The 461373-nt window shown below is 41.4% G+C and carries 409 protein-coding genes, 4 tRNA genes, 64 pseudogenes and 3 CRISPR repeat arrays (2 of these 480 running past the window's edge); of the genes and pseudogenes, 253 read left to right on the top strand and 224 right to left on the bottom strand.

Annotated elements, in window-relative coordinates; all coding sequences use genetic code 11:
- Window positions 1-242 carry the 3' end of an IS630-like element ISMae21 family transposase gene (locus tag MAE_RS29950; protein ID WP_012264307.1) on the top strand. 607 nt of this gene lie to the left of the window's left edge, so the window shows 242 of its 849 coding nt (coding positions 608-849); its start codon lies beyond the left edge, outside the window; the stop codon is at window positions 240-242.
- 25 nt (window positions 243-267) lie between these two features.
- Window positions 268-438: pseudogene (locus MAE_RS29945) on the top strand (transposase); the annotation flags it as partial.
- Between the two features lie 27 nt (window positions 439-465).
- Here MAE_RS29945 and MAE_RS15725 read toward each other — a convergent pair.
- Window positions 466-1680 carry an ISL3-like element ISMae36 family transposase gene (locus tag MAE_RS15725; protein WP_012266465.1) on the bottom strand — a complete coding sequence of 405 codons (1215 nt, stop codon included), beginning with the start codon at window positions 1678-1680 and terminating at the stop codon, window positions 466-468.
- Window positions 1681-1793: 113 nt separating this feature from the next.
- Between MAE_RS15725 and MAE_RS33430 the strand changes: the two genes are divergently transcribed.
- Window positions 1794-1940, top strand: a complete 147-nt coding sequence (locus MAE_RS33430; RefSeq protein WP_158303534.1) for a hypothetical protein — start codon at window positions 1794-1796, stop codon at window positions 1938-1940.
- A gap of 233 nt (window positions 1941-2173) precedes the next feature.
- On the opposite strand, the pseudogene MAE_RS35770 reads toward MAE_RS33430, so the two are convergent.
- Window positions 2174-2281: pseudogene (locus MAE_RS35770) on the bottom strand (PEP-CTERM sorting domain-containing protein); the annotation flags it as partial.
- A gap of 297 nt (window positions 2282-2578) precedes the next feature.
- Between MAE_RS35770 and MAE_RS15720 the strand changes: the two are divergent.
- Together MAE_RS15720 and MAE_RS32385 are read left to right on the top strand one after the other, a co-directional pair.
- Window positions 2579-3409: an Rpn family recombination-promoting nuclease/putative transposase gene (locus MAE_RS15720; RefSeq protein WP_012266463.1), complete on the top strand. Its 831-nt coding sequence runs from the start codon at window positions 2579-2581 to the stop codon at window positions 3407-3409.
- 30 nt (window positions 3410-3439) lie between these two features.
- A pseudogene (locus MAE_RS32385) lies at window positions 3440-3613 on the top strand (DUF2887 domain-containing protein); the annotation flags it as partial.
- Between the two features lie 58 nt (window positions 3614-3671).
- On the opposite strand, the gene grrA reads toward MAE_RS32385, so the two are convergent.
- The 9 genes and pseudogenes from grrA to MAE_RS15680 all read right to left on the bottom strand — a co-directional run bounded on the left by grrA (window position 3672) and on the right by MAE_RS15680 (window position 10133).
- Window positions 3672-4046, bottom strand: coding sequence for a GrrA/OscA1 family cyclophane-containing rSAM-modified RiPP (grrA, locus tag MAE_RS15715; protein WP_041804155.1), 375 nt, complete (start codon window positions 4044-4046; stop codon window positions 3672-3674).
- A gap of 14 nt (window positions 4047-4060) precedes the next feature.
- Window positions 4061-4960, bottom strand: coding sequence for an extracellular substrate binding-like orphan protein GrrP (gene grrP / locus MAE_RS15710; RefSeq protein WP_012266460.1), 900 nt, complete (start codon window positions 4958-4960; stop codon window positions 4061-4063).
- 88 nt (window positions 4961-5048) lie between these two features.
- Window positions 5049-5342, bottom strand: a pseudogene (locus MAE_RS27735) (PQQ-dependent sugar dehydrogenase); the annotation flags it as partial.
- A gap of 195 nt (window positions 5343-5537) precedes the next feature.
- Window positions 5538-5808, bottom strand: a pseudogene (locus tag MAE_RS29935) (PQQ-dependent sugar dehydrogenase); the annotation flags it as partial.
- Window positions 5809-5999: 191 nt separating this feature from the next.
- Window positions 6000-6203: pseudogene (locus tag MAE_RS34130) on the bottom strand (PQQ-dependent sugar dehydrogenase); the annotation flags it as partial.
- A gap of 83 nt (window positions 6204-6286) precedes the next feature.
- Window positions 6287-7459: an RNA-guided endonuclease InsQ/TnpB family protein gene (locus MAE_RS15695; protein ID WP_012266456.1), complete on the bottom strand. Its 1173-nt coding sequence runs from the start codon at window positions 7457-7459 to the stop codon at window positions 6287-6289.
- A gap of 141 nt (window positions 7460-7600) precedes the next feature.
- Window positions 7601-8011 (bottom strand): annotated as a pseudogene (locus tag MAE_RS15690) (PQQ-dependent sugar dehydrogenase); the annotation flags it as partial.
- Window positions 8012-8084: 73 nt separating this feature from the next.
- A complete protein-coding gene (locus MAE_RS15685) occupies window positions 8085-9044 on the bottom strand; it encodes a NodZ family protein (protein WP_012266454.1) in 960 nt (319 codons plus the stop codon).
- Between the two features lie 24 nt (window positions 9045-9068).
- Entirely contained in the window at window positions 9069-10133 is a 1065-nt protein-coding gene (locus MAE_RS15680) for a sugar transferase (protein WP_041804154.1), read from the bottom strand.
- A gap of 339 nt (window positions 10134-10472) precedes the next feature.
- Here MAE_RS15680 and MAE_RS29930 point away from each other — a divergent pair.
- A protein-coding gene (locus tag MAE_RS29930) for an ISAzo13-like element ISMae28 family transposase (RefSeq protein WP_125730310.1) occupies window positions 10473-11695 on the top strand; the annotation gives its coding sequence in 2 pieces (ribosomal slippage) (window positions 10473-10953 and window positions 10953-11695; 1224 coding nt in all).
- A 334-nt stretch (window positions 11696-12029) separates the two neighbouring features.
- On the opposite strand, the gene MAE_RS15665 is transcribed toward MAE_RS29930, so the two are convergent.
- Entirely contained in the window at window positions 12030-13118 is a 1089-nt protein-coding gene (locus MAE_RS15665) for a type I restriction endonuclease (RefSeq protein ID WP_012266451.1), read from the bottom strand.
- Window positions 13119-13316: 198 nt separating this feature from the next.
- Between MAE_RS15665 and MAE_RS15660 the strand changes: the two genes are divergently transcribed.
- Window positions 13317-13766, top strand: a complete 450-nt coding sequence (locus MAE_RS15660) for a DUF29 domain-containing protein (protein WP_012266450.1) — start codon at window positions 13317-13319, stop codon at window positions 13764-13766.
- Between the two features lie 12 nt (window positions 13767-13778).
- On the top strand, window positions 13779-14528 hold the full coding sequence (locus MAE_RS15655; RefSeq protein ID WP_002798269.1) for an amino acid ABC transporter ATP-binding protein: 750 nt from the start codon (window positions 13779-13781) through the stop codon (window positions 14526-14528).
- Window positions 14529-14546: 18 nt separating this feature from the next.
- Here the strand turns inward: MAE_RS15655 and MAE_RS15650 are convergent, their stop codons facing one another.
- On the bottom strand, window positions 14547-16112 hold the full coding sequence (locus MAE_RS15650; protein ID WP_012266449.1) for a cation:proton antiporter: 1566 nt from the start codon (window positions 16110-16112) through the stop codon (window positions 14547-14549).
- A 30-nt stretch (window positions 16113-16142) separates the two neighbouring features.
- Here MAE_RS15650 and MAE_RS32375 point away from each other — a divergent pair, with 30 nt between their 5' ends.
- Window positions 16143-16376, top strand: coding sequence for a hypothetical protein (locus MAE_RS32375; protein ID WP_162467773.1), 234 nt, complete (start codon window positions 16143-16145; stop codon window positions 16374-16376).
- 1199 nt (window positions 16377-17575) lie between these two features.
- Here the strand turns inward: MAE_RS32375 and MAE_RS15640 are convergent.
- From MAE_RS15640 to MAE_RS15630, 3 genes are all read right to left on the bottom strand, one after another.
- Entirely contained in the window at window positions 17576-20878 is a 3303-nt protein-coding gene (locus tag MAE_RS15640) for an efflux RND transporter permease subunit (protein ID WP_012266447.1), read from the bottom strand.
- Between the two features lie 6 nt (window positions 20879-20884).
- The gene (locus tag MAE_RS15635; RefSeq protein ID WP_002762444.1) at window positions 20885-22084 is read right to left on the bottom strand and encodes a proton extrusion protein PcxA; all 1200 of its coding nucleotides are present in this window, start codon (window positions 22082-22084) and stop codon (window positions 20885-20887) included.
- Between the two features lie 248 nt (window positions 22085-22332).
- A complete protein-coding gene (locus tag MAE_RS15630; protein WP_012266446.1) occupies window positions 22333-23466 on the bottom strand; it encodes a glycosyltransferase in 1134 nt (377 codons plus the stop codon).
- A gap of 285 nt (window positions 23467-23751) precedes the next feature.
- Between MAE_RS15630 and MAE_RS15625 the strand changes: the two genes are divergently transcribed.
- From MAE_RS15625 to nblS, 3 genes are all read left to right on the top strand, one after another.
- On the top strand, window positions 23752-23931 hold the full coding sequence (locus MAE_RS15625) for a hypothetical protein (protein WP_002798263.1): 180 nt from the start codon (window positions 23752-23754) through the stop codon (window positions 23929-23931).
- Window positions 23932-24006: 75 nt separating this feature from the next.
- Window positions 24007-24354, top strand: a complete 348-nt coding sequence (locus tag MAE_RS15620; RefSeq protein ID WP_002798262.1) for a DUF4359 domain-containing protein — start codon at window positions 24007-24009, stop codon at window positions 24352-24354.
- 114 nt (window positions 24355-24468) lie between these two features.
- Entirely contained in the window at window positions 24469-26466 is a 1998-nt protein-coding gene (nblS, locus tag MAE_RS15615; protein WP_012266445.1) for a two-component system sensor histidine kinase NblS, read from the top strand.
- Here nblS and MAE_RS15610 read toward each other — a convergent pair.
- Both MAE_RS15610 and MAE_RS15605 read right to left on the bottom strand, forming a co-directional pair.
- Window positions 26447-26806, bottom strand: a complete 360-nt coding sequence (locus MAE_RS15610; RefSeq protein ID WP_012266444.1) for a hypothetical protein — start codon at window positions 26804-26806, stop codon at window positions 26447-26449. The genes nblS and MAE_RS15610 overlap by 20 nt on opposite strands.
- Before the next feature lie 311 nt (window positions 26807-27117).
- Complete coding sequence (locus MAE_RS15605) at window positions 27118-27525, bottom strand: hypothetical protein (RefSeq protein ID WP_002798258.1); 408 nt, start codon at window positions 27523-27525, stop codon at window positions 27118-27120.
- Between the two features lie 48 nt (window positions 27526-27573).
- Here MAE_RS15605 and MAE_RS15600 point away from each other — a divergent pair, with 48 nt between their 5' ends.
- The 3 genes from MAE_RS15600 (at window position 27574) to folE (ending at window position 30301) form a co-directional block, all read left to right on the top strand.
- On the top strand, window positions 27574-28479 hold the full coding sequence (locus MAE_RS15600; protein WP_002798257.1) for a hypothetical protein: 906 nt from the start codon (window positions 27574-27576) through the stop codon (window positions 28477-28479).
- Window positions 28480-28824: 345 nt separating this feature from the next.
- Window positions 28825-29553, top strand: coding sequence for an SDR family oxidoreductase (locus MAE_RS15595; RefSeq protein WP_002798256.1), 729 nt, complete (start codon window positions 28825-28827; stop codon window positions 29551-29553).
- Between the two features lie 49 nt (window positions 29554-29602).
- Window positions 29603-30301, top strand: a complete 699-nt coding sequence (gene folE / locus MAE_RS15590) for a GTP cyclohydrolase I FolE (RefSeq protein WP_002738197.1) — start codon at window positions 29603-29605, stop codon at window positions 30299-30301.
- 119 nt (window positions 30302-30420) lie between these two features.
- On the opposite strand, the gene MAE_RS15585 is transcribed toward folE, so the two are convergent.
- Window positions 30421-31059: a phosphoribosylanthranilate isomerase gene (locus MAE_RS15585; RefSeq protein WP_002798255.1), complete on the bottom strand. Its 639-nt coding sequence runs from the start codon at window positions 31057-31059 to the stop codon at window positions 30421-30423.
- A gap of 120 nt (window positions 31060-31179) precedes the next feature.
- Between MAE_RS15585 and psaK (MAE_RS15580) the strand changes: the two genes are divergently transcribed.
- Together psaK (MAE_RS15580) and MAE_RS35765 are read left to right on the top strand one after the other, a co-directional pair.
- Complete coding sequence (gene psaK, locus MAE_RS15580; protein ID WP_002798253.1) at window positions 31180-31446, top strand: photosystem I reaction center subunit PsaK; 267 nt, start codon at window positions 31180-31182, stop codon at window positions 31444-31446.
- A 214-nt stretch (window positions 31447-31660) separates the two neighbouring features.
- Window positions 31661-31786, top strand: coding sequence for a hypothetical protein (locus MAE_RS35765; protein ID WP_269453921.1), 126 nt, complete (start codon window positions 31661-31663; stop codon window positions 31784-31786).
- An 86-nt stretch (window positions 31787-31872) separates the two neighbouring features.
- On the opposite strand, the gene MAE_RS15575 is transcribed toward MAE_RS35765, so the two are convergent.
- The 5 genes from MAE_RS15575 to MAE_RS15560 all read right to left on the bottom strand — a co-directional run bounded on the left by MAE_RS15575 (window position 31873) and on the right by MAE_RS15560 (window position 35066).
- On the bottom strand, window positions 31873-32115 hold the full coding sequence (locus MAE_RS15575; RefSeq protein ID WP_002737863.1) for a hypothetical protein: 243 nt from the start codon (window positions 32113-32115) through the stop codon (window positions 31873-31875).
- On the bottom strand, window positions 32112-32459 hold the full coding sequence (locus MAE_RS15570; protein WP_012266442.1) for a hypothetical protein: 348 nt from the start codon (window positions 32457-32459) through the stop codon (window positions 32112-32114). The genes MAE_RS15575 and MAE_RS15570 overlap by 4 nt, the downstream gene beginning before the upstream one ends.
- Window positions 32460-32722: 263 nt before the next feature.
- A complete protein-coding gene (locus MAE_RS15565; RefSeq protein WP_002798249.1) occupies window positions 32723-34081 on the bottom strand; it encodes a tetratricopeptide repeat protein in 1359 nt (452 codons plus the stop codon).
- 136 nt (window positions 34082-34217) lie between these two features.
- Window positions 34218-34373, bottom strand: a complete 156-nt coding sequence (locus MAE_RS34125; protein WP_012266441.1) for a hypothetical protein — start codon at window positions 34371-34373, stop codon at window positions 34218-34220.
- A 468-nt stretch (window positions 34374-34841) separates the two neighbouring features.
- Window positions 34842-35066 carry a type II toxin-antitoxin system MqsA family antitoxin gene (locus MAE_RS15560; protein ID WP_012266439.1) on the bottom strand — a complete coding sequence of 75 codons (225 nt, stop codon included), beginning with the start codon at window positions 35064-35066 and terminating at the stop codon, window positions 34842-34844.
- 308 nt (window positions 35067-35374) lie between these two features.
- Here MAE_RS15560 and MAE_RS36495 point away from each other — a divergent pair.
- A pseudogene (locus tag MAE_RS36495) lies at window positions 35375-35461 on the top strand (transposase); the annotation flags it as partial.
- Window positions 35462-36070: 609 nt separating this feature from the next.
- On the opposite strand, the gene MAE_RS15555 reads toward MAE_RS36495, so the two are convergent.
- Window positions 36071-36295, bottom strand: coding sequence for a type II toxin-antitoxin system MqsA family antitoxin (locus MAE_RS15555; protein ID WP_012266439.1), 225 nt, complete (start codon window positions 36293-36295; stop codon window positions 36071-36073).
- A 308-nt stretch (window positions 36296-36603) separates the two neighbouring features.
- Here MAE_RS15555 and MAE_RS36490 point away from each other — a divergent pair.
- Window positions 36604-36690 (top strand): annotated as a pseudogene (locus tag MAE_RS36490) (transposase); the annotation flags it as partial.
- A 967-nt stretch (window positions 36691-37657) separates the two neighbouring features.
- Here the strand turns inward: MAE_RS36490 and MAE_RS15545 are convergent.
- The 6 genes and pseudogenes from MAE_RS15545 to MAE_RS15520 form a co-directional block, all read right to left on the bottom strand.
- Window positions 37658-38594 (bottom strand): annotated as a pseudogene (locus MAE_RS15545) (IS110-like element ISMae40 family transposase).
- A 321-nt stretch (window positions 38595-38915) separates the two neighbouring features.
- Window positions 38916-39113: a type II toxin-antitoxin system MqsA family antitoxin gene (locus MAE_RS15540; RefSeq protein WP_012266436.1), complete on the bottom strand. Its 198-nt coding sequence runs from the start codon at window positions 39111-39113 to the stop codon at window positions 38916-38918.
- 57 nt (window positions 39114-39170) lie between these two features.
- Window positions 39171-39905 carry a foldase protein PrsA gene (locus MAE_RS15535; RefSeq protein ID WP_012266435.1) on the bottom strand — a complete coding sequence of 245 codons (735 nt, stop codon included), beginning with the start codon at window positions 39903-39905 and terminating at the stop codon, window positions 39171-39173.
- Between the two features lie 100 nt (window positions 39906-40005).
- Window positions 40006-41460 (bottom strand): HlyD family efflux transporter periplasmic adaptor subunit, encoded by a 1455-nt coding sequence (locus MAE_RS15530; protein WP_012266434.1) that lies wholly within the window; start codon window positions 41458-41460, stop codon window positions 40006-40008.
- Window positions 41461-41462: 2 nt separating this feature from the next.
- Window positions 41463-44081, bottom strand: a complete 2619-nt coding sequence (locus tag MAE_RS15525) for an ABC transporter transmembrane domain-containing protein (RefSeq protein ID WP_012266433.1) — start codon at window positions 44079-44081, stop codon at window positions 41463-41465.
- Window positions 44082-44088: 7 nt separating this feature from the next.
- Window positions 44089-44556: a helix-turn-helix domain-containing protein gene (locus tag MAE_RS15520; RefSeq protein WP_012266432.1), complete on the bottom strand. Its 468-nt coding sequence runs from the start codon at window positions 44554-44556 to the stop codon at window positions 44089-44091.
- Between the two features lie 314 nt (window positions 44557-44870).
- Here MAE_RS15520 and MAE_RS15515 point away from each other — a divergent pair, with 314 nt between their 5' ends.
- Both MAE_RS15515 and MAE_RS15510 read left to right on the top strand, forming a co-directional pair.
- Window positions 44871-45470: a peroxiredoxin gene (locus MAE_RS15515; protein WP_012266431.1), complete on the top strand. Its 600-nt coding sequence runs from the start codon at window positions 44871-44873 to the stop codon at window positions 45468-45470.
- Window positions 45471-45638: 168 nt separating this feature from the next.
- Complete coding sequence (locus MAE_RS15510; protein WP_012266430.1) at window positions 45639-46898, top strand: L-lactate MFS transporter; 1260 nt, start codon at window positions 45639-45641, stop codon at window positions 46896-46898.
- Between the two features lie 420 nt (window positions 46899-47318).
- On the opposite strand, the gene MAE_RS15505 is transcribed toward MAE_RS15510, so the two are convergent.
- Window positions 47319-47612, bottom strand: coding sequence for a hypothetical protein (locus tag MAE_RS15505; protein ID WP_012266429.1), 294 nt, complete (start codon window positions 47610-47612; stop codon window positions 47319-47321).
- Between the two features lie 139 nt (window positions 47613-47751).
- Between MAE_RS15505 and MAE_RS15500 the strand changes: the two genes are divergently transcribed.
- A complete protein-coding gene (locus MAE_RS15500) occupies window positions 47752-48018 on the top strand; it encodes a hypothetical protein (RefSeq protein WP_004161646.1) in 267 nt (88 codons plus the stop codon).
- Window positions 48019-48414: 396 nt separating this feature from the next.
- Here MAE_RS15500 and nrtS read toward each other — a convergent pair.
- From nrtS to MAE_RS15480, 4 genes and pseudogenes are all read right to left on the bottom strand, one after another.
- Window positions 48415-48640 (bottom strand): annotated as a pseudogene (nrtS, locus tag MAE_RS15495) (nitrate/nitrite transporter NrtS).
- Window positions 48641-48643: 3 nt separating this feature from the next.
- A complete protein-coding gene (locus tag MAE_RS15490) occupies window positions 48644-49207 on the bottom strand; it encodes a GUN4 domain-containing protein (RefSeq protein ID WP_002798240.1) in 564 nt (187 codons plus the stop codon).
- Between the two features lie 53 nt (window positions 49208-49260).
- On the bottom strand, window positions 49261-50391 hold the full coding sequence (locus MAE_RS15485; protein ID WP_012266428.1) for a CO2 hydration protein: 1131 nt from the start codon (window positions 50389-50391) through the stop codon (window positions 49261-49263).
- 31 nt (window positions 50392-50422) lie between these two features.
- Window positions 50423-50779, bottom strand: a complete 357-nt coding sequence (locus MAE_RS15480; RefSeq protein WP_012266427.1) for a DUF1823 family protein — start codon at window positions 50777-50779, stop codon at window positions 50423-50425.
- A gap of 176 nt (window positions 50780-50955) precedes the next feature.
- On the opposite strand from MAE_RS15480, the gene MAE_RS15475 reads away from it, so the two are divergent.
- The 3 genes from MAE_RS15475 to MAE_RS15465 all read left to right on the top strand — a co-directional run bounded on the left by MAE_RS15475 (window position 50956) and on the right by MAE_RS15465 (window position 53411).
- The gene (locus MAE_RS15475; RefSeq protein WP_002798238.1) at window positions 50956-51849 is read left to right on the top strand and encodes a DMT family transporter; all 894 of its coding nucleotides are present in this window, start codon (window positions 50956-50958) and stop codon (window positions 51847-51849) included.
- A gap of 448 nt (window positions 51850-52297) precedes the next feature.
- Window positions 52298-52804, top strand: a complete 507-nt coding sequence (locus MAE_RS15470; RefSeq protein ID WP_012266425.1) for a type IV pilus modification PilV family protein — start codon at window positions 52298-52300, stop codon at window positions 52802-52804.
- Complete coding sequence (locus MAE_RS15465) at window positions 52782-53411, top strand: pilus assembly FimT family protein (RefSeq protein ID WP_041804152.1); 630 nt, start codon at window positions 52782-52784, stop codon at window positions 53409-53411. Before MAE_RS15470 ends, MAE_RS15465 begins: the two co-directional genes overlap by 23 nt.
- A gap of 40 nt (window positions 53412-53451) precedes the next feature.
- Here MAE_RS15465 and MAE_RS15460 read toward each other — a convergent pair whose 3' ends face one another.
- Window positions 53452-53853, bottom strand: a complete 402-nt coding sequence (locus MAE_RS15460) for a hypothetical protein (protein WP_012266422.1) — start codon at window positions 53851-53853, stop codon at window positions 53452-53454.
- A gap of 72 nt (window positions 53854-53925) precedes the next feature.
- Between MAE_RS15460 and MAE_RS15455 the strand changes: the two genes are divergently transcribed.
- Entirely contained in the window at window positions 53926-54207 is a 282-nt protein-coding gene (locus tag MAE_RS15455) for a DUF6439 family protein (protein ID WP_012266421.1), read from the top strand.
- Here the strand turns inward: MAE_RS15455 and MAE_RS15450 are convergent.
- The 9 genes and pseudogenes from MAE_RS15450 to MAE_RS15410 all read right to left on the bottom strand — a co-directional run bounded on the left by MAE_RS15450 (window position 54204) and on the right by MAE_RS15410 (window position 62256).
- Window positions 54204-54605, bottom strand: coding sequence for an ATP-binding protein (locus MAE_RS15450; protein WP_002798232.1), 402 nt, complete (start codon window positions 54603-54605; stop codon window positions 54204-54206). The two genes, MAE_RS15455 and MAE_RS15450, sit on opposite strands and share 4 nt — an antisense overlap.
- Window positions 54606-54946: 341 nt before the next feature.
- On the bottom strand, window positions 54947-56314 hold the full coding sequence (rlmD, locus tag MAE_RS15445; RefSeq protein ID WP_012266419.1) for a 23S rRNA (uracil(1939)-C(5))-methyltransferase RlmD: 1368 nt from the start codon (window positions 56312-56314) through the stop codon (window positions 54947-54949).
- 2 nt (window positions 56315-56316) lie between these two features.
- Window positions 56317-56769, bottom strand: a complete 453-nt coding sequence (locus MAE_RS15440) for a DUF29 domain-containing protein (protein ID WP_002798230.1) — start codon at window positions 56767-56769, stop codon at window positions 56317-56319.
- 56 nt (window positions 56770-56825) lie between these two features.
- Window positions 56826-58520 (bottom strand): helicase HerA domain-containing protein, encoded by a 1695-nt coding sequence (locus tag MAE_RS15435; RefSeq protein WP_012266418.1) that lies wholly within the window; start codon window positions 58518-58520, stop codon window positions 56826-56828.
- A gap of 169 nt (window positions 58521-58689) precedes the next feature.
- A complete protein-coding gene (menA, locus tag MAE_RS15430) occupies window positions 58690-59601 on the bottom strand; it encodes a 2-carboxy-1,4-naphthoquinone phytyltransferase (protein ID WP_012266417.1) in 912 nt (303 codons plus the stop codon).
- Window positions 59602-59800: 199 nt separating this feature from the next.
- The gene (locus MAE_RS15425; RefSeq protein ID WP_012266416.1) at window positions 59801-60373 is read right to left on the bottom strand and encodes a Uma2 family endonuclease; all 573 of its coding nucleotides are present in this window, start codon (window positions 60371-60373) and stop codon (window positions 59801-59803) included.
- A 46-nt stretch (window positions 60374-60419) separates the two neighbouring features.
- The gene (locus tag MAE_RS15420) at window positions 60420-61433 is read right to left on the bottom strand and encodes a WD40 repeat domain-containing protein (protein WP_012266415.1); all 1014 of its coding nucleotides are present in this window, start codon (window positions 61431-61433) and stop codon (window positions 60420-60422) included.
- 36 nt (window positions 61434-61469) lie between these two features.
- Window positions 61470-61673, bottom strand: a pseudogene (locus MAE_RS15415) (DUF5678 domain-containing protein); the annotation flags it as partial.
- A gap of 151 nt (window positions 61674-61824) precedes the next feature.
- Entirely contained in the window at window positions 61825-62256 is a 432-nt protein-coding gene (locus tag MAE_RS15410; protein ID WP_012266413.1) for a DUF29 family protein, read from the bottom strand.
- A gap of 380 nt (window positions 62257-62636) precedes the next feature.
- Between MAE_RS15410 and MAE_RS15405 the strand changes: the two genes are divergently transcribed.
- From MAE_RS15405 to MAE_RS15395, 3 genes are all read left to right on the top strand, one after another.
- The gene (locus MAE_RS15405) at window positions 62637-63242 is read left to right on the top strand and encodes a choice-of-anchor C family PEP-CTERM protein (RefSeq protein ID WP_041804151.1); all 606 of its coding nucleotides are present in this window, start codon (window positions 62637-62639) and stop codon (window positions 63240-63242) included.
- Window positions 63243-63388: 146 nt separating this feature from the next.
- Window positions 63389-63721: a DUF433 domain-containing protein gene (locus tag MAE_RS15400; protein WP_002750711.1), complete on the top strand. Its 333-nt coding sequence runs from the start codon at window positions 63389-63391 to the stop codon at window positions 63719-63721.
- Entirely contained in the window at window positions 63718-64077 is a 360-nt protein-coding gene (locus tag MAE_RS15395; protein ID WP_002763705.1) for a DUF5615 family PIN-like protein, read from the top strand. The genes MAE_RS15400 and MAE_RS15395 overlap by 4 nt, the downstream gene beginning before the upstream one ends.
- Before the next feature lie 27 nt (window positions 64078-64104).
- On the opposite strand, the gene MAE_RS15390 is transcribed toward MAE_RS15395, so the two are convergent.
- The 7 genes from MAE_RS15390 to MAE_RS15365 form a co-directional block, all read right to left on the bottom strand.
- On the bottom strand, window positions 64105-65496 hold the full coding sequence (locus MAE_RS15390) for an MlaD family protein (protein WP_012266410.1): 1392 nt from the start codon (window positions 65494-65496) through the stop codon (window positions 64105-64107).
- Window positions 65497-65728: 232 nt separating this feature from the next.
- Window positions 65729-65872, bottom strand: coding sequence for a hypothetical protein (locus tag MAE_RS33425; RefSeq protein WP_158303533.1), 144 nt, complete (start codon window positions 65870-65872; stop codon window positions 65729-65731).
- Window positions 65856-65978 carry a hypothetical protein gene (locus MAE_RS35755; RefSeq protein WP_269453919.1) on the bottom strand — a complete coding sequence of 41 codons (123 nt, stop codon included), beginning with the start codon at window positions 65976-65978 and terminating at the stop codon, window positions 65856-65858. Before MAE_RS35755 ends, MAE_RS33425 begins: the two co-directional genes overlap by 17 nt.
- 25 nt (window positions 65979-66003) lie before the next feature.
- Complete coding sequence (locus MAE_RS15380) at window positions 66004-66783, bottom strand: ABC transporter ATP-binding protein (protein ID WP_002776950.1); 780 nt, start codon at window positions 66781-66783, stop codon at window positions 66004-66006.
- 27 nt (window positions 66784-66810) lie between these two features.
- Complete coding sequence (locus MAE_RS15375; RefSeq protein WP_012266408.1) at window positions 66811-67443, bottom strand: 2OG-Fe(II) oxygenase; 633 nt, start codon at window positions 67441-67443, stop codon at window positions 66811-66813.
- Window positions 67444-67664: 221 nt separating this feature from the next.
- Entirely contained in the window at window positions 67665-68603 is a 939-nt protein-coding gene (locus MAE_RS15370; RefSeq protein ID WP_012266407.1) for a DNA-methyltransferase, read from the bottom strand.
- Entirely contained in the window at window positions 68600-69166 is a 567-nt protein-coding gene (locus tag MAE_RS15365) for a hypothetical protein (RefSeq protein WP_002735446.1), read from the bottom strand. Before MAE_RS15365 ends, MAE_RS15370 begins: the two co-directional genes overlap by 4 nt.
- Window positions 69167-69391: 225 nt before the next feature.
- On the opposite strand from MAE_RS15365, the gene pheT reads away from it, so the two are divergent.
- Window positions 69392-71827, top strand: a complete 2436-nt coding sequence (gene pheT / locus MAE_RS15360; protein WP_012266406.1) for a phenylalanine--tRNA ligase subunit beta — start codon at window positions 69392-69394, stop codon at window positions 71825-71827.
- A 358-nt stretch (window positions 71828-72185) separates the two neighbouring features.
- Here the strand turns inward: pheT and MAE_RS15355 are convergent, their stop codons facing one another.
- Window positions 72186-73277 (bottom strand): ISAs1-like element ISMae8 family transposase, encoded by a 1092-nt coding sequence (locus tag MAE_RS15355; RefSeq protein WP_012264242.1) that lies wholly within the window; start codon window positions 73275-73277, stop codon window positions 72186-72188.
- Between the two features lie 284 nt (window positions 73278-73561).
- A pseudogene (locus tag MAE_RS36125) lies at window positions 73562-74908 on the bottom strand (NB-ARC domain-containing protein).
- Between the two features lie 246 nt (window positions 74909-75154).
- Here MAE_RS36125 and MAE_RS36485 point away from each other — a divergent pair.
- The 4 genes from MAE_RS36485 to MAE_RS15330 all read left to right on the top strand — a co-directional run bounded on the left by MAE_RS36485 (window position 75155) and on the right by MAE_RS15330 (window position 76681).
- Complete coding sequence (locus MAE_RS36485; protein ID WP_012266403.1) at window positions 75155-75343, top strand: hypothetical protein; 189 nt, start codon at window positions 75155-75157, stop codon at window positions 75341-75343.
- 58 nt (window positions 75344-75401) lie between these two features.
- Entirely contained in the window at window positions 75402-75803 is a 402-nt protein-coding gene (locus tag MAE_RS15340) for a hypothetical protein (RefSeq protein WP_012266402.1), read from the top strand.
- Window positions 75804-75819: 16 nt separating this feature from the next.
- Window positions 75820-76128 carry a hypothetical protein gene (locus MAE_RS15335; RefSeq protein ID WP_012266401.1) on the top strand — a complete coding sequence of 103 codons (309 nt, stop codon included), beginning with the start codon at window positions 75820-75822 and terminating at the stop codon, window positions 76126-76128.
- Between the two features lie 127 nt (window positions 76129-76255).
- Window positions 76256-76681: a hypothetical protein gene (locus MAE_RS15330; protein WP_012266400.1), complete on the top strand. Its 426-nt coding sequence runs from the start codon at window positions 76256-76258 to the stop codon at window positions 76679-76681.
- Here MAE_RS15330 and MAE_RS15325 read toward each other — a convergent pair.
- Window positions 76672-77658: an IS30-like element ISMae39 family transposase gene (locus MAE_RS15325; protein ID WP_012265332.1), complete on the bottom strand. Its 987-nt coding sequence runs from the start codon at window positions 77656-77658 to the stop codon at window positions 76672-76674. The two genes, MAE_RS15330 and MAE_RS15325, sit on opposite strands and share 10 nt — an antisense overlap.
- Before the next feature lie 90 nt (window positions 77659-77748).
- On the opposite strand from MAE_RS15325, the gene MAE_RS15320 reads away from it, so the two are divergent.
- From MAE_RS15320 to MAE_RS29885, 3 genes are all read left to right on the top strand, one after another.
- Window positions 77749-78360, top strand: coding sequence for an ATP-binding protein (locus tag MAE_RS15320; protein ID WP_080506998.1), 612 nt, complete (start codon window positions 77749-77751; stop codon window positions 78358-78360).
- A gap of 80 nt (window positions 78361-78440) precedes the next feature.
- A complete protein-coding gene (locus tag MAE_RS15315; RefSeq protein ID WP_012265332.1) occupies window positions 78441-79427 on the top strand; it encodes an IS30-like element ISMae39 family transposase in 987 nt (328 codons plus the stop codon).
- A 299-nt stretch (window positions 79428-79726) separates the two neighbouring features.
- Window positions 79727-79921, top strand: a complete 195-nt coding sequence (locus tag MAE_RS29885) for a hypothetical protein (RefSeq protein WP_162467764.1) — start codon at window positions 79727-79729, stop codon at window positions 79919-79921.
- 967 nt (window positions 79922-80888) lie between these two features.
- On the opposite strand, the gene MAE_RS15310 is transcribed toward MAE_RS29885, so the two are convergent.
- Window positions 80889-82052, bottom strand: coding sequence for a pyridoxal phosphate-dependent aminotransferase (locus MAE_RS15310; RefSeq protein WP_012266397.1), 1164 nt, complete (start codon window positions 82050-82052; stop codon window positions 80889-80891).
- A 75-nt stretch (window positions 82053-82127) separates the two neighbouring features.
- Here MAE_RS15310 and MAE_RS33420 point away from each other — a divergent pair, with 75 nt between their 5' ends.
- A complete protein-coding gene (locus tag MAE_RS33420; protein ID WP_158303531.1) occupies window positions 82128-82292 on the top strand; it encodes a hypothetical protein in 165 nt (54 codons plus the stop codon).
- Between the two features lie 525 nt (window positions 82293-82817).
- Here the strand turns inward: MAE_RS33420 and MAE_RS29880 are convergent.
- Window positions 82818-84086: pseudogene (locus MAE_RS29880) on the bottom strand (IS630 family transposase).
- Between the two features lie 47 nt (window positions 84087-84133).
- On the opposite strand from MAE_RS29880, the pseudogene MAE_RS29875 reads away from it, so the two are divergent.
- Window positions 84134-84484, top strand: a pseudogene (locus MAE_RS29875) (helix-turn-helix domain-containing protein); the annotation flags it as partial.
- 56 nt (window positions 84485-84540) lie between these two features.
- On the opposite strand, the pseudogene MAE_RS15285 reads toward MAE_RS29875, so the two are convergent.
- Window positions 84541-85605, bottom strand: a pseudogene (locus MAE_RS15285) (ISKra4 family transposase).
- A 149-nt stretch (window positions 85606-85754) separates the two neighbouring features.
- Here MAE_RS15285 and MAE_RS15275 point away from each other — a divergent pair.
- A pseudogene (locus MAE_RS15275) lies at window positions 85755-86409 on the top strand (IS630 family transposase); the annotation flags it as partial.
- Between the two features lie 438 nt (window positions 86410-86847).
- Here MAE_RS15275 and MAE_RS15270 read toward each other — a convergent pair.
- The 4 genes and pseudogenes from MAE_RS15270 to MAE_RS15250 all read right to left on the bottom strand — a co-directional run.
- A pseudogene (locus MAE_RS15270) lies at window positions 86848-87730 on the bottom strand (transposase); the annotation flags it as partial.
- Window positions 87731-87747: 17 nt separating this feature from the next.
- Window positions 87748-88697, bottom strand: a pseudogene (locus MAE_RS29870) (IS630-like element ISMae26 family transposase).
- 69 nt (window positions 88698-88766) lie between these two features.
- Window positions 88767-89105 (bottom strand): annotated as a pseudogene (locus MAE_RS35125) (ISNCY family transposase); the annotation flags it as partial.
- 400 nt (window positions 89106-89505) lie between these two features.
- Window positions 89506-89706 carry a hypothetical protein gene (locus MAE_RS15250; protein WP_002798182.1) on the bottom strand — a complete coding sequence of 67 codons (201 nt, stop codon included), beginning with the start codon at window positions 89704-89706 and terminating at the stop codon, window positions 89506-89508.
- Between the two features lie 387 nt (window positions 89707-90093).
- On the opposite strand from MAE_RS15250, the gene MAE_RS15245 reads away from it, so the two are divergent.
- From MAE_RS15245 to MAE_RS15230, 4 genes and pseudogenes are all read left to right on the top strand, one after another.
- Window positions 90094-90762 (top strand): lysophospholipid acyltransferase family protein, encoded by a 669-nt coding sequence (locus MAE_RS15245; RefSeq protein WP_041804148.1) that lies wholly within the window; start codon window positions 90094-90096, stop codon window positions 90760-90762.
- 930 nt (window positions 90763-91692) lie between these two features.
- Window positions 91693-93189 (top strand): annotated as a pseudogene (locus tag MAE_RS15240) (IS5-like element ISMae6 family transposase).
- A 30-nt stretch (window positions 93190-93219) separates the two neighbouring features.
- Window positions 93220-93390, top strand: a complete 171-nt coding sequence (locus MAE_RS33415; RefSeq protein WP_012266387.1) for a hypothetical protein — start codon at window positions 93220-93222, stop codon at window positions 93388-93390.
- Window positions 93391-93705: 315 nt separating this feature from the next.
- Window positions 93706-94071 (top strand): hypothetical protein, encoded by a 366-nt coding sequence (locus MAE_RS15230; RefSeq protein WP_041804147.1) that lies wholly within the window; start codon window positions 93706-93708, stop codon window positions 94069-94071.
- On the opposite strand, the gene cbiB is transcribed toward MAE_RS15230, so the two are convergent.
- The 3 genes from cbiB to MAE_RS15215 are packed head-to-tail and all read right to left on the bottom strand — an operon-like array spanning window position 94021 to window position 95868.
- On the bottom strand, window positions 94021-95001 hold the full coding sequence (gene cbiB / locus MAE_RS15225; protein WP_012266384.1) for an adenosylcobinamide-phosphate synthase CbiB: 981 nt from the start codon (window positions 94999-95001) through the stop codon (window positions 94021-94023). The two genes, MAE_RS15230 and cbiB, sit on opposite strands and share 51 nt — an antisense overlap.
- A gap of 2 nt (window positions 95002-95003) precedes the next feature.
- The gene (locus tag MAE_RS15220; RefSeq protein ID WP_002798185.1) at window positions 95004-95477 is read right to left on the bottom strand and encodes a GFA family protein; all 474 of its coding nucleotides are present in this window, start codon (window positions 95475-95477) and stop codon (window positions 95004-95006) included.
- On the bottom strand, window positions 95425-95868 hold the full coding sequence (locus MAE_RS15215; RefSeq protein ID WP_002783777.1) for an Rrf2 family transcriptional regulator: 444 nt from the start codon (window positions 95866-95868) through the stop codon (window positions 95425-95427). The genes MAE_RS15220 and MAE_RS15215 overlap by 53 nt, the downstream gene beginning before the upstream one ends.
- Before the next feature lie 300 nt (window positions 95869-96168).
- On the opposite strand from MAE_RS15215, the gene MAE_RS15210 reads away from it, so the two are divergent.
- Window positions 96169-96558, top strand: coding sequence for an AbrB family transcriptional regulator (locus MAE_RS15210; protein WP_002798186.1), 390 nt, complete (start codon window positions 96169-96171; stop codon window positions 96556-96558).
- Between the two features lie 268 nt (window positions 96559-96826).
- Here the strand turns inward: MAE_RS15210 and MAE_RS27940 are convergent, their stop codons facing one another.
- The 3 genes from MAE_RS27940 to MAE_RS33830 all read right to left on the bottom strand — a co-directional run bounded on the left by MAE_RS27940 (window position 96827) and on the right by MAE_RS33830 (window position 98656).
- A complete protein-coding gene (locus tag MAE_RS27940; protein WP_002798187.1) occupies window positions 96827-96994 on the bottom strand; it encodes a YqaE/Pmp3 family membrane protein in 168 nt (55 codons plus the stop codon).
- Between the two features lie 151 nt (window positions 96995-97145).
- Window positions 97146-98333, bottom strand: coding sequence for an RNA-guided endonuclease InsQ/TnpB family protein (locus MAE_RS15200; protein WP_012266381.1), 1188 nt, complete (start codon window positions 98331-98333; stop codon window positions 97146-97148).
- 170 nt (window positions 98334-98503) lie between these two features.
- The gene (locus tag MAE_RS33830) at window positions 98504-98656 is read right to left on the bottom strand and encodes a hypothetical protein (protein WP_162467763.1); all 153 of its coding nucleotides are present in this window, start codon (window positions 98654-98656) and stop codon (window positions 98504-98506) included.
- A 36-nt stretch (window positions 98657-98692) separates the two neighbouring features.
- Here MAE_RS33830 and MAE_RS15190 point away from each other — a divergent pair, with 36 nt between their 5' ends.
- The gene (locus tag MAE_RS15190) at window positions 98693-99010 is read left to right on the top strand and encodes a phage holin family protein (RefSeq protein ID WP_002798188.1); all 318 of its coding nucleotides are present in this window, start codon (window positions 98693-98695) and stop codon (window positions 99008-99010) included.
- 204 nt (window positions 99011-99214) lie between these two features.
- On the opposite strand, the gene eno is transcribed toward MAE_RS15190, so the two are convergent.
- From eno to MAE_RS15170, 4 genes are all read right to left on the bottom strand, one after another.
- Window positions 99215-100513 carry a phosphopyruvate hydratase gene (eno, locus tag MAE_RS15185; RefSeq protein ID WP_012266379.1) on the bottom strand — a complete coding sequence of 433 codons (1299 nt, stop codon included), beginning with the start codon at window positions 100511-100513 and terminating at the stop codon, window positions 99215-99217.
- Window positions 100514-100559: 46 nt separating this feature from the next.
- Window positions 100560-101321, bottom strand: a complete 762-nt coding sequence (locus tag MAE_RS15180; protein WP_041804146.1) for a DUF3887 domain-containing protein — start codon at window positions 101319-101321, stop codon at window positions 100560-100562.
- A gap of 115 nt (window positions 101322-101436) precedes the next feature.
- Window positions 101437-103515 carry a glycogen debranching protein GlgX gene (gene glgX / locus MAE_RS15175; RefSeq protein WP_012266377.1) on the bottom strand — a complete coding sequence of 693 codons (2079 nt, stop codon included), beginning with the start codon at window positions 103513-103515 and terminating at the stop codon, window positions 101437-101439.
- Between the two features lie 278 nt (window positions 103516-103793).
- The gene (locus MAE_RS15170; RefSeq protein WP_041804145.1) at window positions 103794-104738 is read right to left on the bottom strand and encodes a DUF4351 domain-containing protein; all 945 of its coding nucleotides are present in this window, start codon (window positions 104736-104738) and stop codon (window positions 103794-103796) included.
- A 150-nt stretch (window positions 104739-104888) separates the two neighbouring features.
- On the opposite strand from MAE_RS15170, the gene MAE_RS15165 reads away from it, so the two are divergent.
- Both MAE_RS15165 and MAE_RS15160 read left to right on the top strand, forming a co-directional pair.
- Entirely contained in the window at window positions 104889-106595 is a 1707-nt protein-coding gene (locus MAE_RS15165) for a potassium channel family protein (protein WP_012266375.1), read from the top strand.
- Complete coding sequence (locus MAE_RS15160) at window positions 106592-106846, top strand: hypothetical protein (protein ID WP_002750132.1); 255 nt, start codon at window positions 106592-106594, stop codon at window positions 106844-106846. The genes MAE_RS15165 and MAE_RS15160 overlap by 4 nt, the downstream gene beginning before the upstream one ends.
- Window positions 106847-106963: 117 nt before the next feature.
- On the opposite strand, the gene MAE_RS15155 is transcribed toward MAE_RS15160, so the two are convergent.
- Window positions 106964-107575 (bottom strand): Uma2 family endonuclease, encoded by a 612-nt coding sequence (locus tag MAE_RS15155; protein WP_002757327.1) that lies wholly within the window; start codon window positions 107573-107575, stop codon window positions 106964-106966.
- 320 nt (window positions 107576-107895) lie between these two features.
- Here MAE_RS15155 and MAE_RS36480 point away from each other — a divergent pair, with 320 nt between their 5' ends.
- A complete protein-coding gene (locus MAE_RS36480; RefSeq protein WP_041804808.1) occupies window positions 107896-108021 on the top strand; it encodes a type II toxin-antitoxin system YoeB family toxin in 126 nt (41 codons plus the stop codon).
- A 39-nt stretch (window positions 108022-108060) separates the two neighbouring features.
- Here the strand turns inward: MAE_RS36480 and MAE_RS15145 are convergent.
- The 3 genes and pseudogenes from MAE_RS15145 to MAE_RS35750 form a co-directional block, all read right to left on the bottom strand.
- Window positions 108061-110371, bottom strand: a pseudogene (locus tag MAE_RS15145) (pentapeptide repeat-containing protein).
- Window positions 110372-110412: 41 nt separating this feature from the next.
- Window positions 110413-111003 carry a hypothetical protein gene (locus MAE_RS15135; RefSeq protein WP_012266370.1) on the bottom strand — a complete coding sequence of 197 codons (591 nt, stop codon included), beginning with the start codon at window positions 111001-111003 and terminating at the stop codon, window positions 110413-110415.
- Window positions 111004-111425: 422 nt separating this feature from the next.
- A complete protein-coding gene (locus MAE_RS35750; protein WP_256380715.1) occupies window positions 111426-111554 on the bottom strand; it encodes a hypothetical protein in 129 nt (42 codons plus the stop codon).
- A 209-nt stretch (window positions 111555-111763) separates the two neighbouring features.
- On the opposite strand from MAE_RS35750, the gene MAE_RS15130 reads away from it, so the two are divergent.
- From MAE_RS15130 to MAE_RS15105, 6 genes are all read left to right on the top strand, one after another.
- Complete coding sequence (locus MAE_RS15130) at window positions 111764-112084, top strand: DUF1830 domain-containing protein (RefSeq protein ID WP_012266368.1); 321 nt, start codon at window positions 111764-111766, stop codon at window positions 112082-112084.
- Between the two features lie 57 nt (window positions 112085-112141).
- On the top strand, window positions 112142-112582 hold the full coding sequence (locus tag MAE_RS15125; RefSeq protein WP_012266367.1) for a hypothetical protein: 441 nt from the start codon (window positions 112142-112144) through the stop codon (window positions 112580-112582).
- Window positions 112582-113172 (top strand): RES family NAD+ phosphorylase, encoded by a 591-nt coding sequence (locus tag MAE_RS15120; protein WP_012266366.1) that lies wholly within the window; start codon window positions 112582-112584, stop codon window positions 113170-113172. Before MAE_RS15125 ends, MAE_RS15120 begins: the two co-directional genes overlap by 1 nt.
- 531 nt (window positions 113173-113703) lie before the next feature.
- Window positions 113704-114270, top strand: a complete 567-nt coding sequence (locus MAE_RS15115; protein WP_012266364.1) for a nicotinate-nucleotide adenylyltransferase — start codon at window positions 113704-113706, stop codon at window positions 114268-114270.
- Window positions 114267-114995 carry an NUDIX hydrolase gene (locus MAE_RS15110; protein ID WP_012266363.1) on the top strand — a complete coding sequence of 243 codons (729 nt, stop codon included), beginning with the start codon at window positions 114267-114269 and terminating at the stop codon, window positions 114993-114995. Before MAE_RS15115 ends, MAE_RS15110 begins: the two co-directional genes overlap by 4 nt.
- 12 nt (window positions 114996-115007) lie before the next feature.
- Window positions 115008-116666, top strand: a complete 1659-nt coding sequence (locus MAE_RS15105; RefSeq protein ID WP_012266362.1) for an NAD+ synthase — start codon at window positions 115008-115010, stop codon at window positions 116664-116666.
- Between the two features lie 288 nt (window positions 116667-116954).
- Here the strand turns inward: MAE_RS15105 and MAE_RS15100 are convergent, their stop codons facing one another.
- The 3 genes from MAE_RS15100 to gap all read right to left on the bottom strand — a co-directional run bounded on the left by MAE_RS15100 (window position 116955) and on the right by gap (window position 119543).
- Entirely contained in the window at window positions 116955-117968 is a 1014-nt protein-coding gene (locus MAE_RS15100) for a YgfZ/GcvT domain-containing protein (RefSeq protein ID WP_012266361.1), read from the bottom strand.
- On the bottom strand, window positions 117965-118333 hold the full coding sequence (locus MAE_RS15095; protein ID WP_008200332.1) for a hypothetical protein: 369 nt from the start codon (window positions 118331-118333) through the stop codon (window positions 117965-117967). Before MAE_RS15095 ends, MAE_RS15100 begins: the two co-directional genes overlap by 4 nt.
- Window positions 118334-118508: 175 nt before the next feature.
- Complete coding sequence (gap, locus tag MAE_RS15090; protein ID WP_012266360.1) at window positions 118509-119543, bottom strand: type I glyceraldehyde-3-phosphate dehydrogenase; 1035 nt, start codon at window positions 119541-119543, stop codon at window positions 118509-118511.
- An 877-nt stretch (window positions 119544-120420) separates the two neighbouring features.
- Here gap and MAE_RS15085 point away from each other — a divergent pair.
- Entirely contained in the window at window positions 120421-122841 is a 2421-nt protein-coding gene (locus MAE_RS15085) for a phosphoketolase family protein (protein ID WP_012266358.1), read from the top strand.
- 506 nt (window positions 122842-123347) lie between these two features.
- Here the strand turns inward: MAE_RS15085 and MAE_RS15080 are convergent.
- The 4 genes from MAE_RS15080 to MAE_RS15065 form a co-directional block, all read right to left on the bottom strand.
- Complete coding sequence (locus MAE_RS15080; protein ID WP_041804143.1) at window positions 123348-123587, bottom strand: type II toxin-antitoxin system HicA family toxin; 240 nt, start codon at window positions 123585-123587, stop codon at window positions 123348-123350.
- Window positions 123580-123843: a type II toxin-antitoxin system HicB family antitoxin gene (locus MAE_RS15075; protein ID WP_002776938.1), complete on the bottom strand. Its 264-nt coding sequence runs from the start codon at window positions 123841-123843 to the stop codon at window positions 123580-123582. The genes MAE_RS15080 and MAE_RS15075 overlap by 8 nt, the downstream gene beginning before the upstream one ends.
- A 203-nt stretch (window positions 123844-124046) precedes the next feature.
- A complete protein-coding gene (locus tag MAE_RS15070; RefSeq protein WP_012266357.1) occupies window positions 124047-124379 on the bottom strand; it encodes a DUF5615 family PIN-like protein in 333 nt (110 codons plus the stop codon).
- On the bottom strand, window positions 124363-124611 hold the full coding sequence (locus tag MAE_RS15065) for a DUF433 domain-containing protein (protein ID WP_002735373.1): 249 nt from the start codon (window positions 124609-124611) through the stop codon (window positions 124363-124365). The genes MAE_RS15070 and MAE_RS15065 overlap by 17 nt, the downstream gene beginning before the upstream one ends.
- A gap of 208 nt (window positions 124612-124819) precedes the next feature.
- Here MAE_RS15065 and MAE_RS35120 point away from each other — a divergent pair, with 208 nt between their 5' ends.
- Window positions 124820-125083: a hypothetical protein gene (locus MAE_RS35120; protein ID WP_012266356.1), complete on the top strand. Its 264-nt coding sequence runs from the start codon at window positions 124820-124822 to the stop codon at window positions 125081-125083.
- 169 nt (window positions 125084-125252) lie between these two features.
- A complete protein-coding gene (locus tag MAE_RS15055) occupies window positions 125253-125432 on the top strand; it encodes a hypothetical protein (protein ID WP_002747316.1) in 180 nt (59 codons plus the stop codon).
- Between the two features lie 70 nt (window positions 125433-125502).
- Here the strand turns inward: MAE_RS15055 and MAE_RS15050 are convergent, their stop codons facing one another.
- Together MAE_RS15050 and MAE_RS15045 are read right to left on the bottom strand one after the other, a co-directional pair.
- Complete coding sequence (locus MAE_RS15050; protein ID WP_012266355.1) at window positions 125503-125985, bottom strand: DUF3368 domain-containing protein; 483 nt, start codon at window positions 125983-125985, stop codon at window positions 125503-125505.
- A gap of 5 nt (window positions 125986-125990) precedes the next feature.
- Window positions 125991-126230: a UPF0175 family protein gene (locus MAE_RS15045; RefSeq protein WP_002736878.1), complete on the bottom strand. Its 240-nt coding sequence runs from the start codon at window positions 126228-126230 to the stop codon at window positions 125991-125993.
- A gap of 270 nt (window positions 126231-126500) precedes the next feature.
- Between MAE_RS15045 and MAE_RS15040 the strand changes: the two genes are divergently transcribed.
- Both MAE_RS15040 and MAE_RS15035 read left to right on the top strand, forming a co-directional pair.
- Window positions 126501-126824, top strand: a complete 324-nt coding sequence (locus tag MAE_RS15040; protein WP_002790887.1) for a DUF433 domain-containing protein — start codon at window positions 126501-126503, stop codon at window positions 126822-126824.
- Window positions 126808-127143 (top strand): DUF5615 family PIN-like protein, encoded by a 336-nt coding sequence (locus MAE_RS15035; RefSeq protein ID WP_002790889.1) that lies wholly within the window; start codon window positions 126808-126810, stop codon window positions 127141-127143. Before MAE_RS15040 ends, MAE_RS15035 begins: the two co-directional genes overlap by 17 nt.
- A 70-nt stretch (window positions 127144-127213) precedes the next feature.
- Here MAE_RS15035 and MAE_RS15030 read toward each other — a convergent pair whose 3' ends face one another.
- The 4 genes from MAE_RS15030 to MAE_RS36120 all read right to left on the bottom strand — a co-directional run bounded on the left by MAE_RS15030 (window position 127214) and on the right by MAE_RS36120 (window position 128876).
- On the bottom strand, window positions 127214-127405 hold the full coding sequence (locus MAE_RS15030) for a hypothetical protein (protein ID WP_012266354.1): 192 nt from the start codon (window positions 127403-127405) through the stop codon (window positions 127214-127216).
- 40 nt (window positions 127406-127445) lie between these two features.
- Window positions 127446-128438 (bottom strand): GTPase family protein, encoded by a 993-nt coding sequence (locus tag MAE_RS15025; RefSeq protein WP_012266353.1) that lies wholly within the window; start codon window positions 128436-128438, stop codon window positions 127446-127448.
- A complete protein-coding gene (locus MAE_RS33405; RefSeq protein WP_080506994.1) occupies window positions 128377-128619 on the bottom strand; it encodes a hypothetical protein in 243 nt (80 codons plus the stop codon). Before MAE_RS33405 ends, MAE_RS15025 begins: the two co-directional genes overlap by 62 nt.
- Window positions 128620-128690: 71 nt before the next feature.
- Entirely contained in the window at window positions 128691-128876 is a 186-nt protein-coding gene (locus tag MAE_RS36120) for a hypothetical protein (RefSeq protein ID WP_002754073.1), read from the bottom strand.
- Window positions 128877-129122: 246 nt separating this feature from the next.
- Here MAE_RS36120 and MAE_RS15015 point away from each other — a divergent pair, with 246 nt between their 5' ends.
- The 3 genes and pseudogenes from MAE_RS15015 to MAE_RS14995 all read left to right on the top strand — a co-directional run bounded on the left by MAE_RS15015 (window position 129123) and on the right by MAE_RS14995 (window position 132778).
- Entirely contained in the window at window positions 129123-130472 is a 1350-nt protein-coding gene (locus tag MAE_RS15015; protein WP_012266352.1) for an AAA family ATPase, read from the top strand.
- Between the two features lie 519 nt (window positions 130473-130991).
- Window positions 130992-132401 (top strand): annotated as a pseudogene (locus MAE_RS29855) (IS4-like element ISMae7 family transposase).
- A 110-nt stretch (window positions 132402-132511) separates the two neighbouring features.
- Complete coding sequence (locus MAE_RS14995) at window positions 132512-132778, top strand: hypothetical protein (RefSeq protein ID WP_012266348.1); 267 nt, start codon at window positions 132512-132514, stop codon at window positions 132776-132778.
- Window positions 132779-132969: 191 nt separating this feature from the next.
- On the opposite strand, the gene MAE_RS29850 is transcribed toward MAE_RS14995, so the two are convergent.
- Window positions 132970-133200, bottom strand: a complete 231-nt coding sequence (locus MAE_RS29850) for a hypothetical protein (protein WP_231859628.1) — start codon at window positions 133198-133200, stop codon at window positions 132970-132972.
- A gap of 441 nt (window positions 133201-133641) precedes the next feature.
- On the opposite strand from MAE_RS29850, the gene MAE_RS14980 reads away from it, so the two are divergent.
- Window positions 133642-133875 carry a hypothetical protein gene (locus MAE_RS14980; RefSeq protein ID WP_231859627.1) on the top strand — a complete coding sequence of 78 codons (234 nt, stop codon included), beginning with the start codon at window positions 133642-133644 and terminating at the stop codon, window positions 133873-133875.
- On the opposite strand, the pseudogene MAE_RS29840 reads toward MAE_RS14980, so the two are convergent.
- Window positions 133872-134351: pseudogene (locus tag MAE_RS29840) on the bottom strand (IS630 family transposase); the annotation flags it as partial. The gene MAE_RS14980 and the pseudogene MAE_RS29840 sit on opposite strands and share 4 nt — an antisense overlap.
- 93 nt (window positions 134352-134444) lie before the next feature.
- Here MAE_RS29840 and MAE_RS14970 point away from each other — a divergent pair.
- Window positions 134445-135496 (top strand): ISKra4-like element ISMae18 family transposase gene (locus tag MAE_RS14970; RefSeq protein ID WP_125730587.1). Its coding sequence is split into 2 segments (ribosomal slippage): window positions 134445-134601 and window positions 134601-135496, totalling 1053 coding nucleotides; the frame shifts between segments, so codons are not numbered across the junction.
- A 34-nt stretch (window positions 135497-135530) separates the two neighbouring features.
- On the opposite strand, the pseudogene MAE_RS14965 reads toward MAE_RS14970, so the two are convergent.
- A pseudogene (locus MAE_RS14965) lies at window positions 135531-136103 on the bottom strand (helix-turn-helix domain-containing protein); the annotation flags it as partial.
- A gap of 365 nt (window positions 136104-136468) precedes the next feature.
- Between MAE_RS14965 and MAE_RS35115 the strand changes: the two are divergent.
- Complete coding sequence (locus tag MAE_RS35115; protein WP_231859626.1) at window positions 136469-136699, top strand: HNH endonuclease; 231 nt, start codon at window positions 136469-136471, stop codon at window positions 136697-136699.
- Here MAE_RS35115 and MAE_RS14955 read toward each other — a convergent pair.
- Window positions 136692-137732, bottom strand: coding sequence for a DNA cytosine methyltransferase (locus MAE_RS14955; protein WP_012266342.1), 1041 nt, complete (start codon window positions 137730-137732; stop codon window positions 136692-136694). The two genes, MAE_RS35115 and MAE_RS14955, sit on opposite strands and share 8 nt — an antisense overlap.
- 298 nt (window positions 137733-138030) lie before the next feature.
- Between MAE_RS14955 and MAE_RS14950 the strand changes: the two genes are divergently transcribed.
- The 3 genes from MAE_RS14950 to MAE_RS14940 all read left to right on the top strand — a co-directional run bounded on the left by MAE_RS14950 (window position 138031) and on the right by MAE_RS14940 (window position 140627).
- Window positions 138031-139068, top strand: coding sequence for a fatty acid desaturase (locus MAE_RS14950; protein ID WP_041804141.1), 1038 nt, complete (start codon window positions 138031-138033; stop codon window positions 139066-139068).
- Between the two features lie 827 nt (window positions 139069-139895).
- Window positions 139896-140159 (top strand): hypothetical protein, encoded by a 264-nt coding sequence (locus tag MAE_RS14945; protein WP_012266339.1) that lies wholly within the window; start codon window positions 139896-139898, stop codon window positions 140157-140159.
- A complete protein-coding gene (locus tag MAE_RS14940; protein ID WP_012266338.1) occupies window positions 140160-140627 on the top strand; it encodes a type II toxin-antitoxin system VapC family toxin in 468 nt (155 codons plus the stop codon).
- Window positions 140628-140737: 110 nt separating this feature from the next.
- On the opposite strand, the pseudogene MAE_RS36115 reads toward MAE_RS14940, so the two are convergent.
- The 4 genes and pseudogenes from MAE_RS36115 to MAE_RS14925 form a co-directional block, all read right to left on the bottom strand.
- Window positions 140738-140842 (bottom strand): annotated as a pseudogene (locus tag MAE_RS36115) (PEP-CTERM sorting domain-containing protein); the annotation flags it as partial.
- Between the two features lie 51 nt (window positions 140843-140893).
- A complete protein-coding gene (locus MAE_RS14935) occupies window positions 140894-141229 on the bottom strand; it encodes a type II toxin-antitoxin system PemK/MazF family toxin (RefSeq protein WP_012266337.1) in 336 nt (111 codons plus the stop codon).
- A complete protein-coding gene (locus MAE_RS14930; RefSeq protein WP_012266336.1) occupies window positions 141230-141484 on the bottom strand; it encodes a hypothetical protein in 255 nt (84 codons plus the stop codon). It abuts the gene before it with no gap.
- Between the two features lie 165 nt (window positions 141485-141649).
- A complete protein-coding gene (locus MAE_RS14925) occupies window positions 141650-142372 on the bottom strand; it encodes a PEP-CTERM sorting domain-containing protein (protein WP_012266335.1) in 723 nt (240 codons plus the stop codon).
- Window positions 142373-142718: 346 nt separating this feature from the next.
- Here MAE_RS14925 and MAE_RS14920 point away from each other — a divergent pair, with 346 nt between their 5' ends.
- Both MAE_RS14920 and MAE_RS14915 read left to right on the top strand, forming a co-directional pair.
- Window positions 142719-142964 carry a hypothetical protein gene (locus MAE_RS14920; RefSeq protein WP_002734321.1) on the top strand — a complete coding sequence of 82 codons (246 nt, stop codon included), beginning with the start codon at window positions 142719-142721 and terminating at the stop codon, window positions 142962-142964.
- Window positions 142957-143208, top strand: coding sequence for a type II toxin-antitoxin system RelE family toxin (locus MAE_RS14915; RefSeq protein ID WP_041804140.1), 252 nt, complete (start codon window positions 142957-142959; stop codon window positions 143206-143208). Before MAE_RS14920 ends, MAE_RS14915 begins: the two co-directional genes overlap by 8 nt.
- A gap of 160 nt (window positions 143209-143368) precedes the next feature.
- Here the strand turns inward: MAE_RS14915 and MAE_RS14910 are convergent, their stop codons facing one another.
- Both MAE_RS14910 and MAE_RS14905 read right to left on the bottom strand, forming a co-directional pair.
- Window positions 143369-143821 carry a type II toxin-antitoxin system VapC family toxin gene (locus tag MAE_RS14910; protein ID WP_002785445.1) on the bottom strand — a complete coding sequence of 151 codons (453 nt, stop codon included), beginning with the start codon at window positions 143819-143821 and terminating at the stop codon, window positions 143369-143371.
- Window positions 143821-144057, bottom strand: a complete 237-nt coding sequence (locus MAE_RS14905; protein ID WP_008202209.1) for a hypothetical protein — start codon at window positions 144055-144057, stop codon at window positions 143821-143823. The genes MAE_RS14910 and MAE_RS14905 overlap by 1 nt, the downstream gene beginning before the upstream one ends.
- Before the next feature lie 226 nt (window positions 144058-144283).
- Between MAE_RS14905 and MAE_RS14900 the strand changes: the two genes are divergently transcribed.
- Entirely contained in the window at window positions 144284-144598 is a 315-nt protein-coding gene (locus MAE_RS14900) for a HigA family addiction module antitoxin (RefSeq protein WP_231859625.1), read from the top strand.
- A gap of 175 nt (window positions 144599-144773) precedes the next feature.
- Here MAE_RS14900 and MAE_RS14895 read toward each other — a convergent pair whose 3' ends face one another.
- Window positions 144774-146432, bottom strand: coding sequence for an IS1634 family transposase (locus tag MAE_RS14895; RefSeq protein ID WP_012266332.1), 1659 nt, complete (start codon window positions 146430-146432; stop codon window positions 144774-144776).
- A gap of 323 nt (window positions 146433-146755) precedes the next feature.
- Here MAE_RS14895 and MAE_RS14890 point away from each other — a divergent pair, with 323 nt between their 5' ends.
- The 4 genes from MAE_RS14890 (at window position 146756) to MAE_RS14875 (ending at window position 148169) form a co-directional block, all read left to right on the top strand.
- On the top strand, window positions 146756-147043 hold the full coding sequence (locus MAE_RS14890; RefSeq protein WP_012266331.1) for a hypothetical protein: 288 nt from the start codon (window positions 146756-146758) through the stop codon (window positions 147041-147043).
- A gap of 32 nt (window positions 147044-147075) precedes the next feature.
- Window positions 147076-147393 carry a DUF5615 family PIN-like protein gene (locus tag MAE_RS14885; protein WP_231859624.1) on the top strand — a complete coding sequence of 106 codons (318 nt, stop codon included), beginning with the start codon at window positions 147076-147078 and terminating at the stop codon, window positions 147391-147393.
- Window positions 147394-147642: 249 nt separating this feature from the next.
- The gene (locus tag MAE_RS14880; protein ID WP_012266329.1) at window positions 147643-147984 is read left to right on the top strand and encodes a hypothetical protein; all 342 of its coding nucleotides are present in this window, start codon (window positions 147643-147645) and stop codon (window positions 147982-147984) included.
- The gene (locus MAE_RS14875) at window positions 147984-148169 is read left to right on the top strand and encodes a hypothetical protein (protein WP_231859623.1); all 186 of its coding nucleotides are present in this window, start codon (window positions 147984-147986) and stop codon (window positions 148167-148169) included. The genes MAE_RS14880 and MAE_RS14875 overlap by 1 nt, the downstream gene beginning before the upstream one ends.
- 270 nt (window positions 148170-148439) lie before the next feature.
- Here MAE_RS14875 and MAE_RS14870 read toward each other — a convergent pair.
- Together MAE_RS14870 and MAE_RS14865 are read right to left on the bottom strand one after the other, a co-directional pair.
- Window positions 148440-148512 (bottom strand) — tRNA-Arg (locus tag MAE_RS14870).
- A gap of 88 nt (window positions 148513-148600) precedes the next feature.
- Window positions 148601-149740 (bottom strand): ferrochelatase, encoded by a 1140-nt coding sequence (locus tag MAE_RS14865; RefSeq protein ID WP_012266328.1) that lies wholly within the window; start codon window positions 149738-149740, stop codon window positions 148601-148603.
- Window positions 149741-150030: 290 nt separating this feature from the next.
- On the opposite strand from MAE_RS14865, the pseudogene MAE_RS14860 reads away from it, so the two are divergent.
- Window positions 150031-150615: pseudogene (locus MAE_RS14860) on the top strand (IS1634 family transposase); the annotation flags it as partial.
- Window positions 150616-150635: 20 nt separating this feature from the next.
- Here the strand turns inward: MAE_RS14860 and MAE_RS35110 are convergent.
- Window positions 150636-150986 (bottom strand): annotated as a pseudogene (locus MAE_RS35110) (ISAs1 family transposase); the annotation flags it as partial.
- Window positions 150987-151111: 125 nt separating this feature from the next.
- Here MAE_RS35110 and MAE_RS14850 point away from each other — a divergent pair.
- Window positions 151112-151969 (top strand): annotated as a pseudogene (locus tag MAE_RS14850) (IS5-like element ISMae4 family transposase).
- Between the two features lie 517 nt (window positions 151970-152486).
- Window positions 152487-153701, top strand: coding sequence for an ISL3-like element ISMae36 family transposase (locus MAE_RS14845; protein ID WP_012263890.1), 1215 nt, complete (start codon window positions 152487-152489; stop codon window positions 153699-153701).
- 26 nt (window positions 153702-153727) lie between these two features.
- On the opposite strand, the pseudogene MAE_RS14840 reads toward MAE_RS14845, so the two are convergent.
- A pseudogene (locus MAE_RS14840) lies at window positions 153728-154505 on the bottom strand (ISAs1 family transposase); the annotation flags it as partial.
- Between the two features lie 153 nt (window positions 154506-154658).
- Here MAE_RS14840 and MAE_RS14835 point away from each other — a divergent pair.
- Window positions 154659-155741: pseudogene (locus MAE_RS14835) on the top strand (IS1634 family transposase); the annotation flags it as partial.
- A gap of 246 nt (window positions 155742-155987) precedes the next feature.
- Here MAE_RS14835 and MAE_RS14830 read toward each other — a convergent pair.
- The 5 genes and pseudogenes from MAE_RS14830 to MAE_RS32330 form a co-directional block, all read right to left on the bottom strand.
- Complete coding sequence (locus MAE_RS14830; protein WP_012266322.1) at window positions 155988-156473, bottom strand: zinc-ribbon domain-containing protein; 486 nt, start codon at window positions 156471-156473, stop codon at window positions 155988-155990.
- Window positions 156474-156582: 109 nt separating this feature from the next.
- Window positions 156583-158076 (bottom strand): zinc ribbon domain-containing protein, encoded by a 1494-nt coding sequence (locus MAE_RS14825; RefSeq protein ID WP_012266321.1) that lies wholly within the window; start codon window positions 158074-158076, stop codon window positions 156583-156585.
- A gap of 564 nt (window positions 158077-158640) precedes the next feature.
- Window positions 158641-159863, bottom strand: a protein-coding gene (locus MAE_RS29825) for an ISAzo13-like element ISMae28 family transposase (protein WP_125730310.1) whose coding sequence is annotated in 2 segments (ribosomal slippage) — window positions 158641-159383 and window positions 159383-159863 — 1224 coding nt in all. Because the reading frame shifts where the segments join, the coding sequence is not laid out codon by codon here.
- Between the two features lie 497 nt (window positions 159864-160360).
- Window positions 160361-160672, bottom strand: coding sequence for a transposase (locus tag MAE_RS14805; RefSeq protein WP_012266317.1), 312 nt, complete (start codon window positions 160670-160672; stop codon window positions 160361-160363).
- Window positions 160673-160793: 121 nt separating this feature from the next.
- Window positions 160794-160907 (bottom strand): annotated as a pseudogene (locus MAE_RS32330) (IS1 family transposase); the annotation flags it as partial.
- 149 nt (window positions 160908-161056) lie between these two features.
- On the opposite strand from MAE_RS32330, the pseudogene MAE_RS14800 reads away from it, so the two are divergent.
- Window positions 161057-162475, top strand: a pseudogene (locus MAE_RS14800) (IS1634 family transposase); the annotation flags it as partial.
- On the opposite strand, the gene MAE_RS14795 reads toward MAE_RS14800, so the two are convergent.
- Window positions 162474-163631: an IS630-like element ISMae23 family transposase gene (locus MAE_RS14795; protein ID WP_012264998.1), complete on the bottom strand. Its 1158-nt coding sequence runs from the start codon at window positions 163629-163631 to the stop codon at window positions 162474-162476. The pseudogene MAE_RS14800 and the gene MAE_RS14795 overlap by 2 nt on opposite strands.
- A 249-nt stretch (window positions 163632-163880) precedes the next feature.
- On the opposite strand from MAE_RS14795, the gene MAE_RS14785 reads away from it, so the two are divergent.
- The 3 genes and pseudogenes from MAE_RS14785 to MAE_RS14770 all read left to right on the top strand — a co-directional run bounded on the left by MAE_RS14785 (window position 163881) and on the right by MAE_RS14770 (window position 166437).
- A protein-coding gene (locus MAE_RS14785; RefSeq protein WP_125732176.1) for an ISKra4-like element ISMae43 family transposase occupies window positions 163881-164944 on the top strand; the annotation gives its coding sequence in 2 pieces (ribosomal slippage) (window positions 163881-164037 and window positions 164037-164944; 1065 coding nt in all).
- A gap of 63 nt (window positions 164945-165007) precedes the next feature.
- Window positions 165008-165310: pseudogene (locus MAE_RS14780) on the top strand (tail length tape measure protein); the annotation flags it as partial.
- Between the two features lie 245 nt (window positions 165311-165555).
- Complete coding sequence (locus MAE_RS14770) at window positions 165556-166437, top strand: hypothetical protein (RefSeq protein ID WP_148204756.1); 882 nt, start codon at window positions 165556-165558, stop codon at window positions 166435-166437.
- Here MAE_RS14770 and MAE_RS14765 read toward each other — a convergent pair.
- Window positions 166434-166826 carry a VOC family protein gene (locus MAE_RS14765; protein ID WP_041804787.1) on the bottom strand — a complete coding sequence of 131 codons (393 nt, stop codon included), beginning with the start codon at window positions 166824-166826 and terminating at the stop codon, window positions 166434-166436. The two genes, MAE_RS14770 and MAE_RS14765, sit on opposite strands and share 4 nt — an antisense overlap.
- Window positions 166827-167002: 176 nt before the next feature.
- On the opposite strand from MAE_RS14765, the gene MAE_RS14760 reads away from it, so the two are divergent.
- Together MAE_RS14760 and MAE_RS14755 are read left to right on the top strand one after the other, a co-directional pair.
- The gene (locus MAE_RS14760) at window positions 167003-167341 is read left to right on the top strand and encodes a type II toxin-antitoxin system RelE/ParE family toxin (protein ID WP_012266311.1); all 339 of its coding nucleotides are present in this window, start codon (window positions 167003-167005) and stop codon (window positions 167339-167341) included.
- A gap of 15 nt (window positions 167342-167356) precedes the next feature.
- Window positions 167357-167698: a helix-turn-helix domain-containing protein gene (locus tag MAE_RS14755; RefSeq protein WP_012266310.1), complete on the top strand. Its 342-nt coding sequence runs from the start codon at window positions 167357-167359 to the stop codon at window positions 167696-167698.
- A 54-nt stretch (window positions 167699-167752) separates the two neighbouring features.
- Here the strand turns inward: MAE_RS14755 and MAE_RS32325 are convergent.
- The 6 genes and pseudogenes from MAE_RS32325 to MAE_RS35100 all read right to left on the bottom strand — a co-directional run.
- Window positions 167753-167902, bottom strand: a pseudogene (locus MAE_RS32325) (ISKra4 family transposase); the annotation flags it as partial.
- Window positions 167903-168139: 237 nt separating this feature from the next.
- Entirely contained in the window at window positions 168140-169624 is a 1485-nt protein-coding gene (locus MAE_RS14750) for an IS1380-like element ISMae9 family transposase (protein ID WP_012264152.1), read from the bottom strand.
- Window positions 169625-169821: 197 nt separating this feature from the next.
- Window positions 169822-170349, bottom strand: coding sequence for a DUF6444 domain-containing protein (locus tag MAE_RS34120; protein WP_012266308.1), 528 nt, complete (start codon window positions 170347-170349; stop codon window positions 169822-169824).
- A 43-nt stretch (window positions 170350-170392) separates the two neighbouring features.
- Window positions 170393-170749 (bottom strand): annotated as a pseudogene (locus MAE_RS14740) (tail length tape measure protein); the annotation flags it as partial.
- 97 nt (window positions 170750-170846) lie between these two features.
- Window positions 170847-170990, bottom strand: coding sequence for a hypothetical protein (locus MAE_RS35105; protein ID WP_231859621.1), 144 nt, complete (start codon window positions 170988-170990; stop codon window positions 170847-170849).
- A gap of 103 nt (window positions 170991-171093) precedes the next feature.
- On the bottom strand, window positions 171094-171282 hold the full coding sequence (locus tag MAE_RS35100) for a hypothetical protein (protein ID WP_012263819.1): 189 nt from the start codon (window positions 171280-171282) through the stop codon (window positions 171094-171096).
- A gap of 83 nt (window positions 171283-171365) precedes the next feature.
- Here MAE_RS35100 and MAE_RS14730 point away from each other — a divergent pair, with 83 nt between their 5' ends.
- On the top strand, window positions 171366-172814 hold the full coding sequence (locus MAE_RS14730) for an NF041680 family putative transposase (RefSeq protein ID WP_012266307.1): 1449 nt from the start codon (window positions 171366-171368) through the stop codon (window positions 172812-172814).
- A gap of 131 nt (window positions 172815-172945) precedes the next feature.
- Here the strand turns inward: MAE_RS14730 and MAE_RS14725 are convergent.
- The 3 genes and pseudogenes from MAE_RS14725 to MAE_RS14715 all read right to left on the bottom strand — a co-directional run.
- A pseudogene (locus MAE_RS14725) lies at window positions 172946-173839 on the bottom strand (IS1634 family transposase); the annotation flags it as partial.
- Between the two features lie 185 nt (window positions 173840-174024).
- Window positions 174025-174516 (bottom strand): annotated as a pseudogene (locus MAE_RS14720) (tail length tape measure protein); the annotation flags it as partial.
- A gap of 518 nt (window positions 174517-175034) precedes the next feature.
- The gene (locus MAE_RS14715; RefSeq protein WP_012264152.1) at window positions 175035-176519 is read right to left on the bottom strand and encodes an IS1380-like element ISMae9 family transposase; all 1485 of its coding nucleotides are present in this window, start codon (window positions 176517-176519) and stop codon (window positions 175035-175037) included.
- A 270-nt stretch (window positions 176520-176789) separates the two neighbouring features.
- Here MAE_RS14715 and MAE_RS14710 point away from each other — a divergent pair.
- The 7 genes and pseudogenes from MAE_RS14710 to MAE_RS14675 form a co-directional block, all read left to right on the top strand.
- Window positions 176790-177038: pseudogene (locus MAE_RS14710) on the top strand (IS200/IS605 family accessory protein TnpB-related protein); the annotation flags it as partial.
- 136 nt (window positions 177039-177174) lie between these two features.
- Window positions 177175-178124 (top strand): IS630-like element ISMae26 family transposase gene (locus tag MAE_RS29815; RefSeq protein ID WP_076611860.1). Its coding sequence is split into 2 segments (ribosomal slippage): window positions 177175-177517 and window positions 177517-178124, totalling 951 coding nucleotides; the frame shifts between segments, so codons are not numbered across the junction.
- Between the two features lie 367 nt (window positions 178125-178491).
- Window positions 178492-178693: pseudogene (locus tag MAE_RS35095) on the top strand (zinc ribbon domain-containing protein); the annotation flags it as partial.
- A gap of 562 nt (window positions 178694-179255) precedes the next feature.
- A pseudogene (locus MAE_RS29800) lies at window positions 179256-180170 on the top strand (ISKra4 family transposase); the annotation flags it as partial.
- 268 nt (window positions 180171-180438) lie between these two features.
- Window positions 180439-181923, top strand: coding sequence for an IS1380-like element ISMae9 family transposase (locus tag MAE_RS14690; RefSeq protein WP_012264152.1), 1485 nt, complete (start codon window positions 180439-180441; stop codon window positions 181921-181923).
- A 715-nt stretch (window positions 181924-182638) separates the two neighbouring features.
- On the top strand, window positions 182639-183199 hold the full coding sequence (locus MAE_RS14680) for a tyrosine-type recombinase/integrase (protein ID WP_012266301.1): 561 nt from the start codon (window positions 182639-182641) through the stop codon (window positions 183197-183199).
- Window positions 183200-183744: 545 nt separating this feature from the next.
- A complete protein-coding gene (locus MAE_RS14675) occupies window positions 183745-184503 on the top strand; it encodes an LmeA family phospholipid-binding protein (protein WP_002757745.1) in 759 nt (252 codons plus the stop codon).
- Window positions 184504-184519: 16 nt separating this feature from the next.
- Here MAE_RS14675 and yidD read toward each other — a convergent pair whose 3' ends face one another.
- A complete protein-coding gene (gene yidD / locus MAE_RS14670) occupies window positions 184520-184750 on the bottom strand; it encodes a membrane protein insertion efficiency factor YidD (protein ID WP_004162269.1) in 231 nt (76 codons plus the stop codon).
- Window positions 184751-184805: 55 nt separating this feature from the next.
- On the opposite strand from yidD, the gene MAE_RS14665 reads away from it, so the two are divergent.
- The 6 genes from MAE_RS14665 (at window position 184806) to uvrA (ending at window position 191290) form a co-directional block, all read left to right on the top strand.
- Window positions 184806-185492 carry a diacylglycerol/polyprenol kinase family protein gene (locus tag MAE_RS14665; protein ID WP_012266299.1) on the top strand — a complete coding sequence of 229 codons (687 nt, stop codon included), beginning with the start codon at window positions 184806-184808 and terminating at the stop codon, window positions 185490-185492.
- 244 nt (window positions 185493-185736) lie between these two features.
- Entirely contained in the window at window positions 185737-186609 is an 873-nt protein-coding gene (locus tag MAE_RS14660) for an aldose 1-epimerase (protein ID WP_012266298.1), read from the top strand.
- A 63-nt stretch (window positions 186610-186672) separates the two neighbouring features.
- Window positions 186673-186744 (top strand) — tRNA-Lys (locus MAE_RS14655).
- Between the two features lie 29 nt (window positions 186745-186773).
- Window positions 186774-187376, top strand: a complete 603-nt coding sequence (gene tsaB / locus MAE_RS14650) for a tRNA (adenosine(37)-N6)-threonylcarbamoyltransferase complex dimerization subunit type 1 TsaB (RefSeq protein WP_012266297.1) — start codon at window positions 186774-186776, stop codon at window positions 187374-187376.
- Window positions 187377-187435: 59 nt separating this feature from the next.
- A complete protein-coding gene (cysE, locus tag MAE_RS14645; protein ID WP_002798161.1) occupies window positions 187436-188209 on the top strand; it encodes a serine O-acetyltransferase in 774 nt (257 codons plus the stop codon).
- A 201-nt stretch (window positions 188210-188410) separates the two neighbouring features.
- Window positions 188411-191290, top strand: coding sequence for an excinuclease ABC subunit UvrA (uvrA, locus tag MAE_RS14640; protein WP_012266295.1), 2880 nt, complete (start codon window positions 188411-188413; stop codon window positions 191288-191290).
- Here uvrA and MAE_RS14635 read toward each other — a convergent pair.
- The gene (locus MAE_RS14635; protein ID WP_041804137.1) at window positions 191280-192056 is read right to left on the bottom strand and encodes a class I SAM-dependent methyltransferase; all 777 of its coding nucleotides are present in this window, start codon (window positions 192054-192056) and stop codon (window positions 191280-191282) included. The genes uvrA and MAE_RS14635 overlap by 11 nt on opposite strands.
- The gene (locus tag MAE_RS14630) at window positions 192049-192306 is read right to left on the bottom strand and encodes a hypothetical protein (RefSeq protein WP_041804785.1); all 258 of its coding nucleotides are present in this window, start codon (window positions 192304-192306) and stop codon (window positions 192049-192051) included. Before MAE_RS14630 ends, MAE_RS14635 begins: the two co-directional genes overlap by 8 nt.
- Window positions 192307-192587: 281 nt before the next feature.
- Here MAE_RS14630 and MAE_RS14625 point away from each other — a divergent pair, with 281 nt between their 5' ends.
- From MAE_RS14625 to MAE_RS14585, 10 genes are all read left to right on the top strand, one after another.
- Complete coding sequence (locus MAE_RS14625; protein ID WP_012266292.1) at window positions 192588-192884, top strand: hypothetical protein; 297 nt, start codon at window positions 192588-192590, stop codon at window positions 192882-192884.
- Between the two features lie 22 nt (window positions 192885-192906).
- The gene (locus MAE_RS14620; protein WP_041804136.1) at window positions 192907-193278 is read left to right on the top strand and encodes a PIN domain-containing protein; all 372 of its coding nucleotides are present in this window, start codon (window positions 192907-192909) and stop codon (window positions 193276-193278) included.
- A gap of 231 nt (window positions 193279-193509) precedes the next feature.
- The gene (locus MAE_RS14615) at window positions 193510-193995 is read left to right on the top strand and encodes a DUF29 domain-containing protein (RefSeq protein ID WP_012266290.1); all 486 of its coding nucleotides are present in this window, start codon (window positions 193510-193512) and stop codon (window positions 193993-193995) included.
- A 105-nt stretch (window positions 193996-194100) separates the two neighbouring features.
- Window positions 194101-195000, top strand: a complete 900-nt coding sequence (locus MAE_RS14610; protein ID WP_012266289.1) for a lysophospholipid acyltransferase family protein — start codon at window positions 194101-194103, stop codon at window positions 194998-195000.
- 141 nt (window positions 195001-195141) lie between these two features.
- A complete protein-coding gene (gene fabG / locus MAE_RS14605) occupies window positions 195142-195918 on the top strand; it encodes a 3-oxoacyl-[acyl-carrier-protein] reductase (RefSeq protein WP_041804783.1) in 777 nt (258 codons plus the stop codon).
- A 233-nt stretch (window positions 195919-196151) separates the two neighbouring features.
- Complete coding sequence (locus MAE_RS14600) at window positions 196152-196919, top strand: proteasome-type protease (protein ID WP_002782847.1); 768 nt, start codon at window positions 196152-196154, stop codon at window positions 196917-196919.
- A gap of 31 nt (window positions 196920-196950) precedes the next feature.
- Window positions 196951-197688, top strand: a complete 738-nt coding sequence (locus MAE_RS14595) for a sulfite exporter TauE/SafE family protein (protein WP_002782846.1) — start codon at window positions 196951-196953, stop codon at window positions 197686-197688.
- A gap of 119 nt (window positions 197689-197807) precedes the next feature.
- Window positions 197808-198227 carry a tetratricopeptide repeat protein gene (locus MAE_RS14590; protein ID WP_002798146.1) on the top strand — a complete coding sequence of 140 codons (420 nt, stop codon included), beginning with the start codon at window positions 197808-197810 and terminating at the stop codon, window positions 198225-198227.
- Window positions 198220-199107: a M48 family metallopeptidase gene (locus tag MAE_RS27935; RefSeq protein ID WP_012266287.1), complete on the top strand. Its 888-nt coding sequence runs from the start codon at window positions 198220-198222 to the stop codon at window positions 199105-199107. The genes MAE_RS14590 and MAE_RS27935 overlap by 8 nt, the downstream gene beginning before the upstream one ends.
- Window positions 199086-199170, top strand: a tRNA-Leu gene (locus MAE_RS14585). Before MAE_RS27935 ends, MAE_RS14585 begins: the two co-directional genes overlap by 22 nt.
- 134 nt (window positions 199171-199304) lie before the next feature.
- On the opposite strand, the pseudogene tnpA reads toward MAE_RS14585, so the two are convergent.
- Window positions 199305-199740: pseudogene (tnpA, locus tag MAE_RS14580) on the bottom strand (IS200/IS605 family transposase).
- A gap of 57 nt (window positions 199741-199797) precedes the next feature.
- On the opposite strand from tnpA, the gene MAE_RS14575 reads away from it, so the two are divergent.
- Window positions 199798-201120, top strand: a complete 1323-nt coding sequence (locus tag MAE_RS14575; RefSeq protein ID WP_012266284.1) for an RNA-guided endonuclease InsQ/TnpB family protein — start codon at window positions 199798-199800, stop codon at window positions 201118-201120.
- A gap of 16 nt (window positions 201121-201136) precedes the next feature.
- Window positions 201137-201334 (top strand): DUF29 family protein, encoded by a 198-nt coding sequence (locus MAE_RS36475; protein WP_422730598.1) that lies wholly within the window; start codon window positions 201137-201139, stop codon window positions 201332-201334.
- Window positions 201335-201552: 218 nt separating this feature from the next.
- Here MAE_RS36475 and MAE_RS32305 read toward each other — a convergent pair whose 3' ends face one another.
- A complete protein-coding gene (locus MAE_RS32305) occupies window positions 201553-203187 on the bottom strand; it encodes a calcium-binding protein (RefSeq protein ID WP_050766298.1) in 1635 nt (544 codons plus the stop codon).
- A 610-nt stretch (window positions 203188-203797) separates the two neighbouring features.
- Here MAE_RS32305 and MAE_RS14565 point away from each other — a divergent pair.
- The 3 genes and pseudogenes from MAE_RS14565 to MAE_RS14560 all read left to right on the top strand — a co-directional run bounded on the left by MAE_RS14565 (window position 203798) and on the right by MAE_RS14560 (window position 205992).
- The gene (locus tag MAE_RS14565) at window positions 203798-204019 is read left to right on the top strand and encodes a hypothetical protein (RefSeq protein ID WP_002766724.1); all 222 of its coding nucleotides are present in this window, start codon (window positions 203798-203800) and stop codon (window positions 204017-204019) included.
- A gap of 496 nt (window positions 204020-204515) precedes the next feature.
- Window positions 204516-204653: pseudogene (locus tag MAE_RS35090) on the top strand (PIN domain nuclease); the annotation flags it as partial.
- A gap of 43 nt (window positions 204654-204696) precedes the next feature.
- Window positions 204697-205992 (top strand): DNA cytosine methyltransferase, encoded by a 1296-nt coding sequence (locus MAE_RS14560; protein WP_012266274.1) that lies wholly within the window; start codon window positions 204697-204699, stop codon window positions 205990-205992.
- A 170-nt stretch (window positions 205993-206162) separates the two neighbouring features.
- On the opposite strand, the gene MAE_RS14555 is transcribed toward MAE_RS14560, so the two are convergent.
- Window positions 206163-206627 (bottom strand): hypothetical protein, encoded by a 465-nt coding sequence (locus MAE_RS14555; protein WP_002757789.1) that lies wholly within the window; start codon window positions 206625-206627, stop codon window positions 206163-206165.
- A gap of 184 nt (window positions 206628-206811) precedes the next feature.
- On the opposite strand from MAE_RS14555, the gene MAE_RS14550 reads away from it, so the two are divergent.
- The 3 genes from MAE_RS14550 to MAE_RS14540 all read left to right on the top strand — a co-directional run bounded on the left by MAE_RS14550 (window position 206812) and on the right by MAE_RS14540 (window position 210447).
- Complete coding sequence (locus MAE_RS14550; protein ID WP_012266273.1) at window positions 206812-208281, top strand: TldD/PmbA family protein; 1470 nt, start codon at window positions 206812-206814, stop codon at window positions 208279-208281.
- Window positions 208282-208283: 2 nt separating this feature from the next.
- Window positions 208284-208874, top strand: a complete 591-nt coding sequence (locus MAE_RS14545) for a DUF456 domain-containing protein (protein ID WP_041804135.1) — start codon at window positions 208284-208286, stop codon at window positions 208872-208874.
- A 229-nt stretch (window positions 208875-209103) separates the two neighbouring features.
- On the top strand, window positions 209104-210447 hold the full coding sequence (locus MAE_RS14540) for a TldD/PmbA family protein (protein WP_012266271.1): 1344 nt from the start codon (window positions 209104-209106) through the stop codon (window positions 210445-210447).
- Window positions 210448-210658: 211 nt separating this feature from the next.
- On the opposite strand, the gene MAE_RS14535 is transcribed toward MAE_RS14540, so the two are convergent.
- Window positions 210659-211096 carry a DUF29 domain-containing protein gene (locus tag MAE_RS14535; protein ID WP_012266270.1) on the bottom strand — a complete coding sequence of 146 codons (438 nt, stop codon included), beginning with the start codon at window positions 211094-211096 and terminating at the stop codon, window positions 210659-210661.
- 727 nt (window positions 211097-211823) lie between these two features.
- Here MAE_RS14535 and MAE_RS35745 point away from each other — a divergent pair.
- Window positions 211824-212783: pseudogene (locus MAE_RS35745) on the top strand (pentapeptide repeat-containing protein); the annotation flags it as partial.
- 228 nt (window positions 212784-213011) lie between these two features.
- Here the strand turns inward: MAE_RS35745 and MAE_RS14525 are convergent.
- Window positions 213012-213869, bottom strand: a pseudogene (locus MAE_RS14525) (IS5-like element ISMae4 family transposase).
- A 153-nt stretch (window positions 213870-214022) separates the two neighbouring features.
- Between MAE_RS14525 and MAE_RS14520 the strand changes: the two are divergent.
- Window positions 214023-215195, top strand: coding sequence for a pentapeptide repeat-containing protein (locus MAE_RS14520; protein WP_231859619.1), 1173 nt, complete (start codon window positions 214023-214025; stop codon window positions 215193-215195).
- A gap of 445 nt (window positions 215196-215640) precedes the next feature.
- On the opposite strand, the gene MAE_RS14515 is transcribed toward MAE_RS14520, so the two are convergent.
- The 6 genes from MAE_RS14515 to MAE_RS32300 all read right to left on the bottom strand — a co-directional run bounded on the left by MAE_RS14515 (window position 215641) and on the right by MAE_RS32300 (window position 222196).
- Window positions 215641-216849 carry an RNA-guided endonuclease InsQ/TnpB family protein gene (locus MAE_RS14515; RefSeq protein WP_012266264.1) on the bottom strand — a complete coding sequence of 403 codons (1209 nt, stop codon included), beginning with the start codon at window positions 216847-216849 and terminating at the stop codon, window positions 215641-215643.
- Window positions 216850-217091: 242 nt separating this feature from the next.
- Window positions 217092-217958, bottom strand: a complete 867-nt coding sequence (locus tag MAE_RS14510; protein ID WP_012266263.1) for a transglutaminase family protein — start codon at window positions 217956-217958, stop codon at window positions 217092-217094.
- Complete coding sequence (locus tag MAE_RS14505; RefSeq protein ID WP_012266262.1) at window positions 217958-218959, bottom strand: alpha-E domain-containing protein; 1002 nt, start codon at window positions 218957-218959, stop codon at window positions 217958-217960. The genes MAE_RS14510 and MAE_RS14505 overlap by 1 nt, the downstream gene beginning before the upstream one ends.
- A 114-nt stretch (window positions 218960-219073) precedes the next feature.
- Window positions 219074-220510, bottom strand: coding sequence for a circularly permuted type 2 ATP-grasp protein (locus MAE_RS14500; RefSeq protein ID WP_041804777.1), 1437 nt, complete (start codon window positions 220508-220510; stop codon window positions 219074-219076).
- A 41-nt stretch (window positions 220511-220551) separates the two neighbouring features.
- A complete protein-coding gene (locus tag MAE_RS14495) occupies window positions 220552-221754 on the bottom strand; it encodes an RNA-guided endonuclease InsQ/TnpB family protein (RefSeq protein WP_422730597.1) in 1203 nt (400 codons plus the stop codon).
- Window positions 221717-222196 carry an IS607 family transposase gene (locus MAE_RS32300; protein WP_197533156.1) on the bottom strand — a complete coding sequence of 160 codons (480 nt, stop codon included), beginning with the start codon at window positions 222194-222196 and terminating at the stop codon, window positions 221717-221719. Before MAE_RS32300 ends, MAE_RS14495 begins: the two co-directional genes overlap by 38 nt.
- Before the next feature lie 282 nt (window positions 222197-222478).
- On the opposite strand from MAE_RS32300, the gene petB reads away from it, so the two are divergent.
- Window positions 222479-223147 carry a cytochrome b6 gene (gene petB, locus MAE_RS14490; protein ID WP_002798126.1) on the top strand — a complete coding sequence of 223 codons (669 nt, stop codon included), beginning with the start codon at window positions 222479-222481 and terminating at the stop codon, window positions 223145-223147.
- A gap of 51 nt (window positions 223148-223198) precedes the next feature.
- Entirely contained in the window at window positions 223199-223681 is a 483-nt protein-coding gene (gene petD / locus MAE_RS14485; protein WP_002738373.1) for a cytochrome b6-f complex subunit IV, read from the top strand.
- An 87-nt stretch (window positions 223682-223768) separates the two neighbouring features.
- On the opposite strand, the gene MAE_RS14480 is transcribed toward petD, so the two are convergent.
- From MAE_RS14480 to MAE_RS14465, 5 genes are all read right to left on the bottom strand, one after another.
- Window positions 223769-224578: a squalene/phytoene synthase family protein gene (locus MAE_RS14480; protein WP_002798124.1), complete on the bottom strand. Its 810-nt coding sequence runs from the start codon at window positions 224576-224578 to the stop codon at window positions 223769-223771.
- Window positions 224579-224847: 269 nt separating this feature from the next.
- Complete coding sequence (locus MAE_RS14475) at window positions 224848-225072, bottom strand: hypothetical protein (RefSeq protein ID WP_002798121.1); 225 nt, start codon at window positions 225070-225072, stop codon at window positions 224848-224850.
- Between the two features lie 493 nt (window positions 225073-225565).
- Window positions 225566-225757, bottom strand: a complete 192-nt coding sequence (locus MAE_RS32295) for a hypothetical protein (RefSeq protein WP_044034744.1) — start codon at window positions 225755-225757, stop codon at window positions 225566-225568.
- 13 nt (window positions 225758-225770) lie between these two features.
- Complete coding sequence (hmpF, locus tag MAE_RS14470) at window positions 225771-227411, bottom strand: pilus motility taxis protein HmpF (protein ID WP_041804133.1); 1641 nt, start codon at window positions 227409-227411, stop codon at window positions 225771-225773.
- Window positions 227390-228721 carry an RNA-guided endonuclease InsQ/TnpB family protein gene (locus MAE_RS14465; protein ID WP_012266256.1) on the bottom strand — a complete coding sequence of 444 codons (1332 nt, stop codon included), beginning with the start codon at window positions 228719-228721 and terminating at the stop codon, window positions 227390-227392. Before MAE_RS14465 ends, hmpF begins: the two co-directional genes overlap by 22 nt.
- A 1609-nt stretch (window positions 228722-230330) precedes the next feature.
- Between MAE_RS14465 and MAE_RS14460 the strand changes: the two genes are divergently transcribed.
- From MAE_RS14460 to MAE_RS14440, 5 genes are all read left to right on the top strand, one after another.
- Window positions 230331-230696 (top strand): response regulator transcription factor, encoded by a 366-nt coding sequence (locus MAE_RS14460; protein ID WP_002798118.1) that lies wholly within the window; start codon window positions 230331-230333, stop codon window positions 230694-230696.
- Window positions 230697-230787: 91 nt separating this feature from the next.
- Window positions 230788-231318, top strand: coding sequence for a chemotaxis protein CheW (locus MAE_RS14455; protein ID WP_002798117.1), 531 nt, complete (start codon window positions 230788-230790; stop codon window positions 231316-231318).
- An 89-nt stretch (window positions 231319-231407) separates the two neighbouring features.
- Window positions 231408-234086: a methyl-accepting chemotaxis protein gene (locus MAE_RS14450; protein WP_012266253.1), complete on the top strand. Its 2679-nt coding sequence runs from the start codon at window positions 231408-231410 to the stop codon at window positions 234084-234086.
- Window positions 234087-234159: 73 nt separating this feature from the next.
- The gene (locus tag MAE_RS14445; RefSeq protein ID WP_012266252.1) at window positions 234160-235371 is read left to right on the top strand and encodes a glycosyltransferase; all 1212 of its coding nucleotides are present in this window, start codon (window positions 234160-234162) and stop codon (window positions 235369-235371) included.
- A gap of 446 nt (window positions 235372-235817) precedes the next feature.
- Window positions 235818-237155 (top strand): AAA-like domain-containing protein, encoded by a 1338-nt coding sequence (locus MAE_RS14440; RefSeq protein ID WP_012266250.1) that lies wholly within the window; start codon window positions 235818-235820, stop codon window positions 237153-237155.
- Between the two features lie 21 nt (window positions 237156-237176).
- Here the strand turns inward: MAE_RS14440 and MAE_RS14435 are convergent, their stop codons facing one another.
- The 3 genes and pseudogenes from MAE_RS14435 to MAE_RS14425 form a co-directional block, all read right to left on the bottom strand.
- Entirely contained in the window at window positions 237177-242888 is a 5712-nt protein-coding gene (locus MAE_RS14435) for an AAA family ATPase (RefSeq protein ID WP_012266249.1), read from the bottom strand.
- A gap of 14 nt (window positions 242889-242902) precedes the next feature.
- Window positions 242903-245005 (bottom strand): carotenoid oxygenase family protein, encoded by a 2103-nt coding sequence (locus tag MAE_RS14430; RefSeq protein ID WP_050766297.1) that lies wholly within the window; start codon window positions 245003-245005, stop codon window positions 242903-242905.
- A 78-nt stretch (window positions 245006-245083) separates the two neighbouring features.
- Window positions 245084-245899 (bottom strand): annotated as a pseudogene (locus MAE_RS14425) (amidohydrolase family protein); the annotation flags it as partial.
- Between the two features lie 992 nt (window positions 245900-246891).
- On the opposite strand from MAE_RS14425, the pseudogene MAE_RS14420 reads away from it, so the two are divergent.
- Window positions 246892-247638, top strand: a pseudogene (locus MAE_RS14420) (reverse transcriptase N-terminal domain-containing protein); the annotation flags it as partial.
- Window positions 247639-247643: 5 nt separating this feature from the next.
- On the opposite strand, the gene MAE_RS14415 reads toward MAE_RS14420, so the two are convergent.
- Window positions 247644-248687 (bottom strand): IS630 family transposase, encoded by a 1044-nt coding sequence (locus tag MAE_RS14415; protein WP_012266244.1) that lies wholly within the window; start codon window positions 248685-248687, stop codon window positions 247644-247646.
- An 88-nt stretch (window positions 248688-248775) separates the two neighbouring features.
- Here MAE_RS14415 and MAE_RS14410 point away from each other — a divergent pair.
- The 5 genes and pseudogenes from MAE_RS14410 to MAE_RS33395 all read left to right on the top strand — a co-directional run.
- Window positions 248776-249873 (top strand): annotated as a pseudogene (locus tag MAE_RS14410) (group II intron reverse transcriptase); the annotation flags it as partial.
- Window positions 249874-250018: 145 nt separating this feature from the next.
- Window positions 250019-250219: pseudogene (locus MAE_RS14405) on the top strand (BrnT family toxin); the annotation flags it as partial.
- On the top strand, window positions 250203-250457 hold the full coding sequence (locus MAE_RS14400) for a BrnA antitoxin family protein (RefSeq protein WP_002738362.1): 255 nt from the start codon (window positions 250203-250205) through the stop codon (window positions 250455-250457). The pseudogene MAE_RS14405 and the gene MAE_RS14400, both read left to right, overlap by 17 nt.
- Before the next feature lie 124 nt (window positions 250458-250581).
- Window positions 250582-251439 carry an IS5 family transposase gene (locus MAE_RS14395; RefSeq protein ID WP_012264490.1) on the top strand — a complete coding sequence of 286 codons (858 nt, stop codon included), beginning with the start codon at window positions 250582-250584 and terminating at the stop codon, window positions 251437-251439.
- 390 nt (window positions 251440-251829) lie between these two features.
- Window positions 251830-251973: a hypothetical protein gene (locus MAE_RS33395; RefSeq protein ID WP_158303528.1), complete on the top strand. Its 144-nt coding sequence runs from the start codon at window positions 251830-251832 to the stop codon at window positions 251971-251973.
- Here MAE_RS33395 and MAE_RS14390 read toward each other — a convergent pair.
- Window positions 251963-252178 carry a hypothetical protein gene (locus tag MAE_RS14390; protein ID WP_012266242.1) on the bottom strand — a complete coding sequence of 72 codons (216 nt, stop codon included), beginning with the start codon at window positions 252176-252178 and terminating at the stop codon, window positions 251963-251965. The genes MAE_RS33395 and MAE_RS14390 overlap by 11 nt on opposite strands.
- 94 nt (window positions 252179-252272) lie before the next feature.
- Entirely contained in the window at window positions 252273-252428 is a 156-nt protein-coding gene (locus tag MAE_RS35075; protein ID WP_231859617.1) for a hypothetical protein, read from the bottom strand.
- 421 nt (window positions 252429-252849) lie between these two features.
- On the opposite strand from MAE_RS35075, the gene MAE_RS14385 reads away from it, so the two are divergent.
- The 4 genes from MAE_RS14385 (at window position 252850) to MAE_RS14370 (ending at window position 255573) form a co-directional block, all read left to right on the top strand.
- Entirely contained in the window at window positions 252850-253947 is a 1098-nt protein-coding gene (locus MAE_RS14385; RefSeq protein ID WP_012266241.1) for a hypothetical protein, read from the top strand.
- A 146-nt stretch (window positions 253948-254093) separates the two neighbouring features.
- Window positions 254094-254777, top strand: coding sequence for a hypothetical protein (locus tag MAE_RS14380; protein ID WP_012266240.1), 684 nt, complete (start codon window positions 254094-254096; stop codon window positions 254775-254777).
- Between the two features lie 258 nt (window positions 254778-255035).
- A complete protein-coding gene (locus tag MAE_RS14375; RefSeq protein ID WP_012266238.1) occupies window positions 255036-255323 on the top strand; it encodes a BrnT family toxin in 288 nt (95 codons plus the stop codon).
- Entirely contained in the window at window positions 255301-255573 is a 273-nt protein-coding gene (locus tag MAE_RS14370; RefSeq protein WP_012266237.1) for a hypothetical protein, read from the top strand. The genes MAE_RS14375 and MAE_RS14370 overlap by 23 nt, the downstream gene beginning before the upstream one ends.
- 318 nt (window positions 255574-255891) lie before the next feature.
- Here the strand turns inward: MAE_RS14370 and MAE_RS14360 are convergent.
- Window positions 255892-256828 (bottom strand): annotated as a pseudogene (locus tag MAE_RS14360) (IS110-like element ISMae40 family transposase).
- 355 nt (window positions 256829-257183) lie between these two features.
- On the opposite strand from MAE_RS14360, the gene MAE_RS14355 reads away from it, so the two are divergent.
- The 5 genes from MAE_RS14355 to MAE_RS14335 all read left to right on the top strand — a co-directional run bounded on the left by MAE_RS14355 (window position 257184) and on the right by MAE_RS14335 (window position 258988).
- A complete protein-coding gene (locus tag MAE_RS14355; protein WP_012266235.1) occupies window positions 257184-257405 on the top strand; it encodes a type II toxin-antitoxin system Phd/YefM family antitoxin in 222 nt (73 codons plus the stop codon).
- Window positions 257406-257421: 16 nt separating this feature from the next.
- Window positions 257422-257640, top strand: coding sequence for a type II toxin-antitoxin system Phd/YefM family antitoxin (locus MAE_RS14350; RefSeq protein ID WP_002798098.1), 219 nt, complete (start codon window positions 257422-257424; stop codon window positions 257638-257640).
- Window positions 257637-258020 (top strand): type II toxin-antitoxin system VapC family toxin, encoded by a 384-nt coding sequence (locus MAE_RS14345; protein ID WP_012266234.1) that lies wholly within the window; start codon window positions 257637-257639, stop codon window positions 258018-258020. The genes MAE_RS14350 and MAE_RS14345 overlap by 4 nt, the downstream gene beginning before the upstream one ends.
- Window positions 258021-258341: 321 nt before the next feature.
- Window positions 258342-258686, top strand: coding sequence for a type II toxin-antitoxin system RelE/ParE family toxin (locus tag MAE_RS14340; RefSeq protein WP_012266233.1), 345 nt, complete (start codon window positions 258342-258344; stop codon window positions 258684-258686).
- A gap of 2 nt (window positions 258687-258688) precedes the next feature.
- Window positions 258689-258988 (top strand): helix-turn-helix domain-containing protein, encoded by a 300-nt coding sequence (locus tag MAE_RS14335; protein WP_012266232.1) that lies wholly within the window; start codon window positions 258689-258691, stop codon window positions 258986-258988.
- Window positions 258989-259022: 34 nt separating this feature from the next.
- Here the strand turns inward: MAE_RS14335 and MAE_RS14330 are convergent.
- Window positions 259023-259229 (bottom strand): annotated as a pseudogene (locus MAE_RS14330) (YcaO-like family protein); the annotation flags it as partial.
- A gap of 239 nt (window positions 259230-259468) precedes the next feature.
- Between MAE_RS14330 and MAE_RS14325 the strand changes: the two are divergent.
- A complete protein-coding gene (locus tag MAE_RS14325) occupies window positions 259469-259915 on the top strand; it encodes a mannan-binding lectin (RefSeq protein WP_231859616.1) in 447 nt (148 codons plus the stop codon).
- Between the two features lie 117 nt (window positions 259916-260032).
- On the opposite strand, the gene MAE_RS14320 is transcribed toward MAE_RS14325, so the two are convergent.
- Together MAE_RS14320 and MAE_RS32280 are read right to left on the bottom strand one after the other, a co-directional pair.
- Complete coding sequence (locus tag MAE_RS14320) at window positions 260033-261964, bottom strand: TOMM precursor leader peptide-binding protein (RefSeq protein WP_012266229.1); 1932 nt, start codon at window positions 261962-261964, stop codon at window positions 260033-260035.
- Window positions 261965-262108 (bottom strand): annotated as a pseudogene (locus MAE_RS32280) (IS630 family transposase); the annotation flags it as partial. It lies immediately after the preceding gene.
- Between the two features lie 143 nt (window positions 262109-262251).
- Between MAE_RS32280 and MAE_RS14310 the strand changes: the two are divergent.
- Window positions 262252-263315, top strand: a protein-coding gene (locus tag MAE_RS14310; RefSeq protein WP_125732176.1) for an ISKra4-like element ISMae43 family transposase whose coding sequence is annotated in 2 segments (ribosomal slippage) — window positions 262252-262408 and window positions 262408-263315 — 1065 coding nt in all. Because the reading frame shifts where the segments join, the coding sequence is not laid out codon by codon here.
- A gap of 54 nt (window positions 263316-263369) precedes the next feature.
- Here the strand turns inward: MAE_RS14310 and MAE_RS14305 are convergent.
- Both MAE_RS14305 and MAE_RS14300 read right to left on the bottom strand, forming a co-directional pair.
- Window positions 263370-264392 (bottom strand): annotated as a pseudogene (locus MAE_RS14305) (IS630-like element ISMae23 family transposase); the annotation flags it as partial.
- A 53-nt stretch (window positions 264393-264445) separates the two neighbouring features.
- Complete coding sequence (locus MAE_RS14300; RefSeq protein WP_012266227.1) at window positions 264446-264832, bottom strand: hypothetical protein; 387 nt, start codon at window positions 264830-264832, stop codon at window positions 264446-264448.
- 597 nt (window positions 264833-265429) lie between these two features.
- On the opposite strand from MAE_RS14300, the gene MAE_RS14295 reads away from it, so the two are divergent.
- The 6 genes from MAE_RS14295 (at window position 265430) to MAE_RS29750 (ending at window position 267652) form a co-directional block, all read left to right on the top strand.
- Entirely contained in the window at window positions 265430-265777 is a 348-nt protein-coding gene (locus tag MAE_RS14295) for a rubredoxin (protein ID WP_002757647.1), read from the top strand.
- Window positions 265778-265883: 106 nt separating this feature from the next.
- A complete protein-coding gene (locus MAE_RS14290; RefSeq protein ID WP_002798092.1) occupies window positions 265884-266876 on the top strand; it encodes a photosynthesis system II assembly factor Ycf48 in 993 nt (330 codons plus the stop codon).
- 78 nt (window positions 266877-266954) lie between these two features.
- Window positions 266955-267200: a cytochrome b559 subunit alpha gene (psbE, locus tag MAE_RS14285; RefSeq protein WP_002749269.1), complete on the top strand. Its 246-nt coding sequence runs from the start codon at window positions 266955-266957 to the stop codon at window positions 267198-267200.
- A gap of 25 nt (window positions 267201-267225) precedes the next feature.
- Window positions 267226-267360: a cytochrome b559 subunit beta gene (gene psbF, locus MAE_RS14280; RefSeq protein ID WP_002736175.1), complete on the top strand. Its 135-nt coding sequence runs from the start codon at window positions 267226-267228 to the stop codon at window positions 267358-267360.
- A gap of 10 nt (window positions 267361-267370) precedes the next feature.
- Window positions 267371-267490, top strand: a complete 120-nt coding sequence (locus MAE_RS29755) for a photosystem II reaction center protein L (RefSeq protein ID WP_002735805.1) — start codon at window positions 267371-267373, stop codon at window positions 267488-267490.
- 42 nt (window positions 267491-267532) lie between these two features.
- Window positions 267533-267652, top strand: coding sequence for a photosystem II reaction center protein J (locus MAE_RS29750; RefSeq protein WP_002736108.1), 120 nt, complete (start codon window positions 267533-267535; stop codon window positions 267650-267652).
- A 372-nt stretch (window positions 267653-268024) separates the two neighbouring features.
- Here the strand turns inward: MAE_RS29750 and psbB are convergent, their stop codons facing one another.
- From psbB to tatC, 3 genes are all read right to left on the bottom strand, one after another.
- Window positions 268025-269551 carry a photosystem II chlorophyll-binding protein CP47 gene (psbB, locus tag MAE_RS14275; protein WP_002757651.1) on the bottom strand — a complete coding sequence of 509 codons (1527 nt, stop codon included), beginning with the start codon at window positions 269549-269551 and terminating at the stop codon, window positions 268025-268027.
- A gap of 385 nt (window positions 269552-269936) precedes the next feature.
- The gene (locus MAE_RS14270) at window positions 269937-270248 is read right to left on the bottom strand and encodes a hypothetical protein (protein ID WP_002798470.1); all 312 of its coding nucleotides are present in this window, start codon (window positions 270246-270248) and stop codon (window positions 269937-269939) included.
- 78 nt (window positions 270249-270326) lie between these two features.
- Window positions 270327-271088, bottom strand: a complete 762-nt coding sequence (gene tatC / locus MAE_RS14265; protein WP_002756761.1) for a twin-arginine translocase subunit TatC — start codon at window positions 271086-271088, stop codon at window positions 270327-270329.
- 221 nt (window positions 271089-271309) lie between these two features.
- Between tatC and nadA the strand changes: the two genes are divergently transcribed.
- Complete coding sequence (gene nadA / locus MAE_RS14260) at window positions 271310-272269, top strand: quinolinate synthase NadA (RefSeq protein WP_002798469.1); 960 nt, start codon at window positions 271310-271312, stop codon at window positions 272267-272269.
- A 330-nt stretch (window positions 272270-272599) separates the two neighbouring features.
- Here nadA and MAE_RS14255 read toward each other — a convergent pair whose 3' ends face one another.
- Together MAE_RS14255 and MAE_RS14250 are read right to left on the bottom strand one after the other, a co-directional pair.
- Window positions 272600-274057, bottom strand: a complete 1458-nt coding sequence (locus MAE_RS14255) for a DASH family cryptochrome (protein ID WP_012266221.1) — start codon at window positions 274055-274057, stop codon at window positions 272600-272602.
- 191 nt (window positions 274058-274248) lie between these two features.
- Window positions 274249-276561 (bottom strand): GumC family protein, encoded by a 2313-nt coding sequence (locus tag MAE_RS14250; RefSeq protein WP_041804131.1) that lies wholly within the window; start codon window positions 276559-276561, stop codon window positions 274249-274251.
- Window positions 276562-277356: 795 nt separating this feature from the next.
- Here MAE_RS14250 and MAE_RS34360 point away from each other — a divergent pair.
- The 8 genes from MAE_RS34360 to MAE_RS14210 all read left to right on the top strand — a co-directional run bounded on the left by MAE_RS34360 (window position 277357) and on the right by MAE_RS14210 (window position 286266).
- Window positions 277357-278103: a putative capsular polysaccharide synthesis family protein gene (locus MAE_RS34360; protein WP_012266219.1), complete on the top strand. Its 747-nt coding sequence runs from the start codon at window positions 277357-277359 to the stop codon at window positions 278101-278103.
- Between the two features lie 316 nt (window positions 278104-278419).
- Entirely contained in the window at window positions 278420-279721 is a 1302-nt protein-coding gene (locus MAE_RS14240; protein ID WP_012266218.1) for a flippase, read from the top strand.
- Between the two features lie 167 nt (window positions 279722-279888).
- A complete protein-coding gene (locus tag MAE_RS14235) occupies window positions 279889-281253 on the top strand; it encodes a hypothetical protein (protein WP_012266217.1) in 1365 nt (454 codons plus the stop codon).
- A 368-nt stretch (window positions 281254-281621) separates the two neighbouring features.
- Complete coding sequence (locus MAE_RS14230) at window positions 281622-282455, top strand: sulfotransferase domain-containing protein (protein ID WP_012266215.1); 834 nt, start codon at window positions 281622-281624, stop codon at window positions 282453-282455.
- A gap of 33 nt (window positions 282456-282488) precedes the next feature.
- Window positions 282489-282788 carry a sulfotransferase gene (locus MAE_RS14225; protein WP_041804129.1) on the top strand — a complete coding sequence of 100 codons (300 nt, stop codon included), beginning with the start codon at window positions 282489-282491 and terminating at the stop codon, window positions 282786-282788.
- A 254-nt stretch (window positions 282789-283042) separates the two neighbouring features.
- Complete coding sequence (locus MAE_RS14220) at window positions 283043-283948, top strand: sulfotransferase domain-containing protein (RefSeq protein WP_012266213.1); 906 nt, start codon at window positions 283043-283045, stop codon at window positions 283946-283948.
- Between the two features lie 198 nt (window positions 283949-284146).
- On the top strand, window positions 284147-285067 hold the full coding sequence (locus MAE_RS14215) for an NAD-dependent epimerase/dehydratase family protein (protein ID WP_041804128.1): 921 nt from the start codon (window positions 284147-284149) through the stop codon (window positions 285065-285067).
- Window positions 285064-286266 carry a glycosyltransferase family 4 protein gene (locus tag MAE_RS14210; protein WP_012266211.1) on the top strand — a complete coding sequence of 401 codons (1203 nt, stop codon included), beginning with the start codon at window positions 285064-285066 and terminating at the stop codon, window positions 286264-286266. Before MAE_RS14215 ends, MAE_RS14210 begins: the two co-directional genes overlap by 4 nt.
- A gap of 25 nt (window positions 286267-286291) precedes the next feature.
- On the opposite strand, the gene MAE_RS29725 is transcribed toward MAE_RS14210, so the two are convergent.
- A protein-coding gene (locus MAE_RS29725) for an IS630-like element ISMae26 family transposase (protein ID WP_148204754.1) occupies window positions 286292-287241 on the bottom strand; the annotation gives its coding sequence in 2 pieces (ribosomal slippage) (window positions 286292-286899 and window positions 286899-287241; 951 coding nt in all).
- Window positions 287242-287321: 80 nt separating this feature from the next.
- On the opposite strand from MAE_RS29725, the pseudogene MAE_RS14195 reads away from it, so the two are divergent.
- From MAE_RS14195 to MAE_RS14175, 5 genes and pseudogenes are all read left to right on the top strand, one after another.
- A pseudogene (locus MAE_RS14195) lies at window positions 287322-287861 on the top strand (glycosyltransferase); the annotation flags it as partial.
- A 298-nt stretch (window positions 287862-288159) separates the two neighbouring features.
- Complete coding sequence (locus MAE_RS14190; RefSeq protein WP_012266208.1) at window positions 288160-288417, top strand: hypothetical protein; 258 nt, start codon at window positions 288160-288162, stop codon at window positions 288415-288417.
- Between the two features lie 141 nt (window positions 288418-288558).
- On the top strand, window positions 288559-288951 hold the full coding sequence (locus tag MAE_RS14185; RefSeq protein ID WP_012266207.1) for a DUF433 domain-containing protein: 393 nt from the start codon (window positions 288559-288561) through the stop codon (window positions 288949-288951).
- Window positions 288952-289017: 66 nt separating this feature from the next.
- On the top strand, window positions 289018-289755 hold the full coding sequence (locus tag MAE_RS14180) for a Uma2 family endonuclease (RefSeq protein ID WP_041804127.1): 738 nt from the start codon (window positions 289018-289020) through the stop codon (window positions 289753-289755).
- A 152-nt stretch (window positions 289756-289907) separates the two neighbouring features.
- Complete coding sequence (locus tag MAE_RS14175; RefSeq protein WP_012266205.1) at window positions 289908-290765, top strand: IS5-like element ISMae4 family transposase; 858 nt, start codon at window positions 289908-289910, stop codon at window positions 290763-290765.
- A gap of 615 nt (window positions 290766-291380) precedes the next feature.
- Here the strand turns inward: MAE_RS14175 and MAE_RS33390 are convergent.
- On the bottom strand, window positions 291381-291518 hold the full coding sequence (locus MAE_RS33390; RefSeq protein WP_158303527.1) for a hypothetical protein: 138 nt from the start codon (window positions 291516-291518) through the stop codon (window positions 291381-291383).
- 668 nt (window positions 291519-292186) lie between these two features.
- On the opposite strand from MAE_RS33390, the gene MAE_RS14170 reads away from it, so the two are divergent.
- The 8 genes and pseudogenes from MAE_RS14170 to MAE_RS36470 all read left to right on the top strand — a co-directional run.
- Window positions 292187-293683 (top strand): IS5-like element ISMae6 family transposase, encoded by a 1497-nt coding sequence (locus MAE_RS14170; protein WP_012266204.1) that lies wholly within the window; start codon window positions 292187-292189, stop codon window positions 293681-293683.
- 119 nt (window positions 293684-293802) lie between these two features.
- Complete coding sequence (locus MAE_RS14165; protein WP_012266203.1) at window positions 293803-294813, top strand: glycosyltransferase family 2 protein; 1011 nt, start codon at window positions 293803-293805, stop codon at window positions 294811-294813.
- Window positions 294814-294886: 73 nt separating this feature from the next.
- The gene (locus MAE_RS14160; protein WP_012266202.1) at window positions 294887-295768 is read left to right on the top strand and encodes a class I SAM-dependent methyltransferase; all 882 of its coding nucleotides are present in this window, start codon (window positions 294887-294889) and stop codon (window positions 295766-295768) included.
- A gap of 17 nt (window positions 295769-295785) precedes the next feature.
- Window positions 295786-296736: a methyltransferase domain-containing protein gene (locus tag MAE_RS14155; protein WP_012266201.1), complete on the top strand. Its 951-nt coding sequence runs from the start codon at window positions 295786-295788 to the stop codon at window positions 296734-296736.
- A gap of 60 nt (window positions 296737-296796) precedes the next feature.
- A complete protein-coding gene (locus MAE_RS14150; RefSeq protein WP_012266200.1) occupies window positions 296797-297873 on the top strand; it encodes a glycosyltransferase family 4 protein in 1077 nt (358 codons plus the stop codon).
- 51 nt (window positions 297874-297924) lie between these two features.
- Window positions 297925-299037: a glycosyltransferase family 4 protein gene (locus MAE_RS14145; protein ID WP_012266199.1), complete on the top strand. Its 1113-nt coding sequence runs from the start codon at window positions 297925-297927 to the stop codon at window positions 299035-299037.
- Entirely contained in the window at window positions 299030-299929 is a 900-nt protein-coding gene (locus MAE_RS14140) for an NAD-dependent epimerase/dehydratase family protein (RefSeq protein ID WP_012266198.1), read from the top strand. The genes MAE_RS14145 and MAE_RS14140 overlap by 8 nt, the downstream gene beginning before the upstream one ends.
- An 11-nt stretch (window positions 299930-299940) precedes the next feature.
- Window positions 299941-300042 (top strand): annotated as a pseudogene (locus MAE_RS36470) (UDP-glucose 4-epimerase); the annotation flags it as partial.
- Between the two features lie 22 nt (window positions 300043-300064).
- Here MAE_RS36470 and MAE_RS14135 read toward each other — a convergent pair.
- Complete coding sequence (locus tag MAE_RS14135; RefSeq protein ID WP_012266197.1) at window positions 300065-302773, bottom strand: bifunctional acetate--CoA ligase family protein/GNAT family N-acetyltransferase; 2709 nt, start codon at window positions 302771-302773, stop codon at window positions 300065-300067.
- 198 nt (window positions 302774-302971) lie between these two features.
- A pseudogene (locus tag MAE_RS35070) lies at window positions 302972-303184 on the bottom strand (hypothetical protein).
- A 55-nt stretch (window positions 303185-303239) separates the two neighbouring features.
- Between MAE_RS35070 and gcvH the strand changes: the two are divergent.
- The 3 genes from gcvH to MAE_RS14120 all read left to right on the top strand — a co-directional run bounded on the left by gcvH (window position 303240) and on the right by MAE_RS14120 (window position 305743).
- On the top strand, window positions 303240-303635 hold the full coding sequence (gene gcvH, locus MAE_RS14130) for a glycine cleavage system protein GcvH (protein WP_002798072.1): 396 nt from the start codon (window positions 303240-303242) through the stop codon (window positions 303633-303635).
- A gap of 159 nt (window positions 303636-303794) precedes the next feature.
- A complete protein-coding gene (gene moeB / locus MAE_RS14125; RefSeq protein ID WP_012266195.1) occupies window positions 303795-304967 on the top strand; it encodes a molybdopterin-synthase adenylyltransferase MoeB in 1173 nt (390 codons plus the stop codon).
- A 188-nt stretch (window positions 304968-305155) separates the two neighbouring features.
- A complete protein-coding gene (locus MAE_RS14120; protein WP_041804125.1) occupies window positions 305156-305743 on the top strand; it encodes a hypothetical protein in 588 nt (195 codons plus the stop codon).
- 135 nt (window positions 305744-305878) lie between these two features.
- Here MAE_RS14120 and MAE_RS14115 read toward each other — a convergent pair whose 3' ends face one another.
- Window positions 305879-306346 carry a DUF29 domain-containing protein gene (locus MAE_RS14115; protein WP_002798067.1) on the bottom strand — a complete coding sequence of 156 codons (468 nt, stop codon included), beginning with the start codon at window positions 306344-306346 and terminating at the stop codon, window positions 305879-305881.
- A 300-nt stretch (window positions 306347-306646) separates the two neighbouring features.
- Here MAE_RS14115 and MAE_RS33385 point away from each other — a divergent pair, with 300 nt between their 5' ends.
- The 10 genes and pseudogenes from MAE_RS33385 (at window position 306647) to MAE_RS35060 (ending at window position 312827) form a co-directional block, all read left to right on the top strand.
- Window positions 306647-306802, top strand: coding sequence for a type IIL restriction-modification enzyme MmeI (locus tag MAE_RS33385; protein ID WP_158303526.1), 156 nt, complete (start codon window positions 306647-306649; stop codon window positions 306800-306802).
- A gap of 157 nt (window positions 306803-306959) precedes the next feature.
- Window positions 306960-309587: pseudogene (locus MAE_RS35065) on the top strand (DNA methyltransferase); the annotation flags it as partial.
- A gap of 152 nt (window positions 309588-309739) precedes the next feature.
- Window positions 309740-310000 carry a hypothetical protein gene (locus MAE_RS14105; RefSeq protein WP_012266190.1) on the top strand — a complete coding sequence of 87 codons (261 nt, stop codon included), beginning with the start codon at window positions 309740-309742 and terminating at the stop codon, window positions 309998-310000.
- A gap of 87 nt (window positions 310001-310087) precedes the next feature.
- The gene (locus tag MAE_RS14100; RefSeq protein WP_002758892.1) at window positions 310088-310462 is read left to right on the top strand and encodes a DUF433 domain-containing protein; all 375 of its coding nucleotides are present in this window, start codon (window positions 310088-310090) and stop codon (window positions 310460-310462) included.
- Window positions 310459-310851, top strand: coding sequence for a DUF5615 family PIN-like protein (locus MAE_RS14095; RefSeq protein ID WP_002799313.1), 393 nt, complete (start codon window positions 310459-310461; stop codon window positions 310849-310851). Before MAE_RS14100 ends, MAE_RS14095 begins: the two co-directional genes overlap by 4 nt.
- A gap of 114 nt (window positions 310852-310965) precedes the next feature.
- Window positions 310966-311202: a hypothetical protein gene (locus MAE_RS14090; protein WP_012266189.1), complete on the top strand. Its 237-nt coding sequence runs from the start codon at window positions 310966-310968 to the stop codon at window positions 311200-311202.
- Entirely contained in the window at window positions 311199-311627 is a 429-nt protein-coding gene (locus MAE_RS14085) for a type II toxin-antitoxin system VapC family toxin (protein ID WP_002798064.1), read from the top strand. Before MAE_RS14090 ends, MAE_RS14085 begins: the two co-directional genes overlap by 4 nt.
- Window positions 311628-311805: 178 nt before the next feature.
- Complete coding sequence (locus MAE_RS14080; protein ID WP_012266188.1) at window positions 311806-312234, top strand: hypothetical protein; 429 nt, start codon at window positions 311806-311808, stop codon at window positions 312232-312234.
- 20 nt (window positions 312235-312254) lie between these two features.
- Complete coding sequence (locus tag MAE_RS14075) at window positions 312255-312632, top strand: DUF5615 family PIN-like protein (RefSeq protein ID WP_012266187.1); 378 nt, start codon at window positions 312255-312257, stop codon at window positions 312630-312632.
- A 51-nt stretch (window positions 312633-312683) separates the two neighbouring features.
- On the top strand, window positions 312684-312827 hold the full coding sequence (locus MAE_RS35060; protein ID WP_223210725.1) for an element excision factor XisH family protein: 144 nt from the start codon (window positions 312684-312686) through the stop codon (window positions 312825-312827).
- 1431 nt (window positions 312828-314258) lie between these two features.
- On the opposite strand, the pseudogene MAE_RS14070 reads toward MAE_RS35060, so the two are convergent.
- The 5 genes and pseudogenes from MAE_RS14070 to MAE_RS14050 form a co-directional block, all read right to left on the bottom strand.
- Window positions 314259-315447 (bottom strand): annotated as a pseudogene (locus tag MAE_RS14070) (RNA-guided endonuclease InsQ/TnpB family protein).
- Window positions 315448-315688: 241 nt separating this feature from the next.
- Window positions 315689-316993 (bottom strand): ABC transporter substrate-binding protein, encoded by a 1305-nt coding sequence (locus MAE_RS14065; RefSeq protein WP_012266182.1) that lies wholly within the window; start codon window positions 316991-316993, stop codon window positions 315689-315691.
- Between the two features lie 434 nt (window positions 316994-317427).
- Window positions 317428-318666, bottom strand: a complete 1239-nt coding sequence (gene ctpA, locus MAE_RS14060; protein ID WP_012266181.1) for a carboxyl-terminal processing protease CtpA — start codon at window positions 318664-318666, stop codon at window positions 317428-317430.
- A 191-nt stretch (window positions 318667-318857) separates the two neighbouring features.
- Complete coding sequence (gene fba / locus MAE_RS14055) at window positions 318858-319937, bottom strand: class II fructose-bisphosphate aldolase (RefSeq protein ID WP_002744497.1); 1080 nt, start codon at window positions 319935-319937, stop codon at window positions 318858-318860.
- Window positions 319938-320069: 132 nt separating this feature from the next.
- Window positions 320070-321197 carry an aldo/keto reductase gene (locus MAE_RS14050; protein WP_012266180.1) on the bottom strand — a complete coding sequence of 376 codons (1128 nt, stop codon included), beginning with the start codon at window positions 321195-321197 and terminating at the stop codon, window positions 320070-320072.
- A 60-nt stretch (window positions 321198-321257) separates the two neighbouring features.
- On the opposite strand from MAE_RS14050, the gene MAE_RS33380 reads away from it, so the two are divergent.
- On the top strand, window positions 321258-321425 hold the full coding sequence (locus tag MAE_RS33380; RefSeq protein ID WP_158303525.1) for a hypothetical protein: 168 nt from the start codon (window positions 321258-321260) through the stop codon (window positions 321423-321425).
- Window positions 321426-321459: 34 nt separating this feature from the next.
- Here the strand turns inward: MAE_RS33380 and MAE_RS14045 are convergent, their stop codons facing one another.
- The gene (locus tag MAE_RS14045) at window positions 321460-321960 is read right to left on the bottom strand and encodes a bifunctional nuclease family protein (RefSeq protein WP_002798060.1); all 501 of its coding nucleotides are present in this window, start codon (window positions 321958-321960) and stop codon (window positions 321460-321462) included.
- A gap of 744 nt (window positions 321961-322704) precedes the next feature.
- Here MAE_RS14045 and rpsD point away from each other — a divergent pair.
- Window positions 322705-323313: a 30S ribosomal protein S4 gene (gene rpsD / locus MAE_RS14040; RefSeq protein ID WP_002798058.1), complete on the top strand. Its 609-nt coding sequence runs from the start codon at window positions 322705-322707 to the stop codon at window positions 323311-323313.
- A 327-nt stretch (window positions 323314-323640) separates the two neighbouring features.
- Window positions 323641-323922: a BrnA antitoxin family protein gene (locus tag MAE_RS14035; RefSeq protein ID WP_002798057.1), complete on the top strand. Its 282-nt coding sequence runs from the start codon at window positions 323641-323643 to the stop codon at window positions 323920-323922.
- A gap of 277 nt (window positions 323923-324199) precedes the next feature.
- On the opposite strand, the gene MAE_RS14030 is transcribed toward MAE_RS14035, so the two are convergent.
- The 3 genes from MAE_RS14030 to MAE_RS14020 all read right to left on the bottom strand — a co-directional run bounded on the left by MAE_RS14030 (window position 324200) and on the right by MAE_RS14020 (window position 325791).
- Window positions 324200-324418 carry a hypothetical protein gene (locus MAE_RS14030; RefSeq protein WP_012266176.1) on the bottom strand — a complete coding sequence of 73 codons (219 nt, stop codon included), beginning with the start codon at window positions 324416-324418 and terminating at the stop codon, window positions 324200-324202.
- Window positions 324418-324669, bottom strand: coding sequence for a type II toxin-antitoxin system HicA family toxin (locus MAE_RS14025; protein ID WP_012266175.1), 252 nt, complete (start codon window positions 324667-324669; stop codon window positions 324418-324420). Before MAE_RS14025 ends, MAE_RS14030 begins: the two co-directional genes overlap by 1 nt.
- Window positions 324670-324813: 144 nt before the next feature.
- Entirely contained in the window at window positions 324814-325791 is a 978-nt protein-coding gene (locus tag MAE_RS14020) for a phosphate ABC transporter substrate-binding protein (RefSeq protein WP_080506986.1), read from the bottom strand.
- Between the two features lie 106 nt (window positions 325792-325897).
- Here MAE_RS14020 and gpmI point away from each other — a divergent pair, with 106 nt between their 5' ends.
- From gpmI to MAE_RS13990, 6 genes and pseudogenes are all read left to right on the top strand, one after another.
- Window positions 325898-327496: a 2,3-bisphosphoglycerate-independent phosphoglycerate mutase gene (gene gpmI / locus MAE_RS14015; protein ID WP_012266173.1), complete on the top strand. Its 1599-nt coding sequence runs from the start codon at window positions 325898-325900 to the stop codon at window positions 327494-327496.
- Window positions 327497-328001: 505 nt separating this feature from the next.
- Window positions 328002-328235, top strand: coding sequence for a preprotein translocase subunit SecG (gene secG / locus MAE_RS14010; protein WP_002736485.1), 234 nt, complete (start codon window positions 328002-328004; stop codon window positions 328233-328235).
- The gene (locus MAE_RS14005) at window positions 328236-328979 is read left to right on the top strand and encodes a peptidase (RefSeq protein ID WP_012266171.1); all 744 of its coding nucleotides are present in this window, start codon (window positions 328236-328238) and stop codon (window positions 328977-328979) included.
- Between the two features lie 199 nt (window positions 328980-329178).
- Window positions 329179-329907, top strand: a complete 729-nt coding sequence (locus MAE_RS14000) for a hypothetical protein (RefSeq protein ID WP_012266170.1) — start codon at window positions 329179-329181, stop codon at window positions 329905-329907.
- Window positions 329877-330101, top strand: a pseudogene (locus tag MAE_RS13995) (hypothetical protein); the annotation flags it as partial. The gene MAE_RS14000 and the pseudogene MAE_RS13995, both read left to right, overlap by 31 nt.
- A 164-nt stretch (window positions 330102-330265) precedes the next feature.
- On the top strand, window positions 330266-332317 hold the full coding sequence (locus MAE_RS13990) for an NAD(P)H-quinone oxidoreductase subunit 5 (protein WP_012266168.1): 2052 nt from the start codon (window positions 330266-330268) through the stop codon (window positions 332315-332317).
- A 104-nt stretch (window positions 332318-332421) separates the two neighbouring features.
- Here the strand turns inward: MAE_RS13990 and MAE_RS29690 are convergent, their stop codons facing one another.
- Window positions 332422-333270, bottom strand: coding sequence for an IS630-like element ISMae21 family transposase (locus MAE_RS29690; RefSeq protein WP_012264307.1), 849 nt, complete (start codon window positions 333268-333270; stop codon window positions 332422-332424).
- 147 nt (window positions 333271-333417) lie between these two features.
- On the opposite strand from MAE_RS29690, the gene MAE_RS33825 reads away from it, so the two are divergent.
- Both MAE_RS33825 and MAE_RS13975 read left to right on the top strand, forming a co-directional pair.
- Window positions 333418-333618 (top strand): hypothetical protein, encoded by a 201-nt coding sequence (locus tag MAE_RS33825; RefSeq protein ID WP_012266167.1) that lies wholly within the window; start codon window positions 333418-333420, stop codon window positions 333616-333618.
- Window positions 333619-333866: 248 nt separating this feature from the next.
- The gene (locus MAE_RS13975) at window positions 333867-334673 is read left to right on the top strand and encodes an MlaE family lipid ABC transporter permease subunit (protein ID WP_002798033.1); all 807 of its coding nucleotides are present in this window, start codon (window positions 333867-333869) and stop codon (window positions 334671-334673) included.
- Window positions 334674-334904: 231 nt separating this feature from the next.
- On the opposite strand, the gene MAE_RS33820 is transcribed toward MAE_RS13975, so the two are convergent.
- From MAE_RS33820 to MAE_RS13955, 5 genes are all read right to left on the bottom strand, one after another.
- Window positions 334905-335072, bottom strand: coding sequence for a hypothetical protein (locus tag MAE_RS33820; RefSeq protein ID WP_012266166.1), 168 nt, complete (start codon window positions 335070-335072; stop codon window positions 334905-334907).
- A 36-nt stretch (window positions 335073-335108) separates the two neighbouring features.
- Window positions 335109-336356: a glutamate-5-semialdehyde dehydrogenase gene (locus tag MAE_RS13970; protein ID WP_002798032.1), complete on the bottom strand. Its 1248-nt coding sequence runs from the start codon at window positions 336354-336356 to the stop codon at window positions 335109-335111.
- Between the two features lie 10 nt (window positions 336357-336366).
- Window positions 336367-336774 carry a hypothetical protein gene (locus MAE_RS13965; RefSeq protein WP_012266165.1) on the bottom strand — a complete coding sequence of 136 codons (408 nt, stop codon included), beginning with the start codon at window positions 336772-336774 and terminating at the stop codon, window positions 336367-336369.
- Between the two features lie 171 nt (window positions 336775-336945).
- A tRNA-Gly gene (locus MAE_RS13960) sits at window positions 336946-337017 on the bottom strand.
- A gap of 18 nt (window positions 337018-337035) precedes the next feature.
- Entirely contained in the window at window positions 337036-337368 is a 333-nt protein-coding gene (locus tag MAE_RS13955) for a hypothetical protein (protein WP_012266164.1), read from the bottom strand.
- Window positions 337369-337458: 90 nt separating this feature from the next.
- Between MAE_RS13955 and MAE_RS13950 the strand changes: the two are divergent.
- Window positions 337459-338647 (top strand): annotated as a pseudogene (locus MAE_RS13950) (RNA-guided endonuclease InsQ/TnpB family protein).
- Window positions 338648-338744: 97 nt separating this feature from the next.
- On the opposite strand, the gene ribH reads toward MAE_RS13950, so the two are convergent.
- From ribH to MAE_RS13935, 3 genes are all read right to left on the bottom strand, one after another.
- Window positions 338745-339290, bottom strand: a complete 546-nt coding sequence (gene ribH, locus MAE_RS13945) for a 6,7-dimethyl-8-ribityllumazine synthase (RefSeq protein WP_002799220.1) — start codon at window positions 339288-339290, stop codon at window positions 338745-338747.
- Window positions 339291-339483: 193 nt separating this feature from the next.
- The gene (gene psbZ / locus MAE_RS13940) at window positions 339484-339672 is read right to left on the bottom strand and encodes a photosystem II reaction center protein PsbZ (protein WP_002732865.1); all 189 of its coding nucleotides are present in this window, start codon (window positions 339670-339672) and stop codon (window positions 339484-339486) included.
- A gap of 362 nt (window positions 339673-340034) precedes the next feature.
- Complete coding sequence (locus MAE_RS13935) at window positions 340035-340490, bottom strand: CopD family protein (RefSeq protein ID WP_012266162.1); 456 nt, start codon at window positions 340488-340490, stop codon at window positions 340035-340037.
- 113 nt (window positions 340491-340603) lie between these two features.
- On the opposite strand from MAE_RS13935, the gene MAE_RS13930 reads away from it, so the two are divergent.
- On the top strand, window positions 340604-343300 hold the full coding sequence (locus tag MAE_RS13930) for a CBS domain-containing protein (protein WP_012266161.1): 2697 nt from the start codon (window positions 340604-340606) through the stop codon (window positions 343298-343300).
- A 218-nt stretch (window positions 343301-343518) separates the two neighbouring features.
- Here the strand turns inward: MAE_RS13930 and MAE_RS34115 are convergent, their stop codons facing one another.
- A complete protein-coding gene (locus tag MAE_RS34115; protein WP_002733784.1) occupies window positions 343519-343683 on the bottom strand; it encodes a hypothetical protein in 165 nt (54 codons plus the stop codon).
- 435 nt (window positions 343684-344118) lie between these two features.
- Entirely contained in the window at window positions 344119-344415 is a 297-nt protein-coding gene (locus MAE_RS13925; protein WP_002798026.1) for an RNA recognition motif domain-containing protein, read from the bottom strand.
- Between the two features lie 458 nt (window positions 344416-344873).
- Here MAE_RS13925 and MAE_RS13920 point away from each other — a divergent pair, with 458 nt between their 5' ends.
- The 4 genes from MAE_RS13920 (at window position 344874) to MAE_RS13905 (ending at window position 349990) form a co-directional block, all read left to right on the top strand.
- Window positions 344874-347213, top strand: a complete 2340-nt coding sequence (locus MAE_RS13920; RefSeq protein WP_002798025.1) for a DNA methyltransferase — start codon at window positions 344874-344876, stop codon at window positions 347211-347213.
- 224 nt (window positions 347214-347437) lie between these two features.
- Window positions 347438-348442, top strand: coding sequence for a phenylalanine--tRNA ligase subunit alpha (gene pheS / locus MAE_RS13915; RefSeq protein WP_002798024.1), 1005 nt, complete (start codon window positions 347438-347440; stop codon window positions 348440-348442).
- Window positions 348443-348455: 13 nt separating this feature from the next.
- Window positions 348456-348800, top strand: coding sequence for a DUF4870 domain-containing protein (locus MAE_RS13910; RefSeq protein WP_002798023.1), 345 nt, complete (start codon window positions 348456-348458; stop codon window positions 348798-348800).
- 74 nt (window positions 348801-348874) lie between these two features.
- The gene (locus MAE_RS13905; RefSeq protein WP_012266154.1) at window positions 348875-349990 is read left to right on the top strand and encodes an NAD(P)/FAD-dependent oxidoreductase; all 1116 of its coding nucleotides are present in this window, start codon (window positions 348875-348877) and stop codon (window positions 349988-349990) included.
- 55 nt (window positions 349991-350045) lie between these two features.
- Here MAE_RS13905 and MAE_RS13900 read toward each other — a convergent pair whose 3' ends face one another.
- Entirely contained in the window at window positions 350046-351935 is a 1890-nt protein-coding gene (locus MAE_RS13900) for an RNA-binding domain-containing protein (protein WP_004157927.1), read from the bottom strand.
- 219 nt (window positions 351936-352154) lie between these two features.
- Here MAE_RS13900 and MAE_RS32260 point away from each other — a divergent pair.
- Together MAE_RS32260 and cdd are read left to right on the top strand one after the other, a co-directional pair.
- A pseudogene (locus tag MAE_RS32260) lies at window positions 352155-352356 on the top strand (helix-turn-helix domain-containing protein); the annotation flags it as partial.
- On the top strand, window positions 352355-352756 hold the full coding sequence (cdd, locus tag MAE_RS13895) for a cytidine deaminase (protein WP_012266153.1): 402 nt from the start codon (window positions 352355-352357) through the stop codon (window positions 352754-352756). The pseudogene MAE_RS32260 and the gene cdd, both read left to right, overlap by 2 nt.
- 140 nt (window positions 352757-352896) lie before the next feature.
- Here cdd and MAE_RS35055 read toward each other — a convergent pair whose 3' ends face one another.
- Both MAE_RS35055 and MAE_RS13885 read right to left on the bottom strand, forming a co-directional pair.
- On the bottom strand, window positions 352897-353076 hold the full coding sequence (locus MAE_RS35055) for a hypothetical protein (protein ID WP_050766294.1): 180 nt from the start codon (window positions 353074-353076) through the stop codon (window positions 352897-352899).
- Between the two features lie 367 nt (window positions 353077-353443).
- Entirely contained in the window at window positions 353444-354709 is a 1266-nt protein-coding gene (locus MAE_RS13885) for a YcjF family protein (RefSeq protein ID WP_012266151.1), read from the bottom strand.
- Window positions 354710-354767: 58 nt separating this feature from the next.
- On the opposite strand from MAE_RS13885, the gene MAE_RS13880 reads away from it, so the two are divergent.
- Together MAE_RS13880 and MAE_RS13875 are read left to right on the top strand one after the other, a co-directional pair.
- Window positions 354768-355943, top strand: a complete 1176-nt coding sequence (locus tag MAE_RS13880; protein ID WP_012266150.1) for a DUF4336 domain-containing protein — start codon at window positions 354768-354770, stop codon at window positions 355941-355943.
- Window positions 355944-356001: 58 nt separating this feature from the next.
- Window positions 356002-356310 carry a hypothetical protein gene (locus MAE_RS13875; RefSeq protein WP_002798015.1) on the top strand — a complete coding sequence of 103 codons (309 nt, stop codon included), beginning with the start codon at window positions 356002-356004 and terminating at the stop codon, window positions 356308-356310.
- A gap of 77 nt (window positions 356311-356387) precedes the next feature.
- Here the strand turns inward: MAE_RS13875 and MAE_RS13870 are convergent, their stop codons facing one another.
- From MAE_RS13870 to rpmB, 3 genes are all read right to left on the bottom strand, one after another.
- The gene (locus tag MAE_RS13870; protein ID WP_012266149.1) at window positions 356388-357524 is read right to left on the bottom strand and encodes an amino acid ABC transporter permease; all 1137 of its coding nucleotides are present in this window, start codon (window positions 357522-357524) and stop codon (window positions 356388-356390) included.
- A 207-nt stretch (window positions 357525-357731) separates the two neighbouring features.
- Window positions 357732-357998, bottom strand: coding sequence for a photosystem I reaction center subunit PsaK (gene psaK, locus MAE_RS13865; RefSeq protein WP_002734065.1), 267 nt, complete (start codon window positions 357996-357998; stop codon window positions 357732-357734).
- A 144-nt stretch (window positions 357999-358142) separates the two neighbouring features.
- Window positions 358143-358379, bottom strand: a complete 237-nt coding sequence (gene rpmB, locus MAE_RS13860) for a 50S ribosomal protein L28 (RefSeq protein WP_002732080.1) — start codon at window positions 358377-358379, stop codon at window positions 358143-358145.
- A gap of 169 nt (window positions 358380-358548) precedes the next feature.
- Here rpmB and MAE_RS13855 point away from each other — a divergent pair, with 169 nt between their 5' ends.
- From MAE_RS13855 to ispF, 5 genes are all read left to right on the top strand, one after another.
- Window positions 358549-361746 carry a type ISP restriction/modification enzyme gene (locus MAE_RS13855; RefSeq protein ID WP_012266148.1) on the top strand — a complete coding sequence of 1066 codons (3198 nt, stop codon included), beginning with the start codon at window positions 358549-358551 and terminating at the stop codon, window positions 361744-361746.
- 751 nt (window positions 361747-362497) lie between these two features.
- A complete protein-coding gene (gene secA / locus MAE_RS13850) occupies window positions 362498-365314 on the top strand; it encodes a preprotein translocase subunit SecA (RefSeq protein WP_012266145.1) in 2817 nt (938 codons plus the stop codon).
- 609 nt (window positions 365315-365923) lie between these two features.
- On the top strand, window positions 365924-367111 hold the full coding sequence (locus MAE_RS13840; protein ID WP_012266144.1) for an AAA family ATPase: 1188 nt from the start codon (window positions 365924-365926) through the stop codon (window positions 367109-367111).
- Between the two features lie 24 nt (window positions 367112-367135).
- Window positions 367136-367747: a DUF4276 family protein gene (locus MAE_RS13835; protein WP_041804122.1), complete on the top strand. Its 612-nt coding sequence runs from the start codon at window positions 367136-367138 to the stop codon at window positions 367745-367747.
- Between the two features lie 547 nt (window positions 367748-368294).
- Window positions 368295-368774 (top strand): 2-C-methyl-D-erythritol 2,4-cyclodiphosphate synthase, encoded by a 480-nt coding sequence (ispF, locus tag MAE_RS13830; RefSeq protein WP_012266142.1) that lies wholly within the window; start codon window positions 368295-368297, stop codon window positions 368772-368774.
- 22 nt (window positions 368775-368796) lie between these two features.
- On the opposite strand, the gene MAE_RS13825 is transcribed toward ispF, so the two are convergent.
- Both MAE_RS13825 and MAE_RS13820 read right to left on the bottom strand, forming a co-directional pair.
- Window positions 368797-369015, bottom strand: coding sequence for a type II toxin-antitoxin system HicA family toxin (locus MAE_RS13825; protein ID WP_004160901.1), 219 nt, complete (start codon window positions 369013-369015; stop codon window positions 368797-368799).
- Window positions 369016-369018: 3 nt separating this feature from the next.
- Entirely contained in the window at window positions 369019-369273 is a 255-nt protein-coding gene (locus tag MAE_RS13820) for a type II toxin-antitoxin system HicB family antitoxin (RefSeq protein ID WP_002743455.1), read from the bottom strand.
- A 150-nt stretch (window positions 369274-369423) separates the two neighbouring features.
- Between MAE_RS13820 and MAE_RS35740 the strand changes: the two genes are divergently transcribed.
- The 5 genes from MAE_RS35740 to MAE_RS13800 all read left to right on the top strand — a co-directional run bounded on the left by MAE_RS35740 (window position 369424) and on the right by MAE_RS13800 (window position 373344).
- Window positions 369424-369555 (top strand): hypothetical protein, encoded by a 132-nt coding sequence (locus MAE_RS35740; protein ID WP_269453990.1) that lies wholly within the window; start codon window positions 369424-369426, stop codon window positions 369553-369555.
- Between the two features lie 23 nt (window positions 369556-369578).
- Window positions 369579-371336: an arginine--tRNA ligase gene (gene argS, locus MAE_RS13815; protein ID WP_012266140.1), complete on the top strand. Its 1758-nt coding sequence runs from the start codon at window positions 369579-369581 to the stop codon at window positions 371334-371336.
- Window positions 371337-371905: 569 nt separating this feature from the next.
- Window positions 371906-372298: a Mo-dependent nitrogenase C-terminal domain-containing protein gene (locus MAE_RS13810; RefSeq protein ID WP_002798006.1), complete on the top strand. Its 393-nt coding sequence runs from the start codon at window positions 371906-371908 to the stop codon at window positions 372296-372298.
- Between the two features lie 30 nt (window positions 372299-372328).
- Window positions 372329-373087 carry a hypothetical protein gene (locus MAE_RS13805; RefSeq protein ID WP_012266137.1) on the top strand — a complete coding sequence of 253 codons (759 nt, stop codon included), beginning with the start codon at window positions 372329-372331 and terminating at the stop codon, window positions 373085-373087.
- A gap of 5 nt (window positions 373088-373092) precedes the next feature.
- A complete protein-coding gene (locus MAE_RS13800; protein ID WP_012266136.1) occupies window positions 373093-373344 on the top strand; it encodes a hypothetical protein in 252 nt (83 codons plus the stop codon).
- 42 nt (window positions 373345-373386) lie between these two features.
- Here the strand turns inward: MAE_RS13800 and MAE_RS13795 are convergent, their stop codons facing one another.
- The 3 genes from MAE_RS13795 to MAE_RS34105 all read right to left on the bottom strand — a co-directional run bounded on the left by MAE_RS13795 (window position 373387) and on the right by MAE_RS34105 (window position 376219).
- On the bottom strand, window positions 373387-373794 hold the full coding sequence (locus MAE_RS13795; protein ID WP_002798003.1) for a hypothetical protein: 408 nt from the start codon (window positions 373792-373794) through the stop codon (window positions 373387-373389).
- Window positions 373794-375740, bottom strand: a complete 1947-nt coding sequence (locus MAE_RS13790; RefSeq protein WP_012266135.1) for an AAA family ATPase — start codon at window positions 375738-375740, stop codon at window positions 373794-373796. The genes MAE_RS13795 and MAE_RS13790 overlap by 1 nt, the downstream gene beginning before the upstream one ends.
- Window positions 375741-376048: 308 nt before the next feature.
- Window positions 376049-376219, bottom strand: coding sequence for a hypothetical protein (locus MAE_RS34105; RefSeq protein WP_002798000.1), 171 nt, complete (start codon window positions 376217-376219; stop codon window positions 376049-376051).
- A gap of 322 nt (window positions 376220-376541) precedes the next feature.
- Here MAE_RS34105 and MAE_RS13785 point away from each other — a divergent pair, with 322 nt between their 5' ends.
- The 6 genes from MAE_RS13785 (at window position 376542) to MAE_RS13760 (ending at window position 382848) form a co-directional block, all read left to right on the top strand.
- Complete coding sequence (locus MAE_RS13785) at window positions 376542-377243, top strand: 16S rRNA (uracil(1498)-N(3))-methyltransferase (protein WP_041804121.1); 702 nt, start codon at window positions 376542-376544, stop codon at window positions 377241-377243.
- 442 nt (window positions 377244-377685) lie between these two features.
- Window positions 377686-378315, top strand: a complete 630-nt coding sequence (locus MAE_RS13780; protein WP_012266133.1) for a DUF6391 domain-containing protein — start codon at window positions 377686-377688, stop codon at window positions 378313-378315.
- Window positions 378316-378393: 78 nt separating this feature from the next.
- A complete protein-coding gene (locus tag MAE_RS13775) occupies window positions 378394-378627 on the top strand; it encodes a photosystem I reaction center subunit IV (RefSeq protein ID WP_002797997.1) in 234 nt (77 codons plus the stop codon).
- A gap of 528 nt (window positions 378628-379155) precedes the next feature.
- The gene (locus MAE_RS13770; protein WP_012266131.1) at window positions 379156-380544 is read left to right on the top strand and encodes an aspartate aminotransferase family protein; all 1389 of its coding nucleotides are present in this window, start codon (window positions 379156-379158) and stop codon (window positions 380542-380544) included.
- Between the two features lie 5 nt (window positions 380545-380549).
- A complete protein-coding gene (locus MAE_RS13765; RefSeq protein WP_012266130.1) occupies window positions 380550-381647 on the top strand; it encodes a sulfotransferase family protein in 1098 nt (365 codons plus the stop codon).
- A 205-nt stretch (window positions 381648-381852) separates the two neighbouring features.
- On the top strand, window positions 381853-382848 hold the full coding sequence (locus MAE_RS13760) for a lysylphosphatidylglycerol synthase transmembrane domain-containing protein (protein WP_041804119.1): 996 nt from the start codon (window positions 381853-381855) through the stop codon (window positions 382846-382848).
- 313 nt (window positions 382849-383161) lie between these two features.
- Here MAE_RS13760 and kaiC read toward each other — a convergent pair whose 3' ends face one another.
- The 3 genes from kaiC to MAE_RS13745 all read right to left on the bottom strand — a co-directional run bounded on the left by kaiC (window position 383162) and on the right by MAE_RS13745 (window position 386218).
- A complete protein-coding gene (gene kaiC / locus MAE_RS13755; protein WP_012266128.1) occupies window positions 383162-384724 on the bottom strand; it encodes a circadian clock protein KaiC in 1563 nt (520 codons plus the stop codon).
- A gap of 193 nt (window positions 384725-384917) precedes the next feature.
- Window positions 384918-385232: a circadian clock protein KaiB gene (kaiB, locus tag MAE_RS13750; protein WP_002733742.1), complete on the bottom strand. Its 315-nt coding sequence runs from the start codon at window positions 385230-385232 to the stop codon at window positions 384918-384920.
- A 56-nt stretch (window positions 385233-385288) separates the two neighbouring features.
- Window positions 385289-386218, bottom strand: a complete 930-nt coding sequence (locus MAE_RS13745; RefSeq protein ID WP_041804118.1) for a circadian clock protein KaiA — start codon at window positions 386216-386218, stop codon at window positions 385289-385291.
- Between the two features lie 497 nt (window positions 386219-386715).
- Between MAE_RS13745 and MAE_RS13740 the strand changes: the two genes are divergently transcribed.
- The 6 genes from MAE_RS13740 (at window position 386716) to MAE_RS13715 (ending at window position 396202) form a co-directional block, all read left to right on the top strand.
- Window positions 386716-389103 carry an ATP-binding response regulator gene (locus MAE_RS13740; protein WP_012266126.1) on the top strand — a complete coding sequence of 796 codons (2388 nt, stop codon included), beginning with the start codon at window positions 386716-386718 and terminating at the stop codon, window positions 389101-389103.
- 488 nt (window positions 389104-389591) lie between these two features.
- Entirely contained in the window at window positions 389592-390359 is a 768-nt protein-coding gene (locus tag MAE_RS13735; RefSeq protein WP_148204752.1) for a PEP-CTERM sorting domain-containing protein, read from the top strand.
- 1332 nt (window positions 390360-391691) lie between these two features.
- Entirely contained in the window at window positions 391692-392327 is a 636-nt protein-coding gene (locus MAE_RS13730; RefSeq protein ID WP_012266124.1) for a FeoA family protein, read from the top strand.
- Window positions 392328-392368: 41 nt separating this feature from the next.
- Window positions 392369-394693: a Fe(2+) transporter permease subunit FeoB gene (feoB, locus tag MAE_RS13725; RefSeq protein WP_012266123.1), complete on the top strand. Its 2325-nt coding sequence runs from the start codon at window positions 392369-392371 to the stop codon at window positions 394691-394693.
- A 109-nt stretch (window positions 394694-394802) separates the two neighbouring features.
- On the top strand, window positions 394803-395042 hold the full coding sequence (locus tag MAE_RS13720; RefSeq protein WP_004160943.1) for a FeoC-like transcriptional regulator: 240 nt from the start codon (window positions 394803-394805) through the stop codon (window positions 395040-395042).
- Window positions 395043-395218: 176 nt separating this feature from the next.
- A complete protein-coding gene (locus MAE_RS13715; protein WP_012266122.1) occupies window positions 395219-396202 on the top strand; it encodes a methyltransferase domain-containing protein in 984 nt (327 codons plus the stop codon).
- 304 nt (window positions 396203-396506) lie between these two features.
- Here MAE_RS13715 and MAE_RS35050 read toward each other — a convergent pair whose 3' ends face one another.
- The 8 genes from MAE_RS35050 to MAE_RS13680 all read right to left on the bottom strand — a co-directional run bounded on the left by MAE_RS35050 (window position 396507) and on the right by MAE_RS13680 (window position 404715).
- Window positions 396507-396668: a hypothetical protein gene (locus MAE_RS35050; protein WP_012266121.1), complete on the bottom strand. Its 162-nt coding sequence runs from the start codon at window positions 396666-396668 to the stop codon at window positions 396507-396509.
- Window positions 396669-396719: 51 nt separating this feature from the next.
- A complete protein-coding gene (locus MAE_RS13710) occupies window positions 396720-397418 on the bottom strand; it encodes a metallophosphoesterase family protein (protein WP_002760212.1) in 699 nt (232 codons plus the stop codon).
- A gap of 21 nt (window positions 397419-397439) precedes the next feature.
- Complete coding sequence (locus MAE_RS13705) at window positions 397440-398249, bottom strand: metallophosphoesterase family protein (RefSeq protein WP_012266120.1); 810 nt, start codon at window positions 398247-398249, stop codon at window positions 397440-397442.
- Window positions 398249-399028: a hypothetical protein gene (locus tag MAE_RS13700; protein WP_041804758.1), complete on the bottom strand. Its 780-nt coding sequence runs from the start codon at window positions 399026-399028 to the stop codon at window positions 398249-398251. Before MAE_RS13700 ends, MAE_RS13705 begins: the two co-directional genes overlap by 1 nt.
- Window positions 399029-399681: 653 nt before the next feature.
- A complete protein-coding gene (locus MAE_RS13695; protein WP_012264242.1) occupies window positions 399682-400773 on the bottom strand; it encodes an ISAs1-like element ISMae8 family transposase in 1092 nt (363 codons plus the stop codon).
- 177 nt (window positions 400774-400950) lie between these two features.
- Window positions 400951-401982, bottom strand: coding sequence for a CobW family GTP-binding protein (locus MAE_RS13690; RefSeq protein ID WP_012266117.1), 1032 nt, complete (start codon window positions 401980-401982; stop codon window positions 400951-400953).
- A gap of 113 nt (window positions 401983-402095) precedes the next feature.
- On the bottom strand, window positions 402096-403952 hold the full coding sequence (thrS, locus tag MAE_RS13685) for a threonine--tRNA ligase (RefSeq protein WP_012266116.1): 1857 nt from the start codon (window positions 403950-403952) through the stop codon (window positions 402096-402098).
- Between the two features lie 208 nt (window positions 403953-404160).
- Window positions 404161-404715: a hypothetical protein gene (locus tag MAE_RS13680; protein ID WP_041804116.1), complete on the bottom strand. Its 555-nt coding sequence runs from the start codon at window positions 404713-404715 to the stop codon at window positions 404161-404163.
- Between the two features lie 58 nt (window positions 404716-404773).
- On the opposite strand from MAE_RS13680, the gene rnc reads away from it, so the two are divergent.
- The gene (rnc, locus tag MAE_RS13675; protein WP_002797973.1) at window positions 404774-405454 is read left to right on the top strand and encodes a ribonuclease III; all 681 of its coding nucleotides are present in this window, start codon (window positions 404774-404776) and stop codon (window positions 405452-405454) included.
- 220 nt (window positions 405455-405674) lie between these two features.
- Here the strand turns inward: rnc and MAE_RS13670 are convergent, their stop codons facing one another.
- Window positions 405675-406454 (bottom strand): Crp/Fnr family transcriptional regulator, encoded by a 780-nt coding sequence (locus MAE_RS13670; protein ID WP_002797972.1) that lies wholly within the window; start codon window positions 406452-406454, stop codon window positions 405675-405677.
- 170 nt (window positions 406455-406624) lie between these two features.
- Here MAE_RS13670 and MAE_RS13665 point away from each other — a divergent pair, with 170 nt between their 5' ends.
- The 7 genes from MAE_RS13665 to MAE_RS13635 all read left to right on the top strand — a co-directional run bounded on the left by MAE_RS13665 (window position 406625) and on the right by MAE_RS13635 (window position 413019).
- Entirely contained in the window at window positions 406625-407668 is a 1044-nt protein-coding gene (locus MAE_RS13665) for a sulfate ABC transporter substrate-binding protein (RefSeq protein ID WP_002797971.1), read from the top strand.
- 11 nt (window positions 407669-407679) lie between these two features.
- Window positions 407680-408021, top strand: a complete 342-nt coding sequence (locus MAE_RS13660) for an NIL domain-containing protein (protein WP_002768372.1) — start codon at window positions 407680-407682, stop codon at window positions 408019-408021.
- Window positions 408022-408040: 19 nt separating this feature from the next.
- Window positions 408041-408883, top strand: coding sequence for a sulfate ABC transporter permease subunit CysT (gene cysT, locus MAE_RS13655; protein WP_012266114.1), 843 nt, complete (start codon window positions 408041-408043; stop codon window positions 408881-408883).
- Window positions 408884-408924: 41 nt separating this feature from the next.
- Window positions 408925-409767 carry a sulfate ABC transporter permease subunit CysW gene (gene cysW, locus MAE_RS13650; protein WP_002797969.1) on the top strand — a complete coding sequence of 281 codons (843 nt, stop codon included), beginning with the start codon at window positions 408925-408927 and terminating at the stop codon, window positions 409765-409767.
- Window positions 409768-409847: 80 nt separating this feature from the next.
- Window positions 409848-410888, top strand: a complete 1041-nt coding sequence (locus MAE_RS13645; protein WP_012266113.1) for a sulfate/molybdate ABC transporter ATP-binding protein — start codon at window positions 409848-409850, stop codon at window positions 410886-410888.
- 307 nt (window positions 410889-411195) lie between these two features.
- Window positions 411196-412383 carry an AAA family ATPase gene (locus MAE_RS13640; protein ID WP_002799500.1) on the top strand — a complete coding sequence of 396 codons (1188 nt, stop codon included), beginning with the start codon at window positions 411196-411198 and terminating at the stop codon, window positions 412381-412383.
- Between the two features lie 24 nt (window positions 412384-412407).
- On the top strand, window positions 412408-413019 hold the full coding sequence (locus MAE_RS13635) for a DUF4276 family protein (RefSeq protein ID WP_002799501.1): 612 nt from the start codon (window positions 412408-412410) through the stop codon (window positions 413017-413019).
- A 137-nt stretch (window positions 413020-413156) separates the two neighbouring features.
- On the opposite strand, the gene MAE_RS13630 is transcribed toward MAE_RS13635, so the two are convergent.
- The gene (locus MAE_RS13630; protein ID WP_080506984.1) at window positions 413157-415793 is read right to left on the bottom strand and encodes a M1 family metallopeptidase; all 2637 of its coding nucleotides are present in this window, start codon (window positions 415791-415793) and stop codon (window positions 413157-413159) included.
- Between the two features lie 4 nt (window positions 415794-415797).
- On the opposite strand from MAE_RS13630, the gene MAE_RS13625 reads away from it, so the two are divergent.
- Window positions 415798-416235 (top strand): DUF4079 domain-containing protein, encoded by a 438-nt coding sequence (locus MAE_RS13625; RefSeq protein WP_002743713.1) that lies wholly within the window; start codon window positions 415798-415800, stop codon window positions 416233-416235.
- A 255-nt stretch (window positions 416236-416490) separates the two neighbouring features.
- Entirely contained in the window at window positions 416491-417594 is a 1104-nt protein-coding gene (locus MAE_RS13620; protein WP_012266109.1) for a CobW family GTP-binding protein, read from the top strand.
- A gap of 302 nt (window positions 417595-417896) precedes the next feature.
- Here the strand turns inward: MAE_RS13620 and MAE_RS13615 are convergent, their stop codons facing one another.
- Window positions 417897-418817 (bottom strand): metal ABC transporter solute-binding protein, Zn/Mn family, encoded by a 921-nt coding sequence (locus MAE_RS13615; protein WP_012266107.1) that lies wholly within the window; start codon window positions 418815-418817, stop codon window positions 417897-417899.
- 134 nt (window positions 418818-418951) lie between these two features.
- Between MAE_RS13615 and thrS (MAE_RS13610) the strand changes: the two genes are divergently transcribed.
- Both thrS (MAE_RS13610) and MAE_RS13605 read left to right on the top strand, forming a co-directional pair.
- Window positions 418952-420751, top strand: a complete 1800-nt coding sequence (gene thrS, locus MAE_RS13610) for a threonine--tRNA ligase (protein WP_012266106.1) — start codon at window positions 418952-418954, stop codon at window positions 420749-420751.
- Between the two features lie 304 nt (window positions 420752-421055).
- Window positions 421056-422099 (top strand): IS630 family transposase, encoded by a 1044-nt coding sequence (locus tag MAE_RS13605; RefSeq protein WP_012266104.1) that lies wholly within the window; start codon window positions 421056-421058, stop codon window positions 422097-422099.
- A gap of 53 nt (window positions 422100-422152) precedes the next feature.
- Here MAE_RS13605 and MAE_RS13600 read toward each other — a convergent pair whose 3' ends face one another.
- Window positions 422153-422449 carry a DUF7219 family protein gene (locus MAE_RS13600; RefSeq protein WP_002743720.1) on the bottom strand — a complete coding sequence of 99 codons (297 nt, stop codon included), beginning with the start codon at window positions 422447-422449 and terminating at the stop codon, window positions 422153-422155.
- Window positions 422450-422786: 337 nt separating this feature from the next.
- Here MAE_RS13600 and purC point away from each other — a divergent pair, with 337 nt between their 5' ends.
- Window positions 422787-423512, top strand: a complete 726-nt coding sequence (gene purC / locus MAE_RS13595) for a phosphoribosylaminoimidazolesuccinocarboxamide synthase (RefSeq protein ID WP_002784616.1) — start codon at window positions 422787-422789, stop codon at window positions 423510-423512.
- 217 nt (window positions 423513-423729) lie between these two features.
- Window positions 423730-424329 carry a dephospho-CoA kinase gene (gene coaE, locus MAE_RS13590; protein ID WP_012266102.1) on the top strand — a complete coding sequence of 200 codons (600 nt, stop codon included), beginning with the start codon at window positions 423730-423732 and terminating at the stop codon, window positions 424327-424329.
- 155 nt (window positions 424330-424484) lie between these two features.
- Here the strand turns inward: coaE and MAE_RS13585 are convergent, their stop codons facing one another.
- Both MAE_RS13585 and MAE_RS13580 read right to left on the bottom strand, forming a co-directional pair.
- Window positions 424485-425315 carry an energy-coupling factor transporter transmembrane component T family protein gene (locus tag MAE_RS13585; protein ID WP_012266101.1) on the bottom strand — a complete coding sequence of 277 codons (831 nt, stop codon included), beginning with the start codon at window positions 425313-425315 and terminating at the stop codon, window positions 424485-424487.
- A 318-nt stretch (window positions 425316-425633) separates the two neighbouring features.
- Entirely contained in the window at window positions 425634-427802 is a 2169-nt protein-coding gene (locus MAE_RS13580; RefSeq protein ID WP_002797960.1) for a transglycosylase SLT domain-containing protein, read from the bottom strand.
- Between the two features lie 54 nt (window positions 427803-427856).
- On the opposite strand from MAE_RS13580, the gene MAE_RS32250 reads away from it, so the two are divergent.
- Both MAE_RS32250 and cysC read left to right on the top strand, forming a co-directional pair.
- Window positions 427857-428036: a hypothetical protein gene (locus MAE_RS32250; protein WP_158303524.1), complete on the top strand. Its 180-nt coding sequence runs from the start codon at window positions 427857-427859 to the stop codon at window positions 428034-428036.
- A gap of 138 nt (window positions 428037-428174) precedes the next feature.
- Window positions 428175-428720, top strand: a complete 546-nt coding sequence (gene cysC, locus MAE_RS13570) for an adenylyl-sulfate kinase (RefSeq protein ID WP_012266099.1) — start codon at window positions 428175-428177, stop codon at window positions 428718-428720.
- Window positions 428721-428846: 126 nt separating this feature from the next.
- On the opposite strand, the gene MAE_RS33815 is transcribed toward cysC, so the two are convergent.
- Complete coding sequence (locus MAE_RS33815) at window positions 428847-428984, bottom strand: hypothetical protein (protein ID WP_162467762.1); 138 nt, start codon at window positions 428982-428984, stop codon at window positions 428847-428849.
- A gap of 378 nt (window positions 428985-429362) precedes the next feature.
- Between MAE_RS33815 and MAE_RS13565 the strand changes: the two genes are divergently transcribed.
- Entirely contained in the window at window positions 429363-431090 is a 1728-nt protein-coding gene (locus tag MAE_RS13565; protein WP_041804114.1) for an ABC transporter ATP-binding protein, read from the top strand.
- Window positions 431091-431294: 204 nt separating this feature from the next.
- Here MAE_RS13565 and MAE_RS13560 read toward each other — a convergent pair whose 3' ends face one another.
- The 5 genes from MAE_RS13560 to MAE_RS13540 all read right to left on the bottom strand — a co-directional run bounded on the left by MAE_RS13560 (window position 431295) and on the right by MAE_RS13540 (window position 438656).
- Complete coding sequence (locus MAE_RS13560) at window positions 431295-432242, bottom strand: NAD-dependent epimerase/dehydratase family protein (RefSeq protein ID WP_012266096.1); 948 nt, start codon at window positions 432240-432242, stop codon at window positions 431295-431297.
- 184 nt (window positions 432243-432426) lie between these two features.
- The gene (gene hemE, locus MAE_RS13555) at window positions 432427-433479 is read right to left on the bottom strand and encodes a uroporphyrinogen decarboxylase (protein WP_012266095.1); all 1053 of its coding nucleotides are present in this window, start codon (window positions 433477-433479) and stop codon (window positions 432427-432429) included.
- A gap of 90 nt (window positions 433480-433569) precedes the next feature.
- Window positions 433570-435789 (bottom strand): heavy metal translocating P-type ATPase, encoded by a 2220-nt coding sequence (locus MAE_RS13550; protein ID WP_012266094.1) that lies wholly within the window; start codon window positions 435787-435789, stop codon window positions 433570-433572.
- 410 nt (window positions 435790-436199) lie between these two features.
- Window positions 436200-437402, bottom strand: a complete 1203-nt coding sequence (locus MAE_RS13545; protein WP_002797952.1) for an S-layer homology domain-containing protein — start codon at window positions 437400-437402, stop codon at window positions 436200-436202.
- Between the two features lie 30 nt (window positions 437403-437432).
- The gene (locus MAE_RS13540) at window positions 437433-438656 is read right to left on the bottom strand and encodes an NAD(P)/FAD-dependent oxidoreductase (protein ID WP_012266093.1); all 1224 of its coding nucleotides are present in this window, start codon (window positions 438654-438656) and stop codon (window positions 437433-437435) included.
- Window positions 438657-438959: 303 nt separating this feature from the next.
- Here MAE_RS13540 and MAE_RS13535 point away from each other — a divergent pair, with 303 nt between their 5' ends.
- Window positions 438960-440147: a glycosyltransferase gene (locus tag MAE_RS13535; protein WP_012266091.1), complete on the top strand. Its 1188-nt coding sequence runs from the start codon at window positions 438960-438962 to the stop codon at window positions 440145-440147.
- 282 nt (window positions 440148-440429) lie between these two features.
- Window positions 440430-440696, top strand: coding sequence for a hypothetical protein (locus MAE_RS13530; RefSeq protein WP_002784632.1), 267 nt, complete (start codon window positions 440430-440432; stop codon window positions 440694-440696).
- Between the two features lie 4 nt (window positions 440697-440700).
- Here MAE_RS13530 and MAE_RS13525 read toward each other — a convergent pair whose 3' ends face one another.
- The 6 genes and pseudogenes from MAE_RS13525 to MAE_RS34100 all read right to left on the bottom strand — a co-directional run bounded on the left by MAE_RS13525 (window position 440701) and on the right by MAE_RS34100 (window position 444634).
- Complete coding sequence (locus MAE_RS13525) at window positions 440701-441129, bottom strand: type II toxin-antitoxin system VapC family toxin (protein ID WP_002788601.1); 429 nt, start codon at window positions 441127-441129, stop codon at window positions 440701-440703.
- Between the two features lie 9 nt (window positions 441130-441138).
- Window positions 441139-441378, bottom strand: coding sequence for an antitoxin (locus MAE_RS13520; RefSeq protein ID WP_002793069.1), 240 nt, complete (start codon window positions 441376-441378; stop codon window positions 441139-441141).
- Between the two features lie 694 nt (window positions 441379-442072).
- Window positions 442073-442921 (bottom strand): annotated as a pseudogene (locus tag MAE_RS13515) (IS5 family transposase).
- A gap of 108 nt (window positions 442922-443029) precedes the next feature.
- Window positions 443030-443362, bottom strand: coding sequence for a hypothetical protein (locus MAE_RS13510; protein ID WP_012266089.1), 333 nt, complete (start codon window positions 443360-443362; stop codon window positions 443030-443032).
- Between the two features lie 209 nt (window positions 443363-443571).
- The gene (locus tag MAE_RS13505; RefSeq protein ID WP_041804113.1) at window positions 443572-444453 is read right to left on the bottom strand and encodes a tetratricopeptide repeat protein; all 882 of its coding nucleotides are present in this window, start codon (window positions 444451-444453) and stop codon (window positions 443572-443574) included.
- Between the two features lie 34 nt (window positions 444454-444487).
- Window positions 444488-444634: a hypothetical protein gene (locus MAE_RS34100; protein ID WP_172456657.1), complete on the bottom strand. Its 147-nt coding sequence runs from the start codon at window positions 444632-444634 to the stop codon at window positions 444488-444490.
- Between MAE_RS34100 and MAE_RS13500 the strand changes: the two genes are divergently transcribed.
- Together MAE_RS13500 and MAE_RS13495 are read left to right on the top strand one after the other, a co-directional pair.
- Entirely contained in the window at window positions 444576-446054 is a 1479-nt protein-coding gene (locus MAE_RS13500; protein ID WP_012266087.1) for an efflux RND transporter periplasmic adaptor subunit, read from the top strand. The two genes, MAE_RS34100 and MAE_RS13500, sit on opposite strands and share 59 nt — an antisense overlap.
- A 197-nt stretch (window positions 446055-446251) precedes the next feature.
- Entirely contained in the window at window positions 446252-447469 is a 1218-nt protein-coding gene (locus tag MAE_RS13495) for an ABC transporter permease (RefSeq protein WP_002799563.1), read from the top strand.
- A 60-nt stretch (window positions 447470-447529) separates the two neighbouring features.
- Here the strand turns inward: MAE_RS13495 and MAE_RS13490 are convergent, their stop codons facing one another.
- Window positions 447530-447961 (bottom strand): NUDIX domain-containing protein, encoded by a 432-nt coding sequence (locus tag MAE_RS13490; protein WP_002799564.1) that lies wholly within the window; start codon window positions 447959-447961, stop codon window positions 447530-447532.
- A 323-nt stretch (window positions 447962-448284) separates the two neighbouring features.
- Between MAE_RS13490 and MAE_RS13480 the strand changes: the two genes are divergently transcribed.
- From MAE_RS13480 to MAE_RS13470, 4 genes and pseudogenes are all read left to right on the top strand, one after another.
- The gene (locus tag MAE_RS13480; RefSeq protein WP_012266085.1) at window positions 448285-449214 is read left to right on the top strand and encodes an NAD(P)H-dependent glycerol-3-phosphate dehydrogenase; all 930 of its coding nucleotides are present in this window, start codon (window positions 448285-448287) and stop codon (window positions 449212-449214) included.
- 138 nt (window positions 449215-449352) lie between these two features.
- Window positions 449353-449541: pseudogene (locus MAE_RS36465) on the top strand (IS4/Tn5 family transposase DNA-binding protein); the annotation flags it as partial.
- A gap of 3 nt (window positions 449542-449544) precedes the next feature.
- Window positions 449545-449700: pseudogene (locus tag MAE_RS36460) on the top strand (IS4 family transposase); the annotation flags it as partial.
- Between the two features lie 165 nt (window positions 449701-449865).
- On the top strand, window positions 449866-450138 hold the full coding sequence (locus MAE_RS13470; RefSeq protein WP_002788612.1) for a lipopolysaccharide assembly protein LapA domain-containing protein: 273 nt from the start codon (window positions 449866-449868) through the stop codon (window positions 450136-450138).
- 298 nt (window positions 450139-450436) lie between these two features.
- Window positions 450437-453375: direct repeats of the CRISPR family, unit length 37 nt; unit sequence GTTTCAATCCCTAATAGGGTTTAAGATTAATTGGAAC.
- 270 nt (window positions 453376-453645) lie between these two features.
- Here MAE_RS13470 and MAE_RS29655 read toward each other — a convergent pair.
- A protein-coding gene (locus MAE_RS29655) for an ISAzo13-like element ISMae28 family transposase (protein ID WP_125730310.1) occupies window positions 453646-454868 on the bottom strand; the annotation gives its coding sequence in 2 pieces (ribosomal slippage) (window positions 453646-454388 and window positions 454388-454868; 1224 coding nt in all).
- A gap of 139 nt (window positions 454869-455007) precedes the next feature.
- Window positions 455008-456500: direct repeats of the CRISPR family, unit length 37 nt; unit sequence GTTTCAATCCCTAATAGGGTTTAAGATTAATTGGAAC.
- A 290-nt stretch (window positions 456501-456790) separates the two neighbouring features.
- Window positions 456791-461373: direct repeats of the CRISPR family, unit length 37 nt; unit sequence GTTTCAATCCCTAATAGGGTTTAAGATTAATTGGAAC (it continues 3461 nt past the right edge of the window).

Genomic DNA, 461373 nt, shown 5'->3' with positions numbered 1-461373 from the left:
TATATTTGTTGCCCTCTCTAACCATAACATCAGTATTAATTATGGATAATGCACCAATTCATCGGAAGACAGTCATTAAACAACTGGTAGAGGAAGCAGGTCATCAGGTCGTGTTTTTGCCAAAATACTCTCCTGATTTAAATGATATCGAACATGATTTTAGTGCATTAAAGAGGGCAAGAATGTATGCTCCTGTGGGGACACCCCTTGATGAAATTATTCGTACTTATTGTGTCGCCTAGTGTCTCGTTCTTATTTGAAATAACTATAAGACTTTGGTTGTCATCAATGGCTTATGTTTTAATGCAAGCTTTTCGTCAAAATTGTTTGGCTAAAACTTCTTTTGCCAAAGCGACAGTGGGAACAATTCGCCTTAATTTCCTTAAATTAGGAGCTAGAATTACTGTTAGTGTCAGAAGAATTTTAATCGCAATTGCCAGGCTCTTCGTTACCCTTTATGCTAAATCAACATACAAGATGCCAAGATAACATACTTCTAACCCAAAAATTCCGAAAGTTTCTCAAGCCATAGCCTCTCCGTTTTATTAGTTTAAGTTTATTGTTGATTCCCTCGACCACCCCATTCGTTGTCCTTCGCTCGAAATAACTAATTATTTCTCCAAACCAGTTTCGGATTGTTTGACAACTCTTGGTAAAAACACTGGAGGATTTTGCCAACCATTCCGAGATGGATAGCATTCCCTCTGTCGGATTCTCTGAGGTTTCATAAATCTTTCTAAATTCTTCCTTTAATTCCTGCATCTTTTTCAAATTTGGGAATTTTTCTTTGATAGCTTCTAGTTTAATTTTTTGGGGTTCCGTTAAATCTTCTTCATTTTTTAACAGGCTATATTTACTTCGCTTTAAAACTTCTAGCTTCGCTTCTTTTTCCGCTTTCTGTTTTTTATTTTTCTGCGCTTCTACGGCTCTTTTTTCTGCTCTTCTCTGTTCGTCTAACTCTTGATTAATTTGTTTCATTACATGGAATCTATCGGCGACTACTTCGGCCGATGGCATCAATTCTTTCACCAAATTTTTATAAGGCAACCAAAGGTCTATGCTCACTTCTTCAATTTGCTCTAACACCTCTTTTCCCCAGCCCGTAAGCGTTTCTCTCAACTCTTCTTGTGTTCGCTTCTCTAGAATAGCTATTAGTTTTCCCGTATCTAAATTTACTAAAACCGCACAGTAATTTTTTTGTCCTTTGACTAGAGCGATTTCATCAATTCCTAGTCTTTTTAATTCCGATAGGTCTGGCTCTGTAATTTCTTCGGCGATGTCCTCTATCATTCTTTGAATCTCTTCTTCCGTTACGTCATTTATTCGACTAACATTTAAAATATCTCCTTCTTTTAATTGTTCGAGTATATTTGCGGCTAGTCTTTTCGTATAGGTTCGTTTCTTGGCGACAAAATCTAACTCTTCGCTAAAGGGTCTCTGACAATTATCGCACTTAAATTGACGACGATTAATTTGTAGGTATACTGGTTGACCTGAGATTGGTAAATCTTTGACTAAATGTCGATGATTTTGGTGGAGTTTATCGCTCTCTAACCCACAACGAGGACAGGTTGCTTTTTGATTTTTCGATTCGATTCGGCAAACTATACCGATATTTTCTAGGTGTAGATAGCCTTGAATACAGGTTCCTTTTAGGTTCAAAAATTTGTCAAGTATCATAAGTAAAATAATCTCGTTTTTGGCTATTATATCAAATCTTAACTCAATTGTCTATCTTTTGGTATTAACCTGTTGATGCCTTAAGTCCTTCCCTGTATGGATTTCAGCTACTTTTGAGCGTAGGCGCTCTCATCGAATTTTATTTTAAGTTAATTATTTGCATAACAATTCCCGAAGAGCCAATTGCCAGTTCTTGTCCCTATCAAGATATTTTAGCGATAGCTTACTCTAGAATTCAAGCGATAGCGGGAACTGGATAAGTTGAAGAGTTTTCAAAGATCATTAAATAGTCTTAAAAATGGCTGCTTATAAATTCAGCTAACTTTGTCGTGAACATTTTCCCTAATTGACGGAATTTTTCCAGTAATTCAGGAATTTTTTGATTAGTTTAGTCAGATTATTCCTTGATAACTAAGCGGGTTTCTCTTATTTTTGAAAAACACCAACTTTTAACCTCCAAATTAGGTTCTTAATTCAGTTTGTGAGAAATGCGGGTATCCGTATAGGTAGCGGTAAAAATGGCGGCATGGGCGGGAATGGCAGTGAAAACGGCACAAGTCACCCCAGGAAGGCAAAGGGCTTTTAGCAGTTGATTAGTCATTTTTGATTGATTGACAAGTTAATTTCATGGCTAAGAATGGGGAAAAACTGCTCGTTATACCCCATAAATCATTGCTTAACAGCAATAAGCAGCCTCATTCTACCCCCCCCCCGAATTTGTCAAGTATTCTCCGTTTTTTATTGATGAATCCGGAAAAAAGCCCATCAGGGAGAGACTGGAAGGGTTCGCCAAGGAAACATCTTAAATTAATCAGTAATGATTAAGATTGAGCTATTTTAGGGGTTAGGGGGGAGCAAAACGTCCTAATCTTCGTGCGTACTGCTATAAAATAAGAGTATGAAAACTGACACGATTTTTTATCAACTCTTTCAATCATTCCCCTCTATCTTCTTTGAATTAATTCAACTCCCTATCACCGAAGCGAATAACTACCGCTTTGACTCAGTGGAAGTCAAACAACTTTCCTTTCGTCTCGATGGAGTCTTTCTGCCTCAAAATAATCACCCCCAGACTCCTATCTACTTCTGTGAGGTACAATTTCAAGAAGATGAGGCTTTTTATCAGCGCTTTTTCACCGAAATATTCTTATATCTCAGTAAAACTGACTTAACCAATGATTGGCGGGGTGTGATTGTCTATCCTAACCCTCAAGTAGAAACCGATAAAGTTCAACGCTATCGGGAACTCCTCAACTCCGAGCGAGTGAGACGGATTTATCTGAATGAATTAGAAAACATTCCTCAAACTTCGATTGGTTTAGCTACAGTCCAATTAATCACCCTATCTAAAGCAAAAGCGATTGATAGCACCCGAAAATTAATCCAAAGAGTGCGGCAAGAATTAACCCCCGACCAAAAACCGCAAGAACTCTTACAATTAATAGAGACGATTCTCGTTTATAAGTTACCGCTTCTCAATCGTCGGGAGATAGAAACTATGTTTAGTTTAGATGAATTAAAACAGACTCAGTATTTTCAAGATGTGCGCGAAGAAGCGCGTCAGGAAGGTCGTCAGGAAGGTCGTCAGGAAGGTCGTCAGGAAGGCAGACTAAACAAAGCACTAGAGGCGGTCCCTCGTTTGTTAGCCTTAGGGTTAAGTGTTGAGCAAGTCGCATCCGCGTTAGAGTTAGAGGTTGAACAGGTTAGAGCTATACAAAACGGGACATAAAAAAATGCGATCGCCTTGTAAAATAAAAGCATGAAAACTGACACGATTTTTTATCAACTCTTTCAATCTTTCCCCTCTATCTTCTTTGAATTAATTCAACTCCCTATCAGCGAAGCGAATAACTACCGCTTTGACTCAGTGGAAGTCAAACAATTTTCTTTTCGTCTTGATGGAGTCTTTCTGCCTCAAAATAATCACCCTAGATTTCATCGTAAAACCGGGGTTGGGACGGGGATAAAGTTATCCCCTCACCCAACCTTACTTACCAACGATTTAAGAAACCGCCACCATTACCCCAGCGCGGTCGGGAATTAAAGAAACCACCACCGTCAGACCAACCATTACGCCAGGGCCGCGCATTAACGAAACTACCGCCGCGACCATCTACCCAACCGCCAGCACGACTATTCCCCCAACCGCGATTGCCACCATCTCCCCAGCCTAAAGCTTGTAAACTAGGATCGGCAGTACCGGACGGCAGTTGGTTAACCCGTTCGCGTACAGCGCTAGATAGACGACTTAAACGCGCTTCAATGGGATTAGCCTCGTCTGAGGCGGCCTGGGCAGTGCTAGTCAGACCGAAGGCAGATAAAGCGAGAAGAAAGCCGACTAAACCAGTTTTATTGCTGATATTCACCTGAATTTATGCTCCTATTTGGCTTCTTGGGGATTAATTTGGGCGTGTTCGATAACTTTGAAGGCAAAAAACCCCTTTAATAATTCTGGGGGGATGGGAACCATGCCTTGACTACCGAACCAGCGATCGATTTGACTAACGGTGGCCGTATCATTGGTGATGTAATCCTGCATCATTTTAACAATGGCATAGTTGACATCATCCAAAAAAGTAGAGTTATTTTCGGGAACCATGCAAGCGATGCCAAAATTAGCTAGAGCTTCTTCGGGGACGATTTCGTAGATTTTAGGGTTATCTCTGAGGATTGTTCCCGCTAAAGAGATGCTATCCCCCGCTATTGCGTCGATTTTACCGGTTTTTAAAGCTTCGATCGCTTCTTCTACGGTGCTGTAGGTAGTAACAATTGTCGCTTGCGGTTGTACTAATTTAATCACATCGACGGCCGCAGAAGTGGGAACCAAGGCGATGCGTTTACCGATTAGGGATTGAGGAGTGGAGAGATTGCTACCTTTTTTGGCTAAAATCCTAATCCCAGAAATGCTGTAACTGATGGAAAAATCGACCACTTTCGCCCTTTCCCAAGTAAAAGCCGTACTACAAGCGATATCGATTTCCCCGCTACGAATGAGATTAATTTTCTCTCCGGGTTGGTTAGCTTCAATCATTTGCAGGGTGACGGGACGACCGAGACGAGTTTCCAGTCGTTTTCTAATTCGTTCCAACACATCCATAGAATAGCCGACTAATTCCCCCTTATCATCGATGTAGGAGTAGGGAATCGCATCAAAACGGGTTCCTACGGTCAAAAATCCCGTGCGAGCCACTTTTTCCACCACTGTTTCCGCTAAACTTGCACTAGCGAGGAACATAGGTAATATGCAACCTAGTCCCACTAACTGTAAAATTTTCTTCATAAATCGAGTGCTTGCTCCCGTACAAACATAACTATACTAGAATTCACTAAAAAATCTTCAAGGTTTCCATAATAATTTCTGTGAACTTTTACAAATTAGATGGCGGTTCAAGGCGAATTAATTGACCGTTACCTTCATCGGTGAGCAGGTATAAAAATCCGTCGGGACTTTGACGCACATCCCGCACCCTCTGACCGATGGGAATCGCTTCTTGATTGATAATTTCACCCGATTTATCCACTGACAGACGGCGAATATCCCTGGAAACTAAACCACCGGCAAATAAATTTCCCTGCCAATTAGGAAAGCGATTACCGGTATAAAAGACCAATCCCGAAGGAGCGATCGCAGGTGTCCAAATTGTTTTCGGATCAATCAGACCGGGTCGAGATTCTGGCTCTTCGGTAATTGTTATGCAATGGACGGGGGTTATAAGGGATGGAACCCTTATATAGAAAGGCATTTAGCGATTTTTGTCAATTATTTTTGATCTAGAGCGAACTAATCAATTAAGTCTCTTACCAGATAAGGATTTAGTCGATTTATGACCCCCTATCGAACCATACCAAGTAACGAAGAACCGAGATTCTTCGCTGGAAACTGGGGTATTAGTGCCGTATAGCAGAAACCACTGGCCAACCATAATTTTTACCTTTTTCAATTAAATTTAATTCATCCCCTCCTTGCGCTCCATGTTCTGTTGCCCAGACTCTTTTAGTCATCGGATCAAAGCTGATTCCTTGAATATTCCGATGACCATAACTCCAAATTTTAGAACCGGCAAAAGGATTATCTTTAGGTAGAGAACCATCGTCATTGATGCGGATAATTTTACCTAGGGTCTGCTGAAAAAGTTTTTCCTGGGGGCAGGGTGTGGGGTGTGGGGTGTAGGGTGTAGGGTTTTACTCATTTTCAGGTGGCCAATTACCTAATTTTCAGGGAAAAAGTGCCTAAATTTCCCCCCGATCACTCCCATATCCAGTACTTTTTGATTGCCAAAAGGTCTAAAAGTCTTACCCAACAAGGTTTTTAGCTTTATTCAGCAAAGTCTACCTAAATGACTTTGCAGATTTTGGGACTGTTTTCTAATTAAATCTCCCGCTAATTGTAGAGGAGGATTACCCCCGTCCCCAATCGCTACCAATAAAGTGCCATCCGGTAGCCATAATAACCGCGAACCGAAGTGTTGAGAGTCGGTTTTTGCCTGGGAAACTTCAAAAATAACCCGCACATCTCGCAAACTTGCACCATCTTGACACTCCCGTCGCGCTCATGCGAGGGATTCTTGGTTCATCGAGTTTCCTTAATCTGACAGGACGTATCCAATCAAACCAGAGGGAATCTCTCCCCAAGCGTATTAGTTTCCGTGTGTCCCACGGTACTTAGTCCCTTTTTGAGAATATTGATAGCGGCGTTAATATCTCTATCTTCTACATAGCCACATTCAGGACAAATATGGGTTCTTGTAGATAGAGATTTAGGTACTTTTTGACCACAATTAGAACAATCCTGACTCGTGTTATGGAGGGCTACTGCTACTGTAGCCTTACCATATTTAAAACCAAAATATTCTAACCATTGCCGAAAAGTTGACCAAGCCACATCATTAATAGATTTAGCTATTCTAGAGTTTTTTACCATGCCTTGAATATTTAAGTTTTCGTAAGCGATGAAATCGTTAGATTTAATGACGCGCAATGCCTCTTTTTCGACAAAGCCTCTACGTTGCCTACTTACTCTTAAATGTTTTCTAGCATACCTCTTTCTGGCCCTTTGGTAGTTGTTTGACTGAGGTTGACCTTTTCTAAACTTTTTAGATTTTTTCCGATTTAGACGGTTTAATCTTTTTTCTGCCTGGCGATAGTATTGCGGTATTTCTACCGTTTCCCCATCACTATTAGCGTAGAAAACTTTTAAACCTACATCCAATCCCACACATCTTTTAGTCGGTTCTAGGGGTTTCGCATATTCCCGAATATCAACACTTAGACAGAATTGGACATAGTAACCATCCGCTCGTTTAACAATTCTAACTCGTTTAATTTGGTCTATAGGATAAAAGTTTAGGTCTCTAGTTCCTTTTAGTTTAACCGTCCCAATGTTTTTCTTATCTGTGAAAGTTATTTTCTTTCTATCCTCTGATAGTTTCCACCCACAGTTTTTATATTCCACAGAACGATTATTTTTCTGAAACTTGGGATAGCCTTTTTTACCTTTTATTTTTTTCTTACAATTGTCATAGAAACGGGCAATAGCTGACCAGGCCCGTTCGGCCGATGCTTGTCTAGCCATAGAATTTAGAGTATCGACAAACTTGAACTGTTTGGCGAGAACTGCACAATATTTATTGAGAGAATATTTATCGATTTTGTCTTCCCTCTTGGCATCTATCCAAAGCCTTAATGCTTTGTTTCTGATGAATTGTACTGTACGAATAGCTTCATCAATGGCAGAACACTGACTTGGTTTGACCACGGCTTTCATTTCTAAGACAATCATTGTTTATCGACCTCAAACAACTTATTTTATATTAACCTGTACAGCATAGATTGTCAAGATTTTAGTCGTGCTTCGCTGTTTTATATTGGTCGGGGTTTCATCCCGTCGCTAAGTGCGAGGGTCTTCACCCCGACATTTGAGATAAACCGCACGAGCGACGCGGGTACGATTAGCCTCCTGGTCTCCGTGGGCATAAGTTAGATAAATCCAGCGATTTTGGGCAAATTGGGGATGAATTGCCACATCGAGCAGTCCTCCTTGTCCGACGGCAAAAACTTCGGGAACTCCAGCGATGGCTTTTGGGTCTAATTTGCCCTCTCTAACTACTCTTAAACGACCGGGGCGCTCTGTGATGAGGATTTCCCCGTTAGGTAGCCAAACCATCGACCAAGGATGCTCTAAACCCTCGATTACGGTCACTTTTTGCCATTGATTTCTCTGGGAATTATTCGCCGAAGTTAATACATTTGCACCTTGACAACCGGAGATAATTATGGTATGTAAAACGCTAGATACTAAAGGCGAGAAAAGGCGATTGAGAGAATTAAGCATTAGTTGGTAACTCCCCAAGTTTGCCATGGCATAGACATCATTAAGGTTGGTTCGGGTTAATTGCTCGTACAAACTATTTGGCAATACCTCTAATTTTCGCTTTTACTTTTTCAATGAATGAAGAAGAATTCACATCGTGGAGATGTTGTTTACTGGCTTTACTTAGGATTGATGCCACTAAACCAAAGGAGGACTGTGAAGAAAAAATCAAATCATTACAACTGGCTAACAAATACATATCCATTAATGCTTCTATGCCATTTTGAACGCGATCAGGACATTGATCCCAGTTCTGGTGCATTCTTTCTCCCGATGGTGGAAACCATTTTGGTGTGGTGATAATATTTGGGAACTCCTCTTGAAATTTTTCAACAACTTCTTGAGAATCTGTAGCCAAGAAAATGCTGTTAAATTTATTGTTTTTGTTGATTTTTTTAGTATTAGTAATTAGCTTATCTAAAGGAATCTTCATGTCTGTGTATCTGACATGAACGCCTAGGGTATTCACTCCAAAGTAAGATGATCGGAAATCTTCGATAGACTGAATAATTTCAGGTTTCAGGCTTAGATGAGAGTTTAATACCTGTTTGATAATAGTACGATCATCCATTTTTGCCAAGTAATCGAACTTCCCATGAAAAAGTTGTCTCATCTGGTTGATTTTATGAGTATAGGCACAGAAAACCAGAATCTCACTCTCATAATTTGTTCTAGATAATTCAACCGACATAGATTGATCCGAAATCCTTAAATCTTTTCTTAGTCCACCAAAAGATTGATCTAACTTATCAATCCATATCTCAGGATAGACAGACTTGGTATCAGGTATAGATTCTACTGAAACGGTCTTTGGACAGTTAAAAAATAGAGGGAAGGAGTTGATATCGTCATGACAATAAGTATTATCCCGCCAATCAATAACTAACTGGCGATTACTAATTTCACTATAGATTATTGCACCACAGGCGGCCAGAATTCGGTTTCCCATGCCAGAGGAACCTTTACAAATCAGAAATTTTCTAGAGCTATTCATATTTTCTATTAAGTATCTACTAAACTATAAACCTAGGCGAAGGCGAATTCTTTTCAAACTAAAGGGAGAGTGAGCCATAAATAGCTTCACAAATTCTAGGCGACTTTGAATGTCACGATATTTTTTTAGGTAGTAAAATAGTGCTTCTAAATTAATAGCAATACCCTTGCGATACAGGTAATGCGCCAATTCTATGCCACTAATCTCATTTTTTAAAAGGTCAATTAACTCAAGACTGCTAGGTAAGCTATTGGGGCGGAATGAGGAACTATAGGCAGAGTTTACCCATGATGCTTCTTTCCCTTTATAGGTTTTAGATTCTGGGTGTCCAAAACCTATATTATAGATCAAAGAAGTTTTGGGAATAAGGTGAACCCGATTTTGATACAAAGATGCAAGAGTAAGAGTAATAACCCAGTCAGTTTGCTCATTTCTCTCTAGCCAGAACTGGTTTATTATAGTCATTTTTGTTTGCACGGTGGCGGGTATATTATAGAATTTTCCAAAAGGATTATATTGTTTTGGCTGATTGATGAGAGCGATATCATTCCAGCGATCGGCCCAGATACCGAATCCCCAAGAAAAAACTCTACGAGAAAGAGCAAAATCCTCTTCGATCAAATGATATGCTTGCTCTGGAAAGGCTGCATATCCGCTAATCGAAAAGATTTTTTTATGTTCACGGTATGCCTCTAATAGACGGCACATCCTATCATAAAAATATGGATTGGGAAAGTTATCATCTTCCAAGTAAACAACAGATTCATAAGTGGATAGGACTTCTGTCAAGGACAAAATGACATTTTGATCACAGCCCAAATTTTGTGACCGTAACCTTATATCTACTGGAATTTTACTAGAGAACTCTTGCAGTAAAGCAATTGTTTGATCAATCAGGGGTAGATCAAGTTCATTTCTTGCTCCATCCACATAGGCAATGATCTGATGAGGAAATAGAGTCTGTTGGGTTAAACCCTTTAAAACTTCCTTGAGTAGATCGGGACGAGTAAAAACTATTAAAATAACTGGCGGCAAAGAACTAGGTAAAGGCACCTCATCAAGAGACATTGGTAAATTTGTTAAATTCATAGACTACCGCACAACAAAAATTTTAACATCTGCACAAATCATGCCCAATATGGTAACACCTTAATTTGACTGTGTCAAGCTTAATTACACTTCGATAACTCCCAGCTAGAATTTTTTGACCTTAACTGGAGAGAAAACTTTTACTATAATGTTCGGATATCCTGTCTCCTTTGCCTGACCACTTATTAAGGGACTTCCAAAAAATAAACTATTCATGCTCAAGAATAATAATCATTCTCGGAGTGTAGGAGGTAGGGGTCGATGGTTGCCTCCTCCTTCCAATTTTGTAGTAGAATTAATCCTGTACATTATTAATCAAGTTTTTCTTTGTAAGTGTATATGGAATTAACTGATTCCCTCAAGAAATTGCTCAGTGAAACTGCACTTCAATTAAAAGGTGCAGCTAAAAGAAGATTCATGGCCCAAACAGTCTTAGAATTAGGCTATGGGGGACAAACCCTTGCTGCACAGGAGTTAGGCTGGAATCGAACTACTATTCGTAAAGGAATTAAAGAACTAAAAAGAGGTATTATTTGTGTTGATAATCATTCAGCTAAGGGGCGGAAAAAAGCAGAAGAACATTTACCTTTTCTATTGGAAAACATCAAAAGTTTAGTGGATTCTCAAAGCCAAACTGACCCAAGTTTTAAAAGCCAAAGGCTTTATGTGAGACTGAGTGCGGCCGAAGTCCGAAAGCAATTAATCTCTAAATATGGGTACAGTGATGAGGATTTACCGAGCGAGGAAACTATTCGGGTTAAATTAAATAACTTAGGTTATCGTCTGAAAAGAGTCGCTAAAGTTTTACCTCAAAAAAAATTCCAGAAACCGAGGCAATCTTTGAGGAATTAGCTAACATTAATCGGGAAGCGGATGAAGACCCTACGATGTTACGTCTTAGTTTGGATGCCAAAGCCCGTGTTAATATTGGACTATTTGATCGAGGAGGTAAGAATAGAATAACTGTCGAAACAAACGATCATGATTTTAATCCGAAAACAACCCTAACCCCTTACGGAATATTTATTCCAGAATTTGATGAGTTGTTTTTGTATTTCACTGCCTCCACAGTCACCAGTGACTTTATTGTTGATATATTAGAAGATTTCTGGGAGTCGGAAAAATCTCGTTTTGAGAAAATTAAAACTTTGATAATTAATCAAGATAATGGACCAGAAAATAATTCGAGACGAACTCAGTTCATGAAACGTATAGTTGAGTTTTCCCAAAAATATCAAGTTAATATACGTTTAGCTTACTATCCCCCTTACCATAGTAAATATAATCCTATTGAACGAACCTGGGCTGTGTTAGAAAACCCTTGGAATGGGAGTATTTTAGATGAAATCGAAACGGCTTTGAAATTCGCCCAAACTATGACTTGGAAAGGAAAACACCCGATTGTTAAGTTGATTACTGAAACTTATGAAAAAGGAGTAAAGCTTACTAAAAAAGCCATGGAAAAAATCGAAGAAAAAATCGAACGTCTCACAGAATCAACGAATCAAGACTTTCCCGATTTGGGACAATGGTTTATTGATATCTATTATGATAAGACCTAGTTTGTAGTTAACTAAGATGGTTAGCTAAAAACTGTCTTTGATTCTTTAACTTGTCCTTGTTATACTCGAAAAAGCTCGGAAGTATAAGAGTTTGTGCTGCCTATTTTTTCGGAAAAATAGGTTGTAATGGGAGACTCTTTGTTTTCCTAGACAAAAATAATTACTTTTTCAAAAAAACACTTTTCTATTTTTTTGTTGGGTATTTTATTCTCTGGAAGTCCCTAACCGTAACTTTCTATCCCTAGATAAAATTTTACAACCATAATCAGCGATTACTAAAAATTATATCATTGAAAACCCCTATCGGTCATTAAAGAGATAGGGGCTAATTATTTTAGATACTTTCCGTTTGTTCTGACTTCCTTTTATAATTATCTTTAGTCAGATAGCGGATACGAGATTTCAGAAATTCAGCCAATCCATAAATTTCATCAAGACTGTCTATATTTGTGTTTGCTTCTTTACCAGTTTCGACGTTATCGGGAATACTGATTGATTTCTTGCCAGTTTTTTTGAACCACAGACGACAGACTGTTTTGGTTACTTTTCCATCTAAGTTGATACCAAAATAACTTCTAGTGTCTTTGTATTGAATCCGTGCGGTATTGATTTCTTCCCGTAGAATTGATTTAATAATGTAAAATACTTCCAGTTTTTCGGGATTAATTCCATGTTCCTCTGGTTCTTCTGGTGGAGGATCTTCTCCTGCTGGTGTATCAGGAGGATTTTGTCCAGTTTTTTTGATGATATCATTGATATACTCTTTGAGAGAATGCTTAATAATTTCTGTGAATTTTTCAACAACCAATGCAGTTCTCACTCCAGAATACACATGACTAACAAAAAACTTAACAAATTCGGGGGAAGGATCATTTAATTGCTGGGCAATCACTTTTTTAACTTCTTTTGTGTACAATAAATTGCGAGCAACCTCTTCTAGTTCGTCAGAATTAAAGCTAGATTTAGAAAAACGTTTTAATTCGTTAACAGAAGAGTCGTCAAAGTCGAGAATGTTAAACTCAAAAAATGGCTTATTGTCCATGATATTATCCTTGACGATATCCGTATAAAACCGATAGATAATTCCATTAGTTAAAACTCCAAAGTTAGCTCCAGTTGCATTAAAATATCGATGCAGTTGGGAACTATGTTTAGGATGCTCAAGATTTTGATGACAGCTTTTACATTCCATCAAAATAATCGGTTGATTGTCCAAACAAATAGCATAATCTACTTTTTCCCCTTTTAATCCAGTTAAATCGGCACTATATTCGGGATGAACTTCCATGGGATTGAACACATCGTAACCCCATGCTTGCAAAAAAGGCATAATAAAAGCTGTTTTGGTTGCCTGTTCGTTTTGGATTTGAGAACGAGAGGTTTCAACTTTTTGGGCAATTTCTTTGAGTTTATCGATTTCCATGATAGCCTCATTATCTAGGATGTGTGGATCATGTTCTCAGCCTAACCATAATTTAACCTTTTTTTTACCTAAGGGTCAAGCATTTTTGACTGTCATCATCATTAATTCAAAAATATTTACACTAATCAACCGTATCTTTTATGCTATCATTCCTAGGTACGGGTTATTTTTAATCATGTCGCCATTTGATCAAAGACAATGCTTGCTTTAGAACAGCTTTATGAACGGGAGTACGATCGCTGGTTAAGCGAGACGATCGAGTTATTAAAAAATCGTCAGTTTGATCGGGTAGATTACGAACATTTAATCGAGGAGTTGGCAGCTTGGGGACGAAGCGAAAAAACTACTGTTAAAAGTTTAATTTTATCGATAATAATCCATCTCCTAATCTATCAATTTTGGACAACAGAAAGAGAAATAAATAGTAATCATTGGGCGGCAGAGATTATCACTTTTCGAGTACAATTAGAAGATAAGCTCACCACCGATTTAAGCAAATTTCTAGAACTAGAGTTAGACAATATCTATGAAAATGCCCGCTTAATTGCCGAAAAAAAGACAGGATTAAAAAATTTACCGATAATTTGCCCCTACTCTCTGACACAAATTCTTGAGAAACAGTGGTTTCCCGATACAGACAATCAATAAACTCTCAAAAATATGGAATCTCACAACAGTGAACCGATTATAATTGCCGAAGCGGTGGAAAAATGGTACGATAACCGCTTTCATGCTTTGCGGGGAGTCAATCTCACCGTTAATAAACAGGAAGTTGTCGTGATTATGGGGCCGTCCGGTTCGGGAAAATCCACCTTTATCCGCACTTTTAACGGGTTAGAATCCTATCAAAAAGGCCGCATTATTATTGACGGAATAACTGTGTCCCACAACCTGAAAAATATCGAGGCAATCCGTCAGGAAGTTGGCATGGTTTTTCAACAATTTAACCTCTTTCCCCATCTGACAGTATTAGATAATGTCACCCTTGGTCCGATGTGGGTGCGCGGTTGGAAAAAAGCGCAAGCGGAGGAAATAGCGAGAAAACTCCTCGAAAAAGTTGGTATTCTCGAACAAGCACTTAAATATCCCCCTCAGTTATCGGGAGGACAACAGCAGCGGGTGGCAATCGTTCGCGCTTTAGCTATGCAGCCGAAGGTGATGTTATTCGATGAACCCACCTCAGCTTTAGACCCAGAAATGGTGCGAGAAGTCTTGGAAACGATGCAAAGTTTAGCCAAATCGGGGATGACCATGGTTTGTGTCACCCACGAGGTAGGATTCGCGCGAGAAGTGGCCGATCGAGTGGTATTTATGGATCAGGGTTTAATTTTGGAAATTGCCCCCCCAGCAGAATTTTTTAATCATCCCCAATCCGATCGAACTCAGCAATTTTTAGCAAAAATTCTTTGATTTTCCATGACTTGATCATTAAACCATCTCTTTTTCTTCTTCTACCTCCACTAAAAGGGGAACGAGATTTTCATTTAAACGACCGGCTCGAATTAATTCTGCGTAGGTATTAGCTTCGATATCAAGTAAAGTATCTTGAAATTGTTCGGCCACCACATCTTTTAATTGTGGATGTTCCTGTAGTAATTTTTGCAACTGATCCCGCAAGGACTTTAATTGTCCTTCCACCAGAGTTTTTTTGTCGCGATAAAATTCGGGATCGATATCGGGAAAACGTTCTGGTTGTTGCAGATAATTAGACACCCTAGTTAAGGCAATCTGACGAGCAATTAAGGCCGAATATTCGCTCCGAATCGGTTGATCACCGATAAGATTGAGGGCATTTAACAGCCATTGTATAGATAATCCTTGCACCAATAAAGTAAATAAAACCACCCCAAAAACCACGTCAATAATTTCTTGACGGTAGGGGATAGACGTGGGAACACTTAACGCTAGGGCGATCGAAACCGAACCGCGCAATCCTCCCCACCATAACACCGTTCTTTCCTTGAAACTGATCCTATTACCCGTAATTAGGTTACTAATTCCCCCTAGTCCAAAAATTGAGAACAGACGGGAAACCACCATAGCGGCGATCGCTATTAAAATCCCGGTTAAGTGACTGCCGAGACTCTCAAAACGAGTTTGATCACCGATCAGTAAAAAGATGATGGAATTGACAAAAAAGGCGATAAATTCCCAAAATTCGCTAACTACTAGGCGCGTGCGGGGACTCATACCAATGCGCGAACCGAGATTACCGAGAATAATCCCGACAATTACCACCCCAATCACACCGGATCCGCCTAATTTTTCCGTGACGAGATAGGTTCCATAGGCAGAAACTAGGGTGAGAGACTGTTCCACAAAAGGCAGATCGAAGCGTTGGGTAAGGTAGGAAATGCCGAAACCGATCACGCAACCCACACCGATGCCAATCCCCACAAAGGTGCAGAAACGAGCGATCGTCACGGGGACGGAAAAGGTATCGACTCCCAAGGGAATCCCCACCAAGAGGACGAAAGCGACCACAGCGACCCCATCATTAAAGAGACTTTCCCCTTCCATCAGGATCGTCAGTTTTTTACTGGCCCCCAATTCTTTAAATAGGGCAATTACAGAGACGGGATCGGTGGCAGCTAGGGCAGCACCCAAGAGAAAAGCGATCGATAGGGGTAAATTGGCAAAAATATGTAGGGGATAGGCGACTCCCAAAACGGAGATAATCACCCCGATAACGGCAAAAAGGACGATAGTAACCCAATATTCCTTTAATTTAGCCCAAGGAATATTCCAAGCGGCTTCAAAAAGGAGGGGAGGCAGAAAAATTTCCAGAATTAATTCCGGGGAAAGATTAACTAGACGCAAATCTAAAAAAGCTAAACCCATACCGACAATAACTAACAGCAGGGTGTAGGGAATTTTGCGGAGGAAGGCAACGGTTCTCGATAAAGTGGCGACACTCAAGGAAATGGTCAAAACTAGCAGGAATTGCTCTAAATTATGAGCGATCGCCTCGTTAGCAGTAGATTCTAGACTCATTATTTTCAGTTATCAGAGATGGGGTGTGGGGTGTGGGGTGTGGGGTGTGGGGTGTGGGGTGTGGGGTGTGGGGTGTGGGGTGTGGGGTGTGGGGTGTGGGGTGTGGGGTGTGGGGTGTGGGGTGTGGGGTGTGGGGTGTGGGGTGTGGGGTGTGGGGTGTGGGGTGTGGGGTGTGGGGTGTGGGGTGTGGGGTGTGGGGTGTGGGGAAGTGGGGTGTGGGGTGTAGGGTGTAGGGTGTGGGGTGTGGTGCGATTCGTTGGCTAGAAACTAGACAGTAAGACGTTTAGAGGATTAGCCGCTTGGTAAATGTAGTACCTTGATAACTTTATAACCCTACAGGTGCGGGTTAGTAATAACCTTAGTCCTGTCCTCTAGATGCCTAGAGTGACGGCATTTCCTGCTGCTTTAGACTTGGTACATCTGAGGTAGTGAGCGAGGAAAAAAAAGCGGTATCTGATAGCCTAAATCAGAAACCCGTTGAGCCAGAACCTATGGATAGCCCTGGGGCGAAGATACGAATTAACCATCGTCAACACCCACGAGCCAAAAGGCTGACAGGCTCGAAACAAAAGTTAACAGAGTTGGGGCTGATAGCTCATACCACTATCAGTAAGGCATTCCCGTTACTCTGTTGTGGACAGTATCATCCTAAGGGTTCAACCAATGGTTATAGGGAACGAAGTAACCCTGATTGACTCTGCCCGTTCGGGGCAGTAGGAAACCATCCGCAAGTCAATAGAGGGAGAGGATGTCCTTAAAAGCCAAGGCTTTGAGTAATATCAAAGATATGCTGACAAAGGACGGGTAACTAGGAAGTCTAAGCAACAATCAACGGTCATATACGCCCTAAAACCAACAATCTTGTCTGGTGGGGATACAGCCAAGAGGGTTGAATAGACAAGGAAATAATAATTCCCATTATTATTCTACTAATGACAGTAGCCTAGTTACTCAGGAGCCGGATACGGCGAAAGTCGTAAGTCCGGTTTTGAAGCAGGGGGTGGGAAGGCGACTTCCTGCTCTACTGTAACGGGTGTGGGGTGTGGGGTGTGGGGTGTGGGGTGTGGGGTGTGGGGTGTGGGGTGTGGGGTGTGGGGTGTGGGGAAGTGGGGTGTGGGGTGTAGGGTGTAGGGTGTAGGGTGTGGGGTGTAGGAAGAATAAATAAAAATAATCTCGGTTCTTCGTTACTTGGTATGGTTCGATCAGGGGGCATAAATAGGCTAAATCCTTATCTGGCAAGAGACTTAATTGATTAGCTCGTTCTAGATTGAAAACAATTGGCAAAAATCGAAGCAATGTCTTTCTATATAAGGGTTTCATCCCTTATAACTCCCGTCCATTGCATAACACAAACCGAAGAACCATAATCTCCTGACTACTGACTACTGACTACTGACTACTGACTCCTGACTACTGACTCCTGACTCCTGACGACCGGCTCCTGTCTCCTGACTCCTAACACCCTAGTCATTCGGGGACTGAGGAGAGATTTTCAAAGAGGAAATGGCCCCTTCTTCTATGGGGGTTTCTGATGTATTCCTTTCCCCATCGAGAGAAGGGGTTTTTTTGCCGCCAGAACCGCCACTTTTCGGGGGTTTCGAGGAGAGGAATCGGGCCTCGAACTGTTTGATCAGCACATACAACACCGGGACGAGAAATAAACTCAACACCGTGGAAATCAGATAACCGCCTAGGATTGCAGTTCCCAGAGACCAACGACTCATCGCTCCGGCGCCGGAAGCGATAACCAAGGGCAAGAAACCGACTAAACCGGAAATAGCCGTCATCAGAATCGGTCTTAAGCGTTCCGTCGAGGCCCGGGCTGCCGCATCGGGAATACTTAAACCCAAAGTACGGGACTGGTTAGCGAATTCCACGATCAAGATGGCATTTTTAGCCGCTAAACCGATCAACATGACCAAAGCCACCTGAGCATAGATATTATTATTCACCGCCGGGAACAGACTACCCACTTGTAGGAAATTCGCCCGCAACAGTAAGGCCCCCATGGCACCTAGGATCGCTAGGGGAACGGTAATCATGATGATAATCGGGTCAATGTAGCTTTCGTACTGGGCCGCGAGGACGAGGAAAACCACGATAAAGGCTAATCCGAAGATAACTGGGGCAGCCCCGGCGGAAGTTTTTTCTTGGAAAGCTGTACCCGTCCAAGCGTAACCGAAACCGGGCTGCAGGACTTTCCGACAAACATCTTCCATCACTGCGATCGCCTGTCCCGTACTAAAACCGGGGGCGGGACTACCCTGAACGTTAATCGAGGGATAGAGGTTAAAGTTAGTGATAATCGGTGGATAGGTGAAGCGTTTGACGCTAACCAAACCCGATAGGGGAATATTGGCCCCGGTACGGGAACGGACGTAAAGACGGTTAATATCTTCAGGATTAGAGCGATAATCCGCTTCTGCTTGGGCAAAGACTCGATACAAGCGATCGCCTAAGACGAATTGATTGACGAAGTTGGAACCGAGATAGGTTTGCAGGGTACCGAAAACGGCCTGCATATCGACGTTTTGCGCCTGTAGCTGGTTGCGATTGATGGAAAGTTCCAGCATCGGCGTGTCGGTGGTAAATTGGGTGAAAATTCCCGATAATTCCGGTCTTGTTCGGGCCTCGGCCATGACTTTATTAGCGTTGGCAATCAAAGCGTCCATGGGGAAAGAAGCGCGGTTTTGGATAAATAACTCGAAACCGCCGGTAGAACTTAATCCATCCACGGGGGGCGCATTAACGGCGAAAGCGCGAGCATCTGGGACTTTAGTGGCTAATTGTTGGTTAATTTTCCGCAGAACCCCGAAAACCGACTTATCTTCCCCGGGCCGTTCCGACCATTCTTTTAACTTGACAAAAAATAGCCCTTGGTTGCTGCCACTTCCGGCAAAACTAAAGCCCGCCATACCGACAAAGTGTTCGATTTCTTCGATACCGTCGAGAATTTCTTCGTTAATCTGACGGATAACCTGGTCGGTGTAGCGCAGGGAAACCCCGGGGGGTGCTTGCACCAAAACGAAGGCATAACCTTGGTCTTCTTCGGGGATAAAACCCTGGGGAGTGGTGCTATAACTCCAAGCTGTGAGAAAGAGGGCGGCGATAAAGAAGGGTAACACTAAAAAACGGATGCGGATCAGAAATTCGATCGAGCGTCGATAGCCTTCTTTAACTGCGTTGAAACCCCGATTAAAGCCCTCGAAAAACAGTCCCAAGGGGCCGCGGGTGCGTTGGGGCGCTTTCATGATAATCGCCGACATGGTGGGGGAAAAACTGAGGGCGTTAAAGGTGGAGATGATAATTGAAGCGGAGATGATGACGGCAAATTGTCGATAAACGATCCCCACCGTACCGGGGAAGAAGGTGACGGGAATAAAAACTGCCAGCAGTACAAGAGAACTAGCAATCACCGCCGAGGTTAACTCGCCCATGGCATCGAGGGCAGCTTGAAATGGCCGCATTCCCTGCCGTAATTTTTCCGATACCGCTTCTACGATCACGATGCCGTCGTCCACCACTAAACCGGTGGCCAGAATGACGGCAAACAAGGAGAGGTTATTGAGAGAATAGCCTAAAGCCAGGGCGACGGCCATGGTTCCGATCAAAGATACGGGAATAGCGATCGCCGGAATGATCGTGGTGCGCCAATCCTGAAGGAAGATAAAAATGACGAGAATAACCAGTAAAATCGCCTCAACCAGAGTGCTAAAGGCTTCTTCCAGGGAAGCGGCGACAAAAGCCGTATTATCGAGGGTAATGGCGATATTTAACCCCGGGGGGAAACTTGGTTCTAGTTCCGCCATTTTTTCTTTTACCAGTTTGGCAGTATTCCAAGCGTTGGAACCGGGTAACTGATAGACGATATAGACAACGGCGGGGGATTTGTCGAAATAGGCGGCGGTACTGTAGCTTTCGGCTCCGATTTCTGCGCGTCCTACGTCTTTAATTCGGATTAAATCGCCATTTTCCCCGACTTTGACGACAATATTTTCCGCTTCCTCCCCGGTGGCCACCCTACCAACGGCGCGAATGGCGATCTGGAATTGCTGCTCTTCGGGACTGGGATCACCGCCAATTGTCCCCGCACCCACCTGAATATTCTGTTCTCGGATCGCCTGTACTACTTGTTCCGCCGATACGCCCCTAGCGGCTAAAGCATCGGGATTAAGCCAAAAACGTAGGGCGTATTCCCTCTCCCCGATGATTGTTGTACTACCAACCCCCTCGATCCGGCGAATCTCGGCATCGATGACCCGATCGACAAAGTTACTTAAAAAGACCGTATCGTAGGGATAATTGCCCTTTTCGTCCGGTTTGGCGGAAATCCCGTAGGCAAGGGTAACGCTGGGGGATTGGGTATTGGTTGTCACCCCCTGCCGGTTCACTTCTTCAGGTAAACTAGCGGCCGCAGTACTGACACGGTTTTGTACCAAGACTTGGGCAATGTTACGATCCATTTCCACCGGGAAAAAGACATTCACCGTACTTTGTCCGGTGTTGGTACTCTGGGACTGCATATAAACAATCTGTTCTGTCCCGTTAATCTGGCGATCGAGTACCGTGGTAACGTTATCCTGTACGGTTTTGGCATCGGTTCCCAAATAGTTGGCATTTACCGCTACCTGAATAAATGCCAACTGGGGCAGTTTTTCTAGGGGTAAAAAGGGAACAGCGATCGCTCCGATCAAAACGATTAAAATCGAGCAAACCGTGGTCAGAACGGGTCTTTTAATGAAGGTATCGGCAATACTAAGGATCATAGGGCGTTACTGGTTCATTTTTTCTAGGATAGTTGCGGCGGTGGGAGATTTACGAGTCAGATAATTAAATATTAATAGTTTAAAGATGGTATCTAGGATAACGGGAACCGTGGCCACAAACAAGCTAATAAATGTAATATTCTCGCGCCAACCAAAGTGCCGGAACAAAGTTTCTAAGATTACCGTCCAACCCTCCGCCGAGTGAAACCCAACAAATATATCGGTAAAGAGAATAAAGATAAAGGCTTTGGTTATATCATTTAAGCTGAGAAAATAACGACTAACATAAGCTCGCGTAATTGCCAATTGTTGACGACCAAAAATTAAGATCGCAATAAAGGCTATTAATCCAGTGATATCGGAGAGTAAGTTTTTCCAACCATCTTGACTTTCATAACCCGCTTCTCTGAATAATTCCTCGACCTGTTCCCGAAAATTTTCTTCTGATTCATGCCCTGCTTTTACTACTCCTAAAACCTGCTTGATTTCTTCAATTTCTTGAAGTCGAGCAAATTCCCTGAGATATTTTTCGCCAATTTCCTGAGAAATATAAACTTCTGATATTTTCGCTCTATCCACACCAAAATAGTTTAAAACAGGGCTAAAAATAAAGTTCCTACTAATAACCTGCACCAAGAGAGGAACTAAAATAATAATCAGGATAAAACGAATAGCAATACGTTGCTGTTGTCGCAGGGTACGGAGTTGTTTAATAACGGTTTGTTCGTATTCTGGGGTTAATTCTTGCTGGAAGTTAAAAAATTTATTACTGGTTGCAGGAGAAATTATCTGGTTATCTTTATCCCTGGGGTTATCACCAGTGAGATTGGTATTAGGCAGATTTGGGGTTTGATTATTCGGTAATGGGGGCAGCAATTCCCCTAAATCTAGGCGATATTTACCGATAATATCCTCGATCGCCTTTAAAGTCTCTAAGATGTTATTATTTTCTGGGTTAGTTTGCGGATTGATAAAATTACCCAGACGCACTTGAGTTAAATCGAAACGTATCTGTAATAATTCTCGCTCTAGGGTACTTTGAAAGTAATCATAAACACTTTTTCCTCCCAGGGCAGCCGGGGAAATTTTTTGTCCCCCAAAATGTTTATCTTCGATCGCTTTAATTTTCAGTGCTCTCTGATAAGCTGATTCTAAGGCCACTAAAGAGCGTTTTTCTACCCATTTATTAATTCGATTCCAAGGCACGGCTATAATCCTCGCTTTTCTTTCATCACAATCACCACGGTAAGCTATCAGCGTTGGCTAGCTCTCAACTTTAGAGAAATATCCATAATATTACATTTTGGGCCGATTGGCTGCACCCCCACCATTGGTGAAATACAGTGTTTCTCATCAAGATAAAGTGTAACCTAATTTGTTATCGACGACCAATGACTGACTCCCTAAAACAAAAACTTTCTAGCTCTCCCTTAAGATAACTGCTCTAATTAAACTTAGCAATAAATTTTAGAGATTGAATGTTCCTCGACAAATAAACTATAGTTACTTTGAAAGATTTCAGGAGTAAATTTATTAGCCTGTTGCCGACAATTTTCTGGAGCAATTTTATCACCGTGATCAACAAAATATTTAACCGCTTCTACCAAAGATTGGGGATTTTGTTCCCCAAAAAGTAATCCTGTTCCCTGGAGAGAATTTTCCCGCAGATCCCGCACGGTTTCTAAAGCACCTCCAGCGGCAAATGCAATCACGGGAGTGCCACAAGCTTGCGCTTCCACTAAAGCAATACCAAAATCCTCACAAGCAGCATAAATAAACGCTTTTGCTTTCGACATATATTCTGCTACCATTTGATCGGACACTGCCCCTAAAATCTGAATATTATCCCTTGCTAACTGACGAATTAAAGCCATCTGTGGACCATCTCCAATAACTATTAAAGGTAATCCCAATCGATTAAATGCTTCCACAATTAAAGGGACTTTTTTATAACTAACCAAACGAGAAACTACTAAATAAAAATCTTCTTTTTTCTCTTGGTAGGGAAAACGCTCGATTTGTACGGGAGGATAAATAACTTTTGCCTCCCGTCGATAACAGCGCCAAATTCGTCTAGCGGTGTGGTGGGAATTAGCCAGAAAATAGTCCACACGATTAGCAGAAATCACATCCCACTGACGCAACCCATGCAAAAGATAACGGGTGAAAATACCGGGTAATCCCTGTCCTAACTTACTATTAGCCAGATAGTCAAAAGTTAAATCCCAAGCATAACGCATCGGAGTGTGACAATAACAAATGTGAACCTGATCCGGTCGTATTAAAACCCCTTTAGCCACACAATGGGAGGAGGATAAAATTACATCATAATCCTCTAAATTTAACTGCTCGATCGCTAGGGGAAGAAAAGGTAAGTATTTTTGTACGCCATTGCTCGCTTTCGGGAAATTTTGCAGAAAAGTTGTCCCGATCGAGCGACCATAGAGATAACTATCGGGATTAGTGGACTCAAAATCGATCAAAGCGTATAAATCCGCCTCTAGACATTGTAAAATCTCCTTAACCACTAATTCCGATCCCCCCGTCGCCTTTGGGGTTAACCACTCGTGAACCAGAGCGTACTTCATAGGATAATCAATAATCTCAGCCGTAATTATAGCAGTAAGGGATCAATAGTTCACTTTCTGGTTTTCTCTTCCCCAAAATTACCGATACCTATCCGATCAAGGTAAAAAACACCAGAAAGAAATTATTAAAATTTTCCAGAAAAATTGCAAAGTTTAGTAAAAATTACTAGCAAGATCAGATGATCGACTCCATAATGGGGATCAAGGAAAAAATAGACTTAAACCGATTGGGATCAAGAAAAACTAGCTTGATATACAGAAGATAACTAATTAATGAGGTTTGCTATGATCACCCTGCAACAAGTGCGCTGTCCTAATTGTGGAAATTTTGCCGAAAGACAGCATATTTTAGAACACCATCTCGTTAGCACCGCCTGTTCTCACTGTGATTATCTGTTAATTAGCTGCAGTCTGACGGGAAATGTACTAGAGTGCTATGCACCCGGTATTGGTTTAAGAAGTTAACGCCGCTCCCTAGCCAGATCGCAAATGTCTTGTCAAAATAGAGTGGAGAAGACAAAATCAAGGAGCTAAGTAGCTATGGGGGGTAATTTCTTCAAGGGAGCGATCGCCTTGGGGGTGGTAGCGGGGATTATGGGATTTACCAATCCACCCCAAGAACTTTACAGCGAATACGCCTCGGAAAAACTCCTCGCTCATGCCGACAAAATCGCTTGCGAGAAAATCAGTCTCTGTGGCTCGATCGATTCTTTGCCAGTGGCAGCCAGAAATGTGATCAAAAATCAAATCTTAAAACCAGCGATCGAAACCTCTAGTCAACGGCAAAATTTAGGTGTGTTCAGTATTTACACCACAGAGGTACCGGGGGTAGCTAAAATTAGAACTCTTGGCGCTTTTGGGCATTTCTTGACTTTCTCGGAGACTTAGATGAGATTACTGCCAGCTTAACCGCTACCAGCTTAATAATGAGTTAAGATGATCGTGTTAACCCGCGATTTGAGCGATAGACTCCTCAAGAACACCGATTAATGCTGCCTAACCGTGTTTAATTTTCTGCCCATTCTCCGAGAAGCGATCGCCCGTTGGTGGTCTGAATTCACCCTCCAAACTAAATTAATGGCTGCGGCTACTTTAGCCGTTTCTTTGTTGATGAGTGGTTTAACCTTTTGGGCGGTTAACACGATCCAGCAGGATGTCCGTCTCAATGATACCCGTTTTGGCCGGGATTTAGGGCTGTTATTAGCCGCTAATGTCTCCCCTCTGATTGCTGAGGACAATTTAACCGATTTAGCCCGTTTTTCAGCCCGTTTTTATAGTAGTACCTCCAGTGTGCGTTATTTGATCTACGCTAACGAGGAGGGTCAAATATTTTTCGGCATTCCCTATTCTACCGCCGAAGTTAAGAACTCCCTGACGATTGAGCGTCGCATTCAATTACCGGAAAATTATGGCGAAAATGGGGAAACTCCCCTCATCCGTCAGCATAAAACCCCCGACGGTGAAGTAACCGATGTCTTTGTTCCCTTAAATCATGAGGGCAAATATTTGGGAGTATTAGCGATCGGGATCAATCCTAACGCTATTGTGGTCGCTTCTTCTAATCTAACCCGTGATGTGACTATTGCCGTTTTTGTCTCGATTTGGGCCATGGTGATTCTGGGGGCGGTTTTTAATGCTTTAACTATCACCAAACCGATCAAGGAGTTATTAGTCGGGGTCAAAAATATTGCAGCAGGAAATTTTAAGCAGCGCGTTGATTTACCCCTGGGAGGAGAGTTAGGGGAATTAATTCTCAGTTTTAATGAAATGGCGGAAAAGTTAGAACGATACGAAGAACAAAATATCGAAGAAATGACCGCCGAAAAAGCCAAATTAGATACGTTAATGTCCACTATTGCTGATGGAGCAATTCTCTTAGATACTAATTTTCAATTATTATTAATTAATCCCGCAGCTCGGGAAATATTTGGCTGGGAAGATCGGGAAATTATCGGTCAAAATGTTCTACATCTTTTTCCTTCGGAGTTAACGGTTAGACTAACTAAACCTCTCTATCAAATTGCGGCAGGAGAAACCCTCCAGCCAGAAGAATCGGCTAATCAAAATCATCATCCTAAAAATGCTGTTATTGATCAGGAAAATAATAACTATTCCCCAGCAGAATTTAGATTATCTTTAACTAACCCGAAAACCCGGACAATTCGCCTTTTGTTAACTCAGGTATTCGATCAGCATCGGGAGAATGTCCGGGGAATTGCCATGACGCTACAGGATATCACTAGAGAAACAGAATTAAATGAGGCAAAAAGTCAATTTATCAGCAATGTTTCCCATGAGTTAAGAACCCCTTTGTTTAACATCAAATCTTTTATTGAAACCCTGACAGAATTTGGTGAGGATCTCAGCGATACAGAAAAAAGAGAGTTTTTAGAAACCGCTAATCATGAAACCGATCGCTTAACTCGTTTGGTTAATGATGTTCTCGATCTTTCTCGGTTAGAATCCTCCCGTAACTATAACTTAGATGCGATCGATATCGGACAATTAATCGAACAAACCCTAAGAACTTATCAACTCAATGCTAGGGATAAAGGACTAGAATTAAGCTCGGAAATTGAAGCCAATTTACTACCAATTTTAGGTCATTATGATCTACTTTTACAGGTATTAACTAATCTAGTCGGTAACTCCCTAAAATTTACTCCTGCTGGCGGTAAAGTGGTGATTCGTGCCTATAAAATAAGCAGAGATAATCCCCAAGAAACTCCCAAAATTCGCGTGGAAGTATCCGATACTGGTATTGGCATCGATGCCGAGGATCAAAGTGCCATATTCGATCGCTTCTATCGGGTAGAAAATCGCGTTCATACCCTAGAAGGGACGGGATTAGGATTATCGATCGTTAAAAATATTATCGAAAAACACTATAGTCAAATTAATTTGATTAGTGAAGTGGGAATTGGCACAACTTTCTGGTTCGATCTAGATTTATATCAAGGCTTGATCGCCAGCAAAAAAATTAACGACGTGAGTTTATAAAAGCCAGGGCAATACTGCCCAAAATCATGGTTAATAATAGCAATAATCCCTTATTCCTGAGACACCAATTTTTCAACATCCTAGGGAGAGGGAGAGGAGGAATTTTTTCGGCTATTATTTGGCTATTTTTGTATAAAGTGCAACTGGTAGCGTAGGGACGTTGGGGAAAATTACAGCTATCATCGCCATGATAAAGACAAGTCTCACACAAAAACTCGCTGGTGACAGCTTGATGCAGGGTCATGCCGGGATGACCATAGGCCTTGAAAATATTCAAACAGTAGGGACATTGCAAGGCTTGACTATCGACCTTGTGCTGACAACGAGGACAGGTAATCATAATCGCTAAATTTTCCCTTTGAGGATTGTCATTGCTAAGGTAGATCCCCCCGCCTATCGGCACCCCCCTTATCAAGGGTAGATCCCCCCGCCTATCGGCACCCCCCTTATCAAGGGTAGATCCCCCCGCCTATCGGCACCCCCCTTATCAAGGGTAGATCCCCCCGCCTATCGGCACCCCCCTTATCAAGGGTAGATCCCCCCGCCTATCGGCACCCCCCTTATCAAGGGGGGCAGGGGGGATCGAACCCAAAATCTATCTTCAATTTAATTATAACCAGCTACTTAGCAAAATCCCCTGGCTTTTTCCGGTTATTTCACTAAATAGCTGCGCCATTGTGAGGCAACTTCTTCCAGTAAACGCCAAGTTTTCCCCTCGATCTGTCTTTGTAAATAAAGATCAAAATTGTTGTGTTGTTTGGTATCTTTTTGATGGGGCAATTGTAGAGTTAGATCGTAATCTCCCTGCAAGTGATAAACGGGTAAATTGCCCACATAAAGCGGTTCCAGACTGGTGACATTAATTTTAGCAATTTTTACCTGCGGATCATCGATCTGTAAAGATTGACTAAGGCGATCGGATGTGTGACGAAATTGTAATAAAAGGGCTTTGGCGACGATTTCTCCGTCAGGGGCAAATTCTTGCGGGGGAGTGACACTACCACAAGCGGTCAGGAAGACAAGGAAAATACTGGTTAAAAAACCGAGAAAACGGCGCATAGAATGATATTTTGAAAAAGAATGGCAGCGGGTTAAGAAGAATTAATTATGACTCAACCAAATGAGCGAGAGAATTTCAGCCAAGCAGAAACAGTGATCCGACTACAAGAGGCGATCGAGCAGTTAAATTCGATCGTTTCCCAACTTAACACGGGAACGGGGACAGTGTTACCCCCAAAAGTTGCTGTTGATAATCTTCTTAACTCAACGCAACAGTTAGCCGCTGCTTTAAAACCAGATGAATTCGCAGAAGTTGAGCAAAGTTTAACCCCAGATTCTCCAATCGAAGCAGCGGAGGGAATCGACGATATTTTACCTGATTTCGAGCAGGTGGAAGGGTGGTGGACGACGATTTTGAGCAAAATTCGCCGACTTTTACCGGGGGGAATTAGCGAAAAAATTCCCGATTGGTTAATTACCGGCTTGTTAACAGGAAGTTTAGTCACTATCCTATTAGTAGCTGTGGTCAGTTTACCGAAAAATCCTGCGGAAATTGCCGAAAATATGCCTGAAGTTGTCTCTAGTCCTTCCCCGGCAGCCGGGGAAATTATCGAAACTCCCCCAGAATTAATCGCACCAGAGGCACCGATTCCCGTCCCGATTACCAAAGCAAAACCGCGATTAACTCCCGAACAAAGTTTAGTCGCAGCCATTCAAGAGGAAATTACCGATTTAACTACTCGTTATCCCGCCGGTATTATTTCTACCGTAGAAGCGGATTTTTTGGCTAGTCGTCTAGTAGTTATTTTGGGCGATAATTGGTATAGTCTGGAGGCATCACAACAGGATAAATTGGCTAATTCGGTTTTTCAACGTTGCCAAAGTCTCGATTTTCGCCGCTTGGAAATGAGGGATAACGAGGGAAGTCTCCTCGCTAGAAGTCCCGTTATCGGCGATCGAGTGGTGATTGTCAATCGCACTCAACCCACCGCTGCCATCTCCTCTGGTGAGTAGTTTTCAGCGCGGAGGGAGGGAGTTTTCGACAAAGACAGCCTCAAGAATTCTCGCCCACCAGGCCGCTTTTTTCTCTCCCTGGTTAGATATCTATCTGAATATACACAAAAATTAGTGATCCCTGACTTAACAGTGCTATAATTGGCTAGGTAAAATTTTGTAACGATTCTTAATCTTGAACCTACCTGATAGTCAATGCTTCCCCCCGCCTGGGGTGGCCGCAGCAGTTTTGGTGCGAGAAAAATTGCTCCGATCCAACCCAACTCCCTTAAACTTTTCTAGGGTTCCCCCAACCGCCAAAATTTTGCCCTAACTACCAAGAATTAAGAGATTTCAGATTATACCATGAACTCTGTTATTCGTCAACAGCGAGCGCTGATCACCGGAGCCAGTAGCGGCATCGGCAAAGAAACCGCCCTCGCTTTCGCCAAGGCGGGAATTAATCTGGTTTTAATCGGTCGCGATCAGCAAAGATTGGCAACCGTGGCGGGAATGGCGGCAGATTTAGGCGTATCAGCCCAAGCTTACCCCTTAGATTTGGCAGATATCCCGGAAGTAGCTCCTAGTATCGCTAAAATCGCCCAAGAATCCGGACCGATCGATATCCTGATCAATAATGCTGGCATGGGTTACACCAACTCCTTGGCCGACACACCTTTGTCAGACTGGCAGCGGGTGATCGATCTCAATTTAACCAGTGTTTATCAGTGTGTGCAAGGAATTTTACCTGCCATGCGTCAACAGGGGGGAGGCACGATCGTTAACGTTTCCTCGATCGCCGCCGATAATTTCTTCCCTGATTGGGGGGCCTATAGTGTCAGCAAAGCGGGATTAGTGGCATTTTCTCGCATTTTAGCGATCGAGGAGCGGGCTAACGCCATTCGCATCACGATTATCATCCCCGGGGCTGTCAATACTCCCATCTGGGACAGCGATAGCGTCAAAGCAGATTTCGATCGCTCGGCCATGTTAACCCCGGATATCATCGCTCAGGCCATTCTGCAAGCGGTGTTACTGCCCAAACAGGCCGTAGTGGAAACGATGACCATTATGCCCAGTGCGGGGGCATTATAACCCGAAATACTTCTATTTATCAATCAATTCGCCTACAGGCCTCTTCATTATGACCATAGCTTCTTCTAACGGTTTAAACGGTAATTTAACCGACGCTATTCAAGCACGCGTGACCACTCGCCCCGATCGCAACACCCACAATGGCAAAACCGCTCAAATTCATCCAACTTCCGACGAAAACAAAGAACAGATGATGGATGCGGTCAGAAATATCCTGATCTCGGTGGGGGAAGATCCCGAAAGAGAAGGTTTATTAAAAACCCCCAAACGGGTGGCCGAAGCGATGCAGTTTCTCACCCAAGGCTATCAACAATCCCTAGAAACCCTCGTTAATGGTGCGATCTTCGATGAAGGTCATAATGAGATGGTATTAGTGCGCGATATTGACTTTTTTAGTCTCTGTGAACATCATATGTTACCCTTCATGGGGCGGGCCCACGTTGCCTATATTCCTAACCAAAAGGTGGTCGGATTAAGTAAATTGGCCCGCATTGTGGAAATGTATTCCCGTCGTTTACAGGTCCAAGAGCGCCTCACCCGTCAGATTGCCGAAGCGATTCAAGAAATTCTCGACCCCCAAGGGGTTGCCGTCGTCATGGAAGCAACTCATATGTGCATGGTAATGCGCGGGGTGCAGAAACCGGGATCCTGGACTGTCACCAGCGCCATGTTAGGAGTCTTCCAAGACGAGCAAAAAACCCGCGAGGAGTATCTTAACCTGATCCGTCATAAACCCAATTTCTTCTAGTCCCGGAGATGGGGACATGGGGAAATGGGGACATGGGGAAATGGGGAAATGGGGGAATTCAACTAAAACCCTAAAACCCTAAAACCCCAACACCCTAAAACCCAAAACCTTCTAACTGATCACTGATCCCTGAATTTTTGCAGTCGCTCTAGCAAGAGGGCGACTTTTTTGAGGTCTTTATCACCAGGCGATCGCTCAACGCCGCTAGAGACATCAATACCCTGGGGGTGCAGCCGAGTTAAAGCTTCACTAATATTATCGGGGTTGAGTCCTCCGGCCAGAAACCAGGGCAAGGGGGGCGAAAAACTGGCTAAGGCTTGCCAGTCTAAGGTATGTCCCGTACCGCCGAGCAATTGGGGATGGTAGGCATCTAAAAGTAAAGTATCGACGCTATTGAAGTAAATTGCCGACTTTTCCCAACTTTCTCTGTCTTTGATCCGCAAAGCTTTGATAATTTCCCGGTCGGGTAATAATTGCCGCAACCTTTGGCAATATTCGGGAGATTCTTTACCATGTAACTGCACACTTGTCAAGGGGGTTTTAACAATTATCTGCTGAATAATTTCCGGTTGCTCGTCGGCAAAAACACCGATAAAATCAATTTTGTCGGGTATTGCGGCGGTAATAGCGTTAATTTGCTCGATTTTGACGTAACGAGGCGAACTAGGTACGAGGATAAAACCTAAAGCCGTAGCTCCGCAAGTAGCGATCGCTCGTCCTTGGTCCGGTTGGGTAATGCCGCAAATTTTAATTCGCATTTAATCTTATTCACAAAACGTTACAAAAACTGTTAAGTATTCAAACAAAAAGCGGTTTCGGGTCAAGAGCTTTTTATAATTCCCTGTGATTAACAAAATCTTATCAAGACTGGAGCGCAAATGATCTCTTCCGCCTTACTTTTCGCCACCGCTCAAACCATTCCCTGGAATTTATCCGTCGGCATTACCATGACGTTAGCTAACCTAGTAGCGTTCGCTATCGGTTATTTTGCCATCCAAAATACTGGGGCCGGCCCTGCTTTACCCTTGCCGCAGTTAGCCTCGAAAAAAAGCTTCGGTCTGCCGGAATTATTGGCTACCATGAGTTTTGGCCATATTCTCGGTGCGGGACTGGTTCTCGGTCTTTCTAATGCGGGTATTCTCTAATCAGTGATCGGTGATCGGTAATCAGTAACCAGTAATCCTACGCTAAGGATGAGTGGGGACGCAATGCTTGCGCCCAAAATGTCACATTGACAAACACTTGGTGGTGATTCGGTAGTAGTGATGGCGGCTTAATCCGGCTCTTCGGTTTGTGTTATGCAATGGACGGAGGTTATAAGGGATGAAACCCTTATATAGAAAGACATTGCTTCGATTTTTGCCAATTGTTTTTGATCTAGAGCGAACTAATCAATTAAATCTCTTGCCAGATAAGGATTTAGTCGATTTATGCCCCCCTATCGAACCATACCAAGTAACGAAGAGCCGAATAATAGGGGGATGATGTTGGGTTTCCGTTGTCAATCCAACCTTGCAAGATAGGCGTACTGCTACGCAGTGCCTTCGGCATCGCACCTGATACCTTAATAGCTAAGTTGCTTGTTTGCCAAATTCAGGAACAACCAGGTTGACTTCCTTCGAGTTGTAACCAAATGCTTCTACCTGAGACTTGATCAAATCAAGAGCATCATAATAAGCAAGGCTTTGTCCTTTATAGAAAGAAGAGTCCTCTCCTTTTATGTCAGCTTCGTTAATTTTTGCGAGGGATTCATTGTACTTTTCTTTGAGAATAAGTGCATGATCTTTGATAAAGTTAACAGATTCTGTATTCATAGTCCTCTCTCCTTGAGTAGGCCTTCTAGTATAGTCTTTTGCTCGCTCTGCCGATTTATGTCACTTTGCCATTTATCGGGAAGAGCTTTTTGCTGTCTAGGATCAAGATTATCAAAATCAGGTATAAATTTTTGGGGAGCTTCAATCTTTTTTTGATGTTCAGAAATTTGCTTGTTTATAGATTCAATTCCTTTTCGGATTTGAGAGTCTGGCTTTTTGGCATATTCGTTATAGAATCCAGAGTGCTTACCCCCTTGTTTGGCAATATTATATGGGTCATTCACATTAGTCACATCATCCACTTTATCAACAGCCTTAGTGGCTACCAACTGTTGATTCTTCACTATTATACCTCTCCAGAAAAGATTTTTGATAAGCTCTTAGTCAGGGCTTCATCTCTTATTTTGACAATTATTGGAGAGGTCTATTTAGCAGGGTCAGTCCACACTCACCCGCATCAATATAGGAGCGAACAAACTCTATCTGAGTTTCTTGCATCACTTCTGTGGTAAGACGATTTTGCCTAATTGAGTTTTCGGTAAGTTTTAGGGGAATTGTTGGGTTTCCTTGCGTCAACCCAACCTACCAGATCGGCGATCGCCTTGATTTAAATTTGAGAGAGTTCGCGTTCACCCGCTAATTTCAGTGCAGAAGCGGCTTCAGGAATATAGGAAGTTTTCGTTTTAGAGACGATACCTCGCTGTTGTTCCCGTAATTGTTCTAGACGCGCGGTACTCCAATCTGTCAGCATCGAGTTACCTAAACGGGGAGCTAATTTGTTAATTTTCTCCACGGCGGAGATAGCTAGTTCATCCATCTGTACGGAGGCTAGATAGCAATCACAGGCGATGTCTATCTCTCCTAATCGTTCGTGACATTGCCCAGCCATAAACCAAGCGATCGCCATTCCAGGCGGGCCGAGTCTAGTGGCGGAGCGATAGATTTTCGCCGCCTCTTCAAATTTATTTTGTTTTAGTAAGACTTCCCCTAGTTGTAGGCGATAGTGAGAGTAGAGAGGTTCCAGTTCTACCATTTTCTTCGCTCTCTCTCCGGCGAGATCGATATCACCCAACCAGAGGGCTTCTTTCGTTCGGCTCTCGAAAACCGTCGTTAGATTGTCATGGGCGGAAATTCGTTCCGTCTCATTTTTGCACTCGCGGATCAGCTCTTCCGCTAGAGATTGGCAGATATCCATTTCACGGACAACTGTTTGCCGCTCACCCAGCAGAAGTGGAGCGAAAACAGCCGCGCGGTGGTAAAAACTGGTTAAACGTTTGAACTCGAAATGATCGAGGGAAGGTTCGAGGTGATCGAGCGCTCCGCTTGCCACTTCTCGCCAATGAGCGACCGCGGCTAGATCTCGAAATACAGTAGCGTGTAAAACGATTAGTTCTACGGCCGCCCCGAAAACCACGAAGCTTTCTTTAGAAGCGTGTTGAACGAGCTGCTTTAAATCTTCAAGATTTTCCGATGTGCCAATACTTTCTTGACAGAGGATTTTAGACATCGCCCGACTATAAGCTAATTTAGCGATCGTGGAATCTCTCGTGATGTCTTCATCGGTACTCGCAGTAACATATTTAAGAATCGCTTCATGAAAGCATAAACTCGATAATAAATTAATTGTTTCCAGTTGAGTAGTGGGTGAAAGTTCCCGATAATGAACTAAATGCGAGCAAAGAACTCTCCAGCGCTCGGTTCTCAACTCATCGGGGAGAGCGAGAGGATTTTTAATCGAGTATTGAAAAAGACCAGTCTCACGAATTAATTGTTCTCGAAAAGAAGCTGGGTGAACGAGAGTAACTGGGTTCACGGAAAGAGACGTACCAACATTTTGTACTTCGGAGACGAGGTTTCGATAGCTATAGTCAATTCCTTGAATATGCCAAGCTCCGGATTGATAGGGACTAAGATCGAAATAGGGGCGATGACTCCAAGGAATGGGAAGATCGTTTAAAAATAGCATACATATTCTCGAAAAATGCGATCTTTGTCTGGTTAGTATTTCCACGATAGTCAACGGAGTATCTTGACTTGTTGAACTATCGTAGAAATCAAAAAGAGAGAACGATAAAATACCGATCAATCTCTGTATTTTGTTATTATCTCGGACGCCACTGACCACGACCGCCCATTACTTGACGTAAAGTTTTAAAAGCGGTAATGCTTTCTTGACTGTCGTTGGCGGCATCGGTGCGAAGCTCGATAATTTCGTCAGTCACCGTGTTTTTGAGCTCGTTGATTTTGATGTTAGCCATGAGATGTATTCTCCAAATTTTCGCTAAATGAATGAATCAAATTATTGATTCAAGAAAACCATAACAATTTTTCAACACCAGATCAACTATCAAAATCGAACAAAAAGAACATAATTTAGTTATTTATGTTCTTTTTGAAAGACTATTTTTTACAAAAACATCATCAAAACCGATTAAACAACGGGCTTCCAAGCTATTTAAAGAAACAAAAATGAGTAATTTATGTACAAAAAACTCTGAACCTGTCTTGTTGGAAGCAAAGAGAACCAACCAAGCCAACTTAATTGAGTTATTTATTTTTTAATTAACTGGGAATTCTGTTAATAAATAAATTCAGAGATTTTTAAAAGTGTATGTATTAAAAATACCTTTGTTTGTTTTTAGGCTTAATAAACTCACTCAATAATAATCGGATTATTGGTATTTTATTAATCCATATTGTATTAATTTTATAGTTTTATATTGTACTTAAGCGACATAGCGAATAATCTCTACTTCCGCACCTTTATTAACCGCGTCCTCGGCCTTCTGTAAAACCTCTGCCGTAACCGACTCGCTTAGATAATACTCCCCGCAATTTTGACAGATATCCGCAGGGACTTGTTTTAGAATCACGATAAAATTATCTCTCTCCAAAGTAACGGTAACAAAATCCGATCGAGTCGTGCCGTGTTTACAGATCACACATTCCATAACTCTTATCTTCCCTTACTATGTTTGCGGGGTGAGCATAACCCACCCCGTCCACAATTAATTACTTAACTCGTATTCTATTTCCTGAATTTTCTCCTTTACCCAGGCGTTAAACAAATCGGGTTCTTCGGTTTGTGTTATGCAATGGACGGGAGTTATAAGGAGTGAAACCCTTATATAGAAAGACATTGCTTCGATTTTTGCCAATTGTTTTCAATCTAGAACGAGCTAATCAATTAAGTCTCTTGCCAGATAAGGATTTAGCCGATTTATGCCCCCTGATCGAACCATACCAAGTAACGAAGAACCAAATCATTAGTTATTTCGAGCGAAGAACAACGAATGGATTAGTCGAGGGAATCAACAATAAACTTAAACTAATAAAAAGAAGTGGCACCAATAGTACCGCCCGCAACTTGACGTAAAGTTTTAAAAGCGGTGATGCTTTCTGGACTGTCGTTAGCGGCATCGGTGCGAAGCTCGATAATTTCGTCAGTCACCGTGTTTTTGAGCTCGTTGATTTTGATGTTAGCCATGAGATGTATTCTCCAAATTTTCGCTAAATGAATGAATCAAATTATTGATTCAAGAAAACCATAACAATTTTTCAACACCAGATCAACTATCAAAATCGAACAAAAAGAACATAATTTAGTTATTTATGTTCTTTTTGAAAGACTATTTTTTGCAAAAACATCATCAAAACCGATTAAACAACGGGCTTCCAAGCTATTTAAAGAAACAAAAATGAGTAATTTATGTACAAAAAACTCTGAACCTGTCTTGTTGGAAGCAAAGAGAACCAACCAAGCCAACTTAATTGAGTTATTTATTTTTTAATTAACTGGGAATTCTGTTAATAAATAAATTCAGAGATTTTTAAAAGTGTATGTATTAAAAATACCTTTGTTTGTTTTTAGGCTTAATAAACTCACTCAATAATAATCGGATTATTGGTATTTTATTAATCCATATTGTATTAATTTTATAGTTTTATATTGTACTTAAGCGACATAGCGAATAATCTCTACTTCCGCACCTTTATTAACCGCGTCCTCGGCCTTCTGTAAAACCTCTGCCGTAACCGACTCGCTTAGATAATACTCCCCGCAATTTTGACAGATATCCGCAGGGACTTGTTTTAGAATCACGATAAAATTATCTCTCTCCAAAGTAACGGTAACAAAATCCGATCGAGTCGTGCCGTGTTTACAGATCACACATTCCATAACTCTTATCTTCCCTTACTATGTTTGCGGGGTGAGCATAACCCACCCCGTCCACAATTAATTACTTAACTCGTATTCTATTTCCTGAATTTTCTCCTTTACCCAGGCGTTAAACAAATCGGGTTCTTCGGTTTGTGTTATGCAATGGACGGGAGTTATAAGGAGTGAAACCCTTATATAGAAAGACATTGCTTCGATTTTTGCCAATTGTTTTCAATCTAGAACGAGCTAATCAATTAAGTCTCTTGCCAGATAAGGATTTAGCCGATTTATGCCCCCTGATCGAACCATACCAAGTAACGAAGAACCAAATCATTAGTTATTTCGAGCGAAGAACAACGAATGGATTAGTCGAGGGAATCAACAATAAACTTAAACTAATAAAAAAAATTGGCAGCCATAGTACCGCCCGCAACTTGACGTAAAGTTTTAAAAGCGGTGATGCTTTCTGGACTGTCGTTAGCGGCATCGGTGCGAAGCTCGATAATTTCGTCAGTCACCGTGTTTTTGAGCTCGTTGATTTTGATGTTAGCCATGAGATGTATTCTCCAAATTTTCGCTAAATGAATGAATCAAATTATTGATTCAAGAAAACCATAACAATTTTTCAACACCAGATCAACTATCAAAATCGAACAAAAAGAACATAATTTAGTTATTTATGTTCTTTTTGAAAGACTATTTTTTGCAAAAACATCATCAAAACCGATTAAACAACGGGCTTCCAAGCTATTTAAAGAAACAAAAATGAGTAATTTATGTACAAAAAACTCTGAACCTGTCTTGTTGGAAGCAAAGAGAACCAACCAAGCTAACTTAATTGAGTTATTTAGGGTTTGCTGAAAAAGTTTGTTGGTGGGGTTAGGAGTCAGGATTCAGTAGCCGGTCGTCGGTCGTTTCAGGCTTTGTTGCCCTCCTTTTTGTACTAGCTTGCGTACCACAAGAAGGATAATGCCAAGTTTTTGAAGGTCACAATCCTATTTTCGCAGCATGAACATCGGATTTTAACAGGTCAAAAGCCTTATTTTAAAAGGGTTTTACCATTATTCAGCAAGCACTATTTATTTTTTTAATTAACTGGGGATCCTGTTAATGAATAGATTCAGGAATTTTTAAAAGTGTATGTATTAAAAATCGCTTTGTTGGTTTTTAGGCTTAATAAACTCACTCAATAATAATCGGATTATTGGTATTTTATTAATCCATATTGTATTAATTTTATAGTAAAATAATCCGTATCCGTAGCGATTGTCTTAAAAGTCAAGGGGAATAAAGAAAATCTTTTGTACCCCAAATAGGCAAGACAAAGTAACGGCACCAGTCATCCGTTTTGTCAGCGATGAAATTGTTCGGAAAACTGGACTAAGCGGGTGCTTGCCAGCATTTATTATCACGAATCATGGCATTGAGGATAACCAGCAATTTCCTCATACAGGCAACTAAGGCCACCTTTTTCAACTTGCCATTGGTCAACAACCGTTCGTAGAACTTCCGAATCACCGGGTTATGACGAATGGCTACCAATGTGGCCATGTACAAGCCACAGCGAACCGAGGTGCGTCCCCCCGAAATCATGCGTTTACCCTTGTGCTGGCCACTATCGTGGTTGATAGGAGCGACCCCGACCAGCCGGGCAATCTGTTTTTCGCCAGAGTGTTCCCATCTCGGGTAATTCCGCCAAACATAGGGCAGATGAAACTTTGCCGATCCCTTTAACGGATTGTAAGATTTCATTTTTGCGTTGCCAATCGGCTTGCTGTTGGGCGAGGGACTGAATCTGCTCGTTGAGGCTTTCAATACGCTGTTGGATTTCCTCAATATGGGCTTTGATATCTAGTTGCACCGTCTCAGACGCACGACTGAGGCGGTTTTTCTCCGCCACCTGCATCTCCACCAACTGCTGTCGTCGTCGTACTAGGTCGCTCAATTGTTGGGCTTGGGGGGCAACCACGGGTTGGGGTTGGGGTTGCACGGCTCGTGCGAATTGAGCGATTACCTGTGCGTCCAATTTGTCCGTTTTTGCTTTCCCCAATGCCGTCGCAAACCCTTTGACCTTGCGGGGGTTGGCGATCGCTACCGGTATTGTGGCGGCTTGTAAGCCCGATACGAGTGCGCGCTCTAATCCACCCGTCGATTCCACCACCACCAAACTCGGTGAGAGAGGATGTAATTGTTCAATCAGCGATTGAACGCCAACGTCGCTGTTGGGTTGTTGCAAGGTCAGACCTTGCGGCAACACGTAGATATCTAGAACCTCTTTACTGACATCGATCCCTACCCATGTTTTTTCTTCTGTCATCGTTTATGCTGGGGTTAAGTTATTTTGTCCCTTTGGTAACTCGTCCTTGCGAATACGAGGTTAATCCTCCAGCGATTGTTCGAGCTTGTCTCATCGGGATGACGGCGTGGCTCCGGTGGCTACCCAACGGTGTCAAGCACCTCGGTTGAACTGGATGTCCACGCCCTTTTTCAGAATATAGGCACCCAAGCTACAAAGCGGTATTTTTTACCTAGGTTGGGACGGGTTGCCTACTTCTCAAGATACAAGGTTGGGTTAAACGAAGTGCAACCCAACACAAAACATGAAGAATAATAGGGGGATGATGTTGGGTTTCCGTTGTCAACCCAACCTACAAAATAGGCGATCAGCATTCTGTAAAACCTCTGCCGTTACGGATTCACTTAAATAATACTCCCCGCAATTCTGACAGACATCTGCGGGGACTTGTTTTAGAATCACGATACAATCATCTCTCTCTAAAGTAACAGTTACGAAACCCGATCGAGTCGTGCCTTGTTTACAGATCACACATTCCATAACTCTTATCTTCCCTTACTATGTTTGCGGGGTGAGTATTACCCACCCCGTCCACAATTAATTACTAAACTCGTATTCTATCTCTTGAATCTTCTCCTTTACCCAGCCGTTAAACAAATCAACACCGATTTTCAGAGCCAACTCCTCGGTTAATTTTGGTTTAAGGATTTCCTCGACAAAAATCAGGTGAAAACCTCGATCGCCTTGCAGCGGTTTCAACAATCGAGAAGAATCCGAGGCGAAAATTGCGGCCGAAAGATTCGGTCGTAAATCCTTACGGTAAACAGTACCGCGATAACCTCCCTTGCGTCGTAATTCCACATCCTCGATATAGCGATGCGCTACTTCCTGAAAGCTGATTTCCTCCTCCTGAATCGATTCATACAACTCCTCTGCCATCGCCTGATCTGCTAACACTACCTCATAGATCACCGCGCCGGTATAATCTAGCTGGTGTTCGACGAAATAGGATTCAATTTTGTCTGCGAAAAGATGTTCGGCTAATTTACCCGATAGTAAATTGAATTGAACGATCTCCTCGAAATCATCTAGGGATAAGCCCTGTTTTTGCAACCAATTCCATGTATCTTTGGCGTTATGTAATCCTTTGGCGAGACGGAATTGATCGGCCGCCTGTTGTAACTCGGCAGTCGTGTTTTTAATCCCCGCTGCCGTGGCGGTTTCGGTGATGATTTTCCGAGCGATAATTCCCTCGACTATTTCGGGAACTTTCCCCGATAGCTTAAGCTGTTGGATAAGGTCTTGATTGGTGATGGTGATACTATGGGACATAATGACTCCTGAAACAGTTATGCGAAATTAATTTCCTAGTTGAGATAGGCAAGAGGGTTAGGGAGGGGTGTAAGTAATTTGGCTTCGATACCTAAAAAAACTAGAGTTTTAACCCGTCTTTTTGCAGATCCTTAAAGGGATCGAGGATGTAATCGATCACCCGACGCTGACGGACGATCGCTTCTGCGGTAGCCGTATCTCCCGGATTGAGGGGAATACATTGATTTCCCTTTTGAATACAGGAGCGATCGAGTTGAATTTCTAGCTCGAAAACGTTAATTTTTCCGTTGGGCGTTTCCTTTTCGATCGCCGTCGGTGATTTCTTGGTGATCTTGCCGCCGATAATGCCGTAATCCTGAAAAGGATAGGCATCGAACTTGACTTTTATCGGCATACCGGCGCGGAGAAATTGACTTTGATCCGTGGGCATTTCTGCCTTGAGAATAAACCGCGATCCCTTCGGTGCTATCTCCGCAACCCGCGTTCCCGACTGCACCACCGCACCCGCGCGTTTAATCGGTAATGAAAAGATTGTGCCGTCGGTATTCGCCTTTAAAACCCTCTGACTTAGTTGGATTTGGAGCGCTTGCCGTTGGCTCTCGCTTTGGGCGATTTCCGATGCCAGTGTTGCGATCTCCGTGTCTAGATTGTTAATCTGCTCCTGTACCCTTAAGAGTGCCAACTCGTTGGAATGGCGGAGACTTTGATAACCCCGCTGCCGCTCCTGTAATTGCAGACGCGCTTGGGCGATATCGGCGCTCGTTTGTTGACTCGTCTGACGGTAGGCACTTTTTAATTCCGCTAGTTTATGTTGATTTTCTTTGACCTCCGCTTTTCCCCGCTCGTAGAGTTGTTGGCGCTCCTTGGCATTGTCCTCGCGCTCGATGAATTGCACCTCCGATATCGCGCCATCCTCCCACGCTTTTCGGTAGCGATCGACTTCTTTTAAAGCCGTTTCATAACGACTTTTGAGAATCGGATAATCGGTCTGACTTTGTGCGAGGGCGGTTTTCGCTTGATTGACTCGCGCTTGTTGTTCTTCTAGGGATATTTTGGCCTTCTTGATTAATGCGTCCACATTCTCCCGCGCTTGTTCGATCGAGGCTTCTTTTTCCGCTGCTGCCGCGCGATTTTGTTGGCTTTGGGTGGTTAAAGAAATCTCTAACTGACTTTTGACAAGTTTCTGTTGGGAAAGACGACTTTTTTGTCCTTCTATTTTCTCCTCAATTTGTTGTATTTCCTTGCCGATTAATGAGGAATCTAGGGTTAAAATCGGTTGTCCTGCTTTCACCTCTTGGCCTTCACGGACATAGATTTTTTCCACTTTTCCCGTCGCGATAGCATCGATTTTGACTGTTTCCCCTTGGGGTTCCAGTTTTCCCGGACCGACACCCGTTTCATCGACTTTTGAGAATATCGCCCAAGGGAGAATGATCGAGACGAAAATAATCAGAAAATAGAGTAAACCACGCGTCCAGGGTAGGGGTAAAGTATCGATCAATTCTTTGGTCTGGAAAGACCAGTTATCGCGCTCTCTGTCTAGATTGGTTGTCATAGTTATTCACTCAATTGATTAGAATTCAAATTACGGTAAATACCGGGACGGGCCATTAATTCTTCGTGGGTTCCACTATCGACTAATACCCCTCGATCGAGAACGAGAATACAATCCGCGTTCCGCACCGTAGAGAGGCGATGGGCGATAATCACCATCGTGCGATTCTGCCGAATTTTCTGGAGATTTGTTTGAATAATCCGTTCCGATTCGGTATCGAGGTGGGAAGTGGCTTCATCGAGGATTAATAACCGCGGCTCTCCCATTAGCGATCGAGCGATGGCGATCCGTTGTCTCTGTCCCCCGGAAAGTAGCCCTCCACCCTCGCCGATTTGAGTTTCGTACCCCATCGGCAGTGATTGAATAAAGTCATGAATTCCCGCTAATTTCGCCGCTTCGATCACATTTTCTAGGGGGCGATCGGGATGACCTAAACTGATATTTTCCCGAATCGTGGAACCGAAGAGAAAAGTATCCTGATCGACGACTCCCACCTGTTGCCGGAGGGAACTGAGGGCGATCGTACTCAGATCGTAACCGTCGATCGAGATTTTCCCGTCGGTGGGGGGATAGAGGCCGATCAGTAATTTCGAGATCGTGGTTTTTCCCGAACCGCTCCGACCGACGAGGGCAACGGTTTGACCGGGTAAAATCTCAAAACTGAGGTTTTCTAAAATATTGCGATCGCTGTCGGTGTGGTAGCGAAAGGTGACATTTTCAAAGCGAATATGTCCCTGTAATTCTGGGAGAAACTGACGGGAAAGTTCTTCTAAATTCTCCTCCGGCTTTGCGTCTAGTACATCGTTAATGCGCTCGACGGCGATATTGACTTCTTGAAATTGTGTCCAGAGAACGGTTAAGCGTTGAAAAGGCGCAATGATCTGGGCAAAAAGCATATTAAAGGCGATCAGTTGTCCGATCGATAATTGATTTTGAATCACTAGATAGGCACCGAAACAGAGTAACCCCGTCGTCGCTAAAGATTCGATCAGATTACTGAATATCTGGAGATTATTGCCGATGATCTGCCCGGAGAAATTTTTCTTGACCTCCACCGAGAAAAGGTCTTCCCAGTGCCAACGGGTCGAGCGCTCTGTGGCGGTAGATTTGACGGTACGAATACCGGTTAAAATCTCGATCAGGTAACTGCTTTCTTTAGCGATCGCCTGAAAAATATCCCGGGATATTCGCTGCAGAAAAGGGGTAGAAATTAACGCCAGCAGAAGGAACGGTGGCACGATCGCTAAACTGATGAGGGCTAATTGCCAGCTATAGCGGAACATCACCGCCACATACACGAAAACCGTTAATAAGTCAAGTAAAATCGAGAGAGCTTCCCCAGACAGAAAACGCTGAATCTTGCGATTTTCCCCGACGCGGGAAATAATATCGCCCACATAGCGGGACTCGAAATAACCGAGGGGAAGGCTGAGGGTATGGCGGATAAAACCGGTGATTAATGCCGTATCGATGCGATTAGCGGTGTGATCGAGGAGATAGGCGCGTAAACCAGTAATTGCCACCCGAAAAACCCCGAAAATTAGCGCACCGATCCCCATCGCCCAAAGGGTAGTTAAGGACCCCTGCACGATCACCCGATCGAGGATTAACTGGGTAAAAATCGGCGTAATTAAGCCGAATATCTGGATAAAAAGCGAGGCGACGAAAATTTCCAGCAGCACGAACCAATGGGGTTCCAGTAAGCGATAAAACTGCCAGAGAGAGGTTTTATCCTCTTTCGTGTCCCGAAATTTCTGGTTCGGTTGGAGCAGAAGGGTGAATCCCGTCCATTTACTGGTGAATTCGGCACGACTTAGGGTTAATTGCCCGATCGCTGGATCGCCAATAATCACCTGTTTGGGGGTAATTTTCCAGATAACAACGAAGTGTTTGCCTTCCCAGTGAGCGATCGCTGGTAGGGGTTGTTTCCCTAATCCCTCTAGAGTCGCTTTTACCGGACGGGTGGAGAGGCCGATATTTTCCGCCGCTGTGATCAGTCCCTTCAGGGATGCCCCGTCGCGGTTGACGTTGGCCATTTCCCGCAAACGGTTGACGCTGATTCTTTTGCCCCAATAACGGGCGATCATGACTAAACTGGCCGCCCCGCAATCGGAGGCGGACTGTTGCTCGAAGAAGGGATAACGGCGGAGGGATTGCCCGATCCAGTGACCTAACCGCTGCGCTGGAGAGGGGAAATAGGCTCGATCGCTTTTTTTGTCCGTTTCTTCTGTCTTCGTCCCAAGAAGTTGCTCAATTTCCCGCGCCCGTTGTAGTAATGTTTTTTTCAGGGCGGGGTGTTTTTTCAGGATCGGCTTCAGGGCGGACTCGGGGATAAGAAGTAGTTCCGCCTTCGCCGAGACTCGAACCGAGTAGGGAAGAAAACCCGATCGGGGAAAGAGGGAGAATTCCCCGAAAAATTCGCCGGTTTTGAGCGCAATCATCTCTTTTTGCTGCGAGTTCGCTATACGAACTTTGCCGCGAACGACTAGGTATAACCCTGACTGTACGGGCAGTGTACCTGCTTCCGGAGAGAGGGCGATCGCCGTTTTCTGGAGACTCCGCCACTGGGTTTCGGACAGGAATTCCGGCCAGGGATTGACGAGGCTGTGAGTATCGAGCATAGTTGTTTTAAGCTTTGGCTGAAGGAGAAAGATCGACGATGCGGATCGGCTGTAGCTGTTTGCGGAGGCGATTGATGTGGGTGGGGGTGAGTGCGACCCCGAATTCTTTCTCTAGATGCCGCGCTAACCAAACTCCCGACCATCGCTTAAAGGAATAGCCGAAATCCCGGGGGGATTTACTAATCAGTTCCTTCAGGCGATCGAGGTAAGGTTGATCAACTTTCGGCGGGCGACCGCGGCGGTATTTCTGCCAGCGATCGATCTTGCCACTCTCGGCGATCAGTATCCATTTACTAGCGGTGGCGGCAGTACAATCGAGAAGCCTACGGATATCGCCCTGGGATTTGCCATCGTCAGCGAGGAGAATGATTTGAATCCGTTTGCGATCAACATCAGAGATATTCGGTTCTGTTAAGATTTCGAGAAGTTGCTGACGTTGGGGTGGGGATAGATATTTACCGGTGCTTGATGACATTGACATAGCCTTTGCAACTATAAGTAAAAGCAGACAGCAGCAGGTCGGAGCGTTGAGGCAAGAAAGTTGTACTAAGTTGTACGATGGGCTAAATTTCCCGTGCGACGATCTCTTTCGCTGTCCTTAAATTATTATTTCGGCTGCAAAAGTGAACATTATGCAGTTTATTAAATTCTTTTTCTCTCGCCCGATATAACCTTCCCAATCCCCAACTAACGGCCAACTACTCAAAATCGTTATGACTATGATATAGTTGTTAAGGAATGTAAAAATAGTTGCATTTTCCCAGAAACTAGATTAAGGAGATTAAAAGTATGACCGCCGAAGGTTGCTTAAGAGTCGGACAACCGGCGCCGGATTTCACCGCGACCGCCGTTTTCGATCAAGAGTTCAAAACCATCAAATTATCGGATTATCGGGGTAAATACGTCGTTTTATTCTTCTATCCCCTCGATTTTACCTTTGTTTGCCCCACGGAAATTACCGCTTTCAGCGATCGAGTTAGCGAATTTAGCAGTATCAACACCGAGATTTTAGGGGTGTCCGTCGATAGCGAATTTGCTCACCTCGCATGGATTCAAACCGAGAGAAAATCGGGCGGTGTCGGTGATGTGGCCTATCCGTTGGTGTCGGATCTGAAAAAAGAAATCAGCACCGCTTACAATGTTCTTGATCCTGATGCGGGGGTATCCCTGCGTGGTCTCTTTATCATCGATAAAGAAGGTGTTATCCAACACGCTACTATTAATAATCTTTCCTTCGGTCGCAGTGTCGATGAAACCCTCCGCACTCTGAAAGCGATTCAATACGTCCAATCCCATCCGGATGAAGTTTGTCCCGCCGGTTGGCAAGAAGGCGATGCTACCATGGTTCCCGATCCTGTGAAGTCAAAAGTTTACTTCGCAGCAGTTTAGTTAAAGTTCGTCAGAAGTCCCTCAGCTATAGATGGGGACAGACTTTTAAGGGGGTGAATTATTTCACCCCCCATTTTAATCGGAAAATTTTCTGGAAAATTGGCCCCATTAGCCATGACCTCATCTAGAATACTGGCCAGACAAGTCTAGAAAGAGTCACGGCGATCTATGACTACCAGTAATTATGATTCCGAGTTGACAGTTTTGGGATTACCCGCAGCCAAAGGTAGATGGTTATTAATACCTCTAGGAATGGGCGTTTTACTCTGTTTAGGGACGGTGTACTCATGGAGTATCTTTAGAAAACCCCTAGAAACAGAATTAAATCTCAGCGCCACGGAAAGCTTACTACCCTACACTGTGGCCCTAGTGTTTTATGCCGCTTCTATGCCGATCGCTGGTTTTTATATCCCCCGGGTAGGCACTCGCAGGATGACCGCTATCGGCGGAATTATCGTCGGTTTAGGCTATATTCTCGCTAGTTTTGCCGCTCAGATCCAGACAATTATTCTTACCTACGGAGTCATTGCCGGCACAGGAGTCGGCATTGCTTACGGTGTTCCCATGGCAGTGGTGGCACGCTGGTTTCCCGACAAAAAAGGTTTAGCGGTGGGTTTAACCATCATCGGATTTGGCCTTTCTCCCCTGATTACTGCACCTTTAGCCAATCGATTAATCAATGAATATAGCGTTAGACCAAGTTTAAGATTTTTGGGGATTATCTTTACAATAATTATTGTGATTATTGCGATCACAATGAAGTTACCCCCTCAAGACTGGCAACCTCCCGCAAATTTAGCTAATCGAAAATCCGACTTTCAGGCCAATTATCCGGTGAATATGCTGAAAAGTCGCTCATTTTATGGCTTATGGCTTTGCTATGCTATTGGTGCTTTAATTGGCTTGAGTGCCATCGGTATTTCTAGTCCTGTGGCTGAGGAAATTATCCAGATCGAGCCGGGGTTAGCCGCTAGTAGTGTTGCGCTATTTGCCTTGTTTAATGGTATTAGTCGTCCTTTGTTCGGTTGGTTGAGCGATCGCTGGAAACCCCATTATTTAGCGATCGGGGCCTATACACTCATTTTGATTGGTTGTCTGTTGATGGTCAAGGCCGAAAAAGGGGCAGTTACTAGCTATCTAGTGGCTTTTTGTCTATTTTGGTTCTGTTTAGGGGGATGGTTAGCCCTAGCTCCCGCTACCACTCTCCACTTCTTTAATCCTGACCACTACGCCCAAAATTACGGTATTGTTTTTACTGCCTACGGTGTCGGTGCTTTGATCGGAACTTTAGTAACTGGTAGAATTCGCGATTGGTTCGGTACTTACACTTACGCTTTTTATGCTATGGCTGTATTGGCAATACTGGGTATTTTTCTCGCTAGTGCCTTACTGAAAAGAGAGCGATCGCATTTATCAAATCCTAGCTAAGGGAGTTAATCTTACCCTAGAGTAGATACTGCTGCTATTTTACACCAATTAAAAGTAAAAGTAGGCTACAGATAACTAGGATAGGGGGCGGGGAAATGGGAGACTTGACCAGTTATCAGTAAACAATAATCAGTGATAGGGTTCTTCTCGACTTTTTGTGATATTTTTTACTTATGTATGTAATAATTTTTGCTTATAAAATATTGAAATGTTTACTGGAAAAGACTTTTAGGACTATTTTGCTGAAGAAACTATCAGTATAGACCCCGTTTCCACACAGAAACCAGAAGAGCCGTGATAGGATAATTAGTGGTCTGTCAAGATTGAATTGAGGGATAAATCTCCTTCTGCTTGTCTTAATCGACCATTTTAAAACTGAAAGATTATTAGATTCCCACTCGCTATTGGAAGGGGATAGATTTAGGTCAAGGTCATCGTTTGCTTGGCAGAAAAAGTCAACACCAATTGATGAGGATAGACAATTTCTACGCCGATTGTTTCGAGGAATGCTCCCTTTTCTGTCTGAGTTGCACAGACAAAATTTCCCTGCTCATCATATTTGACCCAATCTCCAAATAATTCTACTAGATAAGCTTCCCCATTTTTGAGAATTTCTACAATTGTCCCAACTGTGCCGATAGGAGCTATTCCACCATCAATTAAAGGTAGCTCTTCCCTTAGTATAACACCATCAAACAATTGAAACTTACTCATTTTCAATCTCCTAAACTATCGGGTACTGCTGTGACAAATCTGGCCACATCTTCTCCTCTCAAAACAATAGACCTCGACCTAATCTAATAAAATCACAATAATAGGATATTATAAAACAAAAACCAACTTAAACACTAATATGATTAAACGAATTAAAGCATTGAATGAGCTAGAATTTGACTCGGCAAAATCGGGGGAGCCAGTCTACGGAAAATATAAAAAACTATTCGTTTATATAGAGTTAGGTAAAGAAGAGGAGTATCGAGGAAACCCTCAAGATAACCAGAAAACCCAATACCGACTTTTTCGTCGGTGTAAGGTGGAATACTCGAAAACGGAAGAAGAATCAGAACAAGGTATCTACCAATATGACGAAACAAATATCGATGTCATTTTGTACTGGTAGAGGTAACATTCGACGATATAGGTCTTTTAATCGCTCTTTTTCTGGGTGATTGTCGATCTTGAATCAAATCTCGGTTTTCCTCGAGGAAAGAAATTAACTGATCATCAGGGATTTCTCGGAACTCGCCAGTTTTCAATAAAACAGTAGCCATGGTAAATCGAACTCCTGAATATTCGTCTCGATCGCTATGAAAGCAGATCTTGTCTTGATCATATATCTATTTTTGCTTTATTCCAATAGAGCGATCGCTAAAGAATGATAAAGTAGTTGCTAAAATATCTAATAGAGATCTGTGTCACCCGAATATTCGTCTCGATCGCTATCATAGCAGCCCTCTGCTAACAGGGAGTTCCCTAGAGTCAAAGAAATCACCACTTAGAGGTATATTCATTGCCTTTATTGTTGGGATTTTTTCGGCCACTGCTGACGGCGATAACTGCTATACTGCCCATGAATATTGACCAGATAGGGAACTAGATAAGTCAGTTATAAGGCTGTGCATTATAGCATAACCGTGGTTAATTGTCAATAAAATTGTCCCCACTACTACAGCCACTCTTATCCCGGTGGGAGCAAATTGGGGGGATAATAAAGCCCGAAAATAGCCGATAATTCCTTTCATTGCCTATAAATCGCACTCTATCAGGCGAGTAAAACAAAAAGTCACCATTTTTAACCCGTAGGGAGACTTCCACCAGAGAGCGGGAAAACAGCCTTCAGGAGCTGCGAGACTAAAATCCCAGTGATCATAATCATCGATACGCCACTCATCTTTGTCGCGCCATCCTACCAATTCCCCAAATTTTCTAATCGTTTCCGCGTCTTGGGTACGCAGGGTGTTAATACTACCGCCGGCGGCAAAATATAACTTCACCTGATTGCTAAAACCGAAATGATCGCCGCTATAATTTTTCCAAAGGCGATCGAGTACCCGAATCACATTAACGGGAAACCGCATCATATCCTCTGGGGTTAAAGTATCGCGGGTTCTGCCGGCAGTTTCGAGGATAACTCGGAGAGTTTCTGCGTCTGCCTCCCTAAAGTTCCCCTCAGCTAGGAATTGCTGTAATTTACCATAGCGCTCGATGTCTGGTACTAACATCTGCCGCGCTTCGATGAGGGCAACCCGTTCGGTTAAAGATTGCAATTGAGCTAAAATATCCTGAAGTTGGACGTTAATATCTGACATAAATGTAAGGGGGTTTGTTGACTGCAAAAACTACGGATTTATCGGCAGAATAATTATTGATTTACCGCTTCTAATCTTGACTTGACAAAGCGATTCATCCATGCTTCTAGATAGATGCGATTGGCTTTTTGTTCTTTTAAATCTGTGGTAGTTAAAGGGTAAGGTGCTAATCCTTGAATGGCTGCCGTTGTTACACAAAACATCGACTTTTGAAAAGTTTCGCAGATCTGGACTAATAAATCTTCTTCTTGACGAAAACTCTTTTTATAAATGTCGTGCAGATAATCTGGTAAAAAGTGACGCATATCCTGCATTAATAGTGTGGGAGGAATCCCTGCACCTCCGATGGGTAAAGGATCCGCATACAAAGCACCATAGGCAAACATTCCTTGATCGTAGGGAATTTGATAGGCTTGGGCATTATAGGAAATTGTACCGGGGAAAGGTGTTCCGCGAAAGAAAACCGCCTCAACGTAGGGGATTGCCGTATCCGCAAGAAAGGTTAATCCTGCCGATTTGGGGATCAGATCATAGGTTTGTCCTTTGATTTTTACCTGATAGACAATTGCTTGACTAGCATTATCGACTAAATTTTTCTTAATGTGTGCCACCACTGCGGGAATACTGGTAATTTTTCCAGCATCGTAGAGATCGGATAAACTTAAAAAAGTATCGGCCATAATTCGCCAAAATTGACCTAAACCGCTATAGTAGGCCATCATCCGCATTTGTTCTGGCAAAAATTCAGGAAAGGCTTTATTTAAAATTAAAACTAGGGGATTATTCCTAAATTTGGCCTGAATAATCTTGGCTGTCACTTCCCGAAAAGCGGCACTATCTACATAACTATCTAAACCACCCCCACCATGCCAAAACATGGCTTTCATACAGTATTCAGCATACTCAAAATTAATGCGATTATGCCACCAGTGTTGTAGTAATTTCTGCCAAGATACTTGACCATTAAAATATTTAAAGAAGGGGAAAAAAACCAAAAACTGATTTTCCGCAATATAAATTAAATTTTTGGAATAAGCATCTAACACCACTCCGTAACTTTTCAGGATACCCACTACCTCGATCAAATTCTGGGGAGTATCTTTTAACAATGCTTCCCCAGCCGTGAGACGCTCAATATAGGATGCTAGGGGATGAGAGGAGGACTTGACAGGGATAGTGACCATGCTAGAAGCTTGATAAAATAACTTTCCTGATCTATTTTAACGCATAAAAGCACAACCAATTAGCGGCGGTGGCACGGCGAGTCATGCGGGGATTGAATTCGCCAATTTTATAACCGGTAAACCCCAATTTATCTTTTAATAATTGTTTATTTTCTGGCAAGATCGATCGAGTTAATTTTACTGTTGGGGGACGATTGGCAATAAAATCTGGGGGTTCGGGATATTCACGGAGCCAATCTTCCTCTACTTGACTATTATCCCATTTTCCTTGACTTTCATCGTAGCGATAACCTAAAGTTTGCCAAACCAATTTATTAACGGTTTCGTCGTCAATTTCATCGTTAATAATCGCCCAAATTGTCTCTATATTTAATTCTGGTAGTTCCATAGATCAAGTAAATGGGTGATGGGGTGTGGGGTGTGGGGTGTGGGGTGTGGGGTGTGGGGAGAATAAATAAAATAATCTCCTATTTCCTGACGACCGGCTACTGACGACCGGCTACTGCCTACGGTTAAAATAACTGGTGAATAACATCATTGATCATCGCGTAAGCGTAGCCTATTTTGCCTCCTTCTAACGCCAAAATTATTTTTATCTTAACTATCGGTGTGGTGTCGGTTTCTGCATCGGCAATTTTTATCCGGTTAGCGATCGAAGCGGTAGATAATGCTACGATCGCATTTAGTTTATTTTTAGCAACTTCTCGTCTGATCTTGGCTTCTGTTGTCCTAATTCCGAACTGGTTGACCTTATCACGCCAAAAAGTCCCTGTTCAAGCCTATTATTACGCAGTGGGAGCGGGATTTTGTTTAGCTCTCCATTTTGCTACTTGGATTACTTCTCTATCCTACACCTCGATCGCCGCTTCCACCACTTTAGTCACCACTAATCCCCTCTGGGTTTCTCTGTTGGGTTGGTGGTGGTTTCGAGAAAAACCGAGCAAATTAACCTTTATCGGCATTTTTGTGGCTCTAACGGGGGTATTATTCATTGTTTTAGCCGATCGAGATCTCAGTAGCTCTTATCCTAACCCTTTATTGGGCAATAGCTTGGCTTTAATTGGGGCAATTCTCGTTAGTGGTTATATTCTCCTCGGACGGGAAGCACAAAGAAAGGGCTTAAATATTAAGAATTATATAACTGTAGCCTACACTACCGCAGGATTAGCTTTATTACCTGCTATTTTTTTATTCGGTCAAGGTTACGAAAGCTATCCCTTATCCGTGTATGTTTATGTGTTAATGATGGCGATTTTTCCGCAATTAATCGGTCATACTAGCTTTAACTGGGCTTTGCGATGGGTAGCACCGACAATAGTAACCATGGTAATTTTATTAGAGCCAATCGCCGCTAGTCTGTTAGGAGTGTTCATTTTTGGTGAAATACCAGCCCAAGAAGTCATTTATGGCGGATTAATTCTATTAATCGGCGTAGGCATTGCTATTTTAGGCGGATAAGCTTGTTAGTGTATCTAATATTACCGGTTAAGTGTGATCTTGATCGCGGATGGTAATCACAGACAAAGACTAGATTAGTGTACAATGCTAACTGCATGAGAGTTTAGACAATCTGACTCACTTGAGCAATAGGGTTTTCGGGGAATTAATTCCCTGACTAGAGTTAGAAATATCCGATCATCTGGGTACTCTAGACCTCTTGCATAAATCCGAAAACAAACGATAGAAACAATAATGGGAGGGACTTTCAGTTAATTATTTATTAGTAGTTGATAATCTTCAAAAATGTTGCTGTACAAGGATCGACTTAAGACTTTTGCAAGAGGTCTTCTGTAGTTGAGAGCTAAAAAAAGCCAGTAGTGTTCAGGAAAAACTGGGGGGGTGAAAAGTGAAATCAAGAGGGAAGGGGATACAGTCAAAACTGTCATCGTCCGAGTCAGGTTTCTCGATGTTAGAAGTGATAATTGCCATTTTAACTATTACTGCTTTCTTAACAGGAACCTTACAGTTAATGGCAGTGAATGCCTTATATAAAGTTCGAGCAGAAAGACAAGCTCAAGCTAACTTTTGGATACAAGAAGATTTCGAGGATGTCAAAGCTAAAGCTGCGAGTTTAGATTTGGAATCCAGTAATTATGTCAGTGACGATGTATGTGAAAATATCAATCAGGGTTATGCCACAGCCTTAAGAAGACAACTAACGGATACTGCCCTCCCCACCACCCCTATACCGCAGGAAAAATTAGTAGAGATAAAACCAATTGTCGGTAAAAACTATTCTCTCTTTCGGACTTTTAATATTATTAACCAAGCGGATAATCCCCATCGTCTCCGTATTGATTATCGAGTCGAGTTAGCAATAGGTCAAATTGCTGACGATTACCGCAACCAAGAAAATGTTATTGCCAGAAGTTCTGTCGAGGTGATTCCCGATGCGTCGTTTGAATGTCGATAAAAATCAGGGTTTTACCCTGTTAGAAATTTTGATAGCTTTGGCAATTACGGGAATTCTTGCCGCCTTAACCGGACCTAATTTATTAGCTTGGTTAAATAGCAATAAAGTCCAAGAAGCCACCGATTCTATACAATCAGCCCTAAGGGATGCCCAAAGACAAGCCATCCGTCTAGGGAGAATTTGCACGATTAATTTTACTGACGGGACTGGCACTGGTCCCACGGTTTACCGGCAAATAACTGCCAGTGAGCCTGGTTGTTTAGTGGCGACTAATACTAATGCGGGTTCCCTAAGTCTGCCGCAGGAAGTATTTATGGTGGTGAGGAATTTTCCGAATCTTCCCCCTGGGAGCAGCAGTCCGGGGGTACAGTTTTCCTTTCGGGGTCATGTGCCGGGGCTAACCTTTCTTCCGCGGGCAAACCAAGCCATCATCGTATTATATCCCGCCGCCAATGCCTCCGCCGCGCCCTATCCCAACCAAGAAAGAAAGTGTATAGTTATCGCTTCTCTGCTAGGAATGGTTAAACAAGGCACTTATGACGGCGATCCTCTAGAGCCGCTTGATGCCAATAATTGTCAAATCCGTCTCGATGGAACTGAACCCTAATCAGCTTCTCAAGGCAACACACCCACCCCTGTGCAGTTAATCACCCCGTGCAGGATCGCAGAATCCAACCCAGTAAGACTCCGATACCACCAAAGCGGACAATTTGCCAAAAAACTTCCCCCAGCAGTCCGCGACGGATTCCTTCCCAGAATAGACGCTTTAATTCCCCTTCTTTGAGTAAATTGCTTTCTAAAATTACCTCTAATTCTTGAATCTGTTCGCGAATTTGTACCAATTCCTTTTCTAGTTCAGGTAGGGGATTTTCCCGCCATTGGGGTTCTATTTGGCTAAATTGTGCCTCTAGGTCTTTTTTTTGCTGTTCTGCTTCGCTGATCTGTCGATAACGGTCTTTTAGTGATGCGAGCGCCGCTTCGACTTCTTCAATCGCTTGGGTAAATTCTGCCGATTCATCGTTAGGGTATGGGTTTTCTTCTAAGGACATGGACTCGATCCGATTTCCTGCGTCTAAACTATAGTTATAGACGATTTTACGGTTTTACGAAACCTTTTGATTATGATTCCATCCCCTGTCTCTTCCTCATCTCAGACTGTTGATGATCTATCTACCCTGGAATTGGCGCGGATTTTGGCGGAACGTTTGGCGATCGCACCGATTGACTGGCATCGTCTGAAGGCTAACCGTAATGCTCGGGCCGCTGAACAATTAGGGACGGCTTTGGTGTTTTTATTAGATAATCAGCCAGAAGAAGCACTTCCTCGGCTACAACAGGCTACAGGCTGGCTTGATCGCTCGATTTCTGCTCCTCCCTGTCCTTCTCACGGTCACGGTCCTTAGGTGAACCACCGTTCCTGTTTAATTTGTTTACAAAGTTTCAGTTGGGTTCCTTGTTGATTCCAGTGAACTTGGTCGAAGATTTGATATAACATACACAGTCCTCGGCCATTTTCCGCTTCTTCGGGGGGAAAATTGGGACAATCGCAACTACAGCCATGATGGTGACAACCTGGCGTAAATCCACAACCTTCGTCGGTAATTACCCAAGAATACTCGTCTTTACTGCTGGAAAAGTGAACGACCACGGTTTTGCTGGGATCGAGATGATTGCCGTGTTTAGCGGCATTAACTAAAGCTTCTTGCAATCCTAATCTAATTTCTGGTTCTAATTCTTCGGGAATACTAGCGGTCAATAAATCTAAAATCGGACAAAGATACAAGGTGGAAGCGAAACTCATGGTGTTCCAGCTTCGTTTGCTTGTTGGCAGTGAAATAGCAATCACGCGCTTTACCTCTAGCTTTTATTCAATGACTGTTCTCTTACAGAAAGATTAAGGTCTCTTAACCGTCGATCTAGATGATTGCCATACCTAATGAGTCATGTTTTATCCCTTTTCTGTCTCTGAGATTGATTAGATATTTTTATGATTGATCTACAAACCAATCGAGAATCAAGGCCACTTTGAGCGGGTAATTAATCAAAAAAGTAGTTGACTGGAACGGTCTTTAATATGCTATTATCCTTACCCATTGACTTTTCAGCTATAAACGGCTAAAGTGTCGGGTTTTTCCTCCTATTTCATCCTACCATATTCGCTGTTTTTTGTCTAAGAAAAGCGGCGCATTCGACGTGGGGAGTTTGGGGAAAGAAATCAGCTGTTTGCACTTCTAGCAGTTGATAATCGCCTGTTTTACAGAGATATTGCAAGTCTCTGGCTAAAGTTGCACTTTGACAACTGATATAAACAATGCGTTGACTTTGCAGCCGTAACAGACTATCGAGGACAGATCGATCGCAACCTTTGCGGGGCGGATCGAGTAGAATAATGTCGGGTTTAACTGTCAGTTGCGGTAAAGTTTTTTCTACTGCCCCCAAAATAAAAGTTGTGTTGGTAATATTATTTAATTGGGCGTTAATCTTGGCTCGATCGAGGGAAAAGCTATAGGATTCTAGTCCAATCACCTCTTTAACCCGTTTAGCGAGGGGTAAAGTAAAAGTACCGATACCACAGTAGGCATCAATGAGAATTTCTTCACCTTTAAGGTCTAATTTCTGACAAATAACCGCAAATAAGGCTTCAGCAGCCTCTGTATTAACCTGAAAAAAGGTATCGGCAGCCAATTGATAGGTTAATCCGGCGAACTTTTCGGTAATATAGTCCCTTCCGGCGATAGTTGTGGTCTGAGCGCCAAAAATAGCATTACCTCGCTCGGGGTGATAATTCACGGTTACACCGACTAAATTGGCGTATTTTGCCAGCCATTGCTGCGCCTGTGCCTCAATTCCCTGTAAATTATTATCGGTACTAATCAGGGTTAATAAAATTTCTCCCGTGTGGCGGCCAATTCTTAGGGATAAATGGCGTAATTGTCCTTGATGGGTCTTTTCATCGTAAATTGACCAGCCTTGACCCTGAATATCCTGTTTTATCTCTGCTAGAAACGGATTTAAAGCCTGATCTTGAATCGGACATTGATTGAGATTAATCAGATGATGGCTGCCGCGACGATAATAACCTGCTTGCACATTGCCGGTGGGGGAAAATCCGAGGGGATAGGTAGCTTTATTGCGATAAGCGAGGGGAGAATTACCGGTGAGGGGAGGATAAACCAAAGGATCGGTAAAACCACCAATTCTGGTTAATACCTCTTGTACTTGCTCTTTTTTGACCTGAAGCTGAAATTGATCCTCGATGTGTTGCCATTGACAGCCACCACATTTATCGGCGACGATGCAGCGGGGACGGATACGATGGGGAGAAGCTTGGAGAATAGTTTGTAGTTTGCCGATCGCATGACTTTTTTTGATATAGGTGATGCGAGTTTGAATGCGATCGCCAATGACCGTATCCGGCACAAAAATCACCTGTCCTCGGTATTTTCCCACACCTTCGCCCGTATGGTTGAGGTCGGTAATCTCGATCTCGATTAAATCACCTTGTTGCATAGTTAGGGAAACCAGTTTTCATCCAGGGTTTCTGCTGGGGTAATAATGACTTCTATGGGAATTTCTTGCTTGCTCAATTTCGAGACTATTTGTCTAGCTTTTCCATAACAAGAATCGAAAATTTCGAGGAGATAAGGTTTTAAGCTAGGACTGTCTTCCAGCAGATCGGCAATTTGAACTCGAAAATTAATAATTGCCGCTTCCCATTTATTAGCATTATACTTTCTTTCCGTCTGCCAATAAACTAACTTGAGCAGATGAGCTAATAATTGAATTAACAAACTTTTGAGAGCGTGTCGATTATTTTTTCCCATGCTTGCTAATTCCTCGATCAGATTAGTCCAGTCAACCGAGGCAAAATCCTCCTGTCGTAATTGGTTAACGGTTGTCTCGATCCATAGCTGAAAATCTCGATCGTATAAGCTGATCTTCGAGATCGGTATTTGAGCGGTCATGGGAGGTAAACAGTAAAAACAATCCAACTCTATTCTACAATCAAAAATTAATTTTTCTAAAATCCTAGATCGGCTTTGGCAATTTTGGCCGCCGCTAATACTTCCTCATCGGGTAATTCTCGCCAGTCGGTCGCACCTATTTCAGCATAGAATTTTTGATCGTAGGCGCGAGTACGAATTACTACCGGCATAGGGACCGCATGACCTAAAACTAAAGCTTGTTGTTTTGAGTCTAATTTCGCTAAAACTGATCGCAAACTTCCCCCTCCAGAAACCCCGGTAAATATGGCTTCGATGTCCTTTTCATCGTTTAATAAACAGGTGATTCTTGTCCCTACCTGAGACATGACTTCGTTATCAATTCCTGAAGGTCTTTGATCAACAATTAAGAGAGTAACAAAGTATTTTCGCATCTCCCTAGCGATGGTTCCAAAAATAGTTTGATGCACCACGGCAGCATCGAGAAATCGATGAGCTTCTTCAATGGTAATCACTAACTGTTGCGGCCGATCAACGGGGTTTTTGGTTTGTAAAAAATATTCAGCTTTTTTAACATAATTAGCATGAATCCGACGGGTGATCATATTGGTGGCTAACATATAGGAAAGCATATTACTTTGGGAGCCAAATTCAATGACAACGTGCTTACCCGCATCTAAAGCTTGTAAAACCTGATCGATATAATTGTGGGGACAAACACTTTTTAAATATTTCAAACTATCTAGACGCATTAATTTTCTCTGGAGGGACATAATCGATCCCGCATGGCCCTGTTTTTCCGTACAGAAGATTTTAATATCCTCGTTACTCATATTTAATAACTGAACGATCCAAGATTCTCCATACTCGTTATAGAGAATATTGGCATTATCTAAACTAGCTTCCGAGATGCCTAATTCCCGACCGATTAAACGAATATCCTCGATTTCAATCTGATTATAACTTAAGAATAATTCCTGCGCTCCTCGTACTCCCCGGCGTTTGGTAGAATCGGGATCGAGGGTATAAATTTCCACCTGTCCGGGGAATAATTGACATAATCCTTTCACCGTAGAAACATCCTTCCCTTCTTTCATCGCTTCCCAACCGTATTCCGAGTGCATATCAAACATGAGGTTAACCCCTGCTTGTTTGCGAATAATGCCCGAAATTAGTAATCTGGTTAAAAAGGATTTTCCCGTCCCGGATTTGCCAAAAACACCGTTACTACGTTCCACAAAGCGATCGAGATTAATACATATTGGCACGTCCATGTCAAGGGGTTGACCAATAGCAAAATTCTTTCTGGTGGGGTCATCTTCCCAACCGAAAACCATGCGAAAATCCTGCTCACAAGCTTCATAAACTTGGCTAAAATGGGCGGGAATAGTTTTAACTGGCAGTAATTCTAAATCGGCGCTAGTTTGGGGTTGAAAAGAGCCTAAAGAAGTGTCAGAAACTGCGGGAGAATTACCTCCAGTCGGGGTAAACATGAGCATAGGAGATAGTTCGATAGTACCATAAGTACCGCTACCCGCTAAAACATCGCGCATAAAACTATCATCGGGATGGGGAGGGTTAGCGATAATCCGGGGACTGGAGTTACCCAGGGAGACATCGGTGAGGAGACAGAAAAAACGCGAGCGAGTGCCTTGCACAACCAAAAACTTACCGACGCGCATATCTTCCACGGAAATATCCGGATAAAGACGGATTTCTAAACCTTCACTCAGGGAACCTTGAATAACCGATCCGAGGGGTTGTTCACTCATGCTAACCTTGATTTGTGGCGATGAATTATGAATTATGAATTATGAATGAGGAAGTGTTTTCAGTGATCAGTAAACAGTGATCACTGAACTTAAAACTCAAAACTAATAACTGATAACTGATAACTGATAACTGATAACTGATAAAGGGGTTTAAGAAAAAAAATCGGGTTTATGAACGGGAAGCAAGGAAATAACCAAGGGAGAAGAGAATGCCACTAAAAAAGTGAAGATTAACCGCTATAAACTTGCAGTTACTGACTAGCTGAGGTTGGTCGTGATTTTGGTTAACGTGGTTGACTAATTGCCAAGCGAAAGGGAGACTAAGGAAGATTAAAAGAGTGAGAGGGGGATAAACTTGCAGCAGGACAAAAACTACCGTTAAAACGTAAACGAGAACCGTGACTACGGTTAAAACTCTAGAACCTTTTAAAGTACCCAAACGGGCAATAGGTGATTTTTTACCCGCTTTGAGATCATCGGCGACTTGATGGAAATGGGAACAAAAAAGGATGATAGAAGTGGTAATCCCGATAATAATTGAAGCCGCTAGACTAGAGAGAGAAAAAGCACCGACTTGGGAATAGTAGGCAGCGGCAATCGCCAAGGGTCCAAAAGTAAAGAAACAGATAATTTCACCTAATCCTTGATAACCGAGACGGAAGGGAGGTCCTTGATAGGTATAGCCCAAAAAACAGCAGAGGGCGATTAATTCTAGGAGCATCCAATCGCCTCGCCCATAACTAATAGCAAAAATACCGGCGATGCCTAATAATAGAAAAAGATTACTCAGCCAGAAAATTAAAGATTTGTTACCGGTTAAATTAACAATCGAATGTGCCTTATTGACATCGATCCCGGTATCGGCATCAAAAACATCATTACTGAGATTTAACCAAGCGAGAATTAAAATAGCTGAGAGGATAAAAGTGGCAAAAATCGGCAGAGAAAATCGACCTGTTTCCTGATAAGCGATCGCTGTTCCCAGAATAATCGGTATAATCGCCACACTATACATTGGTGGTTTAATGGCTGCTAACCAGAGTTTTTTGGGCGAGGGAGTGGTGACAGTATCGGTGGTCATAGTTAGGGTTTGCTGAAAAAGTTTTTCCTAGGGGTAGGGTGTGGGGTGTGGGGTTTTACCGATTTTCGGGGGTCAATTAGCCAATTTTCAGGGAAAAAGTCCCTAAATTTCCCCTGACTACTGACGACCGACTCCTAACCCTAACAACAATTTTTGATTTTTACCAGAGGTCTGATCATACCTCGGTTTTAAGGATATTTTACTCAAAAATAGAGATAAATAGACTAAAGCCGGGTAAGACATCCTCTCCGTTTAAATTAGCCGGTAGTTCCATAATTTCTACGGATTGCTGAGGACGATAAATTTCCACTTGTTGTTGTTGAGGATTAACTAGCCAACCTAATCGCAAACCACTGTGGAGATATTCCTGCATTTTCGCTTGAATTTCTGGGAGGGAATCGCTACGGGAGCGTAGTTCAATAACGAAATCGGGACAAATAGGCGGAAATTTCTCCTGTTCTTCTCGACTCAGAGCTTGCCAACGAGTTAAACTCACCCAAGCGGCATCGGGAGCGCGATCTCCCCCCTTCGGTAAACGAAAAATCGTCGCCGAACTAAAGACTTTACCCAATCGGGTTTGACGGTTCCAGATACCTAAGTCAATGATAAAATCGGCCTCTCGGTTGCCGCTAATTCCCCCAACAGGTGGCATCACAATTAATTCTCCTTGAACGTTTCTTTCCAGTTGCCAATCTGGGTTAACTTGACAGAGACGGTAAAACTGCTCATCGCTGAGATTGACTGTATCTAAGTTTAAAATCACTGCTGCCATAGCTATATTTCGCCCTAGAAAACACTCTAGTCTTAATTATAGTTAATTAGATTCCCCGCCAGATTGCGATCGCACCGTCTCGATCTCCAGTGACTAACCAACGACCATCTCGACTGGCAACCATTCTTAAGATGACGTTTCCCTTGAGAGTATTCAAGTGCCGACGGGTATTAACATCCCAAAATTTGACAGTTCCATCCCCGGAAGTGCTGGCCAAAACTTTACCCCCATCCAGCAGGGCCATATCGGTAACAGCGTCGTTATGGGCGAGAATAGTAGTGGTGCCGATGCCGCTTTTCACTTGCCAACCGCGGATCGAACCGTCTTGACTAGCAGTACCGGCGGTATTACCATCCTTGGAAAAAAGCACCCGATAAACGGGGAATAAATTCCCCGCATAGGCCCGAATAAAGCGACCGGTACTCACTTTCCACAGTTTAACGAAACCATCGTAATCGGCGCTGACAATTCCTTTACCATCGGGACTAAATGCGATCGCTTGAATCGGATGATTATGACCGCGCAGGGTTTTTAACAGTGTACCCGTCTGAAAATCCCAGAGTTTGACTGTACGATCCCAGCTACCCGTAGCCAAAATTTTGCCATCGGGAGAAATAGCGGCATCAGTAACGAGAAAAGCATGGCCGGGATAGGTCATTTCTAATTTTCCCGTGCGCGTATTCCAGCGTTGCACTTTTCCCCCCGCATCGGCAGTTACGAAACTCTTGCCATCGGGACTAAATTGGATAGCGTTAACAGTATCTCCTAGTTGCCAAGTCCTGAGAGGTTTTTGGGTTTTTAGGTCCCATTCCCTAACAGTGCCGTCAAAACTACCACTCAGCAGCAGGGAGTTATCGGGACTAATGGCCAAAGCATAGATGGGATCCTGATCGGCTTTTAAAATAGTAACCCGTTCGACCATCTGCCAAGGAACGATTTCTGCTAGGGGAGACGCTTGCGGGGTGGTGGTTTTCTCTTTTTCCTGATTGACTGCACAACCACCGGATAGCAACAGCAGTAATAATAACGATAACGTCGGTTGATAAAGGGTTATTTTCATAGAATTTTGCCGTTGTCAAAATCATCTTAAACTACTTTAAACTTGAAGGGGTAAAATTTGAATAGAATAACGACAACGAGGAACAAGATAAATGACAAATTCTTGATTGGTTGTCTTGGCTTCTTCTAGAACATTCTGTAAATTTTCACCGTGAGCAATCACCCCTTTTTCATTATAGGCAATGTATTGATCTTTATACAAATCAATCACGGTGTCACGATTTTTGTTTAACCAACGTAAGTAGGTAGGCGTTAAAAGTTGTCAGATGCCCCCCTTATTAAGGGGGGATTAAGGGGGGATCGAACCTAAAATCCATTTTAAATTTAATTATAACCAGCTACTTAACATTTCTTGGGCTTGTTCTTGAGAGATTGAGTTGGTCATAATCTTTCTAGGGAGAGACGTTTTTTATTAAAAGGAAAGCAGTGCTAATCAGTTTATTTTTGTCAATTATAGCTTCTAGTTGCTCCGATTGATAACAAGCTGTTTCGACTTCTAGAGAAGCGGCATCCAAAGCATTAAGATAAGCATCGTTTAAAGTGTCTGTTAATTCCTGATCACTTAAATAATATCCTGCCGCTTTTCGGCGTTGATTGTGGCGTTGAATTTCTCTAACACTATTGCGAATGGAGACATCCCAAGAACGAGTGGTTCGGTTTTCTGCCTGTTGTTTAATTAAATGAAGTAATAAGATAACAGCATAACAACGAATGGTGCTAATAATCCCATTTTTGCTCATATCTTCAAGGTCTTCTACAATCGCCAGTGAACCTTTAATATCACCTTTTAAGAGCAAAGCTTTTAATTCTAAAAGTTCTTCCATAATCCAATTTCTTCCCCAAATACCCCTTAATTATATCTGGCCACAAGTCTCTCGGATATCCCAGGTTTATTGGGTAAAATGTATTCTAAGATACATTCTTGCGGGCGAGTGAGTGGAACGAACCACAGAGACACAAAGGACACAAAGATCGATCGCTACTATATAAGCAAAAATTGTCACACAAAGTCGAGAAGAGCCAAAAACTTAATCTTTTTTTCATCTATTTTATAAGCTTTTCTCTGCTATGATGAGGCCGTTCTTGTAACAGTCGAGTTTTTAGTCATGACTCAAAGATTAGCAAAACTAATTGATTTTCAGGGGGGGGTAAGCACAGCTTATTAAAACTCTCAATTGCTTCCTCTGTCCTTGGGGTAAGTGCTTTGATCATCACCCCTGTACAGGCAGCAAATTTGATTCAAAATGGCAGTTTTGAGAACGGTGCAAACCCTGGTCTTTTTCAAACAATTAATACTGGTTCCACGGTAATTACAGGATGGACGGTTAGCCAAGGATCAATCGATTATATCGGTACATTATGGCAAGCTTCTAATGGTTCTAGAAGTCTGGACCTAGGTGCAGGAGCGAGTCCTGGTGGAATTAAGCAAACCTTTAACACAACTGTCGGTGGGACTTATCGGGTGACTTTTGATCTGGCGGGTAATCCCAACGCAAGTCCTATTATTAAAGACATGAGAGTGAGTGCGGGAGGAAGTTCTGCTGATTTTTCTTTTAATACAACAGGAAAAAGCAATTCAAATATGGGATGGCTATCAAAATCTTGGGATTTTACCGCTAACAGTACAACCACTACCCTTGAGTTTATCGATTTAACTAATAGCTTTGCTGGTCCTGCGTTGGATAATGTCTCGGTGATAGCTCTTTCCCCTCCTCCTACTCCTACTCCTATCCCCGAACCTTCATCAGTGCTAGGATTATTGAGTTTAGGAGTATTAGGAATTAGTTCTGCTTTAAAACGTCAATCTTAATCTATTTTTATCTTTTTAACCCATCTAAACTAGGTGGGTTAAATTGAATATTCAGATAGGCTTAAAATCGGTGAATAATTTGAATTTTGCGGCACATTTTTAATAATATGCTAGGATAGTATTGATGTTTTAGGAGGTAACAACCTATGCAGTTAGAAGATTATTTTGAATTTGTAGCAGTAGATAATATTCAATTAAAAGGACATCGTATTGGCATTGAGGACGTACTGAAATACTATCGACAAGGTTATAGTCCTCAAGAAATTCTCCAAGAATTACCAACTCTAAATTTAGAAAAAATTTATGCCACTTTGACCTATTATTATCACAATCAAGCACAAATCGATCTCTATCTTGTCAAGCTAGAAAGACAACGGGAACAACATTATCAACAGTGGCTAGAAACATCATCTCCTTTAATTGATCGTTTAAGAAAAGCAAAAATTAAAAAGGAGCAGGAGTATTTACAAAAAGCATGAAAATTCGGTTTTTGCTGGATGAAAATTTATCTCCTAAGCTAAAAATAGCGGTTCAACGTATCAATTCTACTATAGATATTTTGCGAGTTGGTGATGCGGATGCACCTCTTTTAGGGACACTTGATCCTAATTTATTGCAATATTTAGAATTATCCCAGAGACTGTTAATCACTGACAATAGAAGTACCATGCCCAATCATTTAAAAGATCATTGGAACACGGGAGGTCACACTTGGGGAATTATTTGGTTACGCCCTAGCGGTACAATTAGTCAATGGGCTGAATCAATGATTTTAATCTGGGAATTAACAGAAGCTGAAGAATGGATTGATCGCTTAGATTGGATTCCTTTATGAGGAACTAAGGTGATTTTTCAAACACATTTAATCATTTATTTCGGGGCTTTTTCTGGGTTTCTTAGGGTCTTTTTCTGGGGTATTAGGGGCGGGATTTGGGGCTATTGTCGCAATTTGGGCGGCCATTCTTGTCATTGCTTGACCTTGGGCGAATTCCTGCTGTAATTGTTCGCTAGAAGAAACCAAACGACTTAAACCCTGAATTAAACGGATAATTTCCTGTCGCAGTTGCGGATTACCGGTAATTTCATCCACATCCGAGGTGATTTTCTGAAGATTGGCAAAAGCAGCGCGAGAGGAGTCGAGGAGTTGCTGTAGGGTGACAACAGTGGCAGGATCGGAGAGATAAGCGGTAAAATTTCCCAAATTTTCACTTAATTTAACAGCATTTGCCGAAATAGTGTTTAAATTCTCAATAATTTGGCTTTTCTGCACTTGCGTCAGAATCGGATCCAAAGCAGCGAGGGTAGTTTGTAGGCGATCGCTAGTAGTTTTGATACTATCGAGAGTGGCAATTAAACGATTTTGATTAGCTGCCAAAAAAACCCGCAGTTCTTCGGTAGTTTCTCCCACCAAAAGCAGCGTTTTTCGGGCCTCTACTAGGGTAGCGTCTAAATTTCTCAGGCCGCCACTTCCCTGTAAACTTCTCAGTAAAGTAGTCGCTTCCTGACTCAATCCCCCGACACCGGAAAGATCACTAGAAAGGCGATCGAGGGAACCGGATACTTGCGGTAAAGATTCTAGGGATCTCATACCCGAATTAACTTTACCTAGAGTACCGCTGCGACGTACCTCGCTTAAAGCGGTGGTTGCCTCACCACTAAAGCGATCGAGTCCCCCCAAGGCATTGGCAGCGCGTTGGGTAAAGGAACGAAATCCGGCCACCATATCGGGATCGCTAACTAGATTAGAAATTCTCAGTAAAGATCTGATCAAGGTATTGACATTTAGCGCCGATTGCCCTTGTAAACGGGAACCGTTACAGATAATCACTTCCCCATTGCAGTTAGGACTCAAAGGGGGTTCTTTGACACCACCGACGGGTAAAGCTTGCAGGGGAGTAATATCGATCGTGGTTTCACCCACTAAACCGGATTGAATGGCTTCGATGAGGGAATTACTGGGAATTAGGCGATCTGCTGGCGAAATCTCCACTTCTACGGCGACTCCCTCCGGTTCTGGGGTAATTGCCGTCACTTGCCCGATTCTCACTCCCCGATAACCGACGCGGGTTCCCACCATCATGCCACCCACATTAGGAAAAAGGAAGCTGGCGCGATAACTGCGTCCCCCGAAGCTAAAATTACTTAACCAGGCGATAAACCAGATTAATATTCCCCCCGATGTCAGTAACATTAAACCGATACCACTTTGCCTGAGAGTTGGGGAAATCCCCCGTTGTGAACCGCCAGCTTCCATAAATAATTACTCCTCATCTCTACAGAGTATCTTACAGGAGAAATCGGAGGATTTCAGCGATCAGTTTCTGAAGGCAAGAGTCAAGGAGTCAGTATTCAGGAGTCAGGAGTCAGGATTCAGTATTCAGTATTCAGTATTCAGTATTCAGTATTCAGTATTCAGGAGTCAGGATTCAGGAGTCAGGATTCAGGATTCAGGATTCAGGATTCAGGATTCAGGAGATTATTTTTATTTATTCTCCCCACTTCCCCCCGCAACGCGCACGCAGTGACCACCCCACACCCCACACCCCACACCCCACACCCCACTTCCCCATCACCCCACACCCCACACCCCACACCCCACACCCCACTTCCCCATCACCCCACTTCCCCATCACCCCACTTCCCCATCACCCCACACCCCACACCCCACTTCCCCATCACCCCACACCCCACACCCCACACCCCACACCCCACTTCCCCATCACCCCACTTCCCCATCACCCCACTGACCTCAATTGGCAGTTTACTGAATTGGTCCGTCGATACTGCCGGTAAAAAATTGCTTGAGTACGGGGATTTCCGAGTGATAAGCCTCTTGAGTCGGCCCAACCCATTGAAATTGACCTTTATAGAGAAAAACGATGCGATCGGTGGTATTTTCGATGGTGCTGTGGACGTGGGTGACAATGAGATGGGCCCCACAGGCTTTTTTTACTTTGAGAAGTTCCATAATTACCGTCTGGATGCGGGTAGAAGCGACGGGATCGAGTCCGGCAGTGGGTTCATCGTAAAGGAGAATGTTCGGTCGATCGGCTGCGATCGAGGGATCGCTGATAATTGCTCTGGCTAAACTGACGCGTTTTCGCATCCCTCCGGATATTTCAGAGGGATAGAGGTCGTAGGAACCGGACATACCCACTAAATCGAGTTTTTCTTCCACTAAATCGCGAATTTCGGCTCGTTTTAGCTTTGAGTGGCGATAGAGAGCAAAACCGACATTTTCCCCGACGGTGAGGGAGTCAAAAAGGGCCGATTGCTGGAAAACTAGACCAACACCGAGGGGATCTTCCCCTTGTTCTACGGTTCTCTGGCGTTTTGTGCCGTAGATGTACACTTCTCCTCGATCGGGGGCCAGTAATCCAGCGACTAACCGTAAAATCGTCGATTTTCCCGTCCCAGATGGACCGATCACGCCGATCGCTTCCCCTTCGTACACTTTCAGATCGACGTTATTTAAGATTACTTTCTTGCCGAAAGCTTTGGTCACTCCCCTTAATTCGACGATCGGTTCGCGCATCACCATCTAGAATATCTTTACAAAAATGCCCTTTTATTGTAGGGCAACGACCCGATCTTTCTTTTTTTTCTTTTCTGGTTTTATGGTTCGCGATTCTATCTGCATTTCGGGAATCTCTCGCAATTCTTCGGCATCTAAACGATATTGTTCGCAGACAAGACTCAGACGAATACCAGAACAGCTAACGGGATTAACTGAATGGGTAAGATCTCCTTGAAATAGGATCAAGGTGTTAGCACAAGGACGAATCTGGGCCACGGAACGATTGCCTGTTGCTAGTACCAGTTCCCCCCCTTGAATATCTTTAGGAACCTGCACATAAAGGACGCTAACTAGGAGCGGGGGATCGATAGTTTTACAATAGGAGCGCAGGGAGCGATCGATATGGGGATCGACTCGTGAACCGGTTTGTAGGAGTAAGGGGTTAAGATAAAAAGCGTTGCAGTCAGCTTGTAAACTGCGATCAAGATAGGGTTTAAAATAGGGAAACATTCGTTCAACTTCGCTGATTTGTGTGCGTCGAAAAGCGATGGAAAAGCCTTTGGTTTTAACGAAATCTCGATTTAAATTGTTAACTGTGAAGTGGGGACAAGCGAGAATCTGTCCTTGTAGTTCGCTCAGATAACTGGGAGTAAAAGCGTCGGGATATTGGGAATAGTAAGGCACGGATAGAATCGCAACGGTATGGCAATCTTTATGATAGCTTGTTCCTAGAGAGATGGGGATAATTTTCCCAGAAGTGTTCTGTCTGTGTGTACTTTAAGATAAGAGTTATTAAGAATGATGTTCTGCTCGAAAGCTTGACTAACTCTCCTTAATTCTCCGAGGGATTTATTGCCGAGCCGATTTTCTACCGTAGCGGTTGTTATTGTTAACTTTTTGATTGACTAATCAAATACCTCAAATTCTTGTCCGATCTTGCCAAAATATTCCCCCAAACGTTGTTGAATGATATTAATATACTGAGCTTCAATTTCAATACCAATAGTCTGATAACCTAATTCTAGAGCGGCAATTAAAGTTGTACCCGTTCCAGCAAAAGGATCGAGAACTATATGACTGTTATCCTGTGGTAGAAATAACTCGAGCAGTTTTCTAATCAATGATAAAGGTTTAATCGTACAATGCTCATCAAAATTTTCATCCCGTCCTTTAGAAAAGCCCTCTAAAATATTGGATTGAAAAGAGCCGTCACTTAGTATAGCTTTAAAGGGACCTAATCCAGTCATTTGTAGAGTTTCAATATAATTGTTTTTTAGAGGCTTCTGCACAATAACTATAGCTTCCCATTCATTTCTCAAGCAAGTATGCCAACCTTGCCATTGTTGAGCATTAGTGTCACCAATTTTGTCAAGTTTTTTCTCAATATTTAATCCTTTGGGAATGCCTGAATGTCGTCTATAAACCAGCACATCTCTAGCATAAAAACCGGCATTTTCAAGAGCAATCTGAATATGAGCTAGTGTTCTTGTGCTACTAAAAACAGCGACAACAGCCCCGCTTTTACAAACACGCATTAGTTCCTTTGACCAATCTGTTGCCCATTCAATATAATTGACCACATTTTCGCGATTGCGTTGATACCAACGCTCATTGCGAACCCCACCAGCTAACCCACTTCCATAGGGAATATTTTTTACCAGTGTGGAACTGTTTTGAATGCGTTCTCTGCGTCTTTGGATTTCATCATGATCCCAATTTCTGCCAATGAACTCATAATTATAGGGTGGATCTGTGATCACACAAGATATACTAGATTCTTCTAGTAAAGTGAGAAGTTCTCTACAATCACCGTGCAGAAGTTGCCATCTTTTTGAGATATTCATCGGGCAATATAAAACTCCTGTGTTTCAGAAAATTTATCAAAAGCTTTCAGCAAATCGAACCCACTGCGATCAAGTATATAATCAAAACTTTGTTGGCTCTGCAAAACAGTCCAGCCACCCAGATGACAAGCTTTAATCGCTGCTGGTAAGTTATCCTCTCGCACAATCAGTAAAATAGGTCTAAGTCCTCTTTCCTGTAATAGTTTTCCATACTGTTTAAACTTTTTAAGTGTGCCAGAATCTCCCGAACCAATTCTATATTTAGTATCAATGGCATCTCTACCTAAAATGCAGTCACAAGGTTGATCATCTGCAATCTTTAAAGCCGGTTGATAATCTAAACAATTAGCCTTAAAAACTTCTGTCACCAGACGTTGCCAACACATTCCTAGTTCCCTGCCCCAATACTGACGATTTTCCCTTTTTAAACTAGGAGTAATTCCAAATACCCTCATAAGCGGATCATAATCATCATTTTCTTCTCCATAGATTTTGTCACTAAAAGAACTTTGGTATTGTCTCAAAATTCCCTTGAGGAGGTTTTCTATTTGATCGGGTGGCATCAATAATCCTTTTTGATATAGATAGCTAACTACTGATTATCTCCCCAAATTATCGGTAATATGTTCCAAGATAATATCACCCCTGGCCAAGGAAAATGAGCGGTTATTTACACAGTCCTTCCATCCTCCCCCTAACATTTTAACAGCCGATCGGCCCTAATCTCTAAATCATTGACTACCCACGGTTTACAATAGTTAAGAACCAACGGCAAGCAAGAATTAACGATGCGGATTTCGATCAACTGGTTACGAGAATTAGTCAAAATTGCCCAATCTCCCCAAGAATTAGCCGAATTATTGACAATTGCGGGAATAGAAGTGGAAGAGATCGAGGATCGCCGAGAATGGGCAAAGGGTGTGGTTATTGGTAAAATTATCGATCGCCAACCCCATCCCAATGCGGATAAATTAAGTGTCTGTCAGGTGGATATCGGTCAGGAAAACCCTAGTACAATTGTCTGTGGTGCGCCCAATGCTAGGGCTGATATTCTAGTTCCTGTGGCTACTTTGGGAACTTATTTAGCCAAAATCAATTTAACGATTAAACCGGCTAAATTGCGCGGGGTAAAATCGGAAGGGATGATCTGTTCCCTCGCAGAATTAGGATTAACTAAAGATTCTGAAGGAATCCACATTTTTAGCCAGGAAAATCTCCCTTTAGGTACAGATGTTCGTCCCCTTTTAGGACTCGATGAGGTGATTTTAGATATTTCTCCCACCGCTAACCGTGCCGATGCTTTGAGTATGATCGGAGTTGCGCGAGAAGTAGCGGCTTTGACAGGAGGAGAATTAAGCCTACCAAAAGTCAAATTACGGGAATTTTCCCCTAAAAAAGATTTAACGCTGGAAATATCAGAAAATAAAGCCTGTCCTGCCTATATTGGTACGGTGATCGAGGGGGTAAAAATTGGCCCATCTCCGCTATGGTTGCAACAGCGTTTACAGGCTGCCGGATTGCGATCGATCAATAATGTGGTCGATATTACTAATTATGTCCTCTTGGAGTGGGGACAACCCTTACACGCTTTCGATCGCGATCGTTTACAAAGTTTTGCCGGAGGTAAATCCGTTACTATTGGAGTCCGTTTTGCCGAGGAAGGGGAAAAAATCATTACCCTTGATGGTCAGGAAAGAAGCTTAAAAGAGCTTAATTTATTAATTACTGCCAATAATAAGCCGGTAGCTTTAGCGGGAGTGATGGGAGGTCAAGATACAGAAGTTAACGAGGAAACCGTTAATCTTGTGCTAGAGTCGGCTTTATTCGATCCGATCGCTATCCGTCGTTCCTCAAAAGCGCAGGGTTTACGCAGCGAATCTTCTGGACGCTATGAACGCGGTGTTAATCCCGCCGCTTTGGAATATGCTTGTCAAAGGGCGATCGATTTGATTCTAGAGTTAGCTGGGGGAACTGTCAGCAGTCAGGTTAAAGCTGATTATCGTGCCGAACGGTCCAGGGGTTCGATCGAATTGCGTTTAGAACGTTTACAGCAGCTACTGGGTCAAGTTACCCTAGATGATGGTGCGATCGGTGAAATTCTCGCCGAAGATGTGGAACGGATTTTAGGCAATTTAGGCTGTGAATTGCAGTTAACCTCAAAAAATCCTGTTCTGTGGACTGTGACAGTCCCAGACTACCGTTATCGGGATTTAGAACGGGAAATTGACTTAATTGAAGAAGTAGCGCGACTGTACGGATATGATCGCTTTGTCGATACTTTGCCGGCAAAAACCGCAGCCGGAGGATTATCCTTTGAGGAAACTATACAGCGTCGGCTGCGGGAAGCTTTTCGAGCAGTCGGTTTGACGGAATTAGTCCAGTATTCCCTAGTTAAACCGGAATTAGCGGAAGTTGTCCTCGCTAATCCCCTTTTTGTCGAGTATTCTGCTTTGCGGACTAATCTCCTCGACGGTTTAATCGAAGCGTTTGAGTATAATCAGTCTCAGGGGAACGGTTCCTTAAATGGCTTCGAGATCGGGCGAGTTTTCCGCCTAGAATCGGATAATATCAACGAATACGATGCAATTGCTGGTATTTTTGGCGGTGATTTCTTCCCGGCCGGACGTTGGCTGCGATCGGGTAAAGAGGTGGCCATGACTTGGTATGAAGCAAAAGGGATTTTAGAAGCAGTATTCGATCGCCTTTCGCTGACAGTAAGCTACGAAAAAGATGCCGAAGATGCGCGTTTTCATCCCGGACGAACAGCATCTTTATGGATTGGCAAACAACGCCTAGGTATATTCGGTCAACTACACCCGCAATTGCGTCAGCAAAAGGGATTAATTGAGGCAGTTTATGCCTTTGAAATCCAGTTCCCGATCCTGTTAGCAACTCTTAGCGATAGTGCCAAAATTACCCCGCGTTTACAGGTCTATTCTACCTATCCGGGGGCAGCACGAGATATCGCCTTCTTTGTTTCCACAGATATACCCGTAGATAGATTGACAAAAACTATCAAAAATGCTGGGGGCAATCTCTTAGAAAAAGTCGAATTATTCGATCGCTATCAGGGGCAGAATGTGCCAGAAAATCATTGTAGTTTGGCCTTTAGTTTAGTCTATCGTGCCAGCGATCGAACTTTAACCGATGAAGATGTGGAACCCTTAATGACAAAAGTGCGAGAAGCTTTAGTTAAACAGTTCCAAGTTTCTTTAAGAAGTTAAATTCAGCGATCAATTATCAGTTATCAGACATCGACTTTATAAGTAGGTAGGCGTTAAAAATTATCAGATGCCCCCCTTATCAAGGGAGATCCCCCCGCCTACCGGCACCCCCCTTATCAAGGTAGGGCTGTTTCATTTAAATTAATTACAGCTGATTTTGAGTCAATAAATTTGAATGAAAATTCTCAAGTTTATCTTTTTCTAATCAAAAGAGTTAGTGACAATAACTAATCTTTAATCCTCTGCCAATATTGATTATGAATAAATTGATAAAGCCTGTTTCCAAGCCACTAAAAGCCTATCTTTCTTGAAATTGTCTGAGAGTACATCCTGTTAATTTAGCTAATTTTTCTGCTTCTTACGTCGATAAAACTATCAGTTTTTCCCAACGTTCAGCTAACCACCTCTGTCCCTCTGTTATTGAGAGAAAACCCAAACCTCTGAAAAGATTCAATCCTATAGTTGTGAGAATTGACCAATTGCTGGCCGCTTGAAAATCACTTATCTCGCTTTTATCTTCCTCAAAAATTACATCTTTTACCCAATGTAACTGATTTTCTATTTTCCAATGTCCTCGAATAATTTTAGCAAATACTTGAGCGGATTCGGTTAGGCTACTGATATAGTAAGCTGTTTCTTCATAGGTTTTATCCCCGCGACTACCCTTTCTTTCTACTTTAATAACTCTTCGCAGATTTTCAAACCCTTGTCTTTCATTTTTTCTCACTTTAAAAACTTCTATTTTTCTTGATATTTTTCGTCCATGACTATTATCTTGTTCAAGAAAGCAACTTTCTGGCTTTGAGGAATTACTCAGGTCTTGTATTCGCTTATAAAGATTTTTCTGATTTCCTTTAACGGTGATAACATAGTCATTTTTACTCTTGGCTATTAAGCTGATTGTTTTTTTCTGACAGTGTAAAGCATCGCCAGTAAAAACTTTATTTTGGAGAGAGCAATCCTCAATTATAGCTTGCCCTTCGTCGATTTCAGACCCTTTTTTGTTTTCGATTCTTTTTAAGTGTAATACTAATCCACTTTCTTGACTAAACAATGAGACAAACATGATAAAATTTTGTTGTTCATTATTAGGATTCTTTAGGGTGTTTTTGAGACTTTTTCCATCCATACCTAGCCAATTTATATCATCTCTTTGTCCATATTCTTCTAATGCCCATTCATTAAACATTTTTAACAAACTCTGCCAGTCAACTCCCATCATTACCCTTCTAATTGTTGAATAGGATGGGACTCTTTCTGGAATTATGTTAAATTCTTTACTGAGCCTGTGCCGATTATTTTTAGCAAACTCTCCTAGTTCTCTATAACCTGAGTATCCTAGCATTGTTCCCAGTATTATTACTACTAATACTATCCATAAAGGGTGTCTTTTTCCTTTATCTTTCCGAAAGTCCTTGACTTGTTTCAGTTTTTCTATTAAGCTCAACATATATTTAAAAGGTTGGCGGTCACTTATCATTTTACCTGATATTGATCGCTTTTACTTTTGATATTCTGATGGGAGAATGAAACAGCCCTACCCTTATCAAGGGGGGCAGGGGGGATCGAACCTAAAATCCATTTTTAATTTAATTATAACCAGCCATTTATTATCTCAAGAATAATCTCACACATCGCTATCAATATCGCTGATTGCCTCTAATTGTTACCAATCAGTTTAAGAGGTTGGAAGGGTTCTTTTTCAGACTCGATCTCCTCTAAAAAATATTACAATCAATCGCTTTTGATATACGCTTTAAAAATAGATGATAATTGAAATCGGTTTTGCTCCCTTTGAATTAAATAACGTTGTTGCAAGGATTGTAAACCATTGATTAAATCACTAGCAGATAAATCTAGGTTATTTTTTAACTCCTCTCTAGATAAAGGTTGCTCAACTTTACTTAATTCTAAGGCGATTTGTTGGGCAAGGGGAGAACAGCGACCAAAAATTTGTTTTAAATGAGACTGCATTTTTTTAGTAATAACTAAGCTATTTTCTGCCAAGAAATCGTTAACCTTGCCATCAAAAACATCTTTAATCAAAACGGCAATATCGGTTAAATAAAAAGGATTACCTTCGTATAATTGAATTAATTCTAACCATCTTTCCCCATCTTGTAAACCTTTATTTTCAAGAAAATCAATCGCTTCAAATCCTGATAATTCTAAGCATTGAATAGGAGAATTTTCTTGATTAAGATAGTTCATTTCTGCGGATTTTTCTTGACTAATGAGAATAAAATGGCTCTGGTGTTGGATTTCTGCAATCAGTTTTAAAAAATGTTAATAACTACTATATTCAGGTTGATAATTACCCGCCATTTGACCAACAGCAAAAAGATTCTGAAAATCATCTAAGACGATTAAACATTTATGATTGCTTAGAACTTCTAACAATTGCTGGATTTTATTATCGGTGCTTTCTTTCGGTTCTTTTTGGCAAGTATTCAATAAATCATTTAGCCATAAATCTAAAGACTTAGGAAATTTTAAACTTTTCCAAATCACCACTTCAAATTGTTCTAAATTGAGATCGATAAATCGTTTAACTAGGGTGGTTTTTCCTATTCCCCCTAATCCCAAAACGGCAATTAAGCGAGTATTTTGCTTAAACACCCAGTTCGAGACTGTTGCGAGTTCGTTTTCTCGATCGTAAAAATCAATAATTTGGGGAGCAAGGGTTAGATCATGATAGATTGATTCAGATTGAGAGTTTATATATCTATTTTTATCATTATCATTAGGTAAAGTGAAGGTTTGTGTATGGCAAAAATGGTTATTGTTACTATTTACAACATTCAAAGAATTTGGAGATGATTTAATCTTCATTCTTTCTATAGTAGAACGAAAATTAGATTTTCTTATTTCTTCCCCAAAAGCATCCGATAAAAGCTTCCATAATTTAGCACCTTCCTCTCTAATATGAGTCTCACTGCGGTGATATTCGTTACCTATTTCTTGATAACTCTGTCCTTGCCAACTCCCTTCAAAAATAGCCTTCTGGATAGTATTTAGCGGCTTTTTATCTCGCTCAATAAGGCGTTCGTCAATCAGTTGTAAGACTTCCGTGATATTCATACAATCGACACAGCAAAAGACTTTTGGGTATTATAGCCCAACTAAATCCCACTTTTTCCAATTTTTAGAAAAATTTACCCGACAAAACTCCCGATAAAATCCGATGTTTAGGGGTTGTCACTTTTTGGAAGCGTTTGGCATGATGGAATGTAGTTAAGCAAAACAGACCTAAAACTAACCATATCTAACTCAGCGACGCTAGTTCTAAGTATTATTGCTTATGTCTCAGTTTAACGCAGGTATTTTATGACGAAGTTCGTTTTAGACAAATATGCGCTCGATTCTAAAAAATCAGAAGCTAAGGCAAAAGTAGTTAACTCTTTAGGTTCGAGTGTGACAATTTCAGGCGATACTATCGAGGTTAATTATAGCTCAAATGCAACCAAAGTGGCTCAGATTTTAAGTCAAGTTGGTATCAAGTATTCGGGGGGTTAGGTAATACTTATACCTTTATACCTTATTGTCATCGTTCACATCTGGAGATTTGATTATGATGTCAGATAATGAGCCTAAATTTGAAAAAATAGCTGAAAATTTGGAAAGATTCAAAGATTTTGTTAAAAGTATAGCAAAAGAACCGATATACGGACTTTTAGATACCTTGAGAGAAGGGGAACTTGCTTCTGATCATAGTGTATTCACTTATGTTGAGGCTTTGGAGTACGCTATTGACATAAAGTTGAAATATCCTACTGTAAAGTCAACCTTGCTCAAACTTGAGCGTTCATCTAAAGGATTGGTGATAACTCAGGTTTTTATAGACAATAAGGAAAAAATTGTACCCAAAAAAAGAGGTTATTTAGGTAGAAAAGTCAGTGCGAAAAAACTTGATGAGGAATTAGATGACATCTTTGGAAACGATGATAGTGTTGTGATTGATTTACCACAAAAATAAGTAAGGAGTGTTTACTATGTTGTTAGGTGGATTAGAGTTTGTACTATTGGGTTTCTTGTTTGGAGCAGCCGCAGTAGCCTTGGCTATTATCAGTATTGCTACTGTTATGGAGATCATCTCTGATTATTGGGATGACCTTGATGATGAAGTTCTCATAATTGCGCCTGAAGCTAGTTCGGAATTAGAAAAAATTGCTAAGCAAAAGGGTAGCAAGAAGCACAAGAGATTTGTGTACAACACGTCAACAAAGGAGGCTTTACTCGTTGAAAGTAACTCAATATCAAATGAACTTGAAGACGAGGATGTAGTTTATGTCACGATTTAGGTAAGGCTGAGTAACAGTTAATTGCAACCGTGTAATACTTTATAGATGAGGGTAGTCCTGCCTAAAGTTAATCGAAAATTATCAAGGACTACTTTTTATTGTCAATACAAAAATTTAAGCAAACAACATGGAAGACGAAATTATATTTCAGGATATACCAACCACCACAGAAAGTGAAAAAGATTTTCTTGTTTTCAAAACCAGAATATATGCAGCTTGGCAAAGCTATTTAGAAAAAATCGGAAAAGAAAATTTACCTTTAATTGTTTCCTCAAGTGTAGATTTAAACTCCGTCAAAAATCTGAGCAAAAATAGTAACAAAGCGTCTGTCAGTAAAGCAAATTCTATTTCCCTAGAGGAAAGAGCGGAGCAGTATCGTAGCCAAAAGCCGAATTTTTCAATGGAACAATTAGTCGTTCCTGAATCAGTTAAGGAAGAATTACTAATAGCTAGTAAAATTTCAGTCCTTGAAAAATTAGTATTTGATGAGTGGGGATTAAGAAATATACAACCCTTCCCTTATTCTGCACTTAATTGGCCAATTCAAGTCTGAATTGCATCACTGTCTGATCTACCTTTATAGAATACCTCATTCGGGGTACGATAGTCAAGACATTTTCGAGGACGATTGTTAATCAAGTTTACGGCTCTTTCCACCTCCTCTGGCTTAACGATTTTAAAATTCGTTCCCTTGGGGAAAAATTGTCTTAACAGTCCCTTGGTATGCTCGTTTAATCCCCTCTCCCACGAATGATAAGGAGTAGCAAAATAAAAATCTGCTCCTAGTTTCTGACTCAACTCTTGATGTCCACAAAATTCTTTGCCGTTGTCACAAGTAAAGGTTTTTCTTTTGTCAGGGTGAATCTCTTGAAAAAGTTTTTCTGTGACTCTATTGATTTCCGATGCGGTTTTGTTTTTGGCTAATCCTGCTCCTAAAAATTTCGAGGCTTTATCTACATGAGTAACGAGAACTCCTAGATGATTGCCTCCAATCATTGTGTCACTTTCCCAATGACCGATTTCAGTTTTCTGGTCAGCAATTACTGGTCGCTCGCTGATATCTACACGCCCTGGAATCCCTCCACGCTTACTTTTTGCTCCGCCTCGACTCTTTCTTTGACAAAGCCCCCGGCGTAAATATTTCTGGTACTCTCCACATCCGTGATAGTTCTGATAGATCATTTGATAGATGGTTTCGTGACTGAGAGATTCTTGACTGGCTCTTTTCAGACGACCTGCTATTTGTTCGGGACTATGATAATCTTTCAATCCTTCTTTGACCAACTCTAAGGCTGACTCGCTGACATTTTTAAAGGGTTGTTTGGCATTTTTTCGCCTTGTCTCGCTTTGAGCTTGTGCTGTGTCAGGTAGATAGCAGCCAAGGGAACTTTGATTCCTTTTTAATTCCCGTGATATTGTGCTTTGATGACATCCGAGCCAGACGGCCATTTGCCGTTGAGATAAATTTCCCTCCTGACTAAGTTGGTAGAGCAAGTTTCTTTGTTCTATGTTAAGATGTTGGTGGCTCATTTTGGGTCTGATTTGTTTTTGTTAATGATCAGACAGTACCTGATGAGCCTTTCTTTGTCAACTCTTGAGGTTGATGCGTTTCATTTTTGAATTGGCGATTTCTACGGTTCACCCGGCACAGGAAAAACTTTGGCTGCGCACGCAGTAGCTTCTTACTTAGAGAGAAATATTTTACTGGTCAGTTATGCTCAGATTGAGAGTATGTATCATGGGGAGGGTCCTAAAAACGTTGAAGCCCTTTTTTATGCGGCTGAACGCGACAATGCCGTCCTTTTCATTGATGAATCAGATTCCTTGCTCTCTAAAAGATTGACTAACGTAACTCAAGGATCCGAACAGGCAATAAACTCTATGCGCAGTCAGTTACTAATTTCACTAGAGAGATTTCGAGGAATTGTCGTTTTTGCCACCAATCTAGTTGAAAACTATGATCCTGCATTTGAGACTAGGGTTCGTAATATATTTTTTCCAATGCCAGATCAAATTTGTAGAAACCTCATCTGGCAGAAACTTCTGCCAAAAAATTTGCCACTTCTAGAGGATGTATCTACCGAGAAGCTTGCTGAAATAGATGAAGTCTGTGGCAGGGATATACGTAATGCGATTATTGATTCGGCCTTAAAAGTTGCCATGAATAACGGTAGTACAATAGGTTATCGGGATCTTTCAGATGCGTTAGATGCTGCGCCAATTCAAAAATGAAACGCATCAACCTCAAGAGTTGACAAAGAAAGGCTCATCAGGTACTGTCTGATCATTAACAAAAACAAATCAGACCCAAAATGAGCCACCAACATCTTAACATAGAACAAAGAAACTTGCTCTACCAACTTAGTCAGGAGGGAAATTTATCTCAACGGCAAATGGCCGTCTGGCTCGGATGTCATCAAAGCACAATATCACGGGAATTAAAAAGGAATCAAAGTTCCCTTGGCTGCTATCTACCTGACACAGCACAAGCTCAAAGCGAGACAAGGCGAAAAAATGCCAAACAACCCTTTAAAAATGTCAGCGAGTCAGCCTTAGAGTTGGTCAAAGAAGGATTGAAAGATTATCATAGTCCCGAACAAATAGCAGGTCGTCTGAAAAGAGCCAGTCAAGAATCTCTCAGTCACGAAACCATCTATCAAATGATCTATCAGAACTATCACGGATGTGGAGAGTACCAGAAATATTTACGCCGGGGGCTTTGTCAAAGAAAGAGTCGAGGCGGAGCAAAAAGTAAGCGTGGAGGGATTCCAGGGCGTGTAGATATCAGCGAGCGACCAGTAATTGCTGACCAGAAAACTGAAATCGGTCATTGGGAAAGTGACACAATGATTGGAGGCAATCATCTAGGAGTTCTCGTTACTCATGTAGATAAAGCCTCGAAATTTTTAGGAGCAGGATTAGCCAAAAACAAAACCGCATCGGAAATCAATAGAGTCACAGAAAAACTTTTTCAAGAGATTCACCCTGACAAAAGAAAAACCTTTACTTGTGACAACGGCAAAGAATTTTGTGGACATCAAGAGTTGAGTCAGAAACTAGGAGCAGATTTTTATTTTGCTACTCCTTATCATTCGTGGGAGAGGGGATTAAACGAGCATACCAAGGGACTGTTAAGACAATTTTTCCCCAAGGGAACGAATTTTAAAATCGTTAAGCCAGAGGAGGTGGAAAGAGCCGTAAACTTGATTAACAATCGTCCTCGAAAATGTCTTGACTATCGTACCCCGAATGAGGTATTCTATAAAGGTAGATCAGACAGTGATGCAATTCAGACTTGAATTGGCCGTTTACTGTTGAAAAATTAGTTTTATCGGCGGGTATTAATTGGCTTAGATGACTCAATCTCACTGTTACTTATCCGTCGGAATTATCCTGTCCGTTGTTGCTATCTTTATTCAGAGAGCGGGGCGACTTACCTAATAAATCTCCTAACTTACCATTTAGTAAAGATTGGATCAGTAACATACCACTTGTGCAAAGCCTTAACTTGTTAATCCCTTCTCTATCTATTTGGCTCTTCTCGACTTGGTGTGATAATCAGTGCTTATCATTCGTAGGAGTCTTGCTAGGCAAGGCTTTGAAGACTATATTTCTGGAAAATTATCCCTATTCTTCTTACTCCCACACAGAAACGAGAAGAGCCTCTATTTCCATTTGCGACCACAAAGCAACCAGCATCAAAGTAAGCACAACAGTTACTCCTATCGGCACTAAAGGGAAACTGCCGTTACCTGGCGGTGGATTTGATCGGGAAGGTTCAGAGGAAGATTGAGCGGGAGCATCTCACTTACGCGATAAGTAATTATACTTAGCCTAAAAGCCACTCTTAATCGTGTCTTGGAACGAAATAGAGGCTTTTAAAGACTGCGTACATGGAGAATTAAAACAAGAATTACCCTCGAAAAGCCTATTTTTCCACTAAGTATTTATGCTCATTGCAAAGGTGAGATGCTCCCGATTGAGCGACAATAACAGGCTCTGTTGGGAGCATCTCACTTACGCGATAAGTAATTATACTTAGCCTAAAAGCCACTCTTAATCGTGTCTTGGAACGAAATAGAGGCTTTTAAAGACTGCGTACATGGAGAATTAAAACAAGAATTACCCTCGAAAAGCCTATTTTTCCACTAAGTATTTATGCTCATTGCAAAGGTGAGATGCTCCCGCTCTGTTTGGCTGGGTTGTACTGCTCTCATATAGTAAAGATTCAGATCGGGAATTGCCAGCGATTTTAACATTCATGGTTCTTCGGTGGATAATATGTTAACAAAAATTTGTAACCGTTCAGGGGTAGATCTGTTTCATTTACAGGGTGAGCGCATCTCAAACCCTATTGACAATTGTGCAATTTTGTGGTTTGCGTGGGCATTTCCAGTGATACCAGTCAATCAGAATAAGTAGTCGTGCAAAATTAATTTCCTAGTCGAGACAGGAGACTCCGAGACAGGAGACGGGAGACGGGAGACGGGAGACAGCTATTAGGGATCGGATTTGAGTTTTCAGTTCACTGTTTCCTCACACCAGAAGTCTGACGGAGTAGTGGCTTAGATGTGTAATTAATTTTGCTTAGGTACTTAGTTACGAACTCTTAATATTTGGTCAATTTTTGCTTAACAATTGAGATAGAAAATTATACTCAAATATGCCTGAATCACCTTCTAGGTAAGCAACTCACCTAAGCTGTTAAAACCCAAAAAAAAGGGCGAACAAAATTCACCCTAACAAACAAAGTAATCATCCTACAAACTGCCGATAAACTGATCAAGGCGATCGAATCCTTTTTCAATCGTCTTTAGGTCTGTAGCGTAGGAAAGACGAATACAATCATCGGCACCGAAAGCAATACCGGGGATAGCAGCTACTTTTTGGGTTTCGAGCAGTTTCTGACAAAAATCCCGTGATTTTAAACCAGTTTGACTAATATCGATAAACACATAAAAAGCACCGTTGGGAGTAGGACAATTGAGTCCGGGAATGGCTCGCACTCGTTCTAAAATATACTGTCGGCGCTCGCTAAAAGCTTTGACCATTTCCTCGATGCAATCTTGGGGACTCTCTAAAGCAGCGATCGCACCGTATTGGGCAAAAGTGCAGACATTGGAGGTACTATGACTTTGGATCTTAGTCATAGCCTTGACAATTTCCACCGGTCCTGCTATGTAACCGACGCGCCACCCCGTCATCGAGAAAGCTTTAGCAAAACCATTACTAATAATACTGCGCTGAAAGATTTCCGGACCAAAAGAAGCGATACTGCGGTGAATTGCGCCATCGTAGAGGATTTTCTCGTAAATTTCATCAGAAACCACTAAAATATCCTTTTCAACCACAATTTTTGCTAAAGCTGCGATTTCTTCGGGAGTATAGACAATACCGGTGGGATTAGAGGGAGAATTGAGGACAAATAATTTAGTTTTCGGTGTAATTGCCGCTTCTAGCTGTTCGGGGGTGATTTTATAGTGATTCTCTAGGCTAGTGTTCACTATAACCGATGTTCCCCCCGCTAACGTCACCATTTCAGGATAACTCAACCAGTAGGGTGCGGGAATAATTACTTCGTCCCCCGCTTCAATTAACGCCATGATCAGATTGTAGAGAGACTGTTTACCGCCATTGGTGACGATGACATTATCGGCATTGTATGCTAGTTGATTATCCCGCAGCAATTTCTCGGCGATGGCTTTTCTTAACCCCGCTTCCCCGGCAGCCGGTCCGTAGCGAGTTTTTCCCTCATCGAGGGCCTTTTTCGCGGCAGCTTTGATGTGAGTGGGTGTGTCGAAATCTGGCTCCCCGGCGCTAAAACTACAGACATCTTCGCCGTTTTTCTTCATTTCCTTGGCCAGAGAGTCGATAGCTAGGGTAAGGGAGGGAGTAACTTGATTGACTCGTGACGCTAGTTTCATAGTATTTTACCCTGAAAGGGCTTTTCTGATGACCTACACAACCTTTAGTATTGTCCATTACCCCGATTGTTCTGGGTGTTTTTTTATATAATCTCCGGAATTGCGGCGCTTAGGTATGGGAGTGGGGTGTGGGGTGATGGGGGATTGGGGAAGTGGGGTGATGGGGAAGTAGGGTGTGGGGTGTGGGGTGATGGGGAAGTAGGGTGTGGGGTGTGGTGCGATTCGTTGGCTAGAAACTAGACAGTAAGACGTTTAGAGGATTAGCCGCGTGGTAAATGTAGTACCTTGATAACTTTATAACCCTACAGGTGCGGGTTAGTAAGCTTAGACGCATTTAAGTTTCCTACTCGTATCCCTATCTACAAGGCGTTCCAGGATATTAAAGTGCAATGTAAGTGCGTCTAAGCTTAATAGCCTTATACCAAATTTCAAAAACTATGGCATACTTATAGAAAAGATGATTAATGGGACTTAGACAAAAAACAAATCGAGAAAAGCCTCAACTCCAATCCCCGCTTGGGATTTACTTCGAGAAGCCCAAAATCGCTGAAACCCAGATATATCAAGGAAAATCATAAATCGAGGTTAACCCTTTGTCCCGTAATGGTTTGAGCCTTTTTTGCTGACCGAAAACGCCTAAGTCCCATTAAGTGTATAAATTAGCGATGCCAGTCGTACCCAAAATTGATATTGTTGAGTCAGTAGAAGATTTAAAAGAATTAATGAAACAACAAAAAAGTAGTTTAGCCTACTGGACTGTTTCAGCTAATTTGGTGCAATAGATTCTCCCGATTCCTCCTCCTCAAACACAGGATAAAGATGTTTCAGCTTGACCCTAGCATCGCTGGTCGTAAACGTCCATATTACTGTAGATGCAGTCTGATTACGTTCTTTTTGCCAGGTTTCTATCTCCCTTTTCAGTTCTTCCTTGCTAGAAATCCTTCTATCTAAACATTGCCTCGATAAGACGCTTAGTTCAGTTTCGGCTACATTTAACCAGCTACCATTACGAGGTGTGTAATAAATTTCCAGTCTTCTAGCTAAACGATGAGCAACGGGTGCTGGAAATGCTTCATAAAGCGAGGCTATGTTATGAGTGTTGAGATTATCACAGACGAGCTTGACTTTTCGAGCCTTTGGATAGTCCACATCCAATAATTGACGAATTTCTTCTGCCCAATCTATTCGGGTTCGACTATCTCGGTTACTCACCCGTCTCCATCCTCGATGGGGGTCAAAAAACATGAACAAGGCTTGAACCCCTTCACGACTATAGTGATAGTCTTCTTTTTTATCTTGTCCAGGTTGCATGGGTATCGGAGGGTAAACTTCTCCAAGTAGTTGCTTTGATGCTTCATCCATCGCGATTAACGGTTCTTCTTCCGATGGCTGATACCAAATTTCTAAATCCATGACAGACATCCACGCTCGAATGCTTGCCAAGCCGGTGTTCGTTGTGACGCGAATAAAGAAAAATGGTGTGAGTGCCATACAGGTCAAGGACAACTTCCATCTGGGCAACAAATCGGGCTAAATCCTGTTCCGGAATACAGTATCTTTGGGTTTTCCAAGGGCGTAATTGGTTTTTTTTAGAGTACGCCACACCGTTGGACTGGAAATCTCGGTGATAATTTGTCTTTGTTTGAGTTCCGAGGTTAATAGTCGGATTGTCCACTCGGCTCGGCCAGATGGTGGCTCCGAACAGCACAGGGCAATGATTTGGGCGGCGGCGGCTCCATCAACTTTTGCCGGAGTGGGGGGAGTTTTTCTCGATTTCCGTTCTAATGCTGGTTTTTCGCCTTTTTGAAGAAATCTTTGACGAATACGTCCCACTGTATTTCTATGAACTTCTAAAGCTTCGCCTATTTCTTCATCTGTCCATTTCCTTTTCGCCTGTTCTCCCTCGTCACACATCAGCAAAATCCGAGCGTGGAGAATTTTTTTAGCTGGTGCATAGCCATTACGACTGATTTGTTCGAGGTTTTCTCTTTGTTCCCCTGTTAGATTGACTTTATCTCGCCGACCTCTTCCCATGATTGATGTCCTCTGCTTGTTCGAGCTATTGCCCTATTTTAGCTGAAACAGTCCACTACGCTAAAGTACAGTCCTTATATTTTTTGAAGATGGGGGAGGTAGAGACGGTTCGCCATTTAGCGGTATTAATGGGACGAGGGGAAAGAACAATCCATCGCTGGTTAAGTTTTTACAAAAAAGGAGGAATCGAGCGATTATTATCTGAAGGAAACCCACCAGGAAGACCGAAAAAGATTTCGGTAGAAGAAGTCGCTCTTTTACAAAACGAATTAAAAGACCCAGTGGGTTTTACCAGCTATAAAGAGATTTATTTTTGGCTCTCGGTCGTTCGAGAAATTTCCGTCAGCTATACAACAGTTTATCGTCTCGTTAGAGAGGAATTAGGAAGCTCAATTAAAAGGGAGCATCTCACCTTTGCATTAAGCATTTATGCTTAATGAGGTAAATAAAAAAGTTAAAAAAGAGAACCATTCAGATAGGCACAGCGATGACGAAGGACTTGCGGTACATTGCCAGAATTCCAACTTGCACCGGCAATTTTAACACGAAAACTAATTTGTTTCACCTGAGATTCCACAGAGCCAGAACCAATGGAAATCCCCTCTTCTTGAAAATAACCATAATTGACAATTCGATGTTTATGCTTGTTCAAATAAGTAATAAAATTCTCAACTTGAGGCTCTGACCATCCTTCGCGCACAAGAGATAGCAGCATCCACTTCCCCCTTCCATAGAAAACATTTTACCTCCTCAATTCGCTGGAATGACCCGCCAACTTTATAGAGGTTTTCGATTAAATGATACCAATCCAAAATTTCAATTCTTTCATGTTTCTCTCCTATCTGACGAAATAAATTCCAGATACCATCATGTCCATCTCCTAAACAAATTAAAGGTTTAACCAAAACTTGAGAATTAACCAAATCTAATAAAGCCGAGTTATCTTGAAAAAAAGCCGCTACCCCCAGTTGATGAAAACTCACTGCTTTATAATCACGCCAAATTAAGGCTTCTCCCTTGGGAGTTCTCAGTTGTACCTTACCGCCATCTATGCTCATTTCTTCGACTTCGACTTCTAGGTTAGACGGTAATTCTTCAAAATGATAGCGATGTACGAGGCGTTGTTGGGTACTGTGAGAAACAGCAATTCCTGTCAATGATTTGATTTTCTGCTCCGATTTCTCATAGGATTCATCGCCACTTAATAGCAAACAGTTCTTCTCTAACATTGGACTCATCTGAGTTCTCGGCTTTACTTCTAACTTCTTCGCTTGTTTTTCTGTAATTGGTAATTCCCCCAAAATACTTTTCACTTTTCTCGTCCGACCGGCGGTTTCTTCTGTACTTGTTTTGATAAAAAAATACCGATTTCTGGGTTAACATACTGAATCATTAAATCTCTGACCGTCTCCTCTATTTCTCCCAAGTTATTAAATTTCTTAATTTGGGATTGCTCATAGAGACACGCTCCCAACTCTCGGGATAACTCTTGAATTCTTTTTTCATTTTCTGATAACATTGGATTGTTCCTCCCATCGAGATATATTCTGAATCGTAAGTTATAACTATTATAATCTCATTTCTCTTTGTGATAAAGTTCGAGATTTTCTAGTTTTTGACGGCTATAAGCATTAATACTCATTGCACAAGTGAGATGCTCCCAATTAAAAATTAAAAGTACCTAGACCACGAAATCCGAGACAATTGCCTGGCGAAGTAGATGAGTTTAAAGCGAACTTATCTAAACGACTAAAAGCTTTACTAGAGAGGGAAAGCGAGAAAGTAAAGCGTTACGAGAAAGTAAGTTTTTGGTGCGAGGATGAAAGTAGATTTGGTGGTCACACTATGGCTCGGAATAAAATAACTCTTTTCGGAGTTAAGCCGATTGGTAATTTTCAAGATAACTTCCAATGCTTTTGGCTGTACGGGCCTGTAGAGCCTCGACAGGGCAGAAGCTTCTTCTATGAATTCTCCCATTTAGATGGGGATTGTTTCGGAGAATATCTATTACAACTATCGCCAGCTTTTCCCAATGAATTACATATTTTACAAGTAGATAACGCTCCTGCACATATGGCGGGACACTTAGAAATTCCCGACAATATTATCTTGTTTTATCAACCTTCTTGTTGTCCTGAAGTTAACCCCGCAACAGAGAGTTTGGCTGTACCTGAAAAATTTTCTGGCATGGGAAACTTTTGAATCTCTTGATGCTTTAAGAGATAAACTCGATGCTCTTTTAAATCGTTTATCCAATGACACTATCGGGTATTTAACGGGATGGTCTTGGATTTTAGAAGCTCTATGTCTGTCAGGAATTTAGAAATTTGGTATTAGTCCTGTCCTCTAGATGCCTAGAGTGACGGCATTTTCTGCTGCTTGAGACCGGGTACATCTGAGGTAGTGAGCGAGGAAAAAAAGCGGTATCTGATGGCCTCAGCAATTCTCATTTTGAAAACAAAAGAAGATAAAGTTCTCTATGTGAACAAGAGAACTTCTGTCTAATTATCATTTTTTTTCAAGATAATCATCATAATTAGCTTCAAGAGACAGTTTTAAAATATCTGCCCATAAAAAACTTATCTCAACTCATAAATTTAGCTGAAATTCTGACCTAATTTGTGGTTTTTTCAATGAATAAAATAATCTTTCCTTCTCTCGAAAAATTGACATTTTTAACTAGAATTTATTTTTTTGAGCGGGACATATTCGGTAAGAATAAACAAGAAAAACTCTGACCAATTCTTAAACCAAAAATATTTTAATAAAGTACGAATATCATTAAAAAAACTGGTGCGAGTAACTAATAACTCACGAATCTTTTGATAAGTATGATTAACTAAATCTAAAACGGTATGAAATAAAAAAGCTAGTAAATTTAAAGACAACAAGAACTCGCATAAATGACTTTGACCATGACCAAAATTATGTTCTAAATTATAACCGTGATTTTTAAGAACGTTATTTCCTTCATTCTCAACTTTCCATCTGCTGCGTCCAGCTTTGACAATTTTTTCAACATTATTTTCAGTAATTTGATGATTGGTAATCCAATTATTTTGATAGATAATTTTCTGTGTTTTTTCATTAATGACCGTGACTTCACACCAATTAACTTCGAGACTTGACTCGACCTCTCTCAGAGGAACTCTAGAAACATAACGATAACGATAAATGAGATTCTTTCGTCCATCCCATTGTTTCTTTTCTACGGTTTTAACTTCTCCACTTTTTTCTAAAAATTCTCGCCATTCATATAAGGTTTTATGAGAAGTTTCAAGACAAACAAAAATAAAATTATAACCTTGTTTTAGAGCTAACTCACAGATAGGTTGGCGAGAGTATAAGTCATCTCCTAACAGGGTTACAGGATAACCATACTTCTTTTGATGATTCTTATCTAACCATCTTTTAACAGCCGCATTTTCACAATCTTGTTTTTGCTGCCCATCTTGTTTTTTAATAAATTCTGGTTCTAAATTAATCACTTGTTTTTGCTCAGGAGAAACCACAATTGGCGTGACGCAACCATGAAAATAAGTTGTCGTTCCATTACGAGGATTGCGGCAATTACAATGGGGACAACTAATTTTCTTTGAAGAAAAATATTCCGTACCATCTAAAGCTATTAAAATTTCCTCATCTATAGCAATTCTCTGACTTATGAGGTACAGTAGCAACAGTGAGTAAACCAATTGCGAATATCTTTTTGAGTAACTTCTAACATAGCCAATTCAATCCCTTCTATTAAGTCTTTGTAAGTTCTCGCCTTCAGTTTTCTTAACGTCGCTTTCACTTTTGACCAAAAGTTTTCAATAGGAGAGAATTCGGGAGAATAAGGAGGTAAATAGATGAGTCTAGCTTTTTCTTGTTCGATTATTTCTCTGACCATTTCTCCGAGATGAATCTTGGCGTTATCCATGATCAGACAGTCTCCTTCTTTAATTTTTGGCAGCACTTCCTTTAGAATAAATCCTTCAAATGTTACCGCATCCACTGCACCGTATATGTTGACTGATGCGACAACTTTTTCTCAGCTTATAGCACTAATTATTGAAATATTTCTCCCTCTTTTTTGTGGTTTTCTTCCCCGAGCTCTTCGGCCAATTAAGGCTCTAGCATAGAGTCTCAAAAGGGCTAAATTTACCCCCGATTCATCGATGAAAATTAGTTTTGATGCCTCAATTTCCCGAACTTCTGACCAGTATTCCACTCTTTTTTGCTGTACCCTGTCACTTTCTTTTTCCGCCGCGTGTAGTGTTTTTTTTTGAAACTGTAATTGAGTTTTTGCGTAAGCCGCCCCAGGGTGGCTCTACTGACTTTCACCTGTGTCTTTTCATACAGTAAGTCCGATAATTCTTCGAGAGTTGCATCATTGTTAGCTTCGATGATTTCTATTAAAATTATCAGTTGTTCACTATTTAACTTGGTTGGCGGACTTCCCCCTTGCGGACGAGGACGGATATCTCCTGTTTCTTTATGTTGCTTCAATAACTTCTGAATAAAGCTTTTAGCCACGTCAAATCTCTGGGCTAGTCCTCGAATGGAAATTTTTTCTTTCTTCCAGACATCGATAATTTTTTGGCGAAAATCTACGGAATAGGGTCTCATAGGAAGCTGGTAAGTTCTATTATTTGTCTATTTACTTTCTATTGTACCTCATAGCTCCAAGAATTGCTATAAGTAGAAAAATTTTTTAATAACTCCCGGTTTTTTTAACCATTGATAGACTTGTTGAAAAGAGCCAAATATTGTGGCAGCTGGGATAGGATCTAACAGGTTTCTGATTTGATTATCACCAGGTATTTTTTTGATACCAAATAAACTTGAAGCATTATCTTTTCCCTTACTACTTTTCATCAAACGTTGATGCTCTAAAAAAGAAGGTGACTGAGTAAAAAAAACCGAAAAAGCCGCCTTAACTGCATCTTCTACCTGATATTTGGTATTGTTTCCTGGTTTTCTGTCATCGGGTAAGTCATGTAATTCTTGAACTAAAAATTGTATTAATTCAGGAATTTCTCAAGTCACAGCCTTTTTCGTCATCGCAGAACAGTTTGATTAATTAATATTTCCAACTTAATAATTTTACCTCAACAGACAACAATCATCAATTTTTATTTGGTTCTCTTTCTGATGTAGAGAACTTTTGTTCTAGATTTCTCCCATCTTTCAAATATTTTGAGTATAAATACTCTATATACTCACTTCTCTGCGATGCAGTCGCACTCGCGGGAGCGCATTTTGTAGCTTGCTTAAAGCTTTGTTTCTGTCTGTATCACTTGTTACTTTTTAAAATGAGAATTGCTGTGATGGCCTAAATCAGAAACCCGTTGAGCCAGAACTTATGGATAGCCCTGGGGCGAAGATACGAATTAACCATCGTCAACACCCCCGTTCCCCGTTCCCCGGCCAAACCCTAGAAATCATCGGGAATAATCCATTGGGTCGGTTGCGTCAGTTTTTTTAGTCTAGCGGCTTCTGCCATTTCTAGCATCTTTTCCAAAGAAGTTTCGGCAATGAATTTGGCTGCTTCAGCGGCATGAGCTTGATTGGGGCATTTATCGCCTAAAATACAACCATTTAGGCAATCTACAGCACAATTTACCTGTTTTTCCATAAAAATTCTCTTTTTCTGACTAGATTTGGCCTTTATATTTTAGCCCAACTTTTTTTCAATACCTAAGCAAAATTAATTACACCAAATCCGTTTTTAATAGTGCGATTAACTCCCAAGTTATGGATTGTTTCTCCCCGCTTGCTGCTAAGCCGCTACCCACGCACCCCTCTCAACTTTCCTATACTTTTTAAACAGGATTTAGTCGGACACATCTTGCTAATCCTTTTGCCGCTCTCAACCCTAGCTAAGTAATTATGCCAGTTAAGAAAGCGGCACGCTTAACCTTTCCCTAACCCATAAATTGCTATATATTTTAATTGTGTGAGGAGTGAGAAGAAAGCAAAGTCCTTGGGGTCGAAACACGGCAAGACTCCCGAGGGCTTTTCCATGTCTAGGGAACAATTGTCAGTCATGAACCAGCCTCAAGAGCGAGAACCTTTTGCCAGTTTAGTTTTATATCATCTCTTTAAATGGTCGATCGTTAGCCCAACCCTACACGGCTATTTTCGCGGTCGCGTTTACGGAGTGGAAAATGTCCCCCGGCGTCATCCTCTGATTATCGTCTGCAATCACGCCAGTTACTTCGATCCACCCCTATTATCCTGTGCCGTGCGTCGTCCCGTAGCTTATATGGCTAAAGAAGAATTATTTACCATCCCGATTTTAAAACAGGCGATCGCTCTTTATGGGGCCTATCCCGTCAAACGCGGCAGTGGTGATCGTGGGGCAATTCGGGCGGCGATGGGAGCATTAGCGGCGGGCTGGGCAGTGGGATTGTTTCTGGAGGGAACGCGCACCGAGGACGGATTGATCCATCAACCAAAACTAGGCGCGGCGATGATTGCCGCTAAAGCGGGAGTTCCCCTGTTACCCGTCAGTTTGTGGGGGACAGAAAAGATTTTTCCAAAAGGTTCTTCTTTTCCCCATAGTATCCCCTTAACTATTCGCATCGGGGAAGTGCTGCCGCCACCGATTTCTAACAAAAGAGAAGCTTTACAGGCAGTTACCGAGCGCTGTGCCGAAATTATTAACGGATTACACGCCCTCGGACGCTAACTAGGGTCTGCGGCAAAAAGTTTTTCGTGGGGACAGGGTGTGGGGTGTGGGGTGTAGGGTGTGGGGTGTGGGGTGTAGGGTGTGGGGTGTGGTGCGATTCGTTGGCTAGAAACTAGACAGTAAGACGTTTAGAGGATTAGCCGCTTGGTAAATGTAGTACCTTGATAACTTTATAACCCTACAGGTGCGGGTTAGTAATAACCTTAGTCCTGTCCTCTAGATGCCTAGAGTGACGGCATTTCCTGCTGCTTTAGACTTGGTACATCTGAGGTAGTGAGCGAGGAAAAAAAAGCGGTATCTGATAGCCTAAATCAGAAACCCGTTGAGCCAGAACCTATGGATAGCCCTGGGGCGAAGATACGAATTAACCATCGTCAACACCCACGAGCCAAAAGGCTGACAGGCTCGAAACAAAAGTTAACAGAGTTGGGGCTGATAGCTCATACCACTATCAGTAAGGCATTCCCGTTACTCTGTTGTGGACAGTATCATCCTAAGGGTTCAACCAATGGTTATAGGGAACGAAGTAACCCTGATTGACTCTGCCCGTTCGGGGCAGTAGGAAACCATCCGCAAGTCAATAGAGGGAGAGGATGTCCTTAAAAGCCAAGGCTTTGAGTAATATCAAAGATATGCTGACAAAGGACGGGTAACTAGGAAGTCTAAGCAACAATCAACGGTCATATACGCCCTAAAACCAACAATCTTGTCTGGTGGGGATACAGCCAAGAGGGTTGAATAGACAAGGAAATAATAATTCCCATTATTATTCTACTAATGACAGTAGCCTAGTTAGGGTTTGCTGAATAAATCTAAAAACCTTACAGGAAAGGGCTTTTAGCTTGATTGAGAGCTTCCCAAATGCACTTAAATCTGCTAGAATCTCTTAAAACCCTTGCATCACCCTTGCATCTTCTCTAATTAGTGCTAATGTACCGTAAAAGCGAGTTACCCTCAACCCCACCAGAAAACTTCGAGCTGCCCTTTGAGGGGAAATTATCCCAAGATAATCGTTGGGTAATTATGGCCAACCTCATTCCCTGGTCAGAATTTGAAGCGGAATACGCATCACTTTTTTCAGAAGAAATGGGCGCACCCGCCAAAACATTTAGGACAGCACTAGGAGCATTAATTATTAAAGAAAAATTAGGAACAAGCGATAGAGAAACGGTAGAACAAATCAAGGAAAATCCTTATTTACAATACTTCTTGGGGTTTTCAGCCTACAGCAATGAACCCCAGTTTGAAGCGTCAATGTTGGTTCACTTTCGAGAAAGAATCACTCGGGAACTAATTAATAAAGTGAATCGCTTTATGGTCAAAAATTCGAGAGAAATAAAAGAAGAAGAAAACACCGAAAAAAAGTTAGAGAGCGAAACCCAAAGTCAACCAGAAAATCGAGGTAAATTAATTTTAGATGCCAGTTGTGCGCCCGCAGATATTAGTTATCCTACGGATTTAAACCTGTTAAATCAAGGAAGAAAACAAACCGAAAAAATTATTGATATTCTCTAGGAAACTATAAAAGGAAAACTTGTTCAAAAACCGAGAACCTATCGTCTCCTGGCCAGAAAAAGTTATTTAGAAGTAGCAAAAAAAAGAAAACCTACCGTCAAACAAAGACGAAAAGCTCTAAAAAGACAACTGCAATATCTGAAAAGAAATCTCGACCATATTGAACAACTTTTAGCAGAAGGAGCCTCTCTACAAAGCTTGAAAAAAAGAGACTATAAACTGTTATTAGTAGTCACAGAAGTTTATCGCCAACAACTCTGGATGTACCAAAATAACAAACAGAGTATTGAAGACAGAATTGTCAGCTTAACTCAACCCCACATCCGTCCGATAGTCAGAGGAAAAGCTGGAAAACCCGTAGAATTTGGGGCCAAATTCTCAGCAAGCTGTATAGATGGTTACATATTTTTAGACCGGATTAGTTGGGATAACTTTAATGAATCGGGAGATTTAAAAGCACAAATAGAAGCTTATTATGACTATACAGGATACTATCCAGAATCAGTTCATGTGGACAAAATTTATCGAACCAGAGAAAACCGAGCTTGGTGTAAAGAAAGGGGAATCAGAATCAGTGGTCCCCCATTAGGAAGACCAGCCAAAAATGTTAGTAAAGAACAAAAGAAACAAGCTACTGATGATGAGAGGATTCGGAATTGTATAGAGGGCAAATTTGGACAAGGGAAAAGAAGATTTAGCTTAGGTAAAGTGATGGCTAAACTTCCTCATACTTCCTTTTCAGCGATTGCTATTACTTTTTTAGTCATGAATCTTTCTAACCTGTTGAGGCAGGTTTTTTGGGCTTTTTTATGTCTGAAATGGAAAAACAGCACTTTTTCTCGGTCAATGATTAGGATAAGTTATAATTTAAAAATTAATCAACAACTAAAGCTTATGCTTGTAGCTAAGTGAAATCATTGATTAAGAGACCTGTACTTTTCAATGACTTTTTCAGCAAACCCTAGTTACTCAGGAGCCGGATACGGCGAAAGTCGTAAGTCCGGTTTTGAAGCAGGGGGTGGGAAGGCGACTTCCTGCTCTACTGTAACGGGTGTGGGCTTCGGCCGTGAGCTCAGCCGAACGGGTGTGGGGTGTGGGGAGTGGGAATTATGAATTATGAATTATGAATTGGGGAGGTGGGGAAGTGGGGAAATTGAACTAAAACCCCAAAACCCCAAAACCCCAACCCCCAAAACCTGTCTCCTATCTCCTGACTCCTGCCGACCGCCTTCTGCCGACCGCCGACCGCCCCCTGCCGACCGCCTGATCTCAACAAGCAATTTAAATTACGAACAGCTTATCCAACAAGGTTTTTAGATTTATTCAGCAGACCCTAAATACGCGGGCAGCTTCTTAGATTTCTTTCCCCTACACTTTGAAGTGGGGAATGTGGGTTAAAATTGGCATAACTCGACCATCGCCTCGACCATGTTCTTTTTTGTCCTCGGCTTCAATCTAGGCTTAACTTTATTTAATTGCTTTCTAGTCTGGAAATTGTGGCAATTGCGGCGGATTTTAGGGCGAGTGACCAAAATTTTAAACCGGGTGGAACGACGTTTACACCACATTTTTTACCCCGCCCCCGAATATATTGTCATCGCCGGGGCGAAAACCTATTATCTCAGACAAAACTATCAACGTCTCTGCGGACAGATACAGATACTGCAATCCCTATTCTTGACCTTCTCCCTGATTATCCGTTACTGGCAGCGTCAATCCCGTCAACGCCGTCGCCTCTGGTCGCTACAATTGAGCAAAATCTCTAGCAATCAAGCAGCTGACAGCGATCGCTAGCCAAAGTAATACACAAGTACGAGTTAAATTCAAAGCCTGTTCGACGGTTTTGACGGTAATCGGTTTGAGGTTATCGCCCAATAAAGGTTTTTCCACAATCTGGCCCCGATATTGATTTTTACCCCCCAATTGCACCCCCAAAATCGCCCCATAGACGCATTCACTCCAACCAGAATTAGGACTAGGATCCCGACGGGCATCGCGCCAACAAATGCTTAAAACCCGCCCCGGCTGGCCCGAAATTAGGGCGAGAGTTAATACCGTCAAACGACAAGGTAGCCATGTCAAAACATCCTCGCTTTTGGCACTAAACCAACCCATATGGGTGTAGGGTGGCCGACGATAGCCAATCATCGAATCGAGGGTACTAGCGGCTTTATAAGCGCAAGCGAGGGGAACTGGCCCCACACCCAGAAAAGCACCGAGAAGGGCATAAAAAAGCGGCGCGGTAACTCCATCCACACCATTTTCACTGACGGTTTCTAATAGGGCGCGGAGGATTTCTTCCCGGCCGAGATTATCTGTGTCGCGACCAACGTATAAACTTAGTTGGCAACGAGCTAAGGTGATGTTTTCCGCTTGTAAAGCTGCGGTGACGGTTTCGGCAGCCCTGCGTAAACTTCTGCCGGCTAAACAACTGGCCAGGAGAATCACTTGTACTAGGTAACTCAGCAGCAAATTGACCTGATCTAACCACTGGATTCCTAGCCAAGTTAAGGCCCCAGTCAAGATAATTAAACCCAGTCCCAGAATTATGCCCGCTAAACGTTGGCCGATTTTTTCCCGCATCCAATTAAGGATAACTTTTGTGGCAACGGCAATAATCGCCCCCATCACCTGCACCGGATGAATCCATCCCCAGGGATCGCCGATCAGATAATCTAAAACCGCCCCCAATACTAAAATGATCGCCGTTGCCGCTTCCTTCACAATTACTCCCTTTTCCCATCGATAGCCCGAATTTTCTCAATATTGTCTTCCCAGTTAGCCCCATCAAAGAACTGGATCTGAAAATCGCCTAAGACATTGCCATCCAAACAGCGCAGGTTTATATCTATAGCGTCAGGATGGGAGCGAGGACGATAGAAAGGATGAATACCACAAACACGACAAAAATAATGTTGGGCCCTGTGGGTATTAAATGTATAGGTACTTAAGAAATCTTCACCGCTTAGGAGGGTAAATTGTGCTGAAGGAACAATCAGATGCAGAAAGCCTTTTTTCTGACAAATGGAACAATTACAGTCTAAAGCTTGATCATGCTCGATCGCCACTTGAAAACGGATCGCTCCACAGTGACAACCCCCCCCATAAATCTTTGCTTGTGTTATTGCTGTCATAACTTCTAAACTACTAAACAATAAAGCTGGTTTCCTCTCCCCTAGCGGCGATCCAGCTACGGGCATCGTAGTATAAATCGGCTAAGGTAATCTTCCCTAGGGCCTCTTTTAATTTCTCGTGTAGGTGTTTCCAGATAGTAAATGTCACCCAATCTTCTGCCTGTTCGTCCCTGGGATGATAGCCTGATAATGGCTCGATCGTCTCTCCCACTGCCTCTAAAATTTGCCCCAACGAGATCCGATTTGCCGGCCTAGCCAATTGATAACCCCCTTGTGCGCCCCGAAAGGAGCGAACTAACCCCGCTCGTCGCATTTCTATCAGCAATTTCTCTAGATAAGCGGCCGGGATATCTTGACGCAGGGCGATCGATTTTACCGATACGGGAGTTCCCCTCGGTTGTAAACTAAGATCCAGCAAGGCTTTAACACTATAGTGACCCCTAGTTGTCAGCTTCATTATCCCTCATTTTTACCTCTTGATCTCTATCCTACCCCCTGCTCTCATTGATGACAGAAAGACTAACCTCCCTTACCCCGGCATCTCGATAAACATTGATAAATTCTGTTAAGATTTTGATCGAGAGATCCCGTGTAATCAATTACAATCAATTTCCTCAAGCAAGTGATAATTTTTAGTTTATACCGTGTAAGATGAGTGTAGAGAGCAATCGTAACCCGATTGTTTCTGGTCAGGGGAAGCAATTCTCCTCGACTGGCCTTGATGACCCTAACCTTTACTTATCTGCCGCGAACTTAAATGAACAAAACTACTAATCCAGAACCCCTGACTGGCCTCGAACTAATTGAGAAAGTTAAACAGCTAGGCAACCTCAGCAAAGAGGAAAAAGCTCGGGAATGCGGCTACTATACCATGACAAAAAATGGTATTGAACGCGTTAATATGATGAAATTTCTCAATGCTTTAATCGATGCCGAGGGAATTGACTTAGATAGCAGTGCCAATGGCCACGGACGAGGTGGGCGCTCGGCCAGCTACCGGATCAGTGTCCAATCCAATAATAATCTCCTAATCGGTTCGGCCTACACCAAAAAAATGGGACTCAAACCGGGAGATGAATTTGAAATTACTTTGGGGAGAAAACATATTCATCTCAAGCAAGTTGGTGCCAGCGACGACGACGAATAGCAATAATTAAGGAGAGAGCCGTTTAACTCTCTCCTTGCCATTAGATAAGCTCTTGTCCATTGAAACTGGGTATTTTATCCTCAATCAGTCTTTAAGCATCTAGATCAAAGACTCCGTTCGATATGTCCGGTTAATTTTGTCCTATTAACCGCGTGTAATACACCTCTCCAGAAATCAGGCTAGAAGCCCGATCCATCAAGCTAAAATCTTCATTATTGGAGATGTCTAATGCAGCGACTAGAAAAACTGGCATCTCCTGGGGTGCTAATTAGGAATTCTCCGCTTCTTTGGAGACAATCCAGAAAGCGTGGATAATGCCGGGGACATAACCGATTAAAGTTAAGATGATGTTAATAACAAAGTCTAAACTCAGTCCCGTAGTCAAAAATACGGCTAAGGGCGGCAAAAAAAACGCACAAACTAGGCGAAGAAACATTGCTTGTACCTCAAAAAGACTTTAGTGAATCTTAATTCTATATTAAGCTTGCTCTCCTTAAAGTTGCCATAAAATGGGGGTGATTGCGAAAAAATTAAGGAGAAATTTTTGACATCCTCACCGCCGTAAAACGGACGGCGATTCCCAAACCTCACGATTTAGGTTTCTGCTTCTTTCCCTTGCGGGGTTCCGCACCTGCCTTAACAGATTTACTCTGTTCTGGTCTTATGGTCGCTCTACAGACTGACACCGCAAGCCCTGCGGCCAAAATATTTTTACTGGCGTTAATATCTCGGTCATGGTGCGTCCCACAGTCTGGACAGTCCCACTCTCGAACATTTAACGGCATTTTCTCAGCAATATACCCACAATTACTACACCTTTTAGAGCTAGGAAACCATCTATCTATTTCGATGTAATTTCTCCCATACCAACGGCATTTATAGGCTAATTGTCGAGTGATTTCTCCCCAGCTTACATCAGATATTGCCTGAGATAATTTCGGGTTTTTGACCATATTCTTGACGGCTAAATTCTCAACCACAATCGTTTGGTTTTCACGAACTAATTGAGTGGTTAGCTTGTGTAAATGGTCTTTCCTGCTATCGGTGATTTGAGCGTGAATCCTTGCTACTTTGATTCTTGCTTTTTCCCGATTTTTTGACCCTTTCTGTTTTCTAGAAAGGCTTTTTTGGGCCTTTCGCAGTCTCCGATAATGCTTTTTAAAATGCTCAGGATTAGATACTTTGTCACCATCGCTGGTAATTACTAGGCTACTAATTCCTAAGTCAATTCCAATGGCTTTATCTGTTACTGGTAATGGCTTAATCGTTGGGTCATCAAATCTAATTGAAATATGCCAACGTCCTGAGGGATGTAATCTGACTGTTACTGTACTTGGTTCACAGCTTTCTGGGATGTGTCTTGACCATCGAATAGGTAAAGGTTCTGTGCATTTAGCTAAATAGATTTGTTTGTCTTTGAATTTAAAAGCAGACTTGGTAAATTCGGCACTTCCTCCCTGATGTTTTTTCTTAAAGCTAGGATACTTAGTACGACCAGCAAAGAAATTAGTGAAAGCTGTTTGTAAATGTCTTAACCCTTGTTGTAAGGGTACACAGCTTACTTCATTGAGAAAGTTTAATTCTTCTTGCTTTTTCCAATCAGTTAGCATTGAAGAAGTTTGAGCGTAGCCTACTCTTTCTTGCTTTTCGTACCAAGCTTGTGTTCGTTCGTGGAGAGCTTTGTTGTAAACTAATCTTACACAGCCCAATGTGCGCCGCAATAGCGACTCTTGTTCGGGTGTTGGGTAAAATCGAAACGAATAGGCTTTTTCCATGTCTCACATTTTAGCATATATTTCGTAAATGTGCTAATATTTAACAGTAAAGCCGTCGTAGAACGGCGGGGTTTCAGACCCAAATTTTCGATGATCGGCCTTCTTTTAAATAGGGTCTGCTGAATAAATCTAAAAACCTTGTTGGATAAGACTTTTGGACTTTTTTCCCCTCAAAAAGTGCCAGCCATTGCGGGGATCGGGGGGAAAATTCCTGGACTTTTTCCCTGAAAATTAGGTAGTTGACCACCTGAAAATCGATAAAACCCCACACCCCACACCCCACACCCCACACCCTGCCACCACCGAAAAGCTTTTTGCCGCAAACCCTAAATATTCTTGCCACTGCCCTTAGTTTATTAGTGGTTGATATTATCTTCCCCGGTGTTAAAGTCGATAGCTTTATTGTGGCCATGGTTGCGGGGGCAGTTATCGGTTTAGTCAACGGACTGGTTAAACCGATTCTAGGGCTGCTTTCCCTACCGATTACTATTCTCACCCTCGGTGGCTTTATCCTTGTTCTCAATAGCTTTTGTTTCTGGTTAGCCTCGATCCTCGTCCCGGGATTCGCAGTTAAGGGTTTAGTGGCTTTTATCGGTGCGCCAATCGTCCTCTCTCTGGTCAACACCCTCTTAAATAAATACTTCGCCGAAAAAGGTTCCAGCGAAGTACCACAATAGTCAGTGACCAGTTATCAGTTATCAGTACCTTTACTATAACACCTTTGATCCAAAAATCATACCTTCGTGCAGAAAAAGGCCAAAAATAAACACTTCGCCGAAAAGGGTTTCAGCGAAGTACCACAATAGTCAGTGACCAGTTATCAGTTATCAGTGCCTTTAGTATAACACCCTTTTTCGATCACTGCAAACTTTTTTCAAATTTTAGGCCAAGAATTTTGGACCCAAACCGACTTTCGGCGCGTACACCGCCCGATCGCCCAATTCCTCTTCGATGCGTAATAAGCGATTATACTTAGCCACCCGTTCGCTGCGACTGAGAGAACCGGTTTTAATCTGTCCGGCATTAGTAGCCACCGCCAGATCTGCGATCGTGGTGTCTTCCGTTTCCCCAGAACGATGACTGATGACAGAACGATAACCGTGACGGGTAGCCAGGGCGATCGTTTGTAGGGTTTCCGTCAAAGAACCGATCTGATTGAGTTTAATCAGGATCGAGTTAGCAATACCCAGATCGATCGCTTTTTGCAGACGGATAGGATTAGTTACCATCAAATCATCGCCCACCAACTGAATCCGCGCCCCCAGTTTATCGGTCAATAATTTCCAGTTATCCCAATCCTCCTCGTGTAAACCGTCTTCAATAGAAATAATCGGATAGCGTTCGACTAAACTGGCCAAAAAATCCACCATTTCGGCGGGAGAATGGGCAGAACCATCGTAGATGTATTGACCATCCCGATAGAATTCACTGGCGGCCACATCCATAGCTAAAGCCACCTGCGACCCCGGTTTATAACCAGCACGTTCGATCGATTCGATCAAAATATCCAAAGCTTCCTGATTTGAAGCCAAATTAGGAGCATAACCGCCCTCATCGCCCACACCGGTCAGTAATTTGCGTTCGTGCAAGGCCTTACCCAAAGCGGCGAATACTTCCGCTCCCCAACGCAAACCTTCCTTAAAAGAATCGGCCCCGATGGGGAAGATCATAAACTCCTGAAAATCGACGTTATTATCAGCGTGAGAACCACCATTGATCACGTTCATCATCGGGACGGGTAGTACATTGGCCATCGGACCACCGAGATAACGATAGAGAGGTAATCCCAGATCTGCCGCCGCCGCTTTGGCCGTAGCGAGAGAGACGGCCAGGATAGCATTAGCCCCTAATTCTCGTTTATTGGCCGTGCCATCGCGATCGATCATAGCTAAATCGATACTAGCTTGGTCGAAAGCATTCATCCCCTCCAAAACCGGGACAATTTTTTCGTGGACATTGCGAACCGCTTTTAGGACACCCTTACCACCGTAACGCTGGGGATCATCATCGCGCAATTCGTGGGCTTCAAAACTACCCGTAGAAGCACCACTGGGAACCTGGGCCAAACCGAGCGCCCCCGATTCTAACAGCACTTCCGCTTCGATAGTGGGACGGCCGCGGGAATCTAGAATCTCCCTAGCTGCGATCGCTTCGATGGGAACTTCGATTTTATCTAACATAACTTATCGTCTCCAACTCAATTTACGGGGTAATTTCGGCTGATTACTAATTGCCTAAAGGGAAATCCACGTTGACAATCTGCTTTTGATCATCAAAAACGAGGATTAAGGTATCCGTCAGTTTTTCAAATTGAATCGTCACCAACACCAGAGCCACACCGTCTGTATCCGCACCTTTTCTGACCTGAGTTCCCACGATCCGACGCACGGGGCCAGTACGCTTAAGTAAATTCTCCCAAGCGCCTTGTACTCTGGTGGGGAAAACCTCAGCTTTCAGGAAAGGGTGTAAAAAACCTCTGGCCAGGCCGTAGTCTTTGTTGACCAAGGACGTGACAAAAGCAGCGCCAATCTCAGAAATACTACGAAATTCGGGAAAATCGGCGGCAATTACCTGACCAGACCGGTTAAAGGTAATTACCACATCTTCAGTGAGTTTCTCAAATTCAACGGTGACAATCACCAAATTGGCATTGATAGCATCGAGTAGCTTGCTTTTGACAATGCGCTTAAACGGTCCAGTATTGTCAGTGACTTGGCTTTCCCAGACCTTTTGCAATTTTTCGGCAGTCCAGAGGGGTTTTAGTTGGGGTGACAAAGCTGCAATAACTTTACCGTATTGTTTAGTTCCCAACCATTCTACTAACTGCCGAGCTTGCTTCTCTTCCCGAACAGGATCACCAAGAGCGATCGCATTCGGTTCTATGTTCGCCTGTACTGGTGAAACGCTGAACGCGGTCCAAGGTAGGGAAAAACCCATTAAACACAAAGAGAGAATCGATAACCGTTTCGCTAATGAAAGCCGCATCATTTCAGCTATTGCTCCGCAAATAAATAACGTTTTTCCACTTGACGATTGAATTGATGCCATTGTTCATTAGTTAAAGCATTCAAGATCGGTCGATCGAGCAATATCTCTCCCCTTGTTATACTGGTTTAACGATTAAAACTACCGCCGAACGCGCTTGCACCCGATAGGTTTCCGATTCAATAGCGACGGCGGCATCTAAATCACAGGCTGCCTCGGACAATTGCCCAGCAGTATCGATGACGCGATGCCATTTTTCCTCTGGGAATAGGGGGGGTAACTGGAAGTTGAGAGATTCCCAGTAAGCGTTCAGCATAATGTGTAAATACTCATTTGCCTTGGGATGACGCAGGGAAAAAGCTAAACTGCGGGAATCTTCCGACCAATCGGGTTTACTCAACTGTACGCCATGCCAACTGAGATGGGGTTCAAGACTGGTATAGGTGACTTCTAGCAATTTTTCTTGACGGAAAAGAGCTAATTTTTTATTAAAATCGATCAGTCTCCTTACGAAACACCAAAGATCGAACTCTTGCTCTACCGCACTCCAATCGAACCAACTTAACTGGTTATCCTGACAATAGGCGTTATTGTTGCCCTTTTGGGTGCGTCGCACTTCGTCCCCCATCAACAGCATAGGTGTTCCTTGGGAAATGAACAGGATCGTTAAGAGATTTTTTATTTGTTGCAGTCGCAGGGTTTTAATCGCCTCGTTATTGGTTTCCCCTTCTACCCCACAATTCCAGCTAAAATTATCGTTGCAACCGTCCCGATTCTCCTCGCCGTTAGCCTCGTTGTGTTTCCCGTCGTAGGACACTAGATCGTTAAGGGTAAAGCCATCGTGACAGGTAACAAAATTTATACTTCTATTGACATCGGTATCAGGTCTGTGGTATATGTCGGGGCTTCCTAAAATCCGCGCCGCTAATTTCGTGACTATGCTGGTATCTCCCCGGACAAAAGCGCGTACATCATCGCGAAAAGGACCATTCCACTCGGAAAACCAATCGGCAAATTCGACAAATTGACCGACACTATACAATCCTGCCGCATCCCAGGCTTCAGCGATTAATTTTGTCCCGGCTAAGACTGGATCCGATTCGATCGCCCAGATCATGTTATAACCTTTTTGCAGGATCGGTTCCCCGTCCACATTGCGCGATAATACGGCCGCTAGGTCAAAGCGAAAACCATCCACGTGCATTTCCGACACCCAATAGCGCAAACAATCGAGAATCATTTTGCCCACAATCGGATGACTGCCCTTGAGGGTGTTACCACAGCCGGTATAGTTACTATAGAGGCTTTTATCTTCTGCATCGAGGATGTAGTAGGTGCGATTATCGATACCTTTAAAGGAAAGAGTTGGCCCGATTTCGTCCCCCTCGGCGGTATGATTGAAAACCACATCGAGAATCACTTCGATCCCCGCTTTGTGTAAAGCTTTCACCAGATCTCGAAATTCATTCAAAGGACCCAGGGGTGAGCGATCGCTACTGTAACCAGCATGGGGCGCAAAAAAGCTGATCGTGCTATAACCCCAATAGTTAGTTAACCCCGGCATGGCCGAAGCGGGATCAAAGTAATGAATCGGTAACAATTCCACGGCAGTAATGCCTAGGTTTTTCAAATAGGGTATTTTTTCGATTAATCCCGCAAAAGTACCTCTTTTTTCCTCGCTAACGCCAGAATTCGGGTTACGGGTAAAACCACCGACGTGCATCTCGTAGATAAAACTGGCAGAGTAGGGAGTGCGTAGCGGTTTGTCATCTTCCCAATCGTAGCGGCCCGTATCCACTACCAGACCCCGCAAAGCTCGATGACAATTATCGCCTTTTTCGCTGGCAGCTTGTCGATCATAAATTTCCGCACCGACAATCGCTTTCGCATAGGGATCGAGAACTACTTTATCAGGATCGAAGCGATGACCCTGGGCCGGATTATCCGGACCATAGACTCGATAAGCATACACTTGACCGGCTCCAATGCCGTGAACGAAAATATGCCAATAGAAAAAGGTGCGGTTGGTTTGCGGGGTGAGGAGAATAGTCCGGCTAGGTACGGGAGAATTAGCATCATCAAATAATAATAATTCGATCGCAGTGGCATACTTAGAAAATAGTGAGAAGTTGACACCATCGGCCAAGACAGTTGCCCCGACGGGATGGCTTTTACCGTGATCGGTTTCTAAGGTCATTGTCAAGAGATAAGAAGTGATTAGGAGTAGTATAAGATTATTCGGCGTTGCTGAATCAAGAGATGAATGCCAACTGTGTATCGCATCCAAAAGTTAGTTGGGGTCTAGGTTTTAAAAATCTCACCTAAGAAGATTCAGAACTCAAATTAGCAACGCCAGATTTTAATGGAGATGGTGTGATTAATTTCTAAGACCTTGCCCCGTTCAATAAAGCTCTCAATTTTCCGATATTTCAAGAAAACAATTAGAGGAGTTTTAAATGGCATTTCCAGAATATTTTAGTTTTGATTAAGCCAATTAATTAAGTCAGCTTGAGTCTCAAAGTCTAGTAATGCTTCTCCTAAGTCTTCTAATTGTTCAACGGCTAGTTTTTGGATAGTTTCAGTGATATGCGGGGGCAGTTCACCAAAACGTCGGTTAAGTAAGCGTAGCACTAGGTTGGCTTCTCCTTTTTGAAGTCCGATAGCTTCTCCTTCTTGAATGCCTTCGATTCTACCTTTTTGAAGTCCGATAGCTTCTCCTTGTTGAATAGCTTTTTCTCTATCTTGTTCGTATAAAGGGGCTAAACGCATAATAAATTTCCTCTCCTCCTGGGTTCTTTTGGGTAAGGCTTGCAAGTTCCTACTCAAATTGTATAATAATTTTAAGGAAGCTGATTTAAAGGGATGATTAGAAGACAAGGCCTCTAATTCATCAATCGCTCTGGTTCTGGTTCCTCCTCTACCTAATAATCTTAACCAAAGGGTTTCAGGGGTTTCAGGTAATTGATGCAGGACAATAAGGGATGTGGTTAATGCTGGAGGTAAAAAATAAATTCCTTCTCCCCAATCTGGATGATTGAGAGCGGAAAAAGCAGTTATAATTCTTTGACTGGCAGTAGGAGTTAGTATCCATAGTCTAGGAATATTTTCTGCTAATAAGGGTTGTTGATGACGGTGAGCTTCTCTTTGTAATTGTTCCCGCACAGTCAACAGTTTAGATAAACAAGCGATAATTCCCTCAATCGTGACAGGATTGCGATAGGGTTCCAATAAACAAGGGGTTTGAGCTAATCGGCCCAATAAACCTAATTCGGGCGGTATTTTGGGGGAAGTCGGTCGAAAATAGACATCGATTTCTTGAGTTTCTGCCGTCACATTAAGGCTAGTTTTCACGTCACCGGAAGAAGAGAGAAAAGTTTCGAGGTAATCTTTACTAAATTTATCCCAAAGAAAGCGAGTCAAGGCTTAGGTGATTAAATCAATGATGAGGGTTATTTTATCATCTTCAAAGCCTGATTAGGAAAATTGGCAGCATTGCAGCTTTAGTTACAGATTTTTCCTAGTTTTTGCGCTAGAACTGAAAGGTTAATCAGCAAAAAACGCGCTCGACGAATGAAACCGCAAATCATCGTCTGTGGATTAGGTCGCACGGGTTATAAAATCTTTTGTTTACTCAAACAACAATCTGCGGCAGTAGTGGCGATTAGCGATCGCCAAATGGTCTGCGAATACCAGTCTGATATTATTATCGGCGATCCCTGCTCTCCTAAAACTCTCCTGCAAGCTGGTCTCCCGGATGCAGAAACCCTAGTTTTGGCCATCGATAACGACGCACTCAATCTGGAAATTCTCACCCGTGCAAGGATAATTAACCCGAAAATTCGGATAGTTAACCGACTATTTAACGAAACTTTAGGAGAAAGACTCGATCAAACCCTCCCTGCTCACGTTAGCATGAGCGTTGCTTCCCTAGCGGCTCCGATCTTTTCCTTTGCTGCCCTTGGTAATAAAGCTATCGGTCAATTACAGCTATTCGATCGCCTTTGGCCAATTCAAGAGATAATTATCGAGGAAAATCATCCTTGGTGGGGATTACCCCTCTACGAGCTTTGGGACGATCCGGCCCGGATGTTAATCTATTATCTCCCGGCTCACGACGAAATTGATCTGGTTTCCGCAGTTCTTTCGGGCAAAAAACTCCAAACTGGCGATCATCTGATTATCGGCAATAAACCGACAATTAAGGCAAAACAGCGTTTTAAACTGCAAAAGTGGCTGAGAAATCTACTCAATCTCCGTCCCTATCAGCACTATGTCCAACCGGTAATTCTTGTCACCCTTTCCCTCTTGGGGATGATTTCCCTTGCTACCGTTACCTATCTCAGCGTTAATCAAAAAATTTCCCTCGTCGATTCCCTCTATTTTTCCGTCGGGATGATTACCGGTGCCGGAGGTAACGAAAAAGTGGCCGAATCTACCCCCGATAGTATCAAAATTTTTACCGTGGTCATGATGATTGTCGGTGCGGGGGTTATCGGTATCTGTTATGCTCTCCTCAACGATTTTATTCTCGGTAGTCGCTTTAAGCAGTTTTGGGATGCTACCCGCATTCCCGTCCGCAATCATCACATTATCTGTGGTTTAGGAGGTATCGGCACCCGGATCGTGCGACAATTGCACGACCAAGGCTGTGAAGTGGTGGTGATCGAATCGGACCCCAATAATCGATTTTTGCATTCCGTGCGCTCCTGGGGAATCCCCGTTATCATCGAGGATGCGCGTCTAGTGGCTACCCTAGAAACCGCTAATATTAACAACGCCGAATCTTTGATCGTGGTTACTTACGAGGATATGATTAATGTGGAGATTGCCCTCACTGCTAAAGCGATCGCTCCTAAAATTAATCTAGTTTTACGCTGCTCTCAGGAACAATTCGGGCGATCGATTCAAGAGGTTTTTGATTTTGATACGGTATTATGTCCCCGGGATCTAGCTACCTATTCCTTCGCTGCGGCCGCTTTGGGCGGTAGAATTCTCGGTAATGGCATGACCGATGATCTCCTCTGGGTTGCTTTGGCTACATTAATCACACCTAATCATCCTTTTATGGGGCAAATTGTCAAGGAAGCGGCGATGAATGCCGATTTTGTGCCACTTTACCTAGAAAAACAGGGTCAAACTATCCACGGTTGGCAATTACTGGAAATCACTCTCGATCAAGGTGATATTCTTTATCTAACTATGCCGGCTATGCGTTTACAACAGGTTTGGCAAAATACTTCCCTAACTATTCCCCAATCTTTCCCCGATTTAAAATGATTTCTGGTCTTAATTATCTGAGCAAAGCTAGTTATCGCTGTATCTTGAGTTTAGGCAGTGCCGGCAGTATTTTAAGTCTCGCTAGTGCCAGCAGCATTTTAAGTCTGGTTAGTATCGGCAGTATGCTCAGTATTGGCAGTGTCGGCAGTATTCTCAGTATTGGCAGTGTTGGCAGTATTCTAAGTGTCGGCAGTGTCGGCAGTATATTTGGCATTTTTCAATATCATTCTCTGCCTAACTATCCAGAGTAGTTCTAATGAACTACTACTCGCCGCTTCTTTGTCGATGGCGGTTTTTTGAGTTTAAACTGTGGGGCGATCGCTTTTTATGTAAACAAAATAGAAAGGTTATTAATCGGATTAAGGGATTTATGAGGCTGCGGCAAAACTAACACGACGATAAATTTCTAGCAAGGGAAGTTCAACGTTTAAACTCTCCAGAGGGATTATTTGACTAAGTTGATCGTAGGTTTGCAATTGCCAGCGATCGCTCTGTGCGAGTCTAAAATATTGCTCAATGTAGGGTTCAGTTTGGCTAACGAGCAGGTATTCACAAAAACTTGGCAGGGAACGATATTTTCTAAATTTATCACCTCGATCATCTGCTTCCGTGGCGGGGGAAAGCACCTCTACAATAAATAAAGGATTAAGAATTTCGTCTTTGCGATCGCCGTTAAATTCCGGTTCATGGTTAACAACCATGAGATCGGTATAGGTTCCACAATGATATTCAGGAATCCACACCCGCAGATCGCTGTTATAGAGACGAAAATCCCTATCTCTCAATAAAAATCCCAAAAAAACCGAGATATTGATCGCGATTGCGCTGTGGGTTGCGGTTCCTCCAGGCATAAGAATCATTTCTCCATGGCAATATTCATAACGTTCCTGAGAAGTTTCAGCGATCGCCCGATATGCTTCCAAAGTGACAGGGGTTTTGGTGACTGTCGCAATAGTTGGTTTTTCTTGAGCGATAATCATCTTTGTCTTTCTCCGATATTCTAAGTGGCTGGTTATAATTAAATTAATAATGGATTTTAGGTTCGATCCCCCCTGCCCCCCTTGATAAGGGGGGTGCCGATAGGCGGGGGGATCCCCCTTAATAAGGGGGCATCTGATAATTTTTAACGCCTACCCACTTATTAATTAATTTTATGGTTATTTTTTAGGGATTGTGGGGAAGCGATCGCTTTTTATCAAAATAGAATTAGAACGGCGATCGCCTTGTGATCATCAGTTAATAAAACAATAAAATTCGGGAAAAATGAACCAAGCCAGTCTTCAATATTTATCCGATAAAAATGGCTAAAAGCTTGGAATTTGATCGGTTGGCTTTTGAAGATTTGGCTTGGTGGGTTGAGGATGACCGCAAGCAGACTTTAAAAATCATTAGGCTGATTCAGAAAGTTCAACGGCATCCTTTTTAAGGAATTGGTAAACCTGAAAAGTTAAAGATGGAAAGAAAGTCAGGTATTCAGGTTTGCTAATTGTTCCTGAATATTAGCTTGAGTAGAGAGTTTTTCGGATTTTTCCCATAGAGCGTTAAAGATACTTTTATCTGTCTCGACAACTCTTGTTTGATAGGAAATATAACCTGATTCTGTTTGACCATTCATAGTTCTTCTCGCTGTAAAAGAATTTCTGGGAACAGATAAGTTTTCGCTAATTAATAGGTTGGTATCATCCCAACGATAGCCTTCAACATCTTTGGCTTTTTCCTGACAAATCCAAGCAACTTCTATGCCAGAGTTAAGTTGTTCCTGAATCACCTGTAAATGCTTTGGAGTCGGAACTTCAGGAAGAATAAAAACTCGTTGAATAGAAATCCCTCTTTTGATTAGTTCTTCGTTAACTTCCCAGAATTTTTGACCAAGAGGATTATCCCACCAGATGCAATCTGTCATGGAGTGAATAGCCAAGATTCGAGATTGACTTTGAGGATCAATGTGTTTGAGTAGTTGAGCAACCTTTTCTAAACGAGATTCGCCGCTAATTTCAATGTTAATTTCAGGCATAATTGTGTTAGTCAAAATTGTGCCATCAAGGATGGTTAGATTATTTTCATCTAATTTAACATCGGTCAAGTTAGCTCCCGTTAGATTAGCTTTACTCAAATTGGCATGACTTAAATCGGCTCCTGTTAAATCAGCTTTGCTCAAATTGGCATGACTTAAATCGGCTCCTGTTAAATCAGCATTAGTTAAATTAACCATCGAAAGATTAGCCTGACTGAAGTTACATCCCATCAATTTTGCATCGGAAAGATTGCCTGGGGTATCCATTAAATTGACTTGGCTGAAATTCAGTCCCCAAAAATCTCGTTCGCCAATTTTGTACAAATATTTCAATTCTTTCGTGCTATGAATATCGGGGTGATATTCATCGGGTGCATAAACGGCAATCATCGCTTTGACGTAGGCGAAAAAATAAGCCTTGAGAATATTTTCGTGGGTGTGGATGGTAATCACTTTTTTACCATCATACTCGACCACCACCTTGACAGTTACGTCTCCTTGTTGACCTTCTTTTAAGTTGGCCAAATAGACAGATTTAAGGATATGTTTAACCTCAACTAAATGAGCTAGAGCCTCATTAAAAGCAGTACAAAGTGCATCTACTGAACCTTTTTTAAAGGCTGATTCAGTGTAACGCTCTTGGGTTTTTGTATTACATAGGATAACTGTCGCGGAAGTTAAATTGTTATTGGCACAAAGAATTTCAAAGTTCTCAATTTTCCAGCCTTGAAAAAGCAAAAGATTATCTTCAAAGAATAAGTTTTGTTGAGGCTCGTTTTCTAAAAGCTGATTGAGTTTTACTTTTTCATGTTCCATGGCAGCTTTACCGAGATTTTTGAGAGTTCTTTCGATAGAAGCTGGCGAGGTATCTTTCCCTAAAAACTGTGAGAATAAGGAAGGAGAACCCACAAAAGGATACCCACTGGCAATGAATTCTCGATCTCTGATGGTGATAATACCTGCTAGGCTATACTTTCTGGCAATCTCAACTTGAATTGCCGTTGTTAAATTAACGTTGGGATATTTTTCTAGGTCGATTTCTTTCAAGTTAACTTGGCCGACGTTAATCTTGCTCAGAAGTTCAATGATCGAACGATTGGCATATTCTTGAGATTTAAGATTTGGTTCTTCGTTACTTGGTATGGTTCGATAGGGGGGCATAAATCGACTAAATCCTTATCTGGCAAGAGACTTAATTCGATTAGTTCGCTCTAGATAAAAAACAATTGACAAAAATCGCTAAATGCCTTTCTATATAAGGGTTCCATCCCTTATAACCCCCGTCCATTGCATAACAATTACCGAAGAGCCTAAGATTTTTCATACTATGCCAAATTTGTATTAATCCCATTTCGCCGATGTAAGGATTAATTTTTCCCTCTAAAACAAGTCCCATAACCCTAGCAGCTTCCCTGTTAAGAGTCGTCTGATTTCGTAATAAAAACTCTTCAATCAGATCAGCGTCAATTAAGACTTTTGGAGCTTGAGAATTGTTGTCTTTTGATTGGAATACTCCTAAGTTATCAAGAAAAAAATTAATATTTATACTAGGATGATTAGTTACCTTACGCAAACTAAGCTTGATTTCGTACTGCACAAAATCATCAGATTCGCTTTCGAGATTATTTCTCAAATCCCAAAGTTTTTTAATAACTTGAGGCTCAGGATATTCTCCCAATTTCCTTATGATTTCAGCACGGCGATCGCTATTCTGTTCATTGTCTAGTTGAGCTAACAACCCATTAATAATGGTGTTTTCCATTTTTAAATCAATCTCCTTGATTGGTGGTCTTCTCATCCGCACTAATTTTGTCTGACAGTAAAAGACTGCTCTGTTTGAGAATTTTCAGCGTAGCGTGTTGGCAAAACTCTCACTGATTCATCGTCATTAAGCTCTGTTTGAGAATTTTCAGCGTAGCGTGTTGGCAAAACTCTCACTGATTCATCGTCATTAATGTCAACAAAATAGCCTTTTTTAAAGAGAACTCTTCTTAAAGAAGTAATTCCCACCCGCTCATCTAACTCAAGGTAATCCTTAAGATGGGATCCTAGGTTTTTGTTGAAATCCGCGTTTAGATTTTTTTGGCTATGATTGAACATTTCAGCCAAATCATCGGCGGAATAAAGTCCTGTAGCCGCCAGATAGAAAATAATTTTGTATTTTTCAGATAGGAGTTCGATTTCTGCCAACAAAGCTTGTAGCTTGGGTATATCCAAACCACAGTTTCTTGCCTGCTTTTGGGCATCGCATAGTGACGGGGGCATTTTGTATTTTTCAGATGGGGGTTCGATTTCTTCCAACAAAGCTTGTAGCTTGGGTATATCCAAACCACAGTTGCTTGCTTGCCTTTCGGCATCGGATAGGTTTTGGGGCATTGACGAGAGCGTCTTCATGGCTGTACTTTCGAGCTAGTTCGCATATTTTGAAATGGAGTACCAACAATTATTGTTTAATGATAGCAACAATTGTTGGTTTAACTTTGCAATATTTGTTGGTTGAGATTCTTACAGTGCTTGGAAATATCCAAACCACAGTTTCTTGCCAGCTTTTGGGCATCATATATTGATGGGCTAGTTAGCATATTTTGAAATGGAGTACCAACAATTATTGTTTAATGATAGCAACAATTGTTGGTTTAACTCCAATAATTGTTGGTTTAACTTTGCAATAATTGTTGGTTGAGATTCTTACAGTAAGTGATTATATTATGGATACAATTAAGGAAGATAGAGCGATAGTAAAAAACAGTACAAAAAAGCTGGTCGAGTGTTGCCGCACTGCCCAGCTTGAATTAGGTAAACGTTCTTGGCTCTACCTATCGCTTCCCGTCTTGATTATCTCCACCCTGACGTTTTGCTAGTTCGTTGATGGTGTAGATAAAAACGTAGTCATAGGGATGAATCTTCCCGACAGCTACGCCGTAAGCAAGGGAGCTTAGGAGCATGACAGTGAGTAAGTTCTTCATATTGATTGACCTCCTGGCTTCTTAAGTCCACACTAAGGTTTTTAAGTCTCCTGGTGGGCTAATTGAGAGGGTTAATCCCGATGATGCGAAGCTAGGAGAGGGCCAGTACCCTTGCGGGTGCTGGCTCTTTACTCATCATTATCATCCCCGCATAGTAGCCCATGAGGGTAGATTGAGTCAAGCTAATAATGTTAGGGATTCCTGACATGAGGAGCCGAAACACTACTAGGCAAAAACAAATCCATATTGCTGAAATGGAGGGGAATGTTATGTCGAATGCAACTGTTAATCAAGCAATTATCAACTGTGTATATGTAAACAACACGGGAAAAATGGCTATTCTCAGAAATAACGTTGACTTGATAGCAAAATGGCGGGAGGTAGTTGTTGAGCCGGGCGAAGAGTTTTGTTTTCAGGCTCCTGAAGGGGGACACTTAGATATTTTTACCTATGAGATGGCTGCGATGATTCTGGAGCATAGAATTCCTTGCCGAGAATTGGCGATATAAGGAAAGGATCGTCTGATTAAGGTCTTGCCAAAATTATTATTTCTTATTAGCTTAAAAATGTTAGAATCTATACAAAAAACACAATCTCCTTTAGCTTTGGCCCCTGCGTTGGAGGCTGCCATTAAACGAGGCGAAGAAGCGAAGAAGCGGTTCCTATCTAAGCAAGGCGGAACCTTAACCAGCGCTGAGGTTTGTAGTGTTTTAGCCTGTAGTTCTTTGGAATTAGAAACTATGAGGCTCAATCATCAGATCTTAGGTTTATCTGTCAACGAAGAATTAGTTTATCCTGCTTGGCAATTTATTGATGGCAAAGTTTTGTCAGGTTTAGACCAAGTGTTAGCCGTCCTAAAAGAAGACGGTGCTTGGACACAAATGATCTTTCTGCTTACGGGTGATATTCGTTTAGAGGGAGCAACCCCGCTAGAAAAACTCCAAAAGGGAGAAATCGAGCCAGTGGTTTTGGCCGCTAAGTGCTACGGGAGTCATAGCGCGGCGTAATGGGTTTGCCTCCTTTTCCCCTCCCACCAGACGATTTTAGTCAGCGTCAATTGCCCGTCATTGAAACCCCAGGCCCCTGGCTAAGATTAAATAAAACCGGACACCTTTCTAGTCTTCATTTTGACCGCAGTGGTAGCGGTCGTTTCGATGGGCCAAATCAGGGCTATGGGCTTCTCTATGTGGGTGATGAGTACAGTACCTTTATTGAATGTTTTGGACGAACATTTGACGGAGCCGTAACCGTTACAGCCCTAAGAAATAGAAATCTTTTTAGAATTAGAAGCGATCGCACTTTAGTGTTGGCCGACTTAACGGGGCCGGCCCTTGTTCGCATAGGAATAGATGCCCGCATTTCTTCTGGTGATTATGAATATTGTCGGACTTGGGGGCAGGCAATTTGGGAACATCCCCAAGGAGTAGATGGGATTAGATACCGTTCTCGTCATGATGATAGTGTCTATTCCGTTGGGCTTTTTGATCGGGTTAGAAACCATTTGCAAGAAGACAACTTAGGTAATTTATACGATGATAATTCATCCTGTTTAGGTGAAATTTTGGAGCATTATGATTATGCTCTTATTCAAGAATAAGTATCTTTTTGCAATAGGTGCATCTCATTTTTGTCAATCTACCAATTGGGATTTTTACGGGGAAACTCTCTTTTAAAATCGGGCATTACTTCCGATTTTATCACTCAATCCAAGCCTTTGGGGGGTTCTACCCCCCAAACCCCCCGTTGGGGGCGTGGCGCCGCCCCCAAACCCCCCGCGCATTAGCTTTTCGGTGGGATGCTTACACGCGATTGTTCATATTTTTGTACCAATTTAAGAGTCACTGATAAGTGCTGATTGTCGGTATTTCTGCAAATGTGAGATGCACCCTTTGCAATTAGACGCAATCTCCCCTATTCAGAACGGCCAAGTGTTAGGGAATTTTCTGTTAAGTTAATAGCAGCCCACTCGTCGCAAAACTTCACTGATCACTGATTACTGATCACTGATTACTGATCACTGATCCTCTTGCCCTATTTTGGTAAAATCAACTATAATGGGGAGAAGTTAATCTTTGCCAAGCTTGAGCAGACTTAAACTAATCCCTCAGTGAGCAAGCAATTGAATCCTATGCTTAAAATTGCCCTTTTTGGAACCAGTGCCGATCCTCCTACTGCCGGTCATCAAGCCATACTAAAATGGTTATCGGAACAGTACGATATCGTTGCAGTTTGGGCCGCCGATAATCCCTTTAAAAATCATCAAACCAGTCTCGAACATCGTCTGAGGATGTTAAATTTGCTCATCCGGGATATTCAACCCCCAAGGGATAATATACAACTGCGACGAGAATTAAGCGATCGACGTAGCTTAATTAGTGTGGAAAAAGCGCGAGCAATTTGGGGAGAACAGGAGGAATATACCCTAGTCATTGGTTCCGATTTAGCCGGACAAATTAGGCACTGGTATCGCAGCCAAGAATTACTAGAAAAAGTCAAAATTCTCGTGATTCCTCGTCCAGGCTATCCTATTAATCAAGATGATATTGAACAACTGCAAACATTAGGGGGTGATTGTCTAATTGCTGATGTATTTGCTCCGGCTGTATCCTCAACAGATTATCGAGAAAAAGGCGATAAACAGGCTGTTCCTGCACCGATTAAAGATTATATCGAAGGTCAAAAACTTTACGCATGAAACCGCAAAAGACCCTAGCTAATAAATCTCTAGCTGATTTTAAAGTCGGAGTTGATAACGTGATCTTTTCCGTTGATACCCAATTAAATCGGCTGCTGGTGCTTCTGATTAAACGACGGGAAGAACCCTTTAGTAATTACTGGAGTTTACCCGGGACTTTAGTGAGAAATGGGGAATCACTGGAAACGGCGGCCTATCGAATTTTAGCCGAGAAAATTAGTGTCAATAATCTCTATCTGGAACAGTTATATACTTTTGGCGGTCCAGAGGGAGATTCCCCGGCAGCGGCCGAGAGTTTTGGGAAACGTTATCTATCGGTGAGTTACTTCGCTTTAGTGCGGTTTGAAGAAGCAAAGTTAATCACTGAACAGGATCATAATATCACTTGGTATATGATTGATAAAGTGCCAGATTTAGCCTTTAATCACGGTCAAATTTTGGAATATGGCTGGCGAAGATTACGCAATAAAGTAGAATATAGTCCCGTCGCTTTTGAGGTTTTACCAGAATTATTTACTTTAAATGATCTTTATCAATTTTATGAGACAATTTTAGGTAAAAATTTTAGTGATTATTCTAACTTCAGAAATCGGCTATTGAAATTAGGATTTCTCAAGGATATGGGTTTAAAAGTCTCTCGTGGTGCCGGTCGTCCGGCTAGTTTATATCGCTTTGATGAAAAAGCTTTTGCTCCCTTTAAAGAGCAACCGTTAGTTTTTGTTTAAATAGGAAAAAATATGAGAATTGCTATCGCTCAATTAAATCCCATTGTTGGAGATATCGAAGGAAATGCCCAAAGAATTTTAGAGGCTGCTCAAACGGCATTTAATCAGGGAGCAGAATTACTTTTAACCCCGGAATTATCCCTCTGTGGTTATCCTCCCAGAGACTTATTATTAAATCTGGGTTTTGTGGAGAAAATGTCTCGACAATTGCAATTATTGTCCCAACAATTACCAGAAAAGTTAGCCGTCTTAGTCGGTTTTGTCGAAAAAAATCCCTCGGCAACGGTCAGGGGAGAAAAGCCGCTATTTAATAGCATAGCTTTGTTGAAAAGTCAAGAAATTAAACAAATTTTTACTAAACGTTTATTGCCTACCTACGATGTTTTTGATGAGGATCGTTACTTTGCTTCTGGGAAAGAAAGTCAATATTTTCAACTAACAGAAAATAATGTAAAAATCGGTGTAACTATCTGTGAAGATGTTTGGAATGATGAACAATTTTGGGGTCAACGTCAATACGCAGTTAATCCCATCGCTGATTTAGCTAATTTGGGAGTGGATTTAATCGTTAATCTTTCCGCTTCTCCCTACAGTGTCGGTAAGCAAAAATTGCGAGAATCTTTATTATCCCATAGTGCCACTAGATATAATTTACCTATAGTTTATGTCAATCAAGTGGGAGGAAATGATGATTTAATTTTTGATGGTGACAGCGTTGCTTTTAACAGACAAGGAGAAGTGATTTATCGCGCCCAAGCATTTACTTCTAGCCTAGAATTGATCGAGTTTAATCAAGATTTGTTACCCGCAGTTATTCATCCTTTACCCGTCGATGAAGATGAGGAAATTTATCGAGCCTTAGTCTTAGGAGTGCGAGATTATGTGCAGAAATGCGGTTTTAAACGGGTAATTTTCGGCTTGAGTGGTGGCATTGATTCCAGTTTAGTTGCCGCTATTGCCAGCGACGCATTAGGTAAAGAAAATGTTCTCGCTGTGATGATGCCTTCTCCCTATAGTTCCGACCATTCCATTAGCGATGCAGTGGCTTTAGTTAATAATTTAGGTATCAAAAGTGAGAAGTTAGCAATTCAGGAAATTATGACCGCTTATGATCAACTTTTAGAGCCGGTTTTCGCTGGGACTGATTTTGGTATTGCCGAAGAAAATCTTCAGTCACGCATTCGCGGTAATTTATTAATGGCTCTCTCTAATAAATTCGGTCATTTACTATTATCCACTGGCAATAAATCAGAAATGGCGGTGGGATATTGCACCCTTTACGGTGATATGAATGGTGGTTTAGCAGTGATTGCTGATGTGCCGAAAACCAGGGTTTATTCCCTCTGTCGCTGGTTAAATCGGCACGGGGAAATTATTCCCCTCAATGTGATTAATAAAGCTCCTAGTGCTGAATTAAAACCCAATCAGAAGGATCAAGATTCTTTACCTCCCTACGAGATTTTAGATGCTATTTTAGCACTATTAATCGATCGCCATCAATCCGCCGAACAAATTATTGCCGCCGGTTTTGAGCCTGAAATTGTGCAGAAAGTGATTAAATTAGTTAAAAATGCCGAATTTAAGCGCAAACAAGCCCCTCCCGGTCTAAAAATTAGCGATCGCGCTTTTGGCACTGGTTGGCGAATGCCCATCGCTAGTCGCTGGGGTTAGGGGGTTTTTCAGTTATCAGTTATCAGTTATCAGTTATCAGTTATCAGTTATCAGTTATCAGTTATCAGTTATCAGTTATCAGTTATCAGTTATCAGTTATCAGCTATAGTCATTTCAATTAAGATTGAGAATATAAATGCCAGAGTTCATAAGGTTTTCATCGGTCTAGAGTGGATCAGAATTATCTGAAATGACTATATCAGATGTGAGTTATCACTAACCCAGGCGGGCGTTGGGTTTCATACTTCAACCCAACCTACGTTCTGTTCACTGATTACTGTTTACTGTTCACTGAAAGGGGTATTCGTGAGAGAGGAAGGGTAAAGGGATTAATTCTCCTGTTGCCTCGCCGATTTGTACTTTTAAACCCTCTCCTCCCGCTTTTGTTTTCACATAACCCAAGCCAAAATCCTCCAGCACACTGGTGAGTAAACCGACTTTTTGCGCTTCTAAAATAATCGGGGTATTGCTGGGGACGGGTTGGCTGAGTTTTATGCCCCAAAGTCTTTGTTTTACGCCTTTATAGGTGTTGAGACGGGCGATAGTTTCTTGACCAATATAACAGCCCTTATCAAAAACGATCGCTCGCCATAAACCGGCCTCTAAAGGGTTATAGTCTTCGGTTAATTCTCGATCGACTGCCGGTCGGCCTTGATGGATTCTCAGGTATTCCCACACCTGCTCATCGGCGGGAGTAACGCCATTTTTAATTAAATTTTCCCAGAGGGGACCGGCTTCGGCGGCGGCAACGATTAAAGTATATCCGGGCAGATCTAAGCCGGTGCCGACGGCCACTCTCAGGGGGGGGTCAGAAAGGAGATAATGACTATGCTGCACCCCCGTTAAAATCTGCTCTGGAATGGCGATTTTTTGCAGGTATTGCCCGCTTTCAGTACCGATTAGGGTAAAAATGGCAAAATTATCGGTTAAGTCGCTAATTTCCACTTTATCGAAGGGGAAAATATAGCGATCGATCAATTCCAGTAAAAATTGACGACGTTGGGGAGAAACGAGGATGAGGAGGGAATCATCGCTGGCGTAAACTGTGACAAAATCGAGGGTACGACCGGTAGAGTTAAGGAAAATTGTCTCACAACCCTGACCCGGTTTCAGGCGATCAATCGCGTTACTGGTTTGATTGTGGAGAAAACGCAGTCGGTCCTGGCCTTTTAATTCTAATAAACCCCAATCGGAGCGATCGATTAAAATTGTTTGGGATGCTAAACTTTGGGGATCATTGCTGTAATCTTTGAGAAAATTAGCGGCATACTCTGCCTTGATCGTTTCTAAATCTGCTTTCATTGGGGTAAATTAGCGAATAATCGGTTAATAATGCGCTCGGTTTTCGTTTCCAAACTCTGCCAATCTAGTTCACCGGTGGGGTCGAGGAGACTGGTATCGATGGTGACGCTCTCTCCTTCATCGGTGGGATAATCGAGAAAACAGACTTGAAAACAAAGTTCCCAAATATTTACAGTAACGGAGCGATCGAGATAAGTCAAACAGAGCAGATAACTGGGATAGGGATCTTGAATTTCTGTATAAGTTCCTTTCCAGAGGGAATTTTCTAACTGTTTACGCAGATTATCCAGCACCCGAATAAATGCCGGCTGCATTAACAATTGTGCCTGTTCCCAAGCGGTAATATCTTTAAATTTTGGATTCATCTTATCAGTTATCAGTGATCAGTTATCAGTTATCAGATTTGAGGATTAAGTGATAAAGGCATTTATCAGATTTGAGGATTAAGTGATAAAGGCATTAACAGTGCTGTCTTTTCACTGGTTACTGTTTACTGTTTACTGATCACTGGTTACTGTTTACTGATAACTGATAACTGATTTAAGCTGTTACTAGGGCTGCTTCCTTAGCTGCCATCATTTTCATCAGGTCTAACATCCGGCAGGAGTAACCCCACTCGTTATCGTACCAAGAGACGACCTTAAAGAAATTGGCATTAAGTTGAATGCCAGCTTTAGCATCAAAGATACTGGAATGGGGGTCGGTGATAAAGTCACTCGATACCACTTCCTCATCGGTATAACCGAGGATACCTTTCATCGGACCTTCGCTGGCGGCTTTCATAGCGGCGCAGATTTCCTCGTAACTGGTGGCTTTTTCGGTTTTAAAGGTTAAATCCACCGCCGAAACGTTGGGAGTTGGCACACGGAAGGCCATACCGGTTAATTTGCCTTTTAGGGAAGGAATAACTAGGGTTACTGCTTTGGCTGCTCCCGTGGAGGAGGGGATAATATTTTGACCAGCGCCGCGACCACCGCGCCAATCTTTTTTCGATGGACCATCGACGGTGGGTTGAGTGGCGGTCATCGAGTGTACCGTGGTCATTAATCCTTCCGCTAGTCCGAAGTTATCGTTAATAACTTTGGTGATCGGGGCTAAACAATTGGTGGTACAACTAGCGTTAGAGACGATCAGATCCTTAGCGGGATCGTACTCATTATCGTTAACGCCCAGTACAATAGTACGAATTTTCTCGGGATCTTTGGTGGGTGCGGAGATAACCACCCGTTTGGCCCCAGCTTCTAGGTGTTTTCCTGCCCCTTCCGCGGTGGTAAATAAACCAGTGGACTCGACCACATAATCGGCCCCGGTTGCACCCCAGGGCAGTTGAGCGGGGTCTTTAATCGAGTAACAGGGGATAAACTTACCATCCACGACGATGCCATCTTCTTTTGCTTCTACCGTACCCTGAAAACGTCCGTGGGTGGAGTCGTATTTGAGCAGATAGGCAATATTATCGGAGGGAACCAGATCATTTATACCAACAAACTCGAAATCAGGATTTTGGATACCCGCCCTAAAAACGAGGCGACCGATACGACCGAATCCGTTGATAGCGACTCTTACTTTTGTCATGAAAAAAACTCCTTTGCAGCTGCGATAAGCTTAGGCACGATCAAGAAAAAATAATTTGAGAATTGATTAGCCTGTAGAGAATCACTATATATGCTAATCAGCTTTTATCGATCGCTAGATGAAGTATAGAAAGATTTTAAGTTTCAGTGCTTCAAAAGCTCTCCTGCAAAAATCAAAAATCTTTCGTTAGGTGAGAAGACAGGAGACAGGAGACAGGAGACAGGAGACAGAAGATAACTATAATATCCATAAAATCTAAGATTATGTCAAATTTATCCGATTTTTTTAGATATTTTGACCTGATAGTGGCTCTAAAACTTACTTTTGCAGGAGGTCTAAAGATAAAAAATAATAAATTTGCTACCCTAGTCCTCCCCGCCACCGGCATCGAGAAAACCTGATGTTGGCCTTTGCCGACAAACGAAAACATGATTATATAGCCTTTTGGAAAAAACTGACATTAAAAAATCATTAAAAGCTTTCTGAGAATTATAGGCTAAGACGCATTTTAACCGCCTATCCTCTTAGATTAGCTGAATCTCCCCCAATCCCTTTACTGTTGCCTCTTGCCTCTTGCAAGAGTGCCTCTTGCCTCATCTCAACAGGCAATTTAAATTCGCGGGCAGCTTATTGATACCTAAGTTAAGAACATATTAATATGCCTTTAAAAGCCATTTAAAAACCCCGCCCGACTGACATAAATTCCCCAAGTCAGATTGGCAAAATATAGCTTATTTTAATAGTTTTTTGCGCCCCAAAAGGTTAGACTCTTGATTACAGTTTTAAAACTGACCGAGGGTTAACCCCCTCGATAATCTGGAGAAATTGTCTATCAACTCTCTTAATCTCATCCTTCATAGATCTCGGAGAAATATTCATGGTATTCACACCAGAAAGACCCTTAACAGAACAAAATCCCCTTTCTCAAGACGAACTCTACAAAACCCATGCCTATTGGCGCGCTTGTAACTATTTAGCTGTAGGTATGATTTATCTGCGCGATAATCCCCTGCTCAAAGAACATCTTAAACCCGAACACGTTAAGTATCGTTTACTTGGTCACTGGGGAGCAAGTCCGGCCTTAAGTTTTACCTACGTTCACCTCAACCGTTTAATCAAAAAATACGACCTCGATATGATTTTTATGGCCGGTCCGGGCCATGGGGCGCCGGGGGTACTCGGTCCGGTTTATCTAGAAGGAACCTATTCGGAAATTTACCCCGATAAAAGTGAAGACGAGGAAGGATTACAAAAATTCTTTAAACAATTTTCTTTTCCCGGTCACATCGGTAGTCACGTCACCCCCGAAACCCCCGGTTCTATCCATGAGGGCGGCGAACTGGGTTATAGTGTTTCCCATGCCTACGGTTCTGTTTTTGACAATCCCGACCTAATTACGGCCGTGGTGGTGGGTGATGGGGAAGCTGAAACCGGTCCCCTGGCCACCGCATGGCACTCGAATAAATTCCTTAACCCGATTCGCGATGGTGCGGTACTGCCAATTTTAAACTTAAACGGTTATAAAATCGCTAATCCCACCATCCTCTCCCGTATTTCGACCCACGAGTTAGAAAGTCTCTTTGTCGGTTACGGTTACACTCCCTACATCGTCGAATGTAAGGAAGATGAAGACCTCATGCACTGCCATCAAAAAATGGCCGCTACCCTAGAACACTGTATCAATCAGATTCGCTCCTATCAACAGGAAGCTCGCAGCACGGGAGTGGCTAAACGTTACCCCTGGCCGATGATTATCCTCCGGTCTCCCAAGGGTTGGACAGGTCCGAAAAACGTTGATGGTCATAAAGTAGAAGGATTCTGGCGCGCTCACCAAGTCCCCATGGGTGCCATGCAGGAAAACCCCGAACACTTGAGAAAATTAGAGGAGTGGATGAAAAGCTATAACCCGGAGGAATTATTTGACTATACCACGGGTAAATTTAAGCCAGAATTTAAAGAACTGGCTCCTAGGGGTCATCGTCGCATGAGTGCTAATCCGCACGCTAACGGCGGATTGCTGCGTAAAGACCTAAAAATGCCCGATTTTCGTCAGTATGCCGTAGATGTCACCCACCCGGGCCAAGTGGAAGCAGAAAACACGGGAGTGATGGGGGTATTTTTGCGGGATGTAATGCGAAATAATATGACTAATTTTCGCGTTTTTGGTCCCGATGAAACTGCTTCCAATCGTTTAGCGGCTCTCTATGAAGTGACTAAAAAAGCTTGGTTAGCTGATACCTATCCAGAGGATTTAGATGGTAGTCAATTATCTCCCGATGGTCGGGTGATGGAGATGCTGAGTGAACATACTTTAGTCGGTTGGTTAGAGGGTTATTTATTATCCGGTCGTCACGGTTTATTTCACTCCTACGAAGCTTTTGCCCACGTTATCGATTCCATGTTCAACCAACACGCTAAATGGCTCGATATCTGCAAAAATCATGTGCCTTGGCGCGCTTCTGTTTCCTCTTGGAATCTGTTATTATCCTCGGTGGTTTGGCGGCAGGATCACAATGGTTTTAGTCACCAAGACCCCGGTTTTATCGATTTAGTAACCAATAAAAGTGCCGACGTGGTGCGGGTTTATCTTCCCCCCGATGGTAACTGTTTATTAAGTGTGGCTAATCACTGTCTCAAGAGCAAGGATTACACTAATATTATCGTTGCTGATAAACAGAAACACCTGCAATACTTGACCATTGAAGAAGCAATTAAACACTGCACCAAAGGTATCGGTATTTGGGATTGGGCAAGTAACGATGATGATGGAACTAATCCCGATGAACCAGATGTAATTATGGCTTGCTGTGGGGATATTATCACTAAAGAATCTTTAGCAGCAACGGCAATTCTGCGGGAGGAATTCCCTTACTTAAAAGTTCGCTTTATCAACGTGGTTGATCTGTTTAAATTACAGTCGGAAAGTGAACACCCTCACGGTTTATCAGAACGGGATTTTGATAGTTTATTTACCACTGATAAGCCAATTATCTTTAATTTCCACGGTTATCCTTGGCTGATTCATAAACTTACCTACCGTCGCAGCAATCAAGAACGTATTCATGTGCGCGGTTACAAAGAAGAGGGGAATATTAATACTCCCCTAGAATTAGCCATTCGTAACCAAGTTGATCGTTTTCATTTAGTAATCGATGTCATTGATCGCGTGCCGAAATTAGGTTCTGCTGCCGGTCATGTGAAAGAACGAATGAAAAATGCCATTATCGATAATCTCGATTATGCTTTTACCAATGGTATCGATAAGGACGAGATTACTAACTGGAAATGGCCTTATTAATTAGGCTAGAAAGTGGTTTAGGTGATGATAATTTATTAGTTTACCGATAAATTTCATCTTCCTATTCCACCTAAAAAATATTCTTGATTTTCTACAGGGTGAGAGCATCTCAAAAGCTGTTGACAATTGGACAATTTTGTGATCCGCATGGGTATTTTAGGTGATACCAGTCAATCAGAATAGTTACGAAATCTTAACAATTGAGATGGCAAATTCTCCTCAAATTTGGATCATTTCATAATCAAAAGTTCATTACCAGAGTGAAAAAATTAGGCAAAATGGTGATAGTCACTTTACCTGTTTTTAAGGCAGGCTAATTTATCGACGATGACTGGGTGAAAATTAATCATTAAATCAATTTATAACAAGCAATCGAGGGTTTTACTCTTGTGTTAATGTACCTTAAAAAAGTAGCTATCACTTTATTTTAGCTCTTGGAAATAAAATTAAGATAAAGTGTACTAGAATAGATAATTTATTCGTTTGAAAAAAACGCATTCAATCATCTATTTCAATAAATGTTTTATTTCTTCATCTGTAAAACCAAATTGTCTAAAAATTCGTAAAACATAAGCAGGGGACATTTCTTTTGCACCTATATCGATAGGAACGATTCGACGTTGATTATACAATACTCTACAATATAAACGATGATCACCTTTTCCTTCTCGATAAAATTGACAGCCTCCTTTTTCAAGAATTTTGATTAGTGCTTTGGGTTTAAGAGAAGGAATATTTTTAGGCATAAACTTTTCTGAGTTCGTAAGTTTCGGGAGTTTCAGAATCTCCCACAGTTAAAAATTCATGAAGTTCGTCTATAGGAATAGGACTGGTATATATATTGGCTTGATCATGATAAATCTCCCAAAAAGATTCAATCGCTTCTTTTAGTTTCTCAATAGCTTTTTCCTGAGTTTCTCCTTGTCCAACTAATCCATTTTCAAGACATAATGAAACCCAATAATTTGCACTTTTTCTCAGAATAACGGTATAAAAGTTCATGGTGATTGTTCCGTTGAAATTTTAATCGGGGATTAGAATTTACTCCAGCTTAATTTTAACACAAAACCAACCCAACAAACTGCCTTACCTCAATCTTTTAAATTAACGTCTTTGGGTCATTTCATCAATAGACAATAAATAAGGCACATTATACTTTGTTAATGCACCCGATCAGAAAAGCGATCGCTGAGGATAATATATGATTATGCAATTACTAAAACAGACTCGGTAGAATTATCGCTAAATCTCTTAATAGCTTGTTTATGTTTTAAAATAAGACTGATTAGATGATAAGTGGTACAATTTCCAATCCTCAACCAGATGAACTTTGGAGGTTGGCCATACAACAAACTCCGTTGATAAAAATCAGCATCTTTCGAGACAATTATAAATCCATTGATACGCGCATATTCCCAAATCCTTTGATCGGGAAACCCTTTTAGGCTACAATCTCTAACATGAGCGCTATCGGGAAAATGTGATACCAGTAACAGAGGTAGTTTAGGTGATAAGTTTTCGTCAAATAGCAGTTTCATAGGGAATAACCATTAAACGACGATCCCGCTCGGCGGCAAATGCAAAACAGGCTTGTATATCTTCTAAGGTAAGATCGGGGAAATCATCTAATATTTCTTCAATAGTCATCCCTCCTCCTAGATAATCAAAAATATCTGCTACTGCAATACGAGTATTGACAATGCAAGGTTTGCCACTGCGAATGTCTGGGTTAATCACAATCCGATCTCGATATTTAGCTGCAAAAGACATAGTAATAACTGTTGTTGACTAATGATTATTATAGCTTAATGTTAACTGTACTTTAAGCTTGATAAATCTTAAAACTAAAGCCCTCGACTTTTAGGTTTCAAAAATTCTATTATCAATAAGCTGCATTACACTACCTTAATCCACTCTAAAAGAGCGGCGATCGCACTTTTGATGTTAAACTAAGATCAGAAAACTTTTTCTATCATTTATGAAAAAACTTAGAGTTTATATCGATACATCAGTCATTGCAGGCTGTTTAGATGATGAATTTTCCTTAGAGTCCAATCAATTGATGGAAGCCATTAAGCAAGAAAAGTTTATTTTGTTAATGAGTGATATCATTGTTAGCGAATTAATTAATGCTCCCCAATCGGTTAAAGATATTTTATTATCGATTCCGCAGAGAGTTATTGAAGTAGTTAAGATAACACCTGAAGTTTTACAGTTAAGGGATGCTTATATCAATGAATGAGTTGTTACATCAAAGTCTATTAATGATGCTAATCATGTAGCGGATGCAATCATATCATGGAATTTTAAACATATTGTGCGCCTAGATAAAATGAAAGGCTATAATCAAATTAATTTACTCAATGGCTACGGGATTTTGACTATTATTTCTCCTTTAGAGGTAACAATTGATGAAGCCAACGACAATTAAAAAAAGTTTTGACTGTTTAGCTTTTAAACAAACCAGTCAAGAAAAAATGGCTGAAGACATGAAAAATCTCAGTTATTCAGATCAGATTGAATATCTTCAAAAAAAGATTAATGAAAGTGATTTAAAGTTATGGTGGGAATCCATCAATAACAAGAAATAAGGCGCATTATGCTTTGTTAATGCACCCGATAAAATAAGCGTGCTGCTACGCAGTGCCTTCAGTATCACACTCAGTCTCCAAAAATGCTCTCAAATATCTCACGCTTGACTCTAAAGTTAATTTCTCTAAGTCTTTGATAAAAACTCTCCAAATTTTCAATTTCTATCTTTCCTTCTTTGAGAAGTTTACGAATAATCGCTAAAGTTCCTTTAGCATTTAAACCTAAGTGTAGTGCTTCTTTTCTTGCTGCAAAGTCATCAAGGATGATATAATCAGTTTGTAATTCTATTCCTAAAGTAATGGCATCAGATTCACCTTTCCCTAAACGTTCATTTAAACTATTTGCTAGAGAGATTAATTTAATATTTAGGATAATTAATTTCTGTTGATTGATCAGCTTATTAAGAGTCTCTGAAGATTGATCTTGTTTGGCATTAATTTCTTGTTGTACGGTTGCAGGCAAATAAAAATTATCATTAGAATCTAGGGATTTTTCTAAAAATCCTAACTGAGAAAAAAAGATTAAAGGGGAAGAATTGAAAACAATTTTCATAGAGATTACCATTTTTTTTCTCTATCTATGTCTTCTGTAGTAAGATAAGAAAAATCGATTCCCATTAATTCTAAAATTTTCAAGAACATTTCTGTATCCATTTCCATGATTTCTGCGGCTTTATGAAGACTGATGATGCGAGAAACTAAAGCACCCACCACAAAAATAAATTGTTCTTTTTGTTCAATATTATCAAATAATTGTATTTCGGCGGCAATTTCTTGAAAAGTGGTCGAAGTATTCATTGTCTTGCTAAGTTTCATCAATTAAGACATATCTAACTTAATTTTAACGCAAAATCAACCCAACAAACTGCCCTTACCTCAATCCCTCGAATTAATGTCTTTGGATCACTTCATCAATAGACAACAAATAAGGCGCATTATAATTTGTTAATGCACCCTAAAAAAATCAGCGTGCTGCTTTGCGAATATCTTCGAGATCGCACTGATGTTGCCTTACTGGGAAAAAATGGTATAATAACAAGGATTGATTGATCTTATTGGCAAGTAATTATGTCATCTTTAGTTATCTCACAACATATTGAAATCACTTCTGGTATCTGTGGCGGAAAACCTCGTATTGCTGGACATCGAATTAAAGTTCAAGATATTGTAATTTGGCATGAAAGAATGGGAATGTCACCAGATGAAATTATTTATCACCATCCTACTATTACCCTAGCAGATGTTTATGCGGCCTTGACCTATTACCATGACAATCGAGAAGAAATTAGACGACAAATTGAAGCAGGAGAAACTTTTGCTAAACAACTACAAGGAAACAAACCATCTTTAATTGAGAAAATATTACAGGGTGAAAATGCCAGTCAAGATTAAATTTCATCTGGATGAAAGTGTTAGTAATGCTATTGCAAACGGCTTGAGAATGCGGGGAGTTGATGTCACAACATCCCCAGAAGAGGGTCTAATTGGTGCATCTGATGAAAGACAACTAGCTTATGCTTTGTCCCAACAACGAGTCATTTTTACTTTTGATGATGATTTTCTTAGTTTGGCCTCTACAGGTATTGAACATTGTGGCATTATTTACACTCGCCAACAACGTCAGCCAATTGGAAAAATTATCAGTGATTTAGTCTTAATTTGGGAATGTTTAGAACCTCAATATATGTATAAAAAGATTGAGTTTTTGTAAAGATTAGACACAATAATAAATAAGGTGCATTAACAAAGTATAATGCACCCGATCAGAAAAGCGATCGCAATTAACTAAACTGACGCTTAATCCAATTAAAAATAGAACTTCCTATCTCAATAATTACGCCAATTACTTCTATAATTAATGTCAATAACCACGCTTCATCTCCAGCATCCAATGCTGCTGATATATTAGCTGCATACTGATCATCATTGTCAATTCGACGATTAATTCGACGCTTAATTTCTTCCTTATCCACTGAATTTACTCCTATTGTCTTGTAAGTGTGACTTTTGTAACTATTTGACTTTTGATAAGTCAAAAGTTATTTCATCTTTAATTGAATCAAAGACGACTAAGTTTGAAAAGGTTCGTGCCTTGTCCCAAGAAACCCGATTCATCGAATTTTCGGATATAAATTTCCGAAACCGAATACTAACCCCGCCTCCAATCTTATCAACGATCACTTGCATTAGTTTTGCAAGATTATATTTGAAGCGAGAAGAGCAGTAGATTACTTCTGAGTTGTGATAGAGTCTCTTAAATACATCAGAATAATTTGGATACTCTTCTTGTAACTTTCTAAGATGTGATACAGTCATTATTCCCGAATAATAGGTAAAATTCTTGTCATAAGTTAAATGTGACAATCGTAGCTGAAATGTTCCATCATGAAATGTTTTGGAAACGAAATTTTTACTATGCGGTGTTAGCAATGCTTCTTTGAAATATGCAGCTTTTGCATTCAGTAATTTTTCAGTTTTTTCAGTTGTATCAAATACAACTTCATTGCCTGAGCGATATAAAATCCAAGGCTCTGGTGTGATCAAATCAGCCTTACTAAGAACAAAAGTGAGTTTACTAAGAATCAGAGATTTCTCGCCATCTGTTAAACCCTCAAGAATTTTATGTATCGCTTCAACATCAAACGTTACTGAGCGACTGTCTGCATGACAAAGCCATAAAGCAACATCTGCCTCCAGAATTTTTTGGCGATAGTCATTCAAGTATCCACTATCAGCAGAAGAAGATTCCCCAATTCCAGGCATATCCCAGAACCATAACTCAGAGTGATCAGAACCTTTTTCAATATGCTTCTCTGGGGACTTTGTTTCTGGCTGTACGTCATTGGTCTTGAGCTTTGTTCCAAACAAGGCGTTGATAAGGGAAGACTTACCGACTCCAGTTTGTCCCATTACGACTACAACCAGAGGTTTATTCCGCTCGGCATCAATGCGTTCCCTGATTTCTTTTTCTTGGGCGGAAGATATGTTTGATTGCTGGAATGACATAGTATTGATAAAAATTTAGTACAAAAAACAGGTTCTTCGTTACTTGGTATGGTTTGATCGGGTGGCATAAATCGGCTAAATCTTTATCTGGCAAAAGACTTAATTGATTAGTTCGTTCTAGATCAAAAACGATTAACAAAAATCGCAAAATGTCTTTCTCTGTAAGATTTTCATCCCTTATGACTCCCGTCTATTACATAACACAAACCGAAGAGCCAAAAACATAAGGCGTTAGGGTAACAGTCGCCTAAATTAACCCCCCGAATACTTGATACCAACTTGACTTAAAATCTGAACCACTTTACTCGCGTCATAACTGGGTACTTCTATCTGATCCCCTGAAATTGAGGCATTTGAACCCAATGAACCGACGATTTTTGCCTTAGCTTCTGATTTTTTAGAATCGAGCGCATATTTGTCTAAAACGAACTTCGTCATAAAATACCTACGTTAAACTGAGACATAAGCAATAATACTTAGAACTAGCGTCGCTGAGTTAGATATGGTTAGTTTTAGGTCTGTTTTGCTTAACTACATTCCATCATGCCAAACGCTTCCAAAAAGTGACAATCCCTAAACATCGGATTTTATCGGGAGTTTTGTCGGGTAAATTTTTCTAAAAATTGGAAAAAGTGGGATTTAGTTGGGCTATAATACCCAAAAGTCTTTTGCTGTGTCGATTGTATGAATATCACGGAAGTCTTACAACTGATTGATGAACGCCTTATTGAGCGAGATAAAAAGCCGCTAAATACTATCCAGAAGGCTATTTTTGAAGGGAGTTGGCAAGGACAGAGTTATCAAGAAATAGGTAACGAATATCACCGCAGTGAGACTCATATTAGAGAGGAAGGTGCTAAATTATGGAAGCTTTTATCAGAGGTTTTAGAAAAAGATATAAAAAAATCTACTTCCCGTTCTGTCTTAGAAAGAGTGTATATTAAATCATTAAAAAATTCTAATATTTATAGTATTAATGGCAATAATAATAATCTTTGTCCTACAGAAAATACAAGATTGTCTAACGAAAATGACTTAAATAGTAATAATAACTCTCAATCTGAATCAAAATATCATGATCTAACCCTTGCTCCTCAAATTATTGATTTTTACGATCGAGAAAACGAACTCGCAACAGTCTCGAACTGGGTGTTTAAGCAAAATACTCGCTTAATTGCCGTTTTGGGATTATGGGGAATAGGAAAAACCACCCTAGTTAAACGATTTATTGATCTCAATTTAGAACAATTTGAAGTGGTGATTTGGAAAAGTTTAAAATTTCCTAAGTCTTTAGATTTATGGCTAAATGATTTATTGAATACTTGCCAAAAAGAACCGAAAGAAAGCACCGATAATAAAATCCAGCAATTGTTAGAAGTTCTAAGCAATCATAAATGTTTAATCGTCTTAGATGATTTTCAAAATCTTTTTGCTGTTGGTCAAATGGCGGGTAATTATCAACCTGAATATAGTAGTTATCAACATTTTTTAAAACTGATCGCAGAAATCCAACACCAGAGCCATTTTATTCTCATTAGTCAAGAAAAATCGGCAGAAATGAACTATCTTAATCAAGAAAGTTCTCCTATTCAATGCTTAGAATTATCAGGATTTGAAGCGATTAATTTTCTTGAAAATAAAGGTTTACAAGATGAAGAAAGATGGTTAGAATTAATTCAATTATACGAAGGTAATCCTTTTTATTTAACCGATATTGCCGTTTTGATTAAAGATGTTTTTGATGGCAAGGTTAACGATTTCTTGGCAGAAAATAGCTTAGTTATTACAAAAAAAATGCAGTCTCATTTAAAACAAATTTTTGGTCGCTGTTCTCCCCTTGCTCAACAAATCGCCTTAGAATTAAGTAAAGTTAATCAACCTTTATCTAGAGAGGAGTTAAAAAATAACCTAGATTTATCCGCCAGTGATTTAATCAATGGTTTACAATCCTTGCAACAACGTTATTTAATTCAAAGGGAGCAAAACCGATTTCAATTATCATCTATTTTTAAAGCGTATATCAAAAGCGATTGATTGTAATATTTTTTAGAGGAGATCGAGTCTGAAAAAGAACCCTTCCAACCTCTTAAACTGATTGGTAATCATTAGAGGCAATCAGCGATATTGATAGCGATCTGTGAGATTATTCTTGAGATAATAAATGGCTGGTTATAATTAAATTAAAAATGGATTTTAGGTTCGATCCCCCCGGCCCCCCTTGATAAGGGGGGTGCCGGTAGGCGGGGGGATCTCCCTTAATAAGGGGGGTGCCGGTAGGCGGGGGGATCTCCCTTGATAAGGGGGGTGCCGATACCCCCTTAGTCCCCCCTTGATAAGGGGGGTGCCGATACCCCCTGCCCCCCTTGATAAGGGGGGTGCCGGTAGGCGGGGGGATCTCCCTTGATAAGGGGGGTTTGATCCCCCCTGCCCCCCTTGATAAGCTATCCATTAGTCGGATCTTTCTTAACAAAAAGAGAAGAAACTTAAAAAAAGGGGAAACGATTGATAGGTATAGTTTTGAAAGAAGGAATTAAGGTGGAGGTAAGCAAAAAAATGGAGAAATGGGCAGCCCAAGAATTACAGTATGCAGACCTAGGGGACACCAGAAGAAAGAAAAGGTTAATCAGTATCGTAGAAAACTTGGCCAGCCAACCTAGTACAAGTGTGCCACAAGCTTCGGGAAATCTAGCCGCAGCGAGTGCCACCTACGACTTTTGGAATTCCCCCTATTTTCACCCCTCAGATCTAATTGCCGCCCAAGCCAAAAGTACAGTAGAAAGAATCAAAGAACATCCAATAGTTTTGGCAGTGCAAGACACAACAAGTTTAGACTTTACGACGCAAAAAGCCAAAAAAGGAATGGGTTATCTAGATTATAAAAAATCCTTTGGTCTCAAAGTTCATACCACATTAGGAGTGTCACCGCAAGGAATACCTTTAGGACTGATTAATCAATAGGTCTGGGCAAGAGAAGAAAAGAATTTAGGGATTGCCAAGCAACGCAAAAAAAGAGAAACCCAAGAAAAAGAAAGTCAAAGATGGTTAGATTCTTTATCAGAAACACAACAACAAATACCCGAAGAAATTCAAGTAGTAACAATCGGAGATTGTGAGGCAGACATATTTGATTTATTTGCCCAATCAAGAAGTCCTAACTCTCATTTATTAATCCGAGGAACTCATAACCGAAAAGTTAACTATCTCGAAGACAAGCAAAAGTCAGGGCATCCAGAGCCTAAATATTTACATCAATCCATCAGAGAAATAAAAGCCTGTGGTAGCCTAGATGTGCAAGTAAAACGCAATCCTAATCACGAGGCTAGACTAGCTAAACTAACAGTTAGATTTGCCAGTTTTGAAATACAAGTACCTAAGCATCACTCGAAAGCGAACCCTCGTCAACCGGTCAAATTACAGGTAATTTTAGCTGAAGAAGAAAATCCGCGTCCCGGAGTTAATCCTATCAGTTGGCTCCTCTTAACTAGCCTAGACATTAGTAGCTTTGAATCGGCGATAACCTGTGTGCGCTGGTATAGTTATCGCTGGTTAATAGAACGCTATCATTTTGTTTTAAAAAGTGGTTGTGGATTAGAAAAACTGCAATTAGAAACGGGTCGGAGAATTGAGATGGCTTTAGCTACCTATTCAATTGTAGCTTGGAGATTACTTTGGTTAACCTATCAAGCACGCTTACACGGAGAGGAGAGTTGTGAAAGTTTTTTGGAAGAACATGAATGGCAATCTTTGTGTGCCACTATTCAGAAAAAGAGTCCGCCACCTGAAAAGCCGCCCTCCTTTAGGGAAGCAGTCAGAATGATTGCTTCTCTTGGGGGGTTTTTAGGTAGAAAAGGCGACGGTGAACCAGGTGTTAAAACTATTTGGTTGGGACTGCGAAGGTTACATGATATCAGCCAGACTTGGAAACTATCGCATCAAATTAGTTCCCCCATAGAACCCCCTTGAGCCATCTGGCACACTTTTCTCTTTTTGTCAAATTTTATGTTAAGAAAGATGTGACTAATGGATAGGTTCAGACCAAGGCGATAAAGCAGTACGGCTTCAATACTAAATGGATGACTGATAGGGATACACCCTTTGTTGAGGACTTGGTAGAGGCTGGTTTTCCTGTTGTGGTGAACATATTGCATAAAGGTCCGATCACAAATCCTTCTGGTGGCCATATTATTATGCTGATTGACCAAAAAGCTGAAGACTGGATAGCCCACGACCCTTGGGGTACCTTAACATCACAATATAAGGAACATAAGGGTGAATATAGCCGGATCAGTAAACAAGAGTTTAATGCAAGGTGGCAAGGTGGCTACAGGATTTTAGCGTGATCAGAGTCAACAGGAGAGAACTCCACTCTACTCCCTTGTCATGTAAGGTTCTCCCGATATCATGGGGCAAAATGTTTGTTAGGAATGATGTCGGTTTTATCTCATCATCATGGAAAATTATTTAATATTTTTAAATACACTTTTCGGAGGATTCCTCATAATCACACTCACAACCATCGGCAGGGTACCGATTACTGGGAGATAGACAGCGTGAGAAAGTTGTTTAATAGCAGCGGTGCGAGAAACAGGAAAATTAATCTTTTTGTTTCTAAGAGACTTAAATGTCTTCCTTCCTTGCTATACACTGGAATCATGGCACCACCACCGCTAACGATAACCGCAAAAGCAGGAAAGGGTTTTTGGATAAAAATTGCTCGGATGCCACTAGACCTCATTTGATAAATATAAGTAGGTGGTTTCAATTAAATTGAAGATAGATTTTGTCTTTGATCCCTCCTGCTCACCTTGATAAGGGGGGTGCCGATAGGCGGGGGTATCTGACAATTTTTAACAGCCAGTTATCTGTAGTCTCTAGAGGTATTAAGATGAGTGGGATCAAGTTAGAAGATATTAGGGAAATTACCAAGAATCCTCAGGAAAAAGGATATTTAATTATCTTGGCTCTTCGGTAATTGTTATGCAATGGACGGGGGTTATAAGGGATGGAACCCTTATATAGAAAGGCATTTAGCGATTTTTGTCAATTGTTTTTTATCTAGAGCGAACTAATCAATTAAGTCTCTTGCCAGATAAGGATTTAGTCGATTTATGCCCCCCTATCGAACCATACCAAGTAACGAAGAACCATTATCTTTAATGATAACAGAGTAATTATTTTATATAAAAAAAGAACTATTGCTGCTTTGCTAACTTTGATTAGGTATGGAGAAGGTTGTGAGAGCGATCTAACTAATGCGACCAATAATTTACAAGAGATAAAAACTACACTCAAGGGTAAAATTCCTGAAAATTTAATTCAAGACTCCTATGCTGATGCTAATAAACCTTTTAGCGAACTTTGGAATGAAGAGGGATTTAATTTTATTTATGCTCCCCCAGGACAAAAAAGATTAGGCAGTCAAAAATATATACTTTAGACGTTCATAATCTGAGATTTATTAAACTTCTGAAATCGTAGAGTGAGCAAGGAATCCAGTTCTTTTTTATGTTTCAGGTGGGCATCATTCAGACATTCATAAATAGCTGAAGAAAAGTCAGAAAAGTTTTCATAGTATTTACCATACAAACATTTCTTTTTGACCAATTTCCACAGCCTTTCAATTAAATTTAGATTAGGCGAATAAGACGGCAAATAGAGTAGCTCTATTGACAAAGAAAGAGCCAATTCTTCAACAATTTTACATTTTTGATAGCGGGCATTATCTAAGACTAGAGTGATGGGAATAGTTATTCCTAAAGCAGCTATTTTTGACCGGAGTTCACAGACTTGAGTTGCTGTAATATAAGTGTCATTCGTAACCAGAATAACTTCATGAGTTATTGCATTTAATGCTCCTAAAACATTGAAGCGTTTACGCCCGCTCGGTGACTTAACAAAAAGTCTCTCAAAACAGGGAGCATCCCAATTTTGCCATAAGTATAAATGCTTAGAGACTAAAAACGTTAGCTAAGGCAAAATAAAGAGAAACAATTAAACGGTAGAATCATGAATACAGACCAAAAAGAACAACTAGATCAACATTTAAAAGCCATTGCTCAAATTCTAGTCGATAATACCCCAGAAGAACAACTACGTAGCTTTGAGGGCATTGAAACCGCCCTGCGAGACCATTGGCTGACTACATTGGGTCCTGCCATAGGCAATTTTTTTTTGAATCAGCAACAGGAACCCAAGCAGGGCGAACCAAAAGCGTAAGCAGTATCATAGGGAAAGTCAAGATAAGCGAGAAACAAGCCGATAAACTAGGATTAAGCAAGAATAATCGATTAAGTCCCATGCTGGAGAAATGTTGCTTAGGAGCAGTGGCTAAAGTCTCTTTTGAAGATGCGGAAAAAGCTATCAAAATGGCGACAGGAATGGCAGTTTCAGGCAGTAGTCAACAGAGGCTTGTACAAAGATATAAATTTGAGGAAGCAGAAGCAAAGAGTCCGGTAGAAGCATTGAGTGTAGAGGTCGGAAAAGTCAGAATCAGAACGCCCAAAGGACAACCGAGTCAAGGTCGAGATTACAAAGCAGTAAGTCTGCATGGTCAAGAATGTGCGGGATTTTTTCAGCAAAATGAAGAATTACTGGAATGGGTGAACCGTCAGCCCTTAACAGAGGTAGTCACCTGTTTAGGAGATGGTCATGATGGGGTGTGGAATCTGATGGAGAAAATCGGTGTTAAAAGGAGAGAAATATTGGATTGGTATCATTTAGTAGAGAATATGAAGAAAATAGGCGGGTCAAACAAGCGTCTGAATAGAATCAAAGAGAATTTATGGAAAGGAGAGGTGAAAAGAGTTTTAGAGGAATTAGAGGGATGCAAAAAGAAACAGGCTATAAATTTCACCAAATATGTCGATAAACATCGAGAAAGAATACCCAATTACGAACTCTATCAATCACAAGGGATTTGCATCGGTTCTGGAAGTGTAGAGTCAAAGATTAAGCAAATAGGTGCAAGAATGAAAATTGTGGGAGCACAATGGAAAGCAGAGAATGTTCCTCAGTATTTGAAGCTACGTTGTGCTTATCTCAACGGCGATATTGCCTGAGTATTTTTACTCATTGCAAAACTGGGATGCTCCCCTCAAAACACCAAACAAAACCGAGAAATGCTCCCATGACGAAGTGAGCGGCATCAACAAAAAAAACAGCCCTTTTTCCTTCTTTAGCCTCATTTAGTCTGGGTTCTAGCTTTTTTTCTTTGTAGTCCTCTTGTTCATCCCGGTCAGCTTTAGAAGGAAGAGAACCTACTTTTAAACATTTCATTCCCATTGATTTTAAAAATTTTCTAACTTGGGTAGGACTTCGTTTTATTCCCGTTAATTCTTCTCTCCTATATACAGCTTCATTTATTGTGGCTGGTGGATTTTTCTCGAAGTATTTTTTGAGCGTTTCTTTTTGAGACTCTAATTCACTTTTAGGGCGATAGAAGTTGATTTCTTTTAATTTTTCTATTCCGCCTTCTTCATAATCTCGAAGATAGGTTAATAAGGTATTTGGCGAGATTCCTGCTAACTGACAAATTTTTTGGTGCGGTATCTTTTGGCTCTTTAACCAGAGAACTTCCATCTTCAGTTGAACCCGGGGATGGGGATGATGAAATCTTTCATAATACAGTGAGTTCTTTTCTTCTTCCGTGAATTCTAGGTTAATCATGTTTTTAATGAGTGCTTTGCTTCTAATTATGACTCTTAAACTATAGCGTTTCTGATTCACAAGAGGTACATTCCCGATCCTGAACAGCTTAATCAGCAAAGGTTTAAGTGTGCCGCACAGATGCGAGAACCGCTATATATTATTGTCTTTGAGTAAAAAATGCAAGTTATAGCCGTGCAAAGTATATTTTAGATAGTTCCGATCATCAACGACTTTTTACCACTACTAAACCACCGATTAGAACACCTCCCTCATCCCTAATTCAGAGAAATATCTTAGAACAACAAAAAAATAAATGTAATTTTTCTGGCTCAATTCTTAAAAAGAAAGAAAATATTAATCAAAATACCTATGCTAGGGATCGAGTGCGTTTAGTTTGGGATCATCGGATTCTCGTAGAAAAAGGTGGAAATAGTGCCGATGACAATTTTCAAGCTCTCTGCTTCTATTGTAATAAATGCAAATGGCAAATCTGTAATCTTTGTAACTATGCTCCTGATAAATGTTCAGAATGCGTCTTAGCTTTTCCTGAAGTAACTAAGATTATTTTCCCCACTCAAGAAAATATTGAAGACCGGTTAAATCGAGCTAATTAAGTGATTTAGTAATATTTATACCAATATGTTTAATGACTGGGGGACAGACAGCGTTAGAAAGTTGTTTAATAGCAGCGGTGCGAGAAACAGGAAAATAATAATCATCGGGAAATCCCATTAATCTTTTTATTTCTAAGAGACTTAAATGTCTTCTTTCCTTGCTATACACTGGAATCATGGCACCACCACCGCTAACACTAACTGCAAAAGTAGGAAAGGGTTTTTGGATAGAAATTGCTCGGATGCCACTAGATCTCATTTGATAAATACAATTATCATAATCTACATTAACACTTGCCCTTTCAATACTTATTCTTGTTTTTGGCATTTGAAAAGATAATTGTTCGGCATTAATTCTGCCAGCATAATAATCAATATACTGCTGCCATTTTCCCGATATGGGAATTGAATAATCCCCTGGAACAATAATTTTTTCAATACCCACTTCTGCATGGCAATGTTGGGGAAATTGAAAGTTTTTAATTCCTAAATCCTTTCGGAAAGCCAATAAAAAAAAGCGAGGTCTTGATTGAGGAATTTGGAAATATTTACTATCGATAACTGCATAAAAAGCCAGATAATTTATTTCTTTTAACTGGATTAATATATCTTTTAATATCTGCCCTTGATTTAAGCGCACGATATTACTAACATTTTCAAGAAAGATAACTTTAGGCTTTTTTTCATGGCAAATTCTGATAATTTCCTGAATGGCTAGTCCGCGACTGTCTTGCCAACCTTTTTGTTGTCCTGCTCTGGAAAATGGCTGACAGGGAAATCCCCCACAAAAAACCTCAAAATCGGGAAGTAAGCTAGGAATTAAAGCTTCAACATCTTGCGGTTTTATGGATTCATGAAAATTGTGATTGTAGGTTTTCACACAATCTGGGTTATTTTCGTTACTAAAAACACATTGCCAACCGATTTGTTCAAGACCGAGACGAAAGCCACCAATTCCCGCATAAAAATCGGCAAAAGTCAAGCGACTATGGGTAAAATTTTTGTTAGCTGGACGAATAGGTAACTCGTTCATAATGTTGATTGAATAACCGAGAGTCTTATCTATTTTCTCAGATATTATTGTACTAGATGTCCAAGGGGACAGACGGACAGACAGGGGGAGAATGTGATTCACTTTCCCTAGGGGCTTTTGTTAAGTTACATTAAGCCCTACAATATAATTCTGGTGAGTTAGACGAAATTCGCTCGATCGCTCGGTCTTATCCGCTCCTAGCTGAGATAGAGAAAAGATAGCGCATCGAGAAACAGAAAAGTTTAGTTCTCAAGCTTTCGTCAATACTGCCCTGTCATCTATCTTGAGTTATAACCTAGTGTCCCAAACCCTACCTAAACCCTCCCTAAAAAGAGAATTTTTGCCATTTACCCTACAGGATGTCCGTCTAGCTATCCCAGCCCGTTGCTTCCAATCAAGCGTTTTTCGCTCTTTAGCCTACTTTTTTTTTGATATTGGCATCATTACCCTACTTTACTGGATAACTTACCAGATTAATCAAGCATGGTTCTTCCCCCTTTTTTGGTTTATGCAGGGAACCATGTTTTGGGCCCTATTTGTCGTCGGTCACGATTGCGGTCACGGTTCCTTTTCCCGTTATCGTTGGTTAAATAACCTAATCGGTCATCTCAGTCATACTCCCATTCTCGTACCTTTCCACGGTTGGCGCATCAGTCATCGCACCCATCACGCTAATACCGGCAATATCGACACCGATGAAAGTTGGTATCCCGTCACGGAAACCCAGTATAACAATATGGCTTGGTACGAAAAATTAGCTCGTTTTCAGCTAATTTTATTTGTTTATCCCCTCTATCTTTTCCGTCGTTCCCCTAATAAACAGGGGTCCCATTTTATGCCCGAAAGCCCCCTCTTTCGCCCCTCGGAACGGTGGCAGGTACTGACTAGCACCTTTTGCTGTACCTTTATGTTAGGTCTATTAATCGGGGTGGGTATCAGCCAAGGCTTTTGGTTTCTGTTTAACTACTACATCATGCCCTATATCGTCTTTGTGGTTTGGTTAGACCTAGTGACATTCCTACACCACACCGAAGATGATATTCCCTGGTATCGCGGTCAAGACTGGTACTTTCTCAAAGGGGCGCTTTCTACCATCGATCGCGATTATGGCATCTTTAATCCCATCCATCACCAAATTGGTACTCACGTCGCCCATCATATTTTTATTACTATTCCCCACTATCATCTCCAAGAAGCAACCGAGGCCATCCGTCCCGTCTTAGGAGACTATTATCGCGTCTCGAAAGAACCGATTTTCAAATCTCTCTGGCTGTCCTACCGCAATTGTCATTTTGTCAGTGACCAAGGCAGTAAGATTTTTTACCGCAAAAACTGATCCTGTCTTAGCTATCAGGAGGAAACGGCAGCAAAATCTGCCTCCTCCTCTCACACCGAGAATAGTTGCCAAAACTGGGGATAAAGTCTTTGTCTTTATTTCTGGACTTCCCCCATACAGAAATACTAAAAAATCAACAAAACCCTTACTGCATGGAGCTTCTCAGAAAAAATTGACAAGCCACTACTGGGTACATTTTTCGCTTGAAAATGGCTGTACCGTTGACTGTATCTGGAGTAGAGCGATTCCGTAGAGTTGGCTGTATAGTGATCGCTAACCTCATTGTAACAGATGGTGTCATTAATCTCTAGAGTCAGCGATTCCCTCTGTAGCCATGTTTTTGCTGGTTTTCTGCCCCGAAACAAGCTATAATGGTCGAAAGGTCAAATTTGAAAATTTTTGCCTCAAACCCTATCAGCGTAAGGACTTCAGGAGTTTGTGTCCAGTAGTCCATTAGTATTATATGGCTTTAACTCAGGCTCTATAAGACTTTTAGCCATAGCTAGTATGTTTATACGGGGGAAGTCCAGTTATTTGATTTATTGGCAAGGAATTAAGCTGATGCAGTGAAATTGAACGACTTACAAAGGGAATGACATTGGCAGAATTGGCCAAGAATCAAACAAATATCCAAGCGGTTCTCTAGGATTTGATCATTTTGCTTTTCAACAGCTACTGGCAAGAGGATATTAAGCGCCTAGAATCTAAAAATTTACGATCAAGCAGGTCTAAAGAGTGAATTTTTATGATACTGTCCATTGTACTAACTCAATTATAACTTTGCTATAAAATATTAATTACTCAGACAGCAAAAAAAGTAGCAGATTATGACACAGGCAATCCTTACTCAAATCTTGAATCAGCTTGAGACTCTTGAGCTAAAAGAACTTCAGCTGCTTAATCAGACGATTCAACAGCATCTTATGGATAAAGAAGAAGCTGAGAAACAAGCGGTATTTCACCAATCTCTTCTTGATGCTGGATTAGTCAAGCAGATTAAGCGTCCTTCATCTCAACCGATAACTGAGCGACGATTGATTGAAATCGAGGGAAAACCTATTTCAGAAACGATTATTGAGGAACGCCGTTAAATGGCACTTTATTTCCTAGATAGTAGTGCCTTGGTCAAGCGTTATATCAGCGAAACCGGTTCAGCGTGGGTATTGGGATTATTTGCTGCTGCTTTAAATAATGAAATATTTATTGCCGCAATCGCCAAGGTAGAAATTGTGGCTGCTATTACGCGAAGATCCCGCACTGGAAGTATTAGCGTTACGGATGCAACGGCAATAGTTCATCAGTTGAGAAAGGACTCGCTTAAAGATTATCAAGTCATTGAAATTACCGAAAGTATAATTAATTCAGGAATGGTATTAGCGGAAACTTATGGTTTAAGAGGTTATGACGCAATCCAGTTAGCAGTAGGTTGTGCTGTTAATACACTTTGCCTAGCTAGTGGTTTACCTTCTATCACTTTTGTCTCGGCAGATAATGAATTGAATGTCGCTGTGATCAGTGAGGGATTGCTGATGGAAAATCCTAATAATCATCCGTCTTAAGTAAGCGATAAGCTGTGAACTCTGAAATTTTTAGAGTTTAAAAAGGTGGAAAAAATAATCCCCTTCAAGGGAGTAAATGAAGGGGCGTTTATGGTATTTTTAGAAGCAATTTAGCCTACTTTTCTGGTTTCTTTTTCAATGGATTGGGAGGGTTTTAGTTTGCGCTTCAGGGTTGCACCTGCGCCGAGTGTACTGACTACCAGGAGACTTAAAGTTCAAGTTTTCCAGACAGAAAATTAAACTAATTAAACATTCATATTAGGGTTTTATGTTAAATCTAATGTGTATCGCGTAGCATCTTCCAATTGCTGTAAATAACTAGAAGAAAGTGTCCCCAACTGTCTCTGAAGTCGTTGTTTATCAATAACAACAATTTGATAACATAAGGCTACTGATTCCTGATTTAAGCCTCCTTGTCCTGCGGGAATAACCATTGTTCCGGGAATTTGTGCGCGACGTAAATTACTGGTTAATGGAATTACAACAACAGTGCTAGTGAAGCGATCAATATTGTTATGTTGGACAATAATAACAGGTCGAATACCAGCTTGTTCTGAACCACGACTCGGATTCAAATCAGCTAGATAAATATCGCCTCGCATTTATTCCTTATCCTCTTGTTTAAGGTGAGATAAATAATCGGGTAAAATACTTTCTGAAAAGCTAATATCCTCTTGAGCAAATTCATTTTGTAACGATTGTGCTTCTGCATCTGAAATATTGTCCCATTTCTGAAAACGTGAATTTCTTTGTAAGGATTTGACAAATTCAAGGACTTGTTGCTGTTTTTCTAGCGGTAAAGTCTTAATACTTTGCAAAATCTGGTCTTGAAGATTATTAATATGGGTGACAGACATTTCAACTTTTACTATATTTACACTAGGCCAACTATTTTACCATAAAAAAACGCTCTTGTTGTCAATTAGTTAGCAGCAATTAAATAATAGACAATAAACAATACACAAAAAATACCCCCTCAACTGACCGAATGAAGAGGCATTTATGGTATTTTAGTGGGCAATTTAGCCTACTTTTGTGGTTTCTTTTTCTGATGGTTTGGATGATTTTAGTTTGCGTTTCAGGGTTGAAGCTGCGCCGATAGTGCCGAGAGCGAGGAAGCCTAAAGTAGAAGTGGGTTCGGGAACTGGTTGGACACCCAAAAGTTCGCCATCAAAAGTAACTTCGCTGGCAAGGACCCACGCAGTGCGTCGATTTAGAGTAAGTTGTAGGGAACTACCACTAAAATTTAATCCTGAAAAAGTATAGGATGTTGGCGCTGCACTAGGCGGATCAGTAAGAGTTCCCGAATTGTAATTAGAGCTACCCATACTTAATAATATACTTTGCGGTACGGAAACACCACCATTACCATTTGAGTCATCCACATGGACAGTAACTGAGTTTAACTTTACTGTGCCAGCAAAGTTAAAAGTAATGACAGGATTCCGGTTTTCCCAACCAACATAAGGTCCTGTACCCTCTGCATTTTCTACAACATTCCAGTTTTGTGTAGGAATTATGCCATCAGTTAGATCTCCAACTCCTCCGCTGAGAGGAGCATAATCTAGCGACGTGTTTCCAGTGCCATTATATTTCTTGTCCCAGTATTTAAACAATCCTCCGCCTCCATTTTCCATATCATAACTGATAGGTGTAATTTGAAGAGCATTAGCAGTACCTATTGTTGCCAAACTGATAAGTACGGCTCCCCCAATAGAATTTTTGACAAGTTTAATGAATACCATGATAGATGCCTCAAGACATTGAAGTTGTTAGTGGGATTTAACTGCTTTTTGGCAAAGTTGGCAAAGAGTAAATTGATACGATCGCTTTTCTAGCAGCCAAGTTAACCAGCAGTTTTACCTAACCCTAAAGGGTCAGCAAAGACAACAATACACATTCCCCCCCCCCCCCCACAATTGTATTTTTTGATACAATTTAATAAATTTTTATATTTCTCTCTTAATCCCGATAAAGAAACCGCAGAACCAAGTCGGTTGTGAACAGCCCACCGCTTTTACCATTTTTGGTTAGTATCTGGATGTGGTATTATTTGAGGTGTGTTCGGATTATCTGATACGATCAAGGTCTATGACAACTTACTATGAAATCCTCAGCCAAATAGAGAATCTTCCCCTTACGGATAAGTTGCGACTTTTAGAGGATTTAAAAACTATCATCAAGCCGACCGTAGCGCCAAAAGATGACGATGAGATCATTCCAGCCGAAGAACTTGCTGAAAGCCAAGCAGCATGGCAAGATTATTTATCCGGTCGAGATACTGGAATCACTTCAACAGAATTAAAATACAAATTATTTGGAGATAAACTTGGCTGATTATATTCTACTTAGACAAGCAGAACGCTCCTTAGAAAGGATGCCTAAAAATGATCAAATTCGTCTTCTTGAAGCTTTGGATACTTTGATTTCGGATTCTACAAAATTAGATATTAAACCCCTTTACGGAAGAGATGAACTAAGATTGCGAGTAGGTAAGTATCGAGTGTTGTTTTTTGAAGATAGAGACAACAATCTATACGTCATTACAACTATTAAACCTCGCGGCGATGTCTATAAATAATACCAGAACTCTTTTCTAGACTGCTGTTTCTCCTTTCGCCATAAGACAGTGATTCACAGAAGAAGGAGTCTCAGGTGTTTTTCCCTGTTTTTCCCCTTTTCAGGTTAACTATCCACTTCCGTGAGGGATTGTGACGCGGTATGTCGGATTTGCTGCCTAATTATTGGGAATTAATGAAATCTTGAGGATGAACGATGGTAATATTGGGAATAGGGATAAAGTCATCAGGATTAAAGGTTAATAAATGGGTAATGTTAGAAGCTTTCATAACAGCAAGAAGCCTAATATCATGAGTGCGTTTTCCTTTAATGTTGTAGATGGTGACTAATTGAAACCAAAGGGGAAAAATATCCGGCGTTTCTGCAATTAATGTAAAGTTATCTAATAAATCATTGACATAATTTGTAGCTTGTGCTGGAATCCAACCTAAACCATTAACATCAAGGGGTCGGGTTGCAACGACCCAAAATTCAATTAAAACTTGAGGAATAATAACACATTCATTAGCTGTTTCAACGATTTGAGTAATTACATTATTAGCAAGAGAATAAGTTGCTGAAGACGTATCAGCTGCCCGAAGCAAAATATTAGTATCCAGTAAATATTGAGTCATTAGTCTTCATACATAGTGTCACGGTGTAAAGCTTCATCAGGTAAATTCGCACTTGTTTTAGGAAGTTTAGCGATTACTTTCTGCCATTTTTGAGCTTTTTCCTGGGGAGTAAGACTATAATCTGGGGAAGGGAGGGAAATTCTTGAGGTGAGAGATTCGGTGAAGGATAACACTTCTTGTTGTTTTTCTAAGGGAAGTTTTCTTAGGTTTTTAATGATAACTTGTTCAATGTTCATTTGACTTAGACTAATAGGCAACCATATCGATCATATCTCATGCCGCAATTTCTCTATATTTAATAAATCTTTACATTCCTCTCCCTCATGGCTTACGCTGGTATCTGCACTACTTCCTTGTCAGCATCAGGATTTTCAGTGATTTGGGGATTTTGAGGATGGGTGATGGGTGAAGATGGAAACGCTCTCGACATTGACCTTGTAGATTATCATTGAGGGAAAAAACATGATGACCCTGAAAAATCCCGTACATCCGGGCAGAATTGTCAAAAGTTCGATTGAAGAGCTTGAATTGACCGTTACAGCTGCGGCAAAAATGCTGAACGTGTCACGCTCTAGACTATCTAACCTAATCAATGGCAAGGCGGGGATTTCCCCGGAAATGGCTGTGCGTTTGTCAAAGACAATCGGTAGCACCCCTGCTTTCTGGCTGCGCCTCCAGATGAATTATGATCTTGCTGAGGTTAGAACCCACATTCCGCACCCTAAGTGTCACAACGTCTCAAAAGAGGAAGGGGCGCGAGTCAAAATACTTATCTAGAGGAGTGAGTTGGCGGCAAGCTGCCGGCAACTAAGCCGAAAATTTCAGAGTTCCCCCGGTCATTCTCAATAAACAGTGCTTGTTGAGAATGACTAGGCAATCAGACTTAACATCTAGGGGGAGATGTTCCAGTTGCTCGCTTTGTTTTGTCACCCCTTGAAGTCAATCCATCTGGTCAAGATAAGAGATAATATTCCTGGCAAGGTTTGGGAAAAAATCTCAAAATGTTGCGCCTCTCATCCGTTAAGTTGCTAATCTTTTGATTGTCTTGAATACGGACGAGATGAATCCCTTGAAAGCCCTGAAATATCCAGCGTAACGTCGGTCGGTCAGTTAACTTACCCAACGGATTTTTCAGTCCCGTCTCCTGCTGTTTTAAACTTAAACGAAGTTGTCTTTGACCAATAGTATAAACCAGCAGGCACAAGCCCATGAGCATGGCCATGACCTCGATTCTATGGGGAGATTTGAGAAAGACACTGTGGGCAAAAAAGCAGGGGTCTTTGAGAAAAGAAAATCCTCTTTCCGGAGCTTGTTGCCCTTTATATTTTTTGAGTATATCCTCACTGCTTAATCGTTGTTTCTCCAAATCGTTAGTTGCTAAAACGAATCGTCCTGCTCGTTTCTTTAGCCTCTCAATGGCGGTCAAATTCAACTCTAATTCGGCTTGAACTTGATAGCTTTGAGAGGGTAAATCGTCTTTTGATTTGAGTTTTGACCCCTGGGACTCAGGCGGAATGAGATTGACTTTAATCTCCGTTAACTGATGAGATTTTAAGGAGTCAGATAATCCTTTGGCTATCGCCAACGCCACCGCTCTATTCTCAAATTCTCTTCGGGATAGTTGCCGGATTTTTTCTTGGGCAGAATTCTTTTCCTGCTCGATTTTTTTCTCTAATTTTTTCAAGTCTGATTCTTGTCTAGCTTGACTTTCAACTAGCAACCATCTTTGTTCTATCCCCCCATAGTTAGAGATGGTTTCCCGCCAGGAATAACCCGGTATTTCTGAATCGGTTAACTCTTTTTCTGAGATGCTATCAACCAACTCTTGAGCCTCTTTAATGCTTAATGGTACTCGAGACAACCAACGCATTTCTTTCATTAGTTTTAAATTCTCTTTGCTATAGAGGGCGCTATCGCCGACTATTAAACTGTCAAAGTCAACTTGTTTTTTAAATTCTCGGGCGATTTGACCAAAAACCGCTTTGTCCGCTTCATTTCCGTCCCCTACTTTCAGGAATAAAGGTACATCTCCATCCCCACTTACGATTAAGTCAATCATAAATTGTTTTAAGTCAGGTCTTCGGTCGCGGGAGTATCCGTAGGTAATTTTTATTGGCTGTTGTCTGGTTTCAATTTCTTCTCCCACTGCTCCTGATTTCAGGATTTCTACTGTTGGGTATTCCTTGTTATATTCTCCTTCTACTGATAGAGAAGTCGAATCTAAATGGGAGTTCTCGGTTGCTACACCAAATTTTTTCACGGCCGCTAAACTAATCCGTAGGAAAATGACCGAAACATTAAGTTGATAAAGTTTGTCCATTACTCGACCAATTTTATCATCATTCAGGTGTTTTGGTTCGATGCCCTCTCCCAGCAAATGTTCGGTTGCTTTATCTTCAAAAAATTGAGGAAATAAATACAAGGCTCGGGAGACAAATCCCAATCCATTCAGGATAATTGCTTTCACGACTTGCCCAGCTGTGACAATTTCTCCTCGCTCAATTGAGACTTGTTCGTTGATAATTTCAACGATTCCTATTTCATCGATAATTCCGGCTACTAATCCCAGATGGTCTAGATTTTTGACTTCAATTTCTGTTGATTGATTCATGGTCGAACAGTCCACTCGCCTCAGTTTTCCAACAATTCCTATTTTTTCATAATTAGGGGTCTCAAGACCCCCCTAGCGGCCACCGAGAAAACCTTCACCAGCTAGGTATTTTTACTCAAGTCTCTGGCGGGGGACAGCTTATGTGACAGTTGAGGGTGCGGAATGTGGGTTAAAAAACAGGAAGATAGAATTATTGTGAATCCGATTGGGTTACAACACCAAACAACATTGGGTTAGCGCGATCTCGAAGAGAGCCGCCTTCGACGGTGCGCTGCTTCTGTAGCTGATAAACTAGGGATACCAGCTTTCATCAAGACATCAGCATGACTACCAACGCGGCAAAAACTCAATGGCAGTATTTAGAGAAGCGTCCTCATTCCTGGCGACAGCAACTATACGTCAAAGGCAGCAAGCTGACAGCTTTCACTGTTTGGTCAGATGCGATCGCCAACAAAATGACTCCTGAAGAAGTCGCCGACAGCAAAGAATTACCCTTAGCCGCCGTTCTCGAAGCAATTGAATACTGCCAAACTCATCAAGAACTGTTGCAGCAGGAAGCGGACGCAGAACGTCGTTACCTAGAAGCGAGAGGAGTAGCCCTGGGTTCCTAAAGTTACTCATTGATGAAGATGCCCAAGATAAAGTGTTGGTGAAATTGCTACGACAGGCTGGACATGAAGTAATTACAGTTAACGAAGCTGGTCTGATGAGTCACCCAGATTTCATAGTTCTGGACTATGCTAGAAATGCCGATCGCATCCTGTTGACCCTTAACTGCCGTGACTTTCAGTTTCTCCATGCTGCGGATTCCCACCATCCCGGAATTTTGGCAATTTATCAAGAGGCAAATCCCTCAAAGAAAATGAGTTTTAAGGCAATTGTCAATGCGATCGCCAATCTGGAAACGGCTAACGTCCCTCTTGCTAATCAGTTCATTTCCCTGAACCAGTGGAACTATTAATTCTGCTTTGTCGTGATCGCATCACAAATCTTAAGTTATATATCTCTCACACTAGCGATCGCTTCCTTTCCCCTGTTTTACTGCTTCTCAGGCGAACTATTCTCATTCCGTGAGATATTGTGACGCAGTATGTCTGATTCGCCTTTGCCTTCTCCCTTGACTGACCCTCAACTCGATCGCAAACTAAATTAAACAGGATTACCTCGTACCAACCAGATTATAGACTGGGGATAATAGAAATAATTGAATATGGCTACATTACCGGAGGAAACCTTAACGAGCATTTTTGATCTACTGCGTCAACTAGCGGATCAGATAGAGTACGCATCGGCAACGGAATGGCAACTTTTTACAGAATATGGGGAAAATGAACGGACATTATCAGAATTAGAAGAATTATCTAATGCCAGAGAGAGGGTAACTAATTCCTACTCCCGAATTAATAATATCCTGCTGAGAATTTTACAAGAGCAGCCGACTCTCTCAAATACGATGCTAGAGATGTTAGAAAGAGCGATTTTGCAAGGAACAGCCAATGTGGATGCTGTTAGTGCTAGTGTTGATGAAGTAAAGAGGCAATGGAACTTATGATGACTTACCGCACCTCCTATCCCGATGAAGCAACGAGAAAACAATGTCTTGAAAGCTTACGGGAAACTAACCGCCAGATTGAGCTTTATAATCTTTTTTTAGACGATATACTCGCCCAACTGGAAACAGAATCCCGTCAAAAGAGACGAGAAAGGCTATTGCAAAGAGGGCAAACTATTAAATAGAGGGATGCACAGAAGAAGGAGTTTCAGGTAGTTTCTCTTGTTTTACTCCTTCTCAGGCTGTATATCCTCATTCCGTGAGATATTGTGACGCAGTATGTCTGATTCGCCTTTGCCTTCTCCCTTGACTGCGCTTCAACTCGATCGCAAACTAAATTAAACACAATTAATATCAACTGACGGGACTCAACTGCCCCAATTCGACGCTCACCGCGTCAAAGCGATTGTCCCCGGGACAAGAGGAGAGAATTTCCCATCCCTACTTAACAATAACGGGTACGGTAGGGATCGAACCTACAACCGTCCGCTTAGAAGGCGGATGCTCTATCCATTGAGCTACGTACCCAGGAAAGCACAATTATAGATTATACTTCCAAAAGTGACAAGTGGTAGGACTAATTTTCGCCGTTGCCCCTCTTTGCCACTGTCCAAGCTTAATGATGGTGGTGGTGTCCGTGGTGATGATGGTGATCGGAATGAATGTGAGGAATTGTTACAGAAGTATTGACAGATAAAGCCTCTTGTGATAGTAAAGCTTCGATATGTTCCTCGGCCCAATCGGCGACCATCTGGCAAAATTCGGGGTTATCGTTGACACAGGCCATCTGCACATAATTAACTTGGTCGTGTTTGCGGCGTAAAGCTTCGATAATATGCTCCACATCCAGTAAAGTTTCGTGATTTTCCGTAGCAAAGCCAATCGGCATGAAAATTAAGGCTTTTGCCCCCAATTCGATTAAATTCTTCGCCGCTAACTCTGCATTCGGTTGCGTCCATTTAATTAAGGGGGTTTGGTGATTTAACCAACCCACAGAAATCAAGGGATAACGATAGATTAATTTTTCCCGGACCAACTCGTATAAAGCTTGACTTTCATCGATTCCCGACGTAAATCCCTTAGCTTCGTGGGGACAACCGTGATTCATTAAAATAATGCCAATTTGCGAGGGAAGACAGCTACTAGCTACCTCAGCAGCGATTTTTTCCTCCACTAACCGCGCCATTAGCTCTATATAAGCGGGTTGGTTATAAAACGAGGGAATGTAGCGCAATCCTTTGACCCAATGTTCCCCCGTTTGTCCCTGAGCTAAAGCTTTGTTAACTTGTTCGATGGCAATGCCACTGGTGAAGATAGAATCAACCACGAGGAGAGGATAGATCAAAATTTTCTCGAATCCCCGTTCGCGGATTTCCGTTAACACCTGTGCCGGTAAAAAAGGCGCGCAGAAGTTAAACGCTTTGAATACCTCCACCCGATTACCCCATTTTGCCTGTAAATTGCGCTCGATTTCCTGTCTTTGATGCTCGAAAATGTGGTTATGGGGCGAAATAAAGTGATTATGCTGGTGCTGCCATTCGTGTAGGTCAAATAGGGCCAATAATTTCGCTAGGGGAGGATAAACCCAAGTCGGTACGGGAGCGAACTTAGCCGTCAGCAGATTCAAGGCCTGTTCATTATAGTTGGCGAAGTCCTCATAACTCTCCACTTCCCCGTATCCCATCAATAATACCGCCACTCGATCGCTGTGGTTGTGGGTAGCGGCTAACTGTTGTTGATCTGAAATGGCAACCACGTTTTTAACCCCGATTTTCTAAGTGAAAAACGCTATATCACTGGGATAGTAGCACTTTTCTATCCTATCCCCTAGCACGGGATAGACCGCTAAAAATTTATAACCTCTACAGAATCATACAGCCCACATTCCGCACCCTCAACTGTCACATAAGCTGTCCCCCTCCAGAGACTTGAGTAAAAATACTTAGCTGGTGAAGGTTTTCTCGGTGGCCGCTAGGGGGGTCTTGAGACCCCTAATTATGAAAAAATAGGAATTGTTGGAAAACTTAGGCAGTGGGCTGTTCGACCATGAATCAATCAACAGAAATTGAAGTCAAAAATCTAGACCATCTGGGATTAGTAGCCGGAATTATCGATGAAATAGGAATCGTTGAAATTATCAACGAACAAGTCTCAATTGAGCGAGGAGAAATTGTCACAGCGGGGCAAGTCGTGAAAGCAATTATCCTGAATGGATTGGGATTTGTCTCCGGGTCCTTGTATTTATTTCCTCAATTTTTTGAAGATAAAGCAACCGAACATCTGCTGGGAGAGGGCATCGAACCAAAACACCTGAATGATGATAAAATTGGTCGAGTGATGGACAAACTTTATCAACTTGATGTTTCGGGTATTTTCCTACTCATTAGTTTAGCCGCCGTGAAAAAATTTGGTGTAGCGACCGAGAATTCTCATTTAGATTCGACTTCTCTATCAGTAGAAGGAGAATATAACAAGGAATACCCAACAGTAGAAATCCTGAAATCAGGAGCAGTGGGAGAAGAAATTGAAACCAGACAACAGCCAATAAAAATTACCTACGGATACTCCCGCGACCGAAGACCTGACTTAAAACAATTTATGATTGACTTAATCGTAAGTGGGGATGGAGATGCAGGGTAAGAGCATCTCAATCACGCTTGACAAAAGGAACTCAGCACAGCCACCATATAGTCATTGTCCATCGCCGCGCGCTTACTTTTTTGTCGCAGACTACGTCGGTAAGTGGATTCCTGGTTAAGGGCGTTAAGTGCTAGCCGTCTGAGGAGACCAAAATTCCGAGGGCTATGCCAAGACCGAATCCGACACTTATCTTCATTAAAAGTAACATCTAAAGTCCAGTGGACTTGATTTTCAATGCCCCAGTGTTTACGAATAGCCTTACCGATGATTTGAGCATCAGCCGGGAGAGAACTGAGATAAAATTGGACTTCGTGAGTAGTTTTATTCCAGAGATGGCGAATCCGTTTAACCATAACAATACTTTAGACCTCTTGCATAATTTTTTTATGGTATAATATAAGGTTTTGCTTTTTTCTCAATTCTTAGATTGAAGTGGAAAAAAGAATAAAATGTGATCTTAGGTCAGGAAATCATCTATAATTTTGCTATGTTTATTAGCAAAATTATGGATTATCAAAACTGATCAGATGAACAATTCAAACGCCGTTTCGGTGTGTATAAACAAACCTATAGAAAGATGGTAGAATCAGTAAAAAGTGTTGAAGCCGACTCTAATTCACCATCTAAAAGGGGACCGAAACCTAAACTATCTATAGAAGAACAAGTTTTAGTAACGTTAGAATATTGGCGAGAATATAGAACATATTTTCACATTGGTACAAGCTGGGAACTATCAGAATCAACTATATGTCGGATTGTAAATAAGACGGAAAAAATGCTTTTACAATCGGGAAACTTCCGTTTAAAAGGAAAAAAAGCTTTACTCAATCAAGCAGAGATACCGGTCATAACGGTAATGGATGTAACGGAAACTCCCATTGAACGCCCCCAAAAGAAACAGAAAGATTTTTTGGGGGGTAAAAGAGGTTATCATACTTTAAAATCCCAATTAGTAGCTGATCAAAATACAAAGGAAATTATCTGTGTCTTTTGTGGGAAAGGTAGAGGTCATGATTTTAGTTTATTTAAAAAAAGTCGAGTTCGTTTTCATCCTTTAACTACCAGCATAGAAGACAGTGGTTATCAGGGAATAGCTGCATACCATAGTAATAGTTATACACCGAAAAAGAAATCGAAAAATAGAAAATTAACAGAGTTAGAAAAAGAGTATAACAAGGCTTTAGCCAAAGAAAGGATTATCATTGAACCTATAAATAGGAAACTCAAAATCTTTAAAATCTTATCCTGTAAATATCGGAATCGTCGTCGAAGATATAGTTTAAGAGTTAACTTGTTGGCGGCTATTTATAACTGTGAGTTAGGGATAGGTATAGCAGCTTCTTAAAAGTTGCCTAAAGATTAATCAAGTCAAGGAGAATTTATTCTCAATTTTTATAATTGAGATAGTTTGTGCCGCTTAAATAAAGAGGTTTTGATAACCAAATTAAAGCAGCTCTAAAGAGTTTTGAGTTAAAAGTTAAACTTCAAGTTTTCATTCAGGACAAATGTACTGATTAACTAATTTTTTGGGGAAAATTAGTTAACCCATCATTATAACATATAATTAATTTGCAAGAGTTCTTTTTAAGTCCTAACCATTGCTGTTGTTGGTAAAGACCGCCAAAAGCTTCTAAAGGTACAGCCCAACACCAACGCTTTTCTAGACGATGATGACCTTTTTGGCTCTTCGGGAATTGTTATGCAAATAATTAACTTAAAATAAAATTCGATGAGAGCGCCTACGCTCAAAAGTAGCTGAAATCCATACAGGGAAGGACTTAAGGCACAAACAGGTTAATACCAAAAGATAGACAATTGAGTTAAGATTTGATATAATAGCCAAAAACGAGATTATTTTACTTATGATACTTGACAAATTTTTGAACCTAAAAGGAACCTGTATTCAAGGCTATCTACACCTAGAAAATATCGGTATAGTTTGCCGAATCGAATCGAAAAATCAAAAAGCAACCTGTCCTCGTTGTGGGTTAGAGAGCGATAAACTCCACCAAAATCATCGACATTTAGTCAAAGATTTACCAATCTCAGGTCAACCAGTATACCTACAAGTTAATCGTCGTCAATTTAAGTGCGATAATTGTCAGAGACCCTTTAGCGAAGAGTTAGATTTTGTCGCCAAGAAACGAACCTATACGAAAAGACTAGCCGCAAATATACTCGAACAATTAAAAGAAGGAGATATTTTAAATGTTAGTCGAATAAATGACGTAACGGAAGAAGAGATTCAAAGAATGATAGAGGACATCGCCGAAGAAATTACAGAGCCAGACCTATCGGAATTAAAAAGACTAGGAATTGATGAAATCGCTCTAGTCAAAGGACAAAAAAATTACTGTGCGGTTTTAGTAAATTTAGATACGGGAAAACTAATAGCTATTCTAGAGAAGCGAACACAAGAAGAGTTGAGAGAAACGCTTACGGGCTGGGGAAAAGAGGTGTTAGAGCAAATTGAAGAAGTGAGCATAGACCTTTGGTTGCCTTATAAAAATTTGGTGAAAGAATTGATGCCATCGGCCGAAGTAGTCGCCGATAGATTCCATGTAATGAAACAAATTAATCAAGAGTTAGACGAACAGAGAAGAGCAGAAAAAAGAGCCGTAGAAGCGCAGAAAAATAAAAAACAGAAAGCAGAAAAAGAAGCCAAGCTAGAAGTTTTAAAGCGAAGTAAATATAGCCTGTTAAAAAATGAAGAAGATTTAACGGAACCCCAAAAAATTAAACTAGAAGCTATCAAAGAAAAATTCCCAAATTTGAAAAAGATGCAGGAATTAAAGGAAGAATTTAGAAAGATTTATGAAACCTCAGAGAATCCGACAGAGGGAATGCTATCCATCTCGGAATGGTTGGCAAAATCCTCCAGTGTTTTTACCAAGAGTTGTCAAACAATCCGAAACTGGTTTGGAGAAATAATTAGTTATTTCGAGCGAAGGACAACGAATGGGGTGGTCGAAGGAATCAACAATAAACTTAAACTAATAAAACGGAGAGGCTATGGCTTTAGAAACTTTCGGAATTTTTGGGTTAGAAGTATGTTATCTTGGCATCTTGTATGTTGATTTAGCATAAAGGGTAACGAAGAGCCACCTTTTTCTAGGCGATAGTCATAACTAAATTTAATCCCTTCAAAGTTATGAGCTTGAGCCTGATCGAACCAATTCTTAACCTGAGAGTGAAGAGTGGGATGATTAGCTTTAAGTGCTAACACAAACATCAGCTTTTTTTTGGCGAATTTGTCGAACAATCTCAGTTTGAGTTCCCATCGCGTCAATGGTGATAATCGCACCCGAGATATCTAATAATTCTAGTAGGGCAGGAATCGCCGTAATCTCATTAGACTTATCTTCCACCTTGACTTGTCCTAAAACCAATCGTTGCTCACTTGCCCAGGCGGTGACTAAATGTAAGGCTTTTATCCCTTGATTACGATCGTAGGAACCTTTGAGATTTTTCCCGTCTATGGGGACAATTTCTCCCGCGAGAGAACCCATCAAATGTTGTAGCCATTGAGACAAAACTTGTTCGAGAGCTTCCGGCTTAATCCGTTCAAAAACCCGACGAAAAGTATCATCAGAAGGGATGCCATTGGGTAATTCCAAAAATTCCGATAACCAAGCCTGCTTACTGATGCCATAATTTTCCATGTCTTCCCAACCTTGCGCCCCGGCGATCACGGCTAAAATCGCAATCACTAAAATATCGGTCAGCAAATGTTTTTGAGTTCGAGAAACTCTCGGGTCAGGAATATCTTGAACATAATTCAATAACCTGGCTTGAATTTCATTGATTGGTGTTAACGGCCCGGTCGTTGGCTGTTGAGCTTTCTTTTCTGGTTCCAATACGGGGGCAAAACCTGTTGCCATGACTTCTCTCCTAATTAATATTAATTGATCATGCTCAGATTAAGACTGATTTTGTTTAACTACTTATAAATGAAATTTGAGGGGAGAGACAGGCAGGATACTTCGAGATATTTGTCAAGTACAATTTATACCAAATTAGATGAGCTTACCCTGGATGGAGATGTACCTTTATTCCTGAAAGTAGGGGACGGAAATAAAGCGGACAAAGCGGTTTTTGGTCAAATCGCCCGAGAATTTAAAAAACAAGTTGACTTTGACAGTTTAATAGTCGGCGATAGCGCCCTCTATAGCAAAGAGAATTTAAAACTAATGAAAGAAATGCGTTGGTTGTCTCGAGTACCATTAAGCATTAAAGAGGCTCAAGAGTTAGTCGATAGCATCTCAGAAAAAGAGTTAACCGATGCAGAAATACTGGGTTATTCCTGGCGGGAAACAAGCTCTAACTATGGGGGAATAGAACAAAGATGGTTGCTAGTTGAAAGTCAAACTAGAAAAGAATCAGACTTGAAAAAATTAGAGAAAAAAATCGAGCAAGAAAAGAATTCTGCCCAAGAAAAAATCCGCCAACTATCCCGAAGAGAATTTGAGAATAGAGCGGTGGCGTTGGCGATAGTCAAGGGATTATCTGACTCCTTAAAATATCATCGGTTAACTGAGATTCAAGGGAATTACTTTCAAGCTGACTCGAAGAAATTAAAAGCCAAACTGACCGACAATTCCCCCTCTCAATTCTACCGAATTCAAGCCGAATTAGAGTTGAATTTGCCAGCGATTGAGAGGCTCAAGAAACGAGCAGGACGATTCGTTTTAGCAACTAACGATTTGGAGAAACAACGATTGAGCAGTGAGGATATACTCAAAAAATATAAAGGGCAACAAGCTCCAGAAAGAGGATTTTCTTTTCTCAAAGACCCCTGCTTTTTTGCCGACAGTGTCTTTCTCAAATCTCCCCATAGAATCGAGGTCATGGCCCTGCTCATGGGCTTGTGCCTGCTGATTTATACTATTGGTCAAAGACAACTTCGTCTGAACTTAAAACAGCAGGAGACGGGACTGAAAAATCCGTTGGGTAAGTTAACCGACCGACCAACATTACGCTGGATATTTCAGGGCTTTCAAGGGATTCATCTCCGACCTATTCAAGACAATCAAAAGATTAGCAACTTAACGGATGAGAGGCGCAACATTTTGAGATTTTTCCCCAAACCTTGCCAGGAATATTATCTCTTATCTTGACCAGATGGATTGACTTCAAGGGGTGACAAAACAAAGCGAGTAACTGGAACATCTCCCCCTAGATGTTAAGTCTGATTGCCCAGCCATTCTCAACAAGCACTGTTTATTGCGAATGACCGGGGGAACCCTGAATTTTTCGACTTAGTTGGCGGCAGCTTGCCGCCAACTCACTCCTCTAGATAAGTATTTTGACTCACGCTCCTTCCTCTTTCGAGACGTTGTGACACTTAGGGTGCGGAATGTGGGTTATGATTTCACTTGATTCAGTTTGTAGAACACATAACCCAGACATCCTGCTGCAATGAGTTCTAATATTCCAAGCATGAAACTAATACTACCTCCAACTGTCAGCATAAAAATATTGGATAACACGAAAAAGCCATTTAATCCTATGCCAAAAAGAGCAGCGTTTTTTGCTTGATCAAGATTATTCTTACTGAGCGATTCACAAACAATGAGAATAGACCAGAGCATCAAAAACGTCCAACCAACACCCCAAAAATTACCTATAGATATACCAAATAGCAAGACGATGGTGTCTGCACCTATAGCAACATAACACAGTATCTTTAGAAGGTCTTTTTCAGGAATGATTTTGGAACCATTGGGGGATGCCTCCCTTTTGGGTTGGACAATTTCTGGCTCTACAGGCTGCGAATGAAGTTGAGAGCCGCAGTTGATACAGAATTTCGCATTGTCAGAATTTTGAGTTCCACATCTCGTACAAAACATTGTTTTGCTCCTAAGAAATAAACTTAATGATCAAGAAAAGGTCTAGATTTAACCACATTTGCTATCAGTATCCCACACAGAAATAATGGACAAAGCGAGCTAACCAATATTATTTTTTCTTCGGCTCCATAAAAGTCCAATTCTGATTTGAACCGATGTTGGGATTGAAAAATGGGTCGTTGGAATGTTGATAGTTACCGAAGCCATCCGTCCAATGATAACTGTAGTTGTAATCTTGTTGTGACTCGCCATAGTAAGGGTCATCGCAAGTCTCTACACCCCGAATGTATTCGCTAAAAGCATCACTCGGTGAACGGTCTGATGAACTACTGCTCGAAGAATGGCTTGATTGCCGAGCAGCTTGGCGTTGTTGCTCGAAAGCACTCAGCCAAGCGTCGTTATTCGCACTGATAGCCTGGCTTAACTGGCCAGCAGCTTGAATCTGCGAATAGCCCATCTGAATATATTGGTTGAACTGCATCTGAAGTTCTTGCAAAATTTGGGCATAAAGCTGTTCCCAGAGCGGATTTGGCTTAACTGAACAGGCAATCCGCCAAAACGTTTCTTTTTCTGCGTCGAGGCTGCCCTTTTCCCCTTGAAAACTGAAAAGCCGAGCAAAGCCCCAATTGATCTGCATCGTCATGCCCATCGGCCCATAGTACGGTACGTTTTGCGTGAATTTGATGCCGTAAATTTCTTCTTCAAAAGTTTGTCCGCCCAATTGTTCATATTCAATCTTGAGGCATACATCCTCACTTGTCAGTCCTTTCAAATCCATGCCGATTCTTTGTGCGAGCTGCGGGATTGGAACAACACTGACAATCTTTAAGGTGTTAGGAATTAATAGTTTATTGGCATAAGAATAGTTGGGAACTACCCAGCGAGTCATGGCATCCACTGCTGACATGGGCTGCAAATATACCGCACCTAAAATATTTTGTCCTTGTTGGCAAAGTCCGTAATTCGGCTCTACCCAGAAGAAAAGTGGTCCTGGAAACCAGAAAGATAAAGATGCGGAATGCGGCTTTAACTGATCGAGCAGCCCAGACGGAACAACCTTGGCGAAGCTGCAAACCGGAAAACTCACGTTCTGAAAGTTCCATACAAGATAGCTAGTTGCTCGCCAACCTACCGGATGCTCAAAAACCAATGCCACAACGCCATTGTGTTGCGTATCAATTACTTGATGTAAGGCGAACTGCTTTTCATTTAGGCTATTTTCATTTAGGCTATTTTCATTGGGCGACGGCGAATTTACAAATCTAAATACATCCATCTCGTCCTCTTTTTTGCAATCTTTGTCGATAACTTCGCCTTGTGTAGTAGAATCCCCGTTCTTGATATATTTGTCCATCACACCGTAAGATTTGTCCATCGCACCGTAAGAATAATTCCGTCTATCTGATGGCACAATGAGGGCATTCTTTAGATCCTCAAGAGTTACTTTAGTTAGATCCTCAAGAGTTATTGAGCTATTGGGAAATAGCCCTTTTTTCTGTTGCCCAGTTTGGCTCTCTGCGGACTCGGTATAAAGTGGAGAGCCGCAATTGAAACAGAATTTTGCATTATCAACATTTTTGGTGCCACATTGCGAACAAAACATTGTTTTTCTCCTTAGATAGGATTTGTTACTTTAACTCCGACAAAAAACCCGAATTAGCGAATCCGATACCAAGTTTCTCCACCAGACAAGAGTTGGTTCGAGCCATTCATCCGGAAGCTGCCCGCTTGCTGCTTACCTAATGGCCCTGCAATAAATTGAACTGACGTGCAAGCATCAATCATCTGGTTGGGAAGGGGAGGGCAATAGTACCATATTCCCCCGACCATGATTTTTCCTTTCAGTGGGATAAAGACGAACGAGTCCGGTCCGGTAAACCTGTAATTGCCACTCCACTCTGTATAAGCGGGTGGTTCACCATGTGACCCGGCTCCAATGGCATAAGGGACTTCCAGAGAATAAAATACCCAACAAAAAAATAGAAAAGTGTTTTTTTGAAAAAGTAATTATTTTTGTCTAGGAAAACAAAGAGTCTCCCATTACAACCTATTTTTCCGAAAAAATAGGCAGCACAAACTCTTATACTTCCGAGCTTTTTCGAGTATAACAAGGACAAGTTAAAGAATCAAAGACAGTTTTTAGCTAACCATCTTAGTTAACTACAAACTAGGTCTTATCATAATAGATATCAATAAACCATTGTCCCAAATCGGGAAAGTCTTGATTCGTTGATTCTGTGAGACGTTCGATTTTTTCTTCGATTTTTTCCATGGCTTTTTTAGTAAGCTTTACTCCTTTTTCATAAGTTTCAGTAATCAACTTAACAATCGGGTGTTTTCCTTTCCAAGTCATAGTTTGGGCGAATTTCAAAGCCGTTTCGATTTCATCTAAAATACTCCCATTCCAAGGGTTTTCTAACACAGCCCAGGTTCGTTCAATAGGATTATATTTACTATGGTAAGGGGGATAGTAAGCTAAACGTATATTAACTTGATATTTTTGGGAAAACTCAACTATACGTTTCATGAACTGAGTTCGTCTCGAATTATTTTCTGGTCCATTATCTTGATTAATTATCAAAGTTTTAATTTTCTCAAAACGAGATTTTTCCGACTCCCAGAAATCTTCTAATATATCAACAATAAAGTCACTGGTGACTGTGGAGGCAGTGAAATACAAAAACAACTCATCAAATTCTGGAATAAATATTCCGTAAGGGGTTAGGGTTGTTTTCGGATTAAAATCATGATCGTTTGTTTCGACAGTTATTCTATTCTTACCTCCTCGATCAAATAGTCCAATATTAACACGGGCTTTGGCATCCAAACTAAGACGTAACATCGTAGGGTCTTCATCCGCTTCCCGATTAATGTTAGCTAATTCCTCAAAGATTGCCTCGGTTTCTGGAATTTTTTTTGAGGTAAAACTTTAGCGACTCTTTTCAGACGATAACCTAAGTTATTTAATTTAACCCGAATAGTTTCCTCGCTCGGTAAATCCTCATCACTGTACCCATATTTAGAGATTAATTGCTTTCGGACTTCGGCCGCACTCAGTCTCACATAAAGCCTTTGGCTTTTAAAACTTGGGTCAGTTTGGCTTTGAGAATCCACTAAACTTTTGATGTTTTCCAATAGAAAAGGTAAATGTTCTTCTGCTTTTTTCCGCCCCTTAGCTGAATGATTATCAACACAAATAATACCTCTTTTTAGTTCTTTAATTCCTTTACGAATAGTAGTTCGATTCCAGCCTAACTCCTGTGCAGCAAGGGTTTGTCCCCCATAGCCTAATTCTAAGACTGTTTGGGCCATGAATCTTCTTTTAGCTGCACCTTTTAATTGAAGTGCAGTTTCACTGAGCAATTTCTTGAGGGAATCAGTTAATTCCATATACACTTACAAAGAAAAACTTGATTAATAATGTACAGGATTAATTCTACTACAAAATTGGAAGGAGGAGGCAACCATCGACCCCTACCTCCTACACTCCGAGAATGATTATTATTCTTGAGCATGAATAGTTTATTTTTTGGAAGTCCCTAACTACCCCCATAAGCACCGTCTCGATTGAAAATCAGCGTCATAGTCCGAGGGGGATCGCCAGGCTCCGAGCGTTGCCAGATGCCGATAAGGGGAGAATTTGGCTGGGCAAGCACAGATTTAGTGTTAATGGTTGACAGCGGATTGACTCGGTTTTGTGAGACGCAGCTCACGAGCATCGCGGCGGCTGAGAAAGCTGTCGTCACCAGAAGTGTAGTAATTAATCTTCTCAAAATCCACCTCCTAAACATTTCTGGGAGTCTGGAGGCTGTAGAGAACTCTACGAGCGTTTCTCTACACTTCTATTATCGCCCAAAATATCTTGAGAGACCGTTCGTAAATTAATATTAAGCGCGGACTGGAGCCTTCTTCGCTCTCTGCCGCTGATTATCGGTTAAACGGCGAAGCATAAGACGTATCATGGCAATATAAACGGCTCCCTCGTGATTTTCTGGTAGTTCCTCGTAATCCCGACATAATCGTCTCGATTTATCCAACCAAGACAAGGTTCTCTCTACTATCCATCGCCACGGTGCGACGACAAAGCCTTCCCCCAACTTCGGAACGCTCTCTAGTACACATTGGTGGGCGGCTTCAAGCCTGGCTTTGATCTCTCCCTGATCAGCCCCGTCGGCCAAGACTTTTTCAAGTCTGACCACAACTTCTAACCCACATTCCGCACCCTAAGTGTCACAACGTCTCGAAAGAGGAAGGGGCGTGGGTCAAAATACTGGTGGTGATTCGGTAGTAGTGATGGCGGCTTAATCCTTTGCTTTGCTGTGCATTGTAGTCATGGATAAAATACCAAACAGCCCCAACATGATTCTCCATTTTTTTAGAGAAAGATAGACTCTCTCTCACCAGCCGAGAAATCCTTTGTCGAAAGGTATTATTTCTGAACTTACCCCATACATATATACTATAATAGCCGAAAACCCTTATCCATCAATGGATGCACCCCCTTAACTTTTCTTAATGTACCCATGTAATTTGTAACATTTATTAATGGACAAGAATTCTCTCTATTTGCTAGAATGGTAGTCATGTATATAGAAAAAGTTCTTAACCGTAATTCCCCCCCCGCCGTTCTTCTTCGAGAGTCCTACCGAGAAGGAGAACAAGTCAAAAAAAGAACCCTGGCCAACCTCTCAAAATTACCCGATGATATTATCGACAATTTGAAACTGGCTCTTAAAGGAGCAACACTGTCCATGACTGAAGGCATTCCCAATCATTTTGAAGTGATTAGAAGTCTTCCTCATGGTCATGTGATGGCTATTTTAGAGACGATTAAAAAATTAGGTTTAGACAAAATAATCAGTGAAAAATCCTCACGAATCAGAAACTTAGTGGTGGCGATGATTGTGGCAAGAATCATCAATCCTAAATCAAAACTAGCCACAGCGAGAGGATTTAATAGCGAAACTTGCAGTCAGAGTTTAGGACAATTGTTAGACTTAGAGAAAGCCGATGAAGACGAATTATATAACGCCTTAGATTGGTTATTAGAAAAACAAGATAAAATTGAGAAGCACCTAGCACTTAAACACTTAGAATCAGGAACATTAGTCTTGTATGATGTCACTTCTACCTACCTAGAAGGAAATGGTTGTGAACTGGGAAAATATGGTTATAACCGAGATAAAAAGAAAGGGAAAACTCAGATAGTTTTTGGTCTGCTCTGTTCAGCTAAGGGTTGTCCGATAGCGGTAGAAGTATTTGAAGGAAACACCTCAGACGGTGCTACTTTAAGCGGACAAATTGAGAAAGTCAGAAAGGGTTGGGGGATTGAGAATGTGGTCTGGGTAAGTGATAGAGGAATTTTAACCAACTCGAAAATCAAGGAATTAGTAAAACCCATAGAAGGATTAGACTATATTACTGGTTTAACTAAGCCTCAAATTCGCAAACTGGCTGAGGTAGAAGTGATTCAATTAGGATTATTTGATCAGGTAAACTTGGTGGAATTTGAGAGTGAAGATTATCCCGATGAAAGATTAATTGCTTGTCGGAATCCCTTCATTGCCCAGAAAAATCAACTACAAAGAGAGGCATTATTAGAAGCGGTAGAGAAGGAACTAGATTTGATTGTTCAGGCGACTCAAAGGGAGAAAAGAGCTTTAAAGGGTCAAGATAAGATAGCTTTGAGAGTGGGCAAGGTTCTTAATCAGTTTAAGGTCAATAAATACTATAACCTAGAGATAACAGAAGAAGGCTTTTCTTATCAGCGTAAGCGGGAATTAATCGCTCAAGAAACGGCCTTGGATGGTGTGTATGTGTTAAGAACTTCTCTGGAGTCAACTTTGATGGATGCAGCGACGACGGTTAAAGCCTATAAAAGTTTATCTCAAGTGGAGGAGGCATTTCGCTGTTATAAGTCAATTGATTTAAAGGTACGTCCTATCTATCATTATAAGGGTGATAGAGTCAAGGCTCATATCTTTTTAAGCTTTTACGCATTTAAGTTACATTGACAGCATTACCCTTATTTTTAAGTTTTCTACTCCATTTAATAATCAATCCCCCTTCATTTAAAAGCTGATTGACTACTTTTTCCAGTTCTTCTTTATTTTCAAATTCTCGATTAGCTATGTACTCTTTAGCGGAATGCCACACTAATTCTATTAGGTTGTAATCTGGACTATAAGCTGGTAAAAACTCTAGCCTAATATTGGGCAACTCTTTTTCCACCTGCTCAATAACATCTTTCTTTTTGTGATAACTAGCATTGTCTAATATGATGATAATTTTCGGTCCTTTTTCTCGAAAATCTTCGGGCAGATTTCCCAAGTTTATCCATTCTTGACGAATCTCTTCATGAAGTTTCTTTAATTGTTCATGGAAAGTTTCTGAATTTCCTTTTTTGATCATAAAACAGACTCGTTTTTTGTCATTATATCTTAAGGCTCCCATCACATTCACCCTTCCTCTTTTTCTTTGTCCATTCACTTTTTTTCGCTTTCCTTTTTTTGTCCAAGCTCTCCTTCTTATTACTCTCAAACTAAATCCACACTCATGAGGGGCTGTGTGGCGAACCTGCGTCGCCACCTTGAAAGCCCCGTCCCAAAACCATACCTGGATTGACTCTGGCTTTTCTTTAGCCAACCTTAAATATTCATCTAATTTTTCTTTAAATGCTTTTCTTAATTTCTTGTCTTGCTTATCTTCTAGACTATATTTCGCCCAGATATACACATACTTTTTTCTTCTCAATATTCTTCTCACTTGCGAGCCACTCAGTTTAATTCTTGTTTCCTTTTCTAGATGCTCTGCTAATCTTGCCGCTGTCCATCTCCCGAATTCATATCCAAATTCCTTCGGGTCTTCATCAACTATTTTTAATAGTAAATTAATATATTCCTCTGTGGCTTTTTTATGATTTCCATTTTTTCTCCCATCTTCTAGACTTTCTAAATTGTTAGGATCACCGTGAACACACCAAGGGGCGACCGTTTTGAGTGAACAGCCAATAAAGTCAGCTATTTCTCGTTGAGTTTTTCCGTCGTTTAGCAAGAGAAACATTAAAATTCTTTCCCTAACCTCTGCTCTTTCTTCTTCTTTAAGAGCTTTTTGTAAGTTTTTCTTTTCTTCTAAGTCTAGGAAATCTTTTGCTGGCATAAGTAGGATTTTTCTAAAATTACTATTTCTATTTTAGGTGGTTTAAGTGCGTTTTAGCTTATGTATGTTGGCTTATTATGTGGAATGGCATTTAAAACTTAAAACAGGGAGCATCTCACTTATGCAATGAGTATTAATACTTATAGCCGTCAACAACTAGAAAATCTTCAACTTGATCACAAAGAGAAATGAGATTATAATAGTTATAACTTACAATTCAGAATAGCTCTCGATGGGAGGAATAATTCAATGTTATCAGAAAATGAAAAAAGAATTAAAGAGTTATGTCAAGAGTTAGGGCAATGTCTCTATGAGCAATCCCCAATTAATAAATTTAATAACTTGGGAGAGATAGAGGAGACAGTCAGAGATTTAATGATTCAGTATGTCAACCCAGAAATCGGTATTTTTTTGTCAAAACAAGCACAGGAGAAACAGCTGGTCGGACAAGAAAAGTGAAAAGTATTTTGGGGGAATTACCAATTACAGAAAAACAAGCGAAAAAATTAGAAATAAAGTCTCGGACTCAGATGAGTCCAATGTTAGAGAAGAACTGTTTGCTATTAAGTGGCGATGAATCCTACGAGAAATCGGCGCAGAAAATCAAATCATTGACAGGGATTGCTGTTTCTCACAGTACCCAACAACGCCTCGTACATCGCTATGCTTTTGAAGAATTACCGTCTAACCCAGAAGTGGAAGTGGAAGAAATGAGCCTAGATGGCGGTAAGGTACGACTAAGAACTGCCAAGGGAAAAGCCTTAATTTGGCGTGATTATAAAGCAGTGAGTTTTCATCAACTGGGGGTAGCGGCTTTTTTTCAAGATAACTCAGCTTTATTAGATTTGGTTAATTCTCAAGTTTTGGCCAAGCCTTTAATTTGTTTAGGAGATGGACATGATGGTATCTGGAATTTATTTCGTGAGATAGGAGAGAAACAGGAAAGAATTGAAATATTGGATTGGTATCATTTAATCGAAAACCTCTATAAAGTTGGCGGGTCATTCCAGCGAATTGAGGAGGTAAAATGTTTTCTCTGGAAGGGGGAAGTGGAGGCGGCTATCTCTTGTTGTGAAGGATGGTCAGAGCCGCAAGTTGAGAATTTTATTACTTATTTAAACAAGCATAAACATCGAATTGTCAATTATGGTTATTTGCAGGCAGAGGGGATTTCCATTGGCTCTGGCTCCGTCGAATCAAAAATTAAACAAATTGCTCATCGTCTTAAAATTACTGGTGCAAGTTGGGAATCTGGTAATGTACCGCAAGTCCTTCGTCATCGCTGTGCTTATCTAAATGGTTGCCTTTTTTAACTTTTTTATTGAGATCATTAAGCATTTCTACTTATTGCAAAGGTGAGATGCTCCCTTAAAACTTTAAAACAGTCTTTGGCTCCTTTGTTATTTGAGGATGAAGAAATTGATGATAGTTCTCTGAATGTGATTAAAGCGAGTCGCAGTGAATCCGCTCAGTCTAAAGAGAGAAAAAAACGGAATCAAGAGAACCTCCCTGTGCATAGTTTTCGGACTTTGTTGGAAGACCTGGGGACAATTTGCTTGAATACAGTGGAATGTACGATTAGGGAGGGAAGTTATCGTTTTTCTAAGATAACTCGACCGACCCAACTGCAACAACAGGCGTTAGATTTATTGGGAGTTTCCTTGATTTGTACCCAGTAACGGGGCGCTGTAAATTCTCTTAATCCCTCCTACAGCACAGGTTATGGCCTTTTGTCAACGGGGAAGTCCAGATATTCGAGAGAGGGCGTGGGAGATGGCCTGGATGTACGGTTTACTGACGTTGTACGATGCGGTTTTTCTAGCCGTGGCCGAGAGAGAGAGAGCCAATTACTGGACGGCTGACACGGTATTCTTGAAGGCTCTAGTTCCCAAACCGTCCTATGTGTTCGCTCTGGGTGGGGAGAATGAACGCGATGGCTAAAAGACGGTTGGAATGGACAGAAGACGAACTCGATGAAATGTTAGCTTCTGCGGGGCGCGGGGTAGAAGCGATCGAGGTGGAGGTAATTCAGTCCTCGCGACCGTTGAGCGAGGAGGAGGTCAGGGACAGGGAGCGGTTAGAGCGGACGGTAGAACGGGCTTTCTACCAGGCTGGTTCCGCCCTGCAAGAACTGCGAGATCGACGGTTGTACCGGGACGGGTACGACTCCTTCGAGGATTATTGCCGGGGGCGATTCGGTCACAGTCGTCAGAAGGCCAACTATTTAATTACGGGGGCGGCGATCTACCGAACCCTGAGTGCCGCTAACTGCCCGCTCCTACCATCGAGCGAGTATCAGGTGCGCCCCCTGGCCGTCCTTACCCCGCAACAACAACCCACCGTCTGGAATGAGGCCGTAGCGGTAGCTGGGGGCAGAACACCTGACCACCGAATCGTTCGCGAGACGGTGGGTAAATACCGGGACAAAGGGAAAGCGAATGTTTTCGAGGTGGGGGAAGTGGTCGGTATCCTTGCCAAAGATAACCCGCGCCTGAAAGGGAAAAACAACTGTTGGGCGATCGTTACTGCCGTTCACCTGCGCTCCTGCGACCTGCGACTTCACGATGGGGCGATCGATCTGGTTAAAATCGAGTACCTCAAGGAGTTGGGCTACACCGAAGGGGACTGTCAGACGGTGCGGCGATTATGCGATCGATTGTCGAGACTGAGGGAAGGGGAAGAACTGGAAGATACCGCCCTTGCTTTCTTAGGAATCTTGGGGAAACTACAGCGACCTTACCTGAGCGCGTTAGAAGAGGAAATGCTGACCATGCTAGAGAAGTATTACGGGTTAGTGACCGATTAATTTCCGCCCTCGCTAGACTCGAATCGCTGTATCTCGATGAGATAACCATCCGGGTCGCGGAGGAAACAGTGATAGATGCGGTATTTTTCGTTAAACAACGGCGGTTTCTCAAACGTTACCCCCTGTTGTTTCAGGTAATCGTACCACTCGTCCACGCGCTCCGTGACCAGCGTGAAAATGACATTCGATTGTCGTCCCTCGCCTGACGCTCTCGACTCGTTAGCCCGGCAGATGCCCAAATAACCGTCGCCGCTCACCCGGTAGATGCGGCAACTTCCCTGATCCAGCCACAGGGGAAAGCCCATGACCCGCTCGTAAAAATCCGCCGCGGCGGTGAGGTCGCGGGTGTAGATGAAAGTGATCTGGCTGTCGATCGGGGGACGGTTCATGAGAGGTAGGGTAATCGCTGAATCCGAGCTAATCACCGTTTTTTGAGGAATTATCGCTGTAAACTGGATAAATATCCTCATTAAAGCGATATATCTTCAAGCTCGCAGGAAATCTGATACAAAAGGCAGTTTACCACTTGCCCGTATGTCAGATTTGACATATCATGGGATAATAAATGCAAAACAAAAATGATAAAGATATCGTTTGGTTGAGTGGAGAGGTGAAAACTCCTCCTTTTTCCCTAGAAGCCCGTCTAGAAGCTGGTTATTTGTTGCGACGGCTGCAAAAGGGAGAGTCGCTCTCTTTGCCCCACTCTAGACCTATGCCTAGCATCGGTGCTAGATGTCAAGAGTTACGAGTTAACGATCAAGATAAAACATGGCGGATTATTTATCGAATTGATGAGGACGCGATTATTATTCTGGAGGTATTTGCTAAAAAAACGAATCAAACACCGAAAGAAGCGATCGAAAGATGTCAGAAGCGCTTGAAGCTTTACGATGCAATCAATTAAAAAGGGAGATCGGACATGGATTTAGCTAAACGTCAACTTTTAGAAGCGGCGGGCTGGAAGGTGGGAACAGTAGAGGAATTTCTAGAGCTTACGCCCGTAGAATCCGAGCTTATCGAACTCAAACTAGCCCTCGGGAGAAAATTAAAAGAAATTAGAAAAAGTCAAAACATTTCTCAAAAAGAGTTAGCAAAAAGAATGGAATCGAGCCAGTCACGAGTGGCGAAAATTGAATCGGGTGATTCCTCGGTTTCACTTGACCTGATAACCCGCGCCCTTTGTTTATCGGGGGTCACACGTCGGCAGATTGCGGAGGCAATTATTAGCTCGGATGTTAGTTCCGAAGACGATCTCGTGTAGCGAGCGCTTTGGGGAGCAAGTCAGTTTTGTCAGAACATAAATACTATTCAATAGCTAAAGACTGTTATTTAGGTAAGCACAGCGGTGTTTAAGCACTTGAGGGATATTTTCTTCATTCCACTGGGCTCCAGAAATTTTCAGTCGTCGGTCAATCTGTTTAACCGTGGATTCAACGGCTCCCGAAGCAATAGAGCAAATCTCTTCTTCCCGCATTTCTCACAAACTGAATTAAGAACCTAATTTGGAGGTTAAAAGTTGGTGTTTTTCAAAAATAAGAGAAACCCGCTTAGTTATCAAGGAATAATCTGACTAAACTAATCAAAAAATTCCTGAATTACTGGAAAAATTCCGTCAATTAGGGAAAATGTTCACGACAAAGTTAGCTGAATTTATAAGCAGCCATTTTTAAGACTATTTAATGATCTTTGAAAACTCTTCAACTTATCCAGTTCCCGCTATCGCTTGAATTCTAGAGTAAGCTATCGCTAAAATATCTTGATAGGGACAAGAACTGGCAATTGCGATTAAAATTCTTCTGACACTAACAGTAATTCTAGCTCCTAATTTAAGGAAATTAAGGCGAATTGTTCCCACTGTCGCTTTGGCAAAAGAAGTTTTAGCCAAACAATTTTGACGAAAAGCTTGCATTAAAACATAAGCCATTGATGACAACCAAAGTCTTAATTGATTACTCTCAAATGTCTGTGTCGAATTCCGGTCAGCAAATAAGTCTAATTGTTGCTCTTTAATTCGATTTGACCTCTCACCTCTGGGGCAATATTTTTCAGTGTAAAGTTTAGATGGGGGAATCTTTGATGCAGGTAAAGAAGTCACAACGTGGCGAATTTTTACGCCCTCACTACCAGGACAAACTTTTGTCACCACTCTTCTTGAACGGCTCCAGGATTTTTGGGTTTGATAACATAGGGAACGATACCAAGTCGATTCTGGTACCAATTTCGCCAATTCTCCTAACTCTTCATCGGGAGAAAATAACGTCTCCATTAATTCAGTAACTGGCTGAAGTCTTTGCTCGTAATCTGCCTTAGCTTTCTCAATTACATCGGTCGCTCGTAATTTTAATTGACTATTCGTTGCCATTGCTAAAACATAATCAACTCCTGCTTGACTTTCGCAAAATTTCATGATATCTTCACGGGAATAGGCACTATCTCCTCGTACTAATATCTGCGTATCTGACCATTTTTCTCGAATTATACCGATTATTCGCTGCAATTCTTCTAATGCTCCCCCAGCAGTATCTACATGAGAAGACCGGAGTTTAGCTACTAATAAATGATGCTCACAGAAAATATACAAAGGAGCATAACACACTCCTTTATAATAAGTATTGAAAAACGCTCCCTCTTGATTTCCATGCACTTGGTCATCGGTGACATCCATGTCTAAAATAATTGGTTTCGGTGGCTTTTTGTAGGATTCTAGAAAGATGTCCACAAAAGCTTTTTCAATTTCTTTGGGGTTAGGCTCGATTTTATGGTAACGACTGTTCTCTTGATTGATGACTGTTTCCGGACAATATTCTAGTCGATTAATTGTACTTTTTCCCGCTAAATTTGCTTGGGCTGAGTCAATAAAATTTAGTTTTTTCAATGCTATTGCTAAAGCTGGAGCATGACGTAATTTATCATGATCATTGACATCCTCATATCCCAAAACTATCCCATAAACTCTTTGTGCGAGTAGTTCATGAACTGAATAATCTAGATAGGATGAATTTCGATAATCTCGAAAACATTCGGCAAACCGAGCCGTTATTTTTAGCTTTTGGTCTAACTCTGCCATCAAAATAATTCCTGCATCTGAGGTGATTTTTCCTCCCTCAAAATTAGCGATTACTTGTCTTCCATTGAGGTTTCCAAAATTTAATTGATTGAGTCGAGACTGGTCTGAACTAGGAGTCATAAACTTGACATACTTTAAATAGTTTTAATGATTAAATTATAGCAAGCTTTTGACTTCATTCTCTACTTAAAATTGAGACTTTATCAACTAATTAACCTAAAAATACTCATTTTAAATTTGTTCTTTTTTCAAGGTCTAATTGATGATGAGCTTAAGTTGAATCCTAACAACACACTGTCGTTTTTGCTACAAGGCGATCACCCAGTCAAAACCCAGATTTTGTAAGGCTTCGGGGGTTGGTGATCGTACTTTTTGTGAGAAATGCGGGCACAGACCGGACAATTTTCAAGGGTAAGTTCGATCTGATTGTCTATTCGCTCAAAGCCATTGCGAGTTGTTCCCTCGTGACCATATTTCGGACCCCTTTTCTTCTTGACCTTGCTCTCAAATCCTTGACTTTTCTTCTTGTACCCATCTGACGAGGGCGGTAGGGAGCTATTCTCACTGTTCCTTTGACTCAGTTTGTTGAGCTTTTCTTTCAACTGTTCTAATTCTTTTTCCAGCTGACATACCTTGGCTTCCAGCTCTTGCTTATCTTTCTCTCCCCCATCTAGCCTAGCTTTTAGCCCTTGGTTTTCTTGATTCTGCTTTCGGTAAGCTTCATACCAAAAACTCGCCCCCATCTGCTCTGGGTCGAAGTCGGAGGCGTTGATTAAGGTCGCCAGTAGTTGGTCGTTAATTTCCATGTCCTCTATAACTGGACTTCCCCGTTGACAAAAGGCCATAACCTATGCTGTAGGAGGGATTAAGAGAATTTCCGCCGCCCCGTTACTGGGTACAAATCAGGGAAACTCCTAATAAATCTAAAGCCTTTTGTTGCAGTTGAGTCGGTCGAGTTATCTTAGAAAAACGATAACTTCCCTCCCTAATCGTACATTCCACTGTATTCAAGCAAATTGTCCCTAAGTCTTCCAACAAAGTCCGAAAGCTATGCACAGGAAAGTTCTCTTGATTCCGTTTTTTTCTCTCTTTAGATTGCACCGATTCACTGCGACTCGCCTTAATCACATTCAGAGAACTATCATCAATTTCTTCATCCTCAAATAACAAAGGAGCCAAAGACTGTTTTAAATGCCATTCCACATAATAAGCCAACATACATAAAAAGATATGAGCCTTGACTTTGGACTTTGGACAAAAAAAATTAAATTTGCGTAATATTTACGCAAATTTAATTTGCGTTTAATTTTGCCTAGTCAGTCTCACATCAAAGAGGAAAGGGTTACTCCTCTTTTAATCCCTCGTTATAATAAGAAGGGTCAGGCTCCGTTTCCCCTCCAAAACAAACATCCAAGTAACTTTCATGGAGAGAATTAATAACTCTCTCTAATTCGTCAATAAGACTTCTTCGAGCTACTTTTTCCACCGCCTCAAGATGAGCTTCGCTTCCAGCTTTACCTAAATATAAATATTTACTTTTTTTGTTACTATCAGTTGCTGTTGGAAAAAGCGGTTCGTTGCTTTGTAGTTTATAATACCAGTAAATTTTTTGATGAAAGCTTAGTTTGATAACGAATCACATGACAAGGGGGCGGAGCGACTTCTCCTTCTGCTTCGATTTTCTGGATTTTTTGCTTCAACTTACGAATAGTAGCCTTGATTTGTTTGGCTCTAAGTCCAGCTTCTTGGTTCGTCTTCAAGAAATTATATTTGAGCATCAGCTTACAGATTGGGGGCTTCTTATATTATAAGAATATTTGCGTATATTTCACGCAGATTAATTTCTCATATATTTTTTCCGATGAAAAGTCAAGAAATTTGTCCTGATGTCGAAGAACTTTTGAAGTGGAGAAGGCAACTCTATAACGCCCTTGGTTCGAGACGCGAGACGGTCATGGAATTGCTGGATTCCCTCTCGTCGAATCGACAAGCTTCAACAGTTGCCGAATTATCTTTGAACCCTTTATTTCGTCGAGATTATAACAGTTTATATAAAGGGATTCAAGAGTTTTTACCAAGTCCAACAAATGACAATTATCAAAAAGCAGTTGATAGCTTATTATCAGTCGTTTCGGCTACTATTCCTCCCCCCGTTTCTAGACAATTCTATTTATTTGGAGTAGATGTAACTCCTTGTCCAAAACCTTATTCGGCGACTCTAGAAGACAAAAAGTATATCTATCAACCCAATACTATCAAAGGCAATAAACCCATCAATATTGGTCATGCTTATTCAGTAATTGCTGCTCTGCCAGAACGAAGTGAAACGGGAAACGTGCCTTGGGCAATTCCCCTGTCAGGACAACGAGTATCTTCAGGAGAAAAAGACATTTCTGTGGCCAGTAACCAAGTCAAAAAAATCCTGAACCATTCCTCAGTTCCCTGGAAAGATAAATTATCAGTTTTAGTCGCTGATAGTCTCTATAGTCAGCGAGGTTTTCTTGGAGAACAAGTCAAGCAAAATAATTTAGTTACCCTCACACGAGGGAGAAGTAATCGGGTCTTTTATCGGCAATTTATTCCTGAAGATTATTCTCCCAAACAACCGGGTCATCCCCGTTGGTATGGGGATAAATTTGACCTCAAAGATGAGACAACTTGGCTCGAACCAGATGAAATCATTCAATCAACTTTTACGACTAAAAGGGGACGTGAACTTAATCTCAAAATCTCTGGTTGGAAACAAATGCTAATGAGGGGAACATCCGACTATGAAATGCACTCTCATCCCTTTACCTTACTACAAATTATTGTCAGTGATGAAACTGGTAAAGCCGTCTGGAAACCGATGTGGCTTATCCTTATTGGTTCTCGTCGTTATGAGTTAAGTCTTCAAGAATGTTATGAGGCTTATGGACAACGTTATGATCTGGAACATCTTTTTCGATTTGGTCAACAAAAATTGTTGCTGAATGCCTATTATACCCCTGAAGTTAATCATGAGGAAAATTGGGTTCAACTCACCCTATTAGCTGCTGTAAATTTATGGGCAACTAGGAAATTAGCTCTGGTTTTACCCCGTCCTTGGGAGCAGTATTTGAAAAAAAGTGAATCGGTAGAAATTACACCCAGCTTGGTTCAAAGAGACTTTTACAGAATAATTTCGGAGATTGGCACTTTGGTCAAATCTCCCAAACGCCGAGGTTATTCGGCTGGACGAATTAAAGGTTATAAAAAAGTGCCACGAACCCGCCATCAAGTTATCAAAAAACAGACAAAAAGTAAAAAAGAAAAGATGAAAGTTCCCTAAGTCTTGCTAAGAAGACCTTAAGAACCGCTATTTTTCAGCTTTTTTTCTGGCTGAGACAAAGGAGATATTGCCTCAAATTTTATTTGCGTAAGTTTTACGCAAATCTGTTTTTCTTTGTCCAAAGTCCAATTGACTCTATCACCCTTATAATGATAGATAGGACGTACCTTTAAATCAATTGACTTATAACAGCGAAATGCCTCCTCCACTTGAGACAAACTTTTATAAGCTTTAACCGTCGTCGCTGCATCCATCAAAGTTGACTCCAGAGAAGTTCTTAACACATACACACCATCTAAGGCCGTTTCTTGAGCGATTAATTCCAGCTTACGCTGATAAGAAAAGCCTTCTTCTGTTATCTCTAGGTTATAGTATTTATTGACCTTAAACTGATGAAGAACCTTGCCCACTCTCAAAGCTATCTTATCTTGACCCTTTAAAGCTCTTTTCTCCCTTTGAGTCGCCTGAACAATCAAATCTAGTTCCTTCTCTACCGCTTCTAATAATGCCTCTCTTTGTAGTTGATTTTTCTGGGCAATGAAGGGATTCCGACAAGCAATTAATCTTTCGTCGGGATAATCTTCACTCTCAAATTCCACCAAGTTTACCTGCTCAAATAATCCTAATTGAATCACTTCTACCTCAGCCAGTTTCCGAATTTGAGGCTTAGTTAAACCAGTAATATAGTCTAATCCTTCTAGCGGTTTTACTAATTCCTTGATTTTCGAGTTGGTGAAAATTCCTCTATCGCTTACCCAGACCACATTCTCAATCCCCCAACCCTTTCTGACTTTCTCAATTTGTCCGCTTAAAGTAGCACCGTCTGAGGTGTTTCCTTCAAATACTTCTACCGCTATCGGACAACCCTTAGCTGAACAGAGCAACCCAAAAACTATCTGAGTTTTCCCCTTCTTTTTATCTCGATTATAACCATATTTTCCCAGTTCACAACCATTTCCTTCTAGGTAGGTAGAAGTGACATCATACAAGACTAATGTTCCTGATTCTAAGTGTTTAATTGCTAGTGGGACTTAGACAAAAAACAAATCGATAAAAGCCTCAACTCCAATCCCCGCTTGGGATTTACTTCGAGAAGCCCAAAATCGCTGAAACCCAGATATATCAAGGAAAATCATAAATCGAGGTTAACCCTTTGTCCCGTAATGGTTTGAGCCTTTTTTGCTGACCGAAAACGCCTAAGTCCCACTAGGTGATTCTCAATTTTATCTTGTTTTTCTAATAACCAATCTAAGGCGTTATATAATTCGTCTTCATCGGCTTTCTCTAAGTCTAACAATTGTCCTAAACTCTGACTACAAGTCTCGCTATTAAACCCTCTCGCTGTGGCTAGTTTCGATTTAGGATTGATGATTCTTGCCACAATCATCGCCACCACTAAGTTTCTGATTCGGGAGGATTTTTCACTGATTATTTTATCTAAACCCAATTTTTTAATCGTCTCTAAAATAGCCATCACATGACCATGAGGAAGACTTCTAATCACTTCAAAATGAGCGGGAATGCCTTCATTCATTGACAGTGTTGCTCCTTTAAGAGCCAGTTTCAGATTGTCGATAATATCATCGGGTAATTTTGAGAGATTGGCCAGGGTTCTTTTTTTGACTTGTTCTCCTTCTCGGTAGGACTCCCGAAGAAGAACGGCGGGGGGGGAATTACGGTTAGGAACTTTTTCTATATACATGGCTATCATTCTAGCAAATAGAGAGAATTCTTGTCCATTAAGAAATGTTACAAATTACATGGGTACATTAAGAAAGGTTAAGGGGCGTATCCATTGATGGATAAGGGTTTTCGGCTATTATAGTATATATGTATGGGGGAAGTTCAGCTATAATACAGCCCCTGTCAGGGTCCTGTTCATTCTCAATTAACACTTCTTATTGCACTGACTAATTACAAGCAAAAATCAAAGTAGCCAGAATTCATGCCCAAATTACTGATAACAGAAAAGACCATTTACACAACCCGCATTTCTCACAAACTGAATTAAGAACCTAATTTGGAGGTTAAAAGTTGGTGTTTTTCAAAAATAAGAGAAACCCGCTTAGTTATCAAGGAATAATCTGACTAAACTAATCAAAAAATTCCTGAATTACTGGAAAAATTCCGTCAATTAGGGAAAATGTTCACGACAAAGTTAGCTGAATTTATAAGCAGCCATTTTTAAGACTATTTAATGATCTTTGAAAACTCTTCAACTTATCCAGTTCCCGCTATCGCTTGAATTCTAGAGTAAGCTATCGCTAAAATATCTTGATAGGGACAAGAACTGGCAATTGCGATTAAAATTCTTCTGACACTAACAGTAATTCTAGCTCCTAATTTAAGGAAATTAAGGCGAATTGTTCCCACTGTCGCTTTGGCAAAAGAAGTTTTAGCCAAACAATTTTGACGAAAAGCTTGCATTAAAACATAAGCCATTGATGACAACCAAAGTCTTAATTGATTACTCTCAAATGTCTGTGTCGAATTCCGGTCAGCAAATAAGTCTAATTGTTGCTCTTTAATTCGATTTGACCTCTCACCTCTGGGGCAATATTTTTCAGTGTAAAGTTTAGATGGGGGAATCTTTGATGCAGGTAAAGAAGTCACAACGTGGCGAATTTTTACGCCCTCACTACCAGGACAAACTTTTGTCACCACTCTTCTTGAACGGCTCCAGGATTTTTGGGTTTGATAACATAGGGAACGATACCAAGTCGATTCTGGTACCAATTTCGCCAATTCTCCTAACTCTTCATCGGGAGAAAATAACGTCTCCATTAATTCAGTAACTGGCTGAAGTCTTTGCTCGTAATCTGCCTTAGCTTTCTCAATTACATCGGTCGCTCGTAATTTTAATTGACTATTCGTTGCCATTGCTAAAACATAATCAACTCCTGCTTGACTTTCGCAAAATTTCATGATATCTTCACGGGAATAGGCACTATCTCCTCGTACTAATATCTGCGTATCTGACCATTTTTCTCGAATTATACCGATTATTCGCTGCAATTCTTCTAATGCTCCCCCAGCAGTATCTACATGAGAAGACCGGAGTTTAGCTACTAATAAATGATGCTCACAGAAAATATACAAAGGAGCATAACACACTCCTTTATAATAAGTATTGAAAAACGCTCCCTCTTGATTTCCATGCACTTGGTCATCGGTGACATCCATGTCTAAAATAATTGGTTTCGGTGGCTTTTTGTAGGATTCTAGAAAGATGTCCACAAAAGCTTTTTCAATTTCTTTGGGGTTAGGCTCGATTTTATGGTAACGACTGTTCTCTTGATTGATGACTGTTTCCGGACAATATTCTAGTCGATTAATTGTACTTTTTCCCGCTAAATTTGCTTGGGCTGAGTCAATAAAATTTAGTTTTTTCAATGCTATTGCTAAAGCTGGAGCATGACGTAATTTATCATGATCATTGACATCCTCATATCCCAAAACTATCCCATAAACTCTTTGTGCGAGTAGTTCATGAACTGAATAATCTAGATAGGATGAATTTCGATAATCTCGAAAACATTCGGCAAACCGAGCCGTTATTTTTAGCTTTTGGTCTAACTCTGCCATCAAAATAATTCCTGCATCTGAGGTGATTTTTCCTCCCTCAAAATTAGCGATTACTTGTCTTCCATTGAGGTTTCCAAAATTTAATTGATTGAGTCGAGACTGGTCTGAACTAGGAGTCATAAACTTGACATACTTTAAATAGTTTTAATGATTAAATTATAGCAAGCTTTTGACTTCATTCTCTACTTAAAATTGAGACTTTATCAACTAATTAACCTAAAAATACGCATTTTAAATTTGTTCTTTTTTCAAGGTCTAATTGATGATGAGCTTAAGTTGAATCCTAACAACACACTGTCGTTTTTGCTACAAGGCGATCACCCAGTCAAAACCCAGATTTTGTAAGGCTTCGGGGGTTGGTGATCGTACTTTTTGTGAGAAATGCGGGACAAGCTAACCACTCAATTAGTTCGTGAAAACCAAACGATTGTGGTTGAGAATTTAGCCGTCAAGAATATGGTCAAAAACCCGAAATTATCTCAGGCAATATCTGATGTAAGCTGGGGAGAAATCACCCGACAATTAGCCTATAAATGCCGTTGGTATGGGAGAAATTACATCGAAATAGATAGATGGTTTCCCAGTTCTAAAAGGTGTAGTAATTGCGGGTATATTGCTGAGAAAATGCCGTTAAATCTGGACTTCCCCCGTATAAACATACTAGCTATGGCTAAAAGTCTTATAGAGCCTGAGTTAAAGCCATATATAGCAATTCTTGGAGCTATGAGGTACAATAGAAAGTAAATAGACAAATAATAGAACTTACCAGCTTCCTATGAGACCCTATTCCGTAGATTTTCGCCAAAAAATTATCGATGTCTGGAAGAAAGAAAAAATTTCCATTCGAGGACTAGCCCAGAGATTTGACGTGGCTAAAAGCTTTATTCAGAAGTTATTGAAGCAACATAAAGAAACAGGAGATATCCGTCCTCGTCCGCAAGGGGGAAGTCCGCCAACCAAGTTAAATAGTGAACAACTGATAATTTTAATAGAAATCATCGAAGCTAACAATGATGCAACTCTCGAAGAATTATCGGACTTACTGTATGAAAAGACACAGGTGAAAGTCAGTAGAGCCACCCTGGGGCGGCTTACGCAAAAACTCAATTACAGTTTCAAAAAAAAACACTACACGCGGCGGAAAAAGAAAGTGACAGGGTACAGCAAAAAAGAGTGGAATACTGGTCAGAAGTTCGGGAAATTGAGGCATCAAAACTAATTTTCATCGATGAATCGGGGGTAAATTTAGCCCTTTTGAGACTCTATGCTAGAGCCTTAATTGGCCGAAGAGCTCGGGGAAGAAAACCACAAAAAAGAGGGAGAAATATTTCAATAATTAGTGCTATAAGCTTAGAAAAAGTTGTCGCATCAGTCAACATATACGGTGCAGTGGATGCGGTAACATTTGAAGGATTTATTCTAAAGGAAGTGCTGCCAAAAATTAAAGAAGGAGACTGTCTGATCATGGATAACGCCAAGATTCATCTCGGAGAAATGGTCAGAGAAATAATCGAACAAGAAAAAGCTAGACTCATCTATTTACCTCCTTATTCTCCCGAATTCTCTCCTATTGAAAACTTTTGGTCAAAAGTGAAAGCGACGTTAAGAAAACTGAAGGCGAGAACTTACAAAGACTTAATAGAAGGGATTGAATTGGCTATGTTAGAAGTTACTCAAAAAGATATTCGCAATTGGTTTACTCACTGTTGCTACTGTACCTCATAAGTCAGAGAATTGCTATAATACTAATGGACTACTGGACACAAACTCCTGAAGTCCTTACGCTGATAGGGTTTGAGGCAAAAATTTTCAAATTTGACCTTTCGACCATTATAGCTTGTTTCGGGGCAGAAAACCAGCAAAAACATGGCTACAGAGGGAATCGCTGACTCTAGAGATTAATGACACCATCTGTTACAATGAGGTTAGCGATCACTATACAGCCAACTCTACGGAATCGCTCTACTCCAGATACAGTCAACGGTACAGCCATTTTCAAGCGAAAAATGTACCCAGTAGTGGCTTGTCAATTTTTTCTGAGAAGCTCCATGCAGTAAGGGTTTTGTTGATTTTTTAGTATTTCTGTATGGGGGAAGTCCAGTTAAATATTCGAGAATGGGACTGTCCAGACTGTGGGACTCACCATGACCGAGATATTAACGCTAGTAAAAATATTTTGGCCGCAGGGCTTGCGGTGTCAGTCTGTAGAGCGACCTGATGACCAGAACAGAGTAAATCTGTTAAGGCAGGTGCGAAAAATCCTTCGGGACCCCAAGCAGAAACCTAAATCGTGAGGTTTGGGAATCACCGTCCGTTTACGGTGGTGAGGATGTCAAGGTTTGAAGAACAAGGCAACGAGTGGCCAAGACTTCCTAACCCACATTCCGCACCCTAAAGTGTCACATTGAAAATTTTATCTAAATCGTCAAAACGATTGCCGGCTCTGAATTACAGGCTAATTTGTTTGCCCAGCAGATGCACAATTAGCCCTAAAAATCTGATAGCTCTGATACCAAATTATTGAGATCAACTCTCATTAAGCTGGCGATCGCTGACTAGAGTGTGACACTTCATAATTCTTAGTAATCGCTAAAAGTCTTACTATACAAGGGCTAGAGCAACTTTTGATTTCAACGACTAGGGTGCGGAATGTGGGTCCTAAGCGTTCCTGTATCGTCTCGAAGTGTCGATTGACTAACGGTTCAAGTACTGAATTTATGGGGAAGAAACCAGTTCACGGTAACTGTGGGCGAACGCAAAGCGCTGGGAGCAAGTCAAAGCTGAAGAACAAATAAACTACTTGACAAAAGCATCAATTGGGTATGGGATAGAGAAAAGAGTGGGGAAAAGACAAAAATGACTCCAGAGCAACAACAAGAACTTAACCAACATATTCAAGCGATAGCCAAGATTCTTCATCAGGAAGCTGAGGCTGAAAAAATCCAAACTTTAGAGGGAATAGAGACGACAATAAGAGAACAGACCTGAAAATATATAACTCCGAAACTAGGATTTTTTTTGGTCACAAAAACGACAGGAACTCAAGCCGGGAGACCGAGAAAAATAAAAAGCATCATCGGAGAATTATGCCTGACAGAAAAACAAGCAATCCGTTTAAATATTCCTCGTAATAACCAAATTAGTCCTTACTTAGAACGCTGTTGTTTAAGAGCTAGTGCCAATGTTTCTTATGAAAATGCCGCCAGAGATCTTCAATTTTATACAGGGATGAAGGTCTCGGCTAGGACTCAACAACGATTAGTCCATCGCCACCAATTTGCCGAAGAAGAATCAGGAAACCCCGTTCAAGAAATTAGTCTAGATGGAGGAAAAGTGCGCTTAAGAACCGAAACTAAGGGAGAGGCTTGTATCTGGAAAGATTATCAAGCAATCTGTGTTGATACTTTCCTAAGAAAAGCTTGGTTTGGAGAGAATGAATCGTTAATATATTGGGTTAATCAACAACCTTTATCTGACCCCCTTACCTGTTTGGGAGACGGACATCCCGGTATTGGGAAAATTGTGAAAAACTGGGATTGTCCAGGAGAAAAAAGAGAAATACTTGACTGGTTTCATTTGGTAGAAAATCTTCATAAAGTCGGCGGTTCAGTGAAGAGATTGAAAAAAGCAGCAAGTTTATTATGGCAGGGCAAAATTGAGGAAACAATAGCATTAATCTCTCCTTTAAAAAACGAACGAGCTGAAAATTTCTGTCGTTATTTAGAGATTCATCGTCATCGAATTGTTAATTATAATTACTATCAACAAGAACCCGCATTTCTCACAAAAAGTACGATCACCAACCCCCGAAGCCTTACAAAATCTGGGTTTTGACTGGGTGATCGCCTTGTAGCAAAAACGACAGTGTGTTGTTAGGATTCAACTTAAGCTCATCATCAATTAGACCTTGAAAAAAGAACAAATTTAAAATGCGTATTTTTAGGTTAATTAGTTGATAAAGTCTCAATTTTAAGTAGAGAATGAAGTCAAAAGCTTGCTATAATTTAATCATTAAAACTATTTAAAGTATGTCAAGTTTATGACTCCTAGTTCAGACCAGTCTCGACTCAATCAATTAAATTTTGGAAACCTCAATGGAAGACAAGTAATCGCTAATTTTGAGGGAGGAAAAATCACCTCAGATGCAGGAATTATTTTGATGGCAGAGTTAGACCAAAAGCTAAAAATAACGGCTCGGTTTGCCGAATGTTTTCGAGATTATCGAAATTCATCCTATCTAGATTATTCAGTTCATGAACTACTCGCACAAAGAGTTTATGGGATAGTTTTGGGATATGAGGATGTCAATGATCATGATAAATTACGTCATGCTCCAGCTTTAGCAATAGCATTGAAAAAACTAAATTTTATTGACTCAGCCCAAGCAAATTTAGCGGGAAAAAGTACAATTAATCGACTAGAATATTGTCCGGAAACAGTCATCAATCAAGAGAACAGTCGTTACCATAAAATCGAGCCTAACCCCAAAGAAATTGAAAAAGCTTTTGTGGACATCTTTCTAGAATCCTACAAAAAGCCACCGAAACCAATTATTTTAGACATGGATGTCACCGATGACCAAGTGCATGGAAATCAAGAGGGAGCGTTTTTCAATACTTATTATAAAGGAGTGTGTTATGCTCCTTTGTATATTTTCTGTGAGCATCATTTATTAGTAGCTAAACTCCGGTCTTCTCATGTAGATACTGCTGGGGGAGCATTAGAAGAATTGCAGCGAATAATCGGTATAATTCGAGAAAAATGGTCAGATACGCAGATATTAGTACGAGGAGATAGTGCCTATTCCCGTGAAGATATCATGAAATTTTGCGAAAGTCAAGCAGGAGTTGATTATGTTTTAGCAATGGCAACGAATAGTCAATTAAAATTACGAGCGACCGATGTAATTGAGAAAGCTAAGGCAGATTACGAGCAAAGACTTCAGCCAGTTACTGAATTAATGGAGACGTTATTTTCTCCCGATGAAGAGTTAGGAGAATTGGCGAAATTGGTACCAGAATCGACTTGGTATCGTTCCCTATGTTATCAAACCCAAAAATCCTGGAGCCGTTCAAGAAGAGTGGTGACAAAAGTTTGTCCTGGTAGTGAGGGCGTAAAAATTCGCCACGTTGTGACTTCTTTACCTGCATCAAAGATTCCCCCATCTAAACTTTACACTGAAAAATATTGCCCCAGAGGTGAGAGGTCAAATCGAATTAAAGAGCAACAATTAGACTTATTTGCTGACCGGAATTCGACACAGACATTTGAGAGTAATCAATTAAGACTTTGGTTGTCATCAATGGCTTATGTTTTAATGCAAGCTTTTCGTCAAAATTGTTTGGCTAAAACTTCTTTTGCCAAAGCGACAGTGGGAACAATTCGCCTTAATTTCCTTAAATTAGGAGCTAGAATTACTGTTAGTGTCAGAAGAATTTTAATCGCAATTGCCAGTTCTTGTCCCTATCAAGATATTTTAGCGATAGCTTACTCTAGAATTCAAGCGATAGCGGGAACTGGATAAGTTGAAGAGTTTTCAAAGATCATTAAATAGTCTTAAAAATGGCTGCTTATAAATTCAGCTAACTTTGTCGTGAACATTTTCCCTAATTGACGGAATTTTTCCAGTAATTCAGGAATTTTTTGATTAGTTTAGTCAGATTATTCCTTGATAACTAAGCGGGTTTCTCTTATTTTTGAAAAACACCAACTTTTAACCTCCAAATTAGGTTCTTAATTCAGTTTGTGAGAAATGCGGGTCAAGACCCCCCTAGCGGCCACCGAGAAAACCTTCACCAGCTAGGTATTTTTACTCAAGTCTCTGGAGGGGGACAGCTTACACCATTTTTCTTTATTCGCGTCACAACGAACACCGGCTTGGCAAGCATTCGAGCGTGGATGTCTGTCATGGATTTAGAAATTTGGTATTATGTGACAGTTGAGGGTGCGGAATGTGGGTTAAAAGCCTTAGAAACCTCTCACTTGAAAGCTAATCGGCAGTTTGCCCAACAAGTTTTCCCGATTCTACACAGTGCTAGACAGGCTCACCGAAATTTTCATGCAGGCCTACTGGGACTTAAACAAATTTCAAGCCCAAACAAAGCCTAAACTGGCTTTGTAAGCGGCAAACACATCCCGATTCTCGGTCAGCCACTCAAAGAAACGGAAAGACATCGCTGTCCGAAAAGCTTCCAAGGCTTCCACAAAAGTGCAGTATTGTCGAGTAGAACAGAAGTATCGTGAAAGTTAACGGTAACGGACAAGCCAAAATCCTCTCTCAAGCCGAACTAGATCGTCTGTTCGCTGGGTTCGATAACGATCGGGATAGATGTCTGTTTGGCATCTGTTTCCATACCAGCTGCAGGATATCGGAGGCGCTGCAGTTGACCGTCAACGATGTGGGGACGGCGATCACCTTCAGGAAGTCCACCACCAAAGGCAAGAAGGGAACCCGTTCTATCCCCGTCAATCCTGCCCTGCGGAAAATCCTCGACCTTTACCTGCAAGAATTTCAACCCGATAGTTACCTTTTTCCTTCCTTCCACAACGCGAGGGAAAAAGGACACCTGCATCGATCAAGTGCCGACCTGATCCTAAGAAACGCTTGCGAACGGGCGGGACTCAAAGGAGTTTCGACCCACAGCTTCCGTAGGTCGGCTTTGACCATGATGAGCAACCGGGGTGTGCCGCTCCGGGTGATCCAAAAAATAAGTGGTCACAGTAGTCTGGAAGTCCTGCAAAGATACCTAGAGGTCAGCGATGAACAGATCGGGGATGCTGTTAACGTGCTGGGGCAATAAAGGGGTAGTATTCTGAGTCTGTGGATAAGACAAGTCATAATGAGTAGACGACTACCTTGCAGAAATGCAGTCCACAGGTCTAGAGCATTACCAGTCGCGGTCACAAAAAAAGAACTCTATCAGGTACAGTTAACCCGTTTTCTCTAATATCTTATGAAAATTCCCCGCACGTTTCTCTTGTTTCCCACATTCCGCACCCTAGTCGTTGAAATCAAAAGTTGCTCTAGCCCTTGTATAGTAAGACTTTTAGCGATTACTAAGAATTATGAAGTGTCACACTCTAGTCAGCGATCGCCAGCTTAATGAGAGTTGATCTCAATAATTTGGTATCAGAGCTATCAGATTTTTAGGGCTAATTGTGCGTCTGCTGGGCAAACAAATTAGCCTGTAATTCAGAGCCGGCAATCGTTTTGACGATTTAGATAAAATTTTCAATGTGACAGTTGAGGGTGCGGAATGTGGGATACAGATTGCTTATCATTCTCATTAATAAAACGAGATGTAAAGAAACTTTAAATAATGTTAAGATCGTTGTAGTCCCACTTATGAGAGATATGACAGCAGGCGTGTTTGGTAGCTTACCTTTTCCCAATCAGAGCGGCGATCAACTCATCAGTAAGGCGGTGAGTGCTGCGATCGCTGCATTATTCAAACGGACAGGCAAGCTGAAAGCGACTGTCCGCGCCGAACCCGTGGCCAAATTACTGCAAGGCAGTATCGACGGTTTTGACTTTATCGGTCAGTCGATGCTCATGTACAATGGCCTACGCATCGAAGCCATGGAATTGTATGTGCAAGCGGTGGCGATCGATTTTAGTGCCATTTTTACCGGACAGGTGAAACTCCGTCAACCGACGCGGGCCACTTTGCGGGTAGTTTTAACGGAAGAAGACTTAACCACCTCTTTTAATACACCTTTTATTGTCGAAAAACTGCAAAGATTAGAGTACGAAGGTAAATCAATTCACTGTCAGAATACGGAATTAATTCTCAATGACGATAAAACTTTAACTCTGAAAAGTCTCATCAAATTGGGAGAAGAAGAACCAATTCTTCTAGAAATGACCACTGCTGTGGTTGTGGAAGAACGGCGAAAAATTCAATTTGTTGAGGTGGTTTATCAAGGGGACGAAAGATCGAAAGCTTTAGGAGAGGCTTTAATCAGCCACGTTAACAACCTCATGGATTTAGATAAATTTGCTCTCGATGGTACTCAATTAAGGGTCGATCGACTACGTTTAAAAGATAAACAGATTATCTTTTATGGTATCGCCGATATCGAGCGTTTTCCCCAAAGAAAATAGACAGGGTTTTTGGCTTTTAATCGTGCTTGTGGTGACAGGGAGGCACGGGATCGTAACCTCCGGGGTGAAAGGGATGACAACGGAGAATGCGCTTAATTGCCAACCAAGAACCCCGCAGCACACCAAAGCGATCGATCGCTTCCATGGCATACTGGGAACAGGTGGGTTGAAAACGACAGGAAGGGGGAAATAGCGGCGAAATAAACCGTCGATATCCCTCAATTAAGCCAATAAAAATTCCTTTCATCAATGTCACCTCGATCGCCTAAACTAAATAGATAGTCAATTTTCGCTTTTGCCACGTGGAACTATCCCACTCTCTCCTATTTTCGATCGGTTTAGTCGCCTGTTACCTAGCTGTTCTGATTCTGATCGCTGAAAAATTAAAAAGTCTTTTCAGTACCGATGGCGAAATTACCCGCAAAGTTGTCCACATTGGCACAGGAAACGTCATCCTTTTTGCCTGGTGGTTAAATATCCCCGCTTGGGTGGGAATAATCGCGGCGATCCTAGCGGCAACTATCGCTATCCTATCCTATTTTTTCCCCATTTTACCCAGTCTTAATAGTGTCGGTCGCCGCAGTTGGGGAACTTTTTTTTATGCTGTTAGTATCGGTGTTCTCGTGGCTTATTTTTGGCCAATTTCTCACCCCGAATATGCGGCAATGGGTATTTTAATTATGGCTTTGGGAGACGGATTAGCAGCCCTAGTGGGACAAAATTTTGGTCAACATCCCTACAAAATTTTCGGCAGTGGCAAAAGTCTGGAAGGTTCCCTGACTATGTTAGTAATCAGCTTTTTAGTCAGCTTGATTATTTTATCTTTTATTAATGGCATTAATCCGCCAATTATTTTAGTATCTTTATTGACAGCGATCGGAGCCACTATTCTAGAAACTTTCTCGAAACTGGGTATAGATAATCTCACTGTACCCGTTGGTAGTGCCGCCATTGCCTATTTTCTTACTCAAATTTTCATCTCAAGCTAGGCTATCCCAGCTTATTCACAAGGGCCGAATCTAAAACCTCATTGGTTAAGCTAAGTAGGGAGGCACAATTATTTGTTAGGATGGGTTAGTGGTAGCGTAACATGAGCGGGTGTTGGGTTTCATGCTTCAACCCAACCTACGTTCTATGTTAGCAATCAGCTTTTTAGTCAGCTGTACCGATAACTGATAACTGATAACTGATAACTGATAACTGATAACTGATAACTGATAACTGATAACTGATATGACTTTTACGATCACTCAAAACCAAAATCAATATCTTACCTATTGTCTCAAGGATGAAGAAGCTGACGCTTATCTGGAAGTGGTTCCCGCTAGAGGAGGAATCATCACCCGTTGGCAAATTTGCGGAGAAGATATTTTATATCTGGACAGAGAAAGATTTAAAGATCCTAACCTCAGCGTGCGCGGAGGAGTCCCGATTTTATTCCCTATCTGTGGCAACTTACCCGATAATAGCTATCAACACCAAGGCCGAAACTACACCCTCAAACAACACGGATTTGCTCGTGATTTACCCTGGCAAGTGAGCAAACAAAGCACCGAAACCGCCGCTAGTTTAACCCTAGAATTAAACAGTAATCCGGCCACTCGTCAAGTCTATCCCTTTGATTTTCAATTAATCTTTACCTATCAACTGCAAGGAAACAGCCTCAAAATTCACCAAAAAGTGATTAATCTTTCTCCCGAAAGAATGCCCTTTTCTATCGGGTTCCATCCCTATTTTCAAGTCACCGATAAAACCCGATTATCCTTTGATATTCCCTCCTCCCAATACCTCGACCAACGAACGAAGACCCTCCATTCCTACTCCGGCAACTTTGACTTTAATCTCGAAGAAATTGATGCCGCTTTTCCGCAAATTACGCGCCATCAAAGTAGTTTTAGTGATTCCTATCATCAGCGTCAAATTATCCTCGGTTACGACGATCTCTATACAACTATAGTTTTTTGGACCCTGAAAGATAAAAATTATATCTGTCTCGAACCCTGGAGCGCCCCCCGCAACGCCCTCAACACAGGCGAACATTTGACCTACCTAGAACCCCAGAGTAGCCGCGAGGCGATCGTGGAAATGCGAGTCAATCAAATTTAAATTACCCCTTGACTTAGCCCAGATAAGATGTTATGTTAATAAATCGTGTGCAGAACACGAAACGGGTCGCTAGCTCAGCGGTAGAGCACTCGGCTTTTAACCGATTGGTCTTGGGTTCGAATCCCAGGCGACCCATAAAAACTTACTAATACAGAAAGATTGACTTGTCTTCCCCTGTTTACGGATTAGCCTTACATACCAGCAGTCCCCAACTAGGACTGGCCCTCTCTAATTTCAGGGATGATAGCCGTCAACAAACTTGGGACTTAGACAGGGATTTATCGAACCTATTCCACCCCTATCTAAAACAGTTCCTAGCCCCGCAAAAATGGGCAGATTTAGCCTTTCTAGCCACCGCTAAGGGGCCGGGTAGCTTTACCAGTACCCGCATCGGTATAGTCACCGGTAGAACCCTAGCACAACAATTACAGCTACCGATTTTTACCGTCTCCAGTTTAGCGGCCTTTGCTTGGTTACAACGGGATTTTTACCCCCTCGATACCTATCTAGCCCTAGAAATGCCCGCAACTAGGGGACAATTGTATGTGGGCATCTATCGGGGTAATCGGGTTTATTTAGCTGATAGCCTGATGACTCCGGAACAATGGCAGCAGACTTTAGAAAACTTAACTATTTCCTATCAAAGATTAGCCACACCCAGTTTTTTAGGCATAAATGCCACTGATATCCTCGATTTAGCCTATTTGGACTGGCAAACGGGAAAACGCCCCCATTGGTCGGAGGCGCTCCCATTTTACGGGATGTGATTAAGTTGAACGGCTCATTTACCGGAGTGATAACATGGTTTAGTATAAGCTCGATCAATATGGAATCAAGACTCGTGTTATCTACTCTCCTAGCCGATTTCAAAATCATTTTTGAACGTGACCCCGCTGCCCGCAACTGGTTAGAGGTACTGTTTTGTTATCCTGGATTACAGGCTTTACTGTGCCATCGCTTCGCCCATTGGCTATATCAGATCGGGATTCCCTTTATTCCCCGTTTAATTTCCCATCTTGCCCGTTTTCTGACTGGTATCGAAATTCACCCCGGCGCCCAAATTGGTCAGGGTGTTTTTATCGACCATGGCATGGGAGTTGTCATCGGAGAAACGGCCATTGTCGGTGATTATGCCCTCATCTATCAGGGAGTTACTTTAGGAGGGACGGGGAAAGAAAGCGGTAAACGTCACCCGACTCTAGGGGAAAATGTGGTCGTCGGCGCTGGGGCCAAGGTTTTAGGTAATATTTATCTGGGTAATAACGTTCGCGTCGGTGCTGGTTCTGTGGTCCTGCGCGATATTCCCGCCGATTGTACCGTTGTTGGTGTACCCGGTCGTTTAATCTATCGCGCTGGGACGCGGGTGGAACCCCTCGAACACGGTGATTTACCCGACTCGGAAGCGGTGGCTATTCGCGCTTTGGTGGACCGCATCGAACAACTGGAAAAACAAGTGTACGAATTGCGGCTAGAACGGTCAAAAGAACCAGATTATCGGATTAATTGCCCAGTTTTAGCCCATTTAGAAGAAGAAGCGAGTCATGGCTGTTGCCCTGCGGCCGAACGAGATATGCGCGAGTTTCTCGAACGGGCGGTTTAACTCCGATAATCTTCTGATATGATAGAAGACTGGTTTTCTAAGTAAGTGGTTTTAATTAAATAGAAGATAGATTTTGCCTTCGATCCCCCCTTAATCCCCCCTTAATAAGGGGGTATCTGACAATTTTTAACACCTACCTACTTAGTAGCTGAAACCCATTCGTCAAAGCTATGATTGTTAAGGACTACTTGGCACCGTCCGATGGCTCAAACTGACTCGATCCGTATCCGTGGCGCCCGACAACACAATCTCAAAAATGTTGATCTCGAATTACCCCGCAATCAGTTGATTGTTTTTACGGGAGTTTCGGGATCGGGCAAATCTTCCCTCGCTTTCGACACTATTTTTGCGGAGGGACAGCGCCGCTATGTGGAGTCCCTCAGCGCCTACGCGCGCCAATTTTTGGGACAATTAGATAAACCCGATGTGGATGCGATCGAGGGTTTAAGTCCGGCTATTTCCATCGACCAAAAATCCACTTCCCACAATCCCCGCTCTAGTGTGGGAACTGTAACGGAAATTTACGATTACTTGCGTTTATTGTTCGGTCGTGCCGGTGAACCCCATTGTCCCCATTGCGATCGCAATATTGCCCCCCAAACCATCGATCAAATGTGCGATCGAGTGATGGAATTGGCCGAGAAAACCCGTTTTCAAATCTTAGCCCCAGTAATTCGCGGCAAAAAAGGCACTCATAAGCAATTAATCTCTAGTTTGGCCTCCCAAGGCTTTGCCCGGGTGCGGATTGACGGCAAGGTAGTAGAATTATCCGAGGGCATCGAGTTAGATAAAAAACATCTTCATGATCTTGAAATTGTTATTGATCGCCTGATCAAAAAAGAGGGTTTACAGGAAAGATTAGTAGATTCTTTAACCACTTGTTTAAAGCATTCCGATGGTGTAGCGATTGTGGAAATTCTCGATGAGAATAACGAAGATAATCCCGAAGTTACCAAAGAAATTGTCTTTTCCGAGAAATTTGCCTGTCCCGAACACGGGGCAGTTATGGAGGAATTATCCCCCCGTTTATTCTCTTTTAATTCTCCCTATGGTGCTTGTCCCAACTGTCACGGATTGGGCAGTTTACGGAAATTTTCGGCAGATTTAGTCATTCCAGACCCGAAACAACCGGTTTATTCTGCTATTGCCCCCTGGTCAGATAAGGATAACTCCTACTATCTTTCTCTCCTCTACGGTTTAGGGCAAGCTTTAGGTTTTGAAATTCAAACCCCTTGGCAGAAACTAACAAAAACCCAGCAAGATATCATTCTCTATGGGAGTAAAGAACCGATCTATTTTGAAGATGATTACCGTTATGATACTGGTCGCGGTTACTATCGAGAATTTGCGGGAGTTATCAATATCTTAGATAGGAATTATCAAGAAACCACCTCGGAAGTTATTAAACAAAGACTAGAGAAATATATTGTTAACCAAACCTGCGAAGTTTGTCACGGAAAAAGATTAAAACCGGAAGCTTTATCGGTACGTTTAGGACAATATACAATCACGGATTTTACCGGAGTTACCATTCGGGATTGTTTGCAGAGAATTAATGATTGTCATTTAACCCCAAGACAAGCATTAATTGGGGAATTAGCCCTCAAAGAAATCAAAGCGAGACTACAATTTTTAATCGATGTGGGATTAGATTATCTTACCCTCGATCGACCGGCGATGACTTTATCCGGGGGAGAATCCCAACGAATTCGATTAGCCACTCAAATCGGTTCGGGATTAACAGGAGTATTATACGTTCTCGATGAACCTAGCATCGGATTACACCAAAGAGATAATAGTAAACTGTTAGAAACCCTGCAAAGATTGCGAGATTTAGGTAATACTTTAATTGTCGTCGAACACGATGAAGAAACGATTCGGGCAGCCGATTATGTGGTCGATATCGGTCCAAAAGCGGGGATTCATGGCGGAGAAATCATCTGTCAAGGCAGTTTTAAAACCCTTTTAAAGTCCAAAAAATCGATAACAGGGGCATATTTATCGGGACGCAAAGTTATTGAAACTCCTCCCCAAAGAAGGGAAGGGAATGGTAATGCTTTAGTTTTAAAAAATTGCCATCAAAATAACCTAAGAAATATTGATGTAACGATTCCTTTAGGAAAATTAGTCTCGATTACGGGGGTATCTGGTTCAGGCAAATCCACCTTAATTAATGAGTTATTATATCCAGCTTTACAACATCATTTAACCCGTTTAACTCCCTTCCCCAAAGAATTAGAGAAAGTGGAAGGATTGGACGCGGTTGATAAAGTAATTGTCATCGACCAATCACCGATAGGACGCACTCCTCGGTCAAATCCTGCCACCTATACGGGGGTTTTTGACATTATTCGCGAGATTTTCACCGAAACCATCGAAGCAAAAGCTAGAGGTTACAAAGCGGGGCAGTTTTCTTTTAATGTTAAAGGAGGACGCTGTGAAGCTTGCCTAGGCCAAGGAGTAAACGTCATCGAGATGAATTTTCTCCCCGATGTCTATGTGCAGTGTGATGTGTGTAAAGGGGCGCGTTACAATCGGGAAACCCTACAGGTTAAGTATAAAGGGTATTCGATCGCCGATGTCTTAGATATGACGATCGAGGAAGCATTAAAGGTCTTTGAAAATGTCCCCCGGGCCACCACCAGATTACAAACTCTCGTGGATGTGGGTTTAGGATACTGTAAACTCGGTCAAAGCGCGCCCACTTTATCCGGTGGGGAAGCGCAAAGGGTGAAATTAGCGGCCGAATTATCCCGACGGGCCACGGGAAAAACCCTATATTTGATCGATGAACCGACTACGGGATTATCTTTTTATGATGTGCATCATCTCTTAGATGTGTTACAAAGATTGGTCGATAAAGGTAATTCGATTATCGTCATCGAACATAATCTCGACGTGATTCGCTGTAGCGATTGGATTATTGATTTGGGACCGGAAGGAGGGGACAAGGGAGGAGAATTAATCGCGGTGGGAACACCGGAAACCGTGGCTAAATGTGAACAATCCTACACCGGTCATTATCTTGCCCAAGCATTACTTCAATATCCCCCAAAAAAGCAGGATAATATTAGGGAATAACACAGAGATAATAAAGCCAATGATCAAGATTAGTATTTAACTCTTGTTCGCTGTTAATTTCCTGACCGGTTTTCCAAGAATAAATTTTAATATCTTGAAAGTAAGACCTTAACTGTCTTAATTGTTCTTTGGGAGTGGCGTAATAATTTCGGAGACGAAAATTATGGGGTTCATCCCGAATAATTGCATAGTCAGCAGTCAATAACTGTTCGTAGCTAAGAGAGGGATTACAGGCACGCAAAATCGCCCAGATGACTAAATTGACATAGCTACTAAAAGGATTGAAACTAATCTTTTTTTTCCAATCGAATTCTGGGATAATTCCCTGAAGATTATGACTAGAAAAGCAAAAATAACCACCCGCTTTACCGATGCGGCTAATTTCCTCTAAAACTAGGAAACGGTCAGCAGGGGAAATATAATCAATGCCATTAAAACTAAAGAGAATAAAATCAAAATAATTATCCGCAAATTGTTCTAGATTTCTAGCATCGGCCACTTGCCAGACTAAATGGGGGAATTTTTGACGACAAGCGGCGATCATTTCCGTAGAATAATCAACACCGATATATTCTCCCACAAGAGGGGCAAAATACTTCGTAGTCCGTCCCGCACCTACCCCTAAATCAAGCATTTTCATCGTTGATAAATGCTCTTGCAGCAGGGTTAAAATTGTCTTTTCTGCTGGCTGTAGTGCGGTTAATTGGGCATAATAACCGACAATACTAGGGTCTCTATAGGTTTGCTGATTTTTGTCCTTAATCATTCTTGAGCGCTCTTTCCTCATAATCTGGCTGTTTTTCTCTTACTAATAATTCACCTTCCCAACCGCCAATTACTTCTTCAAAAAAGCCTTCTTGCCATTGGCTAAATGTAGTTTTTTCTTCTTTTTCTTTTAGAGATATTGGCTGATCAACTAAGGTGACTTCTAAATCTGTGTTTTTAAGTTCATGCGGTAAAGATATTTGTAATGTTCCATCTTCTCCTACACGGGTTTTAAAACTAATTGTTTTCATGGTTTCGGCTAAGGTTACTACTATCATAAGGATAGTGTAATATGTCCTCGTCCGACAAGGTGCGTCCCTTGCGATCTTTTAACCATAAAGACATCTTCACCCCAAACAGGTTCGACATCGCAGAAATCACCATCCGATGAGAATGGTGATACATCCCACTCAAGACACCGTTACGCCGCTTTCTTCTCTTCGAGATCGAACTCACGATGTTGCATAACCACGAGAAACTTGATATATTGGCAGTTGATAAATATTATTGAAAATTTACTGGCGGCATAAATATGTTATCAACTGATGTCAGACAAAAATCGATGATTAAGAGAATTGAGCAAGTTGTTTCTATTTTAATGGAAGACCGTCCTTTCTTTAAAGAGGAACTTAATTATTCAGAAATAGTGAAACATTTGGTTGAATTATTTGAAAAAAATTTACCTTTTGAGGAATTTAACACTATGTCAGAGGCAGAACTGAAAGAGCATTGTAGCTTTATTATGTCCACAGAAATCCTGTCAAAAATTGGCGGCGATTTTACTCCTGAACAAATGGTTATTTTCGATGAAGCAATTAAGCGTAAATAGGTAATTATCAGTTATTCGCTAGATACTAATTAAGCGTGATCTTAAAGTTTATCAAAAAATTGAAGATGTCAAAGCTCAAAGAAAAAGTATCTTTATCAGTTGCATTACTTATTTTGAAATTAAGAGGGGATTGTTGGCAGTTGCTGCACCTAAACAAAGAGAAAGATTTAACAAACTTTCTCAGGATTATCAAATTATTTTATTAGATGATTTAGCTATTTTAGAAAAAGCAGCCGAAATTCATGCTGATCTTAGATTAAGAGGATTACCCATACAAACAGAAGATATTTTAATTGCTGCTACTGCTATAGTTAAAAGTTTAATTGTTGTTTCTAATGACGGTGATTTATTGAGGGTTGAAGGATTAAGTTTAGAGAATTGGGTAGAGTTATAAATTAAACCCAATCTTTAATTCATCCGACATATTTTAACAGCTTGAGTCAGTAAAGGGGGGCGTTAACATAGTGTAACGCACCCTACAAGATCGGCGTACTGCTACGCAGTGCCTTCGGCATCGCACTGTAAAGATGGGCGGTGATTTTTCCCTCTCACTATCAAAATTAGGAGAAAGTGGCTTAATATATATTAGGGAGCTTATTTCCTATTAAAAACCGCCAACAACCCAATGAAAACTTTAAATCAGAATTCCTGGCAAGTAGAGGGAGGAGAAACCCTGCCCCTACTTTACGAAATTGATCAACATCTTTGGTTAGAGGAAACAATAAAAATCCTCAAGGAAAATCGCTTAGATGAATTAGATGTAATCCATTTAATTGAGGAATTAGAAAGCTTGAGTAAAAGAGATAAAAACCGAGTCAGTAGCTTACTTGAACAAGTGATCAGGCATTTATTACTTTTACAATATTGGACAACAGAAGCAGAAATAAAAGGGAATCATTGGCGAGCGGAAATTATCAGTTTTCGCACGCAATTAAGAAAATGTTTAACGACGAATTTACAGAATTATTTGGCTGAGGAATTACCGATAATCTATCAGGATGCTTTCGATTATGTTCAACAAAAAACTGGTTTTTCTGGCGATTTTCCCTCAGAATGTCCTTACAGTTTAGAGCAACTATTAGATAAAAATTGGTTCAACTGTGAAGATTAGACATTAAAAATGATAGAATTATCGAGGAAAGCCGTTCTAAAACGATGGGTTTTTTAACCGAAATTTGCGATAATAAGATGCGCTTAAATTATCCACTGGGCATCAATGCAGATTTTTAGCTCTTTTGTCTCATCTACGGCGACTTTTGCCGAATTATCCCTACAAGCAGCCAAGGCCCCTGTTGATACCCTCACCGGTTGGTCATTAGAGGATCGCGATCCGCAAGTGATCGAAAAATTTGTCCCCCTTCTGGATTGGTTTTATCACCATTATTTTCGCGTCAAAACCGATGGTTGGGAAAATATTCCCCCCTCAGGACAAGTATTATTCATCGGCTCCCATAACGGCGGTTTAGCGGCTCCCGATATGTTTATGATGATGTATGATTGGTTTCAACGCTTTGGCAGCGATCGCTTAGTCTATGGTTTGATGGATTCGCGAGTCTGGCAAGTTTTTCCATCCCAAGCGCATCTAGTGGCCCAAATGGGGGCCATTCATGCTCATCCGAAAATGGCGATCGCTGCTTTAAATAGTGGCGCTAGTGTCCTCATTTATCCGGGAGGTGCTACCGATGTTTTCCGTCCCCACAGTTTAAGAAATAAAATTTATTTTGCCGGTAATCAAGCTTTTGTTAAACTAGCTTTACAGTACGAAGTGCCGATTATTCCCGCCATTTCCCACGGCGCTCACTCGACTCTGTTTGTCCTCGACGATATTTATCCTCAATTAAAAGAATTGCATAAACAGGGTATGCCTTGGCCTTTCGGTATTGACCCCGGTACCTGTCCCATCTATTTCGGTTTACCCTGGGGACTAGCTATCGGTCCCTTGCCGAATATTCCCTTACCCGTACCGATACAGACGCGGGTTTGTCCCCCAATTATTTTTGAACGTTACGGCAAAAAAGCAGCCCGGGACCGCCGTTATGTACGCGAATGTTATGAGAAAGTCTGTTATTTGATGCAGCAGCAACTCGATCAATTAGTGGCAGCCAATTCTCCCTGATACTATAGAGGAAAGTGGGGACAGAGCGATTGCGCTTGAGGATTGCTGCGGTCAGATTGGCCCGCTTGTGAGATAATGAAGTGTTTTGAGCAAAGTTATCAGTACAAAGTTTTCTCTTGAGATTTGACGATTATTTGGGGAATGCAGAAAATTATGAAACTATTACCCGCAGAATGCCAGCATTTACAAGACAAAGTAGCCATAGTAACTGGGGCCTCGCGAGGGATCGGTAAAGCGATCGCCTTGGAATTAGCCAGCCAGGGTGCTACTGTAGTGGTGAACTATGCTAAATCTAGCAGTGCTGCCGATGCCGTTGTCGAAGAAATTACCGCGGCCGGGGGAAAGGCAATAGCTCTACAAGCAGATGTGGCTAAAAGCGAAGAAGTGGATAATTTAGTGGACAGTACCAAGGAAAAATTCGGTCATATTGATGTCTTAGTTAATAATGCCGGTATTACCCGGGATACCCTGATGTTAAGAATGAAATTAGAAGACTGGCAAGCGGTCATCGATCTCAATTTAACCGGAGTTTTTCTCTGCACTCGCGCCGTCAGTAAATTGATGTTAAAACAGAAAAGCGGCCGCATAATTAACATCACTTCTGTATCCGGTTTGATGGGTAATCCGGGTCAATCTAATTACAGCGCCGCTAAAGCTGGTGTTATCGGTTTAACGAAAACTTTAGCCAAAGAATTTGCCAGTCGAGGCATCACTGTTAATGCCGTGGCCCCCGGCTTTATTGAAACCGATATGACTCATGACCTCAAAGCAGATGAAATTCTCAAATATATCCCCCTCTCCCGTTACGGAAAACCGGAAGAAGTCGCCGGAATGGTGCGTTTTTTAGCCGCCGATCCCGCCGCTATTTATATCAGTGGTCAAGTCTTTAACGTCGATGGTGGCATGGTTATGGCTTAATTCAGTTATCAGTTATCAGTTATCAGTTATCAGTCATCAGTGATTAGTTATCAGTGATTAGTTATCAGATTAAAGTTTTAAGTTTTAAGCTTTAAATGATATTATTCACCGCTCAGTCTTCACTCTTCACTCTTCACTAATTACTGTTTACTGTTTACTGTTTACTGATTACTGTTCACTGATTACTGTTCACTGATTACTGTTCACTGATTACTGTTTACTGATTACTGAAAATGACTTACTGTTTAGGAATTATCAATCGTTTTGGCATTGTTATGGGGGCGGATTCTCGCACGAATGCGGGAGTCGATTATATCTCGGCCTATCGGAAATTATTTGACTTTTCGGTATCGGGAGAAAGAGTAATTATGGTCTGTACATCGGGGAATTTATCGATTAGCCAAGGAGTGATTCACGAACTAAAAAGAGATCTGCACAATCAAGAGGATAAAAATCTCCATTCTCTGACTCATCTCTACGATATCGCCCACTATATCGGTGATAAAAGTCGTCAAGTACAAGCTAGGGAAAGAACTTGGCTAGAAAAAGATAATATTGATTTTAAATGTAAGTTTATTCTTGGGGGACAAATTAAAGGAGAAGAGCCGCAATTATTCCTGATTTATCCCCAGGGAAATCATATTCAAGCCACCAAAGAAACGCCCTTTTTACAGATAGGTGAAACTAAATACGGTAAACCGATTCTCGATCGCACTATTACCTATGATACACCCCTAGAGGAAATGGCTAAATGTGCCTTACTTTCCATCGATTCGACCATGAAATCGAATATTTCTGTCGGACCGCCTATCTATTTGAGTATGTATGAAGCTAATAGCCTAAGCCTACGTCATAAGTTACAATTGCGCCTAGGAGACCCCTACCTAGCCAAAATGCGGAAACTCTGGGAAGATTACGTCCGGCAAGCTTTCGAGGCTATGCCCAATGTGGAATGGCATTATACCGATGAAGATCCCAAAGAAGATATCATAATAGATTAAGTAACTCTTTTTAACTTAACTTGACAATTCGATGATCATTGTTACCTTGATGTTGGCAGGTAGTCTAGCTTGGTTTTTTAGCACCCTTGCTGGTGGGGGCAGCCCCCTGATTCTACTCCCCGTTTTAGGTTGGTTTCTCGATGCTGCCGTCATTCCTCCGGTTTTAACCACGGGGATGCTACTCGGTAACGTCCAACGCATGGGAATGTATTGGCGCGCCATTGACTGGCCCTCGACGGTGTGGTATTTACCCGGGGCAATTATGGGATCTACCCTCGGCGCTTTTGTCTTTGCCCATTTACAATTCAAATGGTTGCCGCTAGTTTTGGGAATTTTTCTGGTTTTCTCCTCGCTTAAACAATTATTTCCCCAAGAAGAAAATCCTTTTTTTGAGATTAAAACTTGGTATTTTATGCCCTCGGGATTTATCTACGCTTTCCTCTCAGGATTAGTCGGTAGTACCGGCCCGATGATGAACCTGTTTTATATCAACTATGGGCTAGTTAAAGAACCAATGGTGGCAACGAAATCCGTTCACATGGTAGTAGTTCATGTGGCCAAATTAATCGCCTACGCAGCCTTTGGAGTTTTACATCTGCCCTTTCTCGGTTACGGTTTATTATTAGGATTAGCGGCCTGGCCGGGCAATTGGTTAGGACAAAAAGTTTTAGAAAAAATGAGTCCCCAACAATTTAAACAAGCAGTGATGTTATTCGTTTCGATGAGTGGCCTATTGATGATCTGGCGAGAACGCGGCATCGTCTTTTAAAATTTTGCTGACAAGGGGACAAATTTTGCTAGAATACTAGATAAAGGTGAATTGTATTAACCCCGTGTAATACAGCGATAACCGTTAAATTTGCTCCTTGATTAACCCCCTAGCTGAAAATGACAGAAACCGCCAATTTTACCCTCGAACAAGGTTTAGAACGCTACCAACAGGGAGAAAGCGCCGCCAGTTTATTGCCGGAATTTAAACAATTAAGCGATCGCACTCCGAAAAATGCCGCCGTTTGGTCTTGTTTGGCTTGGTTATATATGCTCACCGATAAACCGGAATTAGCCCTAAAAGCCGCCCAAAAAGCCGTAAAACTCGATAAAGTTTCCCCGCAAAACCGGATCAATTTGGTTTTGGCTATGTTAGAAACCAAAACCGCCGGAGTCAGAGAACATATCGAACTGGTGCAACAATTAGTTAGTTTAAACAAAGAAGTTCGCCAAGAAGTGGATGAAAATATCGCCGATGGTTTGGCTAGAAAACCCGATTGGAAAAGTTTAGAACGCATCAAAGCTTGGTTAAATGAATAAGAATATGGCATTATCAAAACAGTTATTACTCGGCTTAAAAGCCAATGATTTTCGGCATCCCATCGACCTAGAGGCAACTAATTCCCTTAAACAATTGCCTGGGTTAGATATAGCCGTGAGAAGTTTATTAGGTTCCGTCGCTGAGGAATTCTTTTACTTAAATAATATTGCTGCTAGTGTTTTGGTGGGAGAAAAACAATTACCCGACCTGCATAATCTACTCCTAGAAGCTTGCCGAATTCTCGACTTAGAACCACCTCAATTATACATTCAACAAAACCCCGTTCCTAACGCCTATACCTTCGCCATGCGCGGCAAAAAACCGTTTATGGTGATGCACACTTCCCTAATTGAAATGCTGACTCCCGCAGAAATTCAAGCGGTAATCGCCCACGAATTAGGACATCTCAAATGTGAACACGGCGTTTATCTGACTTTAGCCAATATTATGGTCCTAGCGGCGGGATTACTGCCCAATTGGGGGACAATGTTAGCACGATCCCTACAGGAGAGAATGTTAGCATGGGTGCGCTGCGCCGAGTTTAGCTGCGATCGAGCGGCTTTATTGGCAGTTCAAGACCCAAAAATCGTCATGTCGGTGTTAATGAAGTTAGCCGGAGGTTCCCCCAGTCTCGCACCTTTATTAAATTTAGAGGCTTTTATCGATCAGGCCAAGTCCTACGATGCCGTCAGCGCCTCGGAAATGGGCGAAATGTTAAAGGGTTTGCAAACCCAACAGTTAACCCATCCCCTCCCCGTCCTGCGTGCGCGAGAAATCGATCGTTGGGCCAGTTCCCCCGATTATCACAATTTGTTAAAGAGTCCAAAAATGGGTTATAATGATAAAGCTAATGCCAAGGGCGAATGGCGAAATTGGTAGACGCACCACACTCAAAATGTGGCGAGGCAGCCCCTCATGTCGGTTCGAGTCCGACTCCGCCCATCAAATTACAGTGATTTCTGGCTATTATGGTGTTGATGCTTCCATCCGACTAAACCAGAGAAATCGTGAGCGAGGGTTAGCCATCCGTTTTAACGGATGGTAGTCGAGCGAACAAGGGGATTTATCCCCCTGTATCATTTATTAGTTTGATTCTCAATGTATTTTTTAATAGTTTCCGTAGAAGCGTTGCCAGCAGTTGAGCAGAAATAGCTAGGAGTCCACAGAGTGGGTAGTTTTAACAATTCTGGAAATTCTTTTCTTAAGTGATGAGATAGTCTCCCTTTGATTCTTTTAATTATTGTGGTCGGGGAATAACTAGGGTCTGATTCCAAAAATAAATGAATATGATCTGGCATTATTTCTAATGCGTTCTCGCGTAGCGAGCGCGTTCTCGCGTAGCGAGCGCGTTGCGACCAACCTCCAGTTATTTTCTTTGCACAGGTCAAAAATAATCGACTGCGCTCTTAACTTAATGTCCCCTTTTAATACCGCTTTTCTCCGTTTTGGACACCAGACAAAGTGATAGTTAAGTAGTGTTACCGAATGAGGATTTCTTCTATAATCTTCCATCTACCCTTGACAAATAGTGTATTTCCAACATATCCTCTATACAGGAGGTAAGTCAAGATGTACGGAGTTCAAGAAGTTCTCATCCATACAGACAGCGAGATAAGGGCTGTCTTAGAGTTTGTCTGTGAAGAAGCTAACAAGCTGGCTAATTGTGGTATTTATTATTGTCGGCAAATGCTTTTTAAGGCAGGGCGATATATCGGTAAATATGACCTTGATTCTCAGTTGAAAAATAACCCTCATTTTCGAGCCATGCGGTCATGTTGCGCTCAACAATTGCTACATGATGTTGCTGAATCTTTTTCTTCCTATAAAGGGCTTTTAGGTCTCTGGAATAAAGGGCAATTACCTAATAAGCCTAGACCACCTAAATATCGAAAGAAAGGGGGGATGGCAGTAGTAACCTATACGGCAAGATATGTGAAGTTAACCGAAAAAGGGTTAAGGTTTTCGTTGGGGGATCAGGTAAAAGCTTGGTTCGGGATTGATAGTTTTTATCTGCCAATGCCGTCTAATTTGAGGTTTGAAGACATTAAAGAGTTTCGGATCGTTCCTAGAAATCTTAGTTTTTATCTTGAGTGTGTTTATAAGCAACCCGATCAAGAGAAAGTTAAGCCTAATAACAATGTACTAGGAATAGATCACGGATTGGGTAACTGGTTAACCTGCGTTTCTAACACGGGAAAGTCTTTTATCTTTGACGGAAAAAAGGCTAAGTCTCAAAATCAATGGTATAACAAGCGAGTTGCTCAAATTAAGACTGGTAAGCCGCCGGGTTACTGGGATGATGAATTAGCTAAAATAACCGAAAGGCGTAACCGACAGATGAGAGACGCTACCAATAAAGCTGCTCGTTTTATTATCAATTGGTGTCTCGGCAATGACATTTATACTGTCGTTTTTGGAGGGAATCAGCGACAAAAAGACTCGATTGAGTTAGGAAAGAAAGTTAATCAGGAATTTGTTAGTATTCCCACAGCGAAGCTTAAAAATCGCATTTGTCAATTGTGTGAAAAGTACGGGATTAAATTCGTTGAGACTGAGGAAAGCTACACCTCAAAGGCTTCTTTTTTAGATGGTGATTCGCTACCTAAATTCGGTGAGAAACCCGAAGGGTGGCAGTCATCAGGTAAAAGAATTAAAAGAGGTTTGTTTAAAGCTTTTAGTGGTCAATTAATTAATGCTGATTGCAACGGTGCGGCCAATATCATTAAAAAAGTAGCCACACAGCTAGGGGTTTCTCTAGATAAGGTGGGTAGGGCATCTTTGACAGTGCCACAACGATATAAATTGGATAGCCTTTCTAAAATATATCGTAATCGAATAGAAGCGCGGTTTCAACCCGCTTCTATTCACCGATTAGAATCCCCGTCTTTTTAAAGCGGGGAGATGTCAAATTAATCTCACGCCGAGGAGTAGATTTTACGCCTACTGGAAGCATCCTTACTACCTACCCCACTGGAAAGACGAGATAGATAATTTCAGATTGGAATTAAGCTTGCTGTTTCGCTCTCAGGTAATCTACAATCATGCCTTAGAACGGTTTGGTTATTGTTATCAAAAAGCACTGGGAAAAGCGAGCCGCAAAAGTTGATTAACTTTACCAGTTGACTGTCCTTGGACAATTGAGAAAATTCTTGATGAAGATTGGTTCCCTGGTTAATACATACTCAAAAATAATGCTGTTTTTGAAAGGATTAATATCGCTATTAAAGTTGGGGTTTTTAGTGACTGAATGATGGGTGTCCGACAAAAAACCCCCGCCGTTAGCGGGGGATATGGCATAGTTCTACTGTGATGCCTAGCTGAGACTTACAACCCGTAAACGAAGTTAGCATTAGTCATGCCAGCTGCGGCACCAGCCCCAACATTGGCAATTAGGTAACTGCCGGCGGCGGTGGAATTGTTATACCAGATGTCGCCGTTGATGGTATTGACGTAGATGCCGGAGAGGTTTCCCAATGCTCCCCCGGTGAACCCGGCTCCCTTGAATAACAAGCCAACGCTAAGGACATTTCCAGGCACATTACCACCAACAAAGCTCAGACCCGTGATCCCCGGAGAAATGACCAAGATGCTGTCAAGACTGTCCGCCAGAATGATCTTGTCAGCGGGTACAGAGAAGCCGGCGATTAGATCACGGTTCGCTATGTTGTCGAGCCTGAAGAAATCGTTTCCAGCACCACCAGTGAGAGAATCCTCACCAAAGCCACCATCGAGGGTGTCGTTGCCAAGACCGCCATTGATGGTGTCGTTGCCAGCACCGCCGTTGATTAAGTTGGCGGAGGCATTACCCGTTACCGAGTCGTTACCGGCACCCATATTGGCGTTTTCAAAGTTGATATAGCTTTCACTGCCAAAGTCGGTTAACCCGGTGGCCATATTGAACACGTAGTTACCACCCCAGGCGGTGTGGTCAATGGTATCGGTGCCGGCACCACCGTCCATAGTTTCGGGGCCAAGTCCCGAAAAGAGGGTGTCGTTACCTCCATTGCCCCGATAGGTTCCCCCGTCGCCATCGGAGGTGATGACATCATTACCGTCACCGCCGTTGAGGGTATCTATCCCCGCGCCTCCCACTAGGGTGTCGTTGCCAGCACCGCCGTTGATTAAGTTGGCGGAGGCATTACCCGTTACCGAGTCGTTACCGGCACCCATATTGGCGTTTTCAAAGTTGATATAGCTTTCACTGCCAAAGTCGGTTAACCCGGTGGCCATATTGAACACGTAGTTACCACCCCAGGCGGTGTGGTCAATGGTATCGGTGCCGTCACCACCGTCCATAGTTTCGGGGCCAAGTCCCGAAAAGAGGGTGTCGTTACCCCCATCGCCCCGATAGGTTCCGCCGTCGCCATCGGAGGTGATGACATCATTACCGTCACCACCGTTGAGGGTATCTATCCCCGCGCCTCCCACTAGGGTGTCGTTGCCAGCATCGCCATTGAGGATGTCGTTGCCAGCGCCGCCGTTAATCAGGTTGGCGGAGGCATTACCCGTTACCGAGTCGTTACCGGCACCCATATTGGCGTTTTCAAAGTTGATATAGCTTTCACTGCCAAAGTCGGTTAACCCGGTGGCCATATTGAACACGTAGTTACCACCCCAGGCGGTGTGGTCAATGGTATCGGTGCCGGCACCACCGTCCATAGTTTCGGGGCCAAGTCCCGAAAAGAGGGTGTCGTTACCTCCATTGCCCCGATAGGTTCCCCCGTCGCCATCGGAGGTGATGACATCATTACCGTCACCGCCGTTGAGGGTATCTATCCCCGCGCCTCCCACTAGGGTGTCCTTGCCCCCATTACCATAGATTAAATCATTGCCAGCACCACCGTTAGAAGTGTCATTACCGTTATCAAGAACGATAAGATCATCGGAGTCAAAACCGTTAGTTGTGTTATTGTCGAGGAGATTGCCGTCAAATATATCGGAAAAAATCGGGTTAACCATTGTCTTTCTTGTCTCCTAAGTACAACTAGACCAATTAACTCGCTTGGATTGTGCGAGCTAACTGTATTTCAGGGGAACGAAAGCTAGGGAACAATAAAAAAATAAAATTGGCTCAAGGTCACTTTACCTTAATCTTGCGACTGATTAAAGATAAAGAATTGAGGACTCATTACCGCCTCTCCACCCAGCCCTAGAGATGGAAACATCTAGATTATGACAGGGAACAACTCACACAACAGGCAAGAGTGGAGAGAACCTTGTCTATTAGATGGCAGACCAATACCGGGATTGTACAGCAAAGAATAGCCAAAAAGTAGTTAGCAAAATAAATCTTAACATTGCCTGAGTTCGGGTTAAACAGATTATCGCCACCCATGAAAATATTCTGATTGACGAATTTGCCTTATTTCTGAACTTCCCCCCTATAAATATAGTAGCTATGGCTAAAAGTCTTACAGAGCTTGAGCTAAAGCAATGTAAAACCAATAAACTACTCTAGATACAGTCAACGGTACAGCCATACTTCCCACTTCCCACTCTTGGTATTAGAGGCACTCCCATAAAGAGGGCTATAATTAATCTTAATAGACAGTCGATCGAGAGCAACAATATGTTAAATGCAGTGGAATTTAAAGCCAAAATCAAACAAGGTATTATCGAAATTCCCGAAGAATACCAACAGGACTTGAGGGAAGACAGCGAAGTTCAAGTTATTGTGATCAAACAAAATAAAAAAATATCAACCACTGGAATCATTGCCCAATTAACTCAAAATCCCGTTGCTGTTAAAGGTATTCGTCAATTAAATCGGGAAGAAATTCATCAGCTATAATTATGACCAATTCTCTTTATTTTTGTGATTCTAACATCTGGCTATACCGTCTTTTAATAGACCCAGAGTGTAACGATGCTGAAGAAATGCGAAAACACAATCTAGCGACCGCTTTAACTAGCAGGTAAAATATCTTAATCAGTACGCAAATTATTAATGAAGTTTGCGCTGTTTTATCCAAAAAAGCTAAAATAAGTGAAATTCAAATTAGACAAATTATCCAAGAATTTTACGATGGATGTGTTGTTATTCAACTTGATCGCAATATTATTTTAAGAGCCTCTGAACTCCGCACTCAATACAGTTTTTGGTTCTTCGTTACTTGGTATGGTTCAATAGGGTGGCATAAATCGACTAAATCCTTATCTGGCAAGAGTTCTATTGATTAGTTCGTTCTAGATCGAAAACAATTGACAAAAATCGCATCAATGTCCTTCTCTATAAAGGTTTCATCCCTTATAACTCCGTCCATCGCATAGCACCAACCGAAGAACCCAGTTTTTCTTTTTGGGATAGTTTAATTGTAGCTAGTGCCTTAGCATCCGAGGCTAATATTCTTTACTCTGAAGATATGCAGGATGGATTAATAATATCCAATCAACTAACTTTAATTAATCCCTTTCGATCGAGTTGATTATCAGTGTGATATTATTAAATTACTCATTTAATCAATAGTGATGAATAGGCAACAAAAGCGAGTTTTATCCCTATTTTCTGGCTGCGGGGGAATGGACTTAGGATTAGAGGGAGGTTTTTGGGTACACCAAGACTGTGTTAATGAAAATATTCATCGAGATTGGATAGTAGAAAGACGGGAACCATGGCTAAAACTACCGCGCACTACTTTTGAAACTGTCTTTGCTAATGATATAACTAAAGCTGCTCATAATGCTTGGATTCCCTACTTTGAAAAAAGGGGTAAAAAGAATGTATTTCACTTGGGGAGTATTGTAGATTTAGTCAAACAAGCAGAAAAAGGAGAGTTTCAGTTTCCCAGTAATATCGATGTAGTAACGGGAGGTTTTCCCTGTCAAGATTTTAGTGTTTCAGGAAAAAGAAAGGGGTTTAATTCTCACAAAAGTCACACGGGGAAACTGCTAGACGAGAGTGAAGATAGTTTTCAGGACAATCGCGGGAAACTCTATTATTGGATGAAAAGAGTTATTGAATTAACCTTACCTAAAGTTTTTATTGCTGAAAATGTCAAAGGTTTAATCTCTTTGGCTAATGTTAAAGATATAATTGAAGATGATTTTAGTGCCATTGGTAAAGATGGATATATAGTTATCCCTAAACTTCTCTTTGCTCCCGATTATGGAATTCCCCAAACTAGGGAAAGAATTATCTTTATCGGTTTAAATAAAACCTATTTAAAAGCGACAGCGATAGGACATCTAGAAAATCATGATATTTTTCCGCGTCCAACCCATAAAGTTATTAAGCATCAATTAAATCTGTTTGAGTCAATATATCCTCTTAAAACTTACAGTACAGTGGGTCAGATATTATCAGGTTTAGCAGAACCGGAAGATGAGTTATTTGACCTCTCACAAAAAAGCTATTCAAAAGCTAAACATTATGGTAAAACTCAGGGACAAATCGAGGTTAATTTACAGGGTTTAAGTCCGACTATTCGCTCGGAACATCACGGTAATATTGAATTTAGGAGATTATCTTTAGAATTAGGGGGAAAGATAGTTAATGAGTTAGAAGCAGGGTTAAAAATGAGACGTTTAACTGTGCGGGAATGTGCGAGAATACAGACTTTTCCCGATGATTTTCAATTTGTGCGTCCACAAAATAAGGGAGATGAAAAATATTCACTTTCGGCTACGGATGGTTACAAACTAATTGGTAATGCTGTCCCACCCTTGCTTGCTTACCACATTGCTAGACACCTAGAACATCAATGGGATTATTTGTTTGAAGATATTTATTCAGTCAGCAAAAATTTATGTGTAGCATTGCCTTAATAATTTCTGCTAATTATCAATTATGAAGTGGGGAGAATAAATAAAAATAATCTCCTGACGACCGACTCCTCAAAATCACAACTTGACACCTCACCCTTAAGATAACTGCTATAACCTGAGTTCGGAATCAGGGAAAAGGGCAAAATTTCCCTAATCCGAACTAACCTTGATTACAAAACCTTATGGGTGTGAGAATGTTGTTTGACGTTATCCTCCGTCCGCACCACATGAACAGCATTCAAGATGCGTTTTTTCTCTAGGGAAAAGTTTAAATCGTCTTTTTGGCTGCCCAAGGGGATTAACCCTTGCAGGTGGGGTTGATTTTTGTAGGTGCGAGTGGCCGCAATCGCCCTTTCGACAAAATTCTCGCATAATTGGGCATTATCGGGGAAATTACTGGGTATTTGAGGATTATCGTCCTGAAATACCTCTCCTAAAGCCATGGCGCGGGCAAATTCGTAGGAAGTGGGAATTCCTTTGACAATTGCCTCTAGGGCCGCCGAGGGAATCGGTTCTAACACCGCCACTTTTTCTAATTCTCCCTCCTGTTTGAGAAAACAAATCGCTAAACCGAATACACAATAATCATCTTTTGTCAAGTCAGAAATGTTTAAGAATTGTGTCGCTGTGGCCATTATTTTGATCCTGAGTCGCTCTTTATTTAATCTTGCGGGCGATGAGCGATCGAATCAAGGTTTTTATTAAGAGATATGAAGGAGAAAAATTTAGCAGGGTTGGGCCACGCTAACGCATCCCCAGACGGAAAAAACTGAGAACTGTTAGACTAGAAACCAGCAGATTAACTGATAAACCAGCTTTATGTCACCCACTCTACTCATCTCCAAAGAACTCCCCACCCTGAAATATAATCCTAGTCTGGAGCGCTTTGATAGCTCTTGGGCGGCCCCTTTGTCCACTCTTCTGGGACTGGGACGGGCTGCCGGGGCAACTTTTATCGAATTTTTCCTCGAAAGAGTCAACTATATCAGTTGTTTAGCCGAAGATGACACCATCACCAGTCTCTCACCGAAACTATCTACAGGGGCAGGAATCCGCCTTTTTCGCGGTAAAGCTGATTGTTATGTCAGTACCAACGATTTAAGCTTCCAAGGCTTAAAAAATGCCCTAGAAAAAGGTTTATCGATTCTCGGTTTAAACCTACCCAGTCCTAACGCATATATTCCCGAAATCAATCTGGAAATGTTCCGGGATTATGCCACGGTCAAAAACAAAGATATTTGGCTGAATAATTGCAGTTCTTTGCGAGAAATGGGTGATATTCTCCTAACTGCTAACGTTCAACTCAATCAGAAAGCCTCTCACGTCCAATCTCGTCGCGCCGCTTATTTTCGCGATTGGCAAGAAATTTTAGTTGCCGCTAGTGATGGCACTTTTGCCCGGGATATTCGCCTCACCCAATCCGTGGGCTATAATCTCCTCTGTGCCGATGGGACTAATCGTTCTAGCATTGGTAAACGGGTGGGTAGTACCAGTAATCCCGATTTTCTGCGGACGTGGAATGCCGAGGAATCGGCGGCAGAAGTGGCCGAATCGGCGGGTAAAATGCTTTACGCTGACTATGTAGAATCCGGCAGTTATCCCATCGTTATGGCCAATGAATTTGGCGGCGTTATCTTCCACGAAGCCTGCGGCCATTTGCTAGAAACTACGCAAATTGAGCAAAAAACCACGCCCTTTCTCGATAAAAAAGGCGAAAAAATCGCCCACGAAAACCTGACGGCTTGGGACGAAGGATTATCCGATAAAGCTTTCGGTACTATCGATATGGACGATGAGGGAATGCCGGCCCAGCGTACTCTCCTAATTGAAAATGGTATCCTAAAAAACTTCATTGCCGATCGCACCGGTTCAATTAAAACCGGCCATCCGCGCACAGGTAGCGGTCGCCGTCAAAACTACACCTATGCCGCCGCTAGTCGGATGCGGAATACCTACATCGCACCTGGGGAATATACCCTCGATAATCTCTTTAATTCCATCGATAAAGGCATTTATTGCAAAAAAATGGGCGGTGGTAGTGTGGGGGCGACCGGGGAATTTAATTTCGCCGTCGAGGAGGCCTATCTTATCGAAAACGGCAACCTGACTAAACCCCTAAAAGGCGCGACTTTAATCGGTTCAGCCAAGGAGATTATGAATAAAATCTCTATGTGTTCCCAAGATTTAGGACTAGCGGCGGGTTTTTGCGGTTCCGTCAGTGGTAGCGTTTATGTCACCGTTGGTCAACCCCATTTAAAAGTCGATTCTATTACCGTTGGCGGTCGTTAATCATGACTTTAGTAATTCTCTACTATTTCCTCATTGCCATCATGATAGTGGGGATAATTGGCGAACTGCTGCCCGCTGTCCCCGGCATGAGTTTGATTTTAATCGCCATGCTGGTGTGGGGTTTTGTCACCAAATTTGCGGGGATGGGGGTCGCTTTAACCGTGGCCTTTGTTGTCCTTCTCCTCAGTCTGGGGGTGGAATTCCTCGCTAGTTATCTCGGCGCCCAAAAAGTTGGGGCGAGCAATTGGAGTCAAATCGGTCTAGTAGTGGGTTTATTAGCGGGAATATTCGGGCTTTTACCCGCTTTACCCATTGGCGGACCGATTATCGGCTTATTTGTCGGTCCTGTGGTGGGGGCTTTTTTGGGAGAATACGCCTATCGTCGCGATTTGGAATTAACTCCCCGTTTGCAACAATCCCTAAAAGTCTGTGTCGGTATCGTCGTCGGCACGGTTATCGGTCACGTTGCCAAAGCTATGCTGGCCACGGCTGCCGTTATCGTCTTTATTGTCACCACTTGGCCCAATCTCTCTTCAGTTATCAGTTATCAGTTATCAGTTATCAGTTATCAGTTATCAGTTTTCAGAACGTAGGTTGGGTTGAAGCATGAAACCCAACGCCCGCATGGTTTACGCTACCGCTAACCCATCCTACAAATAATTGTGCCTCCCTACTTATCCAGCTTACGGCTGACCGCTATCAGTTATCAGATTTGAGTTTTCAGTGGACACTGTTAAGTGGCAAGTTCTGAGCTTTCTTTTCACTGATTACTGATTACTGTTTACTGATAACTGAAAAATCCTCCAACACCAAAAAAAATCTATGCCAAAAGTTGAAGATATCGCCCAAATCGCTAATTCTAGCGCCCAAGCTTTAGGAATTGCTAAATACGACATCTATGGTTCCTCTGTGGATGAAACCGATGTGGATGTGTTTCAAGGGGAACCCAAACAGGTACAAGCTTCCAATCGTTCCAGCGTTATCGTTCGCGTCTGGAATCGGGATAATCAAGTCGGTGTCACCTCGACCACCGATGTGGACCCGGTGGGACTGCAATTAGCCCTAAAAACCGCCCAAGAAGCCAGCTTTTTTGGCGTTAAGGAAAATGTCCCCGATTTTAGTCCTGCCGCCACCGCACCTACCACAGAAGTGGCCAGCGAAATGTCTAATCAAGCACCTGTATCCACTCTCGTCGATAAGTTATTAGCCGCCGAAAAATCCTTACTAGCGGCCCATCCGGCTATTGCCAGTGTTCCCTATAACGGTTTGGGACAACAGCAGGTCAGACGTTTTTATCTCAATAGCGACGGGGCAATGCGTCAGGAAGCGCGTAGTTATGCCAGCGTGTATTTATACACCAAAACCGAACAGGAAGGCAAAAAACCCCGCAGCGCTGGTGCTTTTCGGGTTAGTCCAGGCCTGGAAAAATTAGATATCGATGGTTGCATCGAGGAAGCGATTACCAAAACTGTTAGCCATCTGGACTATCAACCGATTACCACGGGTAAATATTTAGTGGTTTTTGCCCCCCGGGCCTTTTTGAGTCTAATGGGAGCATTTTCTAATCTGTTTAATGCCCAAAATGTCCTTGATAAACAGAGTCTTTCTACTCCTGAATCTTTGGGAACACAAATCGCTGCTACTGCCTTAAATTTGTGCGATGATTCCCTCCATCCGGCTAATGTTGCCGCAGAAACTTTTGATAGTGAAGGCACTCCCACCCGTCGTGTGGAATTAATTAAAGAGGGGATTTTGAGTAATTTTCTCCATAGCACGATTACCGCTAAACGGATGAATACGGAACCGACTGGCAACGGTAACATTGGGTCAAAAGTAACGGTTAGTCCCCATTTTTATCACGTTTTTGCTAGTGCTAATCAACCAAAGAGCTATTCTTTGGAAACAGCAGAAAATGTGGTTTTAATTGATAGTTTACAGGCACTTCATGCAGGAGTTAATTCTCTACAAGGTTCCTTCTCTTTGCCCTTTGATGGTTGGTTAGTGAACAAAAATGAGCGCGTTAGCATCGATTCCGCTACCGTAGCTGGGGATATTTTAACACTGCTGAAATCGATTGTTTATCTGGAACCGGAAGCAGTTATTACTCCTAGTGGTGTTTGTCCCTACGTTTGGGTAGAGGGTTTATCAATCACAGGAGAAGCTTAACACTATACCTGACCAAAAATAGGGGGTATTAACTAGGGTAATACCCCCCGCCAGATGGATGCTAATTTTATAGTCGTGGGTAAGCTGTTGACTATGCAAATTACACTAAATCTGGTTATTAAAGACTGATTATTTATTCTCCCTTTTGTCTTTTGCCTATACTCATAAGTAGCCTATACTCAACGGATTTAGTATTACTCCTAATTAAGAACTATTTTTCAGCCGGGGGAAACCAATTATCATCTAATGTTTGTTCGAGGGATATATGAGCGTCTGAATTGAGGGAAAAAAGCTGAGAAACCGATTTAATCGCCACTGGATAAACTTTATCATACATGGCTGCTAATTCTGACCGTAAGCTGGGACTATCTTCTAAACGATGCTGAATTTGGGCGCGAAAATTGACTATTTCTGCCGCCCAATGATTACCTGACCGTTTTTTTTCTTCTTGCCAATAAGCCAGCTTTAAAAGATGTTCGATAAGACGGGTTAACAGACTCATTAAAGCTCGTCTATCACTTTTCCCCATACTCTCGATTTCTTCAATTAAATTATCCCAATCTACCTGCTCAAAATTGCGCTCTCGTAACTGTTTTACCGTCTCTTTTAGCCATTGATTATAATCAGTTTCGTAGGCAGTTGACGACATAAGACCTCTTGTAAAAATCAAAAATTGTTGTTGGGGTTAGGAGTCAGTAGCCAGTAGTCAGGAGTCAGGAGAATTAAGAATGAATAATAATTCATTAAATGGTCTATTTACATATTTTATGCAATTTAATCCTTATTTTTGCCGTTTTTGAACCCTGAAAAATTAATTATGCAAGAGGTTTATAATTTAACTCTCCATAGAAAATTACTTAAGTGGGTGGGTGGAATTAAATATAAGATGAACGTAGGTTGGGTTGAAGCATGAAACCCAACGCCTGCTCATGTTACGCTACCGCTAACCCATCCTACAAATAATTGTGCCTCCCTACTTAAATGGCTCTCTATCTAGGGCTGGTTGAATAAATCTACTTTTCTTGCACAGGATAATTACGGTCAGGAAATTCTAGCAAATATAATCTATCCCCGTCTATTAAGAAATATTACCCTAAACATGAGTAGATTAAGAAAGGTTAATGGGTGTATCCATTGATAGATAAGGGTTTTCGGCTATTGTACTAGATATCTATGGGAGAAATCCAGATATATTCTAGAACGTGAGGTGTGGAACCTGACGCGATTGCCCATAAAAATGCCAGGTTTTTGAACGTGGACTCGTTGAACCAAGAATCCCGAAGCACTGGGGTGGGAGTATCAATCGGATTCTCTCAGGAAACCCGCTTTCTAAATTGTAGTAAGATTGAGGGCATAGTATGGCAATTTCGTAGGCGATGAAGGCAGCGGCAGTTATTGAACAGTACAAAAACGGGCGGCGGGATTTCCGGGGGGAATCCTTGCGAGGCGGTAACTTTCGCAGTGCGGACTTAGCGGGGGCGGATTTCAGTGGTTGTGATATACGCGGGGCAAATTTTAGTCGGGCGAATTTGACGGGGACGAAGTTTGCTGGGGCGAAGGCGGGATTGCCGAAGCGGTGGCTGGTGATTTTGCTGGGGTTGGCTTTGGTGTTAATTCTGTTTTCGAGTTATTTCTCCACCATGGCTGGTTATCTGGTGGGCTTAATTTTTGATTCATCCAGTACACAAAACCAAGTTATTCGTTGGTCAATCTTAATTCTTCTCATCTGTTTTTGCGCTGTCACTTGGCGTAAAAATATTTTGGCCGGAGCCGTAGCCGTAGCCGTAGCCCTAGCCGTAGCCGGAGCCGGAGCCGGAGCCGTAGCCGGAGCCGGAGCCGGAGCCGTAGCCGTAGCCGGAGCCGTAGCCGGAGCCGGAGCCGTAGCCGTAGCCGGAGCCGTAGCCCTAGCCGTAGCCGGAGCCGTAGCCGGAGCCGTAGCCCTAGCCGTAGCCCTAGCCGTAGCCGTAGCCGTAGCCGGAGCCGTAGCCGTAGCCGTAGCCGGAGCCGTAGCCGGAGCCGTAGCCGTAGCCCTAGCCGGAGCCGGAGCCGTAGCCCTAGCCGGAGCCGGAGCCGGAGCCGGAGCCGGAGCCGTAGCCCTAGCCGGAGCCGGAGCCGTAGCCGGAGCCGTAGCCGTAGCCTTGACATTATTTTTCTGTTGGCTCGGTTGGCTGACCCTTAAACAAGAACACCGCGATCCTTGGTTGCGTAAAATTGTGATAGCCTTTGCTGCCATTGGTGGCACCTCCTTTTTTCAAGCCAATTTAACCGAGGCGGATTTTACAGGAGCCACCTTAAAAAGTACCAATTTTAATCAGGCAATCTTGAATAGAACTCTTGCAAATTAATTATATGTTATAATGATGGGTTAACTAATTTTCCCCAAAAAATTAGTTAATCAGTACATTTGTCCTGAATGAAAACTTGAAGTTTAACTTTTAACTCAAAACTCTTTAGAGCTGCTTTAATTTGGTTATCAAAACCTCTTTATTTAAGCGGCACAAACTATCTCAATTATAAAAATTGAGAATAAATTCTCCTTGACTTGATTAATCTTTAGGCAACTTTTAAGAAGCTGCTATACCTATCCCTAACTCACAGTTATAAATAGCCGCCAACAAGTTAACTCTTAAACTATATCTTCGACGACGATTCCGATATTTACAGGATAAGATTTTAAAGATTTTGAGTTTCCTATTTATAGGTTCAATGATAATCCTTTCTTTGGCTAAAGCCTTGTTATACTCTTTTTCTAACTCTGTTAATTTTCTATTTTTCGATTTCTTTTTCGGTGTATAACTATTACTATGGTATGCAGCTATTCCCTGATAACCACTGTCTTCTATGCTGGTAGTTAAAGGATGAAAACGAACTCGACTTTTTTTAAATAAACTAAAATCATGACCTCTACCTTTCCCACAAAAGACACAGATAATTTCCTTTGTATTTTGATCAGCTACTAATTGGGATTTTAAAGTATGATAACCTCTTTTACCCCCCAAAAAATCTTTCTGTTTCTTTTGGGGGCGTTCAATGGGAGTTTCCGTTACATCCATTACCGTTATGACCGGTATCTCTGCTTGATTGAGTAAAGCTTTTTTTCCTTTTAAACGGAAGTTTCCCGATTGTAAAAGCATTTTTTCCGTCTTATTTACAATCCGACATATAGTTGATTCTGATAGTTCCCAGCTTGTACCAATGTGAAAATATGTTCTATATTCTCGCCAATATTCTAACGTTACTAAAACTTGTTCTTCTATAGATAGTTTAGGTTTCGGTCCCCTTTTAGATGGTGAATTAGAGTCGGCTTCAACACTTTTTACTGATTCTACCATCTTTCTATAGGTTTGTTTATACACACCGAAACGGCGTTTGAATTGTTCATCTGATCAGTTTTGATAATCCATAATTTTGCTAATAAACATAGCAAAATTATAGATGATTTCCTGACCTAAGATCACATTTTATTCTTTTTTCCACTTCAATCTAAGAATTGAGAAAAAAGCAAAACCTTATATTATACCATAAAAAAATTATGCAAGAGGTCTAATAAAACAATTTTTAAACAAGCAATTAAATTGGAATTAGCCCGCCCCGGCAATACCTTATTAGCCAATCCCCGGGTTAGGGAATTTCTGATTGATTCCCGCACCGGAAGCGGAAAAGACTTTGCCCAAGCCAATTTACGGGGGGCATATCTGGAGGGGGCAAACCTGCAAGCTGCCAACTTGCGCCTCGCCGATATCAGTGAAGCCAGCTTGCAATACGCCAACCTTGCGGGGGCAAACCTCACCGAAGTCAACGCCGTCAATGCCGATTTGCGCCATGCTACCCTGACGGGTGCTTGCGTGGAAAATTGGAATATTGATGCCACCACCCAACTGGATGAGGTGGACTGCCAGTACATTTATCTGCTTAATGGGCAAAAAGAGCTCCGCCCCAGTAGTGGCGAATTTCAACCCGGCGAATTTACTAAATTATTTGCCGAAATGTTCGACACTGTTGACCTCATTTTCCGCAATGGGGTAGATTGGAAAGCTTTCATCGCCGCCTTAAAAGAAGTACAAGTGCAGAATGAAGATACGCCGCTTCAGATACAGAGCATTGCCAATAAAGGAGATGGCGTGATAGTGGTAAAAGTCCAAGTCTCGCCCGATACTGATAAAGAGAAAATTCACCAAGAATTTAACCAAAATTATCAACTACAACTCGCAGCCATCGAAGCCCAATATAAGGCACAACTCACCGCCAAAGAGACAGAAATTGCCATCTATCGCCAACAAAGTGTTGATATGATGGAAATTACCAAAACCCTCGCCAACCGTCCCATCCATGTAGAGGCAAAAGCCATGAGCCACAGTAACGACAGTTCTCCAAATATCACCATCCGCGATATTAATAATTCCGCCGTCAATTTCGGCGAAATCATCGGCGATGTAACCAATACCATTAACCAAATTGCAGCCGATGCTTCCCCAGAAAATGCCCAACTTAAAGCCTTACTGCAAGAACTAACCCAGGCGATTGAAATTGACAGCCATTTAGATGAAGAAGAAAAAGCCGAAGCCGCCAATCAAGTGAAAAAGATTGCCCAAGCTAGTCAAAATCCTGATGATGCCGGACTGCAAAAGAAAGCCCAACGAGCGGTTAATTTTCTCGAAACAATTGCTAAAGCTTTGGAACCTGCCAGCAAACTTGCCCAAGCCTGTCAAACAGCCTTACCGATAATTTTGAAAACATTAGGCTTCTGATAGGTTTGTAGTTGCGCTTTAGCGCAGTCCTAGTTAGGGCTATAGCATCGACTTGTCGCACTTTTTTTTAGTCCAAACTTGCGCCATTTCTAACCTATTAGTAACCCCAATAAACTTGTCTCCTTCCCCATCTAAACTATAATTAGCCGCATAGGTAGGGCTTGCTGAATAATGGTAAAACCCTTTTAAAATAAGGCTTTTGACCTGTTAAAGTCCGATGTTAGTGCAAGAAAATAGGATTGGGACTTTCAAAAACCTTGCATTATCCTTCTTGTAGTACATCGCTTGGTACAAAAAACAAGGGCAACAAAGCCTGAAACGACTGGCTACTGACTCCTGACTCCTGACTCCTACCCCCAGGAAAAACTTTTTCAGCAGACCCTAGGTATTAGCAGTAGGACACAACATTGACACTCCCATCGCGCTTAAGCGAGGGATTCTTGGTTCACTGAGTTTCCTTAATCTGGCAGGACGTATCCAACCAAACCAGAGGGAATCTCTCCCCAAGCGTATTAGTTTCCGTGTGTCCCACGGTACTTAGTCCCTTTTTGAGAATATTGATAGCGGCGTTAATATCTCTATCTTCTACATAGCCACAGTCAGGACAAATATGGGTTCTTGTAGATAGAGATTTAGGGACTTTTTGACCACAATTAGAGCAATTTTGACTCGTGTTATGGGGGGCTACTGCTACTGTAGCCTTACCATATTTAAAACCAAAATATTCTAACCATTGTCGGAAAGTTGACCAAGCCACATCATTGATAGATTTAGCTAGTCTAGAGTTTTTTACCATGCCTTGAATATTTAAGTTTTCGTAAGCGATGAAATCGTTAGATTTAATGACGCGCAATGCCTCTTTTTCGACAAAGCCTTTACGTTGCCTACTTACTCTTAAATGCTTTCTAGCATATCTCTTTCTAGCTTTTTGGTAGTTGTTTGATTGGGGTTGACCTTTTCTAAACTTTTTAGATTTCTTCCGATTCAGTCGGTTTAATCTTTTTTCTGCCGGTTGATAGTATTGCGGTATTTCTACCGTTTCCCCATCACTATTAGCGTAGAAAACTTTTAAACCTACATCCAATCCCACACATCTTTTAGTCGGTTCTAGCGGTTTCGCATATTCCCGAATATCAACGCTGAGACAGAATTGGACATAATAACCATCTGCTCGTTTAACAATCCTAACTCGTTTAATTTGGTCAATAGGATAAAAGTTTAGGTCTCTGGTTCCTTTTAGTTTAACCGTGCCAATGTTTTTCTTATCTGTGAAAGTGATTTTCTTTCTATCCTCCGATAATTTCCATCCGGAGTTTTTATATTCCACAGAACGATTATTTTTCTGAAACTTGGGATAACCCTTTTTACCTTTAACCTTTTTCTTACAATTGTCATAGAAACGAGCAATAGCTGACCAAGCTCGTTCGGCCGATGCTTGTCTAGCAGTAGAATTTAGAGTATCGACAAACTTGAACTGTTTAGCGAGAACTGCACAATATTTATTGAGAGAATATTTATCGATTTTGTCTTCTCTCTTGGCATCCATCCAAAGCCTTAAAGCCTTATTACGGATGAATTGTACTGTACGAATAGCTTCATCAATGGCAGAACACTGACTTGGTTTAACCACGGCTTTCATTTCTAAGACAATCATTGTTTATCGACCTCAAACAACTTATTTTAAGTTAACCTGTAGAGCATCGGATTGTCAAGATTTTAGTGAACATTGAGCTTTTACATTGAGCCTGTCGAAATGTCGTGCTTCGCTGTTTTATACTGGTCGGGGTTTCATCCCGTCGCTAAAAGCGAGGGTCTTCACCCCGACATTCAAGATAAAACATAGCCTAAATGTCCTTTTGTTGCTGTGCCAAATCCTTTAGCCATAAAGAATCATCCTCAAGATAACAAATCGATGGAAATTGTCGATGATAGCTGAGATTCTATCACTTGATGACCGAGATTAACCGGTCGAGCATTTCCCTCTACCGGCGCGCAATAACGGGGAATTGGGCTAGAAACGAGGCTAATATGACGGTCACTCACCGCTAATCCATGGGTAGGATCATAGCCTTTCCAGCCGCCCCCCGGCAAGTACACCTCTACCCAAGCGTGTAAATGTCTTTCTCCTTGGTCTAAATCTCCTTCTTGATAGCCACTGACAAAACGGGAAGCTAATCCCACACAGCGACACACATCCATAAATAAAACCACAAAATCGCGACAGGAACCCTGCTTATTTTTCCAAGTGTTTCCGGGTAGATAGGGTTCCCCGTTAAGACGAATAATTTGCTGACAATTGCGGTAAATTTTGTCATTAAGATTAAACAGGAAAGATAGCACCTGTCCCTCGGTTTCCTGCATAACTTCTTGGGCTAATGCTGCCACATCGGGGTCATTAGCTAACCCATAAAATTGTCTGTAGGGTTGTAATTGACTGTGGAGAGAAATGGGATAATCAAAGGGTAAACAGGTCGCCCAAGGTTCCAACAAATACTGAAAAGGATTAACCCCATGGGTTTCTACTTCACTGACCACATCAATCAATAATTCTTCCGTCGGTTGATTAAACCAAATTTGTAAACAAGAATTGCCATCGAGGTCGATAATATTAGTTATTGTTAAAGGTTCTGGGTTAATTTTGAGTGTGAACTCTCGCAAAGTTTGCCCACCATCGGATTTTGGTCGCAAGCGCAGCAGATGGGGTGATAAAATCACGGGTTGATTATAGAAATAGTTGGTTTGATGCCGAATGTGATAACGCATTAAGTTGTTAATTGGGATTGATATTGAAAGTTATTTACTGGCAGAGGTGGGGCAAGTTCGGGATTAAAAACAAAGAAAGTTTCTGTCATTTTTATTCCCACATCATTAACTCTTTTTTGAATATGGTCGAGGAATTCATGCAATCCCATTTCAATAACATCCTCGATAGTTAGATAACTCATTTCGGCACAAAGTCGCCCTAAACTTCTTTCTACCGAATTCCCCCAAGTTCCTATAGGAGTCCCTGTAACTTGATGCAAACAGTGGTCTAATTCCCGCAGACAAAAGTGAATTGAACGAGGAAATTCTCGATTAAGAATTAAAAATTCGGCCACGTCACTAGGAGTAATCCGTCGTTGACATTTACGATACATTTCGTAGGCACTCACCGACCGCAGTAAAGCAATCCATTGAATTTGGTCTAGAGAAGTTCCTACCCATTGAGCGGAAGGCAAGAGATAATAGTATTTAACATCAAGAATTCTGGCGGTTTTATCGGCGCGTTCCTGTAATCTTCCCATAACGCCAAAATGCCAACCTTCATTATGAGTCATCGTTGCATCCATCACCCCTGCAAAACGGTGACTAGCCAATTTAACTTGGGTAAAAAAGTTCGGTAAAGTAGTTTGAGGATGGTAAGAGGAAGCATCTTTTACCATTAAGAAAAAACCATTAACCTGTTCCCACATTTCCGAAGAAATAATCTCGCGAACTGACCGAGCATTTTCTCGCGCCCAGCGCAAACAAGAGATAATTGAACTACTATATTCCGTGTCAAATGTCAAGAAATTGATCACATTTTCTGCGGTGGCTGTGCCGTAACGTTTCTTGAATTGTTCTAAATCTCCCGTGGTTAAAACCAAAGGTTCCCACTGTTGCAAAACACTGGTAGGTACATCTAACATTAAATTAAGGTTAACATCCATAAACCGGGCGACATTTTCTGCCCGTTCAATATAGCGATTTAACCAATAAATTGAATCGGCAACTCTACTAAGCATAATTAACCAGGAAAAAGTGAAAAGGTTAGGGTGGATTGGGCGAAAATAATTTATGCACTCGACTCATGATTTAATTTTGGCCGTAACCCAGCAAAATTTTGATTATTGTCTTGATTACTTGGTTAAAACCCAAGTGTCTTTACTGCCACCACCTTGAGAAGAATTAACCACTAAAGAACCCTTTTTCAAAGCCACGCGAGTTAACCCCCCGGGATGCACATAAATTTCATCACCCCGATGGAGAATATAGGGACGTAAATCCACATGACGACCTTCAACTTCCGTGTCAATTAAAGTGGGAACTCTAGAAAGACTTAACACCGGTTGAGCGATATAATTGCGGGGATTAGCAGCAATGCGTGGGGCGAATTCTGCCCTTTGTTCGGGGGTAGCTTGAGAACCGACTAACATCCCATAACCTCCCGACTCATTAGCGGCTTTCACAACTAACTTATCGAGATTATTTAAGACATAATCTAAGTCCTTTTCTCGCCAACAAAGATAGGTAGGAACGTTATTTAAAATCGCTTCTTCTCCCAGATAATAACGAATCATATCGGGGACAAAAGCATAAATAACCTTATCATCGGCGACTCCCGTACCAGGGGCATTAGCTAAAGCGACGCGGCCTTCCTGGAAAACTTTTAATAATCCGGGTACACCCAACATCGAATCGGGACGAAAAACCGCCGGATCTAAAAAGTCATCATCGAGGCGACGATATACCACATCTACCCGTCTTAATCCCTTGGTGGTTTTCATTTGTAGATAACCATCAAAGACGACTAAATCACGCCCTTCCACTAATTCTACCCCCATTTGTTGGGCAATAAAAGAATGTTCAAAGTAGGCAGAATTATAGGTTCCGGGGGTTAAAACCACCACGGTGGGGTTAGGCAATTGGGGCGGGGCTAAATTAAGGAGAGTTTCCAACAGATGGGAAGGATAATCATCCACCGGTTTAACATTCATTGTCTGGAAAATATCGGGGAAGGTGCTTTTCATTACCCGACGATTTTCGAGGACATAGGAAATACCGGAAGGAACCCGCAAATTATCTTCTAAAACGTACCATTGACCATCTTTATCGCGGACTAAATCGGTTCCCGTGATGTGACACCAGATACCTCCGGCGGGTTTTAGTCCCACACAGGGTTTCAGAAATCCCGTCGCCGAGGCGATTAATTCGGGGGGAATAATGCCATCTTTAATGATTAACTGGTCATTATAGATATCGGAGAGAAAAAGATTGAGGGCTTTGATGCGTTGTTTCAGGCCTCTTTCTAAATAATCCCAGTCCTCAGCTGCGACAATTCGGGGAATAATATCAAAAGGAAAGATTTTTTCTACCCCTTGATTGTCGCTATAGACATTGAAAGTCACCCCCAATTCAAACAGGGCCGACTGAGCGGTTTCCCGGTGTTGTTGAAGTTCTCGGGGCGGCAGATTCTGCAACCATTTGATTAAAGGGGACGAGTGGGGACGAGGTTGACCATCATCTAAGAATAGTTCGTCGTAGAAGCCTTCGGGATCGTAGGTATTTAATAGCACGCTGACCTCATTCCATACCGATACTTTTTTGCTAACATACATTAACAATGCACTCTAAGAGAGTCTCTTAAAGAGGGGGTATCTCCCAAAGCACGAAGAAAAATTCCTCGTGCGCCATTAATATCTCTATCCATCGTCTTGCCATCAATCTTGGATTTAATGACTTTTTTTCCACCTAAGTTATGTATTAATTCACCAGTCCAGCTAACTGTTTTCGACGTATAGGCTTCACAGCAGTCTATTACTAATTTACCCATCTCAAAAGCCTTATGCTTGAGAAATTGCTTAAATCGGTAATGAGACCAGTTAAGCATCTGTCTAACAGATTTTGAGCGAATCTTCCTGCTATTTTTTAGAACCATTTCTGACACTTCAAAAGTAGGCAAAAGAATCACATCAAAGTTATCAACTAGGAATCTAGCAACTTGATGATGAAGTTCATCTACTAAATTCCTGATTTTATTTCTTAGTCGATTAGATGCTTTTCGATAACGGTTTCTGGTTTTAGCATTAACTTTGGTAGAACGAGAAATTAAATCATCAAGGTGATAGCATAATCGTTGGATTTTACCTATATCCTGACTCCCGATTGAGCCAAAACTATTAGGCGAGAATAGTGCCAGAAAATCTCTAACACCGGGGTCTAGGGCGACAATGCGTCCTTGGTTATCGGATTCGCATCGTTGCACCTCATGGGGAATAGCTAAATAGTATTGTCCATTTCTGGATACTAATCGGCTATCCCCAAAATTGTCGGGCAGTGATTCGGTGAAGCGTATTTGCCCTAATTTTGTGTGATATATTCCTTTTTCTGAAATGGCTGACTTAGGAATATAACAGGATTGCTGTTTATCTTTACGGGAACGGAATTTTACTTTCTGGATTTCCCCAGTTTTTTGATATTTTCTTTGAGCATTTTTAACGGCTTCACAAGCGTCTTTGACTGCTATTGATTTAATCTGGTAGGGGACTTCTTTAGCCCATTCTGGTAAATCATTAATGATTCCCGTCTTGATAGCCTTCCAATTAGCTTTTCTATCTGGTTCCTGTAGATATTTAATGGTTTGGTTGAAGACAAACCGAGATACTCCCCACCAGTGTTTCATCAGTTTCTTCTGTTCTGTTGTTGGATAAATCCGCACTTTCTTTGATTTTTTGAGCGTACTTCCTGAGTCCGGGCATTCGGCAAGAGAAGATGTGAAGTATTTATAACAAGTCTGCTGTAAGTTCTGATTCGGGACTATGAACAGTTTGGTCGAGAACCAAGATTTTGCTACCGTTTTGTTCGACCATGTACTGTATAAGCTCGAATCTAAATCGGCATAATCTGTCCAGTGTGGACATAACAATTGTGAGTTTATTTCCCCACAATAATCTGTCCAGTGTGGCTCTAAGTCCTTTTCTTGGGAAGTTAAACCCACTAGCGATGTCTTGGATGATTTCTGCCTCTGGATAGAATCCGCGCATAAAGCTGACTTGTCTCTCAAGGTCATCTCGTTGCTTGATGGAACTGACTCGGCAGTAGCAAACAAGGGAAGCTCTAGCTGCACCATTGACGTAAGACTGGACATCGTACAATCGTTGCCCTGCTTCGTTTTTGATACTTTTGATTTTCCCTTCATCGGCATATTCTCTTAATGTATTGGGATGTAATCCCCATAGCTCAACGGCTTTTCTTAGGGTCACAAACGTTCGCCTAAATAGTGGCGTATGTAGGTCAATGTGAGCAAATCAGTAACTAGCTGTCAACCTTACCTATTCCCAGTGTCGGACAATTGGCCCGATTTTTTGTAGTCTAGGAGACATTTTAAGGGAAATTTTAGGAAGTTACGTTTTTCGGGTCTAGCGATCGCCAATTGATCCCCACCGGTGGAGAAACCTGACAAGAGCGAGAATTAGCCCTGAAAACTGTGTTACATTTTTTAAAGGTCACACCTTAAATCTTTCATTTTTCTTACTGGTTACGCGATGTTTACCAAACAAGTAACGGATTCTAAAGCCTATCAATGGTTTCAGGAACGCTTAGAAATTCAAGGGATCGCTGATGATATCAGCACCAAATACGTTCCCCCCCACGTTAATATCTTCTACTGTCTGGGTGGTATCACCCTTGTGTGCTTCGTGATCCAGTTTGCCACTGGTTTCGCCATGACCTTCTACTACAAACCCACTGTAGCAGAGGCCCTCTCCTCCGTACAGTACATCATGAACGAAGTCAACTTTGGTTGGCTAATTCGTTCTATCCATCGCTGGTCTGCCAGTATGATGGTCTTAATGATGATCCTGCACGTTTTCCGCGTCTATCTGACCGGTGGCTTCAAAAAACCTCGCGAATTAACCTGGGTCACTGGGGTTGTCTTGGCCGTAATCACCGTTACCTTCGGTGTCACCGGTTATTCCTTACCCTGGGATCAGGTGGGTTACTGGGCCGTTAAAATTGTTTCCGGTGTACCTGCTGCTATTCCCGTCGTCGGTGATCAACTCGTCACCCTGATGCGCGGTAGCGAAAGCGTCGGTCAAGCAACTTTAACCCGTTTCTACAGCTTACATACCTTTGTACTACCCTGGTCGATCGCGGTCTTCATGTTGCTACATTTCTTGATGATCCGTAAACAAGGCATTTCTGGGCCTCTATAATTCAGAAAAATATCTCTGTCGATCCGAAATCATTTTTAGGAGACATTATCCATGTCCACATTAAAAAAGCCCGATCTCAGCGATCCCGCTCTGCGCGCTAAGTTGGCTAAAGGGATGGGTCACAACTACTACGGTGAACCCGCTTGGCCTAACGATCTACTCTATGTCTTCCCGGTAGTTATCTTTGGTACGATCGGACTCTGCACCGGTTTAGCGATTATGGATCCCACCATGATCGGTGAACCTGCCGATCCTTTCGCTACTCCCCTAGAAATTCTGCCAGAGTGGTATCTTTATCCCGTTTTCCAAATTCTCCGTATTCTTCCTAACAAACTCTTAGGTATCGCTTGCATGGCCGGCGTTCCCCTAGGCTTGATGTTAGTTCCCTTTATTGAAAGCGTCAATAAATTCCAAAATCCTTTCCGTCGTCCCGTCGCTACCGCTATCTTCCTATTTGGTACTGTGGTCACGATCTGGTTAGGTATTGGTGCCACTTTCCCCATCGATATATCTTTAACTCTCGGTTTGTTCTAAGTTACTGAACGCCACCGGTTTGTTGCCCACGCTTGTGATTCCTGACTTTGGAAGAGCGATCGTGGGCAATTTTAATTTTGATTTCTTCTAACGGGTAATTTGTTGTACCAAAGCGATGACATCGCTGCGGCTGAGTTTTTCCTTACCTAAAGCTAGGACTTCGAGAGTGCCATGGGCTAAAGCGAGGGGAATCTTACAAAAATCAAGTGCCGGCCCATTAGGCAGCGATTGAGTGTAATAATCGGCTAATTTCAGATTACGACGGGCATAATTATGAATATCACTAATTGTCCAACCCTGGGGCAGAAAACTTACCCCCCGGCGCAGATCCTCGCCATGGTTGCGGGCAATATTAACCGCTTGTAAACCCCGACCAAAACCGATGGCATAACTGCGATTAGTTTGAGTGCCGTCGTACCAATTCCAGAGGTCAGACAGCAATAAACCCACGGCACCGGCCACACTAAAGGTATATTGATCTAATTCTATTTCTGTGCGAATATCCCAGTTATTCCCAGCCCAGTAGGCCATGCGATCGGCCATGGCCGCCGTGGCATCCCAAACCCGGGGGGCGATCGAATCCGGTGCTAACAGGGCCCATTCGCCAATTCTCAGGGTTACTTCCGGCAAAATCTCCCGATGGACTAAGCCAAAAGCAAAGTCCTCTTTGGTGGAATTTTCAGTACCTGCTTGTAAATTCAGGCTAATTTGTCTTAATATCTGGGATTTACTGAAGTTATCTAGGTCGGGATGGTCTTCTACTTCATCGATCGCCCTCATACAGAGATAAGCTGAGGCTACTGCCTCGAGCAGGCGATCTGGTAAACGACTTATGGGAATATAAAAAGTTCGACTCGTTTCTTGCAGAATCGTTAAAGCATTATCGCGCAAATTCATTCAGTCCTCTCCTCACGCCAACTTAGGTAACTACGAGTTAAACCAATCCGATAGATCGGTTTAGGTGATTCCGATGTTCCTAAGACAAAGTTGCTGTCTATTGTAGTATTATTATTCAAAATTTCGAGATTATTCTCGAAAAAATCAACCTTTAGGGTCTTCTTGACAATTTTTCTTTCTGGGATAGCTGAAGGACAATTACGGGAATTTTTCGAGATTACAAGCTTAAAAAGTAGTTTTTGCCCGTTTTTAAGCAGTATTTTGCGGCTTCATGGCAAGGATTGAAAGGAGATCACTTGTAAAACCGGTCCGATCATGGCCAGAGTCATCACATCTGAGCGAATTTGACCTATAACTGTCACTTTTGCCTTTTTTTGGGTTAATTCGGCGGGAGGTTCCATTAATTCGTAGGTTTGACCGTTATCAGCAATTAATGCCCAAGTTCCCGTGCCTATTTCGATTCTTTTTACCTGACCGGTTACAATAATATTCATGATTTAATTTCGCTCATCGAGGCGATCGCAATTGCTGCCCCTGTCACAAGCATTCTATCGATATCTTTCCTCGGCATTGATTGCCAATTCTGCCGGACTTTAACCCCATAAATCAGTTTTTTTTATCTAAAAAGCGCGCTAAGAGGGAGGCCACAGCCGCTAAAATTATTATTTCTCGATCGGATTGTCTCATAACTATCTGAGTATAAATTACTAATCCTAGTCTATACCACATCTAACCTAGGGTTAAATTGATCTAAATTATTTTATCCATAGATAAAAAGCTATAAAAGTTATCGGAAAAATCGGGTCTAAAACCTCGCCTTAAGGCGAAAAGTTTTTGGAGCGGGGCATAAATCCCCGTTACAAAAACGGCCTGCTGCCCCCTACCCCCTGCCTCCGTTAACGGCAAAAACGGCGAAATCTTTGTTTGGATTGCCCTGTATTATTTGTTCAGGAAGCCCTAACACTAATTAGGGCTGGCTGAATAAATCTAAAAACCTTGTTGGGTAAGACTTTTAGACCTTTTGTCAATCAAAAAGTACTGGATCTGGGAGTGATCGGGGGGAAATTTAGGCACTTTTTCCCTGAAAATTAGGTAATTGGCCACCTCAAAACTGGTAAAACCCCACACCCCACACCCCACACCCCACACCCTGCCCCCAGGAAAAACTTTTTGCCGCAAACCCTAATTAAGCCTAACTGTTAATAGCGTAATGATAGGCACTACCATTAGATTCCATGGGTGTCAACCATTGGGAGATAGTTTCTAGTTTTTGACGGATTTGATCGAGTTGATCCTGCACGGGTTGCAGGAAAGTTTCGTACTGTTGTACCTGAGTTTTTAAACGCAATAATGCCAGATTAGCATCGCGCCATTGTCGCTCCTGTTCTTCAAATTCACGAGTTTTTTGCTCTAAATCCGACCATTGACCGTCAATAGTATCTCTGTTTTTTGGTAAATCCTCTTGTAGTCCCTTGATTTCTGCTGCTAAACGTTGACTTTCTTGGAGATTATTTTGATAATTATCGGCCAACAGAATTAACAATGGTTCAAAGCTACATTTTTGGGCATCTTCTGGGGATAAAATCCCCTGTCTCCGTTGCAGCATTTTCAGATGTTGAGAGCGAATAGCTTGCCTTTCCTGGAGATTACGTCTTTGTCCGACCAAAGTTGCCGCCAGCATTCCTTTTTTTTCCTGTTCCTCGGCTAATTCGGATTCTAAATTAGCTCGCTCGGATTCATCTATTGTGGCCATTCTTGCTTCTAATTCTTCCACGGTTTGGCATTGGAGAGTTAATTCTTCCTCTTGGTCGTTGACAAAAATTTCCCAGCGCTTGAGGTCTGTTTGTAAGTTCTTAACTAAGCTCTCCAATTCTTCTAAAGGCATTTTTTCAAGAGCTTCTAGATCGATTTTACCATCAAAATCTAGTTCTTCCCCTTGCAGGAGACGAAGGAGCATTTGTCGAGTAGAATCAGTGGTTTGTAGGGTGAGGTTAAGGCGCTCGAATAATTCCTGTTTTTGATTCAGAACAGTTTCTTGTATTTGTAATTGTATTTGAGCCGTTTCCAAAGCATTGCGACTCGTCTGTAATTCCCTAGCTCTTTGTTCGAGATAATCGAGCATTTCATCGTTGGCGACCTGACGATTTTCTACAGTTTTTTTCTGCTCCTCTAAACTCTGCCAACAACTATTTAAAATTGTCTGTTGTTCCTGCACAGATTCAAGAGTGGAATGGAGAATTTGTGAGGGAGAATTGCCCCGATCATGATTATTAGCTAAACGCTCCGCTAGAGAGCGAATAAATTGTTGTTTTTCTGGGGAAAGATTGGGGTAGGAGTTACAATTTATTTGTCCTTCTTCCAGGTGTCGCTGTTGCTCGTTTAATTGTTGTTTTAGGGTTTCCAGTTCTTGTCTTTTGCGCTCTAAATAATCGAATTCTGCCTCTATTTGTTCAATTTGCTCGATTCTTGTCTCCATTTCCATTTTCTGGCGGTTGAGAATCTCGCTTTGATAGGTGAGGGATTGTTTCCACTGCTCGATTTTCTCTTGATCTTTCTTGCTGCGCTCCATCAAACGGGAAATCTTTTGCAGTTGCCGCACCATCTCCGCTCCCGCTAATTCCGGGTTTCCTTGCAGTTGACGATTATTGCTCAAATTTACCAAGAGAAGCGCACCTTCACCCAGGGAGTTAGTTTCGTCGTAGGTTAAGATATCTTCCCCCGGTATGGCACTCCACGTCTGATCATTATGCTGACAGGCCAATAGTTTCAATTCGGTTTTGTAACCACCGATAAAACCTCTAGTCTGTTTTTTTACTTCTGCAAGGTATAGCACGAGTAGTTGTCCTCCATAATAAAAGTTTTTTTGACTTCTCCGACCCATAAATGACGGAGGATTCTCAGCGGACTTCGCGTCTTTTTAGCTGACCAGCACTTGAATTTCTGAGGACGAGTCAAAACGCCCCTAGACACTCGACTTAAATCAAAATTAAGTGTTGTGCTTACTTTCCGAATTATGTTAGCTGCCCCATTAGCATCAGCATTAATATACTGATTTTGAGCAGTCCGATACAATCCTCTTTTTGTTCTCTTTCCTGATGGTTGCCACCCTTCGGTTTTTTCAACAAATTTAGGTAGCGAGTCATTGTCTAAAAATGAAGCTTTTGAGGTATAACTTTCTTCTGTTTCAATAAACTTAATCCCACAATGTTCACACAATTGTCTAATACGTTCTTTGAGTTTTGCTGTCGGAATTGAAACAAAAGATTGATGGTTCTTTTTGCCTAAATTACCTTCCCCCTTTTGGTCTTTGTTCCTTTGATGCTCAAGACAGTGATTAATAACAAGTCTAGCTGCTTTATTAACAGCATCTCTTATTTTTCGATTACGCTTTTCTGTGATTTTAGCGAGTTGAGTTGACCAAAATCCTTGAGGTTTTCCTTCTTTGAGAGTAGCTACCTGCTTGTGGTACCAACGATTAACAGACTTAAGATGCCTTCCATCAATTACAAAGCTAGTACCAAGACTAGAAACTCCTGTTAGCCAATTGTTTAAACCCGGATCTAAACCTAGTACATTATCGGGATTGACCTCAATCTCGACTGGTTTACTCTCATCAACAAACTCAACATAAAAACAATGATTTCTGGGCAGTATTCTTAATTCCTTAATTTCTTGAAACCTCAAATTGGAGGTCATTGGCCAATAGAAGCTATCAAGTCCAAACCATTGCTTAACAGTTTTTCCTAAAGGGATTCCAATTTGATTATCAACCCATTTTAGGGCTTGCTTGGGATAAGTGACAAGGAACAGACCTTCTTTTTTTATGTATTTAGGTAGATGAGGCTCATCTGTTAACTCTCCCTTTCTATATTTCTGGTTTAGCTCTTTAAATGATTTAAATGACTCAGCAACACTTCTAAGTATTTGCTGTGCTGCCTGAGAGGATAAAACTTGATCGTGTTTGTTGTTTTTATACTCTTTCTCTAAATCAAATTTGCCAATAATTTTCTGGGTTTTTAAATAAAGTTGACGGGCATAATAAATTCCACAGTTAGTCAGCTTATGAGACTCAGCACAAATTAACTCAAGGATAGCCTTTAAATGTTTATCCATGCTCATTAGATTTTGCTGGCATCTATACATTGTATTTTTACCTCCTGATGTTATACTAACATAAATGCACTAAGCTGTTCGTAATTTAAATTTCTTGTTGAGACGAGGCAAGAGGCACTCATGCAAGAGGCAACACCCCCCCCCGACGTCGGGGGGGTGGGGGGGGAGATTCGGCTAATCTAAGAATAAGCGGTTTAAATACGTCTTAGCTTAATTATAGCATTTCTCACACCTGTGGGGCATAATTAAACCTTTGCTGATTAAGCTTTTCAACATCGATAATGTACCTCTTGCGAATAGGAAACGCTATATATATGTATGAAGACTAAATCATTAACAATTCGTTTTGACCGCAGAAGAAATAAGCTATATTGATATGCTGCCCAGAAAGACAAAACCATAACAGCACTCATCGAAGACTGGATTGATAGTCTAAAATTAGAGGAAAAGGATACGACGGGTTAAAACCCGTCGAGTCGCATTTCATCCATTGCTTAAAAAGAGAATGGCTTTCATGCTCCCGTGTTATTTCGGTAATCGGTTTTAGAAAGAGTTGGCGATCGAGGCTAGGAGCAGCCCGTCTGTGGTTTCGGTGTAACCATCCGATCCCAAAAATTTTTTAATTTCTATCATTCGAGTTTTTCTTTTTGATTCATACATTTGTTCTCAATTTTCCCTCTTCCCCACTGGAAAATTTTTGGAGATTTTTCAGCGCAAATGTACTGTCCTAGTCTCAAAAAATTCGGCAGTCAATCTCATAAATCGGCTCGTGTTTTCTGACCCTTTTTACCTCTGGCTGCTGTGAATAAGCTGACTACACATCTAAATTATCGGTTAAGACGGCATGAGAGCTACAAGCAAAGATAGGGAGCTAGAACTTTTGTACTAAAAATCTCTAGGGCTGGTTTAAATTCAGTAAAGCTTACTGAAAAATATGTTACATAATTAGCTTATCAGATTTATTATTAGTGACAAGAGGAGGTAATACTAAATCCTGTTTAAAAGGTATAGGAGAGTGGGGTGTGGGGAGAAGGGAGCGCTGGAGATGCGGAGTGGGGAGCAGGGAGAAACAATTGATAACTTGAGAGTTAATCACACTATTAAAAACGGATTTGGTGTAAGAGAGCGTTTCTCATCAAGATGAAGTATGACGGCATTTGGCATCATCCCCAGACGACCAGCTACTGCTCCAGCCTTCCCCAGTTCCAGCCTTCCCCAAAACCCGATACTTTGTACCTCACAAGTAAGATAAATGCTTGTCCTAGACTAAAAGAAATAGGGTCTATTGGGGGAGATTCCGAGAAATTATGGAAGGAAGCTGCAATGAGAGCGAGATTCGCAGTATTTTACTGAGGAATTTCAACTAAAATCCTAAACCCCAACACCCTAAAACCTCACACCCAACCCCCAAACCCGAAAAAAATCTCTTGGCCGGTGGTTTTTAACGGTGGAATTGGGAACTATAGAGATGAAACCCGAAAGGGTGAATCAAGTCCTTGTTTAGAGAGAAACCCCTGATAAATTTCAGATTGCGTTGGAGGCAAAAATGAGAGAAATTTCCGAGCATCCGGTCAACGGGGACTATTATCGGGCATCTTTTGCCATTGTTGTTCTTGGCAGCCTAGCTAGGTAGGGAGTTATGAGCGAAATATTGCTGGTAGAAGACAGCCAAACGCAAAGGGAACTGATCTGTGATCTACTCCGCAATAGCGGCATTAAGGTCACGATCGCCACGGATGGGGTGGAAGCCCTCGAACATATTCAGAGAGCCAATCCGGATCTCGTCGTCCTCGATATCGTCATGCCCCGCATGAATGGTTATGAGGTGTGTCGTCGTCTCAAGTCGGATCCAAAAACCAAAAATGTCCCGGTGGTGATTTGTTCCTTGAAAGGGGAAGTCTTTGATCGCTATTGGGGCATGAAAATCGGAGCCGATGCCTACATTGTCAAGCCCTTTGAACCGATTGAGTTCATTTATACCATTAAACAACTGTTGCGCCGATAAAATCGCCCTCACCGGGGACAGTCTAGCTATGGCATAGGTCAAGACAGCTAAAAACGCCGCCCGAATTATTAGTTGCAAGAGAACTAAACTCATGCTTAACAACGCCGATTTTTTTGCTGGTAACGCTCAAAATATCGCCCCCGACAATCAGGAATTACAAACTCCCGTCGGTGAACTGTACTTGCGATTTTATCTACCCTCTCAGGACGAGTTTGCCCTTAGTGCCGTGGGAATTTGCGAGGTAATACAGCAACCACTAGATCGCATTACCCCCATTCCCAATGCTTCACCCTTGCTCCTCGGCACGATCAATCTCCGGGGTCAAGTGATCTGGGTGGCGGATCTCGGGCAATTTTTGGGGGATAGCAGCCGCTTAAACACCGATCGAGCCGAAATTCCCATAATTGCGATCAAAGAAGAGGAAACGATCCTCGGTTTAGCGGTGGAACGTTTGGGAGATATGGAATGGCTCGACCCAGATAAACTAGGTAGTGCCGCCAGTATTCCCGATCAGATCGCCCTCTATGTGCAGGGAGAGTGGATTCTGGGCCAAGAATCAAAAAAAACCTTAAGACTACTCGATTATCTGGCCATACTCCGTTTTGCCCGTTGGGCAGCTTAAAACCTGAAAAAAATAGCAGAATAGGATTTATAGGAATTCTTTCTTGAAACTACTAACTACTTCATTTAACTTTACTAGGGGAGGGGCAAATGCCGTCAGGGACAGAATACGCAAAACTTTATAGAAAGGCTAACACCGCCTATTGCCAGGGCAACCTTGAGGATGCCGCCGTCATTGTCAAAGAGATGATCAGCAAGTATCCCGAGGATGCCAATGTCATGCTTTTACAGGGTCACATTCATCTAGGACTACAACAATACAGATTGGCGGAGGAACGTTACGAAAAAGTGCTGCAATTGGCTAAAAATTCTCCCACTAGCTCCGATCTAGTCGATTATGCCCAGCGTGGTCTCGATCAGATTCGGCAATTGCGTTTTGAAGCCGAGGAGGGAGATTTTACGATCGCTGCTACGGAAAGCATTGCCTACAGCGAGGCAGCTTTCGATCCAAGTCAAAGTTTTAACCGTTCTCGCTCCTGGAAGTCGCAAGGGGCTGCCCCCGATGGACAAAAAAAAGGGCTGGATTGGAATAGTAGTCTTTTCAATGAGGAGGATCCCAGCGAGCCTACGGTAAGTAAAGTCCATTCCTATGACGATGATTTTGAGGAATCGGAGGAAACCGCCTTTAGTTCCCTTACCCTGCCGGGCCCTGGCTCTCACGGTTCCCAGTGGTCTAGCGATTCGGCGGAGGGGGAAGCCCCTTTCCCCTTTTTAGAAGCGGCGGAGATTGACTCGCTGGAGGAAGGGTGGGACGGTGAGTTAGGGTCAACGGGAGAAGCCACTTTTATGGTTTCCTCTGCTCTGGGGGGAAATCCCCTCACCGGTAGAGATCAGGAGTTATCCTATAGGGATACCCTAGAAGAAAGCACTTTTGCCATTGACCTGGAATCGACCCACCCACAAGGGGCAAAAACTGGCCCTAATCAGGGCAGAGTCACTCAACAAAGAGACGAGGAAGACGAAACCGGAGATTTTGGGCAACCAGAACTCAATGATGAGGATTTAGACGGTTTTTCCCCACTGGCTCTGACGGATACGGTTCAAGGACTGGGGGACTGGGAGCTATTTACCCCTTCGGGGGGGGAAGCTTTAAGTGGTGGTTTTCTCCCCGAACCCAGTGCGCACCTTAATGCCAGTTCTGGTGTGGGAGAGCCTAGTTTTAATCCTTCTCGTCTAAAAACCCCCAATGACAAAAGAGATAGTCATCTTACCCATGCCTCCGAACTCTTGCTCAAGCCAGTGGTGGAAGTCAATCCGGGCAAATTAGGCTTTTTTGTCAACGCTTCTTTAGGCAAAAAACAACTAATCCTAGCGGCCTTAGCGGGTATTACCCCTGTGATCATAATTTTTGCCGTTAGTACCACCTCTTGGCTTTCTACGCTCTTGGCTGCCAAACCAGCCCCGAATAGCCAGGCAAAAACCGAAAAGGTTGCCCCCAAACCGGCCCCGAAACCGCCAGCCTCAGCCAGTCTTTCCCCCTTCAGTCAACCGGTACTAACCACGATGTTATTAACCGGACTGGGAACCCTAGCCCTGACTTGGCTAGGTTTACAGTTGCTAATTAGTCAGATTAAGCGCAGTCTCAACGATCTGCAAAGCCAATTCGATCATCTCTCGGAAGGTAATTTTAACGCTAAAGCGACGATCTACTCGGAAGATGAATTCGGTCAACTGGCCAATCGTTTCAATCAGATGGCTCGGGTGGTGGTAACTACCACCACGGAAGCCCAACGCCGCGCCGCCGAAACGGAACGGGAACGGGAAGACTTACAACGGCAAGTGATTCGACTTCTCGATGATGTGGAAGGAGCGGCTCGGGGAGATCTGACCGTGGAAGCGGAGGTAAGCGCCGATGTTTTAGGGGCGGTGGCCGATGCTTTTAATTTGACTATCCAAAACCTGCGCGAAATTGTCCGACAGGTGAAAAAAGCGGCCAAACAGGTGAATCAAGGCAGTACCAATAGTGAATCTTTCGCCCGCAATCAGTCTAGCGATGCCCTGCGGATGGCGGAGGAATTGGCCGTCACCCTTAATTCGGTACAGATGATGACCGACTCAATTCAACGGGTGGCAGAAAACGCCAGAGAAGCCGAAGAAGTCGCCCGCACTTCCTCGATTACCGCCCTGAAGGGGGGCGATTCCGTGGAAAGAACCGTGGCGGGAATTCTACAAATCCGCGAGACCGTATCAGAAACGGCGCGAAAAGTCAAGCGTTTGGCGGAAGCTTCCCAGGAAATCTCGAAAATTGTCGCGGTAGTCTCTCAGATTGCCTCGCGGACCAATTTATTGGCTCTTAATGCCTCGATTCAAGCGGCGCGAGCAGGAGAGGCGGGCCGCGGTTTTGCGGTTGTGGCCGATGAGGTGCGTCAGTTGGCCGATAGAGCCGCTAAATCGCTTAAGGAAATTGAACAGATCGTTTTACATATCCAATCGGAAACGGGTTCGGTAATGACGGCGATGGAGGAAGGGATTCAACAGGTTATCGATGTCACCGAGCGCTCGGAACAGGCGAAGAAGTCCCTAGAAGATATTATCCAAGTTTCTAATCGCATCGATACGCTGGTGCGATCGATTACCGCCGATACGGTCAAACAACGGGAAAATTCCCTCAATGTCGCCCAAGTTATGCAGTCGGTGGAGTTAACCGCTCAGGAAACTTCCCAAGAATCCCAACGGGTGGCGGGTTCTCTGCAAAAATTGGTGAGTATCTCCCGGGAGCTGCTTTCTTCGGTAGAACGGTTTAAGGTAGACTCAGAGGATGATCGATAATCGGTGAGCGCTAATCAGTGGGTTATTGATTAGCCGCTATCCCTCAAGATTGACCGCTAGAGTGAGTAAAGTTATGCCTAAACTTAGTCTCTGCATGATTGTCAAAAATGAAGCCGAAAATCTCCGGCGCTGTTTGGATAGCGTTAAAGGGGTGGTGGATGAGATGATCGTTATGGATACGGGTTCGACCGATGATACGATTGCTATTGCTCAAAGTTACGGTGCCATAGTTCCTAGCTACGATTGGCGGGGTAATTTTTCCGATGCCAGAAATGAGGCTTTAAAATATGTTACTGGCGATTGGATTTTAGTCCTTGATGCTGATGAGGAATTAAATGCCGCTATCGTACCGAAAATGCGTCGGGCAATGGAAAAAGAGGAAAATTTAGTGATTAATTTAATCCGCCATGAAATCGGAGCCGTACAATCACCTTATTCTCTAATTTCGCGGCTATTTCGCCGACATCCTCAGGTCACTTTTACCCGACCCTATCACTCAATTATTGATGATAATGTGGCCATTTTATTAAAAAAAGAACCTGGTTGGAAAATAGTTGAACTGCCAGAAATTGCTATCTTTCACTACGGTTACACCGTCGATAAAATAGCCAGCTTAGATAAGTTTGAACGGGCAAGAAAAGCGATGGAGGGTTTTTATCAGCAACATCCCCACGATCCCTATGTGTGTAGTAAATTGGGAGGGTTATATCTGAAGATTGGCAGGGATAAAGAGGGTTTTAAGCTGCTCAAACATGGTTTAAAATGCCATGGCTCTAATCCGCATATTTTATACGAGTTATATTATCATCTCGCTAATTATTATTATTCAGTGGAGGAATTTAAGCAATCAGCCGATCATTTTGTTAAAGCGATTAAGCAGCCAATTTTAGATAAATTAAAACTGGGTGCTTATAATAATTTCGGTGGGTTATTATACGAAGCAGAAAACTACGAAGCTGCCTTATCTGTCTTTGAGAAAACCGTAGAAATTGATCCTAGCTATGCCGATGGTTACTATAATTTAGGACTGGTTCTCAAACAACTGCATCGGCTACCAGAATCGATTAAAGCTTATAAAAAAGCTCTCAAGTTAAACCAGGATAATCCCACTATTTACCAAAATCTAGGGGTTGCTTATATAGTTTTCGGTAGTTATAATGAGGCGATCAAGATTTGGCAAAAAGGCCTACAATTATTGAAAGATCAGGGTAATGTATCTCGCGCTGAAATGCTGCAAGAAACCCTAGAAGCTCTGGGAGCAAGTGTATTGAGGGATGAACAGTAACTGTTCAGAGTTGTTGGCAAGATTGGGAGCAGCCACTGTACTAAAATTGCCAATAGGCAGTTGAAATGCAGTACATCTGATTGCTAAAACCCTGTCTAGTCAACTCCTGTGAGGATTTTTCCGAACTAATTGTTAATAGGATTATCGAGGGGTTAGACGCGGAAGACTTAGGGGTTTTGATAGAAATGATCAAGAGATAATTGCTGCCGTGTAATTGACCTTGACAAGAAATGCTATAATTTCCTAGCAAGGGGGGAAACTAATCCCTCTCAGGGTTGCCATCGCACAATTTTGTCGGTTACTGGTTCTCGTCAGCTTGTTTGTCAAATATACCAATTCTATTTTGAATCGGTGCTGTTATGTCAAGATTCAGGGTTTCTGGCTGCAACGGAACTGGAAAATCAAATAATCTATTTCTTCAAATCTTCTTACCTTGGACAAAAATAATGAAATTCGAGGAAATCCAAGAGATTCTTAATGGGCAACTGCTCAAGCTTGAGAATCGCTGTCTCAATGACACAGAACAATTATTATTGCGAGGACTTTGGCAGAAAAAGAACTATCAAGAAATTGCCCAAGAAAATGGTTATAGTAGCAGCTATCTTGCCAATGTAGTTGCCCCAGGACTCTATGATAGACTCTCGCAACTGATCGGAGAAACGATCAATAAAAAAAATTTTTTATCTAGACTACAATCTCATTTTACCAACTCCACATCGCTTCAGTATTGCGGTCAGGAATATCTCCAAAATGAGCGTCCAGAATACCCAGATGCTCCTGTTCCCTATAATTCTTATTATTATCTAAAACGAACAAAACTTGAAGCAAAAATTATCGAGGAAATCGGACAATCTGGGGCGTTAGTACGCATTAAAGCTCCCAAAAAATGGGGGAAAACGTCTTTATTATTAACAATTTTAGAGGCTTGTCAACAGCAATTCGGTTATCAAATTGTTAGTTTAGATTTACAAAAAGCAGACCAAGACATCATAGCAAATTTTAACAAGTTCTTACGCTGGATCTGCCGTAATTGCGCTCGGCAGTTGAATTTAGAAGCCAAATTAGATGATTATTGGGATGAAGATATAGGAATTAAAATGAGTTGGACAATTTATTTTGAAGAGTATATTTTACGAGAGATAAAACAGCCACTGGTATTGGCTTTAGACGAAGTGCATCGAGTCTTTGAACATCCGAAAGTAGCAGAAGATTTTTTACCTTTAATCAGAGCTTGTTATGAAGAATCTAAGCGATCTCCCCTGTGGCAGAAATTACGTTTAATTATTGTTCAATCCACAGAATCTTATGTTTCTCTGCGATTAGAACAGTCTCCTTTTAATGTGGGATTACCCATAGAGTTACAGGGTTTTGGTCAAGAACAAGTGGCAGAATTGGCAAAAAAATATCAATTAAATGAATTAGCAACCAACGAAATTCAACAGTTGATCGACTTAGTGGGGGGACATCCTGCCTTGATTCATTTAGCGATTTATCATCTTAGCCAAGAGCAAATCACGATGCCAGATTTAATCAAATCAGCAATTACATCAACGGGAATTTATTCCTCTCATTTACAGCTGCACTGGGTCACTTTACAAAAACAACCCGAACTTGCCGCTGTTTTTCAACAGATTTGTCAAGGTAATCAACCAATAATAGTCGATCCAATTATTGCTTATAAACTTAATAGTATGGGTTTAATTAAACTCAGAGAAAATAAAGCAATTGTCAGTTGTCAGTTGTATCAAAAGTACTTTATAAGTCAATATACTGGTTCAGTATAAATAAATTTTTGAACCATGGTATTAAGACAGCGATCGCTCAAGCCAATCATTATTAAATATCGTCTGATAAATCCGATTATGAACGTCCATTTTCCCGTGACGCTTTACCACTAATCCAGATAAAAATAACTCAGGTAAATAGGGATTGTTATCAATCTGTATTGGTTCTTGATGGAGGATTTGTCGATACAAGGTTAATAACTGGGGTCGGTTTGGACTTTGAAGAAGGCGATCTTGAATGGTTTTTAAATGTTCGGGTTGATCCTGCATCTCCCAATCTTGAATAATTTTTTCTGCTACTAAGTTGGCCAACCATTGTTCTTCTTGATTAGAGGGGATTGGTTGCTCGCTATCCCGCATCAGTTGACAGAGTTTTTGAGTTAAGAAAGGTTGCCCTCCCGTCCAGCTTAAGACTTGTTTGAGCATGGTCTGAAGATTGCTGACTTTTTCTGTTAACCCATATAATAAAGGTTGGGCTTCGTGTTCCTTAAAACTTGCTAATTCAATAGCGTTACCAATATTAAAAGGTGTTTTCTGGGGGTCAGTAATTAAAGCTGAAGGTGTGGTAGCACCAAAAAAGGCAAAAGTTAGCTCTTGAAATTGAGGTTGAATCGCTCTCTGGTTATAAAAAGAACGAATTAAAGCAAAAAAGTCAGAGACATCAAATTTTAACCCCAAAATGCTATCAATTTCATCAATAAATATAACAGTCGATTGTCTAGATTGCCGCTGATCAAAATCGTCATTAACTAGAAGAAAATTTTCTATAAATTGTCCTAATCGTTGTACAGGAGGCAGGTCTAATTGTTCATTCCACCAAGCTTTAAAAGTTTTCAATTGTTTGATTAATCCAAAACTGCGGAGCAGATCAACGGCTAATCCTTTATACCATTGTTCGGGGGTAATATTGTCTGTTCCTAGCCGAGTTAAGTCAATTACTGCACATCTAATTCCCTCCTTTTGTAATTGGCTCATCATCCGTACCATTAAGCTAGATTTTCCCATTTGACGTGCATTTAAAACATAGCAAAATAGACCTTGTTTGAGAGCTTTATAAAGATTGCGATCGGCTTGTCGAACCACATAATTCGGTGCATCCATCGGTAAACTGCCCCCCACTTGATAGACAAATTTGGGAGGTTGTTCAGCACTTTTAAGCAGGTCATTTTCAAAGATAAGTTCTGCTTGGGTTGCTTTCAGTACCTCTAAAGTATTTGTGAGTTCTTTTGTCCGTTCTTCTACTCTTTGTTCTAAGGTTTGATAGAGTCTTGAGTTATCAATAGAGATAGCGGCTTGAGCTGCTAGAATATTTAATAGTTCAACCCTTTCTGAGGTAAATGCGCCTGTTGTTAAATTATTTTCTAAATAAACAATTCCTTTTAATTGACCTTGATTGAGTAAAGGAGTACAAAGAATGGATTTAGTTTTTTTAGCAATAATGTAAGAATCGTTGGTAAATTGACCTGATGAAGTGGCATCATTTAAAACGATAGTTTCTTTTGTCCGAGCGACATAGTAAATAATACTGGTGGGTAAGATAGGAATTGAATGATCATAGTCGATAGATTCTATGGGAATCGGCTGTAAGATATTAAGCGTTTCTTGATCAATTGTTCCTTGAGCTTCAATGACCCAATTTCCTTCCTGTTCTAAAATCAGACAACCTTTCTGAGCTCCTGCATTTTCAATGACAATTTTCATTAAATTTGTTAGGAGATTTTCCAGTTTAATTTCTCCAGAAATTGCTTGCGAGGCTTTGAGAATAGTGGTTAAATCCAGAACTGCTCCATCATTACCAGTAGTTGAAATGGTGGTACTCAGTCCTTTAGATTTGTTTTGATTGCTGATGCCTAATAAATATTGAGGGTATTCTTCTTCTAATTGTTTAACTTTGGCCTTTGCACCCCAACGAATGTAACAATGATAGGCATTTCTGAGATATAGTTTACCGATTTCTTCTCTACCTAAAGTAAAATAAAATTCAGAGGCACGTTCATAGGCTAAAGCCTCTTCATGGATAAATTCATATTTTTTTGCTCCTGCTATAGCACTATCATAATATTTCATTGCTGTCAAAGGTTTTCTCAAAACACGAGCTATTTCTGCCTGTATTAAATTGTATTTATGCTGAAAATTCATCGGGGCATGATCCTGCCAACATTTCATCAGTTTATGATTTTCTTGGACTTGTTTAAGATATTGTTTTTTATTTTTTTGGTCGAGGGATGGATATTGAGCTAGTAATGCCAAAGAATAATAAAAATTATGTTCTGTAAAAATAATTTCTGATTTCACAAAACCTGAATATTCAAGGGCGATCCTAGTGTTTTCTATTGCTTGAGGATAATCTTTAAACAAGTAACAAAGCCAAGCTTTATAAAAATAAATATTAAAGACAGAAATTCGATTGTTAACTTGGAGTAACTGCCTTAAAGACTTTTCCTCGTCGAGCATAGTACCCGTCAATTTTTTGACGACTGATTCATTTACTAAAATTTCAACAAATTGGGCGCATATTTTGATTAAATTTAAGGGATGTTCTTGCTGATATTGAGCAATAAAATCAATATATTGTTTTTGCTGATTGTGAACGAATTCTAAGTTATTCCCTACAAATAATAAATGATCGCAGTAGAAATTGGCCCCATGGCAAGCAAATTCAAGATCGCCAACTTCCAGAGCCTTTTGTATAGATTTCTTAAGGGGTTCAAGCGTTTGTTTAATATGATGTTTTTTATAGGTTATATTAATGGAAATTGAGACATAAGCTTTCGACCAAAAATCCTTGGCATTTAATTTCTCTAAAACCCGTAAAGATAATTGTCCAAGTTGATAAGCTAAATCAATATCTAACATGAGCCAAGAGACAATAATTCCATAAACAGCATAAGCATAAACGACTGGGGGTGAATTGCCATACTGCTGGGATAGGGTAATCTCAGTATAGAGAATTGGTAATGCTATAGAACTTTCGGCAAAACAAGCAGGAGCATAAATAAGACTAAAAATCTTCATTGCCATCAACTTATTAGGTTCTTTCATCACTCCTAATCTGGCTAATTTTTCAATGTTTAACGCTTGTGGTGGTGATTCCACTAAAGATATGCCTAAAATTTCTAAAGCTTTTTGTCCGTTATTTAGAGCTAAATCTATTGCGCCTCTAGCCAAGTTTATTTTAATCTTTATTTCGTAAAATTTAACTTGTTCTAAAGGACTTCGGACGTGCAGTAAAGCAAAATCACAGAGATTATCAGCCGTTTCTAGATTAGTATTCAGATAGTGAGCTTCTACTAATTCAAGATAAATATTAAAGGTAAGCTCATATTGCTTTTGCCAACTATCTAATAATAAAAGCTGACAAGCAAAATGTAAATAATTGACTGAAGCTTGGTAAGCATTAGCCGATTTAGCTTTCTTTCCCGCCCTTAAATTTAATTGACACAACTGTTCTTTATCTGAGGTATCCTTTAATAAATCAATCCCAAAATTGAGTTGATTAACTATGTCAAATAATTTGTTTTCTTGAGCTTGAGTAGTTGTCTTTTTGAGAAGAAATTGACCAATTTGCAAGTGATTTGCTTTTCGTTCTGATTCGGGAATAAGTGAATAGGCTGCTTGCTGTACTCTATCGTGTAAAAATTTGTATTTAATCTCTACATTTTCTAAATTTAACTGTTGGTATTCTATCTGATCAAACAATAAAGGAAGTTTATAGTCTTCTGACTGAGGTAAAATAAATCCTTGTTGAAGAGCTATCGCTAATTCTTTCGCTGTAGCGGAGATAGATTTTTGTTGAACAAATGCCAATAAATCTAAACTAAAAGAGTTGCCAATACAAGCAGCTAATTTGATTAGTTGTTGCGTTTTTTCAGGAAGTTTACCAATATTTCTAGCAATTAATTCCACAACATTATAATCAGTAATACCGACAGATTGTATAGCCTCACTAGACCAAATCCAACGATCTATATTGACTTGATAGGTTATTAAATTTTCACTGTATAAAGTTTTAAGAAACTGAGAGATAAAGAAAGGATTGCCTTGGGTTTTATAAAAAATTAATTCGGCTAAATCTTTAAGCTCATCCCTATTAACCTTACCGTTAAAAGTTTCCTCAATTAATTGTCGAACATTGTCATAATATAAGGGTTGAATTTCAAGATGATTGATCACTAAATGGGTAGTTTTTAGTTTCTCTAGCATCAAGGTTAAGGGATGAGTTGAACTAACCTCGTTATCTCGATAAGCACCAATAAAAAACAAATATTTGCCTCTTTTATCGGTCACTATAAGTTGCAATAATTTTAGGGATGCCGAATCTATCCATTGTAAATCATCAAGAAAAATTACCAAAGGATGATTAGGAGTACAAAAAACCTTGATGAACTCTTTAAAAACTTGATTAAAACGATTTTCAGCTTCTAGAGAGTTTAATTGAGGAACTTCTGGCTGTTTACCAATGATTAATTCAACTTCAGGAATGACATCGATAATAATTTGAGCATTTGGCGTAATAGCCCTGATAATATCGTCTTTCCACGATTCAATTTCCTCCTGATTTTCAGTTAATAACTGGCGAATTAATTCTTGAAATGCTTGAATCAGAGCTAGATAAGGAATATTGCGTTTTAACTGCTCAAATTTTCCCCTAATAAAATATCCTCTGGCTTCAACAATTGCTTTTTGAACTTCATTAACAATGGATGTCTTACCAATTCCTGAATAACCAGAGACTAACATTATTTCGATGGCAGATTCAACTTTTTCTACTCCTGCTACTTTTGGGTTTGCTACTCGTTTGAATGCTTCTAGTAATCTCACTATTTCTTGACTTCTTCCATAGAGTTTTTGAGGAATCAGCAATTGATTGGGATAATCCCGTTCTCCCAAAGCAAAAATCTTAAGCCGGCTCTGCTTTTCTAGTTGACATAAACAAGTTTCCAAATCAAATTTGAGTCCAGCAGCACTTTGATAACGCTCTTCTGCATTTTTTGCCATTAGTTTTCTAACAATGTTAGAAATCATCGGCGGAACTGAGAATTGTTCTAAAGGAGGAGGTTGTTTCGCAATATGACAATGAACTAACTCCATCAAATCCTGAGATCTAAAGGGCAACATTCCTGTGAGCATTTCATAAAAGGTCACTCCCAAAGAATAAAAATCACTGCGATAGTCAATCCGGCGATTCATTCGTCCCGTTTGTTCTGGGGACATATAAGCCAGTGTTCCTTGTAAAAAGCGAGGATTGGTAATAGTTTGCCGCTCAAATGTTAGGTTAGAAGCAATGCTAAAATCAGTCAATTTAACCTGTTTTGTTTCTTGGTTGATGAGGATATTACTGGGTTTAATGTCTTTATGAATAATGGGAACTTGGTGAATCTTAATTAAGATGTCTGCTAAGGAGATAGCAATGGTTAAAAACTGAGAAATAGAAAGGTGTTGGGTTGTTAAAAATTTAGCTAAAGATTGACCACCAAAATCTTCGAGAATTAGGGCAAAAACATGACGATAGTTAACCAAACCATAGGATTTAACTACCCCATCATAGTTTAAATTTTGAATAATTTCATGCTCCTGTCTCCAACAGACGATCTCTTCTATGGAGGGATATTCAGCTTTGAGAACTTTGATGATTACGGGCTGTTCTTTCTGACAAGATTTACCGCGATAAACGACGCTTTTAACCCCTTCGTAAATCTTGTGATTAATCTCATAGTTAGGAAGAGCGAGCATCGAATCTTTATCTCCTACACTAAATGTCCATTATCTGATGGAAAGAAGGGATATATTTCATCTTCAAAAAGTTTTTGAATATCGGGGGAACTGTCCTTTACCAACTGCTGAAAATCCGATTTGACAGGGATATTGTAACTCACTTGACGGCGACCAATTGTAGGAAGCCAAGCCGTGTGCAAACTATAACCAAAATTTAGATCCTGATGTCTTAGCTTAGTCAAAGGACCTTTGGCCAGATCCCCCCCATCAAAAATCCAAAATTCGCTACTACGAGGGGTAAAAACGCTACAAATGATGTAACCCTCTGTAGAATTTTCTTCGCTTGTATGGCGAGGAATGAACTGAGGAGAACCACCAATATATCCCCTAGGAAACTGATAAGAATCGGCAATCTTCAGGGAATCATCTGGGGTATGTAATCGAAACAGGGAAGATGGAACGCCTTGTTTTGCTAAATTTAGTAAATCCTCCAAAGGCACTGCTCGGTAGGGGGCATCTTTATATAAATCATAGAGAAACTTTGTCATCGTTTCCTGCCAAAGTCCAAAGGAAATCCAATAAATATCATCAAGTCGTTTGGGTTGCCTTCCTGATGATAATCGATCTCGGTAAGCGTATAAACCCGTTCCCCAAGTATAGGGAGATGAGTAGATAACATTTGATTGAATGACTTCTCCTCGGTTTCCATCAATTACATAGCGTCCCAAACGGCTAATATCCATCTCATTGGGTTCCATAGAATAAACCCGCTTGGCGATTGGATGATAGGGTGGGTAAGCCGATAAGTCATATTTACGAATCCACTCAGCCACATCCCAAGAAGCAATGTGAGCAACATGAAGCGTAATCTTTCCATCAGGATTTTCGTAATCAACTAAAAAGTGAGCAGCTGGTAAAGGAATGATGAGTTTTTTAGCGATGACAGTCACTTCCTTGTCAGAATCAATCGGGTACTGTCCTGAGATGAGCTCCCTACGACGTACAATATAAATATATGAATCCGGTCGATTCGGGCTTTCGAGTAAGTTTCTGATTAATTCTTCGAGTTGTTTATTCTCTGGTATTGGATTGTTTATTAACTGCTCTAAACCGACAATAAAAGCTGTGTCCATTAAAATCACATAATCTTTGCTGACTCCAATTTGATGGATGGTTTGTTCAATTTTTACTGGTGAACCATCGGGAAGTCTTAACTTCCAACGCTCTAAGTTACCTGTCCCATCCCAGCGAAGCAGATAGACAAAATTCTCAATATCTTCCCCAAGCAAATATTTAATTACATTTATGGCCTGTTGCAAAATACCTTTAGCCCACATAATATTCAACTGAAAAATATTTCGCAACATATTAGCATTAGAAAAACCAATGATTGCCCTCATTAATTGGTAAATGTCTTTGGGGAGTTCATCTAATTCAATGGCAAAAGGGAGCCTCTTTAGCAGATTCATAATAGCTCTGCCATAATTTACAGTAAACATTTCACCCGTATTACTATCAAAAGCAGGATGGGCGGTACTCAAAATCGTCTTGAAAGGAAATTGTGGTTTGTTCATTTCGGCCCGCCACTCTTGATTCCAGCCAACAGGTGTAACAACTTCAAGGGTTTCTGTATCTAATTCGTAGGGACGGCCTCCATCATAGGTCACTAATAAACGATCTAGGACATCTTCCTTTCCTGATGGCATAACTAGAAAAGCTGTATTTAGCTCATTACGAAATCCAAGTGCGTAAGAAAAGCGGACAATTCCATGATTGCGAAATCTATACTTTTGGTATTGGCTTTTCAAGAAGGTTGCCTTGTCTGCATAATAATCAGGGGGCTTAGCTAATCGTGTTGTTATCTTTGCTTCACCGGGGCAATCAAAATCGAGTCGGTAAATCATACCGTCGCCATTCAACAATGAGTCGCCATCGGGAAAAGGGGTACCCCCAGAATCAACCGTTCCTACTGGTGCGACCATAAAAAAATGACCCTGCAAGTCTTCTGGTAATTGCCCTTCAATCTCTAAGTTAAGCTCCGTGTGTTCACATCTATTCGCAGTCATGATTGATTCTGGGATCAAGGGACAACCAGAAGGTAAGTTAGAACTATAATTATTGGGGTTTTCAGTCATAATATCTTAATAATCTGAGATTGATAGGGAAAATACTTGGATTAAGTTCAATTTAATCTGATTCTTTACATCATACTATAAACTTTTGTATTCTTCGTCAAGCTTCCATAACCAATAGGGAAGCCAACCACACCCTGACTCTAGAAACGCCACCCTCAGCCTCCGATGACGTTCTAAAACCCCCCCTTCAATTAAGGCTAACAGTGCCATCATCTGCTCCATGGGGTGAGAACAAGCATGAAGGGCAAAACGGGTGTTAAATCGATCTGCACCAGTGGTGGGTAAGCGGCTATGAGTGCCTTCATGAATTCCTACAGCCATGTCCAAATCCTCGCAGGCCGTCCAAAAGGGTTCATAGGCTCGATCGCTCAAAATTCTACCTTTAACGGGATTAGGGCGCAAAAAAACCGCCTTCCAGCCCAAGTTTGCCATGCGGTGTAGCTCTTTGACCATATCTTCGGGATCATGTTGATTGACTGCAGCGACTCCTTTCAGTCTAGCCGGGTCATAGCTACAATATTCTTCTGATAACCATCTATTATAGGCACGGACAAAAGCCCCCATCACTTCGGCGGGTAGGCTATCAATGGCAAATAACCACAGTCCATAGGTAGGATAAATAAAGGCCATATCTACCCCCATTTGTACCATTGCTTGAACATGGGACTCTGGGTTATAGCGATTGAGATAAGCCTGGGGATGAGCTTGCATCATCTGCTTATTCCCTTCTGCTTGGACTTGTGGGGAGATTTTTTGACTAATCGGTTCTCCTTTGATTTTCATGTCAGCAGAAGGAGCAAATTCCCTAAATTTAGGTTCTAGGTATTGGCCCCACATTGCGGGGGGTTCAATGACATGGGAATCAGCATCAATAATTTTGTACCCGTTGAGCATAGAGGTTTTTCGGCAATTTTCTACCTAAATTATATTTGATTGGGAAAAAGCGATCGCTTTTTTGCTGCTTTTTTTTCATCCCCTAAAACTCCATGGATTGATTGGGTTAAACTTGATACAACACTTTATTAAACTTAACGAATGGAAGCGATTGAATTTAAAATGATTCTTCATCATGGCACAGTTGTCATTCCCCCTGAATACCCCTCTAAGTGGGAAGGTAAGGCGATCCGTGTGATACTCTGAAGGGGTTTTGAGCTTGACTCAACCTTCTAAGATACATATAATGTATGTATGAGTGCGAAACGTTTAGGCATGAAATAGGGCTGAAATGCCCGAAATAACCGCCTAGTAAGGTCTTCAGTCCCCCGACTGAATCTAAGAGGTCAACCCAGACCAACCTTATAACTGTTTATATGTCCCGACGTTTAGTATCACCCGATACCAAATCAGGCAAGGGGACTCAAGGTCAATACACTTTGTAACAATCAATCACAAATCGTTACAAAGCTGAGAGTAACGGCGATAGCCACCCCCAGATTCAGAAGTCACAACTCTGGGACTGAAGCGGGGAACGGAAGGCTCCTAGATGTAACCTAACATCCAAACCGAGACCACTGCCAACCATCCAAGATTAGGCGTGAGCCAAATGTCCGACTTGAACCATCGTAAACATTGAGTAGTGAAATAGGTTGACACACTACATTCAAAAGAATAAGGGGAATAGTGAGGGTCTTACCTTTCCCACTCACACAGACCTTTAAAGTACCCCGGTGGAGAGGACAAATCTAAAGATGGAATGCCCATATAAACGGAACGTTATAAACCCTTTTAGGCTCTGAGTATCGGTCGAAATACCCAGTAGCGATAAGTGTAAGCGCAAGCCTTTAAGGGTGTGAGATGTAACCAAAAGCCAACGCCTGACAGTAATAGTCAGGATATGCTGACAGGTTACGGTTTGATTGTAAGGATAGAGTCTAGTAGGAGTCTATATGACGAAAGCGAGAGAAGGTAAAGGGTTCGGGAAACCGAAAACCACTAAGACTACGAATGTATGGAAAACTATCAATTGGGCAAAAGTCCAAAGATATGTTTTCAAGCTCCAAAAGAGGATATACCAAGCGGCTAAATCGGGACAGGATGCAAAGGTTAGAAGGTTGCAACGTCTATTGGCGAAATCATACTATGCTCGTCTATTAGCAGTTCGCAAAGTAACCCAAGATAATCAAGGAAAGAAAACAGCAGGAGTCGATGGAGTGATAGCAATATCCCCAGAACAAAGGCTAAATCTAACCGAAGAAATCAAAGGAACACTTAAAGCAAAACCGCTAAGAAGGGTATGGATTCCTAAACCCGGCAGGGATGAAAAACGCCCATTAGGAATACCAACCATTAAAGACAGAGCTAGACAAGCGTTGATTAAATCGGCACTTGAACCAGAATGGGAGTCAAAAATGGAAGGAACCAGCTATGGTTTCCGACCCGGAAGGTCTGCCCATGACGCAATATCAAAGATATACATCACCATTAATCAAAGTAGCTACTTTGTATTAGATGCTGATATTGCCAAGTGTTTTGACCGAATTAATCACGACTTTTTACTGTCCAAAATTCATTGTCCAAGCTCCCTGAAAAGAGACATCAAACAATGGCTCAAAGCAGGAGTTTTGGATAACGGTGTATTTGAAGAAACAGAAACCGGGACACCACAAGGAGGGGTAATAAGTCCACTACTAGCTATACTTTAGACGTTCATAATCTGAGATTTATTAAACTTCTGAAATCGTAGAGTGAGCAAGGAATCCAGTTCTTTTTTATGTTTCAGGTGGGCATCATTCAGACATTCATAAATAGCTGAAGAAAAGTCAGAAAAGTTTTCATAGTATTTACCATACAAACATTTCTTTTTGACCAATTTCCACAGCCTTTCAATTAAATTTAGATTAGGCGAATAAGACGGCAAATAGAGTAGCTCTATTGACAAAGAAAGAGCCAATTCTTCAACAATTTTACATTTTTGATAGCGGGCATTATCTAAGACTAGAGTGATGGGAATAGTTATTCCTAAAGCAGCTATTTTTTTAAGAAGTTCACAGACTTGAGTTGCTGTAATATAAGTGTCATTCGTAACCAGAATAACTTCATGAGTTATTGCATTTAATGCTCCTAAAACATTGAAGCGTTTACGCCCGCTCGGTGACTTAACAAAAAGTCTCTCAAAACACCAAACAAAACCGAGAAATGCTCCCATGACGAAGTGAGCGGCATCAACAAAAAAAACAGCCCTTTTTCCTTCTTTAGCCTCATTTAGTCTGGGTTCTAGCTTTTTTTCTTTGTAGTCCTCTTGTTCATCCCGGTCAGCTTTAGAAGGAAGAGAACCTACTTTTAAACATTTCATTCCCATTGATTTTAAAAATTTTCTAACTTGGGTAGGACTTCGTTTTATTCCCGTTAATTCTTCTATCCTATATACAGCTTCATTTATTGTGGCTGGTGGATTTTTCTCGAAGTATTTTTTGAGCGTTTCTTTTTGAGACTCTAATTCACTTTTAGGGCGATAGAAGTTGATTTCTTTTAATTTTTCTATTCCGCCTTCTTCATAATCTCGAAGATAGGTTAATAAGGTATTTGGCGAGATTCCTGCTAACTGACAAATTTTTTTGTGCGGTATCTTTTGGCTCTTTAACCAGAGAACTTCCATCTTCAGTTGAACCCGGGGATGGGGATGATGAAATCTTTCATAATACAGTGAGTTCTTTTCTTCTTCCGTGAATTCTAGGTTAATCATGTTTTTAATGAGTGCTTTGCTTCTAATTATGACTCTTAAACTATATTATTGTCCTTGAGTAAAAAATGCAAGTTGTAGCCGTGCAAAGTATAACATCGCACTGGATGGAATGGCGAGACTAATTGAAACGTTATTTCCCAAAAAGAAAGATACTAATCAAGCTGTTCTCATAAGATACGCCGATGACTTTGTAGTGATTTCCCCATCACTCGAAATCATTGAACAGTGCAAAACTGCCATTTCCGAATGGTTAAAACCGATAGGATTAGAACTTAAACCAGAAAAAACCAGAGTGTGTCACACACTCAAACCTATTGAATACAATGGGAAAATGGAAGAACCCGGTTTTGACTTTCTAGGATTCAATATCAGGCAATATCCAGTAGGAAAATACAAATCTGGGAAAGATGGGGCAAAACGATTAATTGGTCACAAAACCCACATCAAACCCAGCCAAAAAGCAGTTAAAACCCACACAGAAGCGATTAAAGGTGTAATCAAAAAACACAAAACAGCACCTCAATCAGCCCTGATTAGTCGACTAAACCCAATCATTAGAGGTTGGGCTAACTACTACTCAGGAGTAGTATCTATGGATACCTTCAATAAACTAGACAATACAACCTGGTTAATGTTAAGGGCATGGACAGTATCAAGATGCGGTAAAGCGAACTACGAAAAGCTGAGAAATTATTTTAGACCGGATACAGTTAAACTCAGCAATGGGAAAGAAAGACACGAATCTTGGTTATTTAAGACCAAAGACGGTCATCAATTATGTTTCCATAATTGGACACCAATTGTCAGACATACCCTAGTACGCGCCGACGCCTCACCTTATGACGGAAATTGGACTTACTGGGCGACCAGACGAGGACAAGCAATCGACACACCGACAAGAGTAGCCAAACTACTCAAAAAGCAACAAGGCAAGTGTAGCCGATGTGGGCAGTATTTCACCCCATCGGATTTAATTGAAGTTGACCACATTCACCCTCTAAGCTTAGGCGGAAAGGATGAATACAAGAACCTTCAATTACTACACCGCCACTGTCACGATGATAAATCGGCATCTGATGGAAGCCCAAAATCATCTACGCTAACACCATTAGAAGTTAGTATAGATAATACAATGACAACCAAAAGAAGTCAAGCTGTATCCTTAACAAGGGAACAGTCAAACTAGGAGCCGTGTGATGCGAAAGTATCACGCACGGTTCTGAATGGGAGGGGAGGTCGGTGACGACCTTCTCGACCCCTAATCATTTGAATATGATCCCAGAAAAGCAAAAACCAACTGGCAAAAGCACGGTGTTTCCTTTGCAGAAGCTGAAATGGTGTTTTTTGATCCCCTCGCTATTCATGATCTTGATCCCGATTGTATAACAGAAGAACGTTTTATTGCAGTGGGGATGGGAAACATGGGATCACTATTAGTGGTTATTTATACTTTGCGGGGTGAAGTCATTCCCTTGATTTCCGCTCGTCGTGCTACAAAACAAGAGAGAAAAACTTATGAGAAAGGAATATGATTTTTCTAAAGGAAAACGAGGGGCGCTCATTTCCTCTCAGGGAAAAACACGCATTACCATTTATCTAGATGATGAGATTCTAGCTTATTTTCGAGAACAGGCTGAAACCGCAGGAATGGGTTATCAAACCCTAATTAATGAGGCTTTAAAACAATATATCCAATCTCCTTCTGAGCGATCGCTCACTCAGTCCGATTTACGCCGTATTCTTCGGGAAGAATTATCAGCCCTCCAATAATAGACCTCTTGCATAATTTTTTTATGGTATAATATAAGTTTTTGCTTTTTTCTCAATTCTTAGATTGAAGTGGAAAAAAGAATAAAATGTGATCTTAGGTCAGGAAATCATCTATAATTTTGCTATGTTTATTAGCAAAATTATGGATTATCAAAACTTATCAGATGAACAATTCAAACGCCGTTTCGGTGTGTATAAACAAACCTATAGAAAGATGGTAGAATCAGTAAAAAGTGTTGAAGCCGACTCTAATTCACCATCTAAAAGGGGACCGAAACCTAAACTATCTATAGAAGAACAAGTTTTAGTAACGTTAGAATATTGGCGAGAATATAGAACATATTTTCACATTGGTACAAGCTGGGAACTATCAGAATCAACTATATGTCGGATTGTAAATAAGACGGAAAAAATGCTTTTACAATCGGGAAACTTCCGTTTAAAAGGAAAAAAAGCTTTACTCAATCAAGCAGAGATACCGGTCGTAACGGTAATGGATGTAACGGAAACTCCCATTGAACGCCCCAAAAAGAAACAGAAAGATTTTTTGGGGGGTAAAAGAGGTTATCATACTTTAAAATCCCAATTAGTAGCTGATCAAACTACCGAGGAAATTATCTGTGTCTTTTGTGGGAAAGGTAGAGGTCATGATTTTAGTTTATTTAAAAAAAGTCGAGTTCGTTTTCATCCTTTAACTACCAGCATAGAAGACAGTGGTTATCAGGGAATAGCTGCATACCATAGTAATAGTTATACACCGAAAAAGAAATCGAAAAATAGAAAATTAACAGAGTTAGAAAAAGAGTATAACAAGGCTTTAGCCAAAGAAAGGATTATCATTGAACCTATAAATAGGAAACTCAAAATCTTTAAAATCTTATCCTGTAAATATCGGAATCGTCGTCGAAGATATAGTTTAAGAGTTAACTTGTTGGCGGCTATTTATAACGGTGAGTTAGGGATAGGTATAGCAGCTTCTTAAAAGTTGCCTAAAGATTAATCAAGTCAAGGAGAATTTATTCTCAATTATAAAAATTGAGATAGTTTGTGCCGCTTAAATAAAGAGGTTTTGATAACCAAATTAAAGCATATCTAAAGAGTTTTGAGTTAAAAGTTAAACTTCAAGTTTTCATTCAGGACGAATGTACTGGTTAACTAATTTTTTGGGGAAAATTAGTTAACCCATCATTATAACATATAATTAATTTGCAAGAGTTCTAATGTTGCTTGTGATAGTTAAAAGTTAGGCGATCGCTGTGTTGTTCTGAGGAATAGCGATCGCTTTTTAATTTTTGGCTCTTCGGTTTGTGTTATGCAATGGACGGGGGATATAAGGGATGTAACCCTTATGTAGAAAAGCATTTGGCGATTTTTGTCAATTGTTTTTGATCTAGAGCGAACTAATCAATTAAATCTCTTACCAGATAAGGATTTAGTCGATTTATGCCCCCATATCGAATCATACCAAGTAACGAAGAACCTAATTTTTTCTTGTCAAAGTTTAGTTAAACGGTAAGAGGGGTAATTTTGTAAAGATGTGCTAAATTGGAAGCTTTTTGCAGATCACCTTGACGAAGGGCTTCCCGGACACCATCTAATTTTTGAGCGTCTTCTAATGATAAATAGGGCGACCATCCTTCGGGAGTCTCAATCAGTTCGACTTCCACTTCAGCCATGTACTCTCCAATGTGGATAAGTTTAATGTGAGGCTTTTTTGTCATGGTTTTCTCCTTGTAAAATCACTTGCCCACGGGAAAGTAAAGCCAGAACTAATTGAAAGGTTATACTCATCATCCGGTGGTAGCATCTCCTTACTTAGGGCAGGTGTTTTCCTTGAGGGATAAGCGATCGCTTTTTTGCTGCCTTCTTTTCATCTCCTGACACTCTACAAATCAGTCCCGATGAAAAAATTTTCACCCCCACAGATGAAAGAGGTTTCCTTCCCCACACCCCACACCCCACACCCCACACCCCACACCCTCTTTCAAATCAGAGAGTAAAAGGGTTTTGAGGATTTCAGATGCCCAATTAATTCATTAGTTCTACTTTCAGGGATGAGGTAGTCATACCATAAAGTGACCCTTTGAATCTAATATAAATCTAATATAAATCTAATATAAAAGTTAATATTCTACTCAAAAAAACCTATTAGAAAAGTATTAACTTTAGAGATTGCCATTACTCAAAATAAAACTTATTCTGGTATCAAAGGTGATTAAACAAATCACTTTTAACCCCAAAGACAAGGCATTTTGCTTAAGGCACTATGGCTAACTCGAAAATTTCACGAATAGATTTTTGAGAATGTCTTGAGGGTGTACGTATGGAAGACAAACTTATTGTTTGTTCAAAATCGAATTCGGTATTTACTCAATAAATAAGGAGATCAATCATGGCTGCTGAGTACACGATCTATTTAGTCAATCAGAGCAAACAAACAAAAACTTTTTGGGCTTTCTTGCAACCTCCAGACGAGCTTAAAGGAAATCCTAATGTTTTCGCCAACTCCAAAATTAATTTGGATGTTGATCCTAACTCGCCAGCGACGAATACGTTTACTATCCCAGTGCAGTATATTGCAGGTGGAGGATCAAGCAATAAAGCTGTTGGATTAGGTATTAAAATTGATGCCTTCGTCAGTAACAATATAGAACTACAAGAGACTTGGGAGATAGACTACGTAACGGTGACGGAGGACTGCCGAGGAAAAAAAGCTCCTACCATGAGCCAAATTAAATCACCTGCTCCTGAAAATATGATTGCCCTGAAGTCTAATGCTTTTGACCAAAGCGCAAATGAAGACTGTAAATGGTATAGTAGTATGTCCTTTGGAATCCAAACTGATAATGGTTTCATCGGTATGAGTTGGTCTCCTAGTCCTAATGACAGAAGAACTTTAAGTCCAAAATTGGCATTCTATGTAACAACGGGGGATTATGGCGAAAATGAACTAGCGAGTTGGACTGAGGTTGCTAATGATGCTGCCGTTATTGAACTCAAAGATTTTAAAGGGCGTGAGGCCACTGTCATCTTAACCTCATCAGGAGAGTTTCAGGTTTCGCCGGGGAAACCTAGTCAAGAACTTCTAACTGCACCTTTAAATTTCGTTGACAATTTAATTGATAGTCATAAATTATTGTTAGCGTCACTGACAGATCTATGGCATTCAGCCAAAAACCAAGAACAGGCAAATCTCCTATCAAGCGGTTTTAGCTCTCTCGGAGAAACGCAAGACGATCAAGTAATTAGCGTTACATGGACAAGTACGTTTGAGGATGAAGCTAATACGTTTTTGGCAGGGACGCTTACCGTAAAAACAGCACTAACAGCCGCTTTTGGAATCTTTGTATTAACTGGAGTTGAGTTTAAGATTACTAGCCAGACTGGGGGTGGAAAAACAGTTAACTTCACATATTCGGGATCTCAAAGTGCAGATAAGATCAAACAACTTTTAGTAGCTGGAGCAAAGCTTCTATTTAAAAACTCCTAGCAATCTCTATTGGGGCGGTGAGATCGCCAATATTTCAGGCTAGGTTAAAGCAACGAAAACCGACACTATTTAAGGTGTGTTACTGCGGTGACACACCTTAATAGACCCTTACTGTCAAAATCAAAATTATAATTGGAGTTGTTTCCATGGAAAAGAGACCACCTATAGGAATAATAAAGCATCCTTTTGAGATTACCAAAACACAACTGGAAAATGCGGATGAGTTTTTCCGGCCTATATTAGCAACCCCAGCTACGGGAGGACCTGTTACTATCGTAGAGATAACAACTGATTATGTTCAAGGGATCGAACTGGTAGCGACTTTTTCACCAGCAGAGTTTATTGCTAATGGTGTCAGAAGAGTCGCAGGACAACAAACTGTTGATACAAACGTCATGATTAATTTCAATAAAGATTTAACCCTTTATTGGATGGCTTCCGTTTTCAAAAAAGGCGATATAAGCCCTAACCAGTCATATCATCCATACTCAAGGGATAACGATAATTTTTCCTTGTCATTGAACAAATACATGGAGCTTCAGCACGATGAACAAGGTTGGCATATTCCCGAATATGATTCTGAACAATATACAGTAAATGTAGGGTTTGGTATGGGAGTGAAATGGATTGCTTGGGGATATTCAGTGCTTTGTTCCCCGCAGACGACTCTATCCATAAAGGCAGGATCATACGATCTTGTTAGATCAAATGGACAAGAGGAAATCGGAGATCCTGTTGTATTCGATACTGGAAATTGGGCTATGCTGATGGGATATACTTACACTTTGAAATTTGATTCACGTGGAAATGGGGTTTTAACTAGGCAATAAAACTCAATCTCATCAACTCATCAGCTATCTTAATTCAGTGCGATCGCTTCTTCTTCTCGATTGGGTTGAGGCAACGAAACCCAACAATAATAAAGGTGTGTTACTGCTGTGACATACCTTTTACTATCAGCGGCGATCGCTTATATATCTCTCTATTAATCAAACTTTGGGAAGACGCGATCGCACAGGAAAAATTGTTATTCCGCCATCAGGATATGCTACAATGCGGGATATTTCAGTTGGCAAAGTGGCAATGATTTGGAACTAGCATTTGAATGGGATAAACAGAAAGCAAAAATAAATCAAAGAAAACATAACATTTCTTTTGAAGAAGCATCCACCGTATTTGATGATCCCTTAGCTGTAAATTTCGATGATCCTGACCATTCTACAGGAGAGAATCGCTATCTTATAATAGGTTTATCAGATCAAAGTAAATTTCTATTTGTTTCTTATACGGATCGTGATCATAAAATTCGTTTAATTAGTGCAAGATTAGTTACACCCAAAGAAAGGAGATATTATGAACGAGAAAATCCAAGATGAATTAGAAGATGACTTGCGAGAAGAATATGATTTAAGTCAACTTAAAAATCCTGTTTGCGGAAAATATTACCAACAGTATCGGGAAGGTCATAGCGTTACTATTCATCATGAAGATGGAACAAAAACGGTTGAACATTTTCCAGCGCAAAATGATGTAATTATTCTTGATCCTGATGTTAAAAAGTATTTTCCTAATTCGGAATCCGTTAATGCTACCTTAAGAAGTTTAATTAAATTAATTCCTCAATAATAGTGCGATCACCGCTCTTGTAGTTGGGTTGAAGCAACGAAACCCAACACTAATAAAGGTGTGTTACTGCGGTGACATACCTTTTCTCTATCAGTCATCAGGAGAGCTTATTTATTTTCTGCTTAGATCAGTTAGAATTGAGGAATGATCGGCCTAGAAATTGGATTCATCTTCGTACTTAACCTTAACGTGAGAGTGTAGCGATTGTCTTAAAAGTCAAGGGGAATAAAGAAAATCTTTTGTACCCCAAATAGGCAAGACAAAGTAACGGCACCAGTCATCCGTTTTGTCAGCGATGAAATTGTTCGGAAAACTGGACTAAGCGGGTGCTTGCCAGCATTTATTATCACGAATCATGGCATTGAGGATAACCAGCAATTTCCTCATACAGGCAACTAAGGCCACCTTTTTCAACTTGCCATTGGTCAACAACCGTTCGTAGAACTTCCGAATCACCGGGTTATGACGAATGGCTACCAATGTGGCCATGTACAAGCCACAGCGAACCGAGGTGCGTCCCCCCGAAATCATGCGTTTACCCTTGTGCTGGCCACTATCGTGGTTGATAGGAGCGACCCCGACCAGCCGGGCAATCTGTTTTTCGCCAGAGTGTTCCCATCTCGGGTAATTCCGCCAAACATAGGGCAGATGAAACTTTGCCGATCCCTTTAACGGATTGTAAGATTTCATTTTTGCGTTGCCAATCGGCTTGCTGTTGGGCGAGGGACTGAATCTGCTCGTTGAGGCTTTCAATACGCTGTTGGATTTCCTCAATATGGGCTTTGATATCTAGTTGCACCGTCTCAGACGCACGACTGAGGCGGTTTTTCTCCGCCACCTGCATCTCCACCAACTGCTGTCGTCGTCGTACTAGGTCGCTCAATTGTTGGGCTTGGGGGGCAACCACGGGTTGGGGTTGGGGTTGCACGGCTCGTGCGAATTGAGCGATTACCTGTGCGTCCAATTTGTCCGTTTTTGCTTTCCCCAATGCCGTCGCAAACCCTTTGACCTTGCGGGGGTTGGCGATCGCTACCGGTATTGTGGCGGCTTGTAAGCCCGATACGAGTGCGCGCTCTAATCCACCCGTCGATTCCACCACCACCAAACTCGGTGAGAGAGGATGTAATTGTTCAATCAGCGATTGAACGCCAACGTCGCTGTTGGGTTGTTGCAAGGTCAGACCTTGCGGCAACACGTAGATATCTAGAACCTCTTTACTGACATCGATCCCTACCCATGTTTTTTCTTCTGTCATCGTTTATGCTGGGGTTAAGTTATTTTGTCCCTTTGGTAACTCGTCCTTGCGAATACGAGGTTAATCCTCCAGCGATTGTTCGAGCTTGTCTCATCGGGATGACGGCGTGGCTCCGGTGGCTACCCAACGGTGTCAAGCACCTCGGTTGAACTGGATGTCCACGCCCTTTTTCAGAATATAGGCACCCAAGCTACAAAGCGGTATTTTTTACCTAGGTTGGGACGGGTTGCCTACTTCTCAAGATACAAGGTTGGGTTTCACTATCGTTCAACCCAACCGTATTTTATCTATTCCTTGCTGAGATTCAGTTAAAATTGTAGCGTTATCACCATGAGTTAGATAGAACCCAACATCCATGATCATCTCTCTCAAAGAAGCCCAGGCTAAACTCCCCGAACTGATTGACAATCTCAAACTGGGGGAAGAATTGTTAATCACCGACAACAATCGTCCAATTGCCCAATTAATCGGGCCAATACCCATACTGCGCCAACGCCTGGGCCCTGGACTATGTCAAGGAATGATTACCATCGTAGCTGATGACGAAGAACATTTGCAAGATTTTTTGAAAACTTAAATAGAGATTTAACATTATGACTAAATTAGATATAGCTCAAGCTAAATCCGATCTCTCAAAACTTCTCGATTTGGCAATTAACGGAGAAGAAATTGTTATTATGCAAGGCGACGAGCCAGTAGCCAAAATTTCCCCCATCAAACGACCCTTAAAACGAGGAAGTGCTAAGGGAAAAGTATGGATGAGCGATGACTTTGATGAACCTCTTGAAGACTTTCACAATTACAGGGAATGACTTTTTTATTGGACACACATATTTTTCTTTGGTTTGTTAATGACGATCCTAGATTAAGCAATGCTCTCAAAGATTTAATTGAAGATGAGAACAATTTTAGTTATCTTAGTATCGCCAGTCTTTGGGAAATGTCTATTAAATATAATTTAGGAAAGTTAAGGTTAGTTCCTTCCTATGAAGAGTTTATTGAGAAAGAAGTGAACGAAAGTAGGATTGTTTTAATAAATCTTGAACTAGAGCATCTAAAAATTAATGCTTCTCTACCTTTTCACCACAGAGATCCTTTTGATCGCATTATTATTGCTCAATCTATGGCTGAAAATCTCCCTATCATTACAAGTGATTCAATTTTCAGTCAATATTCGATTGCGCTTATTTAGTGTAACTCAACAAATGAAAATATTATTGATCTTAGATCAATATGAAGGAATAGCTCCCAATGATCCAGCCGCTCTTCTAGATTAGATTGAAGCAACGAAAACCAACACTAATAAAGGTGTGTTACTTCGCTGACATACCTTTTACCTATCAGGAATCAGTTTGCTTATGGCCTCATGAACGAGATATTTGCCCTGATACACTTTACTTAGATTCAGTTAAACTAAAATGATCATCATCTTGCTTGTCAACTAACGAACAATTGACAAACTGATGATCCTGTTATACTAAATTAGGTATCAACCTTAATCATTAACCCCAACATGGGAGATAAACCCATTTACTGGATTGGGACGTCAAGGGAAGATATTAGAGATTTTCCTGAAGACGCAAAGCGTAAAGCAGGTTTTCGACTGAGAGCTATTCAACAAGGAGAGAAACCCAATGATTTTAAACCCATTCCCATTATTGGTCAAGGAACAGAAGAAATTAGAATTTGGACAGGAGAAACCTACAGAATCTTTTATGTAGCAAGGTTTAAAGAAGCGATTTATGTCCTTCATGCTTTTGGTAAAAAAACACAGAAAACCTCGAAAAAAGAAATTGAATTTGGACAACAATGTTATCAACAAATGATTCAATTTAGACAACAATTACAGGAGGGATAACCATGACACAATCTAACCCTATTGAGATCACTTTTGGTAGCGATAACATCTTTGAAGATTTAGGATTTAACAGTGAAGAAGCAACTAACTTAAAAATTAGAGCCGATTTGATGTTAACCTTGCGGTCTTTTATCCAAGAAAAAAGATGGACACAGCAAGAAGCCGCCACTTTTTTCGAGGAAACACAACCGAAAATTAGTGATTTAATGAATGGAGAAATTAGCCGTTTTACTGTTGATAAATTACTCAGTCTTTTAGATAAAACGGGAATGAAAGTTAAACTCGAAATCTTCACCAAGTAACTTAAAATCATCAACAATTGACCATGAACAAGGGTTACATCCACATGGGAAAAGGATTTAATTCATCTTCCGTCAAAGTCTCTTTTAACCATCCCATGCTAACAGGAACATCATACAATCTTCCTGTCCCTAAACGCTTCCACATATGACGCATTCCGGGGACAATGACTTTAGCCACCCTTAAACCAATATCAGGACGAGTCTGATCTAATACTAACATTTCCATCCCCTTTGACTCAATCTCTATAATTTGATTGATTAATTCATTTGTTCTACTTAAGAGATTACGCAATTATACCATAAAGTGACCCTTTGAATCTAATATAAATCTAATATAAATCTCATAAAAAGTTAATATTCTGCTCGAAAAAACCTATTAGAAAAGTATTAATTTTAGAGATTGCCATTACCAAAAATAAAACTTATTCTGGTATCAAAGGTGATTGAACCAATCACTTTTAACCCAAAAGACAAGACATTTTGCTTAAGGCATTATGGCTAACTCAAAAAATTCAGAAAAGGATTTTTGATATCGTCTTGAGGATACAAAATCAACAAAAGTCTCAAAGGACATTATCTATTATGGCAAGTTACAAAGTTAATATCCCTGCTGGCCCCCTCTGGAGTAACGCTGAAGCACAACAAGTAGGTCCGAAAATTGCAGCTGCTCATCAAGGAAACTTTACTGGTCAGTGGACAACCGTAGTTGAAAGTGCAATGAGTGTAGTAGAAGTAGAACTACAGGTGGAAAATACTGGAATTCATGAATTTAAAACTGATGTTTTAGCTGGACCTCTCTGGAGCAACGATGAAGCACAAAAATTAGGTCCGCAAATTGCAGCATCTTATGGTGCAGAATTTACTGGACAGTGGCGAACCATTGTTGAAGGTGTCATGAGTGTTATTCAAATCAAGTACACTTTCTAAGTGCGATCGCCTCTCTTATCGGTTAGATTGAGGTACGGAACCCAACACTATTTAAGGTGTGTTACTTCGGTGATGCACCTTTTACTGATCAGTGATAAGCTCCCCTATTCCAAAGCATTACATCCACATGGGAAAAGGATTTAATTCATCTTCCGTCAAAGTCTCTTTTAACCATCCCATGCTAACAGGAACATCATATAATCTTCCTGCCCCTAAACGCTTCCACATATGACGCATTCCGGGGACAATGACTTTAGCCACCCTTAAACCAATATCAGGACGAGTCTGATCTAATACTAACATTTCCATCCCCTTTGACTCAACAATTCGCTGACACAATTTAACATCCGCTAATAAATCATCACTGGCTAATTGTAAATAATCATTACTTTTTTTCGGTATTATTTTACTATCGGGAACTAAATAAGATTGATTGCTTAACCTTGCCGTTTGCCACCATTTAACCGCCAAAGGATCAGCAGAAGAATTATAAATCGTTGTCCCATCTTCCTTAAAAGATAACACATTCGGCAAGATTTGATTAACCTCCGTTAACGCCCGACTAATAGCAATTTTCGGGTCAAAATGCGCCCCATACCCTAACAAAATGTCCTCCACTTCCCGCTCCTTTCTCGGACTAATAGCAGCAAAACAGGGAATATTCAAATCACTGGTAATATCTAACACCCATAGCTCCCGATTTAACCCCTCATAATATTGCTTTAATTGCTCAAAATATGGCTCATTAAAGCTCTCTAAATTAACGGAAGGTTTAACTAATTGATTATACCACCATAAAGCCACACAATCTCGTTCCACTAACTCCATAAATCCTTGTAAAATCGCTTCCTCTATCGTATTTCCTGCGGCGCAGCCATTAGAATCAGCCCAACAATCTAAGGGTTCAGATTGAGAATAACCATAATAACAATATCCCGTCGGTAAATACTTAAAATCTTGAGCAGTTAAAGACCATACAGGAGTCCAATCAATGATTCTAGTTTCATCAAAAGGTTCAGGGACTTTTTGAAACCATCCTTGATTCTTCCCATTCCATTCTTCTCGATGTTGGTATTGTTTTTCACTAAAATTCATACATTTGTTAGGATGAATAGCTTTATCTTTTAACTCTTGATAACTCGCTTCTTCTTTGATTTCATTCCCTTGAAAAACTCCCGAATAGCGCTCAATAGCTTCACAAAATCTACTTGCTTTTGCTTGACTATCTGTACGGCCTTTTCCCGCACTTCTACCTCCAATATTTTGCCGTAAACTGTCTAAATCATCAAAGACACTACGAAAATGATGTTTAGCTACATAAGTATGAACTAAAGCATTCCCTTGTATCTTATTTAATTCTCGCACAATTCCCGTAACAGGACCGATATGATGTTGATAGGTTTTTAAGGTTTCTTCAGGAGAACAAAAACGATGTCCCCCATCACTGGTAAAAGCCTTTTTACGATGTCCCAAAACCACGGGTAAAGGTGTTTTATTTAGAGAATATCCACAACTAGGACAGTTCGGACGTTTAACTAAAATATGCTCTTGAAATTGTAAATTTAAAGTATCATAAGTCATTAGCATTCCTTCTAAACGTTGATTTTTACCTTGAATAATCCACTTAAAAACCTCCATAGCCGTCAGATTTAAAACCGTCTGTATTGTCGCTGAAGAAAACCCTAAAGGAGAAATTAAAGAAATCTTATTGTCTCTCTGTCTAATGATAAATTCCTCCACGGGACGATTATCTCGTAACCGTTGAGCCAAACAATGCCAACAACCAGTTTTATCGGGATCAAATAAGGGACCAATCCATGCTAGGTTTCCCAGGGGATTAACTAATAACCAAGGCTTGTGCGAGGCTAAAGCTTGTTGATTAATACTCTCTAAATCAGGATGAAGATAATTATCGGTTAAAATAATTGTTAAATCCCCTTCATCTGCGACTTTAACTTGCAAGGAATTTAAAATATTGATCAAATCTTGCTGGGGAATTAAGCCTAGGGTTTTAACTGTAACCTTCAGAGATTGTAAGCTTTTACGCATTTAAGTTACATTGACAGCATTACCCTTATTTTTAAGTTTTCTACTCCATTTAATAATCAATCCCCCTTCATTTAAAAGCTGATTGACTACTTTTTCCAGTTCTTCTTTATTTTCAAATTCTCGATTAGCTATGTACTCTTTAGCGGGAGCATCTCACTTATGCAATGAGTATTAATACTTATAGCCGTCAACAACTAGAAAATCTTCAACTTGATCACAAAGAGAAATGAGATTATAATAGTTATAACTTACAATTCAGAATAGCTCTCGATGGGAGGAATAATTCAATGTTATCAGAAAATGAAAAAAGAATTAAAGAGTTATGTCAAGAGTTAGGGCAATGTCTCTATGAGCAATCCCCAATTAATAAATTTAATAACTTGGGAGAGATAGAGGAGACAGTCAGAGATTTAATGATTCAGTATGTCAACCCAGAAATCGGTATTTTTTTGTCAAAACAAGCACAGGAGAAACAGCTGGTCGGACAAGAAAAGTGAAAAGTATTTTGGGGGAATTACCAATTACAGAAAAACAAGCGAAAAAATTAGAAATAAAGTCTCGGACTCAGATGAGTCCAATGTTAGAGAAGAACTGTTTGCTATTAAGTGGCGATGAATCCTACGAGAAATCGGCGCAGAAAATCAAATCATTGACAGGGATTGCTGTTTCTCACAGTACCCAACAACGCCTCGTACATCGCTATGCTTTTGAAGAATTACCGTCTAACCCAGAAGTGGAAGTGGAAGAAATGAGCCTAGATGGCGGTAAGGTACGACTAAGAACTGCCAAGGGAAAAGCCTTAATTTGGCGTGATTATAAAGCAGTGAGTTTTCATCAACTGGGGGTAGCGGCTTTTTTTCAAGATAACTCAGCTTTATTAGATTTGGTTAATTCTCAAGTTTTGGCCAAGCCTTTAATTTGTTTAGGAGATGGACATGATGGTATCTGGAATTTATTTCGTGAGATAGGAGAGAAACAGGAAAGAATTGAAATATTGGATTGGTATCATTTAATCGAAAACCTCTATAAAGTTGGCGGGTCATTCCAGCGAATTGAGGAGGTAAAATGTTTTCTCTGGAAGGGGGAAGTGGAGGCGGCTATCTCTTGTTGTGAAGGATGGTCAGAGCCGCAAGTTGAGAATTTTATTACTTATTTAAACAAGCATAAACATCGAATTGTCAATTATGGTTATTTGCAGGCAGAGGGGATTTCCATTGGCTCTGGCTCCGTCGAATCAAAAATTAAACAAATTGCTCATCGTCTTAAAATTACTGGTGCAAGTTGGGAATCTGGTAATGTACCGCAAGTCCTTCGTCATCGCTGTGCTTATCTAAATGGTTGCCTTTTTTAACTTTTTTATTGAGATCATTAAGCATTTCTACTTATTGCAAAGGTGAGATGCTCCCTCTTTAGCGGAATGCCACACTAATTCTATTAGGTTGTAATCTGGACTATAAGCTGGTAAAAACTCTAGCCTAATATTGGGCAACTCTTTTTCCACCTGCTCAATAACATCTTTCTTTTTGTGATAACTAGCATTGTCTAATATGATGATAATTTTCGGTCCTTTTTCTCGAAAATCTTCGGGCAGATTTCCCAAGTTTATCCATTCTTGACGAATCTCTTCATGAAGTTTCTTTAATTGTTCATGGAAAGTTTCTGAATTTCCTTTTTTGATCATAAAACAGACTCGTTTTTTGTCATTATATCTTAAGGCTCCCATCACATTCACCCTTCCTCTTTTTCTTTGTCCATTCACTTTTTTTCGCTTTCCTTTTTTTGTCCAAGCTCTCCTTCTTATTACTCTCAAACTAAATCCACACTCATGAGGGGCTGTGTGGCGAACCTGCGTCGCCACCTTGAAAGCCCCGTCCCAAAACCATACCTGGATTGACTCTGGCTTTTCTTTAGCCAACCTTAAATATTCATCTAATTTTTCTTTAAATGCTTTTCTTAATTTCTTGTCTTGCTTATCTTCTAGACTATATTTCGCCCAGATATACACATACTTTTTTCTTCTCAATATTCTTCTCACTTGCGAGCCACTCAGTTTAATTCTTGTTTCCTTTTCTAGATGCTCTGCTAATCTTGCCGCTGTCCATCTCCCGAATTCATATCCAAATTCCTTCGGGTCTTCATCAACTATTTTTAATAGTAAATTAATATATTCCTCTGTGGCTTTTTTATGATTTCCATTTTTTCTCCCATCTTCTAGACTTTCTAAATTGTTAGGATCACCGTGAACACACCAAGGGGCGACCGTTTTGAGTGAACAGCCAATAAAGTCAGCTATTTCTCGTTGAGTTTTTCCGTCGTTTAGCAAGAGAAACATTAAAATTCTTTCCCTAACCTCTGCTCTTTCTTCTTCTTTAAGAGCTTTTTGTAAGTTTTTCTTTTCTTCTAAGTCTAGGAAATCTTTTGCTGGCATAAGTAGGATTTTTCTAAAATTACTATTTCTATTTTAGGTGGTTTAAGTGCGTTTTAGCTTAATCGTTCAAAAGCTTGGGATTGAGAAACCTGAAGATGATGGCATAAAATTGCTAAATTAGACGGTAATAATTCTTTTTTTTCTAACAAAAACCCTTGTTTATATAACTGAAAAATCGCTTTTTGAATTGCCAGACTATAGTTAATAATAACTGCAAACGAATTAGGATTATTGGGATTAATTTCTTGATTTTGTAAAAATTCTAACTGAAGAATATCAATAATTTCATCAAGATTACGTTGACCATCGATTAATCTGACTAAACGATAATAAAGCGGCTCTTGAAAACAGATTGATTCTCGCTCAGATAGAAAAAATACCGTATTTGGTTCTAGGGTTTCAATTGAATAGGCAGGATTCCAATCAAGCTGGTTGAACACAATTTTTACTCTCTTTTTAAGGTATAGTTAAGGTTGATTATATACCTATAATATAAGGTTGATAGCAGTTATCTTAATGGTGAGGTGCGAAGTTTTCGTTTTCGGGAACAGGGAACGGCGAGGGAGCAGCCCATTTATGCCAAAATATAAAAGCGATCGCTAAAAGTGATTAAATTTATGCAATATGATACCAAATCCGCTTTTAATAGCATGATTAACTCCCAATCCAACTTTAAAAACCCAGTTATGGATTGTTTCCCCCTACTCCGCAGCTCCGGCACTCCCCAATCTCCTCTACCTTTTAAACAGGATTTGCTATCAGACCCCTAATTTCTTCCCTGCCTGAAATTTCTCAATTTCTCGGAATAAATTTGAGTACCAAAATCAGGGTAAATAGCCCAAATATAAACTTAATAAAGTTTTAATAGACATTTAAGCCCTAATAGATTAATCTTGCTTTTTTTAAAGCCGATATGCTGCCTCGCTAATCCTTTTCAGGCTTGAAAACTGGCTATTCTGTTGGGGCTTGCCCGTGAGAGAGGTCAATTTTCAAGGATAATTTGTAACAGAGTGTTGAAAATTCCTTTAATCTTAGTTATGAGCGATCGCCCACCAGAACTAACCCTAGCCGACCAGGCCCCTGCCAACTACGAATGTCGCTCCTGCGGCTACGTTTACGACCCCAGCAAGGGAGATAGTAAAACCAACACTCCCGCTGGAACCCCCTTCGAGGAATTGCCAGAAACGTGGCGCTGTCCCGTGTGTGGTGTGCGTCGTTCCCAATTTATCAACATCGGAGCCAAAGATGCTCCTTCGGGATTCCAAGAAAATCTTAGCTATGGTTTTGGAGTCAACCGTCTGACTCCGGCACAAAAAAATATTTTGATTTTCGGGGCTTTAGCGCTAGGATTTGTTTTCTTTATTAGTTTATATGGTTTAAACTAACTCAAGCACTCATTATCTTTAATCCAACGGCTCTTATGAGCCTGTAACCCATCGGGTACAAACCCTAATCCGTCCCGATTCCTTGACCAATACCTCTGAACCATTGATGAGAAAACTGAAACAATTCGTAATAGTTCTAGCTGTAGCCTTTTTCTGCTTTAGCTGTAGTAGTGTGCCATCCCTGAGCAGTAGTCCTTGGCAAATCCTCACCCTCGACACTGACTCCACTTTTGCCGATATCGCCTTTACCGACGACCTGCAGCACGGTTGGTTAGTGGGAACCAAATCTACCCTCTTTGAAACCACCGATGGGGGGGACAGCTGGCAGCAAAAAGTCCTCAACCTTGGCGAAGAAAAAGTTAGCTTTAGCGCCGTCAGTTTCCACGACCAAGAGGGTTGGATTGTCGGTAAACCCTCAATTCTTCTCCATAGCGAAGACGGGGGCAGCAGCTGGTCCCGTATCCCCTTAAGTGAAAAATTACCCGGTTCCCCCTACGGAATTATCGCTCTGAACGACAAAACCGCCGAAATGGTCACGGATTTAGGCGCTATCTACCGCACCAAAGACGGGGGCAAAACTTGGCAAGCTTTAGTGGAAGGTGCTGTGGGTGTGGCCCGGACAATTGTTCGTTCCCATGATGGTAAATATGTGGCCGTTTCCGCACGCGGGAACTTTTATTCCACCTGGGAACCGGGGTCAACAGAATGGCAACCCCACAATCGTCTTTCTTCCCGCCGCTTACAAAAAGTCGGTTATGGTGAAAAAGGAGAACTGTGGGCCCTGGCCCGGGGTGGTCAACTACAATTTACTAGCCCCAATGATCTCGATACATGGGAAGATAAGGTATTCCCAGAGTTTTCCACCAGTTGGGGACTTTTGGACCTCAACTACCGCAGTCCCGAAGAAATTTGGGTCGCTGGTGGTAGCGGCAATCTCTTGGTCAGTCATGACAGCGGCCAATCTTGGCAAAAAGATCGCGCGGTGGAAAGTGTCCCCTCCAATCTCTATCGAATTGTTTTTATCAATTCCGACAAGGGTTTTGTCTTGGGACAAAATGGGGTTTTACTGAAATATAATCCCCCTAGCGAACCGGCCTAAAACTTGTCTCAGGGTCAACAAAGTCTCTATTATAGAGATTGAATTTTTCAAGTCCTATCATTCCGAGGAGAACCGTCCATGTCAGGTAGTACCGGCGAACGTCCTTTTGGCGATATCGTTACCAGTATTCGTTACTGGATTATCCATAGCATCACCATCCCCATGCTGTTTATCGCAGGTTGGTTATTCGTGAGTACCGGTTTAGCTTACGATGTTTTTGGCACTCCCCGTCCCGATGAGTATTACACTCAAGAGCGTCAAGAATTACCGATCATTAATGATCGCTTTGAGGCCAAAAATCAAATCGAGCAGTTTAATCAGTAGTTTACTTTAATTAAGGATAAAAACAATGGCTAGTGGTAATCCCAATCAACCCATTTCTTACCCCATTTTCACCGTTCGCTGGTTGGCAGTTCATACCTTAGCGGTCCCCACTGTCTTCTTTATCGGTGCGATTGCGGCAATGCAGTTTATTCAACGCTAGGAGAACAATTATGGAAAGAACACCTAATCCGAATCGGCAAGCCGTCGAGTTAAATCGTACTTCTCTTTACCTAGGTTTACTCCTAGTTGCTGTCTTGGGAATTTTATTTTCCAGCTATTTCTTTAACTAATTAGTCCCGATTCATTGTCATCGCAATTAGGAGGTGTTATTCATGTTCGCAGAAGGTCGTATTCCTTTGTGGTTAGTCGCCACCATCGCCGGTCTAGGCGTTATCGCTGTGCTTGGTCTTTTCTTCTACGGAGCTTACGCCGGTTTAGGTTCCTCTATGTAATTCCATTACGGGTAATTTCCCCCAGCAAAAAGCCGTTAGTTATAGAAATAACTAGCGGTTTTTTCAGTATTCGGTGAAAAGTAAAGCTCGATCGAACTTTATACTAATACTAAATCCCTTGAGTAACGCACAGAAAAAGGGGAGAATAAATAATCAGTTTTTAATAACCGGATTTAGGATAAATCCGTTTTTAATAGTGTGATTAACTCTCAAGTTATGAATTGTTTCTCCCTGCTCCCCACTCCCTGCTCCCTTCTCCCCACACCCCACACCCCACACCCTGCCCCCACGAAAAACTTTTTCAGCATACCCTAATTAAAAAAAGGAGTCAAAGACTTGACTCCTTTAGTTATAGGGATGATTTAGCTAAAACTAAACTTCTTGTTTACGAGTGCTAAGATCACCCAATTTTTGGAATAAACCGAATTCCACTTGTTCTTCCAGATCCGGATCGACCCCGGCGAATACGTCGCGGTAGATGGTACGAGAACCGTGCCAGATATGACCGAAGAAGAATAGTAAAGCAAAGACAGCATGACCGAAAGTAAACCAACCTCTCGGAGAAGTGCGGAATACCCCGTCAGACTTCAGGGTTTCGGTGTCAAACTCGAAAGCTTCACCGAGTTGCGCTCTACGGGCAAATTTCTTCACATCAGCAGGATCGCTGAACACCTGACCATCGAGAGAGCCACCGTAGAAAGAAACGGTGACACCACTTTGTTCGATACTCAGTTTCGATTCCGCACGACGGAAAGGAATATCCGCGCGAACGATACCTTCCGAGTCAGTCAGGACAACGGGGAAGGTTTCAAAGAAGTTAGGCATCCGACGCACGCTAAGGACGCGACCTTCGCCATCTTTGAAAACAGGGTGTCCTAACCAAGATTTAGCGATACCGTCACCGCTATCCATGGCACCAGTACGGAATAAACCACCTTTAGCGGGGCTATTACCGACATAATCATAGAAAGCCAGTTTTTCGGGGATTGCTTGGTAAGCTTCGGCGATGGTGGCTCCGTTGGCGATGCTGGCCTCGACGCGACGCTCAATTTCTTCTTGGAAATAGCCCTTATCCCATTGGTAACGGGTCGGGCCAAAGAGTTCGATCGGGGTGGTAGCATTACCGTACCACATGGTTCCGGCCACGACGAAAGCGGCAAAGAAAACGGCGGCGATACTGCTAGAAAGCACCGTTTCGATATTACCCATTCTCAGGGCTTTATAGAGTCTTTCGGGGGGACGAACGGTTAAATGGAATAAACCGGCGATAATCCCGACGATACCCGCAGCAATGTGGTGAGCTACCACACCCCCGGGGTTAAAGGGGTTAAAACCAGCCGGTCCCCATTCGGGAGCTACGGGCTGCACATGACCGGTTAAACCGTAGGCATCGGAAACCCACATCCCGGGACCCCAAAGGCCTGTTTGATGGAAAGCACCGAAACCGAAGCAGAGTAAACCGGATAAGAACAGGTGAATACCGAACATTTTCGGCAAATCGAGCGCAGATTCGCCCGTGCGGGGATCGATAAATAATTCTAAATCCCAGAAAACCCAGTGCCAAACCGCCGCTAGGAATAGCAGACCGGATAAGACGATATGAGCGGCGGCAACGCCTTCAAAAGACCAGAAACCGGGGTCAACACCAGTTTCGCCGGTGACGCTCCAGCCACCCCATGAACCAGTGACACCTAAACGGGCCATGAAGGGCAGCACGAACATTCCTTGCCGCCACATCGGGTTTAATACGGGGTCACTGGGGTCGAAAATAGCAAGCTCATAGAGGGCCATGGAGCCAGCCCAACCCGCTACCAGTGCGGTGTGCATCAGGTGAACGGAAATTAAACGGCCCGGGTCGTTGAGAACGACTGTGTGTACTCGATACCAAGGTAGTCCCATTGACTACGCTCCTCCTATTGACAATTTAGTGTCCACTTAGACGCTTTTTATATTCAGGGTGAAAATATAAGCCCAACAATCTCGACTGTTAAGTGCAAGAGTTAGCCGACCTACATTATCCCTTGAAAAGTGTATCTATTCTAAAGAAGTGTAACTATTGTTAGAACAGATTTCAAGTCTTTGCGATCGGTCTTCCGCCAGAATATTCCAGATCAGGGAGTGGGGTGTGGGCTGTAGGGTGTAGGGTGTGGGGTGTGGGGTGCGGGGTGTGGGCTGTAGGGTGTGGGGTGTAGGGTGTGGGGTGTGGGGTGTGGGCTGTGGGCTGTGGGCTGTGGGGAGATGGGGAATTATGACTGATAACTGATAACTGATAACTGATAACTGATTACTTCCTCAGCACTTCTTCGGCATTTTGCAGGATTTCGAGGACTTGTTCGGCACTAATCAAGCGTTTTAGCACCACTTGCCCGATGGTGGGGACAGTATCGGCAATTTCGGCACTCTTGGGGGCAACTTCTACCATAATCACGGCTTCTTCCACCTTATAAAGCCATAAAACCTGTTCTCCCTCTAAAATACCGATATTTAATCGCTCTATCTGCGGTGGTCGTCGCCAACTACTCGCGTGATCCCACAAACCGCCAAATTCCCACACCCGTCCTATTGTCCAACCTGCCGTTAAGAAAAAATATTTCACTTTGTTACTCAATCTAGAATCAATCTCTAGCTTTCTGGCTTAATTAGTTTTCAGCCGTCAAATTTTATCAAAAAACTGCTAACGTCCCGTTAATTTCACCACCCCAATGCCCCCAAAGTATAGACCCAAGACCGCCCCTGCTAACAGGGATTGGGTGAGAGGATCTGTGGAAGGGGTTAAAATCGCGCCTAAAATCACTGCCCCCAAAACCACGAAACGCCAACCCGATAACATCGTTTGCGAGGAAATAATGCCTAAAAAGCTCAAAATCAATTGAATAACGGGAATTTGAAAGGCGATGCCGGTACTAAAAAGTAAAAGTAAGACAAATTCAAAATAGCGCTCGATCGACCAAGCTTGTTCGACCACTTCCGCCCCATAATTGACAAAAAAGTTTAAAGCGGCGGGAATCAGGGCAATATAGGCAAAAAATAAACCGGCAAAAAATAAGACACTCGATCCTAACACTACCGGGACAATTAAACGCCGTTCGCGACGGGTTAACCCCGGCAGCACAAAGAGGATAATTTGCAAGAGAATGACGGGACTAGCCACCAGTATGCCGCTATATCCAGCTACTTTTAGGGAGACGAAAAAAAATTCTCCCGGGGCCAACTGCAAAAATTTTACCCCTTGGGCAGGGACTTCCAGCACTTGTACTAGGGGTTTAACGAAGATAAAACATCCCACCGCACCCACAGCCACGGCAATTAAACTATAAAAAATCCGGCGCCGCAATTCCTCCAAGTGGTCAAATAAGGACATTTCCACTTCTCCGGGCAATTCGTCGAGAAATTCGGTACTGTCTGGGGGCGGGGTTTTTACTTCTGTCGATGACATGGCTTTCGCTCGATCGTTCTCTACTCAAGCCTTTATCCTAGCATTGATAGGGGATGGGGGTTCGGGGTTCGGGGTTCGGAGTTCGGAGACAGAATTCAGGATAATAAATCAAAGTTGCCCCCCACTTCCCCACTTCCCCACTCCCCCACTCCCCTTAAAAAAAATTTGCTATGATCTAGGAACTTGTTTAGTATTTGGTAAAAATAACCATAAATGCCGCCGTGTTCACAACTGTTCAACCCACAAATCGATCGAGCTTACCTGATGACCTATTTACGGCAATTAAAGAGCTTAAACGGGAATTAAACGCCGTTATTCTGGCTCACTACTATCAAAATTCTGACATACAGGATATAGCTGATTATATTGGTGATTCTCTCGGTTTATCCCAACAGGCTGCCCGAACGCCAGCAGATGTGATCGTATTTGCGGGGGTTCACTTCATGGCAGAAACAGCTAAAATCTTAAACCCAGATAAGTTGGTATTGCTGCCGGATTTAGATGCAGGATGTTCTTTAGCTGATAGTTGTCATCCTGAAGATTTTGCTCGTTTTAAAGCCCAATATCCCGATCATATCGTGATTTCCTATATCAATTGCAGTGCAGAAATTAAGGCCATGAGTGATATTATCTGCACCAGTTCCAACGCAGTCAAAATAGTTAATCAAATCCCTGCCCATCAACCGATTATCTTCGCTCCCGATCGCAATTTAGGCCGTTACGTCAGTCAGCAAACTGGTAGAGATTTAGTTCTCTGGCAGGGTAGTTGTATTGTCCATGAAACTTTTTCCGAACGCAAGATAATAGAATTAAAAGTCGCCCATCCAGAAGCAAAAATTATCGCCCATCCTGAGTGTGAAGCATCGGTTTTACGCCATGCCGATTATATTGGTTCCACGACGGCACTATTAAATTATTCCCTGAAAAGTTCCGAAAAAACCTTTATTGTCGCCACAGAACCGGGGATTATTCACCAGATGCAAAAATCCGCCCCAGAGAAACTATTTATCCCCGCACCAGCTTTAAATAACTGTGCTTGTAATGAGTGTCCCTACATGAGACTGAACACTCTCGAAAAATTGTATCTCTGTATGCGAGATAAAACTCCAGAAATTACTATTTCTGAAGATTTAAGAGTTAAGGCACTGTTGCCGATTCAAAGAATGTTAGAAATGTCTTAATCAGTAATCAGTAATCAGTAATCAGTAATCAGTAATCAGTTATCAGTAATCAGTTATCAGTTATCAGTTATCAGTTATCAGTTATCAGTTATCAGATTTGAGTTTTAAGTGTGCAGTATGGATTAAGTGAGCCTCATCAAATGCCAGTTTCCTACTGTCTTTTCACTGATTACTGTTTACTAGACCTCTTGCAAAAGTCTTAAGTCGATCCTTGTACAGCAACATTTTTGAAGATTATCAACTACTAATAAATAATTAACTGAAAGTCCCTCCCATTATTGTTTCTGTCGTTTGTTTTCGGATTTATGCAAGAGGTCTACTGATTACTGATTACTGTTCACTGAAATGCTGAAGATAAATTTTTTCGTTGTGTTTGATGGATTGAAAAAAATCGACAATGGGACGAGGATAATTAACCCCTAAAATCACACCATAACGCTTTTGTTCCTCTGGAGATAATTTATAAGGTTCGTGAATTTTATCGCCTTTTATTAGGGCTAATTCGGGCAACCAGTGACGTAAATAATCACCTTTGGGATCATAATCTTTCGACTGTTTAGGGATATTAAAATAACGAAATCCTCGCGCGTCATTGCCGACACCAGCAGTGTAATTCCAATTACCCCAATTACTACAGACATCGTAATCAATTAATAACGACTCGAACCATTCTGCTCCCATACACCAATCAATACCGAGATTTTTGCTCAGAAAACTAGCGACATTTTGCCGGCCACGATTCGACATAAATCCTGTAGCGGCTAATTCTCTCATATTAGCATCTACAAGGGGATAACCGGTTTTTCCCTCACACCAGAGATTAAATCTTTCCCAATCTTCTAGCCAAGGTAAATAAAGTTCTTGCAAACCAGATTTATAGAAGATTTTATTCCCGTGTTTACGGCACATAAATCGGAAAAAATCTCGCCATAATAATTCAAAAATCAGCCAATAGGTAGAGTCATTTTTTACTCTCGTTTGCTCATACTTTTGTACTTCCTCGTAGATATAACGGGGGGAAAGACAGCCAAAACTTAACCAAGCTGAGAATTTTGAGGAATAATTAGTCCCTAACATTTCATTGCGGGTTTCCTTATAGGTTTTTAAGGAATCACTATCCCAAATATATTCTTTAACCCTTGATTTTCCTGCCATTTCACCCCCTTGAAACGACAAAACACCTCCCCGGTCTAGAATTGATTCTGTTAAGCCTAAATCGTTTAAACTGGGAAGGTTTCCCAACTCTATTTTAGGCAATTTTGTCAACTTTTTCGGCGTGGGATAAGTTGCTCTTATTTGCCAATGACGTTCTACTTGTTTACGAAAATTAGTAAATAATTCTGGTAATTGATTAAGGGTAAAAGGTAAGTCATCAGGATGGTATAAAGTGGCTGTCCAAAAAGTTTTTATCTGCACAGGAACCCCGGATAAAGCCTTATTTACCGCTTTTTCTACCGCTAATTCCTCTGCTGTTACCTCTTGATGATAATAAACCTTGGCTATCTGCAATTCTTGAACTAATTGTGGGATAATGTCTTCTGGTTTTCCCCGTCGGATAATTAAATTACCGCCTAAACTTTCCAGAGATTGTCGCAAATCTGCTACGCTTTCTAATAAAAATTTAGCCCGGAACTTGCCAGTTTTTGGAAACCCGTAGGAAGTAAAACCAAATTGACGCTCATCAAAACAATAGAAGGGAATTATCTCGAATTGTTCTTGAACAGCTTGATAAATTGCCTCGTGATCGTGAACCCGCAGATCATTGCGATACCAAATTAAAACCCGCATTTAACATCAATTAAAAGTTGATAAGTAAGTGGTTATAATTAAATAGAAGATAGATTTTGCCTCTGATCCCCCCTTAATCCCCCCTTGATAAGGGGGGATCCCCCCTTAATCCCCCCTTGATAAGGGGGGTGCCTGAAAATTTTTAACACCTACCTACTTAACCGATAAATAGTAAGCAAGATGGGATTTAATTATCTTTTGCCGTAGTAATGGCCATAGTAACGATAATTGTGGTCTTTCCGACTAACATTATTAGCCACTAAACCTAACACGGAAATGTGGGATAATCTCAGGTCTTCGAGCAGATTTTTCAGCACAAAGCGGTCGGTTTTGCCCAGTTTGGTGACGAGAATTAGGCCAGTGGCCATGGCGGCGAGAATTTTGGCATCGGCAAAGGCGGCGATCGGTGGTAGATCGTAGATAATTAGATCGAAGGCGTGGTCTTGCTGTAATTGCGAGATCATCTCCTGCATTCTCTGGGAAGAAAGCAAGCGGGTTGGATCTGGGGGAATTGAACCGGCGGTAAGAATCGATAAATTCTCGTGGCGGGGCAGGGATTGAATCGCCTCGTTCCAATCGAGACCCTCGGCGAGGACATTACTAAGGCCGTGGTCGTTATCGAGATTAAGTCGTAGGTGAATCTGGGGTCGTCGCAGGTCGGCATCCACCAGTAAGACTTTTTGTCCCATACGAGCGGCAGCCTTAGCGATATTTATTGCCATGGTGGTTTTACCATCTCCTGGTGATACAGAACTAATCACGAGGGACTTGAGGGGGGAATCGGAACCGAGGAGGCGAATATTGGTGTTAAGAGTGTGGAAAGCCTCCGAGAAGGGGGAGAAATTATAGTAGTAGGGGTTTTCGTTGGCTGATTTCGCAGTGGTATTAGGGATAGTAAGTTGTTGACCAGCGACTGTTAACTGGGGTAGGGCGGCGGTGATCACTTTTTCGATCTTATCGAGGTCTTTTTGCCAGGGAATTGCGCCTAAAAGGGGCAGTTTGGTATCTTCTTTTAGTTCATCTGCACTATGATGAACGGGATCTAATCTTTCAGCTAAAAAGGCTGCCCCTAGGCCTAGTAACAGGCCACCAATAACCCCTAAAGCGAGATTTCGCACGGGTTTAGGAGAAACGAAATCTTCCTCTACTTCTGGAGGGGAAATTAGTTGCCAAGGCACCACTTGTTGTGCCACCTTGAGTTGGAGTTTTTGTTGTTCCTCCAGAAAACGGCCGAGACTGGTGGTGGCAATTTCCAATTCTCGTTGCAAATCCGTATAGCGACGGGCTAAAACCGCCAGATTTTTGACCGAGGCTTTCTGTTGTTCGAGGGCTTGGGCAAGGGATTTTACCTTAATTTCTAGGGTTTGGCGACTGTTAGCGGCTTCTACCAATTGCTGGGTTAATTCTACCCGCAAAGCGCTTCGTGATACCAAAGCCGGGGAATTACCCACTGTCTGGGGCAGTTTTTCCCCTAGGGTTCTCTGGGCTTCGTTTTGCAGTAGGGGCAGTAAATTAGCCCGTTTTTCCTCTAGGGTGGCGATTATCGGGCTATCCTTGGCAAAAACTGCCGATTGTTTCGCCAATTCCACTTCCACTTCTTGCAACTGCTTGAGCAAATCTTGATAACCGGGAGATTCACTGAGATAAGTGGCGATAATTGCTTGATTAGGGGCCAATCCCACCTGTTGCTGTAAAGCTTGATAGCGAGAGTTAATTTCGTTAAGGGCAACTTGGGCGACTCTGTACTCCTGCTCGATGCTGGTTAACTGTTGCGATAAACGAGTGGCTTCCTTGTCGGGATCCAGGAAATTGTATTGCTGCCGGAATTGCTGCATTTGTTTTTGTAGAGAATTAACTCGTTCCTGCAGCACGGGCAATTGAGCGTTAACAAAATCCAAGCCTTGATTAATTTCGGTCTTGCGTTCCTGGGAACTATAGTTTAGGTAATGACGGGCTAAATTATCTAAAACCAGCTTAATTTTTTCTGGTTCTGCATTTTCGTAAACGATCTCTAAAACTTTCGTATCTTCTAATTGACTAATTTTGAGATCAGATTTGCCAGTTTTACTAATTAAATCACTGTAGGTAAAGTCGGGATATTGAGGAGTTATTTTACTAAGGATGGGGTTAAGGAGTTGAGGACTTTTCAGGACAGCGATTTGGGTTTCATAATCGATGTTCTCTCCACCCAACTGAGGCAGGATATCTTGGGCTGCCAGTTTGAGAGAATTTTTATTTTCCTCAATCGGTTGACCGATGAGCAGCAGGAATCTACCTTGATAGATAGGGGTTTTTAAGAAAGTCCAAGCAGCGATCGCACCTGTTACTCCTAGGGTGATGCCAGCGATTATCCACCAGCGATGCTTGACGACAGAAAGGACTTGACGCAGGTTGAGTTCCTCTTCTTCCTGCGTCAGGGAGGGGATAAAAGCTGGTTGGGCAAAAACTGGTAGATTTCCTTGGCTTTGGGTTTTCAAAGCCCCGTTTTGTTGGTTGTTCATCATTAATCAAATAGTCAAGGGATAACTGTATTAAACCGCATCTAGTACGCCAGTATAGCTTAAGAATAATTTGGGAATTTGTCCAAACATGGTATCTATTTAAAATAGCCCCCAACCCTTATAGAGTAAGGAATATGACATCTAAAGCTGAAATTGACTTCGGGACACTTTTAAAGGATATAAACCGCAACCAGCTAGAGAACTGGAATCTCACTGGCAGGCCATTAACCCTTAAAAGTATTGCTATGCAAAGATCATAGCCGAAAAAACCAAACTACGGTTTTCCCTGTGGATGCGGTTTAAAAGATTTTGCGGTAGCAATCTGGCTAGATCAATCACCGCTCAATCATAACACCGTGCTACGATGATAACTCTAGTTTTTCCAGAACTGCTAATTTTTGTCCCGCCTCGTCTTATGGTCAAGCTTGCTGATAATCCCCCCGACCAATCAGAACATCCATAGGTAGCCATTCTACACTCAGGAATAGATAATTAGGCGGTTAGTTGACCAAGAGTTTTTTCGGGGCAAAGGGGGAAAATTGGGACAAGGAGAGAGAATTAACGGATAAAGCCGAAAAAATAGTTTATTAATGACTAAAAACAGCTTTAAAATCAGTAAAAGCTGTTTGTTTGCTTAGTGTCCTCAATGTAAGTGAGATAATTGAGCAACTATCTTGAGAATTACCAAAATTACCACCCTAGGTTGACAAGGATGCTGAAATAGATTATCCTCATTGAGAACTCAGCATCTGTATCGCTGGTGTAGAGTAAAAAAATTAAACTACAGGCAAAAACCAAATGTCTAAATTGCTTGATAACCTGACTTATCTGCGGAAGATTGTTCTGCAAGACATAAAATTACGATTCAGACTTTATGCAACGAATCAAACACCTATTATAATCTATCAAATGGGCAAAGTTGGTTCTAGCTCGGTGATGAAATCCTTAAAAAAAAAAGCAATTTTGCCATTGTTTCATGTTCATTTTTTACTCAAAAATGCTGATAATAGAAGCTTTTACAATCCTAATGTTTACGAAATTTTGAGCGTAAAACTGGAGAGAGAAATGCTACTCAGACAGGGTAAATTTTTATATAACAAAATAATTGCCCCGAAAAAACAAGTAAAAATTATTTCTTTAACTAGGGAACCAATAGGTAGAAATGTTGCAGCTTTTTTTCAGAACTTTGAAAGAGAAACAGGGAAAAAGTATGAACAATCCAATTTTACTCCCCAAGAGCTAAGGGATATATTTATCAATTTTTTCCCTCATTCAACTCCCCTAGACTGGTTCGATAATTACTTCAAGCCATTTTTAGGGATAGATGTTTATGAATATCCTTTTCCGAAAGAGCAGGGATATTTAAGAATTAACAAAGATAATGTGGATTTATTGATCCTCAAACTAGAAACCTCTGACAGTGTAAAGGAAAAAGCAATCGCCGAATTTCTGGGTTTAAAAGAATTTAAGTTAGTAAGGACGAACGTGGGAGAAGATAAAAATTATGGTTCTTCGGTTTGTCTTATGCAATGGACGGGGTTATAAGGAATGAAACCTTTATAGAGACAGACATTGCCGCAATTTTTGTCAATTGTTGGCGATCTGGAGCGAACTAATCAATTAAATCTCTTGCCAGATAAGGATTGAGTCGATTTATGCCCCCCTATCGAACCATACCAAGTCCCGAAGAGCCAAAATTATCGAGATATGTATAAAGAATTTAAGCAAAATCTCAAATTACCACTATCTTATGTAGAGGAGATGTGCAGTTCTAAATACTTTAATCATTTTTACACGGAGGAAGAAATCAGAAAAGTTTATTCACGATGGACTTAGTAGCATCTCTGGAGCAAAGAAAAAGATGAAGAAAACTCCCTTAAAACTGAAAGAACGTTTAATTCGAGATGCGACGGGTTCTCTTGGTTTAAGAGTTGCTTTCATGACCCTTAGTTTTCTGACCAGTATTATTCTAGCTCGCTGGCTCGGTAAAAATGGCTTTGGGGTTTATACTTATGCAATGACTTGGCCGGCTTTGCTGGGCATTCCTGCGACTCTAGGCTTTAATAACTTATTAGTCAGAGAAGTGGCTATCTATAGTAGTCAGTCAGCTTGGGGATTAATGCGTGGTCTATTACAATGGGCAAATGCAATTGTCTTCATAGTTTCTAGCCTAATGGCATTAGTTGCTATTGCTATTATTCTGAACTGGGGACAAGTCAGGGAGCCGGACTTATTACCATCTCTGTGTGTAGCGATGATTTCCTTACCAATTGTCTCTTTAACTAGCTTGAGACTAGCGACGATGAAGGGTTTACACAGGGTGGTTTTAGGGCAAATGCCAGAAAATCTACTAGCTCCCTTAGTTTTTATTATCCTGACGATTTCTAGCTACTGGTTTCTTAGAAATCAAGAAAATATCACTGTCTGGGTGATGGGCTTAAAATTGATATCTCTTGGCATTACTTTTGTCGTTGGTGTGGTACTATTAGCCAGAGTGCTTCCCCAAGAGGTTAAACAGGCTAAACCTGAATACAAAATTCTGACTTGGCTGAAGGACGGCTTACCGTTTATTTTGCTAGGAGGACTAGCGGTGATTAACTCTCGTATCGATATATTGATGCTCGGTGCCTTCAAGGGTGCGGGTGCGGTGGGAGTTTACGCAGTAGTCAGTCGAGTCACTTCTCTGATTGTTTTTGCCCTGGGAATATTGAATAACGTCCTTTCGCCAACTTTTGCTACACTGTATGCAGAGGGAAAGCGGGAACAACTGCAAAGGCTGGTTACTCATAGCACTCGTTTAATCAGCTTGTTTGCTCTAGTCATGACTTTGGGGTTGATTGCATTGAGATACTCGATCTTACAGCTTTTTGGTGCTGAGTTTATACAGGGACAAACAGCTTTGATAATTTTGAGTATTGGCTATCTGGTTAACGCTCTGACTGGTTCCGTGGGTCTATTGCTAAATATGACCCGCCATGCTAAATTTAGTGCAGCAACTGTGGCATTTGCCGCTTTGTTAAATGTCTGTCTTAATTGGCTACTAATACCGAAGTGGGGGGTGAATGGTGCAGCCACTGCCACCGCAATCTCGATGATTGTGGGCAATGTTATCAGTGCTATCTGGGTACGCCAAAAATTGGGCATCAAATCTACGGCAATTTAAATGGGTGGGTGGAATTAAATATAAGATGAACGTAGGTTGGGTTGAAGCATGAAACCCAACGCCCGATTATGTTACGCTACCGCTAACCCATCCTACAAATAATTTTGCCTCCCTACTTAATTATTTGCGTTTCGATGTTATCAGAGAAAACTTACTAAGGAGATATGATGAGCGAAAATGAGATTAACTTAGTTAAGATAATAACCTTTGCCTGGCTTTTATTTTGGGCTTTTTTGTCCGGCAAGAATATAATATTTAAGCGCTATTACTCTGCCTACTTAGTAATTATCATTAATTTTTTATTTTTTGGTGTGCCGTTATTATTAGATTTAGTAATTGGTGAACCTAAGTACGACTTTTTTCGTGGACTTGATAATCTAAGAGTGGCTGTTAGGGATGAAACAACCTTTTTGATTTACTGCCTATACATTGCTATCGTGCCAGTAGTATTGTGGTACAATGGAATCCCCAAAGACAAGGAGAGTCATGGAAGATTATTAATCAATAATCAAACATTTTGGGTTAACTTAATTGGTTCCAGCAATAGGTATAAGCTCGGTAAACAATTTAAGTTATTAATGATACTACTTATTGGTTACTTTCTTTTATTCTTACCTGTCATTCTTTGGTCATTTAGTCCTAATCCCGGTCTCTACATCACTTACGGAGCAAAAGGTGCTGGTCTCTTGTCGGAAGAAGAGGAAAAATTTCATCAACTTATACATCTTTCTTCTTTACTCAGTTTGAGTGGAATGATAACAGTGATTTTATTGCAAAAAAATAAAAATTTGTCACTAATGAATTTGTACTTTTGGGCAAGTGTTATAATACCAACATCCATAACAATATGGCTTAACGGCAAGCGGCATATTGTTGCTTTTATGATTTTCGCTTTAATCCTCACTTTTCTATTAAAAAAAGCTTTTAATAGAGTAAAAATCTTAGCATTTTTATTGGGTTTATTATTAGTTTTTGGTCTTTTTTCCTATTCTTATCAAACTTCCTTAGTCAGGGGTATAGATACAAAGCAAATGTATGAAATATCTCGTTTCGATTATGGTAGAGACCATCTGCTTAAACTGTCTATTTATTCAGAATTAAATCCTGATAAACTTAAGATACTCGATCATCGACTTCAGACAGTTTATCATGCTTTAGTTTTATATATTCCTCGCTTTTTGTGTCCAGGTAAACCCATTACTTATAATTACCAAAAATATGTGGCAGCGGCCTCTTTTAACATATCTCCCAAAGATGTTCTCTTCGGTATAACAGGGACTTGGTTGGGGGAATCCTTATCTAATTTTGGTTGGGTAGGAGCTTTTATCGGTCCAATTACAATTGCCTTAATTTGTAGATTTGGAGATTCTACAAAAAATAATTTCTTGATTATTTTTACTTCTTTTATTGCCCTGTTTTTGCTATTGTTAAGTCTAGGCTCTGTCTTTCGTTTTTTGATTATTTGGTTAATACTTTTAATCAGAGAATACTACAAAAAAAAATACAAGAAATATAAAGGATATAAAATATGAATTCAATTCTATAAACGGAGTTATAATTATGGACTAACTAAATATAGCACTTTTCCCGTTACTGACGTATCGACAAGTTTTGCCAACAAATGGTTTAAGCCCCTTGCCCATGCCTGATTCTGATGAAAACTGCTAAGCTGTTCGTAATTTAAATTGCTTGTTGAAACGAGGCAAAAGGCAAGAGGCAAAAGGCAACAGTAAAGGGATTGGGGGAGGTTCGGCTAATCTAAGAATAAGCGGTTTAAATGCGTCTTAGCTTATAGTTACTTGATAAGTACTTTTTGCGATCTAGGAAAGACCTATATTATGTAAAACTGTGTGTTATGATGGCCGGTGAGAAACTGGTGAATATATAAAGACGAAACCTTATGAAAAACATACTATCCTTTCCATTGAATTCTTTAAACATCTTGACCTTGCCTAGTCGAATAGCAAAAAAAATCAAGTATGGGCGTTCTCTGCATAAAAATCATGTGGTAGAGGATGTTTTCCTCGTTTCCTATCCAAAATCAGGAAACACATGGTTAAGATTTTTAATTGCTAATGCTATCAAAGTCCATTATCGAATAGATCAAGATGTCAATTTTTTTACTATCTTGGGTATCATACCTTCTCCGCGAGGCAAGATAAACCTACAGCCAACTGGGCCTTTTGGAAGAACAGACTTACCTAGAATTATTAAAAGTCACTCTGCCTATAACCCGTACTACTACAGAGTCATTCTCCTAGTCAGAGATCCCAGAGATGTAATGGTTTCCTATTATCATTATCTCAAGGGACTAAAGCAAATTTCTGAGGCAACTACCATATCAGAGCTAATCAGAGATGATAAGTACGGTATTATGAGTTGGGTAAAACACAGCAAGTCTTGGTATTTTGATCACAACCCAGCCAGTCAGAGAATCAAAATATTTAGATATGAAGATTTTCTGGAAGATACTAAATTACAACTCTTTCTTTTAATGGAGTCTTTAGGTATGATAATGGATGATAGTTCTCTGGAAAAAGCGATCGCCTTGAGTTCAAAAGAACGAATGAAGGAATCAGAATTAAAGCACGCATCTTTAAATTTAGTTAACGAAAAAATGTCATTTGTTCGTCAAGGTGTAGCCAATCGTGGACGAGAATTATCCGAGTCAGATAGAAAGTTTATAGAAGATTCGAGTCGGGATATAGCTGGTTTATTGGGTTATAATTTCTAATTAATTACTGTTATTAGTAGAGAGCTAAATTATATGACTATGCCTAACTTCCTAATTATTGGTGCCCCCAAGTCTGGCACCACATCCCTAGCTCAATACTTGGGGCAACACCCAGAAGTTTACATAAGTCCCAAGAAAGAACCCTATTTTTTCGCTTTTGAAAATGATCAGGTAGATTTTCTTGGGCCTGGAATTCAAGGAAAAGACCACATAATTAATAGTGCTGTGGTTGTTTACCTAGAAGCTTATTGCAGTCTTTTTCAAATAGAAAAACGTCCTTTGACAATTATAGATAATTCTACCGGTTCTTCGTTACTTGGTATGGTTCGATAGGGGGGCATAAATCGACTAAATCCTTATCTGGCAAGAGACTTAATTGATTAGTTCGCTCTAGATCAAAAATAATTGACAAAAATCGCTAAATGCCTTTCTATATAAGGGTTCCATCCCTTATACTCCCCGTCAATTGCATAACACAAACCGAAGAGCCATTCTACCAAAGAAGTTTTTTTTAGGCTGAACTTGTCAAAAAAACTTTTCTGATGCTATAATGTGGTACTACATCCTTAATGTTTCATCATATTTTTATGAAAAACCTTGCAATAAGTACGGACACCCCGATACTAGCTTATTTCGGTCATCATAAAGCTGGTTCAAGCTGGATTTTAAAAGTAGTTTATTCGGTGTGTTCGGAAATAGGAATTAAAAGTACGCACTTCCACAGTCCCAAGATGTTCAACTTCGATTTAGCCGAAGCAATCAACAGAAATAAAATTCAATTTTTATCCTACACCAACGCCGATATAAATTACGTCAATCCAATCCTGCAAAATTTTAAAGGTTTTCACGTGATCAGAGACCCCCGTGATACAGTAGTATCAGCTTACTTTTCTCACCTGTATAGTCACAGCGATCAATTCTGGCCTGAGTTGGTCGATTATAGAAAGCAATTAGAAAAAGTTTCCAAAGACGAAGGATTGTTTTTAACAATGGAACATCTTGAGAGGTTAAAATATGATGGAGTAGAAGTAAATGTATTTAAAGATATGTTTGGGTGGAACTACTCATGCCCTAACATCATGGAGATCAAGTTTGAAGAGTTAGTTTCTAACCCCTACAGCAAATTTCTAGATATTTTTCAGTTTCTAGGAATTTTAGAAAAATCTAATAATATAGCTCTCAAATCTGTGATAAACTACAGATTACAGAAGGTTATTTCAAAACTAATATACTCAAGATATATGCCCGTTAATAATTTGAACTTGCTATCTTTTCGATCCCCGCTTTATCCTTGGCGGCTATTAAGTATTGTATATGATAATAATTTTATTAAACTATCGGGGGCTAGAAAACCAGGAGAAGAAAATATCAAGAGTCATTATCGGAAGGGAATTACAGGAGATTGGAAAAACCATTTTAATGATGAACATAAACAGTATTTTAAGGAAAAATATAATTCTCTATTATCTGAACTCGGCTATGAAATATTATAATATTTGAATAACACATATTTTTATAATTTGCCGCATAGGTTAATGCTTTTTCCTGCAATTGTCGCTACTTTTTCTAGAATAGTTGTTGGAGTAAATGTTTAGAAACATATCCTCTAGTCATTGAATCGATATTCAGAGAAATAGCAGATACCTGTAAATACTATTAGTTATCACCAACTAAACTCTAGGATTAATGTCTTGAAAACTGTTCTAATTACTGGTGTTACAGGATTTATTGGGCGGTATATAGCTCGCGAATTCGCCCAAGCTGGGTGGTCTGTTGTCGGTTTGGGAACCCGTCCTCCAGAAAACGCGCCAACTCAAGATCTCTTGCGTTATCATCAACTCACTCTACCTTCCCCTGATTTAGCCATACTCATCGAACAACTACAGCCACAGGTCTGTATCCATTGTGCTGCAAGGGCATCAGTTCCTCTTTCAGTAAGTGAACCAAAAGCAGATTTTACCGATGGAGTAGTTGTTACTTTCAACTTATTAGATGCACTTCGCCTTCATGCACCTCAATGCCGAGTTATTTATCTTTCTAGTGCTGCTGTTTATGGTAATCACAAAACTTTACCCGTTAATGAAAGTCATTCCCTCAATCCTATTTCACCCTATGGCTACCATAAGCTAATCTGTGAACAACTTTGCCGGGAGTTTTTCCAAGTTTATGGTTTACTAACAGCTACAGTACGCATCTTTTCTGCCTATGGTCCGGGATTGAGGCGACAAGTTATCTGGGATATCTGTCATAAGGCTCTGACAAACCCCGTTCTCAATCTACAGGGAACGGGTAATGAAAGTCGTGATTTTATCCATAGTCGAGATATAGCCAAAGCTCTCTACCTCTTAACAGAGAAAGCTCCTTGTCACGCCGATGTTTATAATTTGGCAAGTGGAACAGAAACCTCTATTAAGGAGTTAGTTAACTTGATACTAGAACAGTTGAAACTCGATATTCCTGTACATTTTGAAGGTACAATACCTATTGGCAATCCCTTAAACTGGAAAGCGGATATAAATTGTCTCAAAAAACTTGGGTTTCTTCCTGAAGTAACTCTTGATAGAGGAATCAGTGTCTATACTCAATGGTGTCGTGCGGAGCTAATGGGATGATAAAAACCTTAAATATTGGTATTCTGATGCAAGCTGATGATAACTGGATGGGGGGGATTATTTATATTAAAAATCTTGTCAAATCTATTGCCGAGTTACCTGCCAATAAAAGGGAGCATATTAAGCTATATTTATTTATTGGTTCTAATCTCAAAAAAAGCTATTATGAAGAACTGGAAAATCTAGTGGAACAAATATACATAACTAATTGTATAAAGCCTTCTTTTTTGAATCGATTATTATGGAAAGTTGGTCAAAGTTCTACTTGGCTAAAGGATACAAGGTTGATAAAACTTTTAGAAAGTAAAGAAATAGACTTTGTATATCCTGTTCCAATAAATTGGGGTATTTCCTGGGATTTTAATTGCGGTTGGTCAACTTGGATTCCAGATTTTCAACATAAATATCTACCCTCATATTTTTCTACCAAAGAAATAAAAAGCCGTGATAAGGCATTTAAATATTTATCTAACAATTCGTTAAATATAGTCTTTAGCAGTAAAAGTGCTTTGAGCGATTTTGCTGCTTTTTACCCTGAATCTAAAGCTCAAAAATTTGTATTAAGTTTTAGAACGATACCCAATCAAGACTGGTTTGACAATCATTTAGCTCCAACATTAGTTCAGGAAAAATATAATCTTCCAAACAAGTTCTTTTTGGTTAGCAATCAATTTTGGATACACAAAAATCATAAGCTTATCATAGAAGCACTTATCTTATTGAAAAGAACAAATGTCAAGCCCGTAGTTGTGTGTACTGGTAAACTTTATGATAGCCGATTTCCTAAGTATGGAGAAGAAATAAAAAATTCAATTGAAAAAAACTGTTTAAGCGATCAATTTATAATTCTTGGATTAATTCCCCGTTGGGATCAGATTCAACTCATGAGGAGATCGTTAGCAGTTATTCAGCCTTCATTGTTTGAAGGCTGGAGTACAGTAGTAGAAGATGCTCGAGTGTTAGGTAAAACAATATTATTATCAGATATTTCTGTCCACAAAGAGCAAAATTCTCCTGGTGCTATATTTTTTAAACCAGATTCTTCACAAGAGCTTGCCAATCATCTTGAATTATTAACGACTAAGCTTATGCCTGGACCAGATTTAATATCTGAATCAGAAGCGCAAACCAACAATAAAATAGAATGCCAAACTTATGCAGAACAATTTCTGAATATTGTCCAAACAGTTGTTTCCTAGTTGGAAACTATAGCAATTCTCTGACTTATGAGGTACAGTAGCAACAGTGAGTAAACCAATTGCGAATATCTTTTTGAGTAACTTCTAACATAGCCAATTCAATCCCTTCTATTAAGTCTTTGTAAGTTCTCGCCTTCAGTTTTCTTAACGTCGCTTTCACTTTTGACCAAAAGTTTTCAATAGGAGAGAATTCGGGAGAATAAGGAGGTAAATAGATGAGTCTAGCTTTTTCTTGTTCGATTATTTCTCTGACCATTTCTCCGAGATGAATCTTGGCGTTATCCATGATCAGACAGTCTCCTTCTTTAATTTTTGGCAGCACTTCCTTGAGAATAAATCCTTCAAATGTTACCGCATCCACTGCACCGTATATGTTGACTGATGCGACAACTTTTTCTAAGCTTATAGCACTAATTATTGAAATATTTCTCCCTCTTTTTTGTGGTTTTCTTCCCCGAGCTCTTCGGCCAATTAAGGCTCTAGCATAGAGTCTCAAAAGGGCTAAATTTACCCCCGATTCCTCGATGAAAATTAGTTTTGATGCCTCAATTTCCCGAACTTCTGACCAGTATTCCACTCTTTTTTGCTCTACCCTGTCACTTTCTTTTTCCGCCGCGTGTAGTGTTTTTTTTTGAAACTGTAATTGAGTTTTTGCGTAAGCCGCCCCAGGGTGGCTCTACTGACTTTCACCTGTGTCTTTTCATACAGTAAGTCCGATAATTCTTCGAGAGTTGCATCATTGTTAGCTTCGATGATTTCTATTAAAATTATCAGTTGTTCACTATTTAACTTGGTTGGCGGACTTCCCCCTTGCGGACGAGGACGGATATCTCCTGTTTCTTTATGTTGCTTCAATAACTTCTGAATAAAGCTTTTAGCCACGTCAAATCTCTGGGCTAGTCCTCGAATGGAAATTTTTTCTTTCTTCCAGACATCGATAATTTTTTGGCGAAAATCTACGGAATAGGGTCTCATAGGAAGCCGGTAAGTTCTATTATTTGTCTATTTGCTTTCCATTGTACCTCATAGCTCCAAGAATTGCTATAAATCAATTTCTATTCGGCACTATGACGGCAACAAGCGATAACCGAAAAGGGTTTCATCTGCTGCTACCTGCTATAAAAAAACTCAGTCAGGGGGAAATATGGCAGCATAAATTAGAGTTAGTGGTCTTCGGTGCTTCTGAACCAGTTAATCCGCCTGATTTTGGACTGAAAACCCATTATTTAGGCAGATTAAATGATGACATTTCCCTAGCTTTAGTCTATGCCGCCGCCGATATTTTCATCGCTCCCTCCCTTGAGGATAATCTTCCTAACACAGTCATGGAAGCTCTCGCCTGTGGAACTCCCTCTGTTGCTTTTAAAATTGGTGGAATGCCTGATATGATCGAACATCAAGAGAATGGTTATCTGGCTCATCCCTACGATATTGAAGACTTAGCTCAAGGAATTCATTGGGTATTAGAAGATAGTGAAAGATACCAGAAATTGTGCGATTGCGCTCGTGAAAAAGTAGTGCGAGAATTTACTCTTGAGATTCAAGCATCTAAGTATTTAAAGCTATATAATGAAGTATTGCAATCTTTCAAGTAAACTTGAACAGTCTTAGCCATGCTCAAAAAGACGATTAAGAAACTCGCCAGAAGTTTAAGAATTGACCTAAAAAAATTTTTTAATCTGGTAAAACATGAGCAAAGCTATTTGTTGATATCCTTTCTCAAATAGTGCTACACTGTGTACACAATGCGTACACAACGAGAGAGACTATGGATAAGCATGACATTGAGAAAATTGGGGTGCGAGAATTTCGGAGCGAACTCCCTAAATAAGCTAAACGGCTTTTACTTCGGATCACCGATATAGACTCCAAAAGGGTTATAGCTGTTGGATCATGCAGGTTAAGCGCCGTTTAGCTTACATATACGGTGAGACTCCCGTTGAGGTACTACGTCACGGTCATACTGTTGGGTTCTATTTCCCCGTTAAACAGGGGAGTAAAAGCGCCGATATCGCTGCCTTACAAGCGGTGGCCGCTCAATTTGAGTACCTGTTAAGTCAAAAGGGAATTTCCGAAGACGATATTGTTCGTGAGTTTCGTCAGATGTGTGAAGCGGACAGAACAAATAAGAGAAAGGATTTAGACGAGTGAGGCTCAAATTCGTCGTTCTCGACGCTAATATCATCATAATAAATAGACATCTCCAAAAATCTATACCCCAGTCCTAGCAATGGTATTCCTACTCGGTAATGGGATTTCTTATCCTTTTAGCTAAACAGCAACATTACTCCTATGAAATTAGCCTCCATCCCAACAAAGCAGTACATCGAGCAACGAGAAGAAGAATATTGGCTCGAAGGAACTCGTATCTCCCTTGATTCAGTTGTCTATTCTTTCTTGAACGGAGAATCGCCCGAAAGTATTGCCCAAAATTTCCCACTCCTTTCCCTCGAACAGGTTTATGGCGCGATCGCTTTCTATCTGGCCAATCGAGAGCTTGTCAATGCCTATCTGAAAAAGGGTGAAGCCGAGTTTCAGCAACTACAACAGTCTTGTAGAGAAAAGAGTCCTTTGCTGTACCAAAAATTGAAGGCGGCTCAAGCCTATAATATGTGCTTAAAAAACTCTAATTTCCTAGAAGAAGGCTATAATTACCATAATATTTTGTCCCAGTCTCAATTCTAGCGGCTAGATGTTTTCCCCAATGCTAGATACAAAAGCTCCTTAAGTCTCATCACCAGCGTGACTCCGATGACTTCAACTATTGCTCCTTCTCGACTTTCACTGCCTACCCAAGATGAATTGCCCTGCGATGACGGCGTTCCCATGGAAACCCAACGACATAAACTCCAGATGGATATACTCATAGATGCCTTGTTACCCTGGTTAGCTGCTAGGGAAGATGGCTATGTAGGCGGCAATATGTTCGTTTATTTCAGTGCCGCACAGTTAAAAAGCGAGGACTTTCGCGGTCCCGATTTCTTTGCTGTCCTGGGGGTTCCTAAAGGGGAAAGAAAAAGTTGGGTAGTTTGGGAAGAGGGGAAAGCTCCCGACGTGGTTATCGAACTCCTTTCCGAAAGTACTGCCCCACAGGATAAAACCGAAAAGAAAGCCATCTATCAAGACCGTTTGCGAGTGCCAGAATATTTCTGGTACGATCCCTTTAATCCTGAAGACTGGGCAGGTTTTATCCTCAGAGACGGCAACTACGAGCCATTATCTCTAGAGACGGGAGAAAGATTTTTCAGTCAAAGGCTAGGGTTAACTTTGGTACGCTGGCAAGGGGAGTATAAGGGAGTCGAGGCAGTTTGGCTGCGTTGGGCGACTTTTGCCGGCGATTTACTGCCCACGGAGTCAGAGCTAACTGAACAGGAAAGAATGCGGGCCCAACAAGAAAGAATGCGGGCCCAACAGGAAAGAATGCGGGCTGAGGATTTAGAAGCATTGCTCCAACGCTATCGAGAGCGTTTTGGGGATTTGCCAGAATAAATCTAGATGTTGACCGGCTAGTAATCAATAGACCTCTTGCATAATTTTTTTATGGTATAATATAAGGTTTTGCTTTTTTCTCAATTCTTAGATTGAAGTGGAAAAAAGAATAAAATGTGATCTTAGGTCAGGAAATCATCTATAATTTTGCTATGTTTATTAGCAAAATTATGGATTATCAAAACTTATCAGATGAGCAATTCAAACGCCGTTTCGGTGTGTATAAACAAACATATAGAAAGATGGTAGAATCAGTAAAAAGTGTTGAAGCCGACTCTAATTCACCATCTAAAAGGGGACTGAAACCTAAACTATCTATAGAAGAACAAGTTTTAGTAACGTTAGAATATTGGCGAGAATATAGAACATATTTTCACATTGGTACAAGCTGGGAACTATCAGAATCAACTATATGTCGGATTGTAAATAAGACGGAAAAAATGCTTTTACAATCGGGAAACTTCCGTTTAAAAGGAAAAAAAGCTTTACTCAATCAAGCAGAGATACCGGTCGTAACGGTAATGGATGTAACGGAAACTCCCATTGAACGCCCCCAAAAGAAACAGAAAGATTTTTTTTGGGGTAAAAGAGGTTATCATACTTTAAAATCCCAATTAGTAGCTGATCAAAATACAGAGGAAATTATCTGTGTCTTTTGTGGGAAAGGCAGAGGTCATGATTTTAGTTTATTTAAAAAAAGTCGAGTTCGTTTTCATCCTTTAACTACCAGCATAGAAGACAGTGGTTATCAGGGAATAGCTGCATACCATAGTAATAGTTATACACCGAAAAAGAAACCGAAAAATAGAAAATTAACAGAGTTAGAAAAAGAGTATAACAAGGCTTTAGCCAAAGAAAGGATTATCATTGAACATATAAATAGGAAACTCAAAACCTTTAAAATCTTATCCTGTAAATATCGGAATCGTCGTCGAAGATATAGTTTAAGAGTTAACTTGTTGGCGGCTATTTATAACTGTGAGTTAGGGATAGGTATAGCAGCTTCTTAAAAGTTGCCTAAAGATTAATCAAGTCAAGGAGAATTTATTCTCAATTATAAAAATTGAGATAGTTTGTGCCGCTTAAATAAAGAGGTTTTGATAACCAAATTAAAGCAGCTCTAAAGAGTTTTGAGTTAAAAGTTAAACTTCAAGTTTTCATTCAGGACGAATGTACTGATTAACTAATTTTTTGGGGAAAATTAGTTAACCCATCATTATAACATATAATTAATTTGCAAGAGTTCTAATAGACATCTCCAAAAATTATAACCCAATCACAGCCTGCCTTTAGCTTATGTACTAACTAAATAGTTCGATAGCTGAAATGTATATCTATCGTCGCTAATTCAATTTCACTGAAAAAATATGAAGCAATTAAAATTATTTTTATTTGGGTGTGTTCCCTGACTAGAATAACTTTTAGTCTTGAGATAATATTAGGTCGAGGTCTAATCATCCCGTTGAATTAATTCGGGGCTGGAGTAATTGTCTATAATGACTGTCCAGGAGGCTAAATGGAAGATATTCCAACATTTTTCTCCATTATATCGGGAGAGCCGTTGGCTTTCTAGTAAGTACCTAGGGCTTGCTGAATAAATCTAAAAACCTTGTTGGATAAGACTTTTAGACTTTTTTTCCCTCAAAAAGTGCCAGCCATTGCGGGGATCGGGGGCAAAATTCAGGTACTTTTTCCCTGAAAATTAGGCAACTGACTACCTCAAAATCGGTAAAACCCCACACCCCACACCCCACACCCCACACCCTGCCCCCAGGAAAAGCTTTTTCAGCAAACCCTACCTAAGCAAAATTAATTACACATCCAAGCCGTCACCCGTCAGCCAAAAGCTTTTTGCTGTGACCAGTAAACAGTGAACTAAAAATTCAAATCTGATCCCTGATAGCTGTCTCGGAGTCCCCCGTCTCCTGTCTCGGAGTCTCCTGTCTCGACTAGGAAATTAATTTTGCACGACTACTTATCGGCTAGTTAAAAATTTTCTTGACAATAAGTTCATGATCAGGTACACTAGACTTCTTGCATAAATCCGAAAACAAACGATAGAAACAATAATGGGAGGGACTTTCAGTTAATTATTTATTAGTAGTTGATAATCTTCAAAAATGTTGCTGTACAAGGATCGACTTAAGACTTTTGCAAGAGGTCTACTTCCTCTAGGTCTTAAAGTTAATTTTTTTAGCTAATCATATTAGCTGATATAACCCCCAGGCTAGTTTAATAGTATTTTGGCAAGTATGAGAGAGCTGCAATAATCTTTCTAGTTCCATAGGGCTAATTAGGGTTTGCTGAATAAATCTAAAAACCTTACAGGAAAGGGCTTTTAGCTTGATTGAGAGCTTCCCAAATGCACTTAAATCTGCTAGAATCTCTTAAAACCCTTGCATCACCCTTGCATCTTCTCTAATTAGTGCTAATGTACCGTAAAAGCGAGTTACCCTCAACCCCACCAGAAAACTTCGAGCTGCCCTTTGAGGGGAAATTATCCCAAGATAATCGTTGGGTAATTATGGCCAACCTCATTCCCTGGTCAGAATTTGAAGCGGAATACGCATCACTTTTTTCAGAAGAAATGGGCGCACCCGCCAAAACATTTAGGACAGCACTAGGAGCATTAATTATTAAAGAAAAATTAGGAACAAGCGATAGAGAAACGGTAGAACAAATCAAGGAAAATCCTTATTTACAATACTTCTTGGGGTTTTCAGCCTACAGCAATGAACCCCAGTTTGAAGCGTCAATGTTGGTTCACTTTCGAGAAAGAATCACTCGGGAACTAATTAATAAAGTGAATCGCTTTATGGTCAAAAATTCGAGAGAAATAAAAGAAGAAGAAAACACCGAAAAAAAGTTAGAGAGCGAAACCCAAAGTCAACCAGAAAATCGAGGTAAATTAATTTTAGATGCCAGTTGTGCGCCCGCAGATATTAGTTATCCTACGGATTTAAACCTGTTAAATCAAGGAAGAAAACAAACCGAAAAAATTATTGATATTCTCTATGAAACTATAAAAGGAAAACTTGTTCAAAAACCGAGAACCTATCGTCTCCTGGCCAGAAAAAGTTATTTAGAAGTAGCAAAAAAAAGAAAACCTACCTTCAAACAAAGACGAAAAGCTCTAAAAAGACAACTGCAATATCTGAAAAGAAATCTCGACCATATTGAACAACTTTTAGCAGAAGGAGCCTCTCTACAAAGCTTGAAAAAAAGAGACTATAAACTGTTATTAGTAGTCACAGAAGTTTATCGCCAACAACTCTGGATGTACCAAAATAACAAACAGAGTATTGAAGACAGAATTGTCAGCTTAACTCAACCCCACATCCGTCCGATAGTCAGAGGAAAAGCTGGAAAACCCGTAGAATTTGGGGCCAAATTCTCAGCAAGCTGTATAGATGGTTACATATTTTTAGACCGGATTAGTTGGGATAACTTTAATGAATCGGGAGATTTAAAAGCACAAATAGAAGCTTATTATGACTATACAGGATACTATCCAGAATCAGTTCATGTGGACAAAATTTATCGAACCAGAGAAAACCGAGCTTGGTGTAAAGAAAGGGGAATCAGAATCAGTGGTCCCCCATTAGGAAGACCAGCCAAAAATGTTAGTAAAGAACAAAAGAAACAAGCTACTGATGATGAGAGGATTCGGAATTGTATAGAGGGCAAATTTGGACAAGGGAAAAGAAGATTTAGCTTAGGTAAAGTGATGGCTAAACTTCCTCATACTTCCTTTTCAGCGATTGCTATTACTTTTTTAGTCATGAATCTTTCTAACCTGTTGAGGCAGGTTTTTTGGGCTTTTTTATGTCTGAAATGGAAAAACAGCACTTTTTCTCGGTCAATGATTAGGATAAGTTATAATTTAAAAATTAATCAACAACTAAAGCTTATGCTTGTAGCTAAGTGAAATCATTGATTAAGAGACCTGTACTTTTCAATGACTTTTTCAGCAAACCCTAATTACAAACTGAGCTAGTTTGTAATTACGATTAAACCGCTTGTAGTTTACCAATATCAAGATAAGATATGACAATAAAGCCACCATTACAAGAGAAAAAATTTATCGAGCTAGATGCTAACTTCTCTACAACTCGCCGAGTAACTATGGAGAGGCCTGCTATTATTAACGATCCTTGTGCAAAAGTGCAATCTCATTTATTTTTGCCACCAAATCCAGAACGCAGGGGAGAAGGAGGATTAAGAACAAAGGGATATTTCAAGCATTCCTACCCAGAGACAAGTGAGTTATCGGAAAAATTTGCAGTTCCTCTGGTTACTATTATAACGGTAGTTTTTAATGGAGAAAAGCACTTAGAGCAAGCAATTCAGAGTGTCATTAGCCAGTCTTACAATAATGTTGAGTATATTATTATAGACGGAGGTTCTAGGGACAGCACAATTGATATTATTCGTAAGTATGATGATCAGATAGATTATTGGTTGAGCGAACCTGACGAAGGTATATATGATGCGATGAATAAAGGCTGGAAATTGAGTCAAGGAGATTACATTTACTACCTGGGGAGCGATGATATATTGTTAAATATACCTAGCCAATCTATTCAAAAAGCAAGTTTAAACAATACGGACATAATTCATGGCAATGTAATTATGGATAACGGTCAGCTACGGATTAGTAGATATAATCCATTAATTGTGTTCAAAAATACTTTATGTCCGCAAGGACTATTCATTAAGAAAAAGCTACTTGCTCAACTTCCGTTCAACACCAAATATAAAGTATATGCTGATTTCGATCTTAATCAAAAGATTTATAAGATGAGTGCATCGTCAATCAAAGACAAATCTACGATTGCTTTTTTTAGACTTGGTGGTGCCAGCAGTTCCTATCAAGATAACTCAAAATTAGCGAATTGTAAGCAGGAGTACGCTAGAGTTATTTATGATAATTTTGGTTTGTCTGGGCTGATTTTATCTTGGATTTGGGGGGCTGTACGAGGTTTGGTTGTTAAAAACAATATCCATTTACATACGGATTACAAAACCTTGAAAAGAATTTTAAAAGACTGCAAATAATCCTTTTTATTCGAGCGATATTTGCATGAACGTATTTGAGAAATGAACAATTCAAACGGGTTAGAAACTGTCTATGAAGAATGTAGAAAATCCTACTAATTATCAACATTTATTAAGTATAATCAATACTGAATCTTACAGACATTCAACTGATCAAGAAGTCAAAATTCTAGATGTTGGGTGTGGTAACGGACAATTGATTGCATACTTGACAAAAAATCTTCCCTGTGTACAGCCAAATATTAATTGGAAAGTCTATGGTTTAGACGTGGTTAATCATGGTGTTCAAAAAAAGGGGTTTATGGATGAAACAATTGAAAATCTATCAAAGAATTTTTCTGGGGTAGATTGGCATGAAAGACTAACTTTAATTTATGATGATGAAAAGTGGCAATATCCAGATAATTTTTTTGATGTAATTATTTCTAACCAAGTGGTGGAACACGTCAAGAATCATCTACTTTTTTTTCTTGAGATATCTAGAACATTAACAATGAATGGATATTCTGTACATCTATTTCCCTTGTCCAACGTTCTCTGGGAATGGCATATTCATTTACCTTTAGTCCATAAGGTTAAAAACTTTGATTTTTTGTTTGATAACATTAAATTTTTAAGCACTTTAGGTTTAGGAACTTTTCATCGTCAGACTAAAGAATCTGGTATATCCTTGGAAGATTGGACTGAAAAACATACGGATTATTTACATTATTTTACTAACTATATTAGCTACCAAGAGATTTTAAATATGGGCAAAATATCTAATTTAAGGACATCTTTCAGATATACGAGGGAACTTTATCAACTATACCTAGACAAGAAAATGAAACGAACACCAAAATCAATCTATACCAACCATTATAGCTCATTTATCTTGGAGTTTTTATCTATATTTTTTCTTAAGTATATTGCCAGTGTAACTTTGTTTCTTGAGAAAAAACAGACTTTCAGTTAATTGATCGGAGTAAGAAAATGCAACAATTTATCCAGACGTTGAGTCAATGCCCTAAGTGTCAAAGTAGTCAATTAATTTTTGATGATCATCAGATTATTTGCAAAAACTGTAATTCTGAATTTGCTATTGTCAATAATAAACCAGTATTCATTCGAGAAGATAATGAAATTTTTTCTCCCTCTTTTTATACTAATACGGTGACTAATCATAGTCCAAAAGAAAAAAATATATTCTCAAAAATTGTCCCTAGTCCATCGATTAACTTAATCTATATTGAGAGGATTCAAAATTTTGCTCAGACTTTAGAAAAGTTTACCCTAGCCTATGTTTTGGTTGTGGGTGGAGGAAATCAGAAAAGAGATTTGGATAGGTTAATGTCAGAATATAGCAATATCAAATTGATATATTCCGATGTTGATGTTAATGCAGATGTCGATTTATTCTGTGATGCTCACGATCTTCCTTTTCAAGACCAAGTTTTTCATGGTATTATTACCACAGCAGTTTTAGAACACGTTCTCTACCCCGAAAAAGTCGTTAGTGAAATGCACAGAGTTCTCAAAGATGGCGGGGTAATTTATTCAGAAATTCCCTTTATGCAGCAGGTTCATGAAGGGGCCTATGATTTTACCAGATATACCCTTTCTGGTCATCGGCGTTTGTTTAACTATTTTTCGGAAATTTCCAGTGGTTTAGTTGCTGGACCCGGAACAGTTTTAGTCTGGTCTATCGAACATTTCGCTTTATGTTTTGCTGGCAATAATACCTCAAGATTATTAACTAAAGCAATAGTGAGATTATTGTTTTCTTGGCTTAAATATTTTGACTATCTATTCAAAAATAATCCTCAGGCTCTCGATGGAGCTTCTTGTACATATTTCTTAGGAAAAAAATCTCCTGAGAAAGTAGTTTCTGATCAAATGATTATTGAGAGATATAAAGGAGCTAATAATCTTCGCCATACCTAGAGAATATCCTCAATTCTCCAGTTTATACAAGAAAATAATCTAATTAAATCCTCAACAGTGATGAAAATTTTGTTATTCAGTCGCTATGATACTTTAGGTGCTAGTAGCCGCTATCGTACTTACCAATATTTGCCTTATTTGAAAAAAGAGGGAATAGAGTTTGAGACCGCTCCCTTATTAGATAATGATTATCTTAGAACTCGCTACTTAGGGAAAAAATACCCTTTATCGAGATTATTATCTGCTTATCAACAGAGAATTTCGCTGCTGTTGAAATCTCAAAAATACGATTTAATCTGGTTGGAAAAGGAAGCATTACCTTGGCTACCAGCTTGGCTAGAATTACTATTTCTCAGAGGAAGAACGCCTTATGTAGTTGACTATGATGACGCAGTATTCCACCGTTACGATCAACATTCTGCTTCTGTAGTTAGATGGCTATTGGGACAGAAAATTGATCGAGTAATGCAGAATGCTCGCTTAGTGATTGCGGGAAATGATTACTTAGCTAACAGAGCAACACAAGCAAGAGCTAAATGGGTAGAAATATTACCCACCGTCGTCGATCTTGATCGCTATCCCTTATCAAAAGCTCCTCAAAATGAAGTCTTTACCATCGGCTGGATAGGAAGTCCATTGAAGTTTGTCGATTATATACAAGAACTTTATCCTGTTTTAAAAGAAATTTGTCGAGATGGTTGTGCCAAAGTCGTTGCTATCGGTGCCAAAGAGATAAATCTAGAGGATATCCCTTTAGAAATTAAGCCCTGGTCCGAGGCAACCGAGGTGAAAGAGATGCAACAATTTGATGTGGGGATTATGCCCCTTACCGATACACCATTTGAGCGAGGAAAATGCGGATTTAAACTAATCCAATATATGGCATCTACTCGCCCAGTTATTGGTTCACCAGTGGGGGTTAACGCAGAGATTATTAAGGAGGGTATCAACGGCTTTCAAGCTAGTAGTCAAGCTGAATGGCTGCAAGCTTTTCAAAACCTGAAACATGATCGAGATTTAAGAGAAAGCATGGGATGGGCTGGCAGAAAACTTGTCGAAGATAAGTATAATATTCAAATAACCGCCCCTAAAATGTTGCAGCTATTGCAAAAAGCTAATCAAGTCTTAAAAACCTAAAACTGTTTTTCTAAAATTATCCATAAATCAAGAATCTAAACTGTGCATGAAATGAAAATACTTTTTATTATAACTAGAGCAGATACCGTTGGAGGCGCACAGGTTCATGTGCGAGATTTAGCGAGATTTTTGCAAGATTCTCACCATCAGGTCTTAGTTGTTACTGGAATAAAAGGCATTTATAATGACGATCTGATCAGTCATCGCATAACCAATGTATCTTGTCAAGACTTTGGTAAAAAAATTAACTTAATTAAAGACTGGCAAACCTTGAATTTTATCAAACAAATTATTGTAGAATTCCAACCAGATATTATCAGCACTCACTCTAGTAAAGCGGGAATTTTAGGACGATTAGCGGCCAAAAAAAGTAAGACTCCTTGCATTTTTACCGCCCATGGTTGGGCTTTTACAGGAGGTGTACCAGAGCCGAGTCGCACTATCTATCAGTGGTTAGAAAAAATCACAGAACCTTTAGCTAATAAAATTATCTGTGTTTCGGAACAAGATCGATTAATTGGAATAAAAACTGGTATGCAACCGCAGCGATTATTGACCATTCATAATGGGATGCCAGATCTACCCGCAGAATTGAGATCTAATCCTGGTAATGCTAACCCTGTTCGTATTGTTATGGTGGCAAGATTTGATCAGCAAAAAGACCATGTAACCTTACTGAAAGCCTTTCAAAATATTCCCGAAGCCCATTTAGATTTAGTCGGAGACGGTCCGGATTTAGAAAAGATTAAAACCTTAGCTAAGGAGCTAAAAATTATCGACAGAGTTAACTTTTTAGGTTTTCGTAATAATGTAGCTGAAGTCTTAGCTCAAGCCCAAGTATTTACTTTAATATCTAATTGGGAAGGGTTTCCTCGCACTACAATCGAAGCAATGAGAGCGGGATTACCGGTAATTGTATCAGATGTAGGTGGAGCGTCGGAAGCAATTGTGGAAGGAATAACCGGATACGCCGTAGCGCGAGGAGACGTTAACACGTTACACCAGAGACTATTACAATTAGTTCTTGATCAACAATTCAGAGCTAAAATGGGAGCGGCAGGACGCAAACGCTACGAAACAGAATATACTTTTGAGAAGATGTTTGAAAAAACCTTTCAGGTTTATGAACAAGTTTTAGCAAAAAGGAGAAAAAATGATGATTGAGAATAAAATATTAATCACAGGTGCTACGGGGTTGCCTGGTGGTTTTTTCATGCAACATTTGGCATCTACTAAGCCTGAAATAGAAATACATTGTTTAATTCGACCCACTAGCGACCGCAGTATGTTAGATAGCCTAGTACTGAATTTAACCTACGATTTTGGCGATAGCTCTATCTCAGAAACCTGGGAAGGAATTTTTAGGAAAAATAGTTTTGAAACCATCATCCATCTCGTCCAACTTCGACAAGTACCAACTATACTTAATAGTCTAAAAAAATTCCAACAAACTCCCCGATTAATTATTATTGGAACTACCGGAATATATTCAAAATATAATGAATATTCTGCCGAGTATAAACAAGCAGAAAATTATTTACAAGAGTATCCTGCTTCTTATTGTCTGCTGAGACCGACAATGATTTATGGCACTCCTAAGGATAAAAACCTACACAAATTGATTAAATTCTGTCACCGCTACGGATTCTTTCCCATTTTTGGCTCTGGTGATAACCTGTTACAACCAGTTCACGCTGATGACATTGCCCAGATGTTGTTAAAAGTCTGGGAATGTCCTGATATAAAAGGTGCTTACGATCTTTCCGGCGGTAGTATTGTTTCCTTCCGTCAGTTAATTTTATTGATAGAACAATTATTAGGCCAATCGGTGCGTCCCCTGTCCTTTCCCTTGAACTTTGGCATCTGGTCAGCTACCCTACTAGAAAAAACATTAGGTAAAAAATCCCCCGTGCGACGAGAACAAATCTTGCGATTACAAGAAGACAAAGCTTATTCCCACGAAGAAGCTAAAAGGGATTTAGGGTTTACTCCTCGTACTCTAGAAGCCGGACTACAACAAGAGATAGAATTAATGCGCTCCCAAGGCATAATTTAACTAATTAAATCAATTTTTGTCTTGACTCTAGCCCTATTCAAAAAACCCTGGATTGGCAACCTCCCTTTACTTTAGAGCAAGGATTAGCCCGAACCATTCAGCCAAAAAATTAGTGATCAGCTGGTCAAAAAGGCTTCATAAATTCAGTTCCGCTTTGACAAAATCGGCAGTTTTATAGAGAGAAAACCCCACTTTAGCGGCTATCATCTGCATAGCGCGATTATCCCTTAAAATTTCCCCTTCAATTCCCTCTAATCCTTCCTTTTTGCCAATAGTGACTAAACGCTGTAGTAACTCTGTACCAATTCCTTGACCTTGATAGTCATCCCTAACTAATAAGTCAAATTCCGCCACATTAACGCCGTGCAGTTTATTTAAGCGTCCTATAGCGATAATTTCTGGCTCTTCCGTCTGATCGTTATTAATCTCTACCACTAAGCTCATTACTCGATCGTAGTCGATAAAACAAATGCGCGTAAGACGATCATAAGCGGTTTGGCGATCGAGATTGACAAGGTGAAAATAACGATAATAAATGCTTTCTTCCGAGAGATAATGGTGAAATTGTCGCACTAAAGGCTCATCTGCTGCCCGAATCGGACGAATTAGCACCTTTAAGCCTCTTTTCGTCGTCCAAGGTTCTATATAATGTTCGGGATAGGGACGAATCGCCGGATGAGATAACTTTTCTGGGGGAGTAGTTGGAGGATGAAGAAGGATAGAGGCGGAAAGGGCGATTAATTGCTCTGAATCGGCAAAAAAGGGATTAATATCGATAGTTTTAATGCGAGGTTGTTCACTAACCAGGTTACTAAATCTAACGATTATTTGCTCCAAATTCGCTAAATTAAGTGATTTAAGCCCATTTGTCCCGTTAAAAGCCCGATAAATCTTGGTTTTTTCTAAAAGTCGGCGAGCGAGATTAGTATTTAAAGGAGGTAGAGCGGTGGCGTAATCTTGAAAAATATCGACTAAACGGCCACCAGTACCGAAAATTATCACCGGTCCGCACTGATCATCGTAATTAGAGCCGATAATTAACTCATATCCTCGATCGATCTCTAACATCGGTTGAATACTCACCCCGAGAAAATGCTCCCGACCCACTTGTGCGCTAACATTAGCTTTGATCGCTTGATACGCTTGCACCACTGCCCTAGGGGAAAAAAGCGGCAATTGTACCCCACCCACCGCGCTTTTATGGATAATCGTCCTCGAATGCAGTTTCATCACCACGGGATAACCGAGAGATTCAGCGAGATTAACTGCTTCTGCGGCACTTTCGGCGACTTTAGTGACAATAACAGGGATTCCATAAGCTTTCAGTAGCTCTAAAGACTCTAGCTCACTGAGAATTGTTCTATCCCCTGCTTGCTCGATAATCTGGCTCACTAAAACTCGATCAGAGCCATTTTCCCTGGAATTGGTTAAAATTGGCGTTTGATAAAGACCGCGCAGATTCTCTTCATATTTCCAGAGCAAATTAAACACCCGGGCCGCCGAATCGGGATAGCGATAGGTGGGGATACCCTGCTGATTTAATAACGATACTCCCTCTGCAATGCCCTCTCCCCCCATCAAACTTGCTAAAATGGGTTTTGTGCTATTTTGAGCGATTGAGGCAATTCTAAGGGCAATTTCTCGCAGATCAGTGTTAAAGCGAGGCGAGAGAATCATCAACACCGCGTCGGTATGTGCATCCGCTAAAGCGATCTCTAGGGCGCGAGCGTAGCTATCGGGATCGCTGCTGCGACGCAGATCGATGGGATTTTGGGGGACGATATCCGCGGGAACAAGAGGCGCTAGTTTTCCGATCGTTGCGGGGGTAAGGGTTGCCAGTTGTCCATCTTCCGCCAGTAAAGCCGAGGCCGCTAAAAGAGCGGGAGCAACACCATTGCTGATGATTGTCAAGCGTTTTCCCCGGGGAAATCGGGGAATTTTCGCTAAAACTTGCGTGATATTCAAGAGATCGGCCAGTCTTTGTACTTCCACGATGCCACAGCGAGCAAAGGCAGCGGAGAGAGTTAGCTGATCGCTGGTCAATTTGCCAGCATGGGAAAGAGCGGTGGGGTCAAAGTCGGTACTGTGGCGACTAATGGCGATAATTGGTTTATTTAGGGCAACTTCTCGGGCCGAGGACAGAAAAGAGCGGGCATTATTCAGGGATTCCAAGTAGATAACGATGCTTTTGGTTTGGGGATCGTCTCCCAAATAATAGAGTAATTCGCCCCAATCCACATCTAAAAGAACTCCGAGGGAGATAAAGTGACTAAAACCGACATTTTCGCTTAAACTCCAATCAAGCACGGCAGCAGCGATCGCCCCACTTTGACTAATCAGGGCAATTGAACCAGTTTTCGGCAGGATGGGGGAAAAGGTGGCGTTAAGATTTTGGCTGAGATTGCTGATTCCCGAGCTATGGGGACCGATGATGCGTAATTTTTGACCAGCGATCGCTTTAATTTCCCTGAGTAAATTTTCCCCCATCTGGCCGGTTTCCCGAAAACCCGTGGAGAGAATCAGGGCGCATTTAACCTTTTTTTCGACAGATTGGGCGATAATAGCGGGAATTTCGGGAGCGGGGGCGGTGATAATTACCAGATCGATCGCCGCCTGGATATCCTCTAAACTGCTATAGCTGGGAAGATCGAGCCGGTTTTCGGGGTGAGGATTAACTAGATAAAGACGGTGCTGACCGGGATTATGATGGAGATTATTTAAAAGAGTGCGATCAAGTTGGGGATTTTGGCGATTAAATCCCACCACAGCGATGTTTTTTGGCTCAAAAAAGGCTCTTATGGTTTGATGTTCGCCACCGCGAGGATCTAAGATGGGATTTAACATAAGTAAGCTAGGAGGCATTTAAACTGGGTATTGTTAAGTGAGCTAAAAAAGCAGCTAACCCCTACTGTTCCAGTGTTCCGATGTTCCCCGATCAACCTAGACCAATTCTAGCTGTTTAATCAGGCTTCGATCGGTGTAATTAATTTTGTCTAGGTAGGGTTGGCTGAATAAATCTAAAAACTTGGTTGGATAAGGTTTTCAGACTTTTTTTCCCTCAAAAAGTGCCGACCATTGGAGTGATGGGGGGAAAATTTTAGGGACTTTTTCCCTGAAAATTAGGTAATTGACCTCCTCAAAATCGGTAAAACCCTACACCCCACACCCCACACCCCACACCCTGCCACCAGGAAAAACTTTTTCACCAAACCCTAGGCAGCGATCGGCAATAAAACAGCCCCACCCAATCAACATTTTCCCCAAGAGATCTAGTAAACTATCTGATGCTGTAAATATTTAGAGACAGACGATGGAACTGGAATATCCCGAGGATTTGAGATACCTAGAAACCCACGAATACGTCAGACTCGAAGGTGAAATCGCTACCTTGGGAATTAGTGCTTTTGCCGTCGATCAATTGGGTGATATCGTGTTTCTAGAATTGCCCGAATTGGGAGAGGCGCTGAAAGTGGGTAGTAGTTTCGGCACGATCGAATCGGTAAAAGCGGTAGAAGATCTTTATCCTCCCGTCTCGGGAACCGTAGTCGATCGCAATCAAGCGATGATTGACTCCCCCGAATTAATTGCCGATGATCCCCACGGGGAGGGTTGGTTATTAAAAGTGCGGGTAGAAAATCCCGATACTGCCTTGGCTGATACCCTCTCCGCTAGTGAATATCGCACCCAAGTGGCAGGGGAAAGTTAACTAATATTAACAACACGGAGCCAGACCCTCACACTATCATAAGCATAGAAAGAATTGAAAATCCAGGAAGCGATCGAGTCTTCCTGATTTTTGTCTCTAAACCGTGCTGAGACGAAATTCTTGCCCGAATCGAGTGAGGTTTCACTATTTACCCAATCTATGCTAAATCCTAATCTCGCGGCGATCGAACTTTCCAAAGAGGAGGTTCAACGCTACTCTCGACACATTATTCTGCCCGAAGTGGGCTTAGAAGGTCAAAAAAAACTAAAAGCCGCCAGTGTTCTCTGCATCGGCACTGGGGGACTCGGTTCCCCGCTTTTACTCTATCTAGCGGCGGCTGGCATCGGTAGAATCGGTATTGTTGACTTCGATATCGTCGATAGTTCCAATCTGCAACGTCAAATTATTCACGGCACTTCTTGGGTAGGCAAACCGAAAATTGTTTCCGCTAAGGACAGAATTCTAGAAATTAACCCCTACTGTCAGGTGGATTTGTACGAAACCCGCATAAGTTCCGAAAATGCCCTTGACATTTTAGCCCCCTATGATGTAGTCATCGACGGGACGGATAATTTCCCCACCCGTTATCTGACTAATGATGCTTGTGTTCTTCTCGACAAACCCAACGTCTACGGCTCAATTTTCCGCTTTGAAGGACAAGCAACCGTTTTTAACTACCAAGGCGGTCCCAACTACCGCGATCTCTATCCCGAACCGCCACCACCGGGGATGGTTCCCTCCTGTGCGGAAGGCGGCGTTTTAGGAGTTTTACCCGGGGTAATCGGCACAATTCAAGCCACAGAAGCCATTAAAATTATCCTCGGCGCTCCGGATACCCTCAGTGGTCGTTTACTGCTTTACAATGCTTGGGAAATGAAATTCCGTGAGTTAAAATTGCGCCCGAATCCCATCCGTCCCGTCATTGAAAAATTAATTGATTACGAACAATTCTGCGGTATCCCGCAAGCGAAAGCACAAGAAGCAGCAGAACAGCAAAAAATGACAGAAATGACCGTAGTAGAGTTAAAAGCACTAATTGACAGCAATGCCAATGATTACATTCTCATCGATGTGCGTAATCCCAACGAGTACCAAATCGCTAATATCCCCAACTCGGTGTTAATTCCCTTACCCGATATCGAAAATGGTGCGGCAATTCCCAAAATTAAGGAATTAGTCAACGGTTATCGTCTTATCGCCCATTGTAAGATGGGGGGACGTTCCGCTAAAGCCCTCGCTATCCTCAAAGACGCAGGTATCGAAGGAATTAACGTCAAAGGTGGTATCAGCGCCTGGAGTCGCGAAGTCGATTCCACTGTACCAGAATACTAATTTTGGCCCTTGGGTTTTAGGAGTCAGGAGTCAGGAATCAGGAGTCAGGAGTCAGGAGTCAGGGGCCAGTAGTCAGCCTTTTTTCTCCCTTCTCCCTTCTCCCTTCCCCCATCTCCCTGTTTCCTGTTCCCCGTGAATCTGTTAAGATCAAGGCCAGTTAGCCTTAAAATCTTGGGTGTGAGCAAACAATGAAAAACCATATTAAAAAAATTGCTAGTTGGAGCGCGATCGCTACTATTTCCCTTGGCTTAGTAGAAATGAACCGAGCAGCGATCGCATTTGGCAACAATAATCAATTTAGTGCCTGTATCAGTCAGATTGTCCGCACGGGAGTCAGTCCCGAAGATGCCGCCACCGCTTGTTCAGAAGCATTAATTCCTAAAGAATTATCCCGGTGTGTGGTGATGATTAAATCCAAAACCCCGATCGATGGTAATCTGGCTCTGCAAGCTTGTTTTCAAGTGCGTCGTCCTATTGACCTAGGTAATTGTGTGGTCGATATCCATCGCGCTGCCCCCTTGTTTGCCGCTAATTCCCTCAAACAAACGGAAACAGAAACAGCCAAGGAACCCGATAAATTAGGGATTTCTAGACAGGTTTTAGATTCCTGTCGTCAAAGTTTATTACCCGGGCGCTTTTCCCAATGCGTTATCGCTGTCAGTCGTGGTGTGGACAAAAATAACCCCTCCCAAGCTTTACAAACCTGTTTAAGTGCCGAGGATTTCCCCAGGGATCTATTCCCCAGTTATCCCCAAAATCAAGACCAGAGACCTTAATCAAGATTATTTCCACGAATATCCCAGAGATTCCCTATCCGGACTCGTTGAGCGGTAGGGAGGGATAAACTTGATGCTGATTTGGTAGAAGCGAGAAAGATTGCGCTCAGAGCCTTACTTATTCGGCAAACTGGGTCAATTGCCATAGAAGTTCTCATCTAAGATTTGCTCTTGGGAGAAAGGACAAATTTGAGGATAATCATTTTCTGAGGGAATGGGAACACCAAATTGAGCAAGTTTCCCTTCCTTAATTGCCACTTGACGAGCATCTAGATAGGCTTCCTGGATAGCAGTTTCTAGATAGGATTTGAGGGAAGGCGTATTGCGTAAGTTTTTCTCAATGCGCTGGCGATGCTCAATAATAGAACAATACCAGCTATCCTTCATTGATGGCGGTGCGTCGTGCTGTACTTTTAATTTGAGCAAGTGAGCCAAAAGAATCATCAAATTACTTTCTAAAGTTCTTTTTTCCGATTTTCCCAACTCGGTTAACTCCTCAATTAAGTTATCAGTATCCAGCGCAGCAAATTCCCGCTTCTGTAGGTGATTAATTGTTGTTGCGAGCCACAATTGAAAATCTTGTTCGTAGAGAGTCTTGGACATAGCGATAAGTTGTTCGTTCGTGTCAATAACTGCATTGATATAGCGTTTACGTTTGAGTCTTGGACGCTATGAGGGCGCAAGTCTTGCGCCCCTACAGGTGTCTTTCCACGTTTCATTTGAAAACACTATAACTAAGGGAATACAATTCTCAAGGCGTTGCTAATTTCTAGCTTCCCTTGTAGTTTATCAAAAAATCACCTAAGATGAAAGCTATCTGTATCCCTTGCTGACTGTCTATGGCTCCCTACACCATTTTCTACTATCTTTGAGCAAACCCGCAAAAGATAAGGAATTAAAACTATGCCTTTAAGTTGGAATGAAATTAAAAATCGCGCCATCGCTTTTCAAAAAGAGTGGGAAGGAGAGACTTCAGAAAAAGCAGAATCTCAATCTTTTTGGAATGAGTTTTTTCATGTCTTTGGCATTTCACGGGGGAGCATCTCACCTTTGCAATGAGCATAAATACTTAGTGGAAAAATAGGCTTTTCGAGGGTAATTCTTGTTTTAATTCTCCATGTACGCAGTCTTTAAAAGCCTCTATTTCGTTCCAAGACACGATTAAGAGTGGCTTTTAGGCTAAGTATAATTACTTATCGCGTAAGTGAGATGCTCCCTTTCACGGCGTAGGGTAGCCAGTTTTGAGCAACCGATAAAAAAAGCCGATAATAAACAGGGTTTTATTGATTTACTCTGGAAAGGAACGATTTTAGTTGAGCATAAATCGAAGGGAAAAGATTTAGACAAAGCCACACAACAGGCTAAGGATTATTTCCCCAATTTAAAGGAACATGAGTTACCGCGTTATATTTTAGTCTCGGATTTTCAACGGTTTAAATTATATGATTTAGATTCGGGCAATCAATGGGAATTTGAATTAAGTAATTTTGTTGATAATGTTCATTTATTTGATTTTATTGCTGGTTACGAAAAGCGAGTTTATAAAGACGAAGATCCCGTCAATATTCAAGCGGCCGAGTTAATGGGAAAACTTCATGATTGCCTCAAAGAAATTGGTTATATCGGGCATGATTTGGAAGTTTATCTAGTGCGTTTATTATTTTGTTTATTTGCCGATGATACGGGTATTTTTAATAAGGGGATTTTCTGGGAATATATCGATCTACATACCAAAGAAGATGGCAGTGATTTGGCGATGCACATTGCTTATATTTTTCAGGTTTTGAATACACCAGGAGACAAAAGATTAAAAAATCTCGATGAGAATTTAACTCAATTTCCCTACATAAATGGCAAGTTATTCGAGGAGTCGTTACCTTTAGCGGCTTTTGATAGCAAGATGCGAGTCATGTTATTAGAAGCTTGTGCTTTTGATTGGGGAAAAATTTCCCCGGCTATTTTTGGTTCTATGTTTCAAGCGGTAATGAATCCAAAAGAGCGACGCAATTTAGGGGCGCACTATACCTCCGAGAAAAATATTCAAAAGGTGATTAAACCATTATTTTTAGATGATTTACACAGAGAATTTGAGAAGATTAAAGGCAATCGCAATAAATTACTAGAATTTCACAAAAAGATTGCTAATTTATATTTTCTTGATCCTGCCTGTGGTTGCGGCAATTTTTTAATTATTACCTATCGAGAGTTACGCGATTTAGAGATTTTGGTATTACAGGAGTTAGATAAAACGGGGCAGTTAGTAACAGATATTAGTACCATTATTCAGGTAGATGTTAATCAGTTTGCTGGTATTGAATACGATGAGTTTGCGGTGAGGGTGGCGGAGGTGGCGATGTGGTTAATTGATCATCAGATGAATATTAAAGTTAGTAATACTTTTGGTCAGTATTTTGTGCGTTTACCATTAAAGAAATCGGCAAAGATTGTTAATGGAAATGCCTTGCGGATTGATTGGGAGGAAGTTATCTCAAAAGAGAAGCTCAATTTTATTTTAGGAAATCCTCCTTTTGTGGGGCATCATTACCAAAATTTTGATCAAAAAGAAGACTTAAAGCTAGTTCTTGATAAAATTATTGGATCAGGGGTTATGGATTATGTATCAGCATGGTTTTATAAATCTGCTCAATTTATTCAAAGCACAAAAATCAAGGTGGGATTAGTGGCGACTAATTCTATTTCTCAAGGGGAACAATCATCTATCTTATGGAATGTTTTAATAAACGAATTTAATATCAGTATTCATTTTGCCCATAGAACTTTCAAATGGAGTAATGAAGCTAAAGGTAATGCTGCGGTTCATTGTGTGATTATTGGATTTGCTAGTTTTGAAGCTAATGAAAAATATCTATTCGACTATCAGACTATAACCAGTGAGCCGCTTTTAATAAAAGCCCAAAATATTAATCCTTACTTAATCAATGCAAACAATATTTTGGTTTTTAATCGAAAATATCCTCTCTGTAATGTCCCTAATATGATGTATGGCAATAAGCCAACAGATGGAGGCAATTTTATTTTATCTGAAGAAGAAAAAAATACTCTTGTCTTAAAAAATCCTTTGGTGATTAAATTTATCAAACCTTTTATTAGTGCTAGAGAATTTTTAAATGGTGGCAAAAAATGGTGTTTGTGGCTACTCGATATTAAACCCGATGAACTAAAGAATATACCTGAAATTTTGGAGCGTGTGGAAGCCGTGAAGCAATTCAGATCAAAAAGTATTGCAGCTTCAACTCGAAACTATTCTTATCATTGTTTATTTCGACAAATCACACAACCCAAATCAGACTATATTCTTGTACCTAGAACTACGTCAGAAAATAGAAAATACATTCCCATTGGCTTTTTTACGGCTGATAATATCGTCAGTGATACTTGTCAGTCTATTCCGAACGGCGATTTATATTTATTTGGTATTCTTACTTCAGAAATGCACATGGCATGGGTTAAATATGTTTGCGGACGATTAAAAAGTGATTATCGTTACTCAAAAGATATTGTTTATAATAACTACCCCTTTCCAGAAAATATCACCGACAAACAAAAACAAACCGTCGAAACCTGCGCTCAAGCTGTGCTAGATACAAGGTCAAAATATCCTGATAGTAGCCTTGCGGATTTATACGATCCTTTAACCATGCCTCCCGACTTGCTCAAAGCTCACCAAAAACTTGACAAAGCCGTTGATTTGTGTTATCGTCCCCAACCCTTTACCAGTGAATTAAACCGTATTGAATACCTCTTTGAACTCTATGAAAAATTAACCGCTCCCCTACTCCCTACCAGCAAACAAAAACCCGCAAAAAGAAAAAATCCTCAATAACCGAAAATGCTTGCTTGTATGCCTTTCGCTTGTGCCAAGGCTCTGCCTTGACAGACAATATTTAAGGAGCTGCCTTAAACTATTCTTCAGGTAGAACCTGGGAACGAGATGATGAGATAATCGTTATTAGGGTTTTATACAATTCCAAGGATATGACAAAGCTATTAGAAGAGGCGATCGCTCAAGTCAAACAACTCCCCGAATCAGAGCAAAATAAGATTGCCGCAATGCTCATAAAGCAGCTTGAATCCAGATCCCCAGAGTATGATTTTTGGGACGAGTTTGACCAAATCTTAGAAGAGTGCCAGATGAATACAGGAATTTCCGATCTGTCCTATCAGCACGATCATTACATTCACGGGCTACCCAAGCGATACAGTGAACAGTTAACAGTGAACAGTAGAAAAAACTGATTGATATAGTGCTATTCAGAGTAATTAGGTAAGCTGTTCAGCATTCAAATAACGTACAATAGAATGAAATTCTAGAAGGTTATGAGTATGGTTCTAGTATCCAACGGGCAATCAGCCATTATTCGTACAGAGCGTGGATTGACAATCGCCGGTACGCGAATTACCCTTTATGATGTTATGGATTACCTAAAGGCTCAGTATCCCCCCAAGCTGATTCGTGAAAAACTTGGTCTTAATGATAGACAGATTGATTCAGCCCTAGCATACATTGAGACTCATTGTACTGAGGTTGAAGCCGAGTATCAAGAATGCTTGCAGACAGCGACAGAAATTCGTCAATACTGGGAAGAGCGAAATCGTGAGCGATTTGCCAAGATTGCGGCGATGCCCCCTAAGCCCGGTCAAGAAACCATTCGTGCGAAGCTTCAAGAGTGGAAAGCACGCATTGAATCTCAATCATGAACTTTCTGATTGACTACAACTTAACGGGCGATGTTGTTTTATTCTGGGGAACCCTCTCAGCAGAAGGATGGCTTGATCTTTTGCCCATCCGCTTCTTCACCTTTCAGGATGTTGGATTGCCGATGGATAGTAGTGATCGGGTTGTTTGGCAATTTGCTCAAAACACTCAGATGATTTTAATTACAGCAAATCGAAATATGAAAGGAATTGATTCGCTGGAACAAACCATACGTGAAGAAAATACACCCGCTTCCCTGCCAATTCTGACAATTGGAAACCCTGATCGCCTTGATGAAAGTAGCTATCGGCAAAGATGTGCTACCCGCTTGATTGAGATTTTATTTGATCTAGAAAACTATATGGGAGTCGGTCGAATTTTCATCCCATAAGACTGTTGTTGAAAAGCATTCTTCAGGTAGAACCTGAAAAGAGCGTTACCAGGTAGAACCTGGTAACGAGATGATGAGATAATCGTTATTAGGGTTTTATACAATTCCAAAGATATGACAAAGCTATTAGAAGAGGCGATCGCTCAAGTCAAACAACTCCCCGAATCAGAGCAAAATAAGATTGCCGCAATGCTCATAAAGCAGCTTGAATCCAGATCCCCAGAGTATGATTTTTGGGACGAGTTTGACCAAATCTTAGAAGAGTGCCAGATGAATACAGGAACTTCCGATTTGTCCTATCAGCACGATCATTACATTCACGGGCTACCCAAGCGAGAGCTAGAATCGTGAGGAAGGTTTTTGTTGATACGGCAGCCTGGATTGCCTTAATTAATGTTGATGATGTTTTTCATGAACAAGCCAAGCGTGTTAAGGCGAATCTTCAACAACAGAAATGTCAGCTTATAACAACAGATTTTGTTTTATTGCAAGTGGCTGATGCTCTGGTTTCGCCGAAAATTCGCTCTCAAACAATTAGATTTATTAATCACCTCAACAATCTAATTGGTTTACAGATTATACCGCTCAATAAATCTCTTTTCGATGAGGGTTGGAAACTTTATAGTCAGCGTCTTGATAAAGATTGGGGGCTAACTGATTGTATTAGCTTTGTCATTATGCAGCAAGAAGTAATTACATTAGCCTTTACATCAGATCGGCATTTTGAACAAGCAGGGTTCACTCGACTGCTAAATCCTTCATACAGTGAACAGTGAACAGTTATCAGTGGAAAAAACTGATATGGCGCTATTGAGAGGAATGATCTAAATTGAAGTTGAATTTTCTAATTCTAATGAAGTATTGGGAAATATAGAATGACCTCCTCTTCCTCTTGTGCCAATTGGCATATAATATCTCTAAATCGATGATTTAAAATTTAAGGTTGAAAAATTTATGTCTCAAGTTATTAGTACCCGACTCCCCGATCGCACAGCGGAACGACTTAAACAGTTGGCCCGCCGATTAGGAAAAACCCCTAGTGAAACCAGCGCAATTTTAATTGAGGAATCCCTCAGAGAAAGCGAGTTCCCCTATATTGAATTTCGCCAGTCTCCTTTGGGGCGACAACCCTACCTCAAAAACTCCAGTTTGGCTCTCTGGGAAGTAATTCAAATTGCTCAAAGCTACGCGCTAGATGAACAAAAAACGGCGGCACATTTTCATCGACCCCTCGAATGGGTCCGCTCTGCTTTGCTCTATGCTGAAGCTTATCAGTCAGAAGTTCAAAAGGCGATCACCGAGGCTCAAACCCTCAATGAAACGACACTCAAACGGCTCTTACCCCAATTAGAAACAATTACGGTTTATCCTGATTCCCTGTGAGTGAGTGGGGAATAGCTAAAATGCTATCTTTTTTATTAGATGAACATATTTCTCCGACGGTTGCCGAACAAATTAGTCGTAAACGTCCAGAAATCCTGATTTTTCCTTTAATCACTTGGCAAGAAGGTCGATATTTGGCTGATTCGGATGAAATCGTTTTAAAAGCCGCAACCGAAGCCCAGTTAACCCTAGTAACATACGACCAGAACACTATTCCCCCGCTTTTGTGCGAATGGGGAGAAGCTCAAAAAAGTCATAGTGGCGTTATTTTTATCGATTATCAGTCCATTCCTCCTAGCAATTTTGGTCTTTTAATTCGTTCACTTTTAGCTTTATGGGATCTACAAGGCAAACAGGATTGGACAAACCGACTTGTTTATTTAAAGCCAAAAATTTGATTCATTTAACAAGTATCTTATAAAATTACAAAGATATGACAAAAATCTGAAATAACTTTATATTTAGCAATTCATCAACAAGCTTTTGCCGATATTTTTGAAGATTCTATTGGTCAAGTTTTATTAGACAATAAACGATTCAAATTATTGGTTTTTGACAAAATTGAGGAGGTTATTTTAAGATGGATAGTTTAGAAAAAATGAGACAAATTATTATTAAATCTCTCCGTTATTATGCAAACTTGCGCTATGCTACCGGTGAGGTAAACCGACTCCTAATTAGGGTTTGCTGAATATTACTGGAAGCCTTGTTGGGTAAGACTTTTAGACTTTTTGGAAACCAAAAAGTGCCAGATCCCGGAGTGATCGGGTGGAAAATTCCTGGACTTTTTCCCTGAAAATTAGGTAATTGACCCCCTCAAAATCGCTAAAACCCTACACCCTACACCCTACACCCCACACCCTGCCCCCAGGAAAAACTTTTTGCCGCAAACCCTAATTAGGGTTTGCTGAATATTACTGGAAGCCTTGCTAGAAAACGGTTTAGGGACTTTTTTAGTCAAAAAAGTGCAAGAGACAAACGTTGAGAAACCGATCCGAGGGACTCAAAACCCCTGCACTTTCGCTCTTCGATCTCGAAGGGGTCTGCTTCCAGACGTGCGAGGTGATTCTGTTATTCCTGAACTTCCCCCGTATAAATATACTAGCTATGGCTCAAAGTCTTACAGAGCCTGAGTTAAAGCAATGTAATACTAATAAACTACTGGGTACAAACTCCTGAAATCCTTACGCAGACAGGGTTTGAGGCAAAATTTTTCAAATTTGACCCTTCGACCATTATAGCTTGTTTCCAGGCAGAAAACCATGAAAAACATGGCTACCGAGGGAATCGCTGACTCTAGAGATTAATGACACCATCTGTTACAATAAGGTTAGCGATCACTATACAGCCAACTCTACGGAATCGCTCTACTCTAGATACAGTCAACGGTACAGCCATTTTCAAAGGGAAAATGTACCCAGTAGCGTCTTTTCAATTTTTTCTGAGAAGCTCCAGGCAGTAAGGGTTTTGTTAATTTTTTAGTATTTCTGTATGGGGGAAGTCCAGTTATTCTGACTTCCCCTCCCGACGACCGGCTCCTGACTGGAAAATAGAGGCTGAAATAAGGCAAATTCGTCAATCAGAATATTTTCATGTTTGGCGGTGCCGACTTTGGCATCAGGACTGACTCCTTACTCCTAACCCAATGTTCGACAAAGATAAGCAAAAATTATTGATTGATGCCAAAAACTTGAGAATATTTAAATTAACATTCCGCAATATTTACAAATTCTTAAAAATTAATTGAGAAAGATTTTTATTTAACAACGATGTTACAATGGTTACAGCGATTTTACTGAATTTCATAATGGGTTTTTCTGTGCTTTTTTGGACAGCAACGCTTGAAACCCTTACCACAGCTAGAAGGTAATCCTAATTAAGACAGGTAAATGAGTCAATTTCACCCACAACGATGATCTTTTTTTTGTGTAGTTTTGTTGCAAAAAAAAAGTTTTTTTGACAAAAAGCACAAAGTATGAATGTTGACATCCTCACCGCCGTAAACGGACGGTGATTCCCAAACCTCACGATTTAGGTTTCTGCTTCTTTCCCTTGCGGGGTTCCGCACCTGCCTTAACAGATTTACTCTGTTCTGGTCTTATGGTCGCTCTACAGACTGACACCGCAAGCCCTGCGGCCAAAATATTTTTACTAGCGTTAATATCTCGGTCGTGGTGAGTCCCACAGTCTGGACAGTCCCACTCTCGAACATTTAACGGCATTTTCAAGGGCAATATACCCGCAATTACTACACCTTTTAGAGCTAGGAAACCATCTATCTATTTCGATGTAATTTCTCCCATACCAACGGCATTTATAGGCTAATTGTCGAGTGATTTCTCCCCAGCTTACATCAGATATTGCCTGAGATAACTTGGGGTTTTTGACCATATTCTTGACGGCTAAATTCTCAACCACAATCGTTTGGTTTTCACGAACTAATTGAGTGGTTAGCTTGTGTAAATGGTCTTTTCTGCTATCGGTGATTTGAGCGTGAATCTTGGCTACTTTGATTCTCGCTTTTTCCCGATTTTTTGAGCCTTTCTGTTTTCGAGAAAGACTTTTTTGTGCCTTTCGCAGTCTCCGATAATGCCTTTTAAAATGCTTGAGATTAGATACCTTGTCTCCATCGCTGGTAATTACTAGGCTACTAATTCCTAAGTCAATTCCGATGGCTTTATCGGTTGGGGGTAATGGCTGGATTGTTGGGTCATCAAATCTTATTGAAATATGCCAACGTCCAGAAGGATGTAATCTGACTGTTACTGTACTTGGGTCACAGCTTTCTGGTATTTGTCTTGACCATCGAATAGGTAAAGGTTCTGTGCATTTGGCTAAATAGATTTGTTTGTCTTTGAACTTAAAAGCAGATTTGGTAAATTCAGCACTTCCTCCTTGATGTTTTTTCTTAAAGTTAGGATACTTAGTACGACCAGCAAAGAAATTAGTAAAAGCTGTTTGTAGGTGTCTTAACCCTTGTTGTAAAGGTACACAGCTTACCTCGTTTAAAAAGTTTAATTCTTCTTGTTTTTTCCAATGGGTTAGCATTGAAGAAGTTTGAGCGTAGCCTACTCTTTCTTGCTTTTCGTACCATGCTTGTGTTCTGACATGGAGAGCTTTATTGTAAACTAATCTTACACAGCCCAAAGTGCGCCGCAATAGCGACTCTTGTTTTGGTGTGGGGTAAAATCGGTAAGAATAGGCTTTTTCCATATCTCGCATTCTAGCATATATCGTGTAAATGCGCTAATATTTAACGGTAAAGCCGTCGTAGAACGACGGGGTTTCAGACCCAAATTTTCGATGAATTATGAAGTGGGGTAGTGAAGTAGTGGGGAAGTGGAGCATTTGGCTGAAATTTCCCTAAACCCCTAAATCCCTATCACCCTATCCCCTACCTCCTGCCTTCTGCCTTCTGCCTTCTGCCTCCTGACTCCTGCTCACTGATTACTGATTACTGATTAGGTGTCACCTGATCGATAACCTTGAGAGTCCCGTCATCCTTGACAGTCCAGACATCGTAACTACCGACCACATCGCCATTTTCATCGATATCCACATTGCCACTGGCCCCCTGATAGTTAATATCCTCGCCTTTGCGAATCATTTCCATGGCTTGACAAGCATCGGTTACTTCCGTACCCGGACTGTTAGCCACCTCACGAATCTTGCTTTGAATCCCTTCACCGGTGTTAGATTTAGCCGCCTCGGCCGCTAACATCAATAAAATCGCCGCGTCCCAAGTATGGGGAACAAAAGCAGTGACATCCTTGCCGGTCTTTTCTTTCCAGAGAGTAGTAAAAGCGCTTAAAGCTTGACCGTCGGCCCCAGGGACCGTGCCTAGGGCCCCAGCAATAATTGACTTACCATCGGTTCCTTTCCCCACCTGTTTGGTGAAATCTTCCGAATAAACCCCATCGGTGAGGAGGACGGTAACTCCTTTGGTCAATCCCTGTTTATAGGCCGCTTGCAGTAATAAACTGCCCGTTTCAGCGTAAAGGACTGCCGCTACAGCATCTGGTTGGTTAGCGAAGGCAGCCGCCGCTTCACTATCGAGAGTGGCAGCTTTCGGGTCATAACGGACAGGATTTTGCTTATTAGTGATAGTGCCGCCTAATTTATCGAAAGCGCTCACGAATTCCCGTTCAAATCCGACTCCGTAATCGTTATTGATCACGACGGTGGCCACATTTTGAAAACCCTTTTTCTTAGCTAGGACCGCTAAAGCTTGAGCTTGGTAGGTGTCCGGGGGAGCCGTCCGCGCCCAAAAACCTTTAAAATCGCCTTTTTTCGCCCTGTCAGTAAATACAGGACTGGTGCTACCCGGAGAGACTAACATAACTTTCTTTCTCACCGCCACATCGACGGCGGCTCCTGAGACGCTACTGGCAAAGGAACCGATTACACCGGCTACTTTATCCACCTCCGCTAGTTTGGTCATCGCTGAAGCACCGGCAGCGGGATCGGTTTGGTCATCTTCTTTCACGAGGGTGACGGGTTTGCCATTGACTCCACCACAGGCATTGATAGTCTCCACCGCTAGGGCGGCTGCTTCGGGCATATTTTGACCAATAGCGGCTAAATCTCCAGTAATGGGCAGTAAAGCCCCTAATTTTAAGCCTTGATCACCAGGGCCAGTGGTGGTGGGACTAGAGGCAGTGTTATCGGGGGTTTGGGCATTATTACAAGCGGTTAAAAAATTAGCTAACAGGGTGATGCTCAGGGTTAGGGCTAGGGGCGATCGAATATATCTCTGCATGGCAGTAAAATCAAGGATGAGTTAAGGTTGCAAGGCTGAAAAACCCGGACTGGGAAAATTCTAATCGATGTTAGCATTCTCTCCAAATCAAACAGGTTTTCATCTTAATTTAGATATTGATGGAAAAAACGGCTAATTTGTTCGATTTATGCCCTAGTAATTATGAATTATGAATTATGAATTATGGTTCTTCGGTTTGTCTTATGCAACGTACAGGGTTATAAGGGATGAAACCCTTATATAGAAAGACATTGATGGGATCTTGGTCAATTATTTTCCCTCTCTAACGAACTAATCAATTAAGTATCTTACCAGATAAGAATTTAGTCGATTTATGCCACCCGATCGAACCAGACCAAGTAACGAAGAACCCTGAAAACTCGCATCTGATAACTGTTTACTGATCACTGGTCACTGATAACTGAAAACCCCACTTAGGAAGCTTTGGCTAAAACGGTCTTCTGGTTTAAAAACTGAATCGCCGTTTGGTATTGACTATCTTTTTCGGTGCCGATTTCCTGATATGTGATCGGTTCCTGTGCCACCACTTGATCGGGCATAATGCCTAACTTATGAATATCATGGTGGGCGGGAGTTTCATATTTAGCGACGGTAATCGCTAATCCTGCCCCATCGGGTAACTCGAATAAGGACTGAATTAATCCCTTACCGAAAGTCTTTTCTCCCACTAAAACCCCTCGCTGATTGTCCTGTAATGCTCCGGCTAAAATCTCGCTGGCGCTGGCGGTTCCCTGATTGACTAAAACGACTAAAGGCGAGTCGGTTAAAGCATTGCCAGAAGCGGCAAAACTATCGGCAATTCCCTCGCGATTAACCGTATAAACAATCGTTCCCTGATTAATCCACATCCGAGCGATTTCTATGCCCGCTTGCAGTAAACCACCGGGGTTATTTCTTAAATCTAAAATATAACCCTTGGCTCCTTGTTTTTGTAAGTTCGTCACCGCTTCCGAGACTTCTTTGGCAGCGTTAGCACTAAATTGATTTAAGCGCACATAACCGATGGGCAAGGAACTAGAATTTTTATCTAAAACCGCTACTACTGGACTTAAAGAAATGCGTTGACGGGTTAAAGATAGGGTTTTTGGTTGACTTTTTTGATCGGGAAGAATGACTAAGGAAACTTCTGTTCCGGGGGTGCCGCGCATTTTGGCCGCCGCCGCGTCGAGGGTTAAAGTAGTGGTATCGATGCCATCAATAAACAAAATGCGATCGTGGCTAGTCAAACCAGCGGCCTCAGCAGGAGAACCGGCAAGGGGGGCAACTACTTCTAAGTAACCATTGTCAGGATTGATATTAATTTGCAGTCCTACCCCCGATAATTCCCCCGTGGTGCTAATTTGTAGGTTATGGTATTGATCCGGTCGCAGGAGACGGGTAAAAGGTTCATCGAGGGTGGCTAACATCTGTTCGATCGCATTGTAGGCCGCCGTCCGATCGTTGAGGGGTTTTTTGATGAATTGTTCCCGCACCTGCCACCAGTTTTGATGATTAAAGGTGTCATCATAATAGGATTGGTTGACTAATCGCCAAGATTGCAGTAGTAATTTTTGTTCTTCGCTAAAGGCGGCTGCTGTGGGTGTCCATGCCATCCAAGTTAGACAAAACCAAAATCCCACCAATAATCCCGCCCACAACGATTTTTTTCTCATCTTGCTTCTCTTATAAATCCAGTGCTGATCTGCTGATTATTTTCAGTATAGTCTTTTCTCTGAAATCGATTCTTATCTGGTAACTCTTTCCCTTGAAGGCATTCCCATAAAAAAGAGGGTAGTTATGGTTAACCACCCCAAAAAATTCTACTAGATCGGTGCTATTAAGCGATCGCTTAATTGTTCAGCTACTAGACAGCCACAACTTTTTTGCTGACTTGGGTTAATTGCCCTTTAGCATATTTGGCTGCGTAGTCATCGAGGGACATTTGTTTGATTTTGCTGGCGTTACCGGCGGTACCAAATTGTTGATAGCGATCGGCACAAACTTTCTGCATATAGGTGATCGAGGGTTTCAGGAAGAAACGGGGATCAAACTCTTTCGGGTTGCTGAATAGTGCTTCACGAACTGCGGCGGTAATTGCTAAACGGCAGTCGGTGTCGATATTGATTTTACGCACACCACTCTTGATGCCTTTTTGGATTTCTTCCACGGGAACACCGTAGGTTTCAGGGATAGCGCCACCGAATTGGTTGATTAATTCGAGGAGATCTTCGGGGACCGAGGAAGAACCGTGCATGACCAAGTGAGTATTGGGTAAGCGGTTATGAATTTCTTCAATGCGGCTAATAGCGAGAATTTCGCCGGTGGGTTTGCGGGTAAATTTGTAAGCGCCGTGGCTAGTACCAATGGCTACTGCTAAAGCATCTACTTGGGTTCTTTCGACGAAATCCACCGCTTCATCGGGATCGGTTAACAGCATCGAGTGATCTAATTCCCCTTCAAAACCGTGGCCATCTTCCGCTTCTCCTTTACCGGTTTCTAAGGAACCTAAACAACCGAGTTCCCCTTCCACACTAGCACCGATCGAGTGAGCAACTTTTACTACTTCAGCAGTAACGTTAACGTTGTACTCGTAGGTGGCGGGAGTTTTAGCATCCGCTTCTAAGGAACCATCCATCATAACACTGGTGAAACCGTTACGGATCGCCGAGTAGCAGGTGGCGGGTTCATTACCGTGATCTTGGTGCATCACGATGGGGATATGAGGATAGGTTTCCACCGCGGCGGTGATCAGGTGACGCAGGAAGTTTTCCCCTGCATATTTGCGCGCACCGCGAGAAGCTTGCAGGATAACGGGGCTATCGGTGGCTGCCGCCGCTTGCATGATCGCTTGGATCTGCTCCATATTATTTACGTTAAAAGCGGGGATGCCATATCCGTTCTCAGCCGCGTGATCCAACAATAACCGCATGGGGACGAGTGCCATATCCTTTACTCCTTAATCTATTTCTTGTTTTTTGTCTCTTTAAATTCAAGAAAGTTAATTCTCTTACCTGTTAATCTTAAGATAGTTTTTACACTTTGACGATCCCCCAAAAAAATTTTTCCCAGTTTCGTCCTAAGATGACCACAATCTCCGTCGCGGCGGGCCGTTAAGTAGTTCGTGTGTATCAAATAACAGCCGGGGAATCGGCAATTTTTCCGGGCAGCGAGGTAAACAATCACCGCATTCAGTACAATTATTCGCTTTGCGTCCGGGGAACCAATGACCGGCATTTTCCAGCATTCGATAGCGATACTGGCCAAAATCGGTCATTTCGTAAGCTACTGCCAGATTCCGCAGTCTCAACACTTCGGGGATATTAATATTTTCAGGACAGGGTAAACATTGATAACATTGGCTACATAAATCTGTAGCCAATTTATCGGTTAAATGTGCCTCTAAACGCTTAAAAACGGCAATTTCTGCCGCATCTAGGGGCTGATCTCCTTCGCATACGTTAATAATTGTCTCTAATTCCTCTGGTATCGCTGCCCCGACGCTGAGGGTAGTAATGCGCGGATCGCTCAATAAAAAGCGATAATTTAGCTCTAGGGGTGAAAAAGGAGCGCATAATTCCTCTAGCTTCTTGGGAGGTCTGTGGAGACCCCCTCCCTTATCAGCAGGGGAAATAATAAACACACCCATGTCCTTTGCTTGGGCTAAAGCGATCGCCGGTTGCTGTCTTTGCCAAAAAAAATAGTAATGGATATTGACAAAAGCGAAGAAATCTGTATTGATCGTCTCCAGAATAATTTCTAGGGGTGCATGGGTAGAAAAGCCAATATGACCGATTTTTCCAGCTTCTTGGGCCAGAAAAACGGCTTTCATGCAGCCTTGCGGGTCTTTAATCCAGTTTAAATGCTCGCGGGTGTTAATACCGTGAATTGCTAGACAATCGAGGTAATTTAATTGTAATCGTTCTAGGGATTCGGCGATCGCTTTTTCCATAGTTTGGCGATCGGGAGTGGGGACTAATTTCGTAGTCAGATAAACCCGCTCCCGCACCCCTTGACGCTGCAGGTAGCGACCGAGAAAAACTTCGCTATTACCGTAACCTCTGGCCGTTTCTAGGTGATTAATCCCCAATTCTAGGGCGCGATCAACTGTTGCGGTAAACACCGACTCTGAGGACAAACAGCGCATTGTCCCCAGGGAAAACAGCGAAAATTGCCAATTAGTACGGCCAAATCGTCGATAACGCATTGATTCAGTTACCAGTTATCAGTTATCAGTTACCAGTTATCAGTTACCAGTTAGAAGGTATTGGGTGTGGGGTGTGGGGTGTGGGGTGATGGGGGAGTGGGGAAGTGGGGAAGTGGGGAAGTGGGGCAGTGGGGAAGTGGGGCAGTGGGGAAGTGGGGTGATGGGGAAGTGGGGAAGTGGGGAAGTGGGGCAGTGGAGCATTTGGCTGAAATTTCCCTAAACCCCTAAACCCCTAAACCCCTATCTCCTATCTCCTGAATTTTCACTGCTCACTAAAATCACCGCGACGTTGGATCAGGTCTGAGGGGCTAAGATTGGAGACGAAATTGCGAAAAGCTTGACGTTCCTCTTCATCCGCGTCACGATCGACGGGAATAGAAGCGGAAGCGATCACTTCTTCCATTACCCAGACGGGACTGTTGGTACGCAGGGCAATAGCGATCGCATCACTGGGACGACAATCGATTTCTTTTTTGACTTCGCCGCGCTGGAGACAGAGAACAGCATAAAAGGTATTATCTTGGAGAGAATGGATGATAATCTTTTCTAAATCCATGTCCCAAACTTTAAAAATATTAGCGATCAAATCGTGGGTGAGGGGACGAGGGGGTTTTTGTTGTTCGAGGACGGTGATAATGGCCTTAGCCTGATCTTGTCCGATGTAGATAGGTAGGGCGCGACGCTCGGAACCATCCTTGAGTAGTACAATGGGACTGCGAGTGATAGCGTCTAGGGCAATTCCAGCGACTTTCATTTCGATCATGACTATGGCTTCTCCAAGATAGAGATTCAGCTAGGGAAGGAGTGGGAAAGCAAACTGAGTAATATAGTGCTTCGTTACACTCACAGTATGCCCTAAGATGGCAGAGATTAGCCTCATCTTTATTGACATCCTCGCCGCCCTAAAAGTGCGGCGATTCCTAAACCTCACGATTTAAGTTTCTGCTTCCACCACCGTCGCATACCACAGTTAAAAAACCATGTACTGTCTTACACAGAGTCCACAGACTTTCGCCCCATTTCAGAAGCCCGATTCCGTGTGTCCCACGGTACGTTGACCGCCTATAGCTTCTTGTACTTGTTGCGCGCGACTTTTTACCCGGCCAAGCTTTTCTGGTCGGAACCCCCTAAGCCGAGTTTTCAAGGTGCTGCGCCGTCCACTTGGTTTTCGAGACTGGCTTTTTAATTCTAACGTAAAGCCAACCTAGAACGGCGGGGTTTCAGACCCAAAATTTCCGATGAAAAAAATACATCAGCTGCCGTCAGGCTTGAATCAGTGATCAGTAATCAGTAATCAGTAATCAGTGATCAGTATTCTCCGAGTCGGGAGTCAGTATTCAGGAGATTGCTTTTATTTATTCTCCCCACACCCCACACCCCACACCCCACACCCCATCATCCCACTCCGTTCTCCCCTCTCCCCATCTCCCCACACGCCAACTAAATCACTTAATTTGTGCTACGATAATAGTTTTGGGATAAATTTAAATAGGAGCAGACTGTCTGTATGTCTCGTTATAGAGGACCGCGCTTGCGCGTTGTGCGTCGTTTAGGGGAATTACCAGGCTTAACCCGTAAAAATGCCCGTCGTGCCTATGCACCCGGGCAACATGGCCAGGCCCGCAAAAAACGTTCAGAATATGCCATTCGTCTAGAAGAAAAACAAAAACTGCGTTTTAACTACGGTGTCAGCGAGAAACAATTAATTCGCTATGTCCGCAAAGCTCGCCGGGCTACCGGTTCCACTGGTCAAGTGCTGCTGCAACTCTTAGAAATGCGTCTGGATAATACCGTTTTCCGTCTCGGTATGGCTGGGACAATTCCGGGGGCGCGACAATTAGTCAATCACGGTCACGTCACCGTTAACGGTAGAGTTGTGGATATTGCCAGTTATCAGTGCCGTCCGGGTGATGTGATTGGAGTTAGAAATCAAGAGCGTTCCCAGGATCTAGTCAAAAGAAATATGGAATACCCCGGTTTAGCCAACCTGCCGAGTCATTTGGAATTTGACAAAAACACCCTTGTGGGCAAAGTGAATGGCGTTGTGGAAAGAGAATGGATTGCCCTCTCGATTAATGAACTGTTAGTAGTGGAATACTACTCTCGGAAAGTCTAGGAAAAAAGCCTTTTCCAGATACCTTGAGGACGCAAGTGGCAGCGTCCTTATTTTATCTCAAATGTCGGGGCGAAGACCCGAAGCGCTTAGTGCGATGAGACGGGGCTTTTAAAGGGGCGAAGTAATTCGCCCCAGGGTTCCCCTCATGAATGCTGACTTTGTATATAGACAATTCTCAAAAACCGATGCTCTAAGGGAGCATCTCACCTTTGTAACCCCTAAATCAGGTTTTTATGTCAAGCTATTTTGAAAGCCTTGCTAGAAACCAGTTTTATGGATAAGTATAATTACTCACTTGCATAAATGAGATGCTCCCGAGAAAACGCTATGAGCAACCCTGAATTTTCCCTTGATATGCCTCTTAAAGAGCGACAAGAGAAATTTATGCAAATGTCCGATGAGAATATTGATTATTCAGATATTCCTCCCCTAGATGATGAATTTTTCAAGAATGCTAAACTGGTCAAACCAAATCCACAAACAGAGCAAATTAGTATCAGGTTGGATTCAGAAATCCTTGAGTGGTTTAGGAATCATGCTCAAGAAAAGAGCTATCACGACCTGATTAATGATGTATTACTAACCTACGTCAAACATCAATCGCAATAGCCGATTATCTGCCGAGTAAAGAACCTCGAAGAAGCGGTTATAAATGGCAATGATTACAATATCAATTGTAGTGTTTGCCTAAATTAACTTGTAATATGGTAATTTTTTGTTTATTTAATCTAGAATTTAGTCGTTGATGGAAAGGAATGATTTCTTTCGTCATCAACCGGTTTCTTCTTTCTTGATTGTGGTAGTCATAGCGGCTGAACTTGACAATAATCCTAATTATTATAGGCGATCGCCTAATCACTCACCACAAAACGCAATCACCTTCTAACTAATGAGAAGATAAGGGATAAGTCGGTTGATTAGGGTTTTTATTAAGGGTTTGACAATCTGCTAAGTATTGTTCAATAACAGTTTTAAAAGCCTGTTCTAGTTCATCAACGGAAAGACCATCAAAAACGATAATATCTTCTATGTTGATGACACGACCAAAAAATAAGCGATCGCTTTCATCGTATTCAATCACAGCTTCATAGCCTTTGTATTGCATTAATTTACTCCTGCTTTAATTAAAAATTCACGAAGAGCTTTAATTTGGTATCTTTTTAGTTCTTTTTGGGGGTGAGGGGAATGAATATTGAGGGAAATTTTGTTAAGGTCAAATCGTACTCTTGAGCCATCGCCTTGAGTAATGTTACCTCCTAATGACTGAATTAAGTTAAGGACATCATCCCAAACGATGTTACAACGGATGGGATCGGCAAAAATAGCATTATAGGTTTTCCTCTGTTTTTTGTTCATTGGCTAATTATGGCTTGATAGTACCGCTAACCAAAAGCTTAATTCCTTGCTAAAAATCGCCAATAAATCCTTCATGGCCCCCAAACTAAATCGGACTTAGAGAAAAGTCTATCCTGTTTTGTCTTCTGAGTTAGTTTTCCTCGACTACTTTTGTAGATCTTCATTGGCCCGAAAAATCGCTTCTTGACCACCACTAGAGGACACAAAACCCATAAAAGCTTTGACTGCTTCACTAGCAGGTTCTTTGTAAACGTAGTAAAGGGTACGCTGCCAGGGATAATTAGGTTCACTGGCTGAAATTCCGTCCACAGCGAGCGCCCTGACGGTTTTTTGGTCGGCAATTTGGCTATAGGTTGCGTAACTAATGCCATTCAGTCCCAAAACTCGCAAAATCGGGGTGGTGGCATCCCTATCCATCATTTTAAAATTAGTTCCCCTACCAAATTCTCCCCCTTGCAGCACTTCCTGACGAAAACTTTGATAAGTGCCACTAATAGGAGGACGATTAATCACTTGAATAGTAGCAGCAGAACCGCCCACCTCCGACCAAGAGGTGATTTTTCCGGTAAAAATATCTTTAACTTGGGCAGTGGTTAACCCCCCTGCAAAGGGGTTTTTTACTCCCACCACAATAGCGATCGCATCTCGAACGATCGGACTAGAAGCCAATCCCTGAGAGCGTTCCGACTCGGTTAAAGGTCGTGACACCGCCGCAATATCGATCGCCCCCCGGGCCACTTCCTCTAATCCCCTATCAGATCCTTGAGCATTTGTCAAGACCTCTACCCCCTGAAATTTGGCCGTTAAAGCGGCTTTTAAGGCTTGATTAATCTGTACCATACTGGTAGAGCCGTTAATGCGAATTGTCGTGCCACTGGGGATAGAAGTCGGTGGGGCAAAACTGACCACTCCCTGGGGTGAAGGGGGAGGGGGTAGCGGAGAGGAGGCACTTCCCGATGTTGGGGATTTTTGCGGACTTTTACTGCTGCCACAGAGAAAGAATTCTTGACCCGCAGCACATTGACTTTGCAGCCAGAAGTAACCTCCACCTAAAATGCCCGCAGTGGCTAAAAGAGCGATTATTAAAGCAGTTGTTTCGTTTTTTTGAGACATACCCATCATTTGCTGACATTAGGGGGTCGATCGCCCCGACACCGGTGATCAATGGAAGTTTCGATGATATTATCTTAGTGCATGGAAATCCACTCTTAATTTAGGACTGTATATCATGACCCACGCACCTATATCCCCAGTCGTACTGGTTATCCTTGATGGTTGGGGTTATCGCCCGCAAAGGTCGGATAATGCGATTGCAATGGCGAAAACCCCGATTATGGATAGTCTCTGGGAAGTTTATCCCCACACCTTAATCCGCACCTCCGCTAAGGATGTGGGACTACCAGAAGGACAGATGGGCAACTCGGAAGTTGGCCACCTGAATATCGGAGCGGGGCGGGTTGTACCACAAGAATTAGTACGGATTTCCGATGCGATCGAAGATGGTTCGATTCAACAAAATCAGGCTTTATTAAAACTCTGCGCCGAGATTCGCCCCAAAAAAAGCAAATTACACCTGATTGGTTTATGTTCCGAGGGGGGAGTCCATTCCCATCTCGATCACTTACTGGGATTATTAGACTTAGCGAAAGTGCAAGGGATTAGCGATGTCTGCATTCATGTCATCACCGATGGTCGCGATACTAATGTCACCGACGGAATGCCGGCGATTAAACGGATTCAAGAACATATTAATAAAATCAAACTCGGTCGCATGGTGACTCTCAGTGGCCGTTATTATGCCATGGATCGGGATCGCCGTTGGGATCGGGTGGAAAAAGCCTATAACGTGATGACCAGTGATCAAGGTATTGACGGGCGATCGATTACTGAAGTATTACAGGCATTTTATGATCAAAATATTACCGATGAATTTATTCCCCCCACCAGAATTGCACCGGGGGCGATCGAAGCGGGCGATGGGGTGATATTCTATAATTTCCGTCCCGATCGAGCTAGACAGTTATGTTATGCCCTGACTATGCCCGATTTTGAAGATTTCGATCGAGATTTAATTTCTCCGCTTAGTTTTGTTACTTTCACCCAATACGATCCGAAATTACCGGTAGATGTGGCCTTTGCTCCCCAGAATTTAAATAATATTTTAGGACAGGTGATCGCTCAACAGGGATTAAAACAGTTTCGTTGTGCGGAAACCGAAAAATATCCCCACGTCACCTACTTTTTTAATGGGGGATTAGAAAAACCCTTTGAGGGAGAAGTGCGCGAATTAATTCCTAGTCCGAAAGTCGCCACCTATGACCAAGCTCCGGCCATGTCGGCAGCCGCGGTGACAACATCGGTCTGTGGGGCGATCGAACAGGGGATCTATAGTCTCGTGGTAGTCAATTACGCTAACCCCGATATGGTGGGTCATACGGGCATTTTAGACGCGGCCATGAAAGCAGTGGAAACGGTGGATCTATGCTTGGCTAAGTTGTTAAGTAGCGTCAATAAATTGGGGGGAACAGTGTTAATCACCGCAGACCACGGTAACGCGGAAACGATGGTGGATGAGTCGGGTAATCCTTGGACCGCCCACACGACTAATCCCGTTCCTTTAATTTTAATTGAAGGGGAAGGGAGAAAAATACCCGGCCACGGTGGCGATGTGCAGCTGCGGGATGATGGTCGTTTAGCCGATATTGCCCCCACTATCCTGGAAATTCTCTCTATTCCCGTCCCAGTAGAAATGACCGGGCGATCGCTGATTAAACCGGCCGAAGTGGAAATTAAAGCCAGTCGCACTCCCGTCCGCATCTCGCTTTAACAGTGATCAGTAATCAGTAATCGGTAATCAGTGGAAATAATTAAAAAATTGGCTAATTAGGGTTTGCGGCAAAAAGTACGGGCGAAGCATTCGGATAGAAAATCTCCGGTTTCACCGATAGGTTATTGCCCGAATGCTTCGCCCCTACAGGACGCGGGCCGATGAAGACGCAAGGTTTGGAAGCACGATTCTCTCAAAATCTTGCACCTGTTTCGCGAAACAAGACCCTACAACCCTTACCTCGTCTATATTTCACCATTATTCAGCAAGCCCTAATTAGCAGAAAAATGACCAATAAAAACCGCTCTCTTGTAGTTATGCTGATCAGCAAATCTTATCGAAGAAAGGGCGTAGGGCATCTTTGAATGTAAGATAATGAACATTTTTCAGCCAATTTCCGAGAGAGCCATAAAAATTTAAAACTTACATCTGATAACTGATAACTGATAACTGATAACTGATGATAACTGCTATACTTTGTAATGGAAAATAGAGAGTAATGATCATGACAGTGGTGCTGGTAGTACAGATTATTTGGGCGCTGGCGGCGGCCTTTCTGGCGATTTTGGTGTTATTACACAGTCCCAAAGGGGATGGTATTGGCGGTATTGGCGGCCAATCACAGATTTTTACCAGCGCAAAAACGGCGGAAAAAACCTTAAATCAGGTGACTTGGGCGTTGGGGACGGTATTTATCACCCTAACTATTGTACTGAGCGCCGGCTGGTTAAATCGCTAAATGCTAAGAGGTCGGTTCTCTTTTCTAGGACTCGCAGCCTTGGCGAGTCTTTTGCTGTTTTCCTATTCTTTGATTGCCGACAGTCGATCGCTACCAGAGTTAAAAACCCATCCTTTACCCGCTAATTTAGCCCAATGGCAAGAGCAAAACCAGTCCGGGGATTATTTTGATGCTGTGGAAATCAGTCCCGTGGGAGCGTTGATTTGGTCGCAATTTCCCGTGAAGATTTATCTTCAGAGCGATCGCAGTTCTTGGCTGAGTTTGGTACAACAGGCGATCGCTGAATGGGGGCAGTATTTGCCGATGGAGTTGGTAAATCGGGCAGAATTGGCCGATATCCTCATTAAACGAGAGTTACCGCCGTCGGGAGTCCGTTTTAATCCCGAAACGGGTAAGTTAGAACTGCCCCGGGTGCGTTCTGCCATAACACAATACGAGATTTTTGTCAAGGAAAATCGCCTAACTCATCGGATGAGTATCCAGATTAGTCCTAATTTAGCCGATCGGTCGGCCTTAGCGGCAGCGCGGCACGAATTAGGTCACGCTTTGGGAATTTGGGGTCATAGTCCCCTGGAGACGGATGTGATGTATTTCGCTCAAACTAGAGATATTCCACCGATTTCTAGCCGGGATATTAACACTTTAAAAAAGGTTTATCAGCAGCCAACTCAGTTAGGTTGGCAGATGGATAAGCTGCTCAATAGTGAGGTACAAAGTTTTCGTTTTCGGGAGACAGGAGACTAAGAGGAGAAAAAAGACAACAGACGACTAAAATATCTGTATAACCTCTGATTATGTCAAATTTATCTAGTATTTTAGATATTCTGATCTGATAGCAGCTCAAGAGCTTACTTTTGCCAGAAGTCTAATAGCCAAATGTTCTGGGAATATTTTGTGCTATAACAGATGGGTTACTTTAACTATCCTGAGTACAGAAAGAATCATGTTTAAACAGACTAAAATCCTCGGTTTAACGATTTTAGCTTCAGTTTTCAGCTTTACGCTCTCCTCAGCTAAAGCGGCTACTGTTCAGTTTAACACCCAGGGAAATATCACCGGCATTAAAGATCTAGTCGTCAATAATTATTCCTACAATGTTAATTTTGTTCAGGATACTTTTAGCAATTTATTCGGCAATCCCTCTAATTTAAATCTGCAACCCACCTTTTGGCTAAATGCTCAGGGTGCAGAAGCGGCACGGAATGCCATTGATAATGTCCTAACAACGACTTATCCCGCTTTAATTGCTTTAGGTGAGACGCAAAACACAGGGAATTATGTTATTCCGCAACAATCTGCCTTCTTGGGTTTGAGTGTCATTGATAGCCAAGGCAATTTTACTTATCCTTCTGATTTGTTTGGTGCTGTCCTGGGAAATTATGGATCGTATTATGCAGGTCGTAAATGGCAGGAACACTTGGCGCAGATGTATCAATACGGAGGAATGTGCGCTTGCACGATAAGTTACAATATTGATCCCGATATATATGGAATCGCTATTGATGCAACCCGTACCTTTGCGCTTTTTTCTCCTAATCAGGCTCCGGTTTCTGTTACTACAGCAGCAACCATTCCGGAATCTGATAATCTGATGGGTGTCATCGCAATAGGCTTATCTATTTTCTTTTTCTTTCCCCAAAAATTCAATTTACCGAAGCATCACAAGGTTTAGAAGTGAGCGTTTCCGGCAATACCAACAGCATCCAAGTGGGGTTAAATCCGCGACTACCGATCGCCCAAATTCAAGGCAGTTTTTTATCGCGTTATCTTGGCAGCGAGGCGATCGTGGCGATAATTTCCTTTTCTGCTGGTTTGATTGTTTCCTTGCTTTCGTGGTTATTCGATAATTTTCCCGCTTCTCCCTAAAAATTACCGTCCCGCTCGCTAAACTGCCAAATTGATAAGATCCTTTGACCTTTCGCCGCCCTATTAAGCAAAACTAGGTATAAACACTTTCTTAAGAATTAACCTATGTCACAATAGATGAAGATAAACCAAATAGTGTGAAGTTGTAAACTAGGTATTACTGAATGGAACCGCTTTATCAGTACGCGTGGCTAGTTCCCGTCCTGCCTTTGGTAGGCGCTACCCTAGTCGGCGCGGGCTTAATTTCCTTTAATGAAGTCACCAATCGTCTGCGACAGGCAAATGCTGTATTGATCATTTCTACCCTCGGCGCGTCGATGGTGCTTTCTTTTGCGCTGTTGTGGAGTCAAATCAATGGACACGCTCCCTACAACCAAATGATCGATTGGGCATCGGCGGGTAACTTTCACCTGAAAATGGGTTATACGATCGATCACCTCAGCGCTTTAATGTCGGTTATCGTCACCACCGTAGCCTTTTTGGTGATGATTTATACCGATGGTTACATGGCCCACGACCCCGGTTATGTGCGTTTTTACGCCTATCTGAGCATTTTTAGCAGTTCTATGCTCGGTTTGGTCATTAGTCCCAACCTCGTCCAGATCTACGTTTTCTGGGAATTGGTGGGGATGTGTTCCTATCTGCTAGTAGGTTTCTGGTTCACTCGTCCGGCGGCTGCCGAGGCCTGTCAAAAAGCCTTCGTTACCAACCGCGTCGGCGATTTTGGCTTATTACTGGGAATGCTGGGGCTTTTCTGGGCCACTGGTAGCTTCGAGTTTGATATCATGGGTGAACGTCTAGAGGAATTAGTCTCTTCTGGAGCCATTGCCGGCAGTTTAGCGGCATTATTCGCCGTTTTAGTCTTCCTGGGACCCGTGGCCAAATCAGCCCAATTTCCCCTTCATGTCTGGCTACCGGATGCCATGGAAGGTCCGACCCCGATTTCGGCCCTGATTCACGCCGCCACCATGGTGGCCGCCGGAGTTTTCCTGATTGCCCGAATGTATCCCGTTTTTGAGCCAATTCCCACGGCGATGACGGTAATTGCTTGGACGGGGGCTTTTACTGCCTTTCTAGGGGCAAGTATCGCCCTTACCCAGAATGATATCAAAAAGGGTTTAGCCTATTCCACCATCTCCCAATTGGGTTATATGGTTATGGCTATGGGTATCGGCGCTTATAGTGCGGGGTTATTCCACCTGATGACCCACGCTTATTTTAAGGCGATGTTGTTCCTCGGTTCTGGTTCCGTCATCCACGGTATGGAGGATGTGGTCGGTCATGAGCCAGTTTTAGCGCAAGATATGCGGATGATGGGCGGTTTACGCAAGTATATGCCGATTACCGCCCTAACTTTCCTGGTGGGAACTCTGGCCATCTGTGGGATTCCTCCTTTCGCTGGTTTCTGGTCGAAGGATGAAATTCTCGGTTTAGCTTTTGAGGCGAACCCAGCTTTATGGTTAATCGGTTGGGGGACTGCGGGTTTAACGGCTTTTTATATGTTCCGGATGTACTTTAACACCTTTGAAGGGGAGTTTAGAGGCACTAATAAGGAGATTAAACGCCGACTGTTAGCCAATGCGGGTGCGATTCCAGCTTTTGGACCGGGGGCAATGAATGTTAAGCAATTAGACTCGGAAGCGCAGGAAGAAGACAACCACGGCCATCATGCCCATGAACCCCACGAATCGCCAATTACTATGACTTTACCTCTCATGATTTTGGCGGTTCCCTCTTTGTTAATCGGTTTGGTGGGTAAACCTTGGCAGAATTTCTTCGAGGGTTTTATTCATGTTCCTAACGAAGTGGTGGAAGAAGTTCATGCTTTTGATTGGACAGAGTTTCTGATTATGGCGGGTAATTCGGTGGGGATTGCTTTAATCGGGATTACTGTCGCTTCTTTGATGTATCTCCAGAAGAAAATTGACCCCGCAACTATTGCCGAAAAATTCCCCGCTTTGTATCGTTTTTCCCTGAACAAGTGGTACATTGATAATCTCTATGATCGAGTTTTCGTCCAGGGTTGTCGTCGTCTCGCACGGCAAATTATGGAAGTGGATTATCGCGTTATCGATGGGGCAGTGAATTTAACTGGTTTAGCTACTCTTGTCAGTGGTGAAGGTCTCAAATACCTCGAAAATGGTCGCGCCCAATTCTACGCTTTAATTGTCTTTGCCGCAGTTTTGGGTTTAGTAATTGTCTATAGTCTGGTGTAGATTTTTAATCCGTTAACTAAAGACTTTTGGGGGCGCAAAGCCCCTTTTTTCAGCTTTAAGTCACTCTTTTTAAGGATATAGTTATTTCAAATAAGAACGAGACACTAGGCGACACAATAAGTACGAATAATTTCATCAAGGGGTGTCCCCACAGGAGCATACATTCTTGCCCTCTTTAATGCACTAAAATCATGTTCGATATCATTTAAATCAGGAGAGTATTTTGGCAAAAACACGACCTGATGACCTGCTTCCTCTACCAGTTGTTTAATGACTGTCTTCCGATGAATTGGTGCATTATCCATAATTAATACTGATGTTATGGTTAGAGAGGGCAACAAATATAAAGATAACCACCCTTCAAAACCTTCGGCATTCAGGCTTCTCGTAAATACCATCGGTGCAATAAAGTCTTTTTTTCCCTTTCTTCTACCAGCGACAAGGTTCTCTCTTTTTCCTCGTTTTCCTTGTCTATCTCCAAAGACTTTCTTCCCTTTTTTTGACCAAGCATAAAAACAGGCTTGAAATTCTTCAAACCCTGACTCATCAATAAATACAAGGCTTTCACTTCCATATATTTTAATCAATTCTCTCAGCACTCTGTAGTATTTCATTCTTTCTTCTCGGTTTCTTTCTCTATAACGAAGTTCCTTCTTTTTTCTGGTAACTTTCATGTTTTTTAAGGCATAGCAAATGGCACTTGGTCTCACTCCAAATTTCTCGGCTCTGTCTCTTAATCTTGCCTCGGGATTTTCTTGGACATCTTTTGACAGTGCTTTCCAGTCCAGCTTTCTCTGACGGTGTTTTACCTTTGTTGCTTCCAGTTTTTCCCTACCTAGCCATCTATATATCGTCGCTCTTCCTATATTAAATAGAGCGGCGGCTTTGGTTATGCTTCCCCCATTCTCTACATAATCGATTACTTTTTTTCTCAAGTCTAGGCTATAAGACATTTTTCTGTATGGGTTGCTCGTTTCTCTTGATTTTACCTTATTTTTCCCTCGTCTCACACTTATTTGAAATGACTATAATTTAGGGGGAGCAAACTTTTTCAGCCAACCCTATTTAGGGGCTGCTGAAAAAGCTTTTCTGGGGGCAGGGTGTGGGGTGTGGGGTGTGGGGTGTGGGGTTTGATCGATTTTCAGGTGGTCAACTACCTAATTTTCAGGGAAAAAGTCCCGGAATTTTCCCCCCTATCCCCGCAATGGCTGGCACTTTTTGAGGGGAAAAAAGTCCAAAAGTCTTATCCAACAAGGTTTTTAGATTTATTCAGCCAACCCTATTTAAACCGCTTATACTAAATCCGTTGAGTATAGGCTACTTATAGAGGAGAGGCACTCATGCAACAGGCAAGAGGCAAAAGGGGGAATAAATAATCAGTTTTTAATAACCAGATTTAGTATCAGTTCCTCTGAACTTAGATGTTCGGCTAAGTAAGCTTTCTTGGGCATTTTATCTCCTTGTTTTTACTCGTTTTATTATAACAGGATTTGGTATTAGAAGACAAAACAGGATAGACTTTTCTCTAGTCCGATCGATTTTGGGGACCATGAAGGATTTATTGGCGATTTTTAGCAAGGAATTAAGCTCTTGGTTTCGGCGCTGTTGGTTAGCGGTACTATTGACCGGCAGGGTTTTTTACTTCCTATTCACGCGCCAACCCGATTGGCGCGTCACCCAAGAACAAATGGTAGCAGCTGGGCCTGCCTCGCTGATTATCGCCATGATCACGGCCGCGGTGATCGGGATGATCTTTACGATCCAAGTGGCCCGGGAGTTCCAAGCTTTGGGCGCTGGCAGTATGGTGGGGGGAATTTTGGCCCTTGCTCTCGGTCGGGAACTCTGTCCGATTATGATGGCGATCGTGGTAGCCGGTCGGGTAGGATCGGCTTTTGCGGCGGAAATCGGTACCATGAAGGTGACAGAGCAGATCGACGCACTCTATATGCTCAAAACCGATCCCGTGGAATATCTGGTGCTGCCCCGTTTAATTGCCTGTTGTCTGATGGTTCCCGCTTTGAGTGTTATGGCGTTGCTGATCGGTTTAGGTAGCGGTTTGCTGGTCGGCCAAAGTTTATACGGGATTGCCAATTCAGTTTTTCTCGACTCGGTTCGCGGTTTTCTGGGTGTGGGAGATGTGCTGAGTGGACCGGTTAAAGGGGTGGTTTTTGGGGCTTTAATCGCGATTATCGGCTGTAATTGGGGTTTAACGACCGATGGCGGTGCTAAAGGAGTCGGCCAAGCTACTACCGCGGCCGTAGTCACTATGCTCTTAGCGATTTTTGTATCTAATCTGCTGATGACCTGGATCTTGTTCCAAGGATCTGGCAATAGTTCGGTTTTATTTGGACAGTAATTTCAGTTCCAAACGCTCATTTTCTCGCCATTGTTCTAATACTAAATCCAGTTATTAAAGACTGATTATTTATTCCTCCTTTTGCCTCTTGCCCCCGCCCCCCCGACCCCCCCGATGTCGTAGGGTTGATTCATGAATCAACCCTACCCCTACCCCCACGAAAAACTTTTTGCCGCAGACCACTAGGTAGGGTTGGCTGAATAAATCTAAAAACCTTGTTGGGTAAGACTTTTAGACTTTTTTTCCCTCAAAAAGTGCCAACCATTGGAGTGATCGGGGGTAAAATTCCGGGACTTTTTCCCTGAAAATTAGGTAACTGACCCCCTCAAAATCCCTAAAACCCCACACCCCACACCCCACACCCCACACCCTGTCCCCACGAAAAACTTTTTGCCGCAAACCCTAGCTAACTTAACAATACCCAGTTCACCAAAACTACCCCTGCACCACCTGTTTAAGGGTGGTAAAGGTTTCTAGGTTGATTAACCCCCGGCGCTGGCCTTTTTGGTTGGAAATGCCCAAAAATACCGATTCTCCCTGTTTGGGATTGCGATCGAATCGGGGTGAAGAATTGATATAAACTAAAGCACTATCGGACTCCATGGCGAATTGACGACTTTCTCGATAGGATTCGGTGACAATACAATCGGCATGACCGCTACTATACTTATTAATCCAAGCGATCGCATCAGTTAGGGTATCCACTAACCTAAAGGCCAGCTTTTTTTCTAAATAGGGTCTTTGCCAATCATTATCGGTAGCAATGGTTAAATGTTCCGGAAAATCCGCCGCTAATCGGGTATCTCCCCGCAATTTAAAGCCTTTTTCCTGCAAACTTTTAAACAAACGACTTAAAGTCGAAGAATTCTGATGGGGACTAATTAAAACTTTTTCGATCGCGTTAACCGGATCGGGTATGCTGCCATGACTATCGATAATTACCTGACGGGCTAACTCCAAATCGCCACTAGGAGACCAATACAAATAACAGTTTCCCATGGCCGCGCGCAAAACGGGAACCGTGGCCAATTGACTCACCTGACCGATTAAACTAGGGCGACCGTAGGGAATAATCAAATTAACATAATTTTCCTGCGTCACCAACTCCTCTAGGGAGGGACTAGAATCACAGGGTAAACCACTAACACAATCCACCGGTAAACCCACATCTTCCAATGCTTCTTGGATAATTTCCGTAATCACTCCATCGGAATGACTAGAGGCATTGGAACCGCGAATAATCAAACTATTGCCACTTTTTAGGGAAAATCCCGCCGCTACCATCGCTAATTCGGGAAAACCTTCATAGACTAAGGCAATCACTCCTAAAGGCATCCTTTGGCAATAGGTTTGGGACGGATTAAGTTGATAGGCCGCGTTAATTACCTGTTGCAGCGGATCCGATGCTTCCGCTAGTTGTTGCAATACCTCCACCGTCGTCTCTAAACGTTCGGGAGTTAACCGTAACCAGCGAATCATTTGTTCTGAGACGGCCATCTCTCGACTGACCTCTAAATCGAGGGTATTGGCTTCTAAAATGCGATCAAAGCCAGTTTTAATGCCATTAGCGATCGCGATTACCCCGCGATTTCTTTCGTTGCCATTGAATTGACCCAGATCCAGAAAAGCATTGTATGCTTGCTTAAAGATCGTCGGGGGGGTTTTGGGGGAACTTTCGATCATAGATTCTTGTCTAGCGTCGATAGGCTAACCAAAAGATGAATGCGGGCAAAATAACTAATAGCATAACTAGAATTGCCCCAAAAATCACGCTTACCCCCGGCGGTGATTTCAAGATTAACGGTAGCCAGACGACCGATAATAACAGAATTATCCCCATCATCAGGGGCAAGACTCCTTCCCCAAGACGCTGATTCGTACTCACCCAACGAAATCCCGTCCAGCGCCAAGTGCGTTTATAGGGATAGTGGGGGGCTAATTGTTCGATAATTTGGCCGTTTTCCTGTACCACAAATATCTGTTGACAGCGATCGCAGCCAAAGGCATCGGTCAATAAAATCGGGCATAATGTCCCTTTCCGACGACAGGGACAAGGATAGTCTTGGTGTTGGTCGATTTTGGTATATTTATGCGGTCGCACAAGCTAAATTTTTGTTTATAAACGGTTGTTTTTAGTCGCTCGTGGTCAATGGCTAAGGTATTCAATGGTTGCCCAAAATCCTCAACCCTATTGCTCACGGGTAATTCCCATCTTAAGGGATATCCCTAAATTATTCATCCTGACCTTAAGGTATATTTCAAGATTTTTTCAAGCGGGCAACGCGATTCGAACGCGCGACATTCACCTTGGCAAGGTGACGCTCTACCACTGAGCTATGCCCGCAAGCCGTTTTTTTCACACTTACCTGAGTATGCCAAATCTCAGAGCATTTGTCAAGTAGTTTGGAGCATTTTTTGACAATGATTCATCTTCCGGCAAGTCCCCCAAACCGGTAATAGCTTCGAGAACTACTTCTATCTTAGCCTGTAGTCGGTTGAACTGATGTGCCAAGCGATCAAAGCGCTTGTCAATGGCGGCGAATTTTTCATCTATATGCCGTTCCATAGCGTCAAAAGCTGCCGTAATCCGCCCCTCTGGTTCTAAATCTAATTCCAGAGTCTTGATTCTCTCGACAGCGTTGACTAATTGCCGTCTGAGTTGGTTAATATATTTGTTCTGTTCAGCTTCGCTCATCGAAAATTTGGGTCTGAAACCCCGTCGTTCTACGACGGCTTTACCGTTAAATATTAGCGCATTTACACGATATATGCTAAAATGTGAGACATGGAAAAAGCCTATTCTTACCGATTTTACCCCACACCAACACAAGAGTCGCTATTGCGGCGCACATTGGGCTGTGTAAGATTAGTTTACAACAAAGCTCTCCATGTCAGAACACAAGCATGGTACGAAAGACAAGAAAGAGTAGGCTACGCTCAAACTTCTTCAATGCTAACCGAGTGGAAAAAACAAGAAGAATTAAACTTTTTAAACGAAGTAAGCTGTGTACCTTTACAACAAGGGTTAAGACACCTACAAACAGCTTTCACTAACTTCTTTGCTGGTCGTACTAAGTATCCTAACTTTAAGAAAAAACATCAAGGAGGAAGTGCCGAATTTACCAAGTCTGCTTTTAAATTTAAAGACAAACAAATCTATTTAGCCAAATGCACAGAACCCTTACCTATTCGATGGTCAAGACAAATACCAGAAAGCTGTGAACCAAGCACAGTAACAGTCAGATTACATCCTTCTGGACGTTGGCATATTTCAATAAGATTTGATGACCCAACGATTAAGCCATTACCAGTAACAGATAAAGCCATCGGAATTGACTTAGGAATTAGTAGCCTCGTGATTACCAGCGATGGCGATAAAGTGTCTAATCCCAAGCATTTTAAAAAGCATTATCAGAGGTTGCGAAGAGCATCGAAAAATATTTCTAGAAAACAGAAAGACTCAAAGAATCGAGAAAAGGCAAGAATCAAATTAGCCAAAATTCACGCTCAAATCACCGATAGCAGGAAAGACCATTTACACAAGCTAACCACTCAATTAGTTCGGGAAAACCAAACGATTGTGGTTGAGAATTTAGCCGTCAAGAATATGGTCAAAAACCCGAAATTATCTCAGGCAATATCTGATGTAAGCTGGGGAGAAATTACCCGACAATTAGCCTATAAATGCCGTTGGTATGGGAGAAACTACATCGAAATAGATAGATGGTTTCCTAGCTCTAAAAGGTGTAGTAATTGCGGGTATATTGCCCTTGAAAATGCCGTTAAATGTTCGAGAATGGGATTGTCCAGACTGTGGGACGCACCATGACCGAGATATTAACGCCAGTAAAAATATTTTGGCCGCAGGGCTTGCGGTGTCAGTCTGTAGAGCGACCATAAGACCAGAACAGAGTAAATCTGTTAAGGCAGGTGCGGAACCCCGCAAGGGAAAGAAGCAGAAACCTAAATCGTGAGGTTTGGGAATCACCGTCCGTTTACGGCGGTGAGGATGTCAACAGTGGAACTCCGGGAGTGGGGACAACTAAAATCCTAAATGCCGGGGGAATTTTCTTAGCCTTCCATCAGTGCCTGTTGGGGATTATTTTCCAATAATTCTAGGGGTTTATCTTCATTCCGGGGGCGCAATTGACGCATGAGACTAGCCATTTCTAGGGCAGATAGGCCATAATTCCAGCCCAAATTACTTTTAATACCGGCCCGTTCGAGGGCCTGTTGTAGAGTATCAGTGGTGAGAATACCGAAGACAACGGGAACACCGGTCTGAAAAGCGGCTGCGGCGATACCTTTAGCGGCCTCGGCAGCAACGTAGTCAAAATGGGGCGTTTGTCCGCGAATAATTGCCCCTAGACAAATAACGGCATCGTAACGGTGGGAAAGGGCGACTTGACGGGCTACCATTGGCACTTCAAAGCTACCCGGTACCCAGATATAATCGACTTGGGTGCCATCGGGATTGACATCAACCCCGTGACGCTTGAGACAGTCTTGACAGCCTGATAACAGTTTATCAGTGACGAGATCATTAAAACGACCAATCACGATCGCAAAGCGCAAAGAGGATATGTCCTCGGTAAAATTTCCCTCAAAAACAGTCATAGGTAGAAGGGGATAGGAGTGGGAAGTGGGGTAGTGGGGTAGTGGGGTAGTGGGGTAGTGGGGTAGTGGGGTAGTGGGGTAGTGGGGTAGTGGGGTAGTGGGGTAGTGGGGTAGTGGGGAAGCTGTCTCATCACCCTATCACCCCAAAACCCTATCACCCTATCTCCTCCTGTCTCCCGTCTCCTGATCAAGGCTAAATCACTAAAAAGTTTAAAATAGCGACGGCAACGACTAAAATCGCCCAAATTGCCGAACCCACATAGAGAAGGGGTTTCGATTGATCCCAGTTTTGGGGGGAAGCATAGGCAACGGGGACACCAATCACCATCAGCAAGGAAAATAAAACTAAGGCAATGAGAAAAAATTGAAAAACAATAGACATGATTGGGTTCTCCTAAAGCAGTTGATGTTTATTTAGATAATTCTCCCAGATTTGATACTTGTATGGAAGAGCCTCGCTTCCACTCAACTTAACTGGACGATCCTTCCTCTAAGTCCTCTCTGAATCAGGGGTTCCCAGGAGATATCCCTGTCAGACTGAATCCACGAGCATTTTAATTTTACTGCCAGTGACTACCCAGCCGCAGCGGGTTCTAAAATTTTTTTGATGTCTCCATCCTTGTCAAAAGCAGCATGGCAAGGGTTAGGTGGGGGAAGTGACTCCCTGTAATCCCTTGCCCAGATTACAGTATTTTCGCGTTTTCGCCAAACCTGCCCTAGAAAGGTCTCCAGACTGCTGAACTGCTAAAAGCTAATGGTCAAGCCCCCCAAACGGATGCCAGCGCCAAAAATGACGAACAATACTGCTAGAGTGGTGACGGCGACTATGTGCAGGGCGAGGACATTTAAGTTTTCCTTGCTCAGTTTAGGAATGAGAAAAAAGCGGGAATGAAGGGCCAAGATGAGAGTTAATAGCAGTAAAGCTAACTTAATTCCTATATAAACCGATAAAAAACTATCAAATGACCAAAAATCACGAAAACCGGGCAAATAAATCCAAGTCAGTCCTAGGCCTGTTATTACCTGCAACAATAGCGCAGATAACCCAAAACCTTCAAAATATTGCTCAAATTGACGAATTCGGTCTGGTTCTCGGTTTTTGAGGGCCTGGGGTAGAACGGTGACTGCCAACAATAAATGACCACCGGCCCAGACGGTCGCCCCTAGGGTGTGGAGAATTACTAGAATTTTGAATAACATGGGTTTCTCTCAGTCATGATTTGCTAACTTATAGTTCTTGACCCGGTTATTGCCGAGCATTTAGTAACAATAGATACAGAAAAAATCCTGATATCTTCTCCTTACTAAAAAATATGGATTTAATTTTATGTCATCAAACGGCGGATTTTGACGCTTTGGGGGCAGCGGTGGGTTTATCGTTGCTGAAAGCGGGTAGTCGCATTGTGTTAACGGGGGGAGCGCACCCAACAGTAAGGGAATTTTTGGCCCTGCATCGGGATGAGTTCGCTTTAATTGAAATGCGTAGTGTCAATCCGGCCAGTATTCGCTCTTTAATTATCGTTGATAATCAGTGGCGAGAGCGTCTGGGAAAAGCCTCCCAGTGGCTCGATTTAGGGCATTTACAGGCGATCGAATTGTATGATCATCATTTGGATAGTGAAAGCGATATTCATGCCTCTAGCGTCCATTTAGAAGCGGTGGGAGCCACCACGACTTTAATTGTCGAAGCTTTACAAAAAGCCCAGATTAAACCAAACTCGATGGCAGCGACGGTAATGGCACTCGGTATTCACGTTGACACGGGTTCCCTGACTTTTGCCGGTAGTACCCCCAGGGATGCCTATGCTTTGGCTTGGTTAATGACCTGTGCTGCTAACATTAAAACGATCGCCCAATACTGTCAACCGAGTTTTTCCCCGCGCTTACAGGAGTTATTTAGCCTTGCTTGGGAAAATCTAGAGATTAAAACGATCCATGACCGTAAAATCGCCCACGTTCTCCTCCATACTGCCGATTTTATCCCCGGTTTGTCTAGTCTGGCCGAGCGCCTACTGGAATTATCCGATAGTGATGCACTACTTTTCGGTCATAGTTATAGTAAAAACGAGGAAGATAAGTCCCGACAGCGTTTAACTGTGATTGGTCGCTCTAGGATCGATGGAGTGAATCTATATCAGCTTTTTTCCCCCTATAACGGCGGTGGTCATGCTCAGGCCGCTTCGGTGAGTTTTCGCGATGTTCAGCCAGTTCAACAGTTAAACCAACTGCTGGGGGACTTAATTGCCCAAATTCCTCCCTCTCCCACCGCGAGGGATTTAATGTCTTCCCCGGTGCGAACAATTCGTCCCGATACTTCTATATCTCAAGCCGAGCGCATCCTTTTCCGTTACGGCCATTCGGGTTTATCGGTGGTAGATGAGCAGGATCGCTTAGTTGGGGTGATTTCTCGTCGTGACCTCGATTTAGCTCTCCATCACGGCTTTTCTCGCTCTCCCGTGAAGGGATACATGACTTGTAATCCGAAAACTATTACCCCCGACACTTCCCTTCAGGAAATCGAGTCACTGATGGTAACGTATGATTTAGGGCGTTTACCTGTACTAGAAAATGGGCAGTTAGTCGGTATCGTCACTCGTACAGATGTATTAAGACAGATTCATCAAAATGAGCGGGTGCGTTTTGAAGGGGTTGCTTTGGTTTCCTGTCTTTTACCGACGATTAAAGAGCGTTTAGAGCCGGTTTTATGGTCATTTCTGCAATCTGCCGCCGCTGCCGCTCAAAAACGCGGTTGGCATCTCTATCTGGTTGGGGGTGCGGTGCGCGATTTATTGTTAGCGGCAGAAAGGGATACTTTATTGTTACAGGATATCGATTTAGTGGTGGATGGCTGCCATCGCGCCGCCGGTGTGGGTGCGGGGGTAGAATTGGCTAATTGTTTACGCGAAATTTATCCGGGGGCCCGGTTATCGATTCACGGGGAATTTCAGACGGCGGCTTTGTTATGGCACAAAGATGAGCGTTTTGGCTCGTTATGGGTGGATATCGCCACGGCACGCACGGAATTCTATCCCTATCCCGCCAGTAATCCCCAAGTGGAGGCTAGTTCGATTCGACAGGATTTGTATAGAAGGGATTTTACAATTAATTCTCTGGCAATTCGCCTAACTTCGCCGAAAGAGGGGGAATTACTCGACTTTTTTGGCGGTATGTTGGATTTACGCGCTCAAGAAATCCGGGTTCTCCACGCTAATAGTTTTATTGAGGATCCGACGCGCATCTATCGAGCGGTGCGTTTTGCCACTCGGTTAGGATTTGTTATTGAACCCTTGACAGAAAACTATATTAGGTATGCGATCGAAAGTGGAGTTTATGAGCGCTCACGGCAACAAAATCAGAATGCACCCGCTTTACAGTCCCGTTTAAAAGCGGAGTTGAATTATATTTTAGAGGCGGATTACTGGGAAAGTGCCTTGGAAAAGTTGGCTGAGTTGGGGGCTTTGCACTGTTTACACGGGAATTTAAGTTTAAATCAAGCTTTATGGCGACAATTGCGCTGTCTTAGTCGTTGGTTAGATTGTTTAAGTCTGGAATTGCCGGTGAATGCTTGGTTAATGCGGTTGGAATTATTAATCGCTTCTCTGGCTGTGGGGGAAAGAATAGCGATCGCTAATAATTTACAATTGCCCAAAGATACTGTGGAGCGTTTACAAAAACTAGAAGTTATGGAAAGGGAGATTAGCAATAATTTTGCTTATGATCAACCCGTTAGTCAAATTGTCAGCTTTTTCAATGGTTATAGGGTTCCTAGTTTGTTACTGGTGGCGGTGAGGAGTCAGACTAGGATTCGGGCTTTAATCTGGCAATATTTAACTAAATGGTCGCAGATTGAGGCTCCTATCGACGGCAATGACCTAAAAGCTTTGGGTTATCAACCGGGTCCCCAGTTTAAATCGTTACTTGCGGCGGTGTTGGGGGCAACTTTAGATGGAATGGTCAGCAATAAAAGCGAAGCTATGGCTTTTATTGCTAGATTAACTCGGGCTTGCTGAATAAATCTAAAAACCTTATTGGGTAAGACTTTTAGACTTTTTGTCAATCAAAAAGTACCAGTTGTGGGAGAGATAGGGGGAAAATTCTGGGACTTTTTCTCTGAAAATTAGGTAATTGACCAGATGAGAATCGGTAAAACCCCACACCCCACACCCCACACCCTACACCCTGTCCCCACGAAAAACTTTTTGCCGCAGACCCTAACTAAGTCAGCAGATTAGGTATCGGCTGCCCCTTCATTTTCCGAAGATTGTCTTTGATCGCTGGAATAACCGCCTCTACCTCCTCTGGTGGTGGTACGATTAGAGGCAGCCCGGAATTGACGAGCGTAGGCGCGGTTGCGTTCAGCTTTTTCTTTTTTCAAATTACGACGTTTAGCCACAAGAATCTCCTTGGGATATTAGATAGACAAGCGGGGAAACGAGCGCTCGCTCCCCCTATTGACATTGACACTCTCCGCCCTAAAAGTGCGGAGATTCTTGGGCTGAATCCTGCCTCCACTAGCAACGCTAATTTTGGTCTTACGGTTTCATGTCTAGTCCGACTACACCGATAAGGCAAGCACTCTTATGGACTACTCCCCAAGCGTAAATTTCTGTGTGTCCCACAGTATTTAATTGTTTTGCGTTCTTACAGTTTGGACTTAATTGAACACCATTGACTGTTAGAAATTTTGAGATGACGGAGTAGGAAGTTTAACCTGCTTCCTCACGTTCTCACGGTTGGCAACCTGGAGCTATTCTCGCACAAAGCCGTCCTAAAAGGACGGGGTTTTCAACCCAAATTTCCGATAACCTAGAATGGTTACGGTCGGGGATTAGTAGCGACGCTCCCGATTGCGATCGCCGCCAGCACCGAAGGAAGATCTGGGTTCTTTTTCACGAGCTTGATTGACTTTTAATTCTCGTCCCATCCATTGAGCGCCGTCAAGAGCGGCAATAGCCTTCGCTTCTTGCTCTGGGGTTTCCATTTCCACGAAAGCGAACCCGCGTTTTCTTTTCGTTTCCCGATCCATGGGGAGGTGAACGCGCTTGATTTCACCATATTCCTTAAAAACCTCAACTACGTCGTCTTGGTCAACCTCGAAGGGGAGATTACCAACATAAATTGACATAAAACCTATCCTTGCACAGATAAAAACAACAGATTTGTAGAGAACCAAGATTTCGGGAACTAGCTGAACCAATACTAAACAGAAACGCTTTGACCATTAATACTGACAACGAGCCGCAGTGCCGACTTTTATTCTCAACCTCCATCCTAGCACATAGCTATTAGCTTTGATCGATTCTGCCTGTCTCGCCACGGGAGCAGATAAACTAGACTAGAATGCTGCCCTATAAAATGCCCTAATTATGAGTTTATCCCCCCATCCGATCGAAACTGCCCTAAAAACCCTGGAAACTAAGGCCGAGGATTCGATTTCTGGGGTGCTTTCCCCACCTGTTGCCGAGAAACGGCAACAAGAGCCGGACTTCCTCCGGCAGTGCGTAGGATGCTCCCAAGAGGGTATCCTCGCCATACCCTCACATCTGGGTACAGTAATATATAGAACTCTATTCTTAAGGCCAGATGAGTGCTTCCTCCTTCGACTATAGAATGATCGATCCCATTTCTGGGCCGATCGATCCCAAAAAACAAGGGACGTTACGCCATTGGGGAAGTCATCCCTATTTTACCCGGCGCGCTTGGAATGTGGTACAGGAATATATTAAGCGTTTTAGTCAGGTGGGAGATGTGGTTTTAGATCCCTTTGGGGGATCGGGAGTGACTGCGGTAGAGGCTCTAGTTTTAAAGCGAAAGGCGATTTACTCGGATATTAACCCGATGGCTGGTTTTATCTGCCGCAATATCGCTGTTAGTCCCGTTAACATCGATGATTTTCGGTCTGCTTTCGATGACATCGCCAGAAATTGTCAGGAAAAGATTGAGGAAGTTTATCGAATGTCTCCAGAAGAAGCGGCGGATTTAGAGATTCCCTATTGGTATCCGCAAGGGGTTCGTTTACCGAAAAATGCGGACGCAGAATCTGTAGAAAATTTGTTTACCAAACGTCAATTATTTTCCCTTTCTCTAATTCTCAACCAGATTGAATTAATCACCGATCCGATCATTAAAGATTTAATGAGGTTTACTTTCTCGGCAACTCTCAATAAAACCAATTTAACCTTTAGTTCCACGAGAGGAAGAATAGAAAGCCGGGGAAATAGCGGAATTATGCACCGTTATCGCTATTGGATTCCTCCTCAAACTATCGATCTTAATGTCTGGGAACAATTTGAGCAGAAATTTAAGGGGACGGCAAAATTCAAGATCGAAACTAATACAGTAATCGGTGATTTTTATCAAGAAAATTTTTCAATTTTTGATTTCTCAGCGACGGACTTAACTGGCATATCGTCCGAATCCGTGGATTATATCTATACCGATCCTCCCTACGGACAACATATTGCCTATTTAGATCTCTCGACTATGTGGAATGCTTGGCTAGGATTTGAAGTGAGCGATAACGCAAGAGAATTGGAAGCGATCGAAGGAGGAGATTTAAAGAAATCGAAAGAAACTTACATCAATTTGTTATCGAATTCCATTCGAGAAATGTTTCGAGTTTTGAAATTTGATCGCTGGATGAGTATTGTTTTTGCTCACAAAGATCCCGCCTATTGGGATGCGATCGTTAAATCTGCTCAAGAAGCTGGTTTTGAGTATGTAAATTCCTCTGTACAACATTCTACTACGCCCTCATTACACAAAAAGAAAAATCCTCTGACTGTCCTATCGGGAGAGTTAGTTTTAAACTTTAGAAAAGTGAATAATCCCAAAACAATCGCCATCAGTAAAGTCGGGATCGATATCCTGCAAATTATTAAAGAAGTGGCCGAGATGACAATCGTTAAAAGTTCGGGTGCTTCCACAGAAGATATTTATAATGCGCTCATTCCTAAATTATTGGAAAATGGCTTACTAACCCAAGTCAAGAAACAAATAGATGATATTACTCCTTTGTTAAAAGAGGAATTCAACTTTTCGGAATTAGATCATCTCTGGAGAATTCGTACAAATACGAAAATCGGTTGCTTTATTCCGCTAGAAGATCGAATAAGATTTTATCTCTTGGATTTTCTAACTGCCAAAAAACGACAGGGAAAAGTAGCAACTTTTGATGAAATTATTTTTGCGGTCATGCCTAACCTGATCAACGGGACAACACCAAGCGATCAATCGATTTTAAAGGTTTTAGAAAAGTTAGCTTATTCTCCCGATGGTCGGCACTGGCAACTAGGGCAAGAAGAAGGTCTTCAGCTAACTCTCGATTTAAATATAGAGCCAATTTCTTCCGTTTTAACTGGTTTAGATTTTCCCAAACAAGCAGATAAAATTCCTCACGATCAAATTATCTACGCTCTGGCAAAAATTGCTATTGCTGTCGGATTAAAGCCTTATATTGGCAAAAAAGAACAATCTACAGGTTATTGGAATGGAGAAGCTTTTAAAGATATTTCTCTAGAAAAATTACCGATCGATAAATTAGGAAAGTGGGACAGAGATAAAATACAACAGATCGATCTCATCTGGTTTAATAACTTAGGCGATGCAGTGTTCGCTTTTGAAGTAGAAACCAGTACACCGATCACCACAGGAATCGATCGCTTTATGGAATTACTAAAAATTTATCCAGAACTGGCAGGAAAACTTGTGTTAATTGTTCCACCGAAGCGAGTCAACAAACTGAAAAAAATTCTTAAAGATTCCCACTATATTGGACATCCTCTCTATATGGAGAATAAATTAGTCTATAGTTTTTCTAATCAAATTGCCGAAGTTTACCAGAAACTCTCCTCGTCAACTAAACTAGAATTATCTGCGGTTTTTGCCTCGATCGAGTTCATTTTAAAAAAACCAGAAATCTGATGCAATCAAGAGAAGCTGGTTCCCATTGAAAGTTCTAGGTTCGACGAGGCACTCATGCAATAAGCTCTCATTTGATCAGAGGGGACAGGGAGCGATGAACATGATACAGCAAACCATCTCAGGGAATCGTCACCCCGGAAAGCAAATCGCCCCTGCAACTGTCTCCCCAAATTCCCTCTCTTGATAAACTAGACTAGAATGCTGCCCTATAAAATGCCCTAATTATGAGTTTATCCCCCCATCCGATCGAAACTGCCCTAAAAACCCTGGCAGCGAAAGCGGAAAATTCCATCGAACAAACAACAACCCTAGAAGACTTAGAACAGCTAAGGGTGAATTATCTGGGTAAGAAAGGAGAATTATCGCAGATTTTACGGGAAATGGGCAAATTAACCCCCGAAGAGAGACCGCGATTAGGTGCGATCGCTAATGAGGTCAAAGAATTAGTACAATCGCTGCTGGAATCCCGGCGAGAAAGTCTCCAGAATGCCCAAATTAAGGCGAAATTAGCGGCGGAAACCCTCGATGTCACCCTACCTGCTCTGAGCCGTCCTTTAGGGCGAATTCACCCCTTAAATAGCACAGTTGATCGCATGATCGATATTTTCGTCGGTCTGGGTTACAGCATCGCCACCGGGCCGCAGGTAGAAAGCGATTATTATAATTTTGAGGCTTTAAATATCCCTGCTGACCATCCGGCCCGGGATATGCAGGATACTTTTTTCTTGAGTGATGGTCGTTTATTGCGGACCCATACCTCCCCGGTGCAGATTCGCTACATGGAAAGTCACGAACCCCCGATTCGGATTGTGGCCCCGGGCCGGGTTTATCGTCGCGATACCGTGGATGCAACCCATTCCGCGGTTTTCCATCAAGTGGAATTATTAGCGGTGGACCGGGGATTAACCTTTACGGATTTGAAAGGAACAATTAAAGAATTTCTTAAGCAAATGTTTGGGGCCGATTTACCGGTTAAATTCCGCGCTTCCTACTTCCCTTTTACTGAACCCTCGGCCGAGGTAGATGTGCAGTGGAAAGGCAAATGGTTGGAGGTGATGGGCTGTGGTATGGTGGATCCCAATGTCTTAAAAGCAGTCGGTTATGACCCCCAAATCTATACGGGTTTTGCTGCTGGTTTTGGCGTGGAAAGATTTGCTATGGTATTACATGAGATAGACGATATTCGCCGTTGTTATAATAGCGATATCCGCTTTCTCCGCCAATTTTAGGGGGATAAACCCGATGGTCATGAGTGAAGATTTAACCAAAAAAAGACTCCTATCCGTGGCTTGTCATGCTTCGATCTTTTTGAGTGCTACGCTGGTATCGGTGGGGATTCCCTTAGCTATTTATTTCATTTCTGATGATGGAACGGTGAAGGAAAACGCCAAAGAAGCTTTAAACTTTCACCTGAATATGTGGTTATACTACCTAATTGCCGGGATTCTAATTTGGGTTTTAATCGGTTATTTGCTCCTAGCAATTCTGGGTGTGGTGAACATTGTTCTCCCCATTCTTGCTATCCTGCAAGTCTGGAAAGATCCCTATAAGGTTTTCCGTTATCCTTTCATTTTCAGGGTTCTGTAATTAATTATCGGGGTTGAAACCTGTTCAACCCTTTTTTAGTCCTATTCCCACTAGAAAAATAGCCTCTGGAGTTTATGACTAAAATTGTCATCATCGGTGCGGGGATAGTGGGGGCTACCATTGCCTACGAATTAAGCGCCATCAAAGGATTAGAAATTACCCTCATCGATGAAAAAAAACCGGGACAAGGAGCAACCGGGGCAGCTTTAGGGATTTTAATGGGGATTATCAGCCATAAAACTAAAGGTAGAGCCTGGAAACTGCGGCAAGAAAGTTTAAAACGTTACGAAACCCTCCTTCCTGAGCTAGAATCCCTCACTGGACTGACTATTCCCTGTAACCGTGATGGCATTGTCCTCCTGCGATCGAGTGCCGAAGACGAAGAAAATTGGCGCAAGTTAGCCCAAATCCGCCAAGAACAGGGATATTGTCTAGAAATCTGGGATAAAGAGACTTTAAAGCAAAAATGTCCCCAGGTGGCCGAGCATCTCCATGGTGCCATCTATTCGCCCAGTGATCATCAAATTAATCCGGCCCTGCTCACGGAGTCTCTCGTCGATGCTGCGGCAAGAAGGGGGGTAAAATGTCAATTTGGGGTAAAAGTTGAAAATTTTGGGAAGACAGAGCTTCAAGGCTCTAATTTGAGGCAATGCACCCAGGTTTATAGTTCCAATGGTATAGAGGAAACCGACTCTTTGATTCTTTGTGCGGGAATTGGTTCCACTGCTTTAACCGAAACTCTTACCCATCCAGTGGAAATCCGACCGGTTTTAGGGCAAGCTTTACAGATAAAATTGACGCAACCCTTAGAAAGTTCCGATTTTAAGCCGATTTTAACGGGAAATGACCTGCATATTCTGCCTTTGGCCCGAGCGGAATACTGGATTGGGGCAACGGTGGAATTTATGGACGAAAAGGGCGAAATTATCGCCGATACTGCCCTATTAGAGCAAGTGTATCAACAGGCGATCGCTTTTTGTCCCTCTTTGGCCGCGGGTGCGATCGTGCGTACTTGGTCCGGTAAGCGACCGCGACCGGAGAAAAAATCCGCTCCCATCATCGAATATTTGCCCGGATACGATAACGTTATTCTGGCCACGGGACACTACCGCAACGGGGTTTTATTAGCCCCCGCTACCGCTAAAATCGTCAGGGAAATGTTAAGTGATAAGTTAGCTATCGATCGCTAAATTAGTGGCTTGCCGATGTAGTCCCCTTAATCTCTCGGATTTGAGGAGCGGGTGTTTACTCATCTTGCGCTGATAGGAAATGCGATCGAGATACTGTTCGATAAGCTTGTTGAGGATGGTTCCTTAGTTGGGGGTGTTTAAGCTCCAGCAATCCCTCATCTATCATCGGGTTGACATAGTGATTACGAATAGTATCAGGTTCTCTTCCGAGCAGTTGAGCTAATGTTCCGAGGGGTAGATATTGTTGGGAGCATAGTTCAAGAATCACTTTTCGTACCGAGTCTTTACTAATGCGGCCTTTTCTGCGTATGGGTTCAGCAATTGCCTCTAACTGTTGGTAATGTTCGGAGCTTGGTGGGTAATGTTCGGAGCTTGGTGGGTAATGTTCGGAGCTTGGTGGGTAATGTTCGGAGCTTGGTGGGTAATGTTCGGAGCTTGGTAATAGAGAAAGTTGCGCTGAAGAATTCTGGTTCGGTAGGGTGTAGCGTGTTCCCCGACACTTACCTGACTGGTGTAACCAGCCATTTTGAACTAAATTACGAAGGCGTTCGCTAATATCTCTGGGATGTTCTGATCGATAACGCTGAATGTCAGTATTACTAATTTCCTCAAACTGATGCGCTAATACTAATATTATCCTATCAAGATCACCTAACTGACGGTAAGCATCCCCGATAATCCTTTTTAATTCCACTTCAACTGCTTCGGGAATAAAACTTGTCATCGGTAAATTAACAGATGTAACTTCTAGGTCAAGTTTTTCCGAAACTAGGGGACTCAACCATTGTTGTTCTTTCCAAGCACGAAGAATTTTCCCAAATCCAGAGCCAGCTTTTTCACCTAATCCGAGCATTTGAAACATTTTTTGTAGATGAGGATTACGAGGATCGCTAGTACCGCCTTCATAGAGACGCTGTAGGGGAATTCTCAGACGACCGGGATTAGAAAATAGATAGCCATCGATAGATTTTACCACCTTTATAGGCCGTGAAGACTGGTGATCGGCGTGGATTAAAGTATTAACTAAAGCCTCTCTTAAAGCTTCATGAACATGGGTTTCATCTTTACGAACGGCATCTTTGTCTAATTGAAAAGGAACATCTAAATTATTAATTAATCTGCCATAAACACGATAATAAGAGTTAAGTAAATTAGCTTCCCATTTACCATCAAGAGTTAAGCGATATGTCCATCTTTTTTCAGGATCGTCAGATAATTTTTCCTGATAGTCGAGACTATAATGGGGGAAAGCATCTAAAATACTGCGTTCTCGTCCAAACATGAGTAAACCCGCTACAGTTAATCCTTCTTTGCTAGAATTTCTATCTCGTCGCCATCCTCCTAACTGATGGAGTAATTGTTGATCATTGTATGCTAACCAAGGATGATCGGGTTCGCGATTGCTGAACCGTTGGCGAAATACTTTCAGAGTATCAGGATCAATATCGTTGAGATTAAAATTATCTAAAACTTGAAAATCTTGAGGTTCATTGCTGGCATCGCGAAACATTTGCTCTATTTCCTCCTTATGACAGCGATAATCTCCCTCATAATTTCGCTTATATGTACCAGTCATTGGGTTATTGTTAATATATACAGGACGCTGAGTTCGGGTAGCTCTAGGAATATGAATAATGAGAAGCTGATATTCATTAATCTTTTTTACTTCTACGTCTGAATTAGAACAGATAGATATATTCAGTTTTTGTCGGTTGTTGTGGTTATCCCAAAACTCTTGTTGAAGATTTTTAGGGTTACGCACTCCTGTAATTTCTAATCTAGGTTTCTTTTCGCTAACACCCAAAATAATGTAACCGCCATCGGTATTAGCGAAAGCTGAAAGAGTTTCCCAAATGTCTTTTGGCAAGCCTCCCTCGGCTGATTTAAACTCATATTCTTGGTCTTCTCCAATATCAATTTGCTGCAGTATTGTGTCAATTTCCATGCTAAAATTCGGCGATAAATTTATGGATGCAGTTTTTGCGGTGAAAATGAGCAACTAGCCTGAGTTCGAGGTCGGCTAAAACTCTGAGACTATCGTCGGCTGAAAGTTCGATGTAGAAGTCATGGTAAAAGATACTTAAACAAAACTGATCTTAAATCGCCAATTCAAAAATGAAACGCACGACTCCTTAAGAGTTGACAGAGAAAGGCTCATGAGGTATTGTCCGATCAATGCAACAACAAATCCCAAAAACTAAGCCACCAACATCTTAACATAGAACAAAGAAACTTGCTCTACCAACCTAGTCAAGAGGGAAATTTATCTCAACGGCAAATGGCCGTCTTGCTCGGATGTCATCAAAGCACGACCAAAGGGATAATTAAGAAGTAATCAAAGTTGCCTCGGATGCTATCTAGCCGATGACCCTATCTGAACAAGAAAGACAACAACTCTGTGACACTGCTCGGGAAGTGGCGAAACTTTCCTATTCTCCCTATTCCCGTTTTCGGGTGGGGGCAGCGGTCTTGACAGATAAAAAGATTTATGCTGGTACTAATGTGGAGAACGCTAGTTATGGCTTGAGTTTATGCGCGGAAAGGGCAACTTTAGCGCAAATAATCGCAGCGGGCGATCGAGAAGTACGGGCGATCGCTATAGCCTGTATCGATGGGAAGGATGATATTAGTCAGTTAACTCCCTGCGGAGCCTGTCGTCAATGGATAGCCGAATTAGCGCCGCAAGCAGAGATTATTATCTGTGGAACCCAGCAAAATTATCGTTTTAATCTCTCGGATTTACTGCCTTTTTCCTTTCGTTTTTAACTGTGGGTAAAGTATCGGGGTTAAGGTACTACAACAACGGCTAAGATAACTGGTATAAGAGCCATGATCTGACAAAACATTAGTATCTAGTAAATACTTGAGAGTCATAAATGAACATCTCTCCCGGTTGAGTTGTCGCGTCAATTATCAAAAGTATCATCATCAAGACTTGCCAAATCTACCCTTTGCCTAAAATCTTGCAAGGCTGACCAAAAATCATTAACCTCTCTAATTTCTACTAATACCTCTTCATTATCGGGAAAATCAACTTCCTCTAATAACTCAATAATTTTGCCTTTTTTAATTCCTTTAACTAACATAATATCAACTCCTTCTAAATGACTCGATTGTAGAATTTAACATAGAGAGAATCATCAAAAATAGTTTTTGCCTCCTCAAATGAGACTTCGTATTTTGATAGATTGCATTCTGCCTTATTCTTATCCCAGTCAAACTGCATAAAGCCATTATACTGCTACTCACTGAAACTCATGGCACATTTTTTATATGTTTTGTCTATTACTTGAACGGGATATATTCAACTGTATTGAACCATAGTTCTGGTTGAGAAGCCCAAGTAAATTTCCAGTGGAGCTAAAGCTGACGAATGTTACTAAAATCTCGCTAACTTGAAGATATGCTACTTGTCTTAGGCTGCTTTATCTCCAACACTTAAGGGGCTAATAACTAGATTTTATCTCCTCCCGTAGCGACATTTTTAAATCTTTCTTGGGCAGCAGAAAAAGCCTCTTTCATCACTCTTTGAATCCTCTTAGGATCGGGTTTTTTACCCCCCATTAAATCGCCAAAATAGACACAAGCACCCTCTCCTAGGGCCCAGGTATAGGCAGCGGACCAAGAAGCGGCGATCACACTGCCAAAACCGGGGATAAATTTCACCAATTCCCGACCGATGGCCTGGGCCAAAAAGCCGCCAGCGATCGCACTGACGACTCCGCCGGCTTGGGATGGGGTTAAGACTTGACCGTATAATTTGCCTAAAACCCCCACCATTGACACTTGTAGGGCGGTTAACACGGGCATAGTCGCTAAGGGTAAGGGAATCGCCGCCAAGGTCGCCGCTATCACGGAAAAGGCTAACATATAGCGTCGGGCCACGTCCCGATAGAGATGGCCTAATTTATCGCTGGTTTCCCGATCTAAAAGTTGGTGGATGGTGTTAGCCTCGGCTTTTGGCAATAAATCGGCTAAATTGTCTCTAAATGCCTCTAAACCGTAAAAAACAGGGTTGTAACCGTCTTCCTCTAGGGTAAAGTCTATTATCACAGAATTGTCGTATAAATCCTTAAAAGTTTCTTTAATTTCTTGATAGGCGCGATTGATATCCTCGAAATCGGGAGGATAAGGGGGATGATCGGCGATATTAGGAGGATAAAGCTGATGAAGGCAGGTTACAGCCAGTAAACAGGGGATTTTAGGGTATTTTTGCCGCAGTTGTTTGGTAATTTCCAGGAGGCTATCGGTGGCAAAATCATTAATTTTTACCGTCACGATAAAAACCTGGGCGCGTCCCGTGTTTTCGGCTAAATCTGCTAATAATTCCGCGATTACCGTGTCTGTGTGTTGATAGGCATCCCCTAACCCCACCGTATCGGTAAAAATCAACAGGGGTAAGTCTTCCGCGGGGTAGGTGTAGCGCTGGGTGTTTTGGGTGTGGGGACGGAAACCTTGCCCGACGATTTCCGCCGAAACTCCCGTTATTCCCCGAATAATCGAACTTTTTCCCGTTTGGGGTTTGCCGATTAACAGCGCCTCGGTGGTGGGTAATTCTTGACGGACTTTTTCTAAAATTTCCGCTACTTGACTATCACTGACACTAAACCACTGGAGGACAGTATTAGTCAACTGGTCGATGGGGAGTCTTTTCATCACTTCCCCCGTGAGACTATTCCAAGTATTGACCAAAGAATCAATGGGCAGTTTATCAGTCATGGGGATTAGAAAGGTTTATGATAACTAAAATAGAGATTTTCAGCAATAGAATCAGACGATGACAAAAGCCGCAATAACTCCGCAAGATTTATCATGGCCTTTTTGGCCAATTGTACCACTTTATCCCTATGGTCAAAGACGGACAATTCGCCAAGAAGTGGTGAAAGATACGCTCTGGACATTTGAGCAATTGCAGGGTATTTTTTATGTGGTCGTGCCGATTCGCATGACGGTAATTAAGTTAGCATCTGGGGGTTTATTTGTTTATGCACCAGTGGCCCCGACTCCTGAATGTATTCGCTTAATGCGTGAGTTGGAAAGTCAACATGGGGAAGTTAAATATATTATTTTGCCGACGATTTCTGGGATTGAACATAAGGTTTTTGTCGGTCCTTTTGCCCGTTATTTTCCTAAGGCTATAGTTTATGTTGCTCCTAATCAATGGAGTTTTCCTCTTAATTTACCTTTGAGTTGGTTGGGTTTACCGGCAAAACGAACGGAAATTTTACCTGCTGACTCGGCAACCACTCCTTTAGGAAAAGATTTTAGTTATGAAATTTTACCCGCAATTGATCTGAATGTGGGATACTTCTCGGAAGTGGCTTTTTTTCATCACTACTCTCAAACTCTGCTGCTAACCGATGCCATTATTTCTATCCCAGAAAATCCTCCCGCTATTTTAGAATTAGACCCCTATCCGCTGCTGTTTCACGCTAAAAATAGTGCTAAGGATTTGGTGGAGGATACCCCAGAAAATCGCCGTCGGGGTTGGCAAAGAATTTGTCTTTTTGCTCTTTATTTTCAACCTCCTGTTTTAGCTGTTCCCAATTGGATTCAGGTGTTTAGAGATGCTTTTACTGCTAAGGAAAAGAGTAAAAAAGCCTATTTTGGTTTATTCCCTTTTCAATGGGGTGATGATTGGCAAAAGACTTTTTTAAATTTGCGTCGAGAGGGGAGGTTAATAGTCGCGCCAATTTTGCAAACTTTGATTCTTAATCGCACTACTGAGGAGGTTAGTCAATGGGTTGATAGAATTGCCCAATGGCCGATTAAACAGGTTATTCCTTGTCATTTTGCTAGTCCGATTCAAGCTGATAGTCAAGAGTTTCAGCAGGCTTTTTCTTTCTTGTCAAAAGATTCTTATTTACCTAAAGATGACTTGGAATGTTTAGAAAGTATTGATAGTTTTTTAGTGCGCTGGCGATTGACTCCTCCTCCCGATAAAAAATTGTAATTTATGGCTAAGAACTGCTATAATATAGGCGGTTGTTAGTTGATTGCTAATCAAGGTCATGCAAATTCCCGAAAATCCCAGTAATGATGACATCAGAGCGGCGTTGATTCAATTAAGTGATGAAGTTAGTGATTTGCAAGAAAAATTCAGCCAATCACAGGACGCATTCAGTAAGTGGCGAGATGAAATAGGACAAAAAATTGATCGCATAGATTATAAATTTGATGCCTATCAAAAAGGTACAGACGGTATGGTGAGAATGGCTACTACTATCATCATTGCCACCGCTTCTGTGGTGGTTTTATCTAGTCTTAGTCCTGCGGTGACAGCAATTATCACCGCTTTATATTCTGCTAATGCTCATTAATTAATTTATCGCTAAATTCTGGTGCGTTAGGCTACCTTTTGGTGCGATTCGGTACGTTAGGCGCTTGCTAACACACCCTATCTTTCCTGAATTTTTACCCGTTTGTTTAATTGATTCATAGTCAAGGAAATCACCAGATTAAAGAATAAATAGGTGGCCATAACTACTATTAACATTTCTACAGCTTTTCCCGTCTGATTAGCGATGGTACTAGAGATAGCATAAATATCATTATAACCAATAGCGATCGCTAAACTAGAGTTTTTAACCAGGTTTAAACATTCATTAGTTAAAGGAGGAATAATCACTGGCAAAGCTTGGGGAAAAATTACTAATCTCATCACTAATAAAGGTTTTAATCCCAAGGCTTTAGCTGCTTCCCATTGTCCCCGATTAACCGATTGAATCCCCCCCCGTACCGTTTCCGCAATAAAGGCAGCTGTATAAACAGTTAAACCGATTAAGAGAGTAGCAAACTCAGAAGAAAGATGTAAACCGAAGTCAATATTTTGATTAAGAGGATTAACTTGGGGACTTTGCCATTGTAAACCCCAAATTAGGGGAATTATAACTAGGATTAGTAGGCTAGTTAGGCATAAACTAAGTTTATTTTTTAGGTATAAAAATACTGAGAGAATTATTCCTAAAATCATTATAGCTAAGGCTAACCATGTCCTGAAACTATTGGCGGGAAAAGGTAAATAGACTCCTGAGTTATTTAAAAATACACTGCCAAAAAACTCTAAAGATTCCTCAATTTTCGGCAGTTTCAGAAACACAGCAAAATACCAGAAAAATAATTGTAATAATAGAGGAGTATTGCGAATAGTTTCCACATAAATTGTTGCTAACTGACGAATTAACCAATTATCCGACAAGCGACCTAACCCGATGACTATTCCCAGACTAATCGCCAAAAATATGCCACTAATCATAATGCGGAGGGAATTAAGCAATCCCACCAAAAGAGCGCGAAAATAGGTATCGGTGGGACTGTAGGCAATAGGAGAGTCACCAATAGCAAAAGAAGCTGGTCGGTCGGGATCAAAGAGAAATCCAAAGCCAAAACTTAAGCGTAGGCGTTGGAAATTAATCACTAAATTGCGACCAAAAAACCAGAAAATTAGGCAGACAATTAGCAGGATAATTACCTGTAGAAAAATCTTCTGAAATCGCTCATCGTACCAAAAAGAATTTTTTTGAGGTAGAGTCATATTTATTAAGTAGCTGGTTCTAATTAAATCCCCCCTATATCCCCCCTTGATCCCCCTTGATAAGGTAGGGTTGATTCATGAATCAACCCTACCCTTGATAACGGGGGTGTCTGATAATTTTTAACACCTACCTACTTATATAGTCCAGAATTTTTAACAAAAGAAATCGGTGACTTTTGGCCACCGATTGAGAAAATCAAAACATATTTAGATAACTCCGAGACGGGAGAGACCGAGGATGACACCGGCACCGAGTACATGACCAAAACTGGTAGTACCTAGTAAAGCGCCTAATCCCATACCACCGAATAAAGCGGGGGAAGGTAAAGCAGGACCGACATTTTGTTGTTTAATAGTCGCTTTACCGAAGGCAATAGCGAGAATATTGCAGATAATCATGACAATCGCCACTTTGGGACTCCATTCGCTGGAACCTTGTACGGCGGTGGCGGCCATTAATAGGGTTGAATACATTGAAATTCTCCTGAACAGGTCGTTTTAAGTTTTTAATCTTAAAGGTAGTTTTCACCCCACATCACGCCCTGTTGCAATACTTAATAATCAAAAGCAGAGGAGTCAACGATAGGGTCGATTCGTTTCCACTTCTGAACTACTCGCTTAGTACAAATTCAAGTTTAAGCCTACTTCTCTAGCGAAGACGGCTAATCCTTTCTTTTCAATGGTTTTGATAGCTTTGGTGGAGATGCGTAGTTTTACCCAACGGTTGCCTTCCGACCACCAAACTCTTTTCCATTGTAGGTTAGCTTCTTGTAATTTTTTGGTGCGACGGTGGGAGTGGGACACCGCATAGGCGTTATTGGCCTTTTTCCCCGTCATAGTACAGACTCTAGACATAATTTACTCCTGTGCGATCGATGTTTGTCAATAGTCAACCTTTCTAGTTTAACTCAAATCTCGCCAGAAGTCCCCTTAAACGGGTATAACTTGAGCAGCAATTGAGAACATTGGGGCTAAATGAGGTTATATTTTATCTATAGAAGAACGTTTGTATGTCGCAACGATAATGAGTAACTCACTGCCAAAATATCTAGAGGAAATCACAGGCATTTATCAACAGGGTAAGGCCACAGAACACAGTTATCGTCCTGCTTTAAAAAAATTAATTGAATCCCTAAATAATAACCTACAAGCTCTCAATGAACCCAAAAGGATTGCTTGTGGCGCTCCGGATTTTGTGATTAATCAGGGTATGGTAGAAGTTGGCCATCTGGAAGCAAAAGATATCGGAACTTCTCTCAAAAAGGTTGAAAATACTCCCCAAATAAAACGTTATTTACAGGCTTTGGGTAATTTAATTATCACCGATCATTTAGAATTTCGTTGGTATGTATCGGGAGAATTGCGTCTATCAGCTGCCGTGGCAAGTCTTAATCAAAAAAAGCAAATTAAACCTGATTCCCAGGGTATTTTACAAGTAGAACAATTGTTCTGTCAGTTTTTCCTCTCAAAAGTTATTCAGATCACAACACCGCGAGAATTAGCCAAAAAAATGGCCGCTTTAGCGCAGTTAATTAGAGACGCAATCGGCCAAGCTTTAAAAGATCAAGATTGTGGGGGAATGTTGCGGCAACAATTGCAATCTTTTCAACGAGTTTTAATTAGTGATCTCAATGAAGCGCAGTTCGCGGATATGTATGCACAAACAATCTGTTATGGTTTATTCGCAGCACGCTGTAATACGGATCAAATAAGTTCTTTTTCCAGGGAAACGGCGGGATTTCGACTACCGAAAACTAACCCTTTTTTGCGGGGAATTTTTCATCAAATTGCTGGTACAGAATTAGATGAGCGGATTACTTGGGCCGTGGATACTCTAGCGACTATTTTACAACAAACGGATATGGAGGGGATTCTCGGCAGCTTTGGAAAACGCACGCGCAAGCAGGATCCTGTAGTTCACTTTTATGAGACTTTTTTAGCCGAATACGATAGTAAAATGCGTGAGTCTAGGGGGGTTTATTATACCCCTGAACCCGTGGTTTCTTACATGGTTCGCAGTGTGGACTATATTCTAAAAAATAAGTTTCAGATTCCTAAAGGTTTGGCCGATGCCAAAAAAATTACGATTAAAAATCCTAATAATAGCCAAGAAACTCAGGAAGTTCACCAAGTTTTAATCCTCGATCCTGCTGTGGGAACAGGCACTTTTTTACACTCTGTTATCGACCATATCTATGATAGTTTTCGTCAACAGAAAGGGATGTGGTCTAGTTATGTCAGTAAACATTTATTACCCCGTCTCTTTGGGTTTGAATTACTGATGGCTCCCTACACCGTAGCACACATGAAATTAGGTTTACAACTTCAGGAATTAGGCTATGATTTTAGTGCCGATGAACGCTTGGGAATCTATCTCACCAACACCCTACAGGAAGCTTTTCAAATTCCCCCTGCTGATGGTTTTTTAAATCGTATTCGCGATGAAGCAGCCGCGGCAAAAGATGTTAAGCAAGAAATGCCAGTTATGGTGATTTTAGGCAATCCACCCTATTCCTATCAGTCGATGAATACTGACCCTTGGATTGTGAATTTGGTTAAGGATTATTATCAATTAGATGGAAAACCATTGGGAGAGAGAAACCCTAAAGGTTTATTAGATGATTATGTGAAGTTTATTCGCTTTGCTCAGTATCGGGTAGCGGAAACTGGTTATGGAGTTGTGGCGTTAATTACAAATCATGGTTATTTGGATAATCCCACTTTTCGGGGAATGCGTCAAAATTTGATGCAGACTTTTGATGAGATTTATGTTTTAGATTTGCATGGGAATAGCAAGAAAAAAGAAGTTTGTCCCGATGGTTCAACCGATCAAAATGTGTTTGATATTCAGCAAGGAGTAGCGATTGCGTTTTTTATTAAGTATCAAGATAGTCAGCAAGATTTAGCGCAGGTTTATCATGCTGATTTGTGGGGTGTTAGAGAGGTTAAAGAGCATAAGGAGTTAGTTGGGGGTAAGTATTATTGGTTAGATGAAAATGATATTAGTTCAACTGAATGGGAAATTATAAATCCCAAATCAGATTTTTACCTATTTAATCCTCAGAGCAAAGTCTCATCTGATGAATATCAAAAATATTGGGAACTTGATACAATCATGTTGACAAACGGTTCTGGTATCAAAACCCATAGAGATCACTTTGTCTATGATTTTGATAAAGCTAAATTAATCGAGCGAATCAATGACTTTAGAAATACACTTATAAATGATTCAGAAATAAAAAATAAATATAAGTTGGAAGACAGTTTAGATTGGAATTTAAATCAAAAGAGAAAATCTTTTACATCTGAATCTAATTGGCAATCTTATTTCACTCAATGTTTATATAGACCTCTTGATATTAGACCTTATTATCATCATGATGCTTTAGTAAATCGGTTGAGGCATGAAATAATTCAGCATACGATGAATAAGAATAACATTGGTATAGGTATAGGTCGTCAAGGAATTGCGGTTAATGATCCTGAATGGGCCTTGATTACTGTTTTTGAGAATGCCATTGATACTAATATTTTTAGAAGAGGTGGAGTTAATATTTTTCCCCTCTATCTTTACCCAACCAATACCCCAACGCTATTTGACACAGAACCAACCAACTCGCCAAATGGTCGCCGTCCCAATCTAGCGCCAGAATTTATTAACAAACTTTCGGCAAAACTTGAATTAGAATTTATCAGTGATGGCAAAGGAGACGAAAAGAAAACCTTTGGACCAGAAGACATTTTTAACTATATCTATGCGGTCTTTCACTCTCCCCAATATCGCCAACGTTACGCCGAATTTTTAAAAATAGACTTTCCTCGCGTTCCTCTCACCAGTAATAAAGAATTATTCTGGGAATTAGTCAAAAAAGGTGACAGATTAGTACAGTTACACCTGATGAAAGCAACGGGAAAAGAAATTAGTAGCTATCCCGTGGCGGGTTCTAATCTAGTCGAACAGGTGAAATATGACGAAAATAAACAACAAATTTCGATTAATTCTGACCAGTATTTTGCGGGGATTCCGCCTCAAATTTGGAACTTTTATATCGGCGGTTATCAAGTGTGTCAGAAGTGGCTAAAAGACCGCAAAGGTCGCCACCTTAGCTACGATGACCTAGAACATTATCAACAAATTATCTCCATTTTGGGCGAATCGATCGCAATTATGGAAACTATAGATATAATTATCCATAAATATGGTGGTTTCCCCTTTAGTTAAGCCACCGGTGAGAGAAGATTAACTCTAAATCCGTTGACTATAGGCTACATATTGGGAGAGGCAAAAGGGAGAATAAATAATCAGTACAGGTGCAAGATTTTGAGAGAATCGTGCTTCAAAACCTTGGGTTTTCATCGGCCCGCGTCCTGTAGGGGCGAAGCATTCGGGCAATAACCTATCGGTGAAACCGTAGATTTTCTATCCGAATGCTTCGCCCGTACTTTTTGCCGCAAACCCTAGATTGATATTTTATCGCAGGTTTCAACCACAGATAAAGCGTCTTCTAGGTTATATTTATTAGGGTTTTTCTTCCTTTTTTGTTGCGGTTGCCTTTTAAATTTATATTGAAATGTCTCAAAAATTTTGGCGTTGTCAAATTGAAAGATGCTCCGAATCAGCACCGGAACTGAAATTACTTTGATAGGAAAGATTACATGGCATCTTGACAATTAGTGTTTAATGAACGAATAGTGCCGATAGTTGGGCTTAAGTGGGGAACAAGAGTCGCTCGATTTAGCAGTGGAATTAGCCCTACAATCGGCGTAGGGCTAATTCATGAATTAGCCCTACAATCGGCGTTGTCAAATTGAAAGATGCTCCGAATCAGTTGGGAGCATTGCATCTTTCCTCTTCTGAATCTGACAACGCCGTCCCTGTTCACCGATAAATGATTCTCCACTCCCAACGAGAGTGATACAATTGTTAACACCACAGACCAAGAGCCAATCGAAGCGAGAGAATAAAAACTGCTATGTTAAAAGCCCTACTCGGAGACCCCAACGCCCGCAAAATTAAAAAATTTCAGCCCCTCGTCACCGAAATCAACCTGCTGGAAGAAGACATTAAAAACCTGTCCGATGAGGAATTAAGGAGCAAAACCAGCGAATTTAAGGAAAGATTAGACAAAGCCAGAAATTATGACGAAAGAGAGGAGATTCTCGAGGAAATCCTCCCCGAAGCTTTCGCCATTGTCCGGGAAGCGGGAATCCGAGTCTTAGGGATGCGTCACTTTGACGTGCAGTTATTGGGGGGAATGGTACTGCACAAAGGACAAATCGCCGAGATGAAAACCGGGGAAGGAAAAACCCTGGTTGCCACTCTCCCCGCTTATTTGAATGGATTGACCGGAAAAGGGGTTCACGTCGTCACCGTTAACGATTATCTCGCCCGTCGTGACGCGGAATGGATGGGGCAGGTACACCGCTTTTTAGGGTTAAGTGTGGGACTAATTCAAGCCGGCATGAGTCCGGAAGAAAGAAAGAAAAATTATGCCTGTGACATCACCTACACCACTAACAGCGAACTCGGCTTCGATTATCTGCGCGATAACATGGCTACAGTGATGGGGGAAGTTGTCCAAAGACCCTTTAACTACTGCGTTATCGACGAAGTGGACTCCATTCTTATCGATGAGGCCAGAACTCCATTAATTATATCAGGACCGATCGATCGACCCACAGAAAAATATATTCTCGCCGCCGAAATCGCCAAGCAATTAGTGCGCCAAAAAGTAGAAGACGGACCGGGAGACTACGAAGTTAACGAAAAAGACCGTAACGTTTTAATGACCGATGAAGGCTTTAAAAGAGCGGAAGAACTATTAGGAGTTACCGATTTATACGACCAAGAAAATCCCTGGGCGCACTATATTTCTAACGCTATTCGTGCCAAAGAACTCCAGAAAAAAGACGTTAACTATATCGTCCGCAGTGGTGAAATTGTTATTGTTGATGAGTTCACGGGACGGGTATTACCGGGGCGACGTTGGGGCGATGGTTTACATCAGGCAGTGGAGGCTAAGGAAGGGGTGGAAATTCAACAGGAAACCCAAACCTTAGCCACGATTACCTATCAAAACTTTTTCCTACTCTATCCGAAATTATCTGGCATGACCGGGACGGCCAAAACCGAAGAAACGGAACTAGAAAAAGTCTATAACCTGCAAGTAACAATTATTCCCACTAACCGCGTTTCTCGTCGGCAAGATTTAGCCGATGTGGTCTATAAAAATGAACAGGCAAAATGGAACGCCGTCGCTGAAGAATGTCAACAAATGCACGAACAGGGTCGCCCGGTTTTAGTCGGTACCACCAGTGTGGAAAAATCGGAAGTGCTTTCGCTTTTATTACAGGGAAGGAATATTCCCCATAACTTACTTAATGCTCGTCCGGAAAACGTGGAAAGGGAATCGGAAATCGTCGCCCAAGCAGGCCGGGCCGGGGCCGTAACCATTGCCACGAACATGGCGGGACGGGGAACCGATATCATCCTCGGTGGTAACTCCGACTATATGGCCCGATTGAAAATTCGCGAGTATTTAATGCCGAAATTAGTTATGCCCGAGGATGACAATTTGGCCTTTAGTTTACCCAGTTTAGGAGAACGCAATCGCCCGCAAGGATTCGCCCCGGGTAAGAAGAAAAAAAACTGGCGTGCCTCGGCGGAAATTTTTCCCACCGAGTTACCGAAAGAGGTAGAAAATGCCCTGAAAGAAGCGGTTAAATTTGCCGTTGATACCCACGGAACTCAAAGTTTACCCGAATTAGAAGTAGAAGAAAAAATCGCCATCGCGGCCGAAAAAGCTCCCACGGATGACCCGGTTATTCAAAAGTTACGGGAAGTCTATAAATTAATTCGCAAAAGTTATGAAGATTACACGGGTAAAGAACACGATGAAGTAGTAGAAAGGGGCGGACTGCACGTTATCGGGACGGAACGCCACGAATCCCGCCGTATTGACAACCAATTGCGAGGCCGGGCGGGCAGACAGGGCGACCCCGGTTCTACACACTTCTTTTTAAGCCTAGAAGACAATTTATTGCGGATTTTTGGTGGCGACCGCGTGGCGGGTTTAATGGATGCCTTCCGGGTGGAAGAAGATATGCCCATTGAGTCGGGAATGTTAACTCGTTCCCTGGAAGGCGCGCAAAGAAAAGTGGAAACCTTCTATTATGATGCCCGGAAACAGGTGTTTGAATACGACGAGGTGATGAATAATCAACGACGCGCTATTTATGCCGAACGTCGTCGGGTTTTGGAGGGGATGGACTTAAAAGAACAGGTGCTGCAATACGCCGAAAAAACCATGGATGAAATCGTCATGGCTTATGTTAATCCCGAACTGCCGGCGGAAGAATGGGATTTGGAAAAACTGATTAGTAAATCTCAGGAATTCGTCTATCTGTTGGCAGATATTACCGCTAAAGATGTCGAGGAGATGAGTGTTAATGATATCAAGATGTTCCTACACGAAGAAGTTCGCAAAGCCTACGAAATTAAGGAACGTCAAGTGGATAGTATTCGCGCCGGTTTAATGCGCGATGCCGAACGTTATTTTATCCTGCAACAAATCGATATGTTATGGCGCGAACACCTGCAAGCTATGGAAGCTTTACGCGAGTCGATTGGTTTACGCGGTTACGGTCAAAAAGACCCCCTAATTGAGTATAAACAGGAAGGCTACGAGATGTTTTTAGAAATGATGATTGATATCCGTCGTAACGTGGTTTATTCCCTGTTCCAATTCCAACCGCAAGGACAACCCCAAGCAGTGGCTAGTGAACAGTAAAAATTAAAAGTTGGCTGAAATTGGGGAGAATTGGCTAAGGCTGATTCTCTCATTTTTTTCTACCGAGAAATCAGTCACCCACAATCCACACTAGGACGAAAATTATCAGTCCGATTACTCCATAGGACAACAACGACCCCAAAAAATTGAGGATTTGTACGGGAAAATGAATCAAAACTTGGTAAGTAAAATCGGCAGCTGCCAGCAAGGCAGCGAAAAACATAATCACAAGTGTTATCATAATTAAATCTTCTCATTCTGATAGAATAAATGGCTATCCTTTGCGGTAATCGACAGTAGATGGTCAGAAGTTAGGAGATTATCCCCAAGAAAAAACTCGGAGTGCGGTAGAATCGGGAGAGCGTTGGGTTTCATGCTTCAACCGTTCGGCAAAAGCTCACGGCCGAAGCCCAACCTACGTTCTTGTTAAATAAGATTTAGTATAACTCGATCGCTGTTAAAATTGCGGTAGAATCAGGAGAGCTAATTTGCTATAACCAGTCCAGAAGAGCGAGATTACTAAAAATTGACCAGTTTTTTGCGGGAACTGGGAAAATTAACAGCTAATCTGGGACAAGACGAGCTAAAAGCAGCAGAGAGCAACAATCAATGTCTAAAAACTCTATACCTCGAATCGAAAATCTGCGCGTGCAAAATTACCGAGCTTTACAGGACTTAGAATTAAAAAGCATTACTCCTTTAACCGTTTTTCTCGGTCCTAATGGGAGCGGAAAATCTACCATATTTGATGTCTTTGCTTTCCTCTCTGAATGTTTTACTGTTGGTTTAAAAAAAGCTTGGGACAGACGGGGAAGATTTAAAGAATTAAGAACCAGAGGACAAGAAGGTTACATCATTATCGAATTAAAATATCGAGAAAAATTGGCATCACCTTTAATTACCTATCATTTGGCTATTAATGAAGCTAACAATCGCCCTTATGTTGCCGAAGAATGGTTACAGTGGAGACAAGGAGCGAAGGGCAAACCTTATCGCTTTTTAGACTTTAAAGAAGGGGGAGGAATAGTGATTAGTGGAGAAAATCCCAAACCAAAAGATGAACGAATCTCTGAACGATTAGACTCCCCGGAATTTTTAGCTGTTAGTACCCTCGGACAATTGGCCAAACATCCCCGGGTTAGTGCTTTGCGTCGTTTTATCACAAGTTGGTATCTTTCCTACTTAACCGCAGATAATACTCGCACTCAACCAGAAGCAGGAGCGCAAGAAAGATTATCGCCAACTGGTGACAATTTACCTAATGTTATTCAATATTTAAAAGAAGATCATCCTCAACGATTAGAATCTATTTTACAAACCCTTTCTCGTCGAATTCCCAGATTAGAAAAAGTAGAAGCATCTATTATGCCGAATGGACAGCTTTTACTTCAAATTAAAGACGCACCTTTTCAAGAGCCAATTCTTGCCAAATTTGCCTCCGATGGCACTTTAAAAATGTTGGCTTATTTAACTATATTATATGATCCAAGCCCTCCGCAATTACTGGGAATAGAAGAACCAGAAAATCATCTTCATCCCCGTTTATTACCTGAATTAGCAGAAGAATGTCGGGCAGCGACCGCAAGTACACAATTAATGGTAACAACTCATTCTCCCTTTTTTGTAGATGGTTTGAAACCAGAGGAGGTTTGGGTACTTTATCGAGATGAAAATGGTTTTACTCAAGCTAAACGTACTTCAGCAATGCAAGGAGTTAAGGAATTTATTCAAAATGGTGCTTTGTTGGGTCAATTATGGATGGAGGACTATTTTGATGTGGGTAATCCTAGCATTTAAGTTTAATAGCAAAGGAGGGAAAAAGTGCATCTTGAATTTTTAGTTGAAGAATTTTCTACCCAAGAATGTTTAAATCAAATTTTACCTAAAATATTATTTGAGAATGTCACCTATAAAATTCATGCCTTTCGAGGTAAATCCGATTTAATCAAAAAACTACCGGAGCGATTAAAAGGCTATCAATGCTGGATACCCGATGATTATCGAATCATTATTCTTGTAGATAGAGACAATGAAGATTGTCAAATGCTCAAAGAAAAGTTAGAAAATATTGCCCAACAAACAGGACTGATCACCAAAACGATTAGTGAAGATAAAAAAACATTTCAGGTGTTAAATAGAATTGCTATAGAAGAACTAGAAGCTTGGTTTTTTGGTGATATTCAGGCTATAGTCTCAGCCTATCCCAAAGTTTCTACTAATGTGGGACAGCAAGCAAAATACAGAAAACCCGATGAAATTACGGGGGGAACTTGGGAAAACTTAGAAAAGATACTTCAAAAAGCTGGGTATGATCGAGGAGGTTTAGAAAAAGTGAAAGCAGCCCGAGAAATTTCTCAATTTATGACTCCTGCTCATAATTGTTCTCCTAGTTTTCAGATTTTTTATCAAGGTTTATTGGCGATGATTAGCTAAGGATATTTAGGAAAGTAAATGATGAAACTGCTAGATCACTGTCAAGGATAAATCGATTTTTAACTGTTGAATAAATTGTTGCATAATTGTTCAAAATTCGGTGTTTAACTATAGCGTTTCCTAAGCTAGTAAGGTACACCTATTTTTCTTCCCTTTTGCATGAGTGCCTAAAACCCATAACTTTTGTACCTCAGCAGACTGAAAAACGCTATAAATCTTATTTAAAAAGAACGTAGGTTGGTTTGAAGCATGAAACCCAACCCTCTCCCGATTCTACCGCAATTTTAACAGCGATCGAGTTATACTAAATCTTATTTAACAAGTATAGAGTGGCAAGTGGGAAGTGGGTTTTTAAAGTTGGATTGGCAGTTAATGATACTATCAAAAATCAATTTAGTATAAGCTTTCATTGTATTGGGAAAAACTTCAGCAGAATAGTTCATCCTTCCTAGCTAATTAACTAATAAGGACAAGTTAGGGAAATCTTTTCCCTAACTTGTTCCCTTTTGCGATAAGATAATTAATATAACTTCAAGGAGACTGCTCTATGAATATTCGTATTGGTAACGGCTACGATATCCACCGATTGGTAACAGGAAGACCTTTAATTTTAGGAGGAGTAGAGATTGCCCATACTGTCGGTTTATTGGGTCACAGTGATGCCGATGTCTTAACCCACGCTATCATGGATGCCATGCTGGGGGCGCTTAGTTTAGGCGATATCGGTCATTATTTTCCCCCCACAGACCCACAATGGCAAGGGGCGAATAGTTTAAAATTATTAGAACAAGTTAATCAATTAATTATCGATAAAGGTTGGCGGATTAATAATATTGATTCGGTAATTATTGCCGAAAAACCGAAAATGAAACCCCACCTTATTGCGATGCGAGCCAAGTTAGCAGCAACTCTCAAGATTAATCCGGACCAGGTGGGAATTAAAGCCACTACTAACGAACAATTGGGACCGGTGGGACGAGAAGAAGGTATCGCAGTTTATGCCGTGGTTTTATTGGTTAAGCAGTAGGTTAAATGCGGTGTTTTCCCTGCTATTTTCCCAGCCATTCTTCTCTGGTAATACCCGCTTGATTGAGAATGCGTTTTAACAGTCCTACCCCTATTTCACCTTGATGGGGATTGGGGATAATTATCGTTAAATTATCCCGACGCATTTGAGGGTGTTTACCCCCAGCGTAGGGACCGTCAAACCCAAGTTCTCGTAATCTTTGAACTAGATTAAGCCATGATACGGCGGTTAATTTAGGCATATCTTAAATTGAAGACATGGGTTGAGGAAGGAGATTAAGATCTATTCCTGCTAACACTGGAATCGGCAAACCTAAACACAGACGCAAAGCAATCCAATCGCTTAAAGCTTCGCGCAATTCTTGCTGGCAATCTTCTAGATTGGCGTGATTTGCCCAAACTCCCTGAAGGGGTGGAATTTCACCCCAATAAGTGCCATCTTCTTCAATGATTTCGTATCGAGCTAATGCCATCGCTTGATCAATATAACTGGCTAACATGGTTGTACTATTGGTAAAGCTTACTTACTATATTAAAGCAAATGTTTCCCAGCAGCCAGCTGCATTGGATTCGTCTTCAGATTATGATAAGGTAAGATGGTCAATAACCTGATTTATCTGGAGTGTTAATCTCCTTGGCTCGAAACTATAATGAATACACCACAAAAGATTATCACAAAAGTCTTGAAAGAATACCATCAATCGGCATCTTCAGTAGCTAATTCGACCCATAATCTGGTTACTGCTAGGAAGCTAACCGATTCCTTCTCAATTTTTGTCTAATCCCTAATTGCTAAATTCTCTCTATGACTGCCATTATCCAACAAATAAAAGAACGCTTTTCCCAATCCCTAGTTAAATCCTTTGGGGAAAACTTCGCTGATACCGATCCTCTAATTGTGGCCGCTAGTAACCCCCGTTTTGGCGATTATCAATGTAATATTTCCCTCTCTTTAGCCAAAGAATTAAAACAAAAACCGCGGGAAGTGGCGGCGACTTTACTAAAAAATCTAGAGATAGATGATCTCTGTCAAACCCCCGAAATTGCCGGACCCGGTTTTATTAATCTTACCCTTAAACCCAGTTATCTAGAAACCCAATTAAAAGACCTAATTACTGACAACCGTTTAGGAGTTGCCACCGCTAACCCCAGTCAAAAAATTATTGTCGATTTTTCCAGTCCCAATATTGCCAAAGAAATGCACGTCGGTCACTTGCGATCGACTATAATCGGTGATTGTATTGCTCGGATTTTGGAATTTCGTCATCATCAAGTAATTCGTCTTAATCACGTCGGGGATTGGGGGACTCAATTCGGGATGTTAATCACCTATTTGCAAGAAGCTTATCCTAGTGCTTTAACCCAAGCAGATGCCCTAGATTTAGGGGATTTAGTTAGCTTTTATAAAAAGGCCAAAATTCGTTTTGATGAAGACGAAAACTTTAAAGAAACTGCCCGTCAAGCTGTAGTAAAATTACAGTCGGGTGATCCTCAAAGTCGTCAAGCATGGCAGTTACTTTGTCAACAATCACGACGGGAATTTCAGAAAATCTATGATATTCTCGATATAAAACTGACCGAAAGGGGGGAATCTTTTTATAATCCCTACCTGGAAGCAGTAATCAGAGAATTAGATCAACAGGGATTGCTAACAGAAGACAACGGTGCTTTATGCGTCTTTCTCGATGGTTTTACCAACAAAGAGGGGGAGCCTTTACCCCTAATTGTCAAGAAATCCGACGGCGGTTATAATTACGCTACCACCGATTTAGCGGCAATTTGTTATCGAGTGCGTGAAGATAAGGCCGAAAGAATAATTTATGTTACTGATGCTGGACAAGCTAACCATTTTGCCCAAGTATTTCAGGTGGCTAAAAAAGCGGGATTTTTACCCGATAATGTGGCAGTGGTTCACGTCGCTTTTGGATTAGTTTTAGGGGAAGATGGTAAAAAATTAAAAACTCGTTCCGGGGAGACGGTAAAATTACAAGAATTACTCGATCAAGCGATCGCCTGTTCCCTGGCTGACTTAGAAAAAAGACTGGCAAGCGAGGAAAGAGAAGAAACCGGCGATTTTATCGCTAAGACTGCCGAAACTGTCGGATTAAGTGCCGTTAAATACGCCGATCTCAGCCAAAATCGCCATAGTAACTACGTTTTCAGTTACGACAAAATGCTCAATCTGCAAGGCAACACCGCCCCCTATATGCTGTACGCTTACGCTAGAGTCCAGAGTATCAGTCGCGAAGGTGGTATTAATTTTCAGGATTTAAGTGCCAATTCATCGCTAATTCTCAAGGATGAAAGCGAATTAATTCTGGCTAAACAATTACTGCAACTGCCAGAAGTAATTAGTGCCGTGGAAGAGGATTTATTACCCAATCGTCTATGTGATTATCTTTACGAACTCAGTAAAAAGTATAATCGTTTCTACGAGAATTGTCCCGTTCTGAAAGCAGCAGAACCGATTAAAACCTCTCGTTTATTTTTGTGTGATTTAACGGCAAGAACCCTAAAATTAGGCTTATCTCTCCTGGGAATCCCCGTTTTGGAAAGAATGTAAATCAGTTATCAGTTATCAGTTATCAGTTATCAGTTATCAGTTATCAGTTATCAGTTCACCGTTTACTATTCACAGCAAAAAACTACCCAATTTATAATTTATAATTGATAATTCATAATTCCCACACCCCACACCCTACACCCCACACCCTACACCCTACACCCCATACCCCACTTCTTGGATTGCGTATCTTTGACAAAACTGGGTGCTATTTTATACCCAGAAAAAGTGTACTATGCTGACGTGAAAAAACCTGACTTTTTGCTAACCTAGTAATAGCTCTAATCAGAGCCAATATCTTTGGGTGAAGCTTAGAGATTAATCTAGTTAACTCACTGGTGACGTTATCTTATTGTCGTCTGTTGCCTATTAGCTTTCAGGTGATAACTCGGAGATGGAAAATTAGTACAAATGTTCAAGTTTCCTCGCCGCAGCCCCAGCGTTCCCGTGCAGTCTTAACGGGTAATTTTATCCCAGAGATGTTATCGTTAAAGCGGTCAAATGTCCGAACGTCCCAGAGGATTTTCGGGAAAGATTGTTCGCCCTGTCGTAATCTCAGATAGAACCTTATGAGTCAATCAATAGAAGGTAAAGCTATGGTCGATGCTGATGTATCGGATTATACCACAAATAAAATAATTTTGTCTAATTGGATCGCCCCTTGGTCGAAAGGCAATCGGAAAAACCCGTCACCGCAACCAAAATGGGATTTATGGCAACCCCTGCGGCAACGAATTGATCGCCTAGAGATTAATACACCTGCACTGGCTCATCGGATTTGTCGTCTAATTCCGGCTCAATGTCCCTTTGCTAGGAAAATTACCCTATTTAGCCGGACAATTCTAGAGATTCCGCCCCTTTGCAAGCTAAATCCCCTCTACGAAAACCTGATGATGTTAAGATTTCGCGCTCTTTCTTACCTAGCCGATGAATGTGGAGAGGATATCGGTGCTTACTGCTAAAATGGGAGAGTGTCTTTAATCGCCACACCTATGGCCATCATTGCCCTGAAAGCTTGGTATCTGGACAAATACGAACCTATCCGCGAGGTTGTCAAACGTCCCCACGACTTGCGCTTAAGTCGCAATAGTCTCCTAAAATCGGGTTTAAGAGCCGATTTTCTCGATGATAGTCTGACGATACAGGGTTCTGTCTGGTTCCAACGCTATCTAGAAGGGGAAAGGGTGGAATTTTACCTCGAAGGTAGTGGCGGTTACGTCATCTCGAATATTGACCTGATTTCCCAAGAAATTTACTTTACTAAACAGGACCTCAGCGCTTGGTTGGATCCCGTCATTTATTTTAGCTCCCAAAGCCAATTTAAGGACTCTAGCACCGCTTTAAGAACAATTTTGACCGAAACCGTCGAAAATCTCAATAAACGCTCCCGTTTGCCCTTAACCATCGAAGAAACGCCCCGAACTGAGGGCAATGTCACCAGATTGAGTGATAGTCAACTACGCAAAATTCGCAAAAGTTTATTATTTATTGCCGATGCTACGGCGATTAGCCAAAAGGAAACGGAATTACTGCCCAGTCCCCTAGTGGGTGTAGAATTAGGTTATGCGATCGCTTGTAAACAGGGCGGACAAATTCTGCTGACCTATCAAAATCGGGCGGAATTAAAGGGTAAACTGGCTTTTGACCTGCCAAGCTACCAAAAATTAATTTTCTCGGATCTTAGCGAATTGCGTCTCACTTTTCCGCCTTTAATGGCAACTTTATTACAAAAATTCAATCTGATTAGTTAAAAAAAATGAGTAGAAAAGCTGACGAGTACGCAGTACATTTGTTCTTAAGCAGTGGACATCGCGAGGAAGTCCGTTTTTTGACTATCCAAGAATTTCAAAAGTGGTACAGTAACGAATTAGTTCCGAAAGCCGATTCCCAAGATTTTATCAATGTTCCGATCAGAAATATCCAAGGGGAATATATGGTTTTACGTCCGGCTAGTATCGTTGCTATTCGGGTGGAACCCGTCTTTTTTGGCAGTGTGGAAAGAATGTAATTTGTCGTTATCGCTAAAAAAGATAGTTAGAGCCAGAGAATTTCAGAGATTATCGATAATTCTCTCAATATCAGCTTGGATTTGATTGCTGACTTTGCCTTGCCAGCGTTCTTTTAATTCCCTTAATCCCACTTCTGCGTATTGACAGATCTTATCTAAAACTTCTTTGCCATCGCTGGGTTGAGGATAGGAATTCTTTTTACAGATAATATAAATTCCTGCGGTTAAAGCTAAAATAACTTCTGGATCGATTTGGCTAATAGTAATTAAATCTTGTCGATTGCTCAGAGTGGTTCCGTAGATACTGAAGTCTTGTTTAATGGCAAAAGCAGCCGCGAATAAATAGGCATCTACCATGCGCTCAAAGGTTTTATTATCTTTTAGTACCTGTAGATAATTTCTGGAAGTTTCCGAGGCATAAATCTTCAAACTGGGATCGATTCTCTGCATTAGTAACTCTCCATTACTTCAATCACGGAAGCATCTTCATCGGCAGCCAAACGGTGTATTTTAAAAATATCAGTACTGTGGGGACGCAGCAGATGTAAAAGTGGATCGGGAAGATCGCGATCGGTGGCTAAAATAATTACTTGGGAGTTTAAATTAGGGAGAGAGTTAATAATATTTTTTTGATGTTCTTTGTCTAAATGGCCAAAAGGTGTATCCATAATTAGGGGAACACAAGTATCAGTTATTTGATTTAAACCGGTGATAAAAGCAAAAGCTAAAGCTTCCTTTTCTCCCGCACTTAAAACATCGGGATTTAATAATTTTCCTGTGATGGTACGGATTCCTAAAGTGTATTCGGGAGTGATTTCTACTCCTCTATATTCCTCCGGTTTGTTGGTTACTTGTAAATAGCGATCGCTGGTTACTTGATTAATCATTTTTTGGGAATTATCGATATGCCATTCGATTAATTCGTTAGTGGCATTTTTTAAACCTCTGGCCATTTTAACCTGATTAGATAACATCAGTGTGGTTTGATTTTCACTAGCTAAAATTTCCACTTCTTTGCGTAAATTTTCTAATTGCTTTTCTTTGATTTCAATTTCCTTTTGCAAGCGTTCGATCCTTTCTTGGATCATCTCAACATTTTTACCAGATTCGCCAACTTTTCGCCAAATCTGCCTCACCGAGTCTTGATCTATTCCCGTGTTTTCCTGTTTTAGCTGTCTAATATGTTGATTAATTTCTTCGATTTCTTCTTCTAAACGATCTCTTTGCAAAAGTAATTGACTATAATTGCTAAATTTAGCATTATCTCGCATAATTCCCTGTAAATCAATTCTAATTTGGTCTTTTTCTATTCTGGTGGCGTTGTCCACTTCTAAGGACTCTAGTTCGGCAATTTGTTGCAGGATAAAGTCCCGAGAATTTTTATCTAAACAACGACCACATAGACAGCTTTTATCGTCAAGTATTGCTTGTAAAATTGCTGTGGAATTAGTTTTATAAGTGCTTTTTAAGCTAGTAACTTGCAAATCATCGGCCATTTCCTGTACAAAGTTAATCAGCAAAGGTATCGAAGCTTTTTTTAACCAAGAATCGATAGACTTTTGCAGGTTATCTAACTGAGTTTGTAAACCGATACGCTTTTTCTCTAAGTTATGAATTTCCTCTAATTTTTCTCGTAAACTTTCAATATGAGCGGCTTTTTCTTGAGCATCTTGATGAATAATTATAGCATTTTTTTCCTCATCTTTAGCATTTTTAAGCTGACCTTTTTGAAGGTCAAGGTCTCCTTCTAATTCTCGCAATTGTTTTCTCTTATCTTTTAAAGCTTGACTGGTTCCCTCTGCTTTATTGAAACGGTTTTCTAATTCTTGTAAGGCTTTTTCTGTATCATCGCGCAGATTTCTTAATTCAGGGATACCCAAAACTTTTTCAATTGCTTCTTTTGCTTCTTTAGTTTGGGTTATCTGGGTATATTGTTCAATTTTTAAACCATCAAAACAGAAAAAATCTCGAATAGATTTAGGAAGCAATGCTTCGATATATTCCCTAGAGTTACTTCTCATGGTTCCATCTTCATAAAATAATGCTTCCTCTACGCTGGGATAAGAAGTGCTACCATTATCTTTTAATTTCGCTGTGCGACTGATAAAGTAATTTTTCTCGTTTCTAGTAAAATTTAATTCTACCCGCATTTCTTTTTCTTCTACTGATGAAGAATCATCCTTACCTCGATAAAAATAGGTTTTCAGAGTCTCTTTAGATACAATATCTACCCCATAGAGACACCATAAAATCGCCGTCATCAGAGAAGTTTTACCGTGACCATTATTACCGAAGATAATCTGAATTTTTCTGTCGGGATGCAGGTTAAAAGTAATATTTTGACTAGGGTAACATTTCCAATTAGTTAAGCGAATTTGTTTCAGTCTCAAAGTCATAAGAACTCTTGTAAAAATCAAAAATTTTGTGGTTGGTTAGGAGTCAGTAGCCAGTAGTCAGTAATCAGGAGAATTAAGAATGAATAATAATCAATTAAATGGTTTATTTAGAGATTTTATGCAACTTAATATTTATTTTTGTCGTTTTTAAACTAAGTGGGTGGGTGGAATTAAATATAAGATGAATGTAGTTTGGGTTGAAGCATGAAACCCAACTTCCGCTCATGTTACGCTACCGCTAACCCATCCTACAAATAATTGTGCCTCCCTACTTACAAAAAATAAATCATGCAAGAGAGCCATAAAATTTATGATTGTGAGGAGTCGGTATATTTTTCGATAAGTTTGACAATTTTAGGTGATAGCTGCCGATTTTTTAGAGTAATTTTTTCTACTTCTAAAGCCATGGCTTCCTTGAGCAGTTGGGGAGGTATCTCATATTTTTGTGCCAGTTCTTCAATTTTAGCAGTTATGTCCATGGATTTTCTGGGGGTTAGGGGTTAGGGAGTGGAGATTGTCAAGTCTTAATTCTTATTTGGCAAGAGATACCTTGATGAGGATAAATTTTATAACATATCTGAGTAGGTAAGGCCATAGTAAGTTATAGCCTTTGTCATAAACATGAAGTATAACCTAATTTGGTATTGACGACTGACTACCCAAAAGGAAAACTTCGTACTTCACCATTAAGATAACTGCTATAAGCTGATCTACTCTCAACCTTATACAAAAACACCATAAAAGCTAAAATAGATAGCTGACAGTGATTCTGAACACAATAGTAATATAGACTAAACCGCCTTGTATTATCGTCTTCTTCTTGATTTTAATACCCTAGAAAACGGGTTAATTGCCTTAACACCCGAACAAAGTCATTATCTTAAAAAAGTTGTTCGTTTAAAATCCCATGACCATTTTATTGCCCTAAATGGACAAGGACAAGCGTGGTTAGCAGAAATAATTGATAATTCGGCCCATCTTTTAGAAGCGATAAACGAAACCACCGAACTACCAGTACAAGTGAATTTAATGGTAGCAATTCCCAAAAATGGCTTTGATGATATCGTTCGCGCTGCCACCGAATTAGGAGTTTATCGGATTATTCCGCTGCTAACAGAACGCGGTTTAGTTAATCCTAGTCCTCAAAAAATTGACCGTTGGCGAAAAATTGCCCGGGAAGCTGTAGAACAATCAGAAAGACAGATTATTCCTATTATCGAAGAACCACAACCATTTTTAGCCATCCTTAACCGGGGAGTTAGCCCAGGGACAACTTGTTATATTGGTGTTACCCGTAGAACAGTGGACCCGCTACTTTCTCAATTGCAAACATCAACCGAGATAACCATGGCCATCGGACCGGAAGGGGGATGGACGGAGGCAGAAATAGAACAAGCGATCGCCGCTGATTTTCTACCTGTATCACTGGGAAAACGGATTTTGAGAACAATTACCGCTCCCTTAGTGGCTCTCGCTATCATTAACGCCTATTTAGACAGCTAATTGACTATAGTTTCTATGACCAAGACCAGCAATCGAGATAACTGGAATCATTTCGCTTCTTAACTAGGGTTTGCGGCAAAAAGTTTTTCGTGGGGGCAGGGTGTAGGGTGTAGGGTGTAGGGTGTAGGGTTTTACCGGTTTTCAGGTGGTCAATTACCCAATTTTCAGGGAAAAAGTCCCGGAATTTTCCCCCTGCTCACTCCCATGCCCGGCACTTTTGGATTTCAAAAAAGTCTAGAAGTCTTATCCAACAAGGTTTTTAGATTTATTCAGCAAACCTTACCTAAAGCAACAACTGGCAGTAGTTCTCCTATGGTCAGATTTTCCCTTTTTTGCCAAAATCACCATGGTCAATCCCCATTAAAGACACCTACTGGGACACCGCCTTGCCACTCTATAGCACCCTCATATTCCTCGAAAAAACTCCCCCTACCGCAACTTTATGACCCCTAGTAGCCCTTCTAACCCCTCTTTTGACTGGTTTAACCCCTCGCCCCAGCAAGACAGCGATTTACTGGCACAAATCGGCTTTATCCCCGGTTTCAAAGAATTTCTGACCCTGCGACAGGTTCACGCCTTGGAACACGCCACCGTCTGGGTATTAAGCGAAATGGCTGCCCGTCGTCAATCGCCTTTTGACCACTCCCCTGCGGATAACGAGGCCCTGGGGGGACTGTCCACCGATAGGGGTTTTTATCTCTACGGACAGATTAATACAAATGAACTGCGAATTGCGGCCAAACAGGCACTCCATCGTCTCAAAAATGGCGAGGGGCAATTGGCATTACATCCGCGTTGTGGCACCAATTTATCGGTAACTTTAGCCTTAACCGCTGGCTTAGTCTTAGGAACTCATCTTCTCTTACCCAGAGGTCCGATTTCTCAGTTATTAGGCTTAGGTTTAGCCACCGCCGCCGCTTTTCAAATCGGACCAGATGTGGGAATGTCGGCCCAAAAATACCTGACTACGGCTATTCCCTTTAACTTAACAATCGTTAACATTGCACCAAAGGCAGACCTATGGGGACGTTCGGGGCATTTTGTCCAAACAGAGTGGCAAGATTTGCAATAAAACTTAAAGTAAAAACCCTTTCGGCAAACTCGCTCTGATTGTAACCTGTTAACTAAACCCTAAAAAAAAACAACAGCTATGCCTGGAATCGAACGCGGAGCCAAAGTTAGAGTCAAACGGAAAGAGTCTTACTGGTACAACGATGTAGGAACCGTAGCCAGTGTTGATAAAAGTGGTATCCACTATCCCGTTATCGTCCGTTTTGATACTGTTAACTACCACGGTTTTAGTGGTAGCGCCAGTGGACTGAATACCAATAACTTCGCTGAAAGTGAATTGGAACTCGTTAAGGCTGCCCCCGCTAAGAAATAAAGCTGAGTAAAATTCGGCCTATCATCACCGACTGACTGACAGGAATTCTCTCTTGTTGGTCGGTTTTTTTATAGCTGTCAGCCTTGTATCAGTTATCAGTTATCAGTTATCAGTTATCAGTTATCAGTTATCAGTTATCAGTGATCAGTTCACTGTTTACTGATATTACATTTTGGGCGCACGCGATGCGCCTCTACCATATAAAAACTGACTAATAAATTATCTAAAAGTCGCTTTAACCTTTAGCCCACAAGAGCTAATTAGTTTATAGCAATTACCATAGTTGTGAGGTACAGAGTCTTAGGTTTTGAGGAGTCAGGATTCGGGATTCAGGAGTTAAGATTTTGGTGTACCTCATGAGATTGGGAAACGCTATAATTATCCTAGATAAGTTCTTAAATACTTGACAAAATATATTGAAATAATTTATTATATTAAATAACCAAAAAAATAATGATAATGTGCTATGGACATAATCGGTTTTGAGGTGTTTGAAAAATAGTTTTTCAGTAATCAAATCTGGAATTTATGAGCATTTTAGAACTGATAGAAAAAAGACTAGAAGAAAACTTTGCCCTCCACGAACAATACCTAAACCCCCAGATGGTCAGGGTACTAAAAACGATCGGCTACGATCGCCACTACGTTAAAGCCCAAGGTGCATACCTATTCGACAATCAGGGGGAAAAGTATCTGGACTTACTGAGTGGTTTTGGTGTTTTTGCCCTCGGACGCAATCACCCCAAGATCGTGCAAGCTTTACAAGAGGTATTGACGGCAGCATTGCCCAATTTAGTCCAATTGGATGCTTCCATCCTAGCGGGATTGCTGGCGGAACGGTTAGCAGCGATCGCACCTCCCGGATTAGAACGAGTTTTCTTTGCTAATTCCGGCACGGAAACCGTCGAGGCCGCCATTAAATTCAGCCGCTACGCCACTGGACGCAGCCAAATTGTTTACTGTCAGGGGGGCTACCACGGGTTAACCATGGGTTCCCTTTCCGCCACCGGCGATCCCCATTATCGTGAGGGATTTGGGCCTTTTGTCGCCGATTTTAAGGAAATTCCCTTCGGCGATCTAGCTGCGCTCGAAAAAGCTCTAATTAACCAAGACGTAGCGGCTTTTATTACCGAACCGATCCAAGGTCACGGGGTGAGAATTCCCGAACCGAACTATCTCCCCGCGGCGGCTGCCCTTTGTCGTCGTTACGGCACTCTTTTTGTGGCCGATGAAGTGCAGACTGGTTTGGGCCGGACTGGCAAAATTTGGGCAGTGGAACATTGGGGGGTAGAACCGGACATTTTATGTGTTGCCAAGGCTCTTTCGGGCGGTTTTGTGCCAGTGGGAGCGGTTCTCTGTCGTCGCTGGATCTTCGATCGAGTATTTGATCGCATGGATCGTTCTGTGGTGCACGGTAGCACTTTTGGTAAAAATAATCTGGCCATGGCCGCCGGTATTGCCACTTTACAGGTGATTGAGGAGGAAAAATTAGTCGAGCGATCGGCTGTAATCGGTCAACAAATTATCGCAGAACTACAGCCGCTCGTAGATCAGTACGAATGTTTGCAGGAAGTGCGGGGATTGGGTATGATGATGGCCTTGGAATTTGCCGAGCCGAGCAGTTGGTCACTAAAAGCCGCCTGGAAAATGCTAGAAACCGCCAATAAAGGGCTATTTTCCCAGTTAATCGTCGTTCCCCTCTTTACCCGCCATCAAATTCTCTCGCAGGTTTCCGGCCACGGCATGAATATCATCAAGTTTATCCCCCCCCTCACCCTCTCCGATGAGGATTGCCGTTGGCTTGTCACCGCCGTTAAAGATGTGGTGGCCGATGCTCACCGCTTCCCCGGAGCCGCTTGGGAATTCGGCAAAACCTTGGCCAGCCAAGCTATCCGCCAAAAAACCGCCCAAAAATAGTTAATATGTCCAGTTTGTTTCATCCCCTCTGCGGTAGTAACCTTAGCACTCTCCTTCGTTTGTTTTTGACCAATGGCGGCATCGATCGCCCCAATTTGGCCCCGGCAACCCTGGCAATGGCAGTTACCCTGGCGCGACTGCCTTTTTCTACCCTAGAACGAATTTTAATCACAGGGTTTTATGAGCGCGGCGTGCAGGTAAAAGCACCCATTTTTATTGTCGGCTATTGGCGCAGCGGCACGACCCATCTGCACAATTTACTCGGTCAATCGGAGCATTTTGGCTATATTTCGCCCCTAGCGGTGGGATTACCCTGGGATATCCTCGGTATCGTCCGTTTATTTCAACCGCTGCTAGAATTGGCCCTACCGAGCGATCGCCATGTGGATAACGTTGCCGTTACTCCCGATTCCCCCCAAGAAGATTCGATCGCCCTGGCCAGCATGATCCCCCTTTCCTACTACCATGGTTTATACTTTCCCCAACGTTTTCAGTATCATTTCCAGCGAGGGGTTTTTTTTCAGGGCTGCAGCGAGGGGGAAATCGCCACTTGGCAGCGTTGGCATACTCATCTATTAAAAAAAGTTTCCATCCATCAAAGAGGCAAACAATTACTCATCAAAAACCCCGTTTATACGGCACACATTGCCAAATTGCGAGCTATCTGGCCCGATGCTAAATTTATTCATATCTACCGCAATCCCTATCTAGTTTTTCCCTCAACTCGTCACTTTTTTACCCGCATCCTACCGGAACTAGCACTACAATCCTACGATAATTTATCCACGGATGAAATCGAGCAGGTAATTCTGAAAAGTTATCCCCCAATGATCAATTCTCTCCTGCGAGATAGTGCCGATTTACCCGCCGATAGTTTTGTAGAAATTCGTTTTGAAGATTTAGAAAAAACCCCCCTAGAACAAATCGAAAAAATTTACGGTCAACTGCAACTTCCCGACTTAAAAATAGCTATGCCTCGCTTTGAGAAATATATTGCCAGTCTGCAAGGATATAAAAAAAATAATTATCCCCCAGATGCCAAAGCGATCGAGTTAGTCGAATCTCATTGGCTCCCATTTATTCAACGTTGGAACTATTTTTAGTTATCAGTTATCAGTTATCAGTTATAATTCATAATTCCCCATCTCCCCACTACCCCACTTCCCCACTTCCCGCTCTCCTAGACCTTTTAAACAGGATTTAGTAAGTACCTAAGCAAAATTAATTACACCTATCTAACTACTTCTTGCCTATTGCCTATTGCCTATTGCCTATCCTAACCAAGAAATTAATTTGGCACGACTACTTATGAAATATCTTAAATTTATCTTTCTGGGTTTAGGTTTTGTTTTACTAGGGGTAATTTTACGCCAAACAAATCTGCAAGAAGTTTGGCAACAAATCACCCTAGTCGGTTGGTGGGGAATGACATTAGTAATTATTTTTTATTTCCTAGAATTTCTCACCGATGTTTTTACTTGGCAACTAACTTTTAAAAGTATTCCTATCCAACCTCGATGGACAATTCGCCTATTATTAATTTACATGGTAGGGGCCGCCTTTAATCGCGTGACTCCCTTCGCTTCTTTGGGAGGAGAAGGTTTTAAAGCAGTGATGTTGAAAACTCACTATCAGATTAGCTATAAAGAAACCAGTGCCTCGATTATTTTGACCAAGACATTAAATACTGCTTCCCTTGTCTTCTTTGCAATTATCGGTTTTTTTCTGCTCCTAGCTTCCCCAAAATTCTCCAATTCTTTTAAAACTTTTACTGGATTAAGTCTCGCTATATTCTCCAGTTGTATCCTGATATTTTTCTTGATTCAGCGATTCCGTTTATCCTCCAGAATAGTTAATCGATTAGGTCATTCTTTTTTAGGCGATCGCCTAGCTAAACCTTTAGAAAATCTTCGCAGTGTCGATGATCGTTTAGGGGAATTTTACCGGAATCTGCCACTATTTAGAAATGGCTTGATCGTCGGTTTTCTCAATTGGCCCCTCGGAGTTTTAGAAATCTATGTTTTAATGGAGTTTCTCCAACATCCGATCAGTTTTGCCGATGCTTGGTTATTTGATTCCGTTGCCCAATTGGTGCGCGCTGGAACCTTTTTTATTCCCGCTAATATCGGTACTTTAGAAGGTTCTTTAGTGCTGCTGGGTGCTTCTTTAACCGGTAGTCTAGAATTAGGTTTAGCGATTTCTGTAATTCGCCGGGTTAAAGATATTCTCTGGATTATATTAGGTTTATTGATCTGGTGGTTATTTTCCCTAAGACCGACTTTACCCGATCGCTCTTCAAAATAATCTCAATCATATTAAATCCGTTGAGTATAGGTTACATATCAGGATAGGCACTCATGCAAGAGTCAAAAGGCAAAAGGGGCAATAGATAATCAGTCTTTGATAACCGGATTTAGTATCAGTCAACTTCTTGCATAATTAATGTTTCAGGGGTCAAAAACGGCAAAAATAAGGATTAAATTACCTAAAATCTGTAAATAGACCCTTTAATTGATTATTATTCATTCTTAATTCTCCTGACTACTGACTACTGGCTACTGACTCCTAACCCTAACAACAATTTTTGATTGTTACAAGAGGTCTAGTCAACTCCCGATTATTCATCCTGTAATTTTTCGCGTACATTGCGAACAATCCGCGATAATTCAGTCTTTTCATCGACGCTAATTTTAGTCGGGGAACCACTAATAATCCGCTCGTAATTGCGGAAAGAATCCTTGATATCGGCCCCGTCCTGACTGATAGTATATTCACGAATCCCTTTATCGTGCCAAGAACCGCGCATCTTAAAGACGTTAATCGCTCGCGACATTTCGCCGCGAATTTCCACATACTGCAACATTAAAATCGTGTCGGTAATCGTAGAAATATGGGATTCGGTGATCGAGTGCGCTCCCATAAATTGGTCGGTGGTATTGGTGAAAAATCCCGTAATTTCCTCCTGTTTGGCGTATCCTGTCACCCCGATCACAAATTGCCGAAAAGCATTATTTGTCACCCCGCGCGCGAGCGCCGATAGAGAATCGATGGCAATACGGGAGGGTTTAAATTCCGAGATTTCCGACTTAATCATCTGTAAATGGTCTTCTAATCCCGCCGATTCCGGGTAAGAACACAATAATTTTAATAATCCCTTGCGTTCCATCTCCTCAAAATCGATCCCCCAAGAAGAAGCATTTCGGGACAATTGGGCGCGAGATTCTTCATAAGCGAACAAAATCGCCCGCTCACCGCGCCGACAGCCTTCTTCCAGAAATTTACTGACTAAGAGAGTTTTACCCGTACCTGTTGCTCCTGTAGCCAAAATAATCGAATCCTTGAAAAAACCGCCCCCACACATATCATCGAGGGTTTTTACTCCCGAAGAAATGCGGACATTAGAGGAGCGCTGAGTTAAACGCATCGCACCGAGGGGGAAGATATTAATGCCATCATTGGTGATAGTAAAGGGATATTCCCCCTTCATGTGGGTTGTTCCCCGTAATTTGAGGATTTCCGCCGTTCTGCGTCGCCTTTCTCCCTCTAGGACGTTCCGCATAATTACCACATTATCAGAGACAAATTCCTCTACACCAAAACGGGCCACCGCTCCGTATTCTTCGATACGTTCCGTGGTCATAATTGAAGTCACTCCTAATAATTTTAACCGGGCCACGAGCCGAAAAATTTCCCGCCGCACCACTGACACCGCTTCGTACTGCTGAAAAACAGCAGTTACAGAGTCAATTGATACCAGTTTTGCTTTATATTTGGTAATTGCGTATTGAATGCGCTCGATCAGGGCCGAAAGATCAAAACTACCCACCACCTCTTGACCTTCCGGATCCGGAGAAGCATCGAGAATAAATAACTTACCCTGGTCAATTAATTCTTCTAAATCCCAACCAAAACTATAGGCATTTTGGATAATATCGGTGGGAGATTCTTCAAAAGTAACAAACAGTCCCGGATAGTCAAAATACTTGATCCCGTGGTAGAGAAATTGCACAGCAAGCAGGGTTTTTCCCGTGCCAGAAGTGCCACTAACTAAGGTAGTTCGCCCCATGGGTAAACCACCGTGAGTGATCTCATCAAAACCTTCAATTAGGGTTCTAATTTTGCGAACACCTTTCGGTTTAATCGGTGGATTCAATTGGCTATTAGAGTTAGATTGAGTCATTATTTATCCAGCGAATATTTAAAGAGTAGGATTTTTATCTAATTTTTCCACAGAAACATATCAGGCCTGACTAGATACTTTATACCATCTTGATGTCCCTTGACTCTTGACTTTCCCATAAACGTACTAGATTACGCCCCGATCATTTCTCCTTCAATAAATATAACCCGTCTAATCACCTATTGCCGAAGGCCTAGCTATCATTTTCTCGTTCACGAATTTCCTCGTACAGTAAGTCTAAACCGATCAGAACCTTCTCTCGATCGGACAAATCACCGATAATTTTCCGCACCGGGGGAGGGAGGACTTTCGCGAGGGTAGGAGTAGCGAGAATCTTGTCTTCCTCCGCTAGTTGCGGGTTTTTCAGCACGTCAATCACCTTGAGCGCATAAACTCCCTGAAATTCCTCTTCTAGGATATTTTTCAGGGTTTTCAAGGCGCGCACGGAGTTGGGGGTGTTCCCAGCGACGTACAGTTTTAAAACATAGGTTTTTTTAAAGACGCTCATAGGTTAAGATCAAAGGGGCTGGGGATATGAGTTCATTGTTATTTATTGGGGATATTTTAGTCTATTCCCAATAATAAATCATAAGGGATATCCTCGCGAGGTATGGAACGACGGTACATTTCCCCCAAGTGAGCAAGGATATCAATGAGAGCGAGACGATAATCTAGGAGAATTTCCTCACTTCTGCCTTCTAATTTTAACTGTTGGGAAAATTCATCCATTAACTCCATGTGAATTTCCAGAATTTGCGACACTGAGAGATCGGTAAAAAAGACATTATTAACCAACTCATCGATCGCTTGATTAATCGGATAATCCTGTTGGAAGTAATTTAAAATAATCTCCCGATAATCTGCTCTTACTTCCCGTAGTAATTCTTTTTTTTCCTCCGGGGCAAGATTGCGATAGAATAGCTGCGGGTTGCGTTTGTAGTAAACACCTAAATAGCCGAGTCTTTCTTTTAATTTTTCCGCTAAACGGCGCTGTTGTAGGAGGAGAAAACTGTGATTATTTTCCACGGGATTTGGTTGGTTAACAATCGTGGTAGGTTCGGAAAAAGAGCAATTAGGAGCTAAATGGAGAAATCGAGCGATCGCTTGGTCGATGACCGAGGTGATGCTGTCTAATTCGTTGACGGTGATTTGTAATTCGGCACTATGATAGAGACAGGTGGGAGAGTCATTCGTCTTGGCAGTGATGTTCTTGTCAGCGACAATGATCACTACTGGCAGTAAAATCCCCCCTTCGTAGAGTTGATTAAAAGTCGGCTGTAGGGAAGGATGAAAGACCACCAGCAAACAATCGATTTTTTCCTTCTGTGCCTCGATATTAGCCAGTAATTCGCTAGAAGACGACCCTAGGGTCAGATGATAGCGTTCATTAGCCAATAAAGCCGTCAAAGAATTAACCAGCCCCGGAGGTGAACTCACTCCCGTCAAGGGTGGGTCCGTTGGGACAAAAGCATAAATAGTCAGTCTCGGAGGCAACGTTTTCTCACCCGCAAGGTAGATAGAAAATAACAAACTATAGGTTAGGCTTTCTCTGTTGAGAAGACAACCCCCTCGCCATCAGATCGGGGAAGTTAAAGTTAACTTTGCTTTTTGGCAGTGGGTATTGTAGTTAATTGTAATCAATGGGGAGGCCGTCTAGATGAGCGAGCGTCATAATCAAGGTAGATTCAAGTTCTAGGACTACTAATAGTTTGGCCATCAGTTTGTTAATTAGGGCTGGCTGAATAAATCTAAAAACCTTGTTGGATAATACTTTTAGACCTTTTTGAAATCCAAAAGTGCCGGGGATGGGAGTGAGCAGGGGGAAAATTCCGGGACTTTTGCCCTGAAAATTAGGTAATTGACCACCTGAAAATCGGTAAAACCCTATACCCTACACCCTACACCCTACACCCTGCCCCCACCGAAAAACTTTTTGCCGCAAACCCTAATTATGCCCTAAAGTTACCGCCACCGCCCACCCAATTATCCCCATGCCTAGCGTTACCCTCAGCCTCGATCACTTTAATCAATCCGTCACTGCCTGTGAATTAATTATTGACCGGGCCAGTCTTTGCGATTTAATTAATACGGGCAATCCAGAAGCGATCGTGGTGGTGGATGAGCGGTATTGTCCCCTAGGACTGATTGAGAGTCAAACCCTGATTGCTTACCTCCTCTATCAACAACAGCACCCCGACACCAAAAACCCCTCCTCCAGCTGCCTGGATCTGAGCGGTTGGCTGCGTCCGATTATCCCTCTTAACGCTCGCATGGCCGTAAGTGAGTTTCTGGCAACCCTGACGGGAGAAGCGCTCGCCTTAGTCCCCATTTTAGTGGATGCTCAGGGCAAACTGTTAGGACGCTTAGACACGGGCAAACTTCTCCAATTTTGTCTCGGGCGCTCGATTCTCGATGATCCTCCCCCGCAGCCCCGCATCAGCGATCGCAATCCCCCCCCCCGCAGCGATCGTCCTCTGGAATTTCTGGAACAATTACCGCTGCCGCTGCTGCTCTACAGTCCAGAAGCGGGAATTTTATACCAAAATCAGGCTTGGTGTCAACAAATCGGGGCGGCTTTCCCCGCTAATATCGATAAATCTCCCTTTGCTTTGGTTAATGACCCCTTAACCCTCCCATCCCCCACCCCCCCCCTGTTTCCCCAGCGTCTAGAAACGGTGACATCGGGTTTAGCCAAGACTTGGCGACTGTTGTCCGTGCCGTTAAATTGGGCGGATAATTATCCCTTGATCGAGAAAACTTCGGGACTGTGGTTACTGTTGGCCACCGATATCACGGAACAACAGCAATATTGTCAGGAATTAGCGGTTAAAAATGCCGATTTAGTCCATTTAAATCGTCTTAAGGATGAATTTCTCGCCTGTGTCAGCCATGAGTTTAAATCGCCCCTCACCGCCGTGATCGGTCTCTCCAATCTGCTGCGGGAACAAAAAATCGGTGAACTTAACCCCCGACAGTCGAAATATGCCGATTTAATCTATCGCAGCGGTCGCCAGTTGATGGCTTTGGTCAATGATCTCCTCGATTTAACCCGCCTGGAGACAGGACAACTAAAATTAACTTTCACTAGAGTCAAAATCGATCGCCTCTGTCAACGGGTGTACGATATCATCGTCGATAAGTATCCCCAACGTCTCGATCTCCCCGGCAGCTATCGTCTTGACATTGAATCAGGGTTAGATTATGCCCTGGCCGATGAAGCCCGTTTACAACAGATGTTAGTGAATTTGTTAGATAATGCGGTTAAATTCACCATTGATGGCGGTAATTTCGGCATTAAAGTCAATCGTTGGGAAAATTGGCTGGCTTTTACCGTCTGGGATACGGGGATCGGTATTCCGGAAGAATCCCAGCATCTGATTTTTCAGAAATTCCAACAGCTAGAAAGTCCTTTCACCCGTCAATTTGAGGGTGCAGGTTTAGGTTTACTCCTCAGCCAAAAATTAGCGCGCTGTCACGGTGGCGATCTATCCTTTGTCTCCAAGGACCGGGAAGGGAGTCAATTCACTTTACTGCTGCCGGTTCATCCTCAAGGTGCCGAGCAGGAGTCCGCCACTCCCCAGCGTCTGGTGTTAGTGGTGGAAGCTAATCCCCAAGTGATCGAACAGTTTGTCGATCGCTTGAGTGAATTGGGATTAAAAGCCATTATCGCCCGTAGCGGCACTGAGGCGATCGAAAAAGCCCGTCAGTTAAAACCCCGTTGTGTTTTTCTCAATCCCAATCTACCCCTGTTGTCCGGTTGGGATGTGTTAACGCTGCTGAAATCCCATCCCCAAACCAAAGATATGAAAGTTATTGTCACCGCCGCTGATTCTGAGCGCAACCGCAGTCAACAGCAAGGGGCCGATAGTTTTCTGGTTCCGCCGATCACATCGGCAGCGCTGCAAGCTTGCCTGAATCTGACCGTTTCCCCCATTCCTAGCCGCAAACGGCGCACTGCTCCGACTCTGCTGCGTTTACACGGCCATTATGCCCCCAATTTCTCCGATTTATCTTCCTTTAGCTGGATTTGGAATAATCAATTAGTTCGGGAGAATTATCGTTTTATTGAGGCCGATAGTTGCGAACAGGCGGAACTTTTAGCTGGTGTCTGGGAGGTGGACGCTATCTTAATCGATAGTTCGATCGCAGAAGATTTATACTCTTATCTGCAAACCTTGAGCGAGTCGCAAACCCTCGCTAATTTACCCCTAGTCACCCTTGATGTGGCTGTCACCGAGGTGGCCAATCAAATCCCCGGTTTAGCCGTTTTTCCCTGTTTGGCCCCCCCGACGGAAAACCGCATCGAACAGCTATTAAAGGTAATCGAGACTGCTGATCTGGCTTTTTCTGGCCACTTGAGCGGCGATCGCGTCCTGTAGGGGCGAAGCATTCGGGCATAACCTATCGGTGAAACCGGAGATTTTCTATCAGAATGCTTCGCCCCTACTTTTTGCCGCAAACCCTAAATAGCTGAAAATTTGTCAAAACGTCGTGCTTTGCTTACCTCATAAGCGATTAAAGGTAACAAAACAAAGAATTAGATTCGGAGAATGAATCAGATCTAGGGAAGTGGGGAAGTGGGGAGAAACTCTTTTCAGTGATCTGTTGACAATAGACTTCTTGCATAAATCCGAAAACAAACGATAGAAACAATAATGGGAGGGACTTTCAGTTAATTATTTATTAGTAGTTGATAATCTTCAAAAATGTTGCTGTACAAGGATCGACTTAAGACTTTTGCAAGAGGTCTAATTTTTCAGTGATCTCTTGACAAATAGGCAATTCTGTGTTGACAAAGGAAAAATTTGCTGTTAGCATTGCGATAATAATTTATACATCCACTTTACCTCTGTGGGAGTCTATACAGATGACAAAATTACTCAGATTTACCATTCCTAGTGCCGTCGCCGCTCTTCTAGGCCTCGCCACTGCACCGGTCCAGGCAGCCGCCATAATAGAATATTTCGATGGCACCAACGTGGTTGGTGGGCCGATCACCTTAACACAACTTTTTAATTCGGGCGCTTACATCAAAATTGATGAGAACGGAGATGGCACCTTTGACAAGCTATTTGACGAATGGATAAATGGCAACGCGGGAATGAATATCATTCCATTAAATGTCTCGAATGCAGTCACCGTAACTGGTTTTGGGTCAACTTTATCTGCTGGTCTGCAATACGACGCAGGTGCTCCGGCTTTTTCTCAAAATTTTACCTCCTCTTTTGGGTATAATCTCACGGTTCTTCCCACAACGCTACGCCTGGCTGAGGCAAAATTAGAACTGCAAAACTCGACGGCAACGGGTGGTCTGATTAATTTGGTCCAAATCATGGATGACTTTAGCGAACCAACAGTCCCCACCAGCCTAACAGTTGTAGACTCGAACCTCGTTCCAGACGTCTTAACAGCATCGGCAGTCTTCCCAGGGCTTCCCGTTTCAACTTCAGTCAGCACTATGTTGAATGGGTCAGCTGTTATGGGTCCTGGCGGTCCGGGAATATCCGTCATTTCCCAGTTCAAACAAACCTTCACCCAAACCCAATTTGCTATTCCCGAACCGGGGACTGTTGTTGGGCTGCTGGCTGCTGGTGGCTTGGGTCTGGCGATGAAACGCCGACAAAAGGATAGCTAACCGAGCTTAACGTCAAGATAAGATGAGGGATGAGGAGAGGCATCGTAGCTTCTCGGTTTGAAACTCCGTCCTTTGGGGGCGGTTTTTAATTAGGGTATGCTGAACGAACCTGCGTCAGTCCCCACAGGAGAAACTTTTTCAGCCAACCCTAATTGGGGTTGGCTGAAAAAGTAGGGGCGAAACATTCCGATAGGAAATCTACGGTTTCAGCGATAGGTTAGCCAATGATAGTTAGTCAAGTTTTTAATTTCATTAGTCATTGTTTGGAGATACTGACAACGAATTATCCCATTTTTCAAAAGTAATGGCAGAGATGGTTAATTGCCCTCACCCCCTCCCCTCTAACGCTCTGGGACAGGGAAGGGGGTGAGGGAAACGAATAAAGAAAAATGGTATTACAGGCAGTTGTTGATATATTTGTAATAATTTAAGAGTCACTGATAATTGCTGATTGTCGATATTTCTGCAAATGTGAGATGCACCCTTTTTTAAGCTACAAGAAGACCCAGAGAATAGGGGGGCTAAAGTGTTGAAAGTATCGCCAATATTTAAAACTAAACTTTTTTCTGTCCGGTTATCCCATAAGAGTTAAGGATAAACACAAAGGCATAAAGAACACAAACAGAAAGACAGATTCGATTTACTTAGGGCTGGCTGAATAAATGTGAAATGTAGGCATGGTAAGGGTTTTGTGGCTTTTCTTGCGAAACAGGTGCAAGATTTTGAGAGAATCGTGCTTCAAAACCTGGCGTCTTCATCGGCCCGCGTCCTGTAGGGGCGAAGCATTCGGATAGAAAATCTACGGTTTCACCGATAGGTTATTGCCCGAATGCTTCGCCCCTACTTTTTCAGCAGACCACTAGGTAGGGTTTGCGGCAAAAAGTTTGTTGGTGGGGTTAGGAGTCGGTCGTCAGTAGCCGGTCGTCAGTAGCCGGTCGTTTCAGGCTTTGTTGCCCTCTCTTTTTGTACTAACTTATGTACTGAAAGGAGGATAATGCCAGGTTTTTGGGGGTCCCAATCCGATTTTCGCAGCACTAACATCGGATTTTAACAGGTCAAAAGCCTTATTTTCAAAGGGTTTTACCATTATTCAGCCGACCCTAAATAAATATTTTTCTTTTCTGTCTCCCCTTTTGGATTAGACTGGTAATTGAGAATAATTAGCATTTATTTCAGCGATCGCAAGTCTTAGACAGTTTCAAAACCGTTGACTGAGACTGACAGTAGTGCAGTTATCACCCTTTGGCTAATTCAGTAAACTCGATGAGCTATTAAGGAATTATTGTCACTCTTGAATGAAAGACCTTCTTTGCCTTTGGAGATAAGAAAAGCATGGACGATAAAATTAGACCTAATGAAGCAGAAAAACCAGAAAAATCGCCAAATAAAGCCCAATTTTCCCATTGGGGCGGTACAGAGGCAGCAGCAGAACGTACTAACACCATGGGTACTGAGCTAACAGCCACCTATCCCCTCGCACAAGTGGAAATGGGAAAAACCGTCTGGTTAGTGGGATTTCAGGGGACAGGAGGAATCAATCGACTCCTAGGTATGGGATTAAACCCCGGCATTCAATTACAGGTAATTAGCTCCCAAGGGAGGGGATCAGTTTTAATTGCCATTCAAGACAATCGTATCGGTATCGGGGCAGAAATGGCCGAAAAAATCCTCGTTAGTGACAGTCAACCAAAAAAACTGGAACCCAAAAAAGACCTACCTGAAGTAAGAACATTTCTGCGGGAGATACCCATAGGAAAAGCGGGTAAAGTTGTCGGTTATGACCGAGCATTGCGCGGATACAAAGGAAAATTGTTATCAATGGGATTAACTCCGGGGACAGAGTTTACCGTCATTCGCGTCGCACCTTTGGGGGATCCCGTCGAGATTCGAGTGCGGGGATTTCATCTCAGTCTGCGAAAACAGGAGGCAGACACTTTAATCGTCGAACAAATAGACCCAAAAAGCTAAATTTAATCATCTAAGCCTATTCGTCACTCAATATCCTAATTATGGTCAAACCGATTATCGCCTTAATTGGCAATCCTAACTGTGGCAAAACTACCCTTTTTAATGCTCTCACGGGGGCCAATCAACGCACTGGCAACTGGCCGGGAGTAACAGTCGATCGCAAAGAGGGAAGATTTCAAGTTAACGGGGAAGATATCACCCTTGTGGATTTACCCGGAGTCTATTCCCTTGATGTGGAAGAAGGGGAGACAGGAATGGATGAATTAGTCGCTAGGGACTATCTGCTGTCAGGAGAAGCGGATTTAGTGATTAATATCGTCGATGCTGCCAATTTAGAGCGCAATCTCTACCTTACTACCCAAATCATGGAGATGCGTTTACCGATGTTGATTGCCCTGAATATGATGGATGTGGCCAAAACTAGGGGTATTGTGGTTAATCCGCAACTCTTAAGCGATCGCATGGATGCAATTGTCGTGGCGATTAGTGCGGTTAAAGGGGAGGGAATCGGAGAATTAAAGCAAAAAATTGGGGAATTAGTTGGTAATATTAACCATACTGCCGCTTATGTGGCTTATCCTGCGGTAATTGAGGAAGCTCTTAACGAGATTATTGCCTACATTAACGACCATAGCAGTAAAAGGATTGTTGAGCCAAGATGGACTGCTTTAAATCTACTGCAATACGAGGATCGCATCGCCCCAGAATTGCGCTCCCAGGAACTATTAAGCATTATCGTCAAGCATAGACGACAAATACACCAAGTTTTAGGGGAAGACCTTGATATTTTAATTGCTGATACTCGTTATGGCTTTATTCAACAAGTTACCCAGGGAGCCACTCAACGGACTGGACAGATAAACGATACCATGTCCGATCGCCTTGATCGGATTGTTCTCGATCGCTGGTGGGGAATTCCGATATTTTTGGGCGTAATGTACCTAATGTTCTTGTTTACCATCAATGTTAGTGCTGCCTTTATCGATTTCTTCGATTTAACTGCCCAGACTATCTTTGTCGATGGTTTGTCCCAAGTTTTACAAACAATCCCTACCCCGGGTTGGCTAATTGCTCTGCTCGCTGATGGAGCGGGGGGAGGTGTGCAAACCGTCGCCACTTTTATCCCCGTAATTGGCTTTATGTTCCTCTTTTTGTCAATTTTAGAGGATTCCGGCTATATGGCCCGGGCAGCCTTCGTCATGGACCGATTGATGCGTTTGGTGGGATTGCCGGGTAAATCCTTTGTTCCCATGCTAGTGGGATTTGGTTGCAGTGTACCGGCAATTATGGCCACCAGGACCCTAGAAAATTCCCGCGATCGTTTAATGACGATTATGATGAACCCTTTTATGTCCTGTGGGGCCAGATTACCTGTTTATGCCCTATTTGCGGCGGCTTTTTTCCCCATAGGTGGTCAAAACATCGTTTTTGGTCTTTATATCTTAGGAATTCTCGCCGCTATTTTGACGGGATTGGTGATGAAAAAAACCCTACTCAAGGGAGAAGTCAGTCACTTTATTATGGAATTGCCTCCCTATCATCTACCGCGTCTAAAAGGGGTTTTAATTCGCACTTGGGAACGTCTGCAAGCGTTTTTGTGGAAAGCTGGACGAGTTATCGTTTTAATGGTGATGATTTTGGGACTACTCAACTCCGTCAGTTTTGATGGTTCTTTTGGTAATCAAGACAGCGAGCGATCGGTTTTAAGTGCTACCAGTAAAGCTGTAACTCCTATTTTCTCACCCATGGGACTAGAACCGGAAAATTGGCCGGCAACGGTGGGAATTTTTACGGGAGTTTTTGCCAAAGAAGCAATGGTAGGCACCTTAAACTCGATTTACAGCCAACTAGCAGGGGAAGATAACCCGAATAAGGGGGCAGCACAGGTAAAATTCGACTTTTGGCGGCAAATTCAGGAAGCTATTGCCACTATTCCCGCCAATTTAGCGCAATTACCCAATCAATTACTTGATCCCTTGGGTTTGAATATTGGTAATTTGCAAGATCAAAAAACGGCTGCCGAGAAGCAAGAAGTAGATTTAGGAATCTTTGGGGCAATGGCGAAAAGATTTGATGGTCAAGCGGGTGCTTTTGCCTATCTATTGTTTGTTCTGCTCTATTTTCCCTGTGTTTCGGCCACATCGGCAGTATATCGCGAAACTAATGCCGGTTGGACTGCTTTTATTGCCCTCTGGACCACAGGAATGGCCTATATTGTTGCCACTTCCTTCTATCAAATCGCCACTTTTTCTCGACATCCGGGATTTTCTCTCTTTTGGATAGTCTTGATGGGTTTAACCGTAGTCGGGGTTTTATTCACCTTAAAAAATCTCCGTCCCCGAAAAATCAACCGTCCGGCAATTTAAAAGTAGGGTGGGTTAGGCGACAAAAAGCTAGGCAACTAACAAATTATTTAGATTCGCCGTAACCCACCGCAATCAAGCAACTTTTCTCGATTTTTTTCGCTTATAAACCATGATTTTAATCGATATACAGGCTTATCTTGCCAAAAATCAGAAAGCATCTCTGTCTGACTTATCTACACACTTTCGGATGTCAGCGGATGCCTTAAGTCCTATGCTCGATCGCTTGCTGAAAAAAGGGCGAATTCGCCTGATTTCCCTAGAAAAATGCGGAGGATGCAGCCGTTGTTCCCCAGAATCTATGGTTTTTTACGAATGGATTGAAGGCAATTCCACAGGGACAAACAGATAAAAGTTCACCACTACAGAAGTGATCTCACCATTAAGATAACTGCTGTATTACCGGTCGCTTTCAACGGGGATAGTTAATTTCTGGCGAGGAACCAAAGTCACTCAACCGCAGAACCTCAAGGTTGTATAATTTTTAAGAGTTATTAAGCTTTGTATCAGTTTGCTCGGCAGCATTTAATGAATATACTTTTGGTGACATCATCTTTAGGTTTACTCCTAGCGATCGCTATCGTCGTCTATTTTGTTTCCTCTCGCAAGTACCAATCGTCGGACTCGGTGGCCAATTCCTACGACCAATGGACCGAAGACGGGATTTTAGAATATTATTGGGGCGAACACATCCATTTAGGTCACTACGGTTCCCCACCAGAAAAAAAAGACTTTCTACAGGCAAAAGCTGACTTTGTGGCGGAAATGGTCTCTTGGGGAGGTTTGGATAAACTACCCACCGGTGCAACTCTCCTCGATGTCGGTTGTGGTATTGGTGGCAGCAGTCGCATTCTCGCGCGCGACTACGGATTTACAGTTACCGGTGTCACCATTAGTCCCAAACAAGTGGCACGGGCCAAAGAACTAACACCCCCAGATTTAAATGCTCGCTTTTTGGTCGATGATGCCATGGCCCTTTCTTTTCCCGACGAGAGTTTTGATGTGGTCTGGTCAATTGAAGCCGGCCCCCATATGCCGGACAAAGCCGTTTTTGCTCGGGAATTACTGCGAGTTCTTAAGCCGGGGGGAGTCCTGGTGGTAGCGGACTGGAATCAGCGAGATGAACGTCAAAAACCGCTCAATTTCTGGGAAAGTCCTGTAATGCGCCAACTTTTGGATCAGTGGTCCCACCCCGCTTTTGCCAGTATCGAAGGTTTTGCCGAACAGTTAGCGGCCACGGGATTGGTAGATGGGGAAGTGGTGACTGCTGACTGGACAAAAGCCACTCTACCCTCTTGGATTGATACCATTTGGCAGGGGGTGATTCGTCCCCAAGGTTGGTGGCAATTTGGTCTAACTGGGTTGGTTAAATCCGTCCGAGAAGTGCCGACAATTCTGCTGATGCGTTTGGCCTTTGGCACGGGTTTATGTCGTTTTGGGATGTTCCGCGCTGTTCGCGCTAAATCCCATCTGCAAGCAAGTCAGCAAGAGTCTCTTACCTCAGTTATGTAAGTAGTCGTGCAAAATTAATTTCCTAGTCGAGACAGGAGACTCTGAGACAGGAGACTCCGAGACGGGAGACTCCGAGACGGGAGACAGCTATTAGGGATCGGATTTGAGTTTTCAGTTCACTGTTTCCTCACACCAGAAGTCTGACGGAGTAGTGGCTTAGATGTGTAATTAATTTTGCTTAGGTACTTAGCTGGTTATAATTAAATTGAAGATAAATTTTGGGTTCGATCCCCCCTGCCCCCCTTGATAAGGGGGGTATCTGATAATTTTTAACACCTACCTACTTAGGGCTGGCTGAATAAATCTAAAAACTTTGTTGGGTAAGACTTTTAGACCTTTTGTCAATCAAAAAGTACTGGATCTGGGAGTGATCGGGGGGAAATTTAGGCACTTTTTCCCTGAAAATTAGGTAATTGGCCACCTCAAAACTGGTAAAACCCCACACCCCACACCCCACACCCCACACCCTGCCCCCAGGAAAAACTTTTTCAGCAGACCCTAATTAATCTCTGAAAAATTAATAAGGTACGGTTCTAAACTCCACGCAATTATTACTAGGATTATAGAGAGTGTAAACTGCTTTATTTAATTCTTTACCAACGCTACCAACCCCAATTAAACGCTTATCTTGAATCGTCAAAGTTTGACTTGGTTGCCGTTTATCTAAAGTAGTAACAGTGCTAGTTAAATTAGCGGACTGTAAAGAATAATCAAAAACTTTTCCCGCACGACCACAAAATAGATTATTAACTCCCACCCGTTGCAGTCGATCTAAAATTTGCCATGGGGGAGTATCGGGGGTTAATTCTTCACTAACACTGACACTACTGCCATGAATTAATAAACAATCCAACTCGACAAAACCAAAATCGAGATTTCGTAACCATTGCACTGTTTCTAAAGAAACTGCGTCCCAGAGTTGTTTAGTGCTGTCAATTCCATGTTTATCGATTAATTCCGTCGGTTCTCCTGTTGCTCCTAAACTGTGTAAAATTAGACATTGTTCTTCCCACCATCCCCGACAAACCTGCGGATATAAGTTATTTTTAGTGGGATAACGTATTTGTTCTACCAGCATTTCACTATCGGGATTAACACCGATAAAATCTCCTAAAATATATAAATTTTCTACAGTAACTGACCGTTGCTGAATATCTTCCAAGACCGCTTGATAGGCTGGTAAATTGCCTTGAATACCGCTTAAAATCGCCCACATAATTTCTTGATTTATCACAAATTAACGTTCGCAAACATGAGTCGGATCATCGGCTTTTTCCGCATATTCTAGACCCTTAGCCAATCGCCAAGCGAAAATAGGAGGTAAACCCGATGCTAAAATAGCCTGACAGGTTTCCTGATAGTTATAGGCCACTTCTCGCAGTTGTACCGCTGCCGTTTCTCGATCGTAAATCACATAGGTGGCATTTGGACGACCGTGACGCGGTTCTCCCACCGATCCCACGTTGATGATACGTTTAACCGGTGTGGTAAATTGCCGCGACTGTTCCCCATCGGGTTGATACACTTTTATTTGCAAGCTTCCCGCGTCGAGAGTGCGAATGTAGGGGATGTGGGTATGTCCACAGAATAAAACCTCTGTATCTACCGATAAAACCCGTTCTAAAGCCGTAAAAGCGTCCATTTCGGCTAAAAGGTACTCATGGTTACTTTGGGGACTACCATGGACAAAACAGAGGTGATCTAGCTTAAAAATTTCGGGCAGTTTTGACAAATAATTACGGTTTTCCGAGGTAATTATTTGATTTGTCCACTCATGAGCTAATCTACCCCGTTTTTCTGCTAAAAGCGACGGATAACTGCACTCACAGGCATTTAATCCCTCAACGATATCCTCATCCCAACACCCTTGTACCGTGGTAATACCCAGTTGACGGATTTTTTCCACCACTTGGTTAGGATGGGGTCCATACCCAACCAAATCCCCTAAACAGTAGATTTCTTGACAACCCTGTTGGCCTAAATCTCGCAAAACAGCATTAAAAGCGGGCATATTGCCATGAATACAGGATAAAACGGCTATTTTCATCAGATTAAATCCATTTCTGGCTCTAAAGATTCTTGAAATTGTTGTTGATAATACAAAAGTGCCTCATCGGACAGACAACAATCACTCAGGGTATCGGCAATTGTCGGTTTATCGAGATTGCGACCGACGATTTCAATCCCACTAAAGCGATTCGGTCTCCCATCGAGATTTAAGGGGAAATTTAAGCTTTGAAAGTCTTTTTCTGGCCATTCATCCATAAATTCCCCATAAATACACTGACCATCGATGATATCGAAGATACTTTTAACCCGCAGCACTTCCCCATAGGCCCCTTGGGTTAATTCTGTCCAAAAGGTAGTTAAACTGGAAAAATCGAGGACTTCTCCCGTTAAAACGGCTCTATAAATCTGTATTTCTCGTTTTTTTAACCATTGATCGCCTTTTATGGTTGTTTTGACGGGACTGAAGACAATTTCATCGACGGGCACTTGTCCTTCGGGGATTTCTGCTTCTGGAGACGTAATCGCTACCCGATGACAATTGAGGGGTTTTAGAAAGCTTTCGAGGGATTGCGTGTCTAAATGCCATGGTACTTCCATATAGATCGTGTTTTCCATGGATAAACTGCTCAAAAGGTCTTCTTCTTCCCTAGAAACACAGGACAACTGGGGAAAGTCACTCTCTAAAGTGAGGCGATCAATGGGAAAAGTTTCCGTCTGGGGACTAAAATATAGACTTGGCTGCGTCTGTTTGGCGATTTGTTCGCGAATCCAGTGGGTTTTTCCCGCTGCTATACCCCCCGTTACCACGATAATCATTTGCTCCTTCTCTACTGTGATAATGATAATCATTCTAGCATAAGTCAGATTGGGGCAAGTAATCTTCCTTAACCAATCCTCTAGACTTAGCCAGGTTATTTTGGGAAAAATTGGCGGTTTCTTGGGATATTAATCATGGTTATGGCTCTTTTCTCTAGGATACCATTGGCTTTGTCCATCGGGTAAATCAACTAAGGTAATTCCCCTCGTTTTTAATTGTTCCCTTAATCGATCGCCGCTTCCGTAAAGTGCAAGGGTTTGCGATAATGAACTTGGAGAACAAAGAGATGTAAAACCATGGGATCGAGGGTTCGTTAAATTTTAAAGTTTTTATCCATAAATTATTCATAAGTAGCTGGTTATAATTAAATTAAAAATGGATTTTAGGTTCGATCCCCCTGCCCCCCTTGATAAGGGTAGGGCTGTTTCATTTAAATTAATTACAGCTGATTTTGAGTCAATAAATTTGAATGAAAATTCTCAAGTTTATCTTTTTCTAATCAAAAGAGTTAGTGACAATAACTAATCTTTAATCCTCTGCCAATATTGATTATGAATAAATTGATAAAGCCTGTTTCCAAGCCACTAAAAGCCTATCTTTCTTGAAATTGTCTGAGAGTACATCCTGTTAATTTAGCTAATTTTTCTGCTTCTTACGTCGATAAAACTATCAGTTTTTCCCAACGTTCAGCTAACCACCTCTGTCCCTCTGTTATTGAGAGAAAACCCAAACCTCTGAAAAGATTCAATCCTATAGTTGTGAGAATTGACCAATTGCTGGCCGCTTGAAAATCACTTATCTCGCTTTTATCTTCCTCAAAAATTACATCTTTTACCCAATGTAACTGATTTTCTATTTTCCAATGTCCTCGAATAATTTTAGCAAATACTTGAGCGGATTCGGTTAGGCTACTGATATAGTAAGCTGTTTCTTCATAGGTTTTATCCCCGCGACTACCCTTTCTTTCTACTTTAATAACTCTTCGCAGATTTTCAAACCCTTGTCTTTCATTTTTTCTCACTTTAAAAACTTCTATTTTTCTTGATATTTTTCGTCCATGACTATTATCTTGTTCAAGAAAGCAACTTTCTGGCTTTGAGGAATTACTCAGGTCTTGTATTCGCTTATAAAGATTTTTCTGATTTCCTTTAACGGTGATAACATAGTCATTTTTACTCTTGGCTATTAAGCTGATTGTTTTTTTCTGACAGTGTAAAGCATCGCCAGTAAAAACTTTATTTTGGAGAGAGCAATCCTCAATTATAGCTTGCCCTTCGTCGATTTCAGACCCTTTTTTGTTTTCGATTCTTTTTAAGTGTAATACTAATCCACTTTCTTGACTAAACAATGAGACAAACATGATAAAATTTTGTTGTTCATTATTAGGATTCTTTAGGGTGTTTTTGAGACTTTTTCCATCCATACCTAGCCAATTTATATCATCTCTTTGTCCATATTCTTCTAATGCCCATTCATTAAACATTTTTAACAAACTCTGCCAGTCAACTCCCATCATTACCCTTCTAATTGTTGAATAGGATGGGACTCTTTCTGGAATTATGTTAAATTCTTTACTGAGCCTGTGCCGATTATTTTTAGCAAACTCTCCTAGTTCTCTATAACCTGAGTATCCTAGCATTGTTCCCAGTATTATTACTACTAATACTATCCATAAAGGGTGTCTTTTTCCTTTATCTTTCCGAAAGTCCTTGACTTGTTTCAGTTTTTCTATTAAGCTCAACATATATTTAAAAGGTTGGCGGTCACTTATCATTTTACCTGATATTGATCGCTTTTACTTTTGATATTCTGATGGGAGAATGAAACAGCCCTACCCTTGATAAGGGGGGTGCCGATCCCCCCTTAGTCCCCCCCTTAATCCCCCCTTAATAAGGGGGGGGTGTCTGAAAACTTTTAACACCTACCTACTTAGTTTGTCCTTTTTAATTTTTTGAGAACTAGCCAAGCATTCGTTTAGTTGTGTCAAGATTTCCTCTTTATTTAAATTTCTGCCGATAAAAACTAACTGATTCTGAGGAGATGTATCCCATTCTACCGCTTGCAGATCGTAACGGAGACCGCTCAATTGAAAAATATGTTTTAAATCGCTTTGTTGAAACCAGAGAATCCCTTTTGCTCGAAAAACATTCATCGGCATTTTTTCCGTGAGAAAAGGTTCAAATTTATCTAGATTAAATGGTTTATTGCTAACAAAAGAGACAAAATTAAAGTCTTCAGGAGATTGATTATCACTGGAGCTTTGGCGATTTTTTTGAAAGTCTCTAAATTGGTTTTTATACAATTCTTCTTTAGTTAAACCTAAATCTAACAATAAACCCAAAGGAACCTGACCATAACTACTTTTTAGGAGTCTTATACCCTCTTTTTCTCGACGAATAAACTTTTCTAAATCATCTAATTTTTTGCCACTGACTCGATCTATTTTATTGAGAATTACCACGTCACCATAACGAATTTGACTAAGGGCAATGTTACTATCAAAATGATCCGCCGTAAAGGTTTCAGAATCCACGAGGGTAATAATAGAATCTAAGCGAGTCAGATATTTTAATTCCGTGGCCAGGAAAGTGAGGATAATTGGCAAAGGATCGGCTAATCCTGTGGTTTCAATGATTAGATAGTCCACGGGTATTTCTTTTTCTAAGACCTGATAGACTGTCTCAATTAAACTATCATTAATTGTACAACAAATACAGCCATTACTCAATTCTACCATATCTTCATCGATGGAAACAAGCAATTGAGAATCAATATTAATATCCCCAAACTCATTGACTAATACGGCAACTTTTAACCCTTCTTTATTGTCAAGAATATGATTTAGTAAGGTGGTTTTTCCACTCCCTAAAAAACCAGTAATGATCGTCACAGGCATTCCCGATTTAGGCAAGCAAGGGAGAGAATCGGAGAGAGGAATTATCAAAGAACTCATGGCAGCTAACCCACTTGTAAGTTAATTAATTGACAGAAAATAGGCTTTTCTCAACCCTGTTAAATTCGCCCTAAAGGGATCGATCTCCACTATTGCTGGTTTATACAAAAGTTTCAGAGATTAGTTTTAGATAGGATCGCTGTTTGCATTTTTCCTAATAAATCTACCAGCGTCATCGAACCTAAATCTCCCCCTTGTCGAGTGCGAACACTTAGAGTTTTACTGCTAACTTCTCGTTTTCCAATCACAGCTAAGACAGGGATTTTTTCTAGTTCTCCTGTACGAATTTGTTTACCTAAACGCTCACCAGTTTTATCGATTTCCACTCGATAACCAGCTTGTTTTAACTGCATTGCCACCCCTAAAGCATAATGCTGCTGTTCATCACTAACGGGTAATAAACGGACTTGAATAGGTGCTAACCAGAGAGGAAAATCTCCCGCATAATTCTCGATTAAAATGCCAAAAAATCTTTCCAAAGAGCCAAAAATAGCTCGATGAATCATAATCGGTCTTTCCCGAGTACCATCCCTAGCGACATATTGCATATCAAAGCGTTCTGGCAAGTTAAAATCGACCTGAATCGTGGAACATTGCCACATTCTACCGATCGCATCTTGAATTTTTATATCAATTTTCGGACCATAAAAAGCCCCACCTCCCTGATCCTCAATATAATCCCACTTTTTAGCATTTAAGGCCTCAATTAGAGCCGCCGTTGCCAATTCCCAAACACTATCACTACCCACGGATTTACTGGGGCGAGTCGATAAATTTATCTGATAATTAGTAAAGCCAAAATCGGAGAGAATTTTCTCGGTTAAGTTCAAAACTCCTAGAATCTCTGCGGCAATTTGTTCTGGTAAACAGAAAATATGAGCATCATCTTGAGTAAATCCTCGCACCCGCATTAATCCGTGTAAAACCCCCGATCGCTCGTAACGATAAACTGTGCCTAATTCTGCCCATCTGAGGGGAAATTCTCGATAGGAATGCAGGTCATTTTGATAGGTTAAAACATGAAAAGGACAATTCATCGGCTTAATTTGATAGCTTTGCTGTTCTAACTCGATCGCCTCAAACATATTGTCGCGATAAAAGTCCCAATGTCCGGAAGTTTTCCACAAATCTAAATTAGCTAGATGGGGAGTATAAAGAAATTGATAACCCGCTTCTAAATGAGCTTGGCGCCAATAATCTTCGATTAAATAACGCATTGTTGCACCCCGGGGATGCCAAAAAACTAAGCCTCCACCTGCATCTTCTTGGATGCTAAATAATTTTAATTGTTGTCCCAATTTGCGATGATCTCGTCGCTGCGCTTCTTCTTTTTGTTGGAGATAATTTTGTAATTCTGCGGGGGTTTGCCAAGCTGTGCCGTAAATTCGCTGTAATTGCGGCTGTTTTTCATCTCCTTGCCAATAAGCACCCGCTACACTCTCCAAGGCGAAAGCATCGGGGTTAATTTCCCCCGTCGAGTTGAGATGCGGTCCCGCGCACAGATCCCACCAAAATTCTTCCGGGGGAGAAACAGCACCATCAATTAACGAGGGTTCTCGATCGCTCCGTCCTGCGTCCGGACTACCGATAAAATAACGGGTAATGGTTTCATCTGGGGGAATTCTCTCTAAAATTGACCGTTTGTAGGGTTGATTAAGGCGCTCGATTTCTGCGGTAATTTCGCTTCTTTCCAGCACTTCTCGGATAATTGGCAGGTTTTTCCCGATAATTCGCCCCATTTCTGCCGCTATTTTCTCCAAATCTTCGGGGGTAAAGGGTGTTGGGCGATCGAAATCGTAGTAGAATCCCGTTTCTGTCCAGGGACCAATAGCGACTTTGGTTTCAGGAAAGAGAGTTTGTACAGCCATCGCTAAGATATGGGCGCAAGTATGGCGTATTTTTACGATTTTTTGCGAATCTTCTTCGATAACGGGGCTTTCTGCTCGGGGGGACTTAATTTGATTGACCATTGCCAGCTACGATGATAATGATTATCATTGTAGCAAAGGAGGGCTGATGTCTAAGAAAAAAATGCGCTCAAATCCTCTAGCGGCAAGCTCAACGATAATTAATTTTTGAGAGTTCAAAAATGAGAAAAATAGGCATAAAATCTCTAAATAGAGAATTTAATTGATTAAAGCTCATTTTTGATTCTCCTGACGACCGAATACTAGCTACCTACTCCTCAACCAAGGGAAGATTTTTGATTTTGACAAGAGGTCTATACTTAATAGAGCCGTAGATTAATAACATTGTCGTTAAAGTCATGGCCATAATTAGGGGAGCGATTTTGGCTAACCAGAAAGCCACGAAGATTATGCCGATTCCGTCAGCGAGTAAGATGGGTAAACGTGGCCCTATGCCATGGTCAATAATTTTTCCCGTGCTTGGCTGCAGTTGAATTTTGGCTAAACAATGAAACCAAATTTGACTGACTAAAACTATTAAAGCTCCCCATCCTATCCAGAGGGCAGCCACATAAAAGCCCGATAATTCCAAAACAATTGTACTAATTGTGACGATAAAAAAGCGATCGAGGCGAGGATCGCTGGTTTTTTGCTGAAATTGGGCAATTTCTCCCAAGTCCACCGCCGCCATGCGTGCCTGTTCCATGCACATCACCAGGGTCCCTAGGGCAAGAATAGCAGCGGATAGGTTTTCCGGTGAGAAGATTTGGGAGATTATGCCTAAACTAGCCGGAAAAAACAGTAAAAAAAGGATCGTTCGTCTCATCTATTCGGGGTGGGGTCGGATTAAGATAAGAAATGCTCTTGACTTGATCATTTCTGTAATGTCTTGTTTGCCTCCTTTTCAAAATGCTCTCCTTCTCACCCAAGCTTTAACCCATCGTTCCTATGTCAATGAACAGTCGGAATTGACGGAAAATAACGAGCGCCTAGAATTTTTGGGCGATGCGATTTTGGCTTTTTTGGTGGGCGAACTGTTGTATCAAAAATATCCCGCCATGAATGAGGCAGAATTAACCCGTTTGCGGTCAAATTTGGTCAAAGAAGAACAATTAGCGCAATTGGGCCTTGAAATCGGCCTGGGGGAGTTAATGCGTTTGGGTAAGGGGGCAATTAAAGATCGGGGGCGATCGAATCCTACCCTATTAGCGGACACTTTTGAAGCGATAATTGGGGCTTATTATCTAGATTCGGGGTTAAATGCGGTTAAAAACTATCTGCACGGGCTTTTTATCCCTGTAGCCTCTCATTTAGTCTCTCAACAATCGGAATCGTCATCTTTTATCGATGCTAAAAATCTCTTTCAACAGTGGGCCCTGGCCAATTTTGCCTCTAATCCAGAATATGCGATCATTGATGTGACAGGACCCCCCCACGCTAGGGAATTTACTGCCGAAGTGCGGGTTAATAATCTTCTCTACGGTACAGGTAAGGGTAAACGAAAACAGGATGCCACCAAAGCGGCTGCCGAAGATGCCTTAAAGCGCTGTCAATTGCAAGGGTAAATAGGGTTTGCGGCAAAAAGTTTTGCGTGGGGGCAGGGTGTGGGGTGTGGGGTGTAGGGTGTAGGGTTTTACCGATTTTGAGGAGGTCAATTACCTAATTTTCGGGGAAAAAGTGCCTAAATTTCCCCCCCGATCACTCCAATGGCTGGTACTTTTTGATGGGAAAAAAGTCTAAAATTTTTATCCAACAAAGTTTTTAGATTTATTCAGCAAATTCCACTTATCTTAGGGGCCACCAATTAACTTTATCCCGGGTGGCACTGTACACTTCTTTTAAACCCTCGGCATCTAGTACCCGAATTAAATCCCCCGTCGATTCTGAGGCAATTAATCCCACGGTTTGCAATCCTTTTAATACCTGTTCGACGGTGCGTTGATTGAGTTGACAAGCGCGAGCAATCACATCGACGGATAAATCAAAAGTATAGATATTTTCGGCATCTGGTTGACTGCCTAATTCTCTTTCTTGATAGATTAAAGCTCTGAGTAAAGTGGCTACAGCTTGGGGTGGATAGCTACTGCAATTAAGCAAATGATACTCGAATTTTTGCTGTAATTCAAATAACAAACAGTACCGTTGACGAAAACTTTGGTTATCGTTGTAAATCTTTTCTAGCGCCGATAAGGGAATTTTCAGGACGTGGGTAGTTTTATAGGATTCCACCAAACAGGGAAAGGCGCGACTGGCTAAACCATAACTAAAGGGTAAACTCCTCATGCCAAAACAGCCACCGGGGTAGCTAATGGCAATAATCCGGTCGAGGGGAGTGCTGCGGACGACGATTACACCCTCATCCAAAATCACATACAAAACATCTAGAAATTCATCGGGGAGAAAAGCCGTATAGACGGGACGATTGGAAAATAGCGTCTCTAGCTTGAGATTGTCGGCATCGAGATACTGACTTAACCAAGCTTCCTCTAGTCCGCGAAAGAGAAAACTCTGGTTAATCAGTTGTTGTAGGAGGGTTGTTTTTTTGGCCTTGACGCTCTTGCCCATAGTCTCAAACCTAGATGTAGCACTGATTCCATCTTCTCACAGTTTCCCTTGTTATCACCTTATTCCCAATTTGTTTTATAAATGTATTGAAATTTTGTTTCCTGTGCTGTAGGATTAAACTACGCCTAAAAACAGATACAACCTTAGAGTAAATCTTAGGAGCGCCGCCGATGCAGTCATCCCAGTCTTGTTTATCCCTACTAATGGCAACTGTCCTGACGGGGGGGATGCTGGTATCCTGCACCCCATCCCCCACCAATAGCGGCAATGACAGCCAAAAACCCGTGACTGTGACGCTTGTTTCCTATGCTGTCACCCAAAGTGCCTACGAAAAAATCATTCCCAAATTTGTCGAGGAATGGCAACAAAAAACGGGGCAAAAGGTAACTTTTGAACAGAGTTATGGTGGTTCCGGTTCCCAAACTCGTGCCGTTATCGATGGTTTAGAAGCGGATGTGGTAGCGTTGGCTTTAGCTTTGGATACCAAGAAAATTGAGCAAGCGGGATTAATTCAACCCGGTTGGGAAAAAGAAGCAACCAATGACTCTATTGTTCATAAATCTGTAGTGGCTTTTGTTCCTCGTGATGCCAATATTAAAATTAATAAATGGTCAGATTTAGCCAAGGATAATATTAAAGTTATTACCGCTAATCCCAAGACTTCTGGCGGAGCGCGCTGGAATTTTCTCGCTCTTTGGGGTTCGGTGACGCAAGCGGGAGGCAGTGAACAAGCGGCGCAAACTTTTGTCGAAAAAGTGTTTAAAAATGCGCCAGTTTTACCTAGAGATGCTCGCGAATCTAGTGATGTATTTTTTAAACAAGGCCAGGGAAATGTGCTGATTAATTACGAAAATGAGATGATTCTCGCTAACCAAAAAGGCGAGAAGTTGTCCTACACTGTTCCCACCGATTACAATATTTCTATTGATAATCCCGTGGCGGTTGTTGATGCCAATGTGGATAAAAAAGGTACGAGAAAAGTGGCCGAGGCTTTTGTGCAGTTTTTATTTACTCCCGCAGCCCAAAGAGAATTTGCTCAGGTGGGGTTTCGTCCCGTTGAACCGACGGTATTTAAAGAGTTTGAGAGTAAATTTCCTCAGATAAAAAATCTCTTTACCGTGCAGGATTTAGGCGGTTGGGATAAAGTACAAAAGCAATTCTTTGATGATGGAGCCTTGTTCGATAAAATTCTGACTAAAGCTGGTAAATCCTAAGGAGAAAAACCATGGATAATCAACCTCAATGGCAAACTATTAATCATCCCCAAAGTGACTTACATCTCGATCAATCAGGACTCGATCGCCCCACGTCCCGAAGAATAAAAATTCGGATTCCTAAACAATATATTAACGAGCCAATTATAGCACGTTTAGGGTCTTTTCCTGGTCTAAAAGTGAATATATTTTCCGCTTTGTTAGCGGCAAATAATAATCAAGATGGCTGGTTCGATCTACAACTACAAGGCAACTCCCAAGGGATAGAAAATGCCCTTTCCTATCTGGCAGATTTAGATGTAGAAGTTTGGTATGATTCAGCACAAGTTCTTGAAGAAGCGGACAATTGGTAATCTCTAGCAATAATAAACAATGGCTAACCCACAATTATCTTTATCTCCCAGTCAACCCCTGAAAAAAGTTTCTATTCCTTGGGTAATTACCATTAGTTATCTAGTGGTTTTGTTGGTTTTACCGGCAGCGGCACTATTTGCTAAATCCCTAACCCTTGGTTTTGCTGAATTTTGGCGTGTTGCCACTTTACCGATTTCTTTATCCGCTTACCAAGTCACTTTTTTTACTTCCTTAATCGCCGGATTAATTGACGGAGTTTTTGGCACTATTATCGCTTGGGTATTAGTGCGGTATCGATTCCCGGGTAAAAAAATTGTCGATGCTTGTGTAGATTTGCCCTTTGCTTTACCCACTTCTGTTGCCGGTTTAGTCCTAGCCACAGTTTACAGTGATAACGGTTGGCTCGGTCAATTTTTTGCCCCCTTTGGCATTAAGATATCCTTTACCATTTTAGGGGTTTTTGTGGCGATGTTATTTATCGCTTTACCCTTTATTGTCCGCACCCTACAGCCGGTTTTACAGGAAATGGAAAAAGAAGTAGAAGAAGCGGCTTTATCCCTCGGTGCTTCCTCTTGGCAAATCTTTTGGCGAGTGATTTTTCCCACGATACTACCCGCTATTTTAACAGGAGTTGCCCTCGGTTTTGCCAGAGCGATCGGTGAATATGGTTCCGTAGTTATTATCTCATCTAATATTCCCTTTAAGGATTTAATTGCCCCAGTTTTAATCTTCCAAAGACTAGAGGAATATGATTACACAGGTGCGACAGTAATCGGCATGGTTTTATTACTGGTTTCTTTGTTCATGTTAGTAGTAATTAATTTCCTGCAGCAATGGGGGCAAAAATACAAAGTTAAGTAAAGAGTAAAAAATATTAGAGTATGACTGGAGACAGATCAAAAATGCTGAGTCTAAAAAAATCAACTAAACCGAAAGAGTGGGATTACAAACCCCTACTAATTATCATCGCCCTTGTTTATCTGGCACTGTTATTATTTATTCCAGCAGCGGCAGTATTTTACTATGCTTTTCGCAATGGATTCCAAGCTTTTTTAGAAGCGGCGGGAACTTCTGACTTTATCGAAGCTGTGAAATTAACAGTAATTATTGCCCTAATTACTGTACCTTTAAACACAATTTTTGGACTTTGTGCAGCTTGGGTAATTGCTCGCAATCAATTTCGTGGCAAAACTTTATTAATTAGTTTAATTGACTTACCTTTTGCCGTTTCTCCCGTGGTAGCGGGTTTAATGATTGTACTGCTCTATGGGCGCAATGGTTGGTTAGGTTCTTTCCTAGAATTTTTCGATATAAAAATACTTTTTGCTTTACCCGGAATGGTATTAGCAACTATATTTGTTACTATGCCTTTTGTCGCTAGAGAAGTTATCCCAGTCTTAGAAGAAATTGGCTTAGAACAAGAGGAAGCGGGGCGCACTTTAGGGGCAAGTGATTGGCAGATTTTCTGGCGCATAACTTTACCCAATATTCGTTGGGGATTGATGTACGGAGTGCTGTTAACTAATGCCCGGGCGATGGGAGAATTTGGGGCGGTTTCTGTGGTTTCTGGCAGTATTTTAGGGAGAACTGCTACCCTGCCAATTTTCGTAGAACAGGCCTATAAAAATTATCTAACTCCTGCCGCTTTTAGTGCGGCGGCTATTCTCGCCTTACTAGCGGGAGTTACTTTAATTATTAAAGAAATTCTCGAACGTAAAACCGCCCACAAAATTCACACTACCTAACTACAAAAAACCTAAAAATATGAGCGGGCGTTGGGTTTCATGCTTCAACCCAACCTACGTTCTACAAAAAACCTAAAAATATGAGTATTACCATCCAGCAAGTTTCTAAACGTTTCGGCAATTTTCAGGCTTTAGATAATATCAGTTTAACCATTCCTGAAGGTAAATTAGTCGCCCTCCTCGGACCATCGGGATCGGGAAAATCCACCTTATTACGTTCAATTGCCGGATTAGAAACTCCCGACAGTGGCGCGATTATCATTAACGGACAAGATACCACCCATGTGGATCCTAGACGGAGAAATATCGGCTTTGTTTTTCAACATTATGCCCTATTTAAACATTTAACTGTCCGTCAAAATATTGCTTTTGGTCTAGAAATTCGCCAGCAAAAATCCCCAGTAATTAAGAAAAAAGTTGAGGAATTATTAGAATTAATTCAATTACAAGGATTAGGCGATCGCTATCCCGCCCAATTATCGGGAGGACAACGGCAGCGAGTAGCTTTAGCCCGCGCTTTAGCTATTCAACCGAATGTATTATTATTAGATGAACCCTTTGGAGCTTTAGATGCAAAAGTCAGAAAAGAATTAAGGGTATGGCTGAGAAATTTACATAAAGAAGTTCACGTTACCAGTGTTTTTGTTACCCACGATCAAGAGGAAGCAATGGAAGTAGCCGATACGATTGTCGTGATGAATCATGGTAAAATTGAACAGGTGGGTTCTCCCGCCGAAATTTACGATCATCCAGCCACAGCTTTTGTGATGCAATTTATTGGGGAAGTGAATATCTTACCCAGTTTAGCAGGATTAGGAAATGGACATCATCAGGGTCATAATTCCACCGTTTTTATCCGTCCCCACGACCTGGAAATTATGCCCGAACAAGATGGTTTGAATAGTTGGGCAGTGGTAAAAAGAGTTATTCATTTAGGCTGGGAAATACAAGTAGAATTAATGTTAGCCGATGGGGAAATGGTGGTGGCTTATCTCAATCGTGAGGAATACAAGCAATTACAGTTACAACCAGAACAAACGGTACATTTAAAACCGAGAAAAGCGACTTTACTCACTGATTTTGACAATAAAAGTGAGAAAGTTATCGATTACTCAATTTAAAAACTCTAGGTTTATTAAAGAGTTTTTCATAAAGATGAAGTATAACTGGATTATGCCATAGTTCCCTACTGTTAACATCAAAGGCATCTATAAAATAAACCTTAAAGCCAAGTCAAGGCCGATTCTGGTCTTGACAAAGCAGATGATGGGGAAACTCAGGAAAGAGAAATGGGTGTATCTGATCACCGATTGGATTTGGTATTATAAGTAGAGATTACTAAAAATTGACCAGTTTTTTCGGGGAACTGGCGAAATTAACAGCTAATCTGGGACAAGACGAGCTAAAAGCAGCAGAGAGCAACAATCAATGTCTAAAAACTCTATACCTCGAATCGAAAATCTGCGCGTGCAAAATTACCGAGCTTTACAGGACTTAGAATTAAAAAGCATTACTCCTTTAACCGTTTTTCTCGGTCCTAATGGGAGCGGAAAATCTACCATATTTGATGTCTTTGCTTTCCTCTCTGAATGTTTTACTGTTGGTTTAAAAAAAGCTTGGGACAGACGGGGAAGATTTAAAGAATTAAGAACCAGAGGACAAGAAGGTTACATCATTATCGAATTAAAATATCGAGAAAAATTGGCATCACCTTTAATTACCTATCATTTGGCTATTAATGAAGCTAACAATCGCCCTTATGTTGCCGAAGAATGGTTACAGTGGAGACAAGGAGCGAAGGGCAAACCTTATCGCTTTTTAGACTTTAAAGAAGGGGGAGGAATAGTGGTTAGTGGAGAAAATCCCAAACCAAAAGATAAACGAATTTCTGAACGATTAGACTCCCCGGAATTTTTAGCTGTTAGTACCCTCGGACAATTGGCCAAACATCCCCGGGTTAGTGCTTTGCGTCGTTTTATCACAAGTTGGTATCTTTCCTACTTAACCGCAGATAATACTCGCACTCAACCAGAAGCAGGAGCGCAAGAAAGATTATCGCCAACTGGTGACAATTTACCTAATGTTATTCAATATTTAAAAGAAGATCATCCTCAACGATTAGAATCTATTTTACAAACCCTTTCTCGTCGAATTCCCAGATTAGAAAAAGTAGAAGCATCTATTATGCCGAATGGACAGCTTTTACTTCAAATTAAAGACGCACCTTTTCAAGAGCCAATTCTTGCCAAATTTGCCTCCGATGGCACTTTAAAAATGTTGGCTTATTTAACTATATTATATGATCCAAGCCCTCCGCAATTACTGGGAATAGAAGAACCAGAAAATCATCTTCATCCCCGTTTATTACCTGAATTAGCAGAAGAATGTCGGGCAGCGACCGCAAGTACACAATTAATGGTAACAACTCATTCTCCCTTTTTTGTAGATGGTTTGAAACCAGAGGAGGTTTGGGTACTTTATCGAGATGAAAATGGTTTTACTCAAGCTAAACGTACTTCAGCAATGCAAGGAGTTAAGGAATTTATTCAAAATGGTGCTTTGTTGGGTCAATTATGGATGGAGGACTATTTTGATGTGGGTAATCCTAGCATTTAAGTTTAATAGCAAAGGAGGGAAAAAGTGCATCTTGAATTTTTAGTTGAAGAATTTTCTACCCAAGAATGTTTAAATCAAATTTTACCTAAAATATTATTTGAGAATGTCACCTATAAAATTCATGCCTTTCGAGGTAAATCCGATTTAATCAAAAAACTACCGGAGCGATTAAAAGGCTATCAATGCTGGATACCCGATGATTATCGAATCATTATTCTTGTAGATAGAGACAATGAAGATTGTCAAATGCTCAAAGAAAAGTTAGAAAATATTGCCCAACAAACAGGACTGATCACCAAAACGATTAGTGAAGATAAAAAAACATTTCAGGTGTTAAATAGAATTGCTATAGAAGAACTAGAAGCTTGGTTTTTTGGTGATATTCAGGCTATAGTCTCAGCCTATCCCAAAGTTTCTACTAATGTGGGACAGCAAGCAAAATACAGAAAACCCGATGAAATTACGGGGGGAACTTGGGAAAACTTAGAAAAGATACTTCAAAAAGCTGGGTATCATCGAGGAGGTTTAGAAAAAGTGAAAGCAGCCCGAGAAATTTCTCAATTTATGACTCCTGCTCATAATTGTTCTCCTAGTTTTCAGATTTTTTATCAAGGTTTATTGGCGATGATTAGCTAAGGATATTTAGGAAAGTAAATGATGAAACTGCTAGATCACTGTCAAGGATAAATCGATTTTTAACTGTTGAATAAATTGTTGCATAATTGTTCAAAATTCGGTGTTTATATTGACTGATAACTGATAACTCAGGTTAACTAACCATTTTTCGCCTCTAATTTGGTCAAACGACTTTTAAGTTCCTGATTTTCCTGTTTCATTTTTTCTAATTCCTCGCGAATTTCCTGAATTGCTTTCTCGGAACCCAATTTTTTCTGGACTTTTTGTACTGCTTCCTCGGCTACACGACGGACACGACCATCGGGAGTTCGATCGCTCAAAGCTTGTAAAATAACGATAGCTTTGGCATTTTCTATCTGTCCTAAAGCGTTACACACTGCCACTTGCGTCAAGAAAAAAGTTTCCTTGGCAATGGTTTCTAAACGTTCCAAAATTACGGTTAATTTATCCGTGCTTTGTCCCGAAGAAATCGCTCCCAGGGCCCGAATAGCCCCTAATCTCAGGGGTTGAGGCGTGCCTAAAGCTGTGTAGGTCAAAATTGACTCCAAAGCCGCCGGGGAGGTTTTTAACTGGCTTAAACCGCCAATTGCGCCCGCTCTTACTACCTCATTCCACCCCTTTCTTGACTGTAAAACATGATTGAGCAGGTCAATAATTTCCCCTTCTTTATTTTGCAATTGTCCCACGGCCATGGAGCCTAATCCTCGCGCCGCGGCCGCTTCCACATAATAACTAGCATCTCCAGTTTCTAATAGGGATTTAAGCGCATTATAACTATCTAAGGTTTTAATTTCACTTAATCCCTCGACAACTGCCCGACGTACTTGTGCTTTTTCATCGTTTAAACCTTTAATTAAAGCAGTAACTGCCTGATCTAAACCAAGAGTTGCTAACTGTTTGGCCACCTCCACACGCACCCCCCAAAAAGGCTCATTTTCTAGGGATGTCCCTAAAGCTTCGATCGCTTCTAAACCGCCTTTTTTAGCAATGGCTATGGCTGCATAGATACGGGAAATTGGATCGGTATCCTGTTGTAATTGCGCTTTTAATTCACCGATGGGATACTCAAGAGTGACGGTTTTGAGGAAATTATTACCCCGATCGAACTTGACAAAATCGGGCTTTTGTGCTAGGGGAAAATAGAAAGTTTGTTCTTTTTGGTGAATCCGCAGATTGTAGGTAATATCCTCAGAGTTGAGATAGGCAAAAGCGACGGGAATTTTCAAGTCGAATAGTTCTTTTTCGTCCTGGGTTTGGGTGACAGTTAATTGGGCTAAATTATTCTGATTGTCCCAACTGTAGGCCACCTTATAATCGGGATGACCACCGCGATAAACGTACTGATCAAAGAGGAATAATAAATTGTACCCGGTCGCTTTTTCGATCGCCCGTAATAAGTCCACAGTTTCCACGGTTTTATGGGCATTATCTCGCACAAAAGTCTGAATCGCTTTTCCGAATAAATCTTCCCCTAAAATAGAGCGGATCATGTGATAAACACAAGCGCCTTTTTCGTAGAGATGACGATCATAAAGTTCGATCGCTTCTCGATAAACATGAGTAACAATCGGACGACGATAGCGGGAAGTATCTTCTTCTAAATAACTTCTTGCTTCCCCTAATAAATAATAACTACCAGCAGCTTTTCCGTATTCCGATTCTGTCCATAAAACCTCAGAATAGGAGGCCATTCCCTCTTTAATCCAAGCGTGAGACCAGTGTTTAATCACCACTAAATCACCGAACCATTGATGAGCTAATTCATGGGCAACTAAGCTTTCTGTCCAAGTATGATCGATGCTGGCTCTTTGATCAATTAAACAGCGATCGGTTAAAATTGTGGTAGAAGTATTTTCCATCCCACCAAAAATAAAATCATCTACACAAACTTGTGCGTATTTAGGATAGGGATAGGGATAACCAAACTTTTGGCTAAAAAACTCGATCATGCGGGGAGTTTTACCCATACTTCTTTGGCCCTCTTCTTCCCGTCCTTTTTCCACATAATAAGTGACAGGAACACCATTCCATGAGTCGCATAATTCAGCAAAATCTCCCACCGCAAGAGTCATTAAATAGGTGGGATGAATTTGCTTTTGTGACCAGTGATAAATTCTGTCCTCACCAACGGGTTCCACCGAGATTAATTCCCCGTTAGAAATAGCGATATAGGGTTGGGGAATTTTAACCCGAATTTCGGAAGTGGCTAATTGGCCAGGGTAATCAAAACAGGGAAACCAAAAGCGAGAATCTTCATCTTCTCCCTGGGTCCAAACTTGCATCGGTTTATCGGGATAATATTCGTCGGGGCCGATAAAATATAATCCCCGTTGTGGTTGGTTAACCTGATAGTTAATCGTCAGGATAATCGGTTTATCGGTGGTGGGTTGCAGCAGATGAATGGTCAGAAGAGAACGATCATAGTCAAAGGGTTGACTGATACCTTCAATGAACACAGAATTAATATTTAAATCCACCGCGTCCAGAGTTAAACTGCTAATTCCCTGACGAATGGGGGTGAGGGTAATCTGACAGCTGCCCTGAAAACTTTGTTGAGGAATATCAATAATTAAATCGAGAAAAATATGATTAACTTGTCCGGGTCGATCGGGGTTATAATGGGGTTTAGCCCCGGGTAACTCAAAGGGTTGACGCTGATTATTTTCTGTGTCGATGGTGAGATGAGACATATTAGCCCTAACTTGCTGATTTTTGTCCGGTAAACTTAAATTAACACGATCGGTCGTCCCTTTCCTTGCTAATAATAATCCCACCCCTATGAATCTCCCTTCCTTTCTCTGGTTATGGAAAATTGCCGCTTGGTCGATGGGATTTACCCTCTTTGCCTATTTTTTACTAGCGGTTTCGGGGGTAAACATGGGTTATCGACGACTCGCGGGCCAATCTCGACCGAAATGGTTAAGATCCTTTCATCTCCTCAGCGGCCTGATCATGGTTGCTTTGGTCTTAATTCTGCTGGGAATCGGATTAGTGGGAACAATCGGTCATTATGGCAGTTTAGGCCACTCTTCCCACCTGATAGCGGGTTTATCGGTGGTTTTTCTGGTTTTTGTTTCGGCAATTAGCGGCCTGAACATTACAACTCGTCCACCTCTAGCGCGGTCTCTCCACATCGGCACTAATCTTTTATTGTTTCTGGGTTTTCTTTTTGTTACCCTAACAGGATGGGATGTGGTCCAAAAATATCTACAATAAAAATAGTCGGCGATCAAGTGGAGACTGTTTGATCGAAAAAAACTAGCTAAGTAAGTGGATGTTAAAAATTGTCACATCCCCCCCCCTTATCAAGGGGGAATTAAGGGGGGATCCCCCCGCCTATCGGCACCCCCCTTATCAAGGGGGGCAGGGGGGATCAAAGACAAAATCTATCTTCAATTTAATTGAAACCACTTACTTATCTCATCCCGAAAAATCGCTTTTTAGTGACAGAATACTCACCCCCAAATCATTATGCAAACCGTCGAATCACAAGCTATTAACACGATGTCAGTGCCAAAAAAAGGGCTACCGGTAACAATTATTACTGGGTTTCTTGGTAGTGGTAAGACTACTCTCCTCAATCATATTCTCAGCAATCAACAGGGATTAAAAACTGCTGTTCTTGTCAATGAATTCGGTGAAATCGGTATCGATAATGAACTGATTATCAGTAGTGATGACAGCATGGTAGAATTAAATAATGGCTGTATTTGCTGCACGATCAACGAGGATTTAATTCAAGCAGTTTATAAAATTCTCGAACGTCCCGAAAAAATCGATTATTTAGTCGTAGAAACCACGGGATTAGCCGATCCTTTACCGGTAGCTTTAACCTTTTTAGGTACAGAATTACGGGAAATGACCCGTTTAGATTCCATTGTCACTATGGTGGATTGTGCCAATTTTAGTCTCGATTTATTCAACTCGCAAGCGGCCTTAAGTCAAATCACCTACGGTGATATTATTGTTCTCAATAAAACCGATCTAGTGGATGAAGCGGATGTGGATTCTTTAGAAATAAGAATCCGGGACATGAAGCAAGGAGCGAGAATTCTTCGTACTAGCAAAAGTCAGGTTCCTTTACCCTTAATTCTCAGCGTCGGACTATTTGAATCGGATAAATATTTCGACACAGAAGAAGAACACCACGACCATGATCACCACGACCACGATCACGACCATTGCGATCATGATCACGACCATGATCACCACCACGATCACGATCATGATCATCACGACCATTCCAATCATTTAGAGGTGGATGGATTTACTTCTATTTCCTTTGCTAGTGACCAACCTTTTTCGATTCGGAAGTTCCAATATTTCCTCGATAATCAGTTACCGGAAAGCGTTTTCCGCGCTAAGGGTATTCTCTGGTTTGATGAAAGTCCTAAACGTCATATTTTTCACCTCAGTGGCAAACGTTTTACTCTCGAAGATGACGAATGGAAAGGTACTCCCAAAAATCAGCTAGTTCTTATCGGTCAAAATCTCGATCATGAAACCCTAAAAGAACAGATTAACAGTTGTCTCATTTTACCTGCTGTCAATCGCGGTAAAGGATTTGGGAAATAAACCCCGCTTTGTAAATCTACTAAGTTGGGATTTTTAAGGGGAAACTCTCTGCTAAAGTCGGGCGTTACTTTCGATTTTTTCCCTCAATCCAAGCTTTTGGGGGGTTCTACCCCCCAAACCCCCCGTTGGGGGCGTGGCGCCGCCCCCAAACCCCCCGCGCATTAGCTTTTCGGTGGGATGCTTACAGGCAGCTGCTGATCCATTTGTCATCATCTAAAAGTCACCGATAATTGCTGATTGTCGGTATTTCTGCCTTCCTAACTCCTGACTCTAAGGACAATTTTTTGATTTTTACAAGAGGTCTATTGACCTTCTTGAGGTACTTTTCCCCCTAAAGATTCCACGATCGAGCGAGTATTTTCCCTGAGCATTTTTACATAACTATCCCCCCTAGTACCCACCGCGCCGATCGAATCAGAATATAATTGTTTTGGTGCTAATTTTACCCCCGCTTCTTCGGCTACAGTGGTAATTAAAGCGGGATTAATAGTGGTCTCGGCAAAGATAGCAGGAACCTGGAGATTTTTAATAGCATCGGCTAAATTTTTCACCGTTTGGGCGCTAGGTTGTTCTTCGGTACTAATGCCAATTAAAGTTCCTGCAACTTTTAAACCATAGGCATGAGCATAATACTGAAAAGCGTCATGAGTGGTGACTAATTGCCTTTGGGAAGGGGGGATAGTTTTAATAGCCGCAGTAATCCAGCGATCAAGATTTTCTAATTCCCTGATTAATTGGGCGGCATTTTCAGTAAAAATCTCTTTATCTTCGGGACTTAATTCAATCAATTGATCTCGGATTTTTTTCACCATGATTATGCCATTTTTTGCCGAACCCCAAACATGGGGATCGGGTACTTTCTGCCCTTCTTTTTCCAGTTGTAAAGGTGTAATGGCTTCTCCCACAGCCACTTTTTTCGCTTTAACTGCCGTAGAATCGATCATTTTAATTAACCCCGGTTCGAGATTATAACCGTTATAGAGAATTAAATCGGCTTTTTCTAAAGCCACACTATCGGCGGGAACTGGTTCATAAACGTGGGGATCATCCCCTGGTTTTAAAATGTCTTGATGGTCAATTTCTTCACCGCCTACTCGTGCGGTTAAATCGGCGATAATTGTGCTAGTGGAGATTACCTTAGGTTTTTGGTTATCGGTGGTATTAACCGCATCATTACAAGCAACCAATCCCAAAAATAAACAGGATAAAATTAGTTTTTTCATCGGGAAATAGAGATGAGGGTTTAGAGGTTAGAGATGGGGGGAAATGGCATTGATATCTATCTTGATTTTTTTCCTGACTAAAGACTCCTTTTACCATTAAAATAGAGAATAGAGAAGGTGTAAATTCAAAAGACATGGATAACCAAGCCCCGATTAAACTACCGAAAACCAGCGAATCCGACCACCTCAAGCGCATTCGTCACACCACCTCCCATGTGATGGCCATGGCGGTGCAAAAATTATTCCCAAAAGCCCAAGTTACTATCGGACCTTGGACTGAAACCGGATTTTACTACGATTTTGATGTGCCGGAACCTTTTACCGATAAGGATCTCAAGGACATCAAAAAAGAGATGGTCAAAATTATCAATAAAAAACTGCCGGTGATTCGCGAGCAAGTTTCTCGGGAAGAAGCGGAAAAGCGCATTAAAGCGATTAATGAGGTCTATAAGCTGGAAATTCTGGCGGGAATTCAAGAACCCATCACCCTTTATCATCTTGGTGACGCTTGGTGGGATTTGTGCGCCGGTCCGCACCTAGATAATACAAGCGAACTAGACCCAAAAGCGATCGAATTAGAGACGGTAGCGGGTGCTTATTGGCGTGGGGATGAGAATAAAGCCCAATTACAGCGCATTTACGGCACAGCTTGGGAAAATCCCCAACAATTAGCCGAATACAAGCGCCGCAAGGAAGAAGCACTGAAACGAGACCATCGCAAATTAGGCAAAGAATTAGGTTTATTTATTTTCTCTGATTCTGTCGGGCCGGGGTTGCCTTTATGGACCCCCAAAGGAACTTTAATTCGTTCTTTGTTAGAAGATTTTCTCAAAAAAGAACAGTTAAAACGCGGTTATTTACCCGTAGTTACTCCCCATATTGCTCGCGTGGATTTGTTTAAAATTTCCGGTCACTGGCAAAAGTACAAAGAAGATATGTTTCCCATGATGGCAGACGATGAGGAATCTGCTGGTAAAGAAATAGGATTTGTCCTCAAACCGATGAACTGTCCTTTTCATATTCAAATCTATAAAAGTGATTTGAGATCCTATCGGGAATTGCCGATGCGTCTGGCAGAATTCGGGACAGTTTATCGTTACGAACAATCGGGAGAATTGGGGGGGTTAACTAGAGTTCGCGGTTTTACCGTCGATGATTCCCATTTGTTTGTCACTCCCGAACAATTAGACAAGGAATTTTTAAGCGTTGTTGATTTAATTTTGACGGTGTTTAAGAGTTTACAATTAAAGAATTTTAAGGCGCGATTGAGTTTTCGTGACCCCGAATCGGATAAGTATATCGGTTCCGATGAAGCTTGGGAAAAGGCACAATCAGCGATTAGAAAAGCGGTGCAAACTTTGGGGATGGATTATTTTGAAGCCCCCGGAGAAGCGGCTTTTTATGGTCCAAAATTAGACTTTATTTTCCAAGATGCCCTCGAAAGAGAATGGCAGTTAGGAACGGTACAGGTAGATTATAATTTACCCGAACGTTTTGAACTAGAATATGTTGCCGAAGATGGTAATCGTAAACGTCCGGTGATGATTCATCGCGCACCTTTTGGTTCTTTGGAACGTTTAATCGGTATTTTAATCGAAGAATACGCGGGGGATTTTCCTCTTTGGTTAGCCCCTGTCCAGATACGATTATTACCGGTTAGTGATACTCAATTGGATTACGCTAAAGAGGTGACAGCGAAAATGCAATTGTTAGGAATTCGCGCCGAAACCGATACCAGTGGCGAACGTTTGGGTAAAATGATTCGCAATGCTGAAACCGCAAAAATCCCCGTGATGGCAGTGGTGGGGGCAAAAGAAATGGAAAGTAATAGTTTAAGTATTCGCACCCGTGCCACGGGCGATTTAGGGGTAATTAGCGTCGAGGAAGTGGTGGCAAAATTAGAAAGTGCCATCCAAAATCACGGTAATTTTTAAGCGTTTGCTCATCTCATTCTATGGGGACAGAAAATATTTCTGTCCCAGCATTTTTTATCAAGCGAGGAGATTTTTCGGGTGCATCTGATATTTGTGACTTTCTCTCACTTATGGTGAGCAGCAGCAGTTATTCAAAGAGGGCGAATGCAATTCGCCCCTACAATAATATTATTGCGCCAATAGTAGGGGCGCACCGCGTGCGCCCTGTAATATATACTTTGCACGGCTACAACTTGCATTTTTTACTCAAGGACAATAATATAGTTTAAGAGTCATAATTAGAAGCAAAGCACTCATTAAAAACATGATTAACCTAGAATTCACGGAAGAAGAAAAGAACTCACTGTATTATGAAAGATTTCATCATCCCCATCCCCGGGTTCAACTGAAGATGGAAGTTCTCTGGTTAAAAAGCCAAAAGATACCGCACCAAAAAATTTGTCAGTTAGCAGGAATCTCGCCAAATACCTTATTAACCTATCTTCGAGATTATCAAGAGGGCGGAATAGAAAAATTAAAAGAAATCAACTTCTATCGCCCTAAAAGTGAATTAGAGTCTCAAAAAGAAACCCTCAAAAAATACTTCGAGAAAAATCCACCAGCCACAATAAATGAAGCTGTATATAGGAGAGAAGAATTGACGGGAATAAAACGAAGTCCTACCCAAGTGAGAAAATTTTTAAAATCAATGGGAATGAAATGTTTAAAAGTAGGTTCTCTTCCTTCTAAAGCTGACCCAGATGAACAAGAGGACTACAAAGAAAAAAAGCTAGAACCCAGACTAAATGAGGCTAAAGAAGGAAAAAGGGCTGTTTTTTTTGTTGATGCCGCTCACTTCGTCATGGGAGCATTTCTCGGTTTTGTTTGGTGTTTTGAGAGACTTTTTGTTAAGTCACCGAGCGGGCGTAAACGCTTCAATGTTTTAGGAGCATTAAATGCAATAACTCATGAAGTTATTCTGGTTACGAATGACACTTATATTACGGCAACTCAAGTCTGTGAACTCCTTGAAAAAATAGCTGCTTTAGGACTAATGATTCCCATCACTCTAGTCTTAGATAATGCCCGCTATCAAAAATGTAAAATTGTTGAAGAATTAGCTCTTTCTTTGTCAATAGAACTGCTCTATCTGCCGTCTTATTCACCTAATCTAAATTTAATTGAAAGGCTGTGGAAATTGGTCAAAAAGAAATGTTTATATGGTAAATATTATGAAAACTTTTCTGACTTTTCTTCAGCCATTTATGAATGTTTGAATGATGCCCATTTGAAACATAAAAAAGAACTGGATTCCTTGCTGACTCTACGATTTCAGAAGTTTAATAAATCTCAGATTATGAACGTCTAAAGTATAGATATTTCTACAAAATTGAGATGCACCCGATTTTTCTTGATTATCCTTTAGGTATCGTCATCTTTTTGAAAGGGATTTTCCCCAATGCCTAGGCCTTTTTTGCTCTGTTTTAAGTCTTTCCAGAGGGCTTTAATTTTTTGATAGGCTTCTAGAGAACTGATTTTGCCCCCCGTTTCCAGATTACAAATAAAACTGACTTTTTGGGCAAATTCCTGTAAATTGGCGTTAAATAGCAAGTTTTCTGGCTTAAATTCCCCATAGTAGGGCGCGCGAGGATAGAGAAAATCCTCCTTGCGGCGATCGGGGAGATTCGGGTTATCATCGTTAGGAGGATTCTGATTCATAGGGCGACGGCGGGTAATTTTTCGGAATTTCTTTAGATTTTTCGGTAATGGTAATGGGAGATAATATCAATTGTTGGCTATGATTGAGGATTTAAGTAAAAACTTGGCTGATTCGCCAAAAGTTGACCCCTGGTATCGTGACACTTTTTGGTTATAGGTTAAGGTTCGATCGTCAAATGTTGACAGTTATCTTTAAGCTGCAATTATACATTATTTTTCTCAACGATCATCTACCCAATGATAGAGACTTTTTGCCTGGGTTGATCGCCAAAATTTACTGCCGCCACTATCTGATTAACCATCGATTTTCGTTTATCAATTGCCGAGGATGATAACTATGGAAAAACTCTATGAAGGTAAGGCCAAAATTCTCTATCAAACCGATGATCCTGATATTCTCCTCACTTATTACAAAGACGATGCCACCGCTTTTAATGCCCAAAAACGCGGGCAAATTGTCGGTAAAGGGGAAATTAACTGTACTGTCTCCACTGCCCTATTTCAATGGTTAGAATCCCTAGGAATACCTACCCATTATATCGATCGCCCTAGTTCTAGGGAAATGCGCGTCAAGGCGATTAAAATTATTCCTTTGGAGGTAGTAGTCAGAAATATCGCTGCCGGGAGTTTGTGCAAGCAAACGGGATTAAAGGAGGGGAAAGTTTTACCTTTTCCTCTTGTAGAATTTTATCTCAAGGACGATGCTTTAGGCGATCCTTTGTTAACGCCCGATCGCATAAAAGTGATCGATATTGCCAGCGAGGAGCAAGTCAATCAGTTACGAGATTTAGCCCTGCAAATCAATCAATATCTGCAAGAATTTTTCGATAAGTGCCAGATTATTCTCGTCGATTTCAAGTTAGAATTTGGAGTTGATAAAACGGGCAAAATTTATCTAGGTGATGAAATTAGCCCCGATACCTGTCGTCTCTGGGATAAAACCCAAGAGGATGCCCAAGCGCGCATTCTCGATAAGGATCGTTTTCGTCGCGATTTAGGAGATGTGGAAACTGCCTATCAACAAGTACAAGCAAGAGTTTTACAACAGATAGAGAGTTTATAACCGTAGGGTGTGTTAGCGAGCGCGTAACGCACCTTAGATAGAGGGTTTATAACCGTAGGGTGTGTTAGCGAGCGCGTAACGCACCTTAGATAGAGGGTTTATAACCGTAGGGTGTGTTAGCGAGCGCGTAACGCACCTTAGATAGAGAGTTTATAACCGTAGGGTGTGTTAGCGAGCGCGTAACGCACCTTAATTGAGATTAGCAATTTAATAATTTATGTCGAGAAGAATTATCGGGTTAACAGGGGGAATAGCTTGTGGTAAATCCACGGTTTCCAATTATTTAGAAAATATCTACAAAATTCCTGTCCTTGATGCGGATATTTATGCCCGGGAAGCAGTGGAAAAAGGTTCGGCAATTTTAGAGAGAATTTTTCAGCGTTATGGCAGAAAAGTTAAAACTGAGGATAATTCCCTTAATCGCCAACAGTTAGGAGAGATTATTTTTAATAATCCCGAGGAAAAAATCTGGTTAGAAAGTCAGATTCATCCCTACGTTAGAGAATGTTTTAAGCGGCATTTAGAGCAGTTAGAAGCCCCGATAGTTGTTTTTTCTGTTCCTTTATTATTGGAAGCCAAACTAACCCATTTAGTCACAGAGATTTGGGTGGTTTCCTGCGGTTTTGAGCAACAAATTCAACGCTTAATGACTAGGAATAACTTAACTAGGGAACAAGCGATCGCTCGGATTAATAATCAAATGCCTTTAGCCGAAAAAATTGCCTTAGCTGATATTGTTTTAGACAATTCCGGGGATTTAGAAGCTTTATATACCCAGATCGATCGAGCTATAAGTAGCTGGTTAGAATTAAATTGAAGATAGATCCCCCCTTAATCCCCCCTTAATAAGGGGTGTGCCGATCCCCCCTGCCCCCCTTGATAAGGGGGGTGCCGATAGGCGGGGGGATCCCCCTTGATAAGGGGGGAAACTGATAGTTTTTAACACCTAACTACTTACAATAGGGATTAATTTTAAAACAACCAGGCAAATTTTCCCACCCCGAATTTTACATAGAGAATAATTGCCAAAACCAATAAAAATAGAAAGCCAATAATTAATAAATAGTCTTTATTGGTTAAGATTGATTCCTGTAAAAATGTGCGATTAGGATCACCAGAGAAAGCTTTAGCTTGTAGAACTACCTCTAATTTTTGCGATTTAGCCATAGCGTTTAAAATTAAAGGTACAGCGATAGAAGCGTAAATTTTTCCTTTTTGTAACCAACCCATTTTTTCTATTGCTAATCCTCGTAATCTTTGAGCAGAAATAATCGATCGGGATTCTTCTACTAGGAGAGGAAATAAGCGCAGGGTAGAGGAAAAAATAAAGACTATTTTGTAAGGAATTCTGGCTTTAGTTAAACTCACCATCATCTGATTTATATCAGTGGTAAAAATAGCGAGGGGAATAATTAAAACCATGGTGAGAGTTTTAAAGATCACATTTAAACCGTAGAGGGTTCCCTCGACAGTCATTTGAGTAGAACCGACAGTTAATAAGGGAGTTAATTCAGTTTTTCCCGTTAAAGCTTTTACCTGTTCTACATTAAAAAATCCCATGGTAATTAATAAGAATAGATAAAAAGGAGCCATGAATTTTAAAATGGTGAGGAGATAAGACCATTTTACCCCAGCCCAGAGACAAGCTAAAGCGACAATAAGAGTTAGCAAACCGCCAGCGAGGGGACTTTCCCAAGTAAAAGCGATGAGAGTAACCACGATCATCATGGTTAATTTTGTCCGAAAATCTAGGCGAGTAAAAGGAGAATCTCGATCGACGGTTTGCCAGTTAAATGATTGCATAATTAGGAAAAAAGTTAGTAAGTAGCTAGGTGTTAAAAACTGTCAGATGCCCCCCTTATTAAGGGGGATCCCCCCGCCTATCGGCACCCCCCTTATCAAGGGGGGCAGGGGGGATCGGCACACCCCTTATTAAGGGGGGATTAAGGGGGGATATATCTTCAATTTAATTATAACTTTAAGGGAATGAGAACGTAGGTTGGGTTGAAGCATGAAACCCAACGCCCGATTATGTTACGCTACCGCTAACCCATCCTACAAATAATTGTGCCTCCCTACTTACTTAAGGGAATGAGTTAATTACCCATCCCCATCAATTCCCTAGGAAGGGTTAGCAATTCTGTTCATTTGCTCTTGAATTTCGGGGTTATAAATCTGGAGATAATTCCAATAATTACCAAACACCGATTCTATATAACCCTTAGTTTCTCTAAAGGGAATATTCTCAACAAATTCATCGGGATCGCTAAAATCAAAACGCTGTCTCCATTTGGAAACTGCCCCAGGTCCGGCGTTATAACTAGCCACAGCAAAAAGTGAATTTCCAGCGAATTTACCGTGGGTATAATCGAGATACCATGTCCCCATCATAATGTTATCTTCGGGATTAGTTAAAGAATAACTTTTATTGCCAGTATTACCCGCGATATATTTACCCGTATCGGGCATAATTTGCATTAATCCCACTGCCCCCACAGGAGAACGAATTTCTTTTTCAAAGCGGGATTCTTGCCGGATTAAAGCCGTCACTAGCAGGGGATTTAATTGTCTATCTTTTGACCATTGCAGGATGGTATCGTAGTAGGGGAAAGGGAATAAAGCGTGCCAGTATTTATCATTTTGTCGCAGGAGTTTCCAGGCTTTCTTTTCCTCCGGGGTATCTCTTTCTCGCAAGCGCCAAATCAGGTTAATTCCTTCTAAATTTTGATTGCGAGAGAGTTTATAGACACCGAGGTTAAATTGTTCGTCAACGGTTAAATTCCAAGGATCGACAATTTCTGCTTGCCAGAGATTCCAAGCGTCCGTATCTTCACCAATTCGATATAATTCCTTGAAAGCTTCCGAACCAGCGGGGGGATCGTTACGAGTGGCGGGTTTGACGGTGGTAGGATTATAGGAGCGGACAGTGGTAAAATCCCCCACGTCCCAACCTAATAAAACCGCCGAGCGCCAAGCATAATAGGAATGGGGATGACGAGAAATAGTGTAGGTAAAAGCTTGTTTTGCTTCTTGGTTTTTGCCGAGTTTTTGCGCCCATTTTCCCACCCAAAAGGCTGCTTTCGGGGCAGTTTGACTATCGGAATTATTAACCGCAATTGGCTGCGCCCACTGCCACGCCTTGGCGTAATCACCGGATTTAGCGGCTCTTTGGGCCATTAACCAGCGATAATCGGCGGCTTCGTCGGATTTTGGGTATTTATTTAATAAAGTTTGCCATGTTTGACTAGCGGCCTGGGCATTAGTTGAGTTGAGTAATTTGGCTTTCGCTTCCAAAGCTTCCGGGGCGCGATCGGGAAATTGCTTGACAATGCGATCGAGATATGCTATGGCATCGCGGTTAGGAGAAATTTGGGCGAGTCGCAGTAATCCCAAACCGGTTTCTGAGGCCTGGGGATAGGTTTTAATTAATTTTTGGTAAGCGCTGCGAGCTTCTGGCAGTTTTTTGGCAATTTGTAGCCCGCGGGCGTAACGATAGGCTTGTTCGGGGCTAGGAGTGGCTTTAGCGTAGGCTTTATAGGCTTTTTCGTACAATCCCGACTGCCAATAACCTGCCCCAATCATTGCCCAATCCGCCGGAGTTAACTGCTCGGCGTAGTCTTTCACCAAACGATCGCGGGCCTGATTGAGGGTAGGATCAAAAGGATTAGCCTTGGCTAACTGCAACCATAAGGGAAATTGATCGGGATTTTCTTGAAGACGTTGGCGAATTAAAGCCAAAGTACGCGGGTGTCGGGGGTATTCCTTGAGCAATTTTTCATGATAACTGGGGTCGTATTTGCCCAAAGAGTAGTAAGCTTCGGCCACTACGGGCGATTGGGGATAGGTTTCCAGTAATTTTTGCCAAATTTCTTGCGCTTTTTCACTATCGTTGCTTAATTCGTGGGCGCGTCCCTGTTTGAGGAGAATCTGGGGAGCGAGGACAGGATATTGTTTTTCTAAGCCTTCTAATTGTTTTAAAGCCGGACCCCCTTCATATTTTCTCAATAAATCCATGGCCAGGAGATAGCGGGCGCGACTACGATCTAAAGAGGGCGCGTTGGCATCGGCAACATCTTTTAACTTGACATCTCGCTCGGTTTGTGGTAAAGAAGCGCTATCAACCACGGCAGAGGGTTGGTTAGGATCTTGGCTAGGAAGCGACGCACTATTGCGATCGAGCCAAGCGAGAATTTTCGGGTGAAAGAGAAAGAGACTGGTGAGAGTAAAAAGCGCAACCCCAGAACCTAGTCCAAGAATGAGCGGGGTGTGAGGGGGGAATTTCTTAAACATTACCTTATTCAAGACAGTAACTCAACATACATTATCAGTGATCGTGGTGACAGGTTGTTTGTTTCAATCAGGTTGGGGAAGTGGGGAAGTGGGGAAGTGGGAAGTGGGGAAGTGGGGAAGTGGGAAGTGGGGAAGTGGGAAGTGGGAAGTGGGGTGTGGGGAAGTGGGGAAGTGGGAAGTGGGGAGGTGGGGTGTGGGGAGGGGGAATGGGGAGGTGGGGTGTGGGGAGAATAAATAAAATAATCTCCTATCTCCTATCTCCTGACGACCGGCTCCTGACTCCTATCTCCTGACTCCTATCTCCTATCTCCTGATCACTGATCCCTGAGATATGGTACGCTAAACAGGATTTAAGTATTATTAATGGTTGCTATGAAACAGCGCGGCGTGACGGTTTGGTTAACGGGATTGAGCGGTGCGGGGAAAAGCACGATTACCGAGGCATTACAGGCAAAATTAATCGCTGAAGGTTATTCCATTGAAGTTCTCGATGGCGATATAGTACGGACGAACCTCACCAAAGGTTTAGGATTTAGTAAAGAGGATCGCGATGAAAATATCCGTCGCATTGGTTTTGTGTCTAATTTGCTCACCCGTCACGGTGTAATTGTCCTAGTTTCGGCTATTTCTCCCTATCGTGAGATTCGCGAGGAAGTACGGGGAAAAATCGGCAATTTTGTCGAAGTTTTCGTGAATGCTCCCTTAAGCGTCTGTGAGGATCGCGATGTGAAAGGATTATATAAAAGAGCGCGTGCTGGCGAAATCAAGTCTTTTACGGGAATTGATGATCCCTATGAACCACCTTTTAACCCGGAAGTGGAATGCCGCACCGATTTAGAGACTTTAGAGGAAAGTGTCGCCAAAGTCTGGAACAAATTGACGGAATTAGGCTACATTCATCAAGCTGTGGCGGTTTAATCGCAGCATAACTTTGTATTGTTGGAAAACATCGTAGGGACGTGGACTACAAACGTCTCTACATCCTGATTAACCCCTTAAGCAAATTTGTTAGTCAATCTCCTTTTCTTCAGTACCTAAGCAAAGTTAATTATACCTCTGAGTAAACCTCTGGCGGTTCTTCGTTACTTGGTATGGTTCGATCAGGGGGCAGAAATCGGCTAAATCCTTATCTGGCAAAAGACTTAATTGATTAGCTCGTTCTAGATTGAAAACAATTGGCAAAAATCGAAGCAATGTCTTTCTATATAAGGGTTTCACTCCTTATAACTCCCGTCCATTGCATAACACAAACCGAAGAACCCCTCTGGCCAAAGTGAAAGAGTGTCTAAACAGTAATCAGTGATCAGTGATCAGTAAACAGTAAACAGTAAACAGTAAACAGTAAACAGTAAACAGTAAACAGTAAACAGTGAAAAGACAGTAGGAAACTTCTATTTAATACTGCTCACTTAAAACTTAAATCTGATAACTGATAACTGATAACTGATAACTGATAACTGATAACTTACCCACTGATAACTGATAACTGATAACTGATAACTGTCTCGACTAGCAAATTAATTTTGCAGGAATACTTATATTTAAAGGCGCTAAATTATTTTGAAATCTCGCTCTAGTTATTGGAACCTCATTCCCTATCTCCGTCCCCAAACCCAAACAATTATTTTGGCGTTCATCTGTACGATCGGATTTACGGTATTTTGGCCGATTTTAGCTTGGTTAGCCGGACAAATGGCCAGATATATCGGTGAGGGAAATGTGCAAGCATTGGCGACACTTTCGGGGGTGGGGGCAGTGGTTTTTTTACTGCGGGGAATGTCTCAGTATGGGCAAGATTCCCTGATGGCAAAAGCTTCTTTAAAAATTGCTCTCGAATTAAGAAAAAAAGTTTATGCACACCTGCAAACCCTCGGTTTAAATTACTTTGAAACTGCCAAAACTGGTGATTTATCCTATCGTTTAACGGAAGATATTGATCGCATTGGGGAAGTAATTAACAAATTTTTCCATGATTTTATCCCCTCAGCCTTACAGTTAATTGTCGTCTTTGCCTATATGTTTATTGTTAACTGGCAATTGACGATCGCTGTCATTATTATCGCTCCTTTGTTGGGAGTTTTGGTGGGATTTTTTGGTGAAAAATTATTACAATATGCTCGTCGCGCCCAAGCAAAAATATCTAATCTTTCTGCGTTATTAACCGAAGTTTTTAGCGGTATTCGTGTGGTGCAAGCTTTCGCTGCTGAAGATTATCAAACCGAGCTTTTTGCCCAAGAAGCGGAGGAAAATCGCCGCGCTCAATACCTATCAGAATCCACCAAAGCTTTACAATACGTCGTGGTGGGATTCTTACAAGCTCTCGGTGTCATCTTTTTATTCTTTCTCGCTGGTTGGCAAATTTCCCAAAAGAATTTAACTGGAATTGACTTTGTTAGTTATGTGGCAGCGGTGGCAATGTTAATCGATCCCATCGCCCATATTACCAGTAATTATAATCAATTTAAACAGGGTCAAGCCTCCATGGATCGGATTTTTGAATTGTTAGCTATTCTGCCGACAATTACCGAAAAACCGAATGCGATCAATCTGCAACCCCACAGCAAAGAAGTTGAATATTGTCAAGTAAATTTTTCTTACAATGAGGACAGACAGGTTTTAAAAAATATTAATTTTACTGCACACGCTGGCGAAACGATTGCTTTAGTGGGAGCATCGGGAGCGGGAAAAACCACTTTAGTTAATCTTTTATTGCGTTTTTATGACCCCACTGCCGGCAAGATTTTAATCGATGGGGTGGATATTCGTGATGTGACTTTAAAAAGTCTCCGGCGACAAATTGGCGTAGTTTTGCAGGAAAATATTCTCTTTTCTGGCACTATAGCCCAAAATATCGCTTTTGGCCAGGGAGATTTTAATCTGCAAGAGGTGGAAAAAGCGGCAAAAATTGCTAATGCTCATCAATTTATCAGTGAACTTTCTCAGGGTTACTATACCTATGTGGGAGAAAGGGGTGTTAATTTATCGGGTGGACAAAGACAAAGAATCGCCATCGCACGAGCGGTTTTATCTAATCCGAGAATTTTAATCTTAGATGAAGCGACTTCCGCGCTCGATTCGGAATCGGAAGCTTTAGTGCAGGAAGCTTTAGAAAGAATTATGACGGAGCGCACAGTATTTGTTATTGCTCACCGATTAGCAACTGTCAGAAAAGCTAACCGTATTTTAGTCTTAGAAAAGGGTGAAATTATTGAGGTGGGTAATCACGAGGAGTTATTAAATCTTAATGGTCGTTACGCTCAATTTCATGCTAGACAATTTCAAGATTAGTCTATTTGGCGTTAAGAGTTGGGCGTTATTTCTGATTTTATCATTCAAGCCAAGTTTTTGGGGGGTTCTACCCCCCAAACCACTAGGGTTGATTCAAGGTAGGGTTGATTCAAGGTAGGGTTGATTCAAGGTAGGGTTGATTCATGAATCAACCCTACCCGTCGGGGGACGAAGTGCCTCCCCCAAACCCCGCAGCCCAACTACTTAGGGTTTTTTTCGGGGAATTCCTCGCAGGGTTAAAACATCATCGAGGGTGGAACAATAGTTTTTTAAACCAAAATCAGCAGGAGTATAGGTTTTTATGTGGGTGAAGTGGCGATAATTCATGGCAAAACGGTCCCATGCTTCCATCTGCAAGTTAAAAACTTTGATAAAAAAGTTAGCAATGGTTAAAGATAAAGGAATGCGAAAATAGATTTTTTTGTTTAAATAAGTACAGATTTCCTCCACTGCTTGGTTAGCTGTTGTGCGTTGATTGCCTAGGACAATTTTGCTTTCTGGTGCGGGATTTTCGATTAAATAATTCACCACTTGAGCTATATCTTTGGCATGGATAAAATGAAAACTGCCATCAGCTTGAAACCAACGCACTAAACCGATATATTTCAACACATCCGGTAAACCCCCATAGATATGAGAATAGGGTTTATTTTCGTCACCACCTAAGACAAAAGTGGGGTATAAAGTGATAATTTTATCGGCGATTTCTAGGTGAGCAAATTTACTATAACAAATATATTTAGTGCGGATATAATTAGTTCCTATCTCCCCAGCTTCCGGTAAAGGTTGATTATTTTGATTGAGAATGCTGGCAGTAGAAAAGTAGAGGACTTTCTCGCAGATTTGAGCATCTAAATAACTAATTAATTCTAGGGTTTTTACCACATTAATCTGATAACTTTCCTCCTCTCCTCCCCAACTGGTAGCGATTAAAACCGCTATATTCATTGTTTTTAAAAGATCGGCATATACCCCAATATTTTGCATATCGCCTAAAAGTATATGAACATTTGATCGCCCTTGGTAAGTAAATTTTAACTTCTCTGGATTACGAACTAAAAAATATAATTCATAGTCGGGATTTTCCAGTAAAATCTCAGCGATATAATGCCCAATACAGCCACTCACACCCGTTAGAAATATTTTTTTCATTATTTTAATTGATACGGCAGAATTTAGGGGACAGTGTGAAAGTCAAAAGTCAAAAGTAAAAACCGGTGTTGGGGTTTTAGGGTTTTAGGGTGTTAGGGTTTTAGGGTTTTAGGGTTTTAGTTGAATTTCCCCATTTCCCCATTCCCCCATTCCCCCATTTCCCCATTTCCCCATTTCCTGTTCCCTAGTCCTGATAACTAAATTGTTTAGCAGTTTCAAAGAAGAAACGCACGTTATCTTCAGGAGTTCCCACCAAAACACCATGACCTAAATTAAGAATATGACCTTGATTACCTGCTTTACGAATAGTATCAATAATCCGCTCGCGAATAAAGGACTGGGAACCGAATAAAACCCCCGGATCGATATTACCTTGAACCATCATCGCTTTACCTAAACGCTGTCTCGCTTCCGCCAGATCCACGGTCCAATCGACGCTAATAATATCAACCCCCGATTTACCCATTCTTTCCAAAACGCCGGCGCTGCCACTAATGTAGAGAATTAACGGTGTATCGGGATGGGTTTCTTTCACCAAACGAACTACTTTTTGTTGATAGGGTAAGGCAAAAACATCGTAATCTTGGGGAGTTAATTGACCCGCCCAAGAGTCGAACATTTGTACCACTTGCGCCCCACAATCAATTTGATAACGGACATAAGTGGCGATCATATCCGCTAATTTATCTAAAAATTGGTGCAGTACCGAGGGTTCCGAAAAAGCCATCCCTTTAATCACAGAATAACTTTTAGAACCTTTCCCTTCCACTGCGTATGCTGCTAAAGTCCAAGGCGCTCCGACAAAACCGAGGACAGTGGATTTGTTTCCCACCTCTTGACGCAGGGTTTTTAAAATCGTTTTGATAAAAGGTAAAGACTGATCGGGATCGAGGGGATTAAGTTGGTCCACCTGCGCTTGAGTACGAATGGGAGAATCGATAATCGGCCCCTTACTTTCGATAATATCAAAGGGAATACCGATTCCCGCTAGGGGAGTGAGGATATCGGAGAACATGATCACCCCATCCGGTTGAAAAGCGCGCCAGGGTTGCAGGGAGATTTCGATCGCTAAATCGGCATTTTCCGATCTTTCCCGAAAACTGGGGTATTTATCCCGCAATTCCCGATAAATCTGCATATAACGTCCTGCTTGTCTCATCATCCACACGGGAGGACGGGGTAAGATTTCTCCTTTGGCAGCGCGTAATAAATAAGGTATTTCAGGGGAGTCAGTCATATCAGGATGATTATTCTATTGCCTTTTCTACGGTATCATCCCCCGTACAGCTAATTTTTCTAGTTTTTCCTTAAGAATTGTTAACGAAAGTTATCCCTCCACCCTGGGATGAACTCGACGCAATCGTAAAGCATTCGTCACCACGGAAAGGGAACTTAAAGCCATGGCAGCACCGGCAATAATCGGATTGAGCAGAAAAGGATAGAGGACTCCGGCAGCGATGGGAATGGCAATCAGGTTATAAATAAAAGCAAAAAAGAGATTTTCTTTGATATTTCGCATTGTTGCCCGACTTAACTCAATAGCAGTCACAATTCCCTGTAAATCTCCCGAAATTAAGGTTATATCGCTCGCAGCGATCGCTACATCGGTCCCCGTGCCAATGGCAATACCTAAGTCCGCTTGCGCCAATGCGATCGCATCATTGATGCCATCTCCAACCATGGCGACTATTTTCCCTTTTTTCTGCAAATATTCGATTTTTTCGGCTTTTTGTTGGGGACGGAGTGCGGCAAAAAAACGCCGGATACCCAACTCGCTGGCGATCGCTTCTGCGGTTTCGAGGTTGTCCCCCGTCATCATCATCACCTCTAAGCCCATTTTTTTGAGCTTGGCGACCACTGAAGAAGAAAAAGGTTTTAAAACGTCGGAAATGGCGATAACCCCCTCTAAACCACCGTTAACCGCTATCCAAGCCACGGTTTTTTTCTGCCATTCCCAATCGTGGGCGACTTTTTTAAGAACTTTTGTTTCGATCCCTTGACTTTCTAACCATTGTTGTGTACCAATTTGCACGAAATCTGACCCGACTTTTCCCTGCAATCCTGACCCGGTTATTGAGTCAAATTCGCTTACTTCTAGGGTTTTAATGGCGTTTAACCGCCCATATTTAACTATTGCTTCTCCTAACGGGTGTTCAGAATGATTCTCCACCGATACGACTAACTGCAGCAGCGATAATTCCCGTCCATCCCCCACCCCTTCGCGAGTCAAGAAGTCCGTCACCGTTGGTTTACCCTGGGTGAGAGTTCCGGTTTTATCTAGAACAATAGTAGTAATGCCCTGGGCTAATTCTAAACTTTCGGCATTTTTAATTAAAATTCCCTGTTTTGCTCCCTGTCCTGTTCCCACCATAATCGAGGTGGGTGTAGCTAATCCTAGCGCACAGGGACAGGCGATAATTAAGACTTCCACCATTGTAATCAAAGCGAGGGTGAGATTACCCGTGCGGAGAATCCAAAATAAGAAAGTTATTACCGCAATAATCATCACCACCGGCACAAAATAAGCGGTCACTCGATCGACTAATCTTTGTATAGGTGCTTTTGATGCTTGTGCGGTTTGCACTAATCGGACAATCTGAGCTAAAACCGTATCTTTTCCCACTCGTAACGCTTGCATTTGTAGGCTACCGGTTTTATTAATTGTCGCCCCGATTACCTGTTGATTGACGGTTTTTCGCACGGGTAAACTTTCCCCTGTCACCATCGATTCATCAATGCTAGAACTGCCTTGGATAATTATGCCATCGACGGGAATTTTTTCTCCCGGACGCACTAAAATTATATCTCCTACTTTTACCTCTTCGATCGGTAGATCTAGCGTCTGTTCTTCCCTAATCACCCTAGCAGTTTTTGCCTGTAATCTCATTAATTGTTTAATAGCGGCGGCCGTTTCTTTTCTGGCACGTTTTTCGAGGAAACGACCGAGTAAAATCAGAGTAATGACGATAGCTGATGCTTCGTAATAGACATGGGAATTAAACCCCTGTTTTTCGATAAAATCGCTCCCGAAGGTTAAAAACAGGGAATAAAAATAGGCGGCACTGGTTCCCAAAACTACTAAAGTGTCCATGGTGGCAGTGCGGTTTTTAAAGGCTTTCCAAGCATTTTTATAAAAACTTTGACCACACCAAAATTGGACGGGAGTAGCGAGAATTAATTGGAATAAGGGAGCGTGTAACCAGTGGGGAATAAAAGATAGAGATAAACCCGTCATCATCGGCAAAGAACCGATAAAAAGTATAATGCTAATAACAATAGCGATCGATAGTTTAGTGAGAAGTTCTTTTTCTGGCCTGGATTCGAGATTAATTTCCGTTATCGGTGTAGCCCGGAAACCGGCATCCCTAACTTTTGCTTGAATAGTGTTAAGATCGGTACGCTTGGGATCATAGTCCACATCCACCTGTTCCATGCCAAAATTAACTTGACATTGAATCACTCCGGGGATAGATTTAATTATCCGTTCGATCGAATTAGCACAACCAGCGCAACTCATCCCGGCGAGTTTGAGAGTTTGATGGGTCATAATTTTAATAGCAGCGGAAGTCAGCAAGAAAATCCCCCGCAGCAGAGTTATATCTTTAGCATAAAATATTCCCCTAGCTGCCGGGTCAAGAATCCTTTGTTAATTTTTCTGAATAGATATGAAGAAATGTCAAAAAGAGTGCTTGTATTTTCCTAACACACCCTTAATTTTTATGGACAAATTTCAATTAGGGCTTGCTGAATAAATCTAAAAACCTTGTTGGGTAAGACTTTTAGACTTTTTGTCAATCAAAAAGTACCGGATATGCGAGTGATCGGGGGGAAAATTCCTGGACTTTTTCCCTGAAAATTAGGTAATTGACCCCCTCAAAATCGGTAAAACCCTACACCCCACACCCCACACCCCACACCCCACACCCTGCCCCCAGGAAAAACTTTTTGCCGCAAACCCTAATTAACCCCACTCTGTTGCGTATCTTGACCCTGCAAAGCATCGGCAGCAGAAACACCATCACCCTGAAAACCAAAATACCATAAAGTAGCGGCAGCTTCAGCGCGATTTACCGGTCTTTTTGGCTGAAATAGGGTAGTAAAACCAAAAACTCGCCGAATATTGGCTTGTTCGGCATTTTGAAAATCGGCATAAAGAGCGCGCACCAGCTGCGGGTTAATTTTATTAGTATCCTGAAAACCCCAAGTATTTTTAATCGTATCAAGATTGGCACTCGGTAAAGCTTTTCTAATATCTAATGGCACTTTCCACGCGATTAAATCTTCCCGGGTTAAAGGAGCATTGGGACGGAATAAAAGGGCGCTACTATCTCCCGTTAAAGGAGAGGGAATTAACCCCGCTTCCGCTAATCCTTGAATATAAATATAATCGGGATCGTTATTTTTAACATCACTAAAAGCTGGGGAACTATTGGGAGTAGCTAAACGGATTTGTTTACCCGCTACATTGGCATAAATGGCATTATTAGCCTGTAACAACCAGCGAGCAAATTCTCGGCGCGTTATTGTATCATTAGGGTTAAACTGATTGTTATTACCTGTTAATACTCCTAATCTAGCTAAGTCTTGAATGTGGCTTTTTAAGGGATTAGGTAAGGATTCGAGATCGTTAAAACTGGTGGGATTAAGATTGGGTAAGGGGGAAGAAATGGGGGAGGGACTAGGGGAAGCAATCGGGGTTCCCGTTGGACGATAATCGAGGCTATATTCCGTATTGGGAGAAGTGGCAGTTATGGTGATAGTTAATTCTAAATTATCTCGACGGGCTGTCAAGGTGCTATTAACTCCTTCCCCAGAAAAGGGAGTGATAATTTCCCAATTATTATTAACTAATTCCTGTTGATAAAAAGCCTCGATCGCATTGCTGGGATCGTTGGATTGCCAACGGGTTTGTCCACCGGTATTATCAGGATTTGTCTGCACGGATAATAATTCTGATTGACTATATCGAGGAATTTCTGCGGGAAAATTTGCGGGTAATTGCTGGTTATTAGGAGAGTTTTCTGGTATGGGATTTGTTTGTAGATTAGGATCGGCAGCCAGACGATTTTCTAGGGCAGGATTGCCACTACAGGCTCCTAAAATACCCAGCAGAGTGATAATTGTACTGTAGCGAATAAACTTACTCACGGTCTTTACCAATATTGTTTCCTTAGCTTTATCCTAGCCTATTTACTCAGGTTTTTGACTAGGGAAAATTCGGTGCCACCATTGACGTAATTTCCCCAGCAGAAATCCTCCTAAACCTTTTGTGTATTTTTCAAATTTGTAGTAAAATAAAACGTCGATTATATCCTGGGTGGCAAGATACTTGAGATAGGATACTCCTTGATCGATACGCGCATCACTATATTCTAAATAAACTTTGCGACTGAGGCGAGCAGATAAATTCCATTTGGGTTGAAAATATTCTTGCATCCTCTGTTGATAAGGGGCAAAACTACTCGATTTTCCCTGTAAATATTCTTCCATGTATTGACAAGCAATTTCGGCTCCTTTCATAGCATAGCGAATACCTTCCCCTCCTAAAAAGTTAACCGTAGAAACAGCATCACCAATCGCTATAATATTCGGTTCTTGATAATAAATATCTTGCAGATTGAGCGAATATTCTAAAATAGAACCATGGATGTCGATTATCTCATATTTAGAGAGATTCATGTAGGTTTGAATAATTTGTGTAATATAACTTTTTAAAGGCTTAACTTCAGAAATATAAGGATGTTCTCCCTCTAACCAAGCAGCTCCTATTTTTAATTGCTGATTATCCATAGGAAAAATCCAACTATAACCTTTAGGACTCCATTTATGACCGAGAAAAAAAACTAAATTATCTTGATACTTTTGATAATCTAATTCTGGCACAGCAATTAAATATTCAATGCCCACTGCTTTTAAAAAATTAGGTTTTTCTCGTCTGTGTTTATACATAACTGCTCTAGCGTATCCCGTGGCATCAACCAATAAACGAGTATTAACTGTTTCGATTTCCTCGCCTTTTGATTTCAAGAAAACAGTTAGCTTATCCTCCATCTGTTGATATTTCAGATAACGACAACCTAAACGAACTTCTCCCCCCCAACGCAGCACTTCCGCCGCTAAAAACTCTCGCAATTTGGCAAAATCAAAAACTACCCCTAAAGGTTGCGGTGATGACCAAAAATGATGTATGCTAGTGGAGATAATTTCGATATTTTTCCAAAACCTAGCCACTACGGTTTCGGGGAGATTGAATTGTTCTAAAATTTCTAGGGGAGAAGCGGCACTAGAAAAGTTATTATCTTGCCAACTAGAATGTTGTTCCACTAAAAGAACACGATAACCTTTTTCACTTAATAATCTACCACAGTGACCTCCCGCCGGTCCACCCCCAATAATTACGACATCATAATCCATGATTTACTCCCTCGCCTAATCTTGCTAACTTGCTTTTATTTTACCCTAAATCGCCCTCTGTTAAACCCCAAACTTATGAAGCTGTTGTGCATCTAAATTTGATAAGTAGCTGGTTATAATTAAATTAAAAATGGATTTTGCCTTTAATCCCCCCTTGATCCCCCCTTGATTAGGGGGGTGCCGATAGGCGGGGGGATCCCCCCTGCCCCCCTTGATAAGGGGGGTGTCTGACAACTTTTAACACCTACCTACTTACTCTTTTTGACCTGTTCCCTATTCCCTCATCAAAATGTGGACTAACTTATGACATTTTTATTATTATTAGTTACTTTCCTATCGCTAATAATTTGGTTATATTTAATCTTAGCCAGGGGACAATTTTGGCTATCTAACCAAAAAATTAATCCTGTCACCTCTCCTTTAACAAATTATCCAAAAGTCTCGGCAATTATCCCCGCACGAAACGAAGCCGACGTTTTACCTATGAGTTTAACCTCCCTCTTTAACCAAGATTATCAAGGAGAACTTTCGATTGTTTTAATTGACGATCAAAGCAGTGATGGTACGGAAAAAGTTGCCCAAGAAATTGCTGATAAATATCATAAATTTGGACAAATAACTATTATTTCTGGACAACCTTTAGAGATAGGATGGACGGGTAAATTATGGGCAATGAAACAGGGAATAAAAGAGGCTACCGAGAAATTCGCACCCGATTATTTTCTCTTCACCGATGCCGATATTGCCCACGCACCAGATAATTTAACCCAATTAGTTACTAAAGCAGTACAGGAAAAACAAGCTTTAGTTTCCCTGATGGTGTTGCTACGCTGTGACAGTTTTTGGGAAAAATTTCTCATTCCTGCCTTTGTTTTTTTCTTCGAGAAACTCTATCCTTTTCCCCTAGTTAATAATCCTAATTCCCCGATAGCAGCCGCCGCCGGGGGTTGCATTTTAATTCGCCGAGATATCCTAGAAAAAATTGGCGGTATTGAGATTCTTAAACAAGCTTTAATTGATGATTGTTCTTTGGCGATTGCGGTTAAAAAATATCTGCAAAATCACCCCGAAAATACCGAGAGTTCCATCTGGTTAGGATTAACAGAAACCACCTATAGTCTCCGTCCCTATCCCGATTTAGCCAGCATTTGGAATATGGTAGCCCGCACCGCATTTACGCAACTAAATTACTCAACACTTTGGTTAATCGGGACAATTTTCGGGATGTTTTTAACCTATTTAGCCGCCCCCTTGGGTTTAATCTGGGGATTAGTCTTAAAAGAAACATCAATTATCATAATTAGCGCCGTCACCTTATTACTAATCGCCCTTTCCTATAGCCCGACTTTAAGACTATATAAATTATCCCCCCTGCGGGCTTTAACTTTACCACTAATTGCCCTCTTTTATAGTTTAATGACCGTCGATTCTGCCCTGCGTTATTGGCGCGGCCAAGGGGGAGGTTGGAAAGGGCGAGTTTATCCTAATTAGGGTTTGCTGAATAATGGTAAAACCCTTTTAAAATAGGTCTTTTGACCTGTTAAAATCTGATGTTAGTGCAAGAAAATAGTAACTGAAAAAGTCCAGTAGGGTGCGCCCTTCGATAGCGTAACGCACCAAATAAATTAATGATAGATAAGAACTCTTGCAAATTAATTATATGTCATAAAACATTTTACCATTTGGGGATGGGGGGGTGAGTGCGATTATCTGTAGTGCGATCATGGATTTTCAACTATAATCAAAGATATTGATTTATCCCATGAGGTAACAATGTTATCGATTAATCTAGATCGAGAAACCGAGAACTATCTAGCAGACATCATTTCTGAAGAGAATATTAGCTCAGAAGAACTTCTGAAAAAACTCATTTACGAACATTGGCAAAGCTTAAAACCGCGTAAAACTTTATCACAACGCCGGGGAGGTCATCCTCAGCATCTTTTAGAAAATGCTCCACCTGATTTGTCATTGCGAGAAAACCGCAAAAAAGTAGTTGCAGAATATATACAAAACCATCATCAGCAACATCATTTATGACAAATTATCCCCCAAAAATTATTACAGAATCAATCAACCAATTCTCTAACTTCAAAGCAGGCACACGCTCAAATTCACGAGTATTTGCGGTAACAAGAGTCAGATCAAGCGCTAGAGAATGAGCAGCAATCAGTAAATCATTTGGACCGATTGGGGTTCCTGCTTGCTCCAAATGTTTACGAATTAGGGCATAGTGCTTATCTACAGTTGATTCTAATGGCAAAACTGTCAAGAACTCCAGGATGCGTTCTAGTTGCTGCACCAGACGGGAGGAACCACTTTTAACCACTCCAAATCTTAATTCACACGCCACAATGATGCTCGTACAAACGCTTTCTTCGCCGACATCCACAATATGCTGGAAAACCTGACCTTGGGGATACCTGATCAAATGTGATAGGATGTTAGTATCAAGCAGATATTGATAGGTCATTGGGTGGTACTAAAATGTAATGTCATCAAGGGGAAGCAACCCTTCATCTATATCAGGAAAATTGTCTGTAATGTCTGGCAAAGTAGTCAGCAAAGAAATTAGAGAACCGGAAGAAATCGGCTCAATGATTAAGCGATGACCTTCTTTGCGTAACAAAACCTCTGTACTTGATAGGGCCAGTTCAGGAGGAATAGTTAATACTTGCTCTTGTCCACTTGTTAGTAAAGAAACCTGACGTAAATTTTGCATCTGTTGACCCCTTTGTTAATGATCGCCTTACTATTTTAACTTATTTATCTAGTTATCTCGTTCCCAGGTAGAACCTGGGAACGCTTGATTCAGGTTCTACCTGATAACTGTTGACTGATAACTGTTTACTGAAATTCCAGTTCTTCCTAAATACTACTTTAAGGCAGAGCCTTAGATATTATGTTCCAAGGCTCTGCCTTGGAACAAGAAATACCTAAAGGATAAGCAATATAGCCATCTGGGCGTTTTTCAACAATAGAACTCTTGCAAATTAATTATATGTTATAATGATGGGTTAACTAATTTTCCCCAAAAAATTAGTTAACCAGTACATTAGTCCTGAATGAAAACTTGAAGTTTAACTTTTAACTCAAAACTCTTTAGAGCTGCTTTAATTTGGTTATCAAAACCTCTTTATTTAAGCGGCACAAACTATCTCAATTTTTATAATTGAGAATAAATTCTCCTTGACTTGATTAATCTTTAGGCAACTTTTAAGAAGCTGCTATACCTATCCCTAACTCACAGTTATAAATGGGAGCATCTCACTTACGCGATAAGTAATTATACTTAGCCTAAAAGCCACTCTTAATCGTGTCTTGGAACGAAATAGAGGCTTTTAAAGACTGCGTACATGGAGAATTAAAACAAGAATTACCCTCGAAAAGCCTATTTTTCCACTAAGTATTTATGCTCATTGCAAAGGTGAGATGCTCCCGTTATAAATAGCCGCCAACAAGTTAACTCTTAAACTATATCTTCGACGACGATTCCGATATTTACAGGATAATATTTTAAAGATTTTGAGTTTCCTATTTATAGGTTCAATGATAATTCTTTCTTTGGCCAAAGCCTTGTTATACTCCTTTTCTAAGTCTGTTAATTTTCCATTTTTCGGTTTCTTTTTCGGTGTATAACTATTACTATGGTATGCAGCTATTCCCTGATAACCACTGTCTTCTATGCTGGTAGTTAAAGGATGAAAACGAACTCGACTTTTTTTAAATAAACTAAAATCATGACCTCTGACTTTCCCACAAAAGACACAGATAATTTCCTCTGTATTTTGATCAGCTACTAATTGGGATTTTAAAGTATGATAACCTCTTTTACCCCCCAAAAAATCTTTCGGTTTCTTTTGGGGGCGTTCAATGGGAGTTTCCGTTACATCCATTACCGTTACGACCGGTATCTCTGCTTGATTGAGTAAAGCTTTTTTTCCTTTTAAACGGAAGTTTCCCGATTGTAAAAGCATTTTTTCCGTCTTATTTACAATCCGACATATAGTTGATTCTGATAGTTCCCAGCTTGTACCAATGTGAAAATATGTTCTATATTCTCGCCAATATTCTAACGTTACTAAAACTTGTTCTTCTATAGATAGTTTAGGTTTCGGTCCCCTTTTAGATGGTGAATTAGAGTCGGCTTCAACACTTTTTACTGATTCTACCATCTTTCTATAGGTTTGTTTATACACACCGAAACGGCGTTTGAATTGTTCATCTGATCAGTTTTGATAATCCATAATTTTGCTAATAAACATAGCAAAATTATAGATGATTTCCTGACCTAAGATCACATTTTATTCTTTTTTCCACTTCAATCTAAGAATTGAGAAAAAAGCAAAACCTTATATTATACCATAAAAAAATTATGCAAGAGGTCTAATCTCCAACTCCCTTGCTAAAATCTTTTTCAACGCCTCATTTCTCAACTCAGAAGGCATTTGGCCATTCTCCAGTTTTAAGCGTAACTCTCCCCCCCGCAAACCAAACTTAACCCGTCCAAAGCGAAAATCAAGCCACTGCTGATTAAAATTAAGCCGCACTGATAGGGCGATCGCCTCTGGATCAGACTTTTTCAAAGGCGAAAAAAGTCCCTTCGACTCAGGCGCCAGGGGTTCTCCCGAAATCTCCAAGTGCAGACATTCAGGATACTTATTATCATGTTCTGTCACCGCAATTGCCCTTGATTGCTTTGCCATCATCCTAGGCCTTTCAAACCCTTAACTATAATAATTGTACTGTATGTGGGGTTTGCGGCAAAAAGTTTGTTGTTTTGCTAATAAAGTCCCAAAACCATTTTTTAGCAAAGCTGCTACCGATATTCAGCCAGCCCTAATTAGCTAGAGCAAGCCTCAAGAATTCCTAGCAAATTAACTAAGGGGTTATCTTAATGCTTGCTGCTATCAGCTTAATTTTCTTCCTCCGCTTCTGGGGTTGGTTGTGGTAAACGAGCGATAAAATCTTTCATTTTGGGATGATTAAACATTTTCTCCGTATCTTGCAGAAGACGTTGACCCCAGAGATTTTCCTCTAAAAATTCCAGACTGACATAACGACTATCGCTAGTGAGAGCGGCCTGAGCTAATTTGATGCCCTCCTCAGTTTTACCTTGACTATAAACGGCCACCGCAATAGCTAACTGAGGTTCCGGCTGTTTAGGATCGATTTTCAAAGCGGTGCGCCAATCTTTAAGGGCTGCTTCCTTATCACCCTGTTCGTATTTAACTAAACCAATATTATTAATAGCCGGCCAAAAATTTTTATCTTGACTAACAGCTTTTTCGTAAGCTGCAATCGCCGCAGGATATTGTTCTAACTTGAGATAGGAATTACCCAGATCAAAAAGAGCGGGGGAGATATCGGGTTTCATTTGCAAACCCGCTTCAATCTGGGCAATAGCAGACTGGTAATCTTGATTCTGAAAATAGGCACTACCGAGGGAAAATTTAATATTAGCGTGGGCATCGGCGGGAGCAAGGGACAAAGATTGATTTAATGCCTCGATACCGAGTTGCACCTGATCGTCTTGCAGATATAAACTACCGAGAATAAACCAAGTTTGATAGAGATGGGGGGCTAACTGCACCGCTAACTTAGCCCGTCCGAGGGCCGCATCGGTACGGCGAAAACGAGCTAATTGGATGGCATCTTCGGCGATTTCAATTCCCGCTTGTTCCATCTGTTCTAACTCCGGTTCGATGGCGTAGGGGAGTAGCGCTTGGGAAAAAGCCAGCGGGCTGCCAGCGACGAAAAAAACGAGCAAAGAAATGATTAATTGAAGTTTTGGCACAGTTTACCCCCGCGATAGGCCTTTTTTAATCAGTCTATCTCGCTTGGGAGTTGTTGGCTAAAGAAACAACAAAGGCAGCTCTAGAGACGTTAGTATATAACCAATTAACTTTTGGCTGATCGATGGCAATAACCGTGTTGGGAAAATCAAATCGCCCCCTATTTTGGATATTCGGACTCATGGCTAGTGGTTTTCTGGCGGTGGGAGTGGTTTCTTATCGCTTGCTGCAAACACCTCCTCCTGGCCTAGAATTGGCGAAAATGACCGTTCCTGCTCAACGGGAAACCCTCGCTGTGGAAATTAAAGCTAGTGGTAGGGTGGAACCAATCCAAAGTGTCAACATTAGCCCAAAAAACCCCGGCCGATTAGTGCGATTATTGGTAGATCAGGGCATGATTGTTAAAAAGGGACAAACCCTCGCCGTCATGGATAATTTAGAGGTTTATGCCCGAGGAATGCAGTCAGAAGCGCATCTACGGGAAGCTCTAGCCAATCTGGAACAGGCTAAACGCAGCATTCCCGAAGATATCCGGCAATTACAAGCCCGATTTTATCAGGCCCAGGCCAGTTATAAGCAATTAGAAGCCCGTTTAGCTCAGGCCAAAGAAAGAATTCCCAAAGATTTAGACCAGCTGCAAGCTCAGGTACAAGCAGCCCAATCCCGTTTTCGACTAGCAGAAAATCGGGTTAAACGCAATGAAAATTTAGTCCGGGAAGGGGCGATCGCCCAAGACCAATTTGATGCCGTCCTCAATGAATATCTCAACGCTAAAGCCAATTTAGACGAATCGATCCGCCGTTTGGAACAAGCGGATAAAACCGCTTCCCCAGAAGTGGCCGGAATTGAGCAGGAAATGATAGGAGCGGCAGCAGCGATCGCAGAAGCGAAATTTGCCCTCGAACAACGCCAAAAAACCCAAGAAACCGAGCTTGCTCGACTAGAATCATCTGTAGCGGCCGCTAGGGCCGATTTAGAGCAAATTAAGATTCAATACCGCGATACGGTCATTACTGCTCCCTTTGATGGCATCGTCACCCAAAAATACGCCACCGAGGGTTCTTTTGTCACTCCCACCACTTCGGCCTCCAGTACCGCTTCCGCCACTTCCACCTCGATTATCGCCCTAGCATCGGGATTGGAAGTGATTGCTAAAGTGCCGGAAGTAGATGTGGGTTTATTGCAGCGCGGCCAACCAGTGCGCATTGTCGCCGATGCTTTTCCTGAAGAAGTCTTTGAAGGTCGAGTTATTCTCGTGGCTCCCGAAGCGATTATCGAGGATAATGTTACTTCTTTTGAAGTGAGAATCGGTTTGGTGACGGGACGGGACAAACTCAAATCGAAAATGAATGTGGATGTAACTTTTGTCGGCCAGCAGTTAGATAATGCCCTCGTCGTGCCGACTGTCGCCATTGTCACCCGGGAAGGCAAGTCAGGGGTTTTAGTTCCCGATGCCGAAAATAAACCCAGTTTTCAACCCGTTTCGATCGGTTTGGTCTTAGACGATAAAACCCAAATTTTATCAGGTTTGGAAGCTGGAGAAAAGGTCTTTATCGATCTCCCCGAAGGGGCCGAAGATACCTCGAAAACTAATCAAAAATAATCAAAAATCTCAATAATTTTTCTTAACAAATATCTCCAAATTGTCTTTTTTCTGATCGGACAGGATTCAGGAAATGGGGGAATGGGGGAATGGGGGAATGGGGAAATGGGGGAATTCAACTAATACCCCAAAACCCCAAAACCCTACAACTATCTAACCGATAACTGATAACTGATCACTGATAACTGATAACTGATATGTTGATCACCGAAAGTTTAAAAATGGCCGTCTCCACCCTAGGGGCCAATAAAGTGCGTAGCGGCCTGACTATGTTAGGGATTATCATCGGTAACGCTTCGGTGGTGGCCATGATCGGTATTGGCCAAGGGGCGCAAACCTTAGCCAATGACCAGTTTGCTAACTTGGGACCCAATACCATTTTTGTGGTGCCGGGGTCGCGACAAGCACGCAATACCACCGTTAATTTACCGAAAACCCTAGTTTTAGCCGATGCTCAGGCGATCGCCGAACAGGTTCCCACCGTCGCTGAAGTCGCCCCGGAAATAAACGCTCGTTTCCTGATTTCCCATCGTAATCGCAACATGACGGCTCTAGTCACGGGAAGCACCCCAGAATACGCTTCTGTCCGCAATTTTACCCTAGAAAAAGGTCGTTTTATCAATAATATCGATCTAGCCCGCAACAAACGGGTAACGGTGATCGGCACGGAAGTGGCAGCGCAACTTTTTCCCACCCAAAATCCCCTTGGTCAACAGCTGCGGATCAAAAATCTCAGTTTTGAGGTGATCGGGATTTTAGAGGCGAAAGGCTCCTTTTTTGGCAATAATCAGGATGAAATGCTGATTATTCCCCTTAGCACCATGAACTCGCAACTGGTGGGCAAAACCGGACCCTACGGTGTCGAGTTGAGTTGGATTAGTCTCACCGCGCGATCGGGGGAGGAAATCCGCGCTGCTAAGTTCCAAATCCAGAATCTTCTGCGTTTACGCCATAAAATCGTCGCTGAGGATGATTTTCGCGTCGAAACTGCTAAACAGATGATCGAAATCTTCGCCACGATTACTCAGGGTCTCACCCTACTTTTGGCTTTAATCGCTGGTATTTCCCTGATTGTCGGTGGTATCGGGGTAATGAATATTATGCTCGTTTCGGTTTCGGAAAGAACCGGGGAAATCGGACTAAGAAAAGCGATCGGAGCCAGAGAACAGGATATTCTCTTACAATTTCTGATTGAATCAACTCTCGTTTCCATCGCCGGCGGTGCGCTTGGTATTCTCGTCGGTGCAGGAGCGATCGTTCTCGTCTCCAGTTTCTCTCCCCTGGCTGCCACTGTTTCCGCCACCGCCGTCGCCCTGTCTTTGAGCGTTTCCACGGGTATTGGTCTCTTTTTTGGCGTTTTTCCCGCCTATCGTGCCTCTAAATTGGAGCCGATTGTCGCCCTCAGAAGTGTCTAATTTTTTAAGGTTTTTCGGGGACGTTTTTGGCAAGGATTGCTTTTATGGCTAGGTTGGGGTCTAATGTGTGGGACGAATTTTATAATCCCGATAACGACGATAATCATTGAGAATGCGATCGTGATCAAAGCATAAAGGTTGGGGGAATTCCCAGAGATGAAAAATCCCGACTTTTTTGGCATCATCGGCAGCGATCGGTTGGCCTTTTGCCGTGGCGATAAAAACGATACTAATGGTGTGTTGACGCGGATCGCGGTTAGGATCGGAATAGACGTGAAATTGCTCGATTAACTGCACCTGCAAACTGATTTCCTCGTAAGCTTCCCGAATGGCCGCCGTTTCCACCGATTCGCCGTAGTCCACGAATCCCCCCGGAATTGCCCAGCCAAAGGGCGGATTTTTTCTCTCAATTAGTACGATCGGACGGTGGGGCGAGTCGATCAGTTCGATGATAATATCAACAGTGGGGGCAGGATTGCGATAGTTTGTCATTTTTTTCAGTTATCAGTGAACAGTTAAGTAAGTAGTTATAATTAAATTGAAGATAGATTTTGCCTCTGATCCCCCCTGCCCCCCTTGATAAGGGGGGTGCCGATAGGCGGGGGGATCCCCCCTGCCCCCCTTGATAAGGGGGGTGCCGATAGGCGGGGGGATCCCCCCTGCCCCCCTTGATAAGGGGGGTGTCTGACAACTTTTAACACCTACCTACTTATCAGTAATCGGTGAATAATTTCATTTAAGACTCATAACCTTCAAATCGAATCATTTCTAACCAGTCACTGATCAGGGATCACTAATAAGGAGGAGAATAAAAGTTGTTAGAAAATGCCAAGAAAATTACGGTTATAGGTGGGGGAATTTGGGGACAAACTCTCGCTAATTTGGCTAGACTTAATCACTTAGCTGTTAGGGTTTGGTCGCGTCATACTGGGGAAGATTTAGGGGCTATTATAGCAGATACTGAGGTAATTATTTCAGCAGTTTCGATTAAAGGAGTTGTTCCAACGATCGAAAAATTACAGCAATTACAATTAAATTCTCGCATAATTATCGTCACCGCTACTAAAGGATTAGAGCCAATCACCACTCGTACCCCTTTTCATCTGTGGAATCAAGCTTTTCCCGCTAATCCCCTTGTGGTTCTTTCCGGTCCCAATTTAGCTAAAGAAATTAATCAAGGTTTACCCGCTGCCACGGTGGTAGCAAGTTATCTGCAAAAAGCAGCAATATTGTTACAAAAATTATTATCTGGGGAATCTTTTCGGGTTTATCTTAATAGCGATCCCTTGGGGACTGAGTTAGGTGGCACTCTCAAAAATGTCATGGCGATCGCTTCTGGGGTTTGCGATGGTTTACAGTTAGGTACTAATGCCAAATCTGCCCTGTTAACTCGCGCTTTACCGGAAATAGTTCGGGTGGGAACTTGTCTAGGAGGTTGTCAAGAAACTTTCTTCGGTTTATCGGGTTTAGGGGATTTATTAGCCACCTGTAATAGTCCTTTATCTCGCAATTATCAAGTGGGTTATCAATTAGCTTTAGGTTTATCTTTGCCTGAGATTTTAGCAAAGTTAGAGGGAACTGCCGAGGGAATAAATACCACAGAAGTTTTGATGAGAATTGCCCAAGAAAAAAATTTATATGTACCGATTACCTGCCAAGTTGATCGTCTTTTGCGCGGGGAAATTTCTCCCCAAGTTGCCGTTTATGAATTGATGCGTCGGGATTTAAAAGCAGAATTTGATTAAGAGACAAGAGATTTTTCAGTGATCAGTAATCAGTTAGTCGGAGCTTTCTTAACAAAAAGAGAAGAAACTTAAAAAAAGGGGAACCGATTGATAGGTATAGTTTTGAAAGAAGGAATCAAGGTGGAGGTGAGCAAAAAAATGGAGAAATGGGCAGCCCAAGAATTACAGTATGCAGACCTAGGAGACACGAGAAGAAAGAAAAGGTTAATCAGTATCGTGGAAAACTTGGCCAGCCAACTTAGTACAAGCGTACGACATTCCTCGGCAAATCTAGCCGCCGTCAGTGCCACATCTGATTTTGGGAATTCACCCTATTTTCAACCTTCAGTGGTGAGAATGATTGCTTCTCTTGGGGTTTTTTTAGGTAGAAAAGGCGACGGTGAACCTAGTGTTAAAACTATTTGGTTAGGACTGGGAAGGTTACATGATATCAGCCAGACTTGGAAACTATCTGATCAAATTAGTTCCCCCATAGAACCCCCTTGAGCAATCTTGCACACTTTTCTCTTTTTGTCAAATTTTATGTTAAGAAAGATGCGACTAATGGATAGGAGGGCCACGAATAAAGAAAAATGGTATTAATAGGGAGCTAACTGCGAAATTAGCCTACAAAACCTGAAAAAATCTCCCACAAACATGGCGAGGACAAGCATGAATACAATTAGTAATTTTTTAGCTAGTGCTATTGTCGGCGGCTGGATTATGACCATGGCAGTTTTTGCTATTCAAAATATCCAACCAGTTTCTTTAAAGTTTCTACAATTTGAGTCAATTAAAGTACCTATCGGTGTTTTATTGGCTTTTTCTTTGGGAATTGGATTTTTTATGGCCGCATTTATCCCCGCTTTTTTGAGAAAGTCGAAAAAATCTCCTCGCAGTCGCTTTCCTCCCCCACAACCGGGGTTAGACGAGTTTGATTTTTAGATAGGGTTTGCGGCAAAAAGTTTGTTGGTGGGGTTAGGAGTCAGTAGCCGGTCGTCGGTCGTCAGTAGTCGGTCGTTTCAGGCTTTGTTGCCCTCTCTTTTCGTACCAACTTATATACTACAAGAAGGATAATGCAAGGTTTTTGAGGGTCCCAATCCGATTTTCGCAGCATGAACATCGGATTTTAACAGGTCAAAAGCCTTATTTTCAAAGGGTTTTACCATTATTCAGCAAGCCCTAGTTAGTAAAAGTATAGTCAAATATAGACAGACTGAATTCCATTTCAGAAATTCCCTTCACTTCAATCCCTAATAGGGTTTAAGATTAATTGGAACTTGCTTTTTCACGAGAGGGCAAACACTAGCCTAAAGTGAGGTTTCAATCCCTAATAGGGTTTAAGATTAATTGGAACTTAAATTATGGCGTGGCTTCATTAAAAAGTAAATGGTTTCAATCCCTAATAGGGTTTAAGATTAATTGGAACTCGGCTAGAGATAGCTGAATATTTAGAAAATCATGGTTTCAATCCCTAATAGGGTTTAAGATTAATTGGAACGATATTTGGGCATCTGCGACAAGGGCAGATTTTCCCTCGTTTCAATCCCTAATAGGGTTTAAGATTAATTGGAACTCGGCAGTCTGGGTGGATTAAGCCGGTGGTAATTGTTTCAATCCCTAATAGGGTTTAAGATTAATTGGAACTTATTCAGCCACCGCCGCAACTGCTGTTCCGAGGGGTTTCAATCCCTAATAGGGTTTAAGATTAATTGGAACGCGTGGCATAGCGGCGAAATCAGCAATATTTCTGTTGTTTCAATCCCTAATAGGGTTTAAGATTAATTGGAACTGTCAAGACGCGCCGGCGAGAATTGGATTTATTGGCGTTTCAATCCCTAATAGGGTTTAAGATTAATTGGAACTCAGATAGCTTAGGGCTACCATTGCGGACAATGGCAGGTTTCAATCCCTAATAGGGTTTAAGATTAATTGGAACGGAACCGAAAGCGGGTGATAGGGTTCCCGACGAGTAGTTTCAATCCCTAATAGGGTTTAAGATTAATTGGAACATTTTTGAAAAAACTGCCAGAAAATAAGGCAGTTACGTTTCAATCCCTAATAGGGTTTAAGATTAATTGGAACGAAATTTTAATCAGTGCCGCTATTAGCCTAGCTTTGTTTCAATCCCTAATAGGGTTTAAGATTAATTGGAACCTGGTTAGGACTGTTAGTATGTGTTTTATGTCGATGTTTCAATCCCTAATAGGGTTTAAGATTAATTGGAACTTCATTTCTTCGTATTCTTCCACGGAATACAAAAAAGTTTCAATCCCTAATAGGGTTTAAGATTAATTGGAACCCTTATAAAAGTACATATCTACAGGATACTCCGAAGTTTCAATCCCTAATAGGGTTTAAGATTAATTGGAACTCAAGCTTAGGAGAAACAGCCAAAAATAAAGGAAAGTTTCAATCCCTAATAGGGTTTAAGATTAATTGGAACGATACCCCGATACTCTCGCACCAAAGGAATACAGTGTTTCAATCCCTAATAGGGTTTAAGATTAATTGGAACAAGCTGTATATCTAAGTCGTTTTCTACAGAACTTAGTTTCAATCCCTAATAGGGTTTAAGATTAATTGGAACTCCGATTATCCGGGCAAAAGCCGAGAGGGAAGGAAAGTTTCAATCCCTAATAGGGTTTAAGATTAATTGGAACTAGCGCGTGAAAAATTTGAATTAGCTCAAGCCTCTGGTTTCAATCCCTAATAGGGTTTAAGATTAATTGGAACTGATTTTTTATTGAGAATAAGTTGCAAGTAAAATGTTTCAATCCCTAATAGGGTTTAAGATTAATTGGAACCTCTAGAAGCCGGAATTAAAGAGGCACTTTTATGGTTTCAATCCCTAATAGGGTTTAAGATTAATTGGAACATGAGCAATGCTTAAAAATAGCCACGGAAATAATCAAGTTTCAATCCCTAATAGGGTTTAAGATTAATTGGAACCTTTTCTTTGTTTGTACTTTCATTATACCATAGTGTTTCAATCCCTAATAGGGTTTAAGATTAATTGGAACTCTTTTTGAGTATAGCTCCAACACCCGCAAATACGGGGTTTCAATCCCTAATAGGGTTTAAGATTAATTGGAACTTGTATTCAGTACCGAAATCATCGGTATAGTTGGGGTTTCAATCCCTAATAGGGTTTAAGATTAATTGGAACCCAATAATCATTACTGAGGGAGCTAAAAAAGCCGGGTTTCAATCCCTAATAGGGTTTAAGATTAATTGGAACTCGATCCTATTTTTCGGCTGTGATTCCAATCTCCCAGTTTCAATCCCTAATAGGGTTTAAGATTAATTGGAACCCCAGACGGGAAATCGATGGGCGTAGCTTTGCACAGTTTCAATCCCTAATAGGGTTTAAGATTAATTGGAACTTAAATTATGGCGTGCCTTCATTAAAAAGTAAATGGTTTCAATCCCTAATAGGGTTTAAGATTAATTGGAACGATTTAAACTAAGATTGTAGGCTAGGTACACCAGCGTTTCAATCCCTAATAGGGTTTAAGATTAATTGGAACGAAGGTCAAAGATTTTTTCAGCAAATGCAAAATTTGTTTCAATCCCTAATAGGGTTTAAGATTAATTGGAACGCTTTCCTGACGAGACAAAGTGACAACTTTGTGCGTTTCAATCCCTAATAGGGTTTAAGATTAATTGGAACTAGGCTTACCTTCCCATTCAACCCGTTCTGTCAGGTTTCAATCCCTAATAGGGTTTAAGATTAATTGGAACGATAAATTATCACTTACAATTCGGTTGTGTGTAGTGTTTCAATCCCTAATAGGGTTTAAGATTAATTGGAACGGGAATTTTCGGATTGTTGCACAGGGACTCACAAAGTTTCAATCCCTAATAGGGTTTAAGATTAATTGGAACCTGATCAAAGAAAAAGGCTGTCTCCCGGCCCGCCTGTTTCAATCCCTAATAGGGTTTAAGATTAATTGGAACCAGATAATTCTGCTTGATCCGAAGATTTTGCATTTGCGTTTCAATCCCTAATAGGGTTTAAGATTAATTGGAACCAGATAATTCTGCTTGATCCGAAGATTTTGCATTTGCGTTTCAATCCCTAATAGGGTTTAAGATTAATTGGAACGATAATCGCCCTTATCGCTCAAAGGCACTGTCTTAAGGTTTCAATCCCTAATAGGGTTTAAGATTAATTGGAACAGTTTTGACCGAATCCGATGCCAAAAATATTGCTGTTTCAATCCCTAAGGGACTTCCAGAGAATAAAATACCCAACAAAAAAATAGAAAAGTGTTTTTTTGAAAAAGTAATTATTTTTGTCTAGGAAAACAAAGAGTCTCCCATTACAACCTATTTTTCCGAAAAAATAGGCAGCACAAACTCTTATACTTCCGAGCTTTTTCGAGTATAACAAGGACAAGTTAAAGAATCAAAGACAGTTTTTAGCTAACCATCTTAGTTAACTACAAACTAGGTCTTATCATAATAGATATCAATAAACCATTGTCCCAAATCGGGAAAGTCTTGATTCGTTGATTCTGTGAGACGTTCGATTTTTTCTTCGATTTTTTCCATGGCTTTTTTAGTAAGCTTTACTCCTTTTTCATAAGTTTCAGTAATCAACTTAACAATCGGGTGTTTTCCTTTCCAAGTCATAGTTTGGGCGAATTTCAAAGCCGTTTCGATTTCATCTAAAATACTCCCATTCCAAGGGTTTTCTAACACAGCCCAGGTTCGTTCAATAGGATTATATTTACTATGGTAAGGGGGATAGTAAGCTAAACGTATATTAACTTGATATTTTTGGGAAAACTCAACTATACGTTTCATGAACTGAGTTCGTCTCGAATTATTTTCTGGTCCATTATCTTGATTAATTATCAAAGTTTTAATTTTCTCAAAACGAGATTTTTCCGACTCCCAGAAATCTTCTAATATATCAACAATAAAGTCACTGGTGACTGTGGAGGCAGTGAAATACAAAAACAACTCATCAAATTCTGGAATAAATATTCCGTAAGGGGTTAGGGTTGTTTTCGGATTAAAATCATGATCGTTTGTTTCGACAGTTATTCTATTCTTACCTCCTCGATCAAATAGTCCAATATTAACACGGGCTTTGGCATCCAAACTAAGACGTAACATCGTAGGGTCTTCATCCGCTTCCCGATTAATGTTAGCTAATTCCTCAAAGATTGCCTCGGTTTCTGGAATTTTTTTTGAGGTAAAACTTTAGCGACTCTTTTCAGACGATAACCTAAGTTATTTAATTTAACCCGAATAGTTTCCTCGCTCGGTAAATCCTCATCACTGTACCCATATTTAGAGATTAATTGCTTTCGGACTTCGGCCGCACTCAGTCTCACATAAAGCCTTTGGCTTTTAAAACTTGGGTCAGTTTGGCTTTGAGAATCCACTAAACTTTTGATGTTTTCCAATAGAAAAGGTAAATGTTCTTCTGCTTTTTTCCGCCCCTTAGCTGAATGATTATCAACACAAATAATACCTCTTTTTAGTTCTTTAATTCCTTTACGAATAGTAGTTCGATTCCAGCCTAACTCCTGTGCAGCAAGGGTTTGTCCCCCATAGCCTAATTCTAAGACTGTTTGGGCCATGAATCTTCTTTTAGCTGCACCTTTTAATTGAAGTGCAGTTTCACTGAGCAATTTCTTGAGGGAATCAGTTAATTCCATATACACTTACAAAGAAAAACTTGATTAATAATGTACAGGATTAATTCTACTACAAAATTGGAAGGAGGAGGCAACCATCGACCCCTACCTCCTACACTCCGAGAATGATTATTATTCTTGAGCATGAATAGTTTATTTTTTGGAAGTCCCTAATAGGGTTTAAGATTAATTGGAACGATTGCTTCCCGGTTAGCATCATCATCAAAAGAAGTTTCAATCCCTAATAGGGTTTAAGATTAATTGGAACGCTATCAATTCAAGATGAGGGGAATTTAGTAGGCGGTTTCAATCCCTAATAGGGTTTAAGATTAATTGGAACTCGATCAGTCAAGAGGGTGATCGCTATTCATCGATTAACTGTTTCAATCCCTAATAGGGTTTAAGATTAATTGGAACGTTGGGATTGGCTTTAAAAGGCGTTACCTCGAAGGGGTTTCAATCCCTAATAGGGTTTAAGATTAATTGGAACCCGCCGCTCCTACACCGACGCTATTGCCAGTTTCAAAGTTTCAATCCCTAATAGGGTTTAAGATTAATTGGAACGCTAAAAATCTGATGCCGATAAGTCAGTCCAACTGGTTTCAATCCCTAATAGGGTTTAAGATTAATTGGAACAAATATGTCCAGTGGCAAGTATCGAGAGGTGCTTACGTTTCAATCCCTAATAGGGTTTAAGATTAATTGGAACCCATACGGTTTTGTCACTATGGCAATAAGAAGCAAATGTTTCAATCCCTAATAGGGTTTAAGATTAATTGGAACGAATTACTTGCTAATGAAAAAGAATCGATTAAAAAGTTTCAATCCCTAATAGGGTTTAAGATTAATTGGAACTCGGAAAAATTGTTAATCGTCTTTTCCGATTCTGCGTTTCAATCCCTAATAGGGTTTAAGATTAATTGGAACAATTCGTCTGTTTCTTTACCAGCAAAATACTTGGTGTTTCAATCCCTAATAGGGTTTAAGATTAATTGGAACAAGAGGTAATCGAATTTACTAAATATCCGATCTGGGGTTTCAATCCCTAATAGGGTTTAAGATTAATTGGAACACCGTAGAATCACGGAACGATATGGGTTACAGTTTGTTTCAATCCCTAATAGGGTTTAAGATTAATTGGAACGCCAGTAAAAACAAATACTTAGGAGTAAAAACCATGTTTCAATCCCTAATAGGGTTTAAGATTAATTGGAACAATTTCATTTCCCGAATCCCGCGCCCGACGATCCTTGTTTCAATCCCTAATAGGGTTTAAGATTAATTGGAACCCGGGTAACACTCTTTGCGGATTCCCGTTTTACATGTTTCAATCCCTAATAGGGTTTAAGATTAATTGGAACCCCCATTACCTCAACCGTAAACTGGCCATCAGAATGTTTCAATCCCTAATAGGGTTTAAGATTAATTGGAACCAGTTGGATGGGCGGGAACTACCTACACCTCAATCACGTTTCAATCCCTAATAGGGTTTAAGATTAATTGGAACAAGTTTACTGAATTAGATTTAAAAGAATGATTAGCAGTTTCAATCCCTAATAGGGTTTAAGATTAATTGGAACTTGGTCTGCCCAGGCTGTCTCGTACCATTCGGGCTGGTTTCAATCCCTAATAGGGTTTAAGATTAATTGGAACGCTTATGGGCATCAGTAATTTTACCAAAGCAGGAGTTTCAATCCCTAATAGTGGGACTTAGACAAAAAACAAATCGAGAAAAGCCTCAACCCCAATCCCTGCTTGGGATTTACTTCGAGAAGCCCAAAATCGCTGAAACCCAGATAGATCAAGGAAAATCATAAATCGAGGTTAACCCTTTGTCCCGTAATGGTTTGAGCCTTTTTTGCTGCCCGAAAATGCCTAAGTCCCAATAGGGTTTAAGATTAATTGGAACGATTAAATTGGCTGTACAACGAAGCTCAATTACAAGTTTCAATCCCTAATAGGGTTTAAGATTAATTGGAACGCTGAACAAGGTAATTTATCTTCGTAAGTATCCAAGTTTCAATCCCTAATAGGGTTTAAGATTAATTGGAACGTTAGAGACTTAAGTAAACCGCAACCTGTACCTCGTTTCAATCCCTAATAGGGTTTAAGATTAATTGGAACCTCAGGTGAAACCGGATGGAATACCCGTATCGCCTATGTTTCAATCCCTAATAGGGTTTAAGATTAATTGGAACAATTAAGGCGAGGGGTGCGATACTGCACTATCAGGGTTTCAATCCCTAATAGGGTTTAAGATTAATTGGAACAATTCATCTATTTGCTTACCAGCAAAATACTTAGTGTTTCAATCCCTAATAGGGTTTAAGATTAATTGGAACCTTCTAGCTGATCAGCAAAAGATGTGCCGTCAAATGTTTCAATCCCTAATAGGGTTTAAGATTAATTGGAACTATTTTCTCTATTTTAGTAGGTTGAGCAGGAGTTGGTTTCAATCCCTAATAGGGTTTAAGATTAATTGGAACCTTACTGTTTTGCGTGCAATATCTTCTGATACTTCATAGGTTTCAATCCCTAATAGGGTTTAAGATTAATTGGAACAGTCACACCGTCGTCATTATTTCCACTACCAGAAGCGTTTCAATCCCTAATAGGGTTTAAGATTAATTGGAACGCGGAGTTTAAGAGAGTTATCCTATCCTTTGCCAGTTTCAATCCCTAATAGGGTTTAAGATTAATTGGAACTAATCGCTATCGGATTAGTTTTAATTTCGATTGTGTTTCAATCCCTAATAGGGTTTAAGATTAATTGGAACTTTTTAATTATTGCCGATGGAATTGCAGAATTTCGGTTTCAATCCCTAATAGGGTTTAAGATTAATTGGAACTTTAATTATTGCCGATGGAATTGCAGAATTTCGGTTTCAATCCCTAATAGGGTTTAAGATTAATTGGAACATCTTTTTAGGCTCCCAAATGGGAGCATTGGAATAGTTTCAATCCCTAATAGGGTTTAAGATTAATTGGAACAAAACTGGAGTTTTGATTTAGCCGATTTGTTTGAGGTTTCAATCCCTAATAGGGTTTAAGATTAATTGGAACTGGCGAGAGATAATGAGAAGATATGCTTATAAAGAGTTTCAATCCCTAATAGGGTTTAAGATTAATTGGAACTCGATCTAAAAGTTACTCCGGTAAAAAAGGTTTGTGGGTTTCAATCCCTAATAGGGTTTAAGATTAATTGGAACGAGGGCAATTACCCCTTAATCTCTAATAAGAAATTGTTTCAATCCCTAATAGGGTTTAAGATTAATTGGAACAATAATTTTATATTTAAGAGATCCCTTCTTATGGCGTTTCAATCCCTAATAGGGTTTAAGATTAATTGGAACGTTTGTCGCGAGGAGACACATCAGAAAGCCAAAGAGGTTTCAATCCCTAATAGGGTTTAAGATTAATTGGAACCAGTAGATTTCTGATCGTTCCGAGGCTAGAGCGAGGTTTCAATCCCTAATAGGGTTTAAGATTAATTGGAACCCGATTCTACAGGAGGTCAGATGAAGTATTCGGTTTCAATCCCTAATAGGGTTTAAGATTAATTGGAACGTTTTACAAATCCCATCAACTTGTCCTCCTTTTTTGTTTCAATCCCTAATAGGGTTTAAGATTAATTGGAACAAACTTTTGTGAATCCCTCAACTAATGGGCTCATGTTTCAATCCCTAATAGGGTTTAAGATTAATTGGAACTTTTCATGGTATTATAAAAAGGTGAATGATAGACGGATGAGTTTCAATCCCTAATAGGGTTTAAGATTAATTGGAACCCCCGAGCAAAGCCGAAGGGTCGCTAAAAAAAATGTTTCAATCCCTAATAGGGTTTAAGATTAATTGGAACTTAGTTGCGGTCGTCTTTCTCTATAATTTAATATTACGTTTCAATCCCTAATAGGGTTTAAGATTAATTGGAACGATGATATTTATCTTGATGCTTCAATTGAAACTAACGGTTTCAATCCCTAATAGGGTTTAAGATTAATTGGAACTGCATTCTTGGCACAGACCTAAAAATGTCTAAAATGTTTCAATCCCTAATAGGGTTTAAGATTAATTGGAACAATGCGATCGCTAATTTGAATAAATCTGCCAATGCGTTTCAATCCCTAATAGGGTTTAAGATTAATTGGAACCCGGTGGGTTTCAGCCCACTGTAATCTGTCAATGTTTCAATCCCTAATAGGGTTTAAGATTAATTGGAACGGATCGAGCGTTGCGACCCTTATAGTCCACAGCAAAGTTTCAATCCCTAATAGGGTTTAAGATTAATTGGAACCAAGAGATCGAAGCGCTATTATTGCGGGTAGAAGGTTTCAATCCCTAATAGGGTTTAAGATTAATTGGAACGATCGAGAGCTTGGCAAGCAGGCAAAGGTCGATCACAAGTTTCAATCCCTAATAGGGTTTAAGATTAATTGGAACAATCAAGCAGGTAGTTAAAACTACCTGCTTTTAAGTTTCAATCCCTAATAGGGTTTAAGATTAATTGGAACGCCAATTTAATCCTACTCCTCTAGCCACTATTAACTGTTTCAATCCCTAATAGGGTTTAAGATTAATTGGAACGGGTTTGCCTGAGGATTAAAACTAAGAATATTTAGTTTCAATCCCTAATAGGGTTTAAGATTAATTGGAACTTGAACAAAAACCGAAGTTTTTGCCTGAATTACGTTTCAATCCCTAATAGGGTTTAAGATTAATTGGAACAATTAAATCTCCCCGCTCAAAGAAGCGATATAGGGAAGTTTCAATCCCTAATAGGGTTTAAGATTAATTGGAACCAGGGAGTAGGGTATTTACCAGATACTCCTATAGACGTTTCAATCCCTAATAGGGTTTAAGATTAATTGGAACAGACATTGCCACGGCAGGCATCATTCCTAAAAACGTTTCAATCCCTAATAGGGTTTAAGATTAATTGGAACGAGTCTGTGAATGTAAGTATAAATATTCACGGAAGTTTCAATCCCTAATAGGGTTTAAGATTAATTGGAACCTGGTAGTGGGAACAATGATGATGGGGTGACTTACAGTTTCAATCCCTAATAGGGTTTAAGATTAATTGGAACTATAGATTACTACTCTAGCTCTTTCAAGGTATTACGTTTCAATCCCTAATAGGGTTTAAGATTAATTGGAACTCTAGAGGCATCACAATATATAAGTTCATTCAGCAGTTTCAATCCCTAATAGGGTTTAAGATTAATTGGAACTCAGGAAGTTACCAGTAGGGTCGCTGTAGTTTTGGGTTTCAATCCCTAATAGGGTTTAAGATTAATTGGAACAGGAACTTTGATGATTTATGTAGATAATTTTTACAAGTTTCAATCCCTAATAGGGTTTAAGATTAATTGGAACAATTAGATAGCTATGCAGTCAGAATTTACGATGGGTTTCAATCCCTAATAGGGTTTAAGATTAATTGGAACTTAGGAGTAAAAACAATGCCTATTAAATCTTTAACGTTTCAATCCCTAATAGGGTTTAAGATTAATTGGAACGGGCATCAAGAGTCACATCAAGATTATTTTCCGAGTTTCAATCCCTAATAGGGTTTAAGATTAATTGGAACGATAGTAGTTTAAGAACTTTGGCTAAGACTTGCCTGTTTCAATCCCTAATAGGGTTTAAGATTAATTGGAACCCTAGCAGAGCGTCTCAAGTTTTAGAAGTAATCGAGTTTCAATCCCTAATAGGGTTTAAGATTAATTGGAACGATTTATGCTGTTAAGGGGTCGTCGTCGTTGTGGAGTTTCAATCCCTAATAGGGTTTAAGATTAATTGGAACAATGATGCGTCGCTGCTATCAATTCAAGATGAGGGGGTTTCAATCCCTAATAGGGTTTAAGATTAATTGGAACTGTTTATTGATTTTTCTTGAGTTTAAGTTAGAATGTTTCAATCCCTAATAGGGTTTAAGATTAATTGGAACGAGCGAGACTGCATCCCCGGAATCCTTAAAATCGTTGTTTCAATCCCTAATAGGGTTTAAGATTAATTGGAACGGTCTGCCCAGGCTGTTTCGTACCATTGGAACTTGTTTCAATCCCTAATAGGGTTTAAGATTAATTGGAACTTTTTCCCCAAGACTCCCTTCGGAGTTAGTCTGAGTTTCAATCCCTAATAGGGTTTAAGATTAATTGGAACGCTAATTTAATTCCCCGGTCGATTAATCTTGATCACGTTTCAATCCCTAATAGGGTTTAAGATTAATTGGAACCTAGTAACAAATGTATCCCCCTGTTAAAATTCCTTTGTTTCAATCCCTAATAGGGTTTAAGATTAATTGGAACGGCAATGAGATTTTAGACTTTCAGAATGCAACTTTGTTTCAATCCCTAATAGGGTTTAAGATTAATTGGAACTGAAAGTCGGTTAGGAACCCGATCGCGTTAAGCCCGTTTCAATCCCTAATAGGGTTTAAGATTAATTGGAACGAATCATGATCGAGATGTTGTTTTAGGGAAAATTGGTTTCAATCCCTAATAGGGTTTAAGATTAATTGGAAC

It is taken from the genome of Microcystis aeruginosa NIES-843, from assembly GCF_000010625.1.
Classification (GTDB): Bacteria; Cyanobacteriota; Cyanobacteriia; order Cyanobacteriales; family Microcystaceae; genus Microcystis; species Microcystis aeruginosa.
Note: the sequence above shows the minus strand (reverse complement) of the source record. Positions and strands in the feature narration are given on the sequence as shown.

Excerpts from the sequence above, each read along its gene's own strand:
- MAE_RS15725 (WP_012266465.1), bottom strand. The coding sequence starts at position 1,680 with ATGATACTTGACAAATTTTTGAACCTAAAAGGAACCTGTATTCAAGGC.
- MAE_RS15720 (WP_012266463.1), top strand. The coding sequence starts at position 2,579 with ATGAAAACTGACACGATTTTTTATCAACTCTTTCAATCATTCCCCTCT.
- grrP (WP_012266460.1), bottom strand. The coding sequence starts at position 4,960 with ATGAAGAAAATTTTACAGTTAGTGGGACTAGGTTGCATATTACCTATG.
- MAE_RS15695 (WP_012266456.1), bottom strand. The coding sequence starts at position 7,459 with ATGATTGTCTTAGAAATGAAAGCCGTGGTCAAACCAAGTCAGTGTTCT.
- MAE_RS15685 (WP_012266454.1), bottom strand. The coding sequence starts at position 9,044 with ATGAATAGCTCTAGAAAATTTCTGATTTGTAAAGGTTCCTCTGGCATG.
- MAE_RS15680 (WP_041804154.1), bottom strand. The coding sequence starts at position 10,133 with ATGAATTTAACAAATTTACCAATGTCTCTTGATGAGGTGCCTTTACCT.
- MAE_RS15665 (WP_012266451.1), bottom strand. The coding sequence starts at position 13,118 with ATGGAAATCGATAAACTCAAAGAAATTGCCCAAAAAGTTGAAACCTCT.
- MAE_RS15660 (WP_012266450.1), top strand. The coding sequence starts at position 13,317 with ATGCTTGCTTTAGAACAGCTTTATGAACGGGAGTACGATCGCTGGTTA.
- MAE_RS15655 (WP_002798269.1), top strand. The coding sequence starts at position 13,779 with ATGGAATCTCACAACAGTGAACCGATTATAATTGCCGAAGCGGTGGAA.
- MAE_RS15650 (WP_012266449.1), bottom strand. The coding sequence starts at position 16,112 with ATGAGTCTAGAATCTACTGCTAACGAGGCGATCGCTCATAATTTAGAG.
- MAE_RS15640 (WP_012266447.1), bottom strand. The coding sequence starts at position 20,878 with ATGATCCTTAGTATTGCCGATACCTTCATTAAAAGACCCGTTCTGACC.
- MAE_RS15630 (WP_012266446.1), bottom strand. The coding sequence starts at position 23,466 with ATGAAGTACGCTCTGGTTCACGAGTGGTTAACCCCAAAGGCGACGGGG.
- MAE_RS15625 (WP_002798263.1), top strand. The coding sequence starts at position 23,752 with ATGATCACCCTGCAACAAGTGCGCTGTCCTAATTGTGGAAATTTTGCC.
- MAE_RS15620 (WP_002798262.1), top strand. The coding sequence starts at position 24,007 with ATGGGGGGTAATTTCTTCAAGGGAGCGATCGCCTTGGGGGTGGTAGCG.
- MAE_RS15610 (WP_012266444.1), bottom strand. The coding sequence starts at position 26,806 with ATGATTACCTGTCCTCGTTGTCAGCACAAGGTCGATAGTCAAGCCTTG.
- MAE_RS15605 (WP_002798258.1), bottom strand. The coding sequence starts at position 27,525 with ATGCGCCGTTTTCTCGGTTTTTTAACCAGTATTTTCCTTGTCTTCCTG.
- MAE_RS15600 (WP_002798257.1), top strand. The coding sequence starts at position 27,574 with ATGACTCAACCAAATGAGCGAGAGAATTTCAGCCAAGCAGAAACAGTG.
- MAE_RS15595 (WP_002798256.1), top strand. The coding sequence starts at position 28,825 with ATGAACTCTGTTATTCGTCAACAGCGAGCGCTGATCACCGGAGCCAGT.
- folE (WP_002738197.1), top strand. The coding sequence starts at position 29,603 with ATGACCATAGCTTCTTCTAACGGTTTAAACGGTAATTTAACCGACGCT.
- MAE_RS15585 (WP_002798255.1), bottom strand. The coding sequence starts at position 31,059 with ATGCGAATTAAAATTTGCGGCATTACCCAACCGGACCAAGGACGAGCG.
- psaK (WP_002798253.1), top strand. The coding sequence starts at position 31,180 with ATGATCTCTTCCGCCTTACTTTTCGCCACCGCTCAAACCATTCCCTGG.
- MAE_RS15575 (WP_002737863.1), bottom strand. The coding sequence starts at position 32,115 with ATGAATACAGAATCTGTTAACTTTATCAAAGATCATGCACTTATTCTC.
- MAE_RS15565 (WP_002798249.1), bottom strand. The coding sequence starts at position 34,081 with ATGCTATTTTTAAACGATCTTCCCATTCCTTGGAGTCATCGCCCCTAT.
- MAE_RS34125 (WP_012266441.1), bottom strand. The coding sequence starts at position 34,373 with ATGGCTAACATCAAAATCAACGAGCTCAAAAACACGGTGACTGACGAA.
- MAE_RS15560 (WP_012266439.1), bottom strand. The coding sequence starts at position 35,066 with ATGGAATGTGTGATCTGTAAACACGGCACGACTCGATCGGATTTTGTT.
- MAE_RS15555 (WP_012266439.1), bottom strand. The coding sequence starts at position 36,295 with ATGGAATGTGTGATCTGTAAACACGGCACGACTCGATCGGATTTTGTT.
- MAE_RS15540 (WP_012266436.1), bottom strand. The coding sequence starts at position 39,113 with ATGGAATGTGTGATCTGTAAACAAGGCACGACTCGATCGGGTTTCGTA.
- MAE_RS15535 (WP_012266435.1), bottom strand. The coding sequence starts at position 39,905 with ATGTCCCATAGTATCACCATCACCAATCAAGACCTTATCCAACAGCTT.
- MAE_RS15530 (WP_012266434.1), bottom strand. The coding sequence starts at position 41,460 with ATGACAACCAATCTAGACAGAGAGCGCGATAACTGGTCTTTCCAGACC.
- MAE_RS15525 (WP_012266433.1), bottom strand. The coding sequence starts at position 44,081 with ATGCTCGATACTCACAGCCTCGTCAATCCCTGGCCGGAATTCCTGTCC.
- MAE_RS15520 (WP_012266432.1), bottom strand. The coding sequence starts at position 44,556 with ATGTCATCAAGCACCGGTAAATATCTATCCCCACCCCAACGTCAGCAA.
- MAE_RS15515 (WP_012266431.1), top strand. The coding sequence starts at position 44,871 with ATGACCGCCGAAGGTTGCTTAAGAGTCGGACAACCGGCGCCGGATTTC.
- MAE_RS15510 (WP_012266430.1), top strand. The coding sequence starts at position 45,639 with ATGACTACCAGTAATTATGATTCCGAGTTGACAGTTTTGGGATTACCC.
- MAE_RS15505 (WP_012266429.1), bottom strand. The coding sequence starts at position 47,612 with ATGAGTAAGTTTCAATTGTTTGATGGTGTTATACTAAGGGAAGAGCTA.
- MAE_RS15500 (WP_004161646.1), top strand. The coding sequence starts at position 47,752 with ATGATTAAACGAATTAAAGCATTGAATGAGCTAGAATTTGACTCGGCA.
- MAE_RS15490 (WP_002798240.1), bottom strand. The coding sequence starts at position 49,207 with ATGTCAGATATTAACGTCCAACTTCAGGATATTTTAGCTCAATTGCAA.
- MAE_RS15485 (WP_012266428.1), bottom strand. The coding sequence starts at position 50,391 with ATGGTCACTATCCCTGTCAAGTCCTCCTCTCATCCCCTAGCATCCTAT.
- MAE_RS15480 (WP_012266427.1), bottom strand. The coding sequence starts at position 50,779 with ATGGAACTACCAGAATTAAATATAGAGACAATTTGGGCGATTATTAAC.
- MAE_RS15470 (WP_012266425.1), top strand. The coding sequence starts at position 52,298 with ATGTTAGAAGTGATAATTGCCATTTTAACTATTACTGCTTTCTTAACA.
- MAE_RS15465 (WP_041804152.1), top strand. The coding sequence starts at position 52,782 with ATGCGTCGTTTGAATGTCGATAAAAATCAGGGTTTTACCCTGTTAGAA.
- MAE_RS15460 (WP_012266422.1), bottom strand. The coding sequence starts at position 53,853 with ATGTCCTTAGAAGAAAACCCATACCCTAACGATGAATCGGCAGAATTT.
- MAE_RS15455 (WP_012266421.1), top strand. The coding sequence starts at position 53,926 with ATGATTCCATCCCCTGTCTCTTCCTCATCTCAGACTGTTGATGATCTA.
- MAE_RS15450 (WP_002798232.1), bottom strand. The coding sequence starts at position 54,605 with ATGAGTTTCGCTTCCACCTTGTATCTTTGTCCGATTTTAGATTTATTG.
- rlmD (WP_012266419.1), bottom strand. The coding sequence starts at position 56,314 with ATGCAACAAGGTGATTTAATCGAGATCGAGATTACCGACCTCAACCAT.
- MAE_RS15440 (WP_002798230.1), bottom strand. The coding sequence starts at position 56,769 with ATGACCGCTCAAATACCGATCTCGAAGATCAGCTTATACGATCGAGAT.
- MAE_RS15435 (WP_012266418.1), bottom strand. The coding sequence starts at position 58,520 with ATGAGTGAACAACCCCTCGGATCGGTTATTCAAGGTTCCCTGAGTGAA.
- menA (WP_012266417.1), bottom strand. The coding sequence starts at position 59,601 with ATGACCACCGATACTGTCACCACTCCCTCGCCCAAAAAACTCTGGTTA.
- MAE_RS15425 (WP_012266416.1), bottom strand. The coding sequence starts at position 60,373 with ATGGCAGCAGTGATTTTAAACTTAGATACAGTCAATCTCAGCGATGAG.
- MAE_RS15420 (WP_012266415.1), bottom strand. The coding sequence starts at position 61,433 with ATGAAAATAACCCTTTATCAACCGACGTTATCGTTATTATTACTGCTG.
- MAE_RS15410 (WP_012266413.1), bottom strand. The coding sequence starts at position 62,256 with ATGGAAGAACTTTTAGAATTAAAAGCTTTGCTCTTAAAAGGTGATATT.
- MAE_RS15400 (WP_002750711.1), top strand. The coding sequence starts at position 63,389 with ATGCAGTTAGAAGATTATTTTGAATTTGTAGCAGTAGATAATATTCAA.
- MAE_RS15395 (WP_002763705.1), top strand. The coding sequence starts at position 63,718 with ATGAAAATTCGGTTTTTGCTGGATGAAAATTTATCTCCTAAGCTAAAA.
- MAE_RS15390 (WP_012266410.1), bottom strand. The coding sequence starts at position 65,496 with ATGGAAGCTGGCGGTTCACAACGGGGGATTTCCCCAACTCTCAGGCAA.
- MAE_RS33425 (WP_158303533.1), bottom strand. The coding sequence starts at position 65,872 with ATGGGGAAGTGGGGTGATGGGGAAGTGGGGTGTGGGGTGTGGGGTGTG.
- MAE_RS35755 (WP_269453919.1), bottom strand. The coding sequence starts at position 65,978 with ATGGGGAAGTGGGGTGATGGGGAAGTGGGGTGTGGGGTGTGGGGTGTG.
- MAE_RS15380 (WP_002776950.1), bottom strand. The coding sequence starts at position 66,783 with ATGGTGATGCGCGAACCGATCGTCGAATTAAGGGGAGTGACCAAAGCT.
- MAE_RS15370 (WP_012266407.1), bottom strand. The coding sequence starts at position 68,603 with ATGAATATCTCAAAAAGATGGCAACTTCTGCACGGTGATTGTAGAGAA.
- MAE_RS15365 (WP_002735446.1), bottom strand. The coding sequence starts at position 69,166 with ATGCCACCCGATCAAATAGAAAACCTCCTCAAGGGAATTTTGAGACAA.
- pheT (WP_012266406.1), top strand. The coding sequence starts at position 69,392 with ATGCGGATTTCGATCAACTGGTTACGAGAATTAGTCAAAATTGCCCAA.
- MAE_RS15355 (WP_012264242.1), bottom strand. The coding sequence starts at position 73,277 with ATGTTGAGCTTAATAGAAAAACTGAAACAAGTCAAGGACTTTCGGAAA.
- MAE_RS36485 (WP_012266403.1), top strand. The coding sequence starts at position 75,155 with ATGACGAAGTTCGTTTTAGACAAATATGCGCTCGATTCTAAAAAATCA.
- MAE_RS15340 (WP_012266402.1), top strand. The coding sequence starts at position 75,402 with ATGTCAGATAATGAGCCTAAATTTGAAAAAATAGCTGAAAATTTGGAA.
- MAE_RS15335 (WP_012266401.1), top strand. The coding sequence starts at position 75,820 with ATGTTGTTAGGTGGATTAGAGTTTGTACTATTGGGTTTCTTGTTTGGA.
- MAE_RS15330 (WP_012266400.1), top strand. The coding sequence starts at position 76,256 with ATGGAAGACGAAATTATATTTCAGGATATACCAACCACCACAGAAAGT.
- MAE_RS15325 (WP_012265332.1), bottom strand. The coding sequence starts at position 77,658 with ATGAGCCACCAACATCTTAACATAGAACAAAGAAACTTGCTCTACCAA.
- MAE_RS15315 (WP_012265332.1), top strand. The coding sequence starts at position 78,441 with ATGAGCCACCAACATCTTAACATAGAACAAAGAAACTTGCTCTACCAA.
- MAE_RS15310 (WP_012266397.1), bottom strand. The coding sequence starts at position 82,052 with ATGAAACTAGCGTCACGAGTCAATCAAGTTACTCCCTCCCTTACCCTA.
- MAE_RS15250 (WP_002798182.1), bottom strand. The coding sequence starts at position 89,706 with ATGGAAAAACAGGTAAATTGTGCTGTAGATTGCCTAAATGGTTGTATT.
- MAE_RS15245 (WP_041804148.1), top strand. The coding sequence starts at position 90,094 with ATGTCTAGGGAACAATTGTCAGTCATGAACCAGCCTCAAGAGCGAGAA.
- MAE_RS33415 (WP_012266387.1), top strand. The coding sequence starts at position 93,220 with ATGACTTTTTCAGCAAACCCTAGTTACTCAGGAGCCGGATACGGCGAA.
- MAE_RS15230 (WP_041804147.1), top strand. The coding sequence starts at position 93,706 with ATGTTCTTTTTTGTCCTCGGCTTCAATCTAGGCTTAACTTTATTTAAT.
- MAE_RS15220 (WP_002798185.1), bottom strand. The coding sequence starts at position 95,477 with ATGCCCGTAGCTGGATCGCCGCTAGGGGAGAGGAAACCAGCTTTATTG.
- MAE_RS15215 (WP_002783777.1), bottom strand. The coding sequence starts at position 95,868 with ATGAAGCTGACAACTAGGGGTCACTATAGTGTTAAAGCCTTGCTGGAT.
- MAE_RS15210 (WP_002798186.1), top strand. The coding sequence starts at position 96,169 with ATGAACAAAACTACTAATCCAGAACCCCTGACTGGCCTCGAACTAATT.
- MAE_RS27940 (WP_002798187.1), bottom strand. The coding sequence starts at position 96,994 with ATGTTTCTTCGCCTAGTTTGTGCGTTTTTTTTGCCGCCCTTAGCCGTA.
- MAE_RS15200 (WP_012266381.1), bottom strand. The coding sequence starts at position 98,333 with ATGGAAAAAGCCTATTCGTTTCGATTTTACCCAACACCCGAACAAGAG.
- eno (WP_012266379.1), bottom strand. The coding sequence starts at position 100,513 with ATGTTAGATAAAATCGAAGTTCCCATCGAAGCGATCGCAGCTAGGGAG.
- MAE_RS15180 (WP_041804146.1), bottom strand. The coding sequence starts at position 101,321 with ATGATGCGGCTTTCATTAGCGAAACGGTTATCGATTCTCTCTTTGTGT.
- glgX (WP_012266377.1), bottom strand. The coding sequence starts at position 103,515 with ATGACCTTAGAAACCGATCACGGTAAAAGCCATCCCGTCGGGGCAACT.
- MAE_RS15165 (WP_012266375.1), top strand. The coding sequence starts at position 104,889 with ATGAAACCGCAAATCATCGTCTGTGGATTAGGTCGCACGGGTTATAAA.
- MAE_RS15160 (WP_002750132.1), top strand. The coding sequence starts at position 106,592 with ATGATTTCTGGTCTTAATTATCTGAGCAAAGCTAGTTATCGCTGTATC.
- MAE_RS15155 (WP_002757327.1), bottom strand. The coding sequence starts at position 107,575 with ATGATTATCGCTCAAGAAAAACCAACTATTGCGACAGTCACCAAAACC.
- MAE_RS36480 (WP_041804808.1), top strand. The coding sequence starts at position 107,896 with ATGGCTAAAAGCTTGGAATTTGATCGGTTGGCTTTTGAAGATTTGGCT.
- MAE_RS15135 (WP_012266370.1), bottom strand. The coding sequence starts at position 111,003 with ATGAAGACGCTCTCGTCAATGCCCCAAAACCTATCCGATGCCGAAAGG.
- MAE_RS35750 (WP_256380715.1), bottom strand. The coding sequence starts at position 111,554 with ATGCTCCTAAGCTCCCTTGCTTACGGCGTAGCTGTCGGGAAGATTCAT.
- MAE_RS15130 (WP_012266368.1), top strand. The coding sequence starts at position 111,764 with ATGTTAGGGATTCCTGACATGAGGAGCCGAAACACTACTAGGCAAAAA.
- MAE_RS15125 (WP_012266367.1), top strand. The coding sequence starts at position 112,142 with ATGTTAGAATCTATACAAAAAACACAATCTCCTTTAGCTTTGGCCCCT.
- MAE_RS15120 (WP_012266366.1), top strand. The coding sequence starts at position 112,582 with ATGGGTTTGCCTCCTTTTCCCCTCCCACCAGACGATTTTAGTCAGCGT.
- MAE_RS15115 (WP_012266364.1), top strand. The coding sequence starts at position 113,704 with ATGCTTAAAATTGCCCTTTTTGGAACCAGTGCCGATCCTCCTACTGCC.
- MAE_RS15110 (WP_012266363.1), top strand. The coding sequence starts at position 114,267 with ATGAAACCGCAAAAGACCCTAGCTAATAAATCTCTAGCTGATTTTAAA.
- MAE_RS15105 (WP_012266362.1), top strand. The coding sequence starts at position 115,008 with ATGAGAATTGCTATCGCTCAATTAAATCCCATTGTTGGAGATATCGAA.
- MAE_RS15100 (WP_012266361.1), bottom strand. The coding sequence starts at position 117,968 with ATGAAAGCAGATTTAGAAACGATCAAGGCAGAGTATGCCGCTAATTTT.
- MAE_RS15095 (WP_008200332.1), bottom strand. The coding sequence starts at position 118,333 with ATGAATCCAAAATTTAAAGATATTACCGCTTGGGAACAGGCACAATTG.
- gap (WP_012266360.1), bottom strand. The coding sequence starts at position 119,543 with ATGACAAAAGTAAGAGTCGCTATCAACGGATTCGGTCGTATCGGTCGC.
- MAE_RS15085 (WP_012266358.1), top strand. The coding sequence starts at position 120,421 with ATGGTATTCACACCAGAAAGACCCTTAACAGAACAAAATCCCCTTTCT.
- MAE_RS15080 (WP_041804143.1), bottom strand. The coding sequence starts at position 123,587 with ATGCCTAAAAATATTCCTTCTCTTAAACCCAAAGCACTAATCAAAATT.
- MAE_RS15075 (WP_002776938.1), bottom strand. The coding sequence starts at position 123,843 with ATGAACTTTTATACCGTTATTCTGAGAAAAAGTGCAAATTATTGGGTT.
- MAE_RS15070 (WP_012266357.1), bottom strand. The coding sequence starts at position 124,379 with ATGAAACTGCTATTTGACGAAAACTTATCACCTAAACTACCTCTGTTA.
- MAE_RS15065 (WP_002735373.1), bottom strand. The coding sequence starts at position 124,611 with ATGTCTTTTGCAGCTAAATATCGAGATCGGATTGTGATTAACCCAGAC.
- MAE_RS35120 (WP_012266356.1), top strand. The coding sequence starts at position 124,820 with ATGAAAAAACTTAGAGTTTATATCGATACATCAGTCATTGCAGGCTGT.
- MAE_RS15055 (WP_002747316.1), top strand. The coding sequence starts at position 125,253 with ATGAAGCCAACGACAATTAAAAAAAGTTTTGACTGTTTAGCTTTTAAA.
- MAE_RS15050 (WP_012266355.1), bottom strand. The coding sequence starts at position 125,985 with ATGAAAATTGTTTTCAATTCTTCCCCTTTAATCTTTTTTTCTCAGTTA.
- MAE_RS15045 (WP_002736878.1), bottom strand. The coding sequence starts at position 126,230 with ATGAATACTTCGACCACTTTTCAAGAAATTGCCGCCGAAATACAATTA.
- MAE_RS15040 (WP_002790887.1), top strand. The coding sequence starts at position 126,501 with ATGTCATCTTTAGTTATCTCACAACATATTGAAATCACTTCTGGTATC.
- MAE_RS15035 (WP_002790889.1), top strand. The coding sequence starts at position 126,808 with ATGCCAGTCAAGATTAAATTTCATCTGGATGAAAGTGTTAGTAATGCT.
- MAE_RS15025 (WP_012266353.1), bottom strand. The coding sequence starts at position 128,438 with ATGTCATTCCAGCAATCAAACATATCTTCCGCCCAAGAAAAAGAAATC.
- MAE_RS36120 (WP_002754073.1), bottom strand. The coding sequence starts at position 128,876 with ATGACGAAGTTCGTTTTAGACAAATATGCGCTCGATTCTAAAAAATCA.
- MAE_RS15015 (WP_012266352.1), top strand. The coding sequence starts at position 129,123 with ATGAATATCACGGAAGTCTTACAACTGATTGATGAACGCCTTATTGAG.
- MAE_RS14995 (WP_012266348.1), top strand. The coding sequence starts at position 132,512 with ATGACTGATAGGGATACACCCTTTGTTGAGGACTTGGTAGAGGCTGGT.
- MAE_RS14955 (WP_012266342.1), bottom strand. The coding sequence starts at position 137,732 with ATGAACGAGTTACCTATTCGTCCAGCTAACAAAAATTTTACCCATAGT.
- MAE_RS14945 (WP_012266339.1), top strand. The coding sequence starts at position 139,896 with ATGACACAGGCAATCCTTACTCAAATCTTGAATCAGCTTGAGACTCTT.
- MAE_RS14940 (WP_012266338.1), top strand. The coding sequence starts at position 140,160 with ATGGCACTTTATTTCCTAGATAGTAGTGCCTTGGTCAAGCGTTATATC.
- MAE_RS14935 (WP_012266337.1), bottom strand. The coding sequence starts at position 141,229 with ATGCGAGGCGATATTTATCTAGCTGATTTGAATCCGAGTCGTGGTTCA.
- MAE_RS14930 (WP_012266336.1), bottom strand. The coding sequence starts at position 141,484 with ATGTCTGTCACCCATATTAATAATCTTCAAGACCAGATTTTGCAAAGT.
- MAE_RS14925 (WP_012266335.1), bottom strand. The coding sequence starts at position 142,372 with ATGGTATTCATTAAACTTGTCAAAAATTCTATTGGGGGAGCCGTACTT.
- MAE_RS14920 (WP_002734321.1), top strand. The coding sequence starts at position 142,719 with ATGACAACTTACTATGAAATCCTCAGCCAAATAGAGAATCTTCCCCTT.
- MAE_RS14910 (WP_002785445.1), bottom strand. The coding sequence starts at position 143,821 with ATGACTCAATATTTACTGGATACTAATATTTTGCTTCGGGCAGCTGAT.
- MAE_RS14905 (WP_008202209.1), bottom strand. The coding sequence starts at position 144,057 with ATGAACATTGAACAAGTTATCATTAAAAACCTAAGAAAACTTCCCTTA.
- MAE_RS14900 (WP_231859625.1), top strand. The coding sequence starts at position 144,284 with ATGATGACCCTGAAAAATCCCGTACATCCGGGCAGAATTGTCAAAAGT.
- MAE_RS14895 (WP_012266332.1), bottom strand. The coding sequence starts at position 146,432 with ATGAATCAATCAACAGAAATTGAAGTCAAAAATCTAGACCATCTGGGA.
- MAE_RS14890 (WP_012266331.1), top strand. The coding sequence starts at position 146,756 with ATGACTACCAACGCGGCAAAAACTCAATGGCAGTATTTAGAGAAGCGT.
- MAE_RS14880 (WP_012266329.1), top strand. The coding sequence starts at position 147,643 with ATGGCTACATTACCGGAGGAAACCTTAACGAGCATTTTTGATCTACTG.
- MAE_RS14875 (WP_231859623.1), top strand. The coding sequence starts at position 147,984 with ATGACTTACCGCACCTCCTATCCCGATGAAGCAACGAGAAAACAATGT.
- MAE_RS14845 (WP_012263890.1), top strand. The coding sequence starts at position 152,487 with ATGATACTTGACAAATTTTTGAACCTAAAAGGAACCTGTATTCAAGGC.
- MAE_RS14830 (WP_012266322.1), bottom strand. The coding sequence starts at position 156,473 with ATGTTTTGTACGAGATGTGGAACTCAAAATTCTGACAATGCGAAATTC.
- MAE_RS14825 (WP_012266321.1), bottom strand. The coding sequence starts at position 158,076 with ATGTTTTGTTCGCAATGTGGCACCAAAAATGTTGATAATGCAAAATTC.
- MAE_RS14795 (WP_012264998.1), bottom strand. The coding sequence starts at position 163,631 with ATGCCAGCAAAAGATTTCCTAGACTTAGAAGAAAAGAAAAACTTACAA.
- MAE_RS14770 (WP_148204756.1), top strand. The coding sequence starts at position 165,556 with ATGAACGCGATGGCTAAAAGACGGTTGGAATGGACAGAAGACGAACTC.
- MAE_RS14765 (WP_041804787.1), bottom strand. The coding sequence starts at position 166,826 with ATGAACCGTCCCCCGATCGACAGCCAGATCACTTTCATCTACACCCGC.
- MAE_RS14760 (WP_012266311.1), top strand. The coding sequence starts at position 167,003 with ATGCAAAACAAAAATGATAAAGATATCGTTTGGTTGAGTGGAGAGGTG.
- MAE_RS14755 (WP_012266310.1), top strand. The coding sequence starts at position 167,357 with ATGGATTTAGCTAAACGTCAACTTTTAGAAGCGGCGGGCTGGAAGGTG.
- MAE_RS14750 (WP_012264152.1), bottom strand. The coding sequence starts at position 169,624 with ATGACTCCTAGTTCAGACCAGTCTCGACTCAATCAATTAAATTTTGGA.
- MAE_RS34120 (WP_012266308.1), bottom strand. The coding sequence starts at position 170,349 with ATGGCCTTTTGTCAACGGGGAAGTCCAGTTATAGAGGACATGGAAATT.
- MAE_RS35100 (WP_012263819.1), bottom strand. The coding sequence starts at position 171,282 with ATGCTCAAATATAATTTCTTGAAGACGAACCAAGAAGCTGGACTTAGA.
- MAE_RS14730 (WP_012266307.1), top strand. The coding sequence starts at position 171,366 with ATGAAAAGTCAAGAAATTTGTCCTGATGTCGAAGAACTTTTGAAGTGG.
- MAE_RS14715 (WP_012264152.1), bottom strand. The coding sequence starts at position 176,519 with ATGACTCCTAGTTCAGACCAGTCTCGACTCAATCAATTAAATTTTGGA.
- MAE_RS14690 (WP_012264152.1), top strand. The coding sequence starts at position 180,439 with ATGACTCCTAGTTCAGACCAGTCTCGACTCAATCAATTAAATTTTGGA.
- MAE_RS14675 (WP_002757745.1), top strand. The coding sequence starts at position 183,745 with ATGAGAGATATGACAGCAGGCGTGTTTGGTAGCTTACCTTTTCCCAAT.
- yidD (WP_004162269.1), bottom strand. The coding sequence starts at position 184,750 with ATGAAAGGAATTTTTATTGGCTTAATTGAGGGATATCGACGGTTTATT.
- MAE_RS14660 (WP_012266298.1), top strand. The coding sequence starts at position 185,737 with ATGACTTTTACGATCACTCAAAACCAAAATCAATATCTTACCTATTGT.
- cysE (WP_002798161.1), top strand. The coding sequence starts at position 187,436 with ATGGAATCAAGACTCGTGTTATCTACTCTCCTAGCCGATTTCAAAATC.
- uvrA (WP_012266295.1), top strand. The coding sequence starts at position 188,411 with ATGGCTCAAACTGACTCGATCCGTATCCGTGGCGCCCGACAACACAAT.
- MAE_RS14635 (WP_041804137.1), bottom strand. The coding sequence starts at position 192,056 with ATGATTAAGGACAAAAATCAGCAAACCTATAGAGACCCTAGTATTGTC.
- MAE_RS14630 (WP_041804785.1), bottom strand. The coding sequence starts at position 192,306 with ATGAAAACAATTAGTTTTAAAACCCGTGTAGGAGAAGATGGAACATTA.
- MAE_RS14625 (WP_012266292.1), top strand. The coding sequence starts at position 192,588 with ATGTTATCAACTGATGTCAGACAAAAATCGATGATTAAGAGAATTGAG.
- MAE_RS14615 (WP_012266290.1), top strand. The coding sequence starts at position 193,510 with ATGAAAACTTTAAATCAGAATTCCTGGCAAGTAGAGGGAGGAGAAACC.
- MAE_RS14610 (WP_012266289.1), top strand. The coding sequence starts at position 194,101 with ATGCAGATTTTTAGCTCTTTTGTCTCATCTACGGCGACTTTTGCCGAA.
- fabG (WP_041804783.1), top strand. The coding sequence starts at position 195,142 with ATGCAGAAAATTATGAAACTATTACCCGCAGAATGCCAGCATTTACAA.
- MAE_RS14600 (WP_002782847.1), top strand. The coding sequence starts at position 196,152 with ATGACTTACTGTTTAGGAATTATCAATCGTTTTGGCATTGTTATGGGG.
- MAE_RS14595 (WP_002782846.1), top strand. The coding sequence starts at position 196,951 with ATGATCATTGTTACCTTGATGTTGGCAGGTAGTCTAGCTTGGTTTTTT.
- MAE_RS14590 (WP_002798146.1), top strand. The coding sequence starts at position 197,808 with ATGACAGAAACCGCCAATTTTACCCTCGAACAAGGTTTAGAACGCTAC.
- MAE_RS27935 (WP_012266287.1), top strand. The coding sequence starts at position 198,220 with ATGAATAAGAATATGGCATTATCAAAACAGTTATTACTCGGCTTAAAA.
- MAE_RS14575 (WP_012266284.1), top strand. The coding sequence starts at position 199,798 with ATGTACGGAGTTCAAGAAGTTCTCATCCATACAGACAGCGAGATAAGG.
- MAE_RS32305 (WP_050766298.1), bottom strand. The coding sequence starts at position 203,187 with ATGGTTAACCCGATTTTTTCCGATATATTTGACGGCAATCTCCTCGAC.
- MAE_RS14565 (WP_002766724.1), top strand. The coding sequence starts at position 203,798 with ATGTTAAATGCAGTGGAATTTAAAGCCAAAATCAAACAAGGTATTATC.
- MAE_RS14560 (WP_012266274.1), top strand. The coding sequence starts at position 204,697 with ATGAATAGGCAACAAAAGCGAGTTTTATCCCTATTTTCTGGCTGCGGG.
- MAE_RS14555 (WP_002757789.1), bottom strand. The coding sequence starts at position 206,627 with ATGGCCACAGCGACACAATTCTTAAACATTTCTGACTTGACAAAAGAT.
- MAE_RS14550 (WP_012266273.1), top strand. The coding sequence starts at position 206,812 with ATGTCACCCACTCTACTCATCTCCAAAGAACTCCCCACCCTGAAATAT.
- MAE_RS14545 (WP_041804135.1), top strand. The coding sequence starts at position 208,284 with ATGACTTTAGTAATTCTCTACTATTTCCTCATTGCCATCATGATAGTG.
- MAE_RS14540 (WP_012266271.1), top strand. The coding sequence starts at position 209,104 with ATGCCAAAAGTTGAAGATATCGCCCAAATCGCTAATTCTAGCGCCCAA.
- MAE_RS14535 (WP_012266270.1), bottom strand. The coding sequence starts at position 211,096 with ATGTCGTCAACTGCCTACGAAACTGATTATAATCAATGGCTAAAAGAG.
- MAE_RS14515 (WP_012266264.1), bottom strand. The coding sequence starts at position 216,849 with ATGATTGTCTTAGAAATGAAAGCCGTGGTTAAACCAAGTCAGTGTTCT.
- MAE_RS14510 (WP_012266263.1), bottom strand. The coding sequence starts at position 217,958 with ATGCGTTATCACATTCGGCATCAAACCAACTATTTCTATAATCAACCC.
- MAE_RS14505 (WP_012266262.1), bottom strand. The coding sequence starts at position 218,959 with ATGCTTAGTAGAGTTGCCGATTCAATTTATTGGTTAAATCGCTATATT.
- petB (WP_002798126.1), top strand. The coding sequence starts at position 222,479 with ATGTTTACCAAACAAGTAACGGATTCTAAAGCCTATCAATGGTTTCAG.
- petD (WP_002738373.1), top strand. The coding sequence starts at position 223,199 with ATGTCCACATTAAAAAAGCCCGATCTCAGCGATCCCGCTCTGCGCGCT.
- MAE_RS14480 (WP_002798124.1), bottom strand. The coding sequence starts at position 224,578 with ATGAATTTGCGCGATAATGCTTTAACGATTCTGCAAGAAACGAGTCGA.
- MAE_RS14475 (WP_002798121.1), bottom strand. The coding sequence starts at position 225,072 with ATGAATATTATTGTAACCGGTCAGGTAAAAAGAATCGAAATAGGCACG.
- MAE_RS14465 (WP_012266256.1), bottom strand. The coding sequence starts at position 228,721 with ATGTATAGATGCCAGCAAAATCTAATGAGCATGGATAAACATTTAAAG.
- MAE_RS14460 (WP_002798118.1), top strand. The coding sequence starts at position 230,331 with ATGAGCGAAATATTGCTGGTAGAAGACAGCCAAACGCAAAGGGAACTG.
- MAE_RS14455 (WP_002798117.1), top strand. The coding sequence starts at position 230,788 with ATGCTTAACAACGCCGATTTTTTTGCTGGTAACGCTCAAAATATCGCC.
- MAE_RS14450 (WP_012266253.1), top strand. The coding sequence starts at position 231,408 with ATGCCGTCAGGGACAGAATACGCAAAACTTTATAGAAAGGCTAACACC.
- MAE_RS14445 (WP_012266252.1), top strand. The coding sequence starts at position 234,160 with ATGCCTAAACTTAGTCTCTGCATGATTGTCAAAAATGAAGCCGAAAAT.
- MAE_RS14440 (WP_012266250.1), top strand. The coding sequence starts at position 235,818 with ATGAAATTCGAGGAAATCCAAGAGATTCTTAATGGGCAACTGCTCAAG.
- MAE_RS14435 (WP_012266249.1), bottom strand. The coding sequence starts at position 242,888 with ATGCTCGCTCTTCCTAACTATGAGATTAATCACAAGATTTACGAAGGG.
- MAE_RS14430 (WP_050766297.1), bottom strand. The coding sequence starts at position 245,005 with ATGACTGAAAACCCCAATAATTATAGTTCTAACTTACCTTCTGGTTGT.
- MAE_RS14415 (WP_012266244.1), bottom strand. The coding sequence starts at position 248,687 with ATGATTAACCTAGAATTCACGGAAGAAGAAAAGAACTCACTGTATTAT.
- MAE_RS14400 (WP_002738362.1), top strand. The coding sequence starts at position 250,203 with ATGAGAAAGGAATATGATTTTTCTAAAGGAAAACGAGGGGCGCTCATT.
- MAE_RS14395 (WP_012264490.1), top strand. The coding sequence starts at position 250,582 with ATGTTTATTAGCAAAATTATGGATTATCAAAACTTATCAGATGAACAA.
- MAE_RS14390 (WP_012266242.1), bottom strand. The coding sequence starts at position 252,178 with ATGACAAAAAAGCCTCACATTAAACTTATCCACATTGGAGAGTACATG.
- MAE_RS14385 (WP_012266241.1), top strand. The coding sequence starts at position 252,850 with ATGGCTGCTGAGTACACGATCTATTTAGTCAATCAGAGCAAACAAACA.
- MAE_RS14380 (WP_012266240.1), top strand. The coding sequence starts at position 254,094 with ATGGAAAAGAGACCACCTATAGGAATAATAAAGCATCCTTTTGAGATT.
- MAE_RS14370 (WP_012266237.1), top strand. The coding sequence starts at position 255,301 with ATGAACGAGAAAATCCAAGATGAATTAGAAGATGACTTGCGAGAAGAA.
- MAE_RS14355 (WP_012266235.1), top strand. The coding sequence starts at position 257,184 with ATGATCATCTCTCTCAAAGAAGCCCAGGCTAAACTCCCCGAACTGATT.
- MAE_RS14350 (WP_002798098.1), top strand. The coding sequence starts at position 257,422 with ATGACTAAATTAGATATAGCTCAAGCTAAATCCGATCTCTCAAAACTT.
- MAE_RS14345 (WP_012266234.1), top strand. The coding sequence starts at position 257,637 with ATGACTTTTTTATTGGACACACATATTTTTCTTTGGTTTGTTAATGAC.
- MAE_RS14340 (WP_012266233.1), top strand. The coding sequence starts at position 258,342 with ATGGGAGATAAACCCATTTACTGGATTGGGACGTCAAGGGAAGATATT.
- MAE_RS14335 (WP_012266232.1), top strand. The coding sequence starts at position 258,689 with ATGACACAATCTAACCCTATTGAGATCACTTTTGGTAGCGATAACATC.
- MAE_RS14320 (WP_012266229.1), bottom strand. The coding sequence starts at position 261,964 with ATGCGTAAAAGCTTACAATCTCTGAAGGTTACAGTTAAAACCCTAGGC.
- MAE_RS14295 (WP_002757647.1), top strand. The coding sequence starts at position 265,430 with ATGAGCGATCGCCCACCAGAACTAACCCTAGCCGACCAGGCCCCTGCC.
- MAE_RS14290 (WP_002798092.1), top strand. The coding sequence starts at position 265,884 with ATGAGAAAACTGAAACAATTCGTAATAGTTCTAGCTGTAGCCTTTTTC.
- psbE (WP_002749269.1), top strand. The coding sequence starts at position 266,955 with ATGTCAGGTAGTACCGGCGAACGTCCTTTTGGCGATATCGTTACCAGT.
- psbF (WP_002736175.1), top strand. The coding sequence starts at position 267,226 with ATGGCTAGTGGTAATCCCAATCAACCCATTTCTTACCCCATTTTCACC.
- MAE_RS29755 (WP_002735805.1), top strand. The coding sequence starts at position 267,371 with ATGGAAAGAACACCTAATCCGAATCGGCAAGCCGTCGAGTTAAATCGT.
- MAE_RS29750 (WP_002736108.1), top strand. The coding sequence starts at position 267,533 with ATGTTCGCAGAAGGTCGTATTCCTTTGTGGTTAGTCGCCACCATCGCC.
- psbB (WP_002757651.1), bottom strand. The coding sequence starts at position 269,551 with ATGGGACTACCTTGGTATCGAGTACACACAGTCGTTCTCAACGACCCG.
- tatC (WP_002756761.1), bottom strand. The coding sequence starts at position 271,088 with ATGTCATCGACAGAAGTAAAAACCCCGCCCCCAGACAGTACCGAATTT.
- MAE_RS14255 (WP_012266221.1), bottom strand. The coding sequence starts at position 274,057 with ATGCGGGTTTTAATTTGGTATCGCAATGATCTGCGGGTTCACGATCAC.
- MAE_RS14250 (WP_041804131.1), bottom strand. The coding sequence starts at position 276,561 with ATGATGAACAACCAACAAAACGGGGCTTTGAAAACCCAAAGCCAAGGA.
- MAE_RS34360 (WP_012266219.1), top strand. The coding sequence starts at position 277,357 with ATGTCTAAATTGCTTGATAACCTGACTTATCTGCGGAAGATTGTTCTG.
- MAE_RS14240 (WP_012266218.1), top strand. The coding sequence starts at position 278,420 with ATGAAGAAAACTCCCTTAAAACTGAAAGAACGTTTAATTCGAGATGCG.
- MAE_RS14235 (WP_012266217.1), top strand. The coding sequence starts at position 279,889 with ATGAGCGAAAATGAGATTAACTTAGTTAAGATAATAACCTTTGCCTGG.
- MAE_RS14230 (WP_012266215.1), top strand. The coding sequence starts at position 281,622 with ATGAAAAACATACTATCCTTTCCATTGAATTCTTTAAACATCTTGACC.
- MAE_RS14225 (WP_041804129.1), top strand. The coding sequence starts at position 282,489 with ATGACTATGCCTAACTTCCTAATTATTGGTGCCCCCAAGTCTGGCACC.
- MAE_RS14220 (WP_012266213.1), top strand. The coding sequence starts at position 283,043 with ATGAAAAACCTTGCAATAAGTACGGACACCCCGATACTAGCTTATTTC.
- MAE_RS14210 (WP_012266211.1), top strand. The coding sequence starts at position 285,064 with ATGATAAAAACCTTAAATATTGGTATTCTGATGCAAGCTGATGATAAC.
- MAE_RS14190 (WP_012266208.1), top strand. The coding sequence starts at position 288,160 with ATGCAGGTTAAGCGCCGTTTAGCTTACATATACGGTGAGACTCCCGTT.
- MAE_RS14185 (WP_012266207.1), top strand. The coding sequence starts at position 288,559 with ATGAAATTAGCCTCCATCCCAACAAAGCAGTACATCGAGCAACGAGAA.
- MAE_RS14180 (WP_041804127.1), top strand. The coding sequence starts at position 289,018 with ATGACTTCAACTATTGCTCCTTCTCGACTTTCACTGCCTACCCAAGAT.
- MAE_RS14175 (WP_012266205.1), top strand. The coding sequence starts at position 289,908 with ATGTTTATTAGCAAAATTATGGATTATCAAAACTTATCAGATGAGCAA.
- MAE_RS14170 (WP_012266204.1), top strand. The coding sequence starts at position 292,187 with ATGTACCGTAAAAGCGAGTTACCCTCAACCCCACCAGAAAACTTCGAG.
- MAE_RS14165 (WP_012266203.1), top strand. The coding sequence starts at position 293,803 with ATGACAATAAAGCCACCATTACAAGAGAAAAAATTTATCGAGCTAGAT.
- MAE_RS14160 (WP_012266202.1), top strand. The coding sequence starts at position 294,887 with ATGAAGAATGTAGAAAATCCTACTAATTATCAACATTTATTAAGTATA.
- MAE_RS14155 (WP_012266201.1), top strand. The coding sequence starts at position 295,786 with ATGCAACAATTTATCCAGACGTTGAGTCAATGCCCTAAGTGTCAAAGT.
- MAE_RS14150 (WP_012266200.1), top strand. The coding sequence starts at position 296,797 with ATGAAAATTTTGTTATTCAGTCGCTATGATACTTTAGGTGCTAGTAGC.
- MAE_RS14145 (WP_012266199.1), top strand. The coding sequence starts at position 297,925 with ATGAAAATACTTTTTATTATAACTAGAGCAGATACCGTTGGAGGCGCA.
- MAE_RS14140 (WP_012266198.1), top strand. The coding sequence starts at position 299,030 with ATGATTGAGAATAAAATATTAATCACAGGTGCTACGGGGTTGCCTGGT.
- MAE_RS14135 (WP_012266197.1), bottom strand. The coding sequence starts at position 302,773 with ATGTTAAATCCCATCTTAGATCCTCGCGGTGGCGAACATCAAACCATA.
- gcvH (WP_002798072.1), top strand. The coding sequence starts at position 303,240 with ATGGAACTGGAATATCCCGAGGATTTGAGATACCTAGAAACCCACGAA.
- moeB (WP_012266195.1), top strand. The coding sequence starts at position 303,795 with ATGCTAAATCCTAATCTCGCGGCGATCGAACTTTCCAAAGAGGAGGTT.
- MAE_RS14120 (WP_041804125.1), top strand. The coding sequence starts at position 305,156 with ATGAAAAACCATATTAAAAAAATTGCTAGTTGGAGCGCGATCGCTACT.
- MAE_RS14115 (WP_002798067.1), bottom strand. The coding sequence starts at position 306,346 with ATGTCCAAGACTCTCTACGAACAAGATTTTCAATTGTGGCTCGCAACA.
- MAE_RS33385 (WP_158303526.1), top strand. The coding sequence starts at position 306,647 with ATGCCTTTAAGTTGGAATGAAATTAAAAATCGCGCCATCGCTTTTCAA.
- MAE_RS14105 (WP_012266190.1), top strand. The coding sequence starts at position 309,740 with ATGACAAAGCTATTAGAAGAGGCGATCGCTCAAGTCAAACAACTCCCC.
- MAE_RS14100 (WP_002758892.1), top strand. The coding sequence starts at position 310,088 with ATGGTTCTAGTATCCAACGGGCAATCAGCCATTATTCGTACAGAGCGT.
- MAE_RS14095 (WP_002799313.1), top strand. The coding sequence starts at position 310,459 with ATGAACTTTCTGATTGACTACAACTTAACGGGCGATGTTGTTTTATTC.
- MAE_RS14090 (WP_012266189.1), top strand. The coding sequence starts at position 310,966 with ATGACAAAGCTATTAGAAGAGGCGATCGCTCAAGTCAAACAACTCCCC.
- MAE_RS14080 (WP_012266188.1), top strand. The coding sequence starts at position 311,806 with ATGTCTCAAGTTATTAGTACCCGACTCCCCGATCGCACAGCGGAACGA.
- MAE_RS14075 (WP_012266187.1), top strand. The coding sequence starts at position 312,255 with ATGCTATCTTTTTTATTAGATGAACATATTTCTCCGACGGTTGCCGAA.
- MAE_RS14065 (WP_012266182.1), bottom strand. The coding sequence starts at position 316,993 with ATGCAGAGATATATTCGATCGCCCCTAGCCCTAACCCTGAGCATCACC.
- ctpA (WP_012266181.1), bottom strand. The coding sequence starts at position 318,666 with ATGAGAAAAAAATCGTTGTGGGCGGGATTATTGGTGGGATTTTGGTTT.
- fba (WP_002744497.1), bottom strand. The coding sequence starts at position 319,937 with ATGGCACTCGTCCCCATGCGGTTATTGTTGGATCACGCGGCTGAGAAC.
- MAE_RS14050 (WP_012266180.1), bottom strand. The coding sequence starts at position 321,197 with ATGCGTTATCGACGATTTGGCCGTACTAATTGGCAATTTTCGCTGTTT.
- MAE_RS14045 (WP_002798060.1), bottom strand. The coding sequence starts at position 321,960 with ATGATCGAAATGAAAGTCGCTGGAATTGCCCTAGACGCTATCACTCGC.
- rpsD (WP_002798058.1), top strand. The coding sequence starts at position 322,705 with ATGTCTCGTTATAGAGGACCGCGCTTGCGCGTTGTGCGTCGTTTAGGG.
- MAE_RS14035 (WP_002798057.1), top strand. The coding sequence starts at position 323,641 with ATGAGCAACCCTGAATTTTCCCTTGATATGCCTCTTAAAGAGCGACAA.
- MAE_RS14030 (WP_012266176.1), bottom strand. The coding sequence starts at position 324,418 with ATGCAATACAAAGGCTATGAAGCTGTGATTGAATACGATGAAAGCGAT.
- MAE_RS14025 (WP_012266175.1), bottom strand. The coding sequence starts at position 324,669 with ATGAACAAAAAACAGAGGAAAACCTATAATGCTATTTTTGCCGATCCC.
- MAE_RS14020 (WP_080506986.1), bottom strand. The coding sequence starts at position 325,791 with ATGATGGGTATGTCTCAAAAAAACGAAACAACTGCTTTAATAATCGCT.
- gpmI (WP_012266173.1), top strand. The coding sequence starts at position 325,898 with ATGACCCACGCACCTATATCCCCAGTCGTACTGGTTATCCTTGATGGT.
- secG (WP_002736485.1), top strand. The coding sequence starts at position 328,002 with ATGACAGTGGTGCTGGTAGTACAGATTATTTGGGCGCTGGCGGCGGCC.
- MAE_RS14005 (WP_012266171.1), top strand. The coding sequence starts at position 328,236 with ATGCTAAGAGGTCGGTTCTCTTTTCTAGGACTCGCAGCCTTGGCGAGT.
- MAE_RS14000 (WP_012266170.1), top strand. The coding sequence starts at position 329,179 with ATGTTTAAACAGACTAAAATCCTCGGTTTAACGATTTTAGCTTCAGTT.
- MAE_RS13990 (WP_012266168.1), top strand. The coding sequence starts at position 330,266 with ATGGAACCGCTTTATCAGTACGCGTGGCTAGTTCCCGTCCTGCCTTTG.
- MAE_RS29690 (WP_012264307.1), bottom strand. The coding sequence starts at position 333,270 with ATGTCTTATAGCCTAGACTTGAGAAAAAAAGTAATCGATTATGTAGAG.
- MAE_RS13975 (WP_002798033.1), top strand. The coding sequence starts at position 333,867 with ATGAAGGATTTATTGGCGATTTTTAGCAAGGAATTAAGCTCTTGGTTT.
- MAE_RS13970 (WP_002798032.1), bottom strand. The coding sequence starts at position 336,356 with ATGATCGAAAGTTCCCCCAAAACCCCCCCGACGATCTTTAAGCAAGCA.
- MAE_RS13955 (WP_012266164.1), bottom strand. The coding sequence starts at position 337,368 with ATGAGCGAAGCTGAACAGAACAAATATATTAACCAACTCAGACGGCAA.
- ribH (WP_002799220.1), bottom strand. The coding sequence starts at position 339,290 with ATGACTGTTTTTGAGGGAAATTTTACCGAGGACATATCCTCTTTGCGC.
- psbZ (WP_002732865.1), bottom strand. The coding sequence starts at position 339,672 with ATGTCTATTGTTTTTCAATTTTTTCTCATTGCCTTAGTTTTATTTTCC.
- MAE_RS13935 (WP_012266162.1), bottom strand. The coding sequence starts at position 340,490 with ATGTTATTCAAAATTCTAGTAATTCTCCACACCCTAGGGGCGACCGTC.
- MAE_RS13930 (WP_012266161.1), top strand. The coding sequence starts at position 340,604 with ATGGATTTAATTTTATGTCATCAAACGGCGGATTTTGACGCTTTGGGG.
- MAE_RS13925 (WP_002798026.1), bottom strand. The coding sequence starts at position 344,415 with ATGTCAATTTATGTTGGTAATCTCCCCTTCGAGGTTGACCAAGACGAC.
- MAE_RS13920 (WP_002798025.1), top strand. The coding sequence starts at position 344,874 with ATGAGTGCTTCCTCCTTCGACTATAGAATGATCGATCCCATTTCTGGG.
- pheS (WP_002798024.1), top strand. The coding sequence starts at position 347,438 with ATGAGTTTATCCCCCCATCCGATCGAAACTGCCCTAAAAACCCTGGCA.
- MAE_RS13910 (WP_002798023.1), top strand. The coding sequence starts at position 348,456 with ATGGTCATGAGTGAAGATTTAACCAAAAAAAGACTCCTATCCGTGGCT.
- MAE_RS13905 (WP_012266154.1), top strand. The coding sequence starts at position 348,875 with ATGACTAAAATTGTCATCATCGGTGCGGGGATAGTGGGGGCTACCATT.
- MAE_RS13900 (WP_004157927.1), bottom strand. The coding sequence starts at position 351,935 with ATGGAAATTGACACAATACTGCAGCAAATTGATATTGGAGAAGACCAA.
- cdd (WP_012266153.1), top strand. The coding sequence starts at position 352,355 with ATGACCCTATCTGAACAAGAAAGACAACAACTCTGTGACACTGCTCGG.
- MAE_RS35055 (WP_050766294.1), bottom strand. The coding sequence starts at position 353,076 with ATGTTAGTTAAAGGAATTAAAAAAGGCAAAATTATTGAGTTATTAGAG.
- MAE_RS13885 (WP_012266151.1), bottom strand. The coding sequence starts at position 354,709 with ATGACTGATAAACTGCCCATTGATTCTTTGGTCAATACTTGGAATAGT.
- MAE_RS13880 (WP_012266150.1), top strand. The coding sequence starts at position 354,768 with ATGACAAAAGCCGCAATAACTCCGCAAGATTTATCATGGCCTTTTTGG.
- MAE_RS13875 (WP_002798015.1), top strand. The coding sequence starts at position 356,002 with ATGCAAATTCCCGAAAATCCCAGTAATGATGACATCAGAGCGGCGTTG.
- MAE_RS13870 (WP_012266149.1), bottom strand. The coding sequence starts at position 357,524 with ATGACTCTACCTCAAAAAAATTCTTTTTGGTACGATGAGCGATTTCAG.
- psaK (WP_002734065.1), bottom strand. The coding sequence starts at position 357,998 with ATGTATTCAACCCTATTAATGGCCGCCACCGCCGTACAAGGTTCCAGC.
- rpmB (WP_002732080.1), bottom strand. The coding sequence starts at position 358,379 with ATGTCTAGAGTCTGTACTATGACGGGGAAAAAGGCCAATAACGCCTAT.
- MAE_RS13855 (WP_012266148.1), top strand. The coding sequence starts at position 358,549 with ATGAGTAACTCACTGCCAAAATATCTAGAGGAAATCACAGGCATTTAT.
- secA (WP_012266145.1), top strand. The coding sequence starts at position 362,498 with ATGTTAAAAGCCCTACTCGGAGACCCCAACGCCCGCAAAATTAAAAAA.
- MAE_RS13840 (WP_012266144.1), top strand. The coding sequence starts at position 365,924 with ATGTCTAAAAACTCTATACCTCGAATCGAAAATCTGCGCGTGCAAAAT.
- ispF (WP_012266142.1), top strand. The coding sequence starts at position 368,295 with ATGAATATTCGTATTGGTAACGGCTACGATATCCACCGATTGGTAACA.
- MAE_RS13825 (WP_004160901.1), bottom strand. The coding sequence starts at position 369,015 with ATGCCTAAATTAACCGCCGTATCATGGCTTAATCTAGTTCAAAGATTA.
- MAE_RS13820 (WP_002743455.1), bottom strand. The coding sequence starts at position 369,273 with ATGTTAGCCAGTTATATTGATCAAGCGATGGCATTAGCTCGATACGAA.
- MAE_RS35740 (WP_269453990.1), top strand. The coding sequence starts at position 369,424 with ATGAATACACCACAAAAGATTATCACAAAAGTCTTGAAAGAATACCAT.
- argS (WP_012266140.1), top strand. The coding sequence starts at position 369,579 with ATGACTGCCATTATCCAACAAATAAAAGAACGCTTTTCCCAATCCCTA.
- MAE_RS13810 (WP_002798006.1), top strand. The coding sequence starts at position 371,906 with ATGAGTCAATCAATAGAAGGTAAAGCTATGGTCGATGCTGATGTATCG.
- MAE_RS13805 (WP_012266137.1), top strand. The coding sequence starts at position 372,329 with ATGGCCATCATTGCCCTGAAAGCTTGGTATCTGGACAAATACGAACCT.
- MAE_RS13800 (WP_012266136.1), top strand. The coding sequence starts at position 373,093 with ATGAGTAGAAAAGCTGACGAGTACGCAGTACATTTGTTCTTAAGCAGT.
- MAE_RS13795 (WP_002798003.1), bottom strand. The coding sequence starts at position 373,794 with ATGCAGAGAATCGATCCCAGTTTGAAGATTTATGCCTCGGAAACTTCC.
- MAE_RS13790 (WP_012266135.1), bottom strand. The coding sequence starts at position 375,740 with ATGACTTTGAGACTGAAACAAATTCGCTTAACTAATTGGAAATGTTAC.
- MAE_RS34105 (WP_002798000.1), bottom strand. The coding sequence starts at position 376,219 with ATGGACATAACTGCTAAAATTGAAGAACTGGCACAAAAATATGAGATA.
- MAE_RS13780 (WP_012266133.1), top strand. The coding sequence starts at position 377,686 with ATGACCCCTAGTAGCCCTTCTAACCCCTCTTTTGACTGGTTTAACCCC.
- MAE_RS13775 (WP_002797997.1), top strand. The coding sequence starts at position 378,394 with ATGCCTGGAATCGAACGCGGAGCCAAAGTTAGAGTCAAACGGAAAGAG.
- MAE_RS13770 (WP_012266131.1), top strand. The coding sequence starts at position 379,156 with ATGAGCATTTTAGAACTGATAGAAAAAAGACTAGAAGAAAACTTTGCC.
- MAE_RS13765 (WP_012266130.1), top strand. The coding sequence starts at position 380,550 with ATGTCCAGTTTGTTTCATCCCCTCTGCGGTAGTAACCTTAGCACTCTC.
- MAE_RS13760 (WP_041804119.1), top strand. The coding sequence starts at position 381,853 with ATGAAATATCTTAAATTTATCTTTCTGGGTTTAGGTTTTGTTTTACTA.
- kaiC (WP_012266128.1), bottom strand. The coding sequence starts at position 384,724 with ATGACTCAATCTAACTCTAATAGCCAATTGAATCCACCGATTAAACCG.
- kaiB (WP_002733742.1), bottom strand. The coding sequence starts at position 385,232 with ATGAGCGTCTTTAAAAAAACCTATGTTTTAAAACTGTACGTCGCTGGG.
- MAE_RS13740 (WP_012266126.1), top strand. The coding sequence starts at position 386,716 with ATGCCTAGCGTTACCCTCAGCCTCGATCACTTTAATCAATCCGTCACT.
- MAE_RS13735 (WP_148204752.1), top strand. The coding sequence starts at position 389,592 with ATGACAAAATTACTCAGATTTACCATTCCTAGTGCCGTCGCCGCTCTT.
- MAE_RS13730 (WP_012266124.1), top strand. The coding sequence starts at position 391,692 with ATGGACGATAAAATTAGACCTAATGAAGCAGAAAAACCAGAAAAATCG.
- feoB (WP_012266123.1), top strand. The coding sequence starts at position 392,369 with ATGGTCAAACCGATTATCGCCTTAATTGGCAATCCTAACTGTGGCAAA.
- MAE_RS13720 (WP_004160943.1), top strand. The coding sequence starts at position 394,803 with ATGATTTTAATCGATATACAGGCTTATCTTGCCAAAAATCAGAAAGCA.
- MAE_RS13715 (WP_012266122.1), top strand. The coding sequence starts at position 395,219 with ATGAATATACTTTTGGTGACATCATCTTTAGGTTTACTCCTAGCGATC.
- MAE_RS13710 (WP_002760212.1), bottom strand. The coding sequence starts at position 397,418 with ATGTGGGCGATTTTAAGCGGTATTCAAGGCAATTTACCAGCCTATCAA.
- MAE_RS13705 (WP_012266120.1), bottom strand. The coding sequence starts at position 398,249 with ATGAAAATAGCCGTTTTATCCTGTATTCATGGCAATATGCCCGCTTTT.
- MAE_RS13700 (WP_041804758.1), bottom strand. The coding sequence starts at position 399,028 with ATGATTATCGTGGTAACGGGGGGTATAGCAGCGGGAAAAACCCACTGG.
- MAE_RS13695 (WP_012264242.1), bottom strand. The coding sequence starts at position 400,773 with ATGTTGAGCTTAATAGAAAAACTGAAACAAGTCAAGGACTTTCGGAAA.
- MAE_RS13690 (WP_012266117.1), bottom strand. The coding sequence starts at position 401,982 with ATGAGTTCTTTGATAATTCCTCTCTCCGATTCTCTCCCTTGCTTGCCT.
- thrS (WP_012266116.1), bottom strand. The coding sequence starts at position 403,952 with ATGGTCAATCAAATTAAGTCCCCCCGAGCAGAAAGCCCCGTTATCGAA.
- MAE_RS13680 (WP_041804116.1), bottom strand. The coding sequence starts at position 404,715 with ATGAGACGAACGATCCTTTTTTTACTGTTTTTTCCGGCTAGTTTAGGC.
- rnc (WP_002797973.1), top strand. The coding sequence starts at position 404,774 with ATGTCTTGTTTGCCTCCTTTTCAAAATGCTCTCCTTCTCACCCAAGCT.
- MAE_RS13670 (WP_002797972.1), bottom strand. The coding sequence starts at position 406,454 with ATGGGCAAGAGCGTCAAGGCCAAAAAAACAACCCTCCTACAACAACTG.
- MAE_RS13665 (WP_002797971.1), top strand. The coding sequence starts at position 406,625 with ATGCAGTCATCCCAGTCTTGTTTATCCCTACTAATGGCAACTGTCCTG.
- MAE_RS13660 (WP_002768372.1), top strand. The coding sequence starts at position 407,680 with ATGGATAATCAACCTCAATGGCAAACTATTAATCATCCCCAAAGTGAC.
- cysT (WP_012266114.1), top strand. The coding sequence starts at position 408,041 with ATGGCTAACCCACAATTATCTTTATCTCCCAGTCAACCCCTGAAAAAA.
- cysW (WP_002797969.1), top strand. The coding sequence starts at position 408,925 with ATGCTGAGTCTAAAAAAATCAACTAAACCGAAAGAGTGGGATTACAAA.
- MAE_RS13645 (WP_012266113.1), top strand. The coding sequence starts at position 409,848 with ATGAGTATTACCATCCAGCAAGTTTCTAAACGTTTCGGCAATTTTCAG.
- MAE_RS13640 (WP_002799500.1), top strand. The coding sequence starts at position 411,196 with ATGTCTAAAAACTCTATACCTCGAATCGAAAATCTGCGCGTGCAAAAT.
- MAE_RS13625 (WP_002743713.1), top strand. The coding sequence starts at position 415,798 with ATGAATCTCCCTTCCTTTCTCTGGTTATGGAAAATTGCCGCTTGGTCG.
- MAE_RS13620 (WP_012266109.1), top strand. The coding sequence starts at position 416,491 with ATGCAAACCGTCGAATCACAAGCTATTAACACGATGTCAGTGCCAAAA.
- MAE_RS13615 (WP_012266107.1), bottom strand. The coding sequence starts at position 418,817 with ATGAAAAAACTAATTTTATCCTGTTTATTTTTGGGATTGGTTGCTTGT.
- thrS (WP_012266106.1), top strand. The coding sequence starts at position 418,952 with ATGGATAACCAAGCCCCGATTAAACTACCGAAAACCAGCGAATCCGAC.
- MAE_RS13605 (WP_012266104.1), top strand. The coding sequence starts at position 421,056 with ATGATTAACCTAGAATTCACGGAAGAAGAAAAGAACTCACTGTATTAT.
- MAE_RS13600 (WP_002743720.1), bottom strand. The coding sequence starts at position 422,449 with ATGAATCAGAATCCTCCTAACGATGATAACCCGAATCTCCCCGATCGC.
- purC (WP_002784616.1), top strand. The coding sequence starts at position 422,787 with ATGGAAAAACTCTATGAAGGTAAGGCCAAAATTCTCTATCAAACCGAT.
- coaE (WP_012266102.1), top strand. The coding sequence starts at position 423,730 with ATGTCGAGAAGAATTATCGGGTTAACAGGGGGAATAGCTTGTGGTAAA.
- MAE_RS13585 (WP_012266101.1), bottom strand. The coding sequence starts at position 425,315 with ATGCAATCATTTAACTGGCAAACCGTCGATCGAGATTCTCCTTTTACT.
- MAE_RS13580 (WP_002797960.1), bottom strand. The coding sequence starts at position 427,802 with ATGTTTAAGAAATTCCCCCCTCACACCCCGCTCATTCTTGGACTAGGT.
- cysC (WP_012266099.1), top strand. The coding sequence starts at position 428,175 with ATGAAACAGCGCGGCGTGACGGTTTGGTTAACGGGATTGAGCGGTGCG.
- MAE_RS13560 (WP_012266096.1), bottom strand. The coding sequence starts at position 432,242 with ATGAAAAAAATATTTCTAACGGGTGTGAGTGGCTGTATTGGGCATTAT.
- hemE (WP_012266095.1), bottom strand. The coding sequence starts at position 433,479 with ATGACTGACTCCCCTGAAATACCTTATTTATTACGCGCTGCCAAAGGA.
- MAE_RS13550 (WP_012266094.1), bottom strand. The coding sequence starts at position 435,789 with ATGACCCATCAAACTCTCAAACTCGCCGGGATGAGTTGCGCTGGTTGT.
- MAE_RS13540 (WP_012266093.1), bottom strand. The coding sequence starts at position 438,656 with ATGGATTATGATGTCGTAATTATTGGGGGTGGACCGGCGGGAGGTCAC.
- MAE_RS13535 (WP_012266091.1), top strand. The coding sequence starts at position 438,960 with ATGACATTTTTATTATTATTAGTTACTTTCCTATCGCTAATAATTTGG.
- MAE_RS13530 (WP_002784632.1), top strand. The coding sequence starts at position 440,430 with ATGTTATCGATTAATCTAGATCGAGAAACCGAGAACTATCTAGCAGAC.
- MAE_RS13525 (WP_002788601.1), bottom strand. The coding sequence starts at position 441,129 with ATGACCTATCAATATCTGCTTGATACTAACATCCTATCACATTTGATC.
- MAE_RS13520 (WP_002793069.1), bottom strand. The coding sequence starts at position 441,378 with ATGCAAAATTTACGTCAGGTTTCTTTACTAACAAGTGGACAAGAGCAA.
- MAE_RS13510 (WP_012266089.1), bottom strand. The coding sequence starts at position 443,362 with ATGGCAAAGCAATCAAGGGCAATTGCGGTGACAGAACATGATAATAAG.
- MAE_RS13500 (WP_012266087.1), top strand. The coding sequence starts at position 444,576 with ATGGCAATAACCGTGTTGGGAAAATCAAATCGCCCCCTATTTTGGATA.
- MAE_RS34100 (WP_172456657.1), bottom strand. The coding sequence starts at position 444,634 with ATGAGTCCGAATATCCAAAATAGGGGGCGATTTGATTTTCCCAACACG.
- MAE_RS13495 (WP_002799563.1), top strand. The coding sequence starts at position 446,252 with ATGTTGATCACCGAAAGTTTAAAAATGGCCGTCTCCACCCTAGGGGCC.
- MAE_RS13490 (WP_002799564.1), bottom strand. The coding sequence starts at position 447,961 with ATGACAAACTATCGCAATCCTGCCCCCACTGTTGATATTATCATCGAA.
- MAE_RS13470 (WP_002788612.1), top strand. The coding sequence starts at position 449,866 with ATGAATACAATTAGTAATTTTTTAGCTAGTGCTATTGTCGGCGGCTGG.